The sequence below is a fragment of the Tistrella sp. genome (assembly GCF_002684955.1).
GTDB classification, from domain to species: domain Bacteria; phylum Pseudomonadota; class Alphaproteobacteria; order Tistrellales; family Tistrellaceae; genus Tistrella; species Tistrella mobilis.
Map to the genome: position 1 here is coordinate 1 of NZ_NYWI01000034.1, position 329,870 is coordinate 329,870.

Sequence of the window (329,870 nt, forward strand, 5' to 3'; positions counted from 1 at the left end):
ATCGCCACTCGCTACGACAAGCGACCGGAGAACTATCTCGCCGCCGTCAAGCTCGTGGCCGCGAGGATCTGGTGCCTGAGCTTATGAGTCTACGCCCTAAGCCGGTCGATAAACGGCTTGTTCGCGTCCTGCCGGTTCGCGACCCGCCGAAGCCAGGGCAGCACCGCCATATAGCGGGTGGAGGGCCAGGAGCGGATCTCGCCGCCGTCGTTGCCAGGCACCCAGCCGATCGTGTCCCGCAGCACGTTCGGCATCAGAATCGGAAACAGGCGCTTGACCAGAGCCGGCGCGCACAGGCGTTCGCCATCCGTAATCTGGACGGAGTTGCCCGGTCGATTGCGAAGCTCCGCCCAGAAGTCATCCTGCTTGTCCGCATGGCTCGCCCGCGCATAACCCGACAGTTCCCGCCAGTCGGGCATCAGCTGGCAATGATCGCCGCCCTCGCGGCCAAGCGTGGCGTATTCATCCGGCAGCAGATGGCTGCGCCAGAGCTTGCGCCGACGCAGCAGGTCGCCGGCGCGCTTCAGGGTCTGCCGCTCGTCCTCACCGTCGACCGGCGGCACGACCACCCAGGCGATTTCCCAAAACCCCTTGATCTGCTGCGTCCAGACCGCGGACAGGTCGGGGAAGTTGGAAAGCTCCTTGACCGGTTTGACGAACTTGCACCAGACCGCCTCGGCAAGCTTTCCCCAGGCATCCTGGACGGCCTCGCGGCAGATCTCAGGCCCCACACCCACGGGCAGGCGTGCGGTGAACTGGTTGGGCAGTGATCCGACGACCGGCGGTGTCACCCCATTGCGGTGGATCAGAAGCCTGATCATCGGATCGTCGTCCACCTGCGGCATGACGATCTCCCCGCCTGCCTCCTTCACCGCCGCCATCGCCTGCGCCGACAGCCAGGACAGAAGATAGGATCCGGCCCAGAGATCACGGGTGCGGCGCGCCTGGCCGACGAATTCCTGGACGGGGGTGATGGAGAGGATGACGTGTTTCATTACACCCCCGGTCATCGATCCGTCTTCCCATCAAAAATCAAACCGCCCTTGCTTACTTCAAAAGGCGTTCGATACCGTCTGGAATCTGACATGCCAAGGAGACCAAGGATCACATCAAAATCCAGATCATTCTGATCAAATGCCAGCTTCTCTTCCTTGCCATGCACATCACTCTCGATTTTTATCTTCTCTGATTCTTCCAAGAATTGGCCCGTAAATATATTCATAATGCAGATATATTTTGTACCTATTTTATGGATGTGGATGAAAAGAGGACTTGCCCGCCTATCTTTTCCTTTTTTCTCCAAAACGGGCACAACTCGAAAGGCTTTTCTGTAAGGATGAGGGAGGCCAAATATGCTTCGAACCGGAAGCTCAACCTTTTCTCCTTTCGATACATCATGATCCGCCTGAAACTGCCTCCACGACCTCAAGCCTTTATATGCAATATTTCCGTTGCGCCCCCAGCTTCTGTATTGTTGAAAGGCCCCCCCAACACAATCCAGCAGCACCAGCGGGTCATTATTCAAATTCAACCGCGCAGCGTTATCTCCGATTTTATTGAGCCAAGCATTATCGAAATGAACGATCGTGCAAACTGTCCCCCGGCGGTCCTCGTACCCTGGCCAGAAAGCCGTCCACTGAGGCACATCGCCGTTACTCTCGGGGCCGCGCGCTGCATTGTCCGTCACGAGTTTTTTCAGAATCTGACAATATTCTTGCAAATTCTTCGGCCTGGTAAAGCAAGCCTCTCCTTTATGGGTCAAGGCGGTCAGCGTCACGCTCCCGAAGCCACGGCGAACACGCCCTCCTACCCCACCGACGAGCCCGAACAGTTTCAGAGCATCGGTAATCTGCGACTGTTGGTCTTCATCCATGAGTGATCGCCGGCCGGTTTTACAGGTGATCCATCTCGGCAGAATCTCAACCGAAAAGACCGAACCCTCTTTAAGACTGGGGCGCGCCCACTTATTTTTGTTCCAGAGGCCATATCCGACATACTTCAGCCCGGGCTCAGGGGGTGACTGAATCTCCCCCGCGTTGTGCTTCATCCGCACCCGCAACAGAAACGCCCCCTGCCCCCGCCCGCCGGCGCCGTTCCGGCCCTCATCCGCCGCCGCGCCGAACAGGAGGTCTTCCTGTTCCTTCAGCGCCTGAAGCGTGCGCACGCCGCGCCCCCAGGCGAGCGCGCGCCACCAGAAGCGCAGCGCGGCCTTGATTTCGGTCGGGCGGATTTCGGCCGGGCCCTTGTCGCCCTCCTGGCCCGAGAACATCGGCGCCGAGAGTTCGAAACGGGCAGTGATGACGTCGGACGGTCTGAAGGCGGCTGACATGGAGGACTTTCCCGCGAAACGGTCATGTCCGGGCGGCTCTCGCCCGAAAATGACGTGACATATGCCGGATGGTTGCATGGGTTTGCGCGCCTGTCATCACCAACGCGCATATCGCACCGACCCGCACACGCGGCCGGCGCGCCGCGAGTTTCGTTTGACATTCGTATTACCTTCACATTACGCTTCACAGACTTTCGAGCGGCACAGAGAATGCTGCGATGCGAAAGCCTGGGGAGGGAAGACGGGTGACGGGCGATCCGGTCCATGACATTTTCGTCATCGGCGGCGGCATAAACGGCTGCGGCATCGCGCGTGATGCTGCCGGGCGCGGGTATTCGGTCGCGCTGGCCGAGATGAACGATCTCGCCTCGGGCACCTCTTCCGGCTCCACCAAGCTGATCCATGGCGGCCTGCGCTATCTGGAACATTATGAATTCCGGCTGGTGCGCGAGGCGCTGATGGAGCGCGAGGTGCTGTGGCGCAATGCCCCGCACATCATCTGGCCGATGCGCTTCGTGCTGCCCCATCACAAGGGGCTGAGACCGCGCTGGCTGCTGCGGCTGGGCCTGTTCCTCTACGATCACATCGGCGGCCGCAAGCAGCTGCCGGCCACGCGCACGCTGGATCTTCGGAACGATCCGGCCGCGAAACCGCTGAAGCCGCTGTTCCGAACCGCTTTCGAATATTCCGACTGCTGGGTGAACGATGCCCGGCTGGTGGTGCTGAACGCCATGGATGCCGCCGCCCGCGGCGTGGAGCTGATGGTCCGCACCCGCGTGACCTCGGCGCGGCGCGAGGGCGAGCTTTGGGCGGTGACGGTGCAGAGCGTCGACCACCCCGACGTCACCCGCAGCTTCCGGGCGCGCATGCTGATCAATGCCGCCGGCCCCTGGGTCGATCAGGTGCTGCAGGGCACACTGGCCCGCAACGACGTCCGCAATGTCCGCCTGGTCCAGGGCAGCCACATCGTGGTGCGGGCGAAGTTCAATGATCCGCGCGCCTTCTTCTTCCAGAATTCCGACGGCCGGATCATCTTCGCCATCCCCTATGAAGACGACTTCACCCTGATCGGCACCACCGACCAGGATTTCAAGGGCGACCCGAAGGACATCCGGATCACCGAAGGCGAGATTGACTATCTGTGTGCCGCGGCCAGCGAGTATTTCGCCGAGCCGGTGCGGCGCGAGGACATCGTCTGGACCTATTCCGGCGTGCGGCCGCTTTACGACGACGGCGCGTCGAAGGCGCAGGAAGCCACGCGCGACTATGTGCTGAAGGTGGAGCACGGGCCGGACGCGCCCGGCAACGGCGCGCCGATGCTGAACGTCTTCGGCGGCAAGATCACCACCTATCGGCGCCTGGCCGAGGCGGCGCTGGAGAAGATCGAGGCGGAGCTGGGCGCCCGCGGCCCGGCATGGACCGCCACCGCCACCCTGCCCGGCGGCGACTTCCCCGCCACCGGTTTCGAGTCAGAGGTCGCCCGGCTGCGTGCCGAATACGGCTTCCTGGACGACGGTTTTGGCCGCAGACTGGTGAGGCTGTATGGCACACGGGCGCGGATGATCCTTGGATCCGCGCGAAGCAAGGCGGATCTGGGGCGCGATTTCGGTGCGGATCTGACCGAAAGCGAAATCCGCTATCTGGTGACCCACGAATGGGCGCGGACGGCCGACGATGTTCTGTGGCGGCGCACCAAGCGCGGCCTGCATCTGTCGGAAGACCAGCGGGCAGCCGTGGACGACTTCATGCACAGCCTGCCCGTCACCGGCATTGCCGCCGCAGAATGACGACCCGAGCCCGGACCCACATCGTCCCGAAAGCGAGCCGACCGCGAGACATGGAACACCGCGATGCTTGAACTCAAAGGCGTTTCCAAACAGGTGGGCGACGAGACCCACATCGGCGAGGCCACGCTTACACTGGAGCGCGGTACGCTGAACGTGCTTCTCGGCCCCACCCTCTCGGGCAAGACCACGCTGATGCGGCTGATGGCCGGGCTGGACCGCCCGACCCGCGGCACGCTCTGGTTCGACGGCCGCGACGTGACCGGCGTGCCCGTGCAGAAGCGCAACATCGCGATGGTCTACCAGCAGTTCATCAACTATCCGATGATGACGGTCTATGACAACATCGCCTCGCCGATGCGTCTGGCCGGTGCCGACCGCGCGACCATCGACCGCGAGGTCCGCCAGGCCGCCGAGCTGCTGAAGCTGACCCCCTATCTGGACCGCCAGCCGCTGAACCTGTCGGGCGGCCAGCAGCAGCGCACGGCGCTGGCCCGCGCGATCGTGAAGAAGGCGGGGCTGGTGCTGCTGGACGAGCCGCTGGCCAATCTGGACTACAAGCTGCGCGAGGAGTTGCGCACCGAACTGCCCAAGATCTTCCAGGAATCGGGCGCGATCTTCGTCTATGCGACCACCGAACCCTCGGAAGCGCTGCTGCTGGGCGGCAATACGGCCACGCTGCACGAGGGCCGCATCACCCAGTTCGGCCCGACGATCGAGGTGTTCCGCAACCCCGCCGACCTGATCACCGCCACCACCTTCTCGGACCCGCCGCTGAACACGCTGGCGCTGACCAAGGCGGGCGCGGTCTTCCGCCTGGCCGACGGCCAGACGCTGGCGGTGCCGGGCGACATGACCCGGCTGCCCGACGGCAGCTATACCGCGGGCTTCCGGCCGCATCACCTGACGGTGACCCCGGGGGGCAGCGGCGCGGTTCACTTCGCCGCCCGCGCCTTCGTGACCGAGTTCAACGGGTCGGAGAGCTTCGTGCATGTCGATTTCGCCGGGGAACGCTGGGTGATGATCGCCCCCGGCATCCATGATCACGATATCGGCGAGACGCTGGACGTGTATCTGGAACCCCGTCACCTGATGTTCTTCGACGCCACGGGCCGCGCGGTGCAGCTTGCCGCCGCCACCCGGGCGCAAGCGGTCTGAGCCGGGGAGGACGGAACACATGGCCCTGATCGACCTAGACCATATCCGCCATTCCTATGGCCCGGCGCCGAAGTCGGACGATGACTACGCGCTGAAGGAAGTGCATCACCGCTGGGATGACGGCGGCGCCTATGCCCTGCTCGGCCCGTCGGGCTGCGGCAAGACCACGCTGCTCAACATCATCTCAGGGCTCTTGCGCCCGTCGGAAGGCCGGATCCTGTTCGACGGCCGCGACGTCACCGGGCTTTCGACCGAGGAACGCAACATCGCCCAGGTGTTCCAGTTCCCCGTGGTCTATGACACCATGACGGTCTACGACAACCTCGCCTTCCCGCTGCGCAATCGCGGCGTGCCCGAACGGGAGGTCGATGCCCGGGTCCGTGAGATCCTGGAGATGATCGACCTGGCCGACCGGGCGAAGAAGAAGGCGCGCGGCCTGACCGCCGACCTGAAGCAGAAAATCTCGCTGGGCCGCGGCCTGGTGCGCAACGACGTCAGCGCCATCCTGTTCGACGAGCCGCTGACCGTGATCGACCCGCATATGAAGTGGATGCTGCGCACCCAGCTGAAGCAGCTGCACAAGCGCTTCGGCCACACCATGATCTACGTCACCCACGACCAGACCGAGGCGCTGACCTTCGCCGACAAGGTGGTGGTGATGTATCAGGGCCAGATCGTGCAGATCGGCACGCCGGACGAGCTGTTCGAACGCCCGGCCCATACCTTCGTCGGCTATTTCATCGGATCGCCCGGCATGAACGTGCTGCCGGTGACCCTGGATGGGGCGACGGCCCGGCTGGGCACGCATGCGATCGGCATCGGCGCCGCACCGGCCACGAAGCCGGGTGCGAAGCTGGAGCTGGGCGTGCGGCCGGAATTCGTCCGGCTTAGCCGCACGGGCCTGCCCGCGACCATCACCAAGGTCGAGGATATCGGCCGCCACCGCATCGTGCATGCCGATCTGGCCGGGCACGAGATCGCGGCGGTGGTGCCGGAAGACGATGAGATCCCGGCCGAGGCGCGGATCACCTTCGACCCGCGCGGCATCAACCTCTATGCCGACGCCTGGCGCGTCGACACGGGAGCCTGAGCCCATGGAAAAGACCTGGAACAACAAGGCCTGGTTCATGGTGCTGCCGGTGCTGGTGCTGGTGGCCTTCTCGGCGGTGATCCCGCTGATGACCGTGGTCAATTATTCGGTGCAGGACACGTTCGGCAACAACCAGTTCTTCTGGGCCGGCACCGAATGGTTCAAGGACATCCTGCAGTCGCCGCGCTTCTGGGATTCGATGTTCCGGAACCTCGGTTTCTCGCTGCTGATCCTGGCGATCGAGGTGCCGCTCGGCATCCTGATCGCGCTCAACATGCCCAAGAAGGGCTGGGGTGTGCCGTTCTGCCTGGTCACCATGGCCCTGCCGCTGCTGGTGCCGTGGAACGTGGTCGGCACCATCTGGCAGGTCTTCGGCCGCGGCGATATCGGCCTTCTGGGCCATACGCTGGAATCGCTCGGCATCCCCTACAACTATGTGCAGGATCCGCTGTCGGCCTGGATCACCGTGGTGGTGATGGATGTCTGGCACTGGACCAGCCTGGTGGTGCTGCTGTGCTATGCCGGCCTGGTCTCGATCCCCGACGCCTATTACCAGGCGGCCAAGATCGACGGGGCCTCGCGCTGGGCGGTGTTCAAATACATCCAGCTGCCCAAGATGCATCGCGTGCTGCTGATCGCCGTGCTGCTGCGCTTCATGGACAGCTTCATGATCTACACCGAACCCTTCGTCGTGACCGGCGGCGGCCCGGGCAATTCGACGACCTTCATGTCGATCGACCTGGTGAAGATGGCGATCGGGCAGTTCGACCTCGGCCCCGCGGCGGCGATGTCGCTGGTCTACTTCCTGATCATCCTGCTGCTGTCGTGGGTGTTCTACACCGTCATGACCAATTACGACGCGAGGACGTGACATGACGACCACCGCCATGCCCGCCGCACGCACCCAGGCCCACGACAAACAGCCGGCCCATGACGAGCAGCTGGCCCGCCGCATGCGCAAGCGGGGCACCAAGTCCCGCTGGTCCTGGCTGGTGCCGGCGCTCTACATCCTGTTCCTGATGCTGCCGCTCTACTGGCTCGTCAATATGAGCTTCAAGACCAACGAGGAAATCGTCTCGGGTCTGACGCTCTGGCCCGCCGAGCCGACGCTTCGGAACTATGAGATCATCTTTACCGATCCGTCCTGGTATTCGGGTTACATCAACTCGATCACCTATGTCGTCATCAACATGGTGGTCTCGGTGGCGGTGGCGCTGCCGGCAGCCTATGCCTTCTCGCGCTACCGGTTCCTGGGTGACAAGCATCTGTTCTTCTGGCTGCTGACCAACCGCATGGCGCCGCCGGCCGTGTTCGCCCTGCCCTTCTTCCAGCTCTATTCGGCCTTCGGGCTGATCGACACCCATATCGCCGTCGCGCTGGCGCATTGCCTGTTCAACGTGCCGCTGGCGGTGTGGATCCTGGAAGGCTTCATGTCGGGCGTGCCCAAAGAGATCGACGAGACCGCCTATATCGACGGCTATTCCTTCCCGCGCTTCTTCGGGAAGATCTTCCTGCCGCTCATCTCCAGCGGCATCGGCGTCGCGGCCTTCTTCTGCTTCATGTTCTCGTGGGTGGAACTGCTGCTGGCCCGTACGCTGACCACCGTCGACGCCAAGCCGATCGCGGCGACCATGACCCGGACCGTCTCGGCCTCGGGCATGGACTGGGGCCTGCTCGCCGCCGCCGGCGTGCTGACGCTGATCCCCGGTGCGCTCGTGATCTGGTTCGTCCGCAACTACATCGCCAAGGGCTTTGCCCTGGGCCGCGTCTGAGGGAGGCCGCACCGATGTCGTTCGACTTCTCGTGGATGGCCTGGACCTGGCCCACGGTCATCTTCTTCGTCGTCATCGCCTGTCTGCTGCTCGGCATGGGGGTCTGGGAATACGCCCGTCCCGGCGGGGCGCCGAAGGTCGGCCTGCTGCGCTTCGAAACCACGCGCGGCGACCGCCTGTTCATCTCGCTGCTTGGCAGCGCCTTCATCCATCTGGGCTGGCTGGGGCTTGTGGATGCCAGCCTGTGGTGGGCGACGGGGCTGTCGGTGATCTACGCATTCCTTGTGTTCCGCTTCGTGTGACCCCACTGCCCGGGGCCCTGCGCGGCGGGTGACTGAAGACCAATCGAGGCTTGCTTCGAACGACGGATGCCCCGTGCCGGCATCCGCGGCTGATCAAGAGGGAGGTAGCTTATGCGGAAGCATCTGATGGCATCCACGGCAGCGCTGGCGCTGCTGCTGGCTGCCGGCCAGGCCTGGGCCGGGATGGAGGAGGCGAAGAGCTTCCTCGACAAGGAGATCGGCGACCAGTCGGTCCTGTCGCGCGCCGACCAGGAAAAGGAGATGCAGTGGTTCATCGATGCCGCGAAGCCGTTCGCCGGCATGGAGATCAAGGTCGTCTCGGAGACGATCACCACCCATGAATATGAAAGCAAGGTGCTGGCACCGGCCTTCTCGGCCATCACCGGCATCAAGCTGACCCACGACCTGATCCAGGAAGGTGACGTCGTCGAGAAGATTCAGACCCAGATGCAGACGGGTCAGAACCTCTATGACGCCTGGGTCAACGACTCGGATCTGATCGGCACCCACTGGCGCTATAAGCAGGTCCGCAACCTGACCGACTGGATGGCGGGCGAAGGCAAGGACGTCACCAACCCGAACCTCGACATCGACGACTTCATGGGCAAGTCGTTCACCACCGCCCCGGACGGCAAGCTCTACCAGCTGCCCGACCAGCAGTTCGCGAACCTTTACTGGTTCCGCTACGACTGGTTCAGCGACCCCGCGATCAAGGCCGAGTTCAAGCAGAAGTACGGCTACGATCTGGGCGTGCCGGTCAACTGGTCGGCCTATGAGGACATTGCCGAGTTCTTCACCGGCCGCGAGATCGACGGCCGCAAGGTCTATGGCCACATGGACTATGGCAAGAAGGACCCGTCGCTCGGCTGGCGCTTCACCGACGCCTGGCTGTCGATGGCCGGCAATGGCGACAAGGGCCTGCCCAACGGCATTCCGGTCGACGAATGGGGCATCCGCGTCAACGAGAAGAGCCAGCCCGTCGGCTCCTGCGTTGCCCGCGGCGGCGACACCAACGGCCCGGCGGCCGTCTACTCCATCCAGAAGTATCTGGACTGGATGAAGGCCTATGCGCCGCCGGAGGCCCAGGGCATGACCTTCTCGGAATCGGGCCCGGTTCCGGCGCAGGGCCACATCGCCCAGCAGATCTTCTGGTACACCGCCTTCACCGCCGACATGGTGAAGAAGGGCCTGCCGGTGGTGAACGAGGACGGCACACCCAAGTGGCGCATGGCCCCCTCGCCGCACGGCGTGTACTGGAAGGAAGGCATGAAGCTCGGCTATCAGGACACCGGCTCCTGGACGCTGATGACCTCTACCCCCACCGACCGCGCCAAGGCCGCCTGGCTCTATGCGCAGTTCGTGACGTCGAAGACCGTGGACGTGAAGAAGAGCCATGTCGGCCTGACCTTCATCCGCGATTCGTCGGTCCGCCACGAGAGCTTCACCAAGCGCGCCCCGGAACTGGGCGGCCTGGTCGAGTTCTACCGCTCGCCGGCCCGGGTGCAGTGGACGCCGACCGGCACCAACGTGCCCGACTATCCGAAGCTGGCCCAGCTGTGGTGGCAGGCGATCGGCGATGCGTCCTCGGGCGCCAAGACTGCCCAGGCTGCCATGGATTCGCTCTGCGCCGAGCAGGAGAAGGTCATGAGCCGGCTGGAGCGCGCCGGCGTGCAGGGTGAGTTCGGCCCCAAGCTGAACCCCGAACATGACCTCGCCTACTGGAACGAGCAGGCGAAGAAGAACGGCACCATCGCGCCGCAGCTGAAGATCGAGAACGAGAAGGAAAAGCCCCAGACGGTCGATTACGACCAGCTGGTGAAGAGCTGGGCGGACGCCAACGCGAAGCAGTGATGCGCGCGTGACCGCCGGACCGATACATCGCCTTCGGGGGAAGGGGGTGTGACGGAGAGGGGGCCATCCGGAAGGGTGGCCCCCTTTATTTTCAGGCGGATGCCCTGGGCCGATGGCTGGGGCCGGCGCCTCAGAGCGTGGCGCCGAGCGCGCGCAGATCGGCCAGAACCGGGGCTTTCGGCAGCCAGATCTGATCGTACTCGGCAATGACCTTGCCGGCATCCGCGACCTGGACGTCCTTCACCGTGATGACCTTCCGGAACTCTTCGAGCAGCCGCGCCTCGTTGGCGACGGTGGCATCGATCTGGGCGTCGAGCGCCTCGCGCGTCAGCCGGGTGACAAGCTCGCGGTCGGAAGCCGGGACATCCTTCCAGACCCGGCCGGAGGCGAGCGCGACACAGGGCATGAAGATGGCGTTCATCTTCAGCATGGTCTTCGACACCTTGTCGAAGCGCTGATTCCACGAGAAATCGAGATCGGCCTCAAGCCCGTCCACCTGGCCGTTGGACATGGCATCAAACACCTGCGGCGTCGGGATCGGCGTCGGCGCGGCGCCGAGCAGCTGATAGAAATCGCGATAGGCAGGGGTGGTGTTGATCCGCAGCTTCATGCCCTTCAGATCGTCGAGCCCGCCGATTTCCCTGGCAGAGAACACGACACGCATGGTGGTGATGCCCCAGGCCAGCCCCAGCGTGCCGGTTTCCCTGGGCAGGACATCCAGCATCTTCATCACCAGGGGATCGCGCACCAGCTTCGCCACCCTGGCGGTGGAATCGACGATATAGGGCGCGTTGATCGCGGCGATCGATGGGATGCGGGAGCCGAGTTCCGCCGTCATGATCCAGCCGAAATCGAGCGAACCGGCCTGCATCTGCTGCAACATCACCGCTTCCGTGCCCAGCTGATTTGCGGGGAAGACGGCAAGATCCAGGCGGCCCTTCGTTTCGGCCTTCAGCATCTCCCCGACCTTCAGGGCCGCATTGTTCCACGGATGGCCGGGCGGCGTCGTGATGCCGAGACGGAAGGTCTTCGTCTCCTGCGCCCGCAGGATGTTGGGTGCCGCCAGCGTGCCGACCGAGGCCGCACCGGCAGCCGCAAGCGTCGTGTTACGGAGGAATGTCCTGCGCGAGATCGTCATGGGTCTGTCCTCTGGAGGCATGATGGGGCGGCGGTTACCTGACGAAGGCGGTGGATATTGCGGGGAAGATCGACAGCAGGATCAGCAGGCTGCAGGCCGCGAAGAAGAAGGGCAGTGTCACGACGAACATCCGGCCGGGCTTCGCCCCCGTGACTGCCGAGGCGACGAAGAAGCTGAGACCGACGGGCGGGGACAGGAAACCCAGCACGAGATTGATGACGACGACCACGCCGAAATGGACCGGATCGATGCCATAGATCCCGGTCGCGATCGGCAGAAGGATCGGCACCGTCATGATCAGTCCCGGCGCGCCGTCGATGACCGTGCCGATGACCAGCAGGATGACGTTGACGAGCAGCATGAAGGTGATCGGGTCGGTGGCGATCGTCTGCCCCCATGCCGCCACGCGCTGCGGCACCATGCCGTAGACGAGCACCCACGAGAAAACCCCAGCCGCAGCGACCAGCATCAGCACGACCGCCGAATAGATGCCGGCACGCAGCAGCATCCGCGGCAGCTGAGCGACGGAGAGTTCACCGATCCAGAACCGCCCGACCAGGATCGCCGCGACCGCGCCGACGGCCGCCGCCTCGGTCGGATTGGCGATGCCGGACAGGATCGACCCCACGATGACGATGGGGATCGAGAGCGTCGGCAGGGCGCCGAGGATGATCCGCAGCCGCGCGCGGACCGTGAGACGCTCGCCTCTCGGATAGTCGTAGACGAACCAGCCCATGCCGGCGATGACGGTGCAGAAGATGATGGTGAGCAGAATGCCCGGCACCATGCCGGCCGCCAGCATGTCGCCCACCGGCACCTGCGCCAGAACCGAATAGACCACGAACATGATCGACGGCGGAATGATCGGCCCGAGCATGCCGGCATAGGCGGTCAGCCCCGCGGCGAAGGTCTTGTCATAGCCGGTCTTTTCCATCTCCGGCACCATCATCTGCGCCATGATGGCGACCTGGGCCGTGGCCGAGCCCAGGATCGAGGAGACGAACATGTTGGCGATCAGGTTCACATAGGCGAGGCCGCCCTTCATCGCCCCGATCAGCGCCATCGTCATGTTGATGATGCGTCGCGTGATTCCGCCGCCATTCATCACCTCGCCGATGAAGACGAACAGCGGGATCGAAATCAGACCGTAATTGTCGACGCCCCCGAAGAGCTGTGCGGGAAAGGTCTGAAACAGCAGCGTGTCGCCACTGGCCCAGATATAGACGGCGGCGGCAATGCACAGGCACAGCCCGATGGGAACGCCGACGAGCATGACGAGAAGAAAGGCCGCGGATGTGATCATCTCAATTGACCCCGTCCGCCGAACCGAAGCCGGGGTGCAGTCTCTTCGGCGACAGGCCGATTTCCTCCACGATATTGGCCAGCGTATGGAGGGTCATGGTCACGGAGAAGATCGGAATAACCAGGCTGATCATCCATACCGGCCATTCGAGCGTCTGGGTGTATTCGGTGTAGAGGAAATTGAAGCTGTCGCCGGCATAGCTCCGCGCATCGAAACCGGCCGCCGCAATACCCGGCGGATCCATCCAGTTCCAGCACATGACCGCGAGGCCGAGCGAAAACAGACAGGCGATGACATGGGCGAGCGCCTTCAGCCGTGTCGCATTCGCCGCCGACAGCCTGTCGCTGACCAGGGTCATGGCGAAATCGAGCCGCAGCCGGGTCAGGGCCGACCCGCCGAGGAAGGTCAGCCAGACCATTGCATAGACCGCAGCCTCGTCGACCCAGTAGAGCGACGATCCCGCATAGCGGGTGCCGACGTTCAGAAGGATCAGGCCAAGAAGCAATGCCATCAGCATCGCGACCAGCACCTTCTCAACCACGAGCACGCCTTCCGAGGCAGCCACGATCGCCCGGACGACGGCGGAGCGCACAGGCGGGCGCGCCCCGGCCCTGGATGCGGGTTTCACCATCAGTCAGCTTCCTTGTTGTCAGGCCGAGAGGTTCATCCTCGATCGCAGACGCATCCCTGCCCCCTCCCCGTCATCTGACGACGAAGCCATGGGCGAAGGGGTCGCGGTCGTCGATGAAGATCGTGTTGATGCCGGTCATGCGCGCCCAGCCCGCGACCGAGGGGATGATGGCCTCCCGCCCGGCAACCGTGGCCGCCGCTTCCACCCGGCCGTTGAACAGCGAGCCGATGATCGATTCATGGACGAAATCGTCGCCGACCTTCAGCCTGCCCTTCGCGACGAGCTGGGCCATCCGCGCCGATGTGCCGGTGCCGCAGGGTGAGCGGTCGATGGCCTTCTCGCCATAGAAGACCGCGTTGCGCGCATGGGCGCCCGGCTGCGTCGGCGCCCCTGTCCACAGGATGTGGCTGAGGCCGCGGATCTCGGGATGCTCCGGATGAACGACCTCGTATTTTTCGTTGAGGGCGGCCCTGAGCTTCGGGCTCCAGCCGATCAGCTCTCCGGCGGTGTGATCGGCGATGTCGCGGAAGGCCGTCTGCGGCTCGACGATGGCGTAGAAGTTGCCGCCATAGGCAATGTCGACCACCACCTCGCCCAGCCCCTCGACCTCTGCCGTCAGACCCTCGGCATAGAGGAAGGCCGGGACATTGGTCAGGCGCACCTCTTCGACGAAACGCCCTTCCTGCCGGTAGGTGATGTCGACCTTGCCAGCCGGGGCATCGATCGACAGCCGGCCCGGCGCCCGCGGGGTGATCAGGCCGTTCTCCACGCCCATGGTGATGGTGCCGATCGTCCCATGGCCACACATGGGCAGGCAGCCGGAGGTTTCGATGAACAGCACCGCCACATCGCAATCCGGCCGGGTCGGCGGGGAGAGGATAGCGCCCGACATCATGTCGTGGCCGCGCGGCTCGTACATCAGCCCGGTGCGGATCCAGTCGTAGTCCCTGACGAAATGCGCCCGCTTTTCAAGCATGGTCGCCCCTTCGAGGCGCGGGCCGCCGCCCGAGACCAGGCGGACCGGGTTGCCGCAGGTATGCCCGTCGATGCACGAGAATGTGAAGCAGGCCATGGCGTTCACTCTGTCAGAAGCGGTGGGGCGAAAAGGGCGAGAGATCGATCGGCGGTGGTTCGTCGGTCAGCAGGTCGGCGACCAGCCGGGCGGTCCCGGCCGATTGGGTGAGGCCGAGATGGCCGTGGCCGAAGGCATAGATCACGCGCGGTTCGCTGCCGGCCCGGCCGATCGCCGGCAGGCTGTCGGGCAAGGACGGCCGGAAGCCCATCCATTCGACGCCCCCTTGTGCGACGAGCCCGGGGAGAAAGGCCTGCGCCTTGCCGAGCATGGCCCGCGACCGCCGGTAATCGGGCGGCAGATCCAGCCCGCCGAGTTCGACCGCGCCGCCGACGCGGATGCCGGTGGACAGGCGGCTGATCACGAACCCATGCCCGCCGAAGGTGATCTGGGTTCTGAGATCGAAGGCGCCGGGCGGCAGGGTGGTGTTGTAGCCGCGCTCGGTCTCCAGCGGGATGACGTCGCCGATGCTGCGGGCGATGCGATGCGAGAAGGCACCGGCGGCAAGCACCACCCGGGCTGCGCGCCGCACCGCCCCATCGGCCGTGACGATCCCGACACCCGCCGCCTCGGGCCGGAGTGCGGTGACCTCGGCCCGCTCGATCCGGCCGCCCCGCTCCCTGAGATGATCGGCGAGCGCCAGGGTGTAGAGCCGGGGGTCGGCGATGGAGTACCAGCCGGGGGTGAAGGTTCCATGGGTGAAGCGCGACGAGAGCCCCGGCTGGATCGCCGCCATCCCCGCCGCATCCAGATGGTGGAAGTCGATGCCATGCCGTTCGCGTGCCGCCCAGCCGGGACGCGCGGCTTCGAATTCGGCGCGGCTTTCATAGACCTGGAGGTTGCCGTCCTTGCGCAACATGCCGCGCGTGCCGGTCTGTTGCAGGAAGGGTTCCAGCTCGGCGCGGGAGAGATCCATCAGGGCCGCCTGCGCATCGGTGGCGGTGGCGACGCGCGCCGGCGCGCAGGCCCGCCAGAAACGGTACATCCAGGGCGCGATCCTGAGCGCGTAGGCCGGCGGAATTGAAAGCGGCCCGAGCGGGTCGAGCAGCCATCCGGGCGCCTTGCGCAGAATGCCGGGCGAGGCGAGCGGCAGAATATCGGTGAAGGCGAAGGCGCCGGCATTGCCGGCCGAGGCACCGGCCGCCGGCCCCTCGCGGTCGAGCACCGTGACCGGAAAGCCCCGCACCTGAACGGCAATCGCCGCCGAAAGGCCGATCACCCCTGCCCCGATGACGACGACCTCCGGCCCGGTCATCAGCGCACACTCCCCAGAAAGGCCTGGGTCTCGGGCTGCCGGGGCGCGCCGAAGATCTGATCGGGGGGGCCGATCTCCGCCATCACCCCCTGATGGAAGAAGGCGACCCGATCCGAGACGTCGCGTGCAAACCCCATCTCGTGGGTCACGCAGATCATCGTCATCCCCTCTTCGGCCAGCATCTTGAGCGTGTCGAGCACCTCGCCGACCAGCATGGGATCGAGCGCCGAGGTCACCTCGTCGAACAGCATGTATTCGGGCGACATGGCGAGCGCGCGGGCAATGGCCATGCGCTGCTGCTGCCCCCCGGACATGCGGTTCGGATAGACCGACAGCTTCTCGCTGAGCCCGACATGGGTGAGCTGCCGGACCGCGATCTCTTCGGCCTGCTGCCGGGACAGGCCCAGAACCTTGCGCGGCGCCAGCATCACATTCTCCAGCACCGTCAGATGCGGGAAGGCGTTCCATTGCTGGAAGACGATGCCGACCTTGCGGCGCAGCCGGTTCAGATCCGTCGACCGGTCATGAACCCGGGTGCCGTCGATGCGGATCACGCCCGCATTGATCGGCTCCAGACCATTGATGCAGGCGAGAAGGGTGGATTTGCCCGAGCCCGACCCCCCGATGATCGTCACCACCTCGCCCTTGTCGACGGTGAGGTCGATGCCCTTCAGCACCTCCAGACTGCCGAAGGACTTCCGGACGTTTTCAATCTCAATCATAGGGGGACCACCGTCTTTCGAGATAGCCGCCGAGCCTGGCAATCGGGAAGCTTATGATGAAGTAGATGACGCCGCAGATCAGCAGGATGAACAACGGTTCCTGCAGGCGGGTCACCAGGATCTGCGAGGCGCGCAGCAGTTCGATCAGCCCAAGCCACAGCACCAGCGCCGAATCCTTCATGACGCCGAGCGTGAGCCCGATCCAGGCCGGGATCGACACCCGCACCGCCAGCGGCGCCACGATGTGGCGCATATCCTGCCACCAGGTCATCCCCAGCGACCGGCTGGCGCGGCGGGTGGTCATGGGCACGGCGGCAATGCCGCCGCGAACGATCTCGGTACAATAGGCGGCGGTATAGAGCGACAGCACCACGCAGGAGGTGGTAAACGGCGGCCAGCCCAGCTTTGCGATCGACTGCAGGGCATTGCCCAGCACCAGCTGGATCAGCAGCGGCACCGACCGGAAGATGTCGAGAAAGACCGTCAGCGGCAGGGACCAGACCGGTCCGGCCTGAAAGCGGATCACGCCGAAGAGGATCCCCATCACCGTGCCCGCGGCCACGGAGACGGCGGTCACGGCCAGGGTCATCAGGGCCCCCTGGCCGAGGAAGGCCAGATCGTTCCAGGTCAGGGCGGTATCGAACATCTCCGGCCCTCCTAGTAGCGGAACAGGCGCCAGGCGAGCGCCCGGGCGGCCAGGGTCACGAGCTTGGCGATCAGGTAGTAGATCACCGCGGCGATGGCGAAGAATTCGAAGGTCCGGAAGGACCGCGCGTTCAGATCCTGGGTCACGCCGGCCAGATCCGTGTTCATCCCGACCGTGACGCCCAGCGAGGTCATCAGGATCTCCCAGATCATCTGATTGGTCGCAGGCAGATAGCCGATGCGCAGCATCTGCGGCAGCACGATGAAGCGGAAGGTCTGCACCGGGGTCATGCCCAGAGAGCGCCCGGTGCGGGTCTGCGTCTCGGGGATGGCTTTCAGGGCGCCGCGGAAATTCTCGGCCAGATAGCCGGCATTGTTGAAGGCGATGCCGGCCAGAAGCGCTGCATAGGGGCTGAGATGGATGCCGAAATTGCCCAGGCCGAAATGCGCCATATAGATCTGAAACAGCGCCGGCGTGTTGCGGGCAATCTCGACCCAGACCGCCGCCACCGCCGACAGCGACCGGTTGCCCGACAGGCGAAAGGCCGTCAGCGCGATGGCGCAGACCAGACCGATCGCCATCGACAGCACGGCGATCTGAAGGGTGACCAGCGCGCCGTCGAGCATCTGCGGCAGCGCTTTAAGCGCCTGGTTCCAGTGGAACGTATAGGTGAACATCCCCGTCTCCCGGACCTGAAGCAGGTCACATTCCTGACGGACGCCGTGGCGCCGGCATGTGCCGGCCGCCACGGCCGGGCCGGGTCAATCAGCGATAGACGCTGCCGACGGTGAGATCCGGCGCCTGGCCGCCCACCCATTTTTCGTAGAGTTCGGCATAGCGGCCGGTGCGGACCTGCTGATTGATGAACAGGTTCAGATAGTTGATCAGGCCGTACTCCTCGCGGTTGGTGAACAGCGCGACGTAATCGGTGTCGAAGGGCGCGCTGCCGACCACCGACAGCCCGGCGAACTTGCCCGATTTCACATTCGCCTGCGCCACCGTCGAGGTGGAGACTGTGGCATCGATCTGGCCCTGGGCCAGCGCCAGGAAAACATCGGCCTGGGTCTGATAGGGCCGGAAGGATCCTTCCCCCCAGGCCTTCACCTGGTTCTCGAGCGCGATCGCCTCGTAGGTGCCGGCGGTGGCGCCCACCACCTTGCCCTTCATGCCGTCATAGGACGTCACGCCCGATTTGCCGTTGGCCGTGACCACCATCTCGAAGGCGAAATACGGGATGGTCATGCCGACGGTCTTCGCCCGTTCCAGCGTATCCGAGGTCGAGGCGACGCCGACATCGACACGGCCCGACATCAGCGCCGGAATCCGCTCAGGGAACGGCGTCTCGACGATCTCGGCGGTCACGCCCAGCGCCTTCGCCAGATCGTTGCAATAGTCGACGTCGAAGCCGATCGGCGTGTTGTTCGCATCGCGCGACCCCATCGGCGGGAAGTCCAGCACCACCGCACAGCGCAGCGTGCCCGAGCCGATGATGTCGTCCAGCTTGTCCGCATGCGCCGTGCCCCCCAGGGCGGTAGCGGCCATCAGTCCGACAGCGAAAATTGAAGCCTTGTTCACTGTTGTCTCCCATCAGCAGTGATCCTCGCCGGCGAAGGCCCCTCCCACGCCGAACGGCGAAAACCCCCTATTCAGGATACAAGAAAAATACAAAAAATATATAAGCTTCGAGAAAAAATCCGGCTGGCAGAACAGGCACTTGTACCGCTTCACCGGATCTGATGCGGGCGTACACCAGCAGGGTGGCGACGCCGAAGGTGGATCCCCGCCTGCGCGGGGATGACGGCTTCTTTTTTTTTCAGGAACGGTGTTGCCCTCGTGCTGCAGCAACGGTTTGCGGGCGGGCAGGATGGCGCCATCGTCCCTGAGAACCCTGTCCCGTCATCCCCGCGTAGGCGGGGATCCACCTTCCTTCCTTATCCATGCGCGGACAGGCCCCCGGTGGCGACGGGTCCATAAAAAGGCCCTCCGGAGGGAGGGCCGTTCAAAGGGGCGGGACGGCTCTCCGTCACGCCCTGTATGTCTGCACGGCCCCCGGAAGCCGGCTCCATTCGGCATACCAGGCATCGAACAGTTTCAGCTGGGCGGTGACGTAGCCGCGCTGGCTTTCGGTGAGTTCGTCGGTTTCGTTGAAGTGCAGCGCGTATTCGCCATCGCCCTTCAGGACCATCATGTACTTGAAATACAGAACGAGATCCGGCCCTGCATCGAAGGACGAGAGCACGCCCAGCGCCGATTCCAGCTCGAGCGCGCGCTGCCGGGCATCGGCATCACCCTTCGCCGCCGCCTGGGCAAGGTTGCTGAGGTGCAGCACTTCCTTCGGCAGCACGCAGCCGATGCCGGTGATGGCACCTGTGGCACCGCAATTCACGAAGCCATGGAACACGCAGGTATCGACACCGATCATCAGGGAGACGTCGTCGTCGCAGCTGGTGATGGTCTCGGCCGCATAACGCATGTCGTCCGGGCCGCCGAATTCCTTGAAGCCGACGAGATTGGGATGTTCGGCGCGCAGGGCGAAGAACAGATCGGCGCGCGTGGCGAAGCCGTAATAGGGGCTGTTATAGATCACCGCCGGCAGATCCGGCGCCGCGGACAGAATGGCCTTGAAGTGGTTCCGCTGCGCCGCGACGACCGTGCCGCGCGACAGCACGCGGGGAATGACCATCAGCCCCTGCGCGCCCACCTTCTGCGCATGGGCGGCGTGTGCAACCGCAGAGGCCGTGTTGACGGCGCCGGTGCCGGCGATCACCGGAATCCCGGCCGCGACCAGGCGCTCGACACCTTCCATGCGCTGTGCATCGGTCAGCAGCGGCCAGTCGCCCATGGAGCCGCAATAGACCACGGCCGACATGCCGGCATCGATCAGCTGCCGGGCCTTGCGGACCAGCGCGGCGAAATCCGGCCTCCGGTCGGGCGTACAGGGGGTCATCAGGGCGGGGATCACGCCGGAGAAAATCTTCGCCGTCACCTTCGTCTCCTTCCAGCCGTTCGGTCGGGCAGTCCGCCGGCAGGACGCAGCTGTCCTCCCCTTCTGCCAAGGTCATGATGGCAGTTTGCATTTTTCTTGTCGACAAAGAAAATGCAAACTCAGAGCGGGATGTCGAGCCCGCCATTCCGGGCGAACAGCTTCTGCACCTGGGCCACGATCTGCTCGGCATGAGCCTTGCCCAGCTGGTCGGCCCGCTCGACGTCGCGCGCTTCGATCGTGGCGATCATCTCGGCATGTTCATCGACGAAGCGCTGGGGAAACTGCTCGTCATAAGAGCGGTAATACAGGCGGAGAATGCGCCGCCCCTCGTCGAGCAGCCGCCGGAAAAGTGCGGTGAAATAGGGGTTGCGCCCCGCTTCGGCGATGGCGGCGTGAAACGCCGCATTGGTGGCGATCATCGCCAGCGCGTCACGCGCTTCCACCGCCGCCGCGTAATCCTGATGATGGCCGCGGATGATCGGCAGATCTTCCGGCCGATGGTTCTGCGCCGCCAGCCGCGTGGTGACGCGGTACATCAGCACCAGGGCATCGAAGAAGGTGCTGAGATTGAGGAAATCGATGTTCGACACCATGGTCGAGCGGTTCGGAAGGGTTTCGATCAGCCCCTCGCCGGCCAGACGGACAAGCGCCTCGCGGATCGGCGTGCGCGACATCTTGAACCGCTCCGCCAGTTGCACCTCGTCCACCGGGCTGCCGGGGGCGAGTTTCAGGTCGAGGATCTCGTCGCGCAGAAGATCGTACACCATCTTGACGCCGGAGCCGCGCCGGCGCTCGGGCAGTGCAGTGGGCTTCGGGTCGGCCATCGGTCTTCCTCGTCCTGGCACATATAGATACTGGCACATATAGATACTGGCACATAAGAGACGGCCGCGAGGGGCCCGTCGTCCGGCTTGGATGCTACGGTATGGCCCGATGGCTGGAAAGGCTGGCGGGTGGAAAAGAGCGACCGGCCGGGCGATGAGCGCCGCGGCCAGCCGATCGTGACCGGCATCACCGGGGTGCGTCGGGACGTGCCGCGAGCAGGATGCCCCACAGCACCGCAACCAGCCCGACTGCCAGATGCCAGCCTGGCACCTCTCCCGTCAGGAAAAAGGCGGTGATCGCGGCCGTGACGGGGTTGACGGTCACCGCAGCGGCGACGCGGCCGGGACTGGTGCGCGCCAGCGCCAGCGCCCAGAGACAGAAGGCGACGGCACTGCCGCCGACCCCCAGCCAGATCACCGCGAGCCAATCCCCCGCCCGGAAGGCCGCGAGCCGTGCCGCGCCGCCATCCGCCAGCGCGATGGCCGCAAGCATCACGGCACCCGAGGTCATCGCGATACTGGTGAACGCCAGAGGGCCATGGCGGCTGATCGGCCCGCGCGCGCCCAGATTGTAGATCGACATGCACAGGGCAGCGGCGACCATGATCAGATCACCCCGCCAGGCCCCGGCCGGCGCGATGTCGAGCCCGGCGGCAAGCGTCACCGCGACCCCGGCAACGGCAATCAGGATGCCCCCGACCTTGGCGCCGGTCGGCCGCTCGACTCCAAGAAACACCGCCGCCGCAAGTGTGAGCAGCGGCATGGTGGCAAGGGACAGGGCCGCCCGGGCCGCGGTGGTGTGGATCAGTGCGGCGTTGAACAATACCGGAAACAGGCCGAAAAACAGCAGACCAAGCAGGATGGTGACCGCCAGATCCCGGCCGCGTGGCCAGGCCCGCCGCGCCGGGGCACCGCGGGACCGCAGCAGGATGACAACCGGCAGCAGCAGAGCCGCGCCCGACAGGAAGCGCAGGGCGCCAAGCAGCACCGGATCGGCGGTGCCGCCGACGACATCGCGGGTCACCGCCACCGCCGTGCCGCCAAGGGCGCTGGATGCCATGGCAGCCAGCATGCCCGCCTTGTCGCCTGCGTTCATCGCTTCACCCGATCTCTCAACCGGTGTCGAAGCTAGGTCGGAGAAGTTCATCTGGGAAACGCATTCATGTAATCTATGTGATCAGATTTCTTGATGAAGAGAGATCGCGGGATGAATCTGGGGATGAACGGACGCCTCCTGGATCAGGATCTCCTGCGCAGCTTCGTTGCTGTCGCCGAGACCCGCTCTTTCACCCGCGCGGGGGATGTCGTCGGTCGCAGCCAGTCGGCCGTGAGCATGCAGATCCGGCGCCTGGAAGACCGGCTGGGGCGCCGTCTGTTCCGGCGCAGCACTGCCGAGGTCGCCCTGACGCCTGCCGGCGAAGCCCTGCTCGGCTATGCCCGGCGCATGCTGCACCTGGCCGACGAGGCCGTGACCCGGCTGCGCGGCGACGGCCTTGCCGGAACGGTGCGGCTGGGCGTGATGGAAGATTACGGAACAGTGCTGCTGCCCGCTCTGCTGGGGCGTTTTGCACGGGCGTATCCCGGCGTTCAGATCGACATGGAAATCGGCCTGACCGCCGCCATGCCGGACCATCTGGGCAGCCGCTATGATCTGGTGATCGCCATGAATGCGGCCGGCAGCGAGAGCGGCCGCCTGCTCCGCCGCGATCGGTCCGTCTGGGTGGCCGGCGACAGGCGCATCGAGGACGTCCGGCCGCTGCCGCTTGCGGTCGCGCCGGAAGGCTGCCTGTTCCGGCGCCAGGCCGGAGCCGCACTCGATGCCGCCGGCATCCCCTGGCGTGCAGCTTTCGTCACCGGCAGCCATGTTGCCGCGGCCAATCTCGTCCGGGAGGGGCTGGCGGTGATGGTGGTCAAGGCGGGGCTGGTCCCGCCCGGCCTCCGGATCGTCGAGGACGGGCTGCCGGCTCTGCCCGCGATGGAGATCCGGCTGCATCAGACGATACCCGCCTCCCCCGCCGTGACGGCCCTGGCGGATCATCTGGTCCGCGGCCTTTCGGAGTGATGCCATCCGCCGGGATGCCCTTCCGGGCGGCCTGCCGGGACCGTCGGCATCATCGTCCCAAGGGGGATGCCGGATCCAAAGGGTGACGCCGGCTCGCGACTCGTCTAAATTGCGATTGACTTGCATTCTCATATTCTCCGTACCATCCTTCGGCTGCGCGACCGCCAGCCCGGAGAGACCGCCATGACCACATCCGCCCCCTCTGTCGAGACGCCGTCCGACAGCGCGCCCGTCATCACCCCGCGCGGCCGGGAGCTGCGCCTGGATGCCGCCCTGCCCTTCGATGCCGAAGATCACGGCCGGCGGCTGTTGCGCACCGCGCGGTTCGGCACCCTGTCGACGCTCGACCCGGAAAGCGGCTATCCCTATGGCGCCGCCACCAATCTGGCGACCGATCACGACGGTAGCCCGGTCTTCATCATGGCCGGGCTGGCGCTGCATGCCCGCAATCTGGCGGCCGATCCGCGCGCGTCGCTGACCCTGGTCGAGCCGGGGCTTGCCGATGTGCTGGCGGGGGTGCGGATGACCATCGTCGGCCGGGTGGTGCAGGTGACCGACCAGGCCCGGCTGGAGACGGTCCGCCGGCGCTATCTGGCCCGGCATCCGAAGACGAAGCTCTATATGACCCTGCCGGATATCGGCCTCTACCGGCTGGAGATGGCGGATCTGCGCGTCGCCGGCGGACCGCGGCGCAATGCCGGCGAGCCGCAGGTCGCGCATTTCCTGACCGACCTTGCCGGCGCCGAGGCCCTGCTCGCCGCCGAGGCCGACGAGGTGGAGCGGCTGAACGGCCCCTGGGGCGAGGACCTGCCCGGGCGCCTGGCCCGGCTGCATGGCGGCGGCGATGCCGGACGCTGGCGCGCGGCGGGCATCGATCCCGAGGGTATCGACCTCACCTCCCCCGACAGGGATCTCCGCATCCGCTTCCCGCGCCGGGTGACCGACCCCCAGGCGATGCGGTCGGCGCTGGCGGCGCTGGTCCGGCCGGTGATCGTCGGCGGCAAATGACCCGCCGGGCAATCAGCCCACCGACAACGCCAGAATGCGGCTGATCCGGGTGAGATCGAAGCCGGTTTCCGCCTGCCAGCGGTCCAGGGCGGCCTGGACCGCGGCGAAATCCTTTGCCGATGACGGGGCTTTCGACACCACATCCGCCGTGATCAGCGCCTTAACCACGTCATCGGAGCAGATCAGCGACGGCACACCCATGCGGCGCAGCAGCAGCTGGCCGGTCTTGCCGCCCAGGCGGTCGCCGCGGGTCTTCAACTCGCGGACCAGCTCCGTATAGCGGCTGGCCGGGAAGGTCAGGATCCAGGCCGCGACCGAGCCATGGCTGCGGGCGATATCGGAGAAGAAGGCGGCATTGCCGCCGACCGAGCGCAGCTTGGCGGCGTTGCGCACGATGCCGGGCGCCGCCATCAGCCGGTCGAGATCGTCATCCGACATCAGCGACCAGCGGGCGGGATCGAAGCCTTCAAAGGCCGCCTCGAACTCCGGCCAGCGGCGATCAATCGCCGCCCAGTCGAAACCGGCCTGAAAGATCACCCGGGTGGCCTCGGCCAGGAAACGGTCGTCGGGCACGGCGCGCAGTTCGTCAGCCGTACGCGCCGTCCAGGGTGTGGCGGCAAGGCGGGCCTCCAGCCCGTCGGGCCCGCCATGATGGCGGGCGGCCCGGTCCAGGACCGCGGCGAAGGATGTCGTCATGTCTCCCCCCGATGACCGTCGTCGTCATGCCGCCCGATCATGCACCACGTCGAGGCCCAGCGTCTCGATGATCCGGTCGCGCAGCCAGGCCGCCGCCGGGTCGCGATCCAGCCGCACCGGCCAGACCATGCGCACCGGCGGGAACACCAGATCCAGCGGCACCGGCGACACGGTCAGGCCGAGCGCGGGGGCGAACCGCCGGGCGACGCGGGTGGAGATGGTGGCGATCACCGGCGCCTCGACCGCCGCCGACAGCACGGTCAGGAAATCCGGCGCCGCCATCACCACGTCGAGATCGGTGCGGATCCGCTCCAGCGCCTCGTGCACGCAGCCGTGCAGGCTCTCGCTTTGCGAGATGACGGCATGGCGGCCGGCCAGATAGTCGTCGAGCCCGACCGGCACGTCCAGCGCCAGACGCCGCGGGTTGAAGCAGCACGACACGCCGGCCGGGAAGAGATCCAGCCCGCGATGCCGGCTGGCCGGTTCCAGCGAGCAGCCGACCGCAAGGTCGATCACGCCGGTGTCGATCATCGTCTCGACCTGCGTGGAGGGCGCCATGCGGGCATGCAGGCGGATGCCGGGTGCCGCCATCGCCAGACGCGCGGTGAGCGCGGGCAGAAGCAGCAGTTCCAGCTCGCTCGACATGCCCAGGCGGAAGATGCGGCGCTCGGTTTCAGGGCGAAAGCTTTCCCGCGTGCCCAGCGCCGCCTGGGCCTGCATCAGCGCCGTGCGCACCGGGCCGGCCACGGCGACGGCGCGTGCGGTGGGCTGCATCGCCTGCCCCACCCGCACGAACAGCTCGTCATCCAGCAGCATGCGCAGGGTCGAGAGCGCATGGCTCATCGCCGGCTGGCCGATCTTCAGCCGCCGGGCCGCCCGGGTGACGCTGCCCTCTTCCATCAGGGCATCGAAGGCGACCAGGAGGTTGAGGTCGAAGGCCCGCAGATTGAAATGATCGATAGTCTCCATGATCCGCATCGATTTGATTGCTGACCTGACCATAGATACCTGAAGCGGCGTCCGGGGCAAGCCCGTCCCGATGATCACGGAGACCTCTTCCCATGTCGAAGACCCCCCTCGCCGCCTCGCTCGCCTTCGCCAGCCTGCTCGGCCTGTCGATCCTTGCCGGACCGGCGGCGGCGGACGAGCCCCTGGCCGCACCCTATCAGCTCGATATCGGCCGGATCAGTGTCACCGCCCTCTCGGACGGTCAGATCCCGGTTCCGCTGGCCGATATCATGCGCGGCGAGCCCAGGCCGGAGATCGAAGCGGCGCTGGCCCGCGCCGGCAAGCAGTCGCCGGTGACGCTGGCGGTGAACACCTATCTGGTCGCCATGCCCGATGGCCGGCTGGTGCTGATCGATACCGGCACCGGCGACCTGCTGGGGCCGAAGCTCGGCCATCTGCCTGAAAGCCTGAAGGCGGCGGGCCATACGCCGGACGAGATCGACGACATCGTGCTGACCCATATCCATGCCGACCATTCGGGCGGGCTGACCCGCAACGGCAAGGCGGTGTTTCCGAAGGCGCGGCTGCATGTGGCCGAACGCGACGCCGCCTATTGGTTGAGCGACGAGGCCCGCGCCGCCGCCCCCGAGGCCGCCCGGCGCGGCTTCGCCGAGGCGGTCGCCATGACCGCGCCCTATCGCGAGACCGGCCGCTTCTTCACATTTGCCGATGGCGCCGACCCGGTGCCGGGGCTGCAGTCGATCCTGCGCGCGGGCCACACCCCGGGCCATTCCTCGATCGTGGTCAGCGATCAGGGCGAAACGCTGGTGGTCTGGGGCGACATCACCCATGGCGAATTCGTGCAGTTCGCCGAGCCCGAGGTCACCATCGACTTCGACGTCGACCAGGATGCCGCCCGCCGGAGCCGGCTGGCGGCGATGGAAGACGCCGCCGCCAAGGGCTATCTGGTGGCCGGCGCCCATATCACCTTCCCCGGCATCGGCCGGGTGACGCCGGGCAGCGATGGTGCGGCCTATGGCTGGGAGCCGCTGCCGCACTGACCGCGGCCGACACGGCTCACCTGAACCGCGGCGCCCGCTTCTCGACGAAGGCAGTCAGCCCTTCAAGCAGATCGGGGCCGCGGGCATAGTCCAGCAGGGCGCGGACCTCGGTCGCCAGCGCATCGTCCAGGCTGCGATCGCGGGCGCGGGCATGCAGGGCCTTGATCCGGGCGATGCCGTCGGCGCTGTGGCGGGCAATGGTTTCGGCCACCTGCTGGACATGGGTCTCCAGCGCGTCGTCGGCCAGCACGGCATTGACCAGGCCATGGGCGGCGAGTTCGCGGGGGTCGGCGAGACGGCCGGTCAGCAGCAGCTCGCTCGCCACATTGAAGGGCAGCCGCCGCGACAGCCGGGCGGTGGAGCCGCCGCCGGGCATCACGCCGAACTTCACATGGCCGTCGCCGATCCGGGCAGTTTCCGCCGCATAGACCAGGTCGGCGGTCAGCATCAGCTCCAGCCCGCCGGCGACGGTGACGCCGTTGACCGCGGCGATCACCGGGCGTCGGAACTGCTCGATCCGGGTGAACATCGCCCGGCCACGCTCAAGATAGGTGTCGAAGGTGTCGAGCGTGCCGCTGCCCACCAGCCGCTGGAACAGGGCGAGGTCACCGCCGGCCGAAAAGGCGGGCCCGGAACCGGTGATGACCATCACCCGGAAGCCCGGATCGGCCTCCACCGCATCGACGGCGCGGGCAAGACCCTGCACCAGCGCTTCCGACATGGCATTGCGCTTCTCGGCCATGTTCATCCGCACCCAGGCGACCGGGCCGCGGCGCTCCAGCAGCACGGCGCCTTCGGCGAAGCCGTCGACATAACCATTGGTTGAGACGTCGGCTGCGGATCCGGATGCGTTGGTCATGGGGCGGGATCTCCCTTGAGCTGGCCCCGACTGTCGAGCAGGGTTTCGACGTCGTGGCGCTTGATCTTGCCGGTGGTCGAGCGGGGAAAGGCGTCGTAATCCAGGAACACCACCGCCTTGGGCAGCTTGTACCGGGCGAGCCGGCCATGCAAGCGGCCGAGCACGTCTTCGCGCGTTACGTGGGGTGCGGCTGCGACGACCGCCACCGGCACCTCGCCCCAGCGCGCATCGGGCGCACGCACCACCACCGCCTCGCGGATATCGGCCCCGGCCAGGATCAGCCGCTCGATTTCGGCCGGATAGACGTTCTCGCCACCCGATTTGATCAGGTATTTGCGCCGGTCGACGAAATCCAGGCTGCCATCGGGATTGCGGACGAACATGTCGCCCATGTGGAACCAGCCGCCGCGGAAATCCTCGGCGGTGGCCTCGGGATTGTTCCAATAGCCCGAGAACAGCGAGGGCGAGCGGATCGTCGCCTCGCCCGGCACGCCGTCGGGCACTTCCGTATCGTCCCAGTCGACCAGGCGCACCGCACAGCCGGAACTCTGGCGCTTGGACAGGCCGGCGGGCAGCTCCCCCACGCCGATCACCGCGGCAGAGGCGGGGGCGGCGCCGGTCTCGGTCGACCCGAAACTGTTGAGATAGGGGGCGTTCAGCGCCCGGGTCACCGCCTGGATCTGGGCCAGCGGCACCAGATCGGCCATGCAGCCCATCACCATCACATCGGGCTCGATGGGGCCCGCCGCCGCCAGATGGTTCAGGAAATCCTCGATCATGCCGGGCATCAGCACCAGCCAGCCGATCTTTTCGCGTGCCACGACGCGGATGATGGCCTCGGGGTCGTAGCCGTCGACCACCGTCACCTTGCCGCCGCGGATCAGCGTGCCCAGCACCTGATCGGCCGAAACCATGTGGAAGAGCGGCGCCCAGGCGACGAAGCCGCGCCCGGGCGGAATGGCATGGTCGATCGCCATCACCTGCGCCCGGGAGATCTCGGCCCGGTGGCTGATCAGCGCGCCCTTGGGCAGGCCGGTGGTGCCGCTGGTGTAGAGAATGACCAGCCCGCTTTCCGGGCCGGTGACCGCAGGCAGATCCGGCACCGGCCCCGCCATGGCGATCGCCTCGAAATCCGGGCCGAAGAGCAGATGCGGCAGGTCGCCACAGTCCGCGTCACGCAAAAGGCCCTCATGGCGCGGGCTCGCCACGATCAGCCCGGGTTCGACCAGGCGCAGGCAATGGGCGACCTCGGGCGGTGCCAGACGCCAGTTGATCGCGGCCAGGATCGTGCCGCTCATCGCGGCTGCGAGCAGCAGTTCGACATATTCGGTGCGGTTTTCGGCCAGCACCGCGAAACGGTCGCCCGGCTTCAGCCCGGCCGGGCCGGTCAGCCAGGCGGCCAGCCGCGACACCCGGGCGAAGAGCGCGTCATAGGTGAAGGCGACCTCGCCCCCGGCATCGGCCAGGGCCGGTGCCTGGGGGGTGGCGCGGGCCTGACGCGCGAACAGCAGGTCGATGGTGAGGCCGCCCGCGGCGGTCACCTCCGGAAGGATGGGAGAGGACGGCGTGTCGGTGGTCATCGGGCAGCCTCCGGAGGCGATGTCAGCCGGCGCAGGATTTCAGCTTCGCGACATCAGGCAGTTTGGAGAGATTGCGCCCCATGGCGAAATCCCCGGCCATGCCGCGCCATTCGGCATAGTCTGCCATGTATTCGACCTGCGAAGCGGCGATCTTCGCGAAGAGCGGGTTGGCACAGGCCTCGTCGACCAGGGCCTGGTTGGAAATCTCCTGCAGCTTCGCCACATCCTCGGCCGGCAGCTGAACGACTTCGGTCCCGGCCTCCTTGAACTTGCGCACCGCCTCGACCGCGTCATGCTCGTAATAGGCGATGGACCAGGACAGGGTGGCGTCGGCGGCGATCTTCAGCTTGGCCTGAACCTCTTCGGGCAGCCCGTCCCAGAATTTCTTGTTGATCATCACCCCGCTCATCGAGCCCGGCTGATGCCAGCCCGGGGTCATCCAGTACTTGGACACCTCCTGCAGCCCCATGCCCCAGTCGACGCCGGGGCCGGAGAATTCGGCGGCATCGACCACGCCGCGCTCCAGCGCCTGATAGACCTCGCCGCCGGCGATCTGGGTCTGGGCGGCGCCCAGCCGCTTCAGGATCTCGCCCTGGGCGCGGCCGGACATGCGGATGCGCTTGCCATCCATCTCGGCCAGCGTCGGAATCGGCTTGCGGCCGCGCAGCCCCGATTCCATCGAAACCACGGCATAGGGCAGATAGACCATGCCGAACTGGCCATAGGCCTCCTGGAAGGCCTCGAACCCGCCCCACTGCTTGGTCCAGAGGATATAGTCGGCGGCGGTGAACAGCATGGGATAGCTGCCGAGCAGGCCGAAGGCCGAATTCTTGCCCGCCCAATAGCCCGGCCAGTCGGCCGAGGCCTGGACGGTGTTGCTCTGCACCGCGTCGAAGACCTGGGTCGGCGGCACCAGCGTGCCGCCCTCGAAGAACTCGATCTTGAGCGCATCGCCGGTGATCGCATTGGCGATCTCGACGAATTTCTTGTCGCCCTCCATCAGGTTGATGCCGCTGGTCCAGGTGGTGGTCATGCGCATGGTGGCGTCGGCCGCAAGGGCGGTACCGGTGGCGAGTGCCAGACCGGCTGAGAATGTCAGACCGGCTGAGAGGCCGGCGACCCTGGCCATCCCGGATATGGTGATACTGGGCATGATGTTTCCTCCGCGCCGTCCGTTCATGCGGACGTGTCTGGTCGTTGGGATGTTTTTTTGGGCCTGGCCGGTATCAGCCCACGCGAGAGGGCAGCCAGGTGACGATGCCGGGGAACAGCGCGCACAGCCCGATCACGCCCAGGATGATGAGCACGAAGGGCACGACGCCGCGATAGATGTGCATGGTGGTGACCCCCTTCGGCGCCACGCCCTTCAGGTAGAACAGGGCATAGCCGACCGGGGGGGTCAGGAACGAGGTCTGCAGGCAGACCGCGATCATCATCACGAACCACAGCTTGTCGAAACCGAGGGCGGCGGCGATCGGCAGGAAGATCGGGAAGCAGATCATGATCACGCCGAGCCAGTCGAGGAACATGCCGGCGATGAACACCGCGAACATCAGCAGGGCGAAGGTGCCCCAGCGGCCGATCTCCAGCCCGGTAAAGAAGGACTGCACCACCCCCATGCCGCCGCCGGCGACGAAGATGCCGGTGAAGGCGGTGGCGCCGATCGCCACGAACATGACCATGGCGGTGGTGATGCCGGTTTCGATCACCGCGGTGCGCAGCATCGCCCATGAAAAGCGGCGATAGGCCAGGATGATCAGGAAGGCGATGGCCGCGCCGATCGACGCCGCCTCGGTGACGGTCGCGATGCCGGTGAAGATGGAGCCGAGCACCCCCAGGATCAGCGCCAGGGTGGGCGCCACCTCTTTCAGCAGCATCAGCAGCAGGGTGCCGGTAGAGGTCTGCGCGCGTTCCTCGGCCGTGACCGGGGGCCCGTATTGCGGCTTCATCCAGCACAGGATGCCGGTATAGAGCGCATAGCACACCGCCAGCAGCAGCCCCGGCACCAGCGCCGCCGCGAACAGCTTGCCGACCGACAGCTGGGCATAGCCGCCCATCACCACCAGCATGATGCTGGGCGGGATCAGAATGCCCAGGCTGCCGCCGGCGGCGATGGCGCCGGTGCTGGTTTCCTTGCGATAGCCGTAAGCGATCATCGCCGGCAGGGCCAGCACGCCCATCACGGCGAGCGACGCGCCGACCATGCCGGTGGTGGCGGCCAGCAGCACCGAAATGATGATCACCGCGAAGTTCAGCCCGCCCGGCACCGGCCCGAACAGCAGGCGCAACGTGTGGAACAGCCGGTCGGTGATGCCGCTGTCGCTGAGCAGCCGGGCCATGAACACGAAGATCGGGATCGCGACCATCACGTAATTGTCGGCCAGGCCCCAGACCCGGTTGATCACGATGCCGAAGGCGGGAATGCCGGGGCCGAGCATGGCGAAGATCACCGACAAGCCGCCCAGCACGAAGGCGAGCGGATGGCCGAGCAGCAGCCCGACCAGCAGGCCGGCGAACATCAGGATGGTGAAGAGTTCGGGGGAGAGATGCATGGCGTCACACCCCCTTCAGCCGGCTGAAACCGCCGGCGAGCACCCGCAGGAACGCCGCCACGCCCTGGATCAGCAGCAGCAGATTGCCGGCGAAGAACAGGGTCTTGATCGGATAGACCGGCAGCGCCGCCACCCCCGGCGAGGTTTCATGGATCGCCCATGAGGCGATCATGAAATCCCAGCTCCACAGCACCATCACGATGGCGAAGGGGAAGAAGAAGGCGATCCAGGACGCCACGTCCATCACCAGCCCGGTGCGCGGCCCCGCCTGCTCGCGCAGGATATCGACCCCGACATGGCCTCCGCGCAGCAGGGTGAAACCGCCGAGCAGCAGGAAATGGGCGGCGTAGAACTGCACCGTGGCATCGAAGGCCCAGAGCGTGGCCCGCCCGGCAAACAGACGCAGCGCCACATCCATGATGGTCACCACCACCATCACCGGCACCAGCCAGACCACGATCCGGGCGACGACCGTGTTCAGCAGATCGGCCAGGCGGAGCAGGCCCCCGCCCGGTGCGCGCCCCTCGCCCGTCATGCCGGCACCGCCCTGATGGCGGGGCCCGCGACATCCATCGACATGGGCTTCCTCCCGTTCGGTTCCGCCCGGTCTGATTCCGCCGCCGGGCTTGCCCCGGCTTTCCTTCCGACCCAGCCCCGGACGTCACGCCACCCGGCATAGGGGTGACGCAAACGGAAACCGAATTGGCCGAAAGGAAAACTCATGGGTTTTCCATCCGTAATAGCTGGTTACCGACGAGTCAAGCGGCTGGTCCGCAGGCTGGCCCTCGGCGCTGCGGTTTTGTCATTCTGTGGTCATGGATCTCTGCTGATCTGCGGCCACGGCGCAGCATCGCCGCCCGCCCGCCATCCCGGAACGAAAGGATCACCCGATGACGGCCACCACAGACCAACCGGACCAGCCGGACCAGCCCACCCCGCCCCACCTGACCGTCGGCCCCCGCCTGACCATCGGCCCGGTGCTGGATGCCGAACTGCCGGCGCTGGTGGCGCTCTGGCAGGCCTGCAATCTGGTGATGCCCTATAACGACCCGCTGGACGACATCGCCTTCGCCCGCGGCCGTTCGCATTCCGAGGTACTGGTCGGGCGGCTGGACGGCCGGCCGGTCGCCTCGGTCATGGCCGGCCATGACGGCCACCGCGGCTGGCTCTATTACGTCGCCGTCGACCCGGCCCACCGCCACCAGGGCCTCGGCGCCGACATCGTCACCGCCGGCGAAGACTGGCTGCGCCGCCACGGCGTGCGCAAGGTGCTGCTGATGATCCGCGAGACGAATACGGCGGTGAAGGCGTTTTATGAAAAGGTGGGGTATAACGCGGTGCCGCGGGTGGTGATGGAGAGGTGGTTGTGAGAGCTGGTCCCGCCCTGCCCCCGCGCTCCGACCACGCCGGCAAGGACGGGACAGAGGCGTTCATCGATCGGAAACGTCAACCCGCCGTCCTGCGGCGGGCAATGCGGCGGTCGGTGATGATGGTCGAGCCCTCGGGCAGAGCACCCGACATGCGCGGCCGCCCGCGCAGCGGGTTTGCCTCGGCGTAGAGGGTGGCGAGACCTACCGTCCTGGCATCGAGGCTCGGCCAGGTTTCAAGAATCTGCTCAAGCGAACGCCCCGCGGCGACGGCGGCAGCCACGTCATGGACCGGAATACGCGTGCCGCGGATGACCATCAGCACATAGAACACACCGTTGAGAACTTCGCGGACATCGACTGTGCGCTGTCGATCGCCGTGCTCTGCAGGCAGGATCAGCGGCTCGACCAGCGCCCATTCTTCATCTGTCAGGTCGTTCGGGCACCTCAGCCGACGCCGCTCATAAACCCGGTGGGTTTCCGTCGCCCACATTCTGTCCGGTCCCAATTCCTCTGGCGCGGCATGAATCACAACGGATTCACAGGGTTCAACAACCTTCTTGACGGCCCCTCAGAATCGAGACAAAAACAAAAAGCAGTGCCGCCTAAAATCGCAGAGCATCAATGTGTGGATCAAGTGAAATAAAATTAGTAGCAACCTCTCTCAATTCGCGTGCAGCATGCCCCCAAAATACAACGTCTACTTGGAATCCATCTTTAATTAACTGATCTACTGCAGGAACATAGTCATTATCACCCGAAACTATTGTGAATATATCTCCAGACTTAGCATTCCTATAGGCATCGCGTGTCATTGCGGCCACGATTCCAGTATCAATTTTTTTCTCTTTGTTTGCCGCATTACGGTCTTGAACGATAACTTCAAAACCTGCCTGTTCAGCGATCTGCCATATCACATCGTTTTGAGGTGGACGTGAACCAAAGAGCATAGCCCGCGCCGTCGTCGCTTTGTTGTTGCCCGCCACGAACTGATAGAGCTTTCCGAAGCTCATGCGATAGGTGTTATCGAGGACATCATGCTGGGATGCGTCCCCAATCGTGGGCACGAGTCCATTTCGTACGGCGCTAACGCGCTTACCCTCAATGAACACATTAGAATTATCGACATAAATCCAATCCGACATTTTCGCCTCCCGCGCATCCATCCCGAAAGTTAGGAAACTCGTCACTGTACGCCATCATTCATAGCCAGCACAAAAGACTATTAGTTATCACTAAATCATATAAAAGGCTCTTCGTCAACTCTTGGGAGCTTTTTTGCAGTTTAATATCCTAAGGATGGAATGTCTTGCCCTTCTGGAAGGGAAGACAACACTTCGTCCGGGCGCGCAGATAACCGGTCATCTGGCGCCGGTTTTGCCCCGATGCGCACGGATCTCAAATCATGCTGCGGCCCGCCCCGCTCTCCCCATAGCCCCCCACCCCGCCCCCTGCTAGAGTGCCAGCCCCATCCCGCACGCCTGCCCCGGAGCCGTCACGATGTCCGCCCCCACCCCCCGTTCTCCGGCGCCGGCCGGCCGTGGCAAGCCGCGGGTGTCGCCCTTTTCGCCCAAGGCGCCGGTGCAGCCGTTGTGGAAGCCCTATCTGGCGTTTCTGGTGCCGATGATCGGCAGCAATCTGCTGCAGGCGGCCTCGGGCAGCCTGAACAACATCTATGTCGGGCAGATGCTGGGGGTGTCGGCGCTGGCGGCGGTGACGTCGTATTTTCCGCTGATGTTCTTCATGATCTCGCTGATCATCGGGCTGGGCGCAGGCGCGGCGGTGTTGATCGGGCAGGCCTTCGGTGCCGGCGAGACCGGGCAGATCAAGGCGATCGCGGCCACGACGCTGAGCGTGGTGGTGGCGGCCGGGCTGCTGGTGGCCGTTTTCGGGGGCACGGCCACCACCGCGATCCTCAACCTGCTGGGCACGCCGCCCGATGTGCTGCCGCAGGCGGTGGCCTATGCGCGGATCATGCTGATCGCAACCCCCGGCATCTTCCTCTATCTGCTCGCGACATCCATGCTGCGGGGCGTGGGCGACACGATCACGCCGCTCTTCACCCTTGGCCTCGCCACGCTGATCGGCATGGTGCTGACCCCGGCGCTGATCCGCGGCTGGGCCGGGCTGCCGCAGATGGGGGTGACCTCGCCGGCCTGGGCCTCGGTGGTCTCCATGACCATCGCCACCACCTGGATGGTGATCCATCTGCGCCGCCGCAACCACCCGCTGGCGCCGGACGGGGTGTTCCTGCGGGCGCTGGGCTTCAACCGCGCCCTGCTCGCCAAGGTGCTGCGCATCGGCCTGCCCACCGGCATCATGCTGGTGCTGATCTCGCTCTCCGAAATCCTGATCCTGTCGCTGGTCAACCGCTTCGGCTCGGATGCGACCGCCTCCTATGGCGCGATCACCCAGATCGTGAACTATGTCCAGTTCCCGGCGATCTCGATCGGCATCACCGCCTCGATCTTCGGCGCCCAGGCGATCGGCGCCGGGCGCACCGACCGGCTGTCCGAAATCCTGCGCACCGCGCTCACCTTCAATCTGGTGCTGACCGGCAGCCTGGTGGTGCTGGTCTATGTGTTCTCAGGCCCCCTGCTCGGCCTGTTCCTGGCCGATCCGGCGGTGGTCGCGGAGGCCCGCACCCTGTTGCACATCGTGGTCTGGGCGCTGGTGATCTATGGCATGGGCATGGCCACCTCCAGCCTGATGCGGGCCAGCGGCATGGTGCTGCTGCCGACCCTGGTTTCGGGCACCGCCATCCTGGCCATCGGCCTGCCGGTCGGCTGGGCGCTCTCGGCGCGGATCGGCATCGAGGGGGTGTGGATGTCGTATCCGGTCGCCTTCTGCCTGCTGGCGGCGGGGCAATCGGCGCTCTATCACCTGGTGTGGAAGAAGCGGCCGATCCGGCGGCTGGTCTGACGGGCGGGAAGGTCTTGCCCCGGCCTGTCCGCTGACCTAACATCCCGCCCCATGAGCATCATGACCGCCAGACCCAGCGCGAACCTGTTTCCAGCCTGAACCCATCGTTCAAGGCTGTCGTATCGTCATGCCCGAAGCATGGCGGAAATACAGGACGACGCGCAGCGGAATGCTCAGTCAATGACCACACCCTTTCTGACCAATGCCTTCGACAGCCCGTATAAGGGCCGCGAAATCCGCGACCAGATCACCAACCCCAACATCATCGCCGGCCGGTTCAGCTATTATTCCGGCTGGTATCATGGCCATGGTTTCGACCACTGTGCCCGCTATCTGATGCCCGACCGCGATGATGTCGACCGGCTGATCATCGGCTCGTTCTGCTCCATCGGCACCGGCGCCGCCTTCATCATGGCCGGCAATCAGGGCCACCGCGCCGACTGGATCTCCACCTTCCCCTTCTTCTGGTGGACGGGGGAGGCCGCCTTCGCCGGGGCGGAGAACGGCTACCGGCCGGCGGGGGATACGGTGGTCGGCAGCGATGTCTGGATCGGCGCAGAAGCGGTGATCATGCCGGGCATCACCATCGGCCATGGCGCGGTGATCGCAACCCGGGCGGTGGTGACCCGCGACGTCGCCCCCTACACCATCGTCGCCGGCAATCCGGCCCGGCCGGTGCGGCAGCGCTTCGACGACGAGGCCGTGGCCATGCTGCTGGAGATGGCGTGGTGGGACTGGCCGCTGGACGAGATCCGGCAGGCCATGCCGCTGCTCTGCTCGGGCGATGTGGCGGGGCTCTGCGGCTTGTGGCGAAACACACGCCAGGCGTGACCACAGGATGCCCGGCCGTTGATCCGGCCGGGCATCGCCCCAACTCCAGTTCCATGACCGGATATCTGCCCTCCCGCCGCCGGCTGATCACCGGCGGCCTCGCGCTCGCCGCCGCCACCGTTATCGCCCCGCGGGCCGGGCGGGCGGCGGCACCCGCGCTCGCCCGGCTGCTCGACGATGCCCGGCGCCTGACCGGCCTGCACACGCTGATCGTGGCGCAGGCGGGCGAGGTTCTGGCCGAACGGGTCTATCGCGGCCCGCCGGCCACCCGACCGGTGAACGTCAAATCGCTGTCGAAAAGCATCATCGCCCTGCTGACCGGCATCGCGATCGATCGCGGCGTGCTGACCGGCACCGGCCAGAAGGTCGCAGACCTGCTGCCCGCCGACCTGCCGGATGATCCCGATCCGCGGCTGGACCGGCTGACCATCGGCCATCTTCTGTCGATGCAGGCCGGGCTGGAGCGGACCTCCGGCCCCTATTACGGCGCCTGGGTCGAAAGCCGGAACTGGGTGCGCACGGCGCTCTCCCGGCCCTTCGTGGCGGAGCCCGGCGGACGGATGCTCTATTCCACCGGCAATTCGCATCTGCTGTCGGCGATCCTGACCCGCACCAGCGGCGAGAGCACGCTGGCGCTGGCCCGCGACTGGCTGGGGGATCCGCTCGACATCACCATCCCGCCCTGGACCCGCGATCCGCAGGGCATCTATATGGGCGGCAACCAGATGGCGCTGTCGCCCCGCGCCCTGCTTGCCATCGGCGAGATGCTCCGCCGGGGCGGGGTTGCGGCAGACGGAACCCGGCTGGTGTCGGAGGGCTGGATCCGCGAGATGTGGACGCCCCGCACCACCTCGCCCTTCACCGGCGATGCCTATGGCTATGGCTGGTTCCTGCGTGAGACGGGCGCCCGGCCGGCGGTCTATGGCTGGGGCTATGGCGGGCAGCTGCTCTATCTGCTGCCCGGCATCGACATGGTCGTCGTGATCACCTCGGACCCCGACACGCCATCCGGGCGCACCGGTTATGTCGACGAGCTGCACGGGCTGGTGGCCGGGATCGTGCGGACTGCAACGTGAAACATCGAAGACCGGTCTTGACGTGATCACCCACGCAGGCGCAGGCTTATGGGCTGGGGGAAACAGCCAATCACCTGAGCGCCGCCGGCCCGATCATCGCTGCATCATGCGGGGCGGATCGCGGTTTTTGTCCGGCTCCTGACGGAATGTCGTCAGGAGGTGACCGGCATCATGTCCGTCCACGTCCATCAGATGTGACCATGCCACGAAACCGATCGCTGCCCGGACCGACCGTCATGCCCGATGCACCCCTGATGTCCCGCCTGTCGAACCTGGCGACGCCCCTTGTCCTCGACTGGATCGAGGCCGTGAACGAGGATGATTTCGACAGTTTCCGCCAGCTGTTCACCGAAGGCGCCGAGGTGGTCCGGGGCGACCGGCTGATCCATGGCCGGCCGTCGATCGGCGCCTGGGCGGCGCACGAGATCTTCGCCATCCGCCTGCGCTTCACCCCGATCGACTGGCAGGAAGCCGGGGCGGAGGTTGCGGTCAGGGTGGCGGTGGCGGGCGATTTCGACCCGACCGGCCTGCCCGACCCGGTGGTCATTCTGCTGCGCTTCACGCTGGCGGCCGACGGCATCGGCCGGCTGGTGGTGGCACCGGTCGGTGCACCGATACCCGGCCCGGCCGGGTTCTGACCGCCGGAGACGAGCTTGCGCCGCTTCCTGCCCAGCCTGTCTGCCCTCCACGCCTTCGATGCGGCGGTGCGCTATCTGAGCTTCACCAAGGCGGCAGAGGATCTGTGCATCACCCAAAGCGGCATCAGCCGACAGATCCGCAATCTCGAAGAGTTTCTGGGCGTCACCCTGTTCGAACGCGCCGGCCCGCGCATCATCCTGACCGCAGCCGGCCGGGCCTATTACGAGGAAATCTCGCATCTGCTGGACCGGATGGAGGAGGTCTCCATCGATGCGGTGCGCGGCCGGACCACCGAGGATTTCCTGCGCATCGGCATGTCGCCGACGCTTGCCCGGCGCTGGGCCCTGCCGGTGCTGAAACACTTCGCCCGGGCCGAGCCCGAGATCCTGTTCGAGGTGGTGGCCTGCCCCAACACCCAGGATCCGACGGATTTCGACGCCAATCTGTTCTTCCTGCGCGGCGTGGGCAACTGGGCCGCCTGCCGCAGCCATCTGCTGTTCGAAGAAGACCTGGTGGTGGTCGGCGCCCCGGCCCTGCTGCCGGCCCAAGGCTTCCTCGCCGAAGACGATCTGCGACGGATCACCCTGATCCAGAACGTCTCGCGGCCGAGCCTGTGGATGCACTGGCTGCGCGCGGCCGACATCCCCTTCACCGGGCCGATCCTGGGGCCGCGCTTCTCGGTCACCGACATGATCATCGAGGCGGCGATGGCCGGCATGGGGCTGGCGGTGGTGCCGGAAAGCTATGTTCTGGCTGAACTGGCCGACGGCCGGCTGAGAGCCGCCTTCCCCCAGCGCTGTTCTTCAGGCGAAGGCTTCTACATGTGCTGCCCGGAAGCCTTCATGAGCCAGAACGGCGTCGCCGCCTTCCGCCGCTGGTTCCTGGCCGAGGCGCGGCGGCGGAACCTGCTGCCCGCGCCGCGCCCCACCGCCCGAGATGATCCGGCAGCCTGAGACGATCCGACTTCAACGATAGCCGTGATCGGCGCTGTCCAGCGCCATCGGATCCTCGCCGCGCCGGCGCAGCCAGGAATAGACCGGCGGCACCCGCTCGGCCAGGGACTCGATCCTGAGGTCGATGAAGCACGGCCCGGTCTTCCAGGCGAAGGCCTGGGCCAGGACGTCGTCGAGTTCGGCCCCCGTGCGCGCCGTCCAGGCCTTCAGCCCGAAGGCCTCGGCGATGGCCTGACCCTCCGGCGGCAGGAAATCGACGCCGAAACACTGATTGTGGCCCTTCAACCGGTGCAGCCCCTTGATCCAGCCATAGGTGCCGTTGTTGAACAGGATCAGGATCGCCGGCACCTGAAGCCGGACCAGGGTTTCCAGCTCGCCCACGCTCATGCCGAACGAGCCGTCGCCGAACAGGCCGATCGGCCGCTTGGCGGGATCCGCCGCCCAGGCGCCCACCGTCGCCGGCAGGGCCGAACCCAGCCCGCCGAAGGCGCGCGGGATGGCAAAGCGGGTCTCGCGGTCGTTGATCTTCAGGAAGCGGGTCATATAGGGCGTGGGCGTGCCGGCGTCGGAATAGATCAGCGCCGGGGCGCCCGAGGCTTCGAGCGCCCGGTTGAAGGCATGCACCGCCCGCTCGGGCCGCAGCGGCACCCGCTCGTCGGTCAGCAGCGGCGCTGCGCTCTGCCAGAAACGCGCGCGATCGGCGTTCAGCTCGTCCACCCAGCCGCCGCGCCGGGCGGGATTGGTGTCGGTTTCCATCTGCGACAAGCGCTGGAAGACGAGTTTCGCATCGCCCTGCACCGAGAGCAGGTTTTCGTAGTTATTGGCCATCACCTCGGGCGAGATGTCGATCTGGACCAGCCGGCGGTTCAGCGTCACCTGCGGGAAGGTCCAGCCGATGGTGACCACCGATCCGATGCGCGAGCCCACGAAGATCGCGAGGTCGGATTTCTCCAGCGCCAGATTGGCATGGGGGTGATAGCCGTTGTCGCCGATCACCCCGATCGCCAGGCGATGATCGTCGGGGATCGAGCCCTGGCCGGTCATGGTGGTGCAGATCGGGATGTCGTGGCGCTCGGCGAAGCCGGTGATCACATCGCCCGCATCGGCACGGTTGACGCCGCCGCCGGCGATGATCAGCGGCCGCTCGGCGCGGGCGATCAGCTCCAGCAGGCGGGTCAGCTTGGTCTCGGGCGGCAGGGTCGGATAGGCCGGGAAGGGCCGGCATTCCTCTTCGACATGGAGCGAAATCCGCGCCGGATCGACCTCGGCCAGCAGCATGTCCTCGGGGATCTGGAGATGCACGGCGCCGGGCTTGCCCGAACAGGCGGCACGGAAGGCGCGGCGGATGATTTCGGGCAGTTTTTCCGGCGACTTCACCTGCACCGACAGCTTGGTGACCGGCTCGAACAGCTTCGCGCAGTCAAGCTCGGTCAGCACGCCCCGGCCCTCGCCCGGCAGCGGGATGTCGATGGTCAGCAGGATCACCGGCACCGAAGATCCGTTGCTTTCGGCCACCGGCGGCAGCGAATACATCGCCCCGGCGCCCGAGGGGCATTCGAACACGCCCGGCCGGTTGGTGAAGCGGCCATAGGCATCGGCCATGAAACCGGCGGAGCGTTCGTCGCGCGCCATCACATGGCGGATCTCGTCGGCGCGCAGCTGCAGCGCCTCGTAGAACGGCACATTGGTGTCACCGGGCACGCCGAAGATGGTGTCGACGCCGTAACCGATCAGCATCTCGACCAGAATGTCTGCACCACGCATCGTCGATCCTTTTGAGGCAAGGGTCATCGCGGGACCGGTCACCACCGGAAGCGCGTCGCAGCGAACGGCGCGGGCGACAGGGGTGGCGTGGATCCGGTGACCAGGGCGGCGACCAGCGCCGCGCTTTTGGGGCCGGCGGCCAGGCCGACATGGCCATGGCCGAAGGCGTAAAAGACGTCGGGGCTGCGGCGGGCCACCGAAATCACCGGCAGCCCGTCGGGGGTGGAGGGGCGGTTGCCCATCCAGCGGCGCACCGGCAGATCGCGGGCAAGCCCCGGCCAGGTGGCGTAGAGATGGCGGAGCAGGATCTCCGCCCGGCGCCAGTCGGGCGGCGCCCCGGCCCCCGCCAGCTCCACCTGCCCCGCCGCGCGCAGCCCTTCGCGGGTGACCGTATTGGCCATCTTGCCGTCGCTCGGCATCACCGGCAGATGCGGCCCGCCCGGGGTGCCGCCGGTCAGCTGAACGTGATAGCCGCGCTCGGCCTCCAGCGGAACGCGGTCCCCCGCCGCGGCGGCAAGCCGTGCCGAGGCCATGCCCGCCGCCACCACCGCCCGGTCGCAGGCGATCGGCCCCTGATCGGTCTCGACCGCTCGCAGCCGGCCGCCATCGAAAGCGAAGCCGGTGGCCCGGGCGGCAACCCGGCGCACACCGAGCCGCGCCGCATGCGCGGCCAGGGCGGCGACATAGGCGCCCGGATCGGCACAGTTCGCGGCTGCCGGCACGTGGATGCCGAAGCCATAGGCGGGCGACAGCGCCGGCTCGAAGGCGCGGAGCGCCGCCGCATCCAGCTCCCGCCAGACCACGCCGGCCGTGCGCCGCAGCCGCCAGGACAGGGCTTCGGCTGCAAAGGCCGCACGGTCGGGATAGACATAGAGCACGCCCCGCCGCTCGATCAGCCCCGGCACGTCTGCCGCCGCGGCCAGGGCGGCATGGCGGTCGGGCGCGTCGTGCAGCAGGCCGGACAGGATGGCGGCGGTGCGCTCCACCCGGGCGGTGGTCATGCCGGCCGCCAGAAAACGCAGCAGCCAGGGGGTGAGCCGCGGCAGATGCCGCCAGCGGATGGTGAGCGGCCCGTCCCGGTCCAGCAGATAGCCCGGCACCTTGCGCCAGAGGCCCGGCACCGACATGGGGATGATCGAGGCGGGGGTGATGAAGGCGCCGTTGCCATAGCTCGCCGCCTGCTCGCCGCCCGGCTCGTCCGGGTCGACCAGGGTGACGGCCAGGCCGGCCTGGCGAAGGGCCAGCGCCGCGCACACGCCGACGATGCCGGCGCCGATGACGACGGCCTGCGTCTCGTTGGTCTGGGACATCTCTGCTTCCTGGGGGCGCCGCCGCGGCGCCGGTATCAGGCCCGCAGCGGCGGCATGTCAGGCTTCGGCGAGGATGCGGGCATTGCCGCGCACCGACTGTTCCGTCACCTCGATGCCGAGGCCGGGGCCGGTGGGGACGATCACCCTGCCATTGCGGTTGGGAACCCGCTCCAGCAGCACATCCTCGGTCAGCACGTGATGGGGCATGTAGAATTCGCAGCCGAGCGACATGCCCGGCGTCGCGGCGATGAACTGGGTGCCGGCCGCAAGCGCGATGCCGCCTTCCCAGAGCGTGCCGCCATAGCCCGGAAGATGCAGCGCATCGGCAACCGCCATCAGCGCCTGCGCCTTCAGGATGCCGCCGGCCTTCATCAGCTTCACCGAGACCGCATCGGCGGCACCCAGCCGGGCGATCTCCAGCAGGTCGCGGGCGTCGAAACAGCTTTCATCGGCCAGGATGGGCGTATCGAGGGCGGCCGCGAAGGACGCCATCGCCGCCAGGCAGTCGCGCGGCACCGGCTGTTCGATGAAGGTGGGCCGGAACCGGTCGACATCGCGCAGGATGGCGATGGCCCCGAAGGGATCGAGCGCCTGGTTGTAGTCGAGCCGAAGGTCGACCGTCTCGCCGAAGGCGTCGCGGATCGCCTCCAGATGCGCCATGTCTTCGGCATGGGGCTTGACGCCGGTCTTGACCTTGAAGATCCGGTTGCCGGCCGGAACCATGGCCTGCATGCGGGCGAAATCGGCGTCGAAATCGGGATCCGCGATCGAGAAGGAGAGCGGGATCTCGTCCCGCACCCGGCCGCCGAGCAGGTCGGCGACCGAGAGGCCGCAGCTTTTGCCCAGAATGTCGAACAGCGCGGTCTCGATCGCGAGCTTGGCCTCGCCATGGCCGACCAGGGCCTTATCCATGGCCCGGGTCAGCGCGCGGATGCGGTTGACCGGCGCACCGGTCACCAGTGGCCGCAGATAGACGTCGATCGCGGCGAGGGCCGCTTCGGCCGTACCGGTGAACACCTCCCAGGGGGCCGCCTCGCCCCAGCCGACAAGGCCGGAGGTGGAGGTCGCCTCGACCAGGACGCGCTTGACCGTGCCCTTGACGTTGCCGACGCCCTGCAGCCGGGCCATCGCGATCGGGCTTTCGATCAGGAAGACGCGCAGTCGTTCAATGCGCTCCATGGCTTGGTCCTAGATGGCTTTGTGGAAATGGCTGAGGAACTGGCGGGTCGCGTCCTGGCGGGGATCGCCGATCACCTGGGCGGCGGGGCCGTCTTCGACCACGACGCCGTCGCGCATGAACACCACCCGGTCCGACACCTCGCGCGCGAAGGCGATCTCGTGGGTCACGATCACCATGGTCATGCCGTCGGCGGCGAGTTTCAGCATCGTCGCCAGCACCTCGCCCACCAGTTCGGGATCCAGCGCCGAGGTCACCTCGTCGAACAGCATCACCTCGGGCTCCATGGCCAGCGCCCGGGCGATCGCCACCCGCTGCTTCTGGCCCCCTGACAGCGTGTCGGGCATCTGCCCGGCCCGGTCGGCCAGGCCCACTTTTTCAAGCTGGGCCAGCGCCATCTCCCGTGCCTCGGCCTTGGGCCGCCGCCGGACCTGGATCGGGGCCTCCATGACGTTCTGGAGCACGGTCATATGCGGGAAGAGGTTGAAGTTCTGGAACACCATGCCGGTGCGTGCCCGAAAGCGCGCCAGTTCGCGATGCGAGGGCATCGGCGCGCCGGTGCCGAAGACGAAGCGGGCATCGCCGACGCGGATGCTGCCGCGATCGGGGGTCACCAGCAGGTTCATGCAACGCAGCAGGGTCGACTTGCCGGAGCCCGACGGTCCGATCAGCGAGACCACCCCACCGGCCGGGACCGTGAAGCCGATATCGCGCAGCACGGCGAGCGATCCGAAGGATTTCTGCAGGCCGGCGATGTCGATCTTGGTTTCCTGCGGCCTGGTTTCAGCGGCGGTCATGACCGGCTCCCCAGCCTGCGCTCCCGATGGCGGACGAACAGCGTCAGCGGGAACAGGATGACGAAATAGGCGACCGCGATCGCGGTATAGGTCTCGAGCGGCCGGAAGCTGTCATGGGCGGCCATCTGGCCCTGATAGACCAGATCGGGCACCGCCAGCACCGAGACCAGCGAGGTGTTCTTGAACTGCAGGATCGACTGGTTCATCAGCGCCGGGATCATGCGCCGGAGCGCCTGAGGCAGGATGATCCGCCGCATGGTCTGCGCCGGCATCATGCCCAGCGCCGCCCCCGCCTCGCTTTGGCCCGGATCGATCGAAACGATGCCGCCGCGGATGATCTCGGCATAGAAGGCGCCGCCATAGCAGGAGAGCGCGATCAGCGCCGCACTCGTGGCACTGAGTTCAATGCCCGCCAGGATCGGCAGGGCGTAATAGCACCAGATCAGCTGCACCAGGATCGGCGTGCAGCGGAAGACCTCGATGAAGGCGAGGCTGGCCATGCGCAGCGGCGCAAAGCGGCAGAGCAGACCCAGCGCGCCGACCAGACCGACCGCGAGGCCACCGGCCACGATGGCCACGGTGAACGACACCGTCACCCACAGCCCGTCGAGGAAGAGCCAGCGATAGCCCCACAACAGGCCGAAATCCCACTCGTACATCCGGATCTCCCGGTCCAGGGTGGCAGCGGATCCGCGGCGGCGGCAGCCGGCCCCGCCGCGGATCCGGGGAGATCAGACGTCGAAACCGGGCGGGAAGTCGGACTGTTTCACGCCCACCAGCTGCATATTGCGGATGATCGCGTCCTTGATGAAGCCGCTCGCACGGTTGGCCTTGATCCAGCCGTCGACGAACTGCCGCCAGGACTGGTCGTCCTCGCGCCGGAAACCGGCATTCGAGGTGGTGTAGTCGGCCGGCGTCGGGATGATCAGCTTGCCGATCTTCGGGTTCTTGGCCCGAAGCGACAGGCCGAGCACCAGCACCAGGCATTGCGCATCCGCGCGGCCCGACTGCAGGGCGGCGGTGGCGTCGCTCTGGTTCTTCAGGCGCACGACGGTTGCGTTGGGCGCATGCCGCGTGACGGCCGCATCATGCGACGAGCCGGCATCGACCGCGATGCGGACCTCGGGCTTGTTCACGTCTTCCCAGCTGGTCGCCTCCAACCCCTCCTTCGCCACCAGCGAGAAGGCGTTGTTGAACACCGGCACCGAGAAGTCGATGACCTTCTGCCGCTCGGGCGTCGGGTTCAGGCCGAAGAAAACATCGACCTTGTCGGCCTGAAGATCCAGCACCGAATTGCCCCAGGTCGTCTCCAGCACCGACAGCTCAAGACGCAGATCGTCGGCAAGCTTCTTGCAGATATCGATATAAAAGCCCTGCCAGCTGCCGTCGGTCAGGCTCTTCTTGTAATAGGGGGCTCCGTCCGGCACGCCGCCGATGCGCAGAACTCCCGAATTCTTCACCCGCTGGAAGGAACCATCGGCCGCGAAGGCCTGCCCCATCCCGATTTTCAGCCCTGCCGCAGCCGAGACCATGCCCGCGCCGAGGAAGGTGTTGAACCGCCTGCGATTCATCATATCCCGCATGTCTCCTGACCTTCATTTTTATTTGTAGGTCGAGTATGGGATCATCCAGCCGGCATCACAACGCATGAATATTGGGCATTGCATGACCTAAAGTCATGCTACTGGCCGCGGAGCAAACAGGATTGTCCTCCAGAGGATCAGAGGTTGCGCCCGGAGCGGGCAAACATGAATATCTGGAAAATGCTCGACGCGAACGTCATGACGCCGATCAGTGCGATGAGCACCGAACTGGAGACGATTCTGTCGATCCAGTCAGGGCGCAGAATGACCGGAGTGCCCACCCCGAAATAGGCCACCTGCAGTTCGACCTCACCCCGTTCGGAGAGGGCGACCAGGCGCATCCCTTGTTCCGCCGACGGCGTGATATTGCCAAAAAGCGTGGCAGGCATGCCGGCTTTGAGAACCTGAACCGAGCTACCCAAGGTGAAGTCGCCACGCTTCACCACCTCGGTGACATCCCGGAACAGAGAATTGGCAATGCCGGTCTGCCGCACGTCCCACCTGCCGGCGCGCAGATAATCACGGGCACCCGTTGCCATGTCACCGCCGATCCGCGCAGAGCCGACGAAGGTCAAAGCCCCCTGCCTGCCCCATATATCGGCGGGTATGACCAGAAAGGCGCGCTCGGGCACATCCGTCTCCTGACGTCGCCTGATCTCGATCTCCAGCCGCCCCTCGCCGTCGACCGAAACGGCCACCTCGTCGCTGTGGTGCCAGTGGATCGAAAGGTCCGTCCGCTCCACCACTTCGAAGAACGCCGCGCTACAGGCGGTATCCCGATCCGCCGCTTCCGCCGTCACCTGTCGCAAATCAGGTATCGCCCGTGGCAGACACAGGATGGAACGCGGGAAGTTCCAGGTGTTCTGGTCACCTTGGAAGGTGATCGCTGCCCCCAGGGTCTCCGCCTCGATCTGGAACGAGCGGTCATTCGCGGTCGTCGCCAGAAAGACCACCGTCACCACGACCAGAACGCTGAAGCCCGAGACGAAGCGCCTCAGGAAGGCCATGTATCGCACCAACTACTCCTGCGGCAACCAGAGAATGAAATCGGTGGGCGGTGCAACTTTGCGCGCCACCATGCGAAGGATCTCGATCCGCGTGGGGCCAGCAAGACCGCCGACAGGCAGATCGCATGCAGCGTCGAAGGCGCTTCGGGCCGGCAGATCGATCGCACGGCAGCGAATCGGCGTCTCACGCCCGGCGACATACAGATAGACCGCATCGGCCCGGAAGGAGTTGAGCAGGACGGTCAGCCTGTCACCGCCGCCACCGTTCCAGATCGCAAAGGACATGTCGCGCCCCAGCTCCGCGCCGCAGGCATTCCGGCTGAGACGGATCGACAGGCCGTCGGATCCGGCACCCAGAAGAACGTCGGCGTGCACGGTCGGGAAAGGAAGCTGAGCGATCCCACCCGGCCAGTCAGCCGGAATCCTGTAGGTCGCCGTTGCCTCATAGAGCCCGTTGATCGTAAGAACAGAGGCACAGATGCTTTCCCCCGCCCAGCGCCGGGGGACGAAGCCACGCATGGAAATATCGTCCTGTGCAGAAGCATAGACCTGAACACCGGTAACGACCGTGCCGGAAATCAATGCGCTCGGCCGGACGATCTCCCTGAAGCCATTCTGGCCGAGCTCAAGTGCCGGTTCGTTCTGTGCCATTGCCTCCGACATGGGAATCAAGAGAGCCGCGAGAACGACAGACATGATCCTCTTCCGTAACGTCATGACCATGATCCTTTCGGCACTCGCCCTGTCGGCAATTTACGGAACATCCGCACAGGCACAAACCGTTTCGGTGAAAAACGGCGAGGGAGAGAACGGCTTCGGCTGGATGTTCGGTCAGGCAGGCACCTGCTATGCGGTGATGCCCCGCCATGTGGCAGGCATCTTTCCGCGGGTGACCATCTCCACGGCGGCCCCGGTGCAGACCGGGACAGGCACGGTGATTGCCCCCTTCTGGGAGGGGATCGACCTGGCGATCGCCGTCGTACGGGGCATAGAAGAAGATCGCTGCACCGAGCGGCTGGATACTCTCAATATCGATTCTGCCGGCCGACGGGCGGCCGAAGCCAGCCTGCTGCGCCTTTCTCCCTCGGGAGAAGAAGAACGGGTGCCGCTGCACATCATGCGTCGTGACTACCTGACGCTTGAGGCCAGGATCGAAGGCGGTCGCGAGATCATGCAAGGGACATCCGGCGCCTTCGCCTTTGTGGGCGAGACACCGATCGGCATGGCCTATGCGTCGGCGGACCCCGGCCAGGCGACGTTCATGCGTTCGGAAGAGATTCTGATAAACCTGCGCCGCTTCCTGAACGAGCAGGGGGCCGCCTATGCGGCCCCGTCTGCAGCTGTCACGCTGCAGCCCGCCGACCCGTCCGCCCGGGGGGGATTGCAGCTGGTCGTCGCCAACAGTTCGACGCCGCCGATCAATCCGCGCTTCGCTCCTGAAAATCTGGCTGGCGACGGGGTCTTCGTCTATGACGGTGTGCCGGGCGCACGGATCGTGTTCGGCTTCGCCACCGGCGATGTCGCTGCGGTGCAACGTCTCCGGATAACCGCACCGACGACGGCAGGGTATGCCCTGCCCAGGACGATTATCGTCCAGTACTCCCTGGATGCCGAGGGGCGTCGGTTTCGGGAATGGACCCGTGGCCAGATGGCCCCTGATGGTCTGTTCGATACAGGTCAGATGGCGCCACGCAACATGCGTTGGGTTGCGCTCACCATCCTTGATGCCTGGAGCACCGGGCCCGTGGTGATCGACGAGGTGATCGTCGACTAAGCTCATTCGAGCAACTTTATCGTGAATGGTACCGGGTCATCGACCCCCCCCAAAGCGGCTGACCCCGAGATGGTGCCGTCGTCACCGATCGTGCCACGGGCATTTAGATAACTTGCCGTCAGAAAAATACCGTCGGCATTGACGGTTACGAAGCATTCATTCCCTGCACTCGCGTTCACATAGCAACGTTTGTCGGGTGAATATTCGCCAACACCGATCCTCCAGTACCCGATCTTCTCCGGCGTGACGTTTCCATTCCATCGGTCACGAATAACAACGGTGTAGCGGTTGTCCTTTACCGCCCTGCCGTCCAGACGAATTGAGAAGATCGGGCGGGTCTTGAGAAAGCTCTCCAGGGCCGTTCGCTTGACGGACGGGTTTGGTGACAGCAATCCGAAATCAAGTGCAAGCCGTATCAGTTCCGGATCGTCGCTTTCCAGCATGATCTGCATCGCAGCAAGACTTCGCGCAGGATCCGGATCATTGAGAAGTTCCTGATAAGGATTGAGCGCGGAAACGCGCTTGTCCACCAGAGCCCGCAATTGTTCCGGGCTGAGGCTCTGTGCACCCGCCGTCTGGGCAGCCATAGCCATAGCGGCTGCAAAGGTGAAGAATACAACGCGACCGCTTCTGTTGAGCATACCACACCTCTTCGGGACCTGGTCACATATTAGACCAGATGGAGATCCGGTGGAACTGCCTAACAACGGAAGCTGTGCCGCAGCGTGTTCTTCAATCACCAGATCCATCCCCGCCATCGCCCCCGCCATCCCAGCCGCTCTCCGGCACATAGACCCCGCCATCGCGATAAGAGGGTGCCGGCAGCCCCGACGGCAGATCGGGGGTGACCTGCCGCTTCAGCAGCTGGCGGGCACCCTGTGCCACCAGCCCCAGCGCCATCAGGGCGGTGCAGACGAGCGCCAGGCGGTCGGCACCGGTGCCCTCGGCCAGGATGGCGGGAATGGCGGCGAAGCCCGGGCCCGAGGCCAGGCGCCAGCCGGCCCCGACGAGGGCGGCCAGGATCGGGAGGGTGGCAAGGGCGGCAGGCCCCCGCCCCACCCGCTCCGTCCGATGGCTCGCCAGCACCAGAAAGGCGGTGTAGAGCAGCAGCACGGCCACGCTCAGCATGGCGCCGCCGGTGCCGGTCATCATCATCTGCCGGTGGGTGATCACCAGATCGGCCAGCGCCCCGGCACCGCCCGCGAACAGCGTGGTCGCCAAAAGGGCCGAGGCGGCGGCGGCGGCGGCCCGCGGCCGGCCACCGCGGGCAAGGCCATGGATGACCAGCTGATGGGCCGCCACCTGCACGCCGATGGCGAGCACGCCGGTCATCAGCACCAGACCGGGCCGGGCGGTCCCTGCCCCGATCCCGGTCAGGACATGGAAGATCCCGACCGCGGCCGCCGCCAGCAAAGCCAGGGCGGCGAGGCGGCGCAGCAGGGCCATGACTGTCCTCATTGCCGGATCGCAGGATCGGGGGCCGCTCAGGCCCCCTGCAGCACGTCGGCCGGCTCATCCGCCTGGATGAACCCGCCCGACTGGCGATGCCAGAGCCGGGCATAGAGGCCGCCGGCGGCGATCAGCTGGTCATGGGTGCCCTGTTCGACGATGCGGCCCTGATCCATCACCACCAGCCGGTCCATGGCGGCGATGGTCGACAGACGATGGGCGATGGCGATGACGGTCTTGCCCTCCATCAGCCGGTCGAGATTGGCCTGGATCGCGGCCTCGACCTCGGAATCGAGCGCGGCCGTCGCCTCGTCGAGGATCAGGATCGGCGCGTCCTTGAGCATGGCGCGGGCGATGGCGACCCGCTGGCGCTGGCCGCCCGACAGCTTCACCCCGCGCTCGCCCACATGGGCGTCATAGCCGCGGCGGCCATGGCTGTCGACCAGGGTTGCGATGAAATCGTCGGCCTCGGCCCGGCGGGCGGCGCGGATCATCTCGTCATCGGTCGCGTCGGGGCGGCCATAGACGATGTTGTCGCGCACCGAGCGATGCAGCAGCGAGGTATCCTGCGTCACCACGCCGATCGCGGCGCGCAGCGAATCCTGGGTGACGCCGGCGATGTCGGTGCCGTCGATGGTGATCCGGCCCTGTTCGACGTCGTAGAAGCGCAGCAGCAGGTTCACCACCGTCGACTTGCCGGCGCCCGACCGGCCGATCAGCCCGATCTTCTCGCCCGGCTTCACGGCCAGGTCGAAATCGCGCACCACCGGCCGGCGGCCGCCATAGTTGAAGCCGACATGCTGAAAGCGGATTTCCCCCGTCACCGGGCCCAGCTCGCGCGCATCGGGGCGGTCGGCCACTTCATAGGGCAGCGAGATCGAGCCCATGCCGTCCTGGACGGTGCCGATATTCTCGAACAGCCCGGCCATTTCCCACATGATCCACTGCGACATGCCCATCAGGCGCAGGGTGAACGACACCGCCACCGCAATCTCGCCGACGCTCACCGCCTGCACCGTCCAGAGCCAGATGCCGAGCGCCGCCACCGAGGCGATCAGCATATAGTTCAGGCAGAGATTGCCGACCTGGACCACGGTCGACATCCGCATCTGCAGATGCACGGTCTTGAGGAAGCTTTCCATGGCGTCGCGGGCATAGTCATCCTCGCGCCGGGCATGGGAGAACAGTTTGACGGTCGCGATATTGGTATAGCTGTCGACGATCCGCCCGGTCATCTCGGAGCGGGCATCGGCCTGGGCCTGCGAGACGGCACGCATGCGCGGGATGAACCAGCGCAGCAGCGCGGCATAAAGCAGGATCCAGGCGAGGAAGGGCAGCATCAGCCGCCAGTCCGCCGAGGCGGCGACGATCAGCGCGCCGGTCATGTAGACCAGCACGTAATTGCCCATGTCGAGCAGCTTGATCACCGTCTCGCGCACCGCAAGCGCGGTCTGCATCAGCTTGGTGGCGACCCGGCCGGCGAACTCGTCCTGGAAATAGCTCATCGACTGGCGCACCAGATAGCGGTGCAGGCTCCAGCGGATGCGCATCGGGAAATTGCCGAGCAGGGTCTGGTGAATGATCAGCGAATTGCCGAGCGCGATCGCCGGCATCACCACCAGCACCAGCACCGCCATGCCGATGAGCTTCCAGCCCTCGGCCGCGAACAGCCCCTCGGGCGTGTTCGCCTGAAGCAGGTCGACCAGCGAGCCCATGAACGAGAACAGCGCCACCTCGGCCAGCGCGATGGCGGTTGAGAGCAGCGCCATCACGATCAGCCAGGGTTCCGCCCCCCGGGTGTAATGGCGGCAGAAGGCAACCAGCCCGCGCGGCGGCTGGGTGGGTGCCGCCGGTGGATATGGGTCGAGCCGGGACTCGAACCACCGCATGATCCGGCTGGCCGGGGACCGGCCGTTCAGGCGGCCGGTATCGATCAGAGACATCAGAGGCGGGTCCTGTTCACGCGGGGGACGACGGCAAGCCCCCACATATATGACCGCAGGGGCGCCGCGACCAGAGCCCCCGAGCCTAATCCACCCCGGTCGGGTCTGCGGTGAGGCTGGTCACGATCGCCCTGAGCCTGGTTTCGAACAGGCCGGGATCATCGAGCGCGCGGGCCAGAACCAGGGCCCCCTGGATGTCGGCGACCGCCGTGACCGCCCGGTCGCGCGCCGTGCCGGGGGCAAGCCCCATCGCGCCCAGCGCCGCAGCCAGGGCATCGATCCAGGCCGCGAAATAGCCGGCGACCGCCGCAGCGAAACGGTCGCGCACACCGTCGAGCGCGAAGGCGCCGACCAGGCAGATCCGACGCCCGCCGCGGAAATACCGCCCGACCGCGGCCGCCGTTTCCTCGATCGCCGCCCGCGCGCGATGGGGATCGCCCGAGGCGGCGGCGGTCTCAAGGGCCCGGAAGATCTCGTCCCGGAACCAGCGGTCGATATCGGCCAGCACGGCCGCCGCCATCTCTTCCTTCCCCCCGGGGAAGAAATTGTACAGGCTGCCGCGGCCGAGCCCGGTGGCGGCGCCGATCACCTGCAGGCTGGCCCCCTCATAGCCATGGGCGCGGAACACCTCGCCCAGAAGCGGGATGATGTCGCTGCGTTCCCTGACCAGCCGTGCCATGGCGTCGCGCCGCCTCCCCTCTCTCTTACAGATCCAGATCGCTCAGGCCCGGATGATCATCCGGCCGCCGGCCCAGAGGCCAGAAGAATTTGCGATCGACCGCCGCGATCGGCAGATCGTTGATGCTGGCGATCCGGCGCTTCATCAGCCCGTCCGTGTCGAACTCCCAGTTCTCGTTACCATAGGAGCGGAACCAGTTGCCGCTGTCGTCATGCCATTCATAGGCGAAGCGCACCGCGATCCGATCCCCTGCCGTGGCCCAGAGTTCCTTGATCAGCCGGTAGTCGTGTTCGCGGGTCCATTTCGCGGTCAGGAAGGCAACGATCTCCGCGCGGCCGCGCACGAAGCTCGCCCGGTTGCGCCACAGGCAATCGGGCGTATAGGCGCCGGCGACCCGCTCGGGGTCGCGGCTGTTCCAGCCGTCTTCGGCGGCGCGCACCTTCAGGGCGGCGGTTTCGGCGGTGAAGGGTGGGATGGGCGGGCGCATGGGCGATCTCCGATGATCTGTACCGTTTGATAATGTCTGTATCGAACAGTACAAACATGACGCTGCGAGTCAAGCCTGACGCAGCCCCGGGCAGCGGCTATGATGCGCAGCCGAGCCATGCAGCATATGCAAGCCCTGATGCTGCAAACGCCGATACTGATGTTCTGGACATCACCTTTGAAGGTATTAACATGAGAATTGCCAGTCCGGACCGGAGGACCCCTTGATCACGGCGGCCCAGATGCGCGCAGCCCGCGCCCTGCTCGGCATCGACCAGCGTCAGCTGGCCGAGCTTGCCGGCGTGTCGCTCCCCACCATCCAGCGGATGGAGGCGAGCGAGGGAACGGTGCGCGGGGTCGTCGACACCCTGACCAAGGTGATCGAGGCCTTCGACCGGGCGGGTGTGGAATTGATCGGCGACGGGGCGCAGAGCCTCGGCCAGGGTCGTGGCGTGCGCCTGAAAGAGGCACCGCCCGGCCGTTGACCGCCTGTCCCCGCCACCGGCCCCGATCATACAAAGGGATCCGGAACGGATGGCCGCCTCAGCCCAGGGCCCGCGCCTGGCGGAGCTTTTCACCCCCAAACTCGTCACCGTGCTGCGCGAAGGCTACGGCCTGGGCGCACTGCGCGCCGATGCGATCGCCGGCCTGACCGTGGCGATCGTCGCCCTGCCGCTGTCGATGGCGATTGCGATCGCCTCGGGCGTCGGGCCCGAACGCGGCCTCTATACCGCGATCATCGGCGGTTTTCTGGTCTCCGCCCTCGGCGGCAGCCGCTTCCAGATCGGCGGCCCGGCCGGCGCCTTCATCGTGCTGGTGGCGTCCACCGTTGCCACCCACGGCGTCGACGGGTTGATCCTGGCGACGATGCTGTCGGGGTTGATCCTGCTTGCGATCGGCGCACTCCGGCTCGGCACCTTCATCAAATACATCCCCTATCCGGTGACGGTGGGCTTCACCGCCGGCATTGCGGTGATCATCTTCTCAAGCCAGATCAAGGATCTGGCCGGGCTGCATCTGGCGGGCCCCGAACCCGCCGCTATCCTGCCCAAGCTCCGCGCGCTGGCCGATGCCGCGGGCACCGCCAGCCCGGCGGCGATCGCACTGGCCCTGGCCGCGATCCTGATCATCCAGGGCACCAAGCGCTTCGCCCCGCGCCTGCCCGGCATGCTGATCGCGGTGGTCGGCACCGCCCTGGTCGCCGCCCTCGCCGGCCTGCCGGTCGAGACCATCGGCAGCCGGTTCGGCGGCATCCCTTCCATGCTGCCCGCCCCCGCCCTGCCGGCGATCTCCGTCGAGAAGGTCATGGCCGTGCTGCCGGCCGCACTCTCTTTCGCACTGCTGGGCTCGATCGAAAGCCTGCTCTCGGCGGTGGTGGCCGATGCCATGACCGGGCGGCGCCACCGGTCGAACTGCGAACTGGTCGCCCAGGGTGTGGCCAACATCGCCTCGGCGCTGTTCGGCGGCATCTGTGTCACCGGCACCATCGCCCGCACGGCCACCAATGTCCGCTCGGGCGCACGCGGCCCGGTCTCGGGCATGCTGCACGCCCTGTTCCTGCTGGGCTTCATGGTGATCGCGGCGCCGCTCGCGGCCTATATTCCGCTGGCGGCACTGGCCGGCGTGCTGGCGGTGGTGTCGTGGAACATGATCGAGCGCCACGCGATCGGCATCCTGCTCCGCGCCTCACGCGGGGATGCCGCGGTGCTGGCGGTCACCTTCCTGCTGACGGTGTTCGAGGATCTGACCGCCGGCATCGTCGCCGGCTTCTCGCTGGGCGCGCTGATCTTCCTGCACCGCATGGCCGGTACGGTCGCGGTGGAGACCGGCCTGCCACTGATCGAACCCGACCGCGCCGACAGCGACCGCCCGGAAACCGGCGGCCGCACCGCCTGGCAGCCGGCCGAAGGCGACGAGCGCGCGGTGGCCGTGCTGCGCATCTCGGGTGCCTTCTTCTTCGGCGCCGCAGCGACCGTGGGCGCCACGCTCGACAATGTCGGCGCCGCAGCCCCCAAGGCTTACGTGCTGGATATGAGCGCGGTGCCCCTGCTCGATTCCACCGGCGCCGCCACCATCGACGGTTTCCGCCGCAAGGCCGACCGCCAGGGCGCCACCCTGTGGATCGCCGCCGCCCGCCCGGCCGTGCGCCACATGCTCCACCGCCACGGGCTGACCCCGCCGGCGGTCCATTTCCGCGGCGATACAGCCACGGCGGTTGCCGCGGCGCGGCAGGCGCTGACCGCCGGATAGCGGCACGACAGGCCGTCAGCGGGCGCCGAGATGCGCCTCCAGCGCCGCCACGAACAGGCGGACCTTGGGCGGCACGAAGCGGGTGGTGGGGTGGATCGCCCAGATGGTCAGCGGCTCGGGCGCGCCGTCTTCAAGCGCGACGACCCGAAGCCGTCCGGTCGCGAGGTCGTCGCGAACATTCCAGTCGGCGATGATGGTCAGGCCCAGCCCGTCGATACAGGCCTCCTGCAGGGCATCGATCGAGGTGGCGGTAAAGCGTCCGCGCACCCGCTGGCGAAGCGGGCCCGCGGGCCCGGTAAAGGACCAGTGGCCGGTGCCGGGTGTGGTGAGGCAGTCATGATCGGCAAGCTCCGCCACCCGGCGCGGCGTGCCGTGGGCGGCCAGATAGGCGGGTGAGGCGACCAGCAGCCGCGGATTGGGCGCCACCCGGCGCGCGATCAGGGTGCTGTCGCGCAGGGGCGCGATGCGGATCGCGAGATCCAGCCCCTGGGCCACGATGTCGACGACCGCATCGCTCGCCACCAGTTCCACCTCCAGCGCCGGATTGTCGCAGAGGAAGCCGGCCATCATCGGTGCCACCACCTTGCGCGCAAAGGGCACCGAACTGGTGACGCGCAGCCGGCCCGCCGCCCCCGACGCGGCCGGGCGCACGGCGGCGCGGCCGTCGGTCGCGTTTTCCAGCAGGGTCTGGGCATAGGGCCAGAAGGCCTCGCCCTCGGGCGTCAACGCCAGGGCACGGGTGGTGCGATGGACCAGCCGCACGCCGAGTTCTTCCTCCAGCGCCGACAGACGGCGCGAGGCGACCATCGGGCCGATACCAAGCCGACGGGCCGCGCCGGCCAGGCTGCCGGCCGCCACCGCCTCCACCAGCACCGCGACGTCGTTCAGGTCGATCATATCGTTTTCCGATAGGCAGGCTGATCATTTGCGGTCAGTACCGCCGATCCCGAGGGTAGGTCAGATTACCGGGGCCAACAAGACGGGAGGCGATCATGACCGCAGGAACCACAGCCGGCACACCCGGCCTTGCCGCCCCGGCTGCCGGGATGAGCCGGGGGCTGACCTTCACCATGGCCGCTGCAACCGGAATTGCTGCTGCCAACATCTATTACAACCAGCCATTGCTGGGGCTGATCGGGCAGGACCTGCCCGGCCGGGCCACGACGCTGGTGCCCACCGCCACCCAGCTGGGCTATGCCGCGGGGCTGTTCCTGCTGGTGCCGCTGGGCGATCTGGTGGAGCGGCGGCGGCTGATCACCGTGCAGTTCCTGGCCCTCGCCCTGGCCCTGGTCGGGGCCGCCCTGGCGCCCGATGCGCTGCTGCTGGTGGCGGCCTCGTTCGCGGTCGGCCTTGCCGCCACCGTCGCCCAGCAGATCGTGCCCTTCGCCGCCCATCTGGCGGCACCGGAGCGCCGCGGCGCGGTGGTCGGCACGGTGATGTCGGGGCTGCTTGCCGGCGTTCTGCTCAGCCGCACGCTGGCGGGGTTCGTGGGCAGCCATGCCGGCTGGCGCGAGATGTTCTGGCTGGGCGTGCCGCTGGCGCTCGGCACCGCGGCCCTGCTCGCCTGGCGCCTGCCCCATGCCCCGGCCCGACCGGCCGGGGGCCTGAGCTGGGCCGCGTCGCTGCGCTCCCTGCTCGGGCTCTGGCGGGCGCATGGCGCACTGCGGCGGGCGGCCGTCACCCAGGCCCTGCTCTTCGCCGCCTTCTCGGTGTTCTGGACGGTGCTCGCCTTCCGGTTGCAGGATCCGCGTTTCGGCCTGGGGGCGGATGCCGCCGGCGCCTTCGGCCTGGTCGGCATGGCCGGCGTGCTGGCCGCGCCCCTCGCCGGCCGCATCGCCGACCGCCGCGGCCCCGACCGGGTGATCCTGGCGGGCGCCCTCGGCCCCCTCGCCGCCTGGGCGATCTTCGGCACCTGGACCAGCCTCGCGGGCATGATCATCGGCGTCGTTCTGCTCGACTTCGCGGTTCAGGCGGCCCTGGTCTCCAACCAGCACGTCATCTTCGCCCTCGCCCCCGAGGCCCGCGCCCGGATCAACACCCTGTTCATGGGCGCCATGTTCCTGGGCGGCGCCACCGGCTCCGCCACGGCCACAGCGGCCTGGCAGGCGGGCGGGTGGACGGCCGTCACCATTCTTGGCGCGGGGTTTGCGGCGGTGGCGAGTGTGATGCGGCTCCGCCGCTGGCGCTGAGGCCCGATATGGGCGTCACGCCTCTTCCGGATCGGCAAACTCCGCCGCGATGTCGCGGAAGCGGTCGGCGAGGGTCAGGAAGGCGTCGACGATGTCGGGGTCGAAATGGGTGCCGCGGCCCTGGGTGATGATGTCGACGGCGGTGTCGTGGGAATAGGCGGGCTTGTAGATCCGCCGGCAGATCAGCGCGTCATAGACATCGGCCACCGCCATCAGCCGGCCTGAGAGCGGGATGGCGTCGCCGGCCAGGCCGCGGGGGTAGCCGCTGCCGTCCCATTTTTCGTGATGGGTGTAGGCGATCTCGCGGGCGTAGCGGAGGAAGGAATTGCCATTGCCCGAGCCGATGCGGGCCTCGGCGGTGGCGATGGCGGCGCGGCCGAATTCGGCGTGCTGCTTCATCACCTCGAATTCTTCCGGAGTGAGCCGGCCGGGCTTGAGCAGGATGGCGTCGGGCACGCCGACCTTGCCGATATCGTGCAGCGGGGCGGATTTGTAGAGCAGGTCGATGGTGGCGTCGTCGAGGTCCGCGCGAAAGCGGGGATGGTCCCTGAGGGCCAGCGCCAGTTCGCGGACATAGGTCTGGGTGCGGCGGATGTGGTTGCCGGTCTCGTTGTCGCGGGTTTCGGCCAGCGAGGCGAGCGAGAAGATGGTCAGGTCGCGCACCAGCGCCAGTTCGCGGGTGCGCTCTTCGACGCGGCGCTCCAGTTCGGCATTCTGGCGCGCGAGCCGGGCATTGGCTTCCCTGAGTGCCAGATGGGTGCGCACCCGGGCGCGCACGATCTCGGGCGAGAAGGGCTTGGTGATGAAATCGACGCCGCCGGCCGCGAAGCCCGCGCGCTCGTCGCGCTCGTCGTGGAGTGCGGTCAGGAAGATGACCGGAATGTCGGCCGTGGCCGGATCGGCCTTCAACCGCCGGCAGACCTCGTAGCCGTCCATGCCCGGCATCATCACGTCCATCAGCACCAGATCGGGCCGGCCCTCCGCCGCGGCAGCGATCTCCAGGGCCTTCTGTCCGGTGGTGGCGATGCGGGTGCGGTAGTCGTCCTTCAGCACCGCATTGATGATGGTGAGATTGGACGGCGTGTCGTCCACCAGCAGAATGGTCTTGCGGTCGGTCATTCGTCCGCCTCCAGGGTGCCAGTGATCACGGTGTCCTCGATCAGGGTGCTGGCCCCGTCGAAATCGAAGGCATCGATCCGTCCGCCGAGTGTCGCCAGCATGGCGGGGGGCAGGATCGCGGCAAGCGTGCCGCGCTCGGCCTCGAACAGGTCGACGGCGGCGCCGTCGCTGTCGCGCAGCAGGGCCGCCAGCCGTGCAAGCGCGTCGCGCGCCCGGGTCACCGCGGCCGCATCGGCCGGCGGCGGCGGATCCGGTTCGACGTCTTCCAGCCCCGCCAGGGGCCGGATCACCTCGGCCGCGGCATCGAATGCCTCTTCAAGGGCCGCGACCGCCGCCTCGGGGTCGCCATCCGGATGCTTCAACGCCGCCTCGACCCCACCCGCGGCGGCGGCAAGGGGCGTGATGCCCAGATTGCCGGCCACACCGGCCAGGGCATGGGCAATCATCCGCGCCTCTGCCGCATCACCACGCCCGATGGCGGTGCGGATCCGGCCCGCTGCATCGGCATGATCGGCCAGCAGGCGCAGCAGCAGGTCACGATAGAGCCGGGCATTGCCGGCCAGGCGACGCAGGGCCGCCTCTACCTCGATGCCGGCAAGCGGCGGCAGGGCCGCCAGATCGCGCGGCGCCGGCAGGACCGGCAGCAGGCCCGCCAGATCGCCGCCGGGGCGGACGAACCCCGCCACCACCGCCATCAGCCGCTCCGGATCGACCGGCTTGGTGACGCAGTCGTTCATGCCCGCCTCCAGGCAGCGCTGGCGTTCCTCGGCCAGGGCATGGGCAGTCATCGCCACGATCGGCAGATCCGCCAGGCCGGGGGTCGCCCGGATCGCCCGCGTCGCCTCGTAGCCGTCCATCACCGGCATCTGCAGGTCCATCAGCACCAGATCGTGCACCGGCGGCCGCGGCCCCGCCACCAGCCGGTCCAGCGCCGCCCGGCCGTCGGTTTCGACATCGACCACTAACCCTGCGGCCTCCAGAAGCTCCAGCGCCACCTGCTGGTTGAGGGCGTTGTCCTCTACCAGCAGCACCCGCCCACCCCTGAGATCGGGCAGAAGCTGGGCGGTGGTGGCGCGGAGATCGTCGCCACCGCCGTCGTCGAAGACATGCATGATGGTGTCGAACAGGGTGGAGGCGTTGAAGGGCTTGCCCAGCACCGCCCGGATGCCCGCCGCCTCGGCCGACTGGCGCAGATCGTCGCGCCCGAAGGCGGTGATCATCACGATCGGCGGCACCGGCGCGCCCGCTTCGGCCGCGGCCTGGGCGATCAACCCGGCGGTGGCGAGCCCGTCGAGCCCGGCCCCCAGCCGCCAGTCGAGCAGGACCAGGCCATAGGAGTCCTCCACCTCGCGGCCGCGGGCGAGCGCTTCCAGCCCCGCCTCGCCCGAGGGCACGGCCACCACCCGGAAGGCCATGCCCTCCAGCATGCCGGTCAAGACCTGGCGGGCAAGCGGGTTGTCGTCGATCACCAGCACATGCAGGCCGCGCAGATCCGGCCGCGCGGTGATCCGCGACCAGCGGGCGCGGCTGCGGCCGAAGGCGGCATCGAAGGTGAAGACACTGCCGACACCGGGCGTGCTCTCAACCGTCACCTCGCCATCCATCATCCGGACCAGGCGGCGGCTGATGCTGAGGCCGAGCCCGGTGCCGCCATAGCGCCGGGTGATGGAGCCGTCGGCCTGGGTGAAGGGTTCGAACAGATGCGACATCTGGTCGGGCGTCATGCCAATGCCGGTGTCGCGCACCGCGAAGCGCAGCCGGTGGCCATCGGCATCGGAGGTCACCAGCCGGACCGAGACCACCACCTCGCCGGTCTCGGTGAACTTGACCGCATTGCCGGCCAGATTGATCAGCACCTGGCTCAGACGGAGCGGATCGCCCAGAAGCGTGCCGGGTACGTCGGGGGCAACGTCGAAGATGAATTCCAGCCGCTTCTCTTCCGCGCGATGGCCGATCACGGTTGCAAGGTTGCCGAGCACGTCGTCGAGGCGGAAATCCACCGCCTCCAGCTCCAGCCGGCCGTTCTCGATCTTCGAGAAGTCGAGGATGTCGTTGATGATGCCGAGCAGCCCGTCGGCCGCCCCCTGGATCTTCTGCAGATAGTCGCGCTGGCGGGGGGGGAGATCGGTTTTGAGCGCCAGATGGGTCATGCCGATCACGGCATTCATCGGCGTGCGGATTTCATGGCTCATATTGGCGAGGAAATCGCTCTTCAACCGGCTGGCCTGCTCGGCCAGATCGCGGGCGCGGGCCAGCTCGTCGGCCGCATGCCGGCGCGGGGTGATGTCGCGCACGAAGACGACGCCATGCCAGGCACCGTGCAGCCTGAAGGTCGAGAGGCTGAATTCCACCGGGAATTCGGTGCCGTCGGCGCGCCGCGCCTCGATCTCGCGGGTGCGCGTCCAGGGGGTGTCGCCGGCATCGGCCATGGCGTGGGCTGCCCCCGCCCGCAGCGCCGCCCGGTGGCGGTCGGGCGTGATCAGGTCGTGGACATTGCGCCCCACCGCATCGGCCGCGGCATAGCCGAAGAGCTGCTCCGCCGCCGGGTTCCACAACAGAACATGCTCGTGAGAATCGATCATGACGATGGCATCGAAGGCCGAGGCGATGATGCCGCGGAGCGTGGCCTCGCTCGCCTCCAGCGCCCGTTCCGCGCGCACCCGGTCGGTGACGTCGGTTGCGACACACAGCACCCCATCGGCGGTCGAGGGCGAGCGCACCACATTGACCGAACGCCCGTCGGGCAGGGTGAGGAAGGTTGCGAGCGTGCCGGAGCTGGGCGCGCCGAGGAAGGCGTCCCAACGCCGGCGCGCAGTGGCCTCCGGATCATCGGTGGGCCCGTAGACGCCTTCGGCGGCGAAGCGGCGGACGACATCCATCATCGGCATGCCCGGCTGGGCAATGTCTTCCGGCACACCGAACAGACTGGCGAAGCTTGGATTGACGAAGCGCAGCCGGCCGTCGGGCCCGATCAGATAGACGGCACCGGGCAGCAGATCCAGGATCATCCGAAGCCGGGCCGTCGCTTCGGCACTGTCTTCTTCCGCGCGCGCCCGCTCGGCGACCTCTGCCTTCAGGCGCCGGTTCCAGATGCCGAAGATCGCAAGCGCCGCCAGGAACGCGGCCGCCGGCGGCAGGATCCAGGGCAGCACGACCGACAGATCGAGCCGCTGTTCAAACCGCCCCTCCTGCCAGCGGGCGGTGATGGCGTTGAGCGTGCCGGTATCGAGATCGGCGCCGGCCACCCGCAAAATGCCGGCGAGCATGTGGCTGTCGGCCAGGACCGCCAGGCCGAAAACGACATCATTGCCGCCCGGCAGACCGGTCAGCTTCAGATTGCCCAGGCCCAGCCGGCGGATTTCCCAGCTGGCCACCGCAAGCTCTGCCGCGGCCACATCGGCTGCACCGCCGGCCACGGCCTTGAGCGCCGCCTCGGCCGTCGGCCAGCGGGTGACGACCAGCCCCGGTGCGATACCCTTCACCGCCGCTGCGACCGCGCTGCCGTCGACCACCGCGACCTGCCGTCCGAACAGGTCGCCCGCCGCCTGAATCGGTTTGGTCTCGATCCGGTCGACCAGCACCCAGGGGGTGCGGGCATGGGCGACCGGGAAGACGATGCCATCTTCCACCTCTTCCAGATGGCCGAGGCTCGCCACCGCATCGACCCGGCCTTCATACAGCAGACGCCGCGCCTCGGCCGGGCTTTCGGCCGGCACCAGATCGATGGTGAAACCGGCAGCGGTGGCGATGTGGTCGAGCACATCGGCGGCAATGCCGGCATGGCTGCCATTGCGGTCGATGAAGCCGAGCGGTGCGGTCGCGCGGGTGGCCGCCACCGTCAGCACCCGATGGCGGGCGATCCAGTCGGCCTGACGATCATCGAGGCGCGGCTGCGCCACATCCAGCATGCCGACCCCCACCGAGGACAGCCAGTGGCCGCGGATCTCCCGATGTTGCTCGGGCGTCAATGCGCGGATGCCGGCGGAGAGAATCCCGGTGAGCGGCGGCAGATTGCGGGTGACGGCGATGGAGAGCGCGCCGGTGTTGAGATCGGTGACCGCCCCGATCTGCAGCCCGTCCAGCCCTCGCTGGCGGATCATCCAGCTCGCGGCCGCCATTTCGCCCACATAGGCGGCGGCCTGGCCCGAGGCGACCATGTCGAGCGCCGCAGCGGTGTCGGCAACCAGGGCAAGCCGGATGGCGGGATAGCCGGCGGCGAGATGCTCGGTGGTGGCATAGCCGCGTTCCATGGCGACGGTCTCGCCCGCCAGGTCGTCCAGGGATGTCGGCGGCAGGCGGTCGCGCGGAGAGACGATCACTGCCCGGCTGGTGACATAGGCGGTGGTGAAGCTCATCGCCGCCTCACGCGCTGGCGTGCGGTTCATGCTGGCCAGGGCGTCGATCTGCCCGGCGCTCAGGGCAGTGATGGCCGCATTCCAGTCGGGAAAGCGGACCTCGCGGATCCGGGCGCCCACCGCCCGGGCGATGGCGGCGACGTAATCGGCGCTCATCCCCTCCCAGCTGCCATCGGCGGTGACGCTGTCATAGGGTGGCCAGCCGGCCTCCACCACCCCAAAGGTGACCGGACCGTAAGCGGCAAGCCAGGCCTGCTGCGCCGGATCCAGAACCGGCCCGACCGCGCCTGCATTTGCGTCAACAGCCTGTCCCTGCCGCCCGACGATGCAGAGCAGCACGACCACCAGGCTCAAGATGACGCCCCGGACGGACACGCCAATGCTCCGCAGGTCACTACACATTGGCCATCATGTGACCGGTACGGGGGGATGAAAAGCGAATTCGGAAGGCGACCGGCGTCTGTGTGCACCAACCTCAGGGCGGATCAGCGCGCCTGTGTTGAAAATTGCATCTATGATGCGACAATCGTCGGCACACGGCGATCATCGCCACAAACCGAAAGCCCCGGCCATGCCATTCCCCGGACGACACATCCTGCCCATGCTCGCCGTGCTCGCAGGTCTTGCAGCCATGCCGGCGCAGGCGGAAGACGCCGCCGCCCGCTACCGCTCGATCTTTACCATCAATGGTCAGCCGCAGGCGGTGATGCTGACGCTCGACGGGACGCAGGGCCCGGACAGCCGGCTGCGCCTCGCCTTCGGCGCACCGCGCAACTGCATCATCGATTTCGAAGCCGTCGGCAGGCGGGACGGCGTGCAGAGCTTCGCCGCGCGGCGCGCCTCGCCCGGAAGCTGGTGCGAACGCCAGCTGGGAGAGATGGCGGAGGTCCGTGTGCTCGGGATCGAGGGCGACGAGATCAGCTACGAGTTCCGGACCGCGCGCGCCCCGGCCGAACGGCATGTGGGCCTGAAATAGCCGCGGGTGGGCGCGCGCGCCTTGCGGGATCCGCTCAGGCCGTCTTGAGCACGCTGGGCGGGATGGCGGCGATGAAGTCGGTCAGATTATCGCCCAGCAGGGTGACATGATCGCGCATCGCCGCCTGGGCACCTGCGGAATCGGCGGTCAGGATCGCGTTCAGCACCCGCTCGTGCTCGTCCAGCGTTGCGGTCATCCGGCCGGGCAGGAAGGTGACATAGCGGCGATAGGGCGAGACGCGGTTGCGCAGCGCCAGTGTCTGCTCGGCGATGAATTCGGAATTCGAGGCATCGTAGATCGCCTCGTGGAATTCCCGGTTGACCTCGTAGAAGGCCTCGGGCTCGTCGTCCTGGATCACCCGGACCAGGCGCTCGTGGATGGCCTGAAGATTGCGGCGCTGGGCGGCATTGGCGCGGCGCGCGGCAAAGCTGGCGCAGAGGCCTTCCAGCTCGGCCATGATCTGGAACATCTCCAGCAGCATCGAAATCGATACGGTGGACACCGTCGCCCCCTGGCGGGAGCGCATCTCGATCAGCCCGGCGGCGGCCAGCGCATGCAGGGCCTCGCGCACCGGGGTCCGCGACACGTTGAAGCGCTCGGCCAGTTCCACCTCGTCCAGCCGGTCGCCGGGGCGCAGCTCGCCACGGACGATCTGCTGTTCCAGGCTGCGGCGCAGGCTTTCGGCACGGGTTTCGGTCACCACGGGCACCGTCTTGATCTTCATGACACCATCTTCTTCGGAGCGCGTGCGGATCCGCTCGGGGGAGACGGCGGAGCGCTACCGCCCCGCGGACAATACCGGTTTTATCGTCGCCGTGCACGCAGAACTGCCGGATGAGCATGCGTGCGGCTATCTTCTGCATCAGTCGGGGACGAAATTCCGCGGCCGCGACATCACCTGACGCACCAGCGGTTCGAAATCCGCCAGGGTCAGGGACCGGTAGTCGCGATCGAAGGCCGCCTGATCATAGAGTTCGCAGAATTCGGCGGTGAAGCCGAACAGGCGATGACCCCGGTATTTCTCGCGCGCATCGCGGTCGCGGCCCAGGAAGTGCCAGTAGTAATAGCCCTGGAAGCTGCCGTGATGGCGGACCATCCAGTAGAGATCGTCGGTGACATAGGGGCGCAGCATCGCCGCCCCGGCCTCGGGATGATTGGCGGGTGCAACGGCATCGCCGACATCGTGGAACAGGGCCGCGAAGACATAAAGCTCGTCCCGGCCATCACGCAGGGCCCGGGTCGCGGTCTGCAGGGAATGGTCGAGCCGGTCGATCGGGAAACCCAGATGCGGGGTGGCCAGCCCGGCCAGCAGCCGCAGATACAGATCCGGCGTGGCCTGGCGATGCCGCGCCATGTGGCGCTCCTGGATCTCGTAATCCCGGGCCTGACTGTCGCGGATGCTGCGATAATCCGCCCGCTCGTCGGGCGTGAAGGGCAGCGCCGGGCTGCCGGCGGCGGGCGGTACGTCGACCATGTCGCCATCTCCTGCATGCAGATCTGCACTTTTTGTATCGGGAAGCGCACCGTCTGTCCAGATACGGCCGGCATCTTCCTGCCTTTTTCCTGAGCACATGTGCATCATTGCCTAAATTATAGGCTGATATGGCGTCATATGGCCATTTTTTATGCGATCTTCGACGTTCTTGCATACAAGAATGCCGGGATACGCATTCGTAAAAGCCCCGTCGACAGCGCGGTCTGCCGCCGATTGCCGGCAGGACCGTCACGCCACCGTCATGGTTCGCCGCGTCTGGCACGGCCGTTGCAACGCTCCGGCAGGGTGCCGCAGAGGCAGCACCCGCATGACATGGCATGCAGTCAGGTTCCGCAACCCGGACCGCAGGCCCATGGTCGACATCACCGCCGCCACGCCTTCAACGGCCCCCGACGATCGAGGAGACCAGACGACATGGCTTTCGCACCCCTCTTCGCGAAAGGCGCCCGCCGGGCCGCCGTCGCCCTTGCGCTTGCGGCACCGCTGCTGGCGGCCGCGACCCTTGGCGGCGCCCAGGATGCCCGGGCGGCAGAGAAGGCCTCGCTCCGGCTGAAATGGCTGCCCCAGGCGCAGTTCGCCGGCTTCTACGTCGCGAAGGCCAAGGGCTTCTACGAAGCCGAAGGCATCGACCTGACCATCAATCCGGGCGGCCCCAACCTGAATGCCGAGGCGCTGGTCGCCTCGGGCGCCGACACCTTCGGCCTGACGGGCGGCGTGGAAAGCCATCTGGCGGCGGTGGACAAGGGCATGCCCCTGGTCGCGATCGGCGTTTCGCATCAGAAGACGCCCTATGCCTTCGTCACCAAGCCCGACAGCGGCATCAAGACGCTCGCCGACTTCAAGGGGAAGAAGGTCTCCACCTGGTATACCGGCGCGCAGTACACGCTGAAGGCGATGCTCGCCACCGGCGGCGTCGGCGAGGGCGATTTCACCCTGATGCCGCAGTCTGTGTCGCTGAACCCGTTCATCGACGGCGAGGTCGATGTCGCGACCGCAACGCTCTACAACGAGCTGAACACGCTGAAGTCGCGCGGCCTGACCGATCTGGTGCTGTTCCAGCCCGATGATTTCGGCATCACCGTGCAGCGCGACACGCTGGTCACCACCACCGATACCGCCAAGGACAAGCCAGCGCTGGTGCAGGGCTTCCTCACCGCCACGCTCAAGGGCTGGAAATATGCGCTGGAGCACAAGGCCGAGGCGATCGACATCATGATGAAGGCCGATCCCGGCATGGATCGCAAGCATCAGGAAGCGATGATCGAGGCCATCCAGGACGTGATGGTCTATGGCAAGGGCGCCAGCGACGGCCTGCTCGCGATCGATTTCGACAGCCTGCAGAAGCAGCACGACATCCTGCTCGCCAACGGCGTGATGAAGGCTCCGGTCGATCTGAAGGCCGCGTTCGACCCCTCCTTCTGGGACAAGGTCCCGGCCGAAGACAAGAAGCTCTGAGAGCGGAAAGGCGGATGATGCCCCCCTCCTCCACCAGCACCGCGATGGCGCCCTCGTCGTCTTCCATCTCCTCCCCCGCCGCGGCGCCGGCCGTGGCGGGGGAGAAGCCGCCCCTGCTTGAACTGGTCAATCTGTGGAAGCGGTTCGGCGACGGCCCGGCGCAGGTGACCGCGGTCTCGAACGTCAACCTGAAGATCCGCGAAGGCGAGTTCGTCTGCCTGGTCGGGCCATCGGGCTGCGGCAAATCCACCCTGTTCAACATGGTGGGCGGGCTGCTGCCGGCTGATGACGACGGCTCGATCCTGATGCATGGCCGGCCGATGGCCGATGGCGCCCTGCTGGGCAAGGTGTCGTTCATGCCGCAGCGCGATCTTCTGTTCGCCTGGCGCAATGTGGTCGACAACGCCATCCTGGGGCTGGAGGTGGAGGGCACGCCCAAGGCCGCCGCCCGCGCCAGGGCGCTGGAGATGCTGCCGGATTTCGGCCTGAAGGGCTTTGAGAAACACTATCCGCATCAGCTGTCGGGCGGCATGCGCCAGCGGGTGGCGCTGATGCGCACCTTCCTGTTCGAGCGCGACATGATCCTGCTCGACGAACCCTTCGGCGCGCTGGATGCGCTGACCCGGGCGATGATGCAGCGCTGGCTGCTCGACATCTGGGCGCGCTATCGGCGCACGGTGCTGTTCATCACCCACGACATCGACGAAGCGATCTTCCTGGGCGACCGGGTGGTGGTGATGACCGCCCGCCCCGGCACGATCAAATGCGACGAGGTGATCGAGCTGCCGCGCCCGCGCGATGCCGGCATCGTCACCTCGCCCGAATTCATCGACATCAAGCGCCGCCTGCTGGGCGCGATCGAGGAGGAGGCCCGCAAGAGCTTCGTCTCCACGACCGGGGGTGCGGGATGAGCGCCGCCCGGGCATCCGGCGGACCGGCGGCGCGGCTCTGGCAGGCGGTGCGGCTGCCGATCCTGACCGTCATCATCCTGGCCGTGCTCTGGGAGGGCGTCACCCGGATCTTCGCGGTCCCGGCCTCGTTCTTCCCGCCGTTGTCGGTGGTGCTGGCCGATGCCGCCTCGGTCTGGTCCTATCTGCTGCGCAGCACCGGCCGGACCTTCCTTGAAACCGTGCTGGGCTTCCTGACCGGATCGGCCTTCGGCATCTTCTGCGGCGTGGTCTTCGCCTATTCCCGCAATCTGGAGCGGGCGCTGTTTCCGCTGTTCGTGGTGTCGCAGACCTTCCCGGTCATCGCCTTCGGCGCGCTGGTGATCATCTGGTTCGGCAATACCATCCTGTCGAAGGTGATCATCGCCTTCTACGTGACCTTCTTCCCCGTCACCGTGAACACCCATCGCGGCCTGCTGGGCTGCGACCCGCAGAAGGTGGCGCTGATGAAGAGCTTCGGCGCCGGCGAGTGGACCATCTTCCGCAAGCTGCGCTTCCCCACCGCCCTGCCGGTGATCGCGGTGGCGCTCAGGCTCGGCATCTCGCTCAGCCTGATCGGCGCGATCGTGGGCGAATGGTTCGGCGACACGGTGGGGCTGGGCGTGATGCTGATCCAGGCGATGTACACCGAAGCCGTGCCGCGGCTCTGGGCGATCATCCTTGCCTGCGGCCTGCTGGGCTCCGCCCTCTATGCCGTGGTCTCCCTGTTCGAAAGGAAGTTCATATGGTGGCGGCAGGATTGAACATCGGCGCGGTTCTGCGCGAGCGGGTCCTGCCGGTGGTCCTGGGCCTGGCGGTCATCGGCGGCATCTGGGAGACCGCCATATGGGCCTTCGACGTGAAGCCCTATGTGCTGCCCTCGCTCACCGCCATCTTCGGCGCCACCATCGACGACCTGCCGATGATGCTGACCGCCCTGCAGGCGACGCTTTATGAAGCGGGCCTCGGCTATGCGCTCGGTACCGCCATCGGGGTGGGGCTGGCCATGCTGATGGTGTTTCTGCCGCCGGTCGAACGCGCGGTCATGCCGGTGGTGGTGGCGATCAATTCGGTGCCGGTGGTGGCCTATACCCCGCTCGCGCTGATCTGGCTGGGCATCGGCCCGGCTTCGAAGATCGCCATGGTCACGCTGGCGGTGGGGTTCGTGATCCTGGTCAACACGCTGCACGGGCTGAAGCGGCCGGAAGAGGCCTCGATCAATCTGATGCGCAGCTTCGGCGCCGGGCCGCTCACCATCATGATGAAGCTGCGGGTGCCGGCGGCCCTGCCCTCGGTTGTGAACGGGCTCCGAGTCGCGGTGGTCCGCGCGGTGCTGATCGCGATCGTGTCTGAAATGCTGGGCGCCTATGCCGGCATCGGCTGGGTGATCTTTCAGGCCACCCAGCAGGTGGATTTCCTGCTGGTCTGGGCCGGCGTGCTCACCGCATCGGTCGCCAGCATGATCCTGTACCTGCTGCTGGTCTGGGTCGACCGCAAGCTGGTCTGGTGGCAGTGATTTCCTGAAAACGAGGACATGATGTCCGTCTCCGACCATCCCGCGACCGAAGACGAGCTGCGCCGTCAGCTGGCCGCCTGCTATCGCCTCGTCGCCCATTTCGGCATGGACGACCTGATCTACAACCACATTTCCGCCCGGGTGCCGGGAAGCGATCACCACTTCCTGATCAACCCCTATGGCATGTTCTTCCGCGAGATCACGGCAAGCTCGCTGCTCAAGATCGATCTTGAGGGCAACAAGCTGTGCAATGGCGCGGGCGAGGTCAACCGGGCCGGGTTCGTGATCCATGCCGCCATTCACCGCGCCCGCGCCGATGCGATCTGCGTGCTGCATCTGCATTCGGACGCGGCAACCGCGGTTTCGGCCCTGCCCGAAGGGCTGCTGCCGGTCAGCCAGTTCGCCATGCATTTCCACAACCGAATCGGCATCCACCCCTATGAAGGCGTGGCGCTGGATCTGGAGGAACAGGACCGGCTGGTGGCCGATATCGGGCCGCACCGGGTGCTGCTGCTGCGCAATCACGGCTTCCTGACCGTGGGCCAGACGATCCCCGAGGCCTTCATGCTGGCCTATTACTTCGAACGCGCGGCCCGGATCCAGCTGAAGGCCCAGGCGGCCGCGGCGGCATCCGGCGGCAGCCTGGCCCTGCCGCCGCCCGAGGTCTCGGAAAAGGCCGCCCGCCAGTTCACCGAATTCGCCGGCGACATCAAACGCCCGGGCTTTCGCGAATGGCCGGGCTTCCTGCGCCTGCTCGACGACGTGGCCCCCGGCTACGCCGACTGACGACGACCGACAATTCCCCCACGTCTGCACGGAAGGATCAGTCTCATGGAGATCAAGGAACTCTCGCCCGTGATCGGCGTCGAGATCCTGGGCGTCGACGCCTCGGCGCCGATTTCCGATGCCATGGTCGCGGAGATGCGCGACCTGCTGAACACGCATTCGGTGCTGCTGCTGCGCGGCCAGAACCTGACCGAGGCCCAGCACGTCGCCTTCTCGCGCCATTTCGGCGATCTGCAGATCCACGTGCTGACCCAGTACCTGACGACGGCACATCCCGAAATCTATGTGCTGTCGAACGTCAAGGAAGCCGGCCGCTCGATCGGCAACCACAAGGAGGGCTGGAACTGGCACTCCGACTGGTCCTATCTGGAGATCCCCTGCTTCGGATCCGTGCTCTACGCCCGCGAATGCCCGCCGGAAGGCGCCGACACCCTGTTCTCGTCGATGCATGCCGCCTGGGAGGCGCTCGACCCCGAGATGCAGGCGAAGATCCGCCATCTGAAGGCGGTGCATTCCTATGCCGGCTATTACGACAAGGCCTTCGGCGATCGCGAGCCGCTGACCGATGCCCAGCGCGCCGCCACCCCGGATGTCGTGCACCCGGTGGTGCGCACCCATCCCGAGACCGGCCGGCTGTCGCTCTATGTGGGCGAGGATATCGTGAAGGAGATCCTGGACCTGCCGGCGGACGAGGCGGCAGCCCTGCTCGCCACGCTCAACGCCCATGCGATTTCCGACGAATTCGTCTACCGCCACAAATGGCAGGAAGGCGATCTGCTGATCTGGGACAACCGCTGCACCATGCACAAGGCGACCCCCTATGACGACGTGAAGTACCGGCGGATCATGCACCGGACCACGATCAAGGGGACCGACCGGCCGGTCTGACCGGCCGGGTCCACCCGCCGCAGAAGCTGCGCCGCATGCCGCCCCGTTCGCCCGGACGGGGCGGCATCTGCGTCTCTGCCCATATGTGACAATTGCCTGCATTTTAGGCGTCTGATCATTCAATGAGCGTGCACCATGCTGCACCGCCGTGGCCGACCAGGGTTTTTCGGGTGAGTTTTCCGTGACTTCCGAAATTGGCGCGAAGTTTGCCTTAAGGGGCGGTGGCCGCGTCCGGGCCTGTCCGGCCCGCCGATGAAGACCGACTTTCGACCGCTTCGCAGTCATGCAGTTCCTCGAGGACCAGGGGATAGTAATGAAGCACCTGAAAACCCTACTCGCTGCGGCGCCCGCCCTCGCCTTGTCGGCGCTGCCGGCCTGGGCGCAGGATGCGGCACCCGCAGCCGCAGAGGCGGCCACCGAGGCCGCCGTGACGATGGACAAGGGCGATACCGCCTGGATGATGGTCTCCACCATCCTGGTCCTCTTCATGATCCTGCCGGGTCTGGCACTGTTCTATGGCGGCCTGGTACGCGCCAAGAACATGCTCTCGGTGCTGATGCAGTGCACCATGATCACCGGCGTGGTGATCATCGTCTGGACGCTCTGGGGCTATTCGATGGCCTTCGGCGATGCCCCCAGCATGTTCTGGGGCGGGCTCGACAAGGCCTTCCTCGCCGGCGTCACCATGGACAGCGTCGCCGCCACCTTCACCGACGGCGTGGTGATCCCGGAATACGTGTTCATCTGCTTCCAGATGACCTTCGCCTGCATCACCCCGGCGCTGATCGTCGGCGCCTTCGCCGAGCGCATGCGCTTCACGGCGGTGGTGCTGTTCGTCATCCTGTGGGTCACCTTCGTCTACTTCCCGATCGCCCACATGGTGTGGGATTCGGACGGCATGCTCTTCGCCTGGGGCGCGCTGGATTTCGCCGGCGGCACGGTCGTGCACATCAATGCCGGCATCGCGGGCCTGGTGGGCTGCATCATGGTCGGCAAGCGCACCGGTCTCGGCCGTGACATGATGGCCCCGCATTCGATGACGCTGACCATGGTCGGTGCTTCGATCCTGTGGGTCGGCTGGTTCGGCTTCAACGCCGGTTCCAACCTGGAAGCCACCGGCGGTGCAGCACTTGCCATGATCAACACCTTCACCGCCACCGCCGGCGCGCTGGTCGCCTGGGTGGTGATCGAAAGCCTCGCCCGCGGCAAGGCCTCGATGCTGGGCGCCGCCTCGGGCATCGTCGCCGGCCTGGTCGCCGTCACCCCGGCCGCCGGCCTGATCGGCCCGGTGGGCGCGATCGTGCTCGGCATCATCGCCTCGGCGATCTGCTACTTCTTCGTGACCGTGGTGAAGAACAAGCTTGGCTATGACGACAGCCTGGACGTGTTCGGCGTGCACGGCATCGGCGGCATCGTCGGCGCGGTCGGCACCGGCGTGTTCACCAGCGCGTCGCTCGGCGGCATCGGCTATGCCGACGGCGTGACCATGGCCGACCAGGTCTGGACCCAGATCCTGGCCGTGCTGGTCACCATCGCCTGGTCGGGCATCGGCAGCCTGATCCTCTACAAGATCGTCGATCTGATCGTCGGCCTGCGGGTCAGCAAGGAATCCGAGACCGAGGGCCTGGACCTGTCCAGCCACGGCGAGGCCGCCTATCACAACTGATCCCGCCGCCCCGCCAGGGGCTGGTCAGTACAACCGGAACCCCCGCCATCCATCGGACGGCGGGGGTTTTTGTCAGGGCCGCAGCATCACCTTCACGCAGCCATCGGCCTTGTCGCGGAAGGTGGCGTAGAGATCGGGCCCGGCGTCCAGCCCGGCCTGATGGGTGACGACGAAAGAGGGATCGAAGCGGCCCGAGGTGATCAGCTCCATCAGCCGCGGCAGATAGCGCTGCACCGGCGTCTGGGCCATGCGGAAGGTCAGGCCGCGATTGATCGCCGAGCCCATCGGGATCTTGTCGAGCAGCCCGCCATAGACGCCCACGATCGAGACCGTGCCGAAATTGCGGCAGCACTGGATCGCCTGACGCAGCACATGCGGCCGGTCGGTGCCCATGAAAGCTGCGACCTTCACCCGGTCGATCACGGCATCAAGCCCGCTTCTGGTCTCGGGCTCGGTGCCGACCGCGTCGATACAGGCATCAGCGCCGCGGCCGCGGGTCAGTTCCTGAACCCGGTCGTAGATGTCCTCGGCCATGAAGTCGAGCGTCAGCGCCCCGGCGGCCTGCGCCATGGCCAGACGCTCGGGCACGGTGTCGATGGCGATCACCCGGCCGGCCCCCAGCAGAAAGGCGCTGCGGATCGCCATCTGCCCGACCGGCCCGCAGCCCCAGACGGCAATGGTGTCGTCGGGCTGGATGTCGCAGAACTCGGCCGCCATATAACCGGTGGGGAAGATGTCCGACAGGAACAGCGCCTGTTCATCGGGCATGCCGTCCGGCACCCGGATCGGCCCGATATCGGCATAGGGCACGCGCAGATATTCCGCCTGCCCCCCGGCATAGCCGCCCAGCAGGTGGGAGTAGCCGAACAGCCCCGCCGGGGACTGCCCCCAGAGCTTCTTCGCATCGGCCGCATTGGGGTTGGAGCGCTCGCAGCCCGAGAAGAAACCCCGCCGGCAGAAGAAGCATTCGCCGCAGGAGATGGTGAACGGCACCACCACCCGATCGCCGACCGACAGCGCCTGATTGTCGCGCCCGACCTCTACCACCTCGCCCATCGCTTCATGCCCCAGCACGTCGCCATGATGCATCGACGGCATCACCCCGTCGAAGAGATGCAGGTCCGATCCGCAGATCGCGCAGGAGCTGACGCGGATGATCGCGTCCCGGCCGTGTTCGATGGCGGGATCGGGAACGGTTTCGCAGCGGATATCGCCCTTGCCGTGCCAGGTGAGCGCCTTCATCTCGACCTCGTTTCGCGTTGAACGAGGGGCGCGGCCGACCCGCGCCCCGTTGGACGACAACGACGCGCCGGACCGGCTGTTCCCGGGCCGCCCCTGCCGGGCGATACTGCAGATGCGAAAGCCGTTGACAGCGCCCACGCCACGGCCTGGAGTGGAGCATGCCCCCGCGAGATCGCCCCATCCGCACCCGCCATCATCCGGACCCCCATGCCCAACCTGCTCTCCCCCCTGCCGCCCCGCTCGATCGACGAGGCCTTCACCGAGATCCTGACCCGCCCCGGCATCCGCATCGAGCGGATCGTGTCGTGGGGCCAGGCCACGCCCGAGGGGGAGTGGGACGATCAGGGCTGGGATGAATGGGTGCTGCTGCTGACCGGATCGGCCGGGCTGCTGATCGAGGGCCAGGGCGAAACCGTGCTCGGCCCGGGCGACCATGTGATGCTGCCCGCCCGGCTGCGCCACCGGGTCAGCTGGACGGACGACCATCAGCCGACGGTGTGGCTGGCGGTACATCTGGGCACCGAGATGGCGGGCAGCGAGGGGGCGGGGTAAGGTTCAGCCGACGCTGCGACCAAGGAGGACATCATGCCGACCCCTGCCGCCCCCCATCCGCTTGCCCGCATTCTGCTCGCCACCGATCTCAGCGCCCGCAGCGATCGGGCGCTCGACCGGGCGGTGGCGCTGGCCCGCGAGACCGGGGCGGCGCTGACGGTGCTGCATGTGAGCGAGGCCGACGCTGCCGAAGAGATCGGCACCGAAGACCGGCTGCGACAGGCCGAAGCCCGGCTGCTGGCCGATCTGCCGGCGGCCGTGCTGGCCGAGATCGGCGCCCCGTCCGGCCCCGTCACCATCCGCACCCGGGTGGCGGATGGCGACCCGGCGGCGGTGATCCGCCGGATCGCCGAAGACGACGGCTTCGATCTGATCGTCACCGGCCTTGCCCGCAGCGAGCCCCTGGGCCGGCTGCTGCTGGGCGATACGGTGGACCGGCTGCTGCGCCGATCGGCCGTGCCGGTGCTGGTGGTGCGGCGGCGGGCGACCGGCCCCTATCGCCGGATGCTGATCGCCACCGATCTTTCGGCCCCTGCCCGCCGGGCGGCCGAGGCGGCGCTGACCCTGCTGCCCGAGGTGCCGGCCACGGTGATCCACGCCTTCGAGACCCCGTTTCAGAAGATCTCGACCGATCCGGCCGTTCAGATCCGCGCGCATGGCGATACCGCGGCACGCCGGCTGACGGATGAAATCGACGCGCTGGCGGTGCCGACCGCCCGGCTCGACGGGCTGACGCGCATCGTGCTGCCCGGGCCGGCAGATGATGCGGTGGCGACCGAACTGGCCCGCGACCATGCCGATCTGGTGGTGCTGGGCACCCGCGGCCAGGGTGTGGTGGCCGAGGCGGTGCTGGGCAGCATGGCCAAACGCATCCTGGCGAGGGTGGAGCCCGACGTTCTGGTCGTGCCGCGCGGCCACTGATCGGCGGCCGCCGTCAAGCGGCGGCGCGGCGCATGTAAACCACCATTTGCAGCGCAGAATTCGCGACATGAAACACGGTATGTGACCTTCGCTTCATATGGTTAAAAATCAGGAAATCCGGGGCGTAAAGCATCATCTGGCGCACAGCTTAACAGCCGTTGTGTGACGATCAGGCTTTACTGTTGCGTGATGCAAAGCTTTGGTGAAGGATGATGAGGCACGGGCCTCGACAGGCCCGTGTTGACCCCTGTCCGACATATCCTTCCCGGGACGTCCTTACGATGATGCAGCGCGGCTCCACCGCCCGTCTGGTTCTTCTTGCCGCCACGCTTGCGGCGACCCTCGGCCTGGCGGGCACCGCCGGCGCGGTGGCGCAGAGCGCGCCCGCCGCAAAGCCGGCCGATGCCCCCGCCGAACCGCAGAAGGTGGACGGCTCGGCCCCGGCCTGGACGGTGACCTGCGTGTCGCGCGGACGCGCCGTCGCGGCCGACTGCACCATGGAGCAGCGGCTGTTCAACAGCGATAACGGCCAGCTGATGTCGGTGGCGGTGGTCAGCGTGCCGGGCGAAAGCCGCAAGCCGGAACTGGTGCTGCAGCTGCCGACCGGCCTGACCCTGACCGAGCCCGTGACCCTGGCGGTGGATGACGCCACGCCGGTGCCGGTGACCGTGCGGTCCTGTGACGGCCGCGGCTGCTTCGCGGCCCTGCCGCTCAGCAACGATCTTCTGAAAGCGATGCGCGCCGGCAAGGTGATGTCGGTCCGCGCCGTCGCCGGCAACGGCGCCGTGCTGACCTTCCCCCATATGCTGATCGATTTCACCGCCGCCTTCGACGCGGTGAAGTGAGTTCAGAGGCCCGCCCGGTACGACCGGGCGATTGCAGACGACAGACCTGAACGGCGGCGGCACTGACCGCCGGGCCGACGACACGAGAGGCAAGACCGATGGCGAAGTCGGGTTCCTTCCTGAATTGCGGGAACATGACGGCCATCGGGGCCCTCCTCGGTCTCGGCGTCACGGGATGCCTGATCACGGGAGCTATGATCACGGCCGGGCCGGCATTTGCCGGCAATGCCGAGGTCTCGACCGGGCCGGCCTATTATTATGTCAACCAGCAGCCCTCGCCCGGCACCGGATCCAAGGGATCGAACGCCAGCTTCAACGGCTTCAGCTGCGACAAGCCCGATAGTGGCGGCCAGGGCCCGACCGGTACCGCCGTGACCGCGACCGTCACGCCCGACATCTCCACCACCACCGCCTATGGCGGCACGCTGGTGGTCGCCGGCAGCACCGGCGGCACGGGTGGTACCGGTGGTTCCGACAAGACCGGCGTCTGCGGCAATGGCCGCGGCGGCGGCACCGGCGGCACCGGCGGTGCCGTCACCGTCACGCTCAACGGCACCAGTTCCGCCACCTACCCGATCGCGAACACCACCGTCGTCGCCTACAGCCAGGGCGGCACCGGCGGCACCGGCGGCAACACCAACGATCCCGGCGCCCATGGCGGTGACGGCGGGTCGGGCGGTGCCGGCGGCACGGTCACCGTCACCAACAACATGGCGCTGAACATCCAGGGCGGCTCATCGTCGCTGGGCATCGTGGCGCAGAGCGCCGGCGGCCAGGGCGGCGATGGCGGCAACAACAATGGCGGCCTCTGGGGCAATGGCGGCGACGGCGTGCCCGGCGGTGCCGGCGGCAATGTCACCATCACCAACAATGCCGCGATCACCACCGCGGCCGGCACCCCGCTCGCCGCCCAGTCGATCGGCGGTTTCGGCGGCGATGGCGGCAGCAGCAACGGCACCTTCGGCGGCTATAGCGGCGGCGGCGGCTATGGCGGCAATGCCGGGCTGGTCACGATCAACAATATCGGCGTGCTGACGGTCGGCAGCGCCGCGAACCCCTCGGCCGCGGCCGGTGCAACCGCGATCTATGCCCAGTCGGTCGGCGGCGGCGGCGGCAATGCCGGTGTCGCGGCCGGGCTGGTGGCGCTGGGTGCCGATGGCGGCAGGGCCGGATCGGGCAGCCTGGTCACGGTCAACAATTCCAGCACCATCACCGCCTATGGCCCATCCTCGGTCGGCATCTTCGCCCAGTCGGTGGGCGGCGCCGGCGGCAGCGGCGGCATGGCCTTCTCGGCTTCAGGCAGCAGCGCGTCGGTCGCGGTCGGCGGATCGGGCGGCGATGGCGGATCGGGCGGGTCGGTGGCGGTGAACAACACCGCCGATATCTGCACCGGCAATGGCTGCATCCCCTCGCTCGCCACCACCCCCGTCACCACCGACTCGGCCGGCGGTGCCGTCGGCGTGCTGGCGCAGTCGGTGGGCGGCGGCGGCGGTGTCGGCGGCATGGGGCTCTCGGGCTCAGGCTCGGGCCTCGCCTTCGCGGTCGGCGGCTCGGGCGGCGGCGGCGGCAATGCCGGTTCGGTCGCCGTGCTCAGCACCGGTTCGATCACGACGGTCGAGGTGAACTCGGCCGGTATCCTCGCCCAGTCGGTGGGCGGCGGCGGCGGTGTCGGCGGCGGTGCCGTGGCGCTCTCGGCCAGTTCGGGGCAAAGCGCCTCGCTCTCCCATGGCGGATCGGGTGGCGATGGCGGCTCGGCCGGGTCGGTCGCGATCAACTGCAACAGCTTCAGCGGCGATTCCTCCGCCGCCGGCGCCTGCAGCGGTCAGGGCCGGCTTTCCGGGCTGACCATGGGCAAGACCATCTCGACCGTCGGCGACGGCTCCTCGGCGATCGCCGGCCAGTCGATCGGCGGTGGCGGCGGTTCGGGCGGCTATGCGGTTTCGCTGGCAGCCGGCTTCCAGGGCAGTTTCGCGCTGTCTTACGGCGGCAAGGGTGGCAAGGGCGGCAATGGCGGCCAGGTCTATGTCAGCCCCAACGGCATCACGCTGACCACCACCGGCGTCGGCGCCTCGGCCCTGGTCGGCCAGTCGATCGGCGGCGGTGGCGGTGGCGGCGGCTCGACGGTCGATGCCAGCCTGGCGGTCGCGAACAGCGCCCTCAGCTTCGGCGTCGGCGGATCCGGCGGCGCCGCGGGTGCCGGCAGCACGGTGATCGTCGAGAACACCGGCAGCGTCATCACCACCTCGGGCGACAGCTCGCACGGCATTCTGGCCCAGTCCATCGGCGGCGGCGGCGGGTCCGGCGGCTCGGCGCTGGGGCTTTCGGCCAGCCCGCAGCTGGCGGTGTCGCTGGGCGTGGGTGGTTCGGGCGGGGCCGGCGGTGCCGCGGGCGCGGTCACCGCCCACAATTATGCCGCAAACAGCAGCCAGACCGCCGCGATCACCACCTACGGCTACGGCGCGAGCGCCATTCTGGCGCAGTCGATCGGCGGTGGCGGCGGCAATGGCGGCTATACCACCTCGGGCGCGCTCAGCTATTCCAGCGGCGCCTCGGCCGCGATCGGCGGTGCCGGCGGCAGCGGCAATAACGGCGGCACGGTTTCCGTGGTGAATACCGGGCTGATCAACACCTATGGCGGCGGTGCCGCGGCGATCGCCGCCCAGTCGATCGGCGGCGGCGGCGGCTCGGGCGGCTATGCGGTCGCAGGTTCGATCAGCGGCTCGGTTTCGGCCAATATCGGCGCCGGCGGGAGCGGCGCCTCGGGCGGCGCCGGTGGCGCGGTTACCCTGGTCAACCAGGCGGCGGTCAACGTGTCTGCCGCCAGCACCGGCAATGCCCCTGCCCTTCTGGCGCAGTCCATCGGCGGCGGTGGCGGCTCGGGCGGCTTCTCGGGTGCCGCCGGTCTCAGCTCGAACGGCACCGCCAGCATGGCGGTGGGCGGCGGCGGCGGCAATGGCGGCACCGGCGGCACGGTCACCGTCGACAATTATTCGGCCCTCACCGTCACCGGCCCACTCTCGCCCGGCGTGGTCGCCCAGTCGATGGGCGGCAATGGCGGCTCGGGCGGTTTCGCCATCGCCGGCTCCTTCGGCGAAAGCGGCGCGGTCTCGGCCGCGATCGGCGGCGGCGGCGGCAAGGGCGGCCGCGCCAGCCAGGTGACCGTCACCATCCAGGGCGGCGGGCGGGTCTCGACCACCGGCCATCAGTCTGCCGGCGTTCTGGCCCAGTCGATCGGCGGTGCCGGCGGCAATGGCGGCTGGGACATCGCCGGCAGCCTGGGCGGGCTGGGTTCGGCCGGCGTCAGCCTGGGCGGCAGCGGCGGCGGCGGCGGTGCCGCGGGCGGCGTGACCATTGCCACCTACGACACCATCACCACCACCGGGCTTCTGTCCCACGGCATCGTGGCGCAGTCGATCGGCGGCAGCGGCGGTCTCGGCGGCTTCAGCGCCGGGGCTGCCGGTTCGACCATCGCGGCCCCGGCCGTCGCGGTCGGCGGCTATGGCGGCAGCGGCGGCACCGGCGGTACGGTCACGGTCAACACCTATACCGGCATTTCGACCGCCGGCGATCTTGCCGCGGCGATCATCGCCCAGTCGATCGGCGGCACCGGCGGCAGCGGTGGCGCCGCCTATTCCGGCTCGATCTCGACCGGCAACCCGGCCTCGAAGATCTCGGTCGGTGCGGCCGGTGCCACCGGCGGCAGCGGCGGGTCGGGCCAGAATGGCGGCGCGGTCTCGGTGACGGTCGCCAACAACCTGGTCACCAGCGGGTTCGATGCCTATGGCATCATCGCCCAGTCGATCGGCGGCGGCGGCGGCAATGGCGGCAATGCCTCGGCCTTCGCGGCCTCGGCCTCGGGCGGCGGCGAGAACTCCCAGAGCGGTTCGGCCTCGGTCGCGATCGGCGGGTCGGGTGCGGCCGGCGGCAATGCCGGCGCGGTCGCCGTCACGCTGACCGGCAGCATCCAGACCGGCATGGCCGGCGTCGCGCCGGGCAATCCGGGCGCCGGCGACCGCTCGGTCGCCATCCTGGCGCAGTCGGTGGGCGGCAGCGGCGGCAATGGCGGATCGGCCTATGCCAATGCGATTTCGGGCACGGGCGCCATTTCGGTCGCAGTCGGCGGCGGCGGCGGCACCGGCGGGACCGGCGGCAAGGTCACCGTCTGCGGCAATGTCAGCTCGGGCAGCTGCAGCAATCCCTGGGGCGGCGTTACCGCCACCGGCGGCAGCATTCTGACCTATGGCAACCATGCAAGCGCGATCTATGCCCAGTCGGTGGGCGGCGGCGGCGGCCGCGGCGGCTATTCGGAAAGCAGTGCGTCCAGCAACAAATACGCCGCCTCGCTGGCGGTGGGCGGCTTCGGCGGCGGCGGCGGCAATGCCGATGCGGTGACGGTGGTTGCCGGCGGCACGCTCGCCACCACCGGTGCCGGGTCGACCGCGATCTTCGCCCAGTCGGTGGGCGGTGGCGGCGGCGATGGCGGCACGGCCACCGCTTCGGCCACCGGCCAGCAGGGCGGCGCGCTGGATGGCGGTGTCGCGGCCTATACCGGCACCGGCTTCGCCCAGCAGACCAATACCGGTGCGGCGGTCGCGACGGCCGCCCAGTTCTCGCAGAGCGGCCCGGCCGCTTCAACCGACGAGGAAGCCGATAACGGCGTCGGCGCCTCGCTCGCCATCGGCGGTGCCGGCGGCAAGGCCGGCAATGGCGGCGCCGTGCTGGTCAGCAGCGTCGCCACCATCACCACCTCGGGCATGCTGTCGAACGGCATCACCGCCCAGTCGGTGGGCGGCGGCGGCGGCAATGGCGGCTCTGCCACCACCAATGCGGCCGGCGGCAATTATGCGGGGTCGATCAGCCTGGGCGGCACCGGCGGCGGCGGCGGCGCCGGATCGACCGCAACGGTCGTGAACACCGGCAGCATCACCACCAGCGGCCTGCAATCGGCGGCGATCTTCGCCCAGTCGGTGGGCGGCGGCGGCGGCAATGGCGGTGCCGCCTCCAGCACCGTCGAAAGCGGCGGATCGGGCGCGCTCTCCTTCGGGCTCGGCGGATCGGGCGGCGGCGGCGGTGCGGCCAATCTGGTCACCGTGCTGAATTTCGGCACGCTCAGGACCACGGGCATCAATTCGGCCGGCATCTTCGCCCAGTCGGTGGGCGGCGGCGGCGGCAATGGCGGCGGGGCGACCACGGCCGCGACCGCGGCCCCGGCCTCGGATGAAGACGAAGAAGATGGCTCAACCAGCGCCTCCACAGGCGCCGTGCCGACCTCGGGCTCCGGCCAGTCGAACAGCAGCCACAATTCGGCCTCGGCCGGCAAGACCGGCTCCACTTCTCAGGGCAGCCAGGCGGGTGCCGATGGCGGCTATGCCGCCGGCCTCGCGATCGGCGGATCGGGCGGCGGCGGTGCGGCCGGCGGCGGCATCGTGGTCACCAACTCGGCCAGCATCACCACCGGCACCTCCGACGGCAAGGGCGGCCTCAACTCCCAGGCGATCTTCGCCCAGTCGGTCGGCGGCGGCGGCGGCAATGGCGGCTCGGCCAGTTCCAATGCCGATGCCGGCAAGGCCAGCGTCGCCCTCTCCATGGGCGGCACCGGCGGCGGTGCCGGCGCGGGCGGTGCGGTGAATGTCGGCCTCGGTGGCGGCACGCTCACCACCTATGGCGCCAATGCGGCGGCGGTCTATGCCCAGTCGGTGGGTGGCGGCGGCGGCAATGGCGGCTCGTCCAGCTCCACCACCGGCTCGGGCGGCTCGGCCTCGGTGGCGCTCGGCCTCGGCGGATCGGGCGCCGGGGGCGGCGCCGGCGGCAGCGTGAATGTCTGCGGCAGCATTTCGAACAACATCTGCAACAACGATCAGGCGCACCCCACCTCGATCACCACCTGGGGCGATCTCTCCTACGGTATCTATGTCCAGTCGGTGGGTGGCGGCGGCGGCAATGGCGGCGCGGTCACCACCTCGGCCACCGCCGGCCAGGCGGATGACAGCGAACCCGGCGCCAGCGTCTCCAGCGGCTCCACCGGTACCTCTGCCTCCACCTCCAAGGGTGTGGCGATGTCGGCCGGCCTCGGCGGATCGGGCGGCGGCGGCGGGTCCGGTGGCACGGTTTCGGTGAACAGCGCCACGACCATCCAGACCGCGGGCGCCCATGCGACCGCGATCTACGCCCAGTCGGTGGGCGGCGGCGGTGGCACCGGCGCCTCGGCCACCACCAATGCCAATAGCGGCGCCTATGCCACCAGTTTCGCGCTCGGTGGATCGGGCGGCAATGGCGGGGCCGGCGGCGCCGTCTACGTCGTGAATGACGGCACGCTCGCCACATACGGCTTCCTCTCGCACGGCATCTTTGCCCAGTCGGTCGGCGGCGGCGGCGGCGATGCCGGCGGCGCATCCTCAACCTCCGCCCAGGGGGGTGAAGCCTCGCTCGCCATGGCCCTCGGCGGATCGGGCGGCGGCGGTCAGAACGGCCAGGGCGTCACGGTCACCAGCCGCGGCGTGATCACCACCGCGGCCGGCGCCTCGCATGCGATCGTCGCTCAGTCGGTGGGCGGCGGCGGCCTCGGCGGCTCGGCCCAGTCCAGCGCGTCGGGCGGTAAGATCTCGGCGCCGGTCCCCCTCGGCGGCGGCGGCGGCATTTCGGGCTCGGGCGGAACCGTCAGCGTTTACATCACCCGCGACATCACCGCCTCGGGCATCGGCAGCGGTGCGGTCATCGCCCAGTCGATCGGCGGCGGCGGCGGCATTTCCGACATCATCGACATCACCAGCGCCACCCGCGCTTCGGCCTCAGCCACCCTCGCCCTCGGCTCGTCGTCGAGCAGTTCCGGCGACGGCGGCAAGATCCTGGTCAGCACCGGCGGCGGCACCTCGGCGCTGATCCAGACCGGCGGCGACAATGCCAGCGCCCTGGTGGTGCAGTCGATCGGCGGCGGCGGCGGTATCGCAACCTTCAGCGCCGGCAAGATCTCGGGCGCGGTTTCGCCCACCTTCACCCTCGGCGCCAGCCGGGGCGGCGGCAGCGGCGGCACCAGTGCGGCCGATGCGGTGATGCTGACCCTGGGCGACAACGGCGGCACCACCTCGATCGAAACCTGGGGCCGCAATTCGATGGGTGTCGCCGTCCAGTCGATCGGCAGCGGCGGCGGCATCGCCGGCTTCGCGACCACCTCGGCCGGCAGCACCACGGCCACGGCGCAGCTCGGCCAGTCGGGCGGCGGCGGCAACGGCCGCGCGGTCACCCTGTCGGGCACGGCCAGCATCATCACCCATGCCGACAATGCGATCGGCGCAGTGGTCCAGTCCGTCACCGGCGGCGGCGGTGTCGCCCTCGCCGCCGCCGGCTCCGGTGCCATCTTCTCGGGCAGCACGCGGCTCGGCGCCACCGGTGGCGGCACGGGTGACGGCGGCACGGTGAACGTCAACCTGACCGGCGGGCGGATCGTCACCAACGGCTTCAACGCCCATGGTCTGGTCGCCCAGTCGATCGCGGGCGGCGGCGGGATTTCCGGCATCCGCACCACCAGCCTCACGCTCGGCGGCGTGGTGGCCGGCTATGGCAACATGGTCACGGTCGCCAGCTCGTCGGCCATCACCACTTATGGTACCTCGGCCTCGGGCATCATCGCCCAGTCGATCGGCGGCGGCGGTGGTATCGCGACCAGCGACGGCCAGGTCAACTTCGTCGGCGCGCCCAGCGGATCGAATTCCCGCCAGGTCCTGGTCACCACCACCGGGGCCGGCGCGGTGCAGACTCAAGGGGCCACCTCTTTCGGCATCCTGGCGCAGTCGATCGGCGGTGGCGGCGGTGCGGTCTTCGGGCCGAACCGGCTGCTCGACGCCAATTTCGGCGCCTCGATCGCCTATGCCGAGAGTGTCGGCGTCGATGTCGGCGCCAATGTCATCACGACGGGTATGGCCTCGGTCGCCGTGCTCGGCCAGTCGATCGGCGGCGGCGGCGGCGTGGTCGCCTCCACCGCGTCGGATGCCGGTTTCACCTCTTATGCGGTCGGGCTGAACGGCGCCAATGCCAGCGGGCTGAATGCCGGCACCATGTCCATCACCACCCGCAATCAGACCATCGCCACCGCCGGCGCCAATGCCGCCGCCGTGGTCGGCCAGTCGATCGGCGCGGGCGGGACCTTCTTCAGCCAGGCCAATACCGCCAGCCAGGGCGCGGTCAGCGTCACGGCCTATCTGGGCACCGCCAACGGCAGCGGCAATGGCGGCGTGGACCAGGCCGATGCGATCAGGATCGCCCTCGGCACGGGCGGTGTCACCACCATCGATACCTCGGGGGCCAATGCCTTCGGCGCGGTCGCCCAGGCGGTCGGCGGCGGCGGCGGCATCATCGCAATTTCCAACCAGGCGACCGGCGGCACCGTCGGCACCGCCATTCTGGGCCAGCGCGGCGGCAGCGGCAGCGGCATGGCCACCACGCTGACGGGGACCGCCAACATCGTGACCCGCGGCACCAATGCCCTGGGCGCCGTTGCGCAATCGATCAGCAATGGTGGCGGTATTCTGGCGGTTTCGGGCCAGTCGGGCGCGGCCTTCACCGGCAATGTCACGCTTGGTGCCACCGCCGGCGGCGGCAGCAACGGCCGGACGGTCACCGTGAACCTGACCAATGGCAGCATCGCCACCGGCGGCGCCTATGCCCATGGCCTGGTGGCGCAGTCCATTGCCGGCGGCGGCGGCATTTCGGGCCTGCTGACCAATGACGTGAAATTCGGCGGCGTGGTGGCCGGCAATGGCGGCGCCGTCAGCGTTGCCAGCTCGTCGGCGATCACCACCTATGGCACGGCCGCCGCGGGCATCGTCGCCCAGTCGATCGGCGGCGGTGGCGGGCTTGCCATCGGCACCGGCGCCGTCACCTTCGCCAATACGCCCAGCGGGTCGAATGCCAGCCAGGTGACCGTCACCACCACCGGCGGCGGCGCGGTCCAGACTCAGGGGGCGACCTCCTTCGGCATCCTGGCGCAGTCGGTGGGCGGCGGTGGTGGCGCGATCTTCGGGCCGACGGCCCTCCTCAGCACCAATCTCGGCACCGGCATCGGCTATGGCGGCAATATCGGCATCGATGCGGGCGCCAATGTCATCACCTCGGGCACGGGCTCGGTCGCCATCCTGGGTCAGTCGATCGGCGGCGGCGGCGGCGTGATCGCCTCCACCACCGCGAATGCCGGCTTCGTCAATTACGGGACGGGGCTGAACAGCGCCGGTAACGGCAATCTGAACGCCGGCACCGTCGCCGTCACCACCCGCAACCAGACCATCGCGACCTCGGGCGCCAATGCCGCAGCCGTGGTGGGCCAGGCGGTGGGTGCCAGCGGGGTGTTCTTCACCCAGGCGAACAGCGCCAGCCAGGGCGCGGTCAATGTCACCGGCTATCTGGGCACCGTCAGTGCCGGCGGCAATGGCGGCGCGGATGTCGCCGACGCGATCAAGGTCACCCTCGGTGCCGGTGGTCTCACCACCATCGACACCTCGGGCGCCAATGCCTTCGGGGCGATCGCCCAGTCGGTGGGCGGCGGTGGCGGCATCGTCGCGATTGCCACCCAGGCGACCGGCGGCACGGTCAAGGGCGCCATTCTGGGCCAGCGCGGCGGCAGCGGCACGGGCCTTGCCACCACGCTGACCGGCACCGCGAATATCGTGACCCGCGGCACCAATGCGCTGGGCGCGGTCGCCCAGTCGATCAGCACCGGCGGCGGCATCTTCGTGGTGTCGGGCCAGTCGGGGGCGGCCTTCACCGGCAATATCCGGCTGGGCGCCACCGGCGGCAACGGCAGCGATACCCGTGCGGTGAATGTCAACCTGTCGGGCGGCAGCATCGCCACCGGCGGCGCCTATGCCCATGGTCTGGTGGCCCAGTCCATCGCCGGCGGCGGCGGCATTTCCGGCGTGCTCACCAATGATGTGACGCTGGGCGGCGTGCTGGCCGGCAAGGGCGGCACGGTCGCCGTCTCCAGTTCGGCAGCCGTCACCACCTATGGCACGGCGGCGGCCGGCATCGTCGCCCAGTCGATCGGCGGCGGCGGCGGGCTTGCCATCGGCACCGGCGCCGTCACCTTCGCCAATACGCCCAGCGGGTCGAATGCCAGCCAGGTGACCGTCACGACTTCCGGCGGCGGCGCGGTTCAAACCCAGGGTGCCACCTCTTTCGGCATTCTGGCGCAGTCGATCGGCGGCGGCGGCGGCGCGATCTTCGGGCCGACGTCTCTCCTCAGCACCAATCTCGGCACCGGCATCGGCTATGCCGGCAATATCGCCGTCGATGCGGGGGCGAACGTCGTCACCTCGGGCGCGGGCTCGGTCGCGATCCTGGGTCAGTCGATCGGCGGCGGCGGCGGCGTGATCGCCTCCACTACCGCGAATGACGGCTTCGTCAATTACGGGACGGGGCTGAACAGCGCCGGTAACGGCAATCTGAACGCCGGCACCGTCGCCGTCACCACCCACAACCAGACCATCGCGACCTCGGGCGTGAACGCCGCAGCCGTGGTCGGCCAGTCGGTGGGCGCCGGCGGCGTGTACTTCACCCAGGCCAATACCGTCAGCCAGGGTACGATCAACGTCAGCGGCTATCTGGGCACGGTCAGTGCGGGTGGCAATGGCGGCGCCAATGTCGCCGATGCGATCAAGGTGACGCTGGGTGCAGGTGGTGTGACCACCATCGACACCTCGGGCGCCAATGCCTTCGGCGCGGTCGCCCAATCGGTGGGCGGCGGCGGCGGCATCGTCGCCATCTCCACCCGCGCAAATTATGGCAACGTCAAGGGCGTGCAGCTCGGCCAGCGCGGCGGCAACGGCATGGGCATGGCGACCACGGTGACGGGCGCCGCCAGCATCGTCACCCGCGGCAACAACGCCTTCGGCATCGTCGCGCAGTCGGTCAGCAATGGCGGCGGCATCCTGGCCGTCGCGACCCCCGGGCTGGAGTTCTTCACCGGCACGGCAATCCTCGGCGCCCGCGGCGGCAGCGGCAACAATGCCGGCAATGCCACCGTCAACCTCTCGGGCGGCGGCGGCATCACCACCACCGGCGTGTTTGCCCATGGCATCGTCGCCCAGTCGATCGCGGGCGGCGGCGGCATCTCGACGGTGAACACCGATACGGTGCAGATGGGCGGCGGCACGGCCGGCATCGCCGGGGTCGCCAGCGTCACGGCGCTGGCACCGGTTGCGACGTCCGGCATCGGCGCCAGCGCCATCGTCGCCCAGTCGATCGGCGGCGGCGGCGGCCTGGCGCTCACCAGCTACAATGCCCAGTTCATCAGCACGACCGGCGGCAGCGATGCCAGCACGGTCGGGGTCACCACCACCGGCAATGGCTGGCTGCAGACCACCGGCAATCTGGGCTTCGGCATCCTGGCCCAGTCGATCGGCGGCGGCGGCAGTGCCTTCATGGCCCCCAATCACGGCGTCATCGCCAGCTTCGGCGCCTCGGCTGCCTATGCGGGCGGGGTCTATGTCGATGCCGGGGCGAATGTGGTGACCACCGGCCAGGGCTCCACCGCCATTCTGGCCCAGTCGGTGGGCGGCGGCGGCGGCGTCATCGCCTCCAGCTTCGCCGATGCCGCCTATACCAGCTATGTCGCCAATGTCTATGGCAGCAGCGGCGGCAGCGATTACGGCAGCAATGTCGCGGTCACCACCCATGGCCAGACCATCGCAACCGGCGGCGCCAATGCCGCGGCGGTGATCGCCCAGTCGGTGGGCGCCAGCGGCGTGTATTACGCCCAGACCAACACCGCCGCCCAGGGCAGCATCCATGCCACCTTCAACCTGGGCAGCGGGCTCGGCAGCGGCAATGGCGGTGTCAGCCAGAGCGATTCGGTCAAAGTGACGCTGGGCAGCGGCGGCGCCACCACCATCGACACCTCGGGCGCCAATGCCTTCGGCGTGGTCGCACAGTCGGTGGGTGCCGGCGGCGGCATCTATGCCATCGCCACCCAGTCGACCGGCGGGTCGATCGACAGCAGCCGGCTCGGCGCCCGTGGCGGCGGCGGTGTCGGCCTCGCCACCACCGTCACCGGGGCGGCGAACATCACCACCCGCGGCACCAATGCGCTGGGCGTGGTCGCGCAGTCGATCAGCGGCGGCGGCGGCATCGCCGTGGTCGCCGGCCAGTCGGGCAGCACGGGCTATTCGGGGCCGGTGACGCTCGGCACCTATACTGGCGGCGGCGGCAATGGCGGGGTGGTCAATGTCAACCTCACCGGCGGCAGCATCACCACCGGCGGCGTCTTCGCCCCGGGCCTGGTGGCGCAGTCGATCGCCGCTGGCGGCGGCATTTCGGGCGTTCACAGCAGCGGGGTCTATCTGGGCGGCTATGTCGCCGGCAACGGCAACACGGTCACCGTCAGCAGCGGTGCAGCCATCGGCACCATCGGCAATGCTTCGGCCGGCATTGTCGCCCAGTCGATCGGCGGCGGCGGTGGCCTGGCCCTCGCCAATGGCGGCAATGCCGTCATCCTGAACGCGCCCAGCGGCTCCAACGCCTCACAGGTGAGGGTCACCACCACCGGCAGCGGATCGGTCCAGACTCAAGGGACCACCGCCTTCGGCATTCTGGCCCAGTCGATCGGCGGTGCCGGCGGCGCGGTGTTCAGCCCCGTCAACCAGGCGACCGCCAGCTTCGGCACCGGCATCGCCTATGGCGGCAGCATCGTCATCGACACGGCGGCGAATGTCGTCACCTCGGGCGCCGGCTCGGCCGGCATCGTCGGCCAGTCGATCGGCGGTGGCGGCGGCGTGATCGCCTCGGCCTTCTCGAACGCCAACGTCACCAGCTATGGCGTTACCCTGAACGCCGCCAATGCCAGCGGGCTGAACGGCAACACCGTCGCCGTCACCACCCGCACCCAGACCATCGCAACCGCCGGCGCCAATGGCGCGGGCGTCATCGCCCAGTCGATGGGCGCCGGCGGCACCTATTTCACCCAGGCCAATGCCGCCTCGCAGGGGGCGGTGCACACCGCGATCAATCTCGGCACCTCGGTCGGAAAGGGCGACGGCGGCCAGAACGTCACCTATTCCACCAACGTCACCCTGGGCGCCAGCGGTGTCACCACCATCGATACCTCGGGTGCCAATGCCTATGGCGTGGTCGGCCAGTCGATCGGCGGCGGCGGCGGCATCGTCTCCATCGCCACCCAGTCGACAGGCGGCTGGATCGATGCCGGCATCATCGGCCAGCGCGGCGGCGGCGGATCGGCCATGCCGACCAGCGTCAGCGGCACCGCGAACATCGTCACCCGCGGCACCAATGCCGCTGGCGTGATCGTGCAGTCGATCTCGGGCGGCGGCGGCGTCGCCAGCCTGTCCTCTCAGTCCGGCGCCTGGTTCTCGGGCATGGTGACGCTCGGCGCCACCGGCGGCAGCGGCGCCAATGCCAACACCGCCTATGGCTATCTGGCGGCCGGCAGCGTCACCACCAGCGGCGCTTTCGCCCCCGGCCTGGTGGTGCAGTCGATCGCGGGCGGCGGCGGCATTGCGGGCATCCATACCGATGCCGTCCGCCTGGGCGGGCCGCTCAACGGCAATGGCGGCACGGTCTCGGCAACAAGCTCGGCGCTGATCACCACCTATAGCGGCGCCTCGCCCGGCATCGTCGCTCAATCGATCGGCGGCGGCGGCGGTCTCGCCCATGGCGCCGGTCAGGTCTATTTCAACTCGGCCGTCAGCGGCTCCAATGCCGGCAATGTCTGGCTCACCACCGGCACCGGCGGCACGGTTCAGACCGTCGGCAGCGTGTCCTATGGCATCCTCGCCCAATCGATCGGCGGTGCCGGCGGTGCGGTGTTCTCGGAATACCGCCAGCTCTCGGCCAATTTCGGCTCGGCCATCGCCTATGGCAGCGCCGTGACGCTGAACGTGCCGACCAGCGTCATCACCAACGGCGTCGGCTCCACCGCCATCCTGGCCCAGTCGGTGGGCGGCGGCGGCGGCGTGGTCGCCTCGGTCTTCACCGATGCCAATGTCACCAATTATGGCATCGGCAATATGGGCGGCGGCGGCAGCAATCTGAACGGCGGCGCCGTCTCCATCACCACCCAGAACCAGACCATCGCCACGACGGCAGCCAATGCAACGGCCGTGGTCGCACAGTCGGTGGGCAACAACGGCATCTTCTTCACCCAGACCAACACCGCCGCCCAGTCCTCGGCCTCGGTCAACCTGCAGCTCGGCGCGGTGCGCGGTTCGGGCAATGGCGGGCCGTCGCAGAATGATGCGGTGGCGGGTTATCTGGGCAATGCGGTCATCCAGACCTCGGGCGCCAATTCGCTCGGCGTGCTGGTGCAGTCGGTGGGCGGCGGCGGCGGCTTCGCCTCGATCGCAACCCAGGCCTCGGGCGGCAGCATCAATGCCCGCCTCGGCCAGCAGGGCGGCGCGGGTTCCGCCCAGGACATCACCATCACCGGCGCGCCCAAAGTGCTGACCCAGGGCGTCAACGCGGCCGGCGTGGTCGCCCAAGCGATCACCGGCGGCGGCGGCGTGATGGCGGTGTCCGGCACCAGCGGTGCGGTCTTCTCGGGCAGCGTCTATCTGGGCGGCACGGGCGGCGGCACCAGCGGCAATGCCGCGGTCTCCATGACCCTCAGCGGCGGCAGCATCCAGACCGGCGGCAGCTTCGCGCCGGGCCTGGTCGCCCAGGTGATCTCGGGCGGCGGCGGCCTCTCGGCCATCAACGCCACCTCGGTCAATCTGGGCGGGACGGTCGCCAGCAAGTCGAACACCCTGACGGTGACCAATGGCGCAGCCATCACCACCACCGGTGCCGCCTCTCCCGGTCTCGTCGCCCAGTCGATCGGCGGCGGCGGCGGTCTGGCGCTGGCTGCCACCGGCGCCAGCGTCCGGGTCGGCAACAAGGCGAGCGGCGCCGACGGCAGCAACATCACCATCACCAGCAACGGCCAGATCTACACCACCGGCGTGAACTCCTTCGGCATTCTGGCGCAGAGCGTCGGCTCCGGCGGCGGCACGGTGCTCACCACCGGCGGCACGGTCTCGGCGGCGGCCAATGCGTCGAGCAAGGCCAGCGCCGGCAGTGTGACGGTGGGCGTCAACGCACCCATCACCACCACCGGGGCGGGTGCCCATGGCGTGGTCGCCCAGTCCGCGGCCGGCGGCGGCGGCATCGTCACCAACGGCACCACCACCCTGTTCCTGTCGGGCAATGGCGGCGGCAGCAGCCACGCCGTCTCGGTCTATGTCTACGCCCCGATCACGGTCAGCGGCGCCGGTGCCAGCGCGGTGGTGGCGCATTCCACCACCGACCCGGTGGTGGAGATTGCCGAAGGCGTGGTGGTCACCGGCGCGGCCGACGGCCATGCCCTGCTGCTCGACGGTCCGATCAACGAGGTCACCAATGCCGGCACGCTGCAGACCTTCGCCGGCGGCGACGGACTGGTGATCGACAGCCGGATCGGCGACACCACCGTCACCAACAAGGGCACGCTGACCGGCAGCATCAAGCTCAGCGACGGCGGCGCCAATCTGCTGACCAACCAGGCCGGCGGCACGATCAACTCGGGGGCGAGCATCGACCTGGGCGGCACCGGCAGCTTCGTCAATCACGGCCGGCTGCAATCGGCGACCGCGGGCGTGGTCACGACCACGATCAATGGCGGCTTCACCCAGTCTGCCGATGGCGAGCTGCAGCTGCGCGTCGATCATGCGACCGGCAAGGCCGACGGGCTGCACATCACCGGCGCTGCCAGCATGGACGGCAAGCTGTCGCTCGCCACGATCAACAGCGGTTCGGTGAAGCCGGGCCGGCTGGCGATCGCCGATGTCCTGGTCTCGGATACCGGGCTGGCCGCGGGCAATCTGCAGCTTTCGGCCCCCGCCAGCGCGATCCTGAGCTACAGCCTGACCAACACCGATGGCCGGCTGGGCATCCAGGCCGATGCCGATTTCACGCCCGAGGGCCTCAGCGGCTTCGGCCGGCGGATCGGTGAGCTGCTGGGCCGGGTCCAGAGCGAGGCGGCCTCGGAATATTCCAAGGCGATCACCGCCGGGCTGGTCTCGATCAGCGACACGGCGACCCTCGATCGCGGCTATCGCAGCGTCGGCGATACGGGGGCGGCCAGCGTGCCCCAGAGCATGCTCACCGCCAGCACGCGCGCCATGCAGACGGTGACCGGCCGGCTCGACAGCTGGCGGATGGGGGCGGCAGCGGCGGCCCCCGGCAGCCGGGAGGCGGCGCTCGACCAGACGGCGACGATGTCCGAGGGTGGCAATACGGCCGGAGGACGGGCCTGGATGACGCCGGAAGGCGCCTATGAAACCGGCGGCGGTTTCGACGGGCATTATTTCGGCACCACCATCGGTATCGATGGCGGCGCCGATGACGGCAGCTTCCTGGTCGGCGGCGCCTTCACCTATGGCGAGACCAGCTACGACCTGGACGGGCTCTCGGCCAGCGGCACCGGCAAGCAGTACGGGGTGAGCGTCTATGGTCTGCGTCGCTTCGGCGAGGCCTATGCCTCGGTCATCGGCTATGCCGCGACGGGCGATACCCGCTACACCCGCGATCTGCGCTTCCTGGGCATGCCCCGCGCGGCCGTGACCCGTTTCGACGGCACCACGCTGGGTGCGCGGCTGGAGGTGGGCTATGCCCTGCCCTTGGCCGCCGGGCTGAAAATCACCCCCTTCGCGGCGGTGGAGCCGACCCGTCTGCATCTGGACGAGGCCCGCGACAGCTTCGGCAATGGCGGCGGCGTGGTCTACGAGGCCTCGGACACGATCTCGATGCCGATGACGCTGGGCTTCCAGATCGGCGGCCCGGTGACGTTCGAGGACGGCAGCCGGATCGAGCCCTTCTTCCGCGCCGGCTGGAAGCACGAATTCCGGCCCGAGCGCGACATCACCCGCCATCTGGCCGAACTGCCCGGGATCGGCTTCCAGGGCAGCGATGTCGAGGTGCCGGAAGATGCCGCCGTGCTCAGGGCCGGTGTGCAGTATCGCCTGGACGAGGATTTCGACCTGCAGCTGAGCGTCGACTCCGAGCTGTCGGAAGAACGCCGCTCGGTCGGCGGGACCCTGTCGCTGCGCTATCGCTGGTAGCGGGTGCGCCTGGACCGATAGCAAAACCTCTGAACGGCCCGGGATCATCCCGGGCCGTTCGTTCTTTCCGTCGGACAACCAGCTGCGAGGATGAGCCCAGATAGTTTTTTGACAACAGATGCATGGTCAGACATCAGATCGACGCTCGCCACGCGGAATCTTTCCCCGCCTTCCAGAATCTCATAAGCGACGTTCATTGTTTCCGCACCGAGCCCGGAATGGTGCGGGTAGAGGAGCATAACTTCACGACTGCGATAGAGCCGGGCATAGGCCATCAACTGATACACATCGGCCTGCGAAACGCCCCGCTTGGGATCATCGAGATTCTGACCGATGCGCTTCCATTTGGTGTCGATAACCATTCTAGTATTTCGGCCATGCTTGATAAGGAGGTCGGGCCTCGTCCGAAAGAACTGCCTGCCGGCTTCGTCTTGTTCTCTGAGGCAGAATGCGCCTCCGCTCTGAGAATGCACAGTCAGCTCCGTACCGCGAAGTGCGCGCTTTGCGAGCACCGCAATATAAGCTTCGAATAAGTCGTTCATAGGAAACAGAAGTGTGACCCCGTGTTGTGCGTGGATATTGCGGTGCGTGGACTGCCATTCCTGTTTCAGAAACAGACGCGCCAATTCGTAAAGCGATCCCCAACGACGGTTTGTTCGGTCGATTCGAACCTCCGACCATGGGAGAGCGGTTGAGGACACATCGCTGACATCAGCGAACAGAACGCGCAACGTGTCCAAACGGCGGCTGGTTTCGGCTGAACGAGCATGGCGGTGCAGCAAGGCGACGCAAGCCTTCATGATACGAAGCAACGCTGTGTCAGCCGACAGAGCGTCATAACGGCAGGCTATCCGATCGGATCGAACGGCCAGCGTGGTATATTGCCACCTGACGTTGAGTTGTCCGCGTAACACAGGCAAGTCGTTCTCCTGCTCCTGATAGGCGCGCGGCAACCCGCGCCGCGTTTCAGCCATGAGCCGATCGGCGAACAGTCGTATCAGAATGTCGAGCAAAGTCTCTGTCTGCCGCGCCATTGATACTACCTGCCCCTCGCCGATTTGAAGACCGACTGCGACATCGAGCATTTGCACCAGACGGCGCCGGGCGACGACGTCCGATTCGTAAACTTCTGGATGGATCTTGGGCAAAATCTCAAGGCTGCATCCTGGTCCGGCAATCACGCCAACCATTTGCGCCGCAGTGATTTCGGTGTGCCGGTCGATCAGAATGTTGGTGCCATGCTGTTTCGCCAAAGGATGCGCTCGCGCCGCAGCGAGCAGGACGTTGGCCTGCGAGCGCGTGAAGGCCAGGGAATGATTGCGGCTGATGTCCGCACAAACCGGGACACTCCCCCACTCGCGAACGGTGAGATGTGTCATTCCCCGGGTTCACCGACCGCCGCGGGTACGGCATCGAACATGACTTCAGTTCCGCGCAGCAATCGCTGAAAGGCATCCTCGCCAAACGGCGAACGCACTGACCAGCTGAACCGGCTCTCTCCTTCGATTCCAGGTGGAGGATCGAGACGTTCTGCACAGATAAATCCGTCACCAAGCACCGCCGCGATCCGGCTCCAATCCTCGAAGAAATACTCCTGTAACAGCGGAATGACCTTGTTCCGCATTGCCTTTTCAATTTGCTCCGCATTCTCACAGTCGATGAAGAAGGCATGCCCAATACGGTGTTCGCGATCAATGAGGTATTCAATTCGGCGATTGATCGTTGTCAACACGGCCGACAGGTCGATACCGTTTACTACACCCAGCAGGCTTGGATCGGGGGCTATTTCCCGAAAGCTAAAGCGTCGCCGCAGAGCTGTGTCGAGCAAGGCAATCGATCGATCAGCCGTATTCATAGTGCCAATCAAATGGAGATTTGCGGGGACACCAAAATCCTGTTTCTTGGAATACGGCAATTTTACCGTGAGTTCATTTGGCATTCCGAGTCGCTTATCTGGTTCTATTAAGGTAATCAGTTCTCCAAATACTTTTGATATATTTGCCCGATTAATTTCGTCAATAATGAGAACAAATTGTGCCGGCTGTCTTTGAACATCCGCCTCGCCGCCCGGTTCTGCTCCAGGCGCGAGCAATCCGCCTAAGGCCCGAAGATTCACTCTGTCCCGGGCGAGCGCATAGAGTGTCCGCATTGCAAATTGTCCCTCAATAATCAAATCAAGTGGAAGCGGGGCGTCGAGGGTCAGAAGCCACCGAACAGGACGGCGGTGAGGGTAGTAGCTATCCTCTGAAGAAAATTCGTAATCGCCTGTCACCTCTGCAATAGCTCGAAACGACCTATTTCCATAAGGAATGATTACTATGTCACCCTGCTTCATTTTACAGCGGAATAGATAAACCTGGTTCCAATTGCTTGGGCTTCGATCGTTGGGGTTTTGTTCGAGCCATGCTTCCTTGATATTATCCAATGACGAGAATTTATCCGGACTCCAATTGATTACTCCACCCCATCCCAATGCTATATATTTGCCAGCTAAGGCTGCATCGTAATGGTCATTGCCGTCATCAATCGACCCGAGGCTCATTTTCCAGAAAGACCTGCTGTTCAAATCGAGTTCCGATGCACTCGTCGGGATATGAGGTCGCGTTCTCGCCTGATCCGCCAAGGTGCAAATCTCACGAAATATTCCCGGCACGACATCAAGTCGGAACCCTACAGACGAGCCTTCTTCCATGCCCATTTCTGGACGAAGGCCCTCAACAAAGGTTTCATAATCGTAACTTTGATGAAACGTAACGAAGCTGATCCGCTTTTCTGCTACCAGTTCATTGTAACGCGCCATTAATCTTGCACGCCCGCCCGTTAATTGGGGATAGGTGCCTGTTCCGTCGCATAGGGCCACAGCCTCCTGCGCCGTTTGATAGGTCTTGCCAGTGCCAGGAGGGCCGTAGAGAATAAGATTCGTCGGCATCGGTTCGATACGTGCCATGTCGGCATTTCCCCTTATACGATCGGCCTGAGACATATTTTCTCCAAGAAACTTCCCATATTGGGCAAGCCAACTACTCCAACTGGACAACCTGTTAAGGGGATTCTCTGAAGAAGGCATTAGTTTCCGATGATCATCACCGCCATCGTTGAAATTATTACGCATTTCCTTAAGGCGCTTGCGTAGCTCGGTAAATTTATCTGCATGGTAAGCTGCATCGAGATCGACATGTGGAGAGCCCAGTTTGCCAAGATTCTTTTCAATGACCTTTATTGCCTGAACACGAGAATTAAGCCCCCCCTTGGTTTTTTCGCCATCCTTCTGTAACCAAATCCGAAATTCAGCCTCTCGCATCTCGGTCAACCCACTTCATCCAGATACATAGCCTGTGCGGGACGGCAATTTTGTCATTCCACAATGACCACCAGACACACACCTCGATCATGGCTCTCTACACACACACCAACTGTACATGATCGGAATCGATCACAAATTGTAAATTTGTCGATAATTTTTCCCATTTGCACTACCTTTGCGATTATATTTAACTACTAAAAATAGAATATATGTGTATTTTACTTATGTTTTTATAGATAATCAACTGCATTTGGCTACCCAGAAAGCGAATAGCCAGCCCGGCCGATCACTCGCCATCCTTACCTTCGCGTGGCGCAGCTTCGGAACGTCACGCAGCGGCTGACACTCAACAATCGTTGAATTTCCTCAACCTGCAACTTCCCGTTGTGCAATCGCGTGATAAGATCACTCGGTCTGCACATGTCCTTTGCAAAATGGTCCACCATTTCGGGGTCCACCATTTCGGGGCAGAGGACACCTTGGGGGGAAGACATCCATGGCCTATGATCTCAACCAGACGGTGTTCTCACTCAGTCTGGCATCGAATGCCGTCGCCGATATCAAGGCGACGACCTCGGGCTACAACACCGAGCTGACCGCCTATATGGCGGCCGGGCTGAATGGCGGCACGCTGCAGGATCTGTCGAGCGACGGCGCCTTCGCCAACTATCAGGGCCCGGCCTGGCCGGGCTTTTTCCCGACCATGAACAGCCAGCTGGCGGGCGGAGATTGGCAGGTGGTCTGGGGGCCCTGCGTCTGGGTAGCGCCGCTGAAGCACGGCTCGAAGATCCTGTCGCTCTATGCCACGAATTCGATGTATGTCGGCTGGAGCCCGTCGCTCAACACCTATGTGGTGGCGATCGCGGCGACCAATGCCGAAAACGTCATGGACTGGGTCGACGAAGACTTCGATGTCTACGCCCGCACCACCTCGACCTGGCCGCCGGCGATCCCGTTCACCGAAAAGCGGCACGAGGTGCTGCCCGAGAGCACGCCGCAGATCTCCGCCGGCACCGCCACCGGCATCAGCGCCCTTTTGGGCATGACCGATCCGAAACAGGGCTCGCTGCAAAGCTTCCTGGCATCCAAGGCCGACAGCAGCGCCACGCTCTGGTTCACTGGCCACAGTCTGGCCGGCGCGCTCTCCCCCACCCTCGCCTTCTATCTCTATCCGGATCCCACCAAAAGCGGCTGGGGCACCATCAACCTCCTGCCCTCGGCCGGTGCGACCCCGGGCAACCAGGCCTGGCTGGATCTGTTCACCGCGGGCTATCCCGACGCCACCGATCTCGTGAACATGCACGACGTGGTGCCGCGCGCCTGGAACATGCTGCCGACGGTGATCCAGCCCAAGGACAAGGCCGGCAACTATCCCAGCATCTTCGGCATGCTGGGTTCGGGCACCGTCAGCGTCGGCTATACGGTCGACCTGCTGGTGCATTACATGGAACGCCGGATCCGCGACATCACCTATGCCAACATCACGCACAACATGTTCGGTGCGGCGGATTTCTCGTCCAATTGGGGGCATTTCACCTGGGGCACGGTCACGACCGACGCCCAGGGCTATACGCTGAAATCCGACCCCGCCTGGAGCGACTGGCCGGCCTTCACCGACAGCAACCCGGTGACGGCACAGAACCCCGCCCAGACCGGCAAGGCCACGGTGATGGACCAGATCGGCCAGCTGATCACCGCCACCCATATCGACCAGTATGTCCATAATTTCGGCCTGACGCCTTCGCAGCTGCTGCCGGAAGTGCCGGCGGACTGGAAGCCGCAGGCACCGGATCTGGACAGCTTCCAGGCGATGCTCCACGAGGGCTGACCGGCAGCGCGCCATGCAACCAGTTGCGCAGCACTCCGGCTCCGGCTAGAGTTCATGCAACTGGTTGCATAAAAGCCGGAGCGCTCCGAGGATGACCGACGACCTGCCCACTCCCACCCCCCCCCCACTCTCCCCTGCCCACCTCTCCCCTACCCCGCCCTCCCCTCCCCTCTCATCCGCTTTCCCGGCCCTCACCCGGCCGCTGGATCTGGGCTTCATGACCCTGCCCAACCGGGTGCTGATGGGCTCGATGCATCTGGGCCTGGAAGAGGCGCCGCAGGGGTTCGAGCGGATGGCCGCCTTCTATGCCGAACGGGCGCGCGGCGAAGTGGGGCTGATCGTGACCGGCGGCATCGCGCCCAATGAACGGGGCCGGCCGCTACCCGGGGGTGCGATGCTGACCACCAGCGACGAGGCCCGCCGCCACCGGATCGTGACCGACGCGGTGCATGCCGAAGGCGGCCGCATCGCCATGCAGATCCTGCATTTCGGCCGCTATGCCTATCATCCGGATCTGGTGGCGCCGAGTGCGGTGCGCGCACCGATCAACCCTGCCCGCCCCCATGCGCTGACCGGTGCCGAGGTCGAGGAGACGATCGCGGATTTCGTGCGCTGCGCCGCCCTCGCCCGCGAGGCCGGCTATGACGGCGTCGAGATCATGGGATCGGAAGGCTATCTGATCAACGAGTTCATCGCCGCGCGCACCAACCACCGCGACGACGAGTGGGGCGGGCCTTACGAGAACCGGATCCGCTTCCCGGTCGAGATCGTCAGGCGGGTGCGGGAAAAGCTCGGTCCCGACTTCATCATCATCTACCGTCTGTCGATGCTGGATCTGGTGGAGGGCGGATCGACCTTCGAGGAGGTGGCAATCCTGGCCCGCGCCATCGAGGCGGCCGGTGCCACCATCATCAACACCGGCATCGGCTGGCACGAGGCGCGGGTGCCGACCATCGCGACCCGGGTGCCGCGCGGCGCCTTCGCCTGGGTGACGCAGCGGCTGAAGGGCATGGTCGGCCTGCCCCTGGTGGCGACCAACCGGATCAACACGCCGGAGCTGGCCGAACGGCTGCTGGCAGAGGGGGCCTGCGACATGGTGTCGATGGCCCGCCCCTTCCTGGCCGATGCCGATTTCGTGCGCAAGGCCCGCACCGGCCGCGCCGATGAGATCAACACCTGCATCGGCTGCAACCAGGCCTGCCTGGACCATACTTTCGGTGGCAAGATCACCTCCTGCCTGGTCAATCCGCGGGCCTGCAACGAGACTGAGCTGGTGATTGCGCCGACCGCGGCGCCGAAGCGGCTGGCCGTGGTCGGTGCCGGCCCGGCCGGGCTCGCCTTCGCCACCACCGCCGCCGAGCGTGGCCATCAGGTGACGCTGTTCGAGGCCGACGACCAGATCGGCGGCCAGTTCAACCTGGCCAAGACCATCCCGGGCAAGGAGGAGTTCCACGAGACGCTGCGCTATTTCCGCAAGCGGATCGAGCTGACGGGGGTGACGCTGCGGACCGGCCACCGGGCGACGGCGGAGGAGCTGGCCGCCGGCGGTTTCGACGCCGTGATCCTGGCGACCGGCGTGGTGCCGCGCGAGCCCGAGATTGCCGGGCGCGACCATCCGAAGGTGCTGGGCTATCTGGATGTGCTGCGCGACCGCAAGCCGGTGGGGGATCGGGTGGCGATCATCGGCGCCGGCGGCATCGGCTTCGACGTCGCCGAGCTGCTGACCCATGGCGAAACCCACGGACCCGATAGTATTAAAGATTTTGGCCGTGACTGGGGCGTGGACACCAACCCCGCGACGCCGGGCGGGCTGGGCAAGCCGGCCCCCCGCCCCGCCGCACGCCAGGTGCAGCTGCTCCAGCGCAAGGCCGGCCGGCCGGGCGCCGGGCTCGGCAAGACCACCGGCTGGATCCACCGCGCGGCCCTGCAGGCCCGGGGCGTGACCATGACCGGCGGCGTCACCTATGAGCGGATCGACGATGACGGGCTGGTGGTGACAGCGGGCGGCGAGCCCCGGGTCATCCCCGCCGACAGCGTGGTGATCTGCGCCGGGCAGGAGCCGGAGCGCAGCCTGGCCGCGGCGCTGGAGGCGGCCGGCTGCACGGTTCATCTGATCGGCGGTGCCGATCTGGCCCTGGAACTCGACGCCAAGCGCGCCATCGACCAGGGCACACGCCTCGCCGCAACATTCTGACGTCAGAACTTCCCCAACAAGACCGATACGAGGAAACGCACCATGACCGCTCTGCACATCCCCGAAGCCGCCGCCCCCGCCGTCAAAGCCTCGCTTCAGCTCTGGCACCAGATGATGGAGGTCCATGATCTCGGCCGCCTGCGCGAGATCGCCCATCCGGAGGCGGTGTTCCGTTCCCCCATGGCCCATAACGCCTATGCCTCTGCCGATGCGCTGGTGCTGGCGCTGAGCAATGTCATCGAGGTCTTCGAGGATTTCACCTATCACCGCAGCTTCGTGTCGGATGACGGGCTGGATGTGGTGCTGGAATTTTCGGCCACGGTCGACGGCCGCAGCCTGAAGGGCATCGACATGATCCGTTTCGATGCCGACGGGCTGATCCGGGATTTCGAGGTCATGGTCCGGCCGATGAGCGGCCTGCAGGCGCTGGGCGCCCGCATGGCGGCGCGGGTGGGCGGCAGCCTGCCGGCATTCAAGGCCAAGGCCTGACACACGGCCCAGACCTGATCCACGGCCCTTCCTCGGAGCCACGCATGCCGCCTTTTCATCCTGATGCCAGCGCCTGGCCCCGCCCGTGGTCGGCGCTGGAACCCGCATCCTTGCGCGATTTCCGGCCCGATCCGTCGCCGCCGGGCCTGGATGCCCTGTCGCGCGAGGCCGCGGCGCGCTTCGGCGATACCGCAGCCTTCGCCTTTCCGACCCCTGATGGCCGGCTCCAGAGCCTGAGCTTCGCCGAGGTCGATGCCCTTACCGACCGGCTCGCCATGGGGTTCATGCGCGTTCTCGGCGTCGCGCCCGGTACCGTGGTCGCGATCAGACTGCCCAACTGCCTGCACTATCCGCTGGCAGTGCTTGCCGCCTGGAAGGCCGGTGCCATCGTCTCGAACGTCAATCCGCTCTACACCGCCCGGGAGCTCAATCATCAGCTGGAGGATTGCGGCGCCAGGGTGCTGATCACAGCCCCGATCAGCCTCGACCAGCTTGAACAGGCTCTTGCGGACCCCGGCCTCAGGGTGGTGATGATCACACCGGGCGAGGCCCTGCCCTTTGCGGAGCTTCTGGCGAGTGATGCCCCACCCTCCCCTCTCCGGCTGCCGCCTCGTGCCCGTGACGCCGTGGCCCTCTACCAGTATACCGGCGGCACCACGGGGCGGTCGAAAGGCGCGATCCTGACCGATCGCAATCTGCGCGCGGTGCTGGGCCAGACATGGGCACATCTGGCGGCCGAAAACGGTGCGCCGCAGCCGGGGGAGACCATCCTGACCCTGCTGCCGATGTACCATATCTTCGCTTTCACCCTGAATTTCCTGCTGTTTTTCCAGGCCGGCGCCCGCAACCTGCTGATCGCCAATCCGCGCCCGCTGGCCACACTGGAGCCGGTGTTCAGGGATCATCGCATCGACTGGACCACCGGGGTCGACACGCTTTTCGCCGGCCTGCTGGCGGAACCGTGGTTCATTGCCAACCCGCCACGGCTGCGCTTCGCCATCTCGGGCGGCACCGCCCTCCGGCCTGGCACCCATGCCGCCTGGAGCAGCCGGGTCGGGCCGGTGCTGGAAGGCTATGGGATGACGGAAACCTGCTGCATCATCGCCTGCAACCAGGCCAATCCGGCCCTGGTCAGGCCGGGCACGGTCGGCATCCCGATCCCCGGCTGCGAGGTGCGCCTGGTCGATGACGACGGTCGCCCTGCGGCCCCCGGGGTACCGGGGGAGATCCTGGTCGCCGGCGCGCATGTCGTCTCGGGCTATCTCAACGCACCAGCACAGACCGCGGAGGCCTTCATCGATGGCTGGCTGCGCACCGGCGATATCGGCGTCTGGGAGGACGGGCGGCTGAAAATCGTCGACCGCAAGAAGGACATGATCCTGGTCTCAGGCTTCAATGTCTATCCGAACGAGGTCGAAGCGGTGATCGCCGAGCACCCGGCGGTTGTCGATGTGGCGGTCATCGGCGTCCCCGACGACACCACCGGCGAAGCCCTGCGCGCCTTCGTCTCCGTCAGCCGGGAGACCGGGGCGGCAGAGCTGATCGCCCATTGCCGCAAGGCACTCACCGCCTACAAAGTGCCGAAACAGGTGGTGTTCAGGGAGGCCCTGCCCAAATCCCCGGTGGGCAAAATCCTGCGGGCGGCCCTGCGTTAGAGCCGGTTTCCGACACGCCGGCGCCCGGAAACCGGCCGGACACGGGCGCCGTCGGCGGGTCAGTCCGCCGACAGAATCTCCAGCGCATCGACACAGAGATCAATCCAGTTGCTCTCGTGCCGGATGCCCGCCTTCAGCACCAGATGGCGAAGGCGGGCATCCCGCGTGGCCGGCGGCGGCGTGAAGTCCCGGGCCTCGATCTCGCGATAGCGGGCCAGCATGTCGCGGTGCCGCTGCAACCGGCTCCGGAGGTCCTCCGCCAGGCTGGTGGTGCCCAGAACCGCGGCAGCGCGCAGGCGCACCATCAACTCATCTCTCAGCGGCCGGGGCTCCGACACCTCATCCACCCAGCGTGCAAGCTCAGCGCGCCCGGCCGGCAGCACCCGGTAGGCCCGCGGCCGGCCGCGGCTCGCCTCGGGTTCCAGCGCCTCGATCAATCCCCCCGCTTCCAGCCGCGAGAGTTCCCGGTAGATCTGCTGATGGCTCGCCTGCCAGAAATAGCCGATCGAGCGGTCGAACCGGCCGGCCAGTTCCGACCCGGAACAGGGCCGCTCCAGCAGCGAGGTAAGCAGGGCATGGGGCAGGGACATCAAGGGCTCGGCTTTTGATGGGCAGCAGGCGCCGCCACTCTCCGGCTCCCGGCCGTCGACGTCAAGACCCGCAACCCATAACGACGCTCTTCGGCAGCGCTGAACTCGTAACGCCAGGCGCTGAGTTTGATACGGCAGACCGCGGCCACGATCATTATCGGGCCCTGATGTCCTGTTTCAGGGCGCGGAGATGCCCGGGGCGCACCCCACAAGCTCTGTTCGTGAACACCCTTTCAGGCCCTCCAGCCCTCTTTCCAACGCTGAACTCGTAACGCGACGCCTCAGCGGATGCCATCGGTCATGCTCTGCCCCCGCCGTTCCTTCAGCGCCCCATTCTGACATCAGAACACGGCGCCGCCGTATCGTCTTCAGCGAAGCCCGCGACCATGTGGAACGCCTCGCTGAAGCTGATACGCCCGGCCCGGTCGTTCATCGGCCCCGCGTTACAAATTCAGCGTGGCCCGCCTCTGCCGCTGATCCCCAGGCAGTTTGACGCAGGAAGCCCGGCCCCGGATGGTTCTATGATGACGGAATAGCCGGCCGATGGCATCGCCCGCCCCTGCCCGGCTTTCAAGATCAGGACGGCGCTGCCGAGGACGGACATGATGACCATCGACCTGCCGGACGGCACCGGGGCCGGCCCCCGGGTGCCGTGCCACCAGCCACCAGCGCCGGCGTTCCGCCGGGCGACGCTTCACGACGCCGCAGCGATCATCGATATCACGACGGCCGCCTACGCCCCCTGGATCCCGGTGATCGGGCGAGAGCCCGGGCCGATGGGTGACGATGTCCCTGCCCTGCTCGCCGATCCCGATGTCGAGGTCTGGCTGGCAGACGCTGCCGATCCGGCCGTCGGAACCGCGTCGGCCCCTGTCGGTCTGGTCATCCTGATGCCGGACACCGACCATCTCCTCTTGCACAGCATCGCAGTGGCGCCCTCGGCCCAGGGCACCGGGCTCGGTGGTCAGCTGCTCGCCTTTACAGAAGCCCGGGCGGCGGAGCTGAAGCTTCGGGAGGTCCGGCTCTACACCCATGTGCTGATGGCGCGGAATGTCGAGATCTATACGCGCCACGGCTATGTCGAGACCGGGCGCCGGATCGATAACGGGTTCTCGCGGGTCTTTATGACCAAGCGCATCGGCTGATGCAAGGGAGGCATCCGGGCGGCCGGTCCAGCCTGGAATGAGATCCGGAAGCAAGACACCGCAACGACAAACGGCAGGGCCCGAAGGCCCTGCCGTTTCAACTTCAGCGTCGCCGCTCTGCGTCAGCTTCCGCTGAGCAGGGCCTCGATATGATGCTGGATGATTTCGAGACGCTCACGCTCGGCAGCGCTCAGGGGCGTGCCGCGATGGGCTGCGGCTTCAAGGGCAAGGGCCAGACGATCGAGCTGCCGCAGCGACAGCTTGCCCGGCGCCGTGCGCGTGGCGGCCGTTTCAACTTCAGCGTCGTGCTCGGGCAGCCTTGGGGGTTTGCCACTATCCTCGGCCCGGGCGGCGCGGAGGGCGCGGACCGTCAGCTTGCCCTCGAAGGCGAGGGCGACCAGGCGGTCGCGAACGGCCGGGGTCTCGATGCGGGCCAGCTCGACCAGGACATTCTTGGGCAGGGTCAGTTCTGACGTCAGAACCGCATCGAGCAGATCATCCGGCAAGGTGAGGATCCGGAGCACGCCGCTGATCTCGCTCTTGGCCTTGCCCAGGACGCCGGCCGCCTCGGCCTGGCTCCAGCCGCGGCCTTCGATCAGGCGGGCAAGCCCGCGTGCCTCGTCCACCGGCGACAGGTCGACGCGCTGCAGGTTTTCGATCAGCGCTGCGATCTCGGGATCGGCATCATGCTCGATGGCAAGCAGCGTGGGCCATCCGTTCAGCCGCGCAGCGCGGTAGCGTCGCTCACCGGCGACGATGACGTAGTGGCGCCGGTCGGCCGGATCGCGCCGCACCAGGATCGGCTGCAGCTGGCCGTGCTCCTCCATGGTGCGGGCCAGCTCGGCGATCGCTTCGTCGTCGATATACTTGCGCGGCTGATCCGGGTCGGGGCTGATCTTGTCGATCGCCACTTCGAAGGTGTGCTTGAACCGGCTGTTCTCGGTGACCAGCGTGTCGGAGGCATCGGCGATCATCTCGCGCACGGCGCCGAGAATGGGGGAGGGGGCCTTGCGTCGCGGAGCCATCAGACCTCGTCCTCATCAATGCCGGCATAGCTGACATCGACATCAGCGCGGGGCAGGGGGGTATCGCCAATGATGCCAGCAGCCAGTCGCAGATAAACCGACGGTGCGGCACTCGACGGCGAGGCTTCAAGGGCAATGCGGCCATTGCGGGCGGCATGGCCGAAAACGGCGCTGTTCGGCACCGGCTCCAGCACCGGCGCGATATCGCCCATCGCCTGGACCAGATGGGCCAGCACTTCGCGGTCGACCGATTTCCGCCGCCCGTACTGGGTGGGCAGGATACCGGCCAGCCGGAGGGCCGGGTTCAGTCGCCGCTGCACCTTGTTGATGGTGCCGAGAATGAGGCCCACACCCATGGTGTCGTAGGGTTCGGTGCGCACCGGGATCATCACGTCGTCGGAGGCCGCCAGCGACATCCAGGTCAGCATGCCCAGATTGGGCGGGGCATCGATGACGATGAAGTCATAGCGGTCGCGCACCTGCTCCAGCGCTTCGCGCAGGGTGATGTCGAAGCCAGGTTCGCGCCGGCCATCGGTCTCGGCCAGATCGATATGGCTGGCGGCAAGATCACAGAGCGGCGCCCGGTCGGGTATGATCTCTTCGCCGGCTTTGATGATGACCTCGGCGATCGGCACATCGCCCAGGATCACCTGCGCCATGGTCCGCCGCTGGCGATAGGCTTCGACGGCGCCGTCGGCCAGAAGGGCGACGGTGGCGGTGGCCTGGGGGTCCATATCGACCAGCAGCACCCGGTGATCCCCGCGGCTGAGGGCATAGGCCAGGTTCAGCGCGCTGGTGGTCTTGCCCACCCCGCCCTTCTGATTGGCGAAAACAATGGTCCGCGCCTCGCGCCCCTTGCCTTCGACCAGGCGGTTCAGCGCCATCGAGACATCGGCCGGGATCGGATCGCGGCCGTTTTCCCAGCGCGAAATCTTGGGCTTGTCATAGCTGCGGCCAAGCATCTGGTTCAGGGCTTCCTTCAGGTCGGCCTGGCTGAAGCGCAGCTGCTGGCGAAGTTCGCGCATGCGTTCGCCGTTCATCGGGACAGCCTCATAAGGGGAGCCTTTCCGGATCGGATGATGGCCAGCCGGCGGCCGGCTGGAGCGTGACGGGATGGAAGCCGGTCTCGAGGGGGCGCGGTCCCCGTTACCGTTCGGCCGACAGCATGGCACGCCGCCATCAACGCATCAATCACGAAGTTGATGGTTGACCTGATTCCTGATGTGGCCGCGCCCATCGGTCGCAGGCCGGGCGTTACCAATTCAGCGTCGGACTCCGACAATCTGGCCGATGCCTGAAGATCGGGCGGCGGGCGTTTCAAAATCAGCGAGAGCTGTGCCGCAAGAGCCGGAGTCCCGCAGAATCCCGTGCTTCCCGACGCTGAACTCGTAACGCTTCGGCTGCCAGCGACAGGGGAGGGGAGGGGACCGGGCGTTACCAATTCAGCGTGAAGATGACCGCGTCACGACCCGGTGCGGCGTATCGACTTCAGCGTCGAAATCGGCGACCGGCTGTGGACGAAACCCGGTACCCGACTGCCGGGTGATGCCTTGAAGGGGGAGGGGAGGGGTTGATGCAGGTCTCCCGTTTTGGCTGGCATCACAGACCCTTGTCCCAGGTCGTTGAGATGGGGCGGGAGGCGCCTGGACCCCGATGGCATGTACCATGCTGCGTCACCCTATCGGTAAGAAAGATCTATAGGGGACTCTCTATAGGAAGGGGTATCGAGTTCAGCGTGGATAACCGGGGCAGGTGATTCGAGTTCAGCGTGCAGCGCGGCCCGCGCCGTATCGAGATCAGCGCCGATGCGTTGCGTTTTCAGCGAAAGCCGGCCGACAGACCCCCGAACGTTACGAGTTCAGCGTGGAAAACCGAGGATATCCGCCATCTGTGGGGCAGCGACCGGCCGGGAACGGCAGGTGGGGGGCGGCGATGCGGCAACAACGCTGAACTTGAAACGGCGGTCATCTCCGCGTCATCATCCGACGGCAGGGCGCGGCAGCATCGCTGAACTTGTAACGGATTCGTGGTGCGGCGCCGTTGCGGGGGCCCGACGGACTTCCGTCCGGCGGCCCGTCCTGTGTAAAGTCGGATCGTGACGGATCAGGCATGAACGGGTCGCCCCTTCGGCAGGGGCCGGCCGAAACCATGTGCGGGGCACGACCATGTGAGGAGCATGGCGCCCGGTGCGTGAGCCCGGAGGTCGATATGGCGGACGTGCATCAGCAGCTCATGCTTCACGGCCTTGAACAGGTCATGGCGACGGCGGATTCTGCCGCCGAGCGGCGGCGGGGGCGCTGGGCCCACGAGATGATGTCGCTCGAGAACGAGACGATCAATTATCTCCATTCGGGTTTCGCCCAGGCGGCGCTGCCGCATCGTGAGCCGAAGAATCCGCTGGAGCCCTGGGTCCGCCGCAATGGCGCCTACCAGCTGATCATCCGCCCCGGCATCCTGCCGCTCAAGGACAAGATCGTCGACATCGGCGTGCCCTATGGCACCAAGGCGCGGCTGATCATGATCTATTTCCAGACCGAGGCGGTGCGCAGCCAGAGCCAGGTGGTCGATCTGGGGCCGACCATGGCCAGCTGGCTGCGCAAGATGGGTCTGTCGACCTCGGGCGGTCCGCGCGGTTCCTATGCGCCGGTTCGCGAGCAGGCGCTGCGCATCGCCCGGTGTGAGTTCACCATGCGCTTCGAACGCGGCAGCGCCGAGGCGCGGCTGGCCGATCAGCGCATCGTCGACGGCATGGATCTGTGGCGCGACGACAGCGATGCCGAGGACCTGTTCCGCACCGGCGGTGAATGGGTGCGGCATGTGAAGCTCTCCGAAGCCTTTTTCGAGCATCTGATGGAACACTCGGTGCCGCTGTCGGAAGAGGCGATCGCCCGGCTGAAGCATTCGAGCCTCGCCCTCGATCTCTATGTCTGGCTGACCTATCGGCTGCATGCGCTGAAGCGCGAGATCACCGTGCCCTGGCATGCGCTGTCGGATCATTTCGGCAGCGAGAGCGGCCACCGGGTTCTGGCCTTCCGCCTGAAGGAAGTGCTGAAGGACGTGCTCGCCGTCTATCCGGAAGCCAATGTGGAGGCGTCCGGCCGCGGCCTGGTGCTGAAGCCTTCGAAGCCGTCGGTGGCGGTGTCGAGCGTGGCGGTCAAACTGCCGAGCCGCCTGAAGCGCGCCTGAACTGGCGCCACCGATCCACGCGGCGCCAAAGATCCCGCAGCCTGCGTCACCACGCGCCGCGACGGTTCTGACATCTGAACATCACCGCCGCCCGGCCGCTCAGGTCTCGAGGCCGGGCAGGGCAATCTGAATCCGGGTGAGCATGTCGCCGGGGCTGACGGTCATCCGGCCGCCATGCCGCTCGATCGCTTCCGCGACCAGCGGCAGATTGACGCCCGTGCTGTCCGCCTGGCGGATCGAGGGATCGACGTCATGGGCATCGGCCGTCGCCATGGTGTCGGCGCGGAGCATGACCGTAAGCCGGCCATCGGTTTCCACGTCGATATGTCCGGATCCGTCCTCTCGGGTTTTCGCCCGCAGCCGGATGCCGCCGCCGGCGCGGCAGGCATGCAGGGCGTCGTCGAGCAGGCGCAGCATGGCCTGTTTCAGAATTGCGCCATCGGCGCGCAGGGGCGGCATGCCGGCGGGCATATCCACCTGGAGGGACAGACCGGCCCGTTCGGCGCGCTGACGAATGATGTCGAGCGGGGCATGGAGCAGGGCGGCCAGGTCCTGCAGGGCAGGGGCGATGGGCTGGGCATGGCCTTCGACCCGGGCAAGGTCGAGCAGGTCGTCGACCAGCCGTAACATCTCGCGGCCGCTGACATGAATGTCGTCGACATAGCGAAGATAGTGATCCATCGCCTGTGGCCCCAGGGCGCGCGTCCGGATCAGCTCTGAGAAGCCGATGATCGCGTTCAGCGGCGTGCGCAATTCATGGCTCATCCGCGCCAGGAACAGGCGCCTTGCCGCCGCCACGGTCTCGGCCAGACGGTCGACATCGGCATCGATATGCGCCATGGCGGCGCGCCGGACCATTTCGGCGTCATGGCGGCGATATTGGCCGACAACATCATCCAGCGCCGGGGCGATATCCGACCAGGCGGTCAGGGACCTGGTGCGGCCGGCGGCATCAGGCATGCCCGACCAGCCGAGCACGACGCGCAGATCACCGGAATCAAGCACCAGAACCACGTCGACCATGGCGGCCGGCAGGCCCAGCGCCGCCGGGCGGATATTGGTGCCGATCGCCACCGGTCGGGCGCCGGCATTGGGCGCCACCCAGTCCGGCAGCTGAAAGATCGGCGCCGGGATGCCCGGGATCGGCACCGCCTTGCCCAGCCGCCGGACCGACCCATCGGCCTGCATCAGCAGAAGGACGGCCTGTTCCGCACCCGACAGGGTGGCAAGGCTTCGCAAAAGACCGTTCACGGCATGCGCCGTCGGCCTTCCCATCGGCAGGGCCGGATCCGGGCTATCGCGGTCGGTGGCTGCGTCGGTCATGGTCGTGGTCATCTGGCTGCTTCATCATTTATCTAAAATACACCCGAAACACAGTATACATTTAGGGCGTATTCAAGTAATTGCCGATTTGCGACAGAAATCGCGCATGCGTGCAAAATACGCCGAAAGTCTGCTCTTGTCTCCTTCAAGTTGTCGAGACCGTTCTCCAGCGCGCCAGGCGGGTTCGCGCGCGGCTTGGCGTGGTTCCGGCCTGCCGCTATGATGCCCGTACCCGTTCCATGTCTGCTTCCGGTGCCCCGTCCGCATGACCACAGAGCCCGCCGCCCCGGCCGCCCCGACCACCCGACCGCCGCGGCCTCGCGGAGATATCTGGATCCAGCGTCTGCTGTTGATCGAAGCGGCCTTTTGCCTGGCGCTGGCGGTGACGTCGGTGAAGCTGATCCCGTTTCGCCGGCTGGCGGCCTGGTCGTCGCGCCGGCCTGCGGGCGCCCGGCTGATGCCGCCCGACACCACCGATCTGGAGGTGCTGCGGGCGGATGCGGACTGGCGCCAGTCCTGGCGCATCGGCCGGCTGGTGGCGGTCGCGGCGCGCAAGGTGCCGTTCAAGGCGGTCTGCCTGCCCCAGGCACTTGCCGGGCAGAGCATGCTCAGGCGTCGCGGCGTGCCGGTGGAGATCGTCTACGGCGTGAAGCGTGATACCGAAACCGGCGGGATTGCCGCCCATGCCTGGCTGGAATATCGCGGCCGGGGGTTCCTGGGCCACGAGGTGGCGCCGGATCACACGGAAATCGCGCGCTTCCCGTCAGACCGCGCCCGAGGCCCGGAATGACCACGGACGCCTTTCGTCAGGGGCATTGACGGATGACTTGACATGCGGTTGCACCGGCGGCCATGCTGCACCGATGACGACCGCATCCTTCGCAGCCCTGCTGCCGGCCAACCTGCTTCGACTTCGCCGCCCGGCCTCCTGAGAGGTCGGGTGATCCGGCATGTCTGCCGGCCGAAGTGATCCAGCATCTGTCCGTCGTCTGAAGTCATCTCCCCCATGTGTACCGCCATATCCAGACCACCGGCCCGTGCCGGTGGCACCTTGCGACCTCGTCTCCACTCTCTGCATGTCAATGTCCGGGACTATCTGGCCCGGTTCGATCTCGCACGTCGACTTAGCGCCGGCGGCCGGCGCAGCTGACGCCGATCGCCCGCATCCGAATGACGGCCTTCTCCGGCGGCCCAGGGCCCGCCGTACCCATATGTCGTGCAGAGACAAGAGCTTTCTTCATGTTGACCGCCCCGCAGACGAAATACCGCCCCGCCGCCACCATGCCCGACATGGCCGATCGGCAATGGCCCTCGCGCAGCATCACCCAGGCGCCGCGCTGGCTGTCCACCGACCTCCGCGACGGCAATCAGGCGCTGATGAACCCCATGGACGTGCCGGCGAAGCTGAAGCTGTTCCGGCATCTGGTCGCGATCGGCTTCAAGGAGATCGAGGTGGCGTTTCCGGCGGCCTCGGACACCGATTTCCGCTTCGTCCGGACGCTGATCGACGAGCGGCTGATCCCCGACGACGTCACCATTCAGGTGCTGACCCAGTCGCGCGCCGATCTGATCGCCCGCAGCTTCGACGCGCTGGAGGGTGTACCGCGGGCCTGCGTGCATCTTTACAACGCCATCGCGCCGGAATTCCGGCGGATGGTGTTCAATGGCGGTCGGGCCGAGGTCAAGGCGCTGGCGGTGGAGGGCACGCGGCAGATCCTGGCCGAGATGGCGCGCCGGCCGGGCACGCGGTGGACATATCAGTACTCGCCCGAAACCTTCAGCGCCACCGAGCCCGATTTCGCGATCGAGGTCTGTGCCGCGGTGATCGATCTGGTCCGGCCGACGCCCGAGGCGAAGATGATCATCAACCTGCCGGCCACGGTCGAGGTCTCGACCCCCAATATCTATGCCGACCGGATCGAGCATGTCTGCCGCACCATCCCCCGGCGGGATGCGGTGGTGATCAGCGTGCACCCGCATAATGATCGCGGCACCGGCGTCGCCGCGGCCGAACTGGCGGTGATGGCCGGCGCGGAGCGGGTGGAGGGCTGCCTGTTCGGCAATGGCGAGCGCACCGGCAATGTCGATCTGGTGACGCTCGCGCTCAACCTCTACACCCAGGGCGTGGCGCCGGGGCTGGATTTCTCGGACATCGATGCCAGCGTGCGTGCGGCGACCGAGGCGACCGGCCTGCCGGTCCATCCTCGCCACCCCTATGCCGGCGACCTGGTCTTCACCGCCTTTTCGGGCTCGCATCAGGATGCCATCCGCAAGGGCTTCGCCGATTGGGAGCGGCGCAATACCGGCATCTGGGATCTGCCCTATCTGCCGATCGACCCGGCGGATCTCGGCCGGTCTTACGAGGCGGTGATCCGGGTGAACGGCCAGTCGGGCAAGGCCGGCGCCAGCTGGGTGCTGCAGCACACCCAGGGGCTGGAGCTGCCGCGTTTCGTGCAGATCGATTTCGCCCGCCGCCTGCAGCAGCTGGCCGACGAGACCGGCCGCGAACTCGCCGCCGCCGAAATCTGGGCCGCCTTCACGGATGCCTATATGGCGGATGCCGGCCGTGCCATGCCCACCCCCGACCGGCCCGGTGCCGCCTGGACGGTGACGCGCGGCGAGGCCCATACCCGGCGCATCGACGGTGCGGCGGCGGGGGGCGCCGCCTATGTCGAAATCGGTGACGAGGCGGGGGCGAGGGCGATCGGGGTCGGCTTCGGCCGCGATCGCAGCGAGGCTGAAGCCCGGGCGGAATGTGCCGCGGCGGCGAAGGCCCGCATGGTCTGCTGAGCGGGTCGCCAGAGGTGCCGGACTGTGGCAGGATGCGGCACCTCTGGTTACTCGGGAGAGCGGAAATGCGCGTCATGATCATGGGGGCCGGCGGGCTCGGCGGCTATCTCGCCGCCTGCCTTGCCCGGGCGGGGGCCGATGTCTCGGTTGTCGGGCGCGGCGCCCATCTCCAGGCCATGGCGCGCGACGGCCTGACCCTGGTCTCGGGCGGTAGAGAGGAAAGGGTCGCCGTGCGTGCCGCTGCCGATCCGCGGGCGGCGGGGCCGGCCGATCTGATCATCCTGGCGGTGAAGCTGTATGACGTGGAAGCGGCGGTTGCGGCCGCAGCACCCATGCTGGCCGAGGGCGGCGTGCTGGTGACGGTTCAGAACGGTGTCGACGCCCCGGCGATGGCGGCCCGGATCCTGGGGCCGGAGCGGGTGGCGGCGGCTGCCGCCTATGTCTCGGCCCGGATCGAGGCGCCCGGGGTGGTGCTGCACACCGGCGCACATGCACGGCTGGATCTGGGCAGCCGGGCCGCACCGCCGGCGGCGATGGCGGCCATTGCCGATCTCGGCCGCCGCGCCGGGCTCGACGTGGTGGAGGCCCCGGATATCGAGGCGGCACTCTGGGAGAAATTCACCTTCTTCTCGGCATCGAGCGGGGTGACCGCACTGACCCGCCTGCCGCTGGGGCCGCTGCGCGACGACCCGCTGACCGCCGGCCTGCTGACCCGGGCGATCGCCGAGGCGTCGGCGGTGGCGCGCGCATTGGGGGTGGCGGTGCCGGATGATCTGGAGGCCCGCACCGCCGCGGTCATGGCCGGCAAGTCACCGGCGCTGAAGCCGTCGCTGCTGGTGGATCTGGAGCGCGGCCGCCGGCTGGAAGTGAACTGGATTGCGGGCACCATCCACCGCGCCGGCCTTGCGACCGGCATCGATACCCCCGTCCAGTCCTGCATCTATGCCGCGCTTAAGCCTTTTTCTGGTGGTGGGCTGCCCGGCGAAAAAGCGCCGCCGGCGTCCAGTTGAGGCTGGTGCCCAGGATCGCGAGCATGATGGCGGCCACGCCCAGTGCCTGATGCAGATCCAGCACCGTGTCGAAGACCACATAGTCGACGACCAGGGCCGTGACCGGGTAGAGGAACTGCAGAATCGCGATCAGCGCGGTGCGGATGCGGGGCAGGGACATGTACATCAGACTGTACATCACCACCGTATGCACGATGCCCAGGATGGCGAGGCAGCCCCATTGCACGGCGGTGACCGGCAGATCGCCGGTTTCCAGAAGCGGCGCCAGGAACAGGATGCCGAGCACGAACTGCCCGAGCGCGATGACATAGGGCGAGAACGGTTTCAGCGATTTCAGGATCGCCACCGTGGAAATCGGCTGGAGCAGGGCTGCGCCGAGGGCGAGGCCGATGCCCAGAAGATAGCCGTCCCCGGCCAGGCCGCCATCGATGCGGTCCAGCCGGGCGATGGCGAGAAAGCCCAGAAAGCCGGTGGTCATCCAGAACAGCTTGGGCCAGGTGATCCGGTCGCCCAGCAGCAGCTGGCCATAGAGCAGCAGGATGAACGGCTTCAGATGGAACACCACCGTGGCGATGCCGATCGGCACATGGCGATAGGATTCGAACAGAAGCACCCAGTTCGCGACCAGGGCCGTGCCGGCGACGAAGGTGGCGATCAGCGGCCCGCGGGTGAAGAAGTCGGGCGTGAACCGGCGGGTGGCCAGGCAGAAGGCTCCAAGAATCGCCGAGGCGATCACGCAGCGGAAAAAGACGACGTTGATCGAAGGCTGATCGGCGGCGACCACCACCAGTCCGATGGTGCCGGACAGGATCATGGTGGTCGCATAGCCGATGCCGCCGCGGCGAACATCCTGGGGGGTAGGGTGGTCCATGCCTGTCTCCGTCGGGCCGTGATGGGGCCTCGGGCCCCTGCTCATCGTCAGGCCAGGCCCGCCGGCGACCGGTCCAGGGCGCCGGAAACGGCGCGATCGAGAATGGCCAGGCCGCGGCGCAGCCCGTCTTCCGCGATGGTCAGTGGTGGCATGATCTTGACGACCTCGCCCGTTGGCCCGCAGGTTTCGATCATCAACCCGTCGGCAAAGGCTGCACGCTGAACCCGGGTCGCGATCTCGCCCGTGGGCATGACGAGCCCGTGCAACATACCGCGCCCACGCGATGAGATACCAGCATCATTGTAATGCGCGCAAAACGTTCTCATCGCCTCGGCCACCCGGCTGCAATTGTCGTTCAGCCGGTCGAGAAAGCTGTTGCGCGCCCAGAACTCCAGCGCGACACGGCCGGCCACGAAGGCCAGGTTGTTGCCGCGGAAGGTGCCGGTATGCTCCCCAGGTGACTGACGGTCCAGATCCGGACGGATCAGGACCAGGGCCATCGGCTGGCCGCCCCCGATCGATTTCGACAGGCAGACCAGGTCGGGCACCAGCCCCGCCTCTTCAAAGCTGAAGAACCGGCCGGTCCGGCCGCAGCCGGCCTGGACGTCGTCGACGATCAGCAGGATGTCCTCGCGCCGCGCCAGCGCCTGAAGCCGCTGCAGCCAGGCGGTGCCGGCGACATTGATGCCGCCTTCGCCCTGCACCGTCTCGATCAGAAAGGCCGCCGGCCGGTCGAGCCCGCTTGCCGGGTCGGCCAGCATACGCTCAAGCCAGAGGATGGTGTCGCCGTCGGGGCCCAGATAGCCGTCGAAGGGCATGCGGGCCACCCCCTGCAGCGCCACCCCGGCACCGCCGCGCTTGGCGCCGTTGCCGGTGGCGGCAAGGGCGCCAAGGCTCATGCCGTGGAAGCCGTTGGTGAAGGCGACGATGCCCGGCCGCCCGGTCCGCTTGCGCGCGATCTTCAGCGCCGCCTCGACTGCGTTCGACCCGGTGGGTCCGGTGAACTGCACGCGGTAGTCCAGCCCCCGCGGCCCGAGAATGATCCGCTCGAAGGCCTCCAGAAAGGCGGCCTTGGCCGGCGTGTGCAGGTCGAGCCCGTGGGTCAGGGCCCCGCTTTCCAGATAGGCGATCAGGGCGCGGGTGATTTCGATATTGGCGTGGCCGTAATTCAGGGCGCCGGCCCCGGCGAAGAAATCGATATAGCTGCGGCCTTCGGCATCCCAGAGGATGTGATCGCGGGCACGGACGAAGCTGACCGGGAACTTTCGGCAATAGACCCGGACCGAGGATTCCAGGCGATCATAGATGCCGGCATCGGTGTCGGCCGGGACGGGGGCAGCGGTGGCAGGAAGCGTGTCGGGCATGGCGCAGGGGTCCTGACGATGGCGGATCGGGATCACGCAGGATCGGAGCCGGCGAGAGGCGGGGGGCTGAGGGGAGGGGCGGCCCAGTCCGCCAGATCACCGGTGGCATTGCCGCACATGCGTTCCCGCAGCTCGGAAAGTGCCGAGGGGCGGCCGCGGCCGGGGATGAGCAGGCCATGGCTGAGATGGCGGGCATAATCGGGATTGGGCGCCTTCAGCGCTGCGTCGATCGCCGGAAGATGGTTCCAGCGTGCGAAGGGATAAAGCGAATGGGCGAGATGCCAGCTGTCGGTATAGGGCGACACGAACTGGCGGACGATCCAGCCCGAGATCCCGGAATAATCCGTGGGCCGGCCATTGGTGCATTCGTCGGTCATCCGGCGCCCGCTGTCGGCCCGGGCATACCAGCGATGCTCGGCGATGACCGAGATCCACGAAAACAGCGGATAGATCAGCAGCAGCGGCACCAGATGACCGAAAACCAGGCCCTGCCAGCCGAAGGCGGCCGCCATGGCCCCGGCCACACCGGCCATGACCGCAAGCCGGGCCGCCAGCCGCCAGCCCCGGTCGCTGGTCAGGTCGTGGGCAAGGGTCGTCATCGTTTCCACCCATCCGGCCGGCAGCAGCGGGTGCAGCAGCTTGACGGCGAAGCCCGTGCGGCTCAGCCCCGGCACGAAGCCGACGGCGGCGAAGCGGATGAGGTTCGGGTCCTCGTCGGGCCGGTTCGGGTTGGGGTGGTGCCGCCGGCAGTGATTGACATGGCGCACGGCCATCCGCGCCTTGCCGAGCGGCCAGGTGAAGGCCAGATCGGCCACCGCCCATTGAAAGGGTTTCGAGGCGCACAGCCCGCCATGGACGGCGATGTGCCCCACCTCCTGCAGGCCCCGGAACCGGCCGGCGACCACCAGGGCCAGGACCAGATAGCCCGCCCAGTGATCGACCGCCCGGGCAACGAACTGGGCGGCAATCACGTCCAGCCACAACCAGACATAGGGCAGGACCGCGAAAATCCGGTCGTCGCGTTTTTCGAAATAGGGGGTGTGGGGTGCCTGGATGGCGGTAAGGCGCAGGGCCCGCAGCACCCGCGCGGTGTCGCGATAGCGTCGGTGGTCGACCAGCCTGAGACCCAGGGCGATCACGAACAGCAGCAGGGCGATGCGCAGATCCGCAAGCTGGTCCTGTGTGAGGGCAGGCGGTGTGAAGGGCATGTCTTCCTCCCGAGGCCCCGCCGGTCAGGCGGCGGGGCCGAAGTCGAAATCGAGGTCGTTCAGGATGTCGAGCTGCACCGCAAGGCGCCGCAGGCCGGAATAGTCGCGCAGCAGCGCCGTGCCGCGCCGCGCCTCGGCGGTCTCGCGCACGATCCGGTCGGCATCGGGGATGCCGGCCAGCGTCAGAACCGTGTTCCAGGCGCTGAAATCATGGGCGGCGAAGGCGGTGAGCGCCTGGGGCAGCAGCTCCACGAACCGTCGGCGATGCCGGTCGTTCATGGCCGCGTGGGCGGCGGCCGCGACATCGATCAGCAGCGAGGCATGCATGAACTCGTCATGGTTGTGCATGGCCGCGACCCTTGTATGGGCCGGCTGGATCCGGTCGTTCTTCGCGATCAGATCCAGATAGGCATTGACGCTGATCTCGGCGACGACCGCATAGGCGAAGACCGCAAGATCGCGGTCGGCCTGATCGTCCAGCCCGGCCAGGCTATGACACAGGCTGCGATAGGTGATGGCATCGGGAAAGACCGGCGGTGCGGCCAGGCCGCGCCGCCTGCAGGTGGCATGCATCGCGGTCAGATGCATCAGCGTGTGGAAATGCTCGTCGATCAGCGACTGCAGAACCGCCTGATGCATGTCCAGCCCGTCCAGCCCGGGAAGGCGCCCATCCTTCACCAGCGCGAAGGCGGGGTTGGCGATCCGCTCTTCGGCGGTGATGGTGCGCTGGTTGTAGACCAGCCAGGCGAGCGTCAGAACCCGTTGCACCTGATCGGGCGATGCCTGGCGAAATGCGTCGTGGTCGCGGAAGGGCACCATCTCGATCGGATAGTCGGGAAGCGAGGGGTCGTAACCGTCGTCTTCCGCGGCGACGTCGTGCCCGTGCCGGCGCACGCTGGCCCGGCGCGCCCAGCTGCGCGCGAAGGCGCGTGCTGCCGGCGCATCGGTGGCTGAAGGGAACATGGGGGGCGTGCCTCCGTGCTCTGGTGCAGGTGGGGGCGGGGCGATCAGGCGATGCCGGCAAGGGCTGCGGCCCCCGCCATCACCGGCCGCAGCGGCGTTGCCTGGTCCGCCCAGGGCGTGATCTCGCGCAGCTCCGCCTCAAGTGCCGCATCGAGGTCGCCGGCCGGATCGCGCGGGAAGGCACCCTCGGCGGTCATGCGCATCAGCCGGGCCATGTGGTCGGCGATCACGGCCACGGTATAGGCCGCGGGATAGTCGCCGCGGTCCCGGGTGCCGGTGGGCGGAAAGAAGCGGGTATTGGCGGGGGCCCGGAACACCGAATCCCACACATTCAGCGACTGGCCGCCATTCGCGGCCCGGCCCGAGAAGATGGCATAGGTCTTGAGCCCGGCCGGGTCCGGCCGGCTCAACAGCTCGTTGGCGAGGCGGCTGACCTTTTCGATCACCAGGCTGGTGGCACCGGCATCCCGCACCCGCCGGGCACGGGTGAACAGGTCGAGCAGTTCGTCGGCGGTCCGGCCCACCCGGCTCTGATGGCCGCCCTGGGGGGTGTAGCCCAGATGCGCCATCACCGGCACGCCTGCGGCGGTCAGGGCCTCGATCACGGTGCAGCGCGCATCCGAGGTGACCTCGATCTTCACCACATCCGCCCCGGCCCGCAGCATGCGGTCGGCATTGCGCAGGGCATCTTCAGGCGTTTCCGCGGCACCATCGGGCATGTCCGCCACCAGATAGGGGGCATCCCTGCCGGTGAAGCAGCCGGCCATCGCCGCCGCGGCTTCGGCCACCAGCGACACCATGACGTCCAGAAACAGCTGCTGTTCCGATGCTGCCGACAGAATGGTCGACGACCGGCCCAGATGGGTCATCAGATAGGAATCGGCCACCATGACCGATTCGACGCGGGCATGGCGGGCAAGCTCGGGATTGTCGGCCAGGGCGCGGGCGACGCCCTCCACCTCGTAGCCGCGATAGAGATTGATCTTGAGGCCGGGGAAATGGGGGGCGGCCAGACGGGCGGCGCGCTGACGGTCGATGCGTGCGATGACGTCGGACATGGGGGTGCGTCTCCGGTCTTGAAAGGACAGGACATCCGGATGGATGGATTTTTTGAAGGACGGGGGGCGGAAGGGCGGTCCGTTCAGGCCACCGCGCTCCGCTGCGGGCGCAGGCTCCGCCCCTGAAGCGCGGCATGGACCTGATTGATGGTCTTGAGCGCTGCGGGCAGATCGGCTTCGGTCACCGCGGTGAAGCAGAGCCGGGCATAACGGTCGAACCCGGTGCCGAAAGCGGTCCCCGGGGCAAGGGTCACGCCCTGGGCGATGCACCGGTCGATGAAGGCGTCGGTATCGGCTGCGGTCTCGCCGCCGAGGTCGAGGAAGGTATAGAAGCCGCCCATGATGCCGGTATGCGGCACGGCGAGAAGGTCGAGGGTGATGTCGCGGACACGCCGGACATCGGCATGGCGGCGCGCCAGACGGGCGGGATCCTCGTTCAGGGCCTGAAAGGCGCCGTATTGCGAGGCCGTGGCGATGGAATAGACCGAATAGAGCCCGTATTTGCGCAGCCGGTCGGCCATGCCCGGCGGGCAGACCAGATAGCCGACCCGATAGCCGGGCATGATGTAGCTCTTGCTGAAGGAGTGAACCTGGAAGGTCCGGTCTGCCGCCCGGTCCAGGGTCGAGATCTCTGTGAAGCCGTGATCCGAGAAATCATAGTTTTCATAGGCATCGTCGGAAATCAGCCAGAGATCATGAGCCTCCGCCAGGGCGGCCAGCCCTGAGAGCTGTGCCGGCGTCATGGAATAGCCGGTCGGATTGTTCGGGGTGTTGAAGTAGATCGCCCGGGTTCGGGGCCCGATCGCCGCTTCCACCCGCGACAGGAAATCGAAGGAGGCATCCGCGGCGAGATCGACGAAGACCGGCACCTCGACCGGCACCGCGTTGGCGGCCCGGACCAGCCCCACCGCGAACAGCCATTGCGGCGACAGGATGATCACCTCGTCGCCCGGGCGGGTGACGGCGGCGAGCACCAGATGGATGGCATGGCTGGCGCCGCAGGTCACCAGCACATCGCCGGCCGTCACCGTCCTGCCGAGCCGGCCGGTTTCCACCTCGGCAATCCGGCGGGTGAGACCGGCGATGCCGGCCGGGCTGGCGTGATGATGCGCTTCCAGCTCGAAAGCGCCGGCCGGCCACTCTGCCAGCGAGGCGGCGGGCTGGAAGGTGGTCTTGCCCTGATGCAGGCGGTGCGGCCGGTCGTGACCTGCGGCCCGGATCCGCCGCTCCAGGTCTTCGAACACCGAAAACGGCGTGCCGTCGAGCGCGTCGTTGCAGGAGCCCATCGGTCTCCTCCCCTATTTTCTCGTTATACGTTAGTTCATGTCTTAAATTTATCCTCAAGATATAAATCACAGCTTAAAAATTGCTTCAAACAGATTCTGACCGATGGATAAAGAATCAAAATGCAATCCTATTTGTATAGAATGTCCGACGATGAAGTTATCATGAAGTGATCTGAAAAAACGATCTGGCCGGCATGCCGGATCTGCGCCTGTGACGCAGCGCGGTAGCCGATTGAGTCCGTTGAAAGACGGAGAGAGGTCGGGCGGTGGCGACGACCGCAGCGATCTGCAGATGCAGACCGCCGGCCGTCCTGCCGGGAGCGGGCGCGTGTCTCACAAGGTGAGCCAGCCCGCGCATCCGGCCGGCCGGGCGGAGCTGGAGGCGGTGGGCAGGGTGGCGATGGCGGGGGGGGATGGGTGGGCCAGACGATGACCTGCCCCACCCCGGCGTCAGCGCCCCCCTTTGTCGGTGCTCTTCATCACATTGATAAACGCCCGAAGCGTCGCCGGCATGTGCCGGTTGCGGGGGTAGTAGAGCGCGAGACCGGGTATCGGTGGGCACCAGGGGTCGAGGACGGTCACCAGCTGCCCCGACGCCAGACGGGCCCGGGCGACGGATTCCGGGACATAGGCAATGCCGTGTCCGGCCGCCGCGGCCTGTACCAGAAGATCGTTGTCGTCGAGGGTGAGGGTGCCCGGGACGTCGATGGTGACTTCGGCTCCGTGTCTTGAGAACTCCCATCGATAGCGCTTTCCGCTCGGCAGGCGCTGGCGGATGCAGGCATGGGCCGGAAGGTCGTCCGGGGTTTGGGGCGGTTCGCAGGTCTGGAGATAGGATGGGGCTGCAACCGCGATGAAGCGGATATCGCCGCCGAATTTCACCGCGACCATGTCCCGCGGTACGGCCTCGAAAAGGCGCACGCCGGCATCGAACCCGTGCTCGACGATGTCGATCAGCCGGCCCTCGGAGACCAGATCCAGCTCGACCTCGGGATGCAGATCGAGGAAACGCGGGACGACCTGGTTCAGAAGGAATTCAGCGCCGCTCTTGTTGGCATTGATCCGCAGCACGCCCCGCGGTGCCCCACGCGCATCCGAGAGGGCATCGAGCGCCTGGTCGAGATCCTGAAGAACCGGATCGAGCCGTTCGAGCAGCTGCGCGCCGGCCGGGGTCAGCGACACGCTGCGCGTGGTGCGGTTGAGCAGGCGGATGCCCAGCTTCCGCTCCAGCCCGGTGATGGTGTGGCTGAGCGCCGAACGCGACACCCCCATGGCGTCGGCGGCCTTGCGAAAGCTGTGGTGGCCGGCCACGGCCGCGAAGGCGGCGAGGTCGTTCAGGCTGGGGCGCGTCATATGTGAAATTTCCTCACCAGGTCATCCCATCCTGGAAATCTTATCTCACCAATAAGCCCGATCTACCTTGGAGATGACCACCAGAAAGGTAATCCTCATGACGAAAACATGGGTCATCACCGGGGCATCCTCAGGGCTCGGCCTCGACATGGCACGGCAGCTTCTTGCAAAAGGCGACAGTGTCGTCGCCACCACGCGCCGGGCGGATCTGCTGTCGGATTTGCAGCGGCAGTACGGGGACCGTCTCGACGTCGTTCGGCTCGATCTGACCGCGGTGTCGGACATCTATGGCACCATTGACGATGCGTTCCGCCGGCACAAGCGGATCGACGTCGTCGTCAGCAATGCGGCCTATGGTCTGTTCGGCGCCGCCGAAGAGCTGACGACCGCGCAGATCGACCGGCAGATCGCCACCAACCTCGCAGGATCGATCCACCTGATCCGCGCTGCCCTGCCGCATCTCCGTCGCCAGGGCGGCGGGTGCATCCTGCAGGTCTCGTCTGAAGGCGGGCAGATCGCCTATCCCTGCTTCAGCCTCTATCACGCCACCAAATGGGGCATCGAAGGGTTCATCGAATCGGTCGCCCAGGAAGTGAAGCCCTTCGGGATCGATTTCATCATCGCCGAACCCGGCCCCACGGCGACGAATTTCGGGGCGAACCTCGTGCGCGCCGATGCATTGGATGTCTATGAGCAGACACCCGCCGGCGATGTGCGGCGCGCGATCGGCGATGGCAGTTTCGTGGTGAAGGGCGATGCGGCCCGAACCGTGGCTGCGATGATCGCTGCGGCCGAAAGTGCCGCCCCGCCGCTGCGGCTGACCCTGGGCAGCACGGCCCATGCCTCGGTCTCGGCGGCGCTTTCGGCGCGCCTGGCCGCCCTTGCCGCCCAGAAGGAGGTGGCGGAGTCGGCCGATCGTCCGGATCTCTGATGGGTGGCGGCGGCGGCCTGATCCCTTGCCCTTACCGGCTGCCCGCCTTCCTCATCTTTTCATAGCGCTTGTGCAGCCGGTCGCGGCGGAGCTTGGACAGGCGGCGGGTCCAGAAGATGCCGTCCAGCTGGTCGATTTCGTGCTGCAGGCAGATGGCGAGCAGGCCGTCGGCCTCGGCCTCGTGTGCAGCACCCGTCAGGTCCTGCCAGGTGAGGCGGATGCGCGCCGGGCGTTCCACCTCTTCGCTGACGCCGGGCATGGAGATGCTGCCTTCTTCGTGGATCACGGTGTCGTCCGACGACCAGGTGATGCGCGGGTTGACATAGATGCGCACGCCTACCGGGTGGCCGGCTTCCGCGTCCCCGGCTTCCGCGTCCCCGGCTTCCGCGTCATTGGGCAGTTCGATCACCACCAGGCGATGCAGAAGGCCCAGATGCGGCGCGGTGATGCCGATGCCGGGGGCGTCGCGCATCGTGTCCAGCAGGTCGTCGGCCAGCGCGGCGAGGGCGGCGTCGAAGCTGGTGACCTCGGCCGCGGGCGAGGTGAGGCGCGGGTCGGGAAACATCACGATCGGGCGGACGGGCATCGGGGGGCTCCTGAGACCGGAAGGGCGGACGGCGTGGCCAGGATGTGCCACGATGGCGGCCGCATCGCAAGCCGGCATCCCCGCAGCCTGCCCCCGCTTCGGGCCCCGGTGCAACCATATGGGAGGGTCGCCGATGTTGAATGCCGTGCTCTGCCATGATCGAGGTGTATCGGCAGGACCCCGGCTGGCGCCGGGCGTGCTGCCATGATCGCGGGCGATCGCCCCCGCATCATCGGCTGGACGGTGGTGGCGATGATCGCCTTTGCGGCCAATTCGGTGCTGTGCCGCTGGGCGCTGGACCGGACCGCGATCGATCCCGCCGCCTTCACCGGCATCCGGCTGGCCGCAGGCGCGGTGATGCTGTGGCTTTGTCTCCGAGCAGGCCGGCGGACCGGCGGGGGCGTCTGGCGCGGATTCTGGCCCGGATCCTGGCCAGGATCCTGGGCAGGGGCCGCGGCGCTGTCGGCCTATGCGGCCGCCTTCTCTTTCGCCTATGTCGGCCTGCCCGCCGCTTCAGGGGCGCTGCTGCTGTTCGGGGCGGTGCAGGTGACGATGATCGCGGCCGGGCTGATCCGCGGCGAGCGGCTGCGGCCGCTGCAATGGCTGGGGATCATGCTGGCCGCGGGCGGGCTGGTGGCGCTGCTTGCCCCCGGGGTGCAGATACCAGATCAGGGTGCGCAGGCGCCCGATCCGATTGCGGCGGTGCTGATGCTGGCGAGCGGTGCCGCCTGGGGCGCCTATTCGCTGATCGGCCGGCGGAGCCGCGACCCGCTGGCCACCACCGCGGGCAATTTCATGCGCAGCCTGCCGCTGGCGGTGCTGCTGCTGGTGCCGGCGCTGCTGCGGATGGAGATCGATCTGCAGGGCGTGGCGCTCGCGGTCGCCTCGGGTGCCGTCGCCTCGGGCCTCGGCTACGCCGTCTGGTATGCGGTGCTGCCGGCGCTGGGCGCCGCACAAGCGGCCTCGGTCCAGCTGTCGGTGCCGGTGATCGCGGCGCTCGGCGGCACGATGCTGCTGGGCGAGGCGATCACCTGGCATCTGGTCGTGGTGTCGGTGGCGGTGCTGGGCGGGATCGCGCTGGTGATCAGGCCTGCTGCACGCGGCTGAGGAAGTCGCCCACCGCCCGTTGCAGCACCTCCTGTTCGTGAACCACCTCTTCGACCGAGCCGGTGACCTCGGTCGCGGCCCGGCCGGTTTCGCCGCTGGACCGGGCGACCTCGGCGATGATGTCCTGAACCTCGCCGGTGGCGGTCGCCACCTGCTGGACCGAGCCCGAGATTTCGCCGGTGGCGGCACCCTGTTCCTCCACCGCGGCGGCGATGGCGGCACTGTCCTGGTCGACCCTGCGGATCGCGGCCTGGACCTGATCCATCGATCCGGCGGCCTCGCCGGTGCGGCGCTGGATGTCGGCAACCAGCGCCGTGATTTCCTCGGTCGCCTTCGATGTCTGGTTGGCGAGGTTCTTCACCTCGGAGGCGACGACCGCGAAGCCCTTGCCGGCCTCTCCGGCGCGGGCCGCCTCGATCGTGGCATTGAGCGCCAGAAGATTGGTCTGGGCGGCGATGTCGGTGATCAGCCCGACGACATCGCCGATCCGCCGCGCCGCTTCGACCAGCGCATCGAAGCTGCGACCGGTGGCCGCCACCTGATCCACCGCCTCTCGTGCTCCGGTGGCGCTGGCCTGGACGCGGGCGCTGATTTCCGAGATCGAGGCCGCGAGTTCCTCGGTGGCGGCGGCGACGGTCTGCACGCTGGAGGCCGCCTCGGCGGTGGCCCCGGCGCCGGTGGTGGCACGTTCGCTGGCGGCATCGGCCAGCGCACGCATATGGCTGGCGGTGTTCCTGAGCGTGCGGCCGGCATGGCTGATGCCGGCGAGTGCCGCGGTCACCTCTCCCTCGAAACTGCGGCTGAGATCGCGGATGGTTTCGGCGCGGGCGATGTCGCGGGCCCGGGCGGCGGCGGCTTCGGCTTCCAGCCGCTCGGCCTCGCGGGCGCTGACCCGCAGATCTTCGAGCGCGATGGCGAGCCGGCCGATTTCATCGGGATGGCGTGGCGCGGGGACCGGGGTTTCGAAATCGCGCCCGCCCAGCCGGCCGACCGCGGTCATCAGGGTCGACATCGGCCGACGGAAGCGGCGGGCGATCACCACCAGGCCCAGAACCGACAGCGCAAGCGCGAGCGCCAGCCCGGCCAGGGTGAGGCCGAGATTGCGGGTGGCGACCGACTGTCGGTCTTCCGCCAGCCGGACCGCTTCGTCGAGGGCTGCGGTGCTGATCGCCAGAATGGCGTCGAAGGGGCCGTTGCACATCGCCGTGTAGGCCCGTGCCTCCATGGCCGCCGTGCCGCTGCCGTCGAGGCCGGCGACCAGGGCATCCATGCGCGCCTGGGTGTCGGTCACCTGGCCGCGCGCGGTCCCCACCCGGGCGACGACCGCCGCGGGGGCACCGGGGCGGGCGATCAGGGCATCGATGCCGGCAAGTGCGGCCCGCCAGCCGCCGATGCCGGCGGCCCAGGTGGTGCGGGTTTCGGGCGGGATCGGCGTGCTGGTGGCGACCAGCGGGCGGAGGAGAGAGCATTGGCCGCCGAACTGGTCACGCAGCTGCCAGGCGAAGCGGCGGATCTGGACCAGCTCGGCGATCGCCGGATCGGTCATGCGCAGCTCGTCGCCGATCAGGTCGGACAGGGCGAGCATGGCATTGACGCTGGCATAGACGCTCTCGCGCCAGGGGGAGCTGTCCGACAGCTGGCGCTGATCCCGCGGCCGGGCGGCAAGGGTATCGATGGTGGCCCGCTTCGCCTGCATCGCGGCAATGGCGGCGGTGACGGCCTCGGTGCCGCGGCGGGCCTCGTCCCCGGTCATGCGCCGGGCGAAATCGACGGCGCCGGCCGCAGCGGCATCGGCCTTGTCGCGGACCCGGGAGATCGTGGTCTGGGGGGCGTCTTCGGTGAGCAGGGCGGTCTGGACGGCGGCGATCTGTGCGCGGGTGTCGATCACGCCCGCGAACAGTGCCCGGTCGGTGCGGGCGGCATCCACCACCCGTTCGGCCGCGGCCCGATCCCACCAGGCATTGGCCGCCAGGATCGAGGCGGCGGCCAGCAGGCCGGCCAGCATAGCGAGCTGGATAGTGGTCAACAGCCCCGAAATCGATGTCTTGAACATCCCGCATCCCCCGCCCGGCGCCGCCTGGTTGTGTTTCTACGGCCGTAGCTGAGTTTAGGAAGCAGGTGGTTACGTGGGTGTTAATGGTGTCGTGCCATGAAACCCTGACGGAAAGGCAGCCCGGGCGGCGGCGCGACGCTCTCAACACGCCGCCGTCCGGGCTGTAACACGCAGCCGGACCCGGACCGGCTGCGCGCGACCGGGGCCGGTCAGCGTGGGGGGAGGGGCTCCCGCGCCGGGACCCTGGTGTCGATACGGCCGGGCTCGTCCAGGAAGCGGATCGGCGTGCCGACATGGAGATTGCCCTCGGCATCGCGGATCAGCATCTCGCGGGCCTGAACCTGCGGCCGGGCGAAGGCCTCGGCCAGGTCGAGGAGGGGGGCGAAACACACGTCGCGGCCTTCGAACCAGGCTTCCCAATCGGCCCGGCTGCGGGTGCGGAAAACACCGCGCAGGAATGCCGTGGTCTCGGCATGGGCGGGGCCGGGCGGGCTGGAGGCGGCGGGGATCAGATCCTCGCGGCCGAGCGCCTTGAGCAGGGTTTCGACGAATTTATGCTCGCTGCCGCCCAGCACGATGTGGTGGCCGTCGGCGGTTTCGTAGATCTGATAGAACGAGCCGCCGCCCCATTGGCGCTGTTCCTTCACCACCGGCGGCCGACCGGTCGAGAACAGGTCACCGGTGGCATTGGGCAGCCAGGCCATGGTCGCATCCAGCATCGCCATGTCGATATAGTCGCCGCGCCCGGTGGTCGTCCGCCGCAGCAGGGCCATCAGCACGCCGGCCAGGCCCAGCAGGGCCGCATTGGCATCGGCGACGGGGATATGCGGATGGGTGGGCTTGCCGTCCTGACCCAGATTGAGGCTGAGCACGCCGGCCAGCGCCTCGACCGCGATGTCATGGGCCGGGCGGTCGCGATCAGGGCCGGTCTGGCCGAAGGCCGAGATCGCGCAATAGACGATGCGCGGGTTGATCGCCCTCACCGTCTCGTAATCGATGCCGAGACGGGCGGCGACGCCGGGGCGGAAGGCTTCGACCATCACATCGGCCTCGGCCAGCATTTCGAACAGCCGCGCCTTGTCGTCGGGATGTTTGAGGTCGAGCGTGACGCAGCGCTTGCCGCGATGGGTGTTGCGGAACCAGACGCTGGTGCCGCCGGCCTTGGCGCCGATGTCACGGGTCGGCTCCCCCGACGGCGGCTCGACCTTGATTACCTCGGCACCGTGATCGGCCATGACCATGGTGAGATACGGGCCGGGCAGGAACAGCGAGAGGTCGACGACCTTGATGCCCTGAAGCTTCATGCCACGGCCCCTTCGGCACGCAGGGCGGCGATCGCGGCCGGATCGTAGCCAAGCTCGCCCAGCAGCGCATCGGTATCGGCACCGAGCCCGGGGCCGGGCCTTGCCTTCATCACCGCCCCGTCCAGCCGGATGGGGTTGGAGAGCACCCGCATGCCCGGCTTTGCCGGATGGTCGACGTTCTGGATGCCGCCGCGTTCGGCCAGGAACGGGTTGTCCAGCGCCTGGGCGAGGGAGAGCACCGGTGCCGCCGGCAGCCGGCCCGCGAAGGCGGCCACCCAGTCGGCCATGGTCCGGGTGGCGAAAACCGGATCCAGGATGGCGGCGAGGGCATCGCGGTTGCGGAAACGCGACGGCACGTCGGCGAAGCGCGGATCGGCGGCAAGATCGGGCAGGCCTGTGATCTCGCAGAGCGCGCGCCAGAATTTGGGCAGCATGCACATCACATAGATCGCCCCATCCGCCACCGGGAACTGCTCGCAGGGCACGACCGCGGGATGGCCGCCGCGCGGCCGCCGTTCGGTGGTGGTACCCACGTTCAGATACCAGATCGCCGGATAGGTCAGCTGGTGCACGGCGACGTCGTAGAGGGTGACGTCGACATCCCGGCCGCGGCCGGTGCGCATGGCGCCGAACAGGGCCGAGGTCAGCGCGAAGGCGGTGGTCAGCCCGGTCAGATAGTCGACCACCGACAGACCCATGCGGGTGCCGCCGCCTTCGGGATCTCCGGTGAGCGCAATGAAGCCGGCTTCGGCCTGCATCAGATAGTCATAGGCCGGCCAGGCCGCGCGCGGGCCGCTGCGACCATAGCCCGACAGATGGGCGCAGACGATCGACGGCTTGACCGCCTTCAGCGCCTGATGGGTGATGCCGAGCCTGTCGGGCTGGTCGCCGCGCAGATTGTTCATCACCGCATCGGCGGTTCCGACCAGCTTTTCGAACACCGCGCGGCCGGCGGGAGATTTGAGGTCGAGCGCAATGCTGCGCTTGCCCAGGTTGAAGGTCTGGAAGAACTGGCTGTCGTTCTCGCCCAGGAAATGCGGGCCGCTCTGGCGGGCGCTGTCGCCGCCCTTCTGCGTGCCTGAAGGCGTGGGCTCGATCTTGATGACCTCGGCGCCCATGTCGGAAAGATAGAGGCTGGCGAAGGGGCCGGCCCCGTACTGCTCGATCGCCAGCACCCGGACGCCGGCCAGCGGACGATCATCGTCCGCGGCCGGGCCGGTCGGGGTGGCGGCGGTGGGGATGTCGCCGCCGATGGTCATGCCGGGTTCCGCGCGATCAGCTGCCTGGCGATGATCATGCGCTGGATCTCGTTGGTGCCCTCGCCGATGCACATCAGCGGCGCGTCGCGGAAATAGCGCTCCACATCATATTCCTTGGAATAGCCATAGCCGCCATGGATGCGCATCGCCTCCAGGCTGTTGGCGACCGCGGCCTCCGAGGCGAAATACTTCGCCATGCCGGCTTCCATGTCGCAGCGCTCGCCCCGGTCATAGGCGCGGGCAGCATCATAGGTCAGCAGCCGTGCCGCCTGCAGACGGGTCGCCATCTCGCCCAGCTTCAGCTGGATCGCCTGATGCTCGCAGATCGGCTTGCCGAAGGTCTTGCGGATCTGGGCATAGCGCACCGAATCGTTCAGCGAGGCGGCGGCCAGGCCGCAGCCACGGGCGGCGATGTTGATCCGGCCAAGCTCCAGCCCGCCCAGCGCCGCCTGCATGCCCTGGCCTTCCACACCGCCGATCAGCCGGTCGGCCGGGATGCGATAGTCCTCGAAGACCAGTTCGGCCGAATCGATGCCCTTGTAGCCCAGCTTTTCCAGCTTCTTCGACACCGTGAAGCCGGGGCCCTTCTCGGCGATGAACATCGACATGCCCTTGTGGCGCGGGTTCGCCTCGGGGTCGGTCTTCACCAGCAGCGCGAAGCATGAACCTTCGATGCCGTTGGTGATCCAGGTCTTGGTGCCGTTGACGATATAGTGGTCGCCATCGCGCCGCGCCCGGGTGCGGATGCCCTGAAGATCGGTGCCGGCATCGGGCTCGGTGAGCGCCAGGCCGCCGCGCAGGTCGCCGGTCGCGAACTTCGGCAGGTAATACGCCTTCTGTTCGGGCGTGCCCTGGCGGGCGACGCAGGCCGACATGATCAGATGGCTGTTGATGATCCCCGACAGCGACATCCAGGTCTGGGCGATGGTCTCGACGATCTTCGCATAGGTCGTCGCGTTCAGGCCCAGCCCGCCATATTCGACCGGAATGGTGGCGCCGAACAGGCCCAGCTCCTTCATCTGGGCGACGATTTCGTGCGGGTACTCATCGGCATGATCGAGCTTCAGCACATGGGGCCGCACATCGCGGGCGAGCCACTTGTCGATCGTGGCGAGGATCTCGCCGTCCTCGGTGTCGGCGGCAGCGGCGGTGGTCTGGTCAACCATGTCTCGGGTCTTTCGAAGGGGGCCTGGAGCGGCTTTGGGGGCGGCGCCGTCCGGGGCGCCAAGGGGTCGACTTTAAATGTCCGGACAAATTATGGTCCGAAAAACGGCGCCGTCAATGCCCGACCGCTGCATGCGGTGCAAAGCCCTGCCGGCGCCGGGGGACAGGCGGTGGTCAGCCGTCCGAAACCATCAGCTTCGCGATCTGGCCGACATCGGTGACGTCCTCGATCTGATCGACCATGCGCTCGATTTCGGCGCGGCGGGCATCCGGCACCGGCGGCACCGCCCAGCCGCAGCAGCGGGCGAATTTGGCGCGGTTCTCGGCATCGGTCAGCGGGGCCTCGGGATGGCCATAGACTTCGGGCAGGTCGATCACCCTGGTGCCGCCCGATGTCAGGCGGACGATCACCCGCTGCGGGGCCAGCGCGTTCTGATCCGGATTGCCGTCGTCGACCACGCTGATCCGCCTGGCATAGGCATGGATTTCGGGGTCGTTCAGCACCGTGTCGCCGGCGAATTCGGGCACGTCGACCCGGCCGCGCAGCAGCAGAGTGGCGGCCACGAAGGACAGGCAGAGCTTGGCGTAATTGGCCGGCGGATTGTCCAGATCGGGCCGGCCGACCAGCCGCTTCACCAGCGGCGGCGCCTGGATCTCGACCGAGGCGATGTCGGCGGCGGTGATCCCCTCGGCCATCACCTGACGCAGCCCGTCGAGCGCGCCATGGGTCAGCCGGCCGCTGGGGAAGGGTTTGTGCGACAACCGGGCGATCTGCCAGACCCGGCCCAGTTCGTCGGGGATGACCTCGGGCGTATACTGGCCCAGCTCAAACAGGTTGTAATAGCCATACTGGCCGGTGAGCACGTCATGCGGCCCGTCGAAACCCGCCTCGACCAGATCGGCCGAGGTGATGGCGGCACGGGCGTTGAAGCCGATCTGCAGCGGCAGCAGGCCCGAGCCTTCGGCATGGGGTTGCAGCGTGCCGGCGCATTGCCCGTACTGGATGCCGTAGGCATCGGCCATCTGGGCGGCGGTAAAGCCCGCGGCACTGCCGATGGCCGAGACCGCGCCGAAGCCGCCGGCCACCGCCGGACGGAAGAAGCGGATCGGCGCCGTGGTGGCGGATCCCAGCAGACCCGACATGTCGACGCCGACCGTAAGCGAGGTGAGCAACTGGCGGCCGTCCACCGGCCGGCCGCGACCGCCGGATCGCTCCGCCCAGGCGAAGAAGGCCGACAGGATGGTTGCCATCGGGTGGACGACGGCGCGTTCATGCACGCAGTCATATTCCAGGCAATGGATCAGATAGGCATTCACCATCGCGGCCGAGGGGGCGGGCAATTTCAGCCCGCTGCCCCAGACCGTCGCCTCCTCGCCCCGGCCCCAGGCCTCCGCCGCCCGGGAGATGCGGGCGAAATGGGGGCCTGAGGTGCCGGCCAGCCCGACGCCGATGGTGTCGAGCAGGAAGGTCTTGGCCTTGGCCACGGCAAGCGGCGGCAGATGCTCGTAACGGGTGCGCGCCACATGCGTTGCGAAGGCATCGACGATATCGGCCGGCAGGGCGGGCGGGGAGGCGACGGTCATGAGGGGCTCCGCTGATTACTTGATCTGCATGTCGACGACCTTGCCGACGGTGGCGTTCCAGTCCGCCACGCAGTCGGCACCGCAGCGTGCGGCCCATTTGGGCAGCACCGCCTCGATCAGCGCCTTGCGGCGCAGGGCCTCGTCCTCGGGCCCCGGGTCGACGCGGGTCATGCCGGCGGGTTCCCCCAGCGGGCAGGGGCCGGTGGTGTTGCAGGCGATGCCCATGGCGTCTTCGTCCATGTTCAGCTGCCACATCCGCTCATTGGCCTTGTCGAGCTCGGTGGTGATGAAGGTCTGGACGGTTTCGGGCAGCTTCTTCCAGCCGGCGATATTGGCGGCGGTGACGCCGGCGCCGTAATTGATCGGCAGGGTGTAGAGATAGCGCGCGCCCTCGTTCCACTTCGCGCTGTAGCCGCCGAGTGTGCCGGTGATCGCGCAATCGATCGTGCCCTGGGCCAGCGCCTGCTGCACCTCGCCGAAGGCCATGTCGACCGGCGAGCCGCCGAAATAGCTGACGAAATCGCCCTGCGAGGCACCCGAGGTGCGGATACGCTTGCCCTTCAGATCCGCGAGGCCCTTGATCTCGCTCCGGCAGTAGAGGATCTGGCTCTGGAAGGACTGCATGGTCAGGATTTCGATGCCGAATTTCCTGTTCAGGGCATCGTTCAGCGCCGGGCGGAAAGCCTCCGAGACCTTGCGGAAAGTGGCCATGTCGGGCGACAGGCCGGCGAGGTCGGTGCCGTCGTTGATCGGCGCGTCACCGGCATGATGGCCGAGCTGCGCGGTGGCGATCAGCGCCTGGCCGCGGCTCAGGATCCGGAAGACCTCGGGCCCCTTCAGGCCAAGCTCGTTCCAGGGCTTGAAGTTGACCGAGATCGCCCCGCCCGAGGCCTCGGGCAGTTCCTTCGTCCAGAACGGCGCCTCGATCTGGCGGCTCTGGGTGGTGATGCCCAGATTGCCGATCACGGTGATGTCGGTCTTGGGCAGATCCTGGGCGACGGCCGCCCCGGCGGCTAGCACGAGGCAGACCCCCGCGCCGGCGGCAATGGCTTTCCCTGTCATGGTGTCGGTTTCCGTTGTTCTTGATGGGCCTGATGCTTGACGAGAGGCGACGGCCGGGCGGGTTGTCACCCGCCCTTGAAGGCCGCCGGCAGCCAGAGGGCGAGATCGGGCCAGATGATCAGCAGCACGATCATCGCCATCATGACGAAGAGGAAGGGCAGGGAGCCGGCGACCACGTCGCGGAACGGCCCGCCGCCGCGCACCGCCTGGACGATGAACAGGTTCATGCCGACGGGGGGCGTGATCAGGGCCGCTTCGATCAGGATCACGAAGACGACGCCGAACCACAGCGGATCGAACCCGGCCTGAACCACGATCGGCACGATGATCGGCGTGGTGGCGATCATCATCGACAGCGTGTCCATGAAGCAGCCGAGGATCAGATAGAGCAGCACGATCGCGCCCAGGATCATCAACGGCGACAGGTCGAGATCGGCGATCAGGCCGGTGACGGCCGTGGTCAGGCCGATATTGACCATGACGAAGTTGAGGAAATAGGCCGCGAGCACGATGAACATGACCATGGCCGTGGTGCGTGCGGTGCCTTCGAAGGCGGCGAGCAGGGTGGCGCGGTCCAGCCTGCGACGGGCAGCGGCGATGGCGAAGGCGCCGAGCAGGCCCAGCGCCGCGGCTTCGGTGGGCGTGGCGAGCCCGGCATAGATCGAGCCCACGACCAGCGCGAACAGCACCAGGATCGGCAGCAGCCCCAGCAGCCCCTTGAGCGTGGGGCGGTTGCCGGTCGACCGGCCGGCGAGGGCGGGGTTGATCAGGCAGGAGACGGCGATGATGCCGGAAAACAGCGCCGCCATCAGCAGCCCCGGCAGCATGCTCGCGGCATAGAGATCGCCCACCGAGACGTCTGCCAGCACGCCATAGAGGATCATGTTGATCGAGGGCGGGATCAGGATGCCCAGCGTGCCGCCGGCCGCGAGCGACCCCAGGAACAGCGACGGGTTGTAACCCAGCCGGTTCATGTTCGGCACCGCCAGCGTGCTGATCGTGGCCGCGGTCGCGACCGATGAGCCGGAAGTGGCGGCAAACAGCGCGCAGGAGGCGATGTTGGTGTGCATGATGCCGCCGGGCACGCGGCTGACATAGGGGTCGATGCCGTCATAGGTTTCAGCGGCCACGCCCGAGCGCAGCAGCAGTTCACCCATCAGGATGAACATCGGCACCGAGGTCAGCAGAAAGTCGGTCGAGGCCCCCCACATGATGTCGCCGAGCGCCGGCAGCGGCGACAGGAAGCCGTAGAGATCGCCAAGGATCACCGCCAGGATGCCGAGCGCCACGCCGACCGGCAGGCCCAGCGCCAGAAGGATCAGAAGGGAACCGCCTGCGACGCCGATCATCTTGCGGCCTCCATCTGAAGATCGCCGCGTGCGGCGTCGAGATCATGGGCGACCTCGGCGCCTTCGCCACCGAAATCGGGCAGGCCGGCAATGCGGCCAACCTCGGCATCTCGGCCGCGGACGAGGGCGATGAGGGCGAGCACGGCGAGCCCTGCGGCGATCAGCGCGAACCAGGTCATACCGGCCGCCCAGATCGCCTGCGGGATCCATTGTTGCAGCCCGAGCGGGGAATTGGAGATGGCGCCCAGCTCAGCACTCTGAACGGTCAGGTCCCAGGCATACCAGGCGATGGCACCGGCCACCGGTACGGTGGCGAGGATGGCGAAGACGTCCATCAGCGACCGCAGCCGCCCGCGGGTCAGCTTGACCAGCGGGTCGATGCGGATATGGGCACGTTCGACCAGCGCGAAGGACAGGCCGAAGGCGACCGTGGCGCCGAACAGATAGCGCGAGATTTCAAAGCTGTAGAAGGGGCTGGTCGACCAGATGTTGCGGGCGATCACGTCGCCGGCGATCAGCAGGCCGGCCGCCAGGACCAGGATGCCGGCGATCCAGGCGGACCAGCGCGACAGACGGATGATGAGGGTCATGAGGGCCGGCCTCCTTCGGCTTGGCCGCGCGTGCGGCCGATGGCTGCGGGGGCGAAGCGGGTGACCGTGGCGGCCGACCTCAGACCGGCGGCGGAACCTCGGCGGCGAAGTGGCGGGCCATGTCGAGCCGGCTGGTCACCCAGACATCGGGGCGGCTCGCCACATGGGCCATGAAGCGGTCGAGCGCCCATATCCGGCCCGGGCGGCCGATGATGCGCAGATGCAGGCCCAGCGACATCATCCGCGGTGCCTCGGCACCTTCCTCGTACAGCTGCTCGAAAGTGGCGATCGCATAGTCCAGCCACTGCTGCGGGGTATAGCCCGGCGCCAGCCAGAACTTCATGTCGTTGGTGTCGAGCGCATAGGGCATGATCACGATCGGCTTCGGGCCCCGGGCGGTTTCCACCACATCCCAGCGCGGCACGTCGTCGCTGTAATCGTCCATGTGATAGACGAAGCCTTCCTCGGCCAGCGTCTTGCGCAGGAAGGGCGTGTGCATGTAGCGCGACAGCCAGCCATGGGGGCGGGTGCCGGTGGTGGCCGCGATGCTGGCGATCGCCTTCTTCACGAACTCCCGCTCGCGCTCTTCGCCATAGCTGAACTGATGGATCCAGCGCCAGCCATGCGAGCAGGCCTCGTGGCCGCCCTCTGCGATCGCCTTCGCCAGCTCCGGCGCCTGTTCCAGCGCGGTGGCGGCGGCCGTGAAGGTCACCTTGAAGCCGTAGCGGTCCAGCAGCTTCAGCACCCGCGGCGCTCCGGCGCGGATGCCGTAGTCGTAATTGCTTTCGTTGCCGTAATTCCGGATCGGAATCTTCAGCGACACGCCCAGCTCGTCGACCGGTTCGGGGCCCTTGTCGCCGCGGGCGATCGACATCTCCGCACCCTCTTCGACGTTCACGACGATCGACATCGCGAGCCGCGCGCCGTTCGGCCAACGGAAGCTCATCCCAGATCCCCTGCATGTGTTATTTGTCCGGACAACTCTCGGACCGTGGCGGCATGATGTCAACCGATTGTTTGCACGCCGCAGCACGCCCCGCCACAATCGGCGGCCGGAAACCGCTGCACCTCGCGCGGGGGTAAAGCCAGCCCGCGCAACCACACGCAAGGGGCGGTGACCGGGAACCGCAAAGGCCAGGAGGCGTGCCGATGTACATCCTGTTGTTGACCTATACAGCACCGCTGGAGGCGGTGGATGCCGAGCTGGAGGCGCATAAGGTCTGGGTGGGCGAGCATTTCGCCACCGGCGCCTTCGTGCTGGCCGGCCGGCGGGTGCCGCGCAGCGGCGGCTTCATCCTGGCGACCAGTCTGGCGCGAGAGGCGCTGGACCGGATCATCGCCGCCGATCCCTTCGTGACCGCGGGGGTCGCCGTCTACGACGTCTACGAGGTGGCGCCGACCAGGGCGGCCGATGCGCTGAAGGGCCTGCTGCCGACCGGTTGATCCGACCGTCTTGCCGCGGCGGGGCAATTGTCTATGCTTATTCCGATCCCGCGGCGCCGGCCGCGGGCCACCGGTTTCGGGATGCCCCGCCGTGCCAGACGCGCCCGCCGCCTCGCTCCATCAGCGCATCTATGGCGACATAGAGGGCGGCATTCTGGATGGCCGGCTGAAGCCGGGGGATCGCATCCCGTCCGAACACGAGCTGATGGAGGTCTATGGCTGCTCGCGCATGACCGTGAGCAAGGCCCTGACCGCGCTGGCTGCGGCCGGGCTGATTGAGCGCCGCCGCCGCGCCGGATCCTTCGTCACCCGCCCGCGGATCGAGCGCACGGTGATGGAGATCCAGGATTTCGCGGTGGAGGCGGCGCGTGCCGGGCGCAGCTACGCCTATGAACAGCTGTCGCGTGAGGTGCTGCGCCTGACCGAAGCCCAGGGCAGCGCCTTTCCGGTGCCGGCCGGCACCGAGGTGCTGCGACTGGAGGGGCTGCACCGGATCGACGGGGTGGCTGTCGCGCTGGAACGCCGGCTGGTGATGCTGGATGCCGTGCCGGCGGCGCGGGAGATGGATTTCACCACCACCGCACCCGGCCGCTGGCTGTTGCAGCAGGTGCCGTGGTCGGATGCCGTGCATGTGATCGGCGCCGGCCTTGCCGATGCCCCGACCGCGCGGCTGCTCAACCTGGATCGCGGCGATGCGCTGCTGATCCTGGACCGCGAAACCCGGCAGGGGGTGCGGACCATCACCCAGGTCCGCCTGTTCCACCCGGCGGGGCTTTACCGCTTCGTCGGCCGGTTCAGCCCGGGGTCCGCCGCCGGCTGATCGGCCGCCATCGCCCTGAGCTCGGTCTTCAGCACCTTGCCGTAATTGTTCTTGGGCAGGGCATCGACGAAGACATAGCGCTTCGGCCGCTTGAAGGCGGCGATCTGCTGCCGGCACCAGAGGTCGAGCGTGGCGGCATCTGCGGCATCCGTGCCGGCGGTCACCACGAAGGCCACCACCCGCTCGCCCCAGTCGTCGTCATGCTCGCCGATCACCGCCACCTCGAACACGGCGGGGGGCAGCAGCAGGGCCTCTTCCACCTCGCGCGGGTAGATGTTGGTGCCGCCCGAGATGATGACGTCCTTGGACCGGTCGGTGAGGTGCAGGAACCCCTCGGCATCCAGATGGCCCAGATCGCCGGTGTGCAGCCAGCCATCCTTCAGGGTTTCGGCCGTCGCCTCCGGTCGGTTCCAGTAGCCGCGCATGACCGTGGGGCCCTGCACGCAGATCTCGCCGGTCTCTCCCGGCGCCAGCTCCCGGCCATCGGCATCGCGGATGGTGACCGCGACCGCGCCATGGGCGAAACCCACCGAGGCGCGCCTCTCCTGCCAGCGCGGATGGCTGCGATCGGCGACCAGCGCGCGCGGCAGAACCGAGATGGTCATGGGCGATTCCCCCTGGCCGTAGATCTGCACGAAGCGCGGGCCGAAGGCCGCCACCGCCTCGTCGATATCGGCCGCATACATCGGGCCGCCGCCATAGATGATGGTGCGGATGCCGCTGCCGTCATAGCCGGCGGCGCGGGCGGCGGTGACCAGCCGCTTGACCATGGTGGGGGCGGCGAAGAACACCAGATCGCCATGGCTGCGGGCCAGCGCCATGATCTCGGCCGGATCGAAGCCATGCGAGGCCGGCACCAGATGTGCGCCCCCCGCACGGATCTGCGCGAACATATAGAGCCCTGCGCCATGCGACATGGGTGCCGCATAAAGCATGTGGTCGCCGGCCCGTGGCTGATCGACGTCGAGCGCATAGCACAGCGTCATCTGGCGGAGATTGTCGTGGGTGAGCATCACCCCCTTCGGCCGGCCGGTGGTGCCCGAGGTGTAGAACAGCCAGGCCAGATCGTTCCGGTCGCAGGCGACCGGTGCCGTGCGCGGGCCGCCCGTCGGCACCGGTGCGCCGAGGGCGAGTTCGCTGAGGCCCGGGCAGGCGCCCAGCACGTCGCCCGTGTCGGTGAAGGCGAGTTTCGCGCCGGAATCCTGCACGATCCAGGCGGCCTCGGCCGGATGGAGCTTGCCGTTGATCGGCACCGCGACGGCGCCGATCCACCAGCAGGCATGCAGGGTTTCGAGATATTCGGCCGCATTCTTGGCGAAGATCGCCACGCGGTCGCCCTTGCCGATGCCGTGCACCCGGGCCAGGTGGCGGGCGCGGTCGGATACCGCGCCCGCCAGGCCGTCATAGCTCTGGTGCAGGCGATCGCCTTCGAACACCGCCGGCCGGTCGGGCCAGCAGAGGGCGGTCTGATGGAGCCAGCTTGCGATGTTCATCGGCTGCGCTCAGGCCCGGTCGGCCTGCAGGATGGTGGCGTAGTTGGCGACCGCCGCGCCGCCCATGTTGAAGGTGAGGCCCCATTCGGCGCCGGCCCGCTGCATCTCGCCGGCCTGGCCGGTCAGCTGACGGAAGCCGAGCGCCAGCATCGAGACACCGGTGGCACCGACCGGATGGCCCTTGGCCTTGAGCCCGCCCGAAAGGTTGACCGGCAGCTTGCCGTCGGCGAAGACGGTGCCGTCTTCCAGCGCCCGCGCGCCCTGGCCCTGGGGTGCCAGGCCCATGGCTTCGTAGATCAGCAGTTCGGCGATGGTGAAGCAGTCATGGACCTCGGCGAAGTCCAGCTGATCCAGGCCGATGCCGGCGGCCTCATAGGCGGCGCGGATCGCGCGGGCCGGGCCCTCGAAGGCGATCAGGTCGCGCCCGGCCAGCGGCAGGGTGTCCGAGACCTGCTCGGCGGCGGCGACGCGCACCCGGCGGCTGGCCGAGGCGGCATGGCCCTGATCGCTGCTGAGCACGATCGCAGCGGCACCGTCGGTGACCAGCGAGCAGTCGCTGAGCCGGAGCGGCGGGGCGATCAGCTGGTTGCGCTCGCTCACCTCGCGGCAGAATTCGTAAGGCAGCGGCTTGTGCATCTGGGCGAGCGGGTTGGCCATGGCATTGGCATGGTTCTTCGCCGCGATCCGGGCCATGGCATCCATCGGGTCGCCATGACGGTCGGCATAGGCGCGGGCGGCGATGGCGAAGACCTGCGGGAAGCTGAGGGCGGCCTCTTCCGGGTCGTTCTGATAGCCGGCACCGGCGAGAGCCCGGGTGACGTCTTCGGTGGTGCGGTGGGTCATCTTCTCGGCGCCGACCACCAGCACGTTGCGGGCCTTGCCGGCGGCGATGCGCATCATGCCGGCCTGGAAAGCCGCCGCACCCGAGGCGCAGGCATTCTCGCAGCGCGAGGCCGGGGTGAAGCGCAACGCAGGATCGGCACCCTTGACCAGCGACGAGGCGAAGCCGTCGGACACCAGGCCCGAATTGAAATGGCCCAGATAGATCGCATCGATCTCGGCCGGATCGACACCGGCCTCGTCGATCGCCTCACGCGCGGCTTCGACGATCAGCTCTTCCAGGGTCTGGGACAGGCGGCCGAAACGGGTGTGGCCGCTGCCGGTGATGTAGATCTGCGGGTCCATGGGCGCTCTCCGCGTTCATTGTCTGACAGGCGTTATTATATGACAGACGTCATCATTGTGCGACAGCCGTCGTCGATCTGCCTTGGCCCAACAGGTAAAGCTTTGCAGCGCGCCCGACAATCAGGGGATATACGTAGAAGGCTACGTAAGCGGGAGGATGACGATGCAGCCGGAGGATCTGTCGACCGAAGGGCTGGAGCTGGCCGGGTTCATGAACGCGCCGGTCGGCATCATGGTGCTGTCGCACCGCCGGATCCTGCGGGTGAACGCCGAAATCGAGGCGATCTTCGGCTGGCGCCGGGCCGAGCTGGAGGGGCGCTCGGTGCGCATGCTCTACCCGTCGAGCGTCGATTACGAGAAGACCGGCGCCCGCTGGCATCGCTGGCTGGAGAACAGCCCCCGCTACGAGGACGAGCGGTTCATGCAGTGCAAGAGCGGCGAGATCATCTGGACCCGCGCCCGCGGCCGCACGCTCACCCCCGACGACCCGTTCCGCCTGATCGTCTGGACCTTCGACCGGCTGGAGGACCGCGCGCCGGGCTCGGCCGCCCTCCCCCCGCGCGAGCGCGAGGTGACCCGCTATGTCGTCAACGGCCTGACCAGCAAACAGATCGCCCAGGCGCTGGCCATCTCGCCACGCACCGTGGAGGTGCATCGCAGCGCGATCATGCGCAAGCTGGGCGTCGCGAACACCGCCGAGCTGATCGCCAAGGTCATCGTCGAGCGCTGACCGCCGCCAGCCCCGCCAGCTGCCGCCGCCAGAAGCTGCCATGGCGGTGCAGGAAAATGCCGTCGGGGAAATGGTGGCGGGCGGCGTGGCTGATCGGGATCGCATCCCAGCCCAGATGTTCCACCGTCACCCTCGTGCCGTCCTCGACCGGGTCGAAGGCGACAAACACGCGGGTTTCCTGGTCGGCGGCGAAACTCGCCTGGCGCCAGGTCAGGGCCAGGCGGCCGGCTGTGCCTGGTGCCGGCGGTGCCTCCCAGGTCAGGATGCGGCCGATCTCGAACCGGCCGCCATCGGGTTTTTCCTCGATCAGCCGCCCCTCAGGCCCCTTCGGATCGAAGGTAAGCCGGCCGGGCGGGCCGGGGGTGAAGGCGAACAGCCCGTCCGCCTGCCACCAGAGGCCGATCTCGTCGGTGAAGGCGCGGAAGACGCGCGGTGTGGGCGCCGCGATGCGCAGCGCGACCAGGATTTTCGAGCCGGTCATTCTTCCGTCGCCTCCGCCTCCAGATGCGCCTTCAGGGCCAGCAGCTGGTGCGACCACATCCGCTCGGTCTCGTCGACCCAGGATTTGAGCGCCGAGAAGGGTTCGGGACGCAGCCGGTAGATCCGCACCCGGGCATCGAAATCGGGATGGCTTTCCTCGATCAGCCCCGCCCGGCGCAGCGCCTTCAGATGGCGGCTGGCCGCGGGCGGGCTGAGGCCGATGGCCTCGGCCAGCTCCCCCGCCCGCTGCGGGCGGGCGCGCAACAGCTCCACCACCCGGCGGCGATGCGGGTCGGCGAGGGCCGCAAGAACGCTGTCGAGAGATGCGACGGCCGTCATTCGGGCTCGGTCTCGAACCAGCCGTCGATCTTCAGCCCGCTCGCCGCCTCGGCCTCGGTGCGGCCGACCACGGCCACGGTCTGGCCGAAGCTCCAGACATGCCCCTCGGGGTCGCGGGCGCAATAGGTGAGATCGCCATAGAACTGCCGCTCCAGCGGCCGGGTGATCACCGCACCCGCCTTGACTGCCCGGTCGTGATGCGCCTCGATCCCGTCTTTCAGCTGAACATGCACGGTCTGGGTATTGCGCCCGCCGGTCTGCCGGGGGCTGGCCACGCCATCGGTCCAGATCGGGCCGATCATGACGTAGCCGTCGCCGAAGCTCATCTCGGAATGGGCGAGATTGCCGTCGGTATCGGTGACGATCAGGCTGCGCTCGAAGCCGAAGGCGGCCTCCAGCCAGTCGAGGGCGGCGAAGGGATCTTCATAGAACACGGCGGACCCGAAGGTCGGCCGGCGGAAGGGGTCGTCCATGGCGGTCACTCCCTATCAGTTTCTGATAATATTTAACGATATAGTGAATTATATCGTCAAGGAGAATTCCGGAGGGGCCTTCCTTTGAGAAGGCGCTCTGCCGCTTTGGGCGCTCAGACGTGTTGAGACCGGAGACGGTATGACTTCCAGATCTTAAGTTTTTATGGTCGTGATTAATAATAGACGGTTTTATTTGATAATAAGAGAGCAAGACCACAAGACTTTCGTCGCGAATATCAGTATCCCTATGACCTGTTTCTTCAGCGCGAAGGTATCCTGCTCGACGAGCACTTCCGCGTCGAAGGGACCCACGCCCCGCTCCTGTAAGCCCTTCGAGGCGGTCTCCCCAGGAAGCCGCAGGAGGTACCCGAAGCCAACCTCTCTGCACAAACCGCTAAAGCCGTGCGCTTCCTCCACTCATGACCGCATTCAACCTGGCCTGCCGATCGAAACGACTTCCACGCCGGCGCCCATCAGCAGGTGTTCGACACTATGGTCCCCGTGATAGGCCGCCTCACAATAAAAGTCAGCCCCTACGTCAATGCAGCGAAGGTCTGGCCTCAACATTTTCAGCGTAACAAGGGCAGTACAACACGTTCCAGCTACAGTTACGGCTGGAACCTCGGATGCAAGATTCTCCATACTCGCCCTCGTGTCCCATGTTTCATGGGGAGGTAGCATTTCCTCAAGTGCTCCCGGGCCAACATGAGGGTGGTGCTTCACAATTATACGCGTGAAATTCTCCCGCTCTACCCATCGGACAAATGCCCTGGCCACATGGAGATAAGCGTCTTGGTCCATCCATTGCCAGAGGCCCGTATGAACGACAACCAGTGCCCGAGGATCAGGAACGACCGACGGCCGGACTGGTTGCCATGCGAGGACGTCAACTTTGTCCGCAGGTGCCTTCAGGCCGATCTCGGTAAACGAAACCACCCGACAGATGCCTGGCTCAAAGGCTCCAGATAGATGCCCTACTGGCGTATGCCAACGCAGACCGAGAAGCCGCGCAAGGGAGGGTTTGACGACCCACCGCCAGCGCGCGCGATTACGAGGCGTAATCTCCTGAAAATTAAAAATCCCCTCTACGACAAGGGCCACCTCTACATCCTGACGCTCAGCCGTCATTAATAGAAGATGATTGGTAAGAAGATTCTCAATATTTACGATGTAAACATGGCTTAGCTCGCGTGCATTGATCGCCTCTCGTATCAATCGAGCCGCAGAGCGATAAAACGATATGAATGGCCATTGCCCCAACAATGTCTGTCTGGGCTTTGCTGGATAGGCAAGATGGTATCCAAATTTGTCAAGCCAAGGATCATTGATTTTCCTGGCAGAAATGACCACTACATCTTCTGGTTCAATTCCATCTTTTTCGAGAGCACAAACCAGCATGCGAAGCGATATCGCATTGTTCACAACGGTGAGGGCTCGAAAAGAGCCCTCACGTATTACTCGACGCATCCGTAGGCTCCGCAAGTTCTACAGTTATATCAGAGCATTCTTTCGGGTGATGCTGAATCATTGAGGGACTCCAAGGGACGAGATTCCTGATTCATGATCCATGTTGGTGAACGAGGCCAGCGCAGATGGGTCGTAGTCTCTCGATGGATTTGCACAAACTGTACAGAGTGAGCAACAGGAAAGGAGCGTAACGCTTCAGACCGGAGACATAGGTAACAGCTCGCCCGGGTTTCGTCTTCGGTTTGATGTGGGATGGCGGTCCTGCATCAAACTTTTCAAAGCCCGCTCTCTCCCTGATCGAGCCCAGCGCCACAAGCCCCCATTTCACCAGTCAGGTCTCCGGGCCGATCAGAAGATGCCTTCGAGCGGAAGGAACAGGTCGTAGAGATGCCGGTATTCTTGGCCACTGCATTCGCGATGGTTGTCGCTGAGCACGGCGTGGATGGTGCTCCTCGGGTTTTGATCCTAATGCTATATTCATATAGCATTATGACATCACCCGCGCTAAGCTCCCTCCATGAGCGATACCGGGGGTGGGATCCGGGATATGGATGAAGGCGAAAAGGTGGGAGAAGGCGGGCGTGCGGCGCTGGGGCGCGAGGGGCCGACGCCGCTCTATCACCGGCTCTATGTCATCTTTCGCGAGAAGATTCTGGGCGGGGAGCTGCGTGACGGCGACGTGCTGCCGGCGGAGCTGGATATCGCGCGGGATTATGGCGTGTCGCGGATCACCGCCAAGCGGGCGCTGGACGATCTGGCGGCGGAAGGGCTGGTGTCGCGCCAGCGCGGCCGCGGAACCATGGTCACGCATCACTACCGGCCGGCGCCGATCCGGGCGCCGCTGGACGGGCTGATTGCGACCATTCAGAACATCGGCGCGCGGTCCGGCGTGCGGCTGGTGTCGCTGGCGCGCGTTGCAGCACCGGCCGCCATCGCCGAGGAACTGAAGATCGATCCGGGCACCGAACTGGTCGCGGCCGAGCGGGGGCGTTCGGCCGACGGGCGGCCCTTCGCGCTGCTTGCAACCCATCCCCTGCCGGCGGCGGCCGCCGCCTTCACCGAGCGGAGCCTGGCACATCGTCCGCGCCTGGGCCTGTTCGAGGAGGCGGGTTTCGCGGTTGCGGCCGCGCGTCAGAAGCTGTCGGCGCAGCTGGCCGACGACCGGCTGGCGGTGCTTCTGGAGGTCGAGCCCGGGGCGGCGCTGCTCCGGCTGACCCGAACCATGTACGACCAGGCCATGCGGCCCTTCGACCATCTGGTCTCGCTCTACGTGCCCGGCCGGTTCGAATACCGCATGGACCTGACCCGCAGCGACGACGAGGACGGCGGCTGGAAGCCCGCGCGCCTGTCGGTCGGCGAATGACGGATCAGAACGCATAAGAGATCAGAACGCGTCGGCGGCCATCGATACCGCCGGCCGGATGCATGCCTCTGGGAGACCACGTGACGTGAGTGCCATCGATCCCGTGACGCTGGCGGTGCTCGCCGGCCGCATGGAACAGATCGCCGACGAAATGGACGCGACCCTGTTCCGCAGCGCCTTCAACCCGATCATCGCCGAGGCGCATGACGCCTCCCACGGCCTTTACGATCCTTTGAGCGGCGCGACGCTGGTTCAGGGCAAGTCGGGACTGCCGATCTTCGTGGGCGTGATGGCCTTCGCGGTCAAATCGGTGATCGACAAGGCCGCCCGCGACGGCGACCTGGAAGACGGCGACGTCTACATCTTCAACGAGGCCTATGCCGGCGGCACCCATTTCTCGGACATGCGGCTGGTGCGGCCGTATTTCCGCGATGGCCGGGTCTTCTGCTATCTGGCCTCGGTGGGCCACTGGCACGATGTCGGCGGCAATGTGCCCGGCAACTACAACCCGGTCGCGACCGAAGCCTTTCAGGAGGCGGTGGTCATCCCGCCGGTCAAGGTGATGCGGGCGGGCCGGCTCAACCGCGACATCGTCGACATCCTGCTGATGAATTCCCGCCAGCCGAATTCGGCCTTCGGTGACCTGAACGGCCAGCTGAACGCGCTGGATCTGGGCGTGAAGCGGCTGGATGCGCTGCTCGACGAATACGGTCCCGATCTGGTCAAGGCGGCGCTCGATGCGCTGGGCGACCGGGCCGAGACGCTCATGCGCGCCGCCATTTCGAGCCTGCCCGACGGCAGCTGGCAGGCCGAGGATTTCCTGGACAATGACGGCATTTCCGACGAGCCGCTGCCGATCCGGCTGACGCTGACCATCAGGGGCGACCGGCTGACGCTCGACTTCACCGGCTCGGCCGGGCCGGCGCAGGGGCCGATCAATATCAGCCGCTCCACCTCCATCGCCTGCTGCTATGTGGCGATCAAGCACATCTTCCCGGACCTGCCGGCCAATGCCGGCGTGATGCGGCCGATCGACTTCGTGATCCCGGACAAGTCCCTGCTCTCGGCCGAATTCCCCAAGCCGGTCGGCGGCTATACCGAGACGATTTTGCGAATGATCGACGTGATCTTCGCAACCTTCGCAAACGCGGCACCGGACCGGGTGAACGGCAATGCCTATGGCACGATCAACGCCCTGTCGCTGGCCGGCCACCGGGCCGATGGTCGGCGCTGGGTGATGTTCTCTTTCTATGGCGGCGGGCTGGGCGGCAGCCCGGCGGGCGACGGGCTGAACCACGGCAATGCGCCGATTTCCACCGCCACCATCCCGCCGGTCGAGATCCTGGAGGCGGCCTATCCGGTGATGTTCACCGAATGGGCGCTGCGCCCCGACAGTGCCGGCCCCGGCCAGGCGCGCGGCGGCGTGGGTGCCGTCTACGAGATCGAGCTGCTGGAAGAGGACGCCCAGGTCTTCCTGTTCGGCGAGCGCGGCAAGTTCGCGCCCAAGGGCGTGGTCGGCGGCGGCGAGGCGGCGCTCAACCGCTTCCACTACCAGCAGGATGACGGCTGGCACGAGCCGGAGAAGGTGTCCAAGACCATCGGCGTGAAGCTGGCCCGCGGCCAGCGGGTGCGGCTGGAAACCCCGGGCGGCGGCGGTTACGGCGACCCGGCGAAGCGCGACCCCCAGGCGATCGCCCGCGACATCCGGCTGGGCTACCTGACGCCCGAGGCGGCCGCCCGCGATTACGGCTACACGCCCGAATAACCCACGCCAGACACGGATATTGCGACCCATGAGCAAGGATTTCGTCATCGGCGTGGACGTCGGCGGCACCTTCACCGACGTCTTCTTCCTGAACGAGGCCGAGGGCACCGCCCAGGTTTCCAAGGTGCCGACCTCGCGCCCCGACCAGTCGGCGGGCTTTCTGGACGGCATCTCGACCCGGGTGCCCGACAAGGCGCGGATCGCCACCGTCGTTCACGGCACCACCGCCGGCACCAATGCGCTGCTGGAGCGCAAGGGCGCGCGGATCGGCGTGATCACCACGCGTGGCTTCCGCGACGTGTTGGAAATGCGCCGCCGCGACCGGCCCAAGACCTGGGGGCTGTGGGGAACGTTCGAACCGGTGGTGCCGCGCGATCTGCGCCGCGAGGTGCGCGAGCGCGTGCTGGCCGACGGCACGCTGCGCGAGGCGGTGGACCTGGCCGCGGTGGAGGCCGAGGCCCGCGCGCTGATCGAGGCGGGCTGTGCCGCCATCGCCATCCTGTTCGTCAACGCCTATGCCAACCCGGCCAATGAACGCGCGGCGGTGGCGGCGGTGCGGGCGCTCTGGCCCAACGACCATGTCACCTGCTCGACCGAGATCCTGCCCGAGATCCGCGAATTCGAGCGGTTCTCGACCACCGCGCTCAACGCTTATCTCCAACCCGAGGTCGGCGGTTATCTGAAGCGGCTGGAAGATGCGCTGATCGCCGACGGTTTCGGTGGCGAATTCCTGATCGTGCAGTCCAATGGCGGGGTGATGTCGGTGGACACCGCCCGCCGGCTGCCGGTGCGGACCGCGCTCTCGGGCCCGGCGGCCGGCGTGATCGCGGCCGGCTATATCGCCGGACAGGCGGGCTTTCCCAACGTCATCACCGGCGATATCGGCGGCACCAGCTTCGACGTCTCGCTGATCGCCGACGGCCGCACCGTGCTGTCGCCCCAGACCTCGATCGATTACGGCATGGTCGTGCGCACGCCGATGATCGAGATCACCACCATCGGCGCCGGCGGCGGGTCGATCGCCTGGGTCGACAAGGGCGGGATGCTGAATATCGGCCCGGAAAGCGCCGGGTCGACCCCGGGCCCGGTCTGCTATGGCAATGGCGGCGACCGGCCGACGGTGACCGATGCCAATGTCGTGCTGGGCCGGATCAATGCCGATCGGCCGATCGGCGGCAAGCTTGCCCGGCTGGACCGCGAGGCGGCGTTGGCGGCGATCGAGGCGCAGGTGGCGACGCCGCTGGGGCTGGAGCCGATGGCGGCGGCCGAGGCCATCATCCGGGTTGCGAATTCGCGCATGGCCGGCGCCATCCGCCTGGTGTCGATCGAACGCGGCTACGACCCGAAGCGCTTCGCGCTGATGCCCTTCGGCGGCGGCGGTTCGCTGCATGTCGGCGCGTTGATGAAGGATGTCGGCCTGGGCCGGGCCCTGGTGCCGCGCTATCCGGGCGTCACCTCGGCGCTGGGCTGCGTGATCGCCGACATGCGCCACGACTATGTCCAGACGATCAATGCGGTGCTGGATGCGGTCGACCCCGCCATGCTGGCCGGGGCAATGCGCGAGCATGCGGCCGGCGGGCTGAAGCTGCTGGCGGCGGCGGGTGTGACGCTTGACGCCAAGACCGTGCGCTTCGAATTCGACATGGCCTATCTGGGCCAGACCCACACGGTGCCGGTGCCGTTCGAGATCGCGGTCGATGCCGCCGGCGATCCGGCGCCGTTCAGCATCGCCGACATCGCGGCGGCCTTCGAGGATGCCTATCGCGGCGTTTATGGCCGGCTGCTGGAGGGCGGCACCATGCGGGTGCTGAACCTGCGCACCGCCGTGATCGGCACCCGGCCCAAATTCGATCTGGGCGTGCTGGCCCCCACCACCACCGGCGGCGCCGATCTGGCCCGCACCGGCACCCGGCCGGTCTATGTCGACGGCGCCTGGCACGATGCCGGCATCTATGCCCGGCTGGAGCTGCCGGTCGACAGCGTGGTGGAGGGGCCGGCGATCCTGGAACAGCCCGACACCACCATCTTCGTCGAACCCGACCTTTATGCCACGGTCGACCGGTTCGGCAACCTGGTCATCGCCCGCAAGAGTGACCGTGAGGGAGCCTGACCCATGGCCGATTTCTTCGCCGACTTCCAGCCCGCCCGCACCGCCCTGCTGATCGTCGACCTGCAGAACGACTTTCTGCATCCCGACGGCGCCTATGCCCGCGGCGGCGCCGGATCGCCCGAAATCGCCGCCCTGCCGGCGCGGGTGAAGCCGGTGGCCGATGCCCTGCGCGCGGCCGGCGGCTTCGTCATCTCCACCCAGTTCACCCTGGTGCCCGGGCGGGGCGGCGAGCCGATGATCGCCGATCATCTGCGCCAGATCCGCCCCTTTCTGCGCCGGGGCGATTTTCTGCCCGGCGGCTGGGGCCATGCCCTGGTCGACGAGCTGCAGCCGGCCGATTTCACCGTCGAGAAGGTCGCCTACAGCGCCTTCTATCAGTCGCGGCTGGATTTCGTGCTGGCGCGTGCCGGCATCGACCGGCTGATCGCCTGCGGCATCGTCACCAATGGCGGCGTGGCGAGCACGGTGCGCGAGGCCCATGTCCGTGGCCTGCCCACACTGGTACTCTCCGACGGCTGTGCGGCGATGAAGCCGGATCTGCACGACGCCACCATCACCGTGCTCTCGTCCATCGGGCCGGTGATGAGCTGCGCCGAGGCCGAAACCCGCATCCGTGCTGCAGTATGAGCCAAGCCTTTCCCGACCTGCCTTCCCCGACCCGAGGACAACACCCCATGGCCCGTGAAACCCGCCCCGCCTTCCAGTGGGAAGATCCGCTGAACCTTGCCGGCGAGCTGTCGGAAGAGGAGCGGATGATCCGCGACACCGCGCATGACTATGCGCAGGAGAAGCTCCAGACCCGGGTGCTGGAGGCCAATCGTCACGAGATCTTCCATCGCGAGATCATGACCGAAATGGGCGCGCTGGGCCTGCTGGGCTGCACCCTGCCCGAGGAGTATGGCTGCGCGGGCCTGTCTTACGTGGCTTACGGCCTGGTGGCGCGCGAGGTGGAGCGGGTCGACAGCGGCTATCGCTCGGCGATGAGCGTGCAGTCCTCGCTGGTGATGTATCCGATCTACGCCTTCGGCACCGAAGAGCAGCGCCGCAAATACCTGCCGCGCCTGGCGACCGGCGAACTGGTCGGCTGCTTCGGCCTGACCGAGCCCGATGCCGGCTCCGACCCCTCGTCGATGCGCACCCGCGCCCGCAAGGTCGATGGCGGCTACGAGATTTCGGGCACCAAGACCTGGATCACCAATGCGCCGATCGCCGACGTTTTCGTGGTCTGGGCCAAGGATGATCACGGCTCGATCCGCGGTTTCGTGCTGGAAAAGGGCATGACGGGGCTGACCGCGCCCAAGATCGAGGGCAAGTTCTCGCTGCGCGCCTCGATCACCGGCCAGATCGCCATGGATCAGGTCTTCGTGCCCGAAGAGAACGCCTTCCCCGAGGTCCGCGGCCTGACCGGCCCGTTCTCGTGTCTGAACAATGCCCGCTACGGCATCGCCTGGGGGGCGATGGGTGCTGCGGAATTCTGCTGGCATGCCGCGCGTCAGTACACCATGGACCGGATCATGTTCGGCCGGCCGCTGGCCGCCACCCAGCTGATCCAGAAGAAGCTGGCCGATATGCAGACGGAAATTGCGCTCGGCCTGACCGCGGCGCTGCAGCTGGGCCGGCTGAAGGATCGCGGCACCGCGGCGCCCGAGGCGATCAGCCTGCTGAAGCGCAACAATTGCGGCAAGGCGCTGGAGATTGCCCGGGTCGCCCGCGACATGCATGGCGGCAACGGCATCGCCGACGAGTATCATGTGATCCGTCACATGTGCAATCTGGAGGCCGTGAATACCTATGAAGGCACCCACGACGTCCATGCGCTGATCCTGGGCCGCGCCCAGACCGGCATCGCCGCCTTCGGCTGATCCGGTCTGCCGGCGACGCCTTACGCCACTGACCGCCCGCTACTGACCCACGGAGTCCTGACCCTATGGCGACCGCCCGAGCCGAAGGTGCCCTCTCCCATATCCGCGTGCTCGATCTCAGCCGCGTCCTCGCCGGCCCCTGGGCCAGCCAGATCCTGGGCGATCTGGGGGCGGAGGTGCTGAAGATCGAACGGCCGGGTGCGGGCGACGACACCCGCGGCTGGGGGCCGCCCTATGCCGAGGCGGCCGACGGTTCGGCGCGGGAGGCGGCCTATTTTCTGACCACCAATCGCAACAAATCCTCGGTCGCGATCGATATGGGCACCGCGGAGGGGGCGGCGCTGATCCGGCGTCTGGCCGCCGAATCCGATGTGGTGATCGAGAATTTCAAGGTCGGCGGTCTGAAGAAATACGGGCTCGACCAGGAGACCCTCAGGGCGCTCAATCCGCGGCTGATCTATTGCTCGATCACCGGTTTCGGCCAGACCGGACCTTATGCGCCGCGCGCCGGATATGACTTCATGATCCAGGCCATGGGCGGGCTGATGTCGGTGACCGGAGAGCCCGACGAGGTGCCGGGTGGCGGGCCGGTCAAGGTGGGTGTGGCCCTGGTCGACGTGATGACCGGGCTTTATGCGACCATCGGCGTTCTGGCGGCGCTGGCCCATCGCGAGCGGACGGGGGCGGGGCAATATATCGATCTGGCCCTGCTCGACGTCTCGGTCGCGACGCTCGCCAATCAGGCGATGAATTATCTGGTTTCGGGCAAGGCGCCGGGGCGGATGGGCAATGCCCATCCCAATATCGTGCCCTATCAGGCCTTCGCGACCCAGGACGGCCATCTGGTGCTGGCGATCGGCAATGACGAACAGTTCCGCCGCTTTGCCGCCGAGGCCGGCCATCCGGACTGGGGGACGGATCCGCGGTTCGCGACCAACGCCCAGCGCGTCGCCAACCGTGCCGCCCTGGTGCCGCTGGTGGCGGGGGCGGTCGCCACCCGCACCACCGACGACTGGATTGCGGCGCTGGAAAGCAAGGCCGTGCCCTGTGGCCCGATCAACACGCTCGACCGGGTGTTTGCCGATCCGCAGGTGCAGGCCCGGGGCCTGGCGCGGCAGATCGCCCATCCGGCGCTGGGATCGGTGCCGACGGTGGCCAATCCGCTCAATCTGTCGGCGACGCCGGTCGATTACGCCCGCGCCGCACCCCGTCTCGGTGCCGATACCGACGAGACGCTGGGCCGGCTGCTGGGGCTGGATGCGGCCGCCCTTGCCGATCTTCGCAAAAGAGGTGTCATCGGATGACCCTGCCCGCGACCGTTTCGGGGGCGCCGCGCACGGTGTTCGACCGGATCTGGGACGCGCATGTCGTGCATGCCCATCCGGCCGGCCAGCGCCTGCTGTGGATCGACCGCCATTTCACCCATGAGGGCAGCTTTCACGCCTATGGCAAGCTGGCGGACATGGGCCGGCGGGTGGCGCGGCCGGATCTGACTTTCGGGGTTGCCGATCATTACGTGCCGACCCGCAACCGCGATGCCGAGCCGGCGGACCCCGATGTCGGCCGGGTGATCCGGCTGTTGCGCGACAACACGGCGGCCAATGCGGTGCGGCTGTTCGATCTGGGCGACGAGGAACAAGGCATCGTCCATGTGGTGGGGCCGGAACAGGGGCTGACCCTGCCGGGGCTGACCATCGTCTGCGGCGACAGCCATACCTCCACCCATGGCGCCTTCGGGGCGCTGGCCTTCGGCATCGGCGCCTCGGAAGTCGCCCATGTGCTGGCGACCCAGACGCTGTGGCAGCGCCGGCCGAAGACTTTCCGGGTGCGGGTGGATGGCCGGCTGGGCGCCGGCGTTTCGGCCAAGGATCTGATCCTGCACCTGATTTCGGTGATCGGCACCGATGGCGCCACCGGCCATGTGATCGAATATGCCGGGCCGGCGATCCGGGCGCTGGGCATGGAAGCGCGGATGACGGTGTGCAACATGTCGATCGAGGCCGGTGCCCGTGCCGGGATGATCGCCCCCGACGAGACCACCTTCGCCTGGCTGAAGGGCCGGCCTGCCGCCCCGGCGGGGGCGCTGTTCGATCGGGCGGTGGCGCATTGGTCGGCGCTGCGCAGCGATGACGAGGCCGTCTTCGACCGCGAGATCGTGATCGACGGCAGCGCCGTCGCACCCGTCGTCACCTGGGGCACCGCACCCGAAGAGGCGGTGGCGATCGACGGCCATGTGCCCGGCGATGCCGATCCGGCGACGCTCGACTATATGGGGCTGGTGCCGGGGCAGAAGCTGGAAGGCCTGCCGGTCGACCGGGTGTTCATCGGATCCTGCACCAATGGCCGGATCGAGGATCTGCGCGCGGCGGCGGCCCTGCTGAAAGGGCGGCGGCTGACGGTGCCGATGCTGGTCTCCCCCGGGTCCACCCGGGTCAAGCGCCAGGCCGAAGCGGAAGGCCTGGCCCGGATCTTCGTCGAGGCCGGGGCCGATTGGGTGGAGAGCGGCTGTTCGATGTGTGTGGGCATGAACGGAGATCTGGCGGCGCCGGGCGAGCGGGTGGCATCGACCACCAATCGCAATTTCCGCGGCCGCCAGGGGCCGGGGGCGCGCACCCATCTGATGAGCCCGGCCATGGCCGCAGCGGCTGGTGTGACCGGCCGGCTGGCCGATATCCGCCGGCTGGCGGAGGGCTGATCCCATGGCCCAGGCGACGCTCCGCCCGCTGACCCGGCTGACCGCGATCGCAGCACCGCTGCCGCTCGCCAATGTCGATACCGATCAGCTGCTGCCGGCCCGCTTCATGCGCCGGCCGCGCGGCGATGGCTATCACCCCTATCTGCTGCACGATCTGGCCCATGATGCCGAGGGCCGGCCTGACCCGGATTTCGTGCTCAACCGACCGGCATATGCCGGCGCCGGCATCCTGGTCGCCCGGCGCAATTTCGGCGGCGGCTCGTCGCGCGAAGGCGCCGTCTATGCCCTGGTCGATGCCGGTTTCCGGGTGGTGATCGCGCCCGGCTTCGGCGACATCTTCCGCGCCAATGCGCTGAAGAACGGCATGCTGCCGGTGGCGCTGGACGAGGCGGTGGTCGCCCGGCTGCTGGCCGCTCTGGCCGCAAGCCCCGGCGCCACCATCTCGGTCGATCTGCCCGAACAGACCGTCACCCTGCCGATGGGGGCGGGCAGGGCCGAGGTCTTCGGCTTCGAGGTCGACCCCTTCCGCAAAGACCTGCTGGTCCGCGGTCTGGACGAGATCGGGCTGACCCTGTCGCTGGCGGAGGAGATCGCCCTATATGCGGAGAATCGGGTCAGGCGTGAACCCTGGGTGGTGCCGACGTCGCGCGAGACTTGAGGCAGATCAAGGTTCTATGGGGTTGGCGGGTGCATCCTCGATCATGATCCGGAGTGGATCGGGCGCCGTCATCACGCCCGACGCCGGCATGGAGGGGAGGCTCCGATGTCCCAGACCCTGCACCCGCATACCACCATCCTGGTCGCCGATGGTCGCAAGGCGCTGTTCCTGCGTCCGTCGGACGATCCGGAGGCATCCGACCCGGTCGTTTTTCTGGAGATGACGGCACCGGGCGAAGAGACGGTGTCCGATCGAGCCGTCCGGGCACCGGGTAGTTTGCAGAACCGCATCGGCCCGCGCAGCGCGATCGAGCATCCGAGCGCCCATGACGCGTTGGAACATGCCTTCGGCCGTGCGGTCGCCGAGAAGGCCTCCGCCCTTCATGCCGCCGGAGAGATCGGCCGGCTGGTGCTGGTGGCGCCGCCGCGCATGCTCGCCGATCTGCGCGCCCATCTGCCCGAAGGACTGCATGGCGAGGTGGTCGCCGAGATCGACAAGGAACTGGTCAACCGGCCGGTGCCCGAGATCCTGGAGATCGTGACCGCCCGCCTGGGGTGATCCCCGCCTTTCGACGCCGACCCGGCCCGGCCAGCGCTGCGCTGGCCGGGCCGTTTCATTGCCGGCTGCAACACATCGGCACGTAATAGTGCTTCAATGAAGACGCGTGTTTCCGTTATGGTGCACACGCAGCGGCGGCGTCACGCCGCGGCATGTCCCCTCCCGTTCCCCCCAGCTGATATCCGGGGCCGGCTCTCGATCGATCTTTGCGAGATGCCGCCCCTGGCCTGTCCTCATGTTCAGATTACGGAACAAGAAGCGAACATCGCGCCGCCGCAAATCCTCACCGCGCCGCCGGGCGCCCGCCAGACGGGCGCCGCGGCGTCGGCTGTCGTTCACCGACTGGATGTTCCGGAAATTCAGGAGATACCTGAAGATGGGCTGGAGACTGCTGGTGCTCTATTATATGTCGCACATGGGCGATTGATCGTATGATGGACGAATGTTCGCGCATATGTGTTCGTATTACGAACCTGCGGCCAGCTCGACACAGCCGGTCCGCAGCAGGGCGATGACATGCGGGGCGAAGGAGCGCCAGATATCCAGCCGGAAGCGCTCCGGGGCGTCGCGCCAGAGGAGCACCGTCACCCCGTCCATCACCGTCCGGCAGCCACGGCCGGGGGCGATCCGGTCGATGTCGCGCGGGCAGCCGATGGTCAGCAGCTCTGCGGCCGCCGGCCCTTCGACCATCACCGTGACCTCGCGGTCCGAGATGTCGGTCAGGCTGTGCGGGGCCGCGTCATAGACGGCAGCCGCTGCCGCAGCAAGACGTCCGGCATCGGCCTCGGGCGCCAGGATGTGCCATTCATCGGGGCCGAGGCACAGGGCCTCTATAGCCCCCGCCGCGGCACGATCGCCGATCTTCTGCGGCAGATCGAGCCCCAGTGCGCCTGAGAGCGTCGGCAGATCGCCGGTGCGCGCCCGAAGCGAGAAGCGTGCGACCGGGGCGAGGAGGGTGACCGTGACCGCGCTGCTGCGGGCGAGCGGGCCGGGTTCGACGGTCGGATCGGAAGTCATGGTCTCAGCCTCTCCCTGTCAGAGCTTCAGCCGGTCGCCGGCGGGGTCGTAGAAGACGGTGCCGGTCACCTCGGCCTCGATCACCCGGTCGGGCATGGGGATCCAGACCGTCTCGCCCATCCGGTCATGGCCGCCCTCCAGCAGGGCCAGCGCGATCGGCCGGCCGAGGGCGACGCTCTGATAGGACGAGGTGACGTGACCGACCATCTTCATCGGGATCGGCTGGGCCGGGTCGAGCACGAGCTGCGCGCCTTCCTCCAGCCGGGTCCGTCCATCGCGGGTCAGCAGCCCGACCAGTTGCCGGCGGCCGGGGGCCGCCAGATCCGGGCGCTGCAGGCCACGCTTGCCGACGAAATCCGGCTTTTTCTGCCCGACCGCCCATCCGAGCCCGGCATCGAAAGGGGTGACGGTCCCGTCGGTGTCCTGGCCGACGATGATGTAACCCTTTTCGGCCCGCAGCACATGCATGGTCTCTGTCCCATAGGCACAGATGTCGTAGCGCTGGCCGGCCGCCCACAGCATGTCCCACAACGCCCGGCCATGGCGGGCCGGGACGTTGACCTCGAAGCCGAGTTCGCCGGTGAAGCTCACCCGGAACAGACGGGCCGGGAAGCCGCCGACGCGGCATTCGGCGATCGACATATGCGGGAAGGCGGCATCCGAGATGTTCAGCCCCTCGACGAAGGGGCTGAGCAGATTGCGGGCATTGGGGCCGTTGAGGACGATGGTCGCCCACTGCTCGGTGGTGGAGGTCAGCCAGACCTTGAGGTCGGGCCATTCCGTCTGGAGATAGTCCTCCATCATGTTGAGCACGCGGGCGGCACCGCCGGTGGTGGTGGTGACGTGGAAGCGGTCGGTGGTCAGCCGTCCGATGACGCCGTCGTCGCGGATGAAGCCGTCATCGCCCAGCAGCAGACCATAGCGCGTGCGGCCCGGGGCGAGTTTGCTCCAGGGGTTGGTATACATGCGGTTCATGAACTCGACCGCATCGGGGCCCACCACCTCGATCTTGCCGAGCGTGGAGGCATCGAAGATGCCGAGGCTCGCCCGGGGGGCACGGCATTCGCGGGCGACCGCCGCCTCCATGTCCTCGCCCGGTTTCGGGAAATAGCGCGCCCGGCGCCACAGCCCGACCGGTTCGAACACCGCGCCATTGTCGACGGCCCAGCCGTCGATCGGCGTCTTGCGGGTGACGTCGAAATGCTCGCCGCGATGATAGCCGGCCAGCGCGCCGAAGGTGGTGGGGGTATAGGGCGGGCGGAAGGTGGTCAGCCCCACCTCCGGCTGGCTGCGGCCCAGCGCATCGGCGGCGATGTTGAGGCCGTTGATGTTCGACAGCTTACCCTGATCGGTGGCCATGCCGTTGGTGGTGTAGCGCTTGACATGCTCGATCGAGCGCATGCCCTCGCGCACCGCCAGCCGCAGATCCTTGGCGGTGACGTCGTTCTGATAGTCGACGAAGGCGCGCACCCTCGCAGGCTCGCGGTCGGTCGGAAGCTCGGTCACGCTCTCCCCCGTCCCCGGCCGGTCGCCGGTGACGGTGTGGCGGCCGGCTGCAGCGGGATCTCCGCCCAGCTCGCGAACGGCGGCAGCCCCCATCGCGGCGCCGTCATCCAGCGCCGCGGCGATGCCCCAGAGCCCGCGGGCCGCGCCGGCGATCTGGCAGGCCTCGGTGCGGGTGCCGGGCAGAAAGGTCTCTGCGGCCGCATCCCAGACAAGGCTGCCTTTGGTGTGCGAGAACAGATGCAGCGACGGCGTCCAGCCGCCCGACATCAGAAGGCAGTCGCAGTCGATCCTGACCGCCGCCCCCACCCGGCCATTGGTCACCGGGTTGACCTGCACCGCGCGGATCCTGAGCCGGCCCCGGGTATCGGTGACGGTGTGGCTGGCCAGAACCGTGATGCCGCGCGCCTCTGCGGCCGCCTTGAGCGCCGCGGGGGCCTGGCTTCTGGTATCGACGATTGCCGCGATCCGGGTGCCGGCGTCGGCCAGATCGAAGGCCGCGTGCCAGGCACTGTCATGGCTGGTGACGACGACCGCGCAGCTGCCCACCCGCACGCCATAGCGGTTCAGATAGGTCTGGGCCGCACCGGCCAGCATCACCCCTGGCCGGTCGTTGCCGTTGAAGACCAGCGGCTTTTCGATGGCCCCCTGGGCCAGCACCACCTGGCCCGCCCGCACCCGCCACAGCCGTTCGCGCGGCTGGCCTGCGGCCGGGGCGTCCAGGTGATCGGTCAGCCGCTGGCAGAGCCCGACCATGTTCTGATGGTAATAGCCGATCGCGGTGGTGCGGGTCAGGATCCGCACGCCCAGGCCGGACAGCTCCGCCAGGGCCGCCGCCAGCCAGTCCCAGGCCGGGCGGCCGTCGATCACCGCCTGCGGCTCGCTGAGCAGGCTGCCGCCGGCCTCGGCGGTCTCGTCGACCAGGGTGACCCGCAGCCCGGCCCGGGCCGCCGTCAATGCCGCCGCCAGCCCGGCGGGGCCGGCGCCCACCACCAGCAGGTCGGTATGCAGATAGCGCGAGGCATAGCCGTCCGGGTCGGGTTCGGTGGGGGAGACGCCGAGGCCCGCCGCCGCCCGGATGAAGGGCTCGTAGAACCGGTCCCAGAAGCTCTTCGGCCACATGAAGGTCTTGTAGTAGAAGCCGGCCGGCAGCAGCATGTGCAGGCTGTCGTTGATCGCTCCCAGATCCAGCTTCAGGTTGGGATAGCGGTTCTGGCTGGTGACCGCCAGCCCGTCATGGATCTCCCGGACGGTCGCGCGGGTGTTGGGCTCGGCGCGGCCGGGGCCGCGGCGGGTGCCGACCAGGGCGTTCGGCTCTTCCGATCCGGCGGTCAGCACGCCCCGCGGGCGGTGATATTTGAACGACCGGCCGATCAGATGCTCGCCATGGGCCAGCAGGGCCGAGGCGACGGTGTCGCCGGCAAACCCCTGATAGCGCCTGCCGTCGAAGGTGAAGGTGACCGGCCGGCCGTGATCGACCCGGCCGCGGCCCGGAACGCGAAAACCGGCGGGGCTCATTCTGCGCGCTCCTTCAGGGCCGCGAGATCGGGGCGGGGATCGCCGACCCGATAGGTCGTCAGGAAGCGGTCGCTCACCGTGTCGCGCACGGCATTGAAGAACCGGCCGCAGCCATGGACATGGCGCCAGCGTTCGAAATGGGCGCCGCGGATGTTGTTGCGGATGAACAGAAAGTCGCGCCAGTCCTCGTCGGTCGCCGTGGCGGGGTCGGGCCGGGCGATATGGGCCTCGCCCGCATAGACGAATTCCAGCTCGGGCAGGGTTTCGCCGCAATAAGGGCAGTGGATCAGAAGCATGGCGTGATCCTCAATGCGCGACGGCGGCGGCCGCGGCTTCGTCGATCAGACGGCCGGTGGTGAACCGCTCCAGCGTGAAGGGGGCGTTGATCGGGTGCGGCTCGTCTTTCGCCACCGTCCAGGCCAGCGTATGGGCGGCGCCGGGCGTCGCCTTGAAGCCGCCGGTGCCCCAGCCGCAATTGACATAAAGCCCCGGCACCGGCGTTTTGCCCAGAATTGCCGAGCGGTCGGGGGTCACGTCGACGATGCCGCCCCATTTGCGCAGCATGCGCATGCGGTTGAAGATCGGGAAGATCTCGCAGATCGCGGCCACGGTGTGTTCGATCAGCGGCAGGCCGCCGCGCTGGGAATAGCTGGTATACTGGTCGGTGCCCGACCCGATCACCAGCTCGCCCTTGTCCGACTGGCTGATATAGGCATGCACCGTGTTCGACATCACAACGCAGGGGAAGATCGGCTTCACCGGCTCCGACACCAGCGCCTGCAACGGGTAGCTTTCCAGCGGCAGCCGGACGCCGGCGCTCTGCATCACCACGCTGGTATTGCCGGCGGCGGAGACGGCCACCTTCTTTGCGCGGATGAAGCCCTTCGCGGTTTCGACCCCTGTCACCCGGCCATCGGGGCCGCGGCGGATTTCGGTCACCGGGCAGTTCTGGATGATGTCGACGCCGCGCGCGGCCGCCGCACGGGCATAGCCCCAGGCGACCGCATCATGGCGGGCGGTGCCGGCGCGTTCCTGCAGGGCGGCGCCCACCACCGGATAGCGGGCGCGGGGGGAGATGTCGAGCGGCGGGCAATACGCTTTGGCCTCTTCGGGCGTCAGCCAGCGGTTGTCGACGCCGTTCAGGCGATTGGCGTGGATGTGGCGCTTGAAACTCTGGATATCGTGCACGGTATGCGCCAGCATCAGCACGCCGCGCTTGGAATACATGACGTTGTAGTTCAGCTCCTGCGACAGCCCGTCCCAGAGATCGACGGCGTGATCATAAAGCCGGGCACTTTCGTCATAGAGATAATTCGACCGGATGATCGTGGTGTTGCGCCCGGTATTGCCGCCGCCCAGCCATCCCTTGTCGATGACCGCGACATTGGTGATGCCGTGCTCTTTCGCCAGGTAATAGGCGGCCCCCAGCCCATGGCCACCGGCGCCGACGATCACCACGTCGTATTCCGGTTTGGGCGCACTTTCGGGCCATTGTGCCGTCCAGCCCTTGTGGCCGGTCAGGGCATTCTTCAACAGCGACATGGCGGAAAAACGGGTCATGGCGGCCAGCCCTCAACGCTCCAGCTTTGCGGGTATTCTAGGCGCGGGATCCTGCCTCGGGACTGGAAGCCTGCGACGGAAGCGTTGTAGAATTGCGTCATGACCCCAGCCCGGAAACGCCTGCGTGTCGGCTTCCTGCTTGCGGACCGGTTCACGCTCTCGGCCTTCGCAAATTTCGTGGATGTTCTGCGACTTGCCGCCGACGAGGCGGACCGGTCGCGGCCGATCCTCTGCGACTGGACGGTGCTCTCCGACGACATGAACCCGATCCGGTCGAGCTGCGGCGTGAAGGTACAGCCCGATACCCGGCTCGACCGGGCCGGCACATATGACTATCTGGTCGTGGTGGGCGGGCTGATCCGCGAGGCGAGCGGCCTCTCGCCGGCCAGCATGCAGTTCCTGCAGGCGGCGGCGCGGGGCGGTGTGCCGCTGGTCGGGCTGTGTACGGGGGTCTTCCTGCTCCACGAGGCGGGGCTGCTCGACGGCTACCGCTGCTGCGTCAGCTGGTTCCACCATGATGATTTTCTTGAACGTTTCGGCTCAACCCGGCCGGTATCCGACCAGATCTTCGTGGTCGACCGCGACCGGCTGACCTGTTCGGGCGGCCATAGCGCGGCGCATCTGGCGGCATATCTGGTTGAGACCCATATCGGGCGGGTCGCGGCGATCAAAAGCCTCAGCATCCTGATCATCGACGAGGCGATGACCGGCGACAAACCCCAGCCCGGCGGCGGCAGCCCGCTCACCGCCCGCGACCCGCTGGTGCGCAAGGCGCTGATCCGCATGCGCCAGCGGCTGGAGGACCCGGCGAGCGTCGACGAACTGGCCGCCGATCTGGGCGTGGGCCGCCGCAAGCTGGAACGCAGCTTCCAGGCCGATCTCGGCCTCTCACCGGCGCGGGCCGGCCAGCGCCTCCGGCTCGACGCCGCCCGCCACCTGCTGGCGACCACATCGCGCACGGTGACCGACATCGCCCATGCGACGGGTTTCTGCGACGCCTCGCATCTGATCAACATGTTCAGGGGGGCGTTCGGGGTGTCGCCGGCGGAGGTCCGGCGGGGGGGGCCACGGGCGCGCGACCTCACCCGGCCGTCATCTGATGTCGGAGACAGTTTCGACGAGAAGCTCGCTGAAGCGCTTTACAGGGCTTGACGGGGTCGCGTCAGCAAGATGCAGGCCCAGATTGATCGTCCCGAGTGCCGGCAGACCGCATGAGGTTGCATCAAGGACGCGAAGATGCGATGGCACGACGTCTGCGATCCGCGCCGTGATCCCCAAGCCGGCCGTCACGGCAGCCCACAATCCGGCCAGGCCGGAACTGGCGAATACATGCTCCCAGGCAATGCCATCTTTCTCCAGCGCGTCGATTGCCCTTGCCCGAAACGAGCAGGGCGGATCGAACGCCACCAGAGGAACAGGCATGCCCGGCTCCCGGTCAAATGCGTCTGGCCCGATCCAGACGACACGAAAGCTGCCGATAACGGAATGGTGGGTGCTGCTCAGATCGCCCCAGGTCAAGGCCAGGTCCAGGTCGCCGGCGTCGATCAGCCTCACGAGATGGGAGCCGCGCTCCACACGAACCGTCACCCTGATTTTGGGATAGGCGCGTGAGAAGCGCCCAAGCAGAACCGGCAGCGATGTATCGGCGAAGTCTTGCGGAATACCAAGACGGACCCGTCCCTCCATATCGGTGAGGCGTTGCATCGCCATCATGGCTTCATCGTTCAATTCGAGCAGCCGCTTTGCATAAGACAGCAGGATTTCGCCCGCCTCTGTCAGCACGAGGCCGCGACCCTGTTTACGAAACAAGGTCTGCCCCACCTGGGCTTCCAGTTTGCGAAGTTGCAGGCTGATCGCGGGCGGCGACCGTCCGATCCGCTCGGCCGCTTTCGCGAAGCTTCCGAGCGTGCTGCCGGTCACGAACGTCCGAAGGACATCCATATCGAGGTTGGGAGGCATAGCCATGATTAAATTTATCAAAACAATTTTGAAAGAAGTACAAAATTATCAAAGTGATTTGGCCGGGCTAGGCTCCGTCACCGAAGGCTCTCAGGCAGGCAGCCTCTGCACCCCATCTTCGGGGAGGCGCCTTCTGGGAACCGCGTCCATCCACAGGAGCGCCCGCCATTTCCGCGTTCGAAAGCCAACCCCAGGTCAATGATACCAGCGACGGCCTGCCGGGGGCGCAAAAGCTCCGGGCTGTGGCAACGCTCATCCTGGGAAGCGCCATCGCCACACTGGATACGACAATCGCGACAACCGCGCTGCCAACCATCGCGACCGATCTGCACGCAAGCCCGGAAACGTCGATCTGGATCATCAATGCGTATCAGCTCGCGATGGTCGCAACGCTGCTGCCCCTCGCGGCCTGTGGCGACATCGTCGGGCACAGACGCATCTATACGGGCGGCCTGGCGCTTTTCACGCTTGCGTCTCTTGCATGCGGGCTGGCGTCATCATTGCCGATGCTCATTGCAGCCCGGACGCTGCAGGGTATTGGTGCGGCGGGCATCCTGAGCGTCACCAGTGCCCTCATCCGTTTTATCTACCCTCATAGTCAGATTGGTCGTGCGCAAGGTCTGAATGCCCTGATCGTCGCCGTGTTCTTCGCGATCGGCCCCCTGGTTGCCTCGGGCGTTCTGGCTGTAACCACCTGGCCGTGGCTGTTTCTGATCAACATCCCGCTCGGGGCTTTTGCGGTGGTGCTGGCGTTCAGAGCTTTGCCCCGGACGACCGGCGAACGGCCATCCCATTCATTTGACGGCACCAGCGGAATATTGGTCGCGGGCATGTTCGGCCTTCTCATCCTTGGACTCGGAGATGCGGCCCACCAGGCCGGCCTGGTGCGGGTATTGTGCGAATGGGGTGCATCCCTTGTCTGCTTCGGTGCGCTCCTCTCCAGACAGCGCAGGCATCCGGCGCCGCTGCTGCCCGTCGATTTATGTCGTCGGCCGCTTTTTGCCCTGTCAGTCCTGACGTCGATTTTTGCCTACGCTGCCCAAGGTCTGGCCTTCGTCTCTCTGCCTTTCCTTTTTGAGACGGTCATGGGGCGATCACAGACCGAAACCGGACTTCTCTTAACGCCATGGCCGGTCATGGTCGCCGTCGTCGCCCTGATTGCAGGGCGCCTGTCGGAACGCCGGTCGGTCGCGGTTCTGGGGGGTGTCGGCCTGCTGCTGCTCTGCCTCGGCATGGCGCTGCTGGCCTTCCTGCCAGACCAGGCAACGTTTCCGGACATCGCATGGCGGCTGGCAATCTGCGGCGCAGGCTTCGGCCTGTTTCAATCCCCGAACCTGAAGGCGCTGACGGCGAGCGTGCCACGAGAGCGGGCCGGCGCAGCAAGCGGCATCATCCCGACGGCCCGCCTGCTCGGTCAGGCCCTGGGCACAGCCCTGGTGGCCGCCTGCTTCACGATTGGAGGCGAGGCAGGCTCCATGACCGCTCTCTGGCTCGGCAGTGCGTTCTCTGCGCTCGCATGTGCGACGAGTCTCATGAGGTATAGGAAAGAACAGTGAATGACGGGCAAGTTCGCACTAGCGGCACGCCCTGTGCCTCTGCACGCTCCCGATCGCTGCCCCCCGATACACCGCCGGCGTCTTCCCCACATGCCGCTGGAAGACGCGCGTCAGGTGGCTCTGGCTTGAAAAGCCGCAGGCGGCGGCGATGGCGGCGATGGGTTGGTCGGTTCGAAGCAGGATGCGGGCCCGGGCGATGCGTTTTTGGGTGACCCAGGCATGCGGGGCGAGGCCGCGGGACAGGTGGAACATGCGGTGGAAGTGGTAGCCGGACAGGTCGGCCAGGGCGGCAAGGTCGTCCAGCGTGATCGCCTGGTCCAGATGGGCGTCGATCCAGTCGTCGACCCGGCGCAGGATATGCGGGGCAAGGCCGGCGCGTATGGTCACCGGCTTTTTGCGCAGGGCGCCGAACAGCTCGGCGAGGGCGGTTTCGGCGTGCAGCACATCCCCGTCGGCGCCGGCGGCGGCAAGCCGGGCGAGGGGGATGGCGAGATCCGGGTTTCGGACGAAGGTCGCTTCCGGCAGGTCCAGGCTGCGGGCGTCGCAATCATGGGTGCGGGCAAAGCCGCTGCGCAGCCTGGCTTCCGACAGATAGAGATGCACGAAGCGGAAGGGGGCGTTGATCTCCCAATCGGAGCCGCAGCCTTCCGGCATCACGCAGATCGCCCCGGGATAGCCGGTAATGCCCCCCGCATCCACCCGCCGCGTCCCGGTCCCGCCCTCAAGATAAAGGCTGAAGGTCGTATGGGCCGGCGCCCGATAGCACACCCGATCGCGGGTGTTTTCCCAGACCGCGACCGCACAGCCTTCGCCCAGCTCCATGCCGGCGAGCGCCCTGGCGACCGGTGATCTGCGCAGGACGTCGTAGATGGTGTCGGGCGTGGAGGGGCGGGAGGTCGCAATGTGAGACATGGGGCGGTGAGACATGGGGTGCCGGCCGTTGGGTGCGTCGGCCGATGTTAGGTCGGCCGGCGCCGCGGGAAAAGTGTCGGCCTGCGGATTTGCGCAAGAAGATGCAAAACCGCCGGGGGTGACCCGGCCTATGCTGCGCGCATGAACACATCCCTTCTCTTTGTCTCCACCGTGCTGATCTGGGGCACGACGTGGATTGCGATCGCCCTGCAGATCGGTGCCGTGCCGGTCATGGTGTCGATCTTCTATCGCTTTGCGCTGGCCGGGCTGGTGATGCTCGCCGGGCTTGCGATCCTGGGCCGTCTGGCCCGCCCGGCACATTGGCGTTTCGTCGCCGTGCAGGCGCTGTGTCTGTTTTCGTTCAACTTCGTCGGGCTCTACAAGGCGGCGGGATTGATCCCCTCGGGCCTGGTCTCGGTGGTCTTCTCGCTGGCCTCCATCTTCAACGCGGTCAATGCCCGGATCTTCTTCGGGGACCGGATCACGCTCCGCGTCGTCGGCGCCGGGGCGATCGGGGTGGCCGGGCTGGTCCTGCTGTTCTGGCACGACCTGTTCACCACGCTGGACGGGAACAGCCTGCGCGGCATTGCCTGGGCGGGGTTCGGCACGCTGATGTTCTCGTTCGGCAATATGGCCTCGCGCCGGAACAGTGCGCTCGGCACCTCTCCGGTCACCGCGAATGCCTGGGGCATGGGCATGGGGGCCGCCGTGCTGCTGACGCTGATCCTGGCGACCGGGCAGCCGGTGGTTCTGCCCGACGGCATCACCTATTGGGCGGCGCTCGCCTATCTGGCGGTGATCGGCTCGGTCACCGGCTTCACCACCTATCTGCTGCTGGTGCAGAAGATAGGCTCGGCCCGGGCCGGCTATGCCACGGTGGTCTTCCCCATGGTCGCGCTTCTGATCTCGACCCTGTTCGAAGGCTATCAGTGGACCTGGACGGCCGCCGCCGGGCTGGGCCTGATCGTGTTCGGCAATATCGTGATGTTCGCGCGGCGCCGGAATGGCAACAGCAGGCGCCCGGCCCGTCAGAAGCCGAGATAGCGGACATCGGGACGGTTCATGTGTTCGCCGATCACCGGCGGCGTCACGGGGGTGACGCCGTCGATCAGATCGGCTGCGGTCAGGCCATCGCTGTTGGGCAGATAGAGCGCGCAGAGCTCTGCATGGGCCCCTGCCTGAATCAGGCCCTGGAGCATCTGCTGCGGCGTCCTGCCGGAAGGTTTCAGGGCAGGGCCCTGGTAATCCTTCCGCGCAAGATCGCCGGCGGGGCCGCAGAGCAGGATGCGTACCGGCGTCTGACGTTGCAGGGCCTGCTGCGACAGAACCATGGCCATGGCCTGGGTCTGGGGGTCACCGCTGGTCACGGTGACGAACAGGCTGTCTCTGGCCGCAGCCGGCGCGGCCAGAAGGCAGAGGCCGGCAAGAAGTGCGGCTGTACGCAGAATGGTCATTTCATCTCTCCTTCCGGGAGCTGGCAGGCTATGGCGGGGGTGCGCCCGGATGTCGTCAGAGCGATTTTTGCGAGAAGTACCAGTCCGTCGTCTCATAGCCCTGGCCGGCACGGGCCTCGGCTTCGGCTGCCGTCTTGGGCGGCGACACGATCACCTTGTCGCCGGGGCACCAGGCTTCCGGCGTGGCCACGCCATGGGTGTCGCTCGTCTGCAGGGCGGTCACCAGGCGCAGGATTTCCTCGACGGAGCGGCCATTGCTCATCGGGTAGTAGATCATCGCGCGCAGGCGGCTTTCCGGGTCGATGACGAAGGTGGCACGCACGGCCTGGGTGTCGGCGGCACCGGGATGGACCATGCCATAGGCATTGGCGACGTTCATCGAGATGTCCTCGATGATCGGAAAGGGGATCTCGACCCCGAACTTCTCGCTGATGTTGCGGGTCCAGGCGAGATGCGCAAAGACGCTGTCGATCGACAGGCCCAGCAGGTCGCAATTCAGGGTCTGGAACCTGTCATGGGCGCGGGCGAAGGCAATGAATTCGGTCGTGCAGACCGGCGTGAAATCCGCCGGATGGGCGAACAGCACCAGCCAGCGGCCCCTGTAACTGGCGAGGGAAACGGGCCCATGCGTCGTCCGCGCCTCGAAATGCGGGGCGGGCTCGTTCAGACGCGGAAAACCGGGGGTGATGGTCATGGCGGTCGATCCTTCGGCTTCGGGTTTCGATGACGATCGCCGTTACCGGCGTCATCGTGAGCCAAGGATGAGGGCCGCCCCGGCCCCGCGCTTTGACATTTGATAAATTCTAAACTGCAGTTCGTGTTTTATGGCGCGTCCAACTGCGTGCCGCCCGCCACGGCTGCACCTGCATCCACCAGCGCCTGCCCCCGCGCATTCAACAGCAAGCCCGCCCCCAGCTTCGTCATCGTATACCCGAATGCCAGCCCGCGGTCGGGATCCGCGAAACCGATGGAGCCGCCGGCGCCGACATGGCCATAGGCGCGATGGCCGATGATGACGCTGTCGGCCGGCTGCGGGCGGCGGCGGTTGTCCATGCGGAGCATGAAGCCGGGGCCGAAGCGGGTGGGTTGCAGCAGGGTGGCGTCGATCTGAGTGGCGGAGCTGGCCTCGGCGAAGCCGGCGACGGTGTCGGCGTCGAAGCCGAGCGTCGCGCCGGGCAGGGTGGCGGCATAGAGCGAGGCGAGCGCGCGGGCATTGGTGATGCCGCCGGCCGCGCCGATTTCGGCCGCGTGGCCTTCGCGCGTATTGGCGCCGCGGCTGCTGTAGGTGCCGTTGTTGAACACGAACAGATGCTGGATCGTGCCAGGCTGCTTTGCCGCGGCGAGGAAGGGCGTGAGATCGGCACCGCGCTGGGCGCGGCGGACGATCACCGGGGCGACGCGCGGCTCGACGCTTTCGGGCAGGCCGATCCAGAAATCGAGGCCGAGCGGCCCCGCGATCTCTTCGGCGAAGAAACGGCCCAGGCTGCGGCCGTCCACCCGGCGCAGCACCTCTGCCGCCATGAAGCCCATGGTGATCGGGTGATAGCCGGTGCGGGTGCCGGGCTGCCAGAGCGGGGCCTCTTCCTCGATCCGGGCGATCATATAGGGATAATCGGTGACGCAATCGGCCTTGAGCGGCGCGGTCAGCACCGGCAGGCCGATGCTGTGGTCTAGGATCATCCGCACCGTGGCGTCGCGCTTGGGCCCCGGATCGGGGGCGCGGCCGGCGAATTCGGGCCAGATCTCGACCACCTTCTGATCCAGATCGAGCAGGCCGCGGGCCGCCGCCAGATGCAGCGCGATCGCCGTCGCGCCCTTGGTGGCCGAGAAGATCACCGAAACCGTGTCTTCCGCCCAGGCGCGGGCCGGGCTGTCGCCACCCGCCCGCACCGCCAGCCCGCCCCAGAGATCGACCACCAGCCGGCCGTCCTGGACCAGGGCCACCGAGGCGCCGACCTCGTCGCGTTGGGCGAAATTGGCGGCGAAAGCCCGGGCCACCGCTTCGTATGCCGGATGGCAGCGCCCCGCGATCTGCAGCGTCCCGTGTTCGGCACTGTCGACGGTGGCGGTCCAGGCGGCGGCATCGGGGTGGAGCGGGGCGGTCATGGGTGGCGCGTGTCCCTGGGATAAGGAAGGTGGTGAGCGGCTCCGTTATAGCCCATCCGCCCTGCGGATCGCCATTGAAGCCGCCCGCGGCTGGCCTCATGATCGCGTGCGGTCACCCATGGGCGAAGCGATGCGGGTGGCGAAGCGATGCGGGTGGCGAGACGCAGGGGCGGGAGGATGGGCCATATGCCGATGGGCCGGATGGTCGGGAACGGGCGGGGCATGATGCTCATGGTCCTGGCGGGTGTGATGTGGCTGATGCTGGCAGGCGGCGGCAGCCCGGCCATGGCGGCCATGCCCCAGATGATGCTGGCCCAGCAACAGAGCGCCGCGGCCCCGGCGGCCCCCGCCCCCGCCCCTGCCCCCGCCCCCGCCGATCCCGAGCGGGTGCGGGAATTGATGGGGCTTCTGGCCGATCCCGCGATCCAGGCCTGGATTGCCGCACAGGCCGCCGCCGGCACCGCCGCGCCCGCATCACCGCCCGCATCGGCCGCCATGCTGCCCGCCGATGCGGCCGAACGCCGGATGATGGCCGAACGGCTGCTGACGGCGCGCATCGACGGCATCCGCGCCTTCCTCGGCACGTTGAAAGACGGGCTGCCGCAGATCCCGGCCGAACTGGCGGCGGCGGCGGGCACCTTCCGTGCGCGGATCGGTGCCGGGACCGGCGGGGTGATCCTGCCGCTGCTGGGCTTTGCGCTGCTCGGCTGCGGTTTCGAATGGGCCTTCACCCGGGCGACCCGGCCGCTGCGCCGGCGGATCGAGGCCCACCCGACCGATCGGCCGCGCATGCGGCTGCGCGTGGCGGGGCTGCGGGCACTTTATGGTCTGGGCGTGCTGGCGGCCTTCGCGCTCGGCAGTATCGGCGCCTTCGCGGTGATGCCCTGGCCGCCGATGCTGCGCCAGGTGGTGGCATCCTATCTGCTGATCGTGCTGATGCTGCGGCTGGTGACGGGGCTGGGCCGCATTCTGCTTTCGCCCCAGGTGCCGCGCTTCCGGATCGTGCCGATGAGCGACGCGGCCGCCCGGCACTGGATGCTGTGGTCGGCGGTGCTGGTCGGCTGGTACGGGCTGGGCGATGTTACGCTCGACCTGTTGCACGGGCTGGGCATGTCGCCCGGGCCCTGGGCGGCGCTGGGGCTGGGCATCGGCCTGGTCCTGCTGCTGCTGACCCTGATCGCCACCTGGACCCGGCCCGAAATCGACGGCGAGGGCCGCGCCCATCGCCGCCGGGCGCTGGCCACCTGGCTGTTCTCGATCTATCTGGTCGGCGTCTGGCTGCTGCTGTTCACCGGCTCCATCCAGCCCTTCCAGGTGGCGATCGTGCTGCTGCTGCTGTTCGTGGTGCTGCTGCCGGCCACCCGCCGGGCGGTCGCCCATTTCGTCCGCCCGACCGAACATCCCGACGGCACGGCGCCGGAGCCCGAACCTGCAACGGCCCTGCCGGTGCATGGCGGGGGTGAGGGCGGCGGCATGATGATCTCCGCCGGTCCCGCGCCGTCGATGATCGCGATCTCGGTCGGCCGCGGGCTCCGCGCCTTCTGGCTGCTGGGGGCGGCCGTGCTGATCGCCGGCATCATCGATTACGACCTGACCGAGTTGACCCGCCGCGAAACCCCGCTGCAGCGGGTGATGGGCGGGATCTTCCAGGCGGTGGTGATCGTGCTGGTCGCCGACATCGCCTGGCGGCTGGCGGCGGCCTGGATCGATCACCGGCTGATGCGCGCCGCCCATGACGGCGCGACCGGCGGCGAGGACGCCCTGCGCCGGCAGGCGCGGCTGCGCACCTTGCTGCCGATCCTGCGCAACCTGCTGCTGGCGGTGCTGGGGGTGATCACCCTTTTGATGGTGCTGTCGTCGCTGGGGGTGGAAATCGGCCCGCTGATCGCCGGTGCCGGCGTGGTCGGCGTCGCGATCGGCTTCGGCGCCCAGACGCTGGTCAAGGACATCATCTCGGGCATGTTCTTCCTGTTCGACGATGCCTTCCGGGTGGGCGAATACATCGAAAGCGGCAATATCCGCGGCACGGTGGAAAGCTTCTCGCTGCGCTCGATGAAGCTGCGTCACCACCGCGGCGCGTTGCACACCATCCCCTTCGGCTCTCTGGACAAGATCACCAATTACTCGCGCGACTGGGTGATCGACAAGCTGACGGTGAAGGTCACCTATGCCGCCGATCTCGACAAGGTGAAGAAGATCATCAAACAGGTCGGCCGCGACCTGCAGCAGGATCCGGAATTCGCCCCCAACATCATCGAGACCCTGAAGATGCAGGGCGTGGAGCAGTTCGGCGATTATGCCATCCAGCTGCGCCTGAAGATGATGACCAAGCCCGGCGAACAATTCGTCATCCGCCGCCGCGCCTATGCGCTGATCAAGAAGGCGTTCGAAGCCAACGACATCGCCTTCGCCTTCCCGACCGTCTCGGTCTCGGGCCAGGGTGGCGACGCGGCCGCGGCGGCCCAGGCGACGCTGGCCGCCTCCGCGGCGGGGGAGGATGGAAAGGCGGGGTGAGATGAGGCGGGCGGCTCAGCGGATGAGATGACGTTCGCGCATCCGCAGCTTGAAGGCCTCGACGTCGAGCGCCTGCGGCTCGCCGCTTTCGATGCCGTCGGTGACCGCGGTCTGAAGGGCGGCGATCGCGTCTTTCCGGGCGCGGTCGCGGCGGATCAGGTCACGCACATAGTCGCTTGCGTCGCCGTACCGGCCACCGTCGACCTGGGCTTCGACCCAGGCCTTCATCGCATCGGGCAGGGATACGTTCATCGTTGCCATTGCAGATCTCCTCTGATGCAGAGAGCCTCGTGGCGACGGCGGCCTCACCCCGGCAACACCGCCGCCACCTCGGGCGAAAGCGGCGCTTCCAGCGCGCCGCAGAGCGATTCGACCAGGCAGTCGAGCGCATAGGGCTTGCCCCAGAGCCCGCCGCCGGTGGGGTCGGCCTCGAAGGCCGCTTCGCGCACGGCGAGGCTGGTGTTCATGAACAGCACCATATGGGCCAGACGCTGGCTGATCACCGCCGCGGGCAGGGGGGCCATCAGCCGGCGCAGATGGTCGATGCAGCGCATATAGCTCGACCGCCAGCGATCGCCCACCGCATCCAGGAACATGGCGCGGTGGTTGATCTGCATGGCGACGATGAAGCGCATATGGCCGAAGCCGATCGGCAGGCTGCGATGGGCGTCCGGGTCGCCGGCGCCCGTCGTCTCCACCTCCAGCAGCAGGCGGACGATATCGGCCACCCGCTCCGGCCCGCCCTCGGCCTCCATCACGTCCAGCCGGGCATTGCGGGCACGATCGCTGCGCTGGGCCGCTTCGACCACCAGTTCGCGGATCAGCCCCTCTTTCGATCCGAAATAATAGTGGAGCGAGGCGCCGTTGCGCATGCCGGCTTCGGTGACGATGTTGCGCACCGACACCCCGTCGATGCCGCGGGTCGAGAACAGGCGCAGGGCCGCGAGCTTCAGCTTCTCGCGCGTGGGATCGGTCTGCGTGGGCTCCGCGGCGAGCGGGGCGGGTTCGGCGGACATGCGCTACTCCTGGGGTCTTCCGACGACGGCCGGTCGGTCCAACCGCCTGTCGGCCATCCGCCTATTGGTTATCCGAAACGGGTCGGAAGATACATGATCAATTCGGGCACCAGCATCAGCAGGGCCAGAACCGCCAGATCCATCACCAGGAACCAGAGGATGCCGCGGAAGATCGCCGAGGTCCGGACCAGATCCCCGACCACGCTTTTGATCACGAAGACATTCATGCCGACCGGCGGGGTGATCATGCCGATTTCGAGCAGCTTGGTCAGGATCACGCCGAACCAGAGCAGGCCGAAACCGGTGCCGTCGACGATCGGCAGCACGATCGGCAGGGTGAGCAGCATCGCGCCGACCGGTTCCAGGAACAGGCCGAGCAGCAGATACACGATCACGACCCCGGCCATGATCAGCACCGGATCGGCGCCCAGCGCCAGCACCTGTTCCGAGAGATAATCGGCCGATCCCGACAGCGCCAGGAAGCGGGTGAGCAGGGTGGCGCCGATGCCGATGATGATCAGGGTGGATGTGGTGAGCACCGTGTCGACGATGGCGGCCGAAAACCGCGCGCGGGTGAGGCTGCCCTTGGCGAGGGCGATCACCACCGCCATCAGCGCGCCGACCGCGCCCGCCTCGGTTGCGGTGAACACGCCGGAGAACAGGCCGCCGAAGATGCCGATCATCAGCAGGATCACCGGCCAGGTGTCCTTCAGTGCTGCGATCCGTTCGGATGCCGGCGTGCGGATGGCGACGTCGGGGGCGAGCGCCGGGTTCAGCTTCACCCGGATCATGATCACCAGCACATAGCCGATCGCGGTGATGACGCCCGCGGCGATGCCGCCCAGGAACAGGCCGGTGACCGGCACCTGGGCCACCACGCCATACAGGATCAGGATGATCGAAGGCGGGATCAGCGCGCCGATCGTGCCTGCCACCGCCACCGAACCGGTGGCGAGTTCGGGATGGTAGCGCGCCTTCAGCATTTCGGGGATGGCGATCCGGCCCATGGTCGCCGAACAGGCGATGGACGAGCCGGACACCGCGGCGAAACCGGCCGAGCCCATCACGGCCGCGACCGCGAGCCCGCCCGGAACCCGTTCCAGCCAGACCCGGGCCGCCCGGAACAGGCCCTGGGTCAGCTGGCCGTGATAGCAGACGAAACCCAGCAGCAGGAACATGGGCACCGAACTCAGCACCCAGTTGGCCGCGAACTGGAAGGGCAGCAGGCCGAGCGAGCCCCAGGCGACCTTCCAGCCCATCAGCACCCAGAGCCCGCCGAAGGACACGCCGATCAGCGAGATGCCGATGGGGATGCGCAGCGCGATGAACACCAGCAGCAGGCCCAGCCCGGAGAGGCCGATCTGAACGTCGCTCACAGCCCCGCCTCCCGTCCGGAGGTGGCGGCTGCCAGGTCGTCGGGCCGCCGGCGCAGGAAATTGACGAAGCGGTAGATCACCAGCAGGGTCATCAATCCCGCGCCCACAGGCAGCGCGTAATAGGCCGGCCAGATCGGGATGCTGGACGAGCCCTGGATCTGGGCGGCGCCGATCGCCTGCTGTTTCAGCGCCTCTTCAAAACCCCGCCAGGTGAGCAGGCCGGTGACCAGGCCCGTGGGCACCAGCATCCAGCCTTCGAGCATGTTGCGGCCGCGTCGGGGCAGAAGATCGGTCACGATTTCCATCGAAATATGGGCGCGGCGCAGCTCGGCGAAGGCGAGCGGCACGAAGGCGGCGATCACCATGTAGTAATAGGTGACGACGGTGAGGGTGCCGGGCAGGGGCGCACCCAGCAGATAGCGGAAGGCGACGTCGAGCGAGACGTGCAGCATCATCAGCGCGATCGCGATGCCGGCGATGAGCGTCGCGAGCGAGGTCGTCCGCGCAAGCAGGCGGCCGGGCGTCGACATGGGAAGGGGACCTGTCGGGTTCTGGGGACCGGGAAAGACCCGCCCCGGCCGGAGTGGCCGGGGCGGCGCGCGCCTTACATGCCGTGGGTGTTCACGTCGACCTTGGAATAGATCTCGTCCCAGTAGAGCCGGGCCAGGTCTTCACGGGTCTTGGCAGTGCGGGCCAGGCCCACCCATTTGATCAGGGTTTCGCGGAAGTCCGAGAGCATTTCCTCGCCGCGGGTGACGCCATAGCGCTGCTGATAGGCGGCGGGCATGGCCTTCAGATAGCCGTCGACGAAGCTGCGGGTCGCCTCCACCACGGCCGGATCGGCCTGATGGACCTGCACCCCCTTGGCCTTCACCTTTTCAAGAATGTCGGCCTGGTTGTTCTCGTAGGCGAGGCTCGCTTCGGCCGAGCCCAGCGCCGCGGCCTTGAGCAGGGCGGTCCGGGCCTCCGGCGACAGATCCTGCCAGGTATCGCGGTTGACCTGCGCCATCGAGGCGACATAAACGCCGCCGGGCGCGCCCATGGTGATGTGCTTGACCGACTCGCCCATGCCGAAATTCTGGACATCCGGCACCGACAGGATGATGCAGTCCAGCACGCCCTGGCTCAGCGCCTCCAGCATCTCGTTGCCCGACATGGTGACGGGTGCCGCACCCACGGCTTCCGACCAGCCGGCCCAGTTGGCGCCGCCGATGCGCAGCCGCGCGCCCTTGAGGTCGTCCATGGTGACGACCGGCTTCGTGCAGTTCAGCGCATAGCCCGGCGTGCCGGCGGCGGCGGTGTAGACCTGGTTCTGTTTTGCGAACTCGGCATTGCACTCAGGGCATTTCGTCAGGATGTATTCGGCCATGGCCGCCGAATAGGCCTGCGCCTCCACGCCGGTCGGATCTTCCGGCAGGGTGCTGAGCATCATCGAGGCTTCGAGCAGCAGGTTGGTGTGCGGAAACTCGGCCGGGAAATAGGTGCTCATCACCGTGCCGATATCGGCAAGCCCGTCGCGCAGACCGCCCGAGGTCTCGGCCATGCTCAAAAGCGACATGGGGAAGACCTTGATGGTGACGGCATCGCCGGTCTCTGCGGCCATGGTCTTCGCCATGGTCTCGCCCGCCTTGACCAGGAACGAGGCCGGCGGATGGCCGATCGCGAAGCGCAGCTGATCGGCCGAGGCGGTGGTGGCGGTCATGGTCAACGCGGCCAGACCCGCGGCGAGACCGATCCCCTGGATCGTCTTCATGGTGGATGTCCTCCCGTGTGGTGCAGATGCGTGCGGCATACCGGGCGTGGCGCCGGGAGCCGTCTGTCGTTGTGTGGTGGTGCGGAAATGTGCCGGCCGCTCAGGCGGCGAGGGCGGCATAGGCCGCGTCGACCAGCGACTGGCCGCGCGGGTTGAGCAGCAGGCCCGGCCCCATGCGGGTCATGGCATAGCCGAAGGCGATGCCCGCCGCGGGATCGGCGAAACCGACCGAGCCGCCGGCGCCGACATGGCCGAAGGCGCGATGGCCGATCACCAGGCTGTCGGCCGGCTGCGGCCGGCGACGATTGTCCATGCGCAGCATGAAGCCGGGGCCGAAGCGCATCGGCTGCAGCAGGGTCGCGTCCAGATGGGTGGCCGAGCTGGCCTCGGCGAAGCCGGCCAGGGTGTCGGCAGAGAAGCCGAGCGGGCCGCCCGGCACCAGCGCCGCATAGAGCCCGGCCAGGCCGCGGGCATTGGTGATGCCGCCGGCGGCGCCGATCTCCGCCGCATGGCCCGCGCGGGTGTTGACGCCGCGGATGGCGAAATCGCCGCTGTTGAACACGAACAGATTGGCGATGCTGCCCGGCTCGCGCGCTGCCAGCAGGAAGGGCGTGGTCTGGGCGTCGCGCGGTGGCCGGTGGATGATCACCGGTGCCACCCGGGCCTCGTGCTCTTCCGGCAGGCCGATCCAGAAATCGAGGCCGAGGGGGCCGGCGATCTCTTCGGCGAAGAACCGGCCAAGGCTGCGACCATCGACCCGGCGGACCACTTCCGCCGCCAGGAAGCCCATGGTCAGCGGGTGATAGCCGGTGCGGGTGCCGGGTTCCCAGAACGGGGTTTCGGCGGCCAGATGATCGATCATATAGGCGGCATCGGTGATGCAGTCCGCCTTGAGCTGCGGGCGCAGCACCGGCAGGCCGATGGTGTGATCCAGGATCATCCGCACCGTGGCGCGGTCCTTGCCGTTCACCGCGAATTCCGGCCAGTAGCCGGCGACCGGCCGGTCCAGATCGAGCCGGCCGCGTTCTGCCAGAAGATGCAGGCACAGCGCGGTTGCGGCCTTGGTGGCCGAGAACACCACCACCAGATCATCGGCCTGCCAGGGGCGGTCTGCGGTGGCGGCGCCGCCCCAGAGATCGACCACCAGCCGGCCGTCATGGACCAGTGCCACCGAGGCGCCGGCCTCGTCGCGGTCGGTGAAATTCCGGGCGAAGGCCTCGGCCACCGCGGCGAAGCGCGGGTGGCACCATCCTTCGATCGTGACGGTGTCGTTGAGCATGCGCGAGAACCGCGCCGCGTCATCGTGGCGTGCAGGCATCCGGACCCTACTCCTCCCGCGCGGGCGCCCTTCTTCATCCTGCCCCCCAAGCGGGGGTGGTGCGGGGCGCTCCGCCAGTCACGACCGATAAGCCGGTCGTATAAAGCTATCGACTAAAACGTTCGACTTAATTACGGTACCCGGACACCCGATGCGGGTCAAGATGCCCGATGGGGGCTGCCGGCCCCGGCAATCAGGGCTCAGGGCATATCAGAAGCAATGGGCAGGACGAACCTGCCGCCAAGGGTAAGGAAACCTGACGATGGCCGATCACGCGAACCGGGACGGCGCCCTTGCGGGTGCCGGCGACATTGACCAGGACGCCGCCTTTCGGGCGGCGGTGGCGATCGCCAATATCCCGACGCTGCTGATGGTGCTGGTCCAGCTGACCGGCGACACGCGCTGGCTGGAGCCGCCCTATGCGCCCGAACGCGGCCGCGGGCTGGACGACAACGATGATGGCGGCCTGCCCGACGACGTGCAGGCGGAGATCCGCGCCGCCGCGACCGAGGCGATCCTGGCCTGGCGGGCGGGTCGGCCGGTGGCGATGCCGCGGCCCGACGACGATCTGCTGGTGCGCATGTTGAGCGTGTCGATGGCCGAAGAGGTGCCGGCGGAATATGGCGAGATCATCGCCTCGGGGCTGGGGCTGAAGGCGCACCGGCTGGGTGAGCCGGCGGCGGTGCCGGCCGGCTTCAAGGTGCTGGTGATCGGCGCCGGCGTCTCGGGCATCTGCGCCGCGATCCGCCTGCGCCAGCGCGGCATTGCCTGCGAGGTGATCGAGAAGGGTTCGGATTTCGGCGGCACCTGGCGCGAGAACCGCTATCCCGGCGCCGGGGTCGACACCCCCAACCACATCTATTCCTTCTCGTTCGCGCCGCATGACTGGACGCGCTATTTCGCGCTGCAGGGCGAGCTTTACGGCTATTTCCGCAAGGTCGCGCGCGATCATGGGCTGGAGAGCTGCACCCGTTTCGACACCCGGGTGTTGAGCGCCGTGTGGCAGGCCGAGGCCCGGCGCTGGGCGGTGACCATCCGCCGGCCCGACGGTGCGGAAGAGGTGCTGACCGCCGATGCGGTGGTGAGTGCGGTGGGCGTGCTGAACACGCCGCTGGTGCCGCATATCCCCGGCCTCGACAGCTTCCCCGGCCCCTGTTTCCACACCGCCGAATGGCCCGAAGATCTGGATGTCGCGGGCAAGCGCGTGGCGCTGGTCGGCAATGGTGCCTCTGCCATGCAGGTGGCGCCTGCGATCGCGCCCGGGGTCGGGCAGCTCACCATCTTTGCGCGGTCGAAGCAGTGGGCGGCACCCTTCCCGCAATTCGGCAAGGAAATGCCGCAGCCGATCCGCTTCCTGATCGCGAACATGCCGCTCTATCGGTTGTGGTATCGCCAGCGCCTCGCCTGGACCTTCAACGACCGGGTCCATGGCTCGCTGCAGAAGGATCCCGCCTGGCCGCATCCGGACCGGGCGCTGAACGCGGTCAATGACGGCCATCGCCGCGCCTTCGTGAAATACATGCAGCAGGAACTGGGCGACCGGCAGGATCTGCTGGAGAAGGTGCTGCCCGACTACCCGCCCTTCGGCAAGCGCATGCTGCTCGACAATGGCTGGTACCGCACCATCGCCCGCGACAATGTCGAACTGATCACCGACCATATGGCCGAGGTGCGGGGCAGCACGCTGGTCTCGCGCGGCGGGGAGGAACGCGAGGCCGATATTCTGGTGCTGGCCACCGGGTTCAAGGCGACCGAGTTCCTGGGCTCTTACGAGGTGCGTGGCCGCCAGGGCCAGGTGCTGTCGGATGTCTGGAACGGCGACGACGCCCGGGCCTATCTGGGCACCGCCGTGCCCGGTTTCCCCAATTTCTTCATGCTGCTGGGGCCCAATGTCGGCCTTGGCCACGGCGGCAGCATCATCTCGGCGGTGGAGCTGCAATGCGACTATCTGTTGAGCGCGCTCGACGAGATGTTCCGCCGCGGCGCCGCCACGATCGAAGTGCGCGCCGAGATCCATGACGACTACAATCGCAGGGTCGACGAGGCCCATGCGAAGATGGTCTGGACCCATGAGGGCATGGAGAACTGGTACCGCAATTCCCGCGGCCGGGTGGTGGCGATCACCCCCTGGCGCAATGACGACTTCTGGCGCATGACCCGCACGGTGGCGCCGGCGGATTACGTCTTCGACGGCCGGCCGGCCGCCGCCGGCGACGCGGCCTGACGAGACGACAGAGAAGACAAGAGGCCGGCGCGGCCGAGGCGCCTGCGACCGGCCCGACGTGGACATGAGCAATGGGAGGGACGTCCCGATGACGATCGTGGTCGAGCAGAGCCCCGAGGGTCCGGTCCATTTCGATGCGCGCATTCCTCCGCGCGACCGGGTGGTGACCCGCGACCTTGTCGACCGGCTGGCCGTGGAGCAGCCGGACAAGGTTTTCGTGAAATTCGACGACACCGGCGAGGAATGGACCTATGCCCGCTTCCGCGAGCTGATCGTCCAGACGGCGCTGGGCCTGCAGCAGCAGGGCGTGGTACAGGGCGCGCATGTCCTGGTCTGGATGCCCAATGGCCGCGACCAGATCCGGGTCTATTTCGCGCTCAACTATCTGGGCGCGGTCTATGTGCCGATCAACACCGCCTATCGCGGTTCGCTGCTCGCACACGTGGTCGATCTGTCGGATGCCAGCCTGGCGATCGTGCATGCCGATCTGGTCGAGCGGCTGTTCGACGTGCCCACCGCCCGGCTGGAACGGCTGATCGTCTCGGGCGGACGCATGCCGGAATGCCCCCTGCCGGCGGTGCGGCTGGAAGAGGCGCTGCTGCCCGAGACCGGCACGCTGACGGCGCCCGCGCGCCGGATCGAGCCCTGGGACCCGATGGCGATCATCTACACCTCGGGCACCACCGGGCCGTCCAAGGCGGTGCTGGTGTCCTATCTGCACATCTATACCAATGCCGGCCCCGATGCCTGGCCCTTCGTGACGGGCGAGGACCGCTATCTGGTCAATGCGCCGATGTTCCATATCGGCGGCATGGGGCCGATGTTCGTGATGCTGGCCCGCGGCGCGTCTTTCGCGCTGGTGGAGCGGTTCGACACCGCCACCTACTGGCAGACCGTGCGGCGCAACGGCGTCACCGTCTCGTTCCTGCTGGGGGTGATGGCGACCTTCCTTGAAAAGCTGCCGCTCTCGCCCGACGACCGCAATCACGGGCTCAGGCTGGTGCTGGTGGTGCCGCTGGGCGATGCGGCGGTCTTTGCCGAACGCTTCGGGGTCGAGATCCGCACCATCTTCAACATGACCGAGATTTCGAGCCCGATCGTCTCGGAAGCCAATCCGCCGCTGAAGGGCACCTGCGGCCGGATGCGGCCGGGGGTGGAGGTCCGGCTGGTCGACGACAATGACTGCGAGGTGCCGGTGGGGCAGGTGGGCGAGATGATCGTCCGCACCGACCGGCCCTGGGCGATGAACAGCGGCTATTACCGCAACCCCGAGGCGACGGCCAGGGCCTGGCGCAATGGCTGGTTCCACACCGGCGACGCCTTCATCTGCGATGCCGAGGGCAACTACTTCTTCGTCGACCGGCGCAAGGATGCCATCCGCCGCCGGGGCGAGAACATCTCGTCGCTGGAGGTCGAGGCCGAGGTGACGGCCCATCCCGACGTCCGCGAGGCCGCCGTGGTCGCGGTGCCGAGCGAGATGGGCGAGGACGACGTGCTGGTCTGCGTCGCACCGGTCGAGGGCCGGACCATCGATCCCGAAGCCCTGATCGAATTCCTGCGCCCGCGCATGGCCTATTTCATGATCCCGCGCTATGTCCGCGTGCTTGACGCCCTGCCCAAGACGCCCACGGCCAAGGTGCTGAAGCACGAACTCCGCGCCGAGGGCATCACGGCCGATGCCTGGGACCGCGAGGCGGCGGGGCTGCGGCTGAAGTCCGAGCGGTTTGCGAGCTGAGCGATCTGGGGAGCCTCGTCGGGTCGGCGCCAGAGATCGGGCGGATCCGTGTTGTCGGCCGTGCATTTCAAGCCCCGACGATGGTATTCTGGTTCGGTGTTCAGTACGAGCCTGCCGGGGCGGTGACGCTGCCGGGGTCATGGCGAAGAGGGCAGAGATGCAGAACGAGCAGAACCGTATTTCCAATCCGACACAGGATGCTGCCCCCCGACCCGTATGGTCAGCGCCGCAGGTCATCATGGTTGACGCTGCCCTGACTCAGTCAGAAAATTCCTCGGGCTTGGATGGCGGCATCTACAGCTGAACGACCTCTGGCGGCCTAGGCCGCCACAGGCTCTCGCACTCCGGTTCCGGACGTGACATGATGCCGGCCGACGACATCCTCACCTCCGGGACCGCCTCATGCCGATCAGCGCCGACGCACTTGCCCAGCAGCTTCACGACAAGCCTCTGCCGCTCGCCCGTCTTGCGGTCGTGCTCTGGTCCAAGGGCAAGAAGGAGGAGGCGCGGGTCGCCGCCCTGCGGGTGCTGGAGGTGGCGGGCGATCGTCATCCCGAAGCCGTGATGGTCGCGCGGGACATTCTGGCCCGCGATGTGCCGAAATGGCATTTTTCGATCATCCGCGATCAGCGCCGCAACGACCTCTACGAGGCGGCGCTGAAGCGGCTGGTCCGCCCTGAGTTTCATGTGCTGGAAATCGGCACCGGCACCGGCATCCTGTCGATGATGGCGGCGCGGGCCGGCGCGGAACGGGTCACGACCTGCGAGATGAACCCGTCGGTCGCCGAGGCAGCGACCCGGATCATCGCGAAGAACGGCTATGCCGATCGCGTGACGGTGGTGCCCAAGAAATCCGATGACGCGCTGGTCGGCGAGGATATCGACGGCCGCGCCGATCTGCTGGTCCAGGAGATCATCTCGAACGATCTTCTCGGCGAAGCCGTGCTGCCGGCGATGGAGGATGCGGTCAAGCGGCTGCTGAAGCCCGGCGCGCGGATGATCCCTGATTCGGTCACTGCCCGGGTGGCGCTGGTCGACGATACCCGCGCTGTCAGGCATCGCATGGGTGAGATTTCAGGCTTCGATCTTGGCGGCTTCGACCATCTGGCCCAGGTCTGTCAGCGGGTGGAGGCCGATTCCTCCCGGTTTACGCTCCGCAGTGCCGTCCACGACCTGATGCATTTCGACCTGCGTTCCGGCGGCCCCTATCCGGGCGGCCGGGCGATGGCGAAGCTGACCGCCACCGGCGGCCGGGTCGCGGGGGTGGTCCAGTGGCTGAAGATGGATATGGACGGTACGGGCGAGCTGATTTACGAGAACCGCCCGGATCAGGGGCTGTCTTCGTGCTGGGCGGTGCGCTTCTTCCCCTTCGACGCGCCACGGGATCTGCCGGCTGGATCGACGGTGGAAATCGGCGCCACCCATGACCGCAACACCATCATGATCTGGTGCGAGGAGATCGAGGCGTCGGCGGAGAGCGCTGTCGCCTGACGCCAGGATCGGACGGCATCGCCGGGCGGGCGGGCGGACTGTCATCGACGCCGATACGCCGGGCGATCAGGATTGCAATCAGGGCAGATCCGGCGACGATGCCCGCCGCCGCCGGCCATCCCCAGGCCTCGACGGCACTGCCGACCGCGACCGGCCCCGCCAGCTGACCCAGATTGCTGCCCTGCATCAGAAGACCGATGCCGAGCGGCATCAGCGATGCGGATGGCGCGAGCGCGGGGCCTGCCGAGATCAGCGCGGCCGGGATCAGACCTGCGACGCCTGCAAACAGCAGGCAGAGCAGAACGGTCGGGATGTCGTCGAAGACCGGCAGGAAGATGCCAGGAGACGACAGCCCCATGATCAGGCAGGCGCCGGACAGAAGCGCGGCGCGCCTGATGCCCCGCATGAGCAGCCAGCCGGCGGTGAGATTGCCGATGATGTTCATGATCATGGCCAGGGCGCTCAACCATCCGGCCGCGCTGTGCGACAGGCCCATCCGCGTCATCAGCAGGACCGGAAGAAAGCTGAACATCGCAAAGAACATCAGGCTGTAGAGGGCGAAGCAGCCGGCCGCCAGCCTGGTCTTCCTGCTTCCCACAACCTGCCGCGCATCCGACAGCATGGGTCGCCAGGATGGGCGCGCGCGGGGCGGCGCGGGCGGGATGACTGCCCGTGCCGCCAGGATCAGGGCCGCGCCGAGGCCGGCGCCACCCCACCAGAGCAGGCGCCAGTCCCCCGGCAGGGGGCCGGTGAACATGGCGAGCGCCAGGCCCGCCGGCATGAAGCAGCTCCACAGGGCGAGCACGATGTCCTGCTGCCCGGGCCGGGCGATCCGGTTCAGAATGGCGGGTCCGGCCACCGTGATCAGAAGAAAGCCCGCCCCTTCGAGGATGCGGGACACGAGCAGGAGGCCATATCCCGATGCGGTCGCACCGATGGCGGCCCCGAGGGCGGTCAGGGCGAGGCCAGCGGTCAGGCTTCGCCGATCGCCCGCACGACCGACCAGCGAACCGGCGGGGATGCCGCCCAGACACCCGAGGATGGCGAAGATCCCGGCCAGCCAGCCGGCGGCCGCAAGGTCGATGCCCGGATCCCGCTGCAGCATGGGCGTGGCGATGGCGACCTTTCCGGCATGAAACGCCGTGACGATGCCCGCGCCCAGCACGACGCCGACGGCAGGCCAATGACTGCCCTGCGGCGATGCCGCGCATCCGGTCGCCGCCATCACGCCGCCCCGCTATTCCGTGCGGTGGCGAGGGCACGGGCGATCCCGGCCACATGGTGGCCCTGAAACCGGGCGCCCTTGAGTTCATTCTCGCTGGGGCGGCGATCCCCGCCGCTGCCGTCATCGGCAAGCGTCGATGCCCCATAGGGGGAGCCGCCGGTGATTTCGTCCATCCGCAGCTGGCCCTTGAAGGAATAGGGCAGCCCGACCACGACCATGCCCAGATGCAGCAGAACGGTGTGAACGGAGAGGATCGTGCTCTCCTGCCCGCCATGCTGGCTGCCGGTGGAGGTGAAGACGCTCCCGACTTTGCCCACCAGCCTGTCTGCGAACCAGAGACCGCCGCATTGGTCGAGGAAGTTCTTCATCTGGGCCGCCATGTTGCCGAAGCGGGTCGGTGTGCCGAGGATGATCGCGTCATACTCCGGAAGCTCGGCCACCGTCGCTATATCTGCCCGCTGATCGGTCCTGTATCCGGCCGCGTCCGCGACATGCTGAGGAACAAGCTCCGGAACCCGCTTGAGCACGGCCACGGCGCCGGCATCGCGCGCGCCGTCGGCAACGGCCTCAGCCATCGTCTCGACATGGCCATAGGACGAGTAGTACAGCACAAGAACCCTGGTCATAACCTTTCCTCCGCAGTTCGTGACCTGAACCGACGGCAGGATAGGCGTATGGTTGATGCGCAGAAGTGATATAAGATCGATGAGTTTGATCGATCGGATAGATCATGCTGGATATGCTGACATTGGATCAGCTGCGGGTTTTCGTGACCGTGGCGGAAAGCGGCAGCTTTCGGGCCGGGGCCGCCCGCCTGTCGCGGGTCCAGTCCGCCGTCAGCCATGCCATTGCCAATCTGGAAGCCGAGCTGGGGCTGACCCTCTTCGATCGGACCGGTCACCGGCCGGTGCTGACGGCTGAAGGGCAGGCTCTGCTCTCGAATGCGCGCGACATTCTTCTCAGGATCGACGCCCTGAAAGCCAGAGCCCGCGGCCTGGGAGAGGGGATCGAGCTTGAGCTGTCGCTGACCGTCGACACCCTGTTCCCGATCGACGCGGTGGGGGCGGCCCTGGCGGCGATGCGGGCCGCATATCCGACGGTGTCCATCCGCCTGGCCGTCGAGCCGCTGGGCGGACCGATGACATCGCTGATCGAAAAGCGCAGTGCGCTCGCGATCGTGGTGGGTGAGGATTTCCGCGATCCGCGGATTGCGTTCGAGGCGATCTCGTCCGTCGACCAGGTCGCCGTCGTGTCGGCCGGACATCCGTTGGCGCTGCGCCAATCAGACGGGGCCATCGGCCTTGCGGATCTGGCCGATCACCTGCAGATCGTCCTGTCCGACCCCACGCCGGTCACCGGCGACCGCATGTTCGGCGTGCTTTCCCCGCAAACCTGCCGCGTCACCGGCCAGGACGCGAAGCATGCGATGATCCTGGCCGGCCTTGGCTGGGGCCGGCTGCCCCATTGGCAGGTGGCGCGGGATCTGGTGGAGGGGCGTCTCGTGCGCCTCGCGACCGGCGCGCTCGGCCGCGACAGTCAGCTTGCCGCGGAGGCCTATCTGGCACATCGGATCGATGAACCCTTCGGCCCGGCCGCCGCGGCATTCAGCCAGGCCCTGAAACGACAGCTCGGCACATGAGGCCGGTCCTCGCCTCAGGCGGCGGCCTTCGCGCCGGCGCTGCGGGCCGCCAGGATCATCGATGCCGCCCGTTCGGCGATCATGATGGTGGGGGCGTTGGTGTTGCCGCCCGGCAGGCATGGCATGACCGAGGCATCCACCACCCGCAGGCCCTGAACCCCGCGCAGCCGCAGATCCGGCGTCACCACCGCGCCGTCGTCATTGCCCATCCGGCAGGTGCCGACGGGATGGTAAATGGTGTCGGCGCGGGCGCGGATATGGGCGGTCAGGGTCTCGTCGTCAGGTTCGCCCGAGAGATAGAGTTCGCGGGCCCGATAGGGGGCGAGGGCGGGGGCCGAGAGGATCCGCCGGGTGATGCGCGTGCCCTTCAGCATCACCGCCAGATCGTCCGGATCGGCGAAGAAGGCCGGGTCGATGGCGGGCGCCGCCAGCGGATCGGCCGAGGCCAGGCGCACACTGCCGCGGGATTTCGGCCGCAGCACGCAGACATGACAGCTGAAGCCATAGCCGGCATGCAGTTTGCGGGCATGGTCGTCGACGATCGAGATCACGAAATGCAGCTGGATGTCGGGCCGGTCGAGCGTGGGATCGGTCTTGAGAAAGGCGCCACCCTCGGCGAAGGGGGTGGTGAGCATGCCGGTGCGGTTGCGCCGCCAGTCCCGCCAGGCCCGGACGAGCCGGCCGGTGCCGGCCATGCCGATGCCGAACATGTCGGTATCGGTCGACGACCAGCCCAGGATGAAATCCGGATGGTCCTGAAGATTGCGGCCGACATTGGCGAGATCTGCGACCACGGGGATGCCCAGGGCCGACAGCTCGGCCGCAGGGCCGATGCCTGAGAGCATGAGCAGCTGAGGCGAGTTGAAGGCGCCGCCCGAGAGGATCACCTCGGCACGCGCCCGGACCTCGCCGGTCTCCCGGCCGCGCCGCCAGGCGATGCCGGCCGCGCGGCCGTCCTCGATCAGGATGCGGGTGGCATGGGTGCGGGTCATGACGTGCAGATTGGGCCGGGCCGCCATCACCGGATGCAGATAGGCCGCCGCTGCGGAACAGCGTTCCCCCTTTGCCGGACCCGAATGGAACTGGGTGACCTGGTAGAGCCCGACACCTTCCTGACGCGGACCGTTGAAATCCTCGTTGATGGGGATCTGGCACTCGGCTGCCGCCTCCACGAAGGCGCGCGAGACCGGGCGTGGCGAGGGCTGGTCCGAGACCTGAAGCGGCCCGTCGGCGCCGTGGAAATCATCGGCGCCGCGCTGATTGCCTTCCGCTTTGCGGAACCAGGGCAGCACCTCCTCCCACGACCAGCCCGGGCAGCCCGCCGCCGCCCAGCCGTCATAATCCGACGGATGGCCGCGGACATAGAGCATGGCGTTGATCGCGCTCGACCCGCCCAGCGCCTTGCCACGTGGCTGATAGCCGCGCCGGCCGCCCAGGCCCGGCTGCGGGACCGTTTCATAGGCCCAGTTGTTGATCTTCGGCCGCCCCGGCAACATCGCCACCACGCCGGCCGGCGTGCGGATCAGCCGGTCGCGGCCTTCGCCGCCCGCCTCGATCAGGCAGACCTTGACCGACCGGTCGTCCGTCAGCCGTCGGGCGAGCACGGACCCTGCCGATCCGCCGCCCACGATCACGTAATCGAATACCATTGCCCTTTTCCTCCCCCGGTCGCACCGATGCGTGCCGGTGCGTCTTGGTTGAGGAAATTGAACGCCCCTCCCGGCCTTATGTCCAGATGGTTGATGCGGTCCGGGGGCGGGTCAGATCGATTTCAGCAGCACGCGATCAATCGCATGGGTTGCGTCCTTGTGCAGGATGACATCGGCACGCATGCGGGTGGGCAGGATGTTCTCGTGCAGGTTCACCCGGTTGATGCCGCTCCAGATCCCGCGGGCGACCTCGACCGCCTCGTCATGGGGCAGATCGGCGTAGTGGTGGAAATACGAGGCCGGGTTGCGGAAGGCGGTCTTCTGCAGCAGCAGGAAACGCTCAACATACCAGCGCGCGACATCGCCCTCGTCGGCATCCAGATAGAGGGCGATGTCGCAGAAATCCGAGACCACCGCCGGGGCATTGCCATCCACCTGCAGCAGGTTCAGCCCCTCCAGAATCAGGATGTCGGGCCGCCGGACCATCTGGAACTCGCCCGGCACGATGTCGTAGGAGAGGTGGGAATAGACCGGGGCCGCAACCTCTTCCGCCCCCGCTTTCACCGCGGCCAGGAAGCGAATCATCGCCGCGGTATCATAGCTTTCGGGAAAGCCCTTGCGCGTCATCAGCCCGCGGGCCTTGAGCACCGCGGTCGGGTGCAGGAAGCCGTCGGTGGTGACCAGATCGACGCGCGGATGATCGGGCCAGCGGGCAAGGAGCGCGCGCAGCACCCGGGCGAAGGTGCTTTTGCCGGCCGCCACGCTGCCGACCAGCGCCACCACATAGGGTGCGCGCCCGGCCGGCCGGCCAAGAAAGGCATCGCGTACCCGCGACAGGCCGCGCGCGGCGCCGACATGCAGGTTCAGCAGCCGGGAGAGCGGCAGATAGACCTCCGACACATCGGCAAGCCCGATCGGATCCTGCAACCCGCGCAGGCCCGCCAGCTCGGCTTCCGACAGGGTGAGCGGCGTGTTGGAGCGCAGCGCCGCCCAGGCGCCGCGGTCGAAGCTCTCATAGCCCGGCAGCGCACCGGCAATATCCTGCATTACAATCTCTCCATTGCCCGGCACAGGCCACACCGCCCGCCCCCTCGGCCCCCTTGCGATCAGCCGCCGGTGACCAGGCCGGCAAGGCCCTCGGCCGACAGGATCTCGATCCAGTAGCCGTCGGGGTCGCGGATGAAGGCCAGGCCCTTCATCTTACCGTCGTCGGGCCGCTTCACGAACTCGACGCCCAGCTCTTCGAACCGCGCGCAGGCGGCATAGACGTCGGGCACGGTGATGCCGATATGGCCGAAGCCGCGCGGATCGCTGTTGCCGTTGTGATAGCCGGCAAAGCCGTCATCGCTTTCGGTGCCCCAATTGTGGGTCAGCTCCAGCGCGCCCTTGCGGCGGAACACCCAGGCGGCGGCCTCGGCCGGGGTCTCGGGCTGCGGCTCGTCCGAGGCGTCGACATAGCCCATGAAGTAGAGCGAGAACTTCATCTCGGGGAAGTCGAAGCGCCTGAGCAGGCGCATGCCCAGCACGTCGCGATAGAAGGCGACCGACCGTTCCGGATCGCGGACCCGGAGCATGGTTTGGCTGAGGATGAAGTCGCGGGTGGCCGGATCGGCGGCGGTTCCGGTCATGACCGTCTCCTTGGATAAGCGGCGCGGGCGGTGTGGCAGCCGCCGGCGCCCGTGGTGGGCGTCGGGGCAGAGCCTAGCGGCCGGGCGCGCGCTTGTCGCCTGTCGAAGACGGCCGGGGCGGTCCTCAGCGCGGAGAGACCCGACGATGTGCACCCGCAGGCGAGCGGCCGGCCCCGGCAGCTGCCAGACTGATCAGGCCCGCAAGAGGCGGCCGCCACGATGCGGCGTTCAACACGAGACCTGGGAGGACGGCCATGCTGATGTCGACGGGCCATATCGCCAAGCCCCATACGCCCGAAGAATATGTTCAGATCGACGACGGGCCCTGGGCACCGTTCCCCGATGCCTTCTCGGATGGCGGCATCACCTGGAAGCTGCTGCATGTTTCGCCCGAAAGCGGCGGCTGGACCGCGATTTTCACCTGCCCGGCCGGGTCGTCCTTTGCGGCCCATATCCATACCGGGCCGGGCGAGTATTTCCTGACCCATGGCCGCATGGACGTGCGCGGCGGCCGGGATGCCGGCGGCGACACCGCGGTGGCGCCGGGCTATGGCCTCGAATCCTCGGGCGCCCGCCACGACCGCACCTTCTTTCCGGTCGACAGCGTGTTCTACATGACGTTCCTCGGCCCGCTCGCCTTCATTCAGCCGGACGGCACGGTCATCGCCAATATCGGCTGGGCCGAGGCCCAGGGCGCCTGGACCGCCTTCCTTTCGGCGCAGTCATGAGCACGGCCGCCGTGTTCGACCGCCATCTCGGCGCCTTCGCACAGGGTCTGGATGCGGTTCTGGCCGATTACGATGCGGCGGCAGTGGTGATCACCCCGGATGCGGTGCATCATGGGGTCGAGGAGATCCGGCAGTTCTTTGCCGGCTTCCTTGCGGAGGCCACGTCCGAATTCTGGGCGGCATTCCGGGTTGAGACACGTCAGGTGGCGGGGGAGGTCGCCTATCTGGTCTGGTCGGCGGCGCCCTTCGTTACGCGGGCGACCGACACATTGCTGGTCCGCGACGATCGGATCCTGGTCCAGACGTTCACCCCCTTCCACGGCTGACATATCCGCCAGCGAGGCGGGGAGGCCAGTCGCCCATGTCCCTGTCTACCACGTCCCCCTCCACCACTGCGGGCGGCGCATCCTGGCGCGCCGCCGACCACCCGCCGGACCTCCGCCCGGAGGTCTGGCGCACCACGCTCGAGACCGTCTATGACGGCTGGGCGGCCACCGGCCGGCCGATGCCGGGCTTCGACGCGCGGCTGCTTCAGCGGCGCGCCGGCCCGGTGACGGTCGTCGATTGCATATGTGATCCCTGTGCCGGCAGCCGCCGACGGCCCGGCCCGGCGCGTGACGGCCGCGAGCTTGTCGTCATCCAGCTGGTCCTCGGCGGTCGCGAGCAGTTCTCGATCGGCGAGGCGCGGATCGCCCTCGGCCTCGGCGACGTGCTGGTCTGGACGACCACCCGGCCGATGAGCTTCGAGGTGACGGAACGTCTGCACAAGCGGTCGGTCGTGCTGCCGCTCGCCCGGCTCCGCCACTGGCTGCCGGGCAGCTGGCAGGGGGCGACCGGCCGCATGGCCGCAGGCACGGCGGGGGCGGCGCTGGTCTCCGGTGCGGTGGGCGCCATGGCCGGCGGACTGCTGGAGCAGAACCTGCCCGATGGCGAGGCACTGGGCGAGGCGATGCTGGGCGTGCTGGTCGCAGGCCTGGGCGCCGAGGCGCCGCGCCGTGCGGGCGGGCTCAAGGCGGCGCAGCTCGACCGGGTCAAGGCGCTGATCGATGCCCGGCTCGACGACCCGGATCTGGACCCGGCCGGCATCGCGGCCGCGGCCGGCATCTCGCTTCGCCATCTCCACGCCCTGTTCGGCAGCGCCGGCACCACCGTCCGCCGCCACCTGATCACCGCCCGGCTGGACCGCTGCCGCCGCGATCTGGCCAATCCGGTGATGGCGGGGCGCACCATCACCGACATCGCCTTTTCATGGGGGTTTCAGAACGCCGGCCATTTCGGCCGCCGCTTCCGCGACGCCTATGGCCTGTCGCCGCAGGCTTTCCGGCAGCGGCGAGACAGGTGACAGGCGACAGGTGAAAGGCGGACGAGGAGGCGATATCATCCGCGTCATCTGCACCATAAATTGATGCGGACCGGCCAGGGAGTTTCGTCATGTCCCGGATCAACAGGCAGACCACGGACGCCGATCAACCGCCGAAGGCGGGGGATGAGAAGCGGGCTTTCGACCGTCTGAAGGCGGCGCTGACCGAAGCCTTCGCCGCCCCAGACATGGCGTACCAGCCATTGACGGCCGCCGAGGTGATCGCCCGGAACCGGCGCTGACGAAGGCTCACCCCTTCGCCAGTTCCTCTTCCACCTGACCCAGCCGTTCCTTGCCGAAGAACATTTCCTCGCCGACATAGAAGGTCGGGATGCCGAAGGCGCCGCGGGCGACCGCCGCCTCGGTGTTGGCGGCGAGCTCGGCCTTCACCGCCGCGTCCTGGGTTGCGGCGGCGATGGCGGCACCGTCGAGGCCGGCTTCGTTCAGCGTGGCGACGAAGACCTCGGGGTCGTCCATCTTGCGGCCGGTTTCCCACATCGCGGTCTCGACGGCGTCGAGATAGGCGTCGCCCACCCCCATGCGCTTCGCGGCGATGAAGCCGCGCATGGCGAGCAGGGTGTTGACCGGGAAATGCGGGTTGATCCGGAAGGCATCGAAGCCGTGCCTGGCCACGAAGCGGCGCAGTTCCAGCGCCTCGTACTCGTTCTTGCCCTTGATGCCGGCGAAGGCGAGTATCGGCGCCTGATTGCCGGTCGCCTTGAAGATGCCGCCCAGCAGGCAGGGGATGACATTGATGGTTGCGCCGGTGCGGGCGGCTATCCGGTTCAGCACCCGGCGCGCCAGATAGGCGTTGGGGCTGCCGAAATCATAGATCATGTCGACGGTGCGGCTGCTCATGCGTCTGGTCTCCCTCACCAGGTTTCCGACCAGGGGCGCAGATCCAGTTCATGCGTCCAGGCCGATTTGGGCTGCGTATGCAGCCAGACATAATTGGCGGCGATGTCTTCGGGCTTCAGGATCAGATCCTGGTCCAGCAGCGTCTGAACATCCTCGCGGGTGGAGCGGGTGAAGGCGCCGTCGATCGCGCCGTCGACCACCACATGGGCGACATGGATGCCCCGGGGCCCCAGCTCGCGCGCCATGCTCTGGGCCACGGCCCGAAGGCCGTGCTTGGCGGCGGCGAAGGCGGCGAAGCCTTCCCGGCCGCGGATGCTGGCGGTGGCGCCGGTGAACAGGATGGTGCCCCGGCCGCGCGGCACCATCACGCGCGCAGCCTCTCGCCCGGCCAGAAAACCGGCGAAGCAGGCCATCTCCCAGACCTTGGTGAAGACGCGGGCGGTGGTGTCGCGGATGTCGAAACGAACATTCGCGCCGATGTTGAAGACCACCACCTCCAGCGGCCCGACCTCGGCCTCGATACGGTCGAAGAGGGCGACCATCTCGTCTTCGGACCGGGCATCGACCCCATAGGCATGGGCGCGGCCGCCCTCGGCGCGGATCTCGGCGGCCAGCGCCTCCACCTGATCCAGATTGCGCGGCCGGCGGGTCAGGCAGACCGCATGGCCGCGGGCGGCGAACGCCCGCGCGATCGCCCCGCCGACCCCGATGCCGGCGCCGATGACCAGGCAGGCGCCGGGCGTGGTGCCAGGCTCGGCCTGCGTCGTTGGATGGCTCATGGCGTGTTTCTCCTCCCGACCGGGTCATCATATTGCCCGGGATTATGTAAGTCCAGTTTCTGGACGAAGTTCGTATTGAATCTGGATCGAGTCAATGGAATACTGCAGCCATGAAACGCGATGATCTGAAGGACCAGCCCTGTTCCATGGCGCGCACCGTTGCGGTGATCGGCGACCGATGGACCCTGATGCTGCTGAGGGACTGCTTTCTGGGGGTGCGCCGCTTCGACACCTTCCAGGAGCGGTTGGGGATTTCGCGCACCATCATCGCCGAACGGTTGAAGCTTTTGGTCGATGAGGGCGTGCTGGCCCGGGTCCGCTATCAGGACCGCCCCCCGCGCGACGAATACCGCCTCACCCCCAAGGGCTTCGATCTCTATCCCGTGGTGATGAGCATCGTGCACTGGGGCAACCGGCATTATGCGGGGGAGGCGGGGCCGCCGATGCTGCACCGGCATCGCACTTGCGGCCACGACATCGAACCGGTGCTGACCTGCCGCGCCTGTGGCGAGGAACTGCGCGCCCGCGAGGTGGAGGTGCGCCCCGGGCCGGGGATCGGCGACGAGGCTGCGGCCGCGGCAGCCCTGCCGCCGCGGCGCGGGCAGACCGGCTGATCCCTTCGGTCAACTCCGGTGGCGCAGGGCCTCGACCAGGGCGATGAAGGCGGGGGAGGACTGCCGGCGGCTAGGATAATAGAGGTGGTAGCCGTCCCAGTCGGGCGAGAAGTCCTGCAGCACGCGCACGAGACGTCCCGCCTCGACATGAGGCAGGATGATGTCTTCCGGCGCATAGGCGAGACCGAAGCCGTCGAGTGCCGCATCGACGACGTTATAAATGTTGTTGAAGGCGAGCTGCCCGTCGACCCGGATCTTCAGCTCACGACCGTCTTCCTCAAAATCCCAGACCCAGAACCCACCCGAGGTCGGCATGCGCTGATTGATGCAGACATGCTCGACAAGGTCCCGCGGATGTTGCGGCACCGGACGGGTCTCGAAATAGCCGGGTGCGCCAACCACGGCGAAGCGGAAATCCGGACCGATCCGGGCCGAGATCATGTCTTTGGCCAGCTGTTCGCCCATCCGGACCCCGGCATCGAAGCGTTCGGTGACGATGTCGGTGAGGCCGTTGTCGAGCACGAGTTCGACCTTGATGTCCGGATGCTCGATCAGGAACCGGCGCAGCTTCGGCCAGAGCAGATGGTTGAGCGCGTGATCCGAGGCGACGATCCGGATGTTGCCGGCAGGCTTGTCGCGGAGCGCGTTCAGCGCATCGAGTTCGGCCTCGATCCCGTCGAAATGCGGCCCCAGCCCATCGAACAGCCGCTGCCCGGCCTCGGTCAGCGCGACGGCACGGGTGGTCCGGGTCAGCAGCCTGATACCCAGCCGGGCCTCCATCTGGCGGATGGTATGGCTCAGCGCCGACTGCGAGACACCGGCCTTCGCCGCGGCGCGCGTGAAGCTGCGCTCGCGCGCGACCGCCAGGAAAGCCTGCAGATCATTGAGATTTTCACGCGGCATCCATGGCCCCCGCTGGTGATGTCCCGGTCTGCATAGCATTGCCTGCGCGGGTCGGGCTGCAGGCAATTCATGAGCTGTTCTCATAACAGGATGCGGATTCTCCAGGCTAATGACCATGGGTGGCAGCTGCTAGCCTCGGGACCTTCCATCCGGAGCGATCAGGAGGACAGGGGCATGGGCCTCTCCATTACACGGCGCGGGCTGCTGCTTCAGGCAGTGGCGGCGGCTGTCATGACATCCGTACCGCTCCATGCCGCAACCCCAGGCGGAGGCACGGCCATGCAGCTGCGTTTCAGCTTCGACACTCATGATTTCACCGCAACCCTCGACGACACGCCGACGGCGCGGGATCTGATGTCGATGCTGCCGCTCGATCTCACCATCGAGGATTATTCCACCAACGAGAAGATCGCCCGCCTGCCGCGCCGGCTGACCGAGGACGGCAGCGGCCCGTTCCGGGGCGAGGCACCGGGCGATCTCTGCTATTTCGCCCCCTGGGGCAATCTCGCCTTCTTCTACGGGGGCTATGGTTTTTCGCGGGGTCTCATCCGGCTCGGCCGGCTGAATGGCGGCATCGGGCCGCTGCTCACGCGCGGCAGTTTTCCGCTGACGGTGCGGGGGCTGGCGTGACCACGGGCACGGGGCGGGCGATCCCCGGGGGCGGCACGACCGCGGCCTGGGGCGGCGTGTTTGCGATGTCGCTATGCGTCTTCGCGCTGATCGCATCGGAGTTTCTGCCGGTCAGCCTGCTGACGCCGATTGCGGCGGATCTGGCCATCACCGAAGGCCAGGCCGGGCAGGCGATCGCCGTTTCGGGCATCTTCGCCGTGTTGACCAGCCTGTCGATCAGCCATCTGGCCGGCAGGATCGACCGCAGGGCCGTGCTGCTCGCCCTGACCGGGCTGATGCTGATCTCGGGCGTGATCGTGGCCGCCGCACCCGACGGGGGGGTGCTGATGGCCGGCCGGGCGCTGCTCGGGGTGGTGATCGGCGGATTCTGGTCGATGACCACGGCCGTGGTGATGCGGCTGGTGCCGGAACACGCCGTGCCCCGGGCGCTGGCGCTGCTCAATGGCGGCAATGCGCTGGCCGCGACCATCGCGGCACCGCTCGGCAGCTTTCTGGGCGGGCTGATCGGCTGGCGCGGCGCCTTCTTCTGCCTCGTGCCGCTGGCGGCGGTTGCGTTCATCTGGCAGGCGATCAGCCTGCCGCGCATGCCGGCCGGTCGCCGGGCACGGGGCAGAAGCCCCTTCCGCCTTCTCCGACGGCGCCCGGTCGCTCTCGGCATGGCGGCAGTGCTGTTCCTGTTCATGGGTCAGTTCGCCCTGTTCACCTATCTGCGGCCGTTCCTTGAGACCGTGACGCGGGTGGATGTCGAGACACTCTCGGCGCTTCTGCTGGTGATCGGCATCTCCGGGCTGATCGGCACAAGCCTGATCGGGGCGGTGCTGACCCGCAGCCTCGGCGCGGCTCTGATCGGCATGCCGTTGATCCTGGGCGGGATCGCCCTCGGACTTGCGGTCGCGGGTGACCGGCTGTGGATCGTGGCGCCGCTGCTCGGCCTCTGGGGCCTGGTCGGCACCGCCGCCCCGGTCGGCTGGTGGACCTGGCTTGCCCGTACCCTGCCAGAGGATGCCGAGGCTGGCGGCGGGCTGATGGTCGCCATCATCCAGGCGGGCATTACGGTCGGGGCTGCCGCAGGCGGCATGCTGTTCGATGCGGGAGGCCATGCCGCGACTTTCATCTTCGCGGCGGTTCTGCTCGGCATGGCGGCCGTGCTGGCAATGCGGGCGGCGGCAGGTCGCGCACGCTGACCATCTGCCTGCCATGGCCGGCAGCTTCGCATTCTATAGGGCGCATTCATCACAGCACATGGCATGATCATCCCAAGGTTTCGCGATACGAAAACGCGCCAGGGAGGATCCGCCGATGAACCAGATTGCCATATCGGGGCACGCCGCCGCTGCCCGGTTGCTGATCGACAACTGGAATGCGGGGACGCGCCTTCCCTGTCTACCCGAGGCATTGCAGCCACAGAGCCGGGCCGAGGGCTATGCCATCCAGGCGCGGCTGGTCGCGGATCCGTCCGCGCATATCGGCTGGAAGATCGCCGCCACCAGCCTGGCTGGTCAGCGCCATATCGGCGTCGACGGTCCGCTGGCCGGCCGGTTGTTCGCAGAGCGTCTGCTACCCGATGGGGCGGTGGTGCCGCTCGCCACCAGTCTGATGCGCGTGGCCGAGGTTGAGTTCGCCTTCCGCTTCGGCCGCGACCTGCCGCCGCGCACCACGGCCTTCACGGTCGACGAGGTGATGGCGGCGGTGGCGAGCCTGCATCCGGCGATCGAACTGCCGGATTCGCGCTACGAGGATTTCTGCGCGGTGGGGGCGGCCCAGCTGATCGCCGATGATGCCTGCGCCAATCTGTTCATCCTGGGCCCGGCCACGACCGCGTCCTGGCGCGATGTCGACCTCGCCGCCGCGACGCCCTCGGCCGTGGTCACCGGTCCTGATGGCCGGATCCGCAGCCGTCATGATGGCCTCGGCGCCAATGTTCTGGGCGATCCGTGTCTGGCGCTTGCCTGGCTCGTCAACGAGGTCTCGGCCCTGGGCCTCCCGCTGCGGGCGGGCCAGGTGGTGATCACCGGCACCTGCGTGGTGCCGATCGCGGTCGAGCCGGGCGATCGGGTCGCGGCGGATTGGGGGGCCTTCGGCCAGCTGTCGGTGTCTTTTGTCTGAGACCCGACCGGTCTGACGTCAGATCAGGCTCGCCTGGGCATCCGTCTCGATCAGCCGGACATTGGCATCGGCACAGATCCGGCGGATCGGGGGCAGGTCGCAGCGGTTGGTGATGAAGGTGTTGACCTGCGACAGGTGGCCGATGCGCACCGGGGCGGTGCGTTCGAACTTGGTCGAATCGGCGACCAGGATCACATGGCGGGCATTGGCGATGATCGCCTGGGCCACCTTCACCTCGCGGAAGTCGAAATCGAGCAGCGCGCCGTCATTGTCGATGGCCGACACGCCGATCACGGCGAAATCGACCCGGAACTGGCGGATGAAATCGACCGCCGCCTCGCCCACCACGCCGCCGTCGGAACCGCGGACCACGCCGCCGGCGATGATCACCTCGATCGAGGGATAGATCCGCATCCGGTTGGCGACATTGATGTTGTTGGTGATCACCATCAGCCCGGCATGATCGGTGAGCGCGCGGCCGACCGCTTCGGTGGTGGTGCCGATATTGATGAACAACGAGGTGTTGTCGCCGATCAGCTGGGCGGCGGCGCGGCCGATCGCGGTCTTCTCGTCCGAGGCGATCAGGCTGCGCGCCTCATATTCCATGTTCTGCACGCCCGAGGGGAACAGCGCGCCGCCATGGATGCGGGTCAGCAGCCGGCGCTCGCACAGGTCGTTCAGATCCTTGCGGATGGTCTGCGGCGTCACCCCGAAATGTGTCGCCAGCTCATCGACCAGGATCCGGCCCTTGTCCTTGGCAAGCTGGACGATTTCGGCATGGCGGGGAGACAGGTACATCGGCGGCGCGTCCTCGACTGCGGGTTTCCGGCGGTCCCTTGGGCCCCCGGCTTTCGTTTCGGTCATCATATAGCGAGGAACGAAAGTGCGAAAAGCCGAACTTGGCCGATCGCACATCAGCGGTTCAGCCGCCGCCAGCGCGCCGGAGGCTGGCCGGTCCACTGGCGGAAGGCGCGTTGGAAGGCGCTGGGCTCCGAGAAGTCGAGCCGGTCGGCGATGTCCGCGAGCGAAAGTTCGGTGCGCCTCAACAGGCTGCAGGCCAGATCGCGGCGCAACTCGTCGCGGACCAGCCGGAATGACATGCCGGAAGATGCAAGTCGACGGGCGAGCGTCGCCCGTGACATGCCGAGCGCCCGCGCGGCCGCGGTTTCGCTGAGCCCGGCATAGGGGCGGGTGGCGGCCAGCAGGTGGCGGAGCGCCGCTTCGGTCCCCGCCGGCGCGGTGGGCGCGGTCATCAGCTCGACCAGACGGCGGGTGAAGGCGCCGGCACTGTCTGGCCGCGCCGTGACCGGCAGGGCCAGGCTGCCCGGGGCGAATTCCAGCCCGCCCGGCGTCGCGCCATGTTCCACCGCCCGGCCGAACAGGAAGGTCGATTCCGCGGCCAGCGCGCCAAAGCGCTCGGGCAGCATCACCCGGCGCAGCGGCGGCGCCTCTCCCGCCAGCCAGCCGATGACATGGATCAGCCCGAGCAGGATCAGATGCGGCATCAGCAGGGCATCGGCCTGCACGGCCGTCCGCGGGGTAAGCTCAAGCCGGACCGGACCGGCCGGCCCCTCGGGCAGCGCAACCCGCCAGGGTGCGGCCCCGTCGAAGACCCGGATCATGCGCGCGGCGGCATCGATCGCGGGGCCGGTCGCGGGCATATGCGCCATCAGCCTCAGCAGTTCCGCCGTCGTCCCCGGCGGCACCGGCCGGGCCAGATGGCCCAGGAACTCGTCGCCGGCGGCGCCGACGGCCAGCCGCTGCAGGCGCCGATAGGCGATCGGTGCCACCCGTGGCCCGTCGGCCTCCAGCAGGCGCGGATCGATGCCGGCCCGCTGATGGATGCGCCGCAGGGTGTCGGCCGCCAGCGGCAGCCGGTCGGTCAGCTCACGCGCGAAGCGGGCCGGGATGGTGGGCGTGATCCAGCGGCGGAGGGGAGGCGGGCTTTCGGTCATGTCGCGTGAGACGCCCCGTCATTGTGCCAGGCGGCAGGCCGGATCATCCTGAAAGGCCAGAACGGCATGGATGCCGCAACCGGAGGAGGAGACCGCGCCCATGGCCCCGCTGATGCTCGACGGCCTCGACGACTATGCCAGCACCGGTTCGCCGCGCAAATACCGCTCCACCGCCGGCAGCCAGGAGACGGCGCCGCCCGCGCGGGTGGAGGACGCCTGGACGGCACTGGAGCGCGACGGCTATGTCATCCTGGAAAATCTGTTCACACCCGACGAGGTGGCCCGGATGCGGGCGGCGGTGCTGCCGCATATGGCGCCGCGCGGCGGCCGCAACCCGTTCGAGGGGCTGAAGACCCGCCGGCTTTATGCCGTGATCGCCAAGACGCTGGCCTGCAACCCGCTGGTCGAACATCCGCTGGTGCTGGCCCTGCTCGACCGGGTGTTCGAGCCCAATTATCTGCTCTCGCAATTGCAGGTGATCGACATCCTGCCGGGGGAAGAGGCGCAGGCGCTGCATTTCGACGACAGTTTTTACAGCCTGCCGCGGCCGCGGCCGGTGCTCGGGGCGGCGACGATCATGGCGCTGGATGACTTTACGCCCCTGAACGGCGCCACCCGGGTCATCCCCGGCAGCCATCGCTGGGGCAACCGCCTGCCCACGCCCGAAGAGGCGGACGGGGCGATCCCGGTGGTGATGCCGGCGGGATCGGTGGTGCTGTTCCTGGGCACGCTCTGGCACAGTGGCGGTGCCAACCGCAGCGAGCGCGCGCGCCTGGCGCTCACCGCCCAGTACTGCGCGCCCTGGTGCCGCCAGCAGGAAAATTTCAGCCTGTCGGTACCGCTTCCGGTGGTGAAGCAGTGCAGCGAGCATGTCCGGCGGATGCTGGGCTATTCGATCCACGCCCCCTTCATGGGCATGGTCGACGGCATGCATCCGAAACGGCTGCTGGAGGATCGGCCCTCCGCGGAGGTCTGAGGCGGAACACGCCGGGCAGCACCGCGTTGCGTCGGGAAAGGCGCCGGGTTTTCCGGCCGCCCCCGACGGAAGGCTGTTGTCATGGATGGAATGGGCGAAGGGCGCCTGCCGCGGTTTCTGATCGCCCATGCCGCGGCGGGCTATGTGCTGGCGCTGGGCGTTGTTGCCGCACTGTTCGCCGGGGATGTCTCGGGGCTGCGCGGGCTGGTTCTGGAGGTGCGTGGCGGGCTGCTTGCGGGGGCCGTCTTCACCCTGTTGATGGGGCAGACGCTGGCCGTGGTGCAGATCGCCTTCGCGCTCTGGCTGCTGGCCGGCGCGCCGGGGGAGGGCGGCGGCGGGCACCGCGCGCGCCTGCGACCTTCCGGCATCTTGACCCTCGCCAGGGCGGGGCCATAGTCATGGAAGATGCGTCACCGCGCTGAAGGGGAGCGCCCGTTCGATGCCCATGCTGGTCCGTTTCGTCGTCATGCACGCCCTGGTGGGCTTCGGGCTCGCCTTCGCCGTGGTCGGCGCCCTGCTCTGGTTCGACGTTTCGGGCCTGGGCACGCTGATGAGCACCAATGCCGACGGGCCGCTGGCCGCGGCGGTGCTGACCTTCTTCATGGGGCTGACGCTGGGCAGCGTTCAGGTCGCCTTCGCGGTCTGGTTCCAGGCCGGCGACGACCATGGCGGCTCGGGCGGCAGGCGCATCCGCATCCCGCAGATCTTCCTGCCGCCGCGGCGGGCGGTTGCTCATGCGCCCGTGCCCGCGCGTACAACCGGCGGACGGGCCTGATCGTCAGGACACCAAGACGCCGCCGTCATCCGTGGAAGCCGGCGCAGCCAGCGTCGACGACGGCAGATCGTCGATCATCAGCTGCGGGCGCTGCCAGACGGCGCGGGCTTTTTGTGGTGTCGGAGACCGGGCGGTTCAGCTGCATGATATGATGCCCTACGTGTCGCAGGATTGGTGTCGGGAGGCAGGCTCGCAGATCACGATATCCCGGACATCAGGAGATGCCGTAAAGGGTGTCGTCGTTAAAGCCGGCTGGATTGAACATGGTGGACGACGATACGTCGTCGGCCAGCAGCTGTGGGCGCCGCCAGACGGTGCGCGGCATTGCGGTGGTGTCGGATGTCTCGGCACCGGAGACCGGGTGATTCTGCTGCATGACGCGGGGCCTGTCGTACTTTAAAGTTGAGGGCAAATGCGCCCGAGAGAAGTCTACAGCAGGCACTGCCTTTGGAGCCATATCTCAGTGTCGCGGATCAAGGTTGTGCCTCACGATTATTGATGAGGGCCAGATACGCATCACGCCGTCGGCCAATGCCGCGCCCGCCGCGGCCAGCGCGGTGTCGGGCATGCTGCCCAGGGCCTCCAGGATGAACCAGAGCCGGCGCGAGTCTGCGGTCAGGCGGGTGCGCAGCCCCTGGCGCCAGTTCCAGCGCCGGCAGGTGACGCCGGCCTCGTCGCACCAGACCACCTCGCCCGGGTCGGGTGTTTCGATCGCCGGGGCACCGTCTTTCATCACGTCGAACGGCTCGGTGCCGCTGGCGCGGATCAGGCGGGGGGCGCCCCGATAGGCCTCCAGATCCTCGCCGCCCACGGGGATGGCGAAGGCCAGGCTGACGGCGTTATAGAGATCCACCACCAGCCCGGCCGGGGGCAGGGCGCCGTCCCGGATGGCGCGCTTGCGCAGGGCTTCCGCCGATGACGGGGTGCGGGCGGGTTTGGCGCCGAAGGCCCGGAAGGCCGCCCGCCAGTCATCGAGATGCGCCGCCGCCCAGTCCGGCCCGCCGGCCTGCACCTGGCCGATGGCGCGGGCCAGGGTCTCGGCCACGATCGCATCCGCATCGGTCACCGCCGGTCCTGCGAGGGTGACGGTCAGGCTGACGGCCCGGAAATCCGGACGCAGGGCGTGGATGGCGGGGTCGATCACGGGGGTGACGGGCTGGGCGGACATGCAGCAGATCCATGAACCTGGGGTTGGGTGTCTGAGGATATCATAACCCGGCAGCGCCGGGCCGTCGTTGGCCCTGCACGCAAGAGCTGTGGCATGCGGTGGCCGGTCGTGTCACGCTATGGCAGCGGAGACCCCTGACGGAGATCCCGACCCATGGTCGTGACGGCCGAGCCGCTGATCCGGCGTGACCCGGTCGCCGAAGCCGCAATTGCGGACGAGGCGATCACGGGGCGGCTTGCCTGCGACCCGGCGCGGCCCTGGCCGCTGCCGCCGGTCGGCATCGGCGCCTGGCAGGCACGACTTCCGGCCTGCGCCGCCCGGCTGATGCGCACGGCGCTGGCCGCGGGGCTGGGGCCGCTTGTCCCCGACCTGCTGAATGTCCGGCTGTGCCGGCCGATCTTCCATGCCCGGCTGGAACTGGCGGAGCTGCTGGTCCGCCGTCCCGACGGCCGTTTCGCGACCCTGCTTCTGGGCATGCTGCCCGACCGGCTGGGCCATGTCGACGGCACCTCGCGCGTCGTTCATGCACTGAATGCCGCCGATCCGCCCTTGCTCGACGGTCCCGAACAGGTGATGGACTATCTGCGCTGGTTCTGCGCCGTGGTCTGCGGCGATCATGGCGGCTTTCTGGTGGTGGAGCGCCTGACCGATCTGCCCTTTACCGCTGTGACGCCCGCGCTGGGCGACCGCCTGGCGCAGGTGTTGAAGCCGCTGACGGTCCATGGCCGCACCGCCGGCGGCGACTGGATGATCGCCGGCTGCCTGCTGCATGCTGCCGCCCTCTATCAGGTCGAAATGCGGGTCGGCCCCGACGGGCTGGTCGAGATGCTGGACGATTGCATCGCCCTGGACAACCTGCCCTGCCGCCGGCCCGGAATCCGGCGGGGCTATCGGGTCGCGGATGTCGCCGACTGATCGGCCTGCATGCCATGGCATTGAAGCCGCCGCGGCGGTGATACAGATCGCGTTATTGACGCAGCCCTCCATCTCCTCAACAATCAGGTCTAGGTCGAACGTTTGTTCTAACTGACCGCCGGTCATCGCCGGGTAAACGGTCGTACCGGACGAACGGATCGATACAAGGCCGCGACAGACGGCCGCGACGGGAGGACTGCCACCGTGAACGCCCAGGCGCTGTTCGCGATGATGGTGCAGCAGGGGGATGTGGTCACCGACCGCTTCCGCGATGCCGTGCGCCATCATCCTGACCAAACCTTCATCCGCTATGGCGAGGAGGGCCGCGACCTCAGTTTCGCCGCCTTCGAGGCCGAGGTGGCGACCCTTGCCGCCGCCCTGCAGGAGATGGGGCTGGAGCCCGACGACCGCGTGTCGGTCTTCACCCGGAATTCCTGGATCGCCACGCTTGCCATGTTCGCGGTCTGGGAGGCGGGCGCCGTTTATGCGCCGGTCAATTTCAACTATGCCGGCCGGCTGCTGGCCTATCAGCTGAACGACACCGCACCGCGGGTGCTGATCACCGATGCCGATCTGGCCCCGGCGGTCGCGGCGGTGCTGGACGAGGTGCGCCTGACCAATATCGTGGTGCACCGGCCGCTGCCCTCGGATCACGACCATGATCCGGCGAAGGCCGCCCTGCCGCCTGCGCTTCTGGCCCGACCGGGCCTGCATGATCTGGCCGAGCTGATGCGCACCCCGCGTCGCCACCGGCCGGTGACCCGCGGGGCCGCCGATATCGCCAACATCATCTACACCTCGGGCACCACCGGCCCGGCCAAGGGCGTGGTGCAGCCCTTCCGCTGGATCAACCAGTACACCTTCAACAGCCGCGCCTTTCTGACGCCGGAGGACACGATCTATTGCGACCTGCCGCTCTATCACGTCGGCGGCGCGATGTTCCTGGTCGCCAAGGCCTGCTGGACCGGCTGCGCCGTGTCGCTCTGGGACAAGTTCAGCCCGACCAGGTTCTGGGACCGGGTGCGCGCCCATCGGGCGAGCAATGCCGTGCTGCTGGACGTGATGGTGCCCTGGCTGATGAGCGCCGACCCCCGCGCGGACGACCGGGACAACACCATGATGCGGGTGCATATGCAGCCGCTGCCGGCGCGCCATCACGAGGTGGCGCAGCGTTTCGGCATCCCCTTCTCCACCGCCGGCTTCGGCCAGACCGAAAGCGGCAACGGCTTCGTCGCCCTGATCGACCAGTTCGGCGAGACCGAGGCCAAGCGCCCGGAGTTCCGGGTCGGGCATGACCGGGCGACGGTGCTGGAGATCGCCCGCCGCCGCGGCGTCATGGTGGTGGATGGCGCCGAACCGCTGGCCAAGGGCTTCATGGGCCGGCCTTCGCCGCTGCTGGAGGCAGCGGTGCTGGATGCCGACGACAATGTGCTGGGGCCCGACGAGGCCGGGCAGCTGGCCTTCCGGCCGCGCTTTCCGCATCTGCTGTTGAAGAGCTATTTCAACAAGCCGGATGCCACCATCAAGACCTTCTCGAACCTCTGGTTCCACACCGGCGATGCGGTGCGGCGGACCGAAGACGACGTCTATTACTTCATCGACCGCATGGGCGGCTTCTTCCGGGTGCGCGGCGAGAACGTCTCGTCCTACCAGGTGGAGGATCTGCTGAACACCCATCCGGACATCCGCGCCACGGCGGCCCTGCCGGTCCCGGCGGAGGAAGGCGAGGAAGAGGACTGCGCCGTCTTCATCCAGCTGGTCGAGGGCTGCAGCATGACCGAGGCGGAGCTGCGCAGCTTCGCGGCCTCGGTGATGCCGCGCTACATGACGCCGCGCCATGTGCGCTTCGTCGAGGCGCTGCCGGTGACACCCACCAACAAGATCGAGAAGTACAAGCTGAAACAATCCCTTCTGGCCGAACTCGCCGCCGCGCGCGCGGCCGCGGAGACGGGCCGATGACGGCGGCGACGCCGCTGCTGGAGCTGGACCGTGTGGGGATCAACCTGCGCACCGGCGGCGGGATCGTCTCGGCCACCCGCGACGTCTCGTTCAAGGTGGGGGCCGCGGAGCGGATCGGCATCGTGGGCGAAAGCGGCTGCGGCAAGACGTTGACCGGGCTTGCGATCATGCAGCTGCTGCCGCGTGGCCTCGCCAGGATCGACGGCGCCATCCGCTTCGAGGGCCGTGACCTGCTGAAGCTCTCGGGGCGGGAGCTGCGCCGGGTGCGCGGGGCCGGCATCGCCATGATCTTCCAGGAACCGATGAGCGCGCTCGACCCGGTCTTCACCATCGGCGAGCAGATCGTCGAGACCATTCTGGCGCATGAGGCGGTGTCGCGGCGCGAGGCGAAGGAACGCGCGGTCGACCTGCTGGCGCGGGTCGGCATCCCGCTGCCGGCGCGGCGGGCGGGGGAATATCCCCACCAGCTGTCGGGCGGCATGCGCCAGCGGGCGATGATCGCCATCGCGCTGGCCTGCAACCCCAAATTGTTGATCGCCGACGAGCCGACCACGGCGCTGGATGTCACCATCCAGGCCCAGATCATCGATCTGCTGGTCGACCTCAGCGAAACTACCGGCACGGCGCTGCTGTTCATCACCCATGATCTGGGGGTGGTCGCCGAGACCTGCACCCGGATGGTGACGATGTATGCGGGCGAGGTGGTCGAGGATGCCACCGTCGACGACGCGCTGGTCCGGCCCCGCCACCCCTATACCGCCGGGCTGTTCTCTGCCCTGCCGCGGCTGGTGGAGCGCGGCGCGCCGCTGCCCTCCATCCCCGGCCGGGTGCCGCCCCTGATGGCGATGCCCGAGGGCTGCCGTTTCCGCCCCCGCTGCCCCCATGCCGAGGAGGCCTGTACCGCGGCACAGGCCATGCGTGAGCCCGAGCCCGGCCACCGCGCCCGTTGCCGGCGCACCGGGGAACTCCAGCTGGAGGGCACCGTCGGATGATCACCGTGAAGCCCGCCCATCGACAGGCAGCCGCTACGACCGCAGACCAGCCGATGCTGTCGGTCGAGGATCTGCGCGTCACCTTCACCACTGCCGACGGCGAAAGCCTGAAGGCGGTGGACGGGATCAGCTTCGAGGTCCGCCCGGGCGAGACCTTCGGCGTGATCGGCGAAAGCGGATCGGGCAAGTCGACGCTCGGCCGCGCCATCGTCCGCCTGCTCGACCCGACCGGCGGGCGGATCCTGTACGAGGGCGACGACATCGCCCGGCTGAAGGGCCGGCGCCTGCGGCACAAGCGCCGCGAGCTGCAGATCATCTTCCAGGACCCGAATGCGGCCCTGAACCCGCGGATGAGCATTCTCGACAGCGTTCGTGAGCCGCTGGACGTGGTGGGGGAGGGGGATCGCGCCTCGCGGACCGGCCGCGCACTCGACCTGCTCGACCGGGTGGGGATCAGCGCGGAACAGGCGCGGCGCTATCCGCACGAGCTGTCGGGCGGCCAGAAGCAGCGGGTCAACATTGCCCGCTCGCTGACGCTCAACCCGAAACTGGTGGTCTGCGACGAGGTGGTGGCGGCGCTGGATGTGTCGATCCGCGGCGACGTGCTCAACCTCTTCGCCGAGATCCAGCGCGAACGCGGCCTCGCCTATGTCTTCATCACCCACGATATCGGCGTGGTCTCGCATATCAGCGACCGGGTGGCGGTGATGTATCTGGGCCGGTTCATGGAGCTGGGGCCGGTGGCGGCCGTGGCCGAACGGCCGATGCACCCCTATACCCGCGCGCTGATGTCGGCCGAGCCGGTGCCGCTGCCGTCCCATCTGCGCCAGAAGCGCCGGATCCTGCTGGAGGGTGAGATCCCGTCGCCGCTGAACCCGCCTTCGGGCTGCCGCTTCCGCACCCGCTGCCCCCATGCGCAGGCGACTTGCGCCGAGCGGGTGCCCGACTGGCGCCCCGTCGCCCCCGACCATTTCGTCGCCTGCCACTTCGCCGAGGAGCTGGCGCCCGGCTGACGAAGACCGGACCCAACCAGAATGACCGCATCAGGCGGCACGGCCGACCGCGACAGAAGATCCGGCGGCGGCCACCAGGGAGGAAGACCAGAATGACCAAGGATCCGTTCAACATCTCTGCGGGCGAGCCGGTCACCGTCGGGGGCCGCCCGGCTTTCGCGATGGACCGCCGCCGTTTCCTGTCGCTGCTGGGCGCCGGTGCCGCCGGTGCCGCGGCATCCGGCATGCTGCCCGGCCATGTCCGCCGGGCGCTGGCCGCGGGCGGCGTGCTGAAGGTGGCGGCCCCCGCCAACCCGTCGAGCCTGGACCCGATGACGGGTGGCTCGGGCCAGGACCATCCCTTCCTCTACACCGTCTTCGACACGCTGGTGGAATGGGAATATGAAAGCCTGGACCCCAAGCCCGGCCTGGCGCGCGCCTGGAGCTTCCCCGACCCCAAGACCCTGGTGATGGATCTGCAGGAGGGGGTGAAATTCCACGACGGCACCGATTTCAATGCCGAGGCGGTGAAGTTCAACCTGGACCGCAATCGCGGGGATCAGCGCTCCAACATCAAGGCCGACCTGATCAATGTCGAGGCGGTGGAGGTGAGCGGGCCGCATCAGGTCACCATCCGGCTGAAGAACCCCGATGCCGCCCTGCCGATGATCCTGTCGGATCGCGCCGGCATGATGTGCTCGCCCAAGGCGGTGACGGAGAAGGGCGATGCCCATGACCGCAACCCCGTCGGCACCGGCGCCTGGAGCTTCGTCACCTGGAACGACAACGAAAAAGTGGTCGTGAAGCGCAACGAGGGCTATTGGAAAAAGGGCACGCCCAAGGTCGACGGCATCGAATTCGCGATCATTCCGGAACTCTCCACCGGGCTGCGCTCGGTGATGGCCGGGCAGAACCATTTCGTCTATTTCCTGTCGCCCCAGCAGGGGCTGATCGCGAAGCGGGCGCCGAAGCTGACCACCTTTACCGGCCCGACGCTCTATTGCATCCAGATCTATTTCAACTGGGCGCGCAAGCCGCTGGATGATGTCCGGGTCCGCCAGGCGATCAACCATGCCATTGATCGCGACGCTTTCGTCAAAGTGACGATGAACGGCATCGGCGAGAAGGCGATCACCAACCTGCCCTCCGCCCATTGGGCCTTCGACAAAGAGCTGGCCGGCTACTACCCCTATGATCCCGAGAAGGCCAAGGCGCTGCTTGCCGAGGCGGGCTATGCCGACGGGCTGGATCTGCATCTGGGCGGCTATCCCGACCAGAGTTCGGTGCAGCGCCAGGAATTCATCATGGAGCAGCTGCGCCAGGTCGGCATCCGGGTGCGCTATTCGATCGGCACCATTCCCGAGGCCTCGGCCGCCTTCTTCGGCAACGAAAAGAAGACCGACGCCCTGGTCTCGGCCTGGACCGGCCGGCCCGATCCCAGCCTGACCTTCTCGCTGATGTACCTGCCCGACGCCTATTACAATGGCGGCCGCGGCCCGGTGCCCGACGAGCTGGTGCAGGCGATCGCCGCCAGCCGTGCCTCGCCCGACAAGGAGGCGCGCAAGCTGGCCTTCTCGAAGGTCCAGAAGCTGGTGCTCGACAATGCCCTGGTCTGCCCGCTGGCCTTCCTGTCGGCGCTGGACGTGGCGGGTGAGAAGGTGGAGGGCTACAAGCCCAACCTGCTGAACAAGCCCAAGCTCTACGACGTGTCGCTGGCCTGACCTCTGCGCCCCGCGGCCGGGTGGGGACGTCCTGCCCGGCCACGCCTCGCGGCTCCCTCCCCCTTGTCGAGGACCTCTTATCCGATGTCCAGCCGCCGCGCGATCCGCACCGTGCGCCGCCGCCTGATCCAGGTGGTGCCGGTGATCCTGATCGTGACCTTCGTGGTGTTCGGGCTGATCCAGCTGATCCCCGGCGACATCGCGGTGACGCTGGCCGGCGACAATGCCAGCGATCAGCGCCTTGCCGAAATCCGGGCACTCTACGGTCTCGATCGTCCCTTCCTGGTTCAGTATTTCGACTGGTTGTGGGGGGCGGTTCATGGCGACCTCGCCCGGTCGCTGATTTCGGGCGAGGAGGTGATGACCTCGCTCTCCCGCACCTTTCCGCTGACCTTGCTGATCGTGGTGCTGGCGATGCTGATCTCGATGGTGATCGGCATTCCGCTCGGCATTCTGGCGGCGCTCCGGCCCAATTCGATCATCGACGGCGCGGTGATGGGGCTGGCCTCGGTCGGCATCGCCATTCCGAATTTCTGGCTGGCGATGATCCTGGTCGCGACCTTCGCCCTCTCGCTCGGCTGGCTGCCGGCGACCGGGGCGGTCGCCTTTTCGGATGATCCGATCCGGGCGCTGGAACATGCGATCCTGCCCGCGACCGCGCTTGCCGCCGGCGGCATCGCCGAGGTGGCGCGCCAGCTGCGCACCTCGCTGGTCGATATTCTGGGCTCGCAATATGTCCGCACGCTCCATGCCAAGGGCCTGCCCGGCGGCGCGGTGCTCTGGAAGCACGGGCTCAAGAACGTCTCGGTCAACCTGCTGACGGTGATCGGCCTGCTGGCCAACCGCCTGCTGGCGGCGACCGTCGTGGTCGAGACGGTCTTCGCCATCCCGGGCGTCGGCAATCTGATCGTCAACGCGGCGCTCGCCCGCGATTTCCCGGTGGTGCAGGGGGTGGTGCTGACCATGATCATCTTCGTGGTCGGGCTGAACCTGATCATCGACATGCTCTATGTCGTCTTCGACCCGAGGGTACGCTGATGAGCCGGACCGCAACCCCCTCTGCCGCCGGGGCGGCGCCCCGCCGGCGCAACCCGGTGCTCGCCTGGATGCTGCGCGATCCGCGCGGCGCGCTCAGCCTGCTGGTGGTGGCGATCATCGCGCTCACCGGCATCTTCGCCGACCAGCTGGCGCCCTATTCGCCGATCGAGCAGAATTTCGACCTGATCCTGATGCCGCCTTCGGCCGAAAACTGGCTGGGCACCGACGATCTGGGCCGCGACGTGTTCAGCCGGCTGATCCATGGCGCCTCGGCCAGCATGTATGCCAGCGTGCTGTCGGTGTCGATCGCGCTGGTGATCGGCCTGCCGATCGGCCTGCTCGCCGGTTTCGCCGGGGGCTGGGTCGATGAGGTGGTCAGCCGGGTGATCGATGCGCTGCTCTCCTTCCCCGCCATCGTGCTGGCGATCGGCGTCACCGGCGCGCTGGGGGTCGGCCTCACCAACGGCATGATCTCGGTCGGCATCGTGTTCTCGCCGCTGATCGCGCGCCTGGCCCGCGCCCGGGCGCTGGTGGTGAAAGAGGAATTGTTCGTCGATGCCGCCCGCTGTTTCGGGGCAAGCCCGGTGCGCATCCTGGCCCGCCACATTCTGCCCAACGCCATCCAGCCGATCCTGGTGCAGGTGACCCTGCTTCTGGCCGGCGCGCTGCTGGCCGAAGCCTCGCTCTCCTTCCTGGGGCTGGGCGTTCAGGCGCCGGATGCCAGCTGGGGCTCGATGCTCGCCAAAGCCTATCTCTATATGGAGATTGCGCCCGAACAGATGGTCACCCCGGGCCTCGCCATCCTGGTGACGGCGCTCGCCTTCAACGGGCTGGGCGACAGCGTGCGCATGTTGCTGGACCCGACCACGCGCAGCGGCCGCTGACCGCCGCCGCGCCATCCTCCCGGAACGCTCACTGGAAGCGGCCTGCCGCTTCCGGTAGCGTTTTCGCGTGTCCGATCATGGAACTGCGGGAGGAAACATGTCCGAAGGTGCGGCCGAGGGCCGGCGGAAGCTGATCGACCGCTGGTGGCCTCTGGGCCTTGTGACGGCGGCGATCGTGTTCTTCGTCTGGCTGGCCGACGAGGTGATGGAGGGGGAAACCGAGGCGCTGGATCGCGCCGTGCTCAAAAGCCTGCGCAACCCCGCCGACCCGGCCGATCCGCTGGGCCCCCACTGGCTGGAAACCGGCTTCGCCGACCTGACCGCGCTTGGCAGCACCACCGTGCTGGGGCTGATGACCCTGGTCGTGGTCGGCTATCTGCTGATCCGCCGCAGCCGTGCGGCCGCACTGACCGTGGCGCTGTCGGTGATCGGCGGCACGGTGTTGAGCTTCGGCCTGAAACTGGTCTTCGAGCGGCCGCGGCCGGATCTGGTCGCCCATCTGGTGGAGGTGCAGACGGCGAGCTTCCCCTCTGCCCATGCCATGCTGTCGGCCACCACCTACCTCACGCTCGGCGCCCTGCTCGCACGGTTCGAGGACCGGCGGCGGCTGAAGAGCTATGTGCTGGCGGTCGCGATCGGGCTCACCTTTCTGGTCGGGATCAGCCGGATCTATCTGGGCGTCCACTGGCCGACCGACGTCATCGCCGGCTGGTGCGCAGGCGCCGCCTGGGCGGTCGCCTGTGCCCGGGCGGTACGGCGCCGATAATGACTTATGAGCACGGTCCTGATGGTGTTACGAGCTCACTGTCAACGCAATCTCATAAACCGTCGCAGGCAATATGAATGGTCCCGCCTTCAGGTAGAACCAGATCTGATTACCGGTGAGCAGCTGCCGCGCGCAGACATTGCTTGGTAGTGCAATAAATCTGCCGCAGGAGCCCTGCTGCCCAACCTATCCCGGATATCGGACCAGGAGTTTTCCCGGGGCAGAAGACGCCGGGGGCGACGGCTCGGCAAACTAACCGCCGGGGAAAAATGGAGCCCATGGTTACACTCTTCCGCCGGCGGTAAGGAAAGCAGATTGCATCAAAGGATGAAATCTGTGCCTGTCAAAGCATGATTTCCTTCGAGCAGGATCGCCAGATCTGAGAGGCGGTCGCCATCAATGTCGGCATAGACAATGGTGCCCTCACTGGTCAAGACATAACGAACTTCTCCGGCACTCCCTGTGTAGGCAGTCGTGCCAATGAAGGTGAAGCTCTGGGCGCCAGGAGAATTCACGTTCGCATCTATAAGAGAGAGATCAATCCGATCGCCCTCGCTGCTGCTGAAATCTTTAATGGTATCGCGGTTGGCGATCACTTTGGTACTCTCGCCAACGGAAATGTAGCGGAAGATGTCCGCTCCATCACCCCCCGCAAGCCGATCAGCTCCCATACCGCCGATCAGGATGTCATTTCCATAGCGGCCATCAAGGATGTCGTCTCCATCACGGCCGCTCAAAATGTCATTGCCGGAAAAGCCGATAAGGTGATTTGCATTGGCATCTCCGTCGAGCACGTCATCGAAGTTACTGCCATTGACATTCTCAATGGAAATCAGTCGATCCGCATCTGCCTCCCCTATGAAGCCTTGGCCCAAAGCAAGATCGACACGGACGCCAACATCGGACGTCGAGTAGGTAGCAATGTCGATGCCATGCCGGCCATCAAGGATGTCGGCACCGCCACGTCCGCGCAGGATATCGTTGCCGGCAAAGCCGATCAGATGATTGGCGCCTGCGTCTCCTTCCAATACATCGTCGAAGGTGCTGCCATTGACGTTTTCAATCGCGACGAGCTGATCGCCCTCTGCATCGCCTCCGAAACCTCGGCCCGAAGCGAGGTCGACACGGACGCCAATACTGGACGTGGAGTAGGTGGCGATGTCGATGCCGTCCCGCCCATCGAGGATATCGGCGCCGCCACGTCCGCGCAGGATATCGTTGCCGGAAAAGCCGATCAGATGATTGGCGCCTGTGTCTCCCTCCAGTACATCGTCGAAGGTGCTGCCATTGACGTTTTCAATCGAGACGAGCTGATCGCCCTCCGCATCGCCTCCGAAACCGCGACCCATAGCGAGATCGACATGCACGCCGACGGACGAGCTGGAATAGGTAGCAATATCAATACCGTCGCGGCCATCGAGGAAGTCTGCGCCCTGCCGGCCGCGCAGGACATCATCTCCGGAGAAACCGACAAGGCGGTTATTGCCGGCGTCGCCCTCAAGCACGTCATTGAAAGCGCTACCGTTGACATTCTCGATGGAAATCAGAATATCGCCAGCTGCATCTCCCAATGTACCGGTTCCGCTCGCGAGGTTGAGGTGCACCGCCGAGTTCGCATCCGTGTAAGATGCAATGTCGATGCCGGCACCTCCGTCAAGCCGATCTGCGCCACCACGGCCGCGCAGGACGTCGTCGCCGTCCCCGCCTTTCAGTGTGTTTGCCGTATCACTGCCGGAAAGCTGGTCTGCGTAGTAACTGCCGATCAGATCCTCAATGCTCCTGAGGATGTCATTCTCGGCATAGCCAGCCGAGCCGCTTCCTGACGCGAGATTGACGACGACGCCGCTCGTGCTCGTAAGGTAATTGGCTGCGTCGCGCCCCGCGCCCCCTTCAAATGTGTCTCCGCCAGCGCCAGCATAAAAGGTATCATTGCCACCCATGCCGCGGAAGATGCTGCCCGACGATGCAGCCTGGAACGTGTCCGCAAACTGGCTGCCAGCAGCAGCTTCAATGCCCGTAAACGTATCGCCGTCGGAACTTTTGCCGGTGCCATCAGAATACATCCGGATCGATACGCCTGCGGGATGGTCGGCAAAAGAAACGATATCGAAGCCGCTGCCACCGTGAATCTCGTCGGCGCCGCGACCGCCGGCCAGGATGTCGTCTCCTGCTCCGCCGTTCAGAACATCAGCATACTGTCCACCAGCGAGTACATCATTATAAATGGAACCCGTAATATCATCCTCGGCATAGCTTCCGAAAATAACAACAGGTCCGGTCTGTTCTGTCGTTACAGTTCTGTCGCTAGTTATTTGGACTGAAATGTTGTCACTCCCCAGCGTACTCTCAAGTCGGATTGTCTGAGTGAGGATCATCCGGGCGAAAGCGGGGGCGCTCATCTCCCAGGTGCTGAGGTATGAGAGGTCATCAGGATACAACGCCTTGAGGTCCGTATTAGATCGGAGTTCGTCGCGCACACTGTTAAATGTAGTGTCCTGCGCGATCCGGTAACTACTGAGGACGGAAGAGATATCCTCGAAGGACGCATTCGATCCAAATATTGTCAGGCCGTTCTCCACCACTGTGCTTGCATAAGTGCCGACTGAATCAAGTATGACTTGATTTTGTTCGAAAGCAGCCAGGAACGGCAACTCACCTGACGAGCCCAATACATAGTGCAGATAGTTGCCGACGAAGTTTGCGGCCACCTCGAAGCTGACATCAGCTACTGCTGTCAGGAAAGTGCTGGCATCTGCATCAACCTGCCCCTGGCTGTTGATCACCACATGCGTTTCGGCACCAATGTCCGTGCCAGCAGCGTTCTCGATAATTATCCAGCCATCGGGTGCATCAAATACTTCCGGTGTGTGAACACTGCCTTCATCCGGCGGAGTCAGCCAGTCATCGCCCCATATTGTCTCACGTGCACCGTCAATGGGCCCTTCTGTCACGACGATGCGCTCATGAGAACCATAGGATCCGATCGGCATGACTTCGACGAGCAACAGATATTGATCGCTCCATGTCGTCGTTTCTATCGCCGGTTCCCCCATGACGGTCGTCGAGCGGGTCGTTGATGTGGTGTCTAATGAGGTCCCATCGACAAACGTATAAGTCAGGGGGCTCGAACCATCGTAAATGGCATCAAGAGTAGCATCGCTGACCTTTGTACCTGTTACGACCCGGGAAACCTCCCAGCCTGCGGCGGGTACATCGAAACTGACATCGCCGCGCTGCACGATGGTCACATTCAGGATTGCCATCCCCGGCGTGATGTTGGGCGTGCCGGGCTCCTGAGCATAGTCACTTGCAATCGAGATCGTCCGATCACTGCCCAACCGCCACACGTAGACGGTGCGATCGACCGGGTACGTCGCTTGCGACACGGGATCGAGCCGGGGGATTGAGGAGAAGTTTCCTACCTCCGCCCAGAAGTCCGTTGCGTACGAGACGGGATCAGAAAGATCGTTTGGGTTGAAAGACAGGGGCATGAAACAACCTTTGGCATCATGGGGGTTGTGTTGCAGAGCACTCGGTCAGTTGGTTTACTGATGCATATGGTGCGTGTTAAGCGACATACCGATGCATTATGCCGCATTCTCGGCGACCAATGCAACCATACCGTTGCAATGTGCGTAGGGAAGGTCTGTGACTGATGGCCGTCGGCCCCGTAGCGGCGGCGGGCATATCCGGCGCCTGGCCGGCTGATCAATGGGGCGACCGAGGTAGTGGGGCCAGACCGGTCGGCCAGGTAACAGTTCAACCCGCCAACAGAGGTGACAGCTGTGCAGGACGGTCGCGTAGGTGCGACCGTCGCGGGGTAAGATAGCTGTGTCATGGATGGGCGGTTGTGTTCCGTGTCGGTATAGCTTGAAGCCGGCAACAGCATCGTGCAGTTGCGCCGTGTTTTCAGCATCGTCCTGGCGATGGGGCATAATGAGCTGTTACCTGTGTGTCCGGCCCGCAGCGCTACCCTTCTTTCCGGTTGCTCCGGATCCGCATTACGCATAGCTGAGCTGCGCGATCCGGATCCGGCCGGAGCTCACCGAAGCTGGTTGGGAGAAACGGTGAGGGCCATTTGGGGGCTCCGGCTGTGACGATCGCGGGCAATAAAATAGGCCTATACCATCATAAGATTTCTGTGTGATGTATCATGGATCGTCTCAACGGCAAGCAGAATGATATGTTACCGGATAAGTCGGAACCGGCTGTCGCAGCACCCCGCACGACAGCCGGTTCCGGCACAGGGCGCGTCTGGCGTTCAACTGGTCGCGAACAGCCGCCCGTCATCGTCGAAGGCCTTGAATTCAAGGGCATTGCCCGAGGGGTCCAGAATGAACAATGTCGCCTGTTCCCCCGGCTGGCCTTCGAACCGGATGCGCGGGCGGATCACCCAGCGCGTGCCCTCATTGGCTTCCAGACGCGCCGCAAGGGCCCGCCACTGATCCATGGTCAGCACCACGCCGAAATGCGGCACGGGCACGTCGTCGCCGTCGACGGGATTGCGGGCGGCGATGGCGCGGTCCAGCTTCGGGTCCAGATGGGCCACAACCTGATGGCCGTAAAGATCGAAATCGATCCAGTGCACGTCCTCGCGGCCGGTGCCGCAGCCGAGCACACCGACATAGAAGCTGCGGGTCTCTTCCAGGTCGAGCACCGGGAAGGCGAGGTGGAAGGGGCGGATGGCGGTCATTGCGCGTGATCCCATGTCTGATTGGCGCGGAGTCTCTCTGCGCGGCTGTACGGTCGTCCTCGGCCGCCATCATCTCTCATGCCGCTGGCGGATCAAATGGTGCCGGTTATCATATGCTGATGCCCCTGATGCATGAAAGGCGCCCCCTTGGCCACCGATGCCGCCGCCCGCCTGCTTGCCGCCGAACTCGCCGTGATCGAGGCGGCCTGCCGGCATATGAACCTGACCGCCGCCGGCCGTGAACTCGGCCTGGGCCAGAGCGTGATGAGCCGGCGGATCGCGGCGGTCGAGGCGGCGCTGGGCGTGCCGATCTTCCTGCGCGACGGCCGCCGGCTGCGGCTCAGCCCCCAGGGTGCCGCCCTGCTGCCGGCGATCCGGGCGGCGTCGGACCGGCTGGAAGCGGCGGTGGCCATGCTGGGTGCGGCCGGGCCGGACGAGGTGGCGGGCACGCTCAGGCTCGGCACCCTGCCGACCTTTGCCGCGGCCTGGCTGGCGCCGCGGCTGGCGGGGTTTGCCGCCCGCCATCCGGCGGTTGCGATCGATCTGTCGACCATCGGGGCCGATTTCGCCGATGGCCGCAAGGATGCCGTCACCTGGGACGGCGAGGCGGTCGACGCGGTGATCAGCTGGGGGCGGGGCGGCTGGCGGGGCTTCGCCGCCCGGCGCCTGTTCGACGAGCGGGTCATACCGGTCGCCGCCCCCGGCCTTGCCCTGCCCGACGATCCGGCACGGCTGGGCCGCGAGGGGCCGCCGCTCATCCGCCACACCACCCGGGCCGATCTCTGGCCCGACTGGGCCGGGGCTGCGGGCCTGCCGCCGCAGGGCTTCCGGCCCGCGCCGCAGGGGGCCGGGGCCGATGGTGCGGCGGGCCGGCGGGCGGAGCCGCGCTTCGAGCACTTCTTCATGATCCTGGCGGCGGCGGTGGCGGGGCTGGGCATCGCCCTGGTGCCCGAAGCCTTCGCCCGGGCGGATCTGGCCGCCGGCCGGTTGCAGAGGGTGGCGCCGGCCTTGCCGGCCCTGCGGAGCGGCGCGGCCTATTGGCTGATCACCACAGATGCCCTCAGCGCCCATCCGCGTATTCGCGCGTTCAGGGAGTGGATCACCGAAGAGGCCGCAGAGTGTGCAACCGAAACCGCCCAGAGTCTGGCGAAATAAATCTATCTATGGGATAGTCTGTTGCATTACGCATCACGACCGGAGCTTCCCTGCCGATGACTGCCCGTGCGGATCCAGAGCTGACCTGTGACGTGATCATGAAAGGGGGGATCACCTCCGGCGTCGTCTACCCCAAGGCGATCCTGCAACTGGCGGCGATGTATCGCTTTCGCAGTGTCGGCGGGACCTCGGCCGGCGCGATCGCGGCTTCGATCACGGCCGCGGCGGAATACGGCCGGGCATCCGGCGGTTTCGAGACCCTGGGCGCCATCCCCGACACTTTGCAGACCCGGCTGCTGGATCTGTTCCAGCCCGATCCGCGGGCGCGGGATCTGTTCGATCTGATCCTGACCGCGGGGCTGCAGCGCCGCCCGATGGCCGCGCTGCCGCTGCTGATCCGTGCGGGCCTGCCCTGGAACCTGGTCGCCCTGCTGCCGGGGCTGCTGCTGATCTGGTTCGCCCATGGCTGGGCCGGCTGGCTGGCGGGCGGCTTGCTCGCCCTGTTCCTGACGCTGATCGCCGGCGCCGGGATCGCGATCTGGCGGTTGTACCGCCTGTTGCCGACGCTGGATTACGGCCTCTGCCCCGGTTCGGCGCCGGACGGGGCGAGCCCCGGTTTTCCGCCGCTCTCGGACTGGCTGACCGACACGATCGACGCCGCGGCGCATGTGCAGGGGCCGGGGCAGGGGCAGGGGCGGGGCGGCCGGCCGCTGATCTTCTCGGATCTCTGGGCCGGCGGACCCGGCGGTATCGAGGGTACGCCGGCGCACCCCGCGATCAACCTGCGCACGGTGACCACCAGCCTGGGCGAACGGCGCCCGCGTGCGCTGCCCGATCTGGGCGACCGGAATTTCTACTTCGACCCGGCGGAGATGCGTCGCGCCTTTCCCGCCCGCGTGGTCGACCAGATGGTCGCCGCCGGCACCCGGCTGCTGGACGAGGCGAAGGCCCGCGACGGCGACAGGTTCATCTGGCCGGAATATGACGGTCGGCAGCTGATCGCCTTTCCCGCCCCTGGCGATCTGCCTGTGGTGGTGGCGGCGCGCATGAGCCTGAGCTTCCCCTTCCTGATCTCGGCCATTCCGCTCTACCGGATCGACTGGCCGACGAAACAGGCGGACGGCAAGGCGGTGATGCGCCGGCTGCTGTTCAGCGATGGCGGGATTTCGAGCAATTTCCCGATCCATTTCTTCGACGCCCTGCTGCCCACCCGCCCGACCTTCGGCATCAGCCTGGACCAGTATTCCGAAGACCGGCCCAGGCGGCGGGTGCATCTGCCGATGCCGGCGATCCAGGGCCAGTGGATCGCGTTACAGACCGTGGGCAGCCTGGGCGGTTTCGTGATGTCGCTGTTCAATGCCGCCAGCGAATGGCAGGACGAGCTGCGCACCGTACTGCCCGGCTATCGCGAGCGGGTGGCCCATATCTATCTGAAGCCCGACGAGGGCGGGCTGAACCTGGCGATGCCGCCCGAAACCATCCGGACCCTGACGGATCTTGGGCAGCGCGCCGGCCTGCTGATGACCGGAACCGCGCCCGCGGACGGGCCCGACGCCGCGAATTTCGATTTCGACGACCATCGCTGGCGTCGGTTCCTCAGCCTTTATGCGGCCTTCGAGGCGGCACTTCAGGGTGCCGCACCGGTCTGGGGCGATGCCGAGGATCCCGACAGCTATGCCGCTTTCATCGCCCGCACCCTCGACCATCCGGCCAGCTATTTTCAGTCCGACCCGGCCGACCGGCAGGAGGTTTTCCGGCGCATGGATCGGCTGATGCGCCTGGTGCGTGACGACTGGCCGACGCCCTTGCGCGACCACAAGGGACTGGTTCCCAAGCCGGAGACGAAGCTGAGGATCACGCCGGAGTTCTGACCCGAGGGGCAGCGATCAGTCTTCCGCCAGCAGCCAGGCGATTTCGGCACCGAGGCGCAGGTCGTCGACATGGCCGAAGGTCTTGCGCCGCACCCGGCCGGCACGGTCGAGCAGGATAAGGCTGGGCGTGCCCTGCAGGTTCCAGGCCGCCATCGTCAGCGGCAGCGGGCCCCGGGGCCCCGGCGCATCGATGCCCACCGGCACGGTGACGCGGTTTTCATGCAGGAAGGCGGTGAGCGCCTCGACCGTGTTGGCGGCGTGGTGTTCGAACACCGTATGCAGGCCGATCACCGCCACCCGGTCTTCGGGAAAGGTCTGGCGGACGCGCATCATCTGCGGCACGGCCTCGCGGGCGCAGCCGGTGCAGAACATCTGGAAGGCCAGGATCATCACGACCCGGCCTTCCAGATCCGGCAGCCGGATCGGTGCGGGCGTATTCAGCCACAAAGAGATTTCCGGTTCGGAAGGATGCGCCGGCAGGCGGCCGGCAGGGGTATCGCGCTGCATGTCGGGGGTCCATCTGGAGGGGGGGCGCTTGGGGAGGAGAGGGGCGTCAGGCGACAAGATGTTCAGCACAGTCGAGCCTGAGATGGCGGAGGCCCATAGGGGCACCCACCAGGGCACAGACATGGGGGCGGGCTGCATCGGGCCCGGCATTGCGGCGAAAATGCGCGCAGGTGACGCAGAGCCGTTGCGGTGCGATCACGCCCGCCTGCTGAAGCGCGTGGATCATGGCGATCAGGTCGCCCAGCAGTTCCGGCGCGCGATCTGACGGCAGGGTGGCTGCCGCGTCGACCAGGGCGGCGGGCGGGCGGGCGATGACGGCGGCAAGTGTGGCACCGGCCACCGTCAATGAAACCCCGACGGCACGCCCGTCATCAGCCGCGGGTTGCCGACGGATCAGGCCGCGAGCCTCCAGCGGACGCAGCGCATCGCTGACCGTCGGCTGGCGGAGGCCGGCGAGGCGGGCAAGCGCGCCGACCTTCGCCGGCCCGCGCCGTGCCAGCAGCGCCAGCAGCTGCGCCTGAAGCGGCGCCAGCCCCGCGGCGGCGTCGCGGTCCCGCGCCATTGCACGGCAGGCCGCCGCCAGACGCTCCAGGGCGTCGGCAATCCGCTCGGCAGGGGCGGGGGTGAGGTCGTCGAAATCGCTCATGGATGATTCATAGGATGCCTATGAAATCGCGTCAACGGTTTATTCATCCCGCCGGGATGCGGGGTGCGTGTCTGCGGCCGGCCCTGGCCGCGCGGTCAGGCTTCGAGGGTGAAGCGGCCGTCTTCCAGCCGCAGAACCTGGTCGGCCACGGCCAGAATCGCCGGCCGATGGGTGATGACGACTACGGTCGTCTCCCCCTTCAGGGCGTTCAGGGTCGCGCATAGAAGCTGCTCGGTTTCGGCATCCAGCGCGCTGGACGGTTCATCGAGCAGCAGCAGCCGCGGCCGGCGGATCAGGGCGCGGGCGATCGTCACCCGCTGACGCTCGCCACCCGACAGCCGGCTGCCCCGGTCGCCGAGCGGCGTGTCGAGCCCCGCCGGCAGGCTGGCGACCAGCGGCCCCAGCCCGGCCGCCTCGATCGCCGCCATCAGCGCGTCGTCGTCGACGGCATGACGATCGGGGTCGGCCGACCACAGCAGATTACGGCGCAGACTGGCGTCGGTCAGGAAGGTTTCCTGCGGGACCCAGCCGGCCAAGGGGCGCCAGAGTGCGGCCAGCGGTTCGTCGAGCGGCCGCCCGTCGATGGTGATCTGGCCCGCATCCGGCGACAGCAGCCCGAGGAGAAGATCGATCAGTGTCGTCTTGCCGGCGCCCGATGGCCCGATGATCGCGGTGACCGAACCCGCCCGGAAGCGGGCATCCACCCGGTCGAGCACGCGCTGGCCGTCGGCCGCGGCGCCCGCAGCCGCATCGCCGGGATGGCTGAGGCTGACGCCGGCAAGGCGGATGTCGGGGGCATGATCGCCCGGCGCCTGCAGGTTGGCCGGAACGGCAGGGCGCGCCTGGCGGTTCAGCCGGGCGGTGGCGGCGTTCAGCGCCACGATCGCCGGCAGCATATGTGCCACCCGCTGGGCCGATTGCTGGAATTCCTGGGCCATCGGCAGCAGGCGGCCGCAGATCACCGCCAGCAGGATCAGTTCGGGCCCGGGCAGTTGCAGCACCAGGGCGCCGGTCGCAACCAGCCCCGACAGTGCCAGCACCCCGACCAGCTGCATGACCAGCCGGGCATTGGCGCTGGCCCGGATGAAGGCAAGCATGCCGAGCCCGGTGTCGCGAAGGGCCGTGGCCGATATGGCGGCGTGCCGGGCCTCGACGCCCTGGCCCTTGGCGGGCTTCAGCCCGTCGAGGAAATCGCGAACCTCGCGCGAGGCGGCGGCGTGCAGGCCGGTCTGTCGCGTTCCCTGGGCGAAGCTCGATTTCGATCGGCGGCGCACCGCCATCACGCTCAATCCGCCGATGGCCAGCGCGATGAGGGTGAGCGTCGGGCTGATCAGGGCCGCCACCACGATCTGCGCCACGGCCATCACGCCCAGCGCCGGCAGGCGGAGCAACATGACCGTGCCGTTGACGATGCGATCGACCTCTGTCGTCAGCAGGCCCAGCAGATGACCGCGCGGCTCGGCCGCCAGCACCCGCCAGGGGGCTCCGGCCGCGGCGCGGAACAGGTCGCTGCGCAGCTGTGCGGCCAGATCGACGGTCAGGTGAAAGCTCTGGACTTCCCGGCCATACAGCAGCAGCCCCCGGATCACCGTCAGCACCACGAACAGGCCGAGCACGATCATCAGCCCGGCGGCAGGCGACAGGGTTCCGATCAGCCGGTCGATGAAGCCGATCCCCGTGCCGGCGGCCGCGTCGGCAGCGCTGTCGCTGCCCGGCAGCTGGATCAGGCGCAGCAGGGGCAGCAGCATGGCGAGCCCCAGGCTTTCCGACACGGCGGCGCCCAGCTGAAGCCCGGCCAGGCGCGCCACGCGACGCCGCCCACCCGCCCGCACCATGCGGCGGATCAGGTCGCGGAAGGCCGCGCCCGAGGTCATGGTCATCGGCCGCGGCGCCTTCCCAGGTGGTGAATGACGCGGTTGCGCACCACACGCCAGCCGCGCAGGGTCGGGTAGAGCCACAGCCAGTGGTCGGAAAGCCCGGCCTTGTCGACATCGGTCGCCAGGTTGAGGTCGAGCCTCAGCTGGGTGATCACATAGCCGGGGTCCCGCCGCAGGCGATAATTGTGCAGGGCGCGGCGAAGCGCATAGCGACGGTCGTGCTTTATGCCCCAGGCAGAGGCATCCGAATGGTGCAGCGAGACGAGCGCGAAGCCGTCGAGCGCCGCGCGCCCAGGTGCTGCGCTCACCCGGGCGCGCTCTTCATCGGTCAAGGGAATCGCAAACAGGCGTTCGGTCAGCGACATGGCGTGATCGTAAAGCGGTGCGACGCCCAGCCGTCGGGCCAGCGCCGCAACCTCGCGGCGATCCTCAGGGGTCATGGCACAGAAGACGGCCGCGAAATCCGCCACCCATTTCAGCCGGAACCAGGCATGGAAGGCGCCGTGAACCGCCAGATAGACCAGCTGCTGGGCATCGCCCATCATCGGCACGTCGACATCGTGCACCCGCTCGATCCGCCGGTTCTGCCACAGGGTTTCGAAATCGAGCGGCAGCAGCTTCCAATTGTTGAAGAGGCGCCAGTGACATTCGATCATCGGCCCGCCTTCATGCGGCAGGAAGGCCGAATCCTTGGCCCATTTGCGGTAATGTACCAGCCAGGCCGGCCGCCAGTCTTCGGCCGGGACATAGCGATAATAGCCGAAACCGGCAATCACCGCCTCGGCCTCGTCCAGGCGGGCGGGGTCTACCAGCACGTCGATATCGTTGGACAGCCGCAGTTCCGGACGGGCCATATAGCAGTGCCCCAGCATGCCGCCCTTCAGCGCCAGCGCCCGGATGCCTTTCTGTTGCAATGCGGTCAGCACGCGCAGCAGCAGGTCCATCTGCTTGCGCTGCGCCTGCACGGCCAGCATGGTCGCCCGGATCAGACTGGTTTTCAGATCGACCGGCATTGCACCGCCCGACACCTTCAACAGGGTGGGCGAGGCCAGCCCCTGGACGCGATGTCGTGCAATCAGCCGGGCGGTTTCCGTCCAGTCGCCAAGCGGCCCTCCGGGCCCCAGATCGACCGGCCGCGCCGCCGCTGCCACCGGGCCGCCGATGCCCTGCGCGACCGCCACGGCCAGGGCCGCCAATCCGGGATCGATCCCGCTTTCCGTCATCCACCTGTCCCCGTCGACCGGCCGCCATGGCCTGTTGCGGCGCAACTTTCGCCGAAGCGGGCGGCAGGGGCAAGGGGGGAGGGGGAGATCCGGGCGGTTACCGTTATGGCAATGGCGGTCACTCGCGCGCCGCCGGTTTCACGCCGCCGCGCCGCCCAAGGCCGAAACCGACGCGGTAGAGGTCGGGCATGTTGACCCGGCCGTCGCGCATGCGTTGAAGGAGGCCGAGTTTCTCCAGGTCCTCCCGAACACCTTCGGGGCCCTGGTCCAGATGTTCCGGTGGAAGACGATCATCCGGTGTGCCGAGCTGGTCCAGTACCTTTGCGGTGCTCCAGGCCATTGCGACGTTGTCGAAGCTGCAAGGCACGCTCATCCCACGCAAAGGCTGCATCAGATGCCGGATCCAGGGATAATCCTCTGCCATTTCATCCACGCGGATTCCGGATGCGGCGCGCACCCCTTCCTTGATCGCGTCATAATGTAGTGCAGTGGCATGTTCAGGATGATTTTCGCTGGTGTTGACGGCTGCGTGACGCAAAGCGGCAAGGAAGGACCGCGGCGACGCGCGCCCCTGACTGTCGGACAGATGGCTGACAATCCAGGTATAGGGAATGCCGCGCCGCCGGTCGCGGCCCATATACTGGCCGGCCAGGCGTGCAAATGCCGCTTTTTGCAGAGATTCGTCATGCCTCAGGCGTTGCGGGACTTCACGTACATCTGCGTCTCCGTTGATCGGACAACCCAGCTCCGTCAGAAGATCGACGATCGGCCTGGAGATATCTGCTGGTGTGTTCAGGAGGTACTGCCAGAGAAGGCCGTTGAGGTCCAGACTGCCCCAGGTGAGTTCTACTCGCGTGGCCAGGAGTTTGGAAGCGTCCGTGAAGTCTTTCACAGAGCGCCCCTCGAATTGATCCTGCCTGAGGAAAACTTTCGCATGGAGATATTGATATGAACGCAGATCAAGTGCAAAACGGAGAAGATCGCGTACGATCGGGTCCGTCGTGCGCCAGTCATTACTCGTCCGGTCAAGCGCATCAAATATCAGAAGCCCGTGGCGGGCCTGCTCACCGAGAACTTTATTGGCCTGTTCCAGAAGGCGGGCATACATCTCGGGATCCGAGGAGACCGCGCTGACCGATTCCCTCCATGACTGGGATGGTCTCGGCAGGTCAAGAAGACGCCCGATCCACCGGACACAGACCGTGCGCCAGACATCATAGGCCGTGAAACCACTCTCCGGCGCAATCAGCCGGGCAAAGGTCTCGCGATCAGGGGCGTCGTCTATACTCACGCCAATGCCGAAACCGGTGCCCACAGTCACATTGTCGATTGATTTCACCGTGCCGGCGAGGCGCGACCTCACCTCGCCGCGGCGCAGAGCCTCCCACCAAAAGGTCTTGCCGACACCGCGGGCGCCGATCACCAGGCTGCAATCCAGAGCGAGTGCCCGCGCATGAGCATTCGGTACGTAGACTTGTGCCGCCGCCGGCGCGGTTCCGTCCTGCGCCTGGACCTCCGGCAACCCATAGATCAATGCGCGCCGAAGCATTGCAGGTGTCATGTGATCAGTCCTCTGCGGGCGTCAGTTTGTCCAGACCGTCGAACACCTCACCGAATACCGCACGGACCCGTTCATCGTCTACCACGACCTCGTTGCCGTGCAGTCGCTCAAGGGCGGCAAAACCCCTGTTCCAATGGATGGCCCATGGGTAATGCGGGGCATCCGGTTCTGAGACATCAAAGCTGAATTCGGCTGTCGCGCCAGCCTCGACTTCATCGTAAAGATACTCACCGAACAGATCCCATGATGCCTGCCGGAGCGCTTCCACATAGGCGACGCTGTCGGTCTCGGGCACCAGGCCGGCCACGATCTGCAGACGATCCCGGATATCCTTAACCACGCCTGCGCGCTTCCAGTGCTCGAACAGGATCCGGTACCCGGTCCAGGTCTGTGCGCCGTGGATGGCGAACAGGCAGACAAGATGCGCCCCAAGATCCGTGACGACGGCAGAGGCGGTCTCGTCGATGCCGGAGCGGCTGTCGATCAGAAGGACATCGGGCGTGTCGTGCGCCTCCAGGGCGTTGATCAGGCGGTTGAGCCGGCGGGGCCAGGGTTCCGTGGCCCGGTCGGCCGTGACCTTGGGCATCCAGACCCGCCCGAGTTTCAGCAGGTAATCTCCCGGTTCGGCACCATGAGCCGGTACCACGCGGATATCGCCCAGCTCCGACAGGTCACTCACGGCGACCATGTCTTTGATCATCTCATCGGCATTGCCGACAAGATCCTCCACCATCCAGTCGGTTACGCCGTAGCGGGGGCACCGATCGTCCGGCAGAAGGGAGGAGGACAGTCCCGGACTTTCGAGGTCGAGATCGACGACCATCACCTTGCGGCCGCGCTGGGCGAGGTGCCGGGCGCAGGCGGCAAGAGCCGTAGAGCGGCCGACACCGCCCTTGATCGAAAAGAAAACGATACGCCGCGCGGCGCCCCGGGAAGGCTCTTCGACGGTGGACCAGCGGGTCCCGGTCGCGAGCCGGTCGACGATCCGGTATCCGGGCAGATCTTCGGAAAGCGGGCGGGAGAGCCCGGAGGCCGCTACAGCGTCTAGATCAGTTTCATAGAGAACCAGAGAACCTTGAGGAGCGACATGCGCCCCCAGTTTCTCACGCATCTCAGCGGCGACCGTATTCAGACGCGCACGCGCGGCATCATCGGTGACGCGGTCTTCCTGAGCGACGATCCGCACGCGCCCGTTCAGATCGCGGTTGATCAGCAGCGGGCCGAGAGGCGCTAAGGCTTCGCGGTGTGCCTTCAACAGCGACACAAGGTGCTGCTCCGTGTCGTCGAAGGTGATCATCAGAGCAGCCCTTCGAGTTTCGCCGTCGAGACAAGCGTTCGAACGTCACGGGCGGCTATGGCATGAGCATCCACACGGGTGACGGTAAACGCCGACTCTACAGCATATCGCTGTGATGCTCGCCAGTCGTTGAACGCGTTGTCATTGACCAGTATATAGCTGGCTGCATTAGGGCAAGTACTGCTCGACCGATAGGTTTCGTATCGTTCGGCCAGCTGATCGACATGTTTCCAGTCTCTGCGGTCGGCTGGTTCACCGTCATGCACGGACATGCCGAAACTCTGCATCAATGCCTTCAGGCCGCATTCGGCGCTGAAGCCGTACAAATGATCGGCATTCGCGAGGCGGCCATTTTCCCGCAATGTTTCCGCATCGTTCCAGTGGCGATCGTGGGCATTGCCGAAATCAATCGTCATGATGGTGGCGGACGGATTGACCATGAGGGGCGATATCCCGGCGCGTTCTGATCCTGCCCCTCATCTACCATGGCCTGTGGTCCGCCACCAATGCCTTGCGATGCCCGATCAGTGGCTGAACATCCACGGCCGCTTCGCCGGAAAGGTCTTCATGGCCGGCTTTTCCGCGACCACCGAGAAGCCCTTCGATCCGCCGCCATGGCTGCAGCCCGGGCCGCAGACATGGGAGCTGCGGCGTGGCTCGTGCGATGCGCGTTCATTGGTGGCGTGGGCGGCGAGCGCCGCTTTCGACAGGCCGGCGAGGCGTGGGGCAGAGATGCGGCGGGGTGCAGCGCTGCCGCAGGCGGGGCAGGGGCTGGGGCGAGCGGCATCGGACATCGGCCGGAAGGCGTCGAATTCGGTGGCGCAGGCCGGGCAGGCGTAATCATAGAGCGGCATGGGGGCGTCTCCGGTCGTTCAGGACAGGCGGCACCGGCCGGCAGGTCGCCGGCCGGTGCCGGGTGGGATCAGGCCTTGTCCTTCCAGAAGGCGATCGGCAGTTCGGCGCCCTCCACACCCTTGAAGGGCCCGGATGCCGTGGGCGAGATGTCGAAATCGAAGATCTCGGTCGGCAGGAACAGGGTGGCGCAGGCATTGGGCACGTCGACCACGCCCGAAATCTTGCCCTCGACCGGGGCTGTGCCCAGGATCGAATAGGCCTGGCCGCGCGAATAGCCGAATTTGGTCAGATATTCGATCGCGTTCAGGCAGGCCTGGCGATAGGCGATGTGGACGTCGAGATAGTGCTGTTTGCCGGCCTCGTCGACCGAGATGCCTTCGAAGATCAGATAGTCGTTATAGGTCGGCTTGATCGGGCTGGGCTTGAAGATCGGATTCCTGATCCCGTATTTCGCGCAGCCACCCTTGATCAGATCGACCTTCAGATGCGCCCAGCCCGGCATCTCGATCGCGCCGCAGAAGGTGATTTCGCCGTCGCCCTGGCTGAAATGCAGATCACCCATCGACAGGCCGGCGCCGTCGACATAGACCGGGAAATAGATCTTGCAGCCGCGCGACAGATCCTTGATGTCGCAATTGCCGCCATGTTCGCGCGGCGGCACGGTGCGGGCACCGGTTGCGGCCGCGGTCTCGGCGGCGGAGCCCTTCAGCCGGCCCATATGGGCGGTGGGCGCATAAGGCAGGTTGGCGAGGCCCGGCACGCGGGTGGGGTCGGTGTCGAACAGCGCCTTCTCACGCGTGTTCCAGGTGTCGAGCAGATCCTGTGAGGGCAGGCAGCCGATGAGGCCCGGATGGATCAGCCCCGCGAAGCGCACGCCCGGGATGTGGCGCGATTTCGCGAACAGCCCCTCGAAATCCCAGATCGACTTGCGGGCATCGGGGAAATGCTCGGTCAGGAAACCGCCGCCGTTTTCCTTGGCGAAGACGCCGTTGAAGCCCCAGCGCGCGCCGTCGAGCGTGCCGATGTCGAGGATTTCGACAACCAGCAGGTCGCCGGGCTCGGCCCCCTTCACACCCACCGGCCCCGACAGGAAATGGACCTGGCTGAGGTCGACGTCGCGGATATCGGCCGCGTCGTCGTCATTCCTGATCTGGCCACCGGTCCAGTCATAGCACTCCAGGATGAAGTCCTCGCCGGGCTTCACCCAGGCGATCATCGGAATATCCGGGTGCCAGCGATTGTGGACGTTCTCGTTCTCATAGGCCGAAGACGAAAGATCCACCTTGACGAGCGTTTCAGTCATGCGGCGCTCCGTTTCTGATCGGATTGCGGGACGAAAAAGCGGGAAGACGGGTGGTCGGGGCGCCAGCCTGAACTCTCAAACCGAGAGATAGGCTGAAATGCGGGCCTCGTTGACGTCGGCGCGGCGGTCCTCGTGAACCAGGCGGCCGTTTTCGATCACCAGGAAGCGGTCGGCGACGTCGAGCGCGAAGCTCAGCACCTGTTCCGAGACCAGAATGGTGAGGTTCATCATGTCGCGGATCTCGCGCAGCGACCGCGCCATGTCCTTGATGATCGAGGGCTGGATGCCTTCGGTCGGCTCGTCGAGCAGCAGCACCCGGGGTTCGGTGACGAGCGCGCGGGCGATGGCGAGCTGCTGCTGCTGGCCGCCCGAGAGATTGCCGCCGCGGCGGCGGCGCATCTCGTGCAGCACGGGGAACAGGCTGTAGATGTCGTCGGGGATGTGGCGCCGGCCGCGGGCGACCAGGCCGGTGCGGATGTTCTCTTCCACCGTCAGGGTCGGAAAGATCATCCGGCCCTGGGGCACGAAGGCCAGGCCCTCGCGCACCCGCTGATGGGGTTCGGTGCCGACCAGCTCGGCCTCGCCCAGCCGGATCCGGCCGCCGCGCGCCGGCAGGATGCCGATCAGGGATTTCATCAGCGTGGTCTTGCCCATGCCGTTGCGGCCCATCACGGCGACGATCTCGGCCTTTGCGGCAGTCAGGCTGAGGCCGTGGAGCACTTCCGACTGGCCATAGGCGACGGTCAGGTCATCGACGGTCAACATGGCGGATCTCCCTCGGGCAATTCATGCACATGTACGGTTATGGTACGAGCGATCCGGATCGCGTGACGCGCGATCAATGCCCGAGATAGACCTCGATGACCTTCGGGTCGGACTGCACCTTGTCGATATCGCCCTCCGACAGGATCCGGCCCTGGTGGAGCACGGTCACCTTGTGGGCGATGTCCTTGACGAAGTTCATGTCGTGCTCGATGACGATCACCGACCGGCCGCGGGTGATGCGGTTGAGCAGGTCGGCGGTCTTGGCGCGTTCGGCGACGCTCATCCCCGCCACCGGCTCGTCGAGCATCAGCAGGGCCGGGTCCTGGATCAGCAGCATGCCGATTTCGAGCCACTGTTTCTGACCATGGGCCAGTTCGTCGCCGCGACGGGTGAGCTGGTCGGCCAGGAAGATCTCTTCCGCGATCCGGGTCACCCGCTCCACCACCGCCCGGTCGCGGCGGAAGCCCAGTGCCTTGAAGACATGCCGGGTGCCGGGGATGGAGAGTTCCAGATTCTCGAAGACGGTCAGATCCTCGTAGATCGACGGCGTCTGGAACTTCCGGCCGACGCCGGCGCGGACGATCTCGTGCTCGGACATCTTCGTCAGTTCCCGGCCCTCGAACCGGATCGAGCCGGCGGTCGCCCGGGTCTTGCCGCAGATCAGGTCGAGCACCGTGGTCTTGCCGGCGCCGTTGGGGCCGATGATCACCCGGATCTCGTCGCGGTCGACATAGAAAGAGAGGTCGTCGACCGCCTTGAACCCGTCGAAGGAGACGGTGAGACCTTCGACCGCAAGCAGGAAGTCGTTGTTGGTGGCGGAGATGCCGACGGCACTGGTGGCTGTGGCTGCATTCATCGATCGGATCTCCTTCACTCGCCCGGTGCCGGTGCTGCGGGGCCCGCGGGGGCGGTGGGGCTGCGGCGGGTGAGCGCGCGGTCGATCAGCGGCTGGGCGTATTGCTGCCAGAGGCCGGCCAGCCCCGTGGGGAAGGCCACGACCACGCCGATGAACAGGGCCCCCATGGCGAAGAGCCAGAGTTCGGGGAAGCTTTCCGAGAAGGTCGTCTTGGCGTAGTTGACGATCAGCGCGCCATAGGCGGCCCCCAGCAGCGACAGCCGGCCGCCGAGCGCACAGAACACCACCATCTCGATCGAGGGCACGATGCCCACGAAGCTGGGCGACATGAAGCCGACCTGGAGGGTGAACATCGCCCCGCCGATGCCCGAGAAGGCGGCGGCGATGCAGAACACGAAGGTCTTGTAGGCGGCGACGTCGTAGCCGGTGAAGCGGACCCGGTCTTCCTTGTCGCGCAGCGCCACCAGGATGCGGCCGATCTTGCCGTTCTTGATGAACTGTGCCGTCAGGATGACCAGGATCAGCAGCCCGCCATTGACGTAATAGAGGATGTATTTCGCGGCATCGGTGCGGATGTCCCAGCCGAGCAGGGTGCGCAGGTCGGTGATGCCGTTGATGCCGCCGGTCAGTCCCTGCTGGCCGATGATCAGGATGGTGAGGATCGAGGCGACCGCCTGGGTGATGATCGCGAAATAGACCCCGCCCACCCGTCGCCGGAACAGCATCGCGCCCAGGAAGAAGGCGAAGATGGTGGGCACGGCCACCACCGCGAGGATGGTGAAGGCCAGGTTGTGGAAGGGCTCCCAGAACCAGGGCAGGGCGGTCAGCTGGTTCCAGTCCATGAAATCCGGAATGCCGGGGGTGGACTGGATGGCGGTGGCTTCGGGCGACGAGGCTTCGAGCTTCAGGAACATGGCCATGGCATAGCCGCCGAGGCCGAAGAACACCCCCTGGCCCAGCGACAGCACGCCGCCCAGCCCCCAGCACAGCACCAGGCCCACCGCCACGAAGGCGTAGGTGAGGTATTTGCCGATATTGTTGAGCCGGAAGAGATCGAGGCTGAGCGGCAGCACGACCAGGATGAGCACGGCGAAGAGCAGGATCCCGATCATGTCCCGCTTCGTGCCCAGCATGAGCGCCAGGCGCGAGGGGGTGGGGATGGCGGCGGGGGAGGCGGTCCGGGTCACGGCATCGGTCATCGTCTCAGCCCTTCCGCACTTTGAGGACGAACAGCCCCTGCGGCCGGACCAGCAGGATCAGCACCACCACCAGCAGCGTGAAAACCTTGGCCATGCTGCCCGAGAGGAAGAATTCCAGCGTCGACTGCGACTGCGAAATGGTGAGCGCCGAGGCGATGGTGCCGAGCAGGCTCTGCGCGCCGCCGAAGACGACGACCAGGAAGGTGTCGACGATGTAGAGCTGGCCCGAGGTCGGGCCGGTGGAGCCGATCATGGTGAAAGCCGAACCCGCGACGCCGGCGATGCCGCAGCCGAGCGCGAAGGTCATGGCATCGACCCGGCGGCCGTTGATGCCGGCGGCACCCGCCATCACCCGGTTCTGGGTGACCGCGCGCACCTGCAACCCCCATGAGGAGCGGAACATCAGCAGGAAGACGATGCCCGAGATGACCAGCGTCAGCGCCATCACGAACAGGCCGTTGATCGGCACCTCGATCGTGTCGGTGAGCGACATCGCGCCCATCATCCAGTCGGGCAGGGTGACGCCCACCTCGCGGGCGCCGAAGATCGAACGGTAGAGCTGTTGCAGGATCAGCGACACGCCCCAGGTGGCGAGCAGCGTGTCGAGCGGTCGCCGGTAGAGATGGCGGATCAGCGCCCATTCCAGCAGCAGGCCCAGCGCGCCCGCGGCGATGAAGGCCACGATCATGGCCAGGAAGAAATAGCCCCCGAACAGGCCCGGCGCATAATCCTGAACCAGATGCGAGGTGAGATAGGTCATGTAGGCGCCGAGGATCATGAATTCGCCATGCGCCATGTTGATGACGCCCATCTGGCCGAAGATGATCGCGAGACCCAGCGCCATCAGCAGGAAGACGGAGAAGAGGATCAGGCCGGCGAAACCCTGCATGGCCAGGATCGAGACCAGCTCGGACGCCGTGTAGCCGTCGAACATGCGACACCTCCCGGACGGACGGCGGCAGCGCCCCGATCGGGGCGGCGCGCGCCGTGGTGGGATGGACAGGAACGGGTGGGGGAGAGCGGGAGGGAGGAGAGCGGCTTCGGCCGGTTGCGGCGGCAGGCGCGGGCAGGGGGAAGCACTGCCTGCGCCCTGCCGCCGGCCCGCGCTTTACTGATAGCCCTTGGGGAAGGGATCGGGCTCCATCAGCTCGGCGGTTTCGTAGAGCACCTCGAACTGGCCGTCGGGCTTGGCGAGGCCGATGCGGGTCTTGCTCCACAGATGATGGTTCGGGTGGATCTTGACATAGCCTTCGGGCGCGGTGGTCAGCTCGATCCCGGGCGAGGCCTCGCGGACCTTGTCGACGTCGAAGGAACCGGCCTTTTCGACCGCGGCCTTCCACAGCCAGGGGCCCAGATAGGCGGCCTGGGTGACGTCGCCGATCACCATGTCCTGGCCCCACATGTCCTTGAAGGCCTTGACGAACGCCTTGTTGTTGTCGTTGTCGAGCGACTGGAAGTACTTCATCGCCGCATAGGCGCCGGCGATGTTCTCGCCGCCGATGCCGCGGACCTCGTCCTCGGTGACCGAGATGGTCAGCAGGGTCTGCTTGCTGAGGTCGATACCGGCGGCTTTGAGCTGCTTGTAGAAGGCGACGTTGCTGCCGCCGACGATGATGGCGTAGATCACGTCGGGCTTGCGCAGCTTGATCTTGTTGATGACCGAATTGAACTGGGTGTGGCCCAGCGGGAAATATTCCTCACCCAGAACCTGGGCGCCGTTTCTCTCGATATGCTTGCGGGCGATCTTGTTCGAGGTCCGCGGCCAGATATAGTCCGAGCCGAGCAGATAGAACGACTTGGCACCCTTGTCCTTCATCACCCAGTCGATGCCCGCCAGGATCTGCTGGGTGGCTTCCTGGCCGGTGTAGAACACGTTGGGCGACTGCTCCAGGCCTTCATAGAAGGTCGGGTAGTAGAGCAGGCCGTTTTCCTTTTCGAACACCGGCAGCACCGCCTTGCGGCTGGCCGAGGTCCAGCAGCCGAACACCGCCGCGGTCTTGTCGTTGACCAGCAGCTTGCGGGCCTTTTCGGCGAAGGTCGGCCAGTCGCTGGCGCCGTCTTCCTGGATGATCTTGATCTGCCGGCCCAGGATGCCGCCCGAGGCGTTGATCTGCTCGATGGCGAGCTTTTCCGCCTGAACCGACCCGGTTTCCGAGATCGCCATGGTGCCGGTGACCGAGTGCAGGATGCCGACGGTGACCTCGGTATCGGTGACGGCAAGGCCCGTGGTGTTGACCTCGGCGGTGGCCGGCGCCGCCTGGGCGATACCGCCGCCGATGCCGGCCATGGCCGCCAGCGAGGTGGTGACGGACACGGCCACCGCGGCCGCCAGCCGCTTCAGGCCGAACCGGGGCGCGTGGCCCGCTGAATGGGTCAGGGTCATGTCCCCTCCTGATCGATGGAGCTTCGGGACACGGCCGCCGGGGGAACGGTCCGCATCGCGCCATCGAATGGTCGGGGATTTGCTGCGCTGCGAAAATACGGCGGGCTGCGTACGTGGGATTACGCAGGTGCGAAAGAAGCCCGATCAGCCGCCATCCTTCTGACCGGCCCGGAAGCGCGCGATCAGGGCTTCGGCATTGCGTCGGATGTCGGCCATCAGCCTGTCGACATCCGGGCGTTCTCCGCCAGATGAGTGTCCGGTGGTGTGGGCGGGCACCGGCTCGGGTTCAGGGGCCGTTGCGGGCGGGGCCTTGCGGGTTTCGCGCAGTTGGCGTCCCTTTTCGCGCTGCGCCTTCAGCCAGAGTTCGTCGCCCATGGCGTTCAGCGCCAGCAAGGCGTTGGTTGTCGCATCCTTGCCGGGATCGCGGGGCGGCAGACGCTTGACGCCGATCTCGCGCGTCAGGGCCTCGGCCTCGCTTTCAGTCAATTTGCCATCGTAATAGTCGCGCAGGCGGATCATGCGGGTGACGTCGTCCATGATGCATCTCGTCCCTTCAGGCTTGCTGAAATGTCGCGATCTGCAGCGCATCATGCGCGCCGACATGCCCGTGCGCCAGTCGCTCTGTGGCCCGCAGGGCACTGGGGCTACGTAACGTGTCACATTCCGGCCATCTATGATCAACTGGCTTTTGGCAAGTTGCCTGAAACGATGATAAGAACGCCCCGCTATACGACCGCAGCGGATAAGGGGGATGGGGGTAATGCCGCCGCAGGGGACGAGGATCTCAGGGCCGCCGGGCGGAGCGCTGCCGGTCTGGCGCCGCCATGTCGCCCGGGCGGGGGTCGTGTTTCTGATCATCTTCATCGCGGCGCTGTTCGGGATCTTCACCCGCCCGGTGGGCTTTCTTGCGGCGGTCTGGCCCGCCAACGCCATCCTGCTCGGCATGATGCTGCGCTGGAAGGGGACATCCGGCCCGGCGGGATGGCTGGGTGCGGCCATCGGCTATGTGCTGGCGGATTATCTCACCGGATCGCCGCTGGATGTCAGCCTGTGGATGACGGCGGCCAATATGGGTGGGGTTGCGGTCGGCGTGCTGCTGCTCCGGCGGCTCACGCCGGAACAGCTGGCGCTCACCCGGTCTTCGGGCGTGGTGGCGCTGGCAGGAACGGCGCTGGCGGTCGCGACGGTGGGGGCCGGGCTCGGCTGCCACGCGGAAGCCGTGCTGTTCGGCCGCTCGCCTGTCCAGGCCTTCGGCAACTGGTTCGGTGCCGATCTGCTGAACGTGATGGCCATCCTGCCGGTGATCCTGACCATGCCCGAGCGGCTGGGCGCGCCATCCGTGCCCCCGGCCCTGCCGCCCCGCCCCGAACGCCGGCGCCGGCCCCCGATCCCGCGTCCCGCGGAGACCGACCCCTGGCGCTGGGCGCCGGCGGCGGCGCTCGCCCTGTCGCTGCTCGCCACCGTGCTGGTCGGGGGTGTCGGCGCGCTGACCTTTCCGGTGCCGGCGCTGCTCTGGTGCGCGCTGCGCTACCGGCCGTTCGGCACCGCGGTACTGGTTCTGGTCTCGGCGCTTGCCATGGTGCTGATGGTGTCGGCGGGGCATGTGCACCTCGCGCCCGCGATCCCGCGCGAGGATATGATCTCGATCCGCATCGGCATCACCCTCACCGCGCTGGCACCGCTCACCGTCGTCGCGGTCACCGCCAGCCGCGAAGAGCTGATGGGACGCCTGCATCATGCCGCCACCCATGACGGGCTGACCGGCACGCTGGCGCGTGCCGCCTTCATGGAGAAGGCGCGGGCATTGACCGACCGTCTGGCCGGGGAGGGCCGGCCGGCCGCGGTGATCACCGTCGATGCCGATCATTTCAAGCGGGTCAACGACAACTGGGGGCATCCGGCCGGGGACCGGGTGCTGGCCAGGCTGGCGGGCGTGATGCAGGCGAGCCTGCGCCGCGAGGATCTGCTGGGCCGGATCGGCGGCGAGGAATTCGCCGTGCTGCTGGCCGATGTCGACGGGGTGGAGGCGCGGAGGATCGCCGCGCGGCTGCTCGATGCCATCCGCAGCGTCGAGGTGCCGCTCGGGCCCGGCGACGAGACCTATTGCGGATCGGCCAGCCTGGGGGTGGCGCTGGTCACGCCCGATGGCACCGGGCTGGAGGCGGCGCTTGCCGCGGCCGATCGCGCCATGTACCGCGCCAAGCAGAACGGCCGCAACCGGGTGGAGATGGCCTGACCGCCGCGATCAGTCCTTTGCGCCGCGGCCGGTCAGGACCCGGCGATAGCCGATGACGAACATCAGGAAGCCCGCGATCCAGCAGCCCGCGGCCAGATCGGTGAGCGGCATGGCCAGATCGCCGGCAAGGCTGCTGCCGGCGGCGATCCGTGCCAGCGCCGCGACGGTCAGGCAGGCATAGGCCGTGCATGCGGCGGGTCCGGCCGTCAGCGGCAGCCCGCCATGGCCGAGTGCCGCGCGGCTCATCACCGCCAGGGTCATCAGCCCGACGGCACCGGCGCTCCAGGCGTGCAGCGCCGCCTGCGGGGTAAGGCTGCCCGGCAGCAGAACCGACAGCGCGACGGCCAGGAACCCGATCGGTACGAAGGCATAGGCGAGGTGCAGAACCAGCACCAGCGCCTCGCCGCCGGTCCGCCAGCCGGCCCAGCGGGACAGGCGGATCAGGTGCAGCAGCCCGGCCATAAGCGCGGCCCAGGCGGTGACCGGCGCCTCCGGCAGAATGGCCCAGAGCGCCAGGGCGACGGCCGCAACCGCCATGCAGACCGCATCGACGCGGTTGAAGGGCACCGGCAGGGGGCCGGTTCCGGGCTGCTTCGCCAGCCAGTTGCGGGTGAAGCTGGGCACGATCCGCCCGCCGACCAGCATGATCAGCAGCAGGGTCACCCCCAGCCCGGCCCGCAGCCACGGGCGGGTATCGGCCTCCAGGATCAGGGCGGCATGAAACCCGGCATCGGCGGCGATCAGCAGGGCGAGCAGGACCAGAACCTTCAGGTTGCGCTGGTTGCGGGCGGCCAGGATCTCGCGGCCGATCGCGAGCGCCAGAACCACCGGAAAGACGAGATCGAACCCGGCCGCGATCCAGGGGCCGGTTGTGCCGGCGAGGCCCGCCGATGCCATGGCGACGCGTCCGGCCAGCCACAGCAGGCCAAGCACCGCGATCGGCCGGCCGGTCAGCGGCAGGCGTCCGGTCCAGTTGGGCACCGCCGTCAGCAGAAAGCCCGCCACCACGGCGAAGACATAGCCGAAGACCATTTCATGGGCGTGCCAGTCGATCGGGCCCAGGCCGCCCGGCAGGGCGAAGATCCCGCGCAGCAGCGGCACCCAGATCGCCATCGCCAGCACCGCCCAGATCGAGGCGGTGAGGAAGAACAGGCGGAAACCGTGCAGGATCGGCGGTCCCGCCCGCCTGAGGGCGGCGCCGGAGGGGCGGCTGGTCATCGGATCGTCCTCTCTTGCATCAGGCGGGCCGGAAGGCGCCGGCGGCGTCGATCCGCCCGGCTCCGGTCAGCTCCAGGCACCAGGGGATGGCCGGAAAAACCGCGTCGAGACAGACACTGATCGATGCCGGTTTGCCGGGCAGGGTGACGATCAGCGTCGATCCGCGCAGCCCCGCGGTCTGGCGCGACAGGATGGCGGTGGGCACGGTCTTCAGGCTGGCGGCGCGCATCGCCTCACCGAAGCCCGGCATCTCGCGGTCGATCACCCGGGCAAGGGCTTCGGGGGTGAGGTCGCGGGGTGAGGGCCCGGTGCCGCCGGTGGTCAGGATCAGCCCGGCCCCGGCCCGGTCGGCCAGGTCGATCAGGGCGGCCGACACCGGCTCGATCCCGTCGGGCACGATCCGCCGGTCGGGTATCCACGGGCTGGTGATCCGGGCGGCGAGCCAGGCCTCGATGGCCGGGCCGCCCTGATCCTGATAGCGGCCGTCGGCCGCGCGGTCCGAGATGGTCAGGATGCCGATGCGCATGAGGGTTGCTTTCCGAAAGGGTGCGCCTCAGCCGCCGAGCGCCGCCATATGGCGGCCGATGCCCTGCACGCAGGTGCGGTCGACGACGAAGTCGTGGCCGCGGGGCTTGAGCAGCAGCGCCCGGCGGATCGCGTCCTCCGCCGCGGCGGCGCCGCCGGCCCTGAGTGCCGGCAGCAGATCGACCGCGCCGTCATGGCCGAGGCAGGTATAGAGCCGGCCGGTGGCCGATACCCGCACCCGGTCGCAGCTTTCGCAGAAATTGTGGCTGAGCGGGGTGATGAAGCCGAGCCGGCCGCCGGTTTCGGCGATGCGGACATAACGTGCCGGGCCGGCCGTGCGGTCGGGCAGGTCGGTCAGCGTCCAGCGGCGCGCAAGTTCGGCACGGACGTGGCCGAGCGGCAGATGCTGGTCGCGGCGATCGGCGCCGGTCTCGCCCAGCGGCATCACCTCGATCAGGGTCAGGTCCATGCCCCGGCCATGGGCGAAGCGGATCAGCCGGTCGATCTCGTGCTCGATCTCGCCCGCCAGCGCCACGGTGTTGAGCTTCACATGCAGCCCGGCGGCCTGCGCCGCGTCGATGCCGGCCAGAACCTGATCCAGCCTGCCGCCGCGGGTGAGGGCGGCGAAGCGGCCGGGATCGAGGCTGTCGAGCGAAACGTTCACCCGCCGCACCCCGGCGGCCGCAAGGGCGTCGGCATGGCGGGCGAGCTGGGTGCCGTTGGTGGTGAGCGTCAGTTCGTCGAGCATGCCGCGGGCGACCAGGCCGCCCAGCCGCGCGACCAGGGTCATCACGCCGCGCCGGACCAGCGGTTCGCCACCGGTGAGGCGGATGCGGCGGATCCCGGCCGTGATGAAGACATCGGCGAGCGTCGCCAGCTCGTCGAGCGAAGGGATGGCGGCGCGCGGCAGAAAGCGCGCCTGCGCCGGCAGGCAATAGACGCAGCGCAGATCGCAACGATCGGTGACCGAGAGCCGCAGATAGCGGATCTGGCGGCCGAAGCTGTCGATCAGCGGGCAGCCGCGGGCCGCGTCTGCCACGCCCGACAGGGGCGGTGGCGGGTGGAGGATGCTCATGATCCGGTCTCCGCGAACCAGGCGAGCACGGCGGCCTCGTCGGCCGGCAGCTCTGCGGCCATGCCGCCATGGAAGGCGGTGCAGGCCTCGGCATAGGGCGGGCGGACGGCGGTCAACACCGGCACGCCGGCATCGAGTGCGGCGGCCATCACCGCGCGCAGCCCGCCGCCATCGGCCTCGCCCTTGCCGAAGCGGTTGATGACCAGCAGGTCGAGCCCGCGGGCCAGCGCGGTTTCGGCCGCGATCGCCGCCTCGGCCAGGCCGCGCGGGTCCAGCCGGCAGCCGCGGGCGCCGGGGCCCAGATCCTGCGAGATCCGGATCAGCCGGCCGCTGTCCAGCTCTTCCAGATCCATGGCGGCACAGCAGCCTTCGGGGGCCGGCCCCTCGCGCTGGACCAGGCCGCCGACCCGCAGGCCTTGCGCCCGGAGCCGGGCGGCCACCCGGTCGAAGACGGCATCGGCGGGAATGCCGCGATCGACCAGGATCACGGCCATGCGCAAGGCGGGGCTGTCGGTGGCGGTCATGACATGTCTCCGGAAATCTCGGTCTCGGCGAAAGGCAGCCAGCCCACCGCGTCGCCGGGGCCGACCGCGCCATGGCCGGCGGGAACGACGGCAAAGCCCGTGGCGGTGGCGAGCGGCACCAGCCGGGCGGCACCGCTGCCGCCGGTGGTGACGACGGCGGGCGGGGTGCCGGGCGGGCCGAAGGTGAGACGGGCCGGCAGGAATTCGCAACGCCCGGCCCGGCGGGCATGGGTGAAGCCGGCGGTGGCCATGGCCGGGGCGGGTTCGGCCGGGCGTCCCTGCAACCGGCGGATCATCGCCGTGCCGAACAGGCGCAGCCCCAGCAAAGCGGCCACGGGATTGCCCGGCAGGCCCAGAAAGACGGCGTCGCCGATGCGGCCGAACATCACCGGCTTGCCGGGCTTCATCGCCCCCCGCCAGCCTTCGATCCTGCCACCCGCCGCCAGGAAGGCGGGTTTCAGATGATCGCGATCGCCGACCGAGGCGCCGCCGGTGGAAACGATCAGATCGAAGCGGTCCGCGGCATCGGTGATGGCGGCGGTGATGACCGCCTGATCGTCGGGCAGGGCGCCCAGATCGGCCGCCGCGACATCGGGCCGCGCCAGCGCCGCCAGCAGCATCGGCCGGTTGGAATCATGGATCGCCGCCGGGCCGGGCGTGGCGCCCGGTGCCACCAGCTCGTCGCCGAGGGTCATCACGCCCACCCGGATCTGCCGTACCACCGGCAGCTGCGGCCGGCCGGCGATGGCGGCGAGCGCCACGGCCACCGCATCGATCCGCCGCCCGGCCGGAAACAGGGTCTGGCCGGCCCGGGCATCCTCTCCCGCCCGGCGGATATTGGCGCCGGGGCCGGGATCGCGGCGGATGGTCACCATGCCGCCCCCGGCGGTGCAGTCTTCCTGCATCACCACCCGGTCGAAACCCGCGGGTATCGGGGCGCCGGTCAGGATGCGCAGGGCATGCGGTGCGCGCGCCACCGCCGGTGCGGCGCCGCCCGCGGCGGCAAGGCCCGCCACCGGCAGTTGCCAAGGCCCGCTGCCGCCCAGATCTTCGCCACGGAGGGCATAGCCGTCCATCGCGGCATGATCGAAGCGCGGCATCGGTTCCGGAGCGACGAGCGGCGCGGCCGAGATCCGGCCCGCCGCCGCGGCCAGAGGCGCGTCGTCGGTGTCGGTGACCGGCCGGCAGAGCGCCACGGCGCGGGCCACCGCCTGGTCGAGGGCGAGCAGCCCGGGGCCGTCGCAGCTGCACTCCGCGGGGGAGGTCATGTCACATACTCCGTCATGGCGATGGGCACGCCGCGCCGCGCGGCCATGCGCTGGCCCAGCACCATCAGATCCTGATGGCCGAGCCGGGCCCGCGCAATCGGCAGGACCACGGCGTTCTCCAGGCAGAGATGCCGGCGCTCATCCGCCGCGAAGCCGGTCAGCATCTCGCGGAAAGCGGGGTCGCGGCGGGTGGCGGGGTCGGGCAGGCCGCGGATGATCGCCACCCGCGCGCTGCGGGCGGCCGCATGGTCGCGGGCAAGCCGGGCCAGCAGCCGGCGGATCCTGTCTTCGGGGCGCGCCCGGGCGCGGAGCAGGGGGAAGAGGTCGTCTTCCTCGTCCGTCCAGTGGGGTTCGACCTCGGTTGCCAGAAAGCCGATCACGGCGGTGATCAGCGCCGGCTCGACCTCGGGGCCGGCGGCGATCCGGTCGAGGCTGCGGAACAGCGCCCGCTGGCGGAAATGATCGGCGAAGATCCGGTCGAGCGGCGAGAGGAAAAGGGTGGGCGGCAGGCCCTCGGTCAGGGCGCCAGGGGCGATCCGGTCGGTTTCCATGCTCCCGCACCTCCTCCTCTGCCTGTCACCAGGGATCTGCCGCCGGGTCAGCGCACCAGCGGCCCCTCTGCCGTTGCCAGTGCCACGCCGCGGATATCGGCCTCCGCGGCCAGCACCGAGATGAACTGCGCGACGCCCCGGCTCCAGCTCGCAGCTTCCAGCCAGGCGGCGATGCGGGCTTCCACCGCCTCGAAGGGCAGCACCGCGCCGGGCAGGTGGCGGTCCAGCGCCACCACATGGACCCCGAACCGGGTCTCGACCGGTGCGGGCGCAATCTCCCCCGGGCTTATCCGGCCGAGCGCCGCTTCGAATTCGGGCACGGTAGAGCCGCGGACCAGCTGACCCAGACGGCCGCCCTCCGCCCGGGACGGGCAGGCGGAAAAGGCGGTGGCGAGGTCCGCGAAGCGGTCGGGATCGCTCGCCAGCTCGGCCAGGATCGCCTGCGCCCGCTCGCGCGCCGCTTTGCGGCCGGCCGCGTCGGTCTCTGTGGCGGCGAGCAGAATGTGCCGCGCCTCCCAGACCGGCGAGGTGGTGAAGCGCCCGGGATGGCTGTCGTAATGGCGCCGGCAGGCGGCCGTGTCGGCCCGGGGCGTGGTGACCTCGGCGTCCAGCAGGGCGCGGATCATCGCCTCGTCGTCCAGCTCCTGCCGGCCCTGGCCGTCGGTGTCGGGGCGGGCTGTGATGTCGCGGGCCCGGGCGGCGTTCAGCAGCAGCTCGCGGATCACCAGCGCCTGCGCCGCGGCGTTGCGGGCGGTGTCCGGGTCGGGACCCGGATGATTGTGCATCTCGGCCCGGATCTCTTCTTCGGGGATGTCCCGCCCGTCAACCGATACGGGGACGGGGTCGGCCATGTGCATATGGCTGGCGGCGTGGGGGGCATGCCGGGCGGCGGCGGACCTTGCCGCCGCGGCACGCGGGCTCTGACGGATGACGACCATCTCTGCCTCCGGTCAACGGGTGATGCCGGGCTGGCCGGCTCCGGGTCGGGCGGCTGCGGGCGGGGTGACGGGGCCTGCGGGGCGGCGGCGCGTGCGGACCACCTGATAGCCGGGCCGCCAGACATAGCGGATGGGGGCGCTGAGCATGTGGACGAGCCGCGTGAAAGGGAAGAGCAACAGGATCGTCAGCCCCAGGAAGAGGTGCGCCTTGAAGATCGGGTGGACATCGGCGATGTAGCCGGCGGCGGCGGTGTCGAAGGTGAAGATGCCCTGCGCCCAGCTCATGAACTTCACCATCTCGTGGCCGTCCAGATGGCCGAGCGAGACCGGGATGGTGGCAAGCCCCAGCGCCAGCTGCAGCCAGAGCAGCACGATGATCAGCAGATCGCTGGTGCTGGAGGTGCGGCGGATGCGCGGGTCGAAGAAGCGGCGATGGATCAGCAGGCTGGCGCCGATGATCGCCGCGATGCCGGCCACGCCACCCGCCACGATGGCCAGCAGCTGTTTGGCGCCATGGCTGATGCCCAGCGTGTCGAAGACCTGGATCGGGGTCAGCAGCCCGACCAGATGGCCGGCGAAGATCACCAGCACGCCCAGATGGAACAGCACCGAGCCCCAGATCAGCTGGCGGCGACGGAGCAGCTGGCTGGATCCCGACCGCCAGGTATAGGGGTCGCGGTCATAGCGCAGCGCGCTGCCCAGGATCAGCACCGCAAGCGCCACATAGGGATAGACGCCGAACACGGCGCCGTGGATGTAGCTGGCCATCACGAAACCTCCTCTGCTCCGGCATCGGCCGGGACGGGATCGCCGGCGGGGCGGGCGGCGGCCCGCAGGCGCCGGCGCAGCCGGTCGGGGCCGCAGTCGCCCTCGCCGGCCGCGGCACCGGCAAAGCGCACGGCGTCTTCTTCCCAGACCTGGTCGAGGGCGGCCAGATCGGTCGGGTCGTCATCGGGCAGGCCCATCACCATCGCGACCGCCTCGCGATCTTCGGCGGTGGCGCCGGCCGCGATCAGCGCGGCGAAGATCGCGGCATAGGGGCTGTTGCGGGTGATCAGCCGTTCGTGCAGGGCTTCGACGATATGGCCGATGCCGCCCGCCAGCTCCGTGGCCTCGGCCGCGCTGCGGGTCGAGAGGTATTCAAGGAAGGCCGGCAGGTGATCCGGCAGCTCGCGGGCGCCGAGCACGAAACCCGCCGCCTCGTACATGCCGAGCAGATCGACCATCGCCTGGCCACGGTCGCGGCTTTCGCCATGGACATGCTCGAACAGGTTCAGCGACAGCGACCGGGTGCGGTCGAAGAGCAGGACATAGTCTTCCTGCGCCGCATAGATGTCGCGATCGGCGATCGTGCCGACCAGCGCGTCGACCGCCGCGCGCAATGCGGCCGGAAGGCCCGCTTCGGCCGCGATGGCGGCGCGAAGCTCCGGCGCTGCGGCCTGAAGCTCCGGCGTCGGATAGGTGAGCAGCACCGAGGCGATCTTGAAGATCCGGGACATGGCGTCAGGCCTCCCCGCGGAAGACGTCGGTGGGGGTGTGGACCGTGCGGGTGCGCTTCGCCCCGAACAGGTCGACACCGCTGGTGCCGCCCGAACAGCCATTGCCGAACGAGAAGCCGCAGGAGCCGCGGACGTCATAGGCGTCCTCGCCGATCTCGCGATGGCTGGTCGGGATCACGAAGCGGTCTTCGTAATTCGCGATCGCCATGATCCGGTACATGTCCTCGATCAGCGCACCGTTCAGCCCGACCGAGCGGGCCAGCGCCTCGTCGCGCACGCCGTCGATGGTCTTGGCGCGCATATAGCCGCGCATGGCCAGCATGCGCTTCAGCGCCGTGATCCCCGGCTGTTCGCGGCCGGCGGTCAGCAGGTTGGCGAGATAGCGCACGGGGATGCGCAGCGACGAGACATCGGGCATCTGGCCGTCCATGCCGATCCGGCCGGCATCGGCGGCGGACTGGATCGGCGACAGCGGCGGCACGTACCAGACCATCGGCAGGGTCCGGTATTCGGGGTGGAGCGGGAAGGCGATCTTCCAGTCCATCGCCATCTTCCAGACCGGCGAATGCCGCGCGGCTTCGAGCCAGGCCTCGGGCACGCCGTCGCGCCGGGCCTGGGCGATCACCTCGGGGTCGTTCGGGTCCAGGAAGATCGACAGCTGCGCCTCGTAGAGATCGCCCTCGTCGGGTGTCGCCGCCGCGGCCTCGATCCGGTCGGCGTCATAGAGCAGCACCCCCAGATAGCGGATGCGGCCGACGCAGGTTTCGGAGCAGACGGTCGGCTGGCCCGCCTCGATGCGCGGATAGCAGAAGACGCATTTCTCGGATTTGCCCGAAGACCAGTTGTAATAGATCTTCTTGTAGGGGCAGCCCGAGACGCACATCCGCCAGCCGCGGCATTTTTCCTGGTCGATCAGGACGATGCCGTCCTCGTCGCGCTTGTAGATCGCGCCCGAGGGGCAGGCGGCGACGCAGGTCGGGTTCAGGCAGTGTTCGCAAAGCCGGGGCAGATACATCATGAAGGTGTTCTCGAAGGCCCCGTAGATCTCCTTCTCCACCTCGGCGAAGTTGTAGTCGGCCGACCGCCTGGCGAATTCGCCGCCCAGGATCTCTTCCCAGTTCGGCCCCCAGACGATCTTCTCCATCCGCTCGCCCGTCACCAGAGAGCGCGGCCGCGCGGTGGGCGAGGCCTGCACCTCGCCCGCAGTCTGGAGATGGCCATAGTCGAAATCGAACGGTTCGTAATAGTCGTCGATCTCGGGCAGGTCGGGGTTGGCGAAGATCTTGGCCAGCACCCGCCATTTGGCGCCCATGCGCGGCCGTATGCGGCCGTCGGAGGTGCGGGTCCAGCCGCCGTTCCAGCGCTTCTGGTTCTCCCAGTCCTTGGGATAGCCGATGCCCGGCTTGGTCTCGACATTGTTGAACCAGGCGTATTCCACGCCCTCGCGGTTCGTCCACACGTTCTTGCAGGTCACCGAACAGGTGTGGCAGCCGATGCATTTGTCCAGATTGAGGACCATGCCGACCTGTGCTCTGACTTTCATTCCGCCGCCTCCTCACGATACGGCCCTTCCAGCCAGTCGATCTTGTCCAGCCGCCGGACGACAACGAATTCGTCGCGGTTGGAGCCGACCGTGCCGTAGTAATTGAAGCCGTAAGACTGCTGCACATAGCCGCCGATCATGTGTGTCGGCTTGGTGATGGCGCGGGTCACCGAGTTGTGGATGCCGCCGCGCTGGCCGGTGACCTTCGATCCCGGCGTATTCACGATCTTTTCCTGGGCGTGGTACATATACAGCGTGCCCTGCTTCATGCGCTGGGACACGACCGCCCGCGCGACCAGCGCGCCATTGGCGTTGTAGACCTCCACCCAGTCGTTGTCGGTGATGCCGGCCCGGGCGGCATCGGTCTCGGACATCCAGACCACCGGCCCGCCGCGATTGAGCGTCAGCATCAGCAGATTGTCGGAATAGGTGGAGTGGATGCCCCATTTCTGGTGCGGGGTGATGAAGTTCAGCACCACCTGCGGCGTGCCGTCATCCTTCTCGCGGATCACCGGATCGATCGACCGGGTGTCGATCGGCGGCCGGTAGAGGCAGAAGCCCTCGCCGAAGGCCCGCATCCAGAGATGATCCTGGTAGAGCTGCTGACGGCCGGTCAGCGTGCGCCAGGGGATCAGCTCGTGGACATTGGTATAGCCGGCGTTGTAGCAGACGCTTTCCGACTCGATGCCCGACCAGGTGGGCGACGAGATGATCTTGCGCGGCTGGGCGACGATGTCGCGGAAGCGGATCTTCTCGTCTTCCTTGGGCAGGGCCAGATGGGCATGGTCGCGGCCGGTGGCCTTCGACAGCGCTTCCCAGGCCTTCACCGCCACCTCGCCATTGGTCTCGGGCGCCAGCATCAGGATGACTTCGGTCGCGTCGATATCGGTCTCGATCCGCGGCCGTCCGGCCGTGCTGCGGCCCTCGGGCCAGGTGCCGTTCAGCCGGCCCAGCGCCTCGACCTCGTGGCTGGTCTTCCAGCCGATGCCCTTGCCGCCATTGCCGAGCGTGTCCATCAACGGCCCGAGGGCGGTGAAGCGGTCATAGAGCCCCGGATAGTCGCGCTCCACCACCGCGATCTGCGGCGCGGTGCGGCCGGGTTCCGGCTTAGCACCCGCACGCTTCCAGTCATGCACGTCGAAGGGCTGGGCCATTTCGCCGGCGGTGTCGTGCAGGATCGGCGTCAGCACGACATCGGTTTCCACCCCCAACACCTCGGGCGCCACTTTCGAGAAGGCGCGCGCCAGGCCCTTGAAGATCTCCCAGTCGCTCCGCGCCTCCCAGGCCGGATCGGCGGCGGCCGACAGCGGGTGGATGAAGGGATGCATGTCCGAGGTGTTGAGGTCGTTCTTCTCGTACCAGGTGGCGGTGGGCAGAACGATGTCGGAATAGACGCAGGTGGTCGACATGCGGAAGTCGAGCGTGACCAGCAGGTCGAGCTTGCCTTCGGGCGCCCGGTCGTGCCACGCCGCCTCGGTCGAGCGCCGCCGGCCCTCTTCGCCCAGATCCTTGCCGAGCACGCCATGCGAGGTGCCGAGCAGGTGCTTCAGGAAGTATTCATGGCCCTTGCCCGACGAGCCGAGCAGGTTGGAGCGCCAGACGAACAGGTTGCGCGGCCAGTTCTCGGGCGCATCCGGATCTTCGGCCGACATCTTCAGCGAGCCGTCGGCCAGGCCGTCGACGATGTAGTCTTTGACCCCCCGGCCGGCCTTGCCTGCGGCGGCGGCGAGCGTCAGCGGGTTGGTGGCGAGCTGGGGGGCCGACGGCAGCCAGCCCATGCGCTCGGCGCGGATGTTGTAGTCGATCAGGCTGCCTGCCCAGTCGCCCTCAGGCGCCGTCGGCGACAGGATCGAGGCGACGTCGAGCGTTTCATAGCGCCACTGATCGGTATGGGCATAGAAGAAGGACGTGCCGTTCATCTGCCGCGGCGGCCGGTTCCAGTCCAGCCCGAAGGCGAGCGGCAGCCAGCCGGTCTGCGGCCTGAGCTTTTCCTGGCCGACATAATGGCTCCAGCCGCCGCCGGACTGGCCGATGCAGCCGCACATGATCAGGAGATTGATGATCCCCCGATAGTTCATGTCCATGTGGTACCAGTGGTTCAGCCCGGCGCCCAGGATGACCATCGACCGGCCATTGGTCTTTTCGGCATTGCGGGCGAATTCGCGCGCCACCGTGATGATATGGCCGCGCGGCACGCCGGTGATGCGCTCCGCCCAGGCGGGGGTATAGGGCTCGTTCAGATCGTAGTCGCGGGCGACACTGGCGCCGCCCAGGCCGCGATCCAGGCCGTAATTGGCGACCAGCAGGTCGAAGACGGTGGCGACCAGCGCCTCGCCGTCGGCCAGCCGCACCCGCCGCGCCGGCACCCGGCGGTCCAGCACGTCGGCATGATCGGTGCCTTCGAAATGGTCGTGCTTGCGGTTGCCGAAATAGGGGAAGCCGACCTCGACCACCTCGTCATACAGCGGGCCTGCCAGCAGGGTCATCACCGGTTCGATCTCGCGGCCCCGGCCGTCGCGCGGCTCCAGGTTCCAGCGGCCGGCATCCCCCCAGCGGAAGCCGGCGGAGCCCTGCGGCACCACGATCTCTCCCGAGCGGCGGTCGAGTGCCACCGTCTTCCACTCGGTATTCGCCGTCTCGCCCAGACCGCCTTCGAAATCCGAGGCGCGCAGCAGCCGGCCCGGAACCAGCCGGTCGCCGCGGCGCTCCAGCCGCACCAGCATCGGCATGTCGGTGTAGCGCCGGCAATAGTCCTCGAAATAGGGCGTGGTGCGGTCCAGATGGAATTCGCGCAGCACCACATGGCCCAGCGCCATGGCCAGCGCCGCATCGGTGCCCTGCTTGGGGTGCAGCCAGAGATCGGCGAATTTGGCCGCCTCGGAATAGTCGGGCGAGACCACCACCGATTTGGCGCCCTTATAGCGCACCTCGGTATAGAAATGGGCGTCGGGCGTGCGGGTCTGGGGCACGTTCGATCCCCAGAGCATCAGGAAGCCGGCATTGTACCAGTCGGCCGATTCCGGCACGTCGGTCTGCTCGCCCCAGGTCATCGGCGAGGCCGGCGGCAGGTCGCAATACCAGTCGTAGAACGACAGGCACACCCCGCCCAGCAGCGACAGATAGCGCGAGCCCGCAGCGTAGGAGACCATCGACATCGCCGGGATCGGCGAGAAGCCGATCACCCGGTCGGGGCCATGGGCCTTGACGGTGTGGGCATTGGCGGCGGCGATGATCTCGTTCACCTCCTCCCAGTCGGCCCGCACGAAGCCGCCCAGGCCGCGGAGCTTCGTGTAAGAGGCGCGGGCCGCCGGGTCGTTCACGATCGAGGCCCAGGCCGCCACCGGCGGCAGGCTGGCGCGGGCGGCGCGCCAGGCCTTGAGCAGCCGGCCGCGGATCAGCGGATGCTTCACCCGGTTGGCCGAATACATGTACCAGCTGTAGCTGGCGCCGCGCGAACAGCCGCGGGGTTCGTGGTTGGGCAGGTCGGGCCGGGTGCGGGGATAGTCGGTCTGCTGGGTTTCCCAGGTGACGATGCCGCCCTTGACGTAGATCTTCCACGAGCACGAACCCGTGCAGTTCACGCCATGGGTGGAGCGCACGATCTTGTCGTGCTGCCAGCGCTTGCGATAGGCGTCTTCCCAGGCGCGGCTTTCGGTGGTGGTGACGCCGTGGCCGTTCGAGAACCGGCCGACGGTCTTCTCTGACAGGAAGTTGAGGCGGTCGAGGAGATGGCTCATCGGGACGAATTCCTTGCGTGCGGCGGCTCAGCAGCGCACCGGGGCGTTCTTCCGGGTGTAGAAGAACCAGGTGACGGCGACGCAGGTGACGTAGAAGCCGAGGAAGCCCAGAAGTGCCGCTTCGGCACCGCCGGTGATGGCGATCGAGCTGCCATAGGCTTTGGGGATGAAGAAGGCGCCATAGGCGGCGATGGCCGAGGTGAAGCCGATGATCGCGGCGGATTCGCGTTCGGCCTGGCGCAACCGCTCTGCCGGGGCGAGGCTGGCCGGGGCGGTGCGGTCGATCACCGTGCGCATGATCACGGGGATCATCTGGAAGGTGGAGGCGTTGCCGATGCCGGTCGCGAAGAACAGCACCATGAACATCGCGAAGAAGCCCCAGAACGCGCCCGGCTGATCCTTCATGTCCAGGAACCAGACGACGCCGGCCGTGCCTGCGATCATCAGCACGAAGGTCCAGAGGGTGACCCGGCCGCCGCCGAAGCGGTCGGAGATCCAGCCGGTGCCGGCCCGCGACAATGCGCCGACCAGCGGGCCCAGGAAGACGAACTGCAGCGCGTCGATTTCGGGGAACTGGGTGCGGGTGAGCAGGGGGAAGGCGGCGGCATAGCCGATGAACGAACCGAAGGTACCGGTATAGAGCCAGCACATGATCCAGGTGTGCGAGCGGCCGAAGATCGCGGCCTGATCGCGGAACGAGGCCCTGGCCGAGGCGATGTCGTTCATGCCGAACCAGGCGGCGACGGTCGCGACCAGGATGAAGGGCACCCAGACGAAGCCGGCATTCTGCAGCCACAGCGCCTCGCCCGCCGCGGTCGGCCGGGCATCGCCGCCCATGGCGCCGAACACGCCCATGGTGATGACCAGCGGCACCAGGAACTGCATCACGCTGACGCCCAGATTGCCGAGCCCGGCATTGAGGGCGAGGGCGTTGCCCTTCTCGCTCTTCGGGAAGAAGAAGCTGATATTGGCCATCGACGAGGCGAAGTTGCCGCCACCGAAGCCGCAGAGCAGGGCAAGGACCAGGAAGATCAGATAGGGGGTTTCGGGGTTCTGCACGGCATAGCCGATGCCGAAGGCCGGGATCAGCAGCGACGCGGTGGAGAGCGTGGTCCACAGCCGTCCGCCGAAGACCGGTACCATGAAGGCGTAGAAGATCCGGAGCGTGGCGCCCGACAGGCCGGGCAGGGCGGCGAGCCAGAACAGCTGTTCGGTCGAATAGGCGAAACCGATCGCCGGCAGCTTGGCCACCACCATGCTCCACACCATCCAGACCGCGAAGGCGAGCAGCAGGCAGGGAATGGAGATCCAGAGATTGCGCCGGGCAATGCGCCGGCCGGTGGTCTTCCAGAAATCCGGATCTTCCGGCCGCCAGTCCTCGATCACCCGGCTGGTCTGGGCGCGCTGGGCGGGCCCGTGGATTTCGCGCATTTCCGGCAGCTCGGGCAGGGCGTCGAGTTCGGTGGCGAGCGCCTGGCGCTCCATCTGCCGGATCGAGAGATGCATCCAGACGAAGGCGACCGCGACGATCGCGAACAGCAGCATGAAGCAGCTGGTCCAGATGCCCGTCAGGTCGAGCATCACGCCGAAGGTGAGCGGCAGGATGAAGCCGCCCAGGCCGCCGATCAGGCCGACCAGGCCGCCGACCGCGCCGACATTGTCCGGATAGTAGACGGGGATGTGCTTGTAGACCGCCGCCTTGCCCAGCGACATGAAGAAGCCCAGCACGAAGATCAGGATCACGAAGGGCACGAGGCCCATGCTGGTGGAAAAGGCGATCGGGCCGGCCAGACCGTGGATGACGTAGTCGGTCGGCGGATAGGACAGCATGAAGGTGACGATGACCGAGACCCCGAAGGTCCAGTACATGATCGTGCGCGCGCCCTTGCGGTCCGACAGATGGCCGCCATAGGCCCGGAAGACGCTGGCCGGCACGGAATAGAAGGCGGCGAGCATGCCGGCGGTCTTGATGTCGAGCCCGTAGACGCCCACCAGATAATGCGGCAGCCACAGCGCCAGCGACACGAAGGCCCCGAAGACGAAGAAGTAGTAGAGCGCGAACCGCCAGACCTGCAGCCGCTTCAGCGGCGCCAGTTCCAGAAAGGCGCTGCGCGGCCGTTCGCCCCGCGCACGGCGGGCGACGGTTTCAGGATCGTCGGCCGTGGTCAGCCAGAACACCACCGCCATCACCGCCAGCGCCGCCGCCCAGACCAGGGCGACCGTGGTCCAGCCGAAGGCGACCATCACGAAGGGGGCGACGAATTTGGTCACCGCCGCGCCGACATTGCCGGCACCGAAGATGCCGAGCGCCGTGCCCTGGCGGCCGCGCGGATACCATTTGGAGACATAGGCGACGCCGACCGCGAAGGTGCCGCCGGCGAGGCCCACGCCGAGGGCGGCCAGCAGCATGGTTTCGTAGCTGTCGGCCAGCGAGAGCAGGGCGGTCGCCGCCGCCGCCGCCAGCATGGTCAGCGCAAAGACGGTGCGCCCGCCATACTGGTCGGCCCAGACGCCCAGCACGATGCGCACCAGCGACCCGGTCAGGATGGGGGTGCCGGCGAGGAGGCCGAACTGGGTATCGGTCAGCCCCAGCTCCTGCTGGATGCGGATTCCGATGATCGAGAAGATCGTCCAGACGGCAAAGGATGTGGTGAAAGCCAGAGTACTCATGCCGAGTATCCGGCCCGCCTGTTTCGGGACGGGGGTGCCGGGTGCCTGCATCGAAGTCATCCACCTGGATTGGCAGGCCATCCGTGGCCCGCATGTGGGGATGCGCCGACGTTAGGCCCCGTATCCGGATCGAATGTTGATCCAGATCAAGAAGCGTGGCTTCATGTTCCGAAATAAATTGCCCTTATGATTATGAAGGACTGGAAATTGATTGTCGTGGTTCTGTGATTTACAGGCGCGCATCCCCGCGGTATATGTCCGTCAAAGCAGGGCTTGATAAAAATCAAGAGGACCGTCATGCGAGCGAATGACCTGCCGGAGGTGCGTGCGCTGCCGCTGTTCCGGAGCATGGAACCGGAGAACTTCTCCGAGCTGATGAACGCGGCCTATCTGCAACGCTTCCCCCGCCAGGTCGATCTGATCTTCGAGGGGGAGCCGGCGGATTTCCTGTACATCGTGGTCGAAGGCTGCGTGGAGCTGTTCAGCCGCCATGCCGCGCGCGAGACCACGCTCGCCATGGTCCGGCCGGTCAGATCCTTCATCCTGGCGGCGGTGATCCGCGACGCGGTCTATCTGATGTCGGCCCGCACCACCGAAGTGTCGCGCCTGCTGATGATCCCGTCCGAGAACATCCGCGCGGCCTTTGAAAAGGATGCCGCCTTCGCCCGCGCCATCGTCACCGAACTCGCGGTGGGGTTCCGGACCATGGTCAAGGAATACAAGGCCTTGAAGCTGCGGTCGGGCACCGAGCGGCTGGCGGCGCGGCTGCTGATCCAGAACGACGCCCAGGGCGCCACCGGCCGTGTGGTCCTGCCCTATGACAAGAAGACGCTCGCCTCGCTTCTGGGCATGACGCCCGAAAACCTGTCGCGCAGCTTCGCGGCCCTGAAGAAATACGGGGTCGGGGTCGACGGCAACACCATCGACATCACCGACATCGAGGCGGTGAAGCGGTTCTGCCGGCCAAGCGTGCTGATCGACGTCGACGAGGATATCTTCTGACGGCTGCGCGGCGCGTCCGCCCGTCAGCCTTTCCCCGCGCCGGGCCCCGCTGCCCCTGCCGCCAAAGCGGCGTGATAGCCCTGCATGGCCTCGGTGGCTGCCGCATTCAGCTCCTGCAGCCGCTTCAGCGTCGCCTCGACCGCCGCGGGATCGGCATCGGGCGCTTCCTGCAGGCTGCGCAGCGTCGCCACCGCCGTCTGAAGCTCCCGGTTCAGGGCGTCCAGCCGCTGCCGCCAGGTCTCGATCTCCGCAGCTGGCGCGGGTTTGGCGGCGGGTGCCGCCTCGGGCGCCGAGGCCGGCCTCTCGGCCGGGGCTTCTGGCGCCGGCTGTGCCGTGCTCTCGAAGCCGCCGAAGCCGCGCAGCGTGCCGGCGGCAGCCTGGCGCCAGGCCTCCATCGCCGGGGCTGCTGCCGCCGCCATGGCCATGGCGGCGGCCCCCATCCGGGCCGGATCGGGCAGGCCGCCGGGGGCCGCGGTCATGGCGTCGAACATCGCCTTGTTGGCGGCAAGGCCGCGGGTCCAGGCATCCTGCATGCCGGCACCGGAGAGGTTCATGGGCATCAGCGCCGGCCAGCCCAGATCGCGGCGCAGGGCCTCGGCCTCGTCGGCGGACAGCCGGCCGGCGTAGAAATCCTGCAGCCGGCGCGCCTTCTCCATCCAGTCGATCATGATGCGGACCTTTCCTTCCCGATGGTCTTGGGCATAGTCGTGCCAGACCCGCATCATGCCCGCGGCCGGCCGCGGATGCCACTCCGGAAGGTCGGATGCCGCGGGCCAGCCCCCATGGATCAGGTTCCGCAGATCAGGCGGATCGCAGCCTCGGCCAGCGGTGTGCCGGGCGTGCCCAGCCGGCGGGCAATGTCGAAATGGTTGCAGTCCTCCATGGCCACGAACCGGCCCGGATGGCCATGACCGGTCCAGGCGGCCAGATAGTCGTCGGTCTGGCGCTTGAATTCGGCCGTTTCCGATCCGCCGTAAGAGACGATCAGCGGGCAACCATCGGCCGGATCGGTGGGCAGCAGATGCAGCGGGCTCAACCGTCGGGCGCGGGGCGCATCCAGCCCCAGCCAGTCGTTGACCCGGCCGAGCCGCACCGGCTCCAGGTCGTAAAGCCCGCTCAGCGACACCGCGCCCTTGATCACGTCCTGCGGCAGCCCCGCCTCAGCCCGCCAGCCGTCTGCGGCAAGCAGCATGCCGGTCAGATGCCCGCCGGCCGAAGAGCCGCCGACGAAGATCCGGTTGGCATCCAGGCCCTGCGCGGCGGCGTTGTGGTGGATCCAGCCGACCGCCGCCCGGGTCTGGCGGGTGATCTCTTCCAGCGCCGCCGCCGGGGCAAGGGTGTAGTCGATCACCGCGACGCTGATCCCGGCCGCCACCAGCGCCGGGGCGACGAAGGCGTTTTCCTGTTTGGAAAGCGCCCGCCAATAGCCGCCATGCACCCAGACGAACACCGGATGCGGCCCCGGCCCCGCGGCCGGGTAGAGGTCGAGCGCCGAACCCGAGGCCGGATCGAAGACCAGATCGGCGCGCCGGTCGAGGGTCGTCATCGCGGCCACACTGTCTTCGGCATAGGCCCGGGCCTCGGCCTCGTAATCGGCGACGGTGGCGCGGGCATCATACTGATGGTCCAGGCCTGCGCGGTCGAAGCCGCGCCAGAGGCGGTCGGTGGGCGTAAGGGTGGTCAAGATCCGGTCTCCGCAAACAGGCGGTCGGCCCAGACGGGCCGGTCGAGCTGGAACATGTCGGTGCCGGCGCGGTCATACCAGCCGGCGCCGTGCATGCGCGCGACCAGGCCCAGCCGTTCGGTGGCGAAATGGCAGCGGCCGGCATCGAGCACGGCATCGTCGCGGACATGCGCGGCCAGCACCTCGCCGACCACCAGCATCTGCGACGGGCCGGTGGCGATGGCGGCGCGGCTGACGCATTCGAAGGCGACCGGAGCATCCACCAGCCGCGGCAGCCCGGTCTTCGTGCCGGGGGTGGTGGCGAGACCCGCGAGCGCAATCTCGTCCACCCCGGGCGGCGCGTCGATGCAGGTCAGGTTCATCGCCGGTGCCAGATCTTCCGAGACCAGGTGGACGATGAAAGCACCCCCTGCGACGATGTTCGCCGCCGTGTCTTTCAGCGTGCCGTCGGGGCGGGCCAGGATGCCCAGCGCCACCACCGGCGGGTTCGATCCCATCACGTTGAAGAAGCTGTAGGGGGCGGCATTGGCGGTGCCGTCGGCGGCCCGGCTGGTCACCCAGGCGATCGGCCGCGGCACCACGGTCGAGGCCAGTACCTTGTAGCGGTGGGCGGTGTCGAGCGTTGCGAAATCGAACTCCATCCGATCCGTCCCTCAGAGCCCGCCGTCGCGGCGCAGCACCGCGGGCTTCGCCGCCGTGTCGACCTCCAGCCGGAAGATGTCGGGGCGGGCGTAATGGCCGGTGGCATCGAAATCATACTTGCCGCGCAGGATCTCCGCCGGGTCGATCCGGGCGGTGAGCACCGTCTCGCCCTCGAAATCCGGCCCGGCCAGAACCTGGCCGAGCGGCCCCACGATCGCGCTGCCGCCGCGCATCAGCACGGTTTCGGGATCGTCACCCAGCGCGCAGTCATAATCGGCGGGATAGGCGCCGCGGCGGATGAACTGGCAGGCGGTGAGCACGAAGCAGCGGCCTTCGAGCGCGATATGACGCATGGAGGAGAGCCAGCTGTCGCGATCGTCTGCGGTGGGGGCACAGTAGAGCGTCACGCCCTGCGCGTACATGTGCATGCGCAGCGCCGGCATGTAGTTCTCCCAGCAGATCACCGCACCGACCGTGCCGAGGCGGGTTGGCACCGCCTCCATGGTCGAGCCGTCGCCGAAGCCCCAGATCAGCCGTTCGGCCGCGGTCGGCATCAGCTTGCGGTGCCGGCCGGCCAGCCCGTGCGCGCCGTCGAAGGTGAGCGCCGTGCAGTAGAGCGTGCCGCCGTCGCGCTCGATCACGCCCAGCACCACCACCATGCCGGTTTCCGCCGCGGCCTCGGCCACCAGCGCCAGTTCGGGGCCGTGAAGGTCGATGGCAGCCTCGTGATAGCGACGGAAGGCTTCGCGGCCCTCGGGCAGGCGCATGCCGACCGGCGTCGAGAAGCTGGCGCCCTTGGGATAGCCGCCGATACAGGCTTCGGGGAAGACCAGCAGGGCGACGCCGCTACCTGCGGCGCGGCGGATGTTGGCTGCGACCTTCGCGGCCGAGGCCATGGGATCGAAGGGATCGGCGCCGATCTGGGCGACGCCGGCCAGGAAGGGAAGGGGAGAGGACATCGGCAAAGGCTCCGTCAGAGGCCGAGATGGCGATGGGCGAGATCGGGTTCCTGTGCGAGCGCCTCAGGGGAGCCCGCCCAGACCACGCGGCCCTTCTCGATCAGGTGATGGCGGTCGACCAGGCGGGCCATCTCCTTCAGGTTCTTGTCGATCACCAGAATGGTCTGGCCCTCGGCCTTCAGCCGGCCGAGACAGGCCCAAATTTCCTGGCGGATGATCGGCGCCAGCCCCTCGGTCGCTTCGTCCAGGATCAGCAGGCGGGGGTTGGTGAGCAGCGCGCGGCCGATCGCCAGCATCTGCTGTTCGCCGCCCGACAGCGTGCGCGCCGATTGCCGGCGGCGTTCCTGCAGGCGCGGGAACAGGCCGAAGACATCGGCCAGGCCCCAGCGGGTCCCGGCGCCGCGGCGGGCGGTGGCGACCAGGTTTTCTTCCACCGACAGCGAGGCGAAGACCCGCCTTCCTTCCGGCACCAGGCCGATGCCGGCGCGGGCAATGCGGTTGGGGGCGCGGCCGGCGATGTCGGCGCCGTCGAAGCCGATCCGGCCGCGGCGCACCGGCAGCAGGCCCATCAGCGTGTTGACCGTGGTGGTCTTGCCCATGCCGTTGCGGCCGACCAGCGAGACGACCTCGCCCTCTTCGGCCGCCAGCGTCATGCCGAACAGCACCTGCGAGCGGCCATAGCCGGCTTCCAGACCATCGACCTTCAGCATCAGACACCGTCTCCCAGATAGGCGGCCCGCACCTCGGGATGGGCGCGGACCTCGTCGGGCGTGCCGGTGAACAGGGTGCGGCCATAGACCAGCACCGTCACCCGATCTGCCAGCGCGAAGACCGCATCCATGTCGTGTTCGACCAGCAGGATGGCATAGCGGCCCTTCAGCCCCTGCAGGATCCGGGTCATCTGCCGGCTCTCTTCGGGGCCGAGCCCGGCCATCGGCTCGTCCAGCAGCAGCAGTGACGCCTCGGCGGCCAGCGCCACCGCCAGTTCCAGCTGCCGGCATTCGCCATGGGCGAGATCCGCCACCACCTCATCGGCGCGGTGACCCAGGCCGACCGCGGTGAGGTGGGTCATCGCCGGCTCGCGCAGGCTCCGGTCCTGCCGGGCCGATCCGAAACAGCGCCAGTTGCCGCCCTGCCGGGCCTGGATCGCCATGGCGACATTGTCGAGGGCGGTAAAATCGGTGAACAGCTGGGTGATCTGGAACGACCGCGCCAGCCCCTGGCCGGCCCGGGCATGGGCGGCCATGCGGGTGACGTCGCGGCCGTCGATCAGGATCCGGCCCTGATCGGGGAAGATCTCGCCGGCGATCTGGGAAATCAGCGTGGTCTTGCCGGCGCCGTTCGGGCCGATCAGGGCGTGCAGCTCGCGCGGGCGCACCTCCAGATCGACACCGGCCGTGGCGGCGACGGCGCCGAAACGCTTGTGCAGCCCCTCGATCATCAGCCGGGGCAGTTCGGCTGCGGTGGCGTCAGTCATGGGACCTCTCCCCCACCAGGAAACCATACAGGCCGCGGCGGGCGAACAGCACCACCGCCACCAGCACCGGCCCCATCACCAGCATCCAGTGTTCGGTCCAGATCGCCAGCAGCTGTTCCAGGCCCAGGAACACCGCAGCGCCGATCACCGGCCCGAACAGCGTGCCGACCCCGCCCAGGATCACGATCGACATGAATTCGCCCGATTTGGACCAGGCGGCCATGTCGGGGCTGACATAGAGCGCGTAATTGGCCCAGAGCACGCCGGCAAAGCCGGTGCCGGCACCCGAGATCACGAAAGCGGCCAGGCGGTGCGGCAGCGGCGCGAAGCCCAGATTGACCGCCCGGCGCTCGTTCTGCTTCAGCCCGCGCAGCACCATGCCGAAACGCGACCCCACCAGCCGCCGGCAGAGCAGCAGCCAGCCGGCAAGGACGGCGAGGCAGAGATAGTAGAAGACCGTCGGGTCGGAGAGGTCGATCCCCGGCAGGGTGTTGCGCTCCATGATCAGCAGCCCGTCATCGCCGCCATAGACCTCCAGCGAGACCAGCATGAAATAGACCATCTGGCCGAAGGCGAGGGTGATCATGATGAACTGCACGCCCTGGGTGCGCAGCGACAGGGCGCCGATGATCAGGGCCAGCAGGGCCGACAGGCCGATCGCGACCGGCCAGACCACCAGTGCCGAATTGCTGGTGGCAATCCCGAAGATCGTGCCGGTTTCGGCGGCGTGATGGGCAATGATGCCGACCACATAGCCGCCCAGCCCGAAGAAGGCGGCATGGCCGAAGCTGATCAGCGCGCCATAGCCCATCACCAGATCCAGCGCCACCGCGGCGATGGCATAGATCAGGAAGCGGGTGAACAGGCTGACGACGAAGGGGTCGCCGACCGCGGCGGCGACAAGCGGCATGGCGGCGAAGACGGCAAGGCCCAGGCCATGGACCACCAGCCGCCGCCCGGGGCCCGGGCGGGGTGCGGTCGCCGCTGCCGCGCTATGGGTAAGGCTGTCGGACATGGGGATGCCTTCCTATCCTCGGGCGGGCAGCAGGCCGCGCGGCCGCACAAGCAGGATCGCCGCCATGGCGACATAGATGCTGGCGGAGACCAGCCCGGCCGCGAGCGTGCTCGCGATCTCGGGCGGCAGCAATTCGTAGAGGGTGATCGGGATATAGGCCCGGCCCAGGCTGTCGATCATGCCGACGATCAGCGCACCCACGGCCGCACCGCGCACGGATCCGACCCCGCCGACCACGATGACCACGAAAGTGGTGATCAGGATGCGCTCGCCCATGCCGATCTCGACCGCGAGCAGGGGTGCCGTCATCACGCCGGCAAGACCGCAGAGCACCGCGCCCAGCGCGAAGACCAGGCTGAACAGCCGGCGGATGTCGACCCCCAGCGCATCGACCATCGCCCGGTCATCGGCACCGGCGCGGATCAGCATGCCGATCCGGGTGCGGGTGATCAGCAGCCAGAGCCCGATGGCGACCAGGGCGCCGACCAGGATGAAGGCGAGGCGCACCACCGGATAGGCGAGATCGGGCAGCAGGGTGACGGTGCCGGTCAGGAAGGACGGGATGTCCATGAAGGGCGGCGTGCGGCCGAAAACCACGCTCACCAGTTCATTGGTGAACAGGATCATGCCGAAGGTGGCGAGCACCTGGTCAAGATGGTCGCGGGCATAGAGCCGGCGGATGACGACCAGCTCCATCACCAGCCCGTACAGCCCGGCGCCGACCAGCGCCGCCAGCACCGCCGCGGCGAAGGATCCGGTGGCGGTTGCGGCATAGGCGGCGCAGAAGGCGCCGACCATGTAGAACGAGCCATGGGTGAGGTTGATCACCCCCATGATCCCGAAGATCAGGGTGAGACCCGAGGCGAGCAGGAACAGCATCGCGCCGTATTGCAGACCATTCAGGATCTGCTCGATCAGCAGCGTGGACATGGGCCCTTCCGCATGCGAGAGGAAGTGCGGCGGCGGCGCAAGGCACCGCCGCCCGGTCGTCCGGTGCCGGACGTCATATCGTCACATCTTGCACTCGGCGGCATAGGCGTCCTGCATGGCGGTCGCCACCTTGCGCACCACCGTATCGGCCAGCTGGCCGTCGGCGCCGCGCTCCACCCGCATCAGATACCAGTCCAGGATCGGGTGCTGGTTCTGGGCGAAGGCGAAGCTGCCGCGCACCGAGGTGAAGTCGGCGGCCTTGAGTGCGGTGCGGAACGCGTCCTGCTTCTCGATGTCGCCATCGACCTTGTCGAGCCCGGAGGCGATCAGCTTCGCGGTGTCGTAGGCCTGGGCGGCATAGATGGTCGGCTTGCGGCCATAGGTCGTCTCGAAGGCGGCGACGAAATCCTTGTTGGCGGCGTTGTCGAGCCCGGCGCTCCAGTTGCTGGCGATGTAATAGCCCTCCGCCGCATCGCCGGTGGCCGCCATCATCCGCGCATCCATCGAGAACACCGGCAGCACCATCGGGATCTCTTTGGCGAGGCCCGAATTGGCATACTGCTTGGCGAAGTTGATGCCGGCACCGCCCGGGTGGAACTGGTAGATCGCATCCGGTGCCGCCGAACGGATCCGCGCCAGCTCCACCGAGAAATCGGTCTGGTCGAGCTTGGTGTAGATCTCGGAGACGACCTGGCCCTTGAAGGTGCGCTTGAAACCTTCCAGCGCATCGCGGCCGGCCTGGTAGTTCGGCGCCAGGATCACGACCTTCTTGTAGCCGAGTTCATTGGCGGCAAGGCCGCCGGCCTCGTGGAAATTGTCGTTCTGATACGAGGCGACGAAATAGTTCGGGTTGCAGCCGCCGCCCGCGAAGACCGAGGGGCCGGGGTTGAGGCTGACATAGAAGGCGCCGGTCTTGAGCACGGTGGGTGCGACCGCCGACAGAACGTTCGAGAAGTTGACGCCGGTGAACAGCCGGATGCCGTCGCCGGTCATGCGCTCGGCGATCTGCTTGGCATTGGCGGGCTTCAGCGCATCGTCCTCGACCACCAGCTCCACCGGCACGCCGCCGAGCTTGCCATCTTCCTGGGTGATGGCGAGTTTGAAGCCGTCGCGCTCATCCTCGCCGATATAGCCGGCGGGGGTGGAGAGCGTGGTGATGAAGCCGATCCGAAGCGGGTCGGCGGCATCGGCCGGCGCGGCGAGCAGCACGCCCGAAAGCGCGGTCGCGGCGGTCAGGCCGAGGGTGAAGGCGGTGATCCTGGTCCGCATGATGTCTGGCCTCCTGTCATGGCTTGAGACGGATGGCGCGGGCCGGCTCGTTCGCGCGGCCGGCCCTGCACCGGGTGCGGGGAGGGGAAGAGGTGAGGAAGGCGATGGGCCTGCATCCCCCAGCCGCCATTGAGGCGGCGGCCAAGGGCACGGAATGCCCGCCCGGCGAGGGACAAAAACCAGCAGCTCAGCCGGCGATGACTTGATTGCGCAGGACGCCGATCTTCTCGATATCCACTTCGACCACGTCGCCCGGCTTCAGGAACTGCGGCGGCACATAGGAAATGCCGACGCCGGCCGGCGAGCCGGTGGCGATCACGTCGCCGGGCTCCAGTGTGATGCCCGACGAGAGATGCGCGATCAGTGCCGGCACCCGGAAGATCATCTGGCGGGTGTTGCCGTCCTGCTTGGTGACGCCGTTGACGCGCAGGCCGATGCGCAGGGCATGCGGATCCTCGATCTCGTCGGCCGTCACGATCCAGGGGCCCATCGGCGCGAAGGTGTCCTGGCCCTTGGCGAAGCACCACTGGCCGCCATGGCGCAGGTCGCGCGCCGAGATGTCGTTGACGCAGGTGTAGCCGAAGACCTGATCGAGCGCGTCGCCCGGGGCCACGTCGCGGCAGCGGCGGCCGATCACCACGCCAAGCTCGCTTTCCCAGTCCAGCTGCGAGGTCTGGGCCTGGTTGTGGACGATGCTGTCCTCAGGCCCGATCACGGCGGTCGGCGGCTTGAAGAAGATCACCGGATGCGAGGGCATATCGCGATCGGTGTCCATCGTCCGGCTGCTTTCCTCGACATGCTCGGAGTAGTTGAGGCCGACGCCGATCACGCCCTTGGGCAGGCGCTGGATGGGGGCGAGCAGGCGGGTATCCGCCAGCCTGACCGTGGTGCCGGCGGGCCAGGCGCCGTCATGGGCGGCCATCAGCCGCTTCACATTGTCCAGCGCCGCGGGGCCGGCTTCGATCAGGGCGAGCATGGTCTCGGGGCAGGATTCACCCGCAGCGTCTGCCAGCGCGCAGAGGTCGACGATCAGGTCGCCGGCGACGGCACCGAGCCGCGCCGCGCCGTCCCGGTCAAAGGTGACGAGCTTCATCAGGTCCTCGAAAAGACGTCGATTGGGGGATGTGACGGAAGGGAGGGGCGGGAGAGCGGGCATGCGCCCTCCCGCGACCGGCCGCGCGGGGGCGGGCGACCGGTGGGGGAAGAGGATGTCGGTGTGGGCGGGGCCTCAGCCGGCGATGATCGCCTGGCGGCCGTCGGGCGTGCCGGTATAGGCCTCTTCGTGATAGATGCCGAGCGCGTGCATCACCGGCAGGTCGTTGAACGAGAACAGGCAAGCCTCTTCGCTCTCGGACGCATTGCCGTGCTCGTGCAGCGACCAGGAGGGCACCACGAAGATGTCCTTCTCAGACCAGTCGTAGCGCTTGCCGTCGATGATCGAGAAGCCTCTGCCCCTGGCCACCTGATAGACGATCGATCCGGTATGGCGGTGGGCACGGGTATGTTGGCCGGGGCGGAGCAGCTGCAGGCTGGCCCCGATGGTCGGCATCACCGGCCCGCCGGTCAGCGGGTTCACATACTCCATGATCACCCCGTCGAAGGGGGAGCCTTCATGGATCTTCGCGGCACGGGTCAGCGCCTCGAAGGCGGGCTCGAAGGCGTATTTCAGCACCGGCGACCAGGGTTTCTGCCAGTTCTTCCGCAGCTCCGTCGGCTGGATGATGCCGCCCGACCAGAGCGCTGCGGAGCTGTCGACCGGCTTCGTCTCGCCCTGATGCAGATCGGGATGGACCGCGTAGAAATTGGCGTCGAGGGCGTTCATCAGCGGGATGTCGAGCCCGTCCTGCCAGATGCTGCGGGTGCCGCCTTCGGCCACGCCGTGTTCATGCCAGGTGCCGTTGGGGGTGAGCACGAAATCGCGGGCGCCGAGGGTCATCCGCTCGCCCTCGACGATGGTATAGGCGCCGGAACCTTCCATGATGAAACGCAGCGCACTCGCCATATGGCGGTGGGCGCTGGCGCATTCGCCCGGATCCATCACCTGCACGCCGGTATAGAGCAGGCCGACCGCGGCCGAGATGTCGCGCCGGCCCGGATTGACCAGCATCACCACCCGCCGGCCGGCATCTTCGGGCCGCACCAGGCCCGGCGCACGGTCGACGAAGGGGCGGACATCCTGCCAGCGCCAGATCACCGGCACCGATTTCGGCTTCGGGAACCAGGGCTCGATATCGTTGGCGACCGTCCACAGCGCGCCCATCTCGCGGGCGGCCAGCTCTTCGTAATAGGCGGCAAGTTCGGGCGTGTCGGCGACATTCGCCCGGCCGGGAATGTCTTCCCGCATCGATCGGTTCTCCCTGCGGACCGGAATTTCCCTGTCTGTCGATTCCGGCGTCTCTCCCGCGCCGGCTGCGCGCCGGCCCCGGGCTGGTCTCTTCAAGGAAACCTCATGCCCCGGCCTGCGTCCTGTTCAAACGCTAGGACCCGGTCTGTAGAAAGTCAAACGGATTGTCGAAAATCCTGAGAATTTGCGTCGATCATGCAAATTGGCGAAGATGGAGACGTCCTGCGAAAGCGGTCTGGACAAGATCGCGCGCCGGGTTCATATCCCATGGGCCGATGTCCCACCCAGATGGGCCCCATCCAGACCCGCCACCCCCGGAGCCGCCATGGCCGACACCGCCGCCATCCGTGCCGAAGCCGATGCCGAGCCCGCCCAGACGCTGGCCGAACAGGCCTATCGCGCCATCCGCCGCGACATCGTTGCGGGCCGGCTGGCACCGGGCCAGCCGATGCGTTTCGAGTATCTGAAGGAGACCTACGGGCTCAGCTTCTCGCCGCTGCGCGAGGCGCTGGCCCGGCTGCAGAGCGAGCGGCTGGTGACGGCCTTTGCGCTCCGCGGCTTCCGCGTCGCCGAAATGTCGGTCGATGAGATGTGGGACACGATCGAGACCCGCATCATGATCGAACGCGAGGCGCTGACCGCCGCGATCGCCCGGGGCGGCGACGATTGGGAGATCGGCATCGTCCAGGCCTTCCATGCCCTCAGCCATTGCAGCAAACGCCTGCGCGCCGCCGGCGACTGGCCGAGCGAGCCGGCGATCGAGGAAATCGAGCGCCGGCACCAGGCCTTCCACCGCGCCCTGATCGCCGCCTGTCCTTCGCGCTGGACGCGGGAGCTGTCGGAAATGCTCTATGTCCAGACAGAACGCTATCGCCGCCCGGCCCTGATGCGCGCGGGCGCCGCCCCGGATGACGAGGGTGGGGTGGGCAGCGGGGGCGCAGCTGGCCGCGATATCGAGGCCGAGCACAAGGCGATCATGGACGCCGCCATCGCCCGCGACGCCCCGACCGCGGTGGAGCTGCTGACCGCCCATCTGCGCGACACCGGCCGGATGATCGAGCGGCTGGGGATCGAGACCGGGCGGAAGTGACATGACCGGTGGACGGCCCTGATCCTCGGAACGCGACCGGGCCGGCTGCGACGCATCGCAGCCGGCCCGGTGATTCAGGGTCCAATGACCCGGGAGGCGCTCGTGGTGCGTCAGCCCGCCCGATGCGTGTCGCGCAGGGCCTTGCGGTTCAGCTTGCCGACCGCGGTTTTGGGGATCGCATCCACCACGATCACCCGGCGCGGTTTCTTATAGCCGGCCAGGCGTTCGCCCGCGAAGCTGCGGAGTTCCTCGGTGAAGGCCTCGGGCTCGGCGGCGGCGCGGGCGCGGTGGTCGGGGCGGAGCGCCACCACCGCGGTCACCGCCTCGACCCATTGCGGATCGCTGAGGCCGATCACCGCGCATTCGGCGACGGCCGGATGGGCGGCCAGCACGTCTTCCACCTCGCGCGGATAGACGTTGTAGCCGCCGGTGACGATCATGTCCGAGGTGCGGTCCAGAAGGTGCAGATAGCCGCGTTCGCAGATCCGGCCGATATCGCGGGTGCGCATCCAGCCGTCGGGCAGCAGGGTTTCGGCATTGAGCGCCGGGGCGTCCAGATAGCCCTTCATGCGCTGGGGGGCGCGGACCGCGATCTCGCCCGGCTCACCCGCCGGCACGTCCTGGCCGGCGGCATCGACGATGCGGAGTTCGACATCCAGCGCCGGCCGGCCGGCGGCACCCAGCAGGTCCGGAACATGGTCTTCGGGGCGGAGCACCGAGATGGTCAGCGGGCATTCGGTCTGGCCGTAATACTGCCAGAAGCGGTGCTGCCCCCACATCGCCATCGCCCGTTCGATCACCGGCCGCGGCATGGGAGAGGCGCCGTAGATGATCGTTTTCAGCCGGCTGTCCGCCACGGCGGCCGCCCCCGGCCGGTCGAGCAGCATGCCCAGCATGGTCGGCACCATGTTGATCGCGGTGATGCCGTCCTCGGCGATCCGGGCCAGGTAGGCATCGGGCTCGAAGCCGCGCATGATCACCGTGCGGCCGCCACGCAGCCAGAAGGGCAGGACGAACACGCCGCTTGCATGGATCAGCGAGGCGGCATGGAGCATGGCGTCATCGGGCCCGGCCGGCAGCAGGTTCAGCAGCACGTTACGGCAGATCGCGGCATAGGAGGCCTGGGTGTGCTGCGCCGCCTTGAGCGTGCCGGTGGTGCCCGAGGTGAACAGCGTCAGCACCACGTCGTCGGGTTCAACCCGGATCGCGGGCGGGGTGGCGGGCTGGTCGGCGGCTGCCGCCACGACATCGCTGCCGCCGCCTTCGGTCGTGCCCAGGCCGAGCAGGGTCAGATCGGGCAGTTCGGCCGCAAGCTCTGCCGCCCGCCCGGCGAGTTCCGGCCCGTAGACCAGGGCGCCGACCCGGGTTTCGCGCAGCATATGGGCGTGTTCGCGCAGCGACAGTCTGGAATTCAGCGGCACGCGGTCGATGCCGGCGCGCACGCAGGCGAAATCGACCGGCACGCTCATCAGCCCGTTGTCGAGCAGCAGCGCCACGCGGGTGCGGTGCCCGAGGCCTGCGGCATGGAAGGCGTTGGCGAGCCGGGCGGAGAGCTGGTCGACCTCGGTGAAGGTCAGGCTTCGGCCTTCGAACTCGATGGCGGTGCGCGGGCCGTGCCAGCGCGCACCCTGGTCGATCAGGTCGCGGTAGAGAGGTCCACAGGCGGTGGCGGACATCGGACGTCTGGTCTCCCTGTCACGGGGCCGCGGGCGTGGGCGCGGCCGGCATGGTTGCGTGGCTCCGGGCCCCGGTTGGATCCGGGGCTTCCGTCTCAGTCGTCGAAACTGCCATGACGCCCGGCCCCGGCCGCGAAACGGCCGGCACCGGCGATGGCTTCCTCGAACACGATCGGATAGCCGCCGGCCCCTTCCCGTGCCAGGGCCTCGGCCATCGGCAGATCCCATTGGCCGATCGCCGAGCGCCGGTCTGCGCGCATGCAGGCCTGGGGGAAGGCGGCGATCTGGCGGGCGAGCGTTTCGGCAGCCGCGCGTGCCTCGCCCTTCGGCACCACCCGGTTGGCAAGACCCATGGTCAGCGCCTCGATCGCATCGACCGGGCGGCCGGTCAGGATCATGTCCATCGCCCGGCCATGGCCGACGATCCGCGGCAGGCGCACCGTGCCGCCATCGATCAGTGGCACGCCCCAGCGGCGGCAGAACACGCCGAACACGGCATCTTCTTCCACGACCCGCATGTCGCACATCAGGGCCAGTTCCAGCCCGCCGGCCACGGCATGGCCTGCGACCGCGGCGATGACCGGCTTGTCGATCACCATCCGGCTGGGCCCCATCGGTCCGGGCCCGGTGCCGGTCGGCTCCACCTCGTTGCGCAGATCCGGGTCGCCCAGGGCGCGCAGATCGGCCCGGCGCAGAAGGTGCCACCCGCCCCCCAGAGCACGATCACCCGCACATCGGGATCAGCATCGGCGGCGGCGAAGGCGGCGCGCAGCGCCTGGGCCGTGGGCCGGTCCACCGCATTGCGCCGCTCGGGGCGATCCAGGATGATGGTTGAAATCCCGGCATCGGTTTCGACCCTGACGGGCTGGCGTTCGGACGTGGTATCATCTGGGTTCATCGGGCGCCTCCGTCGCATCAAACCGTTTGCTTCAGTCTATGGTATTTAATGACGATCGACGAAACATCGCAAGCCGACGCTTCAGTTTCCACCGAAACGGTCACGAATCCAACCCCGCCCAACGCGCGGGAGATGGTTCTGGATCTTCTGACGACACATGACGCCCATGAACTGCCGCTGAAGGCGCTGGTCCGGGCCGGCAATCTGTTCGGCTACACCGATCAGACGGTGCGGGTGGCGCTCAGCCGGCTGAAGGCGGACGGGGTGATCGCCTCGCCGGCGCGGGGCGTGCATGCGCTGGCCGCGGCCGGCGCGCTGGTGCGCGAGGTGGAAGGCTGGCGGCGGCGGGAAGGGCGTCTGGTCGCCTGGTCCGGTGCCTGGATCGGCGTCGCCGATGCGGCGATCGACCGGACGGACCGGCCGCAGCTTCGCCGCCACGACCGCGCGCTCAGGCTGCGCGGCTTCCGGCAGCTGACCCAGGGGGTGTGGATCCGGCCCGACAATCTGGCCGGCGGCACGACGGCGCTGCGGGATGATCTGACGCAGTTGGGCCTGGCGCCCCTGGCGACCGTGTTTCGCCTGGATGATCTGGCCCCGGAGGATGAACGTCGCGCCCGCGCCCTCTGGGATGCCGCCTCCATGGACCGGACGGAGGCCGATCTCGACCGGCTGCTGGTGCTCGGCAATGCGGCGCAGGATGCGGTCGAGGCGGGGGAAGCGGCGCCCGAGCCGGTGGCGGCGGACTCGCTCGCCATCGGCCGCACGGTGATCCGCAATCTGGTGCGCGATCCGCTGCTGCCCGACGAATTGCGCCCGGGCGAGACGCGGCGCCGGCTGACCGGGGGCATGATCGCCTATCAGCTCCGCGCCAAGGCGCTCTGGATCCGGCTGCTCGACCAGTGGGCGGCGGGCGGCTGAACATGACCGGGGGAGAATGGCCATGCCATCCTCCCCCGCGCCTCGTTCCGATCGCGTCGGATGTCAGCTGCCGCGAACCTCGGCCAGCATGGCCTTCGCACCGGCCATCAGCACGCCGATATCGACCCCGGCGGCCACGAAGCGATAGCCCCAGTCGACATAGCGCCGGGCATCGGCGGCGTTGGTCGCCAGGATGCCGGGGGCCTTGCCGGTGGCGGCGATACGGGCGGCGGCGTCCTTCAGTGCGGCCTGCACCTCGGGATGGCCGGGCCTGCCCAGATGACCCATCGAGGCGGCGAGGTCCGAGGGGCCGATGAACACGCCGTCGACCCCGTCGACCGCCGCGATTTCTTCCAGCCGGCCCAGCGCCTCGCCGGTTTCCACCTGGACCAGGACGCAGATCTCCCGGTTGGCGACCGCGAAATAATCCTCGGTCTGGCCGTAGCGGCTGGCGCGGGTGGCACCGGCGACGCCGCGCACGCCATGGGGCGGATAGCGCGAGGCCAGCACGGCGGCTGCGGCTTCTTCCGCCGACTGGACGAAGGGCACCAGCAGGGTCTGGGCGCCGATGTCGAGCAGGCGCTTAATCAGCACCTTGTCGTTCCAGGCCGGGCGCACCACCGCCGAGGCGGTGCCGGTGGCGGCGGCCTGAAGCAGCGGCTGCACGCCGGCCACATCCACCGGCGAATGCTCGCCGTCGAAAAGCAGCCAGTCGAAGCCGGCCAGCGACAGGGCTTCCGAGGCGACGGGGCTTGCCAGCGACAGCCAGAAGCCGTTCAGAACCTCACCGGCGGCAAGCCGGCGCTTGAAGTCGTTGCAGGGGGCCTTCATCGCGCACCTCAGACGAACTGCACGGCGACGGCGCCGAGCGGGCCGAAATCGGCATGCAGCGTGTCGCCCTTCTTCGCCCAGACCGGCCGGGTGAAACTGCCCGAGAGCAGCATGTGGCCGGGTTCCAGCGTCACGTCGAAGGGGGCGAGCTTGTTGGCGAGCCAGGCCACCGCCATCGCCGGATGGCCGAGCACGCCGGCGGCGAGGCCCGTCTCCTCGATCTCGGAATTGCGGTAGAAGATGGCCCCCACCCAGCGCAGATCGACATCGGTCGGCCGCACCGGCCGGCCGCCCAGCACCAGGCCGGCGGCAGCACCGTTATCGGCGACGGTGTCGAAGATCCGGCGCGGCTCGGTCACCCGGGCATCGATGATCTCGATCGAGGGCACCACCCATTCGGTGGCGCGCAGCACGTCGACCAGGCCGACATTCGGGCCCTTCAGCGGCTCCTTCAGGATGAAGGTCAGCTCGGGCTCGACGCGGGGGACGCAGAAATCCTCGAACCGCACCTTGGCGCCGTCGGCGAGCACCAGATCGTCGAACATGTAGCCGTAATCCGGCTCGTCGATCTTCGATGCCGCCTGCATGGCCTTGGAGGTGAGGCCGATCTTGTGGCCGATGATCTTCGCCCCGGCCTTCACCTTGGCGGCGGCCACGGCCGAGGAAATCGCATAGCTGTCGGCGATCTCGATCTCGGGGAACATCTCGGACGGGCGCTGGCCCTGCACCTTGGTGCGGTGGCTTTCAAGCAGGCTTTCGACGCAGCGTGCGCGCTGTTCTTCGGTCAGCATGGGAAACCCGATCCCTCTCTCAGAGCTTGATGCAGACGTTGCGGAGTTCGGTATAGAACTCCATCGAATGGATGCCGCCCTCGCGGCCGATACCCGATGCCTTGGAGCCGCCGAAGGGCGTGCGCAGATCGCGCAGGAACCAGCAGTTCACCCAGGCGATGCCGACCTCGATCCCCTTGGCGGTGCGATGGGCGCGGCCGAGATTGGTGGTCCAGATCGAGGTGGCGAGGCCGTAAGGGGTGTCGTTGGCGAGCGCGAGCGCCTCCTCCTCGGTGTCGAAGGGCGTCACATGGGCGCAGGGGCCGAAGATCTCGTCGCGGACCACGGCCGCATCCTCGGGCAGGCCGGTCCAGACGGTGGGCTCCACCCAGTAGCCGCCGGCATAGCCCGCGACATCCGGCGTGCCGCCGCCGGCGACGAGCGTCGCGCCGGCCGCCCGCGCCTTGTCGTAATAGGACAGCACCTTGGCGCGATGTTCGGCGCTGATCACCGGGCCCATGGTGGTGGCGGGGTCGAACGGATCGCCGAAGCGGTAGCTGCGCGCCTTGGCCGCCAGCCCCTCGACGAAGCGGTCGAAGATGCCGCGCTGGACATAGAGCCGTTCGGTCCCGAGACACACCTGGCCGGTATTGGCGAAGCAGGCGCGGCCCAGGCCTTCCAGCGTCGCCTCCAGATCGGCATCGTCGAACACGATGCCGGCATTCTTGCCGCCGAGTTCGAGCGAGACCGGGCGGATGCCGCCGGCCGCCGCGCGCATGATCGCCTCACCGGTCCGGGTTTCGCCGGTGAAGGTGATGCCGTCGACGTCCGGATGGGTGGTCAGGAACTCGCCGGCAGCGCCCGGGCCCATGCCGTGAACCACGTTGTAGACACCGCGCGGGATGCCCACCGCATTCATCACCTCACCCAGCAGGGTGGCGGTGGCGGGGGTCTCTTCCGACGGCTTCACGACCACGGTATTGCCGCAGGCGAGCGCCGGGGCGACCTTCCAGGTCATCAGCAGCAGCGGCAGGTTCCAGGGGCAGACCACCGCGATCACGCCGCGCGGCAGGCGGAGCGCATAGTTGAGCGCGCCGGCCCCGTCGGGTGTCGCCATCTCGAAGGTTTCGGTGGAGGCGGTCAGGATCTGGTCGGCGAAGACGTTGAAATTGGCGGCCCCGCGCGGAATGTCGATATGCGAGGCGATCGAGCGCGGCTTGCCGGTGTCGCGGATCTCGGCCGCCAGGAACTCGTCGAAGCGGGCGTTGATGCCGTCGGCCAGCTTGCGGAGCAGGGCCACCCGCTCCGGGATCGACATCCGGCCCCAGGGGCCCTTCAGCGCCGCCTTTGCAGCGCCGACCGCCGCATCCACTTCCGCCCGGCCGGCCGCGGAGACCTCGCCGATGACTTCACCCGTGGTTGGAAAATGATTGGCGAAGGCCTCGCCGCTGCCGGCAACGAATTCGCCGTCGATGAAGTTCAGGAAACGGGTCAAGTCGGTCATTCCTTTCGCTCGGCCGGCGGCGTGGCGATGTCGCGCTCGGGATCGCCGTCGGTCAGGTAGTCCCACATGCGTTCGAAGATCAGGCCGGCACGGGTGGCGCGGGCGGCGGCGGCCTCGGGGCCGATCACCGGGGCGGTGTCGCCGAGACCGGTAGAAAGGGCGGCAAGCTCGATCCGGCAGACGTCTTCCAGATACCAGGCAAGGCCCACGGCCTCTTCCAGGCTGGCGCCGGCGACGACCGCGCCGTTGCTGCGCATCAGCACGCCGGCGCTCTCGCCCATCGCCTCGATCACGCCCGCCGCCTTCTCGTCGTCGCGGACCAGCTGGATGTCGTCCCAGAGCCCGACGCCGGGGGCGAAATAGGTACCGAAGCCATGGCGCATGCGCGGCACCCGGCCGAGCGCCGCCAGCGCCATCATGTTGGGCGACATGAAGCGCACCACACCCTGCGCCTCGGGGCGCTTTGCATAGATCCGCTGGTGCAGCCGCACCTCGCCCAGCACGCCCGCCGGCAGGGGGCCGTCGACCGGCACCGCGGTGCAGGCCTCGCCCGGGCGCACCAGCCCCATTGGCCGTGACGGGCAGACCAGGAAACGGTCGGCATCGATCCGCGCCGAGCAGTGGCCATAGGCATGCACCAGCCCGGCCCGTCCGAGTGCGCGGGCAGCGACCCGGACGGTTGCAGCAAGACGGTCGGTCATGATCTCAGTCCTTGAAGGCGGCGATGTTCGGTGCCGAACCCCACTGGCAGAAGCCCTTGGGCGCGAAATGGAACTGGCGGTCCCGCCACAGCGGCTCGTCGTGGATCTCGCAGACCCCGGTCGAGTATTCGAAGGTCATGCCGTCGGGGCCGGCGAAATACAGGAACTGCGCCGACGACGTCGGGTGCCGGCCGGGGCCGAAGGTCACCGTCACCTGGTTGCGGCGCAGATGCGCCAGCGAGCGCTGGATGTCGTCGGTGCTCGCCACCTGGTGGTTGACGTGCTGGATGCCCGGCTGGTGGAAGGGGAACAGCGCCACCGAGTGATGGATGGTGCCGAAGCGCATCAGCGGCGCATCGCCGATCCGGTCCGACACCCGCGCCTTGCAGACATCGGTCCAGAACAGCTCGTCGCGCGCCGGGTCGGTGGAGCAGAGCCCGACATGGGAAAAGCCGGTGATGCCGGCATCGCGGCTGCCGTGATAGCGCTGCGCCGTGGTTTCCGGCCGGACCACGAATTCGATGTGGTTGCCGCTCGGGTCGTCGAAGCGGATGAATTCGCGGACATGGCGGGCATCGCATTCGGCAGGCGTGCCGTAATGGACGACATGGCCCAGATTTTCCAGCACCGCACCCGCGTTCTGGAGGTCGGCGGAGGTCGCGATCTCGAAGGCCGTCGCCTCCTGCTCGCGGCCGCCCTCGACATAGCACAGCGTGTGGGCGCGGGCGTCGGACTTGAAGTAGATCGCGCCCTTGCGGCGCTCGGCCACCTCAAGCCCCAGGATGTTGACCGCGAACCATTCGGCACCGGCCAGATCGCGGGTGCCGAGACGGCAATAGACGACGTCCTTGAGACCGATCACCTCTCATCCCTCCCCCGGAATTCGTCCTTTCCAAGAAATTCGGGGGCCGTTGAGGGTGACCCCCAGGCGCAATGCGACAGGGCGGCATCGGCGAACTGGCGGGGACCACGGCCGGTCACCGCCTCACCCCGCTCCATGCCATGGGCGTAGGAATGCAGCAGGCCGCCGGGGCCGCGGGCGGTGACGAACATGGCGCCCGAGGTCGGCTGACGGCCGGGGCCGTGGACCACCGGCACCTGGCGGGCCTGGAACAGATACCAGCCCTGCATCACCGCATTGATCCCGTCCACCTCCCACACCGCGCCCAGCAGGCCGTCGCGATCCGAGGGGTAGAGGGAGATGCGGTGATGGGCAGCGTCGATGCGCAGGAAGACGGCATCGCCCGCCCAGTCCGAGACCCCGGCGCCGATGCCGCGGGTCCAGAAATCCTCGTTCGCCGCCATGTCGGTGCAGGCAAGCTGGACCGATTGCAGACCGGTGATGCCGGCATCGCGCGTCCCGTGATAGCGCCAGCCCGAGGTGAGCGGCCGCCAGACGATCTCGACCGCCACGCCATTGGGGGCGATGACCGAGAGCCCGGCCTTGATCTGCCGGGCGGCGCAGGCCGCCGCATCCAGACGCTGCCGGGGCAGGGCGGGACAGGCGGCTTCAAGCCGCGCCTCGGCCTCGTCCAGCTCGCGGGCATGGGCGACGGTCAGCGCCACCGCGGCGGGGCCGGCCTCGGCCGTGTAGCAGATCGCGTAATTGCGCGCATCCGAACGGAAGCGGCGATTGGCATCGTCGTGATCGCCCGGCTGCAGGCCGAAAATGCCGGTGGCGAAGGCCTCGGCACCGTCCAGATCTTCGACGGGCACCCGCAGATAGCGCAGATCCCGGTAGATATCGGTCATCTCGATCGTCCTCCTGGCCGGCCGTCCCCGGGGGGCGGGGGACGGCGGCCGTGGCAGTGGGAAAGAAGGCGGATCAGAGGCCCGCGGCTTCCTTCTCCAGTTCCTTCAGCAGCGGGGTCTTCTCGCGCCAGGACTGGTACCAGAGGTCGACGGCGCCGCCGAAGAAGGCGCGATCGGCGTTCACCACCGGCACGCTGGTGGTCTTCAGCTTGTCGAGATAGGTGGCGTCGATCTCGGCATAGGTGCCGACGATGCCGTCCAGTTCTTCGGCCATGATCTTTTCGATCACCGCCTGATCTTCCTTGGGCACGGTCTGCCACTTGCGGCCCGAACCCACCGCGATCATCGGGAACATCATGTGGTTCGACGCCACGATGGTGCCGGCATGCTCGTAATACTTCGAGTTCCAGGTGCCCTCGAAATCGATCTGCATGCCGTCGACCTGGCCGTTGGCGAAGGCGTCATACAGCGCCGGCAGCGGCATGGGGGTGGGGGCCGCACCCAGCCGGGTCCAGAAATCCAGCTCCTGGGCGAAGGGCACGGTGCGCACCTTCTTGCCCGACAGATCCGCAACCGAGGCCACGGGGCCGCGCATCACGATCTGCCGCATGCCGGCCATGCCCCAACCGAAGCCCTTGAGCGCGAATTTGGACACGCCGCCCAGCAGCTTCTGCGCCACGCCGCCCTTCAGGATCTGCCGCGCGCCGGCGGCATCCTTGACGATATAGGGGGCGAGGAAGACGCCGTAATCGGCATCGCGGTTGGCGAATTCACCCAGCGTCAGAAAGGCGAAGTCGAGCGCGCCGGTCTGCAGCTGCTGAAGCATCTGCGCCTCGTTGCCAAGCTGGCCCGAGGGGAAGACCAGAATCTCGACCCGGCCGTTGGTGGCTTCTTTGATGCGCTCTGCGACCGTCACCGCGCTCTTCGACCACTGATGCGGCGGCGGGGTGATCAGGCCCAGCCGATACTGTTCGGCCTGGGCCTCGGCGCCGATCAGGCCGACCATCAATGCGGCGGCGGCGGTCAGGATGCGTGCTGCTTTCATCCCTGGTTTCCTCTCGGGGTCTCGTTATGGGGGGTGGCTTCCTTCTTGGAGAGGAAGACCATGAGTTCGGTCAGGCCGGCATCGCGGCTGGCGGCGATCTCGGCCACCGGCCGCGGATCCGCCTCGGCCATGCCGGAGGCGAGGCGGGCGCGGGTGGCGGCATCCAGGCGCGGATCGCCCAGCGTCGCCCACCAGCGTTCGAATTCGGGGCCGAGCGCGTCGACGAAACGCCCGATGCCGCCCTCGGCACCCGCCAGATGGAAGACGGTGGAGGGGCCGACGATGCACCAGCGCGGCGCCAGACCCTGGATCACCGCCTGTTCGATATCGGCGAGGCTGGCGATGCCCTCGCTCGCCAGATGCACCGCCTCGCGCCAGAGCGCGGCCTGCAGGCGGTTGACCAGATGGCCGGGCACCGGCCGGGTCAGCGTCAGCACCGTCTTGCCCATCGCCCGGAAGAGGCCGGCTGCGCGGTCCACGACCTCGGGTGCGGTCAGGGCACCGCCCGACAGCTCCACCACCGGCATCAGATAGGGCGGGTTGCAGGGATGGGCGATCAGCAGGCGCTCTGGTCGGGCCAGCCCTTCGGCCATGTCGTCCGGCGACAGCCCGGACGAGGACGAGGCGATGATGCTGTCCGGGGCCAGATGCGGTTCCAGCGCTGCCAGTGCCCGGCGCTTCAGATCGAGATTTTCGGGCAGGTTCTCCTGCACCAGCACCGGGGGCGGGCCGGCCTCGGCCGCGGTCGCGACGTGGGCCGGCGTGGTCGCCCGCGGGCTGAGCGTGCCCAGGCCCTGCAGCACCGGCAATGCCTGCGCCTGCACGGTGGCGATGCGATCGGCCACCGCCGGATCGGGGTCGATCACGGTCACGTCATGGCCGGCGCCGGCGAAGGCGGCGGCCCAGCCGCAACCGATCAGCCCGCCGCCCAGGATCCAGATACGCGCCATCAGAGCAGGTCCTTAAGGCCGGTGGAGAGAACGGGGAAGACGACCAGCAGCAGCAGGACCGACAGCACCGCGAAGAAGAACGGCATCAGCAGTACCGCCAGACGCTCGGCCTTCACCTTGCCCATCAGCGAGGCGACGAACAGCCCGGTGCCGACCGGTGGTGTCAGCAGACCCAGCGTCAGGTTCAGGCAGAGCACGACGCCGAAATGGAAGGGATCGATGCCGTAGACGCCGGTAGCGACCGGCAGGAAGACCGGCACGATCAGGATGATGGCGGGGATCGGGTCGCTGATCATGCCCAGCACCAGCAGCAGCACGTTCAGCATCAGCAGGAAGACGATCGGCGAGGCGGTCATCGCCTGCATGGTCTCCGCCACCAGGGCCGGCAGGTTTTCGAAGGTGATGACCCAGCTGAACACCTGGGCGGCGGCGATCAGGAACAGCACGGTCGCCGAGCCGCGCGCGGCATTGAGGAAAGCGGGGAGGATGTCGGCCAGCGTCATCTCGCGATAGACGAACAGGCCGATCAGCACCGCGGCGAGGCTGGCGATCGCGGCCGATTCGGTGGGGGTGGCAAGGCCGCCCAGGATCGAGCCGACGATGATCACCGGAATGGCGGCCGCCGGCAGGGCATCGAGCACGGCGCGGAAGCGGGCGCGGATGGGCATCGCCTCGGTCTTAGGAAAGCCGTGGCGGCGGCCCAGCCACATGATCACGCCGATGAAGGCGAGGAAGATCAGCAGGCCCGGCACGATGCCCGAGATGAACAGGTCGCCGATCGGGATCTGCGCGATCACGCCGAAGATGATGAACAGCATCGAGGGCGGGATGATCGGCGCCAGCAGGCCGCCGGCGGCGGTGATCGCCACCGACACGTCGCGCGGATAGCCGGCCTTTTCCATCTCGGGCACCGCCAGCCGCGACATGATGGTGATCTGCGCCACCGTCGAGCCCAGGATCGCCGCCATCATCATATTGGCGACCAGGTTGACATAGGCGAGCCCGCCGCGGATCGAGCCCAGCATGGCCAGCGCCAGCGCCATCAGCCGCCGGCCGATGCCGCCGGCATTCATGAATTCACCCAGCAGGATGAACAGCGGCAGGGCGAGCAGGCCGTAATTCTCCAGCCCCCCGAACATCTGCTGGCCATAGGACTGGAGCAGGATCAGGTTGCCGGTGGCGAAGATGTAGATCAGGCCGAGGGCGGCGAGCGCGAAGGCGATCGGCATGCCGACCGCCAGCATGGCGAGGAAAGAGACGCCCGCGATCATGCCGCCATCTCCTCCCCGCCGGTCAGGCGGCCGGCGAGCGAGGCCAGCACATGGATGGTGGCGGTGACGCAGAAGACCGGCATCACCAGCCAGAACCAGACCTTGTGCATGCCTAGCGTCACGGTCGGCTCCTGATAGATGAAGTTGAAGGTCGAGGCGGTGAAATCCTCGATCGAGGCGGCCTGCAGCACGCCCACCGGATCGAACCAGCGCCAGATCTGCACCGAAAGCACGGCCAGGAAGACCAGCAGCGCCACATCCACCAGGATCGCGAGCCGGCGCCGCGCGGCGGGCCTGAGCGCATCCGGCAGCAGGGTGATCGCAATGTGCTGGCGCCGCGCGAGACCGAGCGAGGCGCCGATGAAGGCCGCCCAGGCCATCAGGAACACGGCCAGTTCGTCGGTCCAGATCAGCGGATTGCCCAGGCTGCGCGAGACGACGTTGCCGAGCAGCAGACAGAAGATGCCGAACACCGTCAGCCCCGCCGCCCAGGCTTCGACCCCGGCGATGCGGTTGCTGAGTGTCTGCAGGCAGGCGACCGGACCAGGGACGCCGCGGGTGCCGGTGTGCAGCGGGGACTGCGACGCGCCGGCCTCTTCGAGGATTTTTGTCATCGATATTCCTCCCTGCGGGCATAAAATATCGATATTTTGATCGTGTCAATTTGGAAATTGATATTTTCGGGCAGCCGAACTAGCCTGCCTCTGATTTCAATCTCGCCGGGAAACCGACACCGCATGGACAAGCGATCGCCCGTCCGCCCGGATAGCCCCGCCCGACCGGATATTGAAGACAAGACCCAGGCCGAACGCGCCTACCGCCTGATGCGCGAGGACATCGTCACCGGGGCGCTGCCGCCCGATCTGAAGCTCAAGATCGAGATGCTGCGCGACCGCTATCAGATCGGGGCGGGACCGCTGCGCGAGGCGCTGGCCCGGCTGTCGGGGGAATATCTGGTGCAGATGCAGGGCCAGCGCGGCTTCGTGGTGGCGCCGATGTCGGCGACCGATGCCCGCGAGATCGGCCATCTGCGCAAGATCTTCGAAGCCGATGCCCTGGCCCAGTCCATCCCGGCCGGCGATGTCGCCTGGGAAGAGCGGGTCATCACCACCTATCACCGCCTGGAGCGGCTGGAACTGGCCGACCGCCAGGGCGTCGAGCAGATGTCGGAATGGGAACGGCTGAACCACGATTTCCACGAGGCGCTGGTCTCGGCCTGCGCCTCGACCTGGCTTCTGCGCATGCGGGCGATGATGTTCCGCCATCATGAACGCTATCGCCGCCTGTCGCGCGCCAAGACCGTGATGACCCGCGACATCCATCTGGAACATCGCGCCCTGCTGGATGCCGCACTCGACCGCAATGTCGACCGCGCGGCCGAGGTGATCCGCCGCCATATCGAACACACCACCGGCGCCGTGGTGGCGGCGCTGGCCCGGGATCCGGCCGTGGATGCGCCTGCGCAGGCGACCGGCACCGACTGACATCGACCGCCCGTCGGGCGCAGAAAGGGCCGGGATGGCGCCATCCCGGCCCTTTCGATGTGTCTGCTGCCGACGGTGCCCCGTCAGAAGGTCGTGTTGTGGGCGGTGAACTTGGTGATCAGATAGGGCTCCATCGCCTCGATGCCGCCTTCCGAGCCATAGCCGGAATCCTTGATGCCGCCGAAGGGCACCTCGGGCAGGGCCAGCATGCCCTGGTTGATCGAGATCATGCCGCTTTCGATATCGGCCGAAAGCGCTGCCGCGGTCTTCGACGACGAGGTATAGGCATAGGCCGCCAGGCCATAGGGCAGGCGGTTGGCCTCGGCGATCAGCGCGTCATAACCGCTGAAGGTCGAGACCGGCACCACCGGGCCGAAGGGCTCTTCGTTCATGATCCGGGCCGAGAGCGGCACGCCGGTCATCACCGTCGGCTGGAAGAAATAGCCCTTATTGCCGATGCGCTCGCCGCCGGTGCGGATGGTGGCGCCATTGGCGACGGCATCGGCCACCAGGGCCTCCATCGCATCCACGCGGCGCGAATTGGCGAGCGGCCCCATGCGGGTCTCGGGATCGAGGCCGTCGCCGACCTTGATCGAGGCCACCGCCTCGGTGAATTCGCCGACGAAGCGGTCGGCGACGCTCTCTTCCACCAGGAAACGCGTCGGCGAGACGCAGACCTGGCCGGCATTGCGGAACTTCTGCGCCGCCAGTGCCTTGGCCGCCTTCGAGACGTCGACATCGCCGAACACGATCGCCGGCGCATGGCCGCCGAGTTCCATGGTCGCACGCTTCATGTGCTGGCCGGCCATCGCCGCCAGATGCTTGCCGACCGCGGTGGAGCCGGTGAACGAGATCTTGGCGATCACCGGATGCGGGATCAGATAGGACGAGACCTCGGCCGGGATGCCGTAGACCAGGTTGATCACGCCGGCCGGCACGCCGGCATCGGCATAGGCGCGGATCAGCTCGGCGCAGCTTGCCGGTGTCTCTTCCGGGCCCTTCACGATGATGGTGCAGCCGGTCGCGACCGCGGCCGAGACCTTGCGGACCACCTGATTGATCGGGAAGTTCCAGGGCGTGAAGGCGGCGACGACGCCCACCGGCTCGCGCGTCACGGTCTGGAGATGACCCACGGCGCGGGACGGGATCACCCGGCCATAGGTGCGGCGGCCTTCCTCGGCGAACCAGTCGATGAGGTCGGCGGCGGCCAGCGTCTCGACCTTGGCTTCGGCCAGCGGCTTGCCCTGTTCCATGGTCATGATGCGGGCGATGGTGTCGGCGCGCTCGCGCAGCAGATCGGCCGCCTTGCGCATCACCTTGGACCGGTCATAGGGCGAGACCTTGCGCCAGGTCCTGAACGCCCGGGCGGCAGCCTCGAGTGCGCGGTCCAGATCACCGGTCGACGCATGGGCGACGCGGCCGATCTCCTCGGCGGTGGCCGGGTTCAGGACGGCCTCGTCCTTGCCCGTCGAGCCCGGAGCCCAGGTACCGTCGATGAAGAGGCTGGTATTCGGATACATCTCTCGCTCCTCGGGAGGGGACATATGGCCCTGTGGGGCCGGGCGGGGGTGAGGGTTGGAAACGGGCAGAAGGGGCTATCGGCCGCCGGCGACCACCACGCGGTTGCGGCCCGCGCGCTTGGCCTGATACATGGCGCTGTCGGCGGCCTCGACCAGATGGTTGTAATCGGGATGGCCGTCGAACACCGCGACACCGACCGAAGCGCCGAGCCGGATACGGGTATCGCCCGACAGCACGACTTCGGTCTTGCCGATGGCTTCGCGCAGCCGTTCGGCCAGCGCACGCGCGGCCGCTTCGCCGGCCTCGACCGCGACGACCAGGAACTCTTCGCCGCCATAGCGGAAGACCAGATCGCTGCTGCGGCAGGTGCCGAGGATGGTCTCCGCCGCCTGGCGCAGCGCTGCATCCCCTGCACTGTGGCCGTGGCTGTCGTTGATGGTTTTGAAATGATCCAGATCGACCATGATCACCGCAAAGGGATGGTCGCGACGCATCGCCAGCGTGATCTCGCGCTTCAGAATCGCGGGCAGGAAGCGGCGGTTGAGCGTCCGGGTCAGGGCATCGCGGCCGGCCTCGGCGCCGATCAGGGCCTGGAAGGCATCGTTCAGGATGAAGCGGATCTCGTTCACGGCATTCTGGATCGGGCCCAGTGCCGGGCCGAAACCGTTGCCGGCCGCACGCGCGGCATCGGTCTCGGGCAGGATGCCCTCGTCCAGCCGCTGCATCAGCTCGTTCACCCGGTCCAGCACCGGTGTGCCGTCGAACATGATGCCGCCGCGATGATGGAACCAGAGGCCGAAATCGGACCGGCCGATCCGGGGCAGGGGCTCGGTCGAACCGCTGCCACCGGCCAGCGCCAGCAGCACCGCCTGGTTCCATTCCAGCAGCGAGGCGCGCTGGCTCTCGCGTTCCAGCGACAGATCCTGGCTCAGGAAGAACAGCCGGTAGGCTTCCTCGTCGCGGCTCTGATGGGTGATGCCGGAAACGAAGACCGCGCCCATCAGCTCGATGGCGATGTCGATCACGGTCTCCACATGCAGCAGCAGGCGGACCAGCTCGTCGCGGCCGACCCGGCTGCCGGCGATCCGCCCGGCGATGCCGGCCTTGATCAGCCGCGCGCCGCGGCTGACCAGATGCAGGGGCACCCGGACCCGGGCATGGACCTCGCCGACCCTGGTCTGGACGATGGCCATGCTCTCGAAATCGGGGGCGGGGCCGGCCGGGAACAGGCTGCGGATCCAGCCGGCCAGAGAGCCGCGCAGCCGGGTCTGGACAATCTCGTTCGACAGCAGTGGTGCCGCCTCGGGATCGGCCATCAGCACATCGTAGAAATCCCGCGCCAGTTCGTCGGACGAGGCGGCAACCAGCCCGGCCAGCCAGTCGCGCATCTCGGGCGCCAGCGCGGCCTGAAGCCGGTGCCAGTCACGCCGGGCGGCCGTGAGCGACGGGTTGGGGTCGGCGGCGGTGTCGTGACGGGCGGCCGTCTTGCCGGCAGTGGTAGGCATCTGAGGGCGGGGGCCTGACTTTCCTGCGGTTCGGCCCCCGCCGGCCGGCGGAGACGCCCGCGCATGATGCGACTGGAAACCGGTCGCCGCAAGTGCCGCGCAACGTCTTCAGGGCCGTCGGTCGAGGATCCGATCGATCAGCCCCCAGTCCAGCGCCTCTTCCGCGGTCATGAACCGGTCGCGGTCGAGCGTGCGTTCGACCTCTTCGGGCGTGCGGTGGCAGTGCTCGGCATAAAGCCGGATCATGCGCTGCTTTACCCGCAGCGTTTCCTCGGCATGGATCAGGATGTCCGAGGCCTGGCCCTGGAACCCGCCCGAGGGCTGGTGAACCAGGATGCTGGCATTGGGCAGGGCCGCGCGCTCACCGGCCGTGCCGGCCATCAGCAGGAACGAGCCCATCGAACGGGCCGTCCCCATGCACAGCGTGTGCACCGGCGAGCGGATGTAGCGCATGGTGTCGTACATCGCGAAGCCGCTGGTGACCACGCCGCCGGGCGAGTTGATGTAAAGATTGATCGGCCGGCCGGGGTCTTCCGCCTCCAGGAACAGCAGCTGGGCGCAGACAACGGCCGCCACATCGTCGTCGACCTGGCCGTTCAGGAAGATGATCCGTTCCTTCAACAGCCGGGAATAGATGTCGAAGGCCCGTTCGCCCCTGGTCGACTGTTCCACGACCATGGGGACGAGCTGCATCGTGCCGCGCATCGGCGACCTCCGCTCTGATTGGATTTTGTGAAAAGCTGTGCCGCGTCTAGGCGGCGCGCATCATCGCGCCGCTGCGGTCATTGGCGGCGGCCATGCGGCGATGGACGACCCGAAGCCGGGTGCCACCGGTGGTGTTGGGGGCGATGGTGAAGGTCACCAGGCTTTCGGTGAAGGGCGGTGCCTGTTCCCGCATGCGATAGCTGAGCTCGCGCCCGGGCGTGACCGAGGCCGGTTCGGCCGCCGCCAGATCCGCGGCCGGCAGCCAGTGTGCCCGAAGTTCGGGAATGCTGATCGCCCGCCAGACCTTCTGCGGCGGGGCGTCGAGATCATAATCCTGCACGATGCGATCGGCGCCGGGCGTGGAGGCGGGGGTGGTCATTGGTCCATCTCCTTCAGCAGCGCTTTCAGGGCATCGATCCGCGCCGGCCAGTATGCGCGATACTTCGCCAGCCAGTCCGCCACCACGGCCAGACCGTCGGGATCGACCTCGTAATCGACGAACCGGCCCTGTCGTTCTTCCCGCACCAGCCCGGCCGCGCGCAGCACGGCCAGATGCTGCGACATCGCCGGCTGGCTGATCGCCATGCCGTCCCTGAGCGCGCTGGCATTCATCCGCCCCGCGGCCAGCTTCTCGAAGATGGCGCGGCGGGTGGGATCGGCGAGGGCTTTGAACACATCGGTCTCGGTCATGTCGATAGATAAGCAGATACTTATATGACGTGCAAGCCCTCTCTGCGCGCGTCTTCACCTGCCCATGGTCAGCACCAGCCGGCCGGTCACCTCGCCGCGCCGCAGCCGGTCCAGCGCCTCGTCGATCCGGCTGAAGGGCAGGGCGGTGATCTCTGCCCGGACATGGCCGCGGAGCGCGAAATCCACCGCCTCCTGCAGGTCGCGGCGGGTCCCGACATTCGATCCGCGGATCGAACGCTCCCAGTTGGAAATCCGCGCGATCGACACCCGGATGGTATCGCGTTCGCCCCCCGGCAGGCCGATGAACACCGTGGTGCCGCCGGGGCGGGTCATGGCGATGGCCTGTTCGAAGGCCGCGGGTGCGGTGGCGGTGACGATCGCGGCATGGGCGCCGCCGCCGGTCGCGGCCTGCACGGCTGCCACGGGATCGCCGGCACCGGCATCTATCACCGCTTCGGCGCCGAGCGTCAGGGCATGGTCCAGCCGGGCGGGCGAAACGTCGACCGCGACCGGACGCAGCCCCATCGCCCGGGCATACTGGATCGCGACATGGCCGAGCCCGCCGGCGCCCACGATCGCCACATGCTCGCCCGCCCGCGCCTCCGATCGCTTAAGGCCGCGCCAGGTGGTGACACCCGCGCAGAGGATCGGCGCGATCGCCACCAGATCGGCATCGGCGGGCAGCCGGGCGACGAAGGCGGCCTCGGCCAGCATATACTCGGCATAGCCGCCGTCACGGCTGAAGCCGGTGGCGCCGCCGGCCTCGCAGATCGTCTCCATCCCGGCCAGGCACCAGGCGCAGCGTCCGCAGGCATGGGCCATCCAGGGCACGCCCACCGCGTCACCGATGGCGATGCCCGACACACCGGCGCCCAGCGCCGCGACATGGCCGGTGACTTCGTGGCCGGGGATCAGCGGCAGTTTCGGCGGCGTGCCCCAGTCGCCATCGACGATGTGCAGGTCGGAGTGGCAGACACCGCAGGCTGCCACGCGGATCAGCACCTCGCCCGGCCCGGGCTCCGGGCGCGCGACCTCCATCATCCGCAACCCCTCACCCGGCCGTTCGACCACTGCCGCCTGCATGCGCGCCATGTCTGCCATCTCCTTGTCGTCGTCCGTCAGTGCCGGCCGGACAGGGTTCCGGCCGCCTGCCAGCAGAGCGCAGGCGCGTGCGGGCTGTAAAACAGGAAACGCGCCGGGTCCGGTATCGGCAAAGCCGATGGCAGATGTGTCGATCTGCGGCAGGCCCTGCCAGCGCGTTCGGCTTTTCCGATAGCGCAATCCGGGATTTTGAATTGGTCATGCCGCCCCCGCCGGCCGCAGGCTGATCAGGGGACGGGTCTGGGGAGATCCGTCGGCCTGCGCGGGAGGCATTCGCAGATCCATGATCACCATCACGGCCATCATCACCGTCACGCCCGGCGCGGAAGCGCTTGCCGAGGCCGAGCTGCTCAAGGTTGCGGCGCATGTCCGGGCCAACGAGCCCGAGACGGTCGACTTCTTCATCAGCCGGTCGCGGGACAATCCCTGCCGGTTCACGACCTATGAACGCTTCACCGATGTCGCAGCCATGGATCGTCATAACGGCTCGGAGGCGGTGGCGGGGTTCTTCGCCGCGGTCTCGCCGCATTTCGACGGGCCGGTGATCCTGGAAACCTGCACCGAACTTTCGGCGAAGTGAGGCGGCACCCATGCCCTTTGATCTGAAGACCTCCGGATACTGGACGGCGCTCGCCGGCCGGCTCAAACCCGATACCGGCCTGTTCATCGATGGCGATTTCGTCGAGGCCCGGGGCGGCGGCCGCTTCGCCACCGTCAACCCGGCGACCGACGCGGTTCTGGCCGAGGTCGCCCGCGGCGGTGCCGCCGATATCGACCGGGCGGTCGCTTCGGCCCGGCGGGCCTTCCGCACGGCGCCCTGGGCGCGCATCCCGCCCCGTGCCCGCATGGAGGTGCTCTACCGCTTCGCCGATCTGATCGAGGCGCATGCCGAGGCATTTGCGGTGCTGGATGCCCAGGATATGGGCAAACCGATTGCCGAGATGCTGACCATCGATGTCCCGGGCAGCCTCGCCTGTTTCCGCTTCATGGCCGAAGCCGCGGACAAGATCACCGGGTCTACCACCGCAACGGGAGAACAGGCCCTCCACTACATCCTCAGGCAGCCGCTTGGGGTGGTGGGCTGCATCGTCCCCTGGAATTATCCGCTGATGATGGCGGCATGGAAGATCGCGCCTGCCCTCGCCGCAGGCAATGCGGTGGTGCTGAAGCCTGCGGAACAGTCACCGCTGAGCGCCCTGCTGCTCGGCCGGCTGTTCGTCGAGGCCGGCGGCCCCCCGGGCATCCTGAACGTGGTGCCGGGCTTCGGCGAAGAGGCCGGCCAGGCGCTGGCCCGCCATATGGATGTCGACAAGATCGCCTTCACCGGTTCGGGCGAGGTCGGCGGGCTGATGATGGAATATGCCGGCCAGTCGAACCTGAAACATGTCTCCACCGAATGCGGTGGCAAGTCGCCCCATGTGATCATGGCCGATGTGCCGGATCTGGAAACGGCGGTGAACACGGCGGTTGCCGGCATCTACGGCAATCAGGGCGAGGTGTGCAGCGCCGGCTCGCGGATCCTGGTCGAACGGGCGATCCTGCCCGATGTCCTCGACGCCTTCGCTGCCCGTACCCGCGAGACCGTTCATGTCGGCGACCCGCTCGACCCCGCCACCACGCTGGGGCCGCTGGTCACCCGCAGCCATCAGCGCCGGGTGCTGAACTATATCGAGGTCGGCCGGGCGGAGGGCGCGCGCCTGGCCTTTGGCGGCGTGGTGCCGCCGGGATGCGAGGGCGGCGCCTATGTCGCCCCCGCCCTGTTCGCCGATGTGGACAATGGCATGCGGATTGCATCTGAAGAGATCTTCGGTCCGGTGGGCGCGGTGATCCCGTTCGACGGGCTGGACGAGGCGTTGCGCATCGCCAACGACACGGTCTACGGCCTCGCGGCGGGGCTGTGGACCCGGGATCTCACCAAGGCCCACCGTTTTGCGGCGGGGGTGGAGTGCGGCATGGTCTGGATCAACGGCTATATGAACGGCGACATGACCCAGCCCTGGGGCGGGTGGAAACAGACCGGCAATGGTCGCGACAAATGTTTCGAGGCCGTTGTCGCCCATACCCAGACCAAGAGCGTCTGGGTGACGCTCGGCTGAATGCAGCTCCCGGGGAACCGGGCCGGAAAGGCGACCATCGCGCCATGGACCTGTCCTTCCGCCATATCCGATATTTCGTCGCCGCCGCGGAAGCGGGCTCGGTGACGGGCGCGGCCGCGCTGGTCGGCGTGTCGCAATCGGCGGTGACCGAGGCCATCAAGTCGATCGAACATCAGCTGGGGGTGCCGCTGCTGCAGCGGCACCCCCGCGGTGTATCGCTGACCCATGAAGGGCACCAGTTCCTGCGCCATGCCCATGCGATGATCGAGGCGCTGACCGCCGCCGGGCGCACGCTGTCGGCCGCCGGCCGCAAGCTGACAGGCCGGCTGGGGCTGGGCGTCTCGCCCATGGTGGCGGGCTATTTCCTGGCCGATCTGCTGGCGCGTTTCCGGCGCACCTTTCCGGGGGTGGAGGTGGCGCCCTCGGAGGACCGCCGGCCGTTCATCGAACAGCTGCTGATCAATGGCGAGCTGGATGTCGCCATCCTGATTGTCTCGGAAATCGAGGAGAAGGCCGCGCTGGCGCATGAGGTGCTGGCCCGGTCGCAGAACCGGTTGTGGCTGCCGCCCAATCACCGCTTCCTGAAGCGCGACCGGGTGACGCTGTTCGACATCTGCGAGGAACCGTTGATCGTGCTGAGCGCGGATGATTACGGCGACGCACTGGCGCGGATCTTCCGCAGGGCCGGGCTCTCCCCCCGGGTGCTGTTCGAAACCGGATCGGTGGAGGCGGTGCGCAGCATGGTCGCGACCGGTGCCGGCATCGCCATTGCCCCCGACCTCGCCTACCGGCCCTGGTCACTGGAAGGCGACCGGCTGGAGGTGCGGGCGATCGCCGATCCGCTGCCGGCGGTGGATGTGGGCGTGGTCTGGCGGCGCGGGCTGGAGCGGATGCCGGCGGTGGAGCATTTCCTGCAATCCTGCCGCCAGGGCCAGCGGCCGGGCCATCGCGCCGGGGAGATGACGGCATGAGACCGGCCGGGCAGATCGACAACACCGCCCTGCTGATCGCCGGCCGGCTGGTGGCGGGGGAGGGGCCCGAGCGCATGGTGATCGACCCGTCGACCGGTGCCGGGATCGCGACGCTGCGGGATGCCGCCATGGTCCAGGTCGACGAGGCGGTGGCGGCGGCAGAGCGGGCGGCACCCGGCTGGGCGGCGCTGACACCCGCCGAGCGGGCGCGTGCCCTGCTGGCGGTGGCCGATGCCATAGATCGTCACACGCCTCTGCTTGCCGGGATCGAGGCGCGCAATTGCGGCAAGCCGCTGGCGGCGTCGCGCGATGGCGAGCTGCCCCGGGCGGCGGATGTCTTCCGCTTTTTCGCCGGCGCCGCCCGCACCCGCACCGACATGGCGGCCGATGCCTATCTGCCCGGGCGGACCAGCATTCTGCTGCGCGAGCCGCTGGGGGTGGTGGCGGCGATCATCCCCTGGAATTATCCGCTGATGATCGCGGCCTGGAAGCTGGCCCCGGCGCTGGCGGCGGGCAATACGGTCGTCCTGAAACCTGGGGAGGAGGCGCCGCTCTCGGTGCTGGCGCTGGCGGCGCTGGCGGCCGACCTGTTGCCGCCTGGCGTGCTCAATGTTGTGGCAGGCTCGGGCGAAGTGGTGGGCCAGGCCCTGGTTCGCCATCCGGGCGTGGCGCTGGTCACCGTCACCGGCGATCTGGTCACCGGTCGCAAGGTGCTGGACGGGGCGGCCTTCGGCGTGAAGCGCAGCCTGCTGGAACTGGGCGGCAACGCCCCGGTGATCGTGGCCGAAGATGCCGATGTCGACCGGCTGGTGGCCTGCATCCGTCGCGCCGGCTTTTACAATGCCGGCCAGGACTGCACCGCCGCGGCCCGGCTGTTCGTGGCACCCGGCATCCATGACCGGCTGGTGGCCCGGCTGGCCGAGGCGGTGGCGGCGATCCGCATCGGATCACCCTTCGACCCGGCGACCGAGATGGGGCCGCTGATTTCCGCGCGCCAGCGCGACCGGGTGGCGAGCTATGTGGAACGCGCCCGCGCCGCCGGCACGGCCGAAATCGTCGCCGGCGGCCGGGCGGTGCCGGGCAATGGCTGCTTTTACGAGCCGACCCTGATCGTCAACACCAGCCCCCAGGACGAGATCGTCACCCGCGAGGTGTTCGGCCCGGTGGTCACCGTCACGCGCTGCGCCGATGTGGACGAGGCGCTGCGCTTCGCCAACCGCTCGGAACACGGCCTGGCGGCGTCGCTCTGGACCCGCGATATCGGCCGGGCGATGCGGCTTGGCCGGGGGCTGGCCTATGGCTGTGTGTGGATCAACGACCACATGGTGTTCCCGGCCGAAATGCCCCATGGCGGCCGCCGCCGGTCAGGCTTTGGCTACGACATGTCGATCCATGCGCTCGACCAGTATTCGGTGGCCAAGCATATTCTGCTGAACGAGGGTGGGGCGGAATGATGCGGTCAGGCGCGGGTCAGATCGTCGAGCATGCGGCAGAGCCGGTTGACGTCTGCCGTGCCCATCGCCGCTTCGATGCGCTGCTGCTGGCGGGCGATGGCGGGCGCGATGCGCTGCCACAGCTCTTCGCCGCGCGGGGCCATGAAGATCAGCACCCGCCGCCGGTCATCCGGGTCTGGGGCGCGGAAGACCAGGGATTGAGAGACCAGCCGGTCGATCATCTTGGTCATGGTCGGCGGATCGACCAGCACCGCATCGGCCAGTTCCGACATCGGCCGGCCCTGGTCGTCGGCGAGCAGGGCCAGCACGCGCGCCGTCGAGACCGGGATCTTTTCGGGCCGCAACGCCTCTTCCAGGTCGCGCTCCAGATGGCGGGCGACACGGGCGGCGATGTAGGCCACGTTATGTTCGATGGACGTCGGCACGAAGACTCTGCACCCTCTTTCCGGCGCGTGTCGGGTGGGACCACGGGGGAACGCGCGCGATCATTTATCCGACGTCGACATGTCTGTGCAAGTGACTGCGGCGCTTTGCGCGTCGCAGACGAGAGTGACAGGGGATAGGGGAGCGGTCCGGCGACCGAAAAATCCAAGAAAAGTCGCCGCCGTTTCAGGGCCTGACTGGCAATCGAGGGAGTTCCGCCGATGAACATCGGACTGCTGATTCAGCTCCAAGGTCCCGCCGGCATCTGGGGACCGTCCTGCGAAACCAGTGCCCGGCTGGCGGTGCACGAGATCAATGCCGCCGGCGGCATCGGCGGGCACGAAATCGCGCTGGAAGTGCTGGATGCCGGCCTGCCGCCGGATCAGGTGGCCGCCAGGGTGTCGAAGGCGGTGGCCGAACGGCGCATCGATGCGGTGGTGGCGATGCATCCCAGCGACCTGCGGGCGCGGATCGCCGCCTCCATCGCCGGCCGCGTGCCCTATGTCTACACCCCGCAATACGAGGGCGGCGAGCGCCATCCCGGGGTCTATACCATCGGCGAGACCAGCCGCGAACTGCTGCCGCCGGCCATGAGCTGGGTGGCGGAGCATGAACGGGTGCAGCGCTGGTTCATCCTGGGCAATGACTATGTCTGGCCCCGGCGCTCGGCGGCGCTGGTCAAGGCGCTGGCGGCACGAACCGGTGCCCGGCTGGTGGGGGAGCGCTATGTTCCCTGGCTTTATTCCGAGCGGTCGGATTTTTCGGAAGAGCTGGCCGCGATCCGCGCCAGTGGTGCCGATGGCGTGCTGGTGATGCTGCTGGGCGAGGATGCGATCATGTTCCACCGCGCCTTCGGCGAGGCGGGCATGGCCGGACGGGCGGCGCGGCTGTGCCTGGCCTTCGACGAGAACCTGCTCTATGCGGTGGGCGAGGAAAACACCGAGCGGCTCTACAGCGTCTCGGCCTATTTCGCCAATCTCGACACCCGCGCCAACAACCGCTTCCTGGACCGCTATCTGGCGCTGTTCGGGGCGCGCTCGCCCGTGCCCAACATGCTGGGGCAGTCGTGCTACGAGGGCGTGCACTTCCTGAAGAGCCTGGTGGATGCGGTCCCGCGCGGTTACGGCCCGTTCAAGCGGCGCGACCGGTTCCATCTGGCGCATCTGTCGGCGCGCAGCGAGGACAGCCTTGAAATGCCGAGTCATGTCCATATCGCCACCGTGCAGGGTATTGATTTCAAACATGTCGCGTCTTTCTGAGACCGCCTTCCGCAGCGCCGGCCGCTAGCCCCTGGGGGCTTCCCCGCCGGCCGGCGCCGCCGGTCCTGGTCTGATCATCCATCATTTTTGCAGCGCGTCATATAGTTGACTTTTCAATAAGGTCGTTTTCAAATGCCTGTCAGGGAGTCGTCGAGGGACACGGGGAGCGCGTCCTGAAAGGCGGCCATTGGCAGGGAGCAGCCGACACATGTCCAACGACCGGACCAACTTCACCCGCAGGAGTTTTCTCCGCAGCACCGCACTCGCGACCGGCGGGCTGATCGCGGCGCCGATGATCATGCGCCACGCCGCCCTGGGCTCGGACGACCCGATCCTGATCGGCAGCCTGCACGACCAGTCGGGCCCGGTCGGCACCTCGGGCGTGCCCATGGTGCGGGCGCTGGAACTGGGCATCGAAGAGGTGAACGCGGCCGGCGGCGTGCTCGGCCGGCCGCTGAAGCTGGTGCACTACGACACCCAGTCGAACATCCAGCTCTACACCCAGTACGCCCAGCAGATCGCGCTCAAGGACAAAGTCGCGGTGATCCATGGCGGCATCACCTCGGCCTCGCGTGAGGCGATCCGGCCGATCTTCGATCGCTACAAGACGCTCTATTTCTACAACACGCTCTACGAGGGCGGCGTCTGCGACCGCAACATCTTCTGCACCGGCACCACCCCGGCCCAGACGGTGGAAAAGCTGGTCCCCTATTCGCTGGAGCGCTGGGGCAAGAAGGTCTACATCCTGGCCGCCGACTATAATTATGGTCAGATCACCGCCAAGTGGATGGAGAAGTACACCCGCGACAATGGCGGCGAGGTGCTGGCCATCGACTTCTTCCCGCTCGACGTGACCAATTTCGGCTCGACGATCAGCAAGATTCAGCAGGCCAAGCCGGATGTGGTGTTCTCGGCCCTGGTCGGCGGCAACCACACCGCCTTTTATCGCCAGTGGGCGGCAGCCGGCCTGAAAGGCTCGATCCCGATCTCGTCGACCACCTTCGGCCTGGTCAACGAGCTGGCGGCGCTGGAGCCTGCGGAAAGCAACGGCATCGTCTCTGGCTATGGCTATTACGAAGAGTTGAAGACCGATGCCAGCGTGAAATTCGTCTCGGCGCTGAAGGAGAAGTTCCCGGGCATCCCCTATATCTCGGAACTGGCGGCCGGCACCTATGAAGGCTTCCATCTCTGGGTCAAGGCGGCGCAGCAGGCGAAGTCGATCGACCGCATGAAGGTGATCGAGGCGCTGGAGACCGGGCTCAGCTTCGACGGCCCCACCGGCAAGGTGACGCTGGACAAGGCGACCCATCATTCGGTGCGCAACGCCTTCCTGGCCGAGGCGAAGGACAAGCTCTGGGACGTGGTGGCGAGCTATCCCGATCAGAAGCCTTCGGATACCGCCGCGGTCTGCGATCTGGTCAAGAATCCGAACGACAACAAGCAGTATGTGATCTCGCTCTGACCCGGGGGACAGGCTCATGGATCTCGCAGCCGTCCTGACCCTGGATGTGCTGAACGGCGTGGCCTCGCTGATCCTGCTCTGCACCGGCCTCGCCGTCATCTTCGGGATGATGAAGATCATCAACCTCGCCCATGGCGAATTCCTGATGCTGGGCGCCTATGCCACCGTGGTGGCGGTAGAGGCCGGCATCAATATCTGGATCGCCATGCTCGTGGTCTCGCCGGTCTTCGTGGGGCTGGTCGGGCTGGTCGTGGAACGCACCTTCATCCGCCTGCTCTATGGCCGGCTGGTGGATTCGATGCTCGCCACCTGGGGCCTGAGCCTGTTCCTCGTCGGCCTGATCACCACGATCTTCGGCAACACGATCAAAAGCGTGCCGTCGCCCTTGGGCGGCTTCACCATCGGCGCCTATCGCAGCAGCCTCTACACCGTCTTTCTGGTGGCGGTGGCGATCACCCTTCTCGGCGGGCTCTGGCTGCTGATGCGCCGCACCCGCTTCGGCCTGATCGCGCGCGCCACCATGCAGAACCCGGACATGGCCGCGGCCATGGGGGTCAGCCCGCCCCGGGTCTATATGGCGACCTTCGGCCTCGGCGCCGCGATCACCGGGCTTGCCGGCGGGCTGCTGGCGCCGGTGGCGGGCGTGCTGCCGACCATGGGCGCCGCCTATATCGCCAAGGCCTTCATCACCGTCGTGGCGGGCGGCACCTCGATCATCGCCGGCAGCGCCACCGCCTCGGGTCTGTTCGGCTTCATCAACCAGACCGCGTCTTATCTGACCACCCCGGTGATCGGCGAAGTCTTCCTGTTCGTCGCCGCCATCATCCTGATCCGCCTGCTGCCCCAGGGCATTTCCGGGCGCTTCTTCAGGGGGAGCCTCTGATCCATGGGCCTCGACATCCGGACCCTGTCCAAAACCGGCCAGACCATCGGCGTGGTCATCGCCGCCCTGCTGATCGTGTTTATGCCGGCGATGGTCGAGCTGTTCGATCTGATGCAGTACACGATCTTCGTGGTGATGGGCGTGCTGGCGCTCAGCCTCGGCTTCATCTGGGGCTTCGGCGGCATCCTCTCCTTCGGCCAGACCGCCTTTTTCGGCCTGGGCGCCTATACCTTCGCGGTGACCGCGATCAATACCGACGGCAGCTGGGCCGCGGTCGGCCTGGCGGTGCTGGTGCCGGCGGTGTTCGCCGCCATCCTCGGCTACTTCATGTTCTACGGCCGGATCAGCGACGTCTATCTGGGCGTCATCACGCTGACGGTGACGCTGATCCTGTTCAACGTGGTCAACAGCACCGCCGGCGACGCCTATACCATTGGCAACGCGGCGCTCGGCGGCTTCAACGGCATTCCGGCGGTTCCGGGGCTGTCGATGCCCGGCGATCCCGACTTCTTCTTCGGGCCGGAAGAGAACTGGTATCTTTCGGCCGGCTGCCTGCTGCTGGTCTATCTGGCACTGAAGGGGCTGTTGCGCACCCATTTCGGCCGGGTGGTGGTGGCCGTGCGCGAGAACGAAACCCGGGCGGCGCTGCTCGGCTACGACCCGCGGATCTACAAGCTGATGGTCTTCGTGGTCGGCGGTGCGGTGGCGGGGCTGGCCGGCGGGCTGTTCACCAATTGGGGGGCCTTCGTCAGCCCCACCGTGTTCAGCCTGTCGACGGCGGCCCAGATCATCATCTGGGTGACGATCGGCGGTCTCGGCACCCTGGTCGGCCCGGTGCTCGGCTGCTTCATCATGCAGTATCTGGTGATGCAGATCGGCACCCAGCAGACCTTCAATGCCGATCTGGTCATGGGGGCCATACTGCTCGGCTTCGTGATGGCGATCCCGATGGGGCTGGTGCCGCTGATGCGCCTCGGGCTGGTCGGGCTGGTGATGCGGCTGCTGCCCGGCAAGGCCCGCGCATCCGATGCCACCGTCACCGAAACCACGGCTGTCGAGGGGGCGAAGTGACATGACCATCCAGGAAACCACCCCGTCCGACGGCATCCTGCTTCAGACCCGCGACCTCACCATGCGCTTCGGCGGCGTGGTCGCGGTGTCGGAGGTGGACTTCACCCTGCGCGAGCTGGAGTTGCGCTGCCTGATCGGCCCCAATGGCGCCGGCAAGAGCACCTTCTTCAAGATGCTGACCGGCCAGTTGAAGCCGTCGACGGGGGCGATCGCCTTCCGCGGGGCGCCGATCGCGGGCGACGAACCCCATGCCATCGCCCGGCGCGGCATCGGCATCAAGACCCAGGTGCCCAATGTCTTCGACGGGCTTTCGGTGCGCGAACATGTCTGGCTCGCCGCCCGCCGCCAGCATCTGGACCGCAAGGCCCGCGATGTGGCCGACGAGGTGCTGGCGCGGATCCGCATGACCGAACTGGCCGATGCCCAGGTCGGCCGGCTTTCCCATGGTCAGCGGCAATGGGTGGAGATCGGCATGGTGATCGCGGGCGATCCCGAGCTGATCCTGCTCGACGAGCCCGCCGCCGGCATGACCCATGACGAGGTGCTGCGCACCGCCGAGATCATTCGCGACATCAACCGGACAAAGGCGCTGATCGTGGTCGAACACGACATGCAGTTCATCCGGATGATCGCCAAGACCGTGACCGTCTTCAATCAGGGCAAGGTGCTGGTCGAGGCGGGGGTCGATCAGGTGCTGGCGGATCAGCGGGTGCGCGACGTCTATCTCGGCAAGAAGGTGCACTGACATGACCGCATTGCTGGAGGTTCAGGGCCTGAAATCCGGCTATGGCCGGATCCCGATCCTGATGGGCGTCGATTTCACCCTGGGCGCCGGGGAATTCCTCGGCATCCTCGGCCATAACGGCATGGGCAAGACCACGCTGATCCGCACGCTGATGGGCTATCTGCCGGCGACCGGTGGGCGGATCGTGCTCGACGGCCGCGACGTCACCGCCGCGAAGCCGGCGGCCAAGGCTGCGGCCGGCATCGGCTATGTGCCGCAGGGCCGCCAGATCTTCCCGGATCTGTCGGTCTACGAAAACCTGCGCATGGGCCAGGCCGGCAAGAGGCGGGAAAGTCGCGAGGTCATCGATCGGGTGTTGACCATGTTCCCGCGGCTGACCCGGCTGCTCGACCGGCGCGGCGGCGCGCTTTCGGGCGGTGAACAGCAGCTGCTGGCGCTGGCCCGCTGCCTGTGCACCGAACCGCGCATGATCCTGCTCGACGAACCGACCGAGGGCATCCAGCCCAATATCCTGGACGAGATCGTCGAGACCCTGCACGAGCTGCGCCGCCAGACCGGGATCGCCATGATCCTGGTCGAACAGAATCTCGAATTCCTGACCGCCCTCTCGGACCGGCTGCTGATCATCCAGAAAGGGGTGATCACCGACGAGGTCTCGCCGGAGCTGATGGCGGATCCGGAGCGCATCGCCGATTTCGTCGGCATGCACGCCTGACCGACAGGAGACCTCGGACCACCAGTCCCCTGACACCCACGGCCCCCCACACCCACGGCCCCCGCCCGATTTTCCCCAAGAGACGACCGGGCCAGACCCCGGGGAGCATGCAGACCGCCGGCGCGAGAACAGGGACTCGGCGCCGGGCCGCTCCCCCTTTGTCTTTCGCTTCACGTTCAAGGACAACGGAGACCAAGATGTCCGTCACCCGCCCGAATACCGACCAGCTGATCGACCTCGCCGCCGATCTCGGCATGACGCTCTCCGCCGACGAGGCGGCCGAGTATCTCACCCTGATGGCCGGCAATTTCGCCGCCTATGACGCGCTCGACGCGATGCCCGACAATATCCCGGTCGTGAAATACCCCCGCACCCCCGGCTATCGCCCGGAAGGTGCTGAGAACAAATACGGCGCCTGGTATGTGAAGTCGGAAGTGAAGGGTGCCGCCACCGGCAAGCTCGCCGGCAAGACTGTGGTGCTGAAGGACAATGTGGCGCTGGCCGGCGTGCCGATGATGAACGGCGCCTCGACGCTGGAAGGCTATATCCCGGCGCTGGATGCGACCATCGTCACCCGTATGCTGGACGAGGGCGCCACCATCGTCGGCAAGGCGACCTGCGAGTATTTCTGCCTGTCGGGCGGCAGACACACCTCCTCGCCGGCCCCGGTGCACAACCCCTATAAGATGGGTCATATCGCCGGCGGCTCGTCGTCGGGCAGTGCGGCGCTGGTCGCCTGCGGCGAGGTCGACATGGCGATCGGCGGCGATCAGGGCGGCTCGATCCGCATGCCGTCGGCCCTGTGCGGCCTCTATGGCATGAAGCCGACCCATGGCCTGGTGCCCTATACCGGCGTGATGCCGATCGAGGCGACCATCGACCACACCGGCCCGATGACCTCGTCGGTGGCGGACAATGCCCTGATGCTGGAGGTGATCGCCGGCGCCGACGGGCTGGATCCGCGCCAGTATGCGCCGGTGACCGCGCCCTATACCGAGGCGCTGGGCAAGGGCGTCCAGGGCATGAAGATCGCCATCCTGAAGGAGGGTTTCGAGGTCGCAAACGGCGATCCGGCGGTCTACGAGAAGGTGCGCGCCGCGGCGAAGAAGCTGGAAGAGGCGGGCGCGGTGCTCACCGAAATCTCGATCCCCGAACACCACACCGCCGCGGTGATCTGGGGGCCGATCGCGCTGGAAGGTCTGCAGTGGCAGATGATGGCCGGCAACGGCATGGGCATGAACTGGAAGGGGCTCTACAATGTCGGCCTGCTGGATGCCCATGCCGGCTGGCGCCAGCGTGCCGACGAGCTGTCGCCCTCGCTGAAGATCTCGATGTTCGTCGGCGAGTATTTCATCCAGAAGTACAACGGCCGGTTCTACGCCAAGGCGCAGAACATCGCCCGCAAGGTCAAGGCCGCCTATGACGCCGCCTTCGCCGAGTACGACCTGCTGCTGATGCCGACCTGCCCGATCGTGGCCCCGGCCATCCCGGCCGCCGATGCCTCGCTGACCGAGATCATCACCACCGCCTTCTCGGTGCTGGGCAACACCCAGCAGTTCGACGTGACCGGCCATCCGGCGATGACGGTGCCCTGCGGCCTGATCGACGGCCTGCCGGTCGGCATGATGCTGGTCGGCAAGGACTATGCCGAAAGCACCATCTACGCCGCCGCGGCCGCTTTTGAAGCGGCGGGCGACTGGAAGACCTTCTGATCCGAACGACCACGGCGCATCTGAGACAGAGAGCAGAAACGGCAGAGTCAGGGGGCGGTCCTTCGGGGCCGCCCCCTGCCTTTCGAGTGCGGACGGGTGGGGGCCCGCTCGTCACCCGCAGGGCCGTCCTTGTCCGCTCAGGCGCGGGAGAACGGCTCCGCTAAAGAATCTTCGGCAGGTGAGGCTCAGCTCTGGCGCGTCGCCAGCGGCGGCAGATGGATGGCCTGCGGGACAGTGTATTCCAGCAGTCCCTCCATCCCGTTCTCGACCCCGAAACCGCTCTGCTTGTGGCCGGCGAAGGGGGTGTCGGGGCGGATGTTGAGGTTCTGGTTGATCCAGACGGTGCCGGTCTCAAGCCGTTCGGCGATGGCCAGGGCCCCGACCTCATCCGCCGACCAGACCGCGCCGGCCAGGCCATAGGGGCTGTCATTGGCGCGCGCGATCACCTCGTCGACATCCGAGAAGCGCATCATCGGCAGCACCGGGCCGAAGGCCTCTTCCTGGACCACACGCGATGTCTCGGGCGGGTTGTCGACGATGGTCACCGGGATGAAATAGCCCGCCGCCGGCACGTCTGCGCCCTGAAGCAGGGTCAGCCCGTTCCGCCGGGCATCGTCCAGCAGTTCCATCACCCGGTCGAACTGGCGGCGGTTCTGGATCGGCCCCAGAACCGTGCCCTGTTCGGTGCCGTCACCCATCTTCACCGATCGGGCGATCGCAACCAGCCGGTCGCGCAGCGCGTCGTAGATGTCTTCGTGGACATAGAGCCGCTTGGTCGCGACGCAGATCTGGGCGGTGTTGAAGAAGGCGCCGAAAAAGATCTTCTGGGCGACCGCGTCGACATCCACATCGGGCATCACGATCGCCGCATCATTGCCGCCCAATTCCAGGGTCACGCGCTTCAGATCGGCGGCGGCGCTGGCCAGCACCGCCTTGCCGGTGGCGGTGGATCCCGTGAATGAGATCTTGGCGAAACCCGGATGCGCGGTCATCCAGGGGCCCAGCCGGTCGCTGCCGCTGATCACGTTCAGCACGCCCGCCGGCAGCACGTCGCGCAGCAACTCGCCGATCCTGAGCGTGCAGAGCGGGGTGAAGGGCGACGGCTTCAGCACCATGGTGTTGCCGGCCACCAGCGCGGGACCCAGCTTCCACATCGCCAGGCTGACCGGAAAGTTCCAGGGGGCGATCGCGCAGATCACGCCCAGCGGCACGTGGCGGGTGTGGATGCGCTGACCATCCGGCATCTCGGTCAGATGCTCGGGCGGCGTCATGCCGGCCACGACGTCCAGCCAGTCGGCGGCGCCGGTGATTTCCTGCCGGGCGGCCTTCAGCGGCCGTCCCTGTTCGGCGGTGAACAGGCGTGCCAGCTCGTCGGCATGATCGCGCAGCACACGGGCGACGCCCCGCACGGCGGCCTGGCGCTCGGCCACCGGGGTCCGGCGCCAGCTTTCCCAGGCCTGCTGCGCCGTTTCGACCGCCGCGTCCAGCTGCTCGCGGCTGCAGTCCGGGGCCGTAGCGAAGACCTCGCCGGTGGCCGGGTTGATCACCTCGATCACCTGGGATGAGGTCACGCCATGACCGTTGATGGTCATGGTCGGGTTCGGCTGATGGTCCGACATCTCCGGGCCGTCCTTCCTGTCCGGTCTGTGTGGGGCTCTGGTCTCCTCGATGACGTCTGTAGTATACGAACGTATACAAGGCAAGATGCGATGTTCGATCCCCGCATTTTGCGGAATTTGCGGACATGACGTTCAATACGCGGGCTAAGAATCCATCTTGATCGTCGATGACCGTATGATAGTTTACATGCGTACACAAAAATCGGGAGGACGCATGTATACGCAAGGGCGGCCCTACAGGCGCAGGGACGGCATTCCCCATGGCTTCGATGCCATCGTCATCGGCTCGGGCATGGGTGGGCTCGGGGTCGCCTCGGTCCTGGCGCAGCAGGGGATGCGCATGCTGGTGCTGGAGCAGAACGCCGTGATCGGCGGCCTGACCCAGAGCTATGACCGGGCCGGGTATCGCTGGACGGTAGGCATGCATTATATCGGCGACGTCGCATCGCCCCGGACGCTGACCTGGAAGATGTTCGACTACGCGGCCCGGGGCGGGATCCGCTGGGCGCATCTGCCCCCGATCTACAACCGGATGAACATTGCCGGGCGCGAATACCGGATTCCGGCAGGTGTCGAGGCCTATCGCGCGGCGCTCCACGGCTGGTTCCCGCAGGAAGCGCCGGCGATCGACCGCTATCTGGAGCTTCTGGCGGCGGCATCGAAATCCTCGGCTCCCTTCTTCGCCCTGAAGGCTTATCCGGCAGACCGGCCGATGCCGGCGCTGGAAGCGATGACCGGCCCCTTCCATGATTTCGCCCGGCGCACGACCCGCGAGGTGATCGCCGACCTGACCTCGGATCCGGAACTGACTGCGGTGCTCTGCGCCAACTGGGGCGATTACGGCATCGAACCTGCCCGCAGTTCCTTCGCCATGCATGCGATGCTGGCCAAACACTATATGAACGGCGCCAGCTATCCCCATGGCGGCGGCCGGGCCTTTGCGGATGCGATCGTGCCGGTGATCGAGGCGGCGGGCGGGCTGGTTCTGCACAGTGCCGAGGTGGCGCACATCCTGGTCGAGGACGGCCGGGCGACCGGTGTCGTGATGGCATCGGGTGAAGAGGTGCGCGCAGATGTGGTGATCAGCGGCGCCGGCCTGCGCAACACCTTCGGCCGGCTGATGGCGCCCGAAGCGCGTGCAGCGGCGGGGCTCGATCGCCTGCGCGAGAGCGTGACCTACACCAATACCGTGGTCGGGCTGCATATCGGCCTCGAAGGCGATGCCGCCACGCTCGGCCTTGAACCCGCGAACATCTGGGCCCATCCGGGGACCGATTTCGATGCCAATCTGGCGGCGCACCGTGCCGATTTCGATGCGCCCTTCCCCTTCCACTTCATCACCTTCGCCTCGGCGAAGGACCCGACCTGGAACGAGACCTTCCCGAACCGGTCGACGATCGAGATGCACGCCCTGACCGACTACCGGCATTTCGCCCGCTGGCAGGGCACGCGGTGGATGAAGCGCGGGGCCGATTACGAGGCGATGAAGGCCAGAGTGCAGGAACGCCTGCTTGCCGATCTTTATCGCCTTGTACCTGCGACCCGCGGTGCCGTGCGCTATGTCGAGGTCTCGACCCCATTGACCTACGAGACCTTCGTCCGTCAGCAATACGGCGATTTTCTGGGGATCGAAAGCTCGCCGCAGCGCTATGAACAGGACTGGCTGCGGGCGCAGACCCCCGTACCGGGCCTGTATCTGACTGGACAGGACGTGACCAGCGACGGCATCATCGGCGCGTTGTTCGGTGGTGTGCTCTGTGCCTCTGCCGTCACTGGCAGGGACATGGTCGATGAGATCAAGAAGGCGCCGATTTTCGCTCAGGACGTCTCATGACTGAGGGCGGGGCTCCGTCGGACACGCGCAGCCGGATCCTCGCCATTGCCGTCGATGCCCTGCTCGACCTGGGGGCGGCGTCGCTGTCGCTGCGGGAGATCGCCAAACGGGCCGGCCTGTCGCCCATGGCGATCTACCGCCATTTCGCCGACAAGGAAGCCCTGATGCGTGCCCTCATAGAGGAGGGCTTCCGGATCTATGAAGGCTATCTCTCGATCGAACGCCGGGAGGCGGATCCGGTCCGCCATCTGGAGGCGCTGGCGGCCCGCGTCTTCGACTTCGCAATCGAGAAGAGCGCTTATTTCGAACTGATGTTCCTGTCGTCCGGCACGCTGAGCGGGCTGAAGGACCGGCGCCCGATCGAGGGGATCCATCTGCCCACCTACGACGTGGCCCGCGATGCCATACGGGAATGCGTCGAGGCCGGCCGGCTTCAGGCCGGCAATCTGCGCCATGTGACGACCGACCTGCTGGCCTACTGCATCGGGTTCGGCGCGTTCTACCTGTCGGGTGCGATCACCTCCGATCCGGTGGTCGCGCGGCGGCAGTTCGCAGACGGGTTCAGGCGGATGGTCACCTTGATGTCAAAACCAGACCACCCCCATGGAGGAGATGCCCCGTGACCGCTTATGTCGTGATGATCCGCGAAAAGATGCGCGACGAAGACGCCTTCAAGGACTATGCCGCCGGCGCCCGTGCCGCGCGCGGCGACCACCCCATCACCCCGCTCGCCTTCTATGGCCCCCATCAGGTGCTGGAAGGTGCGGCGGCGGAAGGCGTGGTGATCCTGTCCTTCCCCGACATGGATGCCGCCCGCGCCTGGTATGACAGCCCGGCCTATGCCGAGGCCCGCGCCCATCGCTATCGCGCGGCCGATTACCGCGTGCTGATGGTGGAAGGCGTCTGATCGGGCGCCGCCTGCATCCGGGCGACCCTATGCCGGCGGCGCGCTTCGCTTGCAGAAATGCTCCAGCAGTTCCGCGAAGTTCCGCGGCGTCGGGTCGTCCATCAACACGTCGAAAGTGCGCCGAAGCTCTTCCTCCTGCCGGTCGAGCATCGGGCGCAGCGTCTTCAGAAGGGCGGCGCCTTTCTGGGTCAGCAGCACGCGGACCCGGCGGCGATCGGCCGGATCGGCGGCCCGATAGACCAGGCTGTCCGAGATCATCCGATCGATGACCTTGGTCAGGGTCGAGGCATCGATCAGAATCGTTCGGGCGATTTCCGACATGCTGAGCCCGTCGGCCGCATCGTCGGAGGCCAGCGTCTGAAGGACCCGGAGCTGGTCGACCGGCAGCTTCAGCGGCCGCAGATTCTCTTCCAGCTCGCGTTCGAGCTGGCGGTTCAGGTTCGCGACCAGAAAGCCGATGGTCGTTTGGAGAGACTCGCCGGACATCACTGTTTCCTTGTCGTTTCCCGGGCGGGGCCGGAAGACGGTGTATTCATATCAGACTCCTCAGAACCGGGCGACGACATCGAAGGACCACCCGTCTGCCGCTGCGATATAGACCGGCAGGCGCTGCGAGAGCGTGCCGGTGGCGGTGTCGAACCGGGCGGATCGATATTCCACCCCATGCGGCGGCAGGCTCAGCAGGCGGCGCGGGTCGGCGGACCGGCACCGGCCGATGAGGCCGAGCGCGAAGCTGACGCCTTCATAGCAGGATTGCCCATAAGCATTGGGGATCGGCGCCAGGCTTCCGAAGGACGACCAGTAGCGTTCCATGAACGCGGTATTGGGCGCAGTCCGGGCCGCGGCGAAATAGCAGGCCCCGGCGAACAGCCCTTCCATCGCTGCGGGTGAGAGGCTGGTGAGGATGGTTTCGTCGGTGGCGATGGCGCATCTCGGGATCCGGCCGGCAAGACCGGCCTCGCCATAGATGCGGTAGAAGGGGATGCCCTGATCCCCGACCAGAAAGCAGAGAACGACGTCGGGATCCGCCTTGCGGATGTCTTCGACGGCGCGCCGGTCCCAGTCTTCCGGCGCATCCAGCGGCCGGGACAGCATGCCGACCACGGTGCCGCCCGCCGCCGCGATCATCCGTCCGGTCATCGGCATGGTCCGCTGCGGCCAGCGATAGTCGCTGCCGATCATCAGGAACCGGCGCGCCTGAAAGCGCTGCTCGATCCAGGCGAGCATGGGCGGGATCAGGCGGTCATCGGTGGCGCTGAGCGCAATGGTCGGCTCGGGCGCGTCCATTTCATAGTTCGGCGTATAGATGAAGGGCACACGCCCGGCGATCGCGAACGAGATCCGCCGCCGGGCATTGGATGCCACCATGGCGACGATCACCGAGACATTGTCGATCTCGACCAGATCCCGGGCGATGCGCGCCGCCACGGCCGGATCCCAGCCGGCATCCCGCACCACCAGGTTGACCTCCCGGCCATGGACGCCCCCGGCGGCGTTTGTCTCGGCGGCGCTCAGGATGGCGCCGTTCAGACAGGATGGCGCCCAGATACCGGTCGGGCCGCTTTGCGAGATCAGCAATCCGATATTCACTTTGGACATGGTCACCGGCCCCCGCTGATTTGTTTTCAGCATAGAAACCACCTGAATCATCTTCAAGGCTCCCGGTCAGTGATTGGTCTGTCGGCTTGCCTGTGCGGGGCGCTGCGGGCGGGGCGGGACTCATCTGCGGCGCGCCCCACATGTTCAGGGGTGATCCACCGACATACAAATATATTTCCTTTGCAATAGTGTCATCTGACAATTATGAATAAGACAGCACCCGACGCGGCAGCCGGGGCCATGATCCCGGGAAGGCGCGCGGGGGAAGAGCGCGTCCTGAGTGGATGACATGCGCGCGGGTGCTCTCCATAAAAAATCAGGAGGCGGACGATGCACATCGAACCGGGCATCGTGGATGGCGCAAAGGCCATCCTGGGATACGCGACGGCGGCCGGGGCAGGGCTGGCGACGCTCAAATTCGGTTATGACGAGATCAGAAACCGCGGCGGCGCGTCACTCGCCGCCCGCAGCGGCATCGCGGCGGCCGTCGTGCTTGGTCTTTTCCAGCTGCTGCCGCATCCGGCGGTCGGCGTGTCGGAGGTTCATCTGATCCTCGGCTCCACGCTGTTTCTGATGTTCGGCCTCGCCCCTGCGGCCATCGGCCTGGCATCGGGGCTGCTGGTGCAGGGGCTGCTCTTCGCGCCCTTCGATCTGCCGCAATATGGCATGAACGTCACGACGCTTCTGGTGCCGCTCTTTGCGCTGTCCTGGGCCGCGCGGCGTCTGATCGCCCCGGGCACGCCCTATGTCGACCTCTCCTATCGTCAGGTGCTCGCGCTTTCGGCCACCTACCAGGCCGGCATCGTCTCGTGGGTGGCGTTCTGGGTGTTTTACGGCCAGGGCGGCGAGCTTTCGGTTCTGCAGTCGGTCTCGGCGTTCGGGGCGGCCTATCTGGCGGTCATTCTGGCCGAACCTCTGATCGATCTGGGCGTGCTGGCGCTCGCGAAGTCGCTCCGCAACGGCATGCTGCTGGAGCGTCGTCTCCACGCGCCGGCCTGATGATGGTCCCGGGACCGGTCCTGCAGCAGGGAGATAAGCCATGAACGGTATTCACGACCTCGGCGGCATCGACGGGATGGGGCCGGTCGGCCCCACTGCCTGGGAGCCGCCCTATCATGCCGAATGGGAAAAGGCGGCCTGGGCGCTGTTCCCCTTCGCGGCCCGGGCCGGGATGTTCGGCCTGGACGAATTCCGCAAGCATCTGGAGGGGATGCACCCGCTCCATTATCTCACCGCCTTCTATTACGAGCATTGGGTGGATGCGGTCGAACGGATCGGCTGCGAGAAGGGTCATTGGACCCGCGAGGAGCTGGACAAGCGGACGGCCTATTATCTTCAGTATCCGGATGCGCCATTGCCGCCGAATGACGACCCGGCCCTCGTCGACTTCGCCGACCAGGCCATCCAGAACGGCTTCCCGGCGGCCCGGCAGATCGAGGCGGCGCCGAAATTCCGGATCGGTGACAAAGTCGTCGTCGATGCCTCGGTGCCCCGCCATCACCATCGCAGGCCCCGCTATGCCATGGGGCGTGTCGGCGAGATCGTGATGCATCACGGCGCCCATGTCTTTCCCGACACCACCGCCGCCGGCGGCGGAGAGACCGCCGAACATCTCTACACCGTCCGCTTCGCCCAGTCGGAACTCTATGGGGCGGCGCATGCAGATCCCAATGCATGCCAGCATGTCGACATGTGGGAGCCCTACATCACCCTGGCGCGGTCCTGAAGGGAGGACGATGCATGACCCGAGTCAATCTGGTCTACACACCCCGCAGCGAGGAAGAGATCGCGGCCCGCGTGAAGGCGATCGAGGCCATCCTGATCGAAGGCGGGCTGATGTCGGAAGCGGGTGTCGACCGCTTCGCCGCCGTCTATGAAAACGAGGTCGGCCCGCGGCTCGGCGCCTCTGTGGTGGCCAGGGCCTGGACCGATCCCGAGTTCAAGGCCCGGCTTCTGGCGGACGCCAGTGCCGCCTGCCACGAACTGGGGATCGGCGGCCTGCAGGGCGAGCACATGATCGTCGTCGAGAACACCGACACGATCCATAACGTCGTCGTGTGCTCGCTCTGCTCCTGCTATCCCTGGCCCGTGCTCGGCCTGCCGCCGAACTGGTTCAAGTCGATGCCCTATCGCGCCCGCATCATCCGCGAGCCGCGCCTCTGCCTGAAAGAGGATTTCCGGCTCGACATCCCGCAGGAAACCGAGATCCGGGTGTGGGATTCGAATTCCGAAATCCGCTACTGGGTGCTGCCGCAGCGCCCCGCGGGCACCGACGGGATGGGGGCTGACGAGCTTGCGGCCCTGGTCACCCGGGATTCGATGATCGGCACCGGCTTCCCCCGGGCGGCCTGAACGACCGGCAAGGGACATCGCAGATGATGCCTGTATCGACAAGTTGCAGCACCGATCTGGCCGTTCTGCTTGAACGGCGCGAGGGGCAGGTGCCCTTCGACAAGCCCTGGGAATTGCGGGCCTTCGCCATCGCCGTTGCCGCCTGCGAGGCGGGCGAATTCGCCTGGGGCGAATTTCAGGAAGCGCTGACCGATGCGATCCGCAACTGGGAGGCGGCCAATCCTGGGTTCGGGCCCGAGCAGTGGAACTATTACGAGCACTTCGTCACGGCGCTGGAAGTGGTCCTCGCGCAGCATCGGCGGCTTGCCGCCGATGGGTTGGATGACCGGGCGCGGCACATCCTCTCGACGCCACCGCACAAGCACCATGTCGCCCGCTACGATCCGATCACGATCGACCGCGCGGGCATCTGAGAAGAAGCGTCGGGGACGCAACCGCATCCGTTCCCGACGCTTCATCTTGCGTCGACGGCATTCTATCCTCGGGAGAGTGCCTCTCGCAGAGAGGTGCAGTTGCCGTGAGGAGATGCCCTTTATGACCGCCCCTGTCGAGGCTTCCCCCCATCTCGATCCGGCGCCGATGCGCCCGCTCGGCCCCGCCGATATTCCGCCGCTCGCCCGGCTCTGGCATCAGGGCTGGCGCGACGGACATCTGGCATCGGCGTCGGCGGGGCTTGCCCGGGCGCGGCGGCTGGAGAGTTTCCTGGCCCGCCTTGAAGCAGCGCCCGCGGGCGAGATCCAGGTCACCGGGCCGGAGGGGAAACCCTCGGGCTTCTTCTGGCTGAAGGGCTCCTGCCTCGACCAGTTCTATGTCGACCCCGCCCTGCGTGGCCAGGGGCTGGCGATGCCGCTGATCGCCGCCGCCGAAGCCCGGCTGGCCGCCGCCGGTGTCGAGACCGCCTGGCTGCTCTGCGTGGTGGGAAACGACCGCGCCGCGCGCTTCTATGAAAAGGCGGGCTGGCATCGCGCCGCCACCACGCCCATGCAGCTTCAGACGGCCGACGGCCCGTTCGAGATCGTGGTCTGGCGTTACGAGAAGCGATTGCTGCCCTAGACGAGAGACCGCGCTAGATGGCCGGCGGGTCGAGCCGGGCGAAAGCCTCCTGCCGCCGATAGGGGAAGTGCGGATAGGGGGCGTCCCGGACGCTGGCCGCATCCAGCCGGGCGATCTGGTCCTGGGTCAGCTGCCAGCCTGTGGCGCCCAGATTGTCGCGCAGCTGCGCCTCGTTGCGCGCGCCGATGATCACCGAGGTGACCGTCGGGCGGCCGAGCAGCCAGTTGATCGCGATCTGCGGCACCGTGCGTCCGGTCTCGGCGGCAATCTCGTCCAGAACGTCGGTGACGCGGTAGAGCAGGGCCTCGTCGACGGGGGGGGCGAAGGCGGCGGTGTCGTGCAGCCGGCTGCCGGCAGGGACCGGCCGGTTGCGGCCGATGCGGCCGGTCAGCCGCCCCCAGCCCAGCGGGCTCCAGACCAGGGCGCCGACCTTCTGATCCTGCCCCAGCTTCATCAGCTCCCATTCGTAATCGCGGCCGATCAGGGAATAATAGACCTGATGGGCGACGAAGCGGCTGCGGCTGGTGCGGTCGGCGGCCGCCAGCGCCTTCATCAAGGCCCAGCCGGGATAGTTGGACACCCCGGCATGGCGCAGCTTGCCCGCGCGGATCAGATCATCCAGCGTCGCCACCACCTCGTCCACCGGGGTGGCGGCGTCATGGGCGTGGAGCTGCAGGATGTCGATCCGGTCGGTCCCAAGCCGGCGGAGTGCCGCGTCCACGCCGCGGATCAGCCGGTCGCGACCGACGCCTGCGTCATTGGCACCGGGCCCCATGGGCAGGCCCATCTTGGTCGACAGGATCACCCGGTCGCGCCGGCCGCGGATCGCCTGGCCCAGAACCTCTTCCGAGGCGCCGTCGGAATAGACATCGGCGCTGTCGAACAGGGTGACGCCGGCCTCCAGGCAGATGTCGATCAGCCGCCGGGCCTCGGCGGCATCGGTATTGCCCCAGGCGCCGAACAGCGGCCCCGTGCCGCCGAAAGTGCCGGCGCCGAGCCCCAGAACCGGCAGTTTGAGGCCCGAGGCGCCGAGCTGACGATGTTCCATCGATCCGTCCTTCCATCAGGGTGACTGTTTCACCCTGCCAGATGGGCCTGGAACCCAAAGCCCGGTACCGCCTGCCCGGGCACATCATCTGGTCCCCGCATTCCAGAATCATGAGGATCGGTCATGACCGGGACGCCTTGACCGCGGATGGATGCTATGCCATCTTCAATTCAAACGAACGTATGAATGATATCGGTCCCGGTCCGGCAGAGAGAAAGAACAACAAGATGCAGTTCGACCACCCGCCCCATGTCGAGGCGCTGCGCCAGCGGCTGACGGATTTCATGGACCATTACATCCTGCCGGCCCATGGGGCGGTGACCCGCACCTTCCTTGAGGGCGGCCACCCGACCGAGGTGATCGAACGGCTGAAGGCGCGGGCCTGGGAGGCGGGGCTGTGGAACCTGTTCCTGCCCTCGCTTGCCGACGACCAGCCGGGGGTCCGGCTGTCCAATGCCGAGTATGCGCCGCTGGCCGAAATCATGGGCCGGGTGCCCTGGGCGTCGGAGGTGTTCAACTGCGCGGCGCCGGACAGCGGCAACATGGAGCTGCTGCAGCTGTTCGGCACGCCGGATCAGAAGGCGCGCTGGCTGGATCCGCTGCTGCTGGGCGAGATCCGGTCGGTCTTCTGCATGTCGGAACCGGATGCGCCGTCATCCGACCCCACCTCGCTTGCCACCACCATCCGTCGGGACGGCGACGAATACGTGGTGGAAGGGCGGAAATGGTTCATCACCGGCACCCGCCACCCGCATCTGACCTTTGCCATCGTCTTCGGCGTCTCCGACCCGGACGGTCTGGCGGAGCGCCACCGGCGGCATTCTTTCGTGATCGTGCCGATCGATGCCCCCGGCGTGAAGATCGTGCGCGACATCACGCTGATGGGCGCGCATGCCGCCGACGGCCATGGCGAGATCGTGTTCCGCAATGTCCGGGTGCCGGCGGAAAACCTGATCGGGGCCGAGGGCGAGGCCTTCGCCATCGCCCAGGCGCGGCTGGGCCCCGGGCGGGTGCATCATGCCATGCGCTCCATCGGCCAGTGCGAACTGGCGCTGGAGCTGATGACCGAGCGGGCGCTGGAACGCCGGATCGGCGGCACGCCGCTCGCCGATCGCGCCAATATCCGCGAGTGGATCGCCGAAAGCCGGATCGAGATCGACCAGTGCCGGCTGCTGGTGATGCAGGCGGCCTGGCTGATGGACACGAAAGGCAATGCGGCGGCGCGCACGGCGGTCTCTGCGATCAAGCTTGCTAGCGCGCGGTTGCAGACCCGGGTGCTGGACCGGGCGATGCAGGTCTTCGGGGCTGCGGGCCTGTCGCCCGACACGCCGCTTGCCGGGCTCTGGAGCTGGGGCCGGGCGCTCAGGGTGCTGGACGGGCCCGACGAGGTGCATCTGCAGACGGTGGCGAAGGCGGAGCTGAAGGCGGCGCGGGCGGCGATCGGGCGGAACACCCGCCACTTCACCGGACCCGCAGGACTTTAAGCGGGGCTCACATCAGCCAGCCGCGGGCGGGCGGGCCGTCTTCGGCCATCAGTGGCGGACGGCCGGCGGGCGGCCCCTCGCGGTCGATCCGGGCGCGCAGCAGCAGCCGGCGGAGCAGGCGGCGCAGCACCGGCCGGTCGTCGTCGCCGCCAAGCTCCACCCGTTCCGCGCACCAGCAGAGCGCCAGCCGCTTCAGCCGGGCGTCATCCATCCAGGGATCCCCCGGCCGGGCGGCGACGATGGTGGGGAAGGGCAGCTGGCCGCGGGGCAGGGGGCCGTGGTCTTCAAGCCCGGGGCGCTGTTCGACATCGGCGGGGGCAAGCAGCAGCAGACCGCCGACGGCCTCGGCGATCGGCCGGTTGGCCAGATGCAGGGCCAGGGCCGCGCCGAGATTATGGCCGCAGACCACCACCCCGGGGGCGGCGGCGACAGCCCGGCAGGCGCGGGAGAGCATGGCATCATGCGTGCCGGTGAGCCGCAACACCCGCGCATCGCCTTCATCAGCCGCCAAGCGGCGTAACAGCCTGCCCGAGGCGCTGGCATGGGGGCCGGCATCCAGGATCAGCGTCCGGATGCCGCGCAATCCGGCGTCGTCGGTCATCGCGCGATCCTCCCCGTGGGCCGGCCGGTGTAACCCGGTCTGCCGCATCACCAGGGATGCGGCCGGCAGTCTGGAAGCAGCATAGCGCGACCTGCGGATCCTGACAAATCTTCAGTCGATAAAAATAGTAGACTAATCCGGCCGGAGGTTAGTCGAGCATGCCGGCCAGAAAGGCCGTGAAGTCTGCCGCCACGCGGCTGATCGGTTCCCCCGTGGCGGGGATGCGGACGACGCCAAGCCCGTCCTGCCGATCGAAGGCATAGCAGGCGCCGCTTCCATCGGTGGCAAAGATGGCATGGCGCCCGCCATCCTCGCGCGCATAGACCTCGTCGAAATCGAGCGGGCAGCAGAACATCACCAGCCCGTCCGCCGGCAGCGGCCCGGCGCCGGCCTCGCTCAGGAAGCGCAGGTAATCGGCGGGCAGTTCATCCCGACAGAGCGCGAGCAGTTCCTCGGCCCCCAGGCGCAGCAGGCCGTCCAGACGTCCGTCATCGCGCCAGCGGGTGATGCAGTCCTCGATGGCCGGCAGCACCGGCTGAAGGGTGCCGAGCGGTACGAAGCCGGTGGTGGGCGTGGTTGTGTCGACTTCCTGCATCCTGGACATCCATGATCTGGGACAGCCTCGCGAGAGGGAGGGGGCTGCGACAGATGGATGCTAGTCTGCCTGCATGTCATCGACCGATGTTCTTCCGGTGTCATAGATGCGACGAAGGGCGCATCCAATGATACGCCCTTCGTGTTCCCGAATGACGGGTGGTCACCGGCGGGTCGACTTGGGGAAGACGCGAAACCGGTCAGTAACCGGCCTTCTCTTCCACGTCGTAACCTTTTTTCGCGATCAGCATGGTCCGGTCGAATTCGCAGACCACCTTGCCGTGCTGGTTCATGCCCCGCGTGCGCACGGTGACGATGCCGGCATTGGGGCGCGACTTGCTCTCGCGCTTGTCCAGCACCTCCGATTCCGCCTCCAGCGTGTCGCCGGCGAAGACCGGATGGGTCAGCTTGATCTCTTTCCAGCCCAGATTGGCGATCGCCTTCTGGCTGACATCGGTGACGCTCATGCCCACCAGCAGGGCCACGGTGAATGGCGAGCACACGATGCACTGGCCGAATTCGGAGTGTTTGGCGAACTCCTCGTCGAAATGCATCGGGTGGGTGTTCATGGTCAGCAGGGTGAACCAGATGTTGTCGTTCTGGGTGATGGTCCGCTTCGGGCGGTGCTCGTAGATGTCACCGACGCTGAAATCCTCGAAATAGCGGCCGAAGCTTTCGCGATAGCGGTTTTCGCCGACCGTCACGTGGGTCTGCACCATGGGGGAGGTCTCCCGTTGTCGTCTCTGGATGGAACTGGTTTCGGGGGCGGGCAAGCCCGGATCAGGCGGGGAGCAGGCCGGCGGCCCGGGCGCGCGACAGCACCCGGCGCTGAGCGGCGACCACCGGTTTCTCGATCAGCTTGCCGTCGAGCACGGCGACGCCGCCGGCGGAGGCTTCGAAGGCCTCGATCACCCGGCGGGCCCAGGCGATATCGGCCTCGATCGGGGTGAAGGCGGCATTGACCACCGCCACATTGGCGGGATGCAGGGCGACCTTGCCGGTGAAGCCCAGATCCCGGGCGCGGGCGGCGTCTTCGGCCACGGCATCCGGGTCGCGGAAATCCAGCGCCGGCACGTCGATCAGATCGATGCCGGCGCCGCGCGCGGCCTGGACCAGCCGGGCGCGGGCATAGGCCATCGGCTCCGGCGCCACCCGGGTGCCGAGTTCGGCCGCAAGATCGGCCCCGCCGAACATCATCAGGTCCAGCCGCGGCGTGGCGCCGGCGATGGCATGGGCCGCTTCGATCCCGCGCACGCTTTCGACCAGGGCGGCCAGCTTCAGCATGCTGCCGGCCTCGGTCAGCACCGCATCGGCCAGGCGCAGCTCTTCCGCGCTTTCCACCTTGGGCAGCATCACCATGCCCGCGGCGATGCCGGCATCGGCCAGGGCCGACAGGTCGCGCAGCCCGGCGATGGTCTTCAGCCCGTTGATGCGCAGGATGCGTTCAGGCCCGCCGGCGCCGTCGCCTGCGGCGGCGCGCAGGAAGTCGAAGCCGGCCGGGCGGGCGGCCTGCTTCAGGTCGGGGGCCACGGCGTCTTCCAGATCGACACAGACCAGGTCGGCGCCCGAGGCGAGCGCCTTGGCGAAGATCTCCGGGCGCGTCGCGGGGGCGAACAACAGGCTGCGGCGTGCGGATTGGGACAAGGACGGTCTCCGGCGGCTGGGGTGATCGGCTGGATGGTCGTCGCAGATCACCTATTTGTCCAGACAAATTTTCCGTGTAGCATAGCCGGGACGACGCGCCGCGCAAGGGGCGTCATGGGCGGGCCCCGATCGGGCGGCCGCCGGGCAGAGAGGAGCGGAGATGTTCGAGCAGGAAGGGCGCCGCCTGAAATTCGGCGTGATGGTGCCGTCGACCAACACGGTGGTGCAGACCGAATTCGCCCGCATGCGCCCCGGCGGGGTGAGCAATCATGTCTCGCGCATCCACATCCCCGACCGGCCGCTGACCACCGAGGCCGATTTCGCCGCCTTGATGGAACGGGTGCAGGCCGAGCTGATGGCGGCGGTCGACCGGGTGATGACCTGCCGCCCCCATGCCCTGATCATGGGCATGTCGGCCGAAACCTTCTGGGACGGCCCCGAGGCCTCGGCCCGGCTGGCGGCTGAACTGGCGGCCCGGTCGGGCGGGCTCGACGTGACGCTGGCGTCGGATGCCTTCGGCCCGGCGATCCGCGCCCATGGCGACATCCGCCGGCTGGCGGTGCTGACCCCCTATCAGAAGGCGGGGGAGGACAAGGTCGTCCGCTTCTTCGAAGGGCTGGGTTTCGAGGTCGTGGCCGTGGGCGGCGTGCAGGCGCCGGGGCCGGTCGAAATGGCCGATCTGTCACCCCGGGTCGTCCGTGACGCGCTGATCCGCCTGGATGATCCGGCCGTGGAGGCGATCGTGCAGCTTGGCACCAATCTGCCCATGGCGCGGCTGGCGGCGGTGGCCGAATTCTGGCTCGACAAGCCGGTGATCGCGGTCAACACCGCGCTCTACTGGCATGCGCTGCGCCGCGCGGGGATCACGGACCGGGTGGAGGGCTTCGGGACGCTGCTGGCGGCGCATTGACGGCGGTGGATGCAGGGCCTCCCCGGACGTCGCGCAAACCCGCCGGCCCGCTGAGGTTTATGACGGGCGGGTCGGGTGGAAGGCAATGCGGAGACCAAGCGCTTTCGAGACCTTCATGATGGTCGACAGGGTAGGGTTGCCTTCGCCCGATAGTGCCTTGTGCAGACCTTCCCGGCTCATCCCGACGTCGCGGGCAAGCTGGCTCATATTGCGGGCGCGGGCGACCACGCCGAGTGCACGCGCGACATAGGCCGGGTCATCACCGCCCTCTTCCATGGCGGCTTCCATGTACGCTGCGATGTCTTCTTCTGTCCGCAGGTAATCGGCAGAATCATAGCGGCTGAAGATTTCGTTGGTCATAGCTCAGCACGGGGTCTGATCAGCTCCACCATATGTGAATTATAGTGGGCAGTTTCTGGCGGCGTCAAATCTGACTGAAAGCGAACGACTGGACTATCCGGGACAGGATGCAGGCGGGTCCTGCGGCTGCCTGCATGGCCGGGATTGGCCGGTGGATGCCGATCGAATGAGAACGCGGCGCACCTTCAGCTGAAGGTGCGCCGCGGTTCCGTCGGAACGGTCAGGCCTCCGCCATCTCCGCCCGTCGGGCCTGTTCGTCCCAGAAGCTGCCGGCGATGTCGGTGAGGTCGGTCACCGGGCCGGCGTCCAGGAAGTCGTGGGTGTGGACGATGGTCTGGTCGGGGGAGAGCAGGACCACCGCATAGGCCGGGGGTTCGTGGCTGACCCGGATTTCGGGCGCGTCCAGATCCATCCAGACCTGGTGGTTGGTGGCGCGCAGCGTGGAGAAGGGGATGCCGCGCCACGAGCCCGAGACCGGGCGGTGGACATGGCCGAAGAAGATATGGCGGATCCGGGCCCGGTGGGGGGCGATGCAGGCCTCGAAATCATCCGGGCGGATCAGGCCGATCCGGTCCATGGACGCGATGCCGAGCGCAAAGGGCGGGTGGTGCATGAACAGATAGACCGGGCCTTCGGGCGCCTCGGCGAGCCGGGCGGCCAGCCAGTCGAGGCGGGGCCGGTCGTACCAGCCGGCATGGGTGCCGGCCATGTTGGTGTCGAGGAAGATCAGCCGGCCGGCCTCGGTATCCTCCACCCCCTGGACCCGGCCTTCGGCATCCACCGGGGTGTCGGGGAAGACCTCGCGGAAGGTCTCGACCGTGTCGTGATTGCCGAGCAGCAGCCGCACCGGCACGGTCAGCGCCGCCAGCGCGTCGCGCAGGCCGATGAAGGCCGCCCGGTCGCCGTAATGGGTGAGGTCGCCGGTGATCACCGCCAGGCGTGCGTCGGCATGGTTGCGGTTGATGTCGGCGATGCAGGCGTCCAGCCGGGCCCTGGGGTCGAGGCCGTAAAGCCTCTCCCCCGGGCAGACGAAATGGGTGTCGGTGAGGTGGATGAGCTTCATCGGGATCACTTCTTCGGCAGCAGGCGCTGCACGTCGCGGGTCATGTCGGCCAGCACCGCATCGGGCTCGGCCGCGCGGGCGCCGGTGATCACCGAATTCAGGTGGTCCTTGATCACGTCGGTGATCTTGAGGCCGTTCTCACCCGGGAAGGCGTACCACTTGGTCAGGATCGGCAGCTGGCTGACGGCGGTATAGTGGTTGGGGTTCTGGACGTAGAAGTCCTTCAGATAGACCTCGTTGGCCTTCTTGTTGGGGGGCATGTAGCCGGTGGTGCGGGCCATGATCGCGGCACCTTCGGGGCCGGTGACGAATTTCACGTACTGCCAGGCCGCATCCAGCTTCGCGTCGTCCTTGGAGACGATCATCACCACATTGCCGCCGGCGGGCAGGCGGCCGGTGCCGGGCGTCACGTCGGGGAAGACATGGGTCTTCAGCTCGAACTTGCCGGCGATCATGTTGGTGGTTTTGGTCAGGTCCGAGGTCGAGGTGACGTAGATGCCGGTCTTGCCGGCGGCGAAGGTCGCGCGGGCATCGGCCTGGGCCAGGTTCGGCATATGCGCCTCGGTGACCATCCGGGCGATGGTCTGCATGGCGAATTTGCCTTCCGCGCCGTCGAAGGCGACTTTGGTTTCGTCGGCGGTCAGCATGGTGCCGCCATGGGCGAAGACCGGGGCCTGCCACAGCCAGTTGCCGGTGATGTCCCAGACATAGCTGATGCCGTTCACATCGGGGCCGAGCGCGTCGATCTTCTTCGCCATGTCGATCACGCCGTCCCAGCTGGTCGGCAGGCTGGCGGGGTCGCCGCCGGCCTTGCGCACCAGATCCAGGTTCCAGTAGGTGATCGGCAGCGAGATGGCGAAGGGCAGGGCGTAGACATGGCCGTTCTGGGTGCCGATGTCGTACATGGCCTGATGGAAGCCTTCGGCCTCGAAATCCTTCTCCGCGGCGATATAGCCGTCGAGCGGCCGGGCGATGCCGCGATCGACCATGATCCGCACCCGGTTCAGACCCTGATAGGTGACGTCGGGCAGCTGGTTGGTCACCGCCTCGCGCAGGATCTTCTGGGTGCCTTCCTCGTATTCCGCATAAGGGGTGCGGTAGGTGAGGGTGATTTCGGGGTGGATCTTCGCGAAGGCCTCGCGGATCTGGGCGTGGGTGTCGTTGAACAGCTCGCCATAGGGGTACTGGATGACCAGCTCCACCGGCTGGGCAGCGGCGGGCAGTGCGGCAGCGGTCGCGACGGCGATCGCCGACGCGGTGAGCAGCGTCCGGAACATGGGGTGCGTCCTCTCTGGACAGGTGGAAGGCCGGGTGGGGGAAGGGTGGCTACTTCATGCCGGTCAGGGTGATGCCCTCGATGAACCGGCGCTGGGCGAAGAGGAAGGCGATCACCAGCGGCGCGATGATCAGCGTGGCGGCGGCCATCAGCGGGCCGAAATCGCTGCCCGCCTCCTGGTTGCGGAAGGCGACCACGCCGAGCGGCGGGGTCAGCAGGTGCTGATCGTTGACCACGATCAGCGGCCAGAAATAGTCGTTCCAGTGGGCGACGACCGAGAAGATGCCGAAGGCGGTGATCGCCGGCACGGCGGTGGGCAGCATCACCCGCCAGACGATGGCGAACTCGCCATAGCCGTCCATGCGGGCGGCATCGATCAGGTCGTCGGGGACGGTCAGGAAGAACTGGCGCATCAGGAAGATGCCGAAGACCGAGATGGTGAAGGGCACCACCATGGCGGCATAGCTGTTCAGGATGCCCAGCTGGTGGAAGAGCAGGAAGACCGGCACCGCGATCGCATGCGGGGGGATGAGCAGGCAAAACAGGATCGCGCCGAAGATCAGTCCGCGGCCGCGAAAACGCAGCTTGGCCAGCGCATAGGCGGCGGGCAGGGCGACCGCGACCTGGATCAGGAAGATCGTGACCGTGACGATCAGCCCGTTCAGCATGAAGCGCAGCAGCGGCACCTTGGTGACGGCGGTGGTGTAGTTTTCTGCCGCCGCCAGCTGGTGCGGCCAGAGCCGGATATGGTCCAGAAAGATCTCGGCCGCGGGCTTGAGCGAGGTGGAGACCATCCAGACGAAGGGGGCGAGCATGATCACGGCCCCCAGGCCCAGAACCAGATGGCGGAGCGCGGCAGGAAGCAGATGACGAGCGGCGGGGCGGCGGGTCATGAATAGTGCACCTTCCGGTCCAGGACGCCGATCTTGACCAGCGTCAATGCCAGCACGAAGGCCAGGAACACCACGGTGACCGCGGCGGCATAGCCCGAGCGGAAGAATTCGAACCCTTCGGCATACATGGTGTAGAGCAGCACCTCGGTCGCCTTGTTGGGCCCGCCCTTGGTCAGCACATGCACCGTGTCGAACACCTGGAAGGAGCGGATCGAGGTGATGACCACCACGAAGAGGGTGACCGGCCCCAGCATCGGCCAGGTGACCAGGCGGAAGCGCGCCCAGGCGCCGGGCACGCCGTCCATCTCGGCCGCGTCGTAGAGGAAGCGCGGGATCGAGACCAGCCCCGCCATGAACAGTACCATGTTGAAGCCGACCGCCTGCCAGATGCCGATGGCGGCCAGCACCCAGAGCGCCAGATCGCCGTCGGTCAGCCAGTTCTGCGCCGGGATGCCGATCCGGCCGAGGGCCAGGTTGATCAGCCCGAATTGGGGGTGGAGCATGAATTCCCACACGATCGCCATGGCGATCAGCGTCGCCATCACCGGCAGGAAATAGATGGCGCGATAAAGCGCCCGGCCGCTCGTGCCGGATTCGATCAGCAGCGCGATGCCGAGCCCCAGGAAGACCGAGCCCGGCACCACCACCGCGACATAGAGCAGCGTGTTGATGAGCGCTGTGTGAAAGACCCGGTCGCCGAACATCTCGGCATAGTTGTCGAAGCCGATATAGGACAGGGTGGCGGCGCCCAGCTGATAATCGGTGAGCGACAGCGCCATCACCCCGATCACCGGGCCGATCAGCAGCAGGACCATCAGGATCACGGCGGGGGCCGAGAGCGCCCAGGCGGTCATGGCGCGCAGACGTTCGGCCCGCGCCGCCGCGCGGCTTCGGGGCGCCAGGGCGCCGGGGGCAAGATGCAGGGCCTGGTCAGACATGGGCCATCTCCGCCGCCGGGGCGGCTGCAAGCGGCAGCCGGGCGCCGTCGGCCCCGAAGGCGAGCGGCTTCGGCCCCATGGCAACGCCGCAGATCTCCCCCTCGGCCGGGCGGCCGCGGGCGGGATCGAGCCGCACCACCGCCGTGCCGCCACCGGCCGCATCGTCCAGCTCCAGATGCACCAGCAGGTCCGAGCCCAGGTTTTCGAGCAGGGAGACCCGGCCGCGCAGGGCGGCGCGGTCGGCGGGCACCAGATCGGCATGTTCGGGCCGGAAACCCAGCCGGATTTCGGCACCGGGGGTGATGCCGGGGGCGGCGGGGCGGAGCGCCAGCAGCCTGTCGCCCAGCAGCAGCCGGCCGCTGGGGGCCAGCCGGGTGGTGACGAGGTTGATCCGCGGGCTGCCGATGAATTCCGCCACCCGGATATCGGCCGGGTCGTCATAGACCGCGTCGGGGGTGTCGAGCTGCAGGATGCGGCCCTCCATCATCACCGCCAGCCGGTCGGACATGGTCATCGCCTCGGCCTGGTCGTGGGTGACGTAGATGAAGGTGGTGCCCAGCCGGCGGTGCAGCCGGGCGATTTCCGCCCGCATATGCACCCGCATCTTGGCATCCAGATTGGAGAGCGGTTCATCCATCAGAAAGGCGCGGGGATGGCGGACCATCGCCCGGCCCAGCGCCACCCGCTGGCGCTGCCCGCCCGAAAGCTGGCCCGGCCTGCGGGCAAGCAGATGGCCGATGCCGAGCATGGCGGCGGTCGCCATCACCTCGGCCTTGATCTCTGCCGTGATGCGGCGGGTTCCCGGCAGCAGCGGGCCCAGCAGCGGCAGGCGCCGCGCGGCGTTCAGCCGGCGCATGTTGAGCGGCACGGCGATGTTTTCCGCCACCGTCAGATGCGGATAGAGCGCATAGGACTGAAACACCATGGCGAGGTCGCGATCGCGGGCCCGCAGATGGTCGACGGCCGCGCCGGCGATGCGGATCTCGCCCCCGGTCTGGCTTTCCAGCCCGGCGATGATGCGCAGCAGGGTGGATTTGCCGCAGCCCGACGGGCCGACCAGGGTCAGGAACTCGCCGTCGCGTATGTCCAGATCGACCCGTTTCAGAACCTCGGTGCGCCCGAAATTCTTGGTGATGCCGCAGATGTCGATCGCCGCCATGTGGTCCGCATCCTCTGGTGCCGGTGGATGACGGCCGCGACCTTAGACCCGGAATGTGTCGGTTCTGTTGTCGCAGGCTTGACCATACGGCAACGCCACGTACCGCATGCCTGCATGCATGAGCCTGCATCCATCGCCCGCGGGCGGCGGGCGGCTGCGGATCCGGCCGACAGCCGAACCGTCATCGACGCCCGGTACACTGGTACCGTACCGTTCATGACCGGAGGCCTGAGGCCATGTCCGTCGCACGGGCGATGATCGTCGATGACCATGCGCTGATCCGGTCGGGTCTGCGCGAAATGCTGGAACTCTGCGCCCCCGGCACCGCCGTGGTCGAAGTGGCGACCCTGACCGAGGCCGCGGATGCGCTGGGCCGCGACCCTGGGATCGGGCTGGTGCTGCTGGATCTCAACATCCCCGGCGCCAGGGGGCTGGAGGCGCTGGAGGTGCTGCGCCGCCATTTCCCCTCGGTCGCGGTGGCGGTGGTGTCGGCCGACGAGCAGCCGGCGATCATGCGCAAGGCGCTGGCGGCGGGGGCGGCGGGCTATCTGCCCAAATCGCTGAGGGCCGAGGTGCTGGAAAGCGCGCTCCGCCTGGTGCTGGCCGGCGGCATCTACGTGCCGCCTGCGGCGCTGGATGCCGAAGAGCCGGCCGCCGATGCCCCGGTGGGGCTGGATGCCGGCGCGCTGGGCCTGACCCGCCGCCAGGGCGAGATCCTGAAACTTCTGGCCCACGACCTGCCCAACCGGGCGATCGCCGACCGGCTGGGCCTGGCGGAACAGACGGTCAAGAATCAGGTGTCGCAGATGCTGCGGCGGCTGGATCTGGGCTCGCGCGCCGAGGCGGCGGCGCTGGCGCGGCGCTACAGGGGCTGAGAGGGTGCCGCCTGGCCAGGCTTCTGGGGCAGCAGCGCCCTGAGCGTGGCCCCAAGCCGCATGGGGTTCAGCGGCTTGTGCAGCACCGGAAAGCCCAGCCCCTGCACCTCGCGCAGGCGTTCGGGGGCGGTGTCGCCGGTGACCATCACCATCGGCAGGGCATCGCCGAACCGGGCGCGCAGACAGGGGGCGAGGCGGGCACCCGTCCAGCCGTCGCCCAGAACGTAATCGATGATCACCGCCTCGGGCGGGCCGTCCATGGCATCCAGAACCCCGGCCAGATCATGGGCGCCGGCGGCAAAGGCGGCGATGCAGCCCCAGGCGTCGAAGAGCTGGGCGGCGGCGCGGCGGATGTCGGGGTCGTCGTCGATCAGCAGCAGGCGCCGGCCGGCCAGGCCCGCCGGCATGGCGGGGGCGGCGGCGACCGGTTCGGGCACCGGCACACGGGCCGCGCGGGGCAGGATCAGCGAAAAGCGGGTGCCGTGGCCGGGCCGGCTGGTCACCTCGATCCGGTGGCCGAGCAGCCGGGCCAGGCGGTCGGCGATGGCGAGGCCAAGCCCGATGCCCTGTTCGGCCATGGCGCCGTCCAGCCGGTGGAATTCGCGGAACACCGCCTGGGCCTCTGCCGCATCGAAGCCGGGGCCGGTGTCGATCACGTCGATCCTGAGATGGGCCCCCCGCGGGCGCACGCCGACCAGCACCCGGCCGCGGCTGGTGTATTTGACCGCGTTGGAGACGAAATTGCGCAGGATCCGCCCCAGCATGGCGGCGTCGCTGCGCACTCCTGCTCCTGCCACCGCTCCTGCCACTGGTCCTGGCCGAACGGTCAGCTCCAGCCCCTTGGCCCGGGCGGCGGGTTCGAATTCGCGGGCGAGCGCGCGGAGCAGGGGGCCGAGCGGCAGGTCGACCGGCTGCGGCGCCACCACGCCCGCATCCAGGCGCGAGATGTCGAGCAGGGCATCGAACAGCCCGGTCACGGTCTGAAGGCAGTCGTTGATCTGGCCGGCGATGGCGTGCTGGCGATCGGTGGTCAGCCGGGCCGAGAGCGCCGACATCAGGATGCCGACCGCATGCAGCGGCTGGCGCAGATCATGAGAGGCGGCGGCCAGAAAGCGCGACTTGGCCAGATTGGCATCCTCCGCCGCCTGTTTGGCGGCAGAGAGCGCGAGTTCGGTGCGCATCCGCTCGGTGATGTCGGAATAGACCCCGATGATGCCGCCCGAACGGGTCCGCCGCTCTCGCGATTGCAGCCAGCGGCCGTCGCGCAGCTGGATGAACGTGTCGCTGGCGGTGCGGTGCGCGGCGATGCGGCGCTCGCGATAGCGGTCGGGATCCCAGCCCTGGGGCAGGAAGCTGATTTCGGAGATGCTGGTATAGACGATGTTCATCTCGACCAGCTCGTCGAATCGCACCCCCGGCCGCACCCTGTCGGGCTCGCCGAAGAAGCGGCGGAAGTGGTCGTTGCAGAACACCAGACGATCGTCTGCATCCCACAGCACGAAGGCCTCGGCCGCGCTGTCGATGGCGTCGATCAGGTCGTCGAGCTGGGGCAGGGCGGTCAGCCCGGGGCCGGCGTCCATGGATCCTCCATGGTCTGCGTGCCGATCAATGCCGGTCCTTGGGCCGGGTCGGGTCGGGGATGACCGGGACGGCGGGGGTCTGTTCCACCCGTTCCATCACGAACATGTCACCGCGATAGAGCGCGTTGTTGGCCATCAGGATATCGCCGTCGGTGCTGAAGATGTTGGAGACGATCTTCACCATCACCCCGCCCAGAGAGTAATCGAGGGCCCGGGCGACGTCCTGATCGGCGTGGGAGATGGTGATCAGCTGGCGCGACGAGCCCATCTTGTCGGGGCCGTGGTTGGTCAGCATGCGGAGCATCTTGGAACCATGCTCCGAATTCGGCGGGAAGTGGCGGTAAGAAGCTTCGTCGACATAAACGTCCATCAGGGCGAAGGGCGTTTCATTGTAGAGATGGATCTTGGTGATCTTGACATAGCTGGATCTGGGATGGCCGCCTTCCATCTGCAGTTCCGGGGGAAGGGCGATGCCGGTCTCGCGCTTCAGCACGCGGATGCCCTGGCCCGGGGTCAGGTCCAGGCGGTCGTTGATCGCCCGGCGGAGTTCCGGATCGTCGACCGCGGAATGCTGGCCTTCGGTCACGAAGGTGCCCTTGCCGCGGATCGCGATCAGCAGGCCCTTGTCGGCCAGCATGCGCAGGGCCTGGCGGACGGTGATCGGCGCCACGGCGAAATCCCGACACAGATCCGGCACCGGCGGCAGCTTTTCGCCCGGGGACCATTCGCCCGAGCGGATGCGGTCGCGGAAGATCCGGGCCAGGCGGACATAGAGCGCCACGCGGTCATTGTCGTCCAGATCATCGGCCGGGCGGATGGCGCCAAGTCTTTGCATGCGGAACCCCGTGTCGTCGACCAGCCGCGGAACGCCTGTCTGCGGTGGATCTGATGATGGCGGACATCCGGGCATTTCGCAGATGCGATGAAAACCCCGATGTTCTGGCTGCGTTGCAACATAACACCGCTGCTGCACCTGCGCGAGCCCCCGTATCATGGCCGCGAGGTCGCGCGGAGACTTTACAAGCCCGGCGTTCAATGCCTATTGTTAGATATAAGGGTATATAAGGCAAGCAACCCCTTCCCCCCCCCCCCCCAAGCCCCCGAATTCACCCCCCCGAATCCACCGTCCCGCACGGGGCCCGCCCCGCGCCAGGATGCCGGCAAGGAGCCTGAGGCAGATGCTTTACACGGAGCAGCATCACGAACTGATGCGTTCGGTGACGAAGTTCGTTGAAGCCGAGATCAACCCGCATGTCCAGGAATGGGACGATGCGGGCATCTTCCCGGCCCATGAGCTGTTCAAGAAGATGGGCGATCAGGGCTTTCTTGGCATCAACAAACCCGAGGCCTATGGCGGGCTGGGCCTGGACTACACCTATCAGCTGGCCTTCTGCGAGGCGATCAGCGCCGCGCGCTCGCCTTCGGTGGTGATGGCGATCGGCGTGCAGACCGACATGGCCACCCCGGCGCTGGCCAAGCACGGATCGGACGAACTGCGCCGGGAATTCCTGGCACCGGCGATCACCGGCGACCGCGTCGCCTGCATCGGCGTGTCGGAACCCGGCGCCGGATCGGATGTCGCCAGCATCAAGACCCGCGCCCGCAAGGATGGCGACGACTACGTCATCGACGGCGGCAAGATGTGGATCACCAACGGCACCCAGGCCGACTGGATCTGCCTGCTGGCCAATACCGGCGAGGGCCCGGTCCATCGCAACAAATCGCTGATCTGCGTGCCGATGAAGACCAAGGGCGTCACCATCGCCCGCAAGCTGGACAAGATGGGCATGCGCGCGTCGGACACCGCCCAGATCCATTTCGATGGCGTGCGCGTGCCGCAGCGTTACCGCATCGGCGACGAGGGCATGGGCTTCGTCTACCAGATGCAGCAGTTCCAGGAAGAGCGCATCTGGGGCTCGGCCTGTTCCCTGCGCCTGCTGGAAAGCACGATCACCGACACGATTGAATACACCCGCAACCGGATGATCTTCGGCAAGCCGGTGCTGGACAACCAGGTGGTGCATTTCAAGCTGGCCGAGTTGCAGACCAAGGTGGAGCTGCTGCGCTCGATCATCTATCGCGCGGTCGAAGGCTATGTCGCCGGCCAGGACATGACCCATCTGGCCTCTATGGCCAAGCTCTGCGCCGGCCGCTTCACGCGCGAAATCGCCGATGGCTGCCTGCAGTACTGGGGCGGCATGGGCTTCATGAACGAGACCGAAGTCACCCGGCTTTATCGCGACGGCCGGCTGACCTCGATCGGCGGCGGCGCCGACGAGGTGATGCTGTCGATCATCGCCAAGGGCATGGGCATCCTGCCCGGCCGCAAGACCGATTGAGGGCCCCCCGGCCATGCCCACGACCAGATCCACGCCCGCTGCCAAGCTTCCGATCTGCCCCGATCTGCTGCTGGACCGCGACGGCCCGGTGCTGCGCCTGACGCTGAACCGGCCCGATGTGCGCAATGCCATGACCGGCGAGATGGTCCGCCAGCTGACCGAGGTGGTCGCCTGGGCCGAAGACCATCCCGAGGTCGGCACGCTGGTGATCAGCGGTGCCGGCGGCACCTTCTGCGCCGGCGGCGACATCAAGGGCTTCATGGCCTCGTTCCGGGCGGCCCGGCCCGAGGCGGGCCAGCCCGACCCGATCCAGGCCGACAACCGCCGCTTCGGCCATTTCCTGACCCGGATCGAGGCCCTGCCCCAAACGGTAGTGGTTGCGGTTGAAGGTGCAGCTTTTGGTGGTGGTCTCGGCCTCGCCTGCATCGGCGATGTGGTCATCGCCACCCGGGATGCCCGCTTCGCCCTGTCGGAAACCGGGCTGGGCATCCCGCCGGCCCAGATCGCGCCCTTCGTGGCGGCACGCATCGGCGTGTCGCAGGCCCGCCGCCTGGCCCTGACCGGCATGCGCTTCGACGGCGCGGAAGCCGGCCGGATCGGCCTGGTGCACGAGGGGGTGGACGACGCGGCGGCGCTGGAGGCGCGGGTGACGCGGCTGGTGGCCGATATCCGCCGCTGCGCCCCCGGCGCCAACGCCACCACCAAGCGCCTGCTGATGGCCCAGCGGACCACGGCCCTGCCCGAACTGCTCGACCTTTCTTCGGCCGAATTCGCCCGCTGCCTGCGCGGCGCCGAAGGCCAGGAAGGGGTTGCCGCCTTCCTTGAAAAACGCCAGCCCGCCTGGGCCGCCGGCAGCTGACGCGCCCAAACCGAACGACCAGAGCTTCCCCGCACAGAATGGAAGCCGCCAGGGAGGATTGACCGCCATGACCACCAGCTCGGAGCGCATGATCGAAGGCGTGCCGGGGCCGGGACAGATCGGCCGCGTCGCCATCGGCGACGTGTTGCGCCGCACGGCCCGCCGGCACCCCGATCGGGTCGCCATCGTCGAAGGCGACCGCCGCACCACCTATCGCAGGCTGGATGACGACGCCAACCGCTTCGCCAACTACCTGCTGGCCCAGGGGCTGAAGCCGGGCGACAAGGTCGGCTGCATCTGCGCCAATTCCACCGATTTCATCCCGGTGATCTTCGGCATCCACAAGGCCGGGCTGGTCTGGGTGCCGGCCAATGCGATGCTGGGCGTGGACGATATCGACTACATCATGCGCCATGCCGAGGTGGGCCATGTGGTGGCCGACGACGTGCTGGCCGCCCAGCCCGCCATGGCGGAGATGCTGGCGAAACTGGGCCGGCCGGTGACGGTGATCGAGGTGCCGGGCAGCCCGGTGCCGAAGGGGTCGCTGCCCCATATCAGCTTCGGCGCCGCGATCGAGGGCCGGTCCACGGTCGAGCCCGAGGTGGCGATCGACGAGCGCGACCTTGCCCTGATCATGTACACCAGCGGCACCACCTCGCGCCCCAAGGGCGTGATGCACTGCCATCTGGCGGTGGTGATGGCGGCGATGAGCAATTCGATCGAATGGCAGATCGGCCGCGAGGATGGCGTGACGGGCGTGCTGCCGCTGTTCCATTGCGCCCAGCACACCGTGCTGCTGACCACCATGATGGGCGGCGCCAAGATGCATCTGATGCGCGGCTTCGACCCCGGGGTGATGCTGGAAGGGCTGGCCGCCGAGGGGCTGACCATCATGGTCGGCCTGCCGCTGATGTACCGGGCGGTGCTGGAGCACCCGCTGCGCAAGGAGCGGAGCCTTCAGCTGCGCATGTGCGTCTATGCCATGGCGCCGATGCCCGAGCCGCTGATGCGGCGGCTGCTGGACGAATTCTGCCCGGATTTCCGCCTCTCCAGCGGCCAGACCGAGATGTATCCCGGCACCGTGATGTCGCGGCCTGAACGCGCCCGCCTGCGCTTCGGCAATTACTGGGGCGAATCCTGCATCGTCAACGACACCGCGATCATGGATGACGACGGCAATCTGCTGCCCCCGGGCAAGCCGGGTGAGATCGTGCATCGCGGCCCCAACGCCATGCTCGGCTATTACAAGCAGCCCGAGGCGACGGCGGCGGCGCGGCTGCATGGCTGGCACCATACCGGCGATATCGGCGTGATCGACGAGCATGGCGAACTGCTGTTCCTGGACCGCAAGAAGGACATGATCAAGTCCGGCGGCGAGAACGTGCCCTCGATCAAGATCGAAGAGGTGCTGCTGGGCCATCCGGACGTGCAGAACGCGGTGGTGGTGGGCATTCCCCATGCCCGCTGGGGCGAGGCGGTGACCGCCTTCCTGGTGGCCAAGCCCGGCACGGAACCCACCGAAGAGAGCATCGTGGAGCATTGCCGCAGGCAGCTGGGTGGCTTCGAGGTGCCCAAGCTGGTGGTATTCCTGGAAGAAATGCCGATGACCGCCACCGGCAAGGTGCGGAAGACCGAACTCCGCAGCCGCTATGCGGGGCATTTCGAGCCGGCGTGAGCCGGTGGCGTTTCCACCGGGGATGTCCGACACAGGCTTCGTTCATTTTCACATGCCCGCCCTACCGTCATCCCGGCGCAGGCCGGGATCCAGGTAGGCATGGGCGGGAATGAAGGATGACCATGTGTCGGGACCGCCGTGCCCGCCATCGTGGCACGGTCATCGCGGGCCGGGGCCGGCCGTTTCGACGCCCGTCACGTGGCGGGAAACCTGGATCCCGGCCTTCGCCGGGATGACGGTGTAAATGTCGGTGCAGAGGCCGGCAATTGCGGACAGGACATGAATAAGAAGACATGGCGGAATCTGCGTAACCTGACGCGCCGGCATAGATGTGACGGCGTCGTCGGCGGTACGGCCGGGCATGTCCGGAAGACAACAAAAGAAATGATCCGACGGGAGGATTGCATCATGACGACCACCAGGACCCCGCTGTCTCGAAAACTGGCATCCCTGGCCGTGGCGGCCGGTGTTGCCGCAGCCGGTATTTTTGCGGGCCAGGCCGCGAAGGCCGAAGAGCTGCGCTATGCCATCGGCTTTCCGGCCAACACCGCATCGACCATTGCGGCCGATGTGTATGTGAAGAAGGTGCAGGAGCTGAGCAAGGGGACGCTGTCGGTGAAGGTGTTCCCGCTGTCGCTGCTGAACCTGGCGGAAACGCCCGGCGGCGTGCGCGACGGCATCACCGATATCGGCTATGTGCTGACCGCCTATAACCCGGCCGAATTCGCCAATATGAACCTGGCCGGCGACCTGACCATGCTGCTGAACCTGATGGATACCGGCGGCCGCGACGGGCTGATCTTCCAGAGTGCCATGCTGGAATATGTGTTCCTGCACTGCCCCACCTGCCAGAACGACATGAAGGCCCAGAACCAGGTCTTCACCGCCTCGGCCGCCTCTACCCGCTATATGCTGTTGTGCAACAAGAAGGTGACCAACGCCGAGGAAATCAAGGGCAAGCGTCTGCGGGTCAGCAGCCAGAACTGGCGCCGCTGGTCGGAAAGCGTGGGCGCGACCGCCGTTTCCATGCCCGGTAACGAGATCTTCGAAGCCCTGACCCAGGGGGCGGTGGACTGCGCGATCATTTCAGCGCCCGAGCTTTCCGGCCTGGCGCTGATCGATGCGGTCAGCGACATCACGCCGGAAGTGCCGGGCGGCGTGTTCGGCGCCTCGGCGATCGCCAATATCAATGTCGACACCTGGCAGGGGCTGAACGAAGACCAGCGCGCGGCGCTGCTCCGCGCCGGCACCTATATGTCGGCCCATGCCGGCTGGCAGTATGTGAACTTCGAAGGCCGCGATCTGAAGCGCGCCGAGGCCAAGGGCATCCGGATCCATCATGCCGATCAGGCGCTGATCGACCAGACCCAGAGCTTCGTGCAGAGCGACATGAAGACCATCGCCGAATTCTATGCCTCCAAGTTCGGCGTGGCCGAGCCGCAGGCGGCGATCGACACCTTCAAGCCGTTGCTTGAGAAATGGGCGAAGATCGTGAAAGAGGTGAAGACCCCGGACGAACTGGCTGAGGTCTACTGGACGGAAGTGGTCTCCAAGGTCGATGTGAAGACCTACGGCATGTGAGTCTAAGGGGCGGCGGCGGGTGTCGCCGCCCTTTGTTCATCTTTCCGCAGGCCCCCTCTGACCCATGGGAGACCGCGCGATGCAGGCGCTTGGACGCGGATTGTCGCGTCTGATCCATTTCACGTCGGTGATCGGCGTGCTGGCGGTGACCCTGATGATGCTGCACATCACGGCTGACGTGGTGGTGCGCAATCTGTTCGGGATCGCCCTGCCCGGCACCATCGCCGCCGTGTCGAATTTCTACATGCTGGTGGTCGCCTTCCTGCCGCTCGCCTATGCGGAAGAGGGCGACAAGCATATCTCGGTGGAGGTCGTGACCGACCTTTTGCCGGCGCGCGCCCAGGCGGTGCTGCGCGGCTTCGCCTATGTGCTGTCGGCGGCGGTGTTCATCGCCATGACCCGGCAATCCTGGCTGGAGGCGATGAAAAAACAGGCCGTCGGCGCCTTCGTGATCCAGGAAGGCTGGCGGATCCCGATCTGGCCGTCCTACTACATCCTGCCGGTCGGCACGGCGCTGATGGCACTGGTGGTGCTCTACCGGCTGGCGACCCATGTGACGGGCGCGGCCTCGGGGCTCAGGGACGACACACCGGACGACGTCGTCGTCGGCGGGAAGGATCACGGATGAGCGACGTCGGTATCGGTCTGGCCGGCATCGGCCTGCTCTTCCTTCTGCTGGCCATGCGGGTGCCGATCGGCATGGCGCTGGTCAGCGTGTCCTTCGGCGGCATCTGGTATCTGCTCGGCTGGAAGGTCGCGTGGAGTTCGCTCGGCCTGATCCCCTATCAGTTCGCGGCCAACTGGGTGCTGAGTTCCGTGCCGGTTTTCCTGCTGATGGGCTTCGTCTGCTACCACGCCCAGCTGACCCAGGGGCTGTTCCGGGCGGCCAGGGTGTGGATGTCGGGCATCCCGGGCGGGCTCGCCATCGCGGCGGTGTTCGGCTCGGCGGGCTTTGCGGCGGTCACCGGCTCGTCGATCGCCTGTTCGGCGGCGATGGGGCGGATTGCGGTGCCGGAAATGATGCGCCACCGCTATGACGCCCAGCTCGCCACCGGCACGGTGGCGGCGGCGGGCACGATCGGCGCGCTGATCCCGCCGTCGATCCTGATGATCCTTTATGGCGTGATCGCCCAGGTGGCGGTGACCAAGCTGTTCCTGGGCGGGCTGGTCGCCGGGCTGCTGACGGCGCTGGGCTATATTCTGGTGATCCTGATCCGGGTGAAGCTGAACCCTGCGCTGGCGCCGCAGGTGCGTGAAGACGTTCCGCTGTCCGAAAAGATGGATGCGCTCCGCGACACCTGGCCGGTGCTGGCGATCATGCTGGGCGTATTCGGCGGCCTGTTCGGCGGGCTGTTTACCCCCACGGAAGCGGGGGCGGTGGGCGCTTTCCTGTCCTGCGTGGTGGCCGTCGCCAAGGGCACCTTCACCTGGAAGATGTTCCGGACTGCGGCACAGGAGACGCTGGTCACCACCAGCGCGCTGTTGATCATCGGCATCGGCGCCAGCCTGCTCAGCCGCTTTCTGGCGCTGTCGGGGGCGGGCGACTGGATTTCGACCGTCGTGATCGATATCGGCGCCAACCCCTATATGCTGCTGCTGGCGGTGACGATCATGTACCTGATTCTGGGCATGTTCCTGGAACCGCTGGGCATGATGCTGCTGACCATGCCGATCGTTCTGCCGATCATCGATGCCGCCGGTTTCAGCCTGATCTGGTTCGGCGTGCTGCTGACCAAGTTCCTGGAAATCGGCATGATCCCCCCGCCGATCGGCATGAATGTCTTCGTGATCAAGGGCGTGGTCGGAAACCTGGTGACGACCAGTCAGATCTTCCGCGGCATCATGTGGTTCCTGGTCGCCGACCTGATTCTGGTGCTGGTGATGGTGCTCTTCCCCGGGATCATCATGTATCTGCCCAATATCAGCTGACCGGGCCCGGCCCGTACCACCTTTCCCGACCCGCGACATCGAACGCCGGCCGGCCCTGGGGGCGGCCGGCGTTTTTCCGGTCCGACGACCTGAAGACACGGATCGGCGCCGGTCTGATCCATGCGGTTGTATTAATAGGATATTGAAGTCAAGTAAAATTCTACCCATAATAAAGACGGTCGGCCGGGACGCAGCAACATCCCGGCCGACCTGACCCGCAACCATCGAGAGAAAGTCGATGATGACAGGCTGCACCTTATCTACCACAGCTTGCGCTGTTGTGCCGCAATTCTCGTTTAGTCCGTCGAGATTTCGATCGGATACCCGGCGCCCTGTGGGGGAGGTATCGCATGCCCTTCTGTCCTGTTGCTGACCTGGCGGCCCAATGGGTGCTGCTCGACGATCGCATTGCCGCCGACTGGCTGCCGGCCGACGATCCTGCCCTCTGCCTGGCGGCGGATGAACGGCGGCTGGCGATCGAGACCTCGGTCATGCATCTGCCCATCGCATCCGATGCGGGTGCGGCCTTCGTGGCCTGGCTGCTGGCGCTGCACGTCTCTCTGGCGGACGATGATGAGGAACCCGCCGAGCTGCGCGACCGCCACCGTCAGGCGGCGCTGGCCGGGGCGCGCAACCTGACGCGCTATCTGGCGACCAGGGCGATGATGTGAGCCGCCGCAACATCAGTCCTGCGGCGATCTGCGCGGGATCACGCCCCGATCGCCGCCTCGATCCGATCCGCCAGCCGCTCCGCCGCGCCGTCGTCGATATGGCGGCGGGCGATCAGGTGGCGGGGGATGCCGGCGGCGAGGCGGGCGGTGGCCTGGAGCAGGGGCGTGGCCCGGTCCAGCGCATGGGCCATGCCGGCGCGGTAGAGATTGTCGCGCAGCTGACCGGCGGCCTTCAGCCCCTTGAGCGGGATCAGTGCCTCGTCCGCCGGGCTCTCGCAGCGGTCCAGATGGACAAGGGCGGCGAGCGGCAGGGGGGTGGTGTCGAAGGCGGGATCGACGGGCACGACGAATTTCTCGATGTCGAAGACGCAGCGGTCGAGCGTGCTGGTATCGATGGCGCTGCGGCTGGCGGCATCCTGCCAGAGGCGCATGCGTGGATAGGCCGGCCAGGCCTGCGTGCCGCCGGCGGCCCGCCGCAGCACCGTGACGTCATCGGCCAGCATGCGATGGCCGCGGGCGAGCAGGGTGGCGGCGAGGGTGGATTTGCCGGCGCCCGACTGGCCGCAGAACGCCACCGCCGCATCGCCGAAGCGCAGTACGGCGGCATGCAGGATCACCTCGCCGCGCTGATGGCAGAGCGCGCCGAGCACCGGGCCCAGAAGATAGGTGTGGCAGTCGGCATCGTCGGGCGTGCCGGTATCGACCACGACCTCGCGGCCGTCGCGGACCAGAAAGACATGATGGCCCTTGACGTCGATCCGCATCTCGCCGTCTGCAGAAATGGTAAACAGCGGGCGTTCCACGCGGATCTCGGCAAAACGGGCAGGCACGGGCCCGCGGCGGATGATGATATCGGCCGGCCGGTCGTCGCTCTCCGACTGCCCGGCCCCGGTCCAAGGGGGGAGTTCAGGCAGGGCGATCTCTGACGCGATCCGCCACCCGAACAGTCGTCGATCCATATGGCCGCTTCCCTTTGCCCGACAGCTTGAATGTGCCGCAAATATGACGGGAAATGCCGGAAGTGGAAACAGGAAAGGGCAGGGCGCCGGCCCTGCCCGGGATTTTCGACCAGACGGCGAACTCTGAGATTACGCCCGCGCCAGGCGCTGACGGCGCAGTTCCAGCCGGCCGATCTGGTTGCGATGGACTTCGTCGGGCCCATCGGCGATGCGCAGCAGGCGGGCGGTGGCATAGGCGGCGCCGAGGGCGAAATCATTGGTGACGCCGGCGCCGCCGAACAGCTGGATCGCCATGTCGATCACCCGGCAGGCCATGTTCGGCACCGCGACCTTGATCATCGCGATCTCGGCTTTGGCCTGCTTGTTGCCCACCGTGTCCATCATCCACGCCGCCTTGAGGGTGAGCAGGCGCGCCTGTTCGATGGCGATCCGCGCCTCGGCGATCCGCTCCAGCGTGACGGTCTGTTCGGCGATCGGGCGGCCGAAGGCGACGCGGTCTTCGGCGCGGCCGCAGACCTTTTCCAGCACCCGCTCGGCCAGGCCGATCAGGCGCATGCAGTGATGGATCCGGCCCGGCCCAAGGCGGCCCTGGGCGATTTCGAACCCGCGGCCTTCCCCCAGCAGCATATTCGCCGCCGGCACGCGCACGTCTTCAAAACTCACCTCCGACGCACGGTCGGGCATGCCGTAGAAACCGAAGACCGGCAGCGGCCGGTGCACGGTGATGCCGGGGGTATCCATGGGCACCAGGATCATGGATTGCTGGCGGTGCCGGTCGGCATTGTCCGGATCGGTTTTGCCCATGAAAATCAGGATCTTGCAGCGCGGATCCGTGGCGCCGGTGGTGAACCATTTGCGGCCGTTGATGACGTAGTGGTCGCCATCGCGGGTGATGCGGCTTTCGATATTGGTGGCATCCGACGAGGCGACGGCGGGTTCGGTCATGGCAAAGCCCGAGCGGATGCGGCCCTCCAGCAGCGGGGTCAGCCAGCTCGCCTGCTGATCCGGCGTGCCATAGCGTGCCAGCACCTCCATATTGCCGGTGTCGGGGGCCGAGCAGTTGAAGACCTCGGGCGCCAGATGCGAGCGGCCCATCACCTCGCAAAGCGGCGCGTAATCGAGGTTGGAGAGCCCGGCGCCATGGCTGCTGTCGGGCAGAAACAGGTTCCAGAGCCCGGCCGCCCGGGCCAGGGGCTTCAGCTCTTCCACAACCGGTTGGACATTCCAGGGGCCCAATTCCTCACTTTCGCAATAGTAACGCTCCTCGGCCGGGTAGATATGCTCGGCCATGAAGGCTTCAAGCCGGGCCTTGAGATCGGCGGCGCGGGGCGAGGGGGAGAGCTGCATGGGCTGGCCTTCTTTCGGGGGGGCAGGGGAAGCGGGGACCATCCTGCCGCTTGCGAGCATCAATACCTAATGATAGGTATATAGAAAATGCGGCCCGGCCGCGACAATAATCCCTCCCCCCGACATTGGAGAAGACGCGCCATGAGATACCGTCACGCTGAGCAAGCGCTTTTTTCAGTCGGCGAGCTTTGGCACGAAGGGTTTTCGAGCCTTGGCGACGGCGTAGACGGCGACG

General features: G+C 67.4%; 293 protein-coding genes and 3 pseudogenes. 120 read left to right on the top strand and 176 right to left on the bottom strand.

Annotated elements, in window-relative coordinates:
* Positions 1-87 (top strand): annotated as a pseudogene (locus CMO28_RS10765) (IS5/IS1182 family transposase); the annotation flags it as partial.
* A 2-nt stretch (positions 88-89) separates the two neighbouring features.
* Here CMO28_RS10765 and CMO28_RS10770 read toward each other — a convergent pair.
* Positions 90-1,010 (bottom strand): type III-B CRISPR-associated protein Cas10/Cmr2, encoded by a 921-nt coding sequence (locus CMO28_RS10770; RefSeq protein WP_322111329.1) that lies wholly within the window; start codon positions 1,008-1,010, stop codon positions 90-92.
* The gene (locus CMO28_RS10775) at positions 1,007-2,329 is read right to left on the bottom strand and encodes an RAMP superfamily CRISPR-associated protein (RefSeq protein WP_296713292.1); all 1,323 of its coding nucleotides are present in this window, start codon (positions 2,327-2,329) and stop codon (positions 1,007-1,009) included. The genes CMO28_RS10770 and CMO28_RS10775 overlap by 4 nt, the downstream gene beginning before the upstream one ends.
* A 245-nt stretch (positions 2,330-2,574) precedes the next feature.
* On the opposite strand from CMO28_RS10775, the gene glpD reads away from it, so the two are divergent.
* The 7 genes from glpD (at position 2,575) to CMO28_RS10810 (ending at position 10,286) form a co-directional block, all read left to right on the top strand.
* On the top strand, positions 2,575-4,116 hold the full coding sequence (glpD, locus tag CMO28_RS10780) for a glycerol-3-phosphate dehydrogenase (RefSeq protein WP_323755084.1): 1,542 nt from the start codon (positions 2,575-2,577) through the stop codon (positions 4,114-4,116).
* 63 nt (positions 4,117-4,179) lie between these two features.
* Positions 4,180-5,271 carry an ABC transporter ATP-binding protein gene (locus tag CMO28_RS10785; RefSeq protein ID WP_296713296.1) on the top strand — a complete coding sequence of 364 codons (1,092 nt, stop codon included), beginning with the start codon at positions 4,180-4,182 and terminating at the stop codon, positions 5,269-5,271.
* A 19-nt stretch (positions 5,272-5,290) separates the two neighbouring features.
* On the top strand, positions 5,291-6,361 hold the full coding sequence (locus CMO28_RS10790) for an ABC transporter ATP-binding protein (protein WP_296713299.1): 1,071 nt from the start codon (positions 5,291-5,293) through the stop codon (positions 6,359-6,361).
* A 4-nt stretch (positions 6,362-6,365) separates the two neighbouring features.
* Positions 6,366-7,232: a carbohydrate ABC transporter permease gene (locus tag CMO28_RS10795; RefSeq protein WP_014752862.1), complete on the top strand. Its 867-nt coding sequence runs from the start codon at positions 6,366-6,368 to the stop codon at positions 7,230-7,232.
* 16 nt (positions 7,233-7,248) lie between these two features.
* Entirely contained in the window at positions 7,249-8,133 is an 885-nt protein-coding gene (locus CMO28_RS10800) for a carbohydrate ABC transporter permease (protein WP_062764357.1), read from the top strand.
* Positions 8,134-8,147: 14 nt separating this feature from the next.
* Positions 8,148-8,435 (top strand): DUF2160 domain-containing protein, encoded by a 288-nt coding sequence (locus CMO28_RS10805; protein WP_062764239.1) that lies wholly within the window; start codon positions 8,148-8,150, stop codon positions 8,433-8,435.
* Between the two features lie 111 nt (positions 8,436-8,546).
* The gene (locus CMO28_RS10810; RefSeq protein WP_296713302.1) at positions 8,547-10,286 is read left to right on the top strand and encodes an ABC transporter substrate-binding protein; all 1,740 of its coding nucleotides are present in this window, start codon (positions 8,547-8,549) and stop codon (positions 10,284-10,286) included.
* 130 nt (positions 10,287-10,416) lie between these two features.
* Here the strand turns inward: CMO28_RS10810 and CMO28_RS10815 are convergent, their stop codons facing one another.
* The 12 genes from CMO28_RS10815 to CMO28_RS10870 form a co-directional block, all read right to left on the bottom strand.
* The gene (locus tag CMO28_RS10815; protein WP_296713304.1) at positions 10,417-11,424 is read right to left on the bottom strand and encodes a TRAP transporter substrate-binding protein; all 1,008 of its coding nucleotides are present in this window, start codon (positions 11,422-11,424) and stop codon (positions 10,417-10,419) included.
* A gap of 34 nt (positions 11,425-11,458) precedes the next feature.
* Positions 11,459-12,727 carry a TRAP transporter large permease gene (locus CMO28_RS10820; protein WP_296713305.1) on the bottom strand — a complete coding sequence of 423 codons (1,269 nt, stop codon included), beginning with the start codon at positions 12,725-12,727 and terminating at the stop codon, positions 11,459-11,461.
* Position 12,728: 1 nt separating this feature from the next.
* A complete protein-coding gene (locus tag CMO28_RS10825) occupies positions 12,729-13,358 on the bottom strand; it encodes a TRAP transporter small permease (protein ID WP_296713307.1) in 630 nt (209 codons plus the stop codon).
* A 70-nt stretch (positions 13,359-13,428) separates the two neighbouring features.
* Positions 13,429-14,430: a 4-hydroxyproline epimerase gene (locus tag CMO28_RS10830; RefSeq protein WP_296713309.1), complete on the bottom strand. Its 1,002-nt coding sequence runs from the start codon at positions 14,428-14,430 to the stop codon at positions 13,429-13,431.
* A 13-nt stretch (positions 14,431-14,443) separates the two neighbouring features.
* Entirely contained in the window at positions 14,444-15,685 is a 1,242-nt protein-coding gene (locus tag CMO28_RS10835; RefSeq protein WP_296713311.1) for an NAD(P)/FAD-dependent oxidoreductase, read from the bottom strand.
* Positions 15,685-16,407 carry an amino acid ABC transporter ATP-binding protein gene (locus CMO28_RS10840; protein WP_296713313.1) on the bottom strand — a complete coding sequence of 241 codons (723 nt, stop codon included), beginning with the start codon at positions 16,405-16,407 and terminating at the stop codon, positions 15,685-15,687. Before CMO28_RS10840 ends, CMO28_RS10835 begins: the two co-directional genes overlap by 1 nt.
* On the bottom strand, positions 16,400-17,053 hold the full coding sequence (locus CMO28_RS10845; RefSeq protein ID WP_296713314.1) for an amino acid ABC transporter permease: 654 nt from the start codon (positions 17,051-17,053) through the stop codon (positions 16,400-16,402). The genes CMO28_RS10840 and CMO28_RS10845 overlap by 8 nt, the downstream gene beginning before the upstream one ends.
* Before the next feature lie 11 nt (positions 17,054-17,064).
* The gene (locus CMO28_RS10850) at positions 17,065-17,730 is read right to left on the bottom strand and encodes an amino acid ABC transporter permease (RefSeq protein WP_296713316.1); all 666 of its coding nucleotides are present in this window, start codon (positions 17,728-17,730) and stop codon (positions 17,065-17,067) included.
* 88 nt (positions 17,731-17,818) lie between these two features.
* The gene (locus CMO28_RS10855; protein ID WP_296713317.1) at positions 17,819-18,595 is read right to left on the bottom strand and encodes a transporter substrate-binding domain-containing protein; all 777 of its coding nucleotides are present in this window, start codon (positions 18,593-18,595) and stop codon (positions 17,819-17,821) included.
* A gap of 481 nt (positions 18,596-19,076) precedes the next feature.
* On the bottom strand, positions 19,077-20,039 hold the full coding sequence (locus tag CMO28_RS10860) for a dihydrodipicolinate synthase family protein (protein ID WP_296713318.1): 963 nt from the start codon (positions 20,037-20,039) through the stop codon (positions 19,077-19,079).
* A gap of 119 nt (positions 20,040-20,158) precedes the next feature.
* Positions 20,159-20,863 carry a GntR family transcriptional regulator gene (locus CMO28_RS10865; RefSeq protein ID WP_296713320.1) on the bottom strand — a complete coding sequence of 235 codons (705 nt, stop codon included), beginning with the start codon at positions 20,861-20,863 and terminating at the stop codon, positions 20,159-20,161.
* A 187-nt stretch (positions 20,864-21,050) separates the two neighbouring features.
* On the bottom strand, positions 21,051-21,959 hold the full coding sequence (locus tag CMO28_RS10870; RefSeq protein ID WP_296713321.1) for a DMT family transporter: 909 nt from the start codon (positions 21,957-21,959) through the stop codon (positions 21,051-21,053).
* Positions 21,960-22,082: 123 nt separating this feature from the next.
* On the opposite strand from CMO28_RS10870, the gene CMO28_RS10875 reads away from it, so the two are divergent.
* The gene (locus tag CMO28_RS10875) at positions 22,083-22,925 is read left to right on the top strand and encodes a LysR substrate-binding domain-containing protein (protein ID WP_296713323.1); all 843 of its coding nucleotides are present in this window, start codon (positions 22,083-22,085) and stop codon (positions 22,923-22,925) included.
* A 183-nt stretch (positions 22,926-23,108) separates the two neighbouring features.
* Positions 23,109-23,933 carry a HugZ family protein gene (locus CMO28_RS10880; RefSeq protein ID WP_296713325.1) on the top strand — a complete coding sequence of 275 codons (825 nt, stop codon included), beginning with the start codon at positions 23,109-23,111 and terminating at the stop codon, positions 23,931-23,933.
* Between the two features lie 12 nt (positions 23,934-23,945).
* Here the strand turns inward: CMO28_RS10880 and CMO28_RS10885 are convergent, their stop codons facing one another.
* Positions 23,946-24,629 (bottom strand): DNA-3-methyladenine glycosylase I, encoded by a 684-nt coding sequence (locus CMO28_RS10885; protein WP_296713327.1) that lies wholly within the window; start codon positions 24,627-24,629, stop codon positions 23,946-23,948.
* A gap of 24 nt (positions 24,630-24,653) precedes the next feature.
* Positions 24,654-25,598, bottom strand: coding sequence for a LysR family transcriptional regulator (locus CMO28_RS10890; RefSeq protein WP_296713329.1), 945 nt, complete (start codon positions 25,596-25,598; stop codon positions 24,654-24,656).
* Between the two features lie 92 nt (positions 25,599-25,690).
* Between CMO28_RS10890 and CMO28_RS10895 the strand changes: the two genes are divergently transcribed.
* A complete protein-coding gene (locus tag CMO28_RS10895) occupies positions 25,691-26,638 on the top strand; it encodes an MBL fold metallo-hydrolase (RefSeq protein WP_296713330.1) in 948 nt (315 codons plus the stop codon).
* A 16-nt stretch (positions 26,639-26,654) separates the two neighbouring features.
* Here the strand turns inward: CMO28_RS10895 and CMO28_RS10900 are convergent, their stop codons facing one another.
* The 5 genes from CMO28_RS10900 to CMO28_RS10920 form a co-directional block, all read right to left on the bottom strand.
* Positions 26,655-27,497: an enoyl-CoA hydratase/isomerase family protein gene (locus CMO28_RS10900; protein ID WP_296713332.1), complete on the bottom strand. Its 843-nt coding sequence runs from the start codon at positions 27,495-27,497 to the stop codon at positions 26,655-26,657.
* Positions 27,494-29,077: a class I adenylate-forming enzyme family protein gene (locus CMO28_RS10905; RefSeq protein WP_082828540.1), complete on the bottom strand. Its 1,584-nt coding sequence runs from the start codon at positions 29,075-29,077 to the stop codon at positions 27,494-27,496. Before CMO28_RS10905 ends, CMO28_RS10900 begins: the two co-directional genes overlap by 4 nt.
* A 22-nt stretch (positions 29,078-29,099) precedes the next feature.
* The gene (dctP, locus tag CMO28_RS10910) at positions 29,100-30,230 is read right to left on the bottom strand and encodes a TRAP transporter substrate-binding protein DctP (protein WP_296713335.1); all 1,131 of its coding nucleotides are present in this window, start codon (positions 30,228-30,230) and stop codon (positions 29,100-29,102) included.
* A 73-nt stretch (positions 30,231-30,303) separates the two neighbouring features.
* Positions 30,304-31,629, bottom strand: a complete 1,326-nt coding sequence (locus CMO28_RS10915) for a TRAP transporter large permease (RefSeq protein WP_296713336.1) — start codon at positions 31,627-31,629, stop codon at positions 30,304-30,306.
* A gap of 4 nt (positions 31,630-31,633) precedes the next feature.
* Positions 31,634-32,164 (bottom strand): TRAP transporter small permease subunit, encoded by a 531-nt coding sequence (locus CMO28_RS10920; protein ID WP_296713338.1) that lies wholly within the window; start codon positions 32,162-32,164, stop codon positions 31,634-31,636.
* 355 nt (positions 32,165-32,519) lie between these two features.
* Between CMO28_RS10920 and CMO28_RS10925 the strand changes: the two genes are divergently transcribed.
* The gene (locus CMO28_RS10925) at positions 32,520-32,999 is read left to right on the top strand and encodes a GNAT family acetyltransferase (RefSeq protein ID WP_296713339.1); all 480 of its coding nucleotides are present in this window, start codon (positions 32,520-32,522) and stop codon (positions 32,997-32,999) included.
* Positions 33,000-33,075: 76 nt separating this feature from the next.
* On the opposite strand, the gene CMO28_RS10930 is transcribed toward CMO28_RS10925, so the two are convergent.
* From CMO28_RS10930 to CMO28_RS10940, 3 genes and pseudogenes are all read right to left on the bottom strand, one after another.
* On the bottom strand, positions 33,076-33,315 hold the full coding sequence (locus CMO28_RS10930; RefSeq protein WP_296713816.1) for a DUF433 domain-containing protein: 240 nt from the start codon (positions 33,313-33,315) through the stop codon (positions 33,076-33,078).
* A pseudogene (locus tag CMO28_RS10935) lies at positions 33,313-33,489 on the bottom strand (transposase); the annotation flags it as partial. The pseudogene CMO28_RS10935 and the gene CMO28_RS10930, both read right to left, overlap by 3 nt.
* Before the next feature lie 112 nt (positions 33,490-33,601).
* A complete protein-coding gene (locus CMO28_RS10940) occupies positions 33,602-34,141 on the bottom strand; it encodes an NYN domain-containing protein (protein WP_296713341.1) in 540 nt (179 codons plus the stop codon).
* A 355-nt stretch (positions 34,142-34,496) separates the two neighbouring features.
* Here CMO28_RS10940 and CMO28_RS10945 point away from each other — a divergent pair, with 355 nt between their 5' ends.
* The 5 genes from CMO28_RS10945 (at position 34,497) to CMO28_RS10965 (ending at position 39,417) form a co-directional block, all read left to right on the top strand.
* A complete protein-coding gene (locus CMO28_RS10945; protein ID WP_296713342.1) occupies positions 34,497-35,918 on the top strand; it encodes an MATE family efflux transporter in 1,422 nt (473 codons plus the stop codon).
* Between the two features lie 195 nt (positions 35,919-36,113).
* Entirely contained in the window at positions 36,114-36,749 is a 636-nt protein-coding gene (catB, locus tag CMO28_RS10950) for a type B chloramphenicol O-acetyltransferase (protein ID WP_296713818.1), read from the top strand.
* A 53-nt stretch (positions 36,750-36,802) separates the two neighbouring features.
* Positions 36,803-37,825 (top strand): serine hydrolase domain-containing protein, encoded by a 1,023-nt coding sequence (locus CMO28_RS10955; protein ID WP_296713344.1) that lies wholly within the window; start codon positions 36,803-36,805, stop codon positions 37,823-37,825.
* A 236-nt stretch (positions 37,826-38,061) separates the two neighbouring features.
* Positions 38,062-38,463: a nuclear transport factor 2 family protein gene (locus CMO28_RS10960; protein WP_014752824.1), complete on the top strand. Its 402-nt coding sequence runs from the start codon at positions 38,062-38,064 to the stop codon at positions 38,461-38,463.
* Between the two features lie 15 nt (positions 38,464-38,478).
* On the top strand, positions 38,479-39,417 hold the full coding sequence (locus tag CMO28_RS10965; protein ID WP_296713346.1) for a LysR substrate-binding domain-containing protein: 939 nt from the start codon (positions 38,479-38,481) through the stop codon (positions 39,415-39,417).
* Between the two features lie 12 nt (positions 39,418-39,429).
* On the opposite strand, the gene CMO28_RS10970 is transcribed toward CMO28_RS10965, so the two are convergent.
* The 8 genes from CMO28_RS10970 to CMO28_RS11005 all read right to left on the bottom strand — a co-directional run bounded on the left by CMO28_RS10970 (position 39,430) and on the right by CMO28_RS11005 (position 47,751).
* Positions 39,430-41,181: a thiamine pyrophosphate-binding protein gene (locus CMO28_RS10970; protein ID WP_296713348.1), complete on the bottom strand. Its 1,752-nt coding sequence runs from the start codon at positions 41,179-41,181 to the stop codon at positions 39,430-39,432.
* Positions 41,182-41,219: 38 nt separating this feature from the next.
* A complete protein-coding gene (locus tag CMO28_RS10975; RefSeq protein ID WP_296713350.1) occupies positions 41,220-42,491 on the bottom strand; it encodes an NAD(P)/FAD-dependent oxidoreductase in 1,272 nt (423 codons plus the stop codon).
* Positions 42,492-42,548: 57 nt separating this feature from the next.
* On the bottom strand, positions 42,549-43,670 hold the full coding sequence (locus CMO28_RS10980) for an enolase C-terminal domain-like protein (RefSeq protein WP_296713352.1): 1,122 nt from the start codon (positions 43,668-43,670) through the stop codon (positions 42,549-42,551).
* Between the two features lie 9 nt (positions 43,671-43,679).
* Positions 43,680-44,465 carry an amino acid ABC transporter ATP-binding protein gene (locus tag CMO28_RS10985; protein WP_296713354.1) on the bottom strand — a complete coding sequence of 262 codons (786 nt, stop codon included), beginning with the start codon at positions 44,463-44,465 and terminating at the stop codon, positions 43,680-43,682.
* The gene (locus tag CMO28_RS10990; RefSeq protein ID WP_296713355.1) at positions 44,462-45,124 is read right to left on the bottom strand and encodes an amino acid ABC transporter permease; all 663 of its coding nucleotides are present in this window, start codon (positions 45,122-45,124) and stop codon (positions 44,462-44,464) included. The genes CMO28_RS10985 and CMO28_RS10990 overlap by 4 nt, the downstream gene beginning before the upstream one ends.
* 72 nt (positions 45,125-45,196) lie before the next feature.
* Positions 45,197-46,039 (bottom strand): transporter substrate-binding domain-containing protein, encoded by an 843-nt coding sequence (locus CMO28_RS10995; protein ID WP_296713357.1) that lies wholly within the window; start codon positions 46,037-46,039, stop codon positions 45,197-45,199.
* A 146-nt stretch (positions 46,040-46,185) separates the two neighbouring features.
* On the bottom strand, positions 46,186-47,055 hold the full coding sequence (locus CMO28_RS11000) for a hypothetical protein (protein WP_296713359.1): 870 nt from the start codon (positions 47,053-47,055) through the stop codon (positions 46,186-46,188).
* Between the two features lie 12 nt (positions 47,056-47,067).
* A complete protein-coding gene (locus tag CMO28_RS11005) occupies positions 47,068-47,751 on the bottom strand; it encodes a hypothetical protein (RefSeq protein ID WP_296713361.1) in 684 nt (227 codons plus the stop codon).
* Here CMO28_RS11005 and CMO28_RS11010 point away from each other — a divergent pair.
* Positions 47,750-48,829 (top strand): hypothetical protein, encoded by a 1,080-nt coding sequence (locus CMO28_RS11010; RefSeq protein ID WP_296713363.1) that lies wholly within the window; start codon positions 47,750-47,752, stop codon positions 48,827-48,829. The genes CMO28_RS11005 and CMO28_RS11010 overlap by 2 nt on opposite strands.
* A 2-nt stretch (positions 48,830-48,831) precedes the next feature.
* On the opposite strand, the gene CMO28_RS11015 is transcribed toward CMO28_RS11010, so the two are convergent.
* The 5 genes from CMO28_RS11015 to CMO28_RS11035 all read right to left on the bottom strand — a co-directional run bounded on the left by CMO28_RS11015 (position 48,832) and on the right by CMO28_RS11035 (position 53,387).
* Entirely contained in the window at positions 48,832-49,470 is a 639-nt protein-coding gene (locus CMO28_RS11015; protein ID WP_296713366.1) for a hypothetical protein, read from the bottom strand.
* Between the two features lie 91 nt (positions 49,471-49,561).
* Positions 49,562-50,275, bottom strand: a complete 714-nt coding sequence (locus tag CMO28_RS11020; protein WP_296713368.1) for a hypothetical protein — start codon at positions 50,273-50,275, stop codon at positions 49,562-49,564.
* A gap of 38 nt (positions 50,276-50,313) precedes the next feature.
* A complete protein-coding gene (locus tag CMO28_RS11025; protein ID WP_296713369.1) occupies positions 50,314-52,221 on the bottom strand; it encodes an ABC transporter ATP-binding protein in 1,908 nt (635 codons plus the stop codon).
* Positions 52,222-52,306: 85 nt separating this feature from the next.
* Positions 52,307-52,900: a TetR/AcrR family transcriptional regulator gene (locus CMO28_RS11030; RefSeq protein ID WP_296713371.1), complete on the bottom strand. Its 594-nt coding sequence runs from the start codon at positions 52,898-52,900 to the stop codon at positions 52,307-52,309.
* Between the two features lie 25 nt (positions 52,901-52,925).
* Positions 52,926-53,387, bottom strand: a complete 462-nt coding sequence (locus CMO28_RS11035) for a nuclear transport factor 2 family protein (RefSeq protein ID WP_296713373.1) — start codon at positions 53,385-53,387, stop codon at positions 52,926-52,928.
* A gap of 223 nt (positions 53,388-53,610) precedes the next feature.
* On the opposite strand from CMO28_RS11035, the gene CMO28_RS11040 reads away from it, so the two are divergent.
* Both CMO28_RS11040 and CMO28_RS11045 read left to right on the top strand, forming a co-directional pair.
* A complete protein-coding gene (locus CMO28_RS11040) occupies positions 53,611-53,871 on the top strand; it encodes a helix-turn-helix domain-containing protein (RefSeq protein ID WP_014752794.1) in 261 nt (86 codons plus the stop codon).
* A gap of 49 nt (positions 53,872-53,920) precedes the next feature.
* Positions 53,921-55,636 carry a SulP family inorganic anion transporter gene (locus tag CMO28_RS11045; RefSeq protein WP_296713377.1) on the top strand — a complete coding sequence of 572 codons (1,716 nt, stop codon included), beginning with the start codon at positions 53,921-53,923 and terminating at the stop codon, positions 55,634-55,636.
* 15 nt (positions 55,637-55,651) lie between these two features.
* Here CMO28_RS11045 and CMO28_RS11050 read toward each other — a convergent pair whose 3' ends face one another.
* Positions 55,652-56,533 (bottom strand): LysR family transcriptional regulator, encoded by an 882-nt coding sequence (locus CMO28_RS11050; protein WP_296713378.1) that lies wholly within the window; start codon positions 56,531-56,533, stop codon positions 55,652-55,654.
* 95 nt (positions 56,534-56,628) lie between these two features.
* Here CMO28_RS11050 and CMO28_RS11055 point away from each other — a divergent pair, with 95 nt between their 5' ends.
* Positions 56,629-57,825, top strand: coding sequence for an MFS transporter (locus CMO28_RS11055; protein WP_296713381.1), 1,197 nt, complete (start codon positions 56,629-56,631; stop codon positions 57,823-57,825).
* A gap of 15 nt (positions 57,826-57,840) precedes the next feature.
* Here CMO28_RS11055 and CMO28_RS11060 read toward each other — a convergent pair whose 3' ends face one another.
* The gene (locus CMO28_RS11060) at positions 57,841-58,944 is read right to left on the bottom strand and encodes a response regulator (protein WP_296713383.1); all 1,104 of its coding nucleotides are present in this window, start codon (positions 58,942-58,944) and stop codon (positions 57,841-57,843) included.
* A complete protein-coding gene (locus CMO28_RS11065; RefSeq protein WP_296713386.1) occupies positions 58,941-63,674 on the bottom strand; it encodes a response regulator in 4,734 nt (1,577 codons plus the stop codon). Before CMO28_RS11065 ends, CMO28_RS11060 begins: the two co-directional genes overlap by 4 nt.
* A 196-nt stretch (positions 63,675-63,870) precedes the next feature.
* Between CMO28_RS11065 and CMO28_RS11070 the strand changes: the two genes are divergently transcribed.
* A complete protein-coding gene (locus CMO28_RS11070; RefSeq protein ID WP_296713388.1) occupies positions 63,871-64,275 on the top strand; it encodes a hypothetical protein in 405 nt (134 codons plus the stop codon).
* Positions 64,276-64,309: 34 nt separating this feature from the next.
* Here the strand turns inward: CMO28_RS11070 and CMO28_RS11075 are convergent, their stop codons facing one another.
* Entirely contained in the window at positions 64,310-64,999 is a 690-nt protein-coding gene (locus CMO28_RS11075) for a GntR family transcriptional regulator (protein ID WP_062764319.1), read from the bottom strand.
* 138 nt (positions 65,000-65,137) lie between these two features.
* A complete protein-coding gene (locus CMO28_RS11080; RefSeq protein ID WP_062764321.1) occupies positions 65,138-65,749 on the bottom strand; it encodes an HD domain-containing protein in 612 nt (203 codons plus the stop codon).
* A gap of 435 nt (positions 65,750-66,184) precedes the next feature.
* Between CMO28_RS11080 and CMO28_RS11085 the strand changes: the two genes are divergently transcribed.
* From CMO28_RS11085 to CMO28_RS11115, 7 genes are all read left to right on the top strand, one after another.
* Entirely contained in the window at positions 66,185-67,225 is a 1,041-nt protein-coding gene (locus CMO28_RS11085; protein WP_296713395.1) for an ABC transporter substrate-binding protein, read from the top strand.
* 17 nt (positions 67,226-67,242) lie between these two features.
* Positions 67,243-68,136 (top strand): ABC transporter ATP-binding protein, encoded by an 894-nt coding sequence (locus tag CMO28_RS11090; RefSeq protein ID WP_322111335.1) that lies wholly within the window; start codon positions 67,243-67,245, stop codon positions 68,134-68,136.
* The gene (locus CMO28_RS11095) at positions 68,133-68,915 is read left to right on the top strand and encodes an ABC transporter permease (protein ID WP_296713398.1); all 783 of its coding nucleotides are present in this window, start codon (positions 68,133-68,135) and stop codon (positions 68,913-68,915) included. Before CMO28_RS11090 ends, CMO28_RS11095 begins: the two co-directional genes overlap by 4 nt.
* The gene (locus CMO28_RS11100; protein ID WP_296713400.1) at positions 68,897-69,667 is read left to right on the top strand and encodes an ABC transporter permease; all 771 of its coding nucleotides are present in this window, start codon (positions 68,897-68,899) and stop codon (positions 69,665-69,667) included. The genes CMO28_RS11095 and CMO28_RS11100 overlap by 19 nt, the downstream gene beginning before the upstream one ends.
* A 21-nt stretch (positions 69,668-69,688) precedes the next feature.
* The gene (locus tag CMO28_RS11105; RefSeq protein WP_322111336.1) at positions 69,689-70,453 is read left to right on the top strand and encodes a class II aldolase/adducin family protein; all 765 of its coding nucleotides are present in this window, start codon (positions 69,689-69,691) and stop codon (positions 70,451-70,453) included.
* 45 nt (positions 70,454-70,498) lie between these two features.
* Entirely contained in the window at positions 70,499-71,341 is an 843-nt protein-coding gene (locus CMO28_RS11110; RefSeq protein ID WP_296713405.1) for a TauD/TfdA dioxygenase family protein, read from the top strand.
* Between the two features lie 313 nt (positions 71,342-71,654).
* Positions 71,655-73,007, top strand: a complete 1,353-nt coding sequence (locus CMO28_RS11115; protein ID WP_062764332.1) for an ammonium transporter — start codon at positions 71,655-71,657, stop codon at positions 73,005-73,007.
* A 72-nt stretch (positions 73,008-73,079) separates the two neighbouring features.
* Here the strand turns inward: CMO28_RS11115 and CMO28_RS11120 are convergent, their stop codons facing one another.
* A complete protein-coding gene (locus CMO28_RS11120) occupies positions 73,080-74,249 on the bottom strand; it encodes a zinc-dependent alcohol dehydrogenase (protein ID WP_296713408.1) in 1,170 nt (389 codons plus the stop codon).
* A 207-nt stretch (positions 74,250-74,456) separates the two neighbouring features.
* On the opposite strand from CMO28_RS11120, the gene CMO28_RS11125 reads away from it, so the two are divergent.
* The 4 genes from CMO28_RS11125 (at position 74,457) to CMO28_RS11140 (ending at position 93,642) form a co-directional block, all read left to right on the top strand.
* Positions 74,457-74,801 (top strand): cupin domain-containing protein, encoded by a 345-nt coding sequence (locus CMO28_RS11125; protein WP_296713409.1) that lies wholly within the window; start codon positions 74,457-74,459, stop codon positions 74,799-74,801.
* A gap of 33 nt (positions 74,802-74,834) precedes the next feature.
* Positions 74,835-75,722 (top strand): universal stress protein, encoded by an 888-nt coding sequence (locus CMO28_RS11130; RefSeq protein ID WP_296713412.1) that lies wholly within the window; start codon positions 74,835-74,837, stop codon positions 75,720-75,722.
* 281 nt (positions 75,723-76,003) lie between these two features.
* A complete protein-coding gene (locus tag CMO28_RS11135) occupies positions 76,004-76,567 on the top strand; it encodes an invasion associated locus B family protein (protein WP_296713414.1) in 564 nt (187 codons plus the stop codon).
* 194 nt (positions 76,568-76,761) lie between these two features.
* Positions 76,762-93,642 (top strand): autotransporter outer membrane beta-barrel domain-containing protein, encoded by a 16,881-nt coding sequence (locus CMO28_RS11140; protein ID WP_296713416.1) that lies wholly within the window; start codon positions 76,762-76,764, stop codon positions 93,640-93,642.
* Between the two features lie 44 nt (positions 93,643-93,686).
* Here CMO28_RS11140 and CMO28_RS11145 read toward each other — a convergent pair whose 3' ends face one another.
* Entirely contained in the window at positions 93,687-95,021 is a 1,335-nt protein-coding gene (locus CMO28_RS11145) for an McrC family protein (protein ID WP_296713418.1), read from the bottom strand.
* Complete coding sequence (locus CMO28_RS11150) at positions 95,018-96,943, bottom strand: AAA family ATPase (protein ID WP_296713819.1); 1,926 nt, start codon at positions 96,941-96,943, stop codon at positions 95,018-95,020. Before CMO28_RS11150 ends, CMO28_RS11145 begins: the two co-directional genes overlap by 4 nt.
* 499 nt (positions 96,944-97,442) lie before the next feature.
* Between CMO28_RS11150 and CMO28_RS11155 the strand changes: the two genes are divergently transcribed.
* From CMO28_RS11155 to CMO28_RS11170, 4 genes are all read left to right on the top strand, one after another.
* Complete coding sequence (locus CMO28_RS11155) at positions 97,443-98,774, top strand: lipase family protein (RefSeq protein WP_296713420.1); 1,332 nt, start codon at positions 97,443-97,445, stop codon at positions 98,772-98,774.
* 217 nt (positions 98,775-98,991) lie between these two features.
* Positions 98,992-100,968: an NADPH-dependent 2,4-dienoyl-CoA reductase gene (locus CMO28_RS11160; RefSeq protein WP_322111330.1), complete on the top strand. Its 1,977-nt coding sequence runs from the start codon at positions 98,992-98,994 to the stop codon at positions 100,966-100,968.
* 42 nt (positions 100,969-101,010) lie between these two features.
* Positions 101,011-101,457, top strand: a complete 447-nt coding sequence (locus CMO28_RS11165; protein WP_296713424.1) for a nuclear transport factor 2 family protein — start codon at positions 101,011-101,013, stop codon at positions 101,455-101,457.
* A 44-nt stretch (positions 101,458-101,501) separates the two neighbouring features.
* The gene (locus tag CMO28_RS11170; protein WP_296713426.1) at positions 101,502-103,112 is read left to right on the top strand and encodes an AMP-binding protein; all 1,611 of its coding nucleotides are present in this window, start codon (positions 101,502-101,504) and stop codon (positions 103,110-103,112) included.
* A 59-nt stretch (positions 103,113-103,171) separates the two neighbouring features.
* Here CMO28_RS11170 and CMO28_RS11175 read toward each other — a convergent pair whose 3' ends face one another.
* Positions 103,172-103,702 (bottom strand): PadR family transcriptional regulator, encoded by a 531-nt coding sequence (locus CMO28_RS11175; protein ID WP_296713427.1) that lies wholly within the window; start codon positions 103,700-103,702, stop codon positions 103,172-103,174.
* Between the two features lie 602 nt (positions 103,703-104,304).
* On the opposite strand from CMO28_RS11175, the gene CMO28_RS11180 reads away from it, so the two are divergent.
* On the top strand, positions 104,305-104,847 hold the full coding sequence (locus CMO28_RS11180) for a GNAT family N-acetyltransferase (RefSeq protein ID WP_296713429.1): 543 nt from the start codon (positions 104,305-104,307) through the stop codon (positions 104,845-104,847).
* A gap of 122 nt (positions 104,848-104,969) precedes the next feature.
* On the opposite strand, the gene CMO28_RS11185 is transcribed toward CMO28_RS11180, so the two are convergent.
* Together CMO28_RS11185 and CMO28_RS11190 are read right to left on the bottom strand one after the other, a co-directional pair.
* On the bottom strand, positions 104,970-105,872 hold the full coding sequence (locus tag CMO28_RS11185) for a ParB/RepB/Spo0J family partition protein (protein ID WP_296713431.1): 903 nt from the start codon (positions 105,870-105,872) through the stop codon (positions 104,970-104,972).
* A complete protein-coding gene (locus CMO28_RS11190; RefSeq protein ID WP_296713433.1) occupies positions 105,872-106,912 on the bottom strand; it encodes an AAA family ATPase in 1,041 nt (346 codons plus the stop codon). Before CMO28_RS11190 ends, CMO28_RS11185 begins: the two co-directional genes overlap by 1 nt.
* Positions 106,913-108,080: 1,168 nt before the next feature.
* Here CMO28_RS11190 and CMO28_RS11195 point away from each other — a divergent pair.
* Positions 108,081-109,058, top strand: coding sequence for a replication protein RepA (locus tag CMO28_RS11195; protein ID WP_296713435.1), 978 nt, complete (start codon positions 108,081-108,083; stop codon positions 109,056-109,058).
* A gap of 99 nt (positions 109,059-109,157) precedes the next feature.
* Here the strand turns inward: CMO28_RS11195 and CMO28_RS11200 are convergent, their stop codons facing one another.
* On the bottom strand, positions 109,158-110,393 hold the full coding sequence (locus CMO28_RS11200) for a sensor histidine kinase (protein WP_296713436.1): 1,236 nt from the start codon (positions 110,391-110,393) through the stop codon (positions 109,158-109,160).
* 253 nt (positions 110,394-110,646) lie between these two features.
* Between CMO28_RS11200 and CMO28_RS11205 the strand changes: the two genes are divergently transcribed.
* From CMO28_RS11205 to CMO28_RS11215, 3 genes are all read left to right on the top strand, one after another.
* Entirely contained in the window at positions 110,647-111,171 is a 525-nt protein-coding gene (locus CMO28_RS11205; RefSeq protein WP_296713438.1) for a lasso peptide biosynthesis B2 protein, read from the top strand.
* Positions 111,172-111,620: 449 nt separating this feature from the next.
* The gene (locus CMO28_RS11210; RefSeq protein ID WP_296713440.1) at positions 111,621-113,171 is read left to right on the top strand and encodes a 2-isopropylmalate synthase; all 1,551 of its coding nucleotides are present in this window, start codon (positions 111,621-111,623) and stop codon (positions 113,169-113,171) included.
* Positions 113,172-113,236: 65 nt separating this feature from the next.
* The gene (locus CMO28_RS11215; protein WP_296713441.1) at positions 113,237-114,181 is read left to right on the top strand and encodes a ketopantoate reductase family protein; all 945 of its coding nucleotides are present in this window, start codon (positions 113,237-113,239) and stop codon (positions 114,179-114,181) included.
* Here the strand turns inward: CMO28_RS11215 and CMO28_RS11220 are convergent.
* The 7 genes from CMO28_RS11220 to CMO28_RS11250 all read right to left on the bottom strand — a co-directional run bounded on the left by CMO28_RS11220 (position 114,123) and on the right by CMO28_RS11250 (position 122,284).
* A complete protein-coding gene (locus CMO28_RS11220; RefSeq protein WP_062767280.1) occupies positions 114,123-115,052 on the bottom strand; it encodes a DMT family transporter in 930 nt (309 codons plus the stop codon). The genes CMO28_RS11215 and CMO28_RS11220 overlap by 59 nt on opposite strands.
* Positions 115,053-115,099: 47 nt before the next feature.
* Positions 115,100-116,416, bottom strand: a complete 1,317-nt coding sequence (gene ectB, locus CMO28_RS11225; RefSeq protein ID WP_296713444.1) for a diaminobutyrate--2-oxoglutarate transaminase — start codon at positions 116,414-116,416, stop codon at positions 115,100-115,102.
* 32 nt (positions 116,417-116,448) lie between these two features.
* Entirely contained in the window at positions 116,449-117,624 is a 1,176-nt protein-coding gene (locus CMO28_RS11230; RefSeq protein WP_296713445.1) for a fatty acid desaturase, read from the bottom strand.
* 24 nt (positions 117,625-117,648) lie between these two features.
* Positions 117,649-118,587, bottom strand: coding sequence for a diiron oxygenase (locus CMO28_RS11235; RefSeq protein ID WP_296713447.1), 939 nt, complete (start codon positions 118,585-118,587; stop codon positions 117,649-117,651).
* Between the two features lie 44 nt (positions 118,588-118,631).
* Positions 118,632-119,645, bottom strand: a complete 1,014-nt coding sequence (locus CMO28_RS11240; RefSeq protein WP_296713448.1) for a 3-methyl-2-oxobutanoate hydroxymethyltransferase — start codon at positions 119,643-119,645, stop codon at positions 118,632-118,634.
* 83 nt (positions 119,646-119,728) lie between these two features.
* Positions 119,729-120,931: a pyridoxal phosphate-dependent aminotransferase gene (locus CMO28_RS11245; protein ID WP_296713450.1), complete on the bottom strand. Its 1,203-nt coding sequence runs from the start codon at positions 120,929-120,931 to the stop codon at positions 119,729-119,731.
* Between the two features lie 450 nt (positions 120,932-121,381).
* Positions 121,382-122,284, bottom strand: coding sequence for a LysR family transcriptional regulator (locus CMO28_RS11250; RefSeq protein WP_296713452.1), 903 nt, complete (start codon positions 122,282-122,284; stop codon positions 121,382-121,384).
* A gap of 97 nt (positions 122,285-122,381) precedes the next feature.
* Here CMO28_RS11250 and CMO28_RS11255 point away from each other — a divergent pair, with 97 nt between their 5' ends.
* Positions 122,382-123,215: an SDR family oxidoreductase gene (locus CMO28_RS11255; protein ID WP_296713454.1), complete on the top strand. Its 834-nt coding sequence runs from the start codon at positions 122,382-122,384 to the stop codon at positions 123,213-123,215.
* Between the two features lie 31 nt (positions 123,216-123,246).
* Here CMO28_RS11255 and def read toward each other — a convergent pair whose 3' ends face one another.
* Positions 123,247-123,801 carry a peptide deformylase gene (gene def, locus CMO28_RS11260; protein ID WP_296713456.1) on the bottom strand — a complete coding sequence of 185 codons (555 nt, stop codon included), beginning with the start codon at positions 123,799-123,801 and terminating at the stop codon, positions 123,247-123,249.
* A 204-nt stretch (positions 123,802-124,005) separates the two neighbouring features.
* Between def and CMO28_RS11265 the strand changes: the two genes are divergently transcribed.
* Positions 124,006-124,908 carry a DMT family transporter gene (locus tag CMO28_RS11265; RefSeq protein ID WP_296713458.1) on the top strand — a complete coding sequence of 301 codons (903 nt, stop codon included), beginning with the start codon at positions 124,006-124,008 and terminating at the stop codon, positions 124,906-124,908.
* On the opposite strand, the gene CMO28_RS11270 is transcribed toward CMO28_RS11265, so the two are convergent.
* The 9 genes from CMO28_RS11270 to CMO28_RS11310 all read right to left on the bottom strand — a co-directional run bounded on the left by CMO28_RS11270 (position 124,886) and on the right by CMO28_RS11310 (position 136,219).
* Positions 124,886-126,961, bottom strand: a complete 2,076-nt coding sequence (locus tag CMO28_RS11270) for a methyl-accepting chemotaxis protein (protein ID WP_296713460.1) — start codon at positions 126,959-126,961, stop codon at positions 124,886-124,888. The two genes, CMO28_RS11265 and CMO28_RS11270, sit on opposite strands and share 23 nt — an antisense overlap.
* 209 nt (positions 126,962-127,170) lie before the next feature.
* Positions 127,171-128,265 (bottom strand): CaiB/BaiF CoA transferase family protein, encoded by a 1,095-nt coding sequence (locus CMO28_RS11275; protein ID WP_296713462.1) that lies wholly within the window; start codon positions 128,263-128,265, stop codon positions 127,171-127,173.
* Complete coding sequence (locus CMO28_RS11280; RefSeq protein WP_296713464.1) at positions 128,262-129,524, bottom strand: CaiB/BaiF CoA transferase family protein; 1,263 nt, start codon at positions 129,522-129,524, stop codon at positions 128,262-128,264. Before CMO28_RS11280 ends, CMO28_RS11275 begins: the two co-directional genes overlap by 4 nt.
* Positions 129,521-130,690 (bottom strand): acyl-CoA dehydrogenase family protein, encoded by a 1,170-nt coding sequence (locus CMO28_RS11285; protein WP_296713466.1) that lies wholly within the window; start codon positions 130,688-130,690, stop codon positions 129,521-129,523. The genes CMO28_RS11280 and CMO28_RS11285 overlap by 4 nt, the downstream gene beginning before the upstream one ends.
* 172 nt (positions 130,691-130,862) lie before the next feature.
* A complete protein-coding gene (locus CMO28_RS11290; RefSeq protein WP_296713469.1) occupies positions 130,863-132,272 on the bottom strand; it encodes an MmgE/PrpD family protein in 1,410 nt (469 codons plus the stop codon).
* Between the two features lie 15 nt (positions 132,273-132,287).
* Positions 132,288-133,334 carry a TRAP transporter substrate-binding protein gene (locus tag CMO28_RS11295; RefSeq protein WP_296713471.1) on the bottom strand — a complete coding sequence of 349 codons (1,047 nt, stop codon included), beginning with the start codon at positions 133,332-133,334 and terminating at the stop codon, positions 132,288-132,290.
* A 65-nt stretch (positions 133,335-133,399) separates the two neighbouring features.
* Positions 133,400-134,683, bottom strand: coding sequence for a TRAP transporter large permease (locus CMO28_RS11300; protein ID WP_296713474.1), 1,284 nt, complete (start codon positions 134,681-134,683; stop codon positions 133,400-133,402).
* On the bottom strand, positions 134,680-135,273 hold the full coding sequence (locus CMO28_RS11305; RefSeq protein ID WP_296713476.1) for a TRAP transporter small permease subunit: 594 nt from the start codon (positions 135,271-135,273) through the stop codon (positions 134,680-134,682). Before CMO28_RS11305 ends, CMO28_RS11300 begins: the two co-directional genes overlap by 4 nt.
* Positions 135,274-135,352: 79 nt before the next feature.
* A complete protein-coding gene (locus CMO28_RS11310) occupies positions 135,353-136,219 on the bottom strand; it encodes a polysaccharide deacetylase family protein (RefSeq protein ID WP_296713478.1) in 867 nt (288 codons plus the stop codon).
* Between the two features lie 203 nt (positions 136,220-136,422).
* On the opposite strand from CMO28_RS11310, the gene CMO28_RS11315 reads away from it, so the two are divergent.
* Together CMO28_RS11315 and CMO28_RS11320 are read left to right on the top strand one after the other, a co-directional pair.
* Entirely contained in the window at positions 136,423-136,716 is a 294-nt protein-coding gene (locus CMO28_RS11315; RefSeq protein WP_296713480.1) for a YciI family protein, read from the top strand.
* 91 nt (positions 136,717-136,807) lie between these two features.
* Entirely contained in the window at positions 136,808-137,536 is a 729-nt protein-coding gene (locus CMO28_RS11320) for a UTRA domain-containing protein (protein ID WP_296713482.1), read from the top strand.
* Here CMO28_RS11320 and CMO28_RS11325 read toward each other — a convergent pair.
* Positions 137,491-139,029: a class I adenylate-forming enzyme family protein gene (locus CMO28_RS11325; RefSeq protein WP_296713484.1), complete on the bottom strand. Its 1,539-nt coding sequence runs from the start codon at positions 139,027-139,029 to the stop codon at positions 137,491-137,493. The genes CMO28_RS11320 and CMO28_RS11325 overlap by 46 nt on opposite strands.
* A 9-nt stretch (positions 139,030-139,038) precedes the next feature.
* A complete protein-coding gene (locus CMO28_RS11330) occupies positions 139,039-140,214 on the bottom strand; it encodes a thiolase domain-containing protein (RefSeq protein WP_296713487.1) in 1,176 nt (391 codons plus the stop codon).
* A 163-nt stretch (positions 140,215-140,377) separates the two neighbouring features.
* Here CMO28_RS11330 and CMO28_RS11335 point away from each other — a divergent pair, with 163 nt between their 5' ends.
* Positions 140,378-140,944 carry a LuxR C-terminal-related transcriptional regulator gene (locus CMO28_RS11335; protein ID WP_296713490.1) on the top strand — a complete coding sequence of 189 codons (567 nt, stop codon included), beginning with the start codon at positions 140,378-140,380 and terminating at the stop codon, positions 140,942-140,944.
* Here CMO28_RS11335 and CMO28_RS11340 read toward each other — a convergent pair.
* The 4 genes from CMO28_RS11340 to CMO28_RS11355 form a co-directional block, all read right to left on the bottom strand.
* Entirely contained in the window at positions 140,928-141,425 is a 498-nt protein-coding gene (locus CMO28_RS11340; RefSeq protein ID WP_296713493.1) for an SRPBCC domain-containing protein, read from the bottom strand. The two genes, CMO28_RS11335 and CMO28_RS11340, sit on opposite strands and share 17 nt — an antisense overlap.
* The gene (locus tag CMO28_RS11345) at positions 141,422-141,763 is read right to left on the bottom strand and encodes an ArsR/SmtB family transcription factor (RefSeq protein WP_296713496.1); all 342 of its coding nucleotides are present in this window, start codon (positions 141,761-141,763) and stop codon (positions 141,422-141,424) included. The genes CMO28_RS11340 and CMO28_RS11345 overlap by 4 nt, the downstream gene beginning before the upstream one ends.
* Positions 141,760-142,236 (bottom strand): VOC family protein, encoded by a 477-nt coding sequence (locus tag CMO28_RS11350; protein ID WP_296713498.1) that lies wholly within the window; start codon positions 142,234-142,236, stop codon positions 141,760-141,762. Before CMO28_RS11350 ends, CMO28_RS11345 begins: the two co-directional genes overlap by 4 nt.
* Positions 142,237-142,665: 429 nt before the next feature.
* Positions 142,666-143,634: a hypothetical protein gene (locus CMO28_RS11355; RefSeq protein WP_296713502.1), complete on the bottom strand. Its 969-nt coding sequence runs from the start codon at positions 143,632-143,634 to the stop codon at positions 142,666-142,668.
* A gap of 616 nt (positions 143,635-144,250) precedes the next feature.
* Here CMO28_RS11355 and CMO28_RS11360 point away from each other — a divergent pair.
* The 9 genes from CMO28_RS11360 (at position 144,251) to CMO28_RS11400 (ending at position 154,714) form a co-directional block, all read left to right on the top strand.
* Positions 144,251-145,066, top strand: coding sequence for a GntR family transcriptional regulator (locus CMO28_RS11360; RefSeq protein WP_296713504.1), 816 nt, complete (start codon positions 144,251-144,253; stop codon positions 145,064-145,066).
* Between the two features lie 58 nt (positions 145,067-145,124).
* Positions 145,125-146,831, top strand: coding sequence for a hydantoinase B/oxoprolinase family protein (locus CMO28_RS11365; RefSeq protein WP_322111331.1), 1,707 nt, complete (start codon positions 145,125-145,127; stop codon positions 146,829-146,831).
* 28 nt (positions 146,832-146,859) lie between these two features.
* Positions 146,860-148,941 carry a hydantoinase/oxoprolinase family protein gene (locus CMO28_RS11370; RefSeq protein ID WP_296713508.1) on the top strand — a complete coding sequence of 694 codons (2,082 nt, stop codon included), beginning with the start codon at positions 146,860-146,862 and terminating at the stop codon, positions 148,939-148,941.
* Positions 148,942-148,944: 3 nt separating this feature from the next.
* Positions 148,945-149,568, top strand: a complete 624-nt coding sequence (locus CMO28_RS11375) for a cysteine hydrolase family protein (protein WP_296713509.1) — start codon at positions 148,945-148,947, stop codon at positions 149,566-149,568.
* A gap of 47 nt (positions 149,569-149,615) precedes the next feature.
* Positions 149,616-150,803, top strand: a complete 1,188-nt coding sequence (locus CMO28_RS11380) for an acyl-CoA dehydrogenase (protein WP_296713511.1) — start codon at positions 149,616-149,618, stop codon at positions 150,801-150,803.
* A gap of 65 nt (positions 150,804-150,868) precedes the next feature.
* Positions 150,869-152,107, top strand: coding sequence for a CaiB/BaiF CoA transferase family protein (locus CMO28_RS11385; protein ID WP_296713512.1), 1,239 nt, complete (start codon positions 150,869-150,871; stop codon positions 152,105-152,107).
* Positions 152,104-153,498 carry a 3-isopropylmalate dehydratase large subunit gene (gene leuC, locus CMO28_RS11390; protein ID WP_296713513.1) on the top strand — a complete coding sequence of 465 codons (1,395 nt, stop codon included), beginning with the start codon at positions 152,104-152,106 and terminating at the stop codon, positions 153,496-153,498. The genes CMO28_RS11385 and leuC overlap by 4 nt, the downstream gene beginning before the upstream one ends.
* A 4-nt stretch (positions 153,499-153,502) precedes the next feature.
* Positions 153,503-154,156, top strand: coding sequence for a 3-isopropylmalate dehydratase small subunit (gene leuD, locus CMO28_RS11395; RefSeq protein ID WP_296713514.1), 654 nt, complete (start codon positions 153,503-153,505; stop codon positions 154,154-154,156).
* Between the two features lie 105 nt (positions 154,157-154,261).
* Positions 154,262-154,714 carry a host attachment protein gene (locus CMO28_RS11400; RefSeq protein ID WP_296713516.1) on the top strand — a complete coding sequence of 151 codons (453 nt, stop codon included), beginning with the start codon at positions 154,262-154,264 and terminating at the stop codon, positions 154,712-154,714.
* A 465-nt stretch (positions 154,715-155,179) separates the two neighbouring features.
* Here the strand turns inward: CMO28_RS11400 and CMO28_RS11405 are convergent, their stop codons facing one another.
* The 4 genes from CMO28_RS11405 to CMO28_RS11420 are packed head-to-tail and all read right to left on the bottom strand — an operon-like array spanning position 155,180 to position 160,312.
* The gene (locus CMO28_RS11405) at positions 155,180-155,731 is read right to left on the bottom strand and encodes a sarcosine oxidase subunit gamma (RefSeq protein ID WP_296713518.1); all 552 of its coding nucleotides are present in this window, start codon (positions 155,729-155,731) and stop codon (positions 155,180-155,182) included.
* 18 nt (positions 155,732-155,749) lie between these two features.
* The gene (locus CMO28_RS11410) at positions 155,750-158,752 is read right to left on the bottom strand and encodes a sarcosine oxidase subunit alpha (protein WP_296713519.1); all 3,003 of its coding nucleotides are present in this window, start codon (positions 158,750-158,752) and stop codon (positions 155,750-155,752) included.
* Entirely contained in the window at positions 158,749-159,048 is a 300-nt protein-coding gene (locus CMO28_RS11415; RefSeq protein WP_062766300.1) for a sarcosine oxidase subunit delta, read from the bottom strand. Before CMO28_RS11415 ends, CMO28_RS11410 begins: the two co-directional genes overlap by 4 nt.
* 10 nt (positions 159,049-159,058) lie before the next feature.
* Positions 159,059-160,312 carry a sarcosine oxidase subunit beta family protein gene (locus tag CMO28_RS11420; protein WP_296713522.1) on the bottom strand — a complete coding sequence of 418 codons (1,254 nt, stop codon included), beginning with the start codon at positions 160,310-160,312 and terminating at the stop codon, positions 159,059-159,061.
* 99 nt (positions 160,313-160,411) lie between these two features.
* Between CMO28_RS11420 and CMO28_RS11425 the strand changes: the two genes are divergently transcribed.
* Positions 160,412-161,464, top strand: a complete 1,053-nt coding sequence (locus CMO28_RS11425; RefSeq protein WP_296713523.1) for a GlxA family transcriptional regulator — start codon at positions 160,412-160,414, stop codon at positions 161,462-161,464.
* Here the strand turns inward: CMO28_RS11425 and CMO28_RS11430 are convergent.
* Positions 161,405-162,277: a LysR substrate-binding domain-containing protein gene (locus CMO28_RS11430; RefSeq protein WP_296713525.1), complete on the bottom strand. Its 873-nt coding sequence runs from the start codon at positions 162,275-162,277 to the stop codon at positions 161,405-161,407. The genes CMO28_RS11425 and CMO28_RS11430 overlap by 60 nt on opposite strands.
* 236 nt (positions 162,278-162,513) lie before the next feature.
* Between CMO28_RS11430 and CMO28_RS11435 the strand changes: the two genes are divergently transcribed.
* The gene (locus CMO28_RS11435) at positions 162,514-163,827 is read left to right on the top strand and encodes an MFS transporter (RefSeq protein ID WP_296713527.1); all 1,314 of its coding nucleotides are present in this window, start codon (positions 162,514-162,516) and stop codon (positions 163,825-163,827) included.
* A gap of 18 nt (positions 163,828-163,845) precedes the next feature.
* On the opposite strand, the gene CMO28_RS11440 is transcribed toward CMO28_RS11435, so the two are convergent.
* Positions 163,846-164,739 (bottom strand): helix-turn-helix transcriptional regulator, encoded by an 894-nt coding sequence (locus tag CMO28_RS11440; protein WP_296713529.1) that lies wholly within the window; start codon positions 164,737-164,739, stop codon positions 163,846-163,848.
* A 141-nt stretch (positions 164,740-164,880) separates the two neighbouring features.
* Between CMO28_RS11440 and CMO28_RS11445 the strand changes: the two genes are divergently transcribed.
* Positions 164,881-165,783 (top strand): DMT family transporter, encoded by a 903-nt coding sequence (locus CMO28_RS11445; RefSeq protein WP_296713532.1) that lies wholly within the window; start codon positions 164,881-164,883, stop codon positions 165,781-165,783.
* On the opposite strand, the gene CMO28_RS11450 is transcribed toward CMO28_RS11445, so the two are convergent.
* The 3 genes from CMO28_RS11450 to CMO28_RS11460 all read right to left on the bottom strand — a co-directional run bounded on the left by CMO28_RS11450 (position 165,768) and on the right by CMO28_RS11460 (position 168,299).
* Complete coding sequence (locus tag CMO28_RS11450) at positions 165,768-166,193, bottom strand: hypothetical protein (RefSeq protein WP_296713534.1); 426 nt, start codon at positions 166,191-166,193, stop codon at positions 165,768-165,770. The genes CMO28_RS11445 and CMO28_RS11450 overlap by 16 nt on opposite strands.
* A gap of 55 nt (positions 166,194-166,248) precedes the next feature.
* Positions 166,249-166,887 carry a peroxiredoxin gene (locus CMO28_RS11455; protein WP_296713536.1) on the bottom strand — a complete coding sequence of 213 codons (639 nt, stop codon included), beginning with the start codon at positions 166,885-166,887 and terminating at the stop codon, positions 166,249-166,251.
* Between the two features lie 128 nt (positions 166,888-167,015).
* On the bottom strand, positions 167,016-168,299 hold the full coding sequence (locus CMO28_RS11460; protein WP_296713537.1) for a serine hydrolase domain-containing protein: 1,284 nt from the start codon (positions 168,297-168,299) through the stop codon (positions 167,016-167,018).
* Between the two features lie 222 nt (positions 168,300-168,521).
* Between CMO28_RS11460 and CMO28_RS11465 the strand changes: the two genes are divergently transcribed.
* Positions 168,522-170,813, top strand: coding sequence for a mechanosensitive ion channel family protein (locus CMO28_RS11465; RefSeq protein ID WP_296713539.1), 2,292 nt, complete (start codon positions 168,522-168,524; stop codon positions 170,811-170,813).
* Between the two features lie 15 nt (positions 170,814-170,828).
* Here CMO28_RS11465 and CMO28_RS11470 read toward each other — a convergent pair whose 3' ends face one another.
* The 6 genes from CMO28_RS11470 to CMO28_RS11495 form a co-directional block, all read right to left on the bottom strand.
* The gene (locus CMO28_RS11470) at positions 170,829-171,074 is read right to left on the bottom strand and encodes a type II toxin-antitoxin system ParD family antitoxin (RefSeq protein WP_296713542.1); all 246 of its coding nucleotides are present in this window, start codon (positions 171,072-171,074) and stop codon (positions 170,829-170,831) included.
* Between the two features lie 44 nt (positions 171,075-171,118).
* Positions 171,119-171,829 (bottom strand): TetR/AcrR family transcriptional regulator, encoded by a 711-nt coding sequence (locus CMO28_RS11475; RefSeq protein WP_062761884.1) that lies wholly within the window; start codon positions 171,827-171,829, stop codon positions 171,119-171,121.
* A gap of 68 nt (positions 171,830-171,897) precedes the next feature.
* Positions 171,898-173,205 carry a TRAP transporter large permease gene (locus CMO28_RS11480; protein WP_296713543.1) on the bottom strand — a complete coding sequence of 436 codons (1,308 nt, stop codon included), beginning with the start codon at positions 173,203-173,205 and terminating at the stop codon, positions 171,898-171,900.
* A complete protein-coding gene (locus CMO28_RS11485; RefSeq protein WP_296713546.1) occupies positions 173,202-173,735 on the bottom strand; it encodes a TRAP transporter small permease in 534 nt (177 codons plus the stop codon). Before CMO28_RS11485 ends, CMO28_RS11480 begins: the two co-directional genes overlap by 4 nt.
* Positions 173,736-173,809: 74 nt before the next feature.
* Positions 173,810-174,958: a C4-dicarboxylate TRAP transporter substrate-binding protein gene (locus CMO28_RS11490; RefSeq protein WP_296713550.1), complete on the bottom strand. Its 1,149-nt coding sequence runs from the start codon at positions 174,956-174,958 to the stop codon at positions 173,810-173,812.
* Positions 174,959-175,058: 100 nt separating this feature from the next.
* The gene (locus CMO28_RS11495) at positions 175,059-176,276 is read right to left on the bottom strand and encodes a serine hydrolase domain-containing protein (RefSeq protein WP_296713552.1); all 1,218 of its coding nucleotides are present in this window, start codon (positions 176,274-176,276) and stop codon (positions 175,059-175,061) included.
* 262 nt (positions 176,277-176,538) lie between these two features.
* Between CMO28_RS11495 and CMO28_RS11500 the strand changes: the two genes are divergently transcribed.
* The 4 genes from CMO28_RS11500 (at position 176,539) to CMO28_RS11515 (ending at position 181,726) form a co-directional block, all read left to right on the top strand.
* A complete protein-coding gene (locus CMO28_RS11500; protein ID WP_296713554.1) occupies positions 176,539-178,500 on the top strand; it encodes a flavin-containing monooxygenase in 1,962 nt (653 codons plus the stop codon).
* Between the two features lie 88 nt (positions 178,501-178,588).
* On the top strand, positions 178,589-180,235 hold the full coding sequence (locus CMO28_RS11505; protein ID WP_296713557.1) for an AMP-binding protein: 1,647 nt from the start codon (positions 178,589-178,591) through the stop codon (positions 180,233-180,235).
* Between the two features lie 157 nt (positions 180,236-180,392).
* Positions 180,393-180,539, top strand: a complete 147-nt coding sequence (locus CMO28_RS11510; RefSeq protein ID WP_296713559.1) for a hypothetical protein — start codon at positions 180,393-180,395, stop codon at positions 180,537-180,539.
* A 98-nt stretch (positions 180,540-180,637) separates the two neighbouring features.
* Positions 180,638-181,726, top strand: coding sequence for a 50S ribosomal protein L11 methyltransferase (locus CMO28_RS11515; RefSeq protein WP_296713561.1), 1,089 nt, complete (start codon positions 180,638-180,640; stop codon positions 181,724-181,726).
* Here the strand turns inward: CMO28_RS11515 and CMO28_RS11520 are convergent.
* Both CMO28_RS11520 and wrbA read right to left on the bottom strand, forming a co-directional pair.
* Positions 181,674-182,951 (bottom strand): CynX/NimT family MFS transporter, encoded by a 1,278-nt coding sequence (locus CMO28_RS11520; protein ID WP_296713563.1) that lies wholly within the window; start codon positions 182,949-182,951, stop codon positions 181,674-181,676. The genes CMO28_RS11515 and CMO28_RS11520 overlap by 53 nt on opposite strands.
* Positions 182,951-183,577, bottom strand: coding sequence for an NAD(P)H:quinone oxidoreductase (gene wrbA, locus CMO28_RS11525; RefSeq protein ID WP_296713565.1), 627 nt, complete (start codon positions 183,575-183,577; stop codon positions 182,951-182,953). The genes CMO28_RS11520 and wrbA overlap by 1 nt, the downstream gene beginning before the upstream one ends.
* Before the next feature lie 104 nt (positions 183,578-183,681).
* Between wrbA and CMO28_RS11530 the strand changes: the two genes are divergently transcribed.
* Positions 183,682-184,590: a LysR family transcriptional regulator gene (locus CMO28_RS11530; RefSeq protein ID WP_296713568.1), complete on the top strand. Its 909-nt coding sequence runs from the start codon at positions 183,682-183,684 to the stop codon at positions 184,588-184,590.
* Positions 184,591-184,604: 14 nt separating this feature from the next.
* Here CMO28_RS11530 and CMO28_RS11535 read toward each other — a convergent pair whose 3' ends face one another.
* From CMO28_RS11535 to gloA, 3 genes are all read right to left on the bottom strand, one after another.
* On the bottom strand, positions 184,605-186,239 hold the full coding sequence (locus CMO28_RS11535) for a GMC family oxidoreductase (protein ID WP_296713570.1): 1,635 nt from the start codon (positions 186,237-186,239) through the stop codon (positions 184,605-184,607).
* Positions 186,240-186,350: 111 nt separating this feature from the next.
* Positions 186,351-187,286 carry a type I pantothenate kinase gene (coaA, locus tag CMO28_RS11540; protein ID WP_062761876.1) on the bottom strand — a complete coding sequence of 312 codons (936 nt, stop codon included), beginning with the start codon at positions 187,284-187,286 and terminating at the stop codon, positions 186,351-186,353.
* Between the two features lie 59 nt (positions 187,287-187,345).
* Positions 187,346-187,867, bottom strand: coding sequence for a lactoylglutathione lyase (gene gloA / locus CMO28_RS11545; RefSeq protein WP_296713573.1), 522 nt, complete (start codon positions 187,865-187,867; stop codon positions 187,346-187,348).
* Between the two features lie 254 nt (positions 187,868-188,121).
* Between gloA and CMO28_RS11550 the strand changes: the two genes are divergently transcribed.
* From CMO28_RS11550 to CMO28_RS11565, 4 genes are all read left to right on the top strand, one after another.
* Positions 188,122-188,595: a 2,4'-dihydroxyacetophenone dioxygenase family protein gene (locus CMO28_RS11550; protein WP_296713575.1), complete on the top strand. Its 474-nt coding sequence runs from the start codon at positions 188,122-188,124 to the stop codon at positions 188,593-188,595.
* Positions 188,592-188,921 carry a nuclear transport factor 2 family protein gene (locus tag CMO28_RS11555; protein ID WP_296713577.1) on the top strand — a complete coding sequence of 110 codons (330 nt, stop codon included), beginning with the start codon at positions 188,592-188,594 and terminating at the stop codon, positions 188,919-188,921. The genes CMO28_RS11550 and CMO28_RS11555 overlap by 4 nt, the downstream gene beginning before the upstream one ends.
* Before the next feature lie 35 nt (positions 188,922-188,956).
* Positions 188,957-189,937: a helix-turn-helix domain-containing protein gene (locus tag CMO28_RS11560; RefSeq protein ID WP_296713579.1), complete on the top strand. Its 981-nt coding sequence runs from the start codon at positions 188,957-188,959 to the stop codon at positions 189,935-189,937.
* An 89-nt stretch (positions 189,938-190,026) separates the two neighbouring features.
* Positions 190,027-190,197: a hypothetical protein gene (locus tag CMO28_RS11565; RefSeq protein WP_296713582.1), complete on the top strand. Its 171-nt coding sequence runs from the start codon at positions 190,027-190,029 to the stop codon at positions 190,195-190,197.
* Positions 190,198-190,204: 7 nt separating this feature from the next.
* Here the strand turns inward: CMO28_RS11565 and CMO28_RS11570 are convergent, their stop codons facing one another.
* Both CMO28_RS11570 and CMO28_RS11575 read right to left on the bottom strand, forming a co-directional pair.
* Complete coding sequence (locus CMO28_RS11570) at positions 190,205-190,813, bottom strand: 2-hydroxychromene-2-carboxylate isomerase (RefSeq protein WP_296713584.1); 609 nt, start codon at positions 190,811-190,813, stop codon at positions 190,205-190,207.
* Between the two features lie 14 nt (positions 190,814-190,827).
* Entirely contained in the window at positions 190,828-191,592 is a 765-nt protein-coding gene (locus CMO28_RS11575; RefSeq protein WP_296713586.1) for an SDR family NAD(P)-dependent oxidoreductase, read from the bottom strand.
* A gap of 110 nt (positions 191,593-191,702) precedes the next feature.
* Between CMO28_RS11575 and CMO28_RS11580 the strand changes: the two genes are divergently transcribed.
* Entirely contained in the window at positions 191,703-192,206 is a 504-nt protein-coding gene (locus CMO28_RS11580) for a winged helix-turn-helix transcriptional regulator (protein WP_296713588.1), read from the top strand.
* A 9-nt stretch (positions 192,207-192,215) separates the two neighbouring features.
* Here the strand turns inward: CMO28_RS11580 and CMO28_RS11585 are convergent, their stop codons facing one another.
* Positions 192,216-193,109, bottom strand: a complete 894-nt coding sequence (locus tag CMO28_RS11585; protein ID WP_296713589.1) for a LysR family transcriptional regulator — start codon at positions 193,107-193,109, stop codon at positions 192,216-192,218.
* Positions 193,110-193,340: 231 nt separating this feature from the next.
* On the opposite strand from CMO28_RS11585, the gene CMO28_RS11590 reads away from it, so the two are divergent.
* The 3 genes from CMO28_RS11590 (at position 193,341) to CMO28_RS11600 (ending at position 195,845) form a co-directional block, all read left to right on the top strand.
* Positions 193,341-193,739 (top strand): cyclophilin-like fold protein, encoded by a 399-nt coding sequence (locus tag CMO28_RS11590; protein ID WP_416370968.1) that lies wholly within the window; start codon positions 193,341-193,343, stop codon positions 193,737-193,739.
* A 65-nt stretch (positions 193,740-193,804) separates the two neighbouring features.
* Positions 193,805-194,923 (top strand): MFS transporter, encoded by a 1,119-nt coding sequence (locus CMO28_RS11595; protein ID WP_322111337.1) that lies wholly within the window; start codon positions 193,805-193,807, stop codon positions 194,921-194,923.
* Positions 194,924-195,038: 115 nt separating this feature from the next.
* Positions 195,039-195,845, top strand: coding sequence for a 2-keto-4-pentenoate hydratase (locus CMO28_RS11600; RefSeq protein ID WP_296713593.1), 807 nt, complete (start codon positions 195,039-195,041; stop codon positions 195,843-195,845).
* An 18-nt stretch (positions 195,846-195,863) separates the two neighbouring features.
* On the opposite strand, the gene CMO28_RS11605 is transcribed toward CMO28_RS11600, so the two are convergent.
* Together CMO28_RS11605 and CMO28_RS11610 are read right to left on the bottom strand one after the other, a co-directional pair.
* Positions 195,864-196,643 (bottom strand): DeoR/GlpR family DNA-binding transcription regulator, encoded by a 780-nt coding sequence (locus CMO28_RS11605; RefSeq protein ID WP_062761868.1) that lies wholly within the window; start codon positions 196,641-196,643, stop codon positions 195,864-195,866.
* Positions 196,644-196,759: 116 nt separating this feature from the next.
* Positions 196,760-197,800, bottom strand: a complete 1,041-nt coding sequence (locus tag CMO28_RS11610) for a helix-turn-helix domain-containing protein (protein WP_296713597.1) — start codon at positions 197,798-197,800, stop codon at positions 196,760-196,762.
* A 100-nt stretch (positions 197,801-197,900) separates the two neighbouring features.
* Between CMO28_RS11610 and CMO28_RS11615 the strand changes: the two genes are divergently transcribed.
* From CMO28_RS11615 to CMO28_RS11625, 3 genes are all read left to right on the top strand, one after another.
* A complete protein-coding gene (locus tag CMO28_RS11615; RefSeq protein ID WP_296713599.1) occupies positions 197,901-198,776 on the top strand; it encodes a phytanoyl-CoA dioxygenase family protein in 876 nt (291 codons plus the stop codon).
* 81 nt (positions 198,777-198,857) lie between these two features.
* Positions 198,858-199,172, top strand: coding sequence for a hypothetical protein (locus CMO28_RS11620; protein WP_296713600.1), 315 nt, complete (start codon positions 198,858-198,860; stop codon positions 199,170-199,172).
* 43 nt (positions 199,173-199,215) lie between these two features.
* Entirely contained in the window at positions 199,216-199,551 is a 336-nt protein-coding gene (locus CMO28_RS11625) for a hypothetical protein (protein ID WP_296713602.1), read from the top strand.
* Between the two features lie 214 nt (positions 199,552-199,765).
* On the opposite strand, the gene CMO28_RS11630 is transcribed toward CMO28_RS11625, so the two are convergent.
* Entirely contained in the window at positions 199,766-199,927 is a 162-nt protein-coding gene (locus CMO28_RS11630) for a hypothetical protein (RefSeq protein WP_296713603.1), read from the bottom strand.
* 84 nt (positions 199,928-200,011) lie between these two features.
* Complete coding sequence (locus CMO28_RS11635) at positions 200,012-200,719, bottom strand: B3/4 domain-containing protein (protein ID WP_296713604.1); 708 nt, start codon at positions 200,717-200,719, stop codon at positions 200,012-200,014.
* A 153-nt stretch (positions 200,720-200,872) separates the two neighbouring features.
* Here CMO28_RS11635 and CMO28_RS11640 point away from each other — a divergent pair, with 153 nt between their 5' ends.
* The 8 genes from CMO28_RS11640 (at position 200,873) to CMO28_RS11675 (ending at position 209,986) form a co-directional block, all read left to right on the top strand.
* Positions 200,873-201,634, top strand: coding sequence for a hypothetical protein (locus CMO28_RS11640; protein ID WP_296713606.1), 762 nt, complete (start codon positions 200,873-200,875; stop codon positions 201,632-201,634).
* A 204-nt stretch (positions 201,635-201,838) separates the two neighbouring features.
* Positions 201,839-203,593, top strand: coding sequence for a class I adenylate-forming enzyme family protein (locus tag CMO28_RS11645; protein WP_296713608.1), 1,755 nt, complete (start codon positions 201,839-201,841; stop codon positions 203,591-203,593).
* Positions 203,590-204,585, top strand: coding sequence for an ABC transporter ATP-binding protein (locus CMO28_RS11650; protein ID WP_296713609.1), 996 nt, complete (start codon positions 203,590-203,592; stop codon positions 204,583-204,585). The genes CMO28_RS11645 and CMO28_RS11650 overlap by 4 nt, the downstream gene beginning before the upstream one ends.
* Positions 204,582-205,598 (top strand): ABC transporter ATP-binding protein, encoded by a 1,017-nt coding sequence (locus tag CMO28_RS11655; RefSeq protein ID WP_296713611.1) that lies wholly within the window; start codon positions 204,582-204,584, stop codon positions 205,596-205,598. Before CMO28_RS11650 ends, CMO28_RS11655 begins: the two co-directional genes overlap by 4 nt.
* Before the next feature lie 92 nt (positions 205,599-205,690).
* On the top strand, positions 205,691-207,298 hold the full coding sequence (locus tag CMO28_RS11660; protein ID WP_296713613.1) for an ABC transporter substrate-binding protein: 1,608 nt from the start codon (positions 205,691-205,693) through the stop codon (positions 207,296-207,298).
* 84 nt (positions 207,299-207,382) lie between these two features.
* The gene (locus CMO28_RS11665) at positions 207,383-208,336 is read left to right on the top strand and encodes an ABC transporter permease (RefSeq protein ID WP_296713615.1); all 954 of its coding nucleotides are present in this window, start codon (positions 207,383-207,385) and stop codon (positions 208,334-208,336) included.
* The gene (locus tag CMO28_RS11670; RefSeq protein WP_062761858.1) at positions 208,336-209,220 is read left to right on the top strand and encodes an ABC transporter permease; all 885 of its coding nucleotides are present in this window, start codon (positions 208,336-208,338) and stop codon (positions 209,218-209,220) included. The genes CMO28_RS11665 and CMO28_RS11670 overlap by 1 nt, the downstream gene beginning before the upstream one ends.
* 97 nt (positions 209,221-209,317) lie before the next feature.
* Positions 209,318-209,986, top strand: coding sequence for a phosphatase PAP2 family protein (locus CMO28_RS11675; RefSeq protein WP_296713617.1), 669 nt, complete (start codon positions 209,318-209,320; stop codon positions 209,984-209,986).
* 320 nt (positions 209,987-210,306) lie between these two features.
* On the opposite strand, the gene CMO28_RS11680 is transcribed toward CMO28_RS11675, so the two are convergent.
* Both CMO28_RS11680 and CMO28_RS11685 read right to left on the bottom strand, forming a co-directional pair.
* Positions 210,307-213,477, bottom strand: coding sequence for a hemolysin (locus CMO28_RS11680; protein ID WP_296713620.1), 3,171 nt, complete (start codon positions 213,475-213,477; stop codon positions 210,307-210,309).
* Between the two features lie 770 nt (positions 213,478-214,247).
* Positions 214,248-214,679 carry a VOC family protein gene (locus CMO28_RS11685; protein ID WP_231889388.1) on the bottom strand — a complete coding sequence of 144 codons (432 nt, stop codon included), beginning with the start codon at positions 214,677-214,679 and terminating at the stop codon, positions 214,248-214,250.
* Between the two features lie 147 nt (positions 214,680-214,826).
* Between CMO28_RS11685 and CMO28_RS11690 the strand changes: the two genes are divergently transcribed.
* Positions 214,827-215,834: a LysR substrate-binding domain-containing protein gene (locus tag CMO28_RS11690; RefSeq protein ID WP_082828476.1), complete on the top strand. Its 1,008-nt coding sequence runs from the start codon at positions 214,827-214,829 to the stop codon at positions 215,832-215,834.
* Between the two features lie 56 nt (positions 215,835-215,890).
* Positions 215,891-217,705, top strand: coding sequence for a patatin-like phospholipase family protein (locus tag CMO28_RS11695; protein ID WP_296713622.1), 1,815 nt, complete (start codon positions 215,891-215,893; stop codon positions 217,703-217,705).
* 15 nt (positions 217,706-217,720) lie between these two features.
* On the opposite strand, the gene CMO28_RS11700 is transcribed toward CMO28_RS11695, so the two are convergent.
* The 15 genes from CMO28_RS11700 to CMO28_RS11770 form a co-directional block, all read right to left on the bottom strand.
* On the bottom strand, positions 217,721-218,212 hold the full coding sequence (locus tag CMO28_RS11700) for a peroxiredoxin family protein (protein WP_296713624.1): 492 nt from the start codon (positions 218,210-218,212) through the stop codon (positions 217,721-217,723).
* Between the two features lie 46 nt (positions 218,213-218,258).
* Complete coding sequence (locus CMO28_RS11705) at positions 218,259-218,858, bottom strand: MarR family winged helix-turn-helix transcriptional regulator (protein ID WP_296713625.1); 600 nt, start codon at positions 218,856-218,858, stop codon at positions 218,259-218,261.
* 95 nt (positions 218,859-218,953) lie between these two features.
* The gene (locus CMO28_RS11710; RefSeq protein WP_296713627.1) at positions 218,954-220,738 is read right to left on the bottom strand and encodes an ATP-binding cassette domain-containing protein; all 1,785 of its coding nucleotides are present in this window, start codon (positions 220,736-220,738) and stop codon (positions 218,954-218,956) included.
* Positions 220,735-221,958 (bottom strand): nucleotidyltransferase family protein, encoded by a 1,224-nt coding sequence (locus CMO28_RS11715; protein ID WP_296713629.1) that lies wholly within the window; start codon positions 221,956-221,958, stop codon positions 220,735-220,737. Before CMO28_RS11715 ends, CMO28_RS11710 begins: the two co-directional genes overlap by 4 nt.
* Before the next feature lie 118 nt (positions 221,959-222,076).
* Positions 222,077-223,519 carry a hypothetical protein gene (locus tag CMO28_RS11720; protein WP_296713631.1) on the bottom strand — a complete coding sequence of 481 codons (1,443 nt, stop codon included), beginning with the start codon at positions 223,517-223,519 and terminating at the stop codon, positions 222,077-222,079.
* 4 nt (positions 223,520-223,523) lie between these two features.
* A complete protein-coding gene (locus CMO28_RS11725) occupies positions 223,524-224,816 on the bottom strand; it encodes a KGGVGR-motif variant AAA ATPase (protein ID WP_296713633.1) in 1,293 nt (430 codons plus the stop codon).
* Positions 224,816-225,256 (bottom strand): hypothetical protein, encoded by a 441-nt coding sequence (locus CMO28_RS11730; protein WP_296713635.1) that lies wholly within the window; start codon positions 225,254-225,256, stop codon positions 224,816-224,818. Before CMO28_RS11730 ends, CMO28_RS11725 begins: the two co-directional genes overlap by 1 nt.
* Positions 225,257-225,340: 84 nt before the next feature.
* Positions 225,341-225,670 carry an FmdB family zinc ribbon protein gene (locus CMO28_RS11735; protein WP_296713637.1) on the bottom strand — a complete coding sequence of 110 codons (330 nt, stop codon included), beginning with the start codon at positions 225,668-225,670 and terminating at the stop codon, positions 225,341-225,343.
* A gap of 68 nt (positions 225,671-225,738) precedes the next feature.
* Entirely contained in the window at positions 225,739-226,974 is a 1,236-nt protein-coding gene (fmdA, locus tag CMO28_RS11740; RefSeq protein ID WP_296713638.1) for a formamidase, read from the bottom strand.
* A 75-nt stretch (positions 226,975-227,049) separates the two neighbouring features.
* Positions 227,050-227,739 (bottom strand): urea ABC transporter ATP-binding subunit UrtE, encoded by a 690-nt coding sequence (gene urtE / locus CMO28_RS11745; protein ID WP_296713640.1) that lies wholly within the window; start codon positions 227,737-227,739, stop codon positions 227,050-227,052.
* A gap of 73 nt (positions 227,740-227,812) precedes the next feature.
* On the bottom strand, positions 227,813-228,595 hold the full coding sequence (urtD, locus tag CMO28_RS11750) for an urea ABC transporter ATP-binding protein UrtD (protein WP_062763755.1): 783 nt from the start codon (positions 228,593-228,595) through the stop codon (positions 227,813-227,815).
* 14 nt (positions 228,596-228,609) lie between these two features.
* Positions 228,610-229,728 carry an urea ABC transporter permease subunit UrtC gene (urtC, locus tag CMO28_RS11755; protein ID WP_296713822.1) on the bottom strand — a complete coding sequence of 373 codons (1,119 nt, stop codon included), beginning with the start codon at positions 229,726-229,728 and terminating at the stop codon, positions 228,610-228,612.
* 70 nt (positions 229,729-229,798) lie between these two features.
* Positions 229,799-230,728 carry an urea ABC transporter permease subunit UrtB gene (gene urtB / locus CMO28_RS11760; protein ID WP_014753233.1) on the bottom strand — a complete coding sequence of 310 codons (930 nt, stop codon included), beginning with the start codon at positions 230,726-230,728 and terminating at the stop codon, positions 229,799-229,801.
* Between the two features lie 174 nt (positions 230,729-230,902).
* On the bottom strand, positions 230,903-232,081 hold the full coding sequence (gene urtA / locus CMO28_RS11765) for an urea ABC transporter substrate-binding protein (protein WP_296713824.1): 1,179 nt from the start codon (positions 232,079-232,081) through the stop codon (positions 230,903-230,905).
* Positions 232,082-232,321: 240 nt separating this feature from the next.
* Complete coding sequence (locus CMO28_RS11770) at positions 232,322-232,714, bottom strand: hypothetical protein (protein ID WP_296713645.1); 393 nt, start codon at positions 232,712-232,714, stop codon at positions 232,322-232,324.
* A 214-nt stretch (positions 232,715-232,928) separates the two neighbouring features.
* Between CMO28_RS11770 and CMO28_RS11775 the strand changes: the two genes are divergently transcribed.
* Positions 232,929-234,413 (top strand): sensor domain-containing diguanylate cyclase, encoded by a 1,485-nt coding sequence (locus CMO28_RS11775; protein ID WP_296713647.1) that lies wholly within the window; start codon positions 232,929-232,931, stop codon positions 234,411-234,413.
* 9 nt (positions 234,414-234,422) lie between these two features.
* Here CMO28_RS11775 and CMO28_RS11780 read toward each other — a convergent pair whose 3' ends face one another.
* Genes CMO28_RS11780 through CMO28_RS11835 form a run of 12 tightly spaced genes read right to left on the bottom strand, consistent with a single transcriptional unit; the run spans position 234,423 to position 250,012 of the window.
* Positions 234,423-235,631: an NnrS family protein gene (locus tag CMO28_RS11780; protein ID WP_296713648.1), complete on the bottom strand. Its 1,209-nt coding sequence runs from the start codon at positions 235,629-235,631 to the stop codon at positions 234,423-234,425.
* Positions 235,632-235,650: 19 nt separating this feature from the next.
* A complete protein-coding gene (gene mog, locus CMO28_RS11785; RefSeq protein WP_296713649.1) occupies positions 235,651-236,157 on the bottom strand; it encodes a molybdopterin adenylyltransferase in 507 nt (168 codons plus the stop codon).
* A gap of 27 nt (positions 236,158-236,184) precedes the next feature.
* Positions 236,185-237,231 carry a GTP 3',8-cyclase MoaA gene (gene moaA, locus CMO28_RS11790; protein ID WP_296713651.1) on the bottom strand — a complete coding sequence of 349 codons (1,047 nt, stop codon included), beginning with the start codon at positions 237,229-237,231 and terminating at the stop codon, positions 236,185-236,187.
* Positions 237,228-237,755: a DUF2478 domain-containing protein gene (locus CMO28_RS11795; RefSeq protein WP_296713652.1), complete on the bottom strand. Its 528-nt coding sequence runs from the start codon at positions 237,753-237,755 to the stop codon at positions 237,228-237,230. The genes moaA and CMO28_RS11795 overlap by 4 nt, the downstream gene beginning before the upstream one ends.
* Positions 237,752-239,023, bottom strand: coding sequence for a gephyrin-like molybdotransferase Glp (gene glp, locus CMO28_RS11800; RefSeq protein WP_296713654.1), 1,272 nt, complete (start codon positions 239,021-239,023; stop codon positions 237,752-237,754). The genes CMO28_RS11795 and glp overlap by 4 nt, the downstream gene beginning before the upstream one ends.
* Positions 239,020-239,574, bottom strand: a complete 555-nt coding sequence (locus CMO28_RS11805; protein ID WP_296713656.1) for a hemerythrin domain-containing protein — start codon at positions 239,572-239,574, stop codon at positions 239,020-239,022. The genes glp and CMO28_RS11805 overlap by 4 nt, the downstream gene beginning before the upstream one ends.
* 47 nt (positions 239,575-239,621) lie before the next feature.
* Positions 239,622-240,512, bottom strand: a complete 891-nt coding sequence (locus CMO28_RS11810) for a peptidylprolyl isomerase (RefSeq protein WP_296713657.1) — start codon at positions 240,510-240,512, stop codon at positions 239,622-239,624.
* Positions 240,513-240,524: 12 nt separating this feature from the next.
* Positions 240,525-241,280, bottom strand: coding sequence for a respiratory nitrate reductase subunit gamma (gene narI / locus CMO28_RS11815; protein WP_296713659.1), 756 nt, complete (start codon positions 241,278-241,280; stop codon positions 240,525-240,527).
* The gene (narJ, locus tag CMO28_RS11820; protein ID WP_296713660.1) at positions 241,280-242,011 is read right to left on the bottom strand and encodes a nitrate reductase molybdenum cofactor assembly chaperone; all 732 of its coding nucleotides are present in this window, start codon (positions 242,009-242,011) and stop codon (positions 241,280-241,282) included. The genes narI and narJ overlap by 1 nt, the downstream gene beginning before the upstream one ends.
* A gap of 4 nt (positions 242,012-242,015) precedes the next feature.
* Positions 242,016-243,554, bottom strand: coding sequence for a nitrate reductase subunit beta (gene narH, locus CMO28_RS11825; RefSeq protein WP_296713662.1), 1,539 nt, complete (start codon positions 243,552-243,554; stop codon positions 242,016-242,018).
* A complete protein-coding gene (locus tag CMO28_RS11830) occupies positions 243,551-247,291 on the bottom strand; it encodes a nitrate reductase subunit alpha (protein WP_296713664.1) in 3,741 nt (1,246 codons plus the stop codon). The genes narH and CMO28_RS11830 overlap by 4 nt, the downstream gene beginning before the upstream one ends.
* Before the next feature lie 27 nt (positions 247,292-247,318).
* On the bottom strand, positions 247,319-250,012 hold the full coding sequence (locus tag CMO28_RS11835; RefSeq protein ID WP_322111332.1) for an MFS transporter: 2,694 nt from the start codon (positions 250,010-250,012) through the stop codon (positions 247,319-247,321).
* A 246-nt stretch (positions 250,013-250,258) separates the two neighbouring features.
* Here CMO28_RS11835 and CMO28_RS11840 point away from each other — a divergent pair, with 246 nt between their 5' ends.
* Complete coding sequence (locus CMO28_RS11840) at positions 250,259-250,963, top strand: cyclic nucleotide-binding domain-containing protein (protein ID WP_296713667.1); 705 nt, start codon at positions 250,259-250,261, stop codon at positions 250,961-250,963.
* Between the two features lie 23 nt (positions 250,964-250,986).
* On the opposite strand, the gene CMO28_RS11845 is transcribed toward CMO28_RS11840, so the two are convergent.
* From CMO28_RS11845 to CMO28_RS11895, 11 genes are all read right to left on the bottom strand, one after another.
* A complete protein-coding gene (locus CMO28_RS11845) occupies positions 250,987-251,631 on the bottom strand; it encodes a hypothetical protein (protein ID WP_296713669.1) in 645 nt (214 codons plus the stop codon).
* A gap of 119 nt (positions 251,632-251,750) precedes the next feature.
* Positions 251,751-252,647 (bottom strand): alpha/beta hydrolase, encoded by an 897-nt coding sequence (locus CMO28_RS11850; RefSeq protein ID WP_296713671.1) that lies wholly within the window; start codon positions 252,645-252,647, stop codon positions 251,751-251,753.
* Entirely contained in the window at positions 252,644-253,288 is a 645-nt protein-coding gene (locus CMO28_RS11855) for a flavin reductase family protein (RefSeq protein WP_296713673.1), read from the bottom strand. The genes CMO28_RS11850 and CMO28_RS11855 overlap by 4 nt, the downstream gene beginning before the upstream one ends.
* 12 nt (positions 253,289-253,300) lie before the next feature.
* Positions 253,301-254,248: a carbon-nitrogen hydrolase family protein gene (locus CMO28_RS11860; protein ID WP_296713676.1), complete on the bottom strand. Its 948-nt coding sequence runs from the start codon at positions 254,246-254,248 to the stop codon at positions 253,301-253,303.
* Positions 254,249-254,262: 14 nt separating this feature from the next.
* Positions 254,263-254,958 carry an ABC transporter ATP-binding protein gene (locus CMO28_RS11865; RefSeq protein WP_296713678.1) on the bottom strand — a complete coding sequence of 232 codons (696 nt, stop codon included), beginning with the start codon at positions 254,956-254,958 and terminating at the stop codon, positions 254,263-254,265.
* On the bottom strand, positions 254,958-255,725 hold the full coding sequence (locus CMO28_RS11870) for an ABC transporter ATP-binding protein (protein ID WP_296713679.1): 768 nt from the start codon (positions 255,723-255,725) through the stop codon (positions 254,958-254,960). Before CMO28_RS11870 ends, CMO28_RS11865 begins: the two co-directional genes overlap by 1 nt.
* Positions 255,718-256,740, bottom strand: a complete 1,023-nt coding sequence (locus CMO28_RS11875) for a branched-chain amino acid ABC transporter permease (RefSeq protein ID WP_296713681.1) — start codon at positions 256,738-256,740, stop codon at positions 255,718-255,720. Before CMO28_RS11875 ends, CMO28_RS11870 begins: the two co-directional genes overlap by 8 nt.
* A gap of 12 nt (positions 256,741-256,752) precedes the next feature.
* Positions 256,753-257,670 carry a branched-chain amino acid ABC transporter permease gene (locus tag CMO28_RS11880; protein ID WP_296713683.1) on the bottom strand — a complete coding sequence of 306 codons (918 nt, stop codon included), beginning with the start codon at positions 257,668-257,670 and terminating at the stop codon, positions 256,753-256,755.
* A gap of 81 nt (positions 257,671-257,751) precedes the next feature.
* Positions 257,752-258,939 carry an ABC transporter substrate-binding protein gene (locus CMO28_RS11885; protein ID WP_296713685.1) on the bottom strand — a complete coding sequence of 396 codons (1,188 nt, stop codon included), beginning with the start codon at positions 258,937-258,939 and terminating at the stop codon, positions 257,752-257,754.
* Positions 258,940-259,126: 187 nt separating this feature from the next.
* Entirely contained in the window at positions 259,127-260,032 is a 906-nt protein-coding gene (locus CMO28_RS11890; protein ID WP_296713687.1) for a fumarylacetoacetate hydrolase family protein, read from the bottom strand.
* 135 nt (positions 260,033-260,167) lie between these two features.
* Complete coding sequence (locus CMO28_RS11895) at positions 260,168-261,283, bottom strand: cupin domain-containing protein (RefSeq protein WP_296713689.1); 1,116 nt, start codon at positions 261,281-261,283, stop codon at positions 260,168-260,170.
* A gap of 325 nt (positions 261,284-261,608) precedes the next feature.
* On the opposite strand from CMO28_RS11895, the gene CMO28_RS11900 reads away from it, so the two are divergent.
* Positions 261,609-262,373 (top strand): GntR family transcriptional regulator, encoded by a 765-nt coding sequence (locus CMO28_RS11900; protein WP_296713691.1) that lies wholly within the window; start codon positions 261,609-261,611, stop codon positions 262,371-262,373.
* Between the two features lie 110 nt (positions 262,374-262,483).
* Here CMO28_RS11900 and CMO28_RS11910 read toward each other — a convergent pair whose 3' ends face one another.
* Both CMO28_RS11910 and CMO28_RS11915 read right to left on the bottom strand, forming a co-directional pair.
* On the bottom strand, positions 262,484-264,049 hold the full coding sequence (locus CMO28_RS11910) for a class I adenylate-forming enzyme family protein (protein ID WP_322111333.1): 1,566 nt from the start codon (positions 264,047-264,049) through the stop codon (positions 262,484-262,486).
* A gap of 95 nt (positions 264,050-264,144) precedes the next feature.
* Positions 264,145-264,947 (bottom strand): annotated as a pseudogene (locus CMO28_RS11915) (crotonase/enoyl-CoA hydratase family protein).
* 132 nt (positions 264,948-265,079) lie between these two features.
* Here CMO28_RS11915 and CMO28_RS11925 point away from each other — a divergent pair.
* A complete protein-coding gene (locus CMO28_RS11925; protein WP_296713697.1) occupies positions 265,080-265,865 on the top strand; it encodes a transcriptional regulator in 786 nt (261 codons plus the stop codon).
* A 63-nt stretch (positions 265,866-265,928) separates the two neighbouring features.
* Here CMO28_RS11925 and CMO28_RS11930 read toward each other — a convergent pair whose 3' ends face one another.
* The 10 genes from CMO28_RS11930 to CMO28_RS11975 form a co-directional block, all read right to left on the bottom strand.
* Complete coding sequence (locus CMO28_RS11930) at positions 265,929-266,696, bottom strand: HpcH/HpaI aldolase family protein (protein WP_296713698.1); 768 nt, start codon at positions 266,694-266,696, stop codon at positions 265,929-265,931.
* Positions 266,697-266,704: 8 nt separating this feature from the next.
* Positions 266,705-267,487 carry a fumarylacetoacetate hydrolase family protein gene (locus CMO28_RS11935; protein ID WP_062764409.1) on the bottom strand — a complete coding sequence of 261 codons (783 nt, stop codon included), beginning with the start codon at positions 267,485-267,487 and terminating at the stop codon, positions 266,705-266,707.
* Positions 267,488-267,506: 19 nt separating this feature from the next.
* A complete protein-coding gene (locus tag CMO28_RS11940) occupies positions 267,507-268,961 on the bottom strand; it encodes a 2-hydroxymuconic semialdehyde dehydrogenase (RefSeq protein ID WP_322111338.1) in 1,455 nt (484 codons plus the stop codon).
* Between the two features lie 5 nt (positions 268,962-268,966).
* Positions 268,967-269,671 carry a class II aldolase/adducin family protein gene (locus CMO28_RS11945; RefSeq protein WP_296713702.1) on the bottom strand — a complete coding sequence of 235 codons (705 nt, stop codon included), beginning with the start codon at positions 269,669-269,671 and terminating at the stop codon, positions 268,967-268,969.
* Positions 269,672-269,675: 4 nt separating this feature from the next.
* On the bottom strand, positions 269,676-270,533 hold the full coding sequence (locus CMO28_RS11950) for a VOC family protein (RefSeq protein ID WP_296713703.1): 858 nt from the start codon (positions 270,531-270,533) through the stop codon (positions 269,676-269,678).
* Positions 270,530-271,423 (bottom strand): VOC family protein, encoded by an 894-nt coding sequence (locus CMO28_RS11955; RefSeq protein ID WP_296713705.1) that lies wholly within the window; start codon positions 271,421-271,423, stop codon positions 270,530-270,532. Before CMO28_RS11955 ends, CMO28_RS11950 begins: the two co-directional genes overlap by 4 nt.
* 73 nt (positions 271,424-271,496) lie before the next feature.
* Positions 271,497-272,468, bottom strand: coding sequence for a TRAP transporter substrate-binding protein (locus tag CMO28_RS11960; RefSeq protein ID WP_296713707.1), 972 nt, complete (start codon positions 272,466-272,468; stop codon positions 271,497-271,499).
* Positions 272,465-273,418 (bottom strand): 3-hydroxyacyl-CoA dehydrogenase family protein, encoded by a 954-nt coding sequence (locus CMO28_RS11965; protein WP_296713709.1) that lies wholly within the window; start codon positions 273,416-273,418, stop codon positions 272,465-272,467. The genes CMO28_RS11960 and CMO28_RS11965 overlap by 4 nt, the downstream gene beginning before the upstream one ends.
* Entirely contained in the window at positions 273,418-274,689 is a 1,272-nt protein-coding gene (locus tag CMO28_RS11970) for a TRAP transporter large permease (protein WP_062764419.1), read from the bottom strand. The genes CMO28_RS11965 and CMO28_RS11970 overlap by 1 nt, the downstream gene beginning before the upstream one ends.
* Positions 274,686-275,303, bottom strand: a complete 618-nt coding sequence (locus CMO28_RS11975; RefSeq protein WP_296713713.1) for a TRAP transporter small permease — start codon at positions 275,301-275,303, stop codon at positions 274,686-274,688. Before CMO28_RS11975 ends, CMO28_RS11970 begins: the two co-directional genes overlap by 4 nt.
* Before the next feature lie 123 nt (positions 275,304-275,426).
* Here CMO28_RS11975 and CMO28_RS11980 point away from each other — a divergent pair, with 123 nt between their 5' ends.
* Positions 275,427-276,173, top strand: a complete 747-nt coding sequence (locus CMO28_RS11980) for a GntR family transcriptional regulator (protein WP_062764421.1) — start codon at positions 275,427-275,429, stop codon at positions 276,171-276,173.
* An 83-nt stretch (positions 276,174-276,256) separates the two neighbouring features.
* Here the strand turns inward: CMO28_RS11980 and CMO28_RS11985 are convergent, their stop codons facing one another.
* From CMO28_RS11985 to CMO28_RS12010, 6 genes are all read right to left on the bottom strand, one after another.
* Positions 276,257-277,693: an NAD-dependent succinate-semialdehyde dehydrogenase gene (locus CMO28_RS11985; protein ID WP_296713720.1), complete on the bottom strand. Its 1,437-nt coding sequence runs from the start codon at positions 277,691-277,693 to the stop codon at positions 276,257-276,259.
* A gap of 75 nt (positions 277,694-277,768) precedes the next feature.
* Positions 277,769-279,199 carry a diguanylate cyclase gene (locus tag CMO28_RS11990; protein ID WP_296713722.1) on the bottom strand — a complete coding sequence of 477 codons (1,431 nt, stop codon included), beginning with the start codon at positions 279,197-279,199 and terminating at the stop codon, positions 277,769-277,771.
* A gap of 108 nt (positions 279,200-279,307) precedes the next feature.
* Positions 279,308-279,904 carry an ATP-dependent Clp protease proteolytic subunit gene (locus CMO28_RS11995; protein ID WP_014753179.1) on the bottom strand — a complete coding sequence of 199 codons (597 nt, stop codon included), beginning with the start codon at positions 279,902-279,904 and terminating at the stop codon, positions 279,308-279,310.
* A gap of 46 nt (positions 279,905-279,950) precedes the next feature.
* Positions 279,951-280,283: an SRPBCC family protein gene (locus CMO28_RS12000; protein WP_062764429.1), complete on the bottom strand. Its 333-nt coding sequence runs from the start codon at positions 280,281-280,283 to the stop codon at positions 279,951-279,953.
* Positions 280,280-280,594 carry an ArsR/SmtB family transcription factor gene (locus CMO28_RS12005; RefSeq protein WP_014753177.1) on the bottom strand — a complete coding sequence of 105 codons (315 nt, stop codon included), beginning with the start codon at positions 280,592-280,594 and terminating at the stop codon, positions 280,280-280,282. Before CMO28_RS12005 ends, CMO28_RS12000 begins: the two co-directional genes overlap by 4 nt.
* A gap of 54 nt (positions 280,595-280,648) precedes the next feature.
* The gene (locus CMO28_RS12010; protein ID WP_296713730.1) at positions 280,649-281,686 is read right to left on the bottom strand and encodes an alcohol dehydrogenase catalytic domain-containing protein; all 1,038 of its coding nucleotides are present in this window, start codon (positions 281,684-281,686) and stop codon (positions 280,649-280,651) included.
* Between the two features lie 292 nt (positions 281,687-281,978).
* Here CMO28_RS12010 and CMO28_RS12015 point away from each other — a divergent pair, with 292 nt between their 5' ends.
* The 4 genes from CMO28_RS12015 to CMO28_RS12030 are packed head-to-tail and all read left to right on the top strand — an operon-like array spanning position 281,979 to position 286,216.
* Positions 281,979-282,275 carry a putative quinol monooxygenase gene (locus CMO28_RS12015; protein ID WP_296713731.1) on the top strand — a complete coding sequence of 99 codons (297 nt, stop codon included), beginning with the start codon at positions 281,979-281,981 and terminating at the stop codon, positions 282,273-282,275.
* Positions 282,276-282,285: 10 nt separating this feature from the next.
* The gene (locus CMO28_RS12020) at positions 282,286-283,791 is read left to right on the top strand and encodes an aldehyde dehydrogenase family protein (protein WP_296713733.1); all 1,506 of its coding nucleotides are present in this window, start codon (positions 282,286-282,288) and stop codon (positions 283,789-283,791) included.
* Between the two features lie 44 nt (positions 283,792-283,835).
* A complete protein-coding gene (locus CMO28_RS12025; RefSeq protein WP_296713736.1) occupies positions 283,836-284,762 on the top strand; it encodes a LysR family transcriptional regulator in 927 nt (308 codons plus the stop codon).
* The gene (locus CMO28_RS12030; RefSeq protein WP_296713738.1) at positions 284,759-286,216 is read left to right on the top strand and encodes an aminobutyraldehyde dehydrogenase; all 1,458 of its coding nucleotides are present in this window, start codon (positions 284,759-284,761) and stop codon (positions 286,214-286,216) included. Before CMO28_RS12025 ends, CMO28_RS12030 begins: the two co-directional genes overlap by 4 nt.
* Before the next feature lie 5 nt (positions 286,217-286,221).
* Here the strand turns inward: CMO28_RS12030 and CMO28_RS12035 are convergent, their stop codons facing one another.
* On the bottom strand, positions 286,222-286,641 hold the full coding sequence (locus tag CMO28_RS12035) for a MarR family winged helix-turn-helix transcriptional regulator (protein ID WP_296713740.1): 420 nt from the start codon (positions 286,639-286,641) through the stop codon (positions 286,222-286,224).
* 219 nt (positions 286,642-286,860) lie between these two features.
* Between CMO28_RS12035 and CMO28_RS12040 the strand changes: the two genes are divergently transcribed.
* The 7 genes from CMO28_RS12040 to CMO28_RS12070 all read left to right on the top strand — a co-directional run bounded on the left by CMO28_RS12040 (position 286,861) and on the right by CMO28_RS12070 (position 294,486).
* Positions 286,861-287,898: a substrate-binding domain-containing protein gene (locus tag CMO28_RS12040; RefSeq protein ID WP_014753170.1), complete on the top strand. Its 1,038-nt coding sequence runs from the start codon at positions 286,861-286,863 to the stop codon at positions 287,896-287,898.
* A 208-nt stretch (positions 287,899-288,106) separates the two neighbouring features.
* Entirely contained in the window at positions 288,107-289,360 is a 1,254-nt protein-coding gene (locus CMO28_RS12045) for an ABC transporter substrate-binding protein (RefSeq protein ID WP_296713742.1), read from the top strand.
* A 16-nt stretch (positions 289,361-289,376) separates the two neighbouring features.
* On the top strand, positions 289,377-290,243 hold the full coding sequence (locus CMO28_RS12050) for an ABC transporter permease subunit (protein ID WP_062764441.1): 867 nt from the start codon (positions 289,377-289,379) through the stop codon (positions 290,241-290,243).
* Between the two features lie 3 nt (positions 290,244-290,246).
* Positions 290,247-291,314, top strand: a complete 1,068-nt coding sequence (locus CMO28_RS12055) for an ABC transporter permease subunit (RefSeq protein WP_062764443.1) — start codon at positions 290,247-290,249, stop codon at positions 291,312-291,314.
* Position 291,315: 1 nt separating this feature from the next.
* Entirely contained in the window at positions 291,316-292,059 is a 744-nt protein-coding gene (locus tag CMO28_RS12060) for an ATP-binding cassette domain-containing protein (protein WP_014753166.1), read from the top strand.
* A gap of 1 nt (position 292,060) precedes the next feature.
* Positions 292,061-292,774, top strand: coding sequence for an ABC transporter ATP-binding protein (locus tag CMO28_RS12065; RefSeq protein WP_296713744.1), 714 nt, complete (start codon positions 292,061-292,063; stop codon positions 292,772-292,774).
* Positions 292,775-292,971: 197 nt separating this feature from the next.
* Positions 292,972-294,486, top strand: coding sequence for an amidase (locus tag CMO28_RS12070; RefSeq protein ID WP_296713746.1), 1,515 nt, complete (start codon positions 292,972-292,974; stop codon positions 294,484-294,486).
* A gap of 185 nt (positions 294,487-294,671) precedes the next feature.
* Here the strand turns inward: CMO28_RS12070 and CMO28_RS12075 are convergent, their stop codons facing one another.
* Entirely contained in the window at positions 294,672-296,105 is a 1,434-nt protein-coding gene (locus CMO28_RS12075; protein WP_296713747.1) for an aldehyde dehydrogenase family protein, read from the bottom strand.
* A gap of 214 nt (positions 296,106-296,319) precedes the next feature.
* Between CMO28_RS12075 and CMO28_RS12080 the strand changes: the two genes are divergently transcribed.
* From CMO28_RS12080 to CMO28_RS12090, 3 genes are read left to right on the top strand one after another with little or no spacing between them, the layout of a single operon-like run.
* On the top strand, positions 296,320-297,939 hold the full coding sequence (locus CMO28_RS12080) for a phytoene desaturase family protein (protein ID WP_296713749.1): 1,620 nt from the start codon (positions 296,320-296,322) through the stop codon (positions 297,937-297,939).
* On the top strand, positions 297,936-298,562 hold the full coding sequence (locus CMO28_RS12085; protein WP_296713751.1) for a TetR/AcrR family transcriptional regulator: 627 nt from the start codon (positions 297,936-297,938) through the stop codon (positions 298,560-298,562). The genes CMO28_RS12080 and CMO28_RS12085 overlap by 4 nt, the downstream gene beginning before the upstream one ends.
* Positions 298,559-298,846 (top strand): DUF1330 domain-containing protein, encoded by a 288-nt coding sequence (locus CMO28_RS12090; RefSeq protein WP_296713753.1) that lies wholly within the window; start codon positions 298,559-298,561, stop codon positions 298,844-298,846. The genes CMO28_RS12085 and CMO28_RS12090 overlap by 4 nt, the downstream gene beginning before the upstream one ends.
* A 27-nt stretch (positions 298,847-298,873) precedes the next feature.
* Here CMO28_RS12090 and CMO28_RS12095 read toward each other — a convergent pair whose 3' ends face one another.
* Both CMO28_RS12095 and CMO28_RS12100 read right to left on the bottom strand, forming a co-directional pair.
* Complete coding sequence (locus tag CMO28_RS12095; protein WP_296713755.1) at positions 298,874-299,332, bottom strand: MarR family winged helix-turn-helix transcriptional regulator; 459 nt, start codon at positions 299,330-299,332, stop codon at positions 298,874-298,876.
* Between the two features lie 60 nt (positions 299,333-299,392).
* Complete coding sequence (locus tag CMO28_RS12100) at positions 299,393-300,445, bottom strand: substrate-binding domain-containing protein (RefSeq protein WP_231889425.1); 1,053 nt, start codon at positions 300,443-300,445, stop codon at positions 299,393-299,395.
* 330 nt (positions 300,446-300,775) lie between these two features.
* Here CMO28_RS12100 and CMO28_RS12105 point away from each other — a divergent pair, with 330 nt between their 5' ends.
* The 5 genes from CMO28_RS12105 (at position 300,776) to CMO28_RS12125 (ending at position 303,850) form a co-directional block, all read left to right on the top strand.
* A complete protein-coding gene (locus CMO28_RS12105; RefSeq protein ID WP_296713759.1) occupies positions 300,776-301,444 on the top strand; it encodes an energy-coupling factor ABC transporter permease in 669 nt (222 codons plus the stop codon).
* A gap of 40 nt (positions 301,445-301,484) precedes the next feature.
* Positions 301,485-302,171, top strand: a complete 687-nt coding sequence (nthB, locus tag CMO28_RS12110) for a nitrile hydratase subunit beta (RefSeq protein ID WP_296713761.1) — start codon at positions 301,485-301,487, stop codon at positions 302,169-302,171.
* 14 nt (positions 302,172-302,185) lie between these two features.
* The gene (gene nthA, locus CMO28_RS12115; RefSeq protein ID WP_014753155.1) at positions 302,186-302,797 is read left to right on the top strand and encodes a nitrile hydratase subunit alpha; all 612 of its coding nucleotides are present in this window, start codon (positions 302,186-302,188) and stop codon (positions 302,795-302,797) included.
* 23 nt (positions 302,798-302,820) lie between these two features.
* Positions 302,821-303,210, top strand: coding sequence for a nitrile hydratase accessory protein (locus tag CMO28_RS12120; RefSeq protein ID WP_296713763.1), 390 nt, complete (start codon positions 302,821-302,823; stop codon positions 303,208-303,210).
* 121 nt (positions 303,211-303,331) lie between these two features.
* Positions 303,332-303,850: a GNAT family N-acetyltransferase gene (locus CMO28_RS12125; protein ID WP_296713766.1), complete on the top strand. Its 519-nt coding sequence runs from the start codon at positions 303,332-303,334 to the stop codon at positions 303,848-303,850.
* A 13-nt stretch (positions 303,851-303,863) separates the two neighbouring features.
* On the opposite strand, the gene CMO28_RS12130 is transcribed toward CMO28_RS12125, so the two are convergent.
* A complete protein-coding gene (locus CMO28_RS12130; protein WP_296713768.1) occupies positions 303,864-304,898 on the bottom strand; it encodes an aldo/keto reductase in 1,035 nt (344 codons plus the stop codon).
* Between the two features lie 227 nt (positions 304,899-305,125).
* Between CMO28_RS12130 and CMO28_RS12135 the strand changes: the two genes are divergently transcribed.
* Positions 305,126-306,382, top strand: a complete 1,257-nt coding sequence (locus CMO28_RS12135) for an acyl-CoA dehydrogenase family protein (RefSeq protein ID WP_296713769.1) — start codon at positions 305,126-305,128, stop codon at positions 306,380-306,382.
* A gap of 7 nt (positions 306,383-306,389) precedes the next feature.
* Here CMO28_RS12135 and CMO28_RS12140 read toward each other — a convergent pair whose 3' ends face one another.
* From CMO28_RS12140 to CMO28_RS12155, 4 genes are all read right to left on the bottom strand, one after another.
* Positions 306,390-306,983 carry an alpha/beta hydrolase gene (locus tag CMO28_RS12140; RefSeq protein ID WP_296713771.1) on the bottom strand — a complete coding sequence of 198 codons (594 nt, stop codon included), beginning with the start codon at positions 306,981-306,983 and terminating at the stop codon, positions 306,390-306,392.
* Positions 306,984-307,131: 148 nt separating this feature from the next.
* Positions 307,132-307,578: an SMI1/KNR4 family protein gene (locus CMO28_RS12145; RefSeq protein ID WP_296713773.1), complete on the bottom strand. Its 447-nt coding sequence runs from the start codon at positions 307,576-307,578 to the stop codon at positions 307,132-307,134.
* A gap of 199 nt (positions 307,579-307,777) precedes the next feature.
* A complete protein-coding gene (locus tag CMO28_RS12150) occupies positions 307,778-308,296 on the bottom strand; it encodes a MaoC family dehydratase (RefSeq protein ID WP_296713776.1) in 519 nt (172 codons plus the stop codon).
* Positions 308,297-308,357: 61 nt separating this feature from the next.
* The gene (locus tag CMO28_RS12155) at positions 308,358-309,221 is read right to left on the bottom strand and encodes an HpcH/HpaI aldolase/citrate lyase family protein (RefSeq protein WP_296713778.1); all 864 of its coding nucleotides are present in this window, start codon (positions 309,219-309,221) and stop codon (positions 308,358-308,360) included.
* Positions 309,222-309,381: 160 nt separating this feature from the next.
* Between CMO28_RS12155 and CMO28_RS12160 the strand changes: the two genes are divergently transcribed.
* The gene (locus tag CMO28_RS12160) at positions 309,382-310,131 is read left to right on the top strand and encodes an arylmalonate decarboxylase (protein ID WP_296713780.1); all 750 of its coding nucleotides are present in this window, start codon (positions 309,382-309,384) and stop codon (positions 310,129-310,131) included.
* A 57-nt stretch (positions 310,132-310,188) separates the two neighbouring features.
* Here CMO28_RS12160 and CMO28_RS12165 read toward each other — a convergent pair whose 3' ends face one another.
* The 6 genes from CMO28_RS12165 to CMO28_RS12190 all read right to left on the bottom strand — a co-directional run bounded on the left by CMO28_RS12165 (position 310,189) and on the right by CMO28_RS12190 (position 315,820).
* Positions 310,189-310,491, bottom strand: coding sequence for an addiction module antidote protein (locus CMO28_RS12165; RefSeq protein WP_296713782.1), 303 nt, complete (start codon positions 310,489-310,491; stop codon positions 310,189-310,191).
* A 220-nt stretch (positions 310,492-310,711) separates the two neighbouring features.
* Positions 310,712-311,554, bottom strand: coding sequence for a phosphodiesterase (locus CMO28_RS12170; protein ID WP_296713784.1), 843 nt, complete (start codon positions 311,552-311,554; stop codon positions 310,712-310,714).
* Positions 311,555-311,559: 5 nt separating this feature from the next.
* A complete protein-coding gene (locus CMO28_RS12175; RefSeq protein ID WP_296713786.1) occupies positions 311,560-312,831 on the bottom strand; it encodes an ABC transporter substrate-binding protein in 1,272 nt (423 codons plus the stop codon).
* Between the two features lie 49 nt (positions 312,832-312,880).
* Positions 312,881-313,723 (bottom strand): carbohydrate ABC transporter permease, encoded by an 843-nt coding sequence (locus CMO28_RS12180; RefSeq protein WP_062764489.1) that lies wholly within the window; start codon positions 313,721-313,723, stop codon positions 312,881-312,883.
* Entirely contained in the window at positions 313,720-314,661 is a 942-nt protein-coding gene (locus CMO28_RS12185; protein ID WP_296713789.1) for a carbohydrate ABC transporter permease, read from the bottom strand. The genes CMO28_RS12180 and CMO28_RS12185 overlap by 4 nt, the downstream gene beginning before the upstream one ends.
* Positions 314,654-315,820 carry an ABC transporter ATP-binding protein gene (locus tag CMO28_RS12190; protein WP_296713790.1) on the bottom strand — a complete coding sequence of 389 codons (1,167 nt, stop codon included), beginning with the start codon at positions 315,818-315,820 and terminating at the stop codon, positions 314,654-314,656. The genes CMO28_RS12185 and CMO28_RS12190 overlap by 8 nt, the downstream gene beginning before the upstream one ends.
* Positions 315,821-316,056: 236 nt before the next feature.
* Between CMO28_RS12190 and CMO28_RS12195 the strand changes: the two genes are divergently transcribed.
* Positions 316,057-316,695: a response regulator gene (locus tag CMO28_RS12195; protein ID WP_296713792.1), complete on the top strand. Its 639-nt coding sequence runs from the start codon at positions 316,057-316,059 to the stop codon at positions 316,693-316,695.
* Here CMO28_RS12195 and CMO28_RS12200 read toward each other — a convergent pair.
* Positions 316,683-318,275, bottom strand: coding sequence for an ATP-binding protein (locus CMO28_RS12200; protein ID WP_296713794.1), 1,593 nt, complete (start codon positions 318,273-318,275; stop codon positions 316,683-316,685). The two genes, CMO28_RS12195 and CMO28_RS12200, sit on opposite strands and share 13 nt — an antisense overlap.
* 25 nt (positions 318,276-318,300) lie before the next feature.
* A complete protein-coding gene (locus CMO28_RS12205; RefSeq protein ID WP_296713796.1) occupies positions 318,301-319,110 on the bottom strand; it encodes a GntR family transcriptional regulator in 810 nt (269 codons plus the stop codon).
* Between the two features lie 343 nt (positions 319,111-319,453).
* Here CMO28_RS12205 and CMO28_RS12210 point away from each other — a divergent pair, with 343 nt between their 5' ends.
* From CMO28_RS12210 to CMO28_RS12240, 7 genes are all read left to right on the top strand, one after another.
* Positions 319,454-320,614: an acyl-CoA dehydrogenase family protein gene (locus CMO28_RS12210; protein WP_296713798.1), complete on the top strand. Its 1,161-nt coding sequence runs from the start codon at positions 319,454-319,456 to the stop codon at positions 320,612-320,614.
* Positions 320,615-320,627: 13 nt separating this feature from the next.
* A complete protein-coding gene (locus tag CMO28_RS12215; protein WP_296713799.1) occupies positions 320,628-321,473 on the top strand; it encodes an enoyl-CoA hydratase/isomerase family protein in 846 nt (281 codons plus the stop codon).
* 67 nt (positions 321,474-321,540) lie between these two features.
* Complete coding sequence (locus CMO28_RS12220) at positions 321,541-323,148, top strand: AMP-binding protein (protein ID WP_062764506.1); 1,608 nt, start codon at positions 321,541-321,543, stop codon at positions 323,146-323,148.
* A 408-nt stretch (positions 323,149-323,556) separates the two neighbouring features.
* The gene (locus tag CMO28_RS12225; protein ID WP_062764537.1) at positions 323,557-324,729 is read left to right on the top strand and encodes a C4-dicarboxylate TRAP transporter substrate-binding protein; all 1,173 of its coding nucleotides are present in this window, start codon (positions 323,557-323,559) and stop codon (positions 324,727-324,729) included.
* A 79-nt stretch (positions 324,730-324,808) separates the two neighbouring features.
* Entirely contained in the window at positions 324,809-325,357 is a 549-nt protein-coding gene (locus CMO28_RS12230; protein ID WP_014753124.1) for a TRAP transporter small permease, read from the top strand.
* On the top strand, positions 325,354-326,658 hold the full coding sequence (locus CMO28_RS12235; protein ID WP_296713804.1) for a TRAP transporter large permease: 1,305 nt from the start codon (positions 325,354-325,356) through the stop codon (positions 326,656-326,658). The genes CMO28_RS12230 and CMO28_RS12235 overlap by 4 nt, the downstream gene beginning before the upstream one ends.
* Before the next feature lie 350 nt (positions 326,659-327,008).
* Complete coding sequence (locus CMO28_RS12240; RefSeq protein ID WP_296713805.1) at positions 327,009-327,329, top strand: hypothetical protein; 321 nt, start codon at positions 327,009-327,011, stop codon at positions 327,327-327,329.
* A 38-nt stretch (positions 327,330-327,367) separates the two neighbouring features.
* On the opposite strand, the gene CMO28_RS12245 is transcribed toward CMO28_RS12240, so the two are convergent.
* Together CMO28_RS12245 and CMO28_RS12250 are read right to left on the bottom strand one after the other, a co-directional pair.
* Positions 327,368-328,288 (bottom strand): HPr kinase/phosphorylase, encoded by a 921-nt coding sequence (locus CMO28_RS12245; protein WP_296713807.1) that lies wholly within the window; start codon positions 328,286-328,288, stop codon positions 327,368-327,370.
* Positions 328,289-328,417: 129 nt separating this feature from the next.
* Positions 328,418-329,635: an acyl-CoA dehydrogenase family protein gene (locus tag CMO28_RS12250; RefSeq protein ID WP_296713809.1), complete on the bottom strand. Its 1,218-nt coding sequence runs from the start codon at positions 329,633-329,635 to the stop codon at positions 328,418-328,420.
* Between the last annotated feature and the right edge of the window lie 235 nt (positions 329,636-329,870).

Coding starts and splice junctions, on each gene's coding strand:
- CMO28_RS10770 (WP_322111329.1), bottom strand. CDS start 1,010: ATGACCGGGGGTGTAATGAAACACGTCATCCTCTCCATCACCCCCGTC.
- CMO28_RS10775 (WP_296713292.1), bottom strand. CDS start 2,329: ATGTCAGCCGCCTTCAGACCGTCCGACGTCATCACTGCCCGTTTCGAA.
- CMO28_RS10785 (WP_296713296.1), top strand. CDS start 4,180: ATGCTTGAACTCAAAGGCGTTTCCAAACAGGTGGGCGACGAGACCCAC.
- CMO28_RS10790 (WP_296713299.1), top strand. CDS start 5,291: ATGGCCCTGATCGACCTAGACCATATCCGCCATTCCTATGGCCCGGCG.
- CMO28_RS10795 (WP_014752862.1), top strand. CDS start 6,366: ATGGAAAAGACCTGGAACAACAAGGCCTGGTTCATGGTGCTGCCGGTG.
- CMO28_RS10800 (WP_062764357.1), top strand. CDS start 7,249: ATGCCCGCCGCACGCACCCAGGCCCACGACAAACAGCCGGCCCATGAC.
- CMO28_RS10805 (WP_062764239.1), top strand. CDS start 8,148: ATGTCGTTCGACTTCTCGTGGATGGCCTGGACCTGGCCCACGGTCATC.
- CMO28_RS10810 (WP_296713302.1), top strand. CDS start 8,547: ATGCGGAAGCATCTGATGGCATCCACGGCAGCGCTGGCGCTGCTGCTG.
- CMO28_RS10815 (WP_296713304.1), bottom strand. CDS start 11,424: ATGACGATCTCGCGCAGGACATTCCTCCGTAACACGACGCTTGCGGCT.
- CMO28_RS10820 (WP_296713305.1), bottom strand. CDS start 12,727: ATGATCACATCCGCGGCCTTTCTTCTCGTCATGCTCGTCGGCGTTCCC.
- CMO28_RS10825 (WP_296713307.1), bottom strand. CDS start 13,358: ATGGTGAAACCCGCATCCAGGGCCGGGGCGCGCCCGCCTGTGCGCTCC.
- CMO28_RS10830 (WP_296713309.1), bottom strand. CDS start 14,430: ATGGCCTGCTTCACATTCTCGTGCATCGACGGGCATACCTGCGGCAAC.
- CMO28_RS10835 (WP_296713311.1), bottom strand. CDS start 15,685: ATGACCGGGCCGGAGGTCGTCGTCATCGGGGCAGGGGTGATCGGCCTT.
- CMO28_RS10840 (WP_296713313.1), bottom strand. CDS start 16,407: ATGATTGAGATTGAAAACGTCCGGAAGTCCTTCGGCAGTCTGGAGGTG.
- CMO28_RS10845 (WP_296713314.1), bottom strand. CDS start 17,053: ATGTTCGATACCGCCCTGACCTGGAACGATCTGGCCTTCCTCGGCCAG.
- CMO28_RS10850 (WP_296713316.1), bottom strand. CDS start 17,730: ATGTTCACCTATACGTTCCACTGGAACCAGGCGCTTAAAGCGCTGCCG.
- CMO28_RS10855 (WP_296713317.1), bottom strand. CDS start 18,595: ATGGCCGCTACCGCCCTGGGGGGCACGGCGCATGCGGACAAGCTGGAC.
- CMO28_RS10865 (WP_296713320.1), bottom strand. CDS start 20,863: ATGGCCGACCCGAAGCCCACTGCACTGCCCGAGCGCCGGCGCGGCTCC.
- CMO28_RS10870 (WP_296713321.1), bottom strand. CDS start 21,959: ATGAACGCAGGCGACAAGGCGGGCATGCTGGCTGCCATGGCATCCAGC.
- CMO28_RS10875 (WP_296713323.1), top strand. CDS start 22,083: ATGAACGGACGCCTCCTGGATCAGGATCTCCTGCGCAGCTTCGTTGCT.
- CMO28_RS10880 (WP_296713325.1), top strand. CDS start 23,109: ATGACCACATCCGCCCCCTCTGTCGAGACGCCGTCCGACAGCGCGCCC.
- CMO28_RS10885 (WP_296713327.1), bottom strand. CDS start 24,629: ATGACGACATCCTTCGCCGCGGTCCTGGACCGGGCCGCCCGCCATCAT.
- CMO28_RS10890 (WP_296713329.1), bottom strand. CDS start 25,598: ATGGAGACTATCGATCATTTCAATCTGCGGGCCTTCGACCTCAACCTC.
- CMO28_RS10895 (WP_296713330.1), top strand. CDS start 25,691: ATGTCGAAGACCCCCCTCGCCGCCTCGCTCGCCTTCGCCAGCCTGCTC.
- CMO28_RS10900 (WP_296713332.1), bottom strand. CDS start 27,497: ATGACCAACGCATCCGGATCCGCAGCCGACGTCTCAACCAATGGTTAT.
- CMO28_RS10905 (WP_082828540.1), bottom strand. CDS start 29,077: ATGACCACCGACACGCCGTCCTCTCCCATCCTTCCGGAGGTGACCGCC.
- dctP (WP_296713335.1), bottom strand. CDS start 30,230: ATGCCCAGTATCACCATATCCGGGATGGCCAGGGTCGCCGGCCTCTCA.
- CMO28_RS10915 (WP_296713336.1), bottom strand. CDS start 31,629: ATGCATCTCTCCCCCGAACTCTTCACCATCCTGATGTTCGCCGGCCTG.
- CMO28_RS10920 (WP_296713338.1), bottom strand. CDS start 32,164: ATGACGGGCGAGGGGCGCGCACCGGGCGGGGGCCTGCTCCGCCTGGCC.
- CMO28_RS10925 (WP_296713339.1), top strand. CDS start 32,520: ATGACGGCCACCACAGACCAACCGGACCAGCCGGACCAGCCCACCCCG.
- CMO28_RS10930 (WP_296713816.1), bottom strand. CDS start 33,315: ATGGTCATCCGCGGCACGCGTATTCCGGTCCATGACGTGGCTGCCGCC.
- CMO28_RS10940 (WP_296713341.1), bottom strand. CDS start 34,141: ATGTCGGATTGGATTTATGTCGATAATTCTAATGTGTTCATTGAGGGT.
- CMO28_RS10945 (WP_296713342.1), top strand. CDS start 34,497: ATGTCCGCCCCCACCCCCCGTTCTCCGGCGCCGGCCGGCCGTGGCAAG.
- CMO28_RS10955 (WP_296713344.1), top strand. CDS start 36,803: ATGACCGGATATCTGCCCTCCCGCCGCCGGCTGATCACCGGCGGCCTC.
- CMO28_RS10960 (WP_014752824.1), top strand. CDS start 38,062: ATGCCCGATGCACCCCTGATGTCCCGCCTGTCGAACCTGGCGACGCCC.
- CMO28_RS10970 (WP_296713348.1), bottom strand. CDS start 41,181: ATGCGTGGTGCAGACATTCTGGTCGAGATGCTGATCGGTTACGGCGTC.
- CMO28_RS10975 (WP_296713350.1), bottom strand. CDS start 42,491: ATGTCCCAGACCAACGAGACGCAGGCCGTCGTCATCGGCGCCGGCATC.
- CMO28_RS10980 (WP_296713352.1), bottom strand. CDS start 43,670: ATGGAGCGCATTGAACGACTGCGCGTCTTCCTGATCGAAAGCCCGATC.
- CMO28_RS10985 (WP_296713354.1), bottom strand. CDS start 44,465: ATGACCGCCGCTGAAACCAGGCCGCAGGAAACCAAGATCGACATCGCC.
- CMO28_RS10990 (WP_296713355.1), bottom strand. CDS start 45,124: ATGTACGAGTGGGATTTCGGCCTGTTGTGGGGCTATCGCTGGCTCTTC.
- CMO28_RS10995 (WP_296713357.1), bottom strand. CDS start 46,039: ATGATGAATCGCAGGCGGTTCAACACCTTCCTCGGCGCGGGCATGGTC.
- CMO28_RS11000 (WP_296713359.1), bottom strand. CDS start 47,055: ATGGCCTTCCTGAGGCGCTTCGTCTCGGGCTTCAGCGTTCTGGTCGTG.
- CMO28_RS11010 (WP_296713363.1), top strand. CDS start 47,750: ATGATCCTCTTCCGTAACGTCATGACCATGATCCTTTCGGCACTCGCC.
- CMO28_RS11005 (WP_296713361.1), bottom strand. CDS start 47,751: ATGTCTGTCGTTCTCGCGGCTCTCTTGATTCCCATGTCGGAGGCAATG.
- CMO28_RS11015 (WP_296713366.1), bottom strand. CDS start 49,470: ATGCTCAACAGAAGCGGTCGCGTTGTATTCTTCACCTTTGCAGCCGCT.
- CMO28_RS11020 (WP_296713368.1), bottom strand. CDS start 50,275: ATGGCCCTGCTGCGCCGCCTCGCCGCCCTGGCTTTGCTGGCGGCGGCC.
- CMO28_RS11025 (WP_296713369.1), bottom strand. CDS start 52,221: ATGTCTCTGATCGATACCGGCCGCCTGAACGGCCGGTCCCCGGCCAGC.
- CMO28_RS11030 (WP_296713371.1), bottom strand. CDS start 52,900: ATGGCACGGCTGGTCAGGGAACGCAGCGACATCATCCCGCTTCTGGGC.
- CMO28_RS11035 (WP_296713373.1), bottom strand. CDS start 53,387: ATGCGCCCGCCCATCCCACCCTTCACCGCCGAAACCGCCGCCCTGAAG.
- CMO28_RS11045 (WP_296713377.1), top strand. CDS start 53,921: ATGGCCGCCTCAGCCCAGGGCCCGCGCCTGGCGGAGCTTTTCACCCCC.
- CMO28_RS11050 (WP_296713378.1), bottom strand. CDS start 56,533: ATGATCGACCTGAACGACGTCGCGGTGCTGGTGGAGGCGGTGGCGGCC.
- CMO28_RS11055 (WP_296713381.1), top strand. CDS start 56,629: ATGACCGCAGGAACCACAGCCGGCACACCCGGCCTTGCCGCCCCGGCT.
- CMO28_RS11060 (WP_296713383.1), bottom strand. CDS start 58,944: ATGACCGACCGCAAGACCATTCTGCTGGTGGACGACACGCCGTCCAAT.
- CMO28_RS11070 (WP_296713388.1), top strand. CDS start 63,871: ATGCCATTCCCCGGACGACACATCCTGCCCATGCTCGCCGTGCTCGCA.
- CMO28_RS11075 (WP_062764319.1), bottom strand. CDS start 64,999: ATGAAGATCAAGACGGTGCCCGTGGTGACCGAAACCCGTGCCGAAAGC.
- CMO28_RS11080 (WP_062764321.1), bottom strand. CDS start 65,749: ATGGTCGACGTACCGCCCGCCGCCGGCAGCCCGGCGCTGCCCTTCACG.
- CMO28_RS11085 (WP_296713395.1), top strand. CDS start 66,185: ATGGCTTTCGCACCCCTCTTCGCGAAAGGCGCCCGCCGGGCCGCCGTC.
- CMO28_RS11090 (WP_322111335.1), top strand. CDS start 67,243: ATGCCCCCCTCCTCCACCAGCACCGCGATGGCGCCCTCGTCGTCTTCC.
- CMO28_RS11095 (WP_296713398.1), top strand. CDS start 68,133: ATGAGCGCCGCCCGGGCATCCGGCGGACCGGCGGCGCGGCTCTGGCAG.
- CMO28_RS11100 (WP_296713400.1), top strand. CDS start 68,897: ATGGTGGCGGCAGGATTGAACATCGGCGCGGTTCTGCGCGAGCGGGTC.
- CMO28_RS11105 (WP_322111336.1), top strand. CDS start 69,689: ATGTCCGTCTCCGACCATCCCGCGACCGAAGACGAGCTGCGCCGTCAG.
- CMO28_RS11110 (WP_296713405.1), top strand. CDS start 70,499: ATGGAGATCAAGGAACTCTCGCCCGTGATCGGCGTCGAGATCCTGGGC.
- CMO28_RS11115 (WP_062764332.1), top strand. CDS start 71,655: ATGAAGCACCTGAAAACCCTACTCGCTGCGGCGCCCGCCCTCGCCTTG.
- CMO28_RS11120 (WP_296713408.1), bottom strand. CDS start 74,249: ATGAAGGCGCTCACCTGGCACGGCAAGGGCGATATCCGCTGCGAAACC.
- CMO28_RS11125 (WP_296713409.1), top strand. CDS start 74,457: ATGCCCAACCTGCTCTCCCCCCTGCCGCCCCGCTCGATCGACGAGGCC.
- CMO28_RS11130 (WP_296713412.1), top strand. CDS start 74,835: ATGCCGACCCCTGCCGCCCCCCATCCGCTTGCCCGCATTCTGCTCGCC.
- CMO28_RS11135 (WP_296713414.1), top strand. CDS start 76,004: ATGATGCAGCGCGGCTCCACCGCCCGTCTGGTTCTTCTTGCCGCCACG.
- CMO28_RS11140 (WP_296713416.1), top strand. CDS start 76,762: ATGATCACGGCCGGGCCGGCATTTGCCGGCAATGCCGAGGTCTCGACC.
- CMO28_RS11145 (WP_296713418.1), bottom strand. CDS start 95,021: ATGACACATCTCACCGTTCGCGAGTGGGGGAGTGTCCCGGTTTGTGCG.
- CMO28_RS11150 (WP_296713819.1), bottom strand. CDS start 96,943: ATGCGAGAGGCTGAATTTCGGATTTGGTTACAGAAGGATGGCGAAAAA.
- CMO28_RS11155 (WP_296713420.1), top strand. CDS start 97,443: ATGGCCTATGATCTCAACCAGACGGTGTTCTCACTCAGTCTGGCATCG.
- CMO28_RS11160 (WP_322111330.1), top strand. CDS start 98,992: ATGACCCTGCCCAACCGGGTGCTGATGGGCTCGATGCATCTGGGCCTG.
- CMO28_RS11165 (WP_296713424.1), top strand. CDS start 101,011: ATGACCGCTCTGCACATCCCCGAAGCCGCCGCCCCCGCCGTCAAAGCC.
- CMO28_RS11170 (WP_296713426.1), top strand. CDS start 101,502: ATGCCGCCTTTTCATCCTGATGCCAGCGCCTGGCCCCGCCCGTGGTCG.
- CMO28_RS11175 (WP_296713427.1), bottom strand. CDS start 103,702: ATGTCCCTGCCCCATGCCCTGCTTACCTCGCTGCTGGAGCGGCCCTGT.
- CMO28_RS11180 (WP_296713429.1), top strand. CDS start 104,305: ATGATGACCATCGACCTGCCGGACGGCACCGGGGCCGGCCCCCGGGTG.
- CMO28_RS11185 (WP_296713431.1), bottom strand. CDS start 105,872: ATGGCTCCGCGACGCAAGGCCCCCTCCCCCATTCTCGGCGCCGTGCGC.
- CMO28_RS11190 (WP_296713433.1), bottom strand. CDS start 106,912: ATGAACGGCGAACGCATGCGCGAACTTCGCCAGCAGCTGCGCTTCAGC.
- CMO28_RS11195 (WP_296713435.1), top strand. CDS start 108,081: ATGGCGGACGTGCATCAGCAGCTCATGCTTCACGGCCTTGAACAGGTC.
- CMO28_RS11200 (WP_296713436.1), bottom strand. CDS start 110,393: ATGACCACGACCATGACCGACGCAGCCACCGACCGCGATAGCCCGGAT.
- CMO28_RS11205 (WP_296713438.1), top strand. CDS start 110,647: ATGACCACAGAGCCCGCCGCCCCGGCCGCCCCGACCACCCGACCGCCG.
- CMO28_RS11210 (WP_296713440.1), top strand. CDS start 111,621: ATGTTGACCGCCCCGCAGACGAAATACCGCCCCGCCGCCACCATGCCC.
- CMO28_RS11215 (WP_296713441.1), top strand. CDS start 113,237: ATGCGCGTCATGATCATGGGGGCCGGCGGGCTCGGCGGCTATCTCGCC.
- CMO28_RS11220 (WP_062767280.1), bottom strand. CDS start 115,052: ATGGACCACCCTACCCCCCAGGATGTTCGCCGCGGCGGCATCGGCTAT.
- ectB (WP_296713444.1), bottom strand. CDS start 116,416: ATGCCCGACACGCTTCCTGCCACCGCTGCCCCCGTCCCGGCCGACACC.
- CMO28_RS11230 (WP_296713445.1), bottom strand. CDS start 117,624: ATGCCCTTCACACCGCCTGCCCTCACACAGGACCAGCTTGCGGATCTG.
- CMO28_RS11235 (WP_296713447.1), bottom strand. CDS start 118,587: ATGTTCCCTTCAGCCACCGATGCGCCGGCAGCACGCGCCTTCGCGCGC.
- CMO28_RS11240 (WP_296713448.1), bottom strand. CDS start 119,645: ATGTCCGACGTCATCGCACGCATCGACCGTCAGCGCGCCGCCCGTCTG.
- CMO28_RS11245 (WP_296713450.1), bottom strand. CDS start 120,931: ATGGGCTCCTGCAACGACGCGCTCGACGGCACGCCGTTTTCGGTGTTC.
- CMO28_RS11250 (WP_296713452.1), bottom strand. CDS start 122,284: ATGACGCGCCCCAGCCTGAACGACCTCGCCGCCTTCGCGGCCGTGGCC.
- CMO28_RS11255 (WP_296713454.1), top strand. CDS start 122,382: ATGACGAAAACATGGGTCATCACCGGGGCATCCTCAGGGCTCGGCCTC.
- def (WP_296713456.1), bottom strand. CDS start 123,801: ATGCCCGTCCGCCCGATCGTGATGTTTCCCGACCCGCGCCTCACCTCG.
- CMO28_RS11265 (WP_296713458.1), top strand. CDS start 124,006: ATGATCGCGGGCGATCGCCCCCGCATCATCGGCTGGACGGTGGTGGCG.
- CMO28_RS11270 (WP_296713460.1), bottom strand. CDS start 126,961: ATGTTCAAGACATCGATTTCGGGGCTGTTGACCACTATCCAGCTCGCT.
- CMO28_RS11275 (WP_296713462.1), bottom strand. CDS start 128,265: ATGAAGCTTCAGGGCATCAAGGTCGTCGACCTCTCGCTGTTCCTGCCC.
- CMO28_RS11280 (WP_296713464.1), bottom strand. CDS start 129,524: ATGACCATCGGCGGCGACATCCCCACCGCCGCCACCCCGACCGGCCCG.
- CMO28_RS11285 (WP_296713466.1), bottom strand. CDS start 130,690: ATGGTTGACCAGACCACCGCCGCTGCCGCCGACACCGAGGACGGCGAG.
- CMO28_RS11290 (WP_296713469.1), bottom strand. CDS start 132,272: ATGACCGTCGCCTCCCCGCCCGCCCTGCCGGCCGATATCGTCGATGCC.
- CMO28_RS11295 (WP_296713471.1), bottom strand. CDS start 133,334: ATGACAGGGAAAGCCATTGCCGCCGGCGCGGGGGTCTGCCTCGTGCTA.
- CMO28_RS11300 (WP_296713474.1), bottom strand. CDS start 134,683: ATGATCGGCGTCGCAGGCGGTTCCCTTCTGATCCTTCTGGCGCTGGGC.
- CMO28_RS11305 (WP_296713476.1), bottom strand. CDS start 135,273: ATGACCCTCATCATCCGTCTGTCGCGCTGGTCCGCCTGGATCGCCGGC.
- CMO28_RS11310 (WP_296713478.1), bottom strand. CDS start 136,219: ATGAGCTTCCGTTGGCCGAACGGCGCGCGGCTCGCGATGTCGATCGTC.
- CMO28_RS11315 (WP_296713480.1), top strand. CDS start 136,423: ATGTACATCCTGTTGTTGACCTATACAGCACCGCTGGAGGCGGTGGAT.
- CMO28_RS11325 (WP_296713484.1), bottom strand. CDS start 139,029: ATGAACATCGCAAGCTGGCTCCATCAGACCGCCCTCTGCTGGCCCGAC.
- CMO28_RS11330 (WP_296713487.1), bottom strand. CDS start 140,214: ATGGACCCGCAGATCTACATCACCGGCAGCGGCCACACCCGTTTCGGC.
- CMO28_RS11335 (WP_296713490.1), top strand. CDS start 140,378: ATGCAGCCGGAGGATCTGTCGACCGAAGGGCTGGAGCTGGCCGGGTTC.
- CMO28_RS11340 (WP_296713493.1), bottom strand. CDS start 141,425: ATGACCGGCTCGAAAATCCTGGTCGCGCTGCGCATCGCGGCGCCCACA.
- CMO28_RS11345 (WP_296713496.1), bottom strand. CDS start 141,763: ATGACGGCCGTCGCATCTCTCGACAGCGTTCTTGCGGCCCTCGCCGAC.
- CMO28_RS11350 (WP_296713498.1), bottom strand. CDS start 142,236: ATGGACGACCCCTTCCGCCGGCCGACCTTCGGGTCCGCCGTGTTCTAT.
- CMO28_RS11355 (WP_296713502.1), bottom strand. CDS start 143,634: ATGCTGGTTTGTGCTCTCGAAAAAGATGGAATTGAACCAGAAGATGTA.
- CMO28_RS11360 (WP_296713504.1), top strand. CDS start 144,251: ATGGATGAAGGCGAAAAGGTGGGAGAAGGCGGGCGTGCGGCGCTGGGG.
- CMO28_RS11365 (WP_322111331.1), top strand. CDS start 145,125: ATGCATGCCTCTGGGAGACCACGTGACGTGAGTGCCATCGATCCCGTG.
- CMO28_RS11370 (WP_296713508.1), top strand. CDS start 146,860: ATGAGCAAGGATTTCGTCATCGGCGTGGACGTCGGCGGCACCTTCACC.
- CMO28_RS11375 (WP_296713509.1), top strand. CDS start 148,945: ATGGCCGATTTCTTCGCCGACTTCCAGCCCGCCCGCACCGCCCTGCTG.
- CMO28_RS11380 (WP_296713511.1), top strand. CDS start 149,616: ATGGCCCGTGAAACCCGCCCCGCCTTCCAGTGGGAAGATCCGCTGAAC.
- CMO28_RS11385 (WP_296713512.1), top strand. CDS start 150,869: ATGGCGACCGCCCGAGCCGAAGGTGCCCTCTCCCATATCCGCGTGCTC.
- leuC (WP_296713513.1), top strand. CDS start 152,104: ATGACCCTGCCCGCGACCGTTTCGGGGGCGCCGCGCACGGTGTTCGAC.
- leuD (WP_296713514.1), top strand. CDS start 153,503: ATGGCCCAGGCGACGCTCCGCCCGCTGACCCGGCTGACCGCGATCGCA.
- CMO28_RS11400 (WP_296713516.1), top strand. CDS start 154,262: ATGTCCCAGACCCTGCACCCGCATACCACCATCCTGGTCGCCGATGGT.
- CMO28_RS11405 (WP_296713518.1), bottom strand. CDS start 155,731: ATGACTTCCGATCCGACCGTCGAACCCGGCCCGCTCGCCCGCAGCAGC.
- CMO28_RS11410 (WP_296713519.1), bottom strand. CDS start 158,752: ATGAGCCCCGCCGGTTTTCGCGTTCCGGGCCGCGGCCGGGTCGATCAC.
- CMO28_RS11415 (WP_062766300.1), bottom strand. CDS start 159,048: ATGCTTCTGATCCACTGCCCTTATTGCGGCGAAACCCTGCCCGAGCTG.
- CMO28_RS11420 (WP_296713522.1), bottom strand. CDS start 160,312: ATGACCCGTTTTTCCGCCATGTCGCTGTTGAAGAATGCCCTGACCGGC.
- CMO28_RS11425 (WP_296713523.1), top strand. CDS start 160,412: ATGACCCCAGCCCGGAAACGCCTGCGTGTCGGCTTCCTGCTTGCGGAC.
- CMO28_RS11430 (WP_296713525.1), bottom strand. CDS start 162,277: ATGGCTATGCCTCCCAACCTCGATATGGATGTCCTTCGGACGTTCGTG.
- CMO28_RS11440 (WP_296713529.1), bottom strand. CDS start 164,739: ATGTCTCACATTGCGACCTCCCGCCCCTCCACGCCCGACACCATCTAC.
- CMO28_RS11445 (WP_296713532.1), top strand. CDS start 164,881: ATGAACACATCCCTTCTCTTTGTCTCCACCGTGCTGATCTGGGGCACG.
- CMO28_RS11450 (WP_296713534.1), bottom strand. CDS start 166,193: ATGACCATTCTGCGTACAGCCGCACTTCTTGCCGGCCTCTGCCTTCTG.
- CMO28_RS11455 (WP_296713536.1), bottom strand. CDS start 166,887: ATGACCATCACCCCCGGTTTTCCGCGTCTGAACGAGCCCGCCCCGCAT.
- CMO28_RS11460 (WP_296713537.1), bottom strand. CDS start 168,299: ATGACCGCCCCGCTCCACCCCGATGCCGCCGCCTGGACCGCCACCGTC.
- CMO28_RS11465 (WP_296713539.1), top strand. CDS start 168,522: ATGATGCTCATGGTCCTGGCGGGTGTGATGTGGCTGATGCTGGCAGGC.
- CMO28_RS11470 (WP_296713542.1), bottom strand. CDS start 171,074: ATGGCAACGATGAACGTATCCCTGCCCGATGCGATGAAGGCCTGGGTC.
- CMO28_RS11475 (WP_062761884.1), bottom strand. CDS start 171,829: ATGTCCGCCGAACCCGCCCCGCTCGCCGCGGAGCCCACGCAGACCGAT.
- CMO28_RS11485 (WP_296713546.1), bottom strand. CDS start 173,735: ATGTCGACGCCCGGCCGCCTGCTTGCGCGGACGACCTCGCTCGCGACG.
- CMO28_RS11490 (WP_296713550.1), bottom strand. CDS start 174,958: ATGAAGACGATCCAGGGGATCGGTCTCGCCGCGGGTCTGGCCGCGTTG.
- CMO28_RS11495 (WP_296713552.1), bottom strand. CDS start 176,276: ATGCCTGCACGCCACGATGACGCGGCGCGGTTCTCGCGCATGCTCAAC.
- CMO28_RS11500 (WP_296713554.1), top strand. CDS start 176,539: ATGGCCGATCACGCGAACCGGGACGGCGCCCTTGCGGGTGCCGGCGAC.
- CMO28_RS11505 (WP_296713557.1), top strand. CDS start 178,589: ATGACGATCGTGGTCGAGCAGAGCCCCGAGGGTCCGGTCCATTTCGAT.
- CMO28_RS11510 (WP_296713559.1), top strand. CDS start 180,393: ATGCAGAACGAGCAGAACCGTATTTCCAATCCGACACAGGATGCTGCC.
- CMO28_RS11515 (WP_296713561.1), top strand. CDS start 180,638: ATGCCGATCAGCGCCGACGCACTTGCCCAGCAGCTTCACGACAAGCCT.
- CMO28_RS11520 (WP_296713563.1), bottom strand. CDS start 182,951: ATGGCGGCGACCGGATGCGCGGCATCGCCGCAGGGCAGTCATTGGCCT.
- wrbA (WP_296713565.1), bottom strand. CDS start 183,577: ATGACCAGGGTTCTTGTGCTGTACTACTCGTCCTATGGCCATGTCGAG.
- CMO28_RS11530 (WP_296713568.1), top strand. CDS start 183,682: ATGCTGGATATGCTGACATTGGATCAGCTGCGGGTTTTCGTGACCGTG.
- CMO28_RS11535 (WP_296713570.1), bottom strand. CDS start 186,239: ATGGTATTCGATTACGTGATCGTGGGCGGCGGATCGGCAGGGTCCGTG.
- coaA (WP_062761876.1), bottom strand. CDS start 187,286: ATGCAGGATATTGCCGGTGCGCTGCCGGGCTATGAGAGCTTCGACCGC.
- gloA (WP_296713573.1), bottom strand. CDS start 187,867: ATGACCGGAACCGCCGCCGATCCGGCCACCCGCGACTTCATCCTCAGC.
- CMO28_RS11550 (WP_296713575.1), top strand. CDS start 188,122: ATGCTGATGTCGACGGGCCATATCGCCAAGCCCCATACGCCCGAAGAA.
- CMO28_RS11555 (WP_296713577.1), top strand. CDS start 188,592: ATGAGCACGGCCGCCGTGTTCGACCGCCATCTCGGCGCCTTCGCACAG.
- CMO28_RS11560 (WP_296713579.1), top strand. CDS start 188,957: ATGTCCCTGTCTACCACGTCCCCCTCCACCACTGCGGGCGGCGCATCC.
- CMO28_RS11565 (WP_296713582.1), top strand. CDS start 190,027: ATGTCCCGGATCAACAGGCAGACCACGGACGCCGATCAACCGCCGAAG.
- CMO28_RS11570 (WP_296713584.1), bottom strand. CDS start 190,813: ATGAGCAGCCGCACCGTCGACATGATCTATGATTTCGGCAGCCCCAAC.
- CMO28_RS11575 (WP_296713586.1), bottom strand. CDS start 191,592: ATGAGCCATCCAACGACGCAGGCCGAGCCTGGCACCACGCCCGGCGCC.
- CMO28_RS11580 (WP_296713588.1), top strand. CDS start 191,703: ATGAAACGCGATGATCTGAAGGACCAGCCCTGTTCCATGGCGCGCACC.
- CMO28_RS11585 (WP_296713589.1), bottom strand. CDS start 193,109: ATGCCGCGTGAAAATCTCAATGATCTGCAGGCTTTCCTGGCGGTCGCG.
- CMO28_RS11590 (WP_416370968.1), top strand. CDS start 193,341: ATGACATCCGTACCGCTCCATGCCGCAACCCCAGGCGGAGGCACGGCC.
- CMO28_RS11595 (WP_322111337.1), top strand. CDS start 193,805: ATGTCGCTATGCGTCTTCGCGCTGATCGCATCGGAGTTTCTGCCGGTC.
- CMO28_RS11600 (WP_296713593.1), top strand. CDS start 195,039: ATGAACCAGATTGCCATATCGGGGCACGCCGCCGCTGCCCGGTTGCTG.
- CMO28_RS11605 (WP_062761868.1), bottom strand. CDS start 196,643: ATGTACCTGTCTCCCCGCCATGCCGAAATCGTCCAGCTTGCCAAGGAC.
- CMO28_RS11610 (WP_296713597.1), bottom strand. CDS start 197,800: ATGACCGAAAGCCCGCCTCCCCTCCGCCGCTGGATCACGCCCACCATC.
- CMO28_RS11615 (WP_296713599.1), top strand. CDS start 197,901: ATGGCCCCGCTGATGCTCGACGGCCTCGACGACTATGCCAGCACCGGT.
- CMO28_RS11620 (WP_296713600.1), top strand. CDS start 198,858: ATGGATGGAATGGGCGAAGGGCGCCTGCCGCGGTTTCTGATCGCCCAT.
- CMO28_RS11625 (WP_296713602.1), top strand. CDS start 199,216: ATGCCCATGCTGGTCCGTTTCGTCGTCATGCACGCCCTGGTGGGCTTC.
- CMO28_RS11630 (WP_296713603.1), bottom strand. CDS start 199,927: ATGCAGCAGAATCACCCGGTCTCCGGTGCCGAGACATCCGACACCACC.
- CMO28_RS11635 (WP_296713604.1), bottom strand. CDS start 200,719: ATGTCCGCCCAGCCCGTCACCCCCGTGATCGACCCCGCCATCCACGCC.
- CMO28_RS11640 (WP_296713606.1), top strand. CDS start 200,873: ATGGTCGTGACGGCCGAGCCGCTGATCCGGCGTGACCCGGTCGCCGAA.
- CMO28_RS11650 (WP_296713609.1), top strand. CDS start 203,590: ATGACGGCGGCGACGCCGCTGCTGGAGCTGGACCGTGTGGGGATCAAC.
- CMO28_RS11655 (WP_296713611.1), top strand. CDS start 204,582: ATGATCACCGTGAAGCCCGCCCATCGACAGGCAGCCGCTACGACCGCA.
- CMO28_RS11660 (WP_296713613.1), top strand. CDS start 205,691: ATGACCAAGGATCCGTTCAACATCTCTGCGGGCGAGCCGGTCACCGTC.
- CMO28_RS11665 (WP_296713615.1), top strand. CDS start 207,383: ATGTCCAGCCGCCGCGCGATCCGCACCGTGCGCCGCCGCCTGATCCAG.
- CMO28_RS11670 (WP_062761858.1), top strand. CDS start 208,336: ATGAGCCGGACCGCAACCCCCTCTGCCGCCGGGGCGGCGCCCCGCCGG.
- CMO28_RS11675 (WP_296713617.1), top strand. CDS start 209,318: ATGTCCGAAGGTGCGGCCGAGGGCCGGCGGAAGCTGATCGACCGCTGG.
- CMO28_RS11680 (WP_296713620.1), bottom strand. CDS start 213,477: ATGCCCCTGTCTTTCAACCCAAACGATCTTTCTGATCCCGTCTCGTAC.
- CMO28_RS11685 (WP_231889388.1), bottom strand. CDS start 214,679: ATGACCGCCATCCGCCCCTTCCACCTCGCCTTCCCGGTGCTCGACCTG.
- CMO28_RS11695 (WP_296713622.1), top strand. CDS start 215,891: ATGACTGCCCGTGCGGATCCAGAGCTGACCTGTGACGTGATCATGAAA.
- CMO28_RS11700 (WP_296713624.1), bottom strand. CDS start 218,212: ATGCAGCGCGATACCCCTGCCGGCCGCCTGCCGGCGCATCCTTCCGAA.
- CMO28_RS11705 (WP_296713625.1), bottom strand. CDS start 218,858: ATGAGCGATTTCGACGACCTCACCCCCGCCCCTGCCGAGCGGATTGCC.
- CMO28_RS11710 (WP_296713627.1), bottom strand. CDS start 220,738: ATGACCATGACCTCGGGCGCGGCCTTCCGCGACCTGATCCGCCGCATG.
- CMO28_RS11715 (WP_296713629.1), bottom strand. CDS start 221,958: ATGACGGAAAGCGGGATCGATCCCGGATTGGCGGCCCTGGCCGTGGCG.
- CMO28_RS11720 (WP_296713631.1), bottom strand. CDS start 223,519: ATGACACCTGCAATGCTTCGGCGCGCATTGATCTATGGGTTGCCGGAG.
- CMO28_RS11725 (WP_296713633.1), bottom strand. CDS start 224,816: ATGATCACCTTCGACGACACGGAGCAGCACCTTGTGTCGCTGTTGAAG.
- CMO28_RS11730 (WP_296713635.1), bottom strand. CDS start 225,256: ATGGTCAATCCGTCCGCCACCATCATGACGATTGATTTCGGCAATGCC.
- CMO28_RS11735 (WP_296713637.1), bottom strand. CDS start 225,670: ATGCCGCTCTATGATTACGCCTGCCCGGCCTGCGCCACCGAATTCGAC.
- fmdA (WP_296713638.1), bottom strand. CDS start 226,974: ATGACTGAAACGCTCGTCAAGGTGGATCTTTCGTCTTCGGCCTATGAG.
- urtE (WP_296713640.1), bottom strand. CDS start 227,739: ATGTTGACCGTCGATGACCTGACCGTCGCCTATGGCCAGTCGGAAGTG.
- urtD (WP_062763755.1), bottom strand. CDS start 228,595: ATGAATGCAGCCACAGCCACCAGTGCCGTCGGCATCTCCGCCACCAAC.
- urtC (WP_296713822.1), bottom strand. CDS start 229,728: ATGCTGGGCACGAAGCGGGACATGATCGGGATCCTGCTCTTCGCCGTG.
- urtB (WP_014753233.1), bottom strand. CDS start 230,728: ATGTTCGACGGCTACACGGCGTCCGAGCTGGTCTCGATCCTGGCCATG.
- urtA (WP_296713824.1), bottom strand. CDS start 232,081: ATGGCCGGCATCGGCGGCGGTATCGCCCAGGCGGCGCCGGCCACCGCC.
- CMO28_RS11770 (WP_296713645.1), bottom strand. CDS start 232,714: ATGGACGACGTCACCCGCATGATCCGCCTGCGCGACTATTACGATGGC.
- CMO28_RS11775 (WP_296713647.1), top strand. CDS start 232,929: ATGGGGGTAATGCCGCCGCAGGGGACGAGGATCTCAGGGCCGCCGGGC.
- CMO28_RS11780 (WP_296713648.1), bottom strand. CDS start 235,631: ATGACCAGCCGCCCCTCCGGCGCCGCCCTCAGGCGGGCGGGACCGCCG.
- mog (WP_296713649.1), bottom strand. CDS start 236,157: ATGCGCATCGGCATCCTGACCATCTCGGACCGCGCGGCCGACGGCCGC.
- moaA (WP_296713651.1), bottom strand. CDS start 237,231: ATGAGCATCCTCCACCCGCCACCGCCCCTGTCGGGCGTGGCAGACGCG.
- CMO28_RS11795 (WP_296713652.1), bottom strand. CDS start 237,755: ATGACCGCCACCGACAGCCCCGCCTTGCGCATGGCCGTGATCCTGGTC.
- glp (WP_296713654.1), bottom strand. CDS start 239,023: ATGACCTCCCCCGCGGAGTGCAGCTGCGACGGCCCCGGGCTGCTCGCC.
- CMO28_RS11805 (WP_296713656.1), bottom strand. CDS start 239,574: ATGGAAACCGACCGGATCGCCCCTGGCGCCCTGACCGAGGGCCTGCCG.
- CMO28_RS11810 (WP_296713657.1), bottom strand. CDS start 240,512: ATGGTCGTCATCCGTCAGAGCCCGCGTGCCGCGGCGGCAAGGTCCGCC.
- narI (WP_296713659.1), bottom strand. CDS start 241,280: ATGGCCAGCTACATCCACGGCGCCGTGTTCGGCGTCTATCCCTATGTG.
- narJ (WP_296713660.1), bottom strand. CDS start 242,011: ATGTCCCGGATCTTCAAGATCGCCTCGGTGCTGCTCACCTATCCGACG.
- narH (WP_296713662.1), bottom strand. CDS start 243,554: ATGAAAGTCAGAGCACAGGTCGGCATGGTCCTCAATCTGGACAAATGC.
- CMO28_RS11830 (WP_296713664.1), bottom strand. CDS start 247,291: ATGAGCCATCTCCTCGACCGCCTCAACTTCCTGTCAGAGAAGACCGTC.
- CMO28_RS11835 (WP_322111332.1), bottom strand. CDS start 250,012: ATGCAGGCACCCGGCACCCCCGTCCCGAAACAGGCGGGCCGGATACTC.
- CMO28_RS11840 (WP_296713667.1), top strand. CDS start 250,259: ATGCGAGCGAATGACCTGCCGGAGGTGCGTGCGCTGCCGCTGTTCCGG.
- CMO28_RS11845 (WP_296713669.1), bottom strand. CDS start 251,631: ATGATCGACTGGATGGAGAAGGCGCGCCGGCTGCAGGATTTCTACGCC.
- CMO28_RS11855 (WP_296713673.1), bottom strand. CDS start 253,288: ATGGAGTTCGATTTCGCAACGCTCGACACCGCCCACCGCTACAAGGTA.
- CMO28_RS11860 (WP_296713676.1), bottom strand. CDS start 254,248: ATGTCCTCTCCCCTTCCCTTCCTGGCCGGCGTCGCCCAGATCGGCGCC.
- CMO28_RS11865 (WP_296713678.1), bottom strand. CDS start 254,958: ATGCTGAAGGTCGATGGTCTGGAAGCCGGCTATGGCCGCTCGCAGGTG.
- CMO28_RS11870 (WP_296713679.1), bottom strand. CDS start 255,725: ATGACTGACGCCACCGCAGCCGAACTGCCCCGGCTGATGATCGAGGGG.
- CMO28_RS11875 (WP_296713681.1), bottom strand. CDS start 256,740: ATGTCCGACAGCCTTACCCATAGCGCGGCAGCGGCGACCGCACCCCGC.
- CMO28_RS11880 (WP_296713683.1), bottom strand. CDS start 257,670: ATGTCCACGCTGCTGATCGAGCAGATCCTGAATGGTCTGCAATACGGC.
- CMO28_RS11885 (WP_296713685.1), bottom strand. CDS start 258,939: ATGCGGACCAGGATCACCGCCTTCACCCTCGGCCTGACCGCCGCGACC.
- CMO28_RS11890 (WP_296713687.1), bottom strand. CDS start 260,032: ATGAAGCTCGTCACCTTTGACCGGGACGGCGCGGCGCGGCTCGGTGCC.
- CMO28_RS11895 (WP_296713689.1), bottom strand. CDS start 261,283: ATGCGGGAAGACATTCCCGGCCGGGCGAATGTCGCCGACACGCCCGAA.
- CMO28_RS11900 (WP_296713691.1), top strand. CDS start 261,609: ATGGCCGACACCGCCGCCATCCGTGCCGAAGCCGATGCCGAGCCCGCC.
- CMO28_RS11910 (WP_322111333.1), bottom strand. CDS start 264,049: ATGTCCGCCACCGCCTGTGGACCTCTCTACCGCGACCTGATCGACCAG.
- CMO28_RS11925 (WP_296713697.1), top strand. CDS start 265,080: ATGGTTCTGGATCTTCTGACGACACATGACGCCCATGAACTGCCGCTG.
- CMO28_RS11930 (WP_296713698.1), bottom strand. CDS start 266,696: ATGAAGGCCCCCTGCAACGACTTCAAGCGCCGGCTTGCCGCCGGTGAG.
- CMO28_RS11935 (WP_062764409.1), bottom strand. CDS start 267,487: ATGCTGACCGAAGAACAGCGCGCACGCTGCGTCGAAAGCCTGCTTGAA.
- CMO28_RS11945 (WP_296713702.1), bottom strand. CDS start 269,671: ATGACCGACCGTCTTGCTGCAACCGTCCGGGTCGCTGCCCGCGCACTC.
- CMO28_RS11955 (WP_296713705.1), bottom strand. CDS start 271,423: ATGACCGATATCTACCGGGATCTGCGCTATCTGCGGGTGCCCGTCGAA.
- CMO28_RS11960 (WP_296713707.1), bottom strand. CDS start 272,468: ATGAAAGCAGCACGCATCCTGACCGCCGCCGCCGCATTGATGGTCGGC.
- CMO28_RS11965 (WP_296713709.1), bottom strand. CDS start 273,418: ATGGCGCGTATCTGGATCCTGGGCGGCGGGCTGATCGGTTGCGGCTGG.
- CMO28_RS11970 (WP_062764419.1), bottom strand. CDS start 274,689: ATGATCGCGGGCGTCTCTTTCCTCGCCATGCTGGCGGTCGGCATGCCG.
- CMO28_RS11975 (WP_296713713.1), bottom strand. CDS start 275,303: ATGACAAAAATCCTCGAAGAGGCCGGCGCGTCGCAGTCCCCGCTGCAC.
- CMO28_RS11980 (WP_062764421.1), top strand. CDS start 275,427: ATGGACAAGCGATCGCCCGTCCGCCCGGATAGCCCCGCCCGACCGGAT.
- CMO28_RS11985 (WP_296713720.1), bottom strand. CDS start 277,693: ATGTATCCGAATACCAGCCTCTTCATCGACGGTACCTGGGCTCCGGGC.
- CMO28_RS11990 (WP_296713722.1), bottom strand. CDS start 279,199: ATGCCTACCACTGCCGGCAAGACGGCCGCCCGTCACGACACCGCCGCC.
- CMO28_RS11995 (WP_014753179.1), bottom strand. CDS start 279,904: ATGCGCGGCACGATGCAGCTCGTCCCCATGGTCGTGGAACAGTCGACC.
- CMO28_RS12000 (WP_062764429.1), bottom strand. CDS start 280,283: ATGACCACCCCCGCCTCCACGCCCGGCGCCGATCGCATCGTGCAGGAT.
- CMO28_RS12005 (WP_014753177.1), bottom strand. CDS start 280,594: ATGACCGAGACCGATGTGTTCAAAGCCCTCGCCGATCCCACCCGCCGC.
- CMO28_RS12010 (WP_296713730.1), bottom strand. CDS start 281,686: ATGGCGCGCATGCAGGCGGCAGTGGTCGAACGGCCGGGTGAGGGGTTG.
- CMO28_RS12015 (WP_296713731.1), top strand. CDS start 281,979: ATGATCACCATCACGGCCATCATCACCGTCACGCCCGGCGCGGAAGCG.
- CMO28_RS12020 (WP_296713733.1), top strand. CDS start 282,286: ATGCCCTTTGATCTGAAGACCTCCGGATACTGGACGGCGCTCGCCGGC.
- CMO28_RS12025 (WP_296713736.1), top strand. CDS start 283,836: ATGGACCTGTCCTTCCGCCATATCCGATATTTCGTCGCCGCCGCGGAA.
- CMO28_RS12030 (WP_296713738.1), top strand. CDS start 284,759: ATGAGACCGGCCGGGCAGATCGACAACACCGCCCTGCTGATCGCCGGC.
- CMO28_RS12040 (WP_014753170.1), top strand. CDS start 286,861: ATGAACATCGGACTGCTGATTCAGCTCCAAGGTCCCGCCGGCATCTGG.
- CMO28_RS12045 (WP_296713742.1), top strand. CDS start 288,107: ATGTCCAACGACCGGACCAACTTCACCCGCAGGAGTTTTCTCCGCAGC.
- CMO28_RS12050 (WP_062764441.1), top strand. CDS start 289,377: ATGGATCTCGCAGCCGTCCTGACCCTGGATGTGCTGAACGGCGTGGCC.
- CMO28_RS12055 (WP_062764443.1), top strand. CDS start 290,247: ATGGGCCTCGACATCCGGACCCTGTCCAAAACCGGCCAGACCATCGGC.
- CMO28_RS12060 (WP_014753166.1), top strand. CDS start 291,316: ATGACCATCCAGGAAACCACCCCGTCCGACGGCATCCTGCTTCAGACC.
- CMO28_RS12065 (WP_296713744.1), top strand. CDS start 292,061: ATGACCGCATTGCTGGAGGTTCAGGGCCTGAAATCCGGCTATGGCCGG.
- CMO28_RS12070 (WP_296713746.1), top strand. CDS start 292,972: ATGTCCGTCACCCGCCCGAATACCGACCAGCTGATCGACCTCGCCGCC.
- CMO28_RS12075 (WP_296713747.1), bottom strand. CDS start 296,105: ATGTCGGACCATCAGCCGAACCCGACCATGACCATCAACGGTCATGGC.
- CMO28_RS12080 (WP_296713749.1), top strand. CDS start 296,320: ATGTATACGCAAGGGCGGCCCTACAGGCGCAGGGACGGCATTCCCCAT.
- CMO28_RS12085 (WP_296713751.1), top strand. CDS start 297,936: ATGACTGAGGGCGGGGCTCCGTCGGACACGCGCAGCCGGATCCTCGCC.
- CMO28_RS12095 (WP_296713755.1), bottom strand. CDS start 299,332: ATGTCCGGCGAGTCTCTCCAAACGACCATCGGCTTTCTGGTCGCGAAC.
- CMO28_RS12100 (WP_231889425.1), bottom strand. CDS start 300,445: ATGTCCAAAGTGAATATCGGATTGCTGATCTCGCAAAGCGGCCCGACC.
- CMO28_RS12105 (WP_296713759.1), top strand. CDS start 300,776: ATGCACATCGAACCGGGCATCGTGGATGGCGCAAAGGCCATCCTGGGA.
- nthB (WP_296713761.1), top strand. CDS start 301,485: ATGAACGGTATTCACGACCTCGGCGGCATCGACGGGATGGGGCCGGTC.
- nthA (WP_014753155.1), top strand. CDS start 302,186: ATGACCCGAGTCAATCTGGTCTACACACCCCGCAGCGAGGAAGAGATC.
- CMO28_RS12120 (WP_296713763.1), top strand. CDS start 302,821: ATGATGCCTGTATCGACAAGTTGCAGCACCGATCTGGCCGTTCTGCTT.
- CMO28_RS12125 (WP_296713766.1), top strand. CDS start 303,332: ATGACCGCCCCTGTCGAGGCTTCCCCCCATCTCGATCCGGCGCCGATG.
- CMO28_RS12130 (WP_296713768.1), bottom strand. CDS start 304,898: ATGGAACATCGTCAGCTCGGCGCCTCGGGCCTCAAACTGCCGGTTCTG.
- CMO28_RS12135 (WP_296713769.1), top strand. CDS start 305,126: ATGCAGTTCGACCACCCGCCCCATGTCGAGGCGCTGCGCCAGCGGCTG.
- CMO28_RS12140 (WP_296713771.1), bottom strand. CDS start 306,983: ATGACCGACGACGCCGGATTGCGCGGCATCCGGACGCTGATCCTGGAT.
- CMO28_RS12145 (WP_296713773.1), bottom strand. CDS start 307,578: ATGCAGGAAGTCGACACAACCACGCCCACCACCGGCTTCGTACCGCTC.
- CMO28_RS12150 (WP_296713776.1), bottom strand. CDS start 308,296: ATGGTGCAGACCCACGTGACGGTCGGCGAAAACCGCTATCGCGAAAGC.
- CMO28_RS12160 (WP_296713780.1), top strand. CDS start 309,382: ATGTTCGAGCAGGAAGGGCGCCGCCTGAAATTCGGCGTGATGGTGCCG.
- CMO28_RS12165 (WP_296713782.1), bottom strand. CDS start 310,491: ATGACCAACGAAATCTTCAGCCGCTATGATTCTGCCGATTACCTGCGG.
- CMO28_RS12170 (WP_296713784.1), bottom strand. CDS start 311,554: ATGAAGCTCATCCACCTCACCGACACCCATTTCGTCTGCCCGGGGGAG.
- CMO28_RS12175 (WP_296713786.1), bottom strand. CDS start 312,831: ATGTTCCGGACGCTGCTCACCGCGTCGGCGATCGCCGTCGCGACCGCT.
- CMO28_RS12180 (WP_062764489.1), bottom strand. CDS start 313,723: ATGACCCGCCGCCCCGCCGCTCGTCATCTGCTTCCTGCCGCGCTCCGC.
- CMO28_RS12185 (WP_296713789.1), bottom strand. CDS start 314,661: ATGTCTGACCAGGCCCTGCATCTTGCCCCCGGCGCCCTGGCGCCCCGA.
- CMO28_RS12190 (WP_296713790.1), bottom strand. CDS start 315,820: ATGGCGGCGATCGACATCTGCGGCATCACCAAGAATTTCGGGCGCACC.
- CMO28_RS12195 (WP_296713792.1), top strand. CDS start 316,057: ATGTCCGTCGCACGGGCGATGATCGTCGATGACCATGCGCTGATCCGG.
- CMO28_RS12200 (WP_296713794.1), bottom strand. CDS start 318,275: ATGGACGCCGGCCCCGGGCTGACCGCCCTGCCCCAGCTCGACGACCTG.
- CMO28_RS12205 (WP_296713796.1), bottom strand. CDS start 319,110: ATGCAAAGACTTGGCGCCATCCGCCCGGCCGATGATCTGGACGACAAT.
- CMO28_RS12210 (WP_296713798.1), top strand. CDS start 319,454: ATGCTTTACACGGAGCAGCATCACGAACTGATGCGTTCGGTGACGAAG.
- CMO28_RS12215 (WP_296713799.1), top strand. CDS start 320,628: ATGCCCACGACCAGATCCACGCCCGCTGCCAAGCTTCCGATCTGCCCC.
- CMO28_RS12220 (WP_062764506.1), top strand. CDS start 321,541: ATGACCACCAGCTCGGAGCGCATGATCGAAGGCGTGCCGGGGCCGGGA.
- CMO28_RS12225 (WP_062764537.1), top strand. CDS start 323,557: ATGACGACCACCAGGACCCCGCTGTCTCGAAAACTGGCATCCCTGGCC.
- CMO28_RS12230 (WP_014753124.1), top strand. CDS start 324,809: ATGCAGGCGCTTGGACGCGGATTGTCGCGTCTGATCCATTTCACGTCG.
- CMO28_RS12235 (WP_296713804.1), top strand. CDS start 325,354: ATGAGCGACGTCGGTATCGGTCTGGCCGGCATCGGCCTGCTCTTCCTT.
- CMO28_RS12240 (WP_296713805.1), top strand. CDS start 327,009: ATGCCCTTCTGTCCTGTTGCTGACCTGGCGGCCCAATGGGTGCTGCTC.
- CMO28_RS12245 (WP_296713807.1), bottom strand. CDS start 328,288: ATGGATCGACGACTGTTCGGGTGGCGGATCGCGTCAGAGATCGCCCTG.
- CMO28_RS12250 (WP_296713809.1), bottom strand. CDS start 329,635: ATGCAGCTCTCCCCCTCGCCCCGCGCCGCCGATCTCAAGGCCCGGCTT.